The following is a 461,373-nucleotide window of genomic DNA, read 5'->3' as shown; positions in this document are numbered from 1 at the left end:
CAGCGATCCGCCCGCATTGAGGCGCTGGGGATCCACGGGTGGGACCGCTCCCGAAGCCGCTCCGAAGAGGACCAGGGTGCCCCTGGTGCGCAGGCAGGACAGCGAACCGTCGAAAGTGTTGCGGCCGACGCCGTCGTACACCACGTCCACGCCCTTCCCGCCGGTGAGTTCGCGGACATGGTGGGGAAAGCCCTCATAGCGCAGGACGTGGTCCGCCCCGGCGTCGCGGGCAAGTTCTTCCTTGGCGTCCGAGGAGACTGTGGTGATGACGCGGGCGCCCCGCTCCTTGAGCAGTTGGGTCAGCAGCAGGCCCACGCCTCCGGCGCCGGCGTGGGTGAGGATGGTGTGGCCCGGTTCAACCCTGAAGGAGGAGTTGATCAGGTAATGCGCGGTCATACCCTGGAGGGGCAGGGCCGCGGCCGCGAGGTCGTCCACGCCGTCCGGTACGGGGAGTGCCTTGGCCGCATCGATCAGGGTGTGGCTGGCGTAGCATTTTGCGCCCTCGGCCGTGGCAACCCGGCTTCCCACCGTGAAGTTCTCGACTCCTTCGCCCACCTCCACCACGGTGCCGGCGGCTTCCGAACCGGGGGTGAAGGGAAACGGGACCTGATACATTCCGCCGCGCTGGTACGTCTCGATGAAGTTGACGCCGGCTGCGGCGACCTTGACAAGCAGCTGGCCAGGACCCGGCACCGGGACCGCGGCCTCTGCCAGTTCCAGTACTTCGGGTCCGCCGGGCCCGCGGGCAATGATCGCGTGCGTCATGTGTCTCCTCTCCGGGCGGGGACTTCCCGGTCCGGTTTCTCTGACCATCCTAGGGATACCGGCACGGACAGCGAAGCGGCGGCCGGTAACCGGCCGCCGCTTCGTTGGTGCTTTCGGAGGGGGTGTTTGCCCTCCGCAGGCGCAGCAACGCGGGGTCATTCCCCGCCCGATAGAAGCTCGCCGAGGGGCCGGAAGTGACCCCGCGTTGGGTTTAGTAGCGGCGGGTCACCGTTGCCATGGGGCACTCGAAGTGGCGTCCGGCGGAAAGGCCGACGTCGTTGAGGTAGCGGACGATGATGCCGTACGACTGGAGCAGCGTGGTCTCCGTATAGGGAACCTGGTGCTTCCGGCAGTACTCGCGGACAATCTTGGCTGCCTTGTCCAGCTGGGGCCGTGCCATGTCCGGGAACAGGTGGTGTTCAGCCTGGCGGTTCAGGCCGCCGAGCAGGATGTCCATAAAGCGGCCACCGGAGATGTTCCGCGAGGTGAGGACCTGCCGGCTGAAGAAGTCCACGCGGCTGTCAGCCGGAAGGACCGGCATGCCCTTGTGGTTGGGAGCAAAGGAGGCGCCCATGTAGAACCCGAAGACGGCCAGCTGGACGCCGATGAAGGCGAACGCCATGCCCAGCGGCAGGAACGTGAAAGCCAGGACGGGGAGGGCGCTGAGCCGGACGAGCAGAATGGGCAGTTCCACCCAGCGGTGGGTCACCTTGGCCCGGCGGAAGACGAACTTCACGGAATCGATCTGCAGTCCCAGTCCCACGAGGAAGAGCAGCGGGAAGAAGAACCAGCCCTGTTTGCGGGTGAGGAACGCGAACCGTCCCTGCCGGTCGGCAACCGCCTCGGTGTGGAAGGCGATGGGTCCGGGGGCGATGTCCGGATCCTTGGAGATGACGTTCGGGTGGTTGTGGTGTGCGCCGTGCTTCTGCTCCCACCAGGAATAGCTCATGCCTGCCACCGACGTCGCCAGGATCCGGGCCGTCCAGTCGTTGGCCCGCCGGGATGCGAAAATCTGGCGGTGCCCGGCCTCGTGGGCCAGGAAGCTCAGCTGCGTACAGATGACGCCTACGGCCGCGGCGATCAGGAGCTGGAACCAGCTGTCACCGATCAGTGCAAAACCGAACCAGGCGGCGGTCATCAGGAGAACCAGGCAGGAAAATACAGTGACGTAGAACCCCACCCGGCGTTCCAGCAGGCCGGCAGCCTTGACGCTTTTCAGCAGTTCGGAATAGCTGAGGACAACGGCGTTGGGTTGCCGGACGCGCGATTGCGGTCGCCCCGAAGACGAAAGGGTGGTGGTCATAAAAGGGGGCCTCGTGCCTGTTGCGGGCAACGTTGCAGCCGACATTCGGCCTGCACGGTCAGGATCACCCTCACTCAGCATACGCCTGGGAGTCCAGCCGGCCGCCGGCACGAAGCAACAAAGAGTGCATAAATATCGGGCATGATGAATACTTTTGCTGTAGAATTCTGGGCATGACTATTTCTGTTGCAGTCTCCGGAGCCAGCGGGTATGCCGGGGGAGAGGTGCTCCGCCTCCTGGCCGGACACCCCGACGTCACCATCGGCGCCATCACCGCGCACAGCAACGCCGGCTCCCGCCTCGGCGAGCTTCAGCCACACCTGCATGAACTGGCCAGCCGCATCCTGGAAGACACCACGGTGGAGAACCTGTCCGGCCACGATGTGGTGTTCCTGGCGCTCCCGCACGGCGCTTCGGCTGAGATCGCTGCGCAGCTCCCGGCGGGCACGGTAGTGATCGACGCCGGCGCTGACCACCGGCTCGAAGACGCCGCCGCGTGGGAAAAGTTCTACGGCTCCGCCCATGCCGGAACCTGGCCGTACGGCCTGCCGGAACTCCCGGGCCAGCGTGAGGCGCTCAAGGGTGCCACCCGCATCGCGGTCCCGGGCTGCTACCCGACGTCGGCCCTCCTGGCGCTGACGCCCGGGTTCGCCGCGGGACTCCTCCAGCCCGACGACGTCGTCATCGTCTCCGCCTCAGGCACTTCCGGTGCCGGCAAAGCTGCGAAAGTGAATCTCATCGGAGCCGAAGTGATGGGCTCCATGAGCCCGTACGGTGTGGGCGGCGGCCACCGCCACACCCCGGAAATCGAGCAGGGGCTCTCCAACGCGGCAGGCGAAAGCGTCACCGTATCCTTCACCCCCACGCTCGCTCCGATGAGCCGGGGCATCCTCACCACCGCCACCGCGAAGGTCAAACCGGGCACCACGGCCGCCGACCTCCGCCAGGCATGGGCCGAGGCCTATGTCGACGAACCGTTTGTGCACCTGCTGCCCGAGGGGCAGTGGCCGGCCACCAAGGCCGTCCAGGGCTCCAACCACGCGGCCATGCAACTGGCTTTCGACGAACACACCGGCCGCGTGATTGTCACGTGCGTCATTGATAACCTCACCAAGGGAACTGCCGGCGGAGCCGTCCAGTCCATGAACATCGCACTTGGCCTGGCGGAGACCGCCGGCCTCAACCTGCAGGGAGTTGCCCCGTGACCGTTACCGCCCCCCAGGGATTCCGGGCCGCCGGCGTCACCGCCGGACTGAAGACATCCGGCAAGCCGGACCTTGCCCTGATCGTCAACGACGGACCGTCCAAGGCAGCCGCAGCCGTCTTCACCAGCAACCGCGTGGCCGCGGCGCCGGTCCACTGGTCCCGCCAGGTGGTCTCGGACGGCCGCGTGGACGCCGTCATCCTCAACTCCGGAGGCGCCAATGCGTGCACCGGCCCCCAGGGGTTCCAGAACACCCACAGCACTGCGGAGAAGGTTGCCAAGGTCCTCGGCATTTCGGCGACGGACGTCTTTGTCTGTTCCACCGGGCTGATCGGCGAGCAGCTGCCCATGGACAAAATCCTCCCGGGCGTCGAGGCTGCATCAGCTGCGCTCAGCGCTGACGGCGGCGCGGACGCGGCCAACGCCATCATGACCACCGACTCGGTACCCAAGGCCGCCCTGTTCATAGGCACCGATGCCGACGGCCAGGAGTTCACCATCGGCGGCATCGCCAAGGGCGCCGGCATGCTGGCTCCAGGCCTGGCCACCATGCTGGTTGTGATCACCACGGATGCCGAGGTTGAGCCGGAGATGCTCGACGTCGTCCTCCGCGACGCCACGCGCGTCACCTTCGACCGGGCTGACTCGGACGGCTGCATGTCCACCAACGACACCGTGGTGCTGCTCGCGTCCGGCGCGTCCGGGGCGGTCCCGTCCGCCGAAGCCTTTGGTGCCGGGCTGACCCAGGTGTGTGCGGAGCTGGCCCGCAAGCTGATCGGTGATGCCGAGGGCGCCAGCCACGACATCGCCATCCGCACCTTCAACGCGGCCAGCGAGCGGGACGCCGAAACGGCCAGCCGCTCTGTTGCCCGGTCCAACCTCTTCAAGGCCGCGATCTTCGGCAAGGACCCCAACTGGGGCCGGGTTCTCTCCGCGGTGGGAACCACTGATGCTGCCTTCGAGCCGGACCAGCTCAACGTATCCATCAACGGCATCCAGATCTGCCGCAACGGCAGCATCGGGGACGACCGCAACCTGGTGAACCTGGAACCCCGTGAGGTCCTGGTGGAGATCGACCTGCAGGCCGGTGACTCCGAAGCCACCATCTGGACCAACGACCTCACCCATGACTACGTGCACGAGAACAGCGCCTACTCGAGCTGATCCCGGGCCTCATCCACCAGCACCTTGGAGATACTGCCAGCATGAACACCCAGCCCCGTGAAACCACGTCCATGAGTGATGCCCAAAGCAAGGCCGGCACACTGATCGAGGCGCTGCCGTGGATCCAGCGCTTCGCCGGCACCACCATGGTGATCAAATACGGCGGCAACGCCATGGTCAACGAGGAACTGCGCCGGGCGTTCGCCGAAGACGTGGTGTTCCTGCACCATGTGGGCATCCACCCCGTGGTGGTCCACGGCGGCGGACCCCAGATCAACTCGATGCTTGCCCGGCTGGGCATCGAATCCGAGTTCAAGGGCGGGCTCCGCGTCACTACCCCCGAAGCCATGGACGTGGTCCGCATGGTCCTCACTGGCCAGGTGGGCCGCGAACTGGTGGGCCTGATCAACTCGCACGGCCCCTATGCGGTGGGGATGTCCGGCGAGGACGGCGGCCTGCTCCGCGCCGTCCGGACCGGCACCGTCATTGACGGGGAGGAAGTGGACCTGGGCCTGGTGGGCGAAGTGGTGGGCGTGAACCCCGAAGGCATCCTGGACATCCTGGCAGCCGGACGCATCCCCGTGATCTCCACTGTGGCCCCGGAGATCGAGAGTGATGGCACCGAGACAGCCGCAGGTGCGGTACAGACCACCGGGCAGGTCCTCAACGTCAATGCCGATACGGCTGCGGCGGCCCTCGCGGAGGCACTGGGGGCGTCCAAACTGGTGATCCTCACCGACGTCGAGGGCCTCTACGCCAACTGGCCGGACCGGTCCTCGCTCATTTCCTCGCTGACGGCAACGGAGCTGCGCGGGATGTTGCGCTCGCTGGAGTCGGGCATGATCCCGAAAATGGAGGCATGCCTCAAAGCCATCGACGGCGGCGTGGAACGCGCACACATCGTGGACGGCAGGCTGCCGCACTCCATGCTCCTGGAAACCTTCACCACCGCCGGCATCGGCACCCAGGTGGTCCCCGACGAAGAAACGAATGCATCATGACCCACGCAGACCTGACCAACTCCACCGCTGCCGGGACCTCCATCGCTGCCGAGGCCGCCGCGACCGCCCTGGTTGGCCACACCAGCGGAGCTGACTGGCTCGCGCGCTATTCCACATCGCTCATGGGCGTGTTCGGCACCCCGCAGCGCGTCCTGGTCCGTGGCGCCGGCTGCCTGGTCTGGGACGCCGACGGAAAGGAATACCTGGACCTGCTCGGCGGTATCGCCGTCAACGCCCTCGGCCATGCCCACCCGTTCGTCACCTCCGTAATCTCCAGCCAGCTGGCCACGTTGGGGCATGTCTCCAACTTCTTCACCAGCCCCACCCAGGTGGCGCTCGCAGAAAAGCTGCTGGCACTGACGCATGCGCCGGCGGGCTCCAAGGTGTTCTTCGCCAACTCGGGAACCGAGGCTGTGGAGGCCGCGTTCAAGCTGGCCCGGCGCAACGCGACCGGTCCGGACGGCGCACCCCGCACCAAGATCATCGCCCTCGAGGGAGCCTTTCACGGCCGCACCATGGGCGCCCTGGCCCTGACCGCCAAGGAGGCCTACCGTGCTCCGTTCGAACCCCTGCCCGGCGGGGTGGTCCACGTTCCCTTCGGCGACGTGGCCGCCCTCGAAGCTGCCATCGACGAGACGGTGGCTGCCGTGTTCCTGGAGCCCATCCAGGGTGAAGCCGGCGTCCGTCCCTTGCCTGCGGGGTATCTGGCAGCCGCCCGCGAGGCAACCACGAAAGCCGGTGCCCTGCTGATCCTGGATGAGGTCCAGACCGGCATCGGCCGGACCGGCAAGTGGCTCGCCAGCGAAGACGCCGGGATCGTTCCCGACGCCGTCACACTGGCCAAGGGCCTCGGCGGGGGCTTCCCCATCGGCGCGCTCATCACCTTTGGCGAGCCTGTATCCACCCTCCTGGGGGCCGGCCAGCACGGCAGCACCTTCGGCGGCAACCCGGTGGCGACGGCGGCCGCTTTGGCTACGCTGCATGCGATCGAAAGCCAGCGCGTACTGGAGAACGTCGCGACCGTGGGGGACTACCTCCGTGCGGGACTCGCCGCCGTCGAGGGCGTCACGGAAGTCCGTGGCGAAGGCCTCCTGATCGGCTTCGACCTGGACGCGGACGTCGCCCCTGCGGTGGTCACCGCCGGCCTCGACGCCGGGTTCATCGTCAACAGCCCCGGGCCGCGCACCATCCGGCTTGCCCCGCCGCTGATCCTCACCACCGAGCAGGCCGGTGCCTTCCTTGCCGCCTTCCCGGCAATCCTCCAGACAGCTAAGGACGCGCAGTGACCCCTGTAGGCAGCACCACCCGCCACTTCCTCAAGGACACCGACCTCACTCCGGCTGAGCAGGCCGAGGTGCTGGACCTGGCTGTCCGCATGAAGGCCGAGCCCTACAGCGTGCAGCCTTTTGCCGCCGAGGGAAACGGCCGCAAGACCGTCGCCGTCATCTTCGACAAGACCTCCACACGCACCCGCGTGTCCTTCGCCACCGGCATCGCGGACATGGGCGGCAACGCCCTGATCATCAACCCGGGGGAAGCCCAGATCGGCCACAAGGAATCGGTGGAGGATACCGCCAAGGTCCTCGAACGCATGGTCTCCACCATTGTCTGGCGCACCGGAGCGCATGCCGGCCTCGTGGCGATGGCGGAAAACTCCAGGGTGCCGGTCATCAATGCGCTGTGCGATGACTACCACCCCTGCCAGCTGCTGGCCGATCTGCTGGCGGTCAAGGAGCACAAGGGCGAGCTCAAAGGCCTCACCATGAGCTACCTGGGGGATTCGGCCAACAACATGGCCAACTCCTACCTTCTGGCAGGAGTCACCGCAGGGATGCATGTCCGCATCGCAGGGCCGGAAGGCTATCTGCCGGCCGCGGAGATCGTTGCCGCGGCTGAGGAACGTGCAGCCCAGACCGGCGGGTCCGTGCTGATCACCACCGACGCCGCCGCGGCGCTCACGGACGCCGACGTCGTGGCCACGGACACCTGGGTGTCCATGGGCCAGGAAGCCCAAAAGGCTGCCCGGATGCAGCTGTTCCGGGAGTACGCCGTCGATGAGGCGGCGATGGCACTCGCGGCGGACGACGCCGTCGTGCTTCACTGCCTGCCCGCGTACCGCGGCTACGAGATCTCAGCAGGAGTCATCGACGGCCCTCAGTCGATCGTGTGGGACGAAGCCGAGAACCGGCTCCACGCCCAGAAGGCGCTGATGGCTTGGCTGATGCACCGCTCCGGCCTGGCCGTCGTCGAAGGCCTGCCGCCGCTGGATGGGCTGGCGCCTTTGGATGGGCCGGCGTCCGTGGAGGCCAGTAACCCGTGACCGTCCCGCCGGCAGCGCCGGGCTCCAGCCCGGCCACCAAAACAGCCCGCCAGGCGCGCATCACCGCCATCCTGACGGGTGAATCGGTGCGCTCCCAGGCGGAGCTTGCCGCTTTGCTGGCGGACGACGGCGTCCAGGTCACCCAGGCCACCCTCTCCCGCGACCTCGTGGAACTCGGCGCCGTCCGGGTCCGCGGCAAGGAAGGCGTCCTGGTCTATGCCGTCCCCGGCGAAGGCGGCGAACGCGCCGCCAAAAGCGGGGTGAGCCAGGAAATCCTGGACGCACGGCTGGCCAGGCTGTGCAGCGAATTGCTCGTCACGGCAGAGGCTTCAGCCAACATCGCCGTGCTCCGGACCCCGCCCGGCGCCGCCAACTTCCTGGCACTGGCCATCGACCACTCGGTGATGCCCTCCATCCTGGGGACCATCGCCGGTGACGATACCGTGCTCCTGGTTTCCCGCGATCCCGCCGGCGGGCAGGACCTCGCGGCCCGGTTCCTGCAACTGGCAGAGGAAGCCGGCGGAAGCCAGCAATAGCCCGCTGCTCCAGCGGCGCCTGCGTTGTGACAGGCTTTCCCTAGAAGAATTTCCCGAACAAGAAATCCCAACCCCCAATAAGAGGAGCATTTTCGTGACTGAGCGTATTGTTCTGGCCTACTCCGGTGGCCTCGATACTTCCGTAGCCATCGGCTGGATCGGTGAAGCCACCGGTGCCGAGGTCATCGCCGTGGCGGTCGACGTCGGACAGGGCGGCGAATCGCTGGAAACCATCCGCCAGCGTGCCCTGGGCTGCGGCGCCGTTGAAGCCTACGTGGCTGACGCGTCCGATGAGTTCGCCAACGAGTACTGCATGCCCACGCTGAAGGCCAACGCCCTCTACCAGGGCCACTACCCGCTGGTCTCCGCCATCTCCCGGCCCGTCATCGTCAAGCACCTGGTCAAGGCCGCCCGCGAATTCGGCGCCACCACGGTTGCGCACGGCTGCACCGGCAAGGGCAACGACCAGGTCCGCTTTGAGGTCGGCATCCAGACCCTCGGCCCGGACCTGAAGTGCATCGCCCCGGTCCGCGACCTCGCCCTGACCCGCGACAAGGCCATCGCCTTCGCCGAGGAAAAGGGACTGCCGATCGAGACCACCAAGAAGAACCCGTACTCGATCGACCAGAACGTCTGGGGCCGCGCCGTCGAAACCGGTTACCTCGAGGACATCTGGAACGCGCCCACGAAGGACATCTACGACTACACCGCCACCCCGGAGTTCCCGCCGGCACCGGATGAGGTCACCATCTCCTTCGAAGCCGGCATCCCGGTAGCGATCGACGGCGTCAAGGTCACCCCGCTGCAGGCCATCAAGGAACTGAACCGCCGCGCCGGCGCCCAGGGCGTTGGCCGTATCGACGTCGTCGAGGACCGCCTCGTGGGCATCAAGTCCCGCGAAATCTACGAGGCCCCCGGCGCCATGGCCCTCATCACGGCGCACAAGCACCTTGAGGACATCACGGTGGAGCGCGAGCAGGCCCGCTTCAAGGCAACTGTTGGCCAGCGCTGGGCCGAGCTGGTGTACGACGGCCAGTGGTTCTCACCGCTCAAGCGTTCGCTGGACGCCTTCATCGAAGACACCCAGAAGTATGTTTCCGGTGACATCCGCATGACCCTGCACGGCGGCCAGGCGATCGTCAACGGACGCCGCTCCGAGACCTCGCTCTACGACTTCGACCTCGCCACCTACGACACCGGCGACACCTTCGACCAGTCCATGGCCCGCGGCTTCATCGAGCTGTGGGGCATGTCCGCGAAGGTCGCGTCCGGCCGCGATATCCGCGTCGCAGGCCAGTAAGTGGCTTCCGCTACAAACGAAGGTGCACTGTGGGGCGGCCGCTTTGCCGGTGGCCCCGCAGATGCCCTCGCGGCACTGAGCAAGTCCACGCACTTTGACTGGCGGCTGGCCCGCTACGACATCGCCGGTTCCATGGCGCACGCCCGTGTGCTCCACAAGGCCGGCCTGCTGGACGACGCTGAGCTCGACGGCATGCTGGCAGCGCTGAAGCAGCTGGACGAGGACGTTGCGTCTGGGGCCTACCTGCCGTCGGAATCCGATGAGGATGTGCACGGCTCGCTGGAACGCGGACTGATCGAGCGCGCCGGAACCCAGCTGGGCGGCAAGCTCCGCGCCGGCCGTTCGCGCAACGACCAGGTGGCCACGCTGGGACGGATGTTCCTGCGCGACCATGCCCGGATCATCGCGCGCGGCGTGCTCGCCACGATCGAGGCACTGGTGGACCAGGCCAAGGCGCACCAGGGTGTGGCCATGCCCGGCCGGACCCACCTGCAGCATGCCCAGCCGGTCCTGCTCAGCCACCACCTGCTCGCCCATGCCTGGGCTCTGCTGCGCGACGTGCAGCGGCTGCAGGACTGGGACAAGCGCGCCGGGGTTTCGCCCTACGGCTCAGGCGCCCTGGCGGGATCTTCGCTGGGACTGGATCCTGAAGCGGTGGCGGCGGACCTCGGATTCTTCTCAGCCACGCACAACTCGATCGACGGCACCGCTTCCCGCGACGTCTTTGCCGAGTTCGCCTGGGTGACGGCCATGATCGGCGTCGACCTGTCCCGCGTGTCGGAGGAAGTCATCCTGTGGGCCACCAAGGAGTTCTCCTTTGTGAGCCTGCACGATTCGTACTCCACCGGCTCCTCGATCATGCCGCAGAAGAAGAACCCGGATGTTGCAGAGCTGGCGCGCGGCAAGGCGGGCCGCCTGATCGGCAACCTGACCGGGCTGCTGGCTACGCTCAAGGGCCTGCCGCTCGCGTACAACCGCGACCTGCAGGAAGATAAAGAGCCGGTCTTCGACGCCGCCGACACCCTGGAGCTGCTGCTTCCGGCTGTCTCGGGCATGATCGCGACGCTGAAGTTCAATACCGAACGGATGGAGTCATTGGCACCGCAGGGCTTTGCGCTGGCCACCGACATCGCCGAATGGCTGGTCCGGCAGGGGGTTCCGTTCCGCGAGGCCCACGAGCTCTCCGGAGCAGCCGTCAAGCAGGCCGAAAGCCGCGATGTGGAGCTGTGGGACCTGACGGATGAGGAATACGCCGCCATCTCGGAGCACCTGACCCCGGAGGTCCGGACGGTCCTGTCCACCGAGGGCTCGCTCAACAGCCGCAACTCCCAGGGCGGTACCGCACCGGCCGCCGTCGAACGCCAGCTGGTTGCGCTGGAAGCCGAGCTGGCCGGTGTGCGGGAGTACGCGCGCTAGCAGTCCACACGCTCTCTCATTTGATGCATCTTTTTGGCCATCGCTCTCTCACTTTCCTCAAGAAAGTGAGAGGGCGATGCCGATATCAGTGCATTAAGTGAGAGAGCGTTGTGCGTTGCCGGCGGTTATCCTGCGGCGCTGCGGCGCTTAGGGTGGGGGCATGAGTGAATCCTTCCGCGACAAACTCCGGGCCCTGCCGGACTTCCCGTCCGACCTGCCGTCCTTCGACCCGGAGACGGCGCCGGCGGACCCGGCGGCGCTGTTCAGGCAGTGGCTGGACGAAGCGCTCGCGGCCGGGGTGCTGCAGCCGCATGCCTGCAGCCTGGCCACCGCGGACAACTCAGGGCAACCATCGTCCAGGATGCTCATTCTGAAGGACATCGACGACGACGGATGGCAGTTCGCCACGGCCCGCACCTCGCGAAAGGGTAAGGAACTCTCGCTCAACCCCCAGGCGGCACTGAACTTCTTCTGGCCGGAGCAGGGGCGCCAGGTCCGGGTGGCCGGAACGGTGGTGGAGCTCTCCACAGAAGCCTCAACGGCGGACTGGGATGCCCGGCCCGGGGCAGACGGCAGCACCAACGCCCAATGGCAGCTGTACGCCCTGCAACCTTCAGAGGTCGAATTCTGGCAGGCCAGGCATGACCGCCGCCACATCCGGCACCGCTTCGGTCCGGACGGAAATCTGCTCAGCTAGGGTGTTCCGGCCTCACGGGCCAGCAGGCTTTCCTTGATGGCGAGGCCCCAACGGAAGCCGCCCAGGGAACCGTCTGTCCGGATCACCCGGTGGCACGGCACAAACAACGCCGCAGCATTAAAGGCGCAGGCACTGGCGGCTGCCCGAACGGCTTTGGGATTTCCGGACAGTTCGGCGTATTCCGTGTAGGTCACCGGCGCGCCGGGACGGACTGTCCTCAGGACGTCCCAGGCGTGGGCGCGGAACGGTCCGGATTTCTGCTGGACGGGCACAGCCATGGCCGGTGCCGGGTCGCCGGCGTAGAAGGCCTCCACGGCACGGGAAATCGGCCCCAGGTCAGTGACGGCCTCAACATCCGCCGGACGCAGCTCCGGGTGGATCTGTCCGGTCAGCTCGCCGGGTTCGGCCGTCCAGCCGGAGGCCAGCACCACGCCGTCCCGGGCAAGGATGGTGAACGGGCCGTCCGGGGTGGACATCTGCAGCAGCTGGGCTTTCATGGCATCGCTTTCTTTGGAACATTTTTCGCAAGTATGGTGTCCGGGCGGGAGGAGGTTTTTGGTGCGGCCGCAGCACGCCACAGGTGCATCGTGGCATAGGACCGCCAAGGGCTCACGCGGCGAAACTCCGGGTCAGCGGCGCCACCGGCCGGCACGGTGTCCAGCCCCGCGCGTGTGGCGAGGGCCCGGATGCCGTTCCGTACCGCCGCGTCGTTGGCCAGGAACACGTCAGGTGCGCCCAGGACGCGCATTGCCACGTAGCCCACCGTCCAGGGGCCTACCCCGGCAAGGGGAAGCATCTTTGCGGTCAGGCCTGACAGGTCGTCGCCGTAGCCAAAATCCAGCACACCGGATGCCATGGCTGACGCGGCTGCCCGCACGGCATCAATCCGGCGCTGTGGTCCGCGCAGCAGCGTGTATCCCTCTGCGGCGATCTCTTCCGCGGTGGGGAAGAGCCGGTCGAGTCCATCAATCGGGACGGCGCACGGGCTGCCGGACGCCGATAGTTGCGTCAGTGCCGTCCGGGCGGCCGCGACGGTGACCTGCTGCCCGATCATGGCCCGCACCAGGAGCTCCTGGGGGTCCACCGCACCGGGGAGCCGTATGCCAGGGACAGCGCCAACCGAGGCGGCAAGGCGCGGATCGGCTGCCAAAGCGTCGTCGATCGCCACGGGATCCGCATCAAGGTCAAAGAGCCGGCGTACCCGGCTCAGCAGCGCAGGCAGGTCCCGCAGGTCCACCGCGCCGACGGTGAGGGTCAGCGGCCGCCCGGCGCCGCCGTCGTCGTACTCCACACTGAAGCGCGCGTCACCGTGGGGGAGCCGCAGCGTCCGGGCGTACGACGTCGGCGTCCCCGCCTCGATCCCCGGAATGGCCCTGACTGCCAGGAAGGAAAAGACACCGGGATCGAACGGTTCGCGGTAGGGAAGGCTGAGCGTCAGCGAGGCGGCGGCGGCCGTTGCCGGGTGGTGCCGGGCGGTGGAGCGCAGTGCGGTAGGGGTCATGGCGAAGACCTCCACCATGGTTTCGTTGAACTGCCTGACGCTGCTGAAGCCTGAGGCAAAGGCGATGTCCGCCAGCTTCATGGACGTGGACACCAGCAACGTGCGCGCGGTCTGGGCGCGGCTGGCCCGGGCCAGGGACAGGGGACCCGCGCCGAGTTCGTGGCTCAGGATCCGGTTCAGCTGCCGGGCCGAATAGCCCAGCCGGGCGGCAAGGCCCTCCACGCCATCGCGGTTGATCACGCCGTCATTGATCAGCCGCATGGCCCGGCCGGCCAGGTCCTGCCGGACGTTCCACGCGGGTGTGCCGGGGACCGCCTCCGGGAGGCAGCGCTTGCACGCCCGGTAGCCGGCATCGTGCGCTGCGGCGGATGTTTCGTAGAACGTGACGTTGGCTGCTTTCGGCGTCCGCGCCGGGCAGGACGGGCGGCAGTAAATGCCGGTGGTGCGGACCGCGGTATAGAACTGCCCGTCGAACCGGGTGTCCCGTGCGTCGATCGCACGGTAGCGCTGCCAGAAGTCCATGACCTCTATCCTGCCAGCCGCCGGCACCCCCTGCTAGCGGAAATCGGACATGACCGTGGAGGTTTCTTGAGTACAGTCGAAGCATGACCGTCCGCAGCCCAGCAGGCCCCGAAGCACTCCGCGAATTGCTCTCCGGTGACGCGCGCCGGGTAGCGCCGCAGCTGCTCGGTGCGGTCCTGAGCCACAACAGCCATGAGGGAACCGTAGCCGTGCGCATCAGCGAGGTGGAGGCGTACATGGGGCCGGGGGACTCGCTGCATCCGGACCCGGGGTCGCACACGTTCCGGGGGCCCACTGCCCGCAACGAGCCGATGTTCGGTGCCGCGGGCCACCTGTACGTGTATTTCACGTATGGAATGCACTACTGCGCCAACATTGTCTGCGGCCCGGCGGGGTCGGCGTCGGCTGTCCTCCTGCGGGCCGGCGAAGTGGTGGAGGGACAGCATCTGGCCGGAGTGCGACGGCCGACGTCGAAATCGTCCCTTGATCTTGCGAGCGGCCCGGCCCGGTTGGCCACCACACTGGCTCTGACCACGGCCGACAGCGGGCGGGACGTATTGACCGAACCCTTCGAACTGCGGCTGCCGCCGGTCCCCGCCGAAGGATACAGTTCCGGGCCCCGGGTGGGCGTCTCCGGCGACGGCGGCTCCGCTGCCTATCCGTGGCGTTTCTGGCTGCCGGGGGATCCCACGGTGTCCCGCTACAAAGCGGCCAAGGTCAGGGCGCCCAAGTTTCAATCGCGTTAACCGAAATGGTTGTAGAATGGACGGTCTGTCTTTTGCGATAGGGGAACGTTAATGCTCGACGCCGATTTGGCCCACGAACGGGACTATGTGGCCGGCCTGTACGCGCGGCTGGAAGAACTCCGTGCGGAGAAGCGCACGCAGCTGGCGCAGGTCCGGCGGGCCGGTGCCGTGGGCACCATGCAGAATGTTTCCGAACGTGATGCTTTCGCTGCCCTCTATGAGGACCGGCTCGCGCAGCTCGATGCTGTTGACGACCGGCTCGTTTTCGGGCGCCTTGACCTGGATTCCGGTGAGGCCCAGTACATCGGCCGCATCGGCCTGACCACGGACGATCTGCAACGGCTCATGGTTGACTGGCGCGCGCCCGAAGCAGGGCACTTTTACCAGGCCACCGCCTTCGACCGGCAGGGCGTTCGGCGCCGCCGGCATCTGATTCTGCAGGGGCGTGAAGTCAAGGCCATCGAGGACGACGTCCTGGACGCGGACATGCTGGCGGATAATGCATCGCTGCAGGGCGAAGGCGCCCTGCTGGCCGCGCTCGATTCCAAGCGCACGGGCCGGATGTCGGACATCGTTGGCACCATCCAGTCGGAACAGGACCGCATCATCCGGTCTCCCATGTCCGGCGCACTCGTCGTCCAAGGTGGTCCCGGCACCGGCAAGACCGCCGTCGCGCTGCACCGCGCCGCATACCTGCTGTACACCCACCGGGAACGGCTGAAGACTGCCGGCGTGCTGCTGGTGGGCCCGTCGTCGTCGTTCATGAAATACATCGAACGCGTCCTTCCCTCGCTGGGTGAAACCGGCGTGGTGATGGCCAGCGTGGGACGCCTGATGCCCGGGATCAATGCCATCGCGGAACCCGAAGCGGACGTCGCAGCCATCAAGGGGCGCCTGGACATGGCGGAGGTTGTGGCCAACGCGGTGGCGAACCGCCAGCGCATCCCCGCCGAGGACCGCATCCTCGACGTTGACGGCCGCAAGCTGGTCCTGACCCCGCGCCAGGTGCGCCGGGCACGTGAACGTGCGCGTTCCACGGGCAAGCCCCACAACGAGGCGCGGCTGTTGTTCGTCAAGATCCTGCTCCGCGAGCTCACCGAACAGATGACCGAGCTCGTGGAGGCGGGGAGCCTGGGCAACAATGCCGACCGTTCCTACCTTGCCGAAGACGTCCGGTCCGCCCGTGACGTCCGGATCGCGCTGAATCTCTGCTGGATGCCTATGACTCCGGAGAAGCTGATCAGCGAGCTTTTCAGCAAGCCCGCAGTGCTCGCGGCCTGCACGCCGCACCTGACCCTGCAGGAGCAGGCGCTGCTCCTGCGCCCGGCCGATGCTCCCTGGACCGAGTCTGACGTCCCGCTGCTGGATGAAGCGGCCGAGCTCCTGGGCGAACTCGACCCGGCTGCCGGACGCGGCCTCGCCCAGCAGGAGCACGACCGCGCCCGCGATCTCGCCAACGCCAAGCAGACGCTCGTGAACATGGGTGACATGGGTGTTGACGTGCTCATTACCGCGGAGGAACTCGCCGAACAGAACCAGGAGCGGGAAAACCGGCAGACAGCCGCCGAGCGTGCCACCTCCGACAGGACGTGGGCTTTCGGCCACATCGTGGTGGATGAGGCACAGGAGCTCTCGCCCATGCAGTGGCGGCTGCTGGTCCGCCGCTGCCCGCTGAAGTCGTTCACCATCGTGGGTGACATCGCGCAGACGAGTTCCGTGGCCGGTGCCAACTCCTGGCAGGCGGCCCTGGCGCCCATGTTCGGGGACCGCTGGCACCTGGAGGAACTGACCGTCAACTACCGTACGCCCACCCAGATTGCCGAAGCCGCAGCCCGGATGGCCAATGCCGCCGGCCTGGTGGTGTCCGTGCCGAAGGCTGTCCGGGAGGGCCGCTGGTCGCCCCTTATCGACAAGGTTGCTGACGGGGCTGTTGTCAGCCGCCTGGTGGAGGTGCTCCCGGAAGAACTGGACGCGCTCGACGGCGGGCTTCTGGCCGTTATTGCCGACGGCGACCTCCTCCCGCAGGCAACTGCAGCACTTCGTGCGGTGTACGGTAGGCGCATCGGCAGCGGTGCCGGCAGCTACGAGCAGGACATCGTGGTCATCAGCCCGCGCGAGGCCAAAGGCCTGGAGTTCGATGGCGTGGTGGTCCTGGAGCCATCCATGATGCTCAACCACGAGCACGGCCGGGTCGGCGACCTGTATGTTGCCATGACCAGGCCCACCCAGCGGCTCCGGCTCATCGCTGCAGCCGGCATTCCTGCGGGGATCGAACACTAAGCTGCGCAGTCTCCTGTGGACGCCCGGTACCGTATGTTTCGGCGCCGGGCGTCCCCAATCCTGCTAACTTAGAGTCGTGCCAGAACTCAACGATCTCGAATCCCAGCAGAACGATCCCACCTTCGCCAACGTGTGGCAGGAACTGAAGTGGCGTGGCCTTGTCCACGTATCCACGGATGAAGGGGAACTGGAAAAGCTCCTCGCCGGTGAGCCGTTCACCTATTACTGCGGGTTCGATCCCACAGCGCCGAGCCTGCACCTGGGGAACCTGGTCCAGCTCCTCCTGATGCGCCGCCTCCAGCTGGCAGGCCACAAGCCGCTGGGTCTGGTGGGTGGCTCCACGGGGCTGATCGGTGATCCGCGTCCGACGGCGGAACGCACCCTCAATACCAAGGACACCGTCAATGAATGGGTGGGTTACCTGCAGGCGCAGGTCCGCCGGTTCCTGAGCTTCGAGGGCCCCAGCGCGGCGCGCATGGTTAACAACCTCGACTGGACCGCACCGCTGAGCGCCATCGACTTCCTGCGCGAAATCGGTAAGCACTACCGCGTCGGCACCATGCTCCGCAAGGATGCCGTTGCCTCCAGGCTGAGTTCGGATGAGGGCATCAGCTACACCGAGTTCAGCTACCAGATCCTGCAGGGCATGGATTACCTCCAGCTCTTCCGTGACTATGACTGCGTCCTGCAGACCGGCGGCTCGGACCAGTGGGGCAACCTCACCAGCGGCACGGAACTCATCCGCAAGGTGGAGGGCAAGCCTGTCCACGCCCTGGGCACGCCCCTGATCACCAACTCGGACGGCACCAAATTCGGCAAGAGTGAAGGCAACGCCATCTGGCTCGACGCCGGCATGTGCAGCCCGTACGCCTTCTACCAGTTCTGGCTCAACACCGCTGATGCTGACGTGGTGGACAGGCTCAAGGTATTCACCTTCCTGAGCCGGGCCGAGATCGAAGCTTTGGGCACGTCCGTGGCCGAACGTCCGTTTGCCCGCGAGGGCCAGCGGAAGCTGGCGTACCAAGTGACGTCCCTGGTGCACGGGGTGGAGGCAACAGAGAAGGTCATCGCCGCCTCCGCTGCGCTCTTCGGCAATGGAGACCTCGCCGCACTGGACAAGCCGACGCTTGAAGCAGCCACGTCCGAACTTCCGTCGGCACGTGTCCTGGTGGACGGCCTGGGCATTGTGGACCTGTTGGTGGCATCCGGCCTCTCCGAAAGTAAGTCCGCGGCCCGGCGGACGGTCGGTGAAGGCGGGGCCTACGTCAACAACGAGAAGGTCTCAGATCCTGAGGCGGTCATCTCTGAGTCCGAGCTGCTGCATGGCCAGTACCTTCTTCTGCGCCGCGGCAAGAAGAACCTCGCCACGGTGGAAGTACTGGTTCCGTAGCCCTTTCCGAGTCCGAATGCACGCTCCTCCGAAGCCGATTTGCACGGCCGCGGGGGAGCGTGTATTGTTTTCTGAGTCGCCGCCGCTGAGTGGCGACAAACCCCCTTCACAAGAGAAGCAATTCTTCATGTGCACAGCACGTAAATGATGAAAAGCTTCACTTTTGGCTGGGCGGATTCATTCCACCAGGTGAATATCGGGAAAATAACCCGGATTTGCAAAGTGAATAAGGATGAAATAAGCTAGAAACATCGCAGCGAAGAAATACGAAATAAGAATTCATTGAAATGAATTGTTTCGGAAATATTCGAATGTGTCTGTTGTTTGAGAACTCAATAGTGTGCCAAGTTTGTTGATACCAATTGTTTTATTGATTGGTTGTTTTGGCCAGGCCTGTCCACCCCGTGGATTGTGGTCTGGTTTTTACAGCTGGTTTCAAATTTTGCAGCCGTTTTGTCCCGTTTTCCCGGGGCTGGTGGTTGTGTTCGTTTTTGTTTTACTTCAACGGAGAGTTTGATCCTGGCTCAGGATGAACGCTGGCGGCGTGCTTAACACATGCAAGTCGAACGATGAAGCCAGCTTGCTGGTGGATTAGTGGCGAACGGGTGAGTAACACGTGAGTAACCTGCCCTTAACTCTGGGATAAGCCTGGGAAACTGGGTCTAATACCGGATATGACTCCTCATCGCATGGTGGGGGGTGGAAAGCTTTTTGTGGTTTTGGATGGACTCGCGGCCTATCAGCTTGTTGGTGAGGTAATGGCTCACCAAGGCGACGACGGGTAGCCGGCCTGAGAGGGTGACCGGCCACACTGGGACTGAGACACGGCCCAGACTCCTACGGGAGGCAGCAGTGGGGAATATTGCACAATGGGCGCAAGCCTGATGCAGCGACGCCGCGTGAGGGATGACGGCCTTCGGGTTGTAAACCTCTTTCAGTAGGGAAGAAGCGAAAGTGACGGTACCTGCAGAAGAAGCGCCGGCTAACTACGTGCCAGCAGCCGCGGTAATACGTAGGGCGCAAGCGTTATCCGGAATTATTGGGCGTAAAGAGCTCGTAGGCGGTTTGTCGCGTCTGCCGTGAAAGTCCGGGGCTCAACTCCGGATCTGCGGTGGGTACGGGCAGACTAGAGTGATGTAGGGGAGACTGGAATTCCTGGTGTAGCGGTGAAATGCGCAGATATCAGGAGGAACACCGATGGCGAAGGCAGGTCTCTGGGCATTAACTGACGCTGAGGAGCGAAAGCATGGGGAGCGAACAGGATTAGATACCCTGGTAGTCCATGCCGTAAACGTTGGGCACTAGGTGTGGGGGACATTCCACGTTTTCCGCGCCGTAGCTAACGCATTAAGTGCCCCGCCTGGGGAGTACGGCCGCAAGGCTAAAACTCAAAGGAATTGACGGGGGCCCGCACAAGCGGCGGAGCATGCGGATTAATTCGATGCAACGCGAAGAACCTTACCAAGGCTTGACATGGACTGGAAATACCTGGAAACAGGTGCCCCGCTTGCGGTCGGTTCACAGGTGGTGCATGGTTGTCGTCAGCTCGTGTCGTGAGATGTTGGGTTAAGTCCCGCAACGAGCGCAACCCTCGTTCTATGTTGCCAGCGCGTTATGGCGGGGACTCATAGGAGACTGCCGGGGTCAACTCGGAGGAAGGTGGGGACGACGTCAAATCATCATGCCCCTTATGTCTTGGGCTTCACGCATGCTACAATGGCCGGTACAAAGGGTTGCGATACTGTGAGGTGGAGCTAATCCCAAAAAGCCGGTCTCAGTTCGGATTGGGGTCTGCAACTCGACCCCATGAAGTCGGAGTCGCTAGTAATCGCAGATCAGCAACGCTGCGGTGAATACGTTCCCGGGCCTTGTACACACCGCCCGTCAAGTCACGAAAGTTGGTAACACCCGAAGCCGGTGGCCTAACCCCTTGTGGGAGGGAGCTGTCGAAGGTGGGACTGGCGATTGGGACTAAGTCGTAACAAGGTAGCCGTACCGGAAGGTGCGGCTGGATCACCTCCTTTCTAAGGAGCACCTACAACCATCCTGCCGGATGTATGTCCGTGTGGTGGGGTTGTCAGGAGTATATGCCCGTTGCGCAGACGATTGTTCTGCGGCGGGTGCTCAAGGGTGGAATATCAACAAGTAGCGGCCGCGTGTTTTTTGTCCCGTCCAGTACGGATGTCCTGTTGTGGTTTACCACGGCCGGTGTCCTGGAACGGTGGGGTGGGGAATGGGTGGTTTAGTGTTTGGCACACTGTTGGGTCCTGAGGCAACAGGGCCGGGTTCTTCCCTGATGGGGAGGGGTTCGGGTTTGTTTGTTTCTGGTTTCCTGGCTGCACCGATCATGCATGTTGGTCCCTTTGGGGGTTGTGTGTGGGGTGTGTGGTATGGGGTTGTTGTTTGAGAACTACATAGTGGACGCGAGCATCTTTTATAAGAAGCAATTTCCAAGAATATGAACCTGGATCTGTCCGGGCGTCTGTTGCTGTGGCCTTTGGGTTGTGGTGGTGGTGTCCGGGTGGTTTTCGTGGTTCTCTCGAAAATTAGTTTTTTTGATCTTTTGTGGTCAAGTTTTTAAGAGCACACGGTGGATGCCTTGGCATTAGGAGCCGAAGAAGGACGTAGGAATCTGCGATAAGCCTGGGGGAGTCGATAACCGGACTGTGATCCCAGGGTGTCCGAATGGGGAAACCCCGCCAGACGCGCGAGTGATCTGGTGACCCGCATCTGAACACATAGGGTGCGTGGAGGGAACGCGGGGAAGTGAAACATCTCAGTACCCGCAGGAAGAGAAAACAATAGTGATTCCGTTAGTAGTGGCGAGCGAACGCGGATCAGGCTAAACCGTTCCATGTGTGATAGCCGGCGGGCGTTGCATGGTCGGGGTTGTGGGACTTTCCGTACTGTCTCTGCCGGGACAGTGAGGTGTGATGTGCAGGCATAGGTGAACGGTCTTGAAAGGCCGGCCAGAGAGGGTGTGAGCCCCGTAACCGAAATGTTTTGTGCCGCCTGGAGAGTATCCCAAGTAGCACGGGGCCCGAGAAATCCCGTGCGAATCTGTCAGGACCACCTGATAAGCCTAAATACTCCCTAATGACCGATAGCGGACCAGTACCGTGAGGGAAAGGTGAAAAGTACCCCGGGAGGGGAGTGAAACAGTACCTGAAACCGTGTGCTTACAATCCGTCGGAGCAGCCTTTGTAGTTGTGACGGCGTGCCTTTTGAAGAATGAGCCTGCGAGTTAGTGTTACGTCGCGAGGTTAACCCGTGTGGGGAAGCCGTAGCGAAAGCGAGTCTGAATAGGGCGTTGCAGTGGCGTGATCTAGACCCGAAGCGAAGTGATCTACCCATGGCCAGGTTGAAGCGACGGTAAGACGTCGTGGAGGACCGAACCCACTTCAGTTGAAAATGGAGGGGATGAGCTGTGGGTAGGGGTGAAAGGCCAATCAAACTTCGTGATAGCTGGTTCTCCCCGAAATGCATTTAGGTGCAGCGTTGCGTGTTTCTTACCGGAGGTAGAGCTACTGGATGGCTAATGGGCCCTACAAGGTTACTGACGTCAGCCAAACTCCGAATGCCGGTAAGTGAGAGCGCAGCAGTGAGACTGTGGGGGATAAGCTTCATAGTCGAGAGGGAAACAGCCCAGACCACCAACTAAGGCCCCTAAGCGTGTGCTAAGTGGGAAAGGATGTGGAGTTGCGAAGACAACCAGGAGGTTGGCTTAGAAGCAGCCATCCTTAAAAGAGTGCGTAATAGCTCACTGGTCAAGTGATTCCGCGCCGACAATGTAGCGGGGCTCAAGTACACCGCCGAAGTTGTGGATTTCAGATAGTAGCCAAGCCGCCCACTTGTTGGGTTGGTTCAGGCGTCTGGAGTGGTAGGGGAGCGTCGTGTGGGCAGTGAAGTCGCGGTGTAAACCAGCGGTGGAGCCTACACGAGTGAGAATGCAGGCATGAGTAGCGAAAGACGGGTGAGAAACCCGTCCGCCGAATGATCAAGGGTTCCAGGGTCAAGCTAATCTGCCCTGGGTAAGTCGGGACCTAAGGCGAGGCCGACAGGCGTAGTCGATGGACAACGGGTTGATATTCCCGTACCGGCGAAAAACCGCCCATGCTGAACAGGGGATACTAACCGCCCGAGACCTGCCCGATCACCCTTGTGGTGTGAGGGTTTTGGTGGAGCGCGGGACCTGATCCTGGGAGGCAAGCGTATTAACAGGTGTGACGCAGGAAGGTAGCCAAGCCGGGCGATGGTTGTCCCGGTCTAAGGATGTAGGGCGAACGGTAGGCAAATCCGCCGTTCATGATGCCTGAGATCTGATGGGACCCCCGTTTGGGGGGATTTGGTGATCCTATGCTGCCGAGAAAAGCATCGACGCGAGGTTTTAGCCGCCCGTACCCCAAACCGACACAGGTGATCAGGTAGAGAATACTAAGGCGATCGAGAGAATTATGGTTAAGGAACTCGGCAAAATGCCCCCGTAACTTCGGGAGAAGGGGGGCCCCAACCTTGATGGACACTTGCTGTCCGGAGGGGATCGGGGCCGCAGAGACCAGGGGGAAGCGACTGTTTACTAAAAACACAGGTCCGTGCGAAGTCGCAAGACGATGTATACGGACTGACTCCTGCCCGGTGCTGGAAGGTTAAGAGGACCGGTTAGCCTCACGGCGAAGCTGAGAATTCAAGCCCCAGTAAACGGCGGTGGTAACTATAACCATCCTAAGGTAGCGAAATTCCTTGTCGGGTAAGTTCCGACCTGCACGAATGGAGTAACGACTTCCCCGCTGTCTCAACCATAAACTCGGCGAAATTGCAGTACGAGTAAAGATGCTCGTTACGCGCAGCAGGACGGAAAGACCCCGAGACCTTTACTATAGTTTGGTATTGGTGTTCGGAGTGGCTTGTGTAGGATAGGTGGGAGACGTTGAAGCCCGGACGCCAGTTCGGGTGGAGTCATCGTTGAAATACCACTCTGGTCACTTTGGACATCTAACTTCGGCCCGTAATCCGGGTCAGGGACAGTGCCTGATGGGTAGTTTAACTGGGGCGGTTGCCTCCTAAAAAGTAACGGAGGCGCCCAAAGGTTCCCTCAGCCTGGTTGGCAATCAGGTGTCGAGTGTAAGTGCACAAGGGAGCTTGACTGTGAGAGAGACATCTCGAGCAGGGACGAAAGTCGGGACTAGTGATCCGGCGGTACATTGTGGAATGGCCGTCGCTCAACGGATAAAAGGTACCTCGGGGATAACAGGCTGATCTTGCCCAAGAGTCCATATCGACGGCATGGTTTGGCACCTCGATGTCGGCTCGTCGCATCCTGGGGCTGGAGTAGGTCCCAAGGGTTGGGCTGTTCGCCCATTAAAGCGGTACGCGAGCTGGGTTTAGAACGTCGTGAGACAGTTCGGTCCCTATCCGCTGCGCGCGCAGGAAATTTGAGAAGGGCTGTCCTTAGTACGAGAGGACCGGGACGGACGAACCTCTGGTGTGTCAGTTGTACTGCCAAGTGCACCGCTGATTAGCTACGTTCGGATGGGATAACCGCTGAAAGCATCTAAGCGGGAAGCTCGCTTCGAGATGAGATTTCCATACACCTTGTGTGTGAGAGGCCCCCAGCCAGACCACTGGGTTGATAGGCCGGATGTGGAAGCGAGGACTAACGACTCGTGAAGCTGACCGGTACTAATAGGCCGATAACTTACACCACACACCACCCCGCAAACGGATTCAAAAGCGTTTGCACCACGGGGTCGGTAAAAAGATAAACAAGACTGCTTGCGTCCACTATGTGGTTCCCAACCAACAAACCCGTCACACGGTAAGTTGCACAGGAACCAACAACTGAATAACAACACCACAGCTCCAACCAAAAACTGGAGCACAGTTGTAACCACAAATTTTCCCACCCCAAGCCAGGCCCAAACAAACAGGGCCCGGACGGGTGCGGAGCAAGGGTTACGGCGGTCATAGCGTGGGGGAAACGCCCGGTCCCATTCCGAACCCGGAAGCTAAGACCCACAGCGCCGATGGTACTGCACCCGGGAGGGTGTGGGAGAGTAGGTCACCGCCGGAACATCATTCAAGGCCAGGCCCCGACACACACGTGTCGGGGCCTGACCCATTTAAACAACACCCACCACACCACACACCCACACCACCCACGCCAGCCCCAAGCAACCGGGGAACCCTCTGGCAGTACCTCCACCGATTCTCCCAACGCCCAGGCAGCACCCGCACGAACCCAGGGAACCCTCTGGCACTCCCTGCGCCGATTCTCCCAACGCTCTGGCAGCACCCGCAGAAAGTCCACGACCCCACGCCAGCCACACACCGCCGTCGGACCTTACCAGGAACTTTCCCCGAAGGCCGCTGATGACCAGACAGAGCGCTCCTTCAGACGGTGCAGGAAGTGAGAGAGCGTCCGCCCAAACGGTGCAGCAACTGCCAGAGCGTCCGCCCAAACGGTGCAGCAACTGCCAGAGCGTCCACCCGGGAGTGTGAAGATTCCCACGACGGCGGCCTGGAGGCAGATTCATGTAATGAGTCGCTGGGGACTCGCCTAGAATTGACTACAGATGTACGGACTTCGAAGCGCTTGATTTCGGGTTGCGTAGGAAAACGAAACACGGAACGAGCGGCTGCGATTGCGCCAGTGGTCGGCTCACAACAGGAGGAATCCCCATGGCTGAGCACAACGGCGGCAACCGAGGCGGCAATGACCGCGGTCCTTTCCGCGGAGCCAATAATTCCGGCGGAGAACCGCGCGGATTCCGATCCCGCGATGGCCGGGACTCTGAAGCCCCGAAGCGGGCCCCGGGCTCCGGCGCCCGTAAACCCTTCAGTGGTGGCGGTGAGCGGAAGCCTTACGGTGACCGGGACAACAAGTCATTCGGTGATCGTCCGCGTCGCGAGGGCGACGGTGAGCGTCGCAGCTTCGGCGGGGGTGAACGTAAGCCGTTCAGCGGTGGCGGAGAGCGTAAACCCTTCAGCGGTGGCGGCGAGCGGAAGCCTTATGGTGACCGGGACAACAAGTCATTCGGTGATCGTCCGCGTCGCGAGGGCGACGGCGAGCGGAAGCCTTATGGTGACCGGGACAACAAGTCATTCGGTGATCGTCCGCGTCGCGAGGGCGACGGCGAGCGGAAGCCCTTCGGCGGGGGTGAACGTAAGCCCTTCGGTGGCGGAGAGCGTAAACCCTTCAGCGGTGGCGGCGAGCGTAAGCCTTACGGTGACCGCGACAGCAAGCCCTTTGGCGACCGTCCGCGTCGCGAAGGCGACGGCGAACGTCGCAGCTTCGGCGGGGGAGAGCGTAAGCCGTACGGTGACCGCGACAACAAATCCTTCGGTGACCGTCCGCGTCGCGAAGGCGACGGCGAACGTCGCAGCTTCGGCGGGGGAGAGCGTAAGCCCTTCGGTGACCGCGATCGCAAGCCCTTCAGTGGTGGCGGCGAGCGTAAGCCTTACGGTGACCGCGACAACAAATCCTTCGGTGACCGTCCGCGTCGCGAAGGCGACGGCGAGCGTCGTGGTTTCTCCGGCGGCGAGAACCGCAAGCCTTTCGGCGACCGCCAGGACCGCGCCCCGCGAAGCTACGACCGCGGAGATGCAGGCCCCCGCCAATTTGGCCGCGACCGCCCCGAAGACCGTCCCGCACGTGTCCCGAACGCCCGCGACCTGCGCAGCGCCAACCGTCCTGACCGCGAACGTTCCCCGCAGATCGACGAGGACATTACCGGCAAGGAGCTTGACCGCGCCACGCAGCACCAGATCAAGACACTGGAAGACAACAGCGCGGAATGGGTTGCCCGCCACCTCGTGATGGCCGGACGCCTGATTGACGACGAGCCCGAGCTTGCGTTCCAGCATGCCCTCGCCGCAAGCCGCCGCGGTGGCAGGCTGGCAGCTGTCCGTGAGGCCGTTGGCCTCACTGCCTACGCTGCAGGCCACTACGGCGAAGCGCTCCGGGAGTTCCGCACGTACCGCCGCATCAGCGGATCGAACGTCCATCTTCCGGTCATGGCAGACTGCGAACGCGGTCTCGGCCGGCCTGACCGTGCCCTGGACGTCGTGCGTTCCGAGGAAGCCAAGGACCTGGACGCTCCGGGCAAGGCTGAACTCGCTATTGTTGCAGCCGGTGCCAGGACGGACCTCGGTCAGCTTGACGCGGCCGTTGCAGAACTCGAAATTCCCCAGCTGGACATCAACCGGGCCTTCTCCTACAGCCCGCGCCTGTTCCGTGCCTACGCCGACGCGCTGGCTGCAGTAGGCCGCGAGGACGAAGCCAAGAAGTGGCAGAAGCAGGCCGTGGTGGCTGAAAACGCCCTGGGCCTCGGTGTGGATGAGGAACCGGACATCGTTGACCTCGGCTGGGACGAAGAAGAGGAAGCCCGCGAAGAAGCCCAGCGGCGGCGCCTGCTCGAACGTGCCGCCAGTGGCAACGAATCCGGGACAGCTGGCTCGGCGCCGGCAGCCGCCGGTGCAGCGGTCACCGCGGCAGCGGTTGAAGAACCCGCAACAGGCGTGGATGCGGAAATCGATGACGTTGACTCCGGCTACTTCGAATCCGACGATGCCGAGTCCGATGAGGATTCCGTGGAGACGGACGAACTGGAGTCCGGCACTTCGGAGCACGGCGACGCCCAAAACAACGATCAGCACGGCGAAGACGAGCACCACGAAGAGGCGAACGCAGACCGCGATGACACCGGCCACTCCGAAGGACGGGACAGCTAAGCGGCTATGACTGCAGTTCCACTGATTTCCCTGTTCGATGCGCTCCTGGCGGACCTGGACGGCGTGGTCTACGCCGGCCCGCACGCCATCCCGGGCGCTGTGGACTCGCTACAGCAACTGGCCGGATTGGGGATCGGCCTCGGCTACGTCACCAACAACGCATCCCGTTCTCCCGCGCAGGTGGCGGCGCATCTCCGTGACCTCGGGGCGCCGGCTGAAGACGAGCAGGTGGTCAGTTCCTCGCAGGCCGCGGCTGAGCTGCTGGCTTCATTGCTGGCCCCGGGAGCGAAGGTTCTGATCACCGGCAGCCCCGCGCTGGCGCAGGAAATCGAACTGGTGGGACTGACCGCAGTCCGAAGCCAGGCTGAAGAACCGGTCGCTGTAGTCCAGGGCTTCAGTCCTGACATCGGCTGGAAGGATTTGGCCGAGGCGACATACGTGGTGTCCGCGGGTGCGCTCTGGGTGGCCACCAACACGGACATGTCCATTCCCCAGGCCCGGGGGATCGCCCCCGGCAACGGCACACTCGTAGCGGCTGTCGCTGCCGCCACGGGTCAAAGGCCGCAGGTTGCGGGAAAACCGGAGGCACCTCTCTTCCATGCGGCCGCGAAACGGCTCGCCGCGGACCGCCCGCTGGTTGTGGGTGACAGGCTGGACACTGACATCCTGGGCGGCAACAACGCCGGCTTTTCCACGGTGGCCGTCCTCACCGGCGTGGACACACGGGAAACGATCCTGGCGGCAAGGACAGCCGAACGGCCGGATTACCTCATCGCTTCCCTGAGCGACCTCCACTATCCCTACCCCGATATTGACCAGACCGACGGCGTCTACCGCTGCGGCCGCGCCACGGCGCAGGTCACCGGCCAGACCGTGAGCATCCAGGGTGCCGAGGATGACCTGGACTCGTGGCGCGCCGCGTGCGCGGCCTGGTGGACCGCCGTCCCGGAAACCGCCGAAGCCCTGGCGCCAAAACTCGAATGGCGCACTCATTAGACTGGTCCAATGACTGAGCTGAACCACAAGAACCAACCCGAAGCAGCCCAGCCAACGCCTGACTGGCCCGCAGCAACCGCAGACGGCCTCGACGATCCTTCCGTGGCGGCCATCGTGACCGCGCTTGACGCGGTCCAGGCCTTGCCTGTGGCGGAGCACGAAACCGTTTACAGTGAACTGCACGACGCCCTGCTCCAGGCCCTGAATGAAGACGCCCCGCTGGGCGAGGGCAGGTCCTGAGCGTGGCACGGCTCGACCAGGCCCTGGTTGCGCGCGGGCTGGCCAGGTCCCGGACGCACGCGGCCGCGCTGATCGCCGAGGGCAAAGTGAGTTCCGCCGGGCAGGTCCTTTCCAAGGCGTCCCTCCAGGTGGACGAGGACAAGGAACTTGCCGTCCAGCACACCGAGGAAGACAGCTACGTCAGCCGTGCCGGCCACAAACTGGCCGGCGCGCTGGATGCTTTCCCGGACGTCGTCGTTGCGGGAAAGCGATGCCTGGACGCAGGGGCCTCCACCGGCGGCTTCACCGAAGTGCTGTTGCGAAGGGGTGCGGCGCACGTGGTGGCGGTCGACGTCGGGCACGACCAGTTGGTCCCGCAACTGCGCAGCGATCACCGGGTCGCCGTGCATGAGGGCATGAACGTCCGGTACATGACGCCCGAGGACATCGGCGGACTGGCCGAACTGACCGTTGCCGATCTCTCCTTCATCTCATTGACCCTGGTGGTCCTGCCGCTGGCATTGTGTACCAGGCCCGGCGGCGACCTGGTGCTGATGGTGAAGCCACAGTTCGAGATCGGCAAGGACCGTCTGGGGCGGACGGGCGTGGTGAATTCCGAGCGGGAACGCCGGATGGCAGTGGAAAAGGTCGCCAATGCAGCGCTCGACGCCGGCATGGACTTACGCGGTTTGGCGGCCAGCCCGTTGCCGGGCCAGGACGGAAACGTCGAATACTTCCTGTGGATAACGCGCAGGATGACTCAAGACCTGCCTAAGATCGAAGAGCGCCACGCAGCCATTGCGAGGCTGCTTGGAACAATCTGGCCGAACCACTAGAAAGCGGAACCCGATGAGCAGGCGAGTACTTGTCCTTGCCCACACTGGCCGCGAGGAAACATTGAAGGCTGCCTGGGAAGCGTGCGCCCAATTGCATGACTCCGGCATTGTCCCCGTTATGCAGGAATCCGAACTCGCAGACATGGAGAGATTCTTCGGGCACCTGACACAGCCCGTCGAGGTCCTGCATGACCACGTGATGCTGCCGGACGTTGAACTGGTGATGGTTCTCGGCGGGGACGGCACCATCCTGCGTGCCGCGGAACTCGTCCGGGAAGTGGACGTGCCCCTGCTCGGCGTGAACCTCGGCCACGTGGGCTTCCTGGCCGAAAGTGAGCGCGCCGACCTCGCCCAGACTGTGGAATGGATTGCGCGCCGCGACTACACGGTGGAAGAGCGCATGACCATCGACGTCCAGGTCTGGGTCCGCGGCCAGAAAATCTGGCACACCTGGGCACTGAATGAAGCCGCCATCGAAAAGGGCAACCGCGAACGGATGCTGGAGGTGGTAACCGAGGTGGACGAGAGGCCGTTGACCTCCTTCGGGTGCGACGGCGTGGTGCTGGCCACTCCGACGGGCTCCACTGCCTACGCATTCTCAGCCGGCGGCCCGGTGGTCTGGCCTGAGGTGGAAGCCCTGCTGATCGTTCCCATCAGCGCCCACGCGCTGTTCGCCAAACCGCTGGTGGTGTCTCCCCGCTCGCGGCTGGCAGTAGAAGTCCTCAACCGCACTGATGCCCAGGGTGTCCTGTGGTGCGACGGCAGGCGCTCGGTGGACCTGCCGCCCGGAGCGCGAGTGGAAGTCACCAAATCTGCCACGCCGGTCCGGCTGGCCCGGACCCATCAGACGCCGTTCTCGGCCCGGCTGGTCCGCAAGTTCGAGCTCCCCATCCATGGCTGGCGGGGGCCCGTTCCCCAGTCGGAAGCCATCCACACCGGGCCCATTCCGATCGTCCGGACGCCCCGGCCCATGCCGCCGCTCCAGGTGCCCTCCGGGGACCATCCAGACGACGAAACCGATCCCGCGACTGCAAAGTGAACCATGCTTGAAGAACTGAGAATCCGCGATCTGGGCGTCATCACCGACGCCACCCTGCCACTGGGCCCGGGCTTGAGCGTCGTCACGGGCGAAACCGGTGCCGGCAAAACGATGGTGGTCACCGCCGTCGGCCTCCTCCTGGGGGCCAGATCCGACGCCGGGGCCGTCCGAAGCGGGGCAAAGAGCGCCACTGCGGAAGCCGTCCTCAAGCTCGACGCGGGGCACGCCGCGGTTGCCCGGGCACTGGAAGCGGGGGCGGACGTTGAAGAGTTCGACGGCGGCGCTGAACTCATCCTTGCCCGTCGCCTCGGTGCCGACGGGAGAAGCCGTGCATTCCTGGGCGGACGTGCCGCCCCGGTGGGCGTCCTCGCCGAAATCGGCGAAACCCTGGTGGTGGTCCACGGCCAGTCGGACCAGATCCGGCTGAAGGGCGCCGCGGCCCAGCGTGGCGCCCTGGACAGGTTTGCCGGCGAGGCGCTGGCCGGTCCGCTGGGAACCTATCAGGAGCTGTACAGCCACTGGAAGACCAGCCAGGCCGAACTGGAATCACTTCGCAGCGCGGCGCGCGACAGGCTCCGCGAAGCTGAGTCGCTGGAAGCGGCCCTGGCCGAAATCGATGCTGTGGATCCGCAGCCGGGGGAGGACGAGTCCCTCAAAGCCGAGGCAGTGAAGCTTGCCAACGTCGAAGAACTGAGGATCGCCGCCAACACCGCACATCAGGCGCTGATCGCCGAGGACTACGGCGACGCAGGGGACGCCACCACGTTGGTGGATGCCGCCAAACGGACCCTTGAACATGTGGCGGAGCACGATGCCGAGCTGGGGCAGGCCGCTGCGCGGCTGGCCGAAGTAGGCTTCCTGCTCAACGACATCGCCACTGAGCTGGCCAGCTACCAGGCGGGCCTGGACTCGGAGGGGCCGGAACGGCTCGCCGAGATTGAGGGCCGGCGTGCTGACCTGGCCAAGCTGGTCCGCAAGTACGCGCCCAGCATCGACGAGGTACTGGTCTGGGCAGAAAATGCCCGGGTCCGTTTCGATGAACTGCAGGACGATTCGAGCAGGATCGAGGCGCTGGAGGCGGACGTGGCCCGCACTGAGGCCGAGCTCCAGAAGCAGGCAGCGGCCGTCAGCAAGATCCGGGCCAAAGCTGCCAAGGACCTCTCCGGCCGCGTCAGTGCCGAGCTCAAGGCGCTGGCCATGGCTGATGCCACGCTGGTGATCACCAGGGAGGCCGCAGCCCATCTGATGCCCTACGGGGGTGACGAGATCACGTTCCTACTGCAGCCCCATTCGGGTGCGCCCGCGCGTCCGCTGGGCAAGGGCGCATCCGGCGGCGAACTCTCCCGCGTGATGCTCGCCATTGAGGTGGTTCTTGCGGCCGTGGATCCGGTGCCCACGTTTGTTTTCGACGAAGTGGATGCGGGCGTCGGCGGCAGGGCCGCCGTCGAGATCGGCCGCCGGCTGGCGATGCTGGCACAGCACGTCCAGGTCCTGGTGGTCACCCACCTGCCCCAGGTTGCCGCCTTCGCGGACCAGCACATCACCGTCACCAAGACCTCGGTCAGGGGAGCCGACGGCGGCACGGCCACCGGCTTCACGTCCAGTGATGTTCGCCTCCTCGACGGCCCCGAGCGGGTCATTGAGCTCGCCCGGATGCTGGCAGGCCAGGAGGACTCTGAATCAGCCCGGGCCCATGCCCAGGAGCTGCTGGACGACGCAAAGCTGCTGCCGCAACGGGCCTAGGAACAGGCCCGGGGGCGTCAACCCTTGATCGCAGGGGGTGATGCCCTGCACACTGGAGCATTTGGGGAACAGTTCCTGATCCGGGAAAGGCTCAATTGATGATAGGCTCAAATTCCGTGGTGCAGCGATCAAATTCCCGTGTAAATTCCCGGTTCCCGGGCTCATCCAAGACGACCAAACACATCTTCGTAACCGGTGGTGTGGCGTCCTCGCTCGGTAAGGGACTGACGGCTTCAAGCCTCGGTCACCTGCTGCGGGCTCGCGGCCTGTCTGTAACAATGCAGAAGCTCGATCCGTATCTGAATGTGGATCCGGGCACGATGAACCCGTTCCAGCACGGCGAGGTCTTCGTCACTGACGACGGCGCCGAGACCGACCTGGACATCGGGCACTACGAGCGCTTCCTCGACGAAAACCTCGAAGGCTCGGCCAACGTCACCACCGGTCAGGTCTACTCCACCGTGATCGCCAAGGAACGCCGTGGCGAGTACCTGGGCGACACCGTCCAGGTCATCCCGCACATCACCGATGAGATCAAACGCCGCATGCGGCTGCCCGCCGAGGGCAAGAACGCGCCGGATGTCATCATCACCGAAATCGGCGGGACGGTCGGCGACATCGAGTCCCAGCCCTTCCTCGAATCAGCCCGCCAGGTCCGCCAGGACATCGGCCGTGGCAACGTCTTCTTCGTCCACGTATCCCTGGTCCCGTACATCGGACCTTCGCAGGAACTGAAGACCAAACCAACGCAGCACTCCGTGGCAGCCCTGCGCTCCATCGGCATCCAGCCGGAGGCCATTGTGATCCGCTCGGACCGCGAAGTCCCCGAGCCCATGCGCGCCAAGATCGGACGCATGTGCGACGTCGATATCGAAGCGGTCATCGGCTGCCCGGACGCGCCGAGCATCTACGACATCCCCAAGACCCTGCACACCCAGGGCCTGGATTCCTACATCGTCCGCGCCCTGGACCTGCCGTTCAAGGATGTTGACTGGACCAGCTGGGACAAACTGCTCGAAGCAGTCCACAACCCCAAGCACCACGTGGAAATCGCACTGGTGGGCAAGTACATCGACCTGCCCGATGCCTACCTTTCCGTGACGGAGGCCCTGCGGGCCGGCGGCTTCGCCAACGAAACCAAGGTCAAGATCCGCTGGGTGCCGTCCGACGAATGCGAAACCCACGAGGGCGCCGTTGCGTCTTTGGATGGTGTGGACGCCATCTGCGTGCCCGGCGGCTTCGGCATCCGTGGCCTGGAAGGCAAGCTGGGCGCCCTGAAGTATGCGCGGGAAACACGGCTGCCTGTGCTGGGCCTGTGCCTGGGCCTGCAGTGCATGGTGATCGAATACGCCCGGAATGTGGTGGGCCTTGAGGGCGCATCCTCCAGCGAATTCGAGCCGGACTCCAAGTACCCGGTCATCGCCACCATGGAAGAGCAGCTGGACATCGTCGAGGGTAAGGGCGATCTCGGCGGCACCATGCGCCTGGGTCTGTACGAGGCAAAGCTCGACGCCGGCTCCGTCATCGCCGAGACCTACGGCACCACCGAAGTCAGCGAGCGGCACCGCCACCGTTACGAGGTCAACAACAAATACCGCGAGCAGATCGCGGCCCAGGGACTTGTCTTCTCGGGAACGTCTCCGGACGGCAAGCTGGTCGAATACGTCGAGCTGCCGCGCGAAGTCCACCCGTACTACGTAGCCACCCAGGCACACCCGGAACTCAGCTCGCGTCCCACCCGGCCGCACCCGCTGTTCGCCGGGTTGGTCAAGGCTGCATTGGACCACCAGAACGCACAGGACGTGCTGGCCATCAAGCCCGTACGCACGGTTGCCGCCAAGTAAATACCGACGACCCTGAGGACGGCGCGATGCCCGGAATTCCTGAAACCCCCTCTGCTGCCCGGAGGGTTTCGGATGCACCGAGCCCGCGCCGTCTTCTGTCTACGGAAAAGGTCTACGAAGGCCGGATCTGGGACGTTGTCAGCGACAGCTTCAAGCTCAGCGAGACCGGCGATGCCCTGACCCGCGACTACATCGACCATCCGGGCGCTGTGGCGGTCCTGCCGATGAACAGTGCCGGTGAGGTCCTGCTCATCAAGCAGTACCGCCACCCCGTGGGCATGGATCTGTGGGAAATCCCGGCAGGCCTCCTGGATGTGGAGGGTGAGGACTTTGTGGTGGGCGCTGCCCGCGAACTTGCCGAAGAGGCGGACCTTGCAGCCGGGCAGTGGAACGTCCTGGCCGACTTCTTCAACTCTCCCGGCTCCTCCAGCGAGGCCATCCGGATCTACCTGGCCCGTGACCTCACGGACGTTCCCCACCACGAGCGGCACGAACGTACCGACGAGGAAGCCGAGATCGAATTCCACTGGATCAGCCTTGACGACGCCGTCGCGTCAGTCCTGGCGGGCCGGCTGCACAACCCTTCCGCCGTCGTCGGAATCCTGGCGGCCGCCGCAGCGCGTGCTGACGGCTTTGCCGGGCTGCGTCCCGCGGACGCACCCTGGCCTGCGCACCCCAGCCAGCGTTAATGTCCGCGGAACCCATGGCCGAGGCTTCCCCGGCAGAGAAGGCCACTCCACCTGCCGCGCCGCCCACAGCCATCGACCGCGCCATCACGGAGTACCTCCAGCACATGGGCGTTGAGCGGGGGCTTGCACTGAACACGCTCTCGGCCTACCGCCGCGACCTGACACGGTACGCCCGCTACCTTGCAGCCGAGGGCTGCCAGGCCCCGGACCAGATCACACGCCATCACGTCACCGGCTACGTCATGGCCCTCACGGACGGATCCGACGGCGGCACGGCCCTGGGCATCAGATCGGCCGCCAGGACGGTGGTGGCAGTCCGGGGACTGCACAAGTTCTGGGCCTTCGAAGGGCTCACCCCTACCGATCCCGCCAGCGACGTCCATCCGCCCCTGCCAGGCAAAAGGCTGCCCAAGGCCATCAGCGTGGATGAAGTCACCAGGATCCTGGAGGCGGCCGGAGCCGACACCGCCACCGGACTCCGGGACCGCGCCCTGCTGGAGTTCCTCTACTCCACCGGCGCCCGGATCAGCGAAGCCGTGGGCCTGGACGTGGACGACATCTCGCTTCAGGAGCCGGAATCCGGCCCGGCCATTGTCCGGCTCTTCGGCAAGGGCTCGAAGGAACGGCTCGTCCCTCTCGGATCATATGGGGCGAGGGCACTGGACGCCTACCTGGTGCGCGGCCGCCCGTTGCTGGCCGCGAAAGGCAAAGGAACACCCGCGCTTTTCCTGAATGCGCGCGGCGGAAGAATCAGCCGCCAAAGTGCCTGGACCATCCTGAAGGCGGCGGCGGACAAAGCCAACATCACCAAGGACGTCTCCCCGCACACCCTCCGGCATTCCTTCGCGACACACCTGCTCGAAGGGGGCGCAGACGTCCGGGTGGTGCAGGAACTGCTGGGCCACGCCTCCGTCACTACCACCCAGGTCTATACGCTTGTCACGGCCGAGACTCTTCGTGAAATCTACGCCGCCGCCCACCCCCGGGCACTGGGCTAGCCATGGCAGGGGTGCCGGTCACGCTGTGCTTCCTCACCCGTGAGGTCGACGGTGTGCCACAGGTCCTGCTGGGGCTGAAAAAGACCGGTTTCGGCCGCGGCAAAGTGGTGGGCCTGGGCGGTCACGTGGAACCGGGGGAATCCGATGCCGAGGCCGCGTGCCGGGAAGTCCACGAGGAATCCGGCGTGGTGGTCCTGCAGGAAGACCTCCGCGACGCCGGCGTGGTCACCTTTGACTTCCCGGCCCGCCCCGAATGGAATATGAGCACACGGCTGTTCGTCGCGGCCCGCTGGGCCGGCGAACCCGCCGAAAGTGCGGAGATCCTGCCGGAATGGTTCGACGTCGGAGCCTTGCCGGTGGAGCGCATGTGGCAGGACGCGGCGCACTGGCTGCCCTTGGCGTTGAGCGGAACGGTGCTGCGCCTGACGGTGGTCCTCAATGGCGACAACGAAACCGTGCGGGAAGTCCTGGACTACTCAAACCTCTGAGGCAACGGACTCCAAGGTACCCCACCATTGGCAACGCGGAGTCACTTTTAGCCCGAAAAACCTCAATCATCAGGCCAGGAGTGACCCCGCGTTGCGGTTACCCCCGGACCGCGGCTCAGGGGATCCGCGAAGAGCGCCGACGGCGGCGCTCCGGCCACCCCGAAAGGTGACCGGCCCGCCGTTGGTTGTGCCGTCGTCGTCCGTTTCCGTCCGATCAGGGGACGTGCCGCTCCTCAACACCGTTGTATTCGCTCAGCGGGCGGATCAGCGAATTGGAATCGAGCTGCTCCATGATGTGGGCCGTCCAGCCGGTGATACGGCTGGCGACAAACAGGGGAGTGAACGTCTGCGTATCGAAGCCCATGAGGTGATAAGTAGGACCGGCAGGGTAGTCGAGGTTGGGCTTGATGGCCTTCGCCTCGTCCATCGCCTGCTCAAGGCCGTTGTACAGTCCCAGGAGCTCTGGGCGCCCGTAATGGGCGATCATTTTGTCCAGGGCAGCCTTCATGGTGGGCACGCGGGAGTCGCCGTGCTTGTAAACGCGGTGCCCGAAGCCCATGACCTTCTTTTTCTGCGCCAGGGCATCCTCCATCCACGCCTTCGCGCGGGTGGCGGCCTCCTCGAGGGACTCCTCGGAACGGATCCCGATCTCATCGAAGGTGTGCATGACTGCCTCGTTGGCGCCGCCGTGCAGCGGACCCTTCAGGGCCCCGATGGCGCCGGTGACGGCCGAGTGCAGGTCCGAGAGGGTTGAGGTGATGACGCGCGCCGTGAACGTGGAGGCGTTGAAGGAGTGCTCGGCGTACAGGATCATCGAGACGTTGAACGCCTCCACAACCTCCGGCACCTGTTCCTCACCGAAGGCCATCCAGAGGAAGTTGGCAGAGTACCCCAGGTCATCGCGGGGTTCCACTGCCTCCTGCCCGTGGCGGCGGCGCTGGTCGTAGGCAACCACGGCGGGCATCGCGGCGAAGAGGTCCACGGCCTTGGCCATGTTGGCCTCGCGCGAGGAATCCTCCGCCAGCGGGTGCCGGGCCCCCATGACCGACGCCGCAGTCCGGCAGACATCCATGGGATGCGAGCTGGTGGGGAGCGCATCGACCACCTGCTTCACTACCGGGTCCAGGGCGCGCCCGGCCCGTTCGCGTGCCGTGAACTCCGCCAGCTGTTCGGCAGTGGGCAGTTCACCGTTCCACAACAGGAACGCCACTTCCTCAAAACTGCACCTCGCGGCGAGCTCCTGCACCGGATATCCCCGGTACAGCAGGGAATTGGTGTCGGGGTTGACCTTCGAGACGGAGGTGTAGTCCACCACGACGCCGGCGAGACCCTTTTTGATGTCCTGTTCAGCCATGCTGAAACTCCTTTGTTCCTGTCGCCAGTTGTGCCGGCCGGAGCCGGAGATGTGGGGTGGGTCAGTTGGTTCCGGGGATCTGGAAATTGAAGACCCCCGTATCGAAACGGTTGTAGGCCTCATAGTCAACGAGGTCATACAAGCGCGAACGGGTCAGCATGTGTGAGACCTGTGCCTCCTGGGTTCCGTCTGCCTTAATCGATTCCAGAGTACGCTCCGCGGCCCCCATGGCACTACGGAGGAGGGTCACCGGATATATCACCATGTTGACGCCGACGCCGGCGAGCTGCTCCACGGTGAAAAGGTCGCTCTTGCCGAACTCGGTCATGTTGGCCAGGACCGGCACGTCCACCGCGTCGCGGATGGCCTGGAACTCGGACAGGTCCTTCATGGCCTCCGGGAAGATGGCGTCAGCCCCGGCCTCCACCAGCGCCTTCACACGGGACTGTGCCGCTTCCAGCCCGTCCGTGGCGCGGATATCGGTCCTGGCCATGATGAGGAAGTTCGGGTCGCGGCGGGCATCAGCTGCGGCCCGGATGCGTTTGGTGGCAGTATCCAGGTCCACCACGTTCTTGCCGTCCAGGTGGCCGCAGCGCTTCGGGTTGAACTGGTCCTCGATGTGGCAGCCGGCCAATCCCGCGTTTTCGAGCTCCTGGATGCTGCGGGCCACGTTCATGGGCTCGCCGAACCCGGTGTCCGCATCCACCAGGCAGGGGAGGTCAGTCATCCGGGCGATCTGCCCGGCCCGGGTGGCCACCTCGGTGAGTGTGGTCAGGCCGATGTCCGGCAGGCCAAGATCGTTGGCCAGGACAGCGCCGGAGATATACACACCGGCGAAGCCCTTTTCCTCGATCAGCCGGGCAGAGAGCGGGTTGAAGGCACCCGGGAACTGGGCGATGGTACCGGAAGCCAGGAGCTCGCGGAGTCGGAGGCGCTTCTGCTCGGGCGTGGTGCTGGAGTAGAGCATTTAGAACAGCCCCTGGGGTGCGTTGCTCAGGTCGATGACGCCGGGCGCTGCCGTGATGTTCAGCTGGTCCAGCTCGCCGGGGCCAAGATCCGGAAGGCTTTCGGCCGCTGCGAGGAAACGCTCGATCTCCGCTTCCTCAACCAGTCCTGCGGCCAGACTGCGGAACTTGTTGATGTACTGCTGGCGGGCGAAGGGCCGTGCACCGAGCGGGTGGGCGTCGGCCACGGCGATCTGGTCGGTGATGACCGTGCCGTCGTTAAGGGTGATCTCCACAGATCCGCCGAAGGCCTTCTCTGCGATGTCCAGGGAGTGGTAGCGGCGGGTCCACTCCGGATCCTCCTCCGTAGTGACCTTGTGCCACAACTCCACGGTGTCCGGCCGGCCGGCGCGTTCGGGGGAGTATGAGTCGACGTGGTGCCAGGACCCGTCCTGCAGGGCGACGGTGAAGATGTACGGGATCGAGTGGTCCAGGGTTTCACGGCTGGCGGTGGGGCTGTACTTCTGCGGATCGTTCGCGCCGGAACCGATGACGTAGTGCGTGTGGTGGCTGGTCTTGATCAGGACCGACTTCACGTTGGCCGCATCCGTGGTTTCCGGGTGTTCCCGGTGAAGCTTCCGGGCCAGGTCAATCCAGGCCTGGGCCTGGTACTCGGCGGAGTGTTCCTTGGTGTAGGTGTCCATGATGGCGCGCTTCGCCTCGCCGGCCTCCGGCAGCGGGACCTCGTAGGAGGCGTTGGGGCCGTCCAGCATCCAGGCGATCACACCGTCTTCGCCTTCATAGATCGGGACCGGGGAGGTCTGGCCGCGCATGGAACGGTCCACGGCTTCCACTGCCATCTTGCCGGCGAAGGCGGGTGCATGGGCCTTCCAGGTGGAGATCTCGCCCTTGCGGGACTGACGGGTGGCCGTGGTGGTGTGCAGTGCCTGGCCGACTGACTGGAAGATGGTCTCGACGTCGAGGCCCAGGAGGGTGCCGATGCCGGCAGCTGCGGACGGGCCAAGGTGCGCCACGTGGTCGATCTTGTGCTTGTGCAGGCAGATCGCCTTGACCAGGTTGACCTGGATTTCGTAGCCGGTGGCGATGCCCCGGATCAGGTCCTTGCCACTGGCACCAACGTGTTGTGCGACGGCCAGGATGGGCGGGATGTTGTCCCCGGGGTGGGAATACTCAGCGGCCAGGAACGTGTCGTGGTAGTCCAGTTCGCGGACAGCGACGCCGTTGGCCCAGGCCCCCCACTCGGGGGAAACCCGGTCGGTGATGCCGAAGACGCTTGCACCCTTGCCGTTGGTGGTCGGTGAATGTGTCAGGGCCTGTGCCCGGGCTGCAACGATGGGGCCGCGGTTCAGGGAGGCGATGGCAACGGAGGCGTTGTCGATCACCCTGTTGATGACCATTTCGGTAACCTCGGCGGTCACCTCCACAGGATCGGCGGCAACAACGGCGATCTTGTGCGCCAGCTGGTCCTCGCGGGCGAGGTTCTCTTCGCTTTTGTAGACACGGACGTGGTTGAGCTTGACCATGGTGCTCCTCTAATGCGGGATGTGGGTTGCTTTGACGTGGGAAAGGCTGCGGTGCAGATGCAGGGTGGTGGCCGCTTCGGCGAGCTTGGCGTTACCGGCGGCGATGGCTTCGGCGATCGCCGCATGTTCGAGGGCTGCGGCGTGGAGGCGCTGGGCGTCGTCGGCGGCGAGGCGGCGGACCCGGACCAGATGGACGCGCAGGCTGCGCATCGCCTGGGCGAGGTAGGAATTTGAGATGGCGGAGTCGATGGCTTCGTCGAGCCGGCCCACCAGGGCGTAATAGGCGTGCAGGGCAGGATCTGCGCCGGTAATGAGTTCCGGCGCACGGAGCAGTTCGGCGTGCAGTTCCTCGAACACTGCGCGCTCGCCGCGTTCGGCGGCGAGCGACGCCGCCCGCCCTTCCAGGGTTTCGCGCAGTTCGAACATCTCGTCGATGTCGTCCAGGGAGATGTCGGTGACGACGACGCCGCGGCCGCCCGCCGCCGTCAGTCCTTCTGCGCTAAGCCGGCTGAGCGCCTCCCGGAGCGGGGTGCGTGAGACACCGAGGCGTTCCGCCTGCTCCACCTCTGCCAGGACGGTTCCCGGTGCCAGCCGCCATTCAATGATGTCATCGCGCAGTGCGGCGTACGCCTTGTCGCTGGCTCGCATCACTGCCTCCTTCATTGGTTGGCTGACCGGGTGTGACGTTTCTCAGTGTATACACAGCCAGCGGCTTTTGCCAGCAATTTCGAATCTATCCGCTATTGAGGTTGTCCTGTGTATACATTGACCCTTGTGCGGTGCTGCGTCACCGGGCTAGCATGGGCCCCATCACAATGTCGTGGACAGGATGCATTTCATGGTTACCAAGAGCTACCAGGACAGCTACGGACAGAGCCTGGCGAAACCCGAAGACTTCTGGCTGGATGCTGCAGCGAAGATCTCCTGGACCGAACCCCCGCAGCAAGCTGTCGATTCCAGCACGGCGCCCTTGTTCCGGTGGTTTCCTGACGGCGTCCTGAACACTTCCTACAACGCCCTTGACCGTCATGTGGAGGCCGGGCGCGGAGACCAGGATGCACTCATCTATGATTCCGCGATGCTGGGGATCCAGCAACGATTCACCTATGCGGAACTCACCGGGCTGGTGGCCCGGTTCGCGGGTGTGCTCCGCAAGCATGGAGTCGGCAAGGGCGACAGGGTGGTCATCTACATGCCGATGATTCCTGAAGCAGCCATCGCGATGCTTGCCACAGCCCGGCTGGGGGCGGTGCATTCGGTGGTGTTCGGCGGCTTTGCGCCCAAGGAACTGGCGTCCCGCATCAAGGACGCCGCTCCGGCCCTGGTGGTGACCGCGTCCGGCGGGATAGAGCCCTCCCGCCGGATCGAATACCTTCCCGCGGTCGCGGAAGCACTGCAGCTGGCCGGAGTACCTGACCTCCCGGTGATTGTCGCGTCGCGGGAGGGCTTCTCATCCTCACTGTCGGACCACGCCGGCTGGCTGGACTGGGACGCCGAAATCGCCTCGGCGGAACCGGCAGCACCCGTGGACGTCAAAGCAACGGACCCGCTTTACATCCTCTACACGTCGGGAACCACCGGCAGCCCCAAGGGAGTGGTGCGGGACAACGGCGGCCATGCCGTGGCGCTCAGCTGGACCATGGAAAACATCTATGACATCGGCCCCGGCGACGTGATGTGGACAGCCTCCGACGTCGGCTGGGTCGTGGGGCACTCCTACATCGTCTACGGCCCCTTGCTGGCCGGGGCCACCACAGTCCTCTATGAAGGCAAGCCGGTGGGCACGCCTGATGCCGGGGCATTCTGGCGCGTGATCGGGGACCACAAGGTCAACGTGCTGTTCACCGCGCCCACGGCGTTGCGGGCCATCCGGAAGGCCGATCCCGAGGCCAGGCTGCTGCAGACTCATGACATCTCCAGCCTGCGGACACTCTTCGCGGCGGGGGAGCGGCTGGACACCGACACCTTCCATTGGGCATCGCAGTCCCTGGGCGTGCCGGTGGTGGATCACTGGTGGCAGACAGAGACCGGCTGGGCCATCTGCGCCAACCCGCGGGGGCTGGAGCAGCTCCCCATCAAGGCGGGTTCCCCCAGCGTTCCGATGCCGGGGTTCCGGCTCAACATCGTCGACGGACTGGGGGAGGAGGTCGCCGCCGGGAAAGAGGGCAACATCGTGCTGGGGCTGCCGCTGCCGCCCGGAACGCTGACCACGCTGTGGGGCGACGACGAACGCTACATCTCCTCTTATCTGCAGGCATTCGAGGGTGTCTACGCCACCGGCGATTCGGGCTACCGGGATGACGACGGCTACGTATTCGTGATGGGACGCACTGACGACATCATCAACGTGGCAGGACACCGGCTCTCCACCGGTGCCATGGAACAGGTCATCGGACAGCACCCGGCGGTAGCTGAGTGTGCGGTGATCGGCCTCGCGGACCCGTTGAAGGGTCAGCGTGCCAGCGGCTATGTGGTGCTGAAGTCCGGGGTCGACGTGGCTGAAGACATCCTGGTCAAGGACCTCATCGCGCTGGTCCGCCGGGACATCGGAGCTGTGGCGGACTTCAAGCATGTGGCAGTGGTGGAGGCCCTGCCCAAGACCCGCTCGGGCAAGATCCTCCGCAAGACCATGCGTCAGATTGCCGATGGCGAGGAGTACGTGGTGCCGTCCACTATCGAGGACGCCGGCGTGATCGACCAACTGATCGGGACCCTGCGCCCGGGGGCAGCCGGGCACTGAGTCAGCGGCCGCTCCAGCGGTATTCGTTCTCCGGCCGGCCCGGAGTGCCGTACCGCGGCATCCGTGAGACCGTTCCGGCGTCCGCCAGGTACTCGAGGTAGCGCCGGGCGGTAACCCGGGACATGCCCAGCGCCGCCATGACCTCTGTCGCGGAGACGGCGTCGGCCTGCTGTTTCAAATAGTCCTGGACTGACCCGAGGGTCGAAACTGACAGCCCCTTCGGGAGCGGCAGTTCCGACGGCGCCCGGAGGCTCGCGAACGCCTGGTCCACCTCGCTCTGGGAAGCCCCCGTCCTGCCGCTGCCGGCCTCCGGTGAGGCAAGCTGCTGCCGGAAAAGGCGGTAGCTTCCCAGCTTGTCTGCGAAAGTAGCGAATGTGAACGGCTTGATGAGGTACTGGACGACGCCGATCGCGACGGCACTGCGGACAATCGCTAATTCGCGGACGGCCGTGATGGCGATGATGTCCGCCAGGATCCCTGCCGCGCGCATCCGGCGGGCAATGTCGAGTCCGTGGAGGTCCGGCAGGTTCATGTCGAGCAGGACGAGCTCCACAGGGTCGCCGGAGGCCTGGAACTCGGACAGGAGCCGCAGGGCGGACTGCCCATCCGGAGCTGTACCCGCGAGCTTGAATCCCGCCAGCCTGCCGACATAGGCTGCGTGCGCCGCGGAGGCGACGGGTTCGTCCTCAACAATGAGGACGCGGATATCGCTCACTGGAACTCCTCCTCTTTGTCGGGTCCGGTTGCCACACCCGGCAGGAAGACATGGAATTGCGCACCGTCCGTGCCTGTGATCGTCATGGTACCGTCCAGCCGCTGGACGGCCTGCCGGACGAGGGCCAGGCCGATGCCGCGCCCGAACGGACCGGAGGCCTTGGTACTGAAACCGTGCCGGAAAATATCGTCAAGGGCGGCGGGGTCCACGCCGGCGCCGGAATCCTTGACGGTGATGTCCAGGCCTTCAGCGTCCGACTCCACCGTCAGGTCAACCTTCTTGGGTGCGGCACCATCTGCAGCCGCGTCGATGGCGTTGTCCAGGAGGTTGCCAAGGATGGTGACAAGGTCCTGGATCGCCAGTCCCGCGACGGACGCAGACCCCTGGGTGGCGAGCGTCAGCTTCACCCCGCGTTCGTTGGCTTCGGCTGCCTTCCCCATGATGAGGGCGCTGAGGACCGGCTCGTCGACCGAACTGACCATCTCGTCCGTGAGCTGCTGGCTGAGTTCCAGGTCCTGGGTGGCGAACTCCAGCGCCTCACCCGTGCGGCCCAGCTCAAGGAGCGAAACCATGGTGTGGAGCCGGTTGGCGTGCTCGTGCGTTTGCGCCCGCAGGGCGTCAGAGAGGGTCCGCATGGTCTGCAGTTCGCTTCCAAGGGCTTCAATTTCGGTGCGGTCCCGGAGGGTGGCCACCGTTCCGTAGACCGGAGTCCTGCCGCGCAGACCCGGGCGAACCGGGCCCTTGGCAGGTCCTTGGTTGACCACCAGGATCCGTGAACCGGTCAGCACAATTTCGTCATGGGCGATGCGTCCGGATTCGAACAGCCCCCGCAGGCCCTCGTCCAGTGGCAGTTCGGACAGGAACGGCGGCCGGGTGGGGTCGTTGCTGCTCCGCTCAGCCAGGCCGAGCAGTTCTGCGGCCTGGTCGTTATACATCACCACGCGGCCTTTGGTGTCGATGAGGATCAGCCCCTCCCGCACTGAGTGGAGCACGGACTCGTAGTAGGCGAAGAGCTGCGCCAGCTGCTCCGGGCCCCAGCCCCGCGTGACCCTGCGGAGGTAGCGCCCTAGGAACCATGAGGCCAGCGATCCGCCGATCAACAGAATGAGGCCGATCGCCAACAGCGCCGGCAGCCGGCTTGCGAAGGCGACGTCGACTGTCCGGACCGTGACACCGGCAGCCACCAGCGCCCTGACGTTATTGCCCGGGTCCAGGACCGGAACGATGGTGCGCACTGACGGTCCCAGGGTTCCCGCGGTCACCTCAGTGAACACTTCGCCCCGGAGGGCAGCGTCGATGGTGCCGATATAGGGCCTGCCGAGTTCCTCACTGCGCGGATGCGTCCAGCGGGTCCTGTCCGGCGCCATGATGGTGAGGAAATCAATTCCGGCGCCGTCCATGACCTTCAGGGCGTAGGGCTGCAGTGACGCGGAAGGATCCTGCTGGTCGGCAGCCTGCAGGACCAGGGGATTGGCGGCCACAGAGGCCGCCACACCGGCCATACGTAGCCCGGCCTCCTCATAGGCGCGGTCCCGGGCGTCGACAAAGGTGGCGGTACCCACGATCGCAATGAAGGACAGCACGATCAGCAGGTTGGCGACAAACAGCCTGCGGGCGATACTCCAGCGGTGGATCATCAGTACCTCCCATGACCAATATGAACGCAACGGTGAGCTGCGTCACGGCGTGCCTAATGATGGATATCACACCGGACCGACGCGAAGAGCCCAGAGACTGCGCCGCAGCGTCTACCAGATTATCCACAAAGGAGACACATCATGGCCTCTCAACGAGGAGAGTCAGCAGCGCCTGCAAAGGCCGCCCGCAAGGGCCTGGACAAATCCCACTACCTCTACATCGCCGTCATTGCCGCCGTCATCCTGGGCGCCGTGATCGGTCTGCTGTTCCCCGAAGTCGGAAAATCCCTGAAACCGCTTGGTGACGGCTTCATCAAGCTGATCAAAATGATGATTGCGCCGATCATCTTCTGCACCATCGTCCTGGGCATCGGCTCCATCGCCAAAGCAGCCACAGTGGGCAAAGTGGGCGGCCTCGCGTTGGGCTATTTCGTACTCATGTCCACCTTCGCCCTGGGCATCGGCCTCGTGGTGGGCAACCTGATCCACCCGGGAGAAGGTCTGAAGCTTGCGCCGTACGATCCCAATAAGAAGGCTGAAGTAGACAGCACCGTTGCCTTCCTCCTGGGCATCATTCCGGGCGATATTCCCGTCCTGCCGACCCTCTTCGCCGCCATCCTCGTGGGCTTCGCCCTCCAGAAAATGGGCCCGCAGGCCGCCCCGATCCTCAAGGCGATCGGCCACGGCCAGGTTCTTGTCTTCCGCATCCTGATCATGATCATGTGGCTTGCCCCGGTGGGTGCCTTCGGTGCCATCGCCGCCGTCGTCGGAGCCACCGGCTTCCAGGCCATTGTCAGCATGTTCACTTTGATGGCCGCCTTCTACATCACATGCGCCCTGTTCATCGTCATCATCCTCGGCGGGCTGCTCCAGATTGTGACAGGCGTCAATATCTTCAAGCTCATGAAGTACCTGGGCCGGGAGTACCTCCTGATCTTCTCCACGTCATCTTCCGAGGCGGCCCTGCCCCGCCTCATCGCCAAGATGGAGCACCTCGGAGTCTCCAAGCCGGTTGTCGGCGTCACCGTCCCCACGGGCTACTCCTTCAACCTGGACGGCACCGCCATCTACCTGACCATGGCGTCCCTGTTCGTGGCCAACGCCATGGGCACGCCGCTTGACCTGGGCGCCCAGGTGTCCCTGCTCATCTTCATGATCATCGCTTCCAAGGGTGCAGCCGGCGTGACCGGTGCAGGTTTGGCGACGCTCGCCGCAGGGCTTCAGGCACACAAGCCCGAGCTTCTGGGCGGCGTGGGCATGATTGTCGGCATCGACCGCTTTATGTCCGAAGCCCGTGCGCTCACCAACTTCACCGGCAACGCCGTTGCCACGCTGCTGATCGGAACCTGGGTCAAGGAGATCGACAATGACCAGGTGGGACGTGTCCTCTCCGGCGACCTTCCCTTCGACGAGCAGACCATGATCGCCGGCCACGGCGAGACTGCAGGCCACGGTGATGCGGACGCAAAGCCGGTACCTGCCACCGTCTAGGAAGCTTCAACAGCACCACACGGAATGCCCGTCCAGCCCCCGGCAGGACGGGCATTCCTGGGTGAATGGGGCTAACCTTCGACCTCAACCAGAAGGTCAAGGCTCAACATTCGTGCAAAGTCAAGTTCCGCCGTTTACCGTGTCGGCCCCTGTAGCCTTGAAAGAAGAAGGAACGGCGCTGGGCATCCAGCGGCAAGAAGTCACCGTCATCGAAAGTGTGGATAGATACGTGAGCAGCGAACAGGGTTCGGCAACTCTGGAGGGCACGGAACTCGACCTGGAAGACGCCGTGATGGGCCCCACGGGGCGTCCGTACCGCGAATTCCCGGAACCTGCGCCGCTTTCCTCCCACGGTCCGGCACGCGTCATAGCAATGGTCAACCAGAAGGGCGGCGTGGGTAAGACCACGTCCACCATCAACCTGGCCGCGGCCCTGGCTGAATACGGCCGCCGGGTCCTGCTGGTGGACTTTGACCCCCAAGGTGCGCTTTCTGCCGGCCTCGGCATCAATCCCCATGAACTGGACCTCACCGTCTATAACGTCCTGATGGACCGCAAGGTGGACATCCGCGACGCCATCCACCAGACGGGCGTTGAGAATGTAGACCTGCTTCCAGCCAACATTGACCTCTCGGCCGCCGAAGTCCAGCTTGTCAATGAGGTAGCCCGCGAGCAGGTCCTGGACCGGGCGCTGAAGAAAGTGGAGGACGATTACGACGTCGTCCTTATCGACTGCCAGCCGTCGCTGGGCCTGCTGACCGTCAACGCCCTGACCGCTGCGCACGGCGTGATCATTCCGCTGATCTGCGAGTTCTTCGCGCTTCGCGCTGTTGCCCTCCTGGTTGAGACCATCGACAAAGTCCAGGACAGACTGAACCCCCGCCTGCAGGTCGACGGCGTACTTGCCACCATGTACGACTCCCGCACGCTGCACAGCCGCGAGGTCATCACACGGCTGGTGGAAGCCTTCGGTGACAAGGTCTTTGAGACCGTCATCAAGCGTTCCATCAAGTTCGCCGATGCCACCGTTGCCGCTGAGCCCATCACCACCTATGCCGGAAACCATATCGGTGCCGACGCCTACCGCCGCCTGGCCAAAGAGCTGATTTCCCGCGGCGGCGCTCCCTAGCCACGCCGTGGCCGAGCCCAAACCCGGCTTCGAAGTCCGGCTGGCCAATTTCACTGGCCCTTTTGACCTTCTGCTCGGCCTGATCGCCAAGCACCAGCTGGACATCACCGAGGTGGCGATCGCCACCGTCACCGATGAGTTCATCAAATACATCCGGAACCTCCAGAAACTGGGCGGGGACTGGGCGCTGGATGAAGCGAGCGAGTTCCTGGTTATCGCCGCCACGCTGTTGGACCTCAAGGCTGCCAGGCTCCTGCCGGCCGGCGAAGTGGAGGATGAGGAAGACATCGCGCTGCTCGAAGCGAGGGACCTCCTCTTTGCCAGGCTTCTCCAATACAAGGCGTTCAAACAGGTGGCCGGCCTGATGGCAGAGACCCTGGAGCAGGAGGCCCAACGGTTTCCCCGCCAGGTGGCACTCGAGGAGCACTTCGCCGCCATGCTTCCCGAACTGGTGTGGAAGCACTCGCCCCAGCAGTTCGCGCAGCTGGCCGAAGCCGCCCTGAAACCAAAGGCCGCGGCGCCCACCGAAGTCGCTCTCGACCACCTGCACGGCGGCACCGTCAGCGTCAAGGAGCAGGCCGAGATCCTGGGCCTGCGGCTTCAGCTGGGGAAGCCGTTGTCGTTCCGGGCATTGATTGCCGATGCCGGGTCCACCCTTGTGGTTGTCGCCAGATTCCTGGCTTTGCTGGAGATGTTCCGGGACAAGGCGGTGGCCTTTGACCAGCTCTCGCCGTTGGGGGACCTCACCGTGCACTGGACTGTTGACGGCCAGGACTGGTCCGTTGAAAACCTGAGCGAAGAATATGAGGAGCAGCCGTGACCACCGACACTCCGTACCCTGAAGATGAGGGCGTTGTGGACTTTCAGGACCTTCCCGGCGGAGCGAAGGCCGCGCTTGAGGCTGTCCTCATGGTGCTGGACCAGCCGGCAACGGCAACCGAGCTGGCGGCGGGCCTGAAGCTGACGGTCGCCGCCGTTGAAGAGCTGTTGGCGGAACTGCAGCGCGATTATAGCGGCTATACTGTTAAAGCCCCGGACATGGACGAGCCCAGCAATGCTGGTTTCAGTGCCACCCCCCGGGGTTTTGAATTGCGGAACATCGCCGGTGGCTGGCGGATCTACTCCCGCACGGAGTTCGCTGACATAGTCGGACAGTTCGTGCTGGAGGGACAGACGGCCAGGCTCACGCAGGCAGCGCTGGAAACACTCGCTGTCATCGCGTACCGGCAGCCCGTCTCCAGGGCCCGCGTGTCTGCGATTCGAGGAGTCAATGTCGATTCTGTCGTACGGACATTGACCCAACGCGGGCTGATCGAAGATTCGGGTCACGATCCCGAGTCGGGAGCAATCCTCTACCGGACCACCTCGTATTTCCTGGAACGGATGGGAATCGGCTCAGTGGCTGAACTGCCTCAGCTCTCACCCCATCTTCCGGGGCTTGAGGGCATCGCGGAGTTCTACGACGCCGACAGAATGTAGGCGGGCAACCGCCTGCGCACAAGAGTATTCATAAGGGCAGATAAATTCTGCATGGCTGGCTAGGGTTGTTGTTGGACAACTTGCCGGCCAACATATCGAAGGACGGGTCATGACACAGGCGGGACGCCAGGGTTCACCACGTAACAGTTCGGGACGCAACAGTTCAGAACGCAATGCCGGACAGGGCGGCGCCAGCCGCAATCCGGCACAGGGCGGCGCCGGCCGTAATGCGGCGCAGGGCGGCGGATTCCGCGCCGGCGCAGGCAAGCGCAACGCAGGATTCGGTGGCGGCGGAGAACGTCCGTACGGAGACCGTCCGTACAAGGCCCCGAAGCCGCGCGAGGAGCCGTTTGTCGATCCCGGCGACGCCCCCGCATCGCCGGCCGGCCGCGACGGATCCGACCGGAAGCCCGCAGGGCAGTCCTCACGGAAGCCGGCAGCCCGCAAGCCGGGCGCCAAAAAAGAGCCCGGAACTCCCGGTGCCCTCAAGCCCAAGCCACGCTCGGCCAGGCCCGGCGCGGCAGCATCGCGTGCTTTCGGCAGCGAACGGTTCGGGCAGAACCTTGGTCCGGTCCGCAAGCCGTCGCGCAAGCGGGGCCCGCGGAGCGCTGTTCCGCAGTCTGAACTCCACGACGCCGACGGCGTCCGGCTGCAGAAGGTCATGGCGCAGGCCGGCGTGGCTTCGCGCCGCGTCTGCGAGGAAATGATCGCCGAGGGCCGCGTCGAGGTCGACGGCCAGGTGGTGACCGAGCTTGGTGTCCGCATTGACCCCCAGACCGCCATCGTCCACGTCGACGGCCTGCGCATCCAGCTCGATGACAACCTCGTCTACATGGTCTTCAACAAGCCCAAGGGCGTTGTCTCCACCATGGAGGACCCGGACGGCCGTCCCTGCATCAGTGACTTCGTGCGGAAAACCCACCAGGGCGAGCGGCTCTTCCATGTGGGCCGCCTGGACGTCGCCACCGAAGGCCTGCTGCTCCTCACGAACGACGGCGAGCTGGCCAACCGGCTCACCCACCCGTCCTATGAGGTCCCCAAGACCTACCTGGTCCAGGTCCGCGGCCCGTTCCCACAGGGAATCGGCGCGCAGCTGCGCGAAGGTGTGGAACTTGAGGACGGCATCGCCTCCGTTGACTCGTTCAAGCTGGTGGACTCCACACCCGGTCACGTGCTGATCGAGGTAGTCCTGCACTCCGGCAAGAACCGGATTGTCCGGCGCCTTTTCGACGCCGTCGGCTTCCCTGTCCTGCGCCTGGTGCGCGTCAAGGTGGGTCCCATCGGGCTGGGTGACCAGCGCCAGGGCAGCATCCGCAACCTTGGCAAGCAGGAAGTCGGCCACCTGCTGGCATCCGTAGGGCTCTGAGGCATGTCCGCATTCCGCTCGCACGGGCGTGGACACCTCAACGGCCCGGTGGTGGTGATTGGCACCGGCCTGCTCGGTGCCAGCATCGGGCTGGGCCTGCGGGGACGGGGCGTGCCTGTGTTCCTCTCTGACCCGTCGCCCACCAACCAGGCCGTCGCCGTCGATATCGGTGCAGGCCAGCCCCTGGAGCACCTCGGTGACGAAACGCCTGAACTGGTGGTGGTGGCAGCACCGCCTGACGTGACTGCCGACGTCGTCGCCAAGGCCCTGGCCGATTACCCCGGTTCAGTCGTGGTGGACATCGCCAGCGTCAAGGCAGCGATCCTGGCGGAGCTTCGCAGCCGCGCGGTGGACCTGACCCGCTACGTGGGTACCCACCCGATGGCCGGGCGTGAAAAGTCCGGACCGGTCGCGGCCCGCGGTGAGCTTTTTACGTCCATGCCCTGGGTGGTGTGCCCCGGCACTGAATCGTCCGAGGCCGCTGTGCAGACGGCGCGTTCGCTGGCAACGGACCTCGGAGCTGTTGTTTCGCAGTTCAGCCCCGAGGAGCACGACGAAGCAGTGGCACTCGTTTCCCACCTGCCGCAGGTGATGTCGTCACTGCTGGCCAGCCGGCTGCAGGGAACGCCGCTTCATGCGCTGTCCCTGGCCGGCAACGGCCTGCGCGATGTCACCCGGATCGCGGCAAGCGACCCCACCCTGTGGGTCCAGATCCTGGGCGGCAACGCCCGGAAAGTCGTCGATATCCTTTACGGCGTCCGCGAGGACCTGAACCGCCTTATCGGCACCCTGGAGGACCCCACGGCGCCAGGCGCGCGGCTTGATCTGGCGCAACTGATCAGCGAAGGCAACGCCGGGCAGGCCCGTATCCCGGGCAAGCACGGCGGCCCGCCGCAGGCTTACGCATGGCTGACTGTCCTTGTTGACGACAAACCGGGCCAGATCGCCAGGCTCCTCACCGAAATCGGCGAGATCGGTGTCAACGTGGAGGACCTGCGGCTGGACCATTCCTCAGGCCAGAATGTGGGCATGGTGGAACTCTCTGTACTGCCGAACAAACACGACCACCTGATCGAAGCACTCAACGACCGCGGATGGCGGGTACTCCAGTAATGACACAGGAACTTCTTGACACCCTTCCGGCGCTGCGCGTCGGCAGGCCGCTGGTGGTCGCCATCGACGGGCCGTCCGGTTCCGGAAAGTCCAGCGTGAGCAGGGAAGTGGCACGCCGGCTGCACCTTGCGTACCTGGACACCGGTGCCATGTACCGTGCGCTCACCTGGTTCTGCGTCAACAGCGGCATCGATCTCAGCGACGCCGCCTCCGTGGAGCAGGCGGCCAGGGACCTTGTGCTTGAACTGAGCACCAGTCCGCAGCAGGAATTTGTCCGGGTAGACGGAGCAGACGTCACCGATGCCATCCGCGAGCCCGCCATCTCGTCGGCCGTCAGCACTGTGGCCACCACCCTGGGTGCCCGGACTGAACTGATCCGGCGGCAGCGGGCACTGATCGAAAAGCACCACCGGCGCATCGTGGTGGAGGGCCGGGACATTACCACCGTCGTCGTGCCTGGTGCGGAAGTGCGGATGCTGCTGACGGCCAGTGAAGAGGCCAGGCTTCGCCGCCGCGGCATCCAGCTGGGCGGCGGCCAGGACGCGGAACAGTTGGCCGCCCAGGTGACTGGGCGTGATGCCAAGGATTCCACCGTGGTGAACTTCACCCAGGCCGCCGATGGCGTTGTCACCCTGGATTCCTCCGACCTTGATTTCGCGGAGACCGTGGACGCCGCCCTCGTGATTGTGACCAAGGTGCTGAACCGTGACTGACGGCGCTAAGTTGCCCTCTGGCTGGACCATGACGTGGAGCCGGCCTGTGGGCTGGATCCTGGATCATCTGGTGTACCGGACCACTGTCACGGGCAAGGACAACGTCCCCACCGGCGGGCCGGTCATCTTTGCCGGCAACCACATCAGCTTCCTGGACGGGCCGGTGATGTTCGGCGCATCGCCGAGGCGAATGCACATCCTGGTCAAGAAAGAGATGTTCAAGGGTCCGCTCGGGCACGTCCTCCGCGCCTCCGGGCAACTCCCGGTGGACCGTTCCGGGGACCGGGCAGCGCTGCTGCTCAGCAAGGACATGCTCGACGCCGGCCGGTGCATCGGGATTCTCCCGGAAGGCACCCGGGGGAGCGGGCAGGCAACAGACATCAACAACGGGGTCGCCTGGCTGGCCCTGAACTCGGGGGCCCCCGTGGTTCCCGTGGCGATTCTCGGCACGAGGACAGGCGGGGAACACCTCGACACCGTCCCCAGGCCGGGGCGGCGGTTCCACGTCAGCTTCGGCAACGCCCTGACACTGAGCCGCAACCCCGGCGAAACAGGCCGTGCTTCAATGGACAGGGCGGGAATGGAAATCCGCACTGCGCTGGCGGGGCACGTCCAGGAAACAATCCACCACAGTGGGCAGCCTTTGCCCCATGCGGATTACAGCACGACTCTCACAGCAGTAGCCGGGCCGCCGGCAGATGACCACTAAGGAAAGCGCAATGAGCGATACGACTCAAACCTCCGGCCACTCCGGCGCCGGCGAAGACGAATACACGCCCACCGGCACGGACCAGGTGGCCGAACGGCTGGCCGCCATTGACGACGACGAAGCGGAGATGCGCGCAGCGTCACTCCGGGCCGGTCTGGAAGACTACGACCTCGATGAGGAAGACGCCGCCCTGCTGAGCGGGGATTACGACGACGAGGACTTCAGCGGTCCGGTCAAGCTCGATCCTGTCCTTGCCATCATCGGGCGCCCCAACGTGGGCAAGTCCACCCTGGTGAACCGTATCCTGGGCCGCCGCGAAGCCGTGGTTGAAGATACCCCCGGCGTCACCAGGGACCGCGTGATGTACTCCGCCAGCTGGAACGGGCGAAACTTCACCCTGGTGGACACCGGCGGCTGGGAGCACGATGCCCGCGGCATCCACGCCCGGGTTGCCGAGCAGGCCGAAATGGCCGTGGAACTCGCCGACGCCGTCCTGTTCGTCGTGGACTCGGCAGTGGGGGCCACCGCCACGGACGAGGGCGTCATGAAGATGCTCCGCCGCAGCAAGAAGCCGGTCATCATGGTGGCCAACAAGGTTGACGACTTCGCCCAGGAAGCGGACTCCGCGACCCTCTGGGGTCTCGGCTTCGGCGAGCCGTACCCGGTATCGGCCCTGCACGGACGCGGTGTGGCGGACCTCCTGGACCACGTGATGGACACCCTTCCCGAGTTCTCCACCATCGAAGGCCTGGAGCGCTCCGGCGGTCCGCGCCGCATCGCCCTGATCGGCCGCCCGAACGTGGGCAAGTCCTCCCTGCTGAACAAGCTGGCGGGCTCCGAGCGCGTCGTAGTGGACAACACTGCCGGCACCACCCGTGATCCGGTGGATGAATTCATTGAACTCGGCGACCGCACCTGGCGCTTCGTGGATACGGCGGGTATCCGCCGCCGCCAGCACATGGCCCAGGGTGCCGATTACTACGCCTCCCTGCGGACCCAGGCCGCCCTCGAAAAGGCGGAGGTCGCCGTCGTGCTCCTCGCCGTGGACGAGGTCCTCAGCGAACAGGACGTCCGCATCCTGCAGCTGGCCATTGAGTCCGGCCGGGCATTGGTCCTCGCCTTCAACAAGTGGGACCTGCTCGACGACGAACGCCGCACCTACCTGGAACGGGAAATCGAACAGGACCTGGCCCACGTGGCCTGGGCGCCCCGGGTCAACATCTCGGCACTTACCGGCTGGCACAAGGACCGGCTGGTGCCCGCCCTTGACCTCGCACTGGAGAACTGGGACAGGCGCATCCCCACAGGACGGCTCAATGCCTTCCTTGGCGAGCTCGTGGCCGCGCACCCGCACCCGGTCCGCGGCGGAAAGCAGCCACGCATCCTCTTCGGCACCCAGGCCTCCAGCCGCCCGCCGAAGTTCGTACTGTTCACCACCGGTTTCCTGGACCCGGGCTACCGCCGGTTCATCACCCGCCGGCTCCGCGAAACCTTTGGTTTCGAGGGCACGCCGATCGAGGTCAACATGCGCGTACGCGAAAAGCGCGGCAAGAAGCGTTAATTCCGACACACCTGGGGCGCGCAGGCGGCAAAGTGTCATTGGCAGGCTCCGGAATCGTGTAAGCTTTTCAAGGTGGTTCAGCCGGACTGCTGAGTGGAAATCCTCGCTAACACTTGGATGAAACGCAGCGGAGAACGGCGGAACTGACGGGCTGTAGCGCAGCTTGGTAGCGCACTTGACTGGGGGTCAAGGGGTCGCAGGTTCAAATCCTGTCAGCCCGACCAAAGCAAAAGCACCCCGGAGAATCTTCTCCGGGGTGCTTTTGTTTTGTGCCGGCTTATTTCAGGAACTTTGAGGTCCGCCGGTCTGCCAACACCTTGCCCTTCGTCTGGCACGTCGGGCAGTACTGCAGGGCCGAGTCCGCGAAAGACACCTCACGGACCGTATCGCCACACACCGGGCACGCTTCGCCTGTGCGGGCATGGACCCTCATATGGCTGCGCTTGACGTCCTTGAGTTCACTGGGCGGCTTGCCCTCGGCCTCTGCAAGGGCAGTGCCGAGGATGCTGTGGATGGCGTCATAGAGCACCTGCACCGTCCCGCGGTCCAAGGACTTACCCGTTGCAAAGGGGGAAATTCTGGCGGCATGCAGGATCTCGTCGCTGTAGGCATTGCCGATCCCCGCAATCACGCTCTGGCTCCGCAGGAGGCCCTTGATCTGTTGCGGACTGGATCCCAGGATTTCCGCCAGCGTATCGGCGTCGAACTCCTCGCTGAAGGGGTCGGGCCCGAGGGCGGCGATGCCGGGAACGTCCTGCGGGTCGCGGACAACGTAGACCGCCAGGCTCTTCTTGGTCCCGGCCTCCGTAAGGTCCATGCCGTGATCGCCGTCGGGGCCGCTGAATGCCAGCCGGGCGGCGATGGGGCTCTTGCCTGGCCGAAGCTGGGTACCGGTGGGGGAGTCGGTGAACCGGACCCACCCCGCCCGTGCCAGGTGGAAGACGAATGACGGTCCATCCGTGTCGATGCTGATGAATTTGCCGAACCGCCGTACACCAGAGACTTTGCTGCCCTCCAACGCGGTGAAGGGGGGATCCGCCGTCTTCAGCACGGCAAAAGAAGCAATCTGGACGTTGTGGATCACCGAACCCCGGAGATGCGAATCGAGGAATCCGGCAAGGCCTGCAACCTCGGGAAGTTCCGGCATGGCGCTACCCGCGGTTGACCGTGGTGCCGGTCTCTGCCCCCGGGCCAGGGTTGGCCACCGCAGCGGCGGCCTTGGCGGCGAGGGTGCGCTCAGACTCGGCCTTCTTCAGGGCCTTCACTTTCTTGCCGCGCTGCCGCCAGATCCTCCAGAGGATCACGCCGATAACAAAAACGACGACGGCGGCGATGGCGGAGATCTGCGTCCAGAGCGCGAACCACGTGGCTTCCGTGCCAAGGATGCGCTGTCCATTGTGGGCGGCCTCGGAGCTTCCGAACATGATTCCCGCGGTCAGCAGGTTGGGCGCTGCGAGAGCCACAGCGATGAGCAGGATGGCGGACTTCCAGGCCCAGCCCACGGCTTTGCGGGTGGACTGCCAGGCAACCATCAGGGGCACCAGCGTGAAAACGAAACCGTAGAACATCCCCACCAGGATTCCGGCCCCGAGGTCACCCCGGACCTGGTTGCGGATAACGTTGGCCCACCAGACCGGCAGGATTGCAGCCAGGGCGACGTAGGCGATGACGAGGATCAGCAATGCTGCGGCCACAAGAATGATCCGGCCAGCCCAATTGCCCCTTTTCCTGGGCATTTCCTGTCCACGTTCGCTCATGGGTCCCATCATGTCAGAATCCTCCTCGAACGCCTGTGGACTTGTGCCTATACTTTCAGCGGCGGCTTGTTTTCCTGGCCCCGTTGACATTGGTGTTTGACCCGATGAAAGGCCCCTGATGAGCAACATTCCCGAAGATCTGTCCTACACCGCCGAGCACGAGTGGGTATCCGCCCCCAACGCCGACGGCGTGGTCCGCGTGGGCATTACGGATTTCGCCCAGGACGCACTCGGGGACGTTGTCTACGCCCAGATGCCGGAGGCCGGCACCAAAGTGACCGCAAATGAAGTGGTGGGTGAAGTGGAGTCAACCAAGAGCGTCAGCGATATTTATGCTCCCGTAAGCGGCGAGATCGTCGCCCGCAACGAGTCCCTCGACACCGATTCGGCCCTGATCAACACAGATCCCTACGGTGATGGCTGGCTCATGGAAGTCAAACTGGCCGAAGCAGACGCCATGGAGTCCCTGCTCAGTGCATCCGAGTACGAACAGCAGGTAGGCTGAACGTAACGGGTAAACAGGCCCGGCCAGGGGATGTCTTCGCACGTCAATGGCCGGATCGGTTTCCCGTCACGGATCTGCGAGGTGCGTCCGTCAGGGTAATTGTTGATTGCAGGCGTGAGAACTGCAGCGAAAGAGGAGGAATCCATGGCTGGCCACAAACAGGACCCTGCCGAAGGTGAGTACGGCAACGGTGCGGCCAGGGCTTCGGAGACCACCTCGATCCATCTGACCCCCGTCACCGACGAACCCACCATCACCCCCCGGCTCTCCACTGAGGAGCGGCTGTCCGTGGAGGCCCTGCCGGCCGGCTCAGCACTCCTGATCGCGCACAGCGGCCCCAACGCGGGCGCCCGCTTCCTGCTCGATTCGGACGTCACCACAGCGGGACGCCACCCGGACGCCGACATCTTCCTTGACGACGTCACAGTGTCGCGCCGGCACGTTGAGTTCCGCCGCACGGCCCGCAGCTTCGAAGTGGTGGACACTGGCAGCCTGAACGGGACCTACGTCAACCACGATCGCGTTGACGGCGTTGAGCTGAAGTCCGGGAACGAAGTCCAGATCGGCAAGTTCCGACTCACCTTCTACCTGAGCCCTGCACGCGCAGCAGGCCGCGCCTGATCCCGGGACAATTGCCTGTGGCAATGGCACAGCCGGAAAGCCGGGGACCCCAGGTTCTGAACATTGGGGAAGTCCTCGCCCAGCTCAGCGGGGACTTCCCTGGAATGACCGCTTCCAAAATCAGGTTCCTGGAGGAAAAGGGCCTCATTAACCCGCGCCGCACTCCGGCGGGATACCGGCAGTACTCGGATGGCGACGTCGAGCGCCTGCGCTTTGTCCTTGCCCTTCAGCGGGACCAGTACTTGCCATTGAAAGTCATCAAGGACTACCTTGACGCGATTGACAAGGGAGAGCGCCCGGAAAACCTTCCACCCGGCGTCGTGGTTTCGCCACGGATAGTCTCGGACGAACTGGCTGCGGAGCTCCAAAGCCGCGGCCGCAGGCTCAGCGAGGAGCAGTTGCGGACAGAATCCGGCGCCAGTGTGCCGCTGCTCCAGGCGCTGTTGAGTTTCGGGCTGATCAGTCACAGCAATGGCAGTTTCGATGAGCACGCCCTGCAGGTGGCCCGTGCCTGTGTGCAATTGGAAAGCCACGGCCTGGAACCGCGGCATCTGCGTCCCTTCCAGGCGGCCGCGGAGCGAGAATTCGGGCTGGTGGAGCGGGCAGTTGCCCCGCTTGCGTCCCGGAAGGACTCCGCGTCCCAGGCGCGGGCTGCAGAGGCAGCCCGCGAAATCAGTGATCTTTGCCTGACACTGCACCGGGCACTGGTCCAGGACCATATCTCCCGTATGGACATCTGATGATCGAAGTCGAAATCGTAGGCGTTCGGATCGAACTGCCCTCCAACCAGCCGCTGGTGCTCCTGCGCGAGATTCACGGTGAGCGTCACGTGCCCATCTGGATCGGCACCCCGGAAGCCAGTGCAATCGCCCTGGCCCAGCAGGGGGTAGTTCCTCCCCGGCCGATGACCCACGACCTCCTGGTGGATGTTGTGGAAACCTTGGGCCACTCGGTTGTCAGCGTGAACATCGTCGCCGTAGAGGACAACATCTTTTACGGCCAGCTTCAGTTCGAGAACGGCACCACGGTGAGTTCCCGTGCCTCGGATGCTTTGGCGATCGCCTTGCGGGCCAAGTGCCGCATCTGGTGTGCCGACTCGGTGATGGATGAGGCCGGCGTGCGGATCACCGAACACGATGAAGGCGAGGACGCCGAGCCCGGGCCCATCGTGGACGAGGAGAAGGAACTGCGGCGCTTCCGTGAATTCCTGGATGACGTTGAGCCCGAGGATTTCGACGGCTGAGGTCACGTTAAGGTTAAAGTTGAGGCTGAAACTTCCGACACGCCCTCGCCTCAGTGCCCACGTCTTTGACCTTGGGCCGCAGCAGGCCTAACGTCGAAGGTATCAAGCTCCCATTGCTTACAGCAGCCGCGCAAGTCACACTGTAGAGTACGACTCCCGCGAAATTACATGCATGGACTTCATGCCTGCACAGGCTGCTGCGGTGTTCCCCGGGAGTTGCTGACAAGGAGGATCCAGGTGAGTCCCAAAGGCGAAGCAGGCGGGCTGAAGCAGCCCACAACGGCTGGTGTGGCTGTGCCCGCGAGCGGTGCCCAGGGCCTCCTGTTCACCGAGGACCTCCCTGTCCTGGACGAGGACGCAGGGTATCGCGGCCCCACTGCCTGCAAAGCCGCCGGGATTACCTACCGCCAGCTGGACTACTGGGCGCGCACCGGGCTCGTGGAACCGGCTGTCCGCGGTGCCGCAGGCTCCGGCTCACAGCGTCTTTACGGTTTCCGGGACATCCTGGTCCTCAAGGTCGTTAAGCGGCTCCTGGACACCGGCGTTTCCCTTCAGCAGATCCGTACCGCCGTGGAACACCTGCGCGAACGCGGTGTGGAGGATCTGGCACAGATTACCCTGATGAGTGACGGTGCGAGCGTTTACGAGTGCACGTCCGCTGACGAAGTCATCGATTTGGTGCAGGGCGGCCAGGGCGTTTTTGGCATCGCCGTGGGACGTGTCTGGCGCGAAGTGGAGGGCAGCCTCGCTTCCCTTCCCAGCGAGCACGCCGCGGAGCAGTCCTTTCCCGACGACGAGCTGAGCAAACGGCGGGCCAAAAAGATCAGCTGACTGAACCCCTGACAACCAAGAAGGCCACCCCGCGCTGAGCTTCAGCGCCCGGGTGGCCTTTTGTATTGGTTATGCGGCGCCCGCGGCCGTTATCGCCGGGTGCGGTTCCGCGGGGCCGGCTATTACCGCTGGGTGCGGTTCCGCAGGCCGGCTCCGGCGGCCATGACGTTGACCAGCAGGGCATCAAACAAGGCAGCGGAGGTCTTCGCCGATTCGCCCGGCCAATGATGAACAGGATGGGCGGCACCCTGGATCTGCTGCCAGTTGGCCTGTTCGGGAATGCGCGGGCTCAGCAGGAGCTCACCGAACATCGATTCCATCTCGGTGAGCCGGTAGGTGTGCTCGGACGAGCCCGTGCGCACGCGGTTGGCCACGATGCCTGCGGGGGAGAGGTTCGGGGCAAATTCCTGCCGGAAGAGCTGGATGGCCCGCATGGTACGTTCCGTTCCCGCTACCGAGAAAAGTCCGGGCTCAGCAACCAGGGTGACCTTGTCGCTGGCGGACCACGCCATCCTGGTCAGCCCATTGAGCGAGGGCGGGCAGTCGATGAGGACCAGTTCGTATTTGTCGGCGGCGGCCAGAACTGCGGAAAGCCGGCGGAGGTCGCGGCGACCGAGATCGGGGCGGTCATAGATGCCTGTGTAGGCCGAGCCCACCGCGACGTCCAGGACGGCCGGGCCGGATCCATTGGAGTGCGCCCGGGCAGTCCAGCTGCTTCCCACGACGTTGTCCGCCAGCTTGGCGCGGCGCGGGCTCTTGAGCATCCGGCCGATGTCCAGCTGATCCCCTGGCTGCACGCCCAGGGCGGTGGTCGCATCCGCGTGGGGATCGAGGTCCACCACCAGTGTGGGGATGCCCGCGGCAAGCGCCGCAGACGCCAATCCTGTGGTGATGGAAGTCTTGCCGACTCCACCCTTGAGGCTGCTGATGCTGACTACTTGCACTTGTGAGACCAAAACCTAACGCCGGCTGCCGTGTTGGGGGTAATGTTTGCTCCGGCAGTGCCGAAGCCTGGCGGCTCCTGCCGCCCCACCCATCATATGTTGATTGTGCCGGTGAATCCCGCCTTCCGTGAACGCGGCATGGCATCGTGGAAAGTGGGTGTGGCCAGGCCTGGCCGCTTCCGTCGGACCCTGCGGGACATGACGGAGGTTTCTGTGACTGTGGCCACAATGATTTGTGTTTGTCTGCGCGGGTCCTAGACACTGTGACCACCTACCGATACACCCGCAATGATGCAGGAGAAGAATGTTTTCCAAAATTCTGGTGGCCAACCGCGGCGAAATCGCGATCAGGGCCTTCCGTGCCAGCTACGAGCTGGGCGCAAAGACCGTTGCAGTCTTTCCGAATGAAGATCGAAACTCGATCCACCGCCAGAAGGCCGATGAGGCATATCTGATCGGTGAGGAAGGCCATCCGGTCCGGGCTTACCTGGACGTGGCCGAAGTGGTGCGCGTTGCCAAGGAGTCCGGCGCCGACGCCATTTACCCCGGATACGGTTTCCTGTCCGAAAACCCGGACCTTGCGCGCGCTGCCAAGGACGCAGGCATCACCTTCGTCGGTCCGCCGGCCGAAGTGCTGGAACTGGCAGGCAACAAGGTGGCGGCCCTGAAGGCGGCCAAGGAAGCCGGCGTTCCCGTCCTGAAGTCCAGCGAGCCGTCCAAGGACCTGGACGAGCTGATCGCCGCCGCCGACGAGATCGGTTTCCCCATTTTCGCCAAGGCCGTCGCAGGCGGTGGCGGGCGCGGCATGCGCCGTGTGGACACCCGCGAGGCCCTGCCCGAGGCCCTCCAGGCGGCCATGCGTGAAGCAGACGCCGCATTCGGCGATCCCACCATGTTCCTGGAGCAGGCAGTACTTCGCCCGCGCCACATCGAGGTGCAGATCCTGGCCGATGCCGAGGGAAACGTCATCCACCTGTTCGAGCGTGATTGCTCCATCCAGCGCCGCCACCAGAAGGTCATCGAGATCGCGCCGGCGCCGAACCTTGACGAGGGCATCCGCCAGGCCCTCTACCGGGATGCGGTGAAGTTCGCCAAGGCGCTGAACTACGTAAACGCCGGAACGGTTGAGTTCCTGGTGGACACCGTCGGTGAGCGCGCCGGACAGCACGTGTTTATCGAAATGAACCCACGCATCCAGGTGGAGCACACAGTCACCGAGGAAGTGACCGATGTTGACCTGGTCCAGGCCCAGTTGCGGATCGCCTCCGGCGAGACCCTCGCTGACCTCGGACTTTCCCAGGAGACCGTACAGCTCAAGGGTGCGGCCCTGCAGTGCCGCATCACCACCGAAGACCCGGCCAACGGGTTCCGGCCCGACGTCGGGAAGATCACCGGGTACCGCTCCGCCGGCGGCGCCGGGGTAAGGCTCGACGGCGGCACCGTTTACTCGGGCGCCGAGATCAGCCCCCACTTCGACTCCATGCTGGTCAAGCTCAGCTGCCGGGGACGCGACTACCCGGCCGCGGTAGCCCGTGCCCGCCGCGCCCTCGCCGAATTCCGTATCCGCGGTGTGTCCACCAACATCTCGTTCCTGCAGGCAGTGCTGGACGACAAGGATTTCATTGCCGGCAACGTGGCAACCAACTTCATCGATGAGCGCCCGCAGCTGCTGAAGGCCCGTGTCTCCGCTGACCGCGGCACCAAGCTGCTGACCTGGCTGGCTGAAGTGACCGTCAACAAGCCCAACGGCGAGCTGAAGGTCCACTCGGATCCGGCAGCCAAGCTGCCCGCCGTAGGTGACCGGCAGCCCGCCGAAGGCTCCCGCCAGCGGCTGCAGGAGCTCGGCCCCGAGGGCTTCGCCAAGGCGCTGCGTGAGCAGACGGCCGTGGCCGTCACGGACACCACGTTCCGCGATGCCCACCAGTCGCTGCTGGCCACCCGGGTGCGCACCCGCGACCTCGTCGCCGCAGGTCCCGCCGTCACCGCCCTGCTCCCGGAACTCCTGTCCGTCGAGGCCTGGGGCGGTGCCACCTACGATGTGGCGCTGCGTTTTCTGGGCGAGGACCCCTGGGACCGCCTGGCTGCACTCCGGAAGGCTCTGCCGAACGTCTGCCTGCAGATGCTGCTCCGCGGACGCAACACCGTCGGCTACACGCCGTACCCGGAGGAAGTCACGGAGGCATTCGTCAACGAGGCGGCGGCCACCGGTATCGACATCTTCCGGATCTTCGATGCCCTGAATGACGTGAACCAGATGGCACCGGCCATTCGTGCGGTCCGCGCCACCGGAACAGCCGTGGCTGAAGTGGCCCTGTGCTACACCGGCGACATGCTGAACCCGGACGAGAAGCTCTACACGCTGGACTACTACCTTGACCTGGCTCAGCGGATCGTGGATGCCGGTGCGCACATCCTGGCCATCAAGGACATGGCCGGGCTGCTCCGTCCGGCAGCAGCCGCCAAGCTGGTTGCCGCCCTGCGCGGACGGTTCGACCTCCCGGTCCACCTCCACACCCACGACACCGCGGGCGGCCAGCTGGCCACCCTGCTGGCAGCAGTAGATGCCGGCGTGGATGCTGTGGATGTTGCCTCCGCCTCCCTGGCCGGTACCACCAGCCAGCCGTCAGCTTCGGCGCTGGTGGCTGCCCTGGCACACACGCCCCGGGACACCGGACTGGACCTGGACGCCGTCAGCTCCCTGGAACCGTACTGGGAAGCCGTGCGCCGCGTGTACGCCCCGTTCGAGTCCGGCCTGCCCGGTCCCACCGGCCGCGTCTACAAGCACGAGATTCCCGGCGGCCAGCTCTCCAACCTGCGCCAGCAGGCCATGGCGCTGGGTCTTGGCGAACGCTTCGAAGCCATCGAGGACATGTACACGGCAGCGGACCGCATCCTGGGCCGCCTGGTGAAGGTCACGCCCTCCTCCAAGGTGGTGGGCGATCTCGCCCTGCACCTGGTGGGCCTCAATGCCGACCCTGCAGATTTCAACGAGAACCCGCAGAACTACGACATCCCCGATTCCGTCATCGGCTTCCTCTCCGGGGAACTCGGCGATCCTCCGGGCGGATGGCCGGAGCCGTTCCGCACCAAGGCACTCCAGGGCCGCAGCATCAAGGTCCGCGACGTCGATCTCAGCCCCGAGGACAGCGCCGCGCTCAAGGGAGACTCCAAGACCCGGCAGCACACGCTGAACCGGCTGCTCTTTGATGGTCCCACCAAGGACTACCTCAAGAGCGTGGAGACCTACGGCAACATTTCCGTCCTCGACACCCGCGATTACCTGTACGGCCTCCAGCGCGGGGCCGAGCACGAAATCCAGCTGGAAAAGGGCGTGCGGCTGATTGCCTCGCTCGAAGCTGTCTCCGAACCTGACGAGAAGGGCATGCGCACCGTGATGTGCACGCTCAACGGGCAGTCCCGCCCCGTTGTGGTCCGTGACCGCTCCGTGGTCAGCAATGTCAAGGCCGCCGAGAAGGCCGATCCCGCACAGCCGGGGCACGTCGCCGCACCGTTCGCCGGAGCCGTTACGGTCACCGTCAAAGCAGGTGACACCGTCAACGCCGGTGACACTGTGGCGACCATTGAAGCGATGAAGATGGAAGCTTCGATCACGACGCCGGTTGGCGGCAAGGTCTCCAGGCTCGCCATCTCAGCCGTGGAGCAGGTCCAGGGCGGAGATCTCCTCCTGGTGGTGGAGTAACCCCTTAAACACAACGCGGGGTCACTTTCCGCCCAATAAACTCTGTTTATCGGGCGGAAAGTGACCCCGCGTTGCTGTTTCCGCGCTCAGTTGCGGGGAGCGCCGTACATTTCTTCGATCACGTTTTCGAAGTCCTTCATCACCTGGGCCCGCTTGACCTTCATGGAGGGCGTCAGGTGGCCGGACGCTTCGGTGAAGTCTGAGGGGACGATACGGAAGGACTTGATGGCCTCGGCCTGGGACACGGAGGCATTGGCCTGGGTGATGAGGTCCTGCACCGCGGCCTTGACCACGGAATTCTCCGCCGCCTCTTCAATGGTGGTGGAAGCAGGGAGCCCATGGCGTTGCAACCAGCCGGGCAGGGCTTCCTGGTCCAGGGTCACCAGTGCGCCGATGAACGGCCGGTTGTCACCCACCACCAGGACCTGAGAGACCAGCGCATCGGCGCGGATCTGGTCCTCCAGGAGTGCCGGGATGACGTTCTTGCCGCCCGCGGTGACGATGATTTCCTTCTTGCGGCCCGTGATCCAGACAAAACCGTCCTCGTCGAGGCGCCCGATGTCTCCGGTCCGAAGCCAGCCGTCGTCAAAAGTCTCAGCAGAGAGATCCTCACGGTTGTAGTAGCCACGCATCACGCAAACGCCCTTGGCGAGGATCTCGCCGTCTTCAGCGATCCGGACCGCATTACCGGGCAGGGGCTTGCCCACCGAGCCGATTTTGATCAGTGCCGGGGTGTTGACCGAAATGGGGGCGGTGGTTTCCGTCAGGCCGTAACCCTCGAGAATCTGCATTCCGATGCCCTGGAAGAAGTGGCCCAGCCGTTCGCCCAGGGGGCCGCCGCCGGATACTGCGTGGGCTACGTTGCCGCCCATGGCTGCACGCAGCTTGCCGTAGACGAGTTTGTCGAAAAGGGTGTGGCGGAGCTTCAGGCCCAAGCCGATGTGGCCGGCTTGCCGGGCCTTGGAGAACGCAATGGCGGTTTCCGTGGCCTTGTGGAAGATGGCGCCCTTCCCGGCGTCCTCAGCCTTGGTCAGGGCCGAGTTATAGACCTTCTCGAAGACGCGGGGGACAGCAAGGATGAAGGTTGGCTGGTAACTCTGCAGATCGGCAAGGAGGTTCTTGATGTCCGGTGTGTGCGCCACCGTGGCACCGCCTGCCACTGCCAGGACGGAGATGAAGCGGGCAAAGACGTGTGCCAGCGGGAGGAACATGATGGTCTTGGAGTTCTCGTTGACGACGTCGCCCAGGATGGCCAGAGCATTGTCGGAGAGCTCCACAAAGTTGCCGTGGGTCAGCTCGCAGCCCTTGGGGCGGCCGGTTGTACCGGAGGTGTAGATGATGGTGGCGATATCCGTCAGCCTGGCCGACGTGCGGCGCGCCTCAAGCTCGGCATCGCTGACGCCGCGCCCGGCCTCGCGGACGGCGTCCAGCCCGGCGCCTTCAAGCTGCCAGACGTGGTGCAGTGCGGTGAGTCCTTCTGAGGTGGCAGCCTGCCGGATGATGTCCTCGTGGTGGGCTGCCTCGGCGAATACGGCAACGGCGCCGGAGTCACCGAGGTTCCAGGCGACCTGGGACGGTGATGAGGTTTCGTAGATCGGGACCGGCACCCCGCCGGCGAACCAGATGGCGAAGTCGACCAGTGCCCATTCGTAGCGGGTGCGTGACATGATGCCCACACGGTCGCCGGCCCCTACGCCGCTGGCGATCAGGCCCTTTGCAAGGGCGGTGACGTCGGCCAGGAAGTCCTTGGCGGAGACATTTTGCCAGGCGCCTGCGGAGTCCAGCCGCGAGAACAGCGAAGGGTTGCTGGGCTTGGCAGCCTGCCGAAGCAGCAGATCGGTGATGTTGGTTTCCGGGGGGACCACAACCAGTGGCGGAACACTGAATTCGCGCACTATAGCTCCTTTGATATCCATAGACCCGCACAGGGTATGCCTAAAGACTAATACGCCCGCAACGTGGCCGTGCAGTAATAAACCTACTGGCGAGTAACTTAGGAGTCAAAGCCTGGTGAGTGCCAATTTGCGGACCTGACGTGGACGCCTGCCCGGCCCGCCTACAATGAGGGACTATGTATGCACCGCCCCACGGCGACCAGGCCGGTTCCCCACGACGTCCAGCGCCCTGGCGGCGACGGCAACAGGCCATGCAGGCCCGGTCTGGGCCGGGGCAAGGGCTCCGTGAACACCTGCGGCTCGGGCGCAAGGGCCTGGCCATCGGCATCGACATCGGCGGGACGAAGGTTGCCGGCGGGGTCGTGGACGCTGAAGGCAGGATCCTCAGTGAAACCCGGCGGTCCACTCCCGGCAGCGACCCCCGCGCCGTGGAGAAAGTCATCGTCGAGGTGGTGGAGGAACTGGCTGCCGGCCATCGGATCTCTTCGGTAGGCATCGGAGCGGCCGGGTGGATGGACCTCGACGCCGGTACAGTGCTGTTCAGCCCCCACCTCGCCTGGCGGAACGAGCCCCTCAGGGCAAACCTGCAGAGCCTGCTGCGCCGGCCGGTCCTGCTGACGAACGACGCCGACGCAGCGGCCTGGGCGGAATGGCGCTTCGGTGCCGGTAAGGGCGAGGACAGGCTGGTGTGCATCACTCTGGGCACCGGCATCGGCGGTGCCATGGTGGTGGACGGCAGGGTGGAGCGCGGCCGCTTCGGCGTGGCCGGCGAATTCGGCCACCAGATCATCATGCCCGGCGGACACCGTTGCGAATGCGGTAACCGCGGATGCTGGGAGCAGTACGCCTCAGGCAACGCGTTGGGGCGGGAAGCGAGGATCCTGGCGCGGGCCAACTCGCCGGTTGCCCACGACCTGTTGGCCGCCGTTGACGGCAACACGGACAGGATCACGGGGGTGACCGTCACCGAGCTCGCCCTGGCCGGAGACGCGGCGTGCCGGGAACTCCTTGACGAAGTGGGCGAGTGGCTGGGTTTGGGCCTGGCGAACCTGGCCGCGGCCCTTGATCCGGGACTGTTTGTGATCGGTGGGGGACTGTGCTCTGCCGGAGATCTCCTTTTGGAGCCGGCACGCAAAGCCTTCGCCCGGAACCTTACCGGCCGGGGCTTCCGTCCTGCAGCGGGAATCGAACTGGCAGCCCTCGGGCCCAACGCCGGCCTCATCGGTGCCGCTGACCTGTCCCGCGTCAGCAGCCGGATGCGCAGCTAGCGGCACAGCCCCGGCCAGCGCCTGCGGGGATGTACCGCTAGACGCGTGCGCCGTCGTCGTTCTCGTCTTTTTCCTGGGGGAGCTTCATGACCAGGTAAACCACTGCGAGGACAAACACCGCCACGATGCCCACCACAGCCAGTAGAGGGGCGGACCGCCAGAACATTGCGGACAGGACCAAGGCAATGGGCGCGCCCACGGCGCCCAGCCAGGCCAGCATGGTCAGCGGATCTGTCCCCGCGAGGCTCGGCGGTTCCTCGGGAACGAACGCTCCGTCGTCGTCTTCCGCCTCATAATCACGGGGCCCTCCGGTGGCGGAACCGGGCTGCCCCGAGCCATCGGAGTCTCCGCCATCGCCCGCTGCCGGAGCGGACGCGAGCCTCTCGGCCGCGGACAGTTCAGTGGGGGCCGTCCCGGCAAGTCCCAGGGGATCGAAGTCGCGGAAGGTTGCGGACGGGGATGGTACGCCGGTGGCGCCGTTATCTCCAGCGGAATCACCGGTCCCAGCCGCGCCGCCTGCCCCGGAACCTTCCTCGAGCCGTGCCACCAGATCGAGCCAGACGGCGTCGTCCTGGTTAGCTCCCTGATCCGGTGAGCCGGAGTCTGGCTTAGTCATTGGCGGTGCCCTTCTGCAGCAGGTCAGACCTCGTGCCTGAAGACGCGGGATCGGCAGGTGCCTCGGCGTCGACCACCGTCCGGATGAAATCGACGGAGCCCTGGAAGATTTCCTGGGCATCGTTATCCAACGTTGCCACGTGGTAACTGTTCTCGAGGGAGGTCAGGGTCAGCGGGGCGTGGGTCAGTCCCCGGCGCAAGGCCACGATGCTCGTATCAGAGACCACGTGGTCCACTGTGGAGCGGAAAACCCGGACAGGGGCAGTGATACGGGGGAGCAGCCTGATGGTGTCCTTGAACATCTTGTTCATCTCATGGGCGGCAGCCACCGGGGTACGCGGGTAGGCCCCTTCGTCCATTCCGGGTTTCAGGATGTCGTTGGCGATCGCCGGGGTGCTCTTGAGCACCAGTTTCAGGATCCCTGCCAGGGGAGCGCGGGGATCGTCGATGACCAGTGCCGGGTTGACCAGGACCACGCCTGCGACAGGGCGGGTCGCCGCGATCCTCAAGGCCAGTGCCCCTCCCATGCTCAGCCCGGCCACGAACACCTGGTCGCACTGGGAATCGAGGTCAAGGTAGGCCTCGTCCAGGGCAGCGTGCCATTGCTGCCACCGTGTCCTGGCAAGTTCCTGCCAGCTGGTGCCGTGGCCGGGCAGCAGCGGCATGCGTACCGCGAAGCCGGCATCGGCGAACGCCTGAGCCCAGGCCCGGAGCCCGTGCGGGCTGCCCGTGAACCCGTGCGAGAGCACCACACCGATCCGGACACCGTCCCCCCGAAGGGCGCTGCTGAAGGGGCTGTGGTCCGGAAGGCTTGCCATAACGTCTCCGAGCTGGTGTTGGGCGGCGTCCGCTGTGTCCGCGGAGTGGGCGAGAAAGAACTTACTGGAACGGGTAAAAATCTCCGGCGCGTCCACATCAAGGGTGGCAACATGGCTGCTGTTGTGAAGGTCCACCACCTCCACCAGCCTCGGTCCCAGGCGGTGCCGCAGCGCGGCCAGCGAGGTGGGAGGCACGACGGCGTCGGTCCGGGACTTGAAGACCTGCACCGGGGCATTAACCTGGTGCAGCCCGCGCGTCGCTGCGCCGAAGAGCTTTTTCAGCTCGTGCACTGCAGCCAGAGGCGTGCGGGAATAGTCGCCGTCTTCGGTGGATGCCGCCGTCGGCTTTTCTTCCTGGATGGGCATCGTGGTGCGCTGGAAGTACTTGAGCACGCCTACCACGCGCACGCGGCGGTCATAGAAGCTCAGGCCCGGATTCACCACGGAAACCCCTGCCACCGGGTGACGGGCGGCAGTGAGAAGGGCGATGGCGCCGCCCATCGACAGGCCGGCTACAAAACACCGGTCCGTCCGGGCGGCAAGCTCCAGGTACGCGTTTTCGAAAGCGGCGTACCAGCCGTGCCAGTTGGAGCGCGCCAGCTGCTTCCAGTCGGTGCCGTGCCCGGGCAGCAGCGGCACTGTCACCGCAAAACCCTGGGCGGCAAGATATTCTGCCCATGGCAGGACGCTGAGGGGGCTGCCGGTAAAGCCGTGGCAGATCGCGATTCCGGTCCGCCCGTTAGGGCCGTGGCCGGGATAGCTGAAAGCGGCAGGCCTGGGCGGGATGCTGCTTTCTGTCATGACACCATCGTGTCACTGTTCCTCACAAATCTCACTAGAGTAGGGTTGCATTGGAGTGCCTGCCTGACCCGACGTAGGGCTGGCCGGCTGGCTTCCGGAGAGGTTCTGAACGTGTTCTATTGGGTCATGAAGAGGATCTTCCTGGGGCCGGTCCTGCGGCTTCTGTTCCGTCCGTGGGTCAAGGGTCTGGACAACGTTCCCGCCGAGGGCGCGGCGATCATCGCCTCGAACCACCTCTCATTTTCGGATTCCATCTTTATGCCCCTGATGGTCCGCCGGCCCGTGGTTTTCCTCGCCAAATCCGAGTACTTCACCGGCACGGGTCTGAAAGGCCGGCTGACGGCCATGTTTTTCCGGCTCACCAACCAGCTGCCCATGGACCGGTCCGGCGGCGCGGCGTCGGCCGTGTCGCTCAGTGCCGGCATGGACGTCCTGACCTCCGGCGGGCTCCTGGGGATCTACCCCGAAGGTACCCGCAGCCCGGACGCGAAGCTCTACCGCGGAAAGGTGGGAGTCGCCCGGCTTGCCCTGCAGGCCGGGGTGCCCGTGATTCCTGTGGCCATGATCGGAACGGACAAGGTCCAGCCCATCGGCAAGCGGATGCCTAACATCCGCCGGATCGGCATGATCTTCGGTGCCCCCTTGGATTTCCGCCAATACGCTGACCAGGCCGAGGACCGGGAAGTCCAGCGCAAGGTCACGGACGAAATCATGTTCGAGCTCATGCGGCTCTCGGGCCAGGAATACGTGGACGAGTACGCGGCCGTGGTGAAGCTCAGGCTCGCAGGCGCAGCAGCAGAGGCAAAGGGCAAGGACCCGGCTGCAGGCTGACTATGACGCCGCTCCCGGGACGCGTGACGGTGAGGTGTTCCGAAGCCCGCCACGCCCATTAGTCTTAGATAGTGACTGAGCTATCTGCAAAACCTGTCTTTTCGCTGTCCAGCACCGCCCAGAGCGGAGCAGCCAACTATCCCGGCCTGGACGACTGGCGCGATCTTCCCGTGTCCCAGCAGCCCAGCTGGCAGGACAAGGACGTTTTTGACGCCTCGGTCAAGGAACTTTCCGTACTCCCGCCGCTCGTCTTCGCCGGCGAAGTGGATGTCCTCCGCGAACGTCTGGCAGCTGCTGCCCAGGGCAAGGCGTTCCTGCTCCAGGGCGGCGACTGTGCTGAAACCTTCGAAGCGGCCACCGCGGACAAGATCAGCGCCAGGGTCAAGACCATCCTCCAGATGGCTGTGGTCCTCACCTACGGTGCCGCGATGCCGGTCATCAAGATGGGCCGCATGGCGGGACAGTTCGCCAAGCCGCGTTCGTCCAATGACGAGACCCGCGATGGCGTGACGCTTCCGGCCTACCGTGGTGACATCGTCAACGGCTATGACTTCACCCCCGAATCCCGCGGCCACGACGCCGCCAGGATGCTGAAGGCCTACCACACCTCAGCTTCGACGCTGAACCTGATCAGGGCCTTTACCCAGGGCGGGTTCGCGGACCTGCGCTCGGTGCATCAGTGGAACAAGGGCTTCACGGAGAATCCAGCCCACGCGCGCTACGAGTCCCTGGCCCGTGACATCGATCGCGCCATCAAGTTCATGGCATCCTGCGGGGCAGACTTCGAAGCACTCAAGCGCGTGGAGTTCTTCGCCAGCCACGAGGCCCTGCTGCTGGATTACGAGCGAGCCCTGACGCGCATCGACTCCCGCACCGGGTTCCCCTACGACACCTCTGCTCACTTCCTCTGGATCGGGGAACGCACCCGGGAGCTTGACCACGCCCACGTCGACTTCCTGTCGCGCGTCCGGAACCCGATTGGCGTCAAGCTCGGCCCGTCCACAACCGGCGACGACGCCCTCCGCCTCATCGACAAGCTGGATCCGGAGCGCGAGCCCGGCCGGCTGACCTTCATCACCCGCATGGGTGCAGCAAACATCCGCGGGAAGCTCCCCGCCGTCGTCGAGAAGGTCACCGCCTCGGGCGCGCAGGTCCTGTGGGTCACGGACCCGATGCACGGCAACACCGTCACCTCGCCCAACGGCTACAAGACCCGCAACTTCGACGACGTCATTGACGAGGTGCGCGGGTTCTTCGAGGTGCACCACGCCCTGGGGACTGTCCCCGGTGGCCTGCACGTCGAAATGACCGGGGACGACGTCGCCGAATGCCTGGGCGGTGCCGACCCCGTCGACCAGGAATCCTTCCTGGACAAGTACGAGTCGGTCTGCGACCCGCGCCTGAACCACATGCAGTCCCTTGAGATGGCATTCCTTGTGGCCGGCGCGCTGGCGAAGCACTGACCCTGCGGACCTGCATGACCTGTGAGTGGTGTGGCCGGCGGATAACCCGGCTACACCACCGTCAGGGTAATGACTGACCCTTCGGGAACCTCCTCTTCAACCGGGTCCTGGTCCCTGACCGTTCCAAAGAAGCCGCCGAGGACGTTGTTCACGCGGACCTGGAAGCCGAGCTTTTCCAGTTCCCTGCGGGCTTCGCCGGCCTGCTTGCCGATGAAGCTCGGAACCTCCACGAGCTTCGGTCCCTTGGAGATTGTCAGCGTCACGGTGCCGCCCCGCGTGAGTGTTCCATTGGCCGGCGCCTGACTGAGCACCGCGCCCCTGGGCACGTTCTTGTCGTTGACCTCGTCCTTCGCCACAACGGCCTTCAATCCCGCTGCCTCGATGGCTTCGACGGCTTCATCCTCATCCAGTCCGACGACGGACGGGACGGCGATGGGCTCGGGGCCCTTGGAGACTGTCAGGGCAACCGGCGTCCCATGACGGGCCGCCGTACCTGCGGCCGGGTCCTGGGCGAGGACCACTCCGGCGGCAATGCCCTCATCGAACTGCTCCATTATGGTTCCCAGGGCCATTTCGGCCGAATTCAGTTCGTTCTTGGCCTGATCCAGCGTCAGGCCCGTGAGTTTCGGCAGCTCGAACAGTTGCGGTCCTTTGGAGACAAACAAGGCCACGGGCTGGAACTTCCTGATCTCTGTTCCGGCGCCCGGCTCCGAGCCCACCACCAGTCCGGACGGGACGTCGTCGTCAAAAACGTCACGCGTGCTGGACTGGAAGCCCGCATCGCTCAGCAGCTGCTGCGCCTGCGCCACCGTCTTGTTCGCCACCGAGGGGATGGTTCCGGGCGAGCCGGGGCCCATCCCGAAGAACCAGCCGGTCCCGGTGGCGAGCAAAGCGATGATGACCAGGACCACTACCCACAGGGCTCCGCGGCGCCGCGGGTTGCCCTCCCGGAGGGATCTGAGCGGGGTCGCTGCCGCCCGTGACCTGGCCTTCTCCGCTTCCTTGTCGGCCTTGCGCTGGGCCCGCTTGGTGAGGGGAGCCGCTTCGGTGTCCGGGTAGGGACCGTAACCACCGGACGTCCGCGGGCCGGCTGTCCGCGCGTCGAAGGGCGCGGAGGGTGCAACACCGGGAAAGACAGCGGTGTGGTGTTCATGTGGCCGGAACTGTTCCTGCGCACGCGTCTGGTCCTGCGGGTGTTGTTCCTGCACCCGGGGTGGCCGTGTCGGCGCCAGCGGCGACATCACGCTGGTGGGGTTGTTAGTGCGCGCGATGATTTCTGTCGGGCTCTGGGCTCCGGCCGCGATGGCTGCGGGAGGCTGGAGGTCCAGTTCGCGGTCCGTGAGGTTGGTCCGGATGTGCCGCAGTTCCTGGAGCAGGGCGTTCCCGTCCACGGGCCGGTTCTCCGGATCGTTGTCGGTGCACCACTGCACCAGTTCGTCCACTTCGGCCGCAAGGCCCGGAACCAGGGCCGACGGCGGCCCCACTTTTCCGTTCACGTGCTGGTAGGCCACCTGGATGGGGACGTCGCCGTCGAACGGCTGCTTGCCGGTGAGCATCTCGTAGAGCATGATCCCGACGGAGTAGATGTCGCTGCGGGCATCGGCCGGCTTTCCGAGCACCAATTCGGGGGAGAGGTATGCCACCGTGCCGATCAGGGCACCGGTGCTGGTGGATGTGGTGACGGCCCGGGCCAGGCCGAAGTCGCCGAGCTTGATCCGGCCGTCCTCGGCGATGAGGACGTTTTCCGGTTTGATGTCGCGGTGGATCATCCCGGCGGCATGCGCCGTTCCCAGCCCTTCGATCACGGGATCGATGAGCGCCAGGGCGAGCCGTGGAGGTAACGCACCCTTGGACGTGATGACGTCCCGGAGGGTGTGGCCCTTGATGTACTCCATGACAAGGTAGGCGGTCTGGCCGTCATTGCCCTGGTCCAGCACCCCCACCACATGGGGGTGGGAGAGCCTGGCTGCGGTCTTGGCCTCCCGGCCAAGCCGGCCCAAAAAGCTCTCATCCGTGGCGAGGTGCGGGTGCAGCACCTTGAGGGCGACATCGCGCTCCAGCCTGAGGTCCGTGGCGAGGTAAACAGTGGACATGCCGCCGCGCGCGAGTTTGGAGCGGACGGCGTAGCGGTTATCCACCAGCGTTCCAACGAGACGGTCTGACACGTATTCCTGCACTCTACGATCCTAATCCCGCAACGAAAAAGGGTCCGAACCGACCTGCGGTCCGGACCCCTGTCCGTGAGCCAATGATTGCGGCAGCAAGCCTTGGCAGCGTTGCTGGATGGTTCAGCCGAAGTTCTTCTGATGGGCCTTGATGGCCGCCACATAGGCTTTGGTGTCGTCGTACATGCCGTACTTGCTGACGGAGTACTGGCCCTGGTAGTAGCCGGCGATCGCATTGTCCAGGTCCTTGCTGGTGGCGATCAGCCGCTTGATGATGGCTACGCCCGCTGTCGCGTTGTCGTAGGGATCCAGCAGGTTAAGTTTCCGTCCCACCAGGTCGGAGGCCCACTGGCCGGATGAAGGGATCACCTGCATGGTTCCGATGGCGTTGGCCGGTGAAACGGCCCGCTGGTCAAAACCCGATTCCTGATGCGCGAACGCGAGGGCAAGGGACGGGTCCACGCCCATCTGGCGGGCAGTGTCTGCCACGATGGTGCGCATCTGGTCCCGGGATGGGACAGGCGACGCGTTCAGCAAGGCCTTGTTCTCGTTGGCGGAACTGACCACCGCCGCGGGGTAGCTGAAGCCCAGGAAGGAGCTTGGTACCAGCGGCGTCACGCTGGCAGCCGGTGCCGGGGCGGAGGATGCGGGCTGAACCGAGGCGCCCGGAATCACCAGCTTGTTGCCTGGGTAGATCAGGGTTGTCATGCTCAATTGGTTCGCCGCGAGGAGTTCCGAGAGCTTGACGCCATGGCGTGAGGCGATCGCAGACAGGGTGTCCCCGGCCTTGATCGTGTAAGCACCTGTTGGTGCAGCTGCCGGAGCAGGCGCGGGGGCTGCAGGAGTGGAGGCTGGCTGGGGCGCCGCCGGCGCTGCGGCCTCGCCGGCGCCTACCTTGACCTTCTGGCCGGGGCGGATGATGGAGCGCATGTTCAGCCCGTTCCAGCTGAAGATGTCCGAGAGGCTGACGTTGTGCCGGGCTGCAATGGCACCGAGCGTGTCGCCGGCTTTAACGGTGTAGCTGCCTCCCGCGCCGGACGGCGCCGGAGCAGGTGCCGCTGGCGCCGGGGCCGGTGCAGCAGCTGCTGAACCGGAAAGCTTGATCTTCTGGCCCGGGTAAATGATGGTGTTCGGCTGGAGGTTGTTCAGTTTGAGGACCTCGTAGGTGTCGAGGCCGAACTTGCCGGCAATGCCGCTGATGGTGTCGCCCCGGGCAACGCTGTATTCGGCGGGTGCCGCGGGCTGCGCCGGCTGGAAAGCGGCAGGAATGGTGGTGGACACGGAGGCTGCGGGGATCAGGCCCGCTTTGGCTTCGGCAGCCTGGGCTTTCATGGCGGCGGCAAGTGTCGCGGGAACCGGCCGAGCAGGGGACTGTGCGGCGGCGGGTTGGGCGAGGGCCAGTGACGACAGTACAACCGCAGGCAGAGCCGCCGTTGTGACGGCGATCATGGGCAGACTCGGCCTGGGGGGCTGCTTTGGCGAGCGGGACGTCGTCATGGAAGGGATCCTCTTCTTCAACTGCCGGGAAGGATGAGCGTGTGACTATTGATACTAATGTTACTTAAGTTATTCCTGTTACAAATGTGATCTATGAGAATCTCTCACGAAATTTCCGTTAGCACAAGAATTCAGGCTTCACCGGTTCAACAGTTTTTGTGGAGTGTCGTGCATTTTGTCCCGACGGCGGAGAAACTGACTAGGCGCAGGGGCTCCGGCCGTGGCAACCTTGATCCGTGAGTAACGTAGAAAGCCTTGTGGGCGAGTGGCTGCCCCTGCCGGATGTCGCGCAGTTGTTGGACGTATCGATTACGAAAGTCCACAGCCTGATAGATGAACGGGCCCTTGCGGCCTTGCGTGTCGGGGAGCGGCGCATACGTTCAGTGCCGGCGGCCTTTATTCAGGACGGCCATCTGGTTGACAGTCTTAAAGGCACCATTGTGGTTTTGGCTGACGCGGGCTACTCCGACGAGGACCTGATCGTCTGGCTGTTCACCGCCGACGATTCACAGCGCGGCCGGCCGATCGATGCGCTGCGGGAAGGCCGCAAGACCGAAATCAGGCGCAGGGCCCAGACCCTCGCCTGGTAGGGCCCGGGCTTGCTAAGCCTGGTTAGGTTGGCGGGGCTGACCAGGCAGCGGACCCTTTAGGAGGCGCGGCTGACGGTCGCTTCCGCCAGCTTGCGCAGGGCGGTTTTGGGCAGGTCCTCCAGCGGCAGCCGTTCCAGCGCATCAAAGGCCGCCGAACCGAATTCGCTGATCAGCACCTCGGTCGCCTGGAGCGCCCCGGAATCCTCGATGATCCGGCGGATCTCGGCTATATCGCCGTCACCCAGGTCAGGGCTGCCGAGCGTGGCATCAATATAGGCTGATTCGGCGGCTGAGGCCTGATCCAGTGCCAGCGCAATCAGCACCGTCCGCTTGCCTTCACGGAGATCGTCTCCTGCAGGCTTTCCGGTGGTGACGGGGTCGCCGAAAACTCCCAGGACGTCGTCGCGCAGTTGGAATGCCTCGCCGAGGGGCAAAGCGAAAGCCGAGTAGCCTCGCAGCAGTTCATCAGAGGCCCCCGCGAGGGCGCCGCCCAGCGCCAGCGGATGCTCGGTGGAATATTTGGCGGACTTGAACCTGATGATGGACTGCGCGCGCGTCACTGCGCCTGCGCGGTCACGGACCGGACCGGCTACCTCTTCCAGGATGTCCAAATACTGTCCGGCCATGACCTCCGCGCGCATGAGGTTGAAGATCAGCCGTGCCCGGCTGCCTGACGCGGCCTGCCCGCCGATCTCAGTGAACGCTTCCTCGCTGAAGGACAAACACAGGTCCCCCGTGAGAATGGCGGCCGCGTGCCCGAACCGTTCGCTGTCCAATGCCCAGCCTTGGGCGTGGTGCAGTTGGCTGAAGCGGCGATGGACACTGGGCCCGCCCCGCCGGGTGTCTGAACGGTCAATGATGTCGTCGTGGATCAGGGCCGCTGCCTGGAAAAGCTCCAGGGCCGATCCTGCCGTGACGATCTGCGTAGCGGACGGATCCCCGCCCGCGCCGCGCCAACCCCAATAACACATCAGGGCGCGGAGCCTTTTGCCCCCCGTCACCAGGTTGGAGATGGAGCCCATGATGGGATCAATGTCCGGCGAAATGGAGGCCATCAGGGCCTGCCGCTCAGTGAGGAAGTCCGTCAGTTCGCCGGCAACCGCCGCGACGAAGGCGGTCTGTTCCAGCCTGAGCTGCTCCGAAACGGTCACTGGGCAGACTCAGCAGAAACGTTGGCTCCAATGGTGAAGGTGGCAACACCCGCAGCCTCGACCACGGCGACGTTGACCGTCTCCGAGTCGTTCCGGACAAAGTCCTTGGAGGCCACGGAGCCCACGGCGTCGCCCGGAACGGCTTTGAATCCCTGAGACTGAAGATGTTGGGTATAGAAGTCCACGACGGCGGCGGCCGGGGAAGGGATGCTGGCCACCAGAGCCGCCGTGGCCGGCGCTGCAGCCTTGTCGAAACTGCTCGATATCACTGTGGCTCCCGGCATCAGGGGAAGCAGCTTGTCGGGAAAACCGTCGACGATTTTTCCCACAGTGGCCGAAGTTCCGGGGGAGGAAGTGGGGCTGGCGGAAGCCGTGACGGTGGAGGCGCTGGATTCCGGCGAGGCGGTGCCGGCGGACGACGCCGACGCCGCGGGTCCCGCCGGGGTGCAGGCTGCGACGGCCAGCATGGCACTGGCGGCGAAAGCCGCCAATCCTGTTGCCTTAAGGTTTCTCATGACCGTCACAGGGACTTTCCTCCTGGGGTTGATGCCGGATTCAGCCTCCAGTTTAGTCAGTACCAACCGATAGGATTGCCGTTGTGGGGCTTGAGCAGAACAACCAGTACACCGAAGCGGGGCTTCGGGAGCTCAGGCGCAACTGCATTATGCATGTGGATATGGACGCTTTCTTTGTATCCGTCGAGCTGCGCACACGTCCGGAACTGCGCGGGAAGCCGGTGATTGTCGGATTTCCGGCAGACCGTTCGGTGGTCCTTTCGGCGTCCTACGAAGCCCGAGCTTTCGGCGTCAAATCGGCAATGCCCATGGTGATTGCGGCACGCATGTGCCCCAAGGCCGTCATCATAGAACCGCGTCACAAGCTCTATTACGAGGTTTCCGGGCAGCTGATGGAGATCTTCCACTCCTTCACCGAACTCGTTGAGCCGCTCAGCGTTGACGAGGCCTTCCTGGATGTCGGCGGCGCGATCCGTCGGTTGGGCCCGCCGCGCGCCATCGGTGAGCAAGTCCGGCGCCAGGTGGCGGCCGAGCTGGGTATCACAGCCTCCGTGGGAATTGCCGCCAGCAAGTTCGTTGCCAAAATTGCCTCCACGCGTTGCAAACCTGATGGTCTGCTGCTCATTGGACCCGACGAGACGGTGCCCTACCTCCACAGCCTGCCGGTCGGTGCCCTGTGGGGGATCGGCGCCAAGACGGCGGATGTCCTGGCCCGCATGGGCATCAATACCGTTGCGGACGTCGCGGCCACGCCGTTGTCCTCCCTCAAGAAGGTCCTGGGCGCTACGGGTGAGCACGTGTATCGGCTTTCATGGGGCATCGATCCGCGTCCGGTCACCCCGGTGAGGCTGGAAAAGAGCATCGGCGCGGAAGAGACCTTCGCAGTGGATACGGCCGATGAAGCCATCATCAGCCGCGAGCTGCTGCGGCTGGCCCATCGAACGGCAGGACGGCTGCGGAGTTCCGGCATGGTGGCCAGGACCGTGGCGTTGAAACTCCGGTTCGCGGATTTCTCCACCATCACCAGGAGCCGGACCGTCCACACTCCAGTGGACAGCGCACAGCTGATTCATGCCGTGGCCCTCCAATTGCTCGAGTCCGTCGGCGAACGGCCCATGACTGTCCGGCTGGTGGGCATCCGTGCCGAGCAGCTTGAGGAGACTGCGCAGACGGCACTGCAGTTGAGCCTTGACCGCCGGGATGACAACTGGCGGGCGGCCGAGCAGGCACTGGACCAGGTCAGCCGGAAGTTCGGAAACAAATCGGTCCTGCCCGCCAGTCTCCTGGACTCCGGGAAGGGTCAATGACACGGGACGTGAGCAGGTGCAGGAGGGGTCCGGGAAAGTCATTGCCGTCTTTCAGAACGGCCCCCGACAAACTATCCTTATATGTACATAGTTTTCAGTTACTGCCGGACCTCTTTGACGTGCTGCCGTTCCATCGGCGTCATGCCGGTGCTTCGCATTCCGCCATTGTCGGCGGGGCGGGAACCACCCGGACATGCCAGTCGTTGTCGGATCAGTAGTACTGGATGGGACCAGCCCGGACGTTGGCCTACTTAAGGAGGTCGTGATGCCGCTCTCGGAGCACGAACAAAAGCTGCTGGAGCAGTTGGAGAAGCAGCTGCACGAGGACGATCCCAAGTTCGCTAATTCCATGGGATCCGATCCCGGGCGAACGTGGTCCACCCGCCACATCGTTATTGGTGTGCTTTGCGCATTAGCGGGAATCGCGTTGCTCCTGGTCGGCGTCACCACCCAACTCATCATTGTGGGTGTGCTGGGCTTTGTAGTCATGGGTGCCGGTGTTTACTTCGCCACAATGCGCAACGCTTCCGCGCCTAAACAGAACACCGGGCCGGGCAAGGCCGGGAAGCCCCGGAGTTCCTTCATGAGCAGCCTGGAGGAGCGCTGGGACGAGCGGCGCCGGGACGAATCCTGAAGGCTTTGCTTCTGCCCCGCTGAAACCCTGCCCTGATTTGTTCTGGTCCCGATCAGTCTGATCATCCAGCTGACTCCGGTGCGCCCCCCGGAATAGCCGGTGCTCATCGCCTGGCTACTCCACTTCCCGCCACTCCACTTTGCTCCCGACGGCAATAATGGCCGCCCACTGGACCCGCTACGGCGGGTCTTTTGCATTTAACCCTGCCGGGCACGCCGCCGCGCGGCAGATACTCCTCCACTTCGCGCCACCGGCGTGCTTCAGCGCGGCGGATACTCCTCCACTTCGCGCCACCGGCGTGCTTCAGCGCGGCCGATTCTCCTCCACTTCGCGCCACGGGCCTGCTTCCGCGCCATTCAAGGCCCAAACAACCACGAAAAGGGGGAGGTCAGGGCCGTTTTGCGTTGACTGTGGGGGAAAGTGGAGTAATGTGGAGGACATAAGAGGGTAGTTGCAACACAGGGATGTGCAGTTCCTTTCGGCAGACAGGCGGTGGGCCAGTGTTTCTGGGCACGCACTCGCCGCGTCTGGACGAAAAGGGCCGGATTATCCTTCCCGCAAAGTTCCGTGAGGAACTTTCCAGCGGTCTGGTGCTCACGAGGGGCCAGGAACGTTGCATCTACGTCTTCAGTGAGCAGGAATTTGCACGTGTTCACGAGCAGATGCGGGAGGCGCCCATTTCCTCCAAGCAGGCACGTGACTACATCCGCGTCTTTCTCTCTGGAGCCTCGGACGAGGTACCTGACAAGCAGGGGCGCGTGACAATTCCGGCCGCTCTCCGGGAGTACGCAGGCCTCGGCAGGGAACTGGCCGTCATCGGCGCAGGCACCCGCGCCGAGATCTGGGATGCCCAGGCCTGGAATGAGTACCTGGCAGAAAAGGAAACCGCATTTTCTGAAACCGACGATGCCATTCCGGGGATCCTGTGATCCCCTGAACAGCCCGGCGGACCGCTTCTTGAACGAGATCTCCAGCCGCCCATCAGAGCGTCAACCTGGCTCACTTCCCCGGAGCCAGGCCGGCGGGACGATAGGCGCGGATGGGGATCTGGATTAAGAAGCAACAAACCACACCAACGGCAGGAAGGACGAAGGCATGAACGAAAACCCCAAGCCAACGTCTGAACGCCATGTGCCGGTCCTGCGGGACCGGTGCATCAATTTGTTGGCCCCCGGTTTCGAAGCTGCCCGACTGCGCGGCGAAACCCCCATTGCCATCGACGCAACGCTGGGGATGGGCGGTCACTCAGAGGCCCTGCTCCAGCGCTTTGAGGACCTGCACCTGATCGGCATAGACCGCGACGAGGAAGCCTTGGCCCTGGCGGGGGAGCGGCTCGCCCCCTTCGCCTCACGCACGGACCTCGTCCATGCGGTGTACGACGAAATAGCGGACGTGCTTGAGGACCTGGGAGTCTCCGAGGTCCACGGCATCCTGATGGACCTGGGCGTATCTTCGCTGCAGTTGGACGAGCGTGAGCGTGGATTCGCCTACTCGTTTGACGCGCCGCTGGACATGCGGATGGATACCAGCCGTGGGCAAACCGCGGCAGACGTCGTTAACAACTACAGCGAAGAGGATCTCGTCAGGATTATCCGCAAGTGGGGCGAGGAAAAGTTCGCCGGCCGGATCGCGAACAGGATCGTTGCGGCCAGGGCAGTGAAGCCGTTCGCCACCACCGGGGAACTGGTGGAGCAAATCCGTTCCGTTGTTCCTGCCGCCGCAGCGAAATCGGGAGGCCATCCCGCCAAGCGGACCTTCCAGGCCCTCCGGATCGAAGTGAACGAGGAGCTTGAGGTGTTGGAGCGGGCCGTTCCTGCTGCCGTGGACGCCCTTGCCCTGGGTGGGCGCATCGTCGTCATGTCGTACCACTCCCTTGAGGACAAGATCGTGAAGGCCGTCTTCCAGGCAGGCTCAAAATCCTCCGCACCGCTGGGTTTCCCGGTGGAGCTCGAGGAACATAAAGCAGTCCTGAAGACACTGACCAAGGGCACCGAAGTCCCCACCGCCGCCGAAATCGCAGAGAACCCGCGCGCAGCCTCAGCAAGGCTGCGGGCCGTGGAACGTATCAGAGCCAGGAGAGAAGCATGAGCACCGCCGCCGTCAAGAACTTCCCGGTGATCTCCGGCAGCACCGCCCCGGCCATCAAGAGCCCCGGGGCCGGCCGCAAGGAACGCACCCCCCTGTCTGTGGTGCGCTTTTCCCCGAGGAAGCGCCGTGCTCCCTTTGTGGTGCTGTGCTTCGCGATGCTGGCTGTGGCATTGGTAGCCGTGCTGGTCCTGAACATCTCCGTCTCCACATCGCAGTACCAGTTGGTCGAGCTCAGGGGCCAGCAAAGCAGCCTCACCAAGCAAAACCAGGATCTGACACAGCAGGTCCAGAATTTCGAGGCTCCCCAGAACCTGGCAGCCAAGGCTACAGAATTGGGAATGGTAGCTTCCACGGTCAAAGGCCAGATCGACCTTTCCACCCTCGCCGTCACCGGCAAGGCAACACCGGCTGTCAAGGGCGGCGCTCCTGGATCGGTTATCCCGGCTCCAGCTGTCGCGGGGCTGCTGACGGTTGTCCCGCCGGCAACCTCCGGCGAACCGCTGGCCAGCCGCAAGCCGGTCAGCGAACTGCCGGCAGCGGCGCAGGCTGCCCAGGCCCAGGCCCAGGCCCCGGCCGAAGCGGCGGCCGCGGCGGCTGCGGCACAGGCAGCGGCGGCGCCACCAGCACCGGCCGCAGAACTCCACGGCGGCTCGGTCCCGGCCCCGGAACAAAAGGTGCCCGGCCAGTAGCTGGCAACAGCCGCCAGGCAGCACGTCAGACCGCCGGGCTCCCACCAGGCAATCAGTCAGGCATCAGGCAGTCAACAAGGCGAGCAGCAAGGAAATCACGGTGGCGCAGAAGACCGGCAAAGCAAAAAGCGGCAAGGTGCCCAACGCCACCAAGCGGCTCCGCCTCGGCCTGGGGATCATGCTGACCCTCCTGCTGGTCGTGGGCGGGAAACTCTTTATGGTCCAAGGGCTCGACGTCGGCGGAATGGCCGCGGCAGCGCTCGATTACCGGATGCGGGAGACCTCCCTGCCTGCAGAGCGCGGAAGCATCCTGGACGCCAATGGCGTGGTGCTGGCCAACAGCCTCATCCGGTACAACCTGGTGGTGGACCAGGTCACCAACACGAAAACGGAGAAGTTCTGGCGCTTGGTGGAGGGCCAGGACAAGCTGGTGGAAGTCAGCCGGGACCAGGGCATCAGCGAACTCGCGGCTGTCCTTGGAACGGACTCAGAGGATCTCCGGAAGGCCGTCACCGGAGAATCCAAGTACTACATTGTGGCTAAGGACCTGAAGCCGGACGTTGAAGACCGGATCTCCAAGCTCCAGATCCCCGGCATCGTCACTGAAGGCGTGAGCAAGCGTGTGTACCCCAACGGGTCCGTAGCAGGCGGGATCATCGGTTTCCTCCAGGACGGCAGCACCGGCCAGGCGGGAATCGAACAGACCCAGGATGAGTTGCTTCGCGGCGTGGACGGGAAGCGTCTTTTCGAAATCGGCGCCGACGGCCTGCGCATCCCCGTCGGTGTGGATGAACTGACCCCGCCTGAGGACGGCAAAGACGTCAGGTTGACCCTCAACGCCGACCTCCAGTATTTCGCCCAGCAGGCCATCCAGAGCCAGTCGGACAAGCAGGGGGCCGAATGGGGCGTCATTACGGTGATGGACGCCAAGACCGGCAACATCGTCGCGATGGCAGACACCAACTCCCCGGACCCGAACGACCCCGGAAGAGTGGCGGCGAAGGACCGTGGCGTTCGATCGGTGACTGCTGCCTACGAGCCCGGATCGGTGCAGAAGATGATCACTGCCGCTGCGTTGATTGAGGAGGGAAAGGCCAGCCCCCTGGACACGTTCACGCTCGGTCCTTCCTACACGGTGAACGGCCAGAGCTTCACTGACTCCTTTGCCCACGGCACCGAAGAGCGCACGCTGGCCGGGATCCTTGGCTGGTCCATGAACACGGGGACCGTAATGGCCGGAGAGCGGCTCACCAAGGAACAAAGATACGATTGGCTCAGGAAGTTCGGCATCGGCGAGGCCCCGGACATCGGACTCCCCGCCACGGCCGCCGGCATCCTCACGCCTGCTGACCAGTGGGACGGACGCCAGGAGTTCACTGTCCTCTTCGGCCAGGGCGTTTCGCAGTCGACGCTTCAAACAGTGCGGGCATTCCAGACGATCGCCAACAACGGCGTCATGCTCCAGCCCAGGCTCATCGATGCCTACGTCACCGCTGACGGCAAGGAGGAGAAGGTGGCCCCGCAGCCTTCCCGCCAGGTGGTCTCCGACAACACCGCCCAGCAGGTTCAGGACATCCTGGAAAGTGCCGTCACTGAAGGGCAGATCAAGGACGCGGCCATCGACGGTTACCGGGTTGGAGCAAAAACGGGAACATCCGAATCGCCGTGCGACGACGGCAAGTCAGGCTTCTGCGGGTACACCGCTTCAATCGTGGGGATGGCACCGATGGATGACCCTCGGTTTATTGTTGAGGTGGTGCTGCAGCGTCCGAAGGGCGACATCTACGGCATCACGCAGGGGCCGGTGTTCCGCTCGGTGATGAGCCAGGCCCTGCGCACCTACAACGTCCAGCCGTCCACGGGCGAACCGGCCAGGCTGCCGCAGTTCGCCAAGTAGCACCACGCCAGGCAGCAGTTCCCACCGCGCCCGCACCGGAAGCCGATTCCTGCGGGCACGATCCACTAGCACCATCGGAGATCCTTTTGTCACACCAGAACGAACCTGGCAGCCACAGCGCGCCGGAAGGGGAAGCCCTCGCCGGCCGGTTCAGGCCCACAGCCGTAGCTGCAGTCCGTCTGGACAGCATTGGGGAAGCACTCGGTGTCCCGGTGCCGGGTTCGTCGGCCGGGATCAGAGTCACCGGTATCTCGCTGAACTCCCGCACCGTGGAGCACGGAGACCTGTACGTGGCGCTGCCCGGTGCCACCCGCCATGGCGCTGACTTCGTGTCACAGGCGGTGGACCGGGGAGCGGTGGCGGTTCTCACGGACGACGCCGGTGCGCGGCTCCTGGCACTGTCAGCGGACACTTCCGTCCCCGTCCTGGTGGTTGACGCACCGCGAAACGTCGTGGGGCCGCTCTCGGCCCTGATCTACCGGAGCCAGCCGTCCGCCGGGCGGCCCTTGCGTCTCTTCGGCGTGACGGGCACCAACGGAAAGACCACCACCACGTATTTCATCAACGCCCTGCTTCGCTCCCTCGGGCAGAAGACCGGCCTGATCGGAACCATCGAGATTCTTGCCGGCGGGCAGCCGATTCCCAGCCTGCTGACCACCCCCGAATCAACGGATGTCCATGGGCTGCTGGCACTGATGCGGGAAAGAGGTCTGGACGCTGCGTCGATGGAAGTGTCCTCACATGCCGTGTCCTTCCAGCGGGTGGACGGTGTGCTCTTCGATGTCGCGGGGTTCACCAACCTGACGCAGGACCACCTGGACCTCCACGGGACCATGGAAGACTACTTCGCCACCAAGGCCGAGCTGTTCACGCCGCAGCGCGCCCGTGCCGCCGTAGTAACGGTCGACGACGACTGGGGCCGCAGGCTTGCCGCCACAGCCGGGATCCCGGTCACCACCCTCGCCACCGTTTCCGGCGGCGATCTTTCGCGCGAAGACGCCGACTGGCGGGTCGCGGAGATTGCCGCCCGCAGGCTGGGATCCGATTTCACGCTGCGCGGCCCTGACGGCACTGCGCTGCAGGTCCACACCGGGCTGCCCGGTACCTTCAACGTTGCCAATGCGGCACTGGCCACTGTGATGGTGCTGGCCAGCGGCGTGGACGCCGCCGCCGTGCAGGCGGCCCTGAATTCCCACGATCCCTTCACCGTGGCGGTGCCGGGCAGGATGCAGCTGATTTCGGACGCCCCGGCCGCCGTGGTCGACTTTGCCCACAACACTGATGCCCTGGCCCGGGCGCTGCAAGCCGTCCGCTCGCCGGTGCCCGGCTCCAGGGTGATAGTTGTTTTCGGCGCCACCGGTCAGCGGGACCAAGGCAAACGGCCAGCCATGGGAGCTATCGCTGCGCGGCTTGCAGACGTTGTGATCATCACGGACGACGACCCCCACGATGAAGACCCGGCAGCCATCAGGGCAGACGTCATGGCGGGTGCCAGGGCTGCCCTCGAGCAGGAGCCGTTGGAGAGTGTGATCGAGGAAGTGTATCCCCGCGATGCCGCCATCCAACGTGCTGTTGAACTGGCAGATCCGAGCGACACCATCCTGGTGGCCGGCCGCGGGCACGAGGTCTGGCAGGAAGTCAAAGGTGTCAACCTTGCGCTCGATGACCGGGTGGAACTCCGGAACGCCTTGACAGCCAGGGGATTCACCGTTCTCCCAGACGACCGGATAGAGTCCTAGACCGAGATGATTGCATTTACTGCGGCGGAAATCGCCGAAATCACAAACGGCCGCCTGGACGCCGATCCCGGGATCACCCCTCTTTCGGTAGTTACCGATTCCCGTGAGGCGGCCCCCGGGTCGCTCTACGTGGCAAAACCCGGCGAAAACGCAGACGGCCACGACTTTGTCGCAGCGGCGTTCAGCCGCGGTGCGGTGCTTGTTCTCGCGGAGCGCCCGGTGACGGGTGCCGATGGTGAGCAGTACCCCGCGATCCTGGTCAAGGATGCCGTCCTGGCGATGGGCGCGCTCGCTGCCGAGGCAGTGCGCCGCATCCGTGCGGCCAAGGCTGCAGCCAACGGTGTCCTTACTGTCATCGGCATCACCGGTTCCGCCGGTAAAACCACCACCAAAGACCTCCTTGCAGGAATACTCACGCAGCAGGGCCCAACCATTGCGCCGCAGGGATCCTACAACGGCGAGGTGGGAGTTCCGCTGACCGTCTTCGGGGCGGATGCGGATACGCGCTACCTCGTGATCGAGATGGGTGCCACCGGCATAGGACACATCAGCTATCTGGCCGACATGGTGAAACCGGACATCGGCGTGGTCCTGGGCGTCGGCACAGCCCACGCAGGCGAATTCGGCGGTGTGGATAACATCGCCCAGGCCAAGGGCGAACTGGTGGAAGCCCTCAGCGCCAGTGGAACCGCCATCCTCAACCTCGACGACGAACGCGTCGCAGCCATGCGGCCCCGCACCGCCGCAGCAGTGCTGGGCTTTTCCGCCGAAGGACGCAGCGATGCCGCTGTCCAGGCGCTGAACCCGGACACCAACGCTGAGGGGAACCCAGAGTTCGATCTCATCCTGCCCGGCGGCGAGTCCGGGCTGCACGTGCGCAGCCGCCTCATCGGGGCGCACCACACCGGCAACCTCCTGGCCGCGGCAGCTGCCGCTTTTGCCGCAGGAGTGCCTGGCCAGGACATCGCCGCTTCGCTCAGCGCCCAGTCCGCCGCAAGCCGTTGGCGGATGGAGCGCACCGAACGTGCTGACGGAGTCACCGTCATCAATGACGCCTATAACGCGAATCCTGAATCCATGCGGGCCGCCCTGCGCACTTTGGCCGACCTCGGCCGGGGGAGACGGACCTGGGCCGTCCTGGGAGCCATGCTGGAGCTTGGCGACGATTCCATCCGCGAACACACAGCGGTGGGGACCCAGGTGGTCCGGCTCAATATCTCCCGGCTTGTAGTGGTGGGCCGTGAAGCCCGCGCCCTCTATGTTTCCGCCGTCCAGGAAGGATCCTGGGGTGACGAATGCGTCTTCGCGGAAACTGCTGACGAGGCATATTCGCTGCTCGACGCGGAGCTTGAGCCCGGTGATCTGGTGCTGTTTAAGTCTTCGAACAGCGTGGGGCTGCGGCACCTGGGCGATCGGATAGCATTACCCCCACAATCCATCCAACCGGCCGACGAAGGGAGCAAGCTGCTGTGATTGCACTTCTGATCGGTTCGGGACTGGCCCTGCTGTTCGCCCTGGTGGGAACCCCGCTGTTCATCCGACTGCTGGTGAGCAAAAGCTACGGCCAGTTCATCCGGGATGACGGACCCACCTCGCACCACACAAAACGCGGCACGCCCACCATGGGCGGAACTGTGGTGGTGGCTGCGGTGCTGCTCAGCTACGGGCTGACGCACCTGATCATGTGGATGATGAACCCGGCATCCGCCGGTCCGTCGGCTTCTGTCCTGATCCTGCTCTTCCTGATGGTCGGGATGGGGCTGGTGGGGTTCCTGGACGATTTCATCAAAATTTCCCGGCAGCGGAGCCTGGGCCTGGACGCCAAGGCGAAGCTCATCCTCCAGGCCGCGGTTGGCATTGCCTTCGCCATCCTGGCGCTGAACTTTCCCGACCCCGACGGCGTCACTCCAGCCTCGACGAAAATCTCCCTGGTACGCGACGTGCCGTGGCTGGACCTTGCGTTCGGCGGCACAGTCCTCGGGGCCATCCTTTTTGTCCTCTGGTCAAACCTGATCGTCACCGCGGCCACCAACGGCGTGAATCTTACCGATGGCCTTGATGGGCTCGCTGCCGGAGCCTCGATCATGGTCTTTGGCGCCTATACCCTGATGGGTATCTGGCAGAGCAACCAGGCCTGCGGGTCGCCGCGGGAGGCCGGCAGCGGCTGCTACTCCGTCCGTGACCCCCTGGACCTGGCACTCCTGGCAGCCATCATGAGTGCGGCCCTGGTGGGCTTCCTGTGGTGGAACACTTCGCCGGCCAAAATATTCATGGGTGACACCGGCTCCCTGGCCATCGGCGGTGCCATTGCCGGCTTCGCTATCCTGTCCCGTACTGAGCTGCTCCTGGGCATCATCGGCGGGCTGTTCGTCCTGATCACCCTGTCGGTGATCATCCAGGTGGGCTATTTCAAAGCCACCGGCGGCAAACGCGTCTTCAAGATGGCACCACTGCAACATCACTTCGAGCTGCAGGGCTGGGCGGAAGTGACGGTGGTTGTCCGGTTCTGGATCCTGGGCGGGCTCTTCGTGGCCGTCGGCCTGGGTGTCTTCTACGCTGAATGGGTCGTGCTTCTGTGACTGTTTCACCCCGCCTGCAGAACCTGGTCAGCTGGGATTCCGACTGGTCGGGGCTGCGCGTAGCAGTGACCGGCATCGGCGTTTCCGGATTCGCCGCGGCCGATACCCTCATCGAGCTCGGAGCCCGGGTGGTAGTGGTAGACGCCGCCACCAGCGAAACCGCCAGGGCCCAGGCTGACACCCTGAAGATCGTGGGTGCCGCGGATGTTCTCCTGGGGGAGGAAGCCGTCACCAAGGTCCCCAAAATCGACGGTGCCTTCCCGGACCTCATCGTCACTTCCCCCGGGTGGCGGCCGGACCAGGCGCTCCTCGCGGCAGCCGCCCGTGCCCACATCCCGGTATGGGGCGACGTCGAACTGGCCTGGCGCCTGAGGGTCCGGGAAGGCCACAAAACTGCCGACTGGCTGACCATCACCGGAACCAACGGCAAGACCACCACCGTGGGACTGACTGAGGCAATGCTCCAGGCCGCCGGGCTGAAGGCAATCGCGGTAGGCAATGTGGGAACTCCCATCCTGGACGCCCTCCGCGACCCCGTCGAATACGACGTCTTCGCCGTTGAACTCTCCAGCTTCCAGCTGCACTGGGCAGAATCGCTCTCGCCTGTGGCCAGTGTCTGCCTCAACGTCGCCGAGGACCATGTCGACTGGCACGGTTCCTACAACTCCTATCTCGCGGACAAAGCGAAGGTCTACGAGCGCACCCAGAAGGCGTGCATCTTCAACGCCGAACAGATCGAGACCGAACGGATGGTCGAGGACGCCGACGTCGTGGAGGGCTGCCGCGCGGTCGGTTTCACCACCGTGACGCCCGCCATCAGCATGCTGGGCGTCGTGGAAGGACTCCTGGTGGACCGGGCGTTCATCGCGGAGCGCAAGGACAGCGCCGCCGAGCTGGCCTCCATGAAGGACCTGGGCGAGTTTGCTCCCCGCCATATGGTGGCCAACGCCCTTGCCGCTGCCGCCCTGGTCCGGGCCTACGGTGTGGATCCAAAGGCTGTTCGCCGCGGAATCCAGGCCTATGTTCCGGGCAACCACCGCATCCAGCCTGTTGCCCGCGAGAAAGGCGTTCTCTGGGTCAACGACTCCAAGGCAACCAACCCGCACGCCGCCGCGGCGTCCCTGGGAACCTTCAACAATGTCATTTGGATTGCCGGTGGTCTGTCGAAGGGCGTCAGCTACGACGACCTGGTCCGTGAACATGCAGCACGGCTCAAAGCCGTGGTGCTGATCGGCACCGACACCGCGCCGCTGGCCGACGCCCTGAAACGACACGCACCCGACGTCCCCGTGATCCTGCCGCCGGCGGGCGACACTGAAAACATGCAGACTGCCGCGACGGGCGGAGCCATCGCCGGCGGCTCGCCGGTTTCCGGGGAGACCGTGATGGTCCGGGCCGTGGCGTCAGCAGCGCAGCTTGCCGCATCCGGAGACACCGTCCTGATGGCCCCGGCTGCTGCTTCCATGGATCAGTTCTCTTCCTATGCTCACCGAGGCGACGCCTTTATCGAAGCTGTCCGCGAGCTGGTGGAAGGGCAGGCCAAGACCGGCGAGGAGTAACAATGGTCAGCACGCCCACCCGGCCGCCGGCGTCCCATCCCACCCTGCCTGCAAGGATCCGGGGCTGGTACCGGAGCTTCTGGTCAACCCTCGAAGGAACAGGGACATCCAGGAACGGTTCGACCTACTACCTCATCCTGGGTTCCACCCTCGCCCTGACCGCCATCGGCATCATGATGGTGCTCTCGGCCTCCAGCGTTGAATCCATCGCCGCCGGAAAGTCGCCCTACGGGGATGCCCTCAAACAGGGCATGTTTGCTGCCATCGGCATCTTCACCATGTTCGTTCTTTCCCGTATCAACGTGGTCTGGCTTAAACGCCTGGCGTGGCCCGGTTTGGGCGGGGCACTGGTCCTGCTGATCCTGGTCCAGCTGATCGGTGACGAAGTCAACGGAAACAAGAACTGGATCGACATCGGCGGCATCACGTTCCAGCCGTCCGAGGCGTCCAAGCTTGCCCTGGCGCTCTGGATGGCCACGGTCCTCGCCAGGAAAGGAAAGCTTCTCCAGCGACTGTCGCATGTCCTGATTCCCGCGGTGCCGCTGGCGGGCGGGGTGATTGGGCTGGTGCTCCTGGGCAACGACCTCGGTACGGCGATGATCATCATGATGATCACGGCTGCGGCTCTTTTCTTTGCCGGTGTGCCCCTCTACCTGTTCGGGTTCGCCGCCCTGGTTGCCGCCGCCGGCACAGCAGTCATGGCCGTCACCAGCTCAAACCGAATGTGCCGCATCACCTCCTGGTGGACCGGGCAGTCCTGTGCCGACGGCATTGACGCCAACTACCAGGCAACCAACGGGATCTACGGGCTTGCCTCGGGTGGCTGGTTCGGCGTGGGCCTGGGCCAGAGCCGGCAGAAATACAGCTGGATTCCGGAAGCCCACAATGACTTCATTTTCGCCATCATCGGCGAGGAACTCGGCCTGGTGGGCACCGTCGTCGTCCTTGTCCTTTTTGCTATCCTCGGCGCAGCCATCTACCGCGTGGTGGTGGCGCAGGAGGACATGTTCCACCGTGTGCTGGCGGGCACCATCATGGTGTGGCTGCTGGGGCAGGCCACCGTCAACATGGCGGTGGTGACAGGCCTGATGCCGGTCATCGGCGTGCCGCTGCCGTTCATTTCCTACGGCGGCTCGGCTCTGCTGATGTCGCTGTGTGCGGTAGGGGTGGTGCTGTCCCTCGCCCGTGAACAGATGGCTCCAGCACTGCGGCCCAAGAAGATACTGAAGTTCGGCGCCAAGCGGGGATCCACCGGCCGCAAGAAAACCGTCAGAAAGCGTACCTAGCACCACATGAGAACCCAGAACCTCTCCATCGTCCTGGCGGGTGGCGGAACCGCCGGCCACATCAGCCCCCTGCTGGCCATCGCTGCCGCGCTCCGTTCCGCCGTGCCGGGCGCCAGGCTGCTTGCAGTGGGCACTCCTGCCGGTATGGAGACCCGCCTGGTTCCTGCCGCCGGTCTGGAGCTTGCCACCATCGACCGCGTTCCGTTTCCGCGGAAACCCTCCGTGGACCTGCTGCGGCTGCCCGGCCGGCTGGCCGGAGCTGTGCGGCAATCCGGCCGTATCCTTGACGACGCGTCGGCCGACGTCCTCGTGGGGGTGGGGGGCTACGTCTGCACACCGCTGTACCTCGCGGCCCGGCGCCGGGGCATCCCCATCGTCATCCATGAAGCGAACACGCGCCCAGGACTGGCCAACCGGGTGGGATCGTTCCTCACCCGGCACGTCGCCACGGCCTATGACACCACCCGCCTGCGCCATGCCCGCCACGTCGGCATGCCCATGCGCCGCGAAATATCGGGGCTGGACAGGGATTCAGCCCGGGCCGCTGCCCGGGAAGCGCTGGACCTGGATCCGGCGAAGCCCACGCTGATCGTCACAGGTGGTTCGTCCGGCGCCCAGAGCATCAACCGTGCCGTCGCGGCCTCCGTCAAGGACCTCTCCGGTGCCGGGATCCAGACGCTCCACATCACCGGCCGTGGCAAGACGGTCCAGGGTCCCGATGGCGGCCCGCTCACCGCCGAAGGGTACCGGCAGGTCGAATACGTGGATGGCATGGAACTGGTTTACGCCGCCGCGGACGTCCTGCTTGCGCGGTCCGGCGCAGCGACTGTCAGCGAAGTGGCAGCAGTGGGAGTGCCGGCCGTTTTTGTACCGCTGCCCATCGGCAACGGGGAGCAGGCCCTCAACGCCGCCGGACTGGTGAATGCCGGCGGCGCGGTCCTCGTCCCTGACCGAAACTTCACCCCCGAATGGGTGGTACGCGAGCTGATTCCCCTGGTCATAGACGCGGACCGGCTCGCCGGCATGGCCGCCAACTCGCGCCGACTTGGAATAAGAAACGCCGATCAGCTGATGGCTGATCTTGTACTGGAAGCGGTATCCGAATGACCCCCGCAGGCGTCCGCAGCCAGCAATCGCTGGGCCGCGTCCATTTCATCGGTATCGGCGGCGTGGGCATGTCGGCCGTGGCCCGCATTATGGTGGCTCGCGGCGTGCACGTCAGCGGCTCCGATGCCAAGGACCTTCCGGTGATGGCCGAGCTCGCTGCCGCCGGCGCGAGGATCGCCGTGGGCTACGGTGCGGCCAACATCGGAGATGCCCAGACGGTGGTGGCCGGCTCGGCTATCCGTGCCGACAACCCCGAGCTGATGGCCGCACGCGCTGCCGGGCTCCCCGTGCTGCACCGCTCCGAAGCGCTGACCGCCACCATGGGGGAGGACCTGGTGGTCGCCGTCGCAGGTACCCACGGCAAGTCGACCACCACGTCCATGATCACCGTCCTGCTTCAGGGCGCCGGGCTGGACCCGTCGTTCGCCATCGGTGCCAACGTGCCCGCACTGGGTGTCAACGCTGCCCACGGCACCTCCGGAGTGTTCGTCGCCGAGGCCGATGAATCGGACGGATCCTTCCTGAACTACCGGCCGCGGATCGCCGTAGTCACCAACGTTGAACCCGACCACCTTGATTTCTACGGCACGGCCGAGGCCGTCTACGAGTCCTTTGACCGCTTCACCATGCTGCTCCCGGCTGACGGCGTCCTGATAGCCTGCGCCGACGACGCCGGTGCCCTGGCCCTCGCTGAACGCACCATCGCGCGTGGCAACACCAGGGTGGTTCTCTACGGAACCTCGGACCGCTCCGACCTGGTGCTGCACGACGGCGGCCCGGGGGCCGTATCGGTTTCCTCAGCCGCGGGCCGGTCCGCCCTGGAGCTGCAGGTGCCGGGACGGCACAACGCCCTTAACGCCGCCGCCGCCTTCGCCGTAGCACTGGAGCTTGGCGTCGATCCCGGTGCGGCAGCCCGCGCCCTGGCACACTTTTCCGGCGCCTCCCGCCGCTTTGAACTGAAGGGCGAAGCTCGCGGCGTGCGTGTCTTTGACGATTACGCCCACCATCCCACGGAAGTCAGGGCGGCGCTCACGGCGGCCCGTTCCGTCGCCGGCGGGAACCGTGTCCACGTGCTCTTCCAGCCCCACCTCTTCTCGCGCACCCGGGAGTTCGCCAAAGAATTCGCCGACGCCCTGAACCTGGCCGACACCGCCCTGGTCCTGGACATCTATCCGGCCAGGGAGGATCCCATCCCCGGAGTCAGCAGCCAGCTCATCGCCGACCACCTCGCACCGGGCGGACGCCTCGTGGAACCGGACACGGCAGTGGGTGCCCTGACGGCGGCCGCCGGCCCCGGAGATATCATCCTGACCGTGGGTGCGGGGGATGTCACAGCGTTCGGCCCGCAGATTGTGCAGGCGCTCGATGGGTAGTCCGCGCCGGCCCACCTACGCTTCGCCCGGCAGCCGGAAGCCGGCCGCCCCCGGGCAGGGAGGGCACGGGCGGGCCGAACCGGAGGTCATCTCGGCGTCGAAGAGCGCACCGGAACCCGTTGCGGCAACGGGGCCAGAACCGGCCACCGGATCCCCGGCGGGCAGCGCGAACAAGAGCGCAGGCACGCCGCCCGGAAAGGACAAGCCCGCAGGTCCCGACAACGTGCTGGCGTTCCCTGAGCCGCCCGGAAAGCGCCGCAAACGGAACATCCTCGTTGCCGTGTGCACGGTGCTGGCGGTGGTATCGGCCCTTCTCGCTGCCGCAATCTTTTCCCCCATCCTGGCCGTAGGCACAGTTTCGGTGTCCGGCACCAGGCTGGTCACTGCCGATCAGGTCAAGACTGCACTGGATCCGCTCAAAGGCAGGCCCCTGCCCCAGGTCAGCGACGAGGAGGTAGCCCGCCTGCTGGAGCCGCTTGTCCAGATCAAGTCAGTGTCCACCCAGGCACGGCCGCCGTCCGAGTTGGCGGTGGAAGTGCATGAACGGATCCCCGTGGCCCTGGTGAAGCAGGGGGAGCAGTACCAGCTGGTTGATGTTGACGGTGTGGTGCTGGGTACCACAGCGGACACTGCGTCGGTGGCACTGCCAGTGATCGACGGCGGGGCGGGAACCATCGGCAAAGAGCTCTTCCAGGCCACCGCAGCGGTACTGGGCGCGCTCCCGCTCGACGTCCTGGCCAGGTTGTCCAACGCATCAGCCCAGTCGGTGGACGCCGTCGAGCTGAAGCTGGTGGACGGCCAGACCATCGTATGGGGCAACGCGGGGGAGAAGGAGCTCAAGGCAAAAGTGCTTGAAGCCCTGCTGAAGGTACCCGCGGATCCGAAGAACCCGGTGCGCGTCTACGATGTCAGTGCACCCCGTCACCCGGTGACACGGTGACGTTTATATTCCCGGTATTCGCGCGACACGCGGCGCCGGTTATTGAATGTCCCCACCATAGGAAATAGCGTTCAAGCATGAGTTACTTGACATAACTATAACCTTCAACTCGAAGGTTAGGGTTCCAAGCTTCAAGCCCGACTCCACAGTTTTAGCAACACAACACGAACAAGGGACACGTAACGTGGCAGCTCCGCAGAACTACTTGGCCGTCATCAAGGTCGTCGGCATCGGCGGCGGTGGCGTGAACGCAGTCAACCGCATGATCGAGGTCGGCCTCCGCGGTGTTGAATTCATCGCGGTCAACACCGATGCGCAGGCATTGCTGATGAGCGATGCAGACGTCAAGCTCGACATCGGGCGTGAGCTGACGCGCGGCCTCGGAGCCGGAGCCAACCCGGAGGTGGGCCGGCAGGCAGCCGAGGACCACGCCGAGGAAATCGAAGAGGTCATCCGCGGCGCTGACATGGTCTTCGTCACCGCCGGCGAAGGCGGCGGAACCGGCACCGGCGGCGCGCCCGTCGTCGCCCGCATCGCGCGTTCGCTCGGTGCACTGACCATTGGCGTTGTTACCCGCCCCTTCACCTTCGAGGGCCGCCGCCGCGCGGGCTCCGCCGAGGCCGGCATCGACGCCCTCCGCGACGAAGTCGACACCCTGATCGTCATCCCCAACGACCGCCTGCTCTCCATCAGCGACCGCAACGTCTCCGTCCTGGACGCTTTCCGCTCCGCTGACCAGGTCCTGCTGTCCGGCGTCCAGGGCATCACCGACCTCATCACTACCCCCGGCCTGATCAACCTCGACTTCGCGGACGTCAAGTCCGTCATGCAGGGTGCAGGCTCCGCCCTGATGGGCATCGGTTCCGCCCGCGGTGAAGACCGCGCCGTTAAGGCTGCGGAACTCGCCATCGCGTCCCCGCTCCTGGAGGCCTCCATCGACGGCGCACACGGTGTCCTGCTGTCCATCCAGGGCGGCTCGGACCTCGGACTGTTCGAAATCAATGAAGCAGCACGCCTCGTCCAGGAGGTGGCCCACCCCGAAGCCAACATCATCTTCGGGGCGGTCATCGATGACGCCCTCGGCGACGAAGCCCGGGTTACTGTCATTGCCGCCGGCTTCGACGACGTCAAGGCCACCTCACCGTCCATGGACCAGTCACAGCCGCAGGTAGCACCGCAGCGGCCCGCAGCAGCGCCGGCGCAGGCCCCTGCCTCTGCCGGCAGCCACCAGCTGAACACCCAGCCCGTCCACGCCGGTGTCGGCGCGTCCGGACTCAGCAACTGGGGCCAGCAGCGGCCGTCGGCGGTTCCCGCTGACTCAGGTTTCGACGTCGACCTCCCCTCAGTGGTGGAGCCCGACCTCTCAGGAAGCCGCGCTGATGACCTGGATGTCCCTGACTTCCTGAAGTAGGGCACGGCTTGTTCCTTTGGCGGAAAGAAGTCCGTCCCGGTGTGAGCGTGGCATTCACTGACAACCGTGCCGGCAACCTGGCCCTGCATGTGGGGGACAACCCTGCTGACGTCCTCCAGCGCCGCCAAGCGCTGGAGGATGCTGCAGGCCTGGCGCACGGATCGCTCCGGTTCATGGAGCAGGTCCACGGCACAGCTGTTGAAATGATGGACCCGGACACCGCCGCGCCGACCGCGGATGCGATGGTATCGCGGGGCCTGCCGCTCGCCGTGATGGTGGCCGACTGCATCCCGGCAGTGCTCGTCGGTGAAGGGCCACACGGCCCGGTCCTCGCGGCCGTCCACGCAGGCCGACCCGGCGTGGCCAACGGCATCCTCGTGGCTGCAGTAGAAAAAATGCGGTCTGCCGGTGCGGCCCGCATCCACGCTTGGCTCGGCCCGGCAATCTGCGGCTCCTGCTATGAGGTGCCCGCCGGGTTGCGCCTAGGGGTCGCTGCGCAGGTGCCCGCAACGTGGTCCACCACCTCCTGGGGCACGCCCGCCCTTGACCTGCCCGCCGGGGCGAGGAGCCAGCTCGAAGCCGCCGGCGTCACCGTTGAATACGCGGGTCCGTGCACGCTCGAGAGCGACGGTCTTTTCTCCTACCGCAGGTCCAATACGACTGGCCGCTTTGCCGGGCTCGTGTGGTCCCATGGGTGAGGGCATGGCAGAAGGAGACGACGCGCGGCTGGCGCAGCTGGGCGAGCGGCTCACCCAGGTGCGAGGGCGCATCGACGGCGCGTTTGCAGCATCAGGACGGACGGGGGAGCTGCCCACGCTGATTGTGGTCACCAAGTTCCATCCGGCCGCGGACATCAGGCGCCTTGCAGACCTCGGCGTCCGCGACGTCGGCGAAAACAAGGACCAGGAAGCCTCGTCGAAGGCCGCTGAACTGGCCGATCTCGCGCTCAACTGGCATTTTGTGGGCCAGCTGCAAAGCAAGAAGGCCAAGTCTGTGGTCCGGTACGCCAGTGCAGTGCACTCAGTGGACCGGCTTTCGCTGGTGGACAGCCTCGAACGGGCCATGTCCGCGGAACAGGCACGGACCGGGCGAGGGTCCCTTGACTGCTACATCCAGGTCAGCCTCGACGAGGACGCCGGAGCACACCGCGGCGGTGCGGCCCCGGCTGACGTGCCCTTCCTGGCGGACCGGCTCGCAGCTGCTGGTGGACTGGAACTGGCGGGCGTTATGGCTGTGGCTCCCCTGGGCACCACGCCGGAGGCAGCCTTTGAGAAACTCGCCGGGATTTCCGCCGCACTGGTGGCACTTCACCCGGCAGCCACAGCCATCTCGGCCGGCATGAGCCAGGACCTCGAAGCAGCCATCCGCTTCGGAGCGACACACCTGCGAATCGGTTCCGATATTCTCGGATCGCGTCCTGACGTGCGGTAGCGTCGAGCTATAGGAAGTGAATGGCGGGGGATGCCAGTGCTGTCAAGTCATTGGGCGGCCCGTCTGCGGACACGATTAGGAGTCGACCATGGCCGGCGCTCTGCGCAAGACAATGATCTATCTTGGGCTCGCCGATGGCGATGAACACTACGAGTCCGAGCACACCACAACACGTAAGGACGAGGACGAACCAATGGAAGTTGACCGCGAGGAACGCCGTGCACCGGCACCGGTCCGCGATGTCAGCCGTGAGTCGTCCTACGCCCCCGAAGAGGAATACCGCGCACCAGTGACCCCCATCAAGCGTGCGGCCTCGAGCCGCGAAGAAACGTCCGGGCTTCGGCAGATCACCACGATCCACCCGCGGTCCTACAACGACGCCAAGCTCATCGGAGAGAGTTTCCGGGACGGCATCCCCGTCATCATGAACGTCACCGACATGGGCGAATCAGACGCCAAACGCCTGGTGGACTTCTCCGCCGGCCTGGTGTTCGGACTTCGGGGCAGCATTGAACGGGTCACCAACAAGGTGTTCCTGCTCTCGCCGTCGTACATTGAGGTCATCGGTGATGACAAAAAAGTCAGCGAGACCCAGGCCAGCTTCTTCAATCAAAGCTAGCCACAAAGCTTATTGCGGATGCCAGGCAGGTACACCTGTCTGGCATCTGTGCTGAAATAGACACGAAACGTTGGCAGGGCACTGCGGTATCCGGAATGGACATGGAGATATGAGTTAAGTCATGGGAATTGTTTTCGGACTTGTCTATATCGCCCTGTTGCTGTTCCTGGTGGGACTGATCATCCGGCTGGTCTTTGACTGGGTCCAGATGTTCGCCAGGGAATGGCGTCCGCGCGGGGTTGCCCTCGTGGTGGCCCACACTGTGTACTCAGTGACCGATCCACCGCTGAAGGTTCTCCGCCGGTTGATCCCTCCGCTGCGGCTGGGTGGTGTGACGCTGGACCTCGGTTTCCTGATCCTGTTCATCGCCGTGGGGATCGCAATGGCGGTCATCCGGGGTTTCGCGTAAGTTTCCATTAGACCTAGCAGCGCAGGCGATGTTCCCGGAAGGAACCTCAGCCCAGCGACGCGAAGAAATCTCCGGTTTGACACCCAGTGTTGAATTAGAGGAACCAGACAATATTTAGGTACCGTAGTTTTGACGGCCGGAAGGCCTACTGACTAACTAGACCAATGAGGTGACCAGATGGCTTTGACGCCAGAAGACGTTGTCAACAAGCGCTTTCAGCCGACCAAGTTCCGCGAAGGCTACGACCAGGACGAAGTTGACGACTTCCTGGACGAGATCGTCGTGGAGCTCAGGCGCCTGAACCAGGAGAACGACGAGCTCCGCAAGAAGCTCGCCGAATCCGGTAACGCCGTGCCTGCCAGTTCTGCTGCAGCAGCGCCGGTGGTCGAGAAGGTCCCCGCGCCCGTCAAGGCCGAAAAGGACGACTCCGCAGCGAAGGCCGAAGCTGAGGCAAAGGCCGCTGAGGCCAGCAAGAAGAAGGAATCCGAGCAGGTTGTACCTGTCGCCGCCGCTCCGGCTGCTGCTCCGGCCCAGGCTGCAGGCAGCACCGTTTCTGCCGAGTCCGCTGCCGGTCTGCTTGCCATGGCCCAGCAGATGCACGACCGCCACGTCGCCGACGGCCAGTCCCAGAAGGACAAGATCATTGCTGAGGCTCAGATCGAAGCCAGCAGCCTGGTCAACGACGCCCAGGAGAAGTCCCGCAAGATCCTTGGCGCCCTCGAGCAGCAGCGCTCCGTCCTGGAACGCAAGGTTGAACAGCTCCGCGGCTTCGAGCGTGACTACCGTTCACGCCTGAAGGCCTACATCGAAGGACAGCTTCGCGACCTCGACGCCCGTGGTTCAGTTGCCGCCCCGGAAGTTGAAGCGCACTAGTTCGTCAACAAAGTATTCTGAAAGCCGGTGGCTGGGGATTCCTCGGCCGCCGGCTTTTGTGATTAGCATCGGTTTCACCAAATGAAAGCACCATGACTGACGATCTCGCCGCGGACGCTGCGCACCCCGCTTCCTCACCCACCCGCCCATCCCGGGCACTTCTGCTCTCGCTCTTTGCCGGCTTCGCAGTCTTCGCCTACGTGCTGGATCAGCTGACCAAACTGTGGGTAACGTCATCGATGGTGGAGGGGGAACGCATCCCCGTGCTGCCGCCGCTCCTGCACTGGTACTTCATCCGGAACTCAGGCGCCGCATTCTCCATCGGCGAAAACGTGACGTGGGTGTTTTCCATCATCATGGCCGGGGTATCAATCGCCATCCTGTTCCAAGTGCGCAAACTGGGTTCGGCATGGTGGTCGTTGGCGCTCGGGCTCCTTCTCGGCGGTGCGCTGGGCAACCTCACGGACCGGCTTTTCCGGGAACCGTCCTTCGGGATGGGCCACGTGGTGGACTTCATCCAGCTGCCCAACTTTGCGATCTTCAACATTGCCGATTCTGCCGTCGTTTCGGCTGTTTCCATCATCTGCATCCTGACCCTGCGTGGAGTCGCCCTCGATGGTTCCCGTCACGTCTCTGCCCCACAGAAGAAAGCCGAAGATGCCTGAACGCGTCGTAGTGGCCGAGGAATTCGGCGGAACGCGGGCCGATGCCGGACTCGCAGGCCTGATGGGGATCTCCCGGAACCTGGCCGCCACGCTCATAGCCGAAGGCAACGTGGTAAGCCGCGGCAAGAAGCTCGGCAAGTCCTCGCGACTGGCTGCCGGGGACGTCCTGGAAGTGACGGTGCCTGATCGACGGGACCCGCTCGAAGTGGTGGAGGAAGTTGTGGAAGGCTTGAAGATCCTGTTGGACGACGACGACTTCGTCGTCGTGGACAAACCCGTGGGGGTTGCAGCGCATCCTTCGCCCGGGTGGGTGGGGCCCACCGTGGTGGGTGGCCTTGCAGGCGCCGGGTACCGCATTTCCACGTCCGGTTCCCCTGAACGGGCCGGAATCGTGCATCGTCTCGACGTCGGGACATCGGGCGTGATGGTGGTGGCCAAGACCGAGCGGGCCTACACGGCGCTGAAGCGGGCCTTCAAGGAGCGCACCGTGGACAAGGTGTATCACGCCGTGGTCCAGGGCCTCCCGGATCCCCTGGAAGGCACCATCGACGCGCCCATCGGGCGTCACCCAGGCCACGACTGGCGGTTTGCCGTCATCGAGGACGGGCGTCCGTCCATCACGCACTACGAGGTCCTCGAAGCCTTCGGTAAGGCCACCCTGGTTGAGGTGCACCTCGAAACAGGCCGTACCCATCAGATCCGGGTGCACTTCTCAGCACTGCGGCACCCCTGCGCCGGAGACCTCACTTACGGCGCAGATCCGCGGCTGGCAGCAACGCTGGGGCTCACACGGCAGTGGCTCCACGCACGCCAGCTCGGTTTCGAGCACCCCGTGACCGGGGAGCGCGTGACGGTCACCAGCGAATACCCCCAGGACCTGGCCTACGCCCTTGAAGTCCTGGAATCGGGCCAGGCCTAGGCACTGGGTCGCTGCGGCAGGTACAGGCGGCCAGCGCATAGAATAGTGCGGTGACTTCCAGCAATGCCTCGTTCGTCCACCTTCACAACCACACCGAGTACTCCATGCTGGACGGCGCCGCCCGTCTGGGGGAGTTGTTCGATGAGACCGAACGCCTCGGCATGCCGGCCCTCGCCACCACCGACCACGGCTATCTGTTCGGCGCTTTCGACTTCTGGAAACGCGCCACGGACCAGGGAATCAAACCCATTATCGGGGTCGAAGCCTATGTCACGCCCGGCACCGCACGGACGGATAAGAGCCGTGTGCGCTGGGGCGAGGAACACCAGCGGAAAGACGACATCTCCGGTGGTGGTTCATACACCCACATGACGCTCCTGAGCTATAACAACGCCGGGATGCGCAATCTCTTCCGCGCCTCCTCAATCGCCTCCCTGGATGCGGTGTTCGGCAAGTGGCCGCGGCTGGACCGGGAGCTTCTGAACACATACTCGGAAGGCCTGATCGCCACCACCGGCTGCCCCTCAGGCGAAGTCCAGACGCGGCTGCGTCTGGGCCAGTACCGCGAAGCCGTGGAGGCCGCCGCGGAGTTCCGCGACATTTTTGGTGCGGAGAACTACTTCTGCGAACTGATGGACCACGGCCTGGACATCGAGCGCCGGGTCACCGGGGACCTCCTGCGGCTGGCCAAGGACCTCAACCTGCCCCTGGTGGCCACGAACGACCTCCACTACACCCACGAGCACGACGCCAAGGCCCACGAAGCCCTGCTGGCCATCCAGTCAGGTTCCACGCTGCTGGAGCCCACCTATGACAACGGCGGCTCCCGGTTCGCGTTCTCCGGCAGCGGCTACTACCTGAAGTCCCCCCAGGAAATGCGGGAGCTGTTCAGGGACCACCCGGACGCGTGCGACAACACCCTGCTGATCGCCGAGCGCTGCGAAGTGTCGTTCAACACCGGTGCAAACTACATGCCCCGGTTCCCCTGCCCGCCGGGGGAGGACGAGACATCCTGGCTGGTCAAGGAAGTGGCAGCCGGTCTCGAATTCCGTTACCCGGGCGGAGTCCCGGACAAGGTCCGCACCCAGGCTGACTACGAGCTGGAAGTCATCACCTCCATGGGGTTCCCCGGGTACTTCCTCGTGGTGGCGGACTTCATCAACTGGGCCAAGAACAATGGCATCCGCGTCGGACCCGGACGTGGCTCCGGTGCCGGTTCCATGGTGGCTTATGCCATGCGCATCACCGACCTCGATCCGCTGCACCACGGCCTGATCTTCGAGCGCTTCCTCAACCCGGACCGCGTCTCGATGCCCGACTTCGACGTCGACTTCGATGACCGGCGCCGCTCCGAAGTCATCGACTACGTGACCCGCAAGTACGGCGACGAGCGCGTGGCCATGATTGTCACCTATGGCACCATCAAGACCAAGCAGGCGCTGAAGGATTCATCCCGTGTGCTTGGCTACCCGTTCAGCATGGGCGAGACGCTGACCAAGGCACTTCCCCCGGCCGTCATGGCCAAGGACATTCCGTTGGCGGACATCCAGAACCCGGAGTCCAAACGGTATGGCGAGGCCGGCGATTTCCGCCAGCTCATCAGCACGGACCCCGAGGCTGCAAAGGTCTTTGAGACCGCCCTGGGCATTGAGGGACTGAAACGCCAGTGGGGCGTCCACGCCGCCGGTGTCATTATGTCCTCGGACCCCATCATCGATGTCATCCCCGTCATGCGCCGCATCCAGGACGGCCAGGTGATCACGCAGTTCGATTACCCCACGTGTGAAGGCCTGGGCCTGATCAAGATGGACTTCCTGGGTTTGCGGAACCTGACGATCATTTCCGACGCCCTGGAGAACATCAAGCTCAACCGCGGCCACGAGCTCGACCTCGACACACTTGCACTGGACGACGTCCCGTCCTATGAGCTGATGGCCCGCGGCGACACCCTGGGCGTATTCCAGCTCGATGGTGGGCCCATGCGTGCGCTCCTGAAGCTGATGAAGCCTGACAACTTCGAAGACATCTCCGCAGTGCTGGCCCTTTACCGCCCGGGTCCCATGGGCGCGAACGCGCACACCGACTACGCGCTGCGCAAGAACGGGATCCAGGAAGTCATCCCGATCCACCCTGAGCTCAAGGAACCGCTCGCCGAGATCCTCGGCGGGACCTACGGCCTGATCGTTTACCAGGAACAGGTGATGGCCGTGGCGCAGAAGCTCGCCGGCTATTCCCTCGGCCAGGCAGATATCCTGCGCCGTGCCATGGGTAAAAAGAAGAAATCCGAACTGGATAAACAATTCGCCGGCTTCTCCCAGGGCATGCAGGACAACGGCTACTCCATGGAAGCCGTCAAAACCCTGTGGGACATCCTGCTTCCCTTCTCCGACTACGCCTTCAACAAGGCACACTCTGCCGCCTATGGCGTGATTTCCTACTGGACCGCCTACCTGAAGGCGCACTATGCCCCGGAGTACATGGCTGCCCTGCTGACCTCGGTGGGTGACGACAAGGACAAGTCGGCCATCTACCTCAACGAATGCCGCCGCATGGGCATCACCGTGCTGCCGCCGGACGTCAATGAGTCAGCCCTCAACTTCACGCCAGTGGGCAACGACATCCGCTTCGGCATGGGAGCCATCCGCAACGTCGGCGTCAACGCCGTCGAAGCAATGGTGGCCGCCCGCGAAAAGGAAGGCGCCTATACGTCCTTCAAGGACTACCTCGTCAAGGTCCCCGCCGTGGTCTGCAACAAGCGGACCATCGAGTCACTGATCAAGGCCGGCGCCTTCGATTCATTGAACCACCACCGGCGCGCGCTGGCGATGATCCATGAAGAGGCCATCGATTCAGTCATTACGCTCAAACGCAATGAGGCGATCGGCCAGTTCGATCTCTTCGCAGGGTTTGACGAGGCTGAATCCGAAGCGTCCCTCAGTATCGAGATTCCTGACCTGCCTGAATGGGAGAAGAAGGACAAGCTTTCGTTCGAACGGGACATGCTTGGCCTCTACGTCTCGGACCACCCGCTGCAGGGCCTCGAGGGACTCCTCAGCCAGCACGCGGACCAGAGCATCACATCGGTGATCGCCGAGGACGGGCCCCACGACGGCGCCATCATCACCATTTCCGGCATGATCACCTCCCTGAGCCGCAGGATCGCCAAAGCAAGTGGCAACGCCTACGCCCGCGCGGAAATTGAGGACCTCGGCGGCTCCATGGAAGTGATGTTCTTCGGCCAGGTCTATGGCCCCATCGCTTCTGTCCTGGCCGAAGACCTCATTGTGGTGGTCAAAGGCCGTCTGCAGCGGCGCGACGACGGAGCCGTGGCACTGAACTGCATGGAGCTCTCCGTGCCTGACCTCAGCGAGGGCACGAACGGACCCGTACTCATCTCCATGCCCACGCACAAGGCAACCGAGGCCGTGGTCACTGAGCTCGGGGATGTCCTGCGGAACCACCGGGGAAACTCGGAGGTCCGGCTGCACCTCCAGGGTGACACCAGGACTGAAGTCATGGGACTGCCCGTTCACCTGCGGGTCAACCCGAGTCCGTCCCTGTTCGGCGACCTGAAGGTACTCCTCGGGCCGACGTGCCTGGATAACTAGATTTCGTAGTCCAGCGGGACGGGCTGGCCATAGGCGCCGGCGTGATAGAGGAGCGGGGAACCGTCGTCGCCCACTTCACCGTCCACCACTTCAACCACCACTACGGCGTTGTTCTCGAAGGAGAGGCGCATCTGGATTTCCCCGATGAGCCAGCCCGCGACGCCCTTGAGGATCGGGACATCATGCGGACCTAGTTTCCAGTGGTCTCCGCCGAAGCGGTCCTTGGTGCGCGCGAAGCGGTCGGCCAGCTCCTGGTTTTCCAGACCCAGCATGTGGACGCCGAGGTGGGTGGTGTTGGCTATCGCCGGCCACGAACTCGAACTCCGGGCCATGTTGAACGTGAACCGGGGTGGTTGCGCGGACAACGAGGCCACAGACGTCGCAGTGAAACCATACGGCTCGCCCTGGTAGTTCACCGTGATGATTGCCACGCCGGCCGCGTGCCGGCGGAACATTTCCTTGAACGTGTTCTCGTACGCCGTCTTGTCTGTCATGTTGGAAACTGCTCCTGAAACGCGGGCTGGATTCGGACTCTGCATTAAGCCTATGGCTCCCGCGCAGGCCCGGCGGAATCGCCCGACCCGCTACGTCATTTGATCGGGAGGGGCGAACATTTGTTAAGGTTTGTTAAATGAGTCAACACGCCGCCGGCCGCCGGTCATCCCGCCCGCCGTTGAAGTGGTTCGCTGTTGCAGCGGCGGCTGGTGTTCCGGTCGGGCTCCTCTGGTGGCTGCTGGCCCCGGGAGGACTGAACCTGATCACCCGTGACCCTGAATACGCGAGCGGGACGAATCCTGAGTTGTGGCTGCCCAGGGATCTCACCCTCGCCGGCCTCCTCGTGTTCGCCGGATGCCTCGCGGCCGTACTGCTGACGGACAAGGGCGGCCGCGCTGAGCAGGCGGCCTTCATCCTCAGCCTGGCGGGCGGCCTGGCCGGCGCCCTTGCCGCATGGCAGACCGGAATGCTCGCAGCACAGCTCTGGGGCGGGCCTGCCGACACCACTGTCAACGCCAGCGTGGCCTTTTCGCTCCGGTCCCTCTCGGTGCTGCTCCTGTGGCCGGCCGCGACGGCCGTCTCGGTCTTCGTGCTGAGCCTGTTGAACCTTCTCCGGCAGGGACCGGAAGGTGAAGGCCTGCCGTTAGCCGGAGGCACCGCGCCGGGTGCGTAAAATGGACCGGTGACCATTACTCCTGAATTTCCTGCCCCTGCCTCTGCCGCAGCGCTCAGTTTCCGTACAGTCGATCTGCGCGGACGGGACCTGACGCTGGCCGGTTTGCGGGCGGCAGTTCCCCGCGCGCAGCACCAGACGATGGCGGACGCGGAGCAGAAGGTCCTGGACATCATCCGGGCGGTCCGCACCCGGGGCTTCGCGGCCCTCAGCGAACTCGCACTGACGTTTGATGGTGTTCAGCAGCAACACCCGCGGGTCCCGGCCGAAGCTTTGGCCAGTGCCTTGGCAAACCTGGATCCTGCGGTCCGCAGCGCCCTGGAGGAATCGATCAGCCGCGCCCGGCGGTTCGCCGATGGACAGCGGCCCCGCAACATCGACGTCGAGCTCGGGGATGGCGCCCTGGTGAGCCAGAACTGGGTTCCGGTAGCACGCGTCGGCCTCTACGTCCCCGGTGGCCTGGCCGTCTACCCGTCGTCCGTGATCATGAACGTGGTTCCTGCCCTGGCCGCGGGCGTAGAATCCATTGCCCTGGCATCGCCGCCGCAGAAGGACTTCAACGGACTACCGCACCCCACCATCCTCGCCGCGGCGGCGCTGCTCGGGATCGACGAGGTGTACGCCATCGGCGGCGCCCAGGCCATCGCCGCTTTCGCCCACGGTGTGCAAGCCACTGACGCCGGACCGGCGCTGGAGCCCGTGGATGTTGTCACGGGTCCGGGCAACATCTTCGTGGCAACCGCGAAACGCCTGGTTAAAGGCCTGGTGGGAATCGACTCCGAGGCAGGCACCACAGAGATCGCCATTCTGGCCGATTCCTCCGCCCAACCCGCCCTGGTGGCCGCTGACCTGATCAGCCAGGCCGAGCACGATCCTCAGGCCGCGTCGGTACTCATCACCGATTCCGAGGACCTGGCCGCCGCTGTCCGCGTGGAACTGGAACGGCAGTCGGCCGGTACCAAGCACGCGGCGCGGGTTCGCCAGGCACTCGCCGGCCCGCAGTCCGGAGTTGTCCTGGTGGAGGACCTGGAACAGGGCATCGCCGCATGTGACGCCTATGCCGCTGAGCACCTTGAAATCATGACGGCGGACGCACCGGCTGTGGCCGCCAGGATCCGCAACGCCGGCGCGATTTTCGTGGGGGACTACAGTCCCGTCAGCCTGGGGGATTACTGCGCAGGCTCCAACCACGTGCTGCCCACCAGCGGTACTGCCGCGTTTTCCTCCGGGCTGAACGTGACCACGTTCCTGCGGGCCGTCCAGGTGGTCAACTACAGCAAAGCGGCACTGCAGGAGGTCAGCGGCCACATCGTGAGCCTCTCCGCTGCCGAGGACCTGCCCGCCCACGGCGAAGCGGTGACCGCACGGTTCCCGCAAGATTCCTGACCAACCCACGCCGGCTGGCAACCCACTACATGTAGTAATTACAGGATTGTTATTCCGCTATATGTAGTCGTAGACTGATAGGCGGCCAGAAGTAACAACAGGGAGGGGACATCGTGTACTGTCCGTTCTGTCGTAATCCGGACTCCCGCGTTGTGGACAGCCGTATGGCCGACGACGGCTCAGCCATCCGGCGTCGTCGTCAGTGCCCGGAATGCGGCCGCAGGTTCACCACCGTGGAAACAACCAGCCTCTCGGTCATCAAGCGTTCCGGTGTGGGCGAACCTTTCAGCCGGAGCAAGGTCATCAACGGCGTACGCAAGGCCTGCCAGGGGCGCCCTGTCAGCGAGGATGACCTGGCGCTCCTGGCCCAGGAGGTTGAGGAGCAGATCCGCGCCTCCGGTGCGGCGGAAATTGACGCCCACGAGGTGGGGCTGATCATTCTTGGACCCCTGCAGAAACTCGACCAGGTGGCCTATCTGCGCTTCGCCAGCGTCTACCAGGCGTTCGAGTCGCTGGAGGACTTCGAGACGGCCATCGCCCTGCTCCGTCATGAGTCAGCCGAAGTGGCCACCGAAGAAACCGTCAAGGGCACCAAGAGCTCCGAGAAGACCCCCCTGTAAAACTTCCGGTGGTGGCAGCGGAGGGGAAGCCGCTGCCGCCACCGGCTCTCCTGCTTTATTTGGTCAGCTTGTGCTTCACGGCAATCTCGACGGCGGCGCCAACAATTCCGGCCTCATTCTTCAGTTTTGCGGGCACAATAGGCGTCCGCAGCCTGAGGTTGGGCAGGTATTCGTCGGCCCGTTTGGAGATGCCGCCGCCCACGATGAAGAGTTCCGGGGAGAAAAGGAACTCCACGTGGGAGAAGTAGCGCTGCAGCAGCACGCTGTACTCATCCCAGCTCAGCCCGTCCCGCTCCCGGGCTACCGCCGAGGCTTTGCTTTCGGCGTCGAAGCCGTCGATCTCAAGGTGGCCCAGCTCAGCGTTGGGGACCAGGCGGCCGTCGAAGATAAAGGCCGAACCGATTCCGGTGCCCAGTGTGATGACCAGGACGGTACCTTCGACGCCGGCACCGGCGCCGTAGCGTGCCTCAGCCAGACCGGCGGCGTCGGCGTCGTTAATGACCTCAACAGGCCGGCCCAGCCGGGCCGTCAGCAGACCGTCGATGTCAGTGTTGAGCCAGCTCTTGTCCACATTGGCCGCCGAATGGACAACGCCATGCTGGATGATGCCGGGGAACGTGACACCAACGGGTGAGTCGGCGGCCGGCGCCTCCGGGCGGGCGGAGAGCTCCGCCACTACCTGGGCTACTACCTCGGCAACGGCTTCAGGGGTGGCGGGCTGGGGCGTCGGCACACGGAACCGCTCGCCGAGGAGCTTGCCTTTTTTCAGGTCGACTATGCCGCCCTTAATTCCCGTTCCGCCGATGTCGATTCCGATCAGCGGGGAGTTCTTGTGCGACTTCTCGTCCTTCTTGGCCAATGTTGTTCCGTTCGTGGAAGGGCGTGCGGGGCGGCCGGGCGGCTGACCAGCACGGATTTCAGGGCAGGGTAAGGATTTCGGCGCCGGACTCGGTCACCAGCAGGGTGTGCTCGAACTGGGCCGTACGCTTGTGGTCGCGGGTGACCACCGTCCAGTCGTCCTCCCACATGTCCCATTCAACCGTACCGAGCGTCAGCATGGGTTCGATGGTGAAGACCATGCCCGTCTCGATCACTGTGTTGTAGGCGGGGGCTGCATCGTAGTGCGGGATGATGAGGCCGGTGTGGAAGGCTTCCCCGACCCCATGGCCGGTGAAGTCCCGCACCACACCGTAGCCGAAACGCTTGGCGTACGACTGGATCGCGCGTCCGATCACATTGATTTCGCGGCCGGGAGCGACGGCCTTGATGGCCCGGTTCAGAGATTCGCGGGTGCGTTCGACCAGCAGGCGCGACTCGTCGTCGACGTCGCCTGCCAGGAAGGTGTAGTTGGTATCGCCGTGGACGCCGTTGATGAAGGCGGTGATGTCGATATTGATGATGTCGCCGTCCTGCACCACCGTGCTGTCCGGGATGCCGTGGCAGATCACTTCGTTAAGCGACGAACACAGCGACTTGGGGAATCCGCGGTATCCCAGGGTGGACGGGTAGGCCTGGTGGTCCAGGAGGAATTCGTGGCCCACCTTGTCCAGCTGGTCCGTGGTCACGCCGGGTTCGATGTGTTTGCCGACCTCGACGATTGCCTGTGCGGCGATCCGGCTTGCGATCCGGATTTTTTCGACGGTCTCGGCCGACTTGATCTCCGAGCCGGTGAACTTGGCCGGGGCGGGCTTGCCCACGTACTCGGGGCGGGGGATGGACGCCGGTACGGGAAGCTGCGGGCTGACCGTTCCCCGGGTGAGGGTTCCGGTGGGTGCAGTTGAGGCTAGGGAAGGCATAGATTGATCATATAAGGGACCGCAGAACGCCAAGTAACTTCAAGCCCAACCTGTCCGCATCCGTGCATAAGTTACGCGGATCACAGAAAGGCCGTTGCAGGCCGGAACGAGGAGCACCGATGACGGAGTACTGGTACAACGTGAACACCCACGAGGTGGAGGAGGACGCGCTGTCGGATTGGAGCCAGCTGATCGGCCCCTACAAGACCCGGGAGGAAGCTGAACACGCACTGGAGAAGGTGCGGGCCCGGAACGAGGCCTGGGAAAAGGGCGACGAGGACTGAAGGGCAAGCGCCCCCTGGCGGGCCTGCGGGCCAAGGGAGCGCGCAAGCGGCTAGAAGGAGTGCTCGGGCCCGGGGAACTGGCCGGAGCGTACGTCGTCGCCGTAGGACCTGGCAGCGTCGCTGAGGGTGGTTCGGAGATCGGCATACTGCTTGACGAACTTCGCCATCCTGCCGCCGCGCAGTCCCGCCATGTCCTGCCACACCAGAACCTGGCCGGTGGTGGCGTTGCCGGCACCAATGCCTACTGTCGGCACGCTGACGGCCGCGTCCACGGCGGCGGCGGTGTCCGCCGGAACCATTTCCATCAGGACGCAGAACGCCCCTGCCTCGGACAGAGCCACGGCGTCGTCGATCAGGCGCTGGGCGTCATCGCCGCGCCCCTGGACACGGTACCCGCCGAGGGCGTGCTCGCTCTGCGGGGTGAAGCCGATGTGGGCCATCACGGGAACGCCTGCCTGGACCATGGCGCGGACGGTCTCGGCGTAATACTTGCCGCCCTCGATCTTGACTGCGTGGGCCAGGCCTTCCTTAAGGAAGCGGACGCCGGTTTCCACGCCTTGCTGTGCTGAGACTTCGTAGCTGCCGAACGGAAGGTCTGCAACCACCAGCGCACGCTTGGCGGACCGTGCCACGGCGCGGCAGAGGGGGAGGAGCTCATCCACCGTGACGGGCAGGCTGGTTTCGTTGCCAAAAACATTGTTGGATGCTGAGTCGCCCACCAGGAGCACTTCGATCCCGGCCTGGTCGAAGATCTCCGCACTGTACTGCTCATAGGCGGTCAGCATCGCGAACCGCGTGCCATCCCTCTTGGCCTGCTGCAGGTGGTGGATCCGCACCCTGGCAGCGGGCTTCGCGGAACCTTCCGACGACGACGCCGGCACCTTTGCCGGGCCGTTTCCGTACGGTGCGGGTACTTCGGCGGACGCGCTCGAGTCAGGGCTGTGGGTTGTGGCCATGCCAAGAGCGTAGTGCTGTAGCGGCGCTCCAAGCTACCGGGGAGCGGCCGGAACGCCGTGATCCCCGTCATATTTGGGCGCGTTGCGGTGTTAACGCTGTGTTACGTGCGGTCCAGGCTCCCGCATTGGAGCGGATTGCTTAGTAAAGTGATGGTGAGCTGCTGCCGGCTGCCGCTTTCGCGGACCCGGGGCAAGAACGTTGACCGGAGAAGAGGCCTTCATGGACCGCCAGCAAGAGTTTGTCCTGCGCACTATCGAGGAGCGCGACGTACGGTTCGTACGTCTGTGGTTCACCGACGTCGTAGGGTCGCTCAAGTCTGTGGCACTCGCCCCGGCGGAGGTCGAGGGCGCCTTCGAGGAAGGCCTCGGTTTCGACGGCTCCGCCATCGAGGGCCTGGCACGGGTTTTTGAATCCGACATGCTGGCCCAGCCGGACCCCTCCACGTTCCAGATCCTGCCGTGGCGCGGCGAGACCGAACAGACATCCCGGATGTTCTGCGACATCCTCACCCCGGATGGCGAACCTTCCGCGGCGGACCCGCGCAATGTCCTCAAGCGCACCCTGGCCAAGGCCGCGGACATGGGCTTCACGTGCTACACGCACCCCGAAATCGAGTTCTACCTCCTCAAGTCCCAGGATCCGGGCCCGGACGGCGCACCGGTTCCGGTGGACGAGGGAGGCTACTTTGACCATGTGCCCGGTGGCGTGGCCCAGGACTTCCGCCGCACTGCGGTGACCATGCTCGAATCCGTCGGCATCTCCGTGGAATTCAGCCACCACGAGGCGGGCCCCGGCCAGAATGAAATCGACCTCCGCTATGCGGACGCCCTCCAGACCGCGGACAACATCATGACGTTCCGGACGGTTATCAAGGAGGTGGCCCTGCAGCAGGGCACCTATGCAACGTTCATGCCCAAACCCTTCACCGCGCACCCGGGGTCCGGCATGCATACCCACTTCTCGTTGTTCGAGGGCGACACCAACGCTTTCTACGAGGCAGGCGCTGAGTACCAGCTGTCCAAAACGGCACGCCAGTTCATCGCCGGAGTCCTTAAGCACGCGCCGGAGTTCACTGCCGTGACCAACCAGTTCGTCAACTCCTACAAGCGGCTTTGGGGCGGCGGGGAAGCTCCCAGCTACCTGAGCTGGGGCCACAACAACCGTTCTGCGCTGGTCCGGGTTCCGCTCTACAAGCCCGGCAAGGGTCAGTCGGCGCGCATCGAATACCGCGGGATCGACTCCGCAGCCAACCCCTACCTCGCCTACGCTGTTCTGCTTGGGGCGGGCCTGAAGGGCATCGAAGAGGGCTACGACCTCCCGGCAGCTGCCGAGGACGATGTCTGGTCGCTGAGCTCAGCCGAACGCCGCGCGATGGGGCATGACCCCCTGCCGGCGAGCCTCCACGATGCGATCCGCTCCATGGAGGATTCGGAACTGATGCCGCAGATCCTGGGCGAGCAGGTCTTCGAGCACTTCCTGCGCAACAAGCGTGCGGAGTGGCAGGACTACCGGCTCCAGGTCACGCCCTACGAACTGCAGCGCAACCTGGGCATTCTTTAGGCGGCGGCTTTGAGCCTCGCCCGCCGCCTCATCTCGGCCGGCTTCAGTGACCTGGAGAAGGGCGGGCGGTTCCTCGCTGCCGCCGAACTGGACGGGCTGGACCAGGACCGGATCTTCGCCGGACTGGCAATGGCGGCAAACCCGGACACCGCCCTGCAGTCGCTGGTCAGGCTGATTGAAAAGCACCCGGCGCTCCGGGACCTGGCTGCGGCCGATCCGGAGACCAGCGAGCCGCTCTACCGGGTGCTCGGTGCCTCCGAAGCCCTGGGGGAGTTCCTCATCCGGCATCCGGAGCATCTGGATGCCTTGGACGTCAAGGCGAGTCCCGAGCCAAGCGCTGCGGACCCGGAACAGCTCCGCGCTGCGCTGCTCACCTCCGTCCGGGCTGATCCGGGGTCATCACGGCCGGTGGCAGGAATAACGGGGGCTGAGGCCTACGCTGCACTGCGAACGGCCTACCGTCGCGGGGTGGTGGACCTTGCGGTCAAGGACCTCTGCGCGGTTGATCCGTTGGACTTCATGCCGGCCGTCGGGGCGGAACTCGCGGATCTGGCCGGTGCCGCCATCGAGGCTGCGCTGGCCGTTGCCCGGGCCGAAGCGGCGGAGCAGTTCACCGCCGAGGAAGTGGCAGGCGTGGGCCTGGCCGTTATCGGCATGGGCAAATGCGGAGCCCGCGAACTGAACTATATTTCCGACGTCGACGTCATCTACGTGATGGACGCCGGGGACCTTGACGACGCCCGCGCCAGCACGGTGGGCACGGCATTGGCCACCGGCATCTCGCGGGCCATTTTCTCCGTGGCGCGCGAGCCGGGCCTGTGGGAAGTGGACGCCAACCTGCGCCCGGAGGGCAAATCGGGACCACTGGTGCGCACCCTGGCCTCCCACGAGAGCTACTACGCCCGCTGGGCCGAAAGCTGGGAATTCCAGGCCCTCCTGAAGGCCAGGACCATTGCGGGGGACAAGGATCTTGGTGAGCGCTACGAACAGGCCGTTGCGCCCCTGATCTGGAGTTCCGCCGGCCGCGAAGGGTTCGTCGAATCGGTGCAGGCCATGCGCCGCCGGGTCACCGAACACATCCCTGCCGCCGAGGAACAGCGGCAGATCAAGCTGGGCCGCGGCGGCCTCCGAGACGTCGAGTTCACCGTGCAGCTGCTTCAGCTGGTGCACGGAAAATCCGATGAATCGCTCCGCCGCCGGGACACCACCTCGGCCATTGCTGCCCTCTCCGCCGGCGGCTACATTGGCCGGGCCGACGCCGCAGCGTTCGATCATGCCTACCGGTACCTGCGGCTCCTGGAGCACCGGATCCAGTTGTTCCAGCTCCGCCGGACACACCTGATGCCCGTGAACGAGGCTGCCCTGCGCGCTCTGGCGAAGGCGGTCCTGGGGCCGTTTTCAAACGACCGGCCGCCACCGGACGCCCTGATGGCCGCCTGGCAGAAGACCAAGCGCTCGGTCCGGGAACTGCACGAACGCATCTTCTACCGGCCGCTGCTCAACACCGCAGCCAAACTCAGCACCGAGGACGCCAGGCTGACGCCGGAGGCTGCCCAGGGCCGCCTTGCCGCGCTTGGTTACGGAGACCCCCGCGGGGCGATGCGGCACATTGAGGCGCTCACTGCGGGTGTCAGCAGGAGGGCCGCCCTGCAGCGCCAGCTGCTGCCCATCCTGCTGGACTGGCTGGCCGAAGGTGTTGACCCCGACGCCGGACTTCTCGCCTTCCGCCGCGTCAGCGAGGCACTGGGCACAACCCACTGGTACCTGGGCATGCTCCGTGACTCCACGGCAGCCGCCGAGCGGCTGTGCCATGTCCTTTCCAACTCCAGGCTGATTGCCGACCTTCTGGAGGTGTCACCGGAATCGGTGGCCTGGTTGGGTAACGACAAGGATCTTGCACCGCTGGGCTTTGAGGCCCAGTGGCAGGAGATTACCTCCAAGATGTCCCGCCACTCGGACCCGGAGAGTGCCATGCGGCTGATCCGGCTGATCCGGCGCCGGGAGATCCTCAGGATTGCCATCGCCGATTCGGCCGGACTGCTCAGCCAGGACCAGGTGGGCACAGAACTGGCCAACACCGACCGGGCGGCGGTACTGGGCGCCCTGCGTGTGGCCGAAGGCATTGCTGCCGCCGACGGCCCGTTGAAGACGGCCGTGCTGGTGGTGGCCATGGGCCGGCAGGGCGGCCGGGAGATCGGCTACGGCTCTGACGCGGACGTTATGTATGTCCACCGTGCGCTGCCGGGCCACTCCGAGGAGGAAGCTCAGGAGCAGGCGCAGCGGATCGTTTCCTCGATCTCCAACCTCCTGACGCAGCCGCTCAAGCCTGCCATCATGGCAGAGCGGGTCCTGCAGATGGACGCCGACCTGCGGCCCGAGGGCAAGAACGGCGCAATGGTGCGGTCCCTGGATTCATTCGCGGAGTACTACCGGCGATGGTCCCTGATCTGGGAGGCGCAGGCGCTGCTCCGGGCCCGGCCGATGGCTGGCGACGACGCCCTGGCCCACGACTTCCTGGCCTTGATAGACCCCATCAGGTATCCCGCAACGATTTCAGAGAATGACGTCAGGGAGGTGCGCCGGGTTAAGGCCCGGGTGGAATCAGAGCGCCTGCCGCGCGGGGCCGATCCGGCCCGCCACCTGAAGCTTGGCCGAGGGGGGCTGAGTGACGTCGAGTGGCTGGTGCAGCTCCTTCAGCTCCAGCATGCCGGCAAACACCACGAGCTGCGGACGACGTCCACGATCGAGGCACTTGATGCTGCTGCTGCCCTGCACCTGCTCTCCGGGGCCGATGCGAAGCTGCTGGCCGACGCCTGGCGGCTCGCCAGCAGGATCCGTTCGGCCAATGTCATCTGGAGCGGCAAAGCGTCGGATCTCCTGCCTTCCTCAAGGCGGGACCTCGAGGCTGTGGCGCGCTGGTGCGGCTACGAACCAGGCAATGCTGCGGCGCTGGAGGAGGACTACCTTCGCCTGAGCCGGCGTGCCCGGGCTGTGTTCGAACGGGTATTCTACGGTCACTGACCGGGCCAGGCGTCCGGCCCATCGGGATGCAGACAGCCGCGGCGGACCGGTGCTAACTTGGGGGCCATGGCTACCCAAATCTATCTGAACCTGCCCGTCAAGGACCTCAAGCGGTCGGTGGACTTCTTCACGGCCCTTGGCTTCTCCTTCAACCCGGACTACACGGATGAGAATGCCACCTGCATGATCATCAACGAGAACGCCTTCGTCATGCTGCTGGTGGAGGGATTCTTCAAGACTTTCACGTCCAGGGACGTTGCCGATGCAACTGGCGCCACGGAGGCCATCACAGCCTTCTCCGTGGACAGCAAGGAAGCTGTGGACGAGACGGTGCGCAAGGCCCTGGCGGCGGGCGGCAGGCCTTCGCAGGAGGTCCAGGACTATGGGTTCATGTACAACCACAGTTTCCAGGACCCGGACGGGCACCTTTGGGAGGTGCTGTGGATGGATCCGGCAGGGCCGCCTGCAGATGATTCCTCACCCGCCGGCGACGAAGGGCGCTGACCTGAAACGTCCGCCTGCTTCTGTGTGGCTGATTTCCCTTCAAGACCTCGACGCCGATTCCCTCGCCATCCAGCTCGGTGAAGTCGCCCTGATGGAACTGTTGCCGGGCCAAAGCACCTTTGTTGGTGACCCGCTCCGGATGGCGCTGGCAGGACTGGCCGAGGACTCGCGCTTTCCCTACGTCATCGAGGCGGATGGATACGCCGTAGGAGTGCTGACATTGCAGTCCGGCGCGGCGGGCCTTGCCGGCTGGCCGGACCAGAACTCCGCCTGGCTGCTCCGCGGGTTCCTGATTGACCGGCGCCATCAGGCCAAGGGACTCGGACCGCTGGCCGCTGCGTCCGCCGTGGAAACTGCCGCGAAACTGACCGCCAGGCTGGCAACGGCAGAGGCCGGCGTCGTACTTTCCGTCAATGAGGGAAATCCCGCGGGGCGCTCAGCCTACCGGCGTGCGGGTTTTGAGGACCGTGGGCAATATCTTGGCGGCAGTTCCGGTCCGCAGCGGATCATGTACCGGGTCTTCGGCGCATAACACGCGCTGGAACGTAAACATCCGTTCACGACACCCGGGATGCATTTGCGTGGAGGCCCGCAGTGGCCGATCATGTGGATTGGCGGTGTTCCCACACCTTGTTGGGGGGAAGGCTGGAACAGTCTTCGTCTCGGGGGCACACGTCAGGGGGCCGGCTCCTGGTCTCAGCACGTCTGGAGCCGGCCTCCGCCTTGAGCACCAAAAAGTCCGCCCGGCTGCGAAGCGGAACTCGCAGCCGGGCGGACTCTTGACGGACTGAACGTGCTCAGCCGCGGGGTTTGCTAGACGCCGTAGTAGAGCTCGAACTCGTAGGGGTTCGGGCGCAGTGACAGCGGGCGGATCTCATTCTCGTACTTGTATTCGATCCAGGTGTCGATCAGGTCCTGGGTGAACACGCCGCCGGCCTGCAGGAACTCGTTGTCCTCTGCAAGGGCGTCCAGTGCTTCTTCGAGGGTGCCCGGTGCCTTGGGGATGTCCTTGGCTTCCTCGGCGGGGAGCTCGTAGAGGTCCTTGTCGATCGGAGCCGGGGGTTCGATGCGGTTGCGGATGCCGTCAATGCCGGCCATCAGCTGGGCGGCGAACGCCAGGTACGGGTTGGAGGAGGGGTCCGGAGCGCGGAACTCGATGCGCTTGGCCTTGGGGTTCGAACCCGTGATCGGGATACGGATACCGGCGGAGCGGTTGCCCTGCGAGTAAACCATGTTGACCGGAGCTTCGAAGCCCTTGACCAGGCGGCGGTAGGAGTTCACCGTCGGGTTGGTGAAGGCCAGCACTGCGGAGGAGTGCTTGAGCAGGCCGCCGATGTACCAGCGGGCGGTGTCGGACAGGCCGGCGTAACCCTTTTCGTCGTAGAACAGCGGTTCGCCGTTGGTCCACAGCGACTGGTGGCAGTGCATGCCCGAGCCGTTGTCACCGAAGACGGGCTTCGGCATGAAGGTCACGGACTTGCCCCAGGCATCGGCGGTGTTCTTGACGACGTACTTGAACTTCTGGAGATCGTCTGCCGCGTGGGTCAGCGTGGTGAACTTGTAGTTGATTTCAGCCTGGCCGGCGGAACCGACTTCGTGGTGGCTGCGCTCGACCTCAAGGCCTGCTTCGTCCAGGGCGACACACATGGCGTCGCGGAGGTCGGCCTGCTTGTCGGTGGGGGAAACCGGGAAGTAGCCGCCCTTGATGGGGGTCTTGTAGCCGAGGTTTCCGCCCTCTTCTTCGCGGCCGGTGTTCCAGTGGGCTTCTTCTGAGTCGATCTTGTAGAAGCTGCCCTCGGGGGAGGACCGGTACTGGACGTTGTCGAAGACGAAGAACTCGGCCTCGGGAGCGAAGAACGCGGTGTCAGCGATACCGGTGGAAGCGAGGTAGGCCTCAGCCTTCTCGGCTACGCCGCGCGGGTCGCGGTGGTAGGGGTCTCCGGTGCGGGGGTTGACGATGGAGAAGTTCAGCGCCAGCGTCTTCTCCATGCGGAAGGTGTCCAGGAATGCAGTGGTGACGTCCGGGATCAGCTGCATGTCGGATTCCGCGATGCCCTGGAAGCCACGGATGGAGGATCCGTCGAACAGCTGGCCGTTGACGAAGAAGTCCGCGTCCACGCTCTTTGCCGGCACGTTGAAGTGCTGCTGAACACCCGGGAGATCGGTGAAGCGGATATCGACGAACTTGATATCTTCGTCCTTGATGTACTTGAGGACTTCGTCCGCATTCTTGAACATCTATGCTCCTTACGCATATGTAATATCTGGCTGGCAAGCCATCTGGTCCGGCGCAATCCAAAGGGCAGGGAGACAATGTTTCCCTGCTGGGGGTATTGCTTGAAACTTCACCCAGCCTATGGACATGGCATTTCCCGTCCATGTCCACATTGTTTCGGGCAGGTTACAGAATCCCCGGCTAGGGCAACGCTAGCGGGTGTCCATACTGTGGTCTAGCGGGTTCCACTCTGTGAACGACGGTGAGCCCGCATGGGCCCGTGCCAGTCACAGGGCGCACCCGGCGACTCGGTAAGCTTGGACAGTGGTAGATCGTAAAGACATTGGCTCCTGGCTCAGCGGACCGGACACGTCCGGCATTTCCAAGTACCCGGGGGAGCGGCTGGGTCTTCCCGAGTCAGGGCCGGGATCCATCGCGCGGGCCGGGCGGCGCATTGTGGCCATTATGGTGGACTGGGGAATCGCCATGCTGATCAGCAATGCCGCGTTCGGCGGCGACTCCTGGGCCACGTTGGCTGTCTTCGCCGCGGAACAGATGCTGCTGGTAGGCACCCTTGGTTACAGCATCGGTCACCGCCTGGTGGGAATCCATGTGGTCCGGCTTGGCGGCGGCCCTGCAGGCCCCCTCGCGGGTGCAGTCAGGGCCGTGCTCCTGTGCCTGGTCATTCCCGCCGTGATATTCGATCCGGACCACCGCGGCCTGCATGACAGAGCCATGAACACCATCCTGGTCCGCAGGTAGCCGGAGGTAGCTGGCCGCAGGTGCCCGGGTCAGACCGCTGCTTTGTCCTTGGCGGCTGCTTCGTTGGCGTCTTCAGCCGGCCGGGGCGTGAGGTAGCCTCGTTTGCCGGCCCACCGTTCAAAGGCAACGGTGGCGAAGGGGAATACCGCCGACAGTCCGGCGAAAAATGCTACAACGAACGGCCACCGCTGAAGCCGCCACAGAACCAGTGCTGCGACGCCGTACCCCACAAACAATGCACCGTGAACCGGGCCGGCCACTTCCACGCCCACCTCCGTGGTCCGCGCGATCCATTTGAAGTACATGCCCATCAGCAGCGCGGCCCAGCTGAACGCTTCGGCAATCGCGAGGATGCGAAAGGCCCGGATGGCAAAGGTCTGAGGAGTAATCGTCACGTGGTGTCTTCCAATCTCGTGCATTCGAATGTCACAGGATGTGTGGCCATCTTGACAAAAAACCGCCCCGGTTCCAGCTGAGCCGGAACCGGGGCGGTCCAATGGTACTAGCGTCCGCGGTTGGGACGGGCCTTGTAGGGGTCGATTCCCTTGGGAATCGGGAGCTTGTTGCCGAGCGAGGAGATCCGCTTTGACACGGCGTTGACCTCGAGCTTGGTCAGTTCGTTTTTCAGCTTGGTCATTTTCTTTGCCACCTGGCTGATGGGAACCTGGCCCTCGCCCCGGCCGCTCTCGATCACATGGACCGTGACGTTGGGCAGGATGCGGGCGAGGCGCTTGCGCTCGGCGTCGAGCATCGGCTTGACGCGGACGGTGGGTCCTTCGCTGACAAGCACGACGCCTGGGCGGCCTACTGCACGGAACACGGCGTCCTGGGTACGCGGGTTCACAGCAACCGGCTGGTCCTCGGTGATCCAGCCGCGCTTGAGCGTGCCCAAGGCTGCGCCCGAGGCACCGGGCTGGTTCTCGATCTGAGCGAAGGCGGCGCGTTCCGCACGCCGGGAGAGGATCAGGGTTGCCCCAAGCAGGCCCAGCGGAATGCCGATGATCAGGCCGGTGATCCAGTTCTCCAGCCAGAAGCCCACCAGGAAGCTGAGCGCCACAACACCCAGGAACACCAGCAGCATCAGCCACGGGACCATGGGGTCATGCCGGCGGGTCATGGTGAAGACTTCGCCGATCTGCTTGAGCCGGCTGGGCTTCTTGACCTTCGCTTCTTTGGGCTTGCGCGAGAAGAGGCCACGCTTCGGGGCGTCATCCGCCGCGGGAGTTGTGTTACTGGAATCAGGGGATTTCGCCATAGTGCCACAATTCTACGCGATTTAAGCCTGAAAGCCGGACGCCGGAAATAGTCCGGTGCCGGCCCTCAGGAATAAGAAGCAGCAAGCTTAGGCCCGGGCTGCGAGCAGTGAGCTGGCTTCCTGGCGGGTGCTGCCGGAGGACTCGATGTGGGCGAGCCCGGCCGGGATCTCCCAGCCCTTCTTCCGCATTGCAGTGGCCCACAGCCGGCCCGCACGGTACGAGGACCGGACCAACGGGCCACTCATCACACCGAGGAACCCGAGCTCCGTGGCCTCGTCCTGGAGGTCCACGAACTCCTGCGGCTTGACCCAGCGGTCCACCGGCAGGTGCCGCTCGGACGGGCGCAGGTACTGGGTGATGGTGATCAGGTCACACCCGGCCTCGTGCAGGTCCCGCAGGGCCTCGGAGATCTCCTCACGGGTCTCGCCCATGCCCAGGATCAGGTTGGACTTGGTCACCATACCCAGGTCCCGGCCCTGGGTGATCACATCAAGGGACCGCTCATACCGGAACGCCGGCCGGATCCGCTTGAAAATCCGCGGGACCGTCTCCACGTTGTGCGCGAACACCTCAGGCTTCGAATCACAGATCGCCGCAATATGCTCCGGCTTGCCGGAGAAATCAGGGATCAGCAGCTCCACACCGGTGCCCGGGTTCAGCTCATGGATCTTCCGCACCGTCTCCGCGTACAGCCAGACACCCTCATCGGCCAGGTCATCCCGGGCCACCCCCGTGACCGTCGCGTAGCGCAGCTGCATCGCCTGGACCGAGCGGGCCACCTTCGTGGGCTCGAACATGTCCACCGGCGACGGTTTGCCCGTATCGATCTGGCAGAAATCACACCGCCGGGTGCACTCGGACCCGCCGATCAGGAACGTGGCCTCCTTGTCCTCCCAGCACTCAAAAATGTTGGGACAACCGGCCTCCTCACACACCGTGTGCAGGCCTTCCTTCTTAACCAGGTTCTTCAGCTGGACATACTCCGGGCCCATCTGGACCTTCGCCTTGATCCACTCAGGCTTCCGCTCCACGGGAACCGCCGAGTTACGCTGCTCAACCCGGAGCAGCTTGCGGCCTTCTGGTGCCAGTGTCATCGGAGAGCTCCTTCTGGGGTGGCGACTAGCGCATCTTCATTCTTCTGCAGTTCTTCGGTGACCCGTGCAACGAGGTCAGCAGGCGTGACGTCGAGGCCGGTCTCCTGCGCGATGGTGGTCACGCCGGCGTCGGTGATTCCGCAGGCAATGATCTGGCCGTAGGGGGCGAGATCGTTGTTGCAGTTGATCGCGAACCCGTGCATGGTCACACCTTCGCTGACGCGGATGCCAATGGCCGCGATCTTGCGGGCCGGGCCTTTGGCATCTGCGTTGAGCCAGACCCCTGCCCTGCCTTTGATCCGCTCAGCCGCAATGCCGTAGTCAGCCAGGACGGCGATGATCACAGCTTCAAGGCGTTCGACGTAATCGCGGATTCCAGCCGGGTTTTTCAGTTTGATGATGGGATAGCCCACCAGCTGGCCGGGGCCGTGCCAGGTCAGCTTGCCGCCACGGTCCACGGCCACCACGGGGGTTCCGTCGAAGGGCCGTTCGTGGTCCTCCGTGCGCTTACCGGCGGTGTAGACGGCGGCATGCTCCAAAAGCAGTACCGTACTGGGGGCAGTGCCTGCCAGGACGGCGTCGTGGATTTCGCGTTGCAGGTCCCAACCGCGCGAATAGTCAACGAAATCCGGGGCGAGACCCACCTGTGAAAACTCAAGAGTCATGCCTTCCAGCTTAGACCCCGGGCGGCGGCGCCTCCCCTTAAGTGTCAAACCTCTCACCCGACCGTGGAGCCCGGTCCTGCTGGCCGATCCCGTGCCCCGCACATGGCCTGTGGATAACTTCTGCAGCGGCGCCGGGATTCCGCTAGACATGGGTCATGACAAATTTCGCTGCTCCGGCGGTTCCCGGTTTTGTGGTGGGACGTGTGCTGGGCCGGGGCGGAAGCTCCACAGTGTGGCTGGTCACCGAGGAAAGGACCGGCCGCGACTTCGCTCTGAAGTGTCTGGGGAGCGAAGGCGGCAGCAGGACCCATGCCAGGACGGCGGGATTTATTGGTCCTGCCGGAGAAGAGGACATCCGCCGGGAAATCCGGATCCTCTCCGTCCTGGACCATCAGCATCTCATCAAGGCCCATGACGCACTTCATTTTGACGGCTCGGCGGGATCGGAAAACTCCGGCGGCGGAACGGGTCTGCTGCTCGATTATGCTCCCGGCGGCTCGCTGGCCGACCTGGTGGGCAGCAGGGGGAAGCTGCCCATCGGCGAGACGGTGACAATATTGACTCCCATTGCCCAGGTACTCGGCTACCTGCACGGCAAAGGATTCACCCATGGCGATGTCTCGCCCGGCAACGTCCTCTTTACCGGACACGGTAAGCCGATGCTCTCCGACGTCGGCATCGCCCGGATGGTGGGGGACGTTTCCCCAGTGCCCGATCACGGCACCGCAGGGTTCATGGACCCGTCCCCGGTGGACGCTGTCCGGGCAGGACTCCAGCCGGAGCGGGACGTGTACTCTGTTGCCGCACTGGGGTGGTACTGCCTGACAGGGGAGCCGCCAAGGCGGACGGCAGACCGCCCGCCTTTGTCCCTGCTGCTCCCTGACGTTCCCGCGGACCTCGCCGCCGCTTTGGAGGCGGGACTCAACGAGGACCGGCGGGTCCGGCCCACGGCTGTCGAGCTGGCGACGGCGGTCTACCGGAGCGCGCCGCCGCTTCCCGTTGACCTTGCCTCTTCTGTCCACTCTACGGTCCTGCCGCAGTTGCTGACCCGGCGCCGGGTCCCGGAGCGACGCGGCAACGCAGCCCGGAAGTGTTTCCGGGCGTGGGGCCGCCGGATCTCGACCTCGCGCTGGTCTGGGCTGATCGGGGCGCGCCAGGTCCTCCCGTTTCCGCAGGGCGAGCGTGCTGTATCACCGGAGCCCCGGCCACCGGGGGAACCACGCGGAAAACACACCAAGGAAGCCGTCACCGGATTGACAGCGGCGGAAAAGGTCCCGAAGCGGCGGGCGGCAGACCCCGGCCCGCTGCGGAAAGAAGCCAGTACCGCCCCGAAACGGCGGGCCGGGCAGGCCCGGGTCACGGCCGCGATGCCGGGACCGGTCCGGGGGACGGTGCTGCTGGCAGCGGGGGCCGCAGCCATCGTGGCTGCCGCAATCGGGACCGCCGGTGCCTTTGGCCCGGCCGGACCCTGGGCCGCGGAGGCCGGATCCGGGGCGCTGCCCGTCAGTTCCGGAGCCGCCAAAGCCGGGGAACCGCCGGGCGCAGACGGGCCCGGCGGGGGGAGTCCCACGCCGCTGGACTCCCTGATTCCTGCGGAGGTGACCGCGCAACTGCAGTCAGTTGACCCCGTCGAGGCCGTCCGGGGACTGGCAGCCGTGCGGTCCGTGGCGCTCAGTTCCGGCCGCCTGGAGCTTCTGGATCTTGTCAACGCTCCGGGCTCCGCTGCCTCGGCGGCGGACACCCGCATCAAGGACGATCTTCAGGCGTCGGGAAATATCCTCGCCGGATTCACCAGTAAGGTTGCGGATCTGCAGGTCCAGCCCGGAAGCTCGCCAGGCCGGGCAGTCGTGGCGGTCACTTCCGCCACGTCGTCCTATGAGGAAAGGGATGGTTCCGGAGCGGTGGTGGCCAGCGCCGCGGAGGGAGCGGAGCAACAGCTTCGACTGGTGCTGGTTAGTGTTGATGGCCGATGGCGGATCTCCGATGTGTTGCCCGGGTTATAAGGAGCCGGCGCACCGATGGGGCAGTCACCATGGAGCACCGGGCTGTCCGCCTTGGCTTAGCCGCTTACCTGCCAGTGCCATCAGCCGGTCAGGCCTTCGCGGCAACCCACGCAGCGGCTTGGGAAAGGGTTGGGTGCTTCCACGTGAAGCCTGCCTCAGCCAGGGCCATCGGCTCCATCCGCTGGCTGCCCAGCAGGAGTTCGTCGGCCAGCTTACCCATCACCAGCCGCAGGATCGGCGCCGGAACACGGAACACTGCCGGCCGATGGAGTGCCCCGGCCAGGTGCGAAATGAGGGCATTGACGTCCGCAGCCTCGGGAGCGCAGACGTTGACCGGACCCGAGACGGGGGACTCAAGCAGGAAGCTGAACGCTGAGGACACATCGGGAAGCGAAATCCAGGGCCAGTGCTGGCGGCCATTGCCCAGCGGACCTCCTACGCCAAGCCGAAGCAACGGCATGAGCCGGCCCAACGCGCCCCCTTTCCTGCTCAGGACCACCCCCGTGCGTGGCGTCACGACCCGGACCCCGGCTGGAGCACCATGTGCGGCTGCTTCCCACTCGCTGCAGATCTGCGCCATGATTCCTGTGCCGTTCGGGGAATTCTCACGAACGACGGCCGCCCCGCTGTCACCGTAGTAGTTGGAGCCCGACTGGCTGAGGAAAACCTTGGGCGGGCTGTCGACTTTGGCCATTGCCGAGGCCAGGGTCCGGGTGGGGCCTAGCCGTGAGCGGAACAGTTCGTCAATCCGGGCGCGGGTCCAGGGGCGGTCTCCTATGCCGGCGCCGGAAAGATTGATCACTGCGTCAGCGCCCTCCAGATGGGTTGGATCAAGCTCGCCGGAGGCTGGGTCCCAGCGCAGTTCCAGTGGCGAAGCCGGCGCCCGCCGCACCAGGCGGAAGACCTCGTGGCCATTCGAACGCAGGTGGGCGGCCATGTCGCTTCCGATGAGGCCTGAAGCTCCGGCCATGATGATTCGCATGTACCATCTCACCACGCCCGGTACAGCGGCGGAACCTCCCTCGGACCTCCGGCGGAGTTGACTATGATCGTACGATGACTTCTTCGAGCTACCTTCGGTTTCCGCATGTCCACGGTGATCTGGTCACGTTTGTGGCCGAGGACGACGTCTGGATCGCGCCGCTCAGCGGTGGCCGGGCGTGGCGCGTTTCGTCGCTGCAGCTTCCTGCCCGCAACCCCCGCTTTACCCCTGACGGCAAACGGCTCGTCTGGACTGTCGTCCAGGGGACTTCGCCGGAAGTGGTTTCGGCCGAGGTGGACGGCGGGGGCTACCGCCAGCTGACATACTTCGGCCACGCCACCACCAGGGTCAAGGGCTTCACCGCCCGCGGCGAGGTTGTGGTGACCAGCGCCTTCCGACAGGCCGAAAGCCGGCACACTTACGCGTACCGCCTGCCGGTGGACGGCGGCTGGGCAGAGGAGCTCCCGCTGGGGCCGGTGGAATCGGTGGCGTTCGGCCCGGAGATCGGGGACGAGCGCCCCGTTGTGCTGGCCAGCGTGCTGTCCCGCGAACCCGCTTGGTGGAAGAGGTACCGCGGCGGCACCGCCGGCAAGCTCTGGATCGACGCCGACGGGAACGGTGAGTTCGAGCGCCTGGTTCCGCACCTTGACGGGAACCTGACGGACCCCATGTGGGTGGGCGGGCGGATTGCCTTCCTCTCTGATCACGAGGGCTACGGAAACCTCTACTCCGTCCTGCCCGGCGGCGCCGACCTGCGCCGCCACACCGACCACGAAGATTTCTACGTCAGGCACGCCGCCAGTGACGGCAAGCGGGTCATTTTCGAGTCAGCCGGTGAGCTCTGGGTCCTGCATGACCTGGACTCCGATGCTGTGCGGCTGGACATCTCCCTGGGCTCCGCGTCACAGTCGCGGCGGCCGGCCCTGCTCAAGACAGCCAAACATCTGGGCGAGGTTGTACCTGACTCCACCGGCTCTGCCAGCGCGGTGGAAGCGCACGGCACAGTGCACTGGATCCGGCACAAGGACGGACCGTCCCGCATCGTTGAGGCCACACCGGGTGTCCGTGCGCGGCTCCCCAGGGTGCTCGACGGCGGCCGGCTCGCCTATATTGCCGATCACGGCGGTGTCGAAGCAATCCACATCAAGGAAATCGCCGCGCAGATCCCCGGCGATTTGGCTGCGGCAGCACCGGCAGCACCGGTGATTGGTGCTGACAACCTCCCTGACACCGGCGAATCGCAACTTCCCCGGCCGGTTCCTGCCGCTCCCTCGGCCGCCGGCGCGGCGGCAGACGTCGTCGTCTCCGTGCCCGATAACCCGCGGGGTGAGGATTCAGCGACCGGTCAATCCCCGGCTGCTGTTGCAAACCGCCCGGACCTGGCGAGTGACGGTGCCGGCTCAACCGCACCCGGATCACGCATCGACTTCCCGAAGCCTTCACGCACCAGTGCCATGGAAGCGAGCCCGGACGGCCGTTGGCTGGCGTTGGGCACGTCCTTCGGCGACGTCTACCTTGCGGACACCACATCCGGGGAGCTTTCCCTGGTCGCCACCATCGGCGAAGGAGCGATCGAGGAGTTGGCGTGGTCGCCCGATTCGCAGTGGTTGGCGTGGTCCGAACCCGTCACCTCGTTCGGGTCCCGCAGCAGGCTCAGGCTGGCCAGCGTCACTGCCTTCGCTGACGGCATCGTGGAGGTCACGGACGGCCGCTTCCGTGACGAGTCGCCCAGTTTTAGCCCCGATGGGAAGTTCCTGGCCTTCCTCTCCAACCGCAGCTTTGACCCGGTCTACGACGGACATTCCTTCGACCTGTCCTTCCCCAGCCCCATCAAGCCCTACCTCGTGGCATTGGCTGCAGCAACGCCGTCGCCCTTTGGACCCACCGTAGACCTGGAGCCGGCCGTAGCCCCGGAGGAGAAAGACAGCACCGGCGGCCTGGCCGGCACCGCCCCGGTCCAGGTGGACCCGGACGGGCTGGCCCACCGGGTCATCGGCGTCCCGGTTCCGCAGGGAAACTACACCTCCCTGACCGCCACTGACGATGCACTGCTGTGGCTGGACTGGGCCCTTGCCGGCGTGACCGGCGATGGCAAAGCAAGCAAGGACGACAAGGATGCGCGGCCGAACCTGGTACGGTTCGACCTGGCGCGGCGGAAATCGGCCACCCTGGTGGAGTCATTGGACAGCTACCGGCTCTCCGGCGACGGCAAAAAGGTGGTGCTGATCAACGACAAGCAGGTCAGCGTAGTCCCCTCCACGGCCAAGGCGGACGAGGATTCCGGCCAGCTGGTTAAGGTCGATCTGGGCAGGATCCGGGTGATGATGAACCCCGTCAGCGTCTGGGGCCAGGCCTTTGACGAAGCCTGGCGCCTGCAGCGCGACTTCTTCTGGACCGAGGACATGGCAGGACACGACTGGGAATCGATCCACAACAGGTACCGTCCGCTGGTGGACCGGCTGGGATCCCACGATGACCTGGTGGACCTGCTCTGGGAACTCCACGGCGAACTCGGCACGTCCCACGCCTACGTCAAGCCTGCCGCCGTGACCGAGAACGGCAGCAACGGCCAGGGCCGGCTTGGCGCCGACCTCGCCCTGACTCCGGCGGGCTGGGAGATCAGCCGCGTCCTGGCCGGCGAATCCTCGGATCCGCTGGCCACCTCCCCGCTCACGCGGCCCGGCGCCGGCGCCCTGGCCGGAGACGTGTTGCTGGCCATTGACGGGGTGCCGCTGTCCGCCACAGTGACGCCGGCCATGCAACTGGTCGGTGCCGCAGGCCGTGCAGTGGAACTCACGCTCCGCAACGGTCCGGGCCATGGGGCCAAGGCGGGGGAGCAGCGGCGCATTGCCGTCGTCCCGGTCAGGGACGAGGAACGCCTTCGCTACCAGGAGTGGGTCGCCGCCAACCGCCGGACCGTCCGGGAGGCCTCCGGAGGACGGTACGGCTACCTTCACATCCCGGACATGATGGCCAACGGCTGGGCCCAGCTCCACAGGGACCTCGATACCGAAACAGCCCTCGACGGCCTGATCGTGGACGTCCGCCGGAACCGCGGCGGCCACACGTCTCAGCTCGTGGCTGAACTGATTGGCCGCAAGGTCACCGGCTGGAGCATGCCCCGCGGCGAACGCCCCCGGACCTACCCCCACCACGCCCCGCGTGGTCCGGTGATTATCCTGACGGATGAATTTGCCGGGTCCGACGGCGACATCATCACCCAGGTATCGAAACTCCGCGGCATCGGACCGGTCATTGGAACGCGGACCTGGGGTGGCGTAGTGGGGATCGATAACAGGTTCTCACTCGCCGACGGCACGGGCGTGACCCAGCCGCGGTATGCCAACTGGTTCACGGGCGGGGTGGGCTGGTCGGTGGAGAACTACGGCGTGGATCCAGACATCGAGGTCGCCTACCCGCCGCACGCCTACGCGGCCGGCCGGGACCCCCAGCTGGAATACGGCATCGGCGCGCTCAAGGAAATGATCCAGGAGCTGCCCACGGACACGCCACCTGCGCGTGTTGGCTACCGCAGCCTGCGGCCTGCACCGCTTCCCGCGCGGGCCAAGGCGCCCGAGGGCCACTGACGCGAACAAAGAAAGGCCCTGCCCCTGCCGGATTAACCGGAAGGGGCAGGGCCTTTTTTATCGCCCTTTTAGGCGTCGAGCGTGGCTTCCAGGGTGATGCTGATGCTGGCAAGGGCTCCGGAGACAGGGCAGCCGGTTTTGGCCTCGCCGGCGATCCGCTGGAAGTCCTCTTCGGAAATCCCCGGGATCCGGGCTCCGACCGTCAGGTGGCTGCCGGTGATGCCGGTGCCGGGAACGAACGTCACGTCGGCTTTGGTCCGCACCTCTTCGGGAGTGTGGCCGGCCTCGGCGAGCATGTTGCTGAAAGCCATCGAAAAGCAGCTGGCATGGGCTGCGGCAATGAGCTCTTCCGGGCTGGTCTTACCCTCGGCCGCTTCGGTGCGTGCCTTCCAGGTAACGTCGAATGTGCCCAGGCCGGAGCTGTCCAGCGTGGTCTGTCCCGAGCCTGCGAAAAGGTCGCCGTTCCATACTGTGTGCGCTGTGCGTGTTGCTGCCATGTCCACTCCTTGATATCGGTTCCAACCGGGGCAGGCCGCTGCCTGGCCCCGCCGGTTCCCATCCTAGGGATTCCCCGGCGGCCACGCACGGGGTGTCCGCTCTCAGTGGATAAACGACGACGGCGCCGCTCCCCACATGCGGGGGCGGCGCCGTCGTCGATGGTTCAGTGGGCGGTCAGTTCCAGAGCGTGGCAATGGCCACGTTGAGCAACGCAAGCCCGCCGACACCGTGGGCGAGCCCCTTGCTGACATCCTCGCCCTTCTTGTACTTGCGGCGGCCGATGAAGGCGAGCACACCCACGGCCAGGGCGACGGCAAACTTGACGCCCAGCTTGAAGTAGCTCGCATCCATGTCCAGCGCTGGAATCAGGCCCATCAGCACAATGCCCGTCAGGAGCTGCAGCATGGCACCGTCGAACTGGCGCGGGTGGACGGTGGGCTTCTTCATCTGGCCGATCCAGATGCCAACGATCATGGCGGCGCCGACGATGTGCAGGAAAACCACGATGTTATAGACAATTTGCATGGCCCCAGTCTAGCCAGTACTTTCTACGCAGCGTAGTAAGACCCGCCTGGCTGAGGCACTCCTGCACCGGGAACAAAACAGCGACGGCGGCGCGGACCTCCGGTGGTTTCCCACCGATGTCCGCACCGCCGTCGCCGTCGGAGCTTAAGGCAATCTTCGGAGACTAGAGTCCGAGGTCTGCCTCGAAGGCGCCTTCTTCAAGGCGGGCCTTGAGGGTCTGCAGGAAGCGGCCTGCATCCGCGCCGTCCACCAGGCGGTGGTCGTACGTGAGAGACAGGTACATCATGGAGCGGATGGCGATCGAGTCGTCACCGTTCTCATCGGACACCACTACCGGGCGCTTGACGATCGCTCCGGTACCGAGGATGCCCACCTGCGGCTGGTTGATGATCGGGGTGTCGAACAGAGCGCCGACCGATCCGATGTTGGTAATGCTGAACGTGCCGCCGGACAGTTCATCCGGGCCGATCTTGCCGTCCCGGGTGCGGCTGGCGACGTCGGCGATCTTGCCTGCCAGTCCGGCCAGGTTCAGGTTGCCGGCGTCCGTGATAACCGGAACCAGCAGGCCCTTGTCAGTGTCCACGGCGATCGCCAGGTGCTCGGCGTTGTGGTAAGTGATTTCCTGCTTGCCTTCGTCGTACGCCGCGTTGAGCTTGGGGTGCTGCTTCAGGGCTTCGGCAACAGCCTTGGCGATGAAGGGGAGGAACGTGAGCTTGGTGCCGTTCTGGGCCTGGAAGGAGTTCTTGGCCTTGAGGCGGAGCTTGGCCACCTTGGTCATGTCCACTTCGTGCACCTGCGTGAGCTGGGTGGAGACCTCGAGGGACTCGCGCATGCGGCGGGCGATGACCTGACGGATGCGGGGAGCCTTCTGCGTGGTGCCGCGCAGCGAGGAGGCAGCCGGGCCGGCCTGGGCAGCGGATGCTGCCGGTGCCGATGCGGCGGGAGCCGATGCAGCCGGGGCTGCCTTGGCTTCAGCTGCGGCCATGACGTCCTGCTTGCGGATGCGGCCGCCAACACCGGTGCCGGAGAGGGATGTGACGTCGACACCGTGCTGGTTGGCGAGTTTACGGACCAGCGGCGTGACGTAGCCGGCCTCGCCGCCGGCTGCGGGCTCCGCAGCGGGTGCAGCGGGAGCGGGCGCTGCCTCAGCCTTGGGCGCTTCGGCCTTGGGTGCTTCGGCCTTGGGTGCTTCGGGAGCGGGAGCGGGAGCGGGAGCTGCGGCCGGGACAGGTGCCTCGGGCTTGGCTTCGGCTGCGGGAGCCGGAGCGGCGGGTTCTGCAGCCGCGGGGGCAGCTGCACCGGAGCCGATAACGGCGAGGACAGCGCCTACTTCTGCTGTTTCGTCCTCGTTGACACGGATTTCCTGCAGCGTTCCTGCAACCGGGGAGGGGATCTCGGTGTCCACTTTGTCCGTGGATACTTCCAGCAGCGGCTCGTCGACCTCGACGGTATCCCCGATGGCCTTCAGCCAGCGGGTCACGGTGCCTTCGGTAACGCTTTCGCCGAGTGCGGGGAGGGTGACGTCGTGGCTTTCGCCGCCGGATGCGGCAGGGGCCTGCTGGGCGGGGGCGGCCTCTTCGGCGGGGGCCTGCTCGGAGGGTGCTTCGGCCGGAGCTGCCTCAGCGGGTGCTGCCGGGGCTTCCTCGGCGGGGGCGGCTTCTTCGGCCGGTGCGGCTGCCTCGGGGGCAGCGCCTCCGCCGGAGCCATCACCAATACGGACCAGGGGAGCGCCTACCTCGGCGGTCTCGTCCTCTGCAACGAGGATTTCTTCGATGATGCCGGCTATCGGAGAGGGGATTTCGGTGTCTACTTTGTCGGTGGAAACCTCGAGCAGCGGCTCGTCCACCTCTACCCGGTCACCTACCTGCTTGAGCCAGCGGGTGACGGTTCCTTCGGTGACACTCTCACCGAGGGCGGGCAAGTTAACGGATTCAGACATGTCGTCCCCGTTCTCCTTATTGATCTTGTGCGGATGGTTGCTGCCTTGGTTTTGAGCTTAGTGCACCCGGCAATTCGGGCCGGGCGCACTAAGCCCAGGTTCTTGCTGTGGTGCGGGCGGGGCGTTTCAGCCGTGCAGGGCCTTGCCTGCCAACGCCAGGTGTGCTTCGCCGAGGGCCTCGTTCTGGGTCGGGTGAGCGTGCAGCAACTGGGCCACGTCCTCCGGGTAGGCTTCCCAGTTCACGATCAGCTGGGCTTCACCGATCTGCTCGCCCATGCGGGAGCCGATCATGTGGACGCCGACTACGGGGCCGTCCTTCTGGCGGACCAGCTTGACCAGACCGCCGGTGCCGAGGATGGAGCTCTTGCCGTTGCCGGCGAGGTTGTACTCCTGGATCTCCACCTGGTCCTCGCCGAACTTCTCCTTGGCACCCTTTTCGGTGTAGCCCACGGTGGCGATTTCGGGTTCGGAGTAGGTGACCTTGGGGATGTTGACGTCCTCGACGATGACCGGCTTCAGGCCGGCGATCTCTTCGGCGACAAAAATGCCCTGCTGGTAGCCGCGGTGGGCCAGCTGGACGCCCGGGACGATGTCGCCCACGGCGTAGACGTTGCCGACACCGGTGTGCAGGCGCTCGTTGGTGATGACGAAGCCGCGGTCGATGGTGACGCCGGCTTCTTCGTAGCCAAGGTTGGCGGTGACCGGTCCGCGGCCCACGGCCACGAGGAGAAGGTCCGCTTCGAAGGTCTTGCCATCGACAAGGGTGACCTTGACGCCGTCGTCGTTCTGTTCGACACCCTGGAAGAAGACGCCGGTGGAGAACTTGATGCCGCGCTTCTTGAACGCACGCTCAAAGTTCTTGATGATCGCGGCGTCCTCGTTGGGGACGAGCGAGGGCAGGCCCTCAACAATGGTGACGTCCACGCCGAAGGACTTCCAGACGGACGCGAACTCGACGCCGATGACGCCGCCGCCGAGGATGATGGCGCTCTTGGGGATGTAGTCCATGGTCAGCGCTTCGTCGGAAGTGATGACCTTGCCGCCGATTTCCAGGCCCGGCAGGGTGCGGGAATAGGAACCCGTGGCGAGCACGATGTTCTTGGCCTTGTAGGCAGTCCCGTTCACTACGACAGTGTCGGTGCCCTGAAGCTTGCCCTCACCCTCGATGACGGTGATGCCCTTGGACTTGATCAGGCCCTGCAGCCCCTTGAACTTGCCGGCGATGATGCCGTCTTTGTAGGCGTTGACAGCGGTGATGTCGATGCTGTCCAGGGTGACGTTCACGCCGTACTTGGCGGAGTCACGGGCGTGGTCGGCCAGTTCTGCCGAGTGGAGCAGAGCCTTGGTGGGGATACAGCCGTTGTGGAGGCAGGTGCCGCCCAGCTTGCCCTTCTCCACGAGGCCCACGGTGAGGCCGAGCTGTACGGCCCGCAGGGCGGCAGCGTATCCGCCGCTGCCGCCACCGAGTACCAGGATGTCGAATTCTTGCGCAGTTGCCTGATCGGCCACTTAGACGCTCCCTCGCGTGAATGATGACGCGAGAGTACGCATCATCTGGTCTTGGAACTTGTACTGCCGTGATTATGCCAGCAGGCAGGTTCTCTTGCATTTGTGACTACCGTTGTTCACCTTAGCGAACCACTTATCCATGCTCCACCTTGCCACCGCGTTTGTGGAGCGCTTGTGTCCAGTGTCACGCGGCTTTAGCCCAGGAGGTCCTCCACGTAGGCCACCAGGGTCCGGACCGTGCAGCCCGTGCCCTGTTTGTGGGTGTAGCCGTAGGGGCTCCCGTTGTTGAAGGACGGACCCGCGATGTCGATGTGGGCCCAGGGGATCTGTTCCCCGTCCTTACCCTTGCCCACGAACTCACGCAGGAAAACAGCGGCGGTCATCATGCCGCCGTGCCGTTCCCCGATGTTGGCCAGGTCCGCAACCTGGGAATCGATGCTCGGACGCAGTTCCTCCGGCAGCGGCATCGGCCACACGAGTTCGCCCGCGCGGTCGGCGGCGGCCTTCAGTGGACCGGTGACGCTGTCCGAGCCCATCACTCCGGCGGTCCGGTTGCCCAGGGCAATGAGCTGGGCTCCGGTGAGCGTGGCGACGTCGATGATGGCGTCCGGGTATTCCCGGCTCGCTGCGACGATTCCGTCGGCCATGACCAATCGGCCTTCGGCATCAGTGTTCAGCACTTCAACGGTCTTTCCGCCGAACATGGTCAGGACGTCGGCGGGCCGTGATGCGGCGCCGCCGGGCATGTTTTCGGCAATGCAGAGCCACGCGGTGGCCTTGACCGGCAGGCCCAGCCCGGCGATGGCCAACACAGTGTTAAGGACGACGGCGGCTCCGGCCATGTCGCTCTTCATGTCGCCCATGCCCAGTGCCGGCTTGAGGGAGATGCCGCCGGTGTCGAACGTGATGCCCTTGCCCACGAGGGCGATCTTCGAAGTCGCCTTGGCGGGGGAGTATTCCACCTTGACCAGGCGCGGCTGCCGGGATGAGCCCTTGCCCACGCCCATGATTCCGCCGAAGCCTTCTTTTTCGAGGCGCTTCTCGTCCCAGACGGTCACCTTGACAGGGAGTCCCTTGGACAGTTCCTTTGCAGCCTCGGCAAATGACTCCGGGTAAAGGTGGCTGGGCGGCTGGTTGACGAGGGAGCGCGTAGCGTTCACGGCCTTCCCGATCAGGGCCGCCCGGGTCAGCGCTGTGCGCAGTTCCGGGCTGTCCGCCACCGCGGTGTGGATCACTGCGCTGCGGACAGGGTCCTTCTGCCCGTCGGTTGAGGACCGGTATTCGGTAAAGGAATAGGCGCCGAGGGCGGCTCCCTCGGCGACGGCCGCGACGTCGGAGGTTCCCGCCGTCGGGAGCGCGAGAACAACGGTGGTCAACCCTGCCAGCTGGCGGACAGCCGAACCGGCGGCGCGCCTGAGCGCCTCGGCGGTCAGCGCACGGTCAGCGGAGACTTTTCCCACACCTGCAAGGACAAGGACGCCCGCGCCGGTTTCCGGGTGGCCGGGAAGCCGGACAACCTGGTCCGCAGCGCCGGTGACGCCGAGGGCTTTAAGGTAATCGGCCAGGACGCCGGCGGACTTCGCGGTCAGCGGGTTGTTGAGAAGGACCGGGCCGTCAGTGCCCTGTCCCACGCCGATGACAACAGCATCGCTGGGGGTTCCCCTCAGGTCCTTGGTGAGGGTACTAAGGTTGATTTCAGCATTCTTGACCACGGGTAAGTCCTCAATTCTCGAAAAGGCTGTTCGCGCTGGTGGATGTCAGGCGCACGGCCAGGGAAGTTCGGCGGCCGTCCGATCGGAACCCGGCCGGGGTGCCGGCAAAGCCCGTCCGGAAGGCCATTGTCGATCGTAGCCGTTGTGGGCCCCGGCCGCCGTATTTACGGAGACCTGCGCCACATCCGGGCTTCGCGGAATGCCCGGGTGCCCGGCTGTGTTGTAGAAGATATCCACCCGAACCCTCGAAAGGAAGACGCCGTGCTTGAACGGATTTCCGGCTCCCTGCTGGACCCCGATGCGCTCTATGCGAGCAACATCGAACTGTTCCACAGCCCGGCACTCCGCGGGCTGAACCTGGTGATGGGCTTTACCGGCTTCGCCGACGCCGGCCACGTGGTCAAGCAGATTAACGCGGAGCTGCTGGACACCCTTAACGCCGAGACGGTGGCAGTTTTCGACGCCGACCAACTCATCGACTACCGCTCCCGCAGGCCGCACGTATCTTTCGTGGAAGACCACCTGCAGGACTACAGGGAGCCGAAGCTGGCGCTGTACAAACTCACGGACGGCCTCGGCAGCCCGTTCCTCCTGCTGGCCGGCTTTGAGCCCGACCTTCAATGGGAGCGCTTTGCCCGCGCAGTGGTCGGCATCGTCGAGAAGCTGGACGTGAACCTTGTTGCCTGGATCCATTCCATCCCCATGCCGGTACCCCACACGCGCCCCGTAGGCGTGACCGTCCACGGCAACCGTCCGGAACTGATCGAGGGGATTTCCGTTTGGAAGCCCACCGTGGAAGTACCCGCTGCGGTGGGACACATCCTGGAGCTGCGGCTCATGGAAGCCGGACGGAACGTTGCCGGCTACGTGATCCACGTGCCCCACTACCTCGCGGAGGCGGAGTACCCCACAGCTGCCGTCGCCGGACTTGAGTTCCTTGGGGCGGCGACCTCGCTGATGTTGCCTACGGACCGGCTGCGCGAAGCGGGCAGGGAAGTGGGCCGGCAGATTGCCGAGCAGATCGAAGCTTCCGAGGACGTGCAGCAGGTGGTGGCCCGCCTGGAGGCGCGGTACGACGAAAAGGCCGAGGGAACGGTCCGGCGCTCACTGCTGGCTGACGAAAACGACGAACTGCCCAACGGTGACGAGCTCGGCGCCGCCGTCGAGGCTTACCTGGCACGGGAGAACCCCGGCACGTAATCCGTTGCCCACGGGTCTGCCGGCGGCGTCCGCCTGGCAGACCCCTGGAGTGCTCTGTGCGGTACCCCGGGCATAATGAGGGAGTGACTGCACCCCGCGCCTGGCTCATCTGGACCATCGGAATCTTCGCGTATCTGGTTGCCGTTTCCCAGCGCACGTCATTCGGGGTGGTGGGACTTGAAGCCACCGAACGCTTCCACGCCGGAGCGTCGGCCATCTCGTTCTTTACGGTCCTTCAGCTGCTGGTCTACGCGGCGCTGCAGATTCCCGTTGGCCTCCTGGTGGACAGATTCGGTTCGCGGGCGATGATCGCCGGCGGGGCCATCCTGATGGGGCTCGGGCAGTTGCAGCTGGCCTTCGCGGACAGCATCCCCGGGGGTGTGGCAGGGCGCGTCCTGGTGGGCGCCGGGGACGCCATGACCTTCATCTCCGTCATCCGACTTATTCCGTTGTGGTTTGCTCCGGCGCGGGTACCTTTGGTCACGCAGCTCACCGGCATGTCCGGGCAGTTGGGGCAGCTCATCAGCGTGGTCCCATTTGCGTTTGTGCTGCACTCTTTCGGCTGGACGCCCGGCTTCCTGATGCTGGCGGGCATGTCCGGACTGGCCGTGGTCCTCGTGGTGGTGCTGCTCCAGGACCACCCGCCCGGAGCAGCCGTCCCCCGCGCGCAACAGGGGCTCAAAGCCACCGGGGCTACACTCGCCCGCGCCTGGCGGCAGCCGGGAACCCGGCTGGGGATGTGGAGCCACTTCACCATCCAGTTCAGCGGCACTGTGTTCGCCATGACCTGGGGTTATCCCTTCCTGATCTCGGGGCAGGGCCTTGACGCCCCCACGGTGGCCGGCCTGATGTCGCTGTACGTAGCGGCGGCGATGGCCGTGGGCCCCTTTTTCGGTCGGTTCGTTTCCCGCCACCCGCTTCGCCGCTCCACCATGGTGCTGCTCATCGCCGGATCCACGGCCGCCGCCTGGGCCGCGGTGCTGCTGACGCCCGGCCGGGCCCCGCTGTGGCTGCTGGCCTGCCTGGTGGTGGTCCTGGCTATCGGTGGCCCGGGCTCGATGATCGGCTTTGATTTCGCCCGGACCTTCAATCCGGCGCACAGGATCGGCACCGCTACGGGAATTGTGAATGTGGGCGGTTTCATCGCGGCCCTCGTGGCCATCTTCCTGATCGGGCTCGTCCTGGACGTCCTGCTGGCCAGCGGTTATTCCCAAGGCGTGCTCTACGGCCTGGACCCGTTCCGGATCGCCCTCAGCGTCCAGTTCCTGCTCCTGGGGTTCGGTGCGGCCATGATGCTCGCCTGCCGCCGCAAGGTCCGGCGCCAGATGGCGGCCCAGGGCGTTGTGGTGGCACCTCTCCTGCAGGCCATGGCGCAGCAGCGGCGCGCGAGCCTGGCCCAACGGCGCCACCGGGACAGCCCGGACTAGGACCGGCACTTGTCCTCCACAACAGGCGGTCTTGGCAGATTGTTCACATAGGAAAGCCCGTTCTTCAGACCGGCCGCGGCTGGGCCAAAGCTGGAGTCATGACACCTCCAGAACACCTGACCGTCCGTGGCCCTGAAGACATCCTCGGATTCATTCCGCATTCCCTTGGGTACTGGCCGGCGGACAGCCTCGTGGCCATGACCATGCAAGGGAAGCGCCTGGGCGCTACCCTGAGGCTCGATTTGCCAGGTCCGGAAACGCTTGCCGACCCCAGGGACTACGCCCGTACAGTGCGCGACTACCTCCTGGCGGACCAGCGTGCCGACGCCGCCCTCCTGGCTTTCTTCACCAACGACGGCTGGATGGACCCACCTGGAACGTACAGCGGACTCCTGGGTGCGCTGGAGAACGTCCTGGACTCTGCGGGCCTGACCGTTCGGGACGCGTGGTACGTCGGGGACGCTTACTGGCGTGACGCCCACTGCGCCAGCCAGGACTGCTGCCCGTCTCCGGGCCGTCCGGTCCAGGCGATCCGTGACAGCATGCTCAACGCAGAAATGGTCTACCGCGGCAGCAGTGTGGGTCCAGCGCCTGCGGCGGGTGCCCGCCCCCGGTTCCCGGTCTCTGACGCGGAGCGTGATGTCATCCTGGCCTCGGAAGCAGCGTGGGCGGCGCAGCTGGACCGCCGCCGGGGGAGCAGGGAGCAGTTCTGCCGGCTGATGGTCCACTGGGAAGCCCTGCTGGCCAACCCGCCGGCGGAACCGCTGGCGGCACAGGACGTTGCCTACCTGCGGGCCTCACTGGCGGTCCCCGCGTGGCGGGACGCTGTCCTGGTGATGGCAGCAGCCGGCCGGAAGGCAGCCGTTGCGGGCGCCGCAGCGTTTGGCATCTTCGAGGCCGGATGCACGCTTGACCCAGTGGGACCGGCACATCCTGAACCGCCGCATCCTGAACGGGCCTTTCCTGAGCCGGCACCATTTGGGCAGTGTTTGCCGGGATCACCTGCGGATGGGTCACCGCTGACTCCATCAACGCTCGATGGACCCGATGCCGGAGCAGATTCCGGAGCTGACTCCAGGGACGGGTCCGGCATCCCCGGCTACGGCGAGGTCCTGCTGGGGCGCGCGCCCGTTCTCCCGGCCTGGTCCGGGCTGAACAACCTGGACCAGGTCCTCGAGCAGTTGTGGCCCTGCGGCGGGCTGGCCGGTGCAGCCGCACTGACCGGCCAGGGATGGATCGCATGGTGCAGGGGGCGCGGCTCCTATGCGGCCGCTTACCTCGGCAGGGCGCTGGACGAACAACCGGGCTACCGGCTGGCGGAACTGCTGCTCGAACTGGTCCGGCGGGGCACGCTCTGCGGCTGGGCTGCCCGCAAGGAAGCGGCCTGGCGGAGGTTCGAACCCGGTGCGGCCTAAGGGACGCCCTTGAGGTCCTGCCGGCAAAACCGTGAGACAATGGTTGCCGAGACCCGGTTGGGTCCGTGAATCAAGTGCTGGTAATGAGCCCTTTTCGGGAACATTACAGCCGCCCCGGCAGTTCTACTTGTAGACTCTGCCGGCCGTGGTTGCACCTGATGTTCATCACGGACTTGACAGGGTCATAGTGGTGTTGCCCGTATGGTGATTCCACAGACCGCCGCTAGAAAGGTTTTCTGTGACCCCGTCTTCCGCGAAGAAGGAACCCGCCACTCAGGACGATTTGTCCCCTGAGGAGAAGCAGGCTGCAACCAACGCCAAGCGAGCAGCGACGCGGGCAGCCAATAAAGCCGTCAAGGATGCCGCCGGTGATTCAGCCGTGGACGGTAAGCCTGAGCCCAAGAAACGCGGGCCCAAGCCTGGCGCCAAAGCCGCCGCCGAAGCCGCTGGAAAGTCAGCGCGTGGCGCATCGGACTCCGACGATGATGACGTCGAAGAAGACCTCGATGACATCATCATTGAAGCCGGCGACGACAGCGAGATCGATGCTGCCAAGGCCGCTTCAGCCGCCACAGGCAAGGGCTTTGTGTACTCGGACGCCGATGACGACGACGCCCCTGTCCAGCAGGTAATGTCTGCCGGCGCCACGGCCGACCCCGTCAAGGATTACCTCAAGCAGATCGGTAAGGTTGCGCTGCTCAACGCCGAGCAGGAAGTCGACCTCGCGCTCCGGATCGAAGCCGGGCTCTTCGCCGAAGAAAAGATCAACGCCGACGACGGCTCGATGGATCCGAAGTTCAAGCGCGAACTCGAGTTCGTTATCCACGATGGCAAACGCGCGAAGAACCACCTGCTCGAAGCCAACCTCCGCCTCGTGGTTTCGCTCGCAAAGCGGTACACCGGCCGCGGCATGCTGTTCCTGGACCTCATCCAGGAAGGCAACCTGGGCCTGATCCGTGCAGTGGAGAAGTTCGACTACACCAAGGGCTTCAAGTTCTCCACGTACGCCACCTGGTGGATCCGCCAGGCCATCACCCGTGCCATGGCCGACCAGGCCCGCACCATCCGCATCCCGGTGCACATGGTTGAAGTCATCAACAAGCTGGCCCGTGTACAGCGCCAGATGCTGCAGGACCTCGGCCGCGAACCCACGCCGGAGGAGTTGGCCCTTGAACTGGACATGACGCCGGAAAAGGTCGTCGAGGTCCAGAAGTACGGCCGCGAGCCGATTTCGCTCCACACTCCGCTTGGAGAAGACGGCGATTCCGAGTTCGGCGACCTCATCGAGGACTCCGAAGCCGTGGTCCCCGCCGACGCCGTCAGTTTCACCTTGCTGCAGGAGCAGTTGCACTCCGTGCTGGACACCCTCTCCGAACGCGAGGCCGGAGTGGTGGCCATGAGGTTCGGCCTGACCGACGGTCAGCCGAAGACTTTAGACGAAATCGGCAAGGTCTACGGTGTTACGCGTGAGCGTATCCGCCAGATCGAATCAAAGACGATGTCCAAGTTGCGCCACCCGTCACGGTCCCAGGTGCTTCGGGACTACCTGGACTAGGTCTCCGCACGCTGACGCGGGATCGCCTTCCGCCCCAATATGTTCGGATGGGGTGGCGGGTGGTCCCGCGTTTATGGTTAAGCGGCCAACGCGGCACGTTCTGCGAACCGGATAAAACTTCCTGCTAACGGCTTAAAGAAATCAGGACCCCTCCAGCCGGAGGGGTCCTGAAATGCTTTTGTCAGTTCAGTCGACGGCCGTGAGGTCAGTCAACTACAACGGGAGCCTTCTCGTGAAGCCGCCCTGTCTCATCGTGCCAGCCGGAGCTCAGGGGCTTCAGCGTAGCCTCGACTCCACGGGCGTGGTGGCCGCAGAAGAGCAGCTCACCACCGGAGGACTCGAGTACAACGCGGACGTATGCCTGTGCTCCGCAGCGATCGCACCGGTCCAGTGCGTTCAGTGTGCGGTCTGCCACTGCTGTTGTCATGTCGGCCTCCTTAGTAGATCTGTACCTCTATGTAACCAGTATTCGTAGCAAAACCGTCGCAAGGATGGGACAAGTTCGCTGTACGCGTAGCCGCAAGAATCCATCAAGGCCCTCATGCTTGATCACGAAAAGGTTACGAGTGGCCCCGTCCTGGCCTCCGCCAGGAGTGGCAGACCGGCCCGCGCGGCCGCGCAGACTAGGCTTGAAGGGGCGCCGGCAGCGCCCGCTGTTCCGTCACTGAAGGAGTTCACCACCCGTGGCACCAAGTTCTGATTACACCGCCCGGCACCTTTCTGTCCTGGAGGGCCTTGAGGCCGTCCGGAAGCGGCCGGGCATGTACATCGGCTCCACCGATTCCCGCGGTCTGATGCACTGCCTGTGGGAGATTATCGACAACTCGGTTGACGAAGCGCTGGCCGGGTTCGGGCACGACATCAAGATCATCCTGCACGCTGACAACTCAGTGGAAATCCACGACGACGGCCGCGGCATACCGGTTGACGTCGAGCCGAAAACCGGCCTCACAGGCGTCGAAGTCGTCTTCACCAAGTTGCACGCCGGCGGCAAATTCGGCGGCGGTTCCTATACGGCCTCCGGCGGACTGCATGGTGTGGGCGCGTCGGTGGTGAATGCTCTCTCCGCCCGCCTCGACGTCGAAGTGGACCGCGCCAGCAAGACCTACAAGATGTCCTTCCGCCGCGGGGAGCCGGGCCGGTTCAAGGACCAGGGGAGCAAGCTCGATCCGGCGGCAACCTTCGCGCCGTTTGTGGACGGCTCAGTGCTGGACATTTCAGGCAAAGCGAAGCGCGGTGTCACCGGGACGCGCATCAGGTACTGGGCCGACCGCCAGATCTTCACGCCTGACGCCAAATTCTCCTACGACGAACTGGCAGCCCGGGCACGGCAGACCTCCTTCCTGGTGCCCGGCCTGAAGCTCACTGTCCGCGACGAGCGCCGGCTGCCGGGGACCCCGGGGGAGGCCGGGCCGCACGAAGAGGTATTCCATCACGACGGCGGCCTCTCTGAATTTGTGGAGTTCCTTGCCGCCGATCCTGCCGTCACCGACATTTGGCGGCTGCACGGCTCCGGGAAGTTCAAGGAAACCGTGCCGGTACTCGATGAACGTGGACACAGCCAGCTCGCCGAGGTCGAACGTGACTGCGAAGTGGACGTGGCTCTCCGTTGGGGCATCGGCTATGACAGCACGGTGCGCAGTTTCGTGAACATCATTTCCACGCCGAAGGGCGGCACGCACCAGTCAGGTTTCGAGCAGGCACTGGTCAAGACGTTCCGCAAGGCTGTTGAAAGCAATGCCCGCAAACTTAAGGCGGGCAACGACAAAATTGAAAAGGACGATATTTTTGCCGGCATGACCGCGGTCCTGACAGTCCGGCTGGCCGAGCCGCAGTTCGAAGGCCAGACCAAAGAGATCCTGGGTACCTCTGCTGTCCGTGCCATCGTGGCCAGGGTGGTGGAGCATGAAATCAACGCCAAGCTCAACTCCGCCAACCGGAACGACAAAGCCCAGTCGGCGTTGCTGCTCGAAAAAATCGTCAGTGAAATGAAGTCCCGGATTTCCGCACGGGTCCACAAGGAAACCCAGCGGCGTAAGAATGCCCTGGAAACCTCATCCATGCCTACCAAGCTCGCGGACTGCCGCACCGACGACGTCGAACGTTCCGAGCTGTTTATCGTCGAAGGTGACTCCGCGCTGGGAACTGCCAAGCTGGCGCGGTCCTCGGACTTCCAGGCGCTGCTGCCCATCCGCGGCAAGATCCTGAATGTCCAGAAAGCCTCGGTCGGGGACATGCTGTCCAACGCGGAATGTGCGGCCCTGATCCAGGTGGTGGGCGCCGGCTCCGGCCGCAGCTTTGACCTTGCCGCGGCCAGGTACGGCAAAGTCATCCTGATGACGGACGCGGATGTCGACGGCGCGCACATCCGGACGCTGCTGCTGACCCTTTTCTTCCGGTACATGCGGCCCATGATCGACGCCGGGCGGGTCTTCGCCGCTGTTCCGCCGCTGCACCGCGTTGAAGTCATCAATGCCGGCCAGAAGGCCAACGAGATGATCTACACCTACTCTGAGGCCGAACTCCATGCCCTCCTGGCACGGCTTGCCAAGGACGGCAAACGCTACAAGGAGCCGATCCAGCGGTACAAGGGGCTCGGTGAGATGGATGCCGGGCAGTTGGCTGAGACCACCATGGATCCCCGGCACCGGACGTTGCGCAAAGTGGGCATTGAGAACGCCAAGCACGCCGAGGACACCTTTGATCTGCTGATGGGCTCCGATGTTGCCCCGCGGAAGGACTTCATCATCGCCGGCGCGTCCAGCCTGGACCGGGAGCGGATCGACGCCTGACCGGCGGCAGACGTTCAGCCCAGCAGGCCCGGCACCATCAGGAGTGCCGTGGGCGCGGCGAGCAGCAGCACGCAGCCGGCCAGGACAGCCCCGCGGGCGGCCGCAGGCAGCGGAGGCCGGGGTGTGAGCAGCCGGGTCACCCGGGTAACCGTGGTGCGGGCAGAACCCGAAATGGCCCCGGTCGGCGCTTCCAGCCCGGCCAGGGAAAGGTGCGCCCGGGCCGGCAGGCCCGGCGCTCCCACCGTGGCCATGCCTTCGGAGGGTCCGCTGGCCACGATGGCGATCGCCTTGATGAGCGTGGCTTTGCTCTCGGTCCGCAGCGCCACGTCGTCGGCAAGCATTTCGATAAGCGAGTTCACCGATTCCTGCGCCAGCCTGGTGGTGGGAAGCCAGGGGAGCGCCTGGCGCCAGGCGGCGAACGCCCAGAGCAGCAGGTGATGGCGTTGGCTGAGATGGGCGTTCTCGTGGATCAGGACCGCCCGCAGTTCGGCGGGTTCCAGCGCTGCCATCAGGCCGTCTGAAAGAACAGTGACGGATCGGGCACCACCCGGGAGGCAGTAGGCCACCGGAGAATCATGGCTGATGACCACAGTGCCTGTCCCGTCCGCGGAGGGTGATGCCAGGAGGGCGAGGAGCTCGCGGTGGCGCCGGCGCTGCCGTTCGATCCTGTAATACGTCAGCAGCAGCGTGAACACCAGGTGGGCCAGGAGCAGCGCCGCGGCTGAAAGGGCGAAAATATGCCAGAAGCCCAGGGCTGTCGTAGGGGCATTGAAAAGGACCATGCCGGCCAGTGCCCGGAGCCCGGCGATCAGGTTGTCACCGATCGGCTCGAGTCCATAAACCAGCATGGCGCCAATCATGGACAGGCCACCTGCCAGCGCGATGGCCTGCCACAGGAGCATGGCCGTGAAGGGCGAGCGGGCCGGCCACGAGGCACGGGAAAGAAAGACAGGCACTGGCCATGCCAGGACTATCGCGAGGACCGCCAGGAAATACGAGGTCCAGAACATGGTCCCCTAGACGTGGCCAAGCAGTTTGCGCAGGGTTTCAGCTTCGCTTTGCGTCACTGATCCGATGAATCGGGCCAGCACGGCCTCGCGGTCCGGCGCAGAGCCAAGAACCTCATGCATCAGTTCGGCCGTGTGGTCTTCCCTGCTGGACACAGCCTGGTAGCGGTGCGGCCGGGTGCCGCGCTCCCGCTCCACGAGGCCCTTTTTTTCCAGCCGGGACAGCACGGTAAGAACCGTGGTGACGGCAAGTTCCTTGCCCTCATGCCCCGCTACGTCGCCCTGCGCGCCAGTGCTTTGTGCCAGTTTGTCACGCAGGGTATTCGCGGTGGCTGCTTCATGGCCTGCCCAGAGCAGATCCATCACTGCCCGTTCCAGTTCGCCAAGACTTGCCATTGCCATACATCCTTAAAGATTCCCCGCACCGGGCGGCCCAACGGCCGCGGTGACTGCCAACGAACACTACAAATACAAGAACAAATTTACCCGGTTTTTGGCTGAATTTCTACGTACGGTAGAAAGCCGCGCCGGGATGAGCCGCAACGGCGCCGCTTTTGAAGCCTTGTGAGCTCTCCCGCTTCGTGGAACTGTGTGTTTTACAGTGCCCGCCGCATTGTTCTACACTCTGTAGAAGTTACAGTTCTACGAACCGTAGAAAAGTTGAACCGCCAACACGAGGAACTGCCTTGGAAGCTTTGGACATCGCACGCTGGCAATTCGGGATCACTACCGTGTACCACTTCATGATGGTGCCCCTCACCATCGGCCTTGGCCTGGTGGTGGCTGTTATGCAGACCATGTGGCACCGTACCGGCAAGCAGGAGTACCTGCGCATGACGAAGTTCTGGGGGAAGCTGTTCCTCATCAACTTCATCATGGGTGTGGCAACAGGCATCGTTCAGGAGTTCCAGTTCGGCATGGCCTGGAGCGAATACAGCCGCTTTGTGGGCGATGTGTTCGGCGCTCCGCTGGCACTGGAGGCGCTTCTGGCCTTCTTCGTCGAGTCCACCTTCCTGGGCTTGTGGATCTTTGGCTGGAAGCAGCTCAAGCCCGGCATCCACTTGGCCTGCCTCTGGATCGCCGTGGTGGGTTCGGTCTTCTCCGCCTACTTCATCATCGTTGCCAACAGCTGGATGCAGCACCCCGTGGGTGTCGAAATGATCGACGGACGTCCGGTCATGACTGATGCCTGGGCAGTGTTCACGAACAACACCGCCCTGGTAGCCGTCCCCCATACGCTGATGGGCGCGTTGGCGGTGGCCGGCGGCTTCCTCCTGGGCATCGCCTGGTACCACCTCTGGCGTCGGAGGCGCGACGGCATCGACACCGTGGACGCTGATGGCAAAGTTGTTCCGGGTGAGTCCGCCATCCCGGGCCGCGACCGTACCGATTACACCGTATGGATCAAGTCCCTGCGGATCGGGGCTGTTGTAGCCATGATTTCCTTCGCCGGCACTGCGCTCACCGGTGATCTCCAAGGGAAGCTGATGTTTGAGCAGCAGCCCATGAAAATGGCCGCAGCCGAGGCCGCCTGCCACGACGGTACCGGTTTCTCCGTACTGAGCGTCGGAAACCTCGGTTCCAAGAACTGCGACGAGATCGTGGCCCTGATCGAGGTTCCGGGCATCCTTTCGTTCCTCGCCAAGGGCGACTTCACCACCGAGGTCCCCGGTGTGAATGGCCTTCTGGACCAGTACAAGGCTGACTACGGAACGCACCTTCCGGACAACCCGATCTACGGTGACCGCGCGGGTCAGGAGATTGAGTACGTCCCCGTCATGGAGGTCACCTACTGGGGCTTCCGCATGATGATCGGCTTCGGCGGGCTCGCAGCCCTGGCCGCGCTCGTTGCCCTGTGGATCACCCGCAAGGGCACCGTGCCCGCGTCGCCCTGGCTGATGCGTCTGGCCGTGTTCGGCATCCTGGCTCCGTTCGGTGCCAACGCAGCGGGCTGGATCTTCACGGAAATGGGGCGGCAGCCGTTCGTCGTGGCCCCGAACCCGGACCTCAACGGCATCGACCAGGTCTTCATGTTCACCGCGGCAGCTGTCTCACCCGGGGTCTCGGCCGGCGAACTGCTCACCTCCCTCATCGTGCTGACGGCGGTGTATGCGGTGCTGCTGGTGGTGGAAGTGAAGCTGCTGGTGACCTACATCCGGGGCGGCGTGGTGTCCGGCATGCCGGAACTGGTGCACGTTCCCGCTGACGAAAACGAGGACGAAACCCCGGGCGGCAAGGGCGGCGGCCAGAAGCCCGCCGACGACGTCCTGGCTTTCGCCTACTGATTCGCTGAAAAAGAAGAGCTGAGGATACACAGAATGGAACTGCTGCCCACGATCTGGTTCATCGCCATTGCGGTGTTGTGGACCGGTTATCTCTTCCTCGAAGGCTTCGACCTGGGGGTGGGGATGCTCATGAAGCTCTTCGCCCGCAACAACACGGAGCGGCGCGTGCTGCTGAACACCGTCGGCCCTGTCTGGGACGGCAACGAGGTATGGCTGCTGACCGCCGGCGGAGCAACCTTTGCTGCCTTCCCGCTCTGGTATGCATCGCTGTTTTCAGCCCTCTACTTCCCGCTGCTGGTGGTGCTGGTGGCACTGATCTTCCGCGCTGTGGCCTTCGAGTACCGCGGCAAGATGGACACCGAAAGCTGGCGGACCCGCTGGGACTGGGCCATCGCGCTGGGCTCCTTCTTCGCGGCCTTTGGCGTCGGGGCCGCCCTGGCCCTGACCACCACCGGGCTTCCGCTGAACGCCAACGGAGACCGGGTGGGGGACTGGCTGTCCTGGTTCAGCGGATACGCCGTGCTGGGCGGACTGGCGGTGGTGGGCTTCTCCCTGCTCCATGCGCTGGCTTTCCTGGCGCTGAAGACCGACGGCGACGTCCGCCTTCGCGCGCGCCGCTGGTTTGTGCGGCTGCTTCCGGTGCTGCTGCTACCCATTGCTGCCTGGGCCGTCAGCGTCCAGTTCCGGAACGGCGAGCCGTGGACGTGGGCGGCAGTCATCCTGGCTGTGGTGGCCGCGGTTGTTGCCTGGCTGCTGGCCCGTAAGGGCTCGGAAGGGCGCGCGTTTATGGCCATGGGTGGCTTTCTCCTGCTGGGTTCCGCATCGATCTTCGGTGCCGTGTTCCCGGTAGTGTTGCCGTCCACCCTGGACCCTGCCTTCGACCTGACTGTCACGAGTGCTTCCTCGTCGGACTACACCCTGGGGCTCATGAGCATCGTGGCTGCTGTTGGCCTGCCGCTCGTGATCGTCTACCAGGCATGGACCTATTGGGTGTTCCGGCGGCGGGTGAGCGCGGACCACATTCCGGCCGCGCACAGCTTCCTGCCCGCCATCGCAACCAAAGCCTTCATCAGGAACGGCTGAGCCGGCCCGTGCGTCCAGACTTCCCTGCCGGACCCGCCACCCGTTCCGCCGTCTACTGGCTCGGCCTGCTCGCAGCGCTCAAGGCGCTGTCCCTGATCCTCATGGGCCAGGCCGTGGCGGCGATGCTCGCCGGCCTCGTTACCGGGGACCAGTCCTGGCCGGACCAGCTCCCCTGGGGACTGGGAGGGGTGGTCCTGAGGTCGGCCACCGTCTGGGCCCAAGGCATAGCCGCGCGCCGTGCGGCCCTTGGCATCAAAGAGGAACTCCGGTCCGAACTGCTGGAGCGCGCCCTCCGGAACGGCGCGCGCAGCGCCGGACCGGCCGACGGCGGACTGGCAGTTCTGGCGACGCGTGGCCTGGATGCCCTGGACAGCTACTACACCCAGTTCCTTCCGGCGCTGGTGAACTGCGCCGCGATCCCGCTCCTGCTTGGGGCACGTATCCTGTTCGCTGACTGGATCAGCGCCGTCGTGGTGGTCCTGACGGTTCCGCTGGTCCCGCTGTTCATGGTGCTGATCGGACGGTACACGGAGGACCACGTACGGGAAGCGCAGGCCACGCTGACCAGGCTGTCTGCCCACATGCTGGAACTGGCAAAAGGCCTGCCTGTCCTTGTAGGGCTTGGCCGGGCCACGGCCCAGCGTCAGGCCCTGGAGGAAATTTCGGAGGAGTACCGCACAAAGACCATGGGAACGCTGCGGACCGCGTTCCTGTCTGCCCTGGCCCTGGAACTCATCGCCACGATCTCCGTAGCAGTGGTGGCCGTCTTCATCGGCGTCCGCCTGGTGCACGGCGATATGCCGCTGGAGGCCGGCCTCCTGGCGCTGATCCTCGCCCCGGACTGCTACCTCCCGCTCCGGGAACTGGGTACCGCCCATCACGCCAGTGATGATGGCCGGGTGGCCCTCGCTGAGACCAGGGCGGTCACCGGCGCGCCGGAGCCGCGCCCCATGGCCGGCAGCCCTGCCGCCGGGGGAGTTACCGTCACGGACCTCACCGTGACCTATGCAGGAAGGTCCGCTGCCGCCGTCGGGCCCCTGACCTTCTCGGCTCCCCGGGGGTTGATCACCGCCCTGGACGGCCCCAGCGGGGCAGGCAAAAGCACGGTCCTTGGTGTGCTGGCAGGGACCATCGGTGACGGCGCCGGAACCACCGTGTCCGGGCGCATGTCGGGTTTGGACCGCGCAGACGTGGCGTGGGTTCCGCAGCACCCGGTCATGGTGGCGGACTCCGTGCTGGCGGAAGTCCTGCTGTACCTCAACGGCGGAACCCGTGATGGCGCGGCAGATGGAGCAGGAGGAGAGCTGGAGGCCAGGGAATGCCTCGCGGCTGCTGCTGCCGGGCACCTCGCGGACAAGCACCCTGCGGAACTGAGCCCCGGCGAGCTCCGCCGGGTGGCACTGGCCCGCGGTCTGGCCCGGATCACGGCCGGCGCCACCGTTCTGCTGCTGGACGAGCCCACCGCCCACCTCGACCATGCCTCCGCGGCGCTGGTGCAGCAGTCCGTCCTGGCGCTCCGGGGACGGGTCACCATCATCCTGGTTGCCCACGACCAGCAGACCCGCAGCATCGCTGACCACCTGGTTGCCGTGTCAGCCCGCGGAATCACGGCGCCCTCGAACGTAGCGGAGCCTGCCGCCGGCAGCACGCCGGAACAGCTGTCCCCGGAAGCCGCCACGGGATGTGCGACGGCCACGGGGATCCCACCTGCAGGGGGAGGACAGCCTGCCCGGTCCACCACCCGGCTCCTGTCCGGACTCCTGGCACCCGTGGCAGGCCGCTTTACCGGTGCCGCGGTGGTAGGGACCTTCGCTGCCCTTTTCGCGGTGGCCCTGTCCGGGCTGTCCGGTTGGCTGATCATCCGCGCGAGCGAACAGCCGCCCATCCTGTACCTCCTCACCGCCATCGTAGGGGTGCGCTTCTTCGGGATCGGGCGGGCTGTCCTCCGCTACTGCGAGCGGCTCCTGCTTCACGATGCAGTCTTTGGCGCCCTCACCCGCCTGCGCGGCAGGCTGTGGGAATCCTTAAGCCGGAAGGCACTGTCACTCCGGCGCCTCCTTCAGGGCGGCAACGTCCTGGGCACCGTCATTGACGACGTCGACACCGTCCGCGACCTGCTGCCGAGGGTGGTGCTGCCGCCTGTCACGGCGCTCGCCGTTGCCGGTTCGTCCCTGCTGGCCACGGCCCTGGTGGCACCGGTTGCGCTGGCCGCCGTTGCTGCGGCGTCGGCCCTGAGCCTGCTGGTGGCGCCCGCGGCAGCACTGTGGGGTGACCGCCGGTCGGCCACCGCGGAGCAGCGCCTGCGGGCCGGCGTCCTGCGCCGGACGTCCGCGGCCCTCGATGCCCGCGCAGAACTGCATGCGAACGGCGTGGCCATTACCGTACTGGATGCCCTGCGCGCCGAGGACCGTGAGGCCACCCGGGCTTCGCAGCGCTCCGCGTGGGCCGAGGGCCTCGGCCAGGCCATCACGGTGGCCGCCTGCGGCACGGCCGCGCTGGGAGCGGCGGCGCTGATGGCACCGGAGGTTATGGCCGGCGGCCTGGTACCCGCCACAGCCGCGGTGATCGTTCTCCTGCAGCTTGCGCTCGTGGAACCGTACGCTGCCATGACGACGGCGGTCCGCCAGTACCCTGCCCTTCGTGCAGTCATGCGGCGCGTTGCGGAGTCCGGAGTCCTTGATGGCACTGCGGAGGCCGCTGAGGGGGACGGGCTGTACAACGTCCCGCCCCGCACCGGCGGCGCCGCCGGTGTGGAGCTGTCCAACCTCGCGGCTGCCTGGCCCGGTGGCGGGACAGTGTTCTCCGGAGTATCCGCCAGTGCCGGGCCAGGCCGCTGGCTCGCGGTGACTGGCCCGTCCGGCGCGGGTAAGTCCACACTCCTCTCGGTACTCCTGGGGTTCCTCCCGGCATCGGCCGGCAGGGCCGCGGTGACCGGGACCGCAGCCTGGTGCCCCCAGGAGGCGCACCTGTTCGATTCGACCCTGCGTGGCAACCTGATGCTGGGCGTTCCCGCCCCTGCCGTTTCCGCCCCCGGCCTTTCCGCTCCTGCCGCTCCAGCCCCCGGGGATCAGGCCGAAACCGGGCCCGCGGACTCCCCGGACCACGGCACAGTCGCCTCCGCGGTCCGTGACGCCGAGCTTGCGGCGGCATTGGCCGCCGTCGGACTCACTGCCCTGGTATCGCGCCTCCCGGCGGGACTGGACACCCGGATTGGCCCGGGCGGGTCTTTCCTCAGCGGCGGTGAGCGGCAGAGGCTCGCCGTGGCGCGGACACTCCTGACAGGAGCCGACGTGATCCTGCTTGATGAGCCCACAGCGCATCTGGACGCGGAAGCCGGACGGGACATGCTGGCCGACCTCCGCGCCGGACTCAAGGACCGCACTGTGGTCATGGTGACCCACAACCCGGCCGACGTCCACCCGGAGGACACGCTTCTGGACCTGTCCGTGGCGTCACGGCCAGGCGGCACGGACCATGCGCGGCTGCCCCATCCGGAGGAGAGCCTCCGCTGAGCCTGATATGCCTGGGCCTGATCTCTGGCCTGGTGTAATAGCCTGATGCCATGATCCAGCAGCCACGAGTGGACTTTCCGCAGCTTCTATGGCGACCGGCCGCGGCGTCCGACGTCACGGCGTGGGCCGCGCTGGTCGCACGGACGGCCGCTGCGGAACACCCCGTCTGGCATGAACGCGAGGCAGACCTCCAGCAGCACGCGGAGTCCCGGAAAAATCCACTGGCCACCCACGCCGTGCTGGGGCTGGACGGCGACGGCGTCATCCGGGCCTACGGCAGGATCTCCAAGAACCCGGACGGCGACAAGGCGCACGGGTTCGGCTGCGTTGACCCGGCGTGGCAGCGGCGCGGGGCGGGAGCGGCCGTTCTCGGCTGGCTGGAGGAGAGCACCCGGCAGCGCTTCGCTGACGACGCGGCCGGCGCCGCTGCTCCGATGGTGCCCCGCCTCCGGATCGGCACCGAGCAGCAGCACGCGCACCAGGCAAGGCTGCTGAAATCAGCCGGCTACTCGGTGGTCCGCTACTTCAATGAGATGCACCGGTCCCTGGACCAGCCGTTGCCCTCCAAGGTCCTGGGTGGCGGGCTGGTGCTGGACGTATTGACGGCTGAAAGGCACGAACAGGTCCGCCTCGCGCACAATGAGACCTTCCGCGACCATTGGGGCAGCGAGCCGCGGGATGAGGATTCCTGGTCCTTCACCGTCAACCACCCGCACGCACGGCCGGACCTGAGCACGGTGGTAGTCGACGCCGCCAGCGGGATGGTGGCCGGATACCAGCTGGCTTCCCATGATCCTGATCTTGCCGCCCGGCGCGGATTCCGGGAGGGCTACACCGAACTGCTCGGAGTGCGGCGGGAATACCGCGGACGGGGGATTGCGCAGGCGCTCCTGTCCGATGCCATGCACCGGTTTACCGCGGCAGGAATGGATGTGGCTTCACTGGACGTCGACTCGGAAAATCCCACCGGCGCGCTGGCTCTTTACACCGGAATGGGGTACCGGGCGGTCAACACCAGCATGGCCTGGGACAAGACGCTTTAGCCAGCCACCCGCGCCCTAGCCATCCACGTCGTGGAGGTGGTGCACCACGTCATGCAGGAAGTACTGCGCAAGCGTCAGGACCGTGAACTCTGAGCCGTTGCTGCGCAGCCCCTTCCGACCCCAGTCGGACTCCCTGACCCCTGCGAATGACTCGGCGATCTGTTCACCTTCCGCGGTCAGTTCGGCACTGACGACTGCGGGATCGGCGTTGGCGTAATCCATGTCGACGGCGGTGCGGTCCTGGTCCCAGTTCTCAAACCGTGCGTCGTCGGATTCGAGCATAAGGTTCAGCCGCTGGTCGAAGAGCGCAAAGACGTCGCGGACGTGGCAGGCGTACTCCAGCGGCGACCACGTGGTGTCGTTGGGGCGTTCGGCCACCTCGGGGCGCCGCAGGACTGCCCGCCACCGCGGCAGCATGTTCCCAATCGTCGCCGGGGCGGTGGCAGGTGTGGCCGAGGGGAGGTCGAAGGAACACTCAGGGCAAGGCCGGGTCAGGACCCAGGTCCAGTCCTTTTCATCAGGAATGATAGGCATGGCAGCAGTCTAAGCGGGATCGGGCCATGCCATGGCAGGGCCCACCACTTCCACGGCCTGGGACAGTGGAATCCCCGAGCCGTCACGCCGGCCATGCTCCTGCGGCAGCGACCTGGCGACGCCTGCCAGCGAGGACGCCTTCGCCGGTCCGTGCCCTGCCCAGGCGAGCAGCAGCATGTCCTCGCCCTTAAGGAACCTGTGCGCGCGCACACCGGCCGTGGCTCGGCCCTTGGCAGGATATTCGGCGAAGGCCGTCACCTTTGCCGCACCCGGAGCCGTGCCCGGCAGGGCGCCGTCAGTACCTGAGATGGTGACAACGACGGCGTCGTCGTCGGTGGCGGTGACGGCACCGAAGAAGATCACGGAATCGCCCGCGGCGAGCTTGATGCCCGCCATGCCACCCGCCGTCCTGCCCTGCGGACGGACGTTGGCCGCGCTGAACCGGAGCAGTTGCGCCTCGCGGGTGAGGAACACCAGCTCGGTGTCGTCCTGCCCGGCCGGGGCCACCCCCACCACCAGGTCCTTGTCCTTGAGCGCAATGACTTCCCAGTCCTCGCGGTTCAGCGGGTACTCCGGCTGGACGCGCTTGACGATGCCCTGCACCGTACCGATGGCCAGGATCTCATCCAGCGGAGCGAAGGCCACCAGCGATTCCCCCTTCAGCAGGGTGATGAAATCCTTGGCCTGCACACCGCCGGCCAGGTTGGGCAGGCCGGACATCGGCGGGAGCACCGGCATGTCCATGACCTGCAGCCGCAGCATCCGCCCCTGGGAGGTCACGGCGGCGATTTCCCCGCGGGCCGACGTCTTCACCACTGAGCGGAAGACATCGTGCCTGGAGCGGGGGCCGGACTCGGCCAACGGCTCCTGGTTGGACGTGCGCGCGATCTGGCCCGAAGCCGTGAGGATTGCCCAGCAGGGATCGTCCGCGATTTCCAAAGCCAGGGGTGCGGCCTTGCCGCCTTTCGCGCCTGGCGCGGCGGCGAGGGCAGCAGCGACAGTGGGGGAGACCGCTTCCGATTCGAGCAGGACGGTCCGCCGCGGCGTGCCGTACTTTTCGGCGATTTCGCCCAGTTCGGTGGACACCAGTCCGCGCAGCCGCTCCTCCGAGCCGAGGATGGCTTCGAGCTCCGCGATCTCGCGGCGCAGCTCGTCCTGTTCCTTCTCCAGCTCGATCCGGGAGTACTTGGTCAGCTGACGCAGCCGCAGTTCAAGGATGTAGTTGGCCTGGATCTCGGAGAGATCGTAGATGGACATCAGCCGGGTCCGGGCGGCCGCAGCCTCGTCCGAGGACCGGATGATCTGGATGACCTCGTCGATGTCCACAATCGCGATCAGGAGGCCCTCCACGAGGTGCAGGCGGTCCTTCTTCTTGAGAAGCCTGAACGCGGTCCGCCGGCGCACCACATCGATGCGGTGGCCCACATAGACAGACAGCAAAGCCACGAGCCCCAGCGTCTGGGGCTGGCCATCGACCAGGGTGACGTTGTTGATGCCGAAGGAATCCTCCATCGGCGAGTAGCGGTACAGCTGCTGGAGCACGGCGTTGGGGTTGAACCCGTTTTTCAGCTCGATGACCAGGCGCAGTCCATGCTGGCGGTCGGTCAGGTCAACGATGTCGCTGATGCCCGTCAGCTTCTTTCCGTTGACGGCGTCCTTGATCTTCTCGATCACCTTTTCCGGGCCCACCATGTACGGCAGTTCGGTGACCACCAGGCCGGTGCGGCGGGCCGAAAGCTGCTCGATCTCCACCTTGGCGCGGGTCTTGAAGGAACCGCGTCCCGTGGCGTAAGCGTCACGGATGCCGTCCAGGCCCACAATCCGCCCGCCGGTGGGAAGGTCGGGGCCCGGAACAAACCGCATCAGGTCATCCAGGCTGGCATCCGGATGGGCAATGAGGTGGCGGGCGGCTGCAATGACTTCCACCAGGTTGTGCGGGGCCATGTTGGTGGCCATGCCGACGGCGATGCCGGTAGCGCCGTTGACCAGCAGGTTGGGGAACGCGGCCGGGAGGACATCGGGCTGGGTGAGCTGGTTGTCGTAATTGGGGACGAAATCAACCACGTCTTCATCGAGGTGGTCAGTGAGCGTCAGCGCCGCCGCCGCAAGGCGCGCCTCCGTGTACCGGGGCGCCGCCGGGCCGTCGTCGAGCGAGCCGAAGTTTCCGTGACCATCAATCAAGGGCAGACGCAGCGAGAAGTCCTGGGCCATACGCACCATGGCGTCATAGATTGCAGTATCGCCGTGGGGGTGGAGCTTGCCCATAACCTCGCCCACCACGCGTGCGCTCTTGACGTGGCCGCGGTCCGGGCGCAGGCCCATTTCGCTCATCATGTACAGGATCCGGCGCTGGACCGGCTTCAGGCCGTCGCGGGCATCAGGCAAGGCCCGGGAGTAGATCACCGAATACGCGTACTCGAGGAAGGAGCCTTCCATTTCGGACGTGACGTCGATATCAACGATGTTCTCGACGAAATCCTGGCTGGCATCCCCGGCGGGGGTAGGGCTTTGGCGGCGTGCCATAGGGCGGGAGGATCCTTCTGGGGTACTGGTTTTCGATCTGGTCTTCAGGCAACGGGTCGGCGGCGGAAGTTTGTGGTTAGGCTAAGCCTATGGTGGATCAGCCCGGGGACGGCGTATATCCGGAACATTGGGAAGCCGATGTCGTTCTCCGGGACGGTGCAACAGCCCACTTGCGGCCCATCCTTCCCAGTGATGCGGACGCGGTCCAGGCCTTCCACGCAGGGCAGTCGCAGAACTCAATTTACATGCGCTTCTTCGCCTTCAAGGCCCGCCTGTCCGGCAAGGAGCTCAAACGCTTCACCGAGGTGGACTACAAGGACCGGGTGGCGTTGGTCATCACTTTCCGCGGCGAGATCCTCGGGATCGGCCGCTACGACAGGCTGGATGATCCCGCCGAAGCCGAGGTCGCCTTCAATATCGCGGACGCCCACCAGGGCCGGGGCCTCGGCTCCATCCTCCTCGAACACCTGGCCACCGCGGCCCATGAAAACGGCATCCGCCGCTTCAGCGCCGAAGTCCTGCCGGAAAACCGCAAGATGCTCATGGTCTTCGCTGACGCGGGCTACGATGTCAAACGCCACTTCGACGACGGCGTCGTGAGCCTCGAGTTCAACATCGACCCCACCGAAAAGTCCCGGGCCGTCATGGAGTCACGGGAGCACCGCGCGGAGGCGAGAAGCGTCCGGGACCTGCTGGCGCCGTCGTCCGTTGCAGTCATCGGTGCCAGCCGCAGATGGGGAACCGTGGGTTACCAGCTGCTTGAGCACATCATCGAAGGGGGCTTTTCCGGACCGGTCTACGCCATCAACCCCGAGGCGTTTGAGCTGGCCGGGATGATCTCCTTCGCCAGGCTCCAGGACGTGCCGGACCAGGTGGGGCTGGCCATTATCGCGGTCCCTTACGAGGAAGTGGCCACTGTGGTGGACCAGTGCGCCGCGGCCGGAGTCAAGGGAGTGGTGATCGCCACTGCAGGCTTCGAGGACGACGGCGCCCGCGGCCTTGCGCGCCAACGCGACCTGGTCCGCAAAGCCCGGGCCAGCGGCATGCGGGTCATCGGGCCGGCCTCGCTGGGAATCGTGAACACCCACCCCGACGTGATGCTCAATGCCTCCATGGCGCCCACCATGCCGCGGCGCGGCGGCCTGGGCCTGTTCAGCCAGTCGGCTGCCATCGGCGTTTCCCTCTACGCCGCCTCAAGCCGGCGCCGGCTGGGCCTGTCCACCCTGTTGTCGGCCGGTAACCGGGCGGACGTCTCCGGCAACGACATGATGCAGTTCTGGGAGGACGACGCCGGCACCACCGCCGTGGGCCTGTATCTGGAGTCGATTGGGAACCCGCGCAAATTCTCCCGGATCGCGAGGCGGCTGGCACGCACCAAACCGGTGGTGGTGGCCAAATCGGAGACCATGGGGCTGCGCCTGCCGCCCGGCCATGCTGTCCGGACCACCCAGGCCCCGGCCGGAGCGCTGGATGCCATGATGCGCCAGTCCGGTGTCATCAGGGTGGAGACCATCGAACAGCTGATGGACATCGCGCAGGTTCTGGCAGGCCAGCCGCTGCCCGCGGGACCAGGACTGGCCATCTTCAGCAATTCTCTGGCACTGGGCAAAGTCGTCGCGGACAGCGCCGCGGCGCATGGCCTGGAAGTGGATGGCATCGTCACCGATGTGGACCTCGACGCCGGCATGTCACTGGCACTGCCTGCACTCAGGCGCAGCCTCCAGGAGACCCTCGCCTCCGGCAAGGTGCACTCCGTGGTGGCGGCCCTGCTGCCGGCCCGGGGGTTGACGGTGGACCACATCGCCGAGGTCCTGGCCGAATGCTCCGCCGCTGCCGGAAAGCCGGTGGTGGCCGCGTTCACCGGCATCCTCGATCCGTCGGTCTATGTGGAGGGCATGATGGGAGCCGACGGCCGGGCAGTTCCCTGCTTCTCCAATCCCGGTGCAGCGGTGGCAGCGCTCGCCGCCACCGTGCGCTACGCCGAGTGGGTGGCACGGGATCCGGGCCATTTTGTCGAGCCGGAAGGCTGCAACCCCGAAAATGCGCGGGTGCTGCTGGAGCAACTGCTCCACGAGGTTCAGGGCGAACAGCTGAAGGCGCTGGACCCAAAGTCCGCGTCCGCCCTGCTGGCGCATTACGGCATCCGGGTGCTGCCGTCCGCAAGGTTCGAAACGGAGGACGAAGCTGTTGAAGCCGCAGGCCGGCTGGGCTACCCGGTGGTCCTGAAAACCACTGACCCGGCACTCCGCCACCGCCTCGATTTGGGCGGGGTGCGCCTGGACATCGAGGATGCGGAATCGCTCCGCCGGAACATCGCCCAGATGCGGCGCTCGCTGGCTCCCTATGGTTCCCGGGCTTTGGAGGTCCAGTCCATGGCGCCGGTGGGCCAGGCCTGTACGTTCCGTGCCATCGAGGATCCGCTGCTGGGACCGGTGATCTCCTTCGGGCTGGCAGGCGATGCCGTCAACCTGCTCGACGACTGGGCGCACCGTGTGCCGCCGCTGTCCGCCGTTGACGTCAAGGACTTCATCCGCGCACCCAGGGCGGCACGCAAACTCTTCGGCTATCAGGGACTTCCCGCCGTGGATGTTGATGCCTTGGAAGACCTGGCGGGAAGGCTTGCATGGATGAAGGACAACCATCCGGAGATAGCCCTGGTGGAATTCAATCCCGTCCTGTGCGGCCCTCATGGCGTGACCATCCTTGCGGCGGACATCCGGATCGGCAACGCAGCGCAGCGCACCGACAGCGCCCGCCGGGCCATGCTCGGCTGACGGCGGTTAGCAAGTCCCCGGCCGATCTGTGAAAATGGGGGAATGAGCTCACAGCCTCCCCAGTCAACGCCTTCCACGCCCGGCAGTGACAACCTGGCAACCCGCCCGCACAGCTCACACAGCCACACGCCGCAGGGGCAGACCCTCGACGGCGCGCTCCAGAAGGCCGGCTTCTACCCGCTTCTGGTGGCCGACGTCGTCGACGACGCCCTGGACGGCCGCGAATGCGTGGCCCACCTCGTGCACCTGGAAACCCACTTTGACCGGGCAGAGGTCCGCCGGCACATCACCGTGCTGGTACTGACCTCGGACATGCTGGTCATCACCCATGTGGACGACCAGCAGCTTGATGAAGCCGGCGAACAAACCGTCGCCCAGATCTCCACCGAATCCGTCCCGGTGGCCCAGATCCGGTCCGTGGTGCTCAGCTACATGTACTCCCAGCCGCAGGACTACAAACCCTCCGATCCTGTCCGGGAGGTCACCCTCGCCATTGCATGGTCCGGCGGCCAGAGACTGGACATGGGCCCCGCGAGCTGCGGGGATCCGCAGTGCGAGGCCGATCACGGCTACAGCGGAACCATCGCCCAGGAAGACATCGTCCTGCGCATCAGCGCCGAAGCCGACGGCCTGCAGGCGGTACAGGACGCCAAGCTCTTCGCCCGTGCCCTCCGGGCCGTGAACACCGGGTCCACGGCCCCGGTGTCCCACAACGGCCAAACCCTCCAGCCCCGTCCCAGGACGGGCGTTTTCGGGAACCGGCTGAGCCGCGGGCACCAGCAGCGCTGAGATGCCGGACCACGGAAAAACGACCCTCTCTGCCGCAGCGCCGGCGTCCACCGCAGGAACCGCCGGCTCAGGAATTCCCGCCGCCGGGACCGCTGTCCCGGCAAACATGCCACCCGCGCCTGCCTTTGGCCGGCGTTCCGTCGCGGAGGTCCTGACCAGCGCGGCGGCCAGCCTGGGCGCTGAGGGTTTCACCAACACCCTGGGTCTCCCGCCGGCGTCGCGCGTCTGCGTGGTCCTCGCCGACGGCCTGGGCCGGAACCTGCTGAAACAGAAGTCCGCCCACACACCCTTCCTGCGGTCCAGGATGCAGGCAGGCCAAGGGGAGATTCCGGTGTGGCTGGACTCCACGTTCCCCTCAACCACCGCTTCCGCCCTCTCCAGCTTCGGCACCGGCGTCCCGCCGGGCCAGCACGGACTGGTGGGTTATGACGTCCTGGACCCCGCACAGGACAAAGTGGTCAACATGCTGGGCAACTGGGATGCCGGCGTGGACCCCGTCGCCTGGCAGCCCTTTCCCACGGTTTTTGAACGGGCGGCGCAGAGCCTTGACGTGATCACCGTCAGCCTGCCGCAGTTCGGCGACTCGCCCATGACAAGGGCGGCCCTCCGGGGCGGACGCTTCGTCTCCGCCACCACATCCCATGCCCGCACCGCGGCCGCCGCAGAAGCCATGGCCACCGCCGGGCCGTCCCTGATGTACTTCTACGTCAACGAACTGGACAAAGCCGGCCACCGGTACGGCTGCCAGTCCGAGCAGTGGGAACACCAGCTGGAGGAGCTCGATGCCACCGTCAAGCGACTCAACTCCTCCCTGCCCGCGGGCACCACGGTGCTGCTGACCGCGGACCACGGCATGCTCGACGTGCCCGAACAGCAGCGCATCGACTACTCCGCGGACCCTTCGCTCATCGACGGGGTCCGGCACACAGCAGGGGAGCCGCGGATGGTACATCTCTATCTTGAACCGGGGGCCGGCACCGCGGGCCGGCGACGCCTGCTCGAATCCTGGCGTGCCCGCTTCGGTGACAGGATCTGGGCCTTTACCCGTGAGGAAGCGATTGCTGCCGGGCTCTTCGGGACTGTACGCCCCGCCGTCGAACCGCGGATCGGCGACATCATGATTGCCGCCCGCGACGCCCTGGCCCTCTACGACACCCGCCGGGTAAGGCCCGCCGCCATGGAGGTTGTCGGTCAGCACGGCTCCCTGACCAAGGCGGAACGCGAAGTCCCGCTGCTGTGCTTTCCGGCCGAAGGCAGGAGATCTGCCCGTGGCTGAGCTGCTGTTTTTCTCCGGCACCATGGACTGCGGCAAATCCACCCTTGCCCTGCAGATGGACTACAACCACCGGGCCCGCGGGCGGGGCGGTGTCCGGTTCAGCCGCAACGACCGCGCCGGCGGGTCAAGGATTTCCAGCCGGCTGGGTCTGGAGACCGATGCTGTGGAGGTCCTGGACACCACAGACTTCTGGGACGAAGTAGTCAACCGGCGCACCAAAGGCAAGCGTGTTGACTACCTGATCTGCGACGAGGCCCAGTTCTACTCTCCCGCCCAGGTGGAGCAGCTGGCGCGGGTGGTGGACGAGATGGACGTGGACGTTTTTGCCTTCGGCATTACGGCTGATTTCCGCGCCAGGCTGTTTCCAGGTTCCCAGCGTCTGATCGAGCTTGCCGACCGGGTGCAGGTACTCCAGGTCGAGGCGCTGTGCTGGTGCGGGCGCCGGGCCACCCAGAATGCCCGTACGGTGGACGGTGTGATGGTCATGGAAGGCGCCCAGGTGGTGGTTGGCGACGTGGAAATGGGCACTGACCATGCGTCCGCTGGCAGCGATGGCCGAGCGCCGGTAGTGGGCTACGAGACGCTCTGCCGCCGGCACTACATGCGTCGGGTCACCGCGCACGGTGCCAACATCATGGCCCGGCAGGATCCGCTGCTGCCCTTTGAGGTGGATGCGTGCCTGTGGCGCGGATCCGGCGAAACCTCAGCCTGAGAAGTCAGTCTCTCCGGGTTCCAAAGACAATCTCATCCCAGCTGGGGACGGTGGACCGCTTCGGTTTTGCCGGCTGCCGTTCGGGCAGGTCGGCGTCGTCCCCGCGCGGATCACGTTCCCCGGGACCCTGCGGATCCACGGCCCTGCGGGGCATTCCGCCGCCCAGGAGCTCATCCAGGCCAACGCTGGGCGTCGGATGGCGGGGCCCGGCCGGCGGCTCAGGTGTTGACTCCCTGGGCGGCTCCGACGGCGATACAGGTCCTGCGGAACGCTGCGGGGACGCCACAATGGTGATTTCCCTGGTGTCTGTACTGACGCCGTCGTGCAGTTTCAGCACGTCATCTTCAGAGTCACGGTGCGGCGGGATCAGGCTCAGCCGGGACATCATTGACGGCCGGCCTTCCCGCTTGCGGGTCAGCGGATCCACAGGGGCGGCAGGTGCTGCAGTGCCCGGATCGTCGGAGTCTGCGGGGGCAGCTTCCTGATCCTCCTGCGGGCCATTGTCCCGTGAGGCGTTGTCCCGTGAGCCGGTTTCCAGCTCCGCGACCTCCGACGGGCGCGGATGCGCGGCAGGCACGCCGTGGGTCAGGAGAAGGGCCAGGGCGTCGTCCGCGTCCTCGTCCACGCCCAGTCGCTGGCCGCGGCGTGAGCGGAGCATGTCCAGGAGCCCGTCCGATTCCTTGGCCGGGGGGAGGGCCTGCGGGCCGGTTGAGTTGCGGGCGGCCGCTTCTGCGTCAGTTTCAAAGTCAAAAGGCCGGTCGGAGACGGCAGTCAGCCGGCGGGCCGGGACAGGACCGTCCATGGGCTCCAGCTCGCTGAGCTGCTGCGCCCAGCGGTTGGCGTTCTGCAGCGATCTGCGGGCCGGGCTGAAGGTCCACAGCGCGGGCGGCTCCTCGCCGATCCCGGCGGTGCGGCCCTGGTTGGCTTCAAAGCGGGCTGCCACGGTCCAGTTGCCGTCCTGGCGCCGCCATGAATCCCACTCCACGGTGGACGGTTCAACACCGTACGCCGAGAGCCGGTGGTAAACCATTTCCTGAAGGGACGCCGGATTGTCACCAAAGACGGAACGGTAGGTGTCATGGCCAGGGGAGGGGGCAGCAACTTCGATCTTCCGGGCCTGTTGGGCCACGTACTCCCGCTCGGCAAGCACCGGTCCCTCGTAGCGTTCCACTTTGGCGAGCGGCAGACCGGAAAGATCCGCCACCTCCGCTGCAGTGGCGCCGCTGCGGATCCGCGCCTGGATGTCCCGGGGGGACATCGCAATGGGCGCGGCCTTGGCCGCTGGTTTCGCCGAAGACCGGCTGGCCGACCGCAGTGCTTCATCGATCGGCAGCTGGAACATCTCGCCGCCGGCGCCGCTCAACAGGAGATGCTCCCCGTCGTCGTGTACGCCTACAAGCCGTAGATCCTGCATACAAATCCTCCACCCTGGCATTACTATCAATCGAAACTCTGCCACCGACGGCGGCTCTTTTGCCTTAGGAGCGAGGGCGCGCCGTGATATTCCGGGACTTTCCCGCGTTATGGAGGCCGCGCCTGTTGGTTTCTTCCGCAGCGGCGGCAACCCCGTCTCCACCAGGTATGGATTTTGCCGGGTGCTTGCGGAAAGATGTGCCGCACACAGGGCATAAACACCTGATGTCCCGTGTCAGCCCGGGTGATGTCTGCACAGGAGCGAAAGGGAACGGAGACAGACCGAGATGGCCACCGACTACGATGCGCCGCGGAAGTCCGAAGAAGATCTCAACGAGGATTCGCTGGAGGAACTGAAAACCCGGCGATCGGACAAACCGACGGCAGCAGTTGAGGAGGACGAAGGCGACCTCGCCGCGGGCTATGAGCTGCCAGGAGCAGATCTGTCCGGGGAGGAACTCCTGGTGCAGGTTGTGCCGCTGCTGCCCGACGAGTTCACATGCTCCTCCTGCTTCCTGGTCAGGCACCGTTCACAGATCGCCAGGGAAAAGGACGGCCACTTCTACTGCCGGGAGTGCGAAGGCTGAGCCGCTGCCTACTTTGCCGAAAGGGCGGTTACCAGTTCGTCCGGCCGGCGGGACGAGGCCAGCCAGTAAGGGGTGCGGTCCGCGGGGTCCGTGATGTCAATCCGCACCACCGGATCGATCCAGCCCCGGATGCACAGGTAAGCGAGTCCGTTGAGCTTCGTCCCCCGTTGCGCGGTGGCTTCCTTGCCGCGGAAGGCTTCAACGCCGCCAATGTAGCGGCGTTCGATGGTGGCGCGGCCTACAGTCAGCGACTCATCGGTGACCAGGATGGTGGGCGTGGAAGTCAGCAGCATGGCGGCGATGATGGTGAACAGCACGCCCGCGGCGATGTAGCCTGCAGCCATACTGATCGGTGCGAAGACCAGGATGCCTGCGCCGGAGATCCCCGCAGCGATGATCCAGATCCAGATGTTCGGCCACAGCCTCTCCCGGAAGACCGCCGGGGTGCCGGCTGGGGAGGCGCTGGGGACAGGTGCGGTGGAACTGGGTTCGGGCATGCCAACAGCTTTACACCTTTGCCTGGCTATTTCATCTTGGGTTCATCCGGGCGGCCCGGTGATTCTAGGTGGGAACTGCGGCTGGGCGTTAGAGTGTGTGACTGTGACTGACGAACTTGCCACTGTTGAATCTGCTGTCGAACCGGCTTCGGCCAGCACCGCGCCCGGCGCGGTGAAGGATGCTGCCGTATCGTACGGGGCCCCGACACTCCAGGTGCAGCTGAAAATGCTCGACGACGGCCTGGAGTTTCCGTCCTACGCCCACCCTGGTGACGCGGGTGCTGACCTGCGTGCACGCGAAGACGTGGTGTTGCAGCCGGGGGAGCGCAAGCTGGTGCCCACCGGGGTAGCCATTGCCCTGCCGGACGGCTTCGTCGCCCTGATCCACCCCCGCTCGGGCCTGGCCACGAAGCATGGACTGACGATCGTTAATGCCCCCGGGACGGTGGATGCCGGCTATCGCGGCGAAATTTCCGTGACCTTGCTCAATACCGATGCGCGGGACGCCATCGAACTGCGGCGCGGCGATAGAATTGCACAGATGGTGATCCAGCGGGTGGAGTACGCGCAGTTTGTCCCCGTCAACGATCTCAGCGGGTCCGTGCGGGGAGCGGGCGGATTCGGCTCAACCGGCGGCTTCACCTCACCAGTAGCCTGATCCCCCGCCTGTTTCGCCGGCCCGGAGCGGCTGCCCGTGGCGGCACAAAGAATTTCGGCGCCGCCAGGAACTTTTTACAGCCGCCAGGCACTTGAACAGCCGCCAGGCACTTTACAACTAAGGAGACAAACCACATGGTTTTTGGGCTCGGCAGGAAATCCAAGAAGGACCAGGCAGCCGAACCGGATGAGGCCCCGGCCTCAGTGGAATCATCCGATTCCGCTGACAAGGCTTCGGAGGACACCGCGCGCCGGGCAACAGGACCGTTTGATGTTTCTGAAATCTCCACCCGCGACGGCTATGTCGACCTCGGTGCCCTGCTGATCGCCCCGAGCGAGGGGCTCCAGCTCCGGCTCGAAGTTGAGGAAGCCACCCAGCGTGTGGTGGCTGTGACCATGGACCTGAACGGGTCCAGCCTGCAGCTGCAGGCCTTTGCTGCCCCGAAGAGCGAAGGCCTCTGGGACGAAATCCGTGAGCAGATCGGCCAGTCCGTGGGAAGCCAGGGCGGGCAGGTTGAACAAATCCAAGGCGAATTCGGGTCCGAACTGATTGCCAAGCTGCCCGCCGGCGCCGCTGACGGCAGCCAGGGTTACCGGGTGGCGCGCTTTATCGGCGTCGACGGCCCGCGGTGGTTCCTGCGCGGAGTCCTGGGCGGCGAAGCAGCCATGGACCGTGCGGCAGCGGCTCCCCTGGAGGCACTGTTCCGCCGGATCGTGGTCATCAGGGGGGACAGCCCCATGCCCCCGCGTGATCTCCTGCAGCTCCGCCTGCCAAAGGACGCGAGCCCCACCCCGCCGCCTCCCGCCCCGGAAGAGCCTGCTGCCCCGGAACTCCGGAAACCCGAGCGCGGTCCGGAAGTCACGCAGATTGGCTGATTCCCGCCAGGATCCGGCAAGTCCGTCAGACAATGCCGGGGTGCCTGTCAGCCGCCTTCCGGAGCGCGGACGGGTGGTGTGCCACGGGCACATCGAATCAATCACCTACATGCCGGCGGACCAGAACGCCGCGTTTACGGCCATCGTCTCCGATCCGGACGTTGCCCGGTCCGGCGTGAAGCCACCGCCCGGCAGCCGGGGCCGTCTGCGGGTGGTCTGGCTGGGGCGGCGCAAGGTGCCCGGCATAGAAGCCGGGACGGAAGTCCGCATTGAGGGAATGCTTGTCCTCAGCCAGGGGCTGCCCACCATCTTCAATCCACGCTACGAAATACTTTCCCGCCAGGAGCACGAATGACCCCGTCCCAGCCCGATCAGTCCTCCGGCGCGGACCAGCCGCATGCAGCGGGGCAGGCCCGCCCGGGACAATCCGGCCCGGGACAGACGGGCACGGGACCGGCCGGCACGGAGCCTGCCTCCATGGCAGGCCTCGCGGAGGGCTACGCAGCCCAGGCTGGCCTGCACCGCACCCACGACGGCCGGATCGATGTCCTCAAGACTGCCGGGGGATGGCAGGGCATCGCCGAGAGCATTGTGCCCGGACTGGTCTTCCTGGTCACGTTCACCCTGACGCGGGATCTGACGCCGGCGCTGGTGGCGGCCCTCGCATCGGCGGCTGCCTTCACGGTGGTCCGCCTCATCCAGCGCCGCCCGCTGACCCAGGCCCTGGCGGGAGTGGTGGGCGTGGGCATCTCGGCCTGGCTGGCGAACACGACGGGCAAGGCAGAGGACTTCTATCTGCCCGGCTTCATCACCAACGCCGCCTACATCGTGGCCATGACCATCTCGATCGCCATCAAATGGCCCGTTGCGGGACTCCTGTTCGGCTTCATCCGCAATGAGGGCATGGACTGGCGCAAGGAACCCGTCCGACTCAAGGCGTACCGCCTGGGCACGTGGATCATCGTCGGTGTGCTGGTGCTTCGCCTGGTGGTCCAGGTTCCGCTGTACCTGATGGGAGCAGACGGCCTCGCGGCCCTTGCCACCACCCGGCTCATCATGGGTACCCCGCTGTACATCCTTGGTGTCTGGATCGCATGGCTGATCACGCGGCCGGTTCCGGCCGCCGATGATCAGCCTTCGAAGCCGTCGTCCTCCGGAGCCTGAGCCCCGGCTACCGGAACACTCTCCTGCGGTTGGGCGTCCCCGGTCGGTTCAGCTGACTCCGGGGACAGCAGCGCACGCAACTCGTCCTCGGCAGCGATCGTGGTGACGAAGAACAGTTCGTCCCCGCCGTCGATCACGTCGTCGCGGCTGGGAGTGATGGGCGCGTGGTCCCGCAGGATCGCCACCAGCGTGGAGTCCTCGGGCCAACGGATATCACCTACGGTCAGGCCAATGACATGGGAATCGTGCGGGACGGTGAACTCCACCAGGGAGGACACACCGGTCTGCAGCGTCAGCAACCGGACGAGGTCGCCGATCTCTACGGCTTCCTCCACCAGCGCGGTCATCAGCTGGGGGGTGTTGACCGCCACATCGACGCCCCAGGAGTCGTTGAACATCCAGTCGTTCTTGGGATTGTTGACCCGGCCCACCGTGCGTCCCACGCCGAACTCGGTCTTGGCCAGGAGCGAGACCACCAGGTTCACCTTGTCGTCGCCCGTGGCAGAAACCACGACGTCGGCCTCCTCCACCTTCGCACCCTGCAGGGTGCTGAGTTCGCAGGCGTCACCGACCAGCCAGTGCGCGCCGCGCAGGCCACTGCGTCCGATGACCTCGGGCTTGAGGTCGATCAGCAGGATTTCGTGTTTGTGAGCCAGCAATTCCCTGGCGATCGAAGACCCGACGCTCCCCGCGCCGACTATGACAACCTTCACTACAACTCCTTGGCAGGTGCTTTGGCCAGGATCTGTGCGACCTGGGAACTGCGCTCCACGGGCAGCATGGCATGGACAGTATCGCCGTCCTGGTATGTGGTGGCGGTCTCGGGAAGCATGCCCTCACCAAACCGGGTGAGGTATGCCACCCGGATGTCCGCGGCTTTTTCGATCTCGCTGACGCGGTGGCCGATCCACCCGGCGTCCAGATCCACTTCGGCGAGCACCAGCCGCCCGGACGGCTCGCGGAAGTCGCCGGCCAGGTGCTGCTCGGGAAGGATGCGGCGCAATACCTGGTCAGCACTCCAGCGGACGGCGGCCACAGTGGGGATGCCGAGCCGCTGGTAGATTTCCGCCCGGCCCGGATCGTAGATCCTCGCCACGACGTGCGGGACGTGGAAAGTCTCGCGGGCCACCCGCGTGGCAAGGATGTTGGAGTTATCGCCGCTCGACACGGCAGCGAAGGCGTAGGCTTCAGCCACCCCGGCCTGCTGGAGGGTGTCCCGGTCAAAACCCACGCCGGTGACCTTGCGCCCGGTGAAGCCCTGCCGAAGGCGGCGGAACGCACGGTCATCCTGGTCAATGATGGCCACGGAATGACCGGCATCCTCCAGCGTATGCGCCAGAGTCGCTCCCACCCGGCCACATCCCATGATCACGAAATGCGCCACCGTATCTCCTCAACTTCCATAGCCCGTTGCTGCTGCTAGAACTCTACCGGCACGGCCAGGGTTGCAGCCGCGCGGAGGCCGTCATGACATAGGCCGGGAATCAGACTAGCTTTGTGGAGTGCTGACAATACTGAATGCCGTAAAACGGGTGCTGGTGGGCAGGCCCTTCAGGAATGACAGGCTCGCCCACACACTGCTTCCCAAGCGGATCGCGCTTCCCGTTTTCGCCTCAGACGCACTGTCCTCAGTTGCCTACGCGCCTGACGAAATTTTGCTCACGCTGGCCCTTGCCGGTGTCAGCGCCGTGGCTTTTTCGCCGTGGGTGGGCCTGGCCGTCATGGTGGTGCTGCTGACAGTGGTGGCATCCTACCGGCAGAACGTACACGCCTATCCGTCGGGCGGGGGCGACTACGAAATCGCCAACGAGAACCTGGGCAAGTATGCCGGCCTGACCGTGGCATCGGCGCTTCTGGTGGACTACGTCCTCACAGTGGCCGTCTCGATGTCCTCGGCGGCCGCGTACCTCACCACGGCAGTGCCGTCCCTGCACGGGCAACAGGCCCTGATCGCCACCATCGGCGTCGTGATCCTGGCACTGGTCAACCTCCGGGGCGTCAAGGAAGCCGGCACGCTGTTCGCCGTCCCCACCTACATCTTTATGGCCTCGATCCTCGGCATGACCGCAACAGGGATTTTCCAGGCAGCCACCGGCCAGCTGGGCCAGGCGCCGTCCGCGGACTTCACGATCGTGCCGGCTCCCGGATTCGACGAAGGCCTGGTGGGCCTGGCGGGAGCATTCCTGCTGCTGCGGGCCTTTTCCTCCGGCGCTGCTGCCCTGACCGGGGTCGAGGCGATCAGCAACGGCGTGCCGAACTTCAAGACGCCCAAGAGCAAAAACGCGGCCACCACCCTGCTGCTGCTCGGTGTCATCGGTGCAACCATGCTGGCGGGCATCATCTACCTCGCCAACGCCACCCGGGTCCACATTGTGCTGGACCCGGCCACGGAGTTCCTCGTCGATGGCCTGCCGCTGCCCGAGGGATACATCCAGAGCCCGGCCATCAGCCAGATCGCGCAGACCATCTTCGGCCCCGGGTCCATCCTGTTCTACCTCGTCGTCGCCGCCACAGGCGTTATCCTGGTGTTCGCGGCGAATACCGCGTTCAACGGCTTTCCCGTCCTGGGATCCATCCTCGCCCAGGACGGCTACCTGCCGCGCCAGCTGCGCACCAGGGGTGACCGGCTGGCCTTCAGCAACGGCGTCCTGGCCCTCGCTGCCGGCGCGCTGGTTCTGATCCTCTCGTTCAACGCCGACGTCACCAAACTGATCCAGCTCTACATCGTGGGCGTCTTCATCTCCTTCACGCTCAGCCAGCTGGGCATGATCAGGCACTGGGGGAAGGAGCTGAAGCTGGCCAAGGACAAGGCCGTCCGGCGACGGATGATCAAGTCCCGGACCATCAACAGCATCGGCTTCGGCATGACCGCCCTGGTGCTGGTCATCGTCCTGATCACCAAGTTCGAACAGGGTGCCTGGATCGCCCTGCTGGCCATGGTGGTGCTGTTCCTGATCATGTGGAGTATCCGCATGCACTACGACAACGTGGCCAAGGAACTGGCCGTTGACGAGGACTCCTCCCCGCGCGCCCTGCCGTCCAGGGTCCACGCAGTCCTTCTCGTCTCGCACGTGCGCAAACCGGTGCTCCGCGCCCTTGCCTATGCACGGGCGTCGCGGCCGTCCCGGCTGGACGCCATTACGGTGGACATAGACGCCGAGGAAACCTCCCAGACGGTGGCCGACTGGGAGAAGCTTGAAATCCCGGTGCCGCTGACGGTGCTCGCGAGTCCCTACCGTGAGACCGTCACGCCCATCATGGAATATGTGAAGAACATGCGCCGCGATTCCCCGCGCGACCTGGTGGTGGTCTACATCCCCGAGTACGTGGTGGGTAAGTGGTGGGAGCAGCTGGTCCACAACCAGACGGCGCTGCGCATCAAGACCCGGCTCCACTTTGAACCTGGCGTGATGGTGGCCAGTGTCCCGTGGCAGCTGAAATCATCCGAAGAAGCAAAGAACCTGCAGGATATTAGATGACCCCCGAAACACAGACCCCGTCCGCAACTGCCACGGCAGCCCTTCCTGAGCTGGTGCTCGACGTCGGCCCGGTGGCCCACGGCGGCCACTGCGTGGCGCGCCATGATGGCCGGGTGATCTTTGTCCGCCACGGCATTCCAGGGGAGAAGGTCCGGGTCCGCTTGACGGACGCGGGGGACTCAGCCAAGTTCTGGCGGGCAGATGTTGTGGAGGTGCTGGAGGCATCACCGGACAGGACCGCGCACTTTTGGCATGTTGCGGACTCCGGCCGGGCGTGGAGCCACGGCCACCCGCCGGTGGGCGGGGCCGAGTTCGGCCATATCTCCCTGGCCCGCCAGCGGGCACTGAAATCGGCTGTACTCGCCGAGCAGCTTCAGCGGCTCGGCGGCGTCGAACTTTCCCCCGAAGTGGAAGCCGTGGGTGCGTCCCAGGAAGGGGGGACCGCGTACGACGCCGGTACTGGCCTCGCGTGGCGGACCCGGGCAAGCTTCTCGGTCACCACGGGAGGAAAACTGGGCATGCACGCGCATCGTTCAGACCAGATCATCCCGGTCCGGGAAATGCCCCTGGCGGTGGATGGCATCAACAGGCTGCGGTTATGGGACATCGATCTCCAGGGCATCGCACGGGTGGAGGTGGCGGCGCCGTCGAACGGTTCGCGCCCGCTGGTGCTGCTCGCTCCGGCGCCGGGAACGAAACCCAAGCGGCTCAGTGCCATTGCCTCACAACTCCCCGACGACGTCTCCGTCGCCACCTTCGAACCGCTCACCGGGGAGGTGGGGCAGCTGCGTGGCCGCACCTGGGTCCAGGAGAGTGCCGCGGGCCACGACTACCGTGTCAGTGGCGCCGGATTCTGGCAGATCCACCGCGACGCGCCCGGGACACTTGTGGGGGCAGTCACACAATTCCTCCACGGCGGCGGCTTCCTGGAGCCCGGCTCGGTAGTGGCGGACCTCTACTCCGGCGCTGGGCTGTTCACCGCCGTGCTGGCGGATGCGGTGGGGGAGACGGGCTCGGTGCTGTCGGTGGAAGGGGCCCCGGGAGCCAGCCGCGACGCGCGCAAGAACCTCCACGGAGCGCCGCAGGTGGAGATCGTCCAGGGCCGGGTGGAGCGCATACTCCGCCAGAACCCGCGGAACTTTGATGCCCTGGTCCTTGATCCCCCACGGGCAGGCGCGGGCAAGGCAGTGGTCAACCAGTTGGTCACCGCGGGTCCGCGGGCGATCGCCTATGTCTCCTGTGATCCGGCATCCTTCGCCAGGGACGTGGGGTACTTCCAGCAGGAGGGCTGGTCGCTGGCCGGGCTGCGGGCCTTTGATCTGTATCCGCACACCCATCACCTGGAGACGGTCGCCTTGCTGACTCCGGGCCGCTGACACGGGAACTATTTCGACTACTATGGGCGGAGTAATCCCACGTCGCGCCCCGTATTTCGCGGCCGACCTCCTGCAACTTTCTTGGGCCGGCACTAATAAGGCCTGCCTAACTAGCAAGCGGTCTACCGCGCGACAAAGATGAAACTGTTGCGAGAGGAGTCCTGCGATGAGCACTGTGGACAGCTTCGGTTCAAAAGGCAAACTTAATGTAGCCGGAACCGAATACGAAATTTTCCGGTTGAACTCCGTTGAAGGTGCAGAAAACCTTCCGTTCAGCCTCAAGGTATTGCTTGAAAACCTGTTGAGGACCGAGGACGGCGCGAACATCACTGCCGATCACGTCCGCGCCTTGGCTGGCTGGGATCCCAATGCCCAGCCCGATACAGAAATCCAGTTCACGCCTGCCCGCGTGATCATGCAGGACTTCACCGGCGTCCCCTGCGTGGTGGACCTGGCGACAATGCGTGAAGCAGTCAAGGAACTCGGCGGTGACCCCAAGCGGGTCAACCCCCTCGCTCCTGCGGAAATGGTCATTGACCACTCCGTGCAGATCGACGCTTTCGGTAACTCCGGCGCACTGGAGCGCAACATGGAGATCGAATACCAGCGGAACGGGGAGCGTTACCAGTTCCTCCGCTGGGGCCAGACCGCGTTTGACGACTTCAAGGTTGTTCCGCCGGGAACCGGCATCGTGCACCAGGTGAATATTGAATACCTGGCCCGCACTGTCATGACCCGCGAAGTGGATGGTGCACTGCGCGCCTACCCGGACACCTGTGTCGGCACCGACTCCCACACCACGATGGTCAACGGCCTGGGTGTCCTGGGCTGGGGCGTTGGCGGCATCGAAGCCGAAGCAGCCATGCTGGGACAGCCTGTTTCGATGCTGATCCCGCGCGTCGTGGGCTTCAAGCTGACCGGGTCCATACCGGCCGGCGCCACTGCCACCGACGTTGTGCTGACCATCACCGAGCAGCTTCGCAAGCACGGTGTGGTGGGCAAATTTGTCGAGTTCTATGGCGAAGGCGTTGCGGCTGTGCCGCTGGCAAACCGCGCCACGATCGGCAACATGAGCCCCGAATTCGGCTCCACCGCCGCAATGTTCCCGATCGATGACGTCACATTGGACTACCTGCGCCTCACCGGCCGGTCCGACGCCAACGTCGCCCTCGTGGAGTCCTACGCGAAGGAACAGGGCCTCTGGCACGATCCTTCCCGCGAGATCAAGTTCTCCGAGTACCTCGAGCTGGACCTGTCCACGGTTGTTCCCTCCATCTCCGGCCCGAAGCGTCCCCAGGACCGCATTGAGCTGACCGATGCCAAGGAGCAGTTCCGGAAGGACATCCACAACTACGTCGCCATCGAAGACGGCAGCGTGGACGAGTCCCTGGACGAATCCTTCCCGGCCTCGGACGCGCCGTCCTTCACGCACGCTGACTCGCACACCACTGAGACCAGCCGTGTTGAGTCCGCCGCGAACGGTGCCAACGGGCGCCCGAGCAGCCCGGTCCACATCAAGACCGAAGACGGCCGCGAGTTCGAGCTGGACCACGGAGCGGTTTCCATCGCCTCGATCACGTCCTGCACGAACACGTCCAACCCGTCCGTGATGCTCGCCGCAGCACTCCTGGCACGCAACGCCGTGGACAAGGGCCTGACGTCCAAGCCGTGGGTCAAGACCTCCGTGGCCCCGGGCTCCAAGGTTGTCACCGACTACTACGAGAAGTCCGGCCTGACCCCGTACCTGGAGAAGCTGGGCTTCTACATCGTCGGCTACGGCTGCGCCACCTGCATCGGCAACTCCGGCCCGCTGGACGCCGAAATCTCAGAAGCCATCCAGGCCAACGACCTCTCCGTGACCGCTGTGCTCTCCGGTAACCGCAACTTCGAAGGCCGCATCAACCCGGACGTCAAGATGAACTACCTGGCCTCACCGCCGCTGGTCATCGCTTACGCCCTGGCCGGTACCATGGACTTCGATTTCGACACCGACGCTTTGGGCAAGGACGAAGCAGGCAACGACGTCTTCCTCAAGGACATCTGGCCGAACCCGGTCGAGGTCCAGCAGGTCATCGATTCCTCGATCGACAAGGACATGTTCGCCCGCGGCTACGAGGGAGTCTTCGACGGCGACGCCCGCTGGAAGGCGCTCGACACCCCCGCCGGCGACACCTTCGCCTGGGATCCGAACTCGACCTATGTCCGGAAGCCCCCGTACTTCGATGGCATGAAGGCCACGCCGGAGCCGGTCACCGACATCACCGGTGCACGCGTCCTGCTGAAGCTGGGCGATTCGGTCACCACCGACCACATCTCCCCGGCCGGTTCCTTCAAGTCCGACACCCCGGCCGGCCAGTACCTGCTGGCCAACGGTGTGGAGCGCAAGGACTTCAACTCCTACGGCTCACGCCGTGGCAACCACGAAGTCATGATCCGCGGCACGTTCGCGAACATCCGCATCAAGAACCAGATCCTGGACGGCGTTGAGGGTGGCTTCACCCGCGACTTCACCCAGGCTGACGGCCCGCAGGCCTACGTCTACGACGCCGCCCAGAACTACCAGGCAGCCGGCACCCCGCTGGTGGTCCTGGCCGGCAAGGAATACGGCTCCGGCTCGTCCCGTGACTGGGCAGCCAAGGGAACCGCGCTTTTGGGCGTCAAGGCCGTCGTCGCCGAAAGCTACGAGCGTATCCACCGCTCCAACCTGATCGGCATGGGCGTCCTGCCCCTGCAGTTCCCGGCCGGCGAGTCCGCGGCCACGCTGGGACTGACCGGAACCGAGACGTTCGCCGTTGAGGGTGTGACCGCCCTGAACGAGGGCACCACCCCCAGGACGCTCAAGGTCACGGCAACCGCAGAAGACGGCTCCACCAAGTCCTTCGATGCTGTTCTCCGCATCGATACCCCGGGTGAAGCTGACTACTACCGCAACGGCGGCATCCTGCAGTACGTCCTGCGCCAGATCTCCGCCAACTAGCGGGAATCTGAACCCAGGCAGCAACTCCCGAAGCCCCGGCCGGTCACCGACCTGCCGGGGCTTCGGCTTTGCATTTGAGCCAAGGCGTTAGAGTTAACAGGCACGTCTACCACCCGAAGGAGGGGTCATTGGGAATCTTGGACACCATCCGGAATCCGCAGGACCTGAAGGAACTGTCCCCGCAGCAGCTCGAAGAGCTGGCAGCTGAGGTCAGGAGTTTCCTGATCACCAACGTCTCCCAGACCGGTGGACACCTCGGCCCCAACCTCGGCGTTGTGGAACTGACCCTTGCCGTGCACCGTATCTTTGATTCGCCCAGTGACAGCGTGGTATTCGACACCGGCCACCAGTCCTATGTCCACAAACTCCTCACCGGCCGCCAGGACTTCAGCACCCTGCGGCAGCAGGGCGGCATGTCCGGCTATCCCTCCCGCGCCGAGTCCGAACACGACATCGTGGAAAGCTCGCACGCGTCCTCGTCCCTGTCCTGGGCGGATGGGATCTCCCGGGCCCGGCAGCTCACGGGCGAGGGAGACCGCTACGTCGTCGCCGTCGTGGGTGACGGTGCCCTGACCGGTGGCATGGCCTGGGAGGCCATCAACAACATTGCAGCTGACAAACGCCGGCGTGTGGTGATCGTGGTCAATGACAACGGCCGCTCCTATGCGCCCACGGTGGGCGGCTTCGCCGACTACCTGGCTTCCCTGCGCCCCACCATCGACTCCTTCCGGGCGGCGCCTGCCTACGAAGGCACCTTGGACTGGTGGAAAAAGAAGCTCCAAAACGGCGGACCCGTGGGCCAGTTCACCTACCGGAGCCTGCATGCCATGAAAAAGGGCATCAAGGACTGGTGGGCACCACAGGGGATGTTCGAGGACCTGGGCATGAAGTACATCGGCCCGGTGGACGGCCATAACCTCCAGGCCATGGAGCACGCCCTTTCGACAGCCCGGAACTACGCCGGTCCTGTGATCGTCCACGCCATGACCGAAAAAGGCCACGGTTACGCCCCTGCCCGCGCCCATGAAGCCGATCAGTTCCATGCGGTGGGCATCATCGATCCCGAAACCGGCGAACCCACAGGAGCCTCCGGGGCGCAGTCCTGGACCTCGGTTTTCGCCGACGAGATCGCGGATATCGCTGACGAACGCGCCGACATTGTCGGCATCACGGGGGCCATGCTGATCCCCGTCGGCCTGCACAAATTCGCGGCGAAGCATCCGGACCGGGTGATCGACGTCGGAATTGCCGAGCAGCATGCCCTCACGTCCGCTGCAGGCATGGCCTTCGGCGGGCTCCACCCCGTGGTGGCCGTCTACGCCACCTTCCTGAACCGTGCCTTCGATCAGCTCCTGATGGACGTGGCTTTGCACAAGGCCGGAGTCACCATCGTCCTGGACCGGGCAGGCGTCACGGGACCGGACGGGGCAAGCCACCACGGCATGTGGGACATGGCCATGGTCCAGATCGTTCCCGGACTCCACCTTGCGGCCCCCCGTGACGCATCGAGGCTGCGTGAAGAGCTACGCGAGGCTGTGGCCATCGATGACGCGCCCACCGTGGTCCGGTTCTCCAAGGGGACCGTGGGTGCCGAAGTGGAGGCCATCGAGCGGCTTTCCGACGGCGTCGATGTGCTGGCCCGCAGGCCATCGGGATCCACCGAAAACGATGTCCTGATTGTCAGTGTCGGTGCAATGTCCGAGCTGGCCCTGGACGTCTCCAACAGGCTGGGAGCCCAGGGAATCAGCACCACAGTGGTTGACCCCCGCTGGGTGCTGCCCGTGCGCCGGTCCATCATTGCCCTGGCCTCCCATCACCGGCTGGTGGTCTGCATCGAGGATGGCGTCAGGGCAGGCGGCGTGGGATCGCGGATCCGCCAGGAAATGCGTGCGGCCGGGGTTGATACCGCCCTGAACGAGGTGGGCCTTCCGGCCGAGTTCCTTGACCACGGCACCCGCAGCCAGGTTCTGGAACGCGTAGGCATGACCGCCCAGCAGATAACGCACGACGTCGTCGCGCAGGTTTTGGGGACCAAAGTCCCGTTTGCGCGTCCCCTGCCAGGCCAGGAACACCCCACCACCGGCAGCCTTCCGATCCTGTGAGGGACGAAGACGCCCTCAAGTATCCCGGCGCCGTGGGGGACAATGCGCCGATCCACCTGAGCAGCACCACCCGTGTTCCGGCCGGGCTCAAACCGGGCCAGCTGGTAGTGGCCCGGAACAGGAAGTGGAACGGAAAAGCCCACTGGGTGGTCCCAGGACGGTACCTTGGCGAGGACAGGCACGGCTGGTGGATTTTCCAGGGGACCAACGAGTTCTGTTCCCGCCCGGGCGCTGCCTTCTACACCCGGTCCGACGCCGTCCTGCTGGTGCCGCGGTCCGGTGACTGGGTTGCCACCTTCTACGACGAGGCCCACCCCAACGGGGTCAGGGTCTACGTGGATCTGGCGGTGGCCCACGAATGGACGGACATCAGGCCCGCCGTTACCGAGTTCCATGTCATTGACATGGATCTTGACGTCATCCGGATGGCCGGGCGCGGCGTCTTCATCGATGACCAGGACGAATTTGCGGAGCACCGTGTCAGCATGAACTACCCGGACCGGCTGGTGGAGGATATCCAGGTGGCCGCGGATGAGCTTTATCAGGCCGTCAAGGCGCAGCAGGCACCGTTCGACGGAACAGACGTTGAGTGGTTCACGAAGGGACGGTCATGAGCGGGATTATCAGGGTCTACAAGAAGGACGACGAGGCAGTACTGCACTTCCGTGAAGGCTGGTTCGATGAGGACTACAGCCAGTTTGTGATGAACTACGGCGTGGTGGGCCACCAGAGCAAGACCGAGGAAACCGATGTTCCCGACGCCGCCGCAGCTGAGGGACTGATGGATGCCTTTGCCGTGCAGTGCGCGGAGGACGGCTTCGCTGAAATTCCCGATGAGGAACAGTTCTGGGTTGTCGCCCAGTTCGCCCTCAAGACCAAAGAGGGTACCGACCGCGACCGTTACCTGGAGGAGAAGGCGAAGGACGCGCTGATCAGCCATCTTGCCTGGCGCGGGCTGGGCACCGTGGAGCGATCGGAGTTCAGCGACTACAAGCTGAACATCTTCTGCCTCTGCCCCGAGGTAAACAAGGCCATCAACGCGATCAAGGTCTGCGCCCGCGGGGAGGACCTGGACTTCACCAAACTGAGCATTGGCGCCGCGCCCTACAGCGAACCGGAAAACTTCAAGCTCAAGTACTCCGCGAAGCCGGCCAACAGCTTCAGCCTCTAGGGGGATTGCTTTGCCTGAATACCGCCGCCTGGGAAACTCCGGGCTCGCCGTCTCCGTGGTGGGGCTCGGCTGTAACAACCTGGGCCGGGCCAATACGGCCACCGAGTCACAGGCCGGTTCCGACGCCGTCGTCCAGGCGGCCCTGGAAGCAGGGGTGACCCTGTTCGATGTCGCGGACAACTACGGGCGCGAACCGGGACTCAGCGAAACGATGCTGGGCAAGGCCCTTGCCGGCAGGCGCGATGAGGCAGTGGTGGCCACCAAGTTCGGCATGAACGTGCGTGGCGCCAACGGTCCGGACTACGGTGCCAGGGGCTCCCGCCGGTACATTGTCCGTGCCGCCGAGGCCTCCCTCCGCCGGCTTGGCACGGACTGGATTGACCTTTACCAGTTCCATACCCCGGACCCGCTGACGCCCATCGAGGAGACCCTCAGCGCCCTCGATGACCTGGTGACCAGCGGCAAGGTCCGCTACATCGGGCACTCCAACCGTGCCGGCTGGCAGATCGCCGAGGCTGAGTTTGTCGCCCGGGCCGCCGGAAAGACCCGGTTCATCTCCAGCCAGAACCACTACAACCTACTGGACCGTCGGGCGGAGCTCGAGGTTACCCCGGCGGCCGAGGCATACGGCTTGGGCGTCCTGCCATACTTCCCCCTCGCCAACGGGCTCCTGACCGGCAAATACGCCCCGGGTGAAGCGCCGGCGGGTTCCAGGCTGAGCCACACCCGCACGAATATGGTGCACGACGCCGACTGGAACCAGCTCAGGCGCTTCAGCTCCTTCGCGGGAGAACGCGGCCTCACTGAAATCCAGGTCGCCTTCTCCTGGCTGGCGGCCCAGCCCGCCGTCGGCAGCGTGATCGCCGGAGCCACCAGGCCCGAACAGATCCGCCAGAACGCCGAAGCGGCTGCCTGGGTGCCGTCCACCGGGGATCTCGCCGAGCTCGATGACATTTTTCCCAGGGTCCCCAAAGTCGCTCTCTTCTAGGCGGGTACACCGATGACCAGGATGCTGGTGGACGTCGACACCGGGATAGACGACGCTCTCGCGCTGGCTTACCTGGCGTCGCGGTCGGACGTGAAGTTCGTGGCCGTGACGGCGTCCCCGGGGAACGTGAATGCCCAACAGGTGGCAACGAACACCCTTGCCCTGCTGGAGCTGTGCGGCCGGGGCAACGTGGAGGTCGCCGTCGGTGCCGAAGTTCCGCTCGCCATACCCCTGGTGGTGTCGCCGGAGACCCACGGACCGCAGGGCATCGGCCATGCAGTCCTTCCCGCACCTGCGGGCACAGTGTCGCCACGGCATGCTGCGGATATCTGGGTGGACGCGGCCCGGGCCCATCCGGGGGAGCTGACGGCCCTGATCACGGCGCCGCTGACCAACTTCGCCCTGGCCATCAGGCGTGAACCACGGCTGCCTGACCTCCTGGGCAAAGTGGTCATCATGGGCGGGAGCTTCTACCACCAGGGCAACACGACGCCGACGGCGGAGTGGAACACCCACGTCGATCCGCAGGCGGCGAAGGAAGTCTACGCAGCCTTCAGCGGCCTGCCGGAGGACCGGCTGCCCATTGTCTGTTCACTGGACACCACCGAGCGGATGGAGCTGCGGCCCGGGCATGTGCGCCGGCTCGCGGCCGCGGCAGGGTGTGCCGATGAGGAACTGGTTCTGCCGGAGCAGCCCGAGGGGCTGCGGAGCAGGGCAGAGAACCCGCTGGTGCGCCACCTGTCCGATGCCCTGCGGTTCTACTTCGAATTCCACCGGCTCTACAACCAGGGATACCTGGCGCATGTCCACGACTTCTTCGCAGCCGGTGTTGCTGCCGGAACGTTGGAATACAGCACCCGCCCGGCCACCGTGGACGTGGAAGTGGATTCTCCGTTGCTCATGGGGACCACCGTCGCTGACTACCGGGGCCTGTGGGGCAAACCGCCCAATGCCAGGATCGTCACCGACAACAACCCGGCCGCCGCCTTTGACGAGCTGATCTCCTCCGTCGGCAGGCTCGCTGCGCGGCTTGGCTAGGAAAGCAGCCCCTTCTGCTGCCCAGGAGTCCTACAGGGGAGCGTCGGCGGGCCGGGGAACATCAAGCGCCAGCAGGGCGTTCTCCACCACTTCGGTCAGCGCCGGGTGAATCCAATAGGGTCCGCGGGCAAGCGCGTACACGGTCGTCGATAGAGCCATGGCCTGGACCAGCGGTTGGATCAGCAGGGAGGCTTCACGGCCGAGGACATGGGCGCCCAGTAGGCGGCCGGTCGACTTCTCCGCAATCAGCTTCACGATGCCCTCTGAGTCCTCCATGGCCCAGCCGTAGGCCGTGCTGCCGTACTCCTGGACAGCCACCACAATCTCTGTCCCCTCCGCGGCTCCTGACCTTGCTTCCTCCTCGGTCAGCCCCACGGCAGCAACCTGGGGTTCGCTGAAGACGGCGAACGGTACGGCGGTGTAGTCAATGGTGCGCATCCCGTCGGGATTTTCCAGGTTGTGGGCGACCACCCGGGCCTCCCGGTTGGCCACATGTTTGAGCTGGTAGGGGTTGGCGATGTCCCCCAGGGCAAAGACGCCGTCGATCGGCTCGCCGTTGGAGAGTATCCGCAGCTGCGCGTCCACCGCCAGCGTTCCGTCCCCGTCCAGGTCGAAGCCTGCTGCGTCAACATCCAACCGGTCCGTATTGGGCACGCGTCCGGTGGCCATCAGCACGATGTCCGTCTCGAGGCGCAACTGCTTGCCCTCGCCGTCGTCGAAAACCGCCGTGACCCTGCCGTTCCCGGTGTCCTCCACAGCGCGGAGCGAGAACCCCAGCTCAAGCTTCCAGCGGCCGGCGGCAGCCTCGGCGAAGCGCCGGGAGATTTCCTCGTCGTTGTGGCGCAGGAGGCGCTGTGACCGGTTGACCTGGACCACCTCGGCGCCGAAGCCGTGGAAGATGGCGGCGAACTCGGCGGCGATGTAGCCGCCGCCCACAACCACAACCTGCCGCGGCGGGCCATCGATGCGCATGACGGTGTCAGAGGTGTGCACCTGGGGGAGGTCCATGCCCGGGACGTCCGGCAGCACCGGACGGGAGCCTGCAGCCACCACAACCCGGCTGGCCGTGATGACTGTGCCGGACTCGGTCCGCAGGGAGCGGGGGCCGGTGAAACGGACAAATTCCTGGTACAGGTCAACGTTCTCCAGCTCCTCGTCCCGGTAGCGTCGTCCGCTCTCGGCGATGGCGTCGATGCGGCCGAAAATCCTGTCACGGATGTCGTTCCACCGGACCTTCCCGAGCGTCAGTTCCACGCCGAGACGTGACGCTTCGGCGGGCACTGCGGCCAGGCCCGCCGGGTAGACGAACATTTTCGTCGGGATGCAGCCGACATTCACGCACGTGCCGCCAAAGACCCCGCCCTCGATGAGCGCCACCCGCTTGTTGTCCCAGAACGGGGTGATCAGAGAGTTTCCCGATCCGGAACCGATGATGGCGAGATCGTAATGGGGCATCGTTCTGCCTTTCGAAAGGGTCAATGCCGTCCTCATCCGGGACGCGCATACTGTCACATCGTACGGCCGCCGGCCAGCCCGTGGCGGCGGGTCGCCAAGGACCGAACTCAGGGCCGGCAGGCCCTTCCCGTTGCTGACAACCGGTGGGACGATGCCAGTATGAGCGAGAACAACACTGAAAATACCCGCGATGTGGGCCCCCACCTGCACGCGCATGCCCAGCCGACCACCCAGCAGATCCGGACCGTCGGCCAGCGGCGCCGGGAGGCAGAGGAGAAACTGGAGCATCACCTCGAAGAAGCCCGCCACAAGAGCGAGGACCATGATGCCGCCACTCACGACGTGAACCCTGAAGCGGCGGGCGGTAAGGCCAAGCAGCCAAAGGGCGGCAGCCCCTCCTGAACCCGTGTTCCCTGGGCCTCTTCCTGGCCACGTGACCCTACCTCTTCGATCACAATATTAATAAGTATGCTTGCCAATTAGATAGTAAGCATGCTTAGGATAGTGCTTGGGGGAAACACAAAAGCCAAGCAAGATCGAAGCCAAGGAGGCACCATGCTCGCCAAGGAACACATCGACCAACTGCTCAGCAAAAACGGAAACGTCCTTTCCGCCGGTGGGGACAGGATCGGCTCTATAGGGGAGGTCTACGCCGACGACGACAACGGCCAGCCCACCTGGGTCACGGTCAAGACCGGACTGTTCGGCACGTCCCAGTCATTCGTGCCGCTCGAGGCGGCAAGAGTTGAGGGTCACGACCTCGTGGTTCCCTACAGCAAGGACCAGGTGAAGGATGCGCCGCGCATTGACACGGACAGTCATCTGGATCCCGCCGAGGAGGACCGGCTCTACCAGCACTACCAGCTCGGCGGTGGCAGGACCTACACCGACGCCACCAGGGGCACCGATGCCGATCTCGCCCCGACCGGACCGGCTGCCACGTACGATACTGACGATTCCCATGGCACCGTAGGCCGGGATACGTCCGGCCCCACTACTGATGACGCGATGACGCGATCTGAAGAGCGGGTGAATATCGGCAAGGAGCGGGAGGCCACCGGGCGGGTCCGGCTGCGTAAGTACGTCACCACGGAAAACGTCACCAAGACAGTCCCGGTCCAGCGCGAGGAAGTCAGGCTGGAACGCGAACCCATCACTGATGCCAACCGCGGCGCTGCCATGTCGGGCCCGGCGCTCAGCGAAGAGGAACACGAGGTGACCCTCCATGAGGAGCGCCCCGTCGTGGAGAAGGAAACCGTTCCGGTGGAGCGGGTCCGGCTCGACAAGGACACCGTCACTGACGAGGTGACAGTGGATGAGCAGGTCCGCAAGGAGCGCATCGAGGCCGACGGAATCGACGAGACCCGCCGCTAGGCGGAGCCTCCAGCCCACCGGATTGATGGTGCAAGGACAAAGGGCCGCTGCGGGTCAACCCCGCACCGGCCCTTTTCCTTGGGATCAACCAGCCTGCAACCGTCGTCGGTGGGGCTGGAGACTTTTAGGCAGCTGCAGACACGGATGCGACGCCGGGGGCATGGAAGCGCCTGCCGTTGACGCGTTCGGAGGCGCCAACCCTGTCCAGGTAGGGTGTGATGCCGCCCAGGAACATTGGCCAGCCTGCGCCAAGGATCATGCACAGGTCGATGTCCTCGGGCCCCGCCACCACACCTTCGTCGAGCATCAGCCCGATCTCCTCGGCGAGGGCATCCTGTACCCGCCGCAGCACTTCCCCGCCGGTGGACGGTGACGTACCAAAGGACAGCAGCGAGAGGGTTGAAGCCGGGACCTCCTGGCTGCCATCGGCGGCGGGCGCCCAGAAGGTCTTCACGCCGTTGTCGATAAGCTTCTGCAGGTTGGCGGAGACAGGGAAGCGCTCACCGAACGCGGCGTACAGGGATTCCTGGACGTGCTGGGCCACCGGCAGGCCCACCATGGCGCCCAGGGTGAACGGCGTCATGGGCAGGCCCATGGGACGGAGCGCGTTGTCGGCCACCTCTGCCGGGGTGCCTTCGTCGAAAGCCGCGATCACTTCGCCCATCAGCCGCAGCAGGATCCTGTTCACCACGAAGGCCGGTGCGTCCTTGACCAGGACAGCAGTCTTCTTCAGGCCCTTCGCGAGCTCGAACGCGGTGGCCAGGACGGCGTCGTCGGTCCTGGGAGCGCGCACGATTTCCAGGAGCGGCATCAGGGCCACCGGGTTGAAGAAGTGGAAGCCCACCAGCCGCTCCGGGTGGGCAAGGTCCTCAGCCATGGCCGTGACCGACAGCGAGGAGGTGTTGGTGGCCAGGATGCACTCCGGTGAGACGATTGCCTCCACCTCTTCAAAGACCTGCTTCTTGATGTTCAGTTCTTCGAAGACGGCTTCAATGACGAAGTCCGCGTCCGCGAAGGCCTCCTTGGATACCGAACCGGACACCAGGGCCTTGGTGCGGTTGGCCGCATCCTGGCTGATCCGTTTCTTGCCCAAAAGCTTGTCCACCTCTGCATGGACATAGCCCACGCCTTTGTCCACGCGGGCCTGGTCGATGTCCGTCATGACCACCGGGACTTTGAGTTGCCGGGCGAACAGCAGTGCCAGCTGGCTGGCCATCAGCCCGGCACCCACCACGCCCACCTTGGTGACGGGCCGGGCCAGCTTGCGGTCCGGAGCGCCGGCCGGCCGCTTGGACCGCTTCTGCACCAGGTCCAGGAACGCGTACACGGTGGCATGGAACTCATCGGTCTGCATCAGCCCGGCCAAGGTCTCACACTCAAGGGCAGCGGACCCGGCCTGGGTCAGGGTGCGGTTGGCTTCGAGGATCTCCAGCACCTTGGCGGGCGCCGGTGAGGCGTTGGATGTTTTCGCTTCCACCATCGCGCGGCCTGCCGCCACTGCTGCGCTCCAGCGCTCTGATACTTCGGGCAGTGAGGGATCGACGGCGTTGGCCCGCTCCGGGACCAGCTCGCCGGTGATGATCTTGGCTGCCCAGGCAATGGACTGCTCCACGAAGTCGGCAGGCTCGAACAGCGCATCGGCGATGCCAAGCTCGAAAGCCTCGGGACCGCTCAGGGTGCGGTTGTTGCTGAGGGGGTTCCCGATCATCACCTTGACCGCGTTCTCCGGTCCGATCAGCCTCGGCAGGATGTACACGCCACCCCAGCCAGGGACCAGGCCGAGGGCGGCTTCCGGCAGTGCCAGCGCGCCGGCTGCTGTGGATACCGTGCGGTAGGTGGACTGCAGGGCAATCTCCAGGCCACCGCCAAGTGCCACCCCGTTGATGAAGGCGAAGCTGGGGACGCCCAGGTTTGCCAGCGTCCCGTACACGTCGTGTCCGAGCTGGGCCATCCACAGCCCCTGGTCGCGGGTCTTGAGCGACTTGACCGAGGACAAATCAGCGCCCGCCACGAGGAAGTAGGGTTTTCCGGTCACGCCGACAGCCGCGATTTCGCCGCGGGCAGCACGGTCCTTGAGGCCTTCCAGGACGGTGCCCAGCTCGATCAGGGTATTGGGACCCAGCGTGGTGGGCTTGGTGTGGTCGAAGCCGTTGTCCAGGGTGATGAGCGCGAAGACGCCCGGGCTGGGATTGCCGGGCGTTGCCGGCAGCGCGATGTCCTGAACGTAGGAGTGTGTCACCCGTTCGTCGGGAAAGAGCTCGGCAAGCTTGGTGAAATCGGCGGCGCTCATGCGGCGGCTCCTTCGGTGGTTGCTTCGTCTGCGGTGGCGCCGGCCGTGGTGGTGACGGTGCCGCTGTAATCGGTGTGGTGCGGGTTCTCCCAAATCACGGTGGCCCCCATCCCGAGGCCGATGCACATGGTGGTGATCCCGTACCGGACGGAGGGATCCTCCTCGAACTGGCGGGCGAGCTGGTTCATCAGCCGGACGCCGGAGGAGGCAAGGGGATGGCCCACAGCGATGGCGCCGCCGTACCGGTTGACGCGGGGATCGTCGTCGGAAATTCCAAAGTGGTCCAGGAAACTGAGCACCTGCACGGCGAAGGCTTCGTTGATTTCAAAAAGCCCGATGTCGCCGATAGTCAGCCCTGCGTTCTTCAAGGCTTTCTCGGTGGCCGGTACCGGGCCGATCCCCATCACTTCGGGTTCGACGCCGGCATACGCGTAGCTGACCAGCCGCATCTTGACCGGCAGGCCCAGCTCTGCGGCGGCGTCAGAGGACGCCAGGACGGCGGCCGTGGCGCCGTCATTCAGCCCGGCCGCGTTGCCTGCAGTCACGCGACCGTGGGCCCGGAAGGGAGTGCGGAGGGCGGCAAGGTCCTCCAGTGTGGTGCCGGGCCGGGGTGGCTCGTCGACGCTGTTCAGGGTCCAGCCCTGCCCTGGCTTCAGGGTGGCCACGGGCACCAGGTCCGGCTGGATCTGATCGTTGCCGTAGGCGGCCGCGAGTTTGTTCTGTGAGGCGACGGCGTAGGCGTCCGTGCGGTCCTTGGTGATGGCGGGAAAGCGGTCATGCAGGTTTTCGGCTGTGTTGCCCATGTTCAGCGCGGCCGGGTCGACCAGCCGCTCTGACATGAAGCGCGGGTTCGGATCAGCTCCGGCGCCCATCGGATGGTTTCCCATGTGCTCCACGCCGCCGGCAATCACGACGTCGTAGGCGCCGAAACCGATGCCGCTCGCCGTCGTGGTGACTGCGGTCATGGCACCGGCACACATACGGTCGATCGCGAACCCCGGGACAGTTCGGGGGAGCCCAGCCAGGAGGGCAGCCGTGCGCCCCAGGGTGAGGCCCTGGTCTCCGGTCTGGGTGGTAGCGGCCACTGCCACTTCGTCGATCCGGCCGGCCGGCAACGTGGGGTTGCGGCGCAGCAGTTCGCGGATGCATTTGACCATCAGATCGTCGGCGCGTGTTCCGGCATAGATGCCTTTCTCACCGGCCCGGCCGAAGGGTGTGCGGACGCCGTCAACAAAGACGACGTCGCGGACAGTACGCGGGGATCCGCTGCTTCCGTGGTGGCTCACGTATAACTCCTCATCGAGACATGGGCGCCCGTCAGGAGCCAAAGGGCAGCGACGGGCGGCAGTGCACACTATGTTACTCGCCAGTAACTTAGTGTGCAAGGCTCGGGGAGGAGTGGTTATTCGGAGGCTGCGGCTGCCTTGGCTTCCTTGGCCGGCAGTGGCTGCGGATTGAGGAACGCCTCGAGGAGGAGCGGCGTCACCAGACCCACCTGCCATTCGCGGGCGCCGAGGGTGCGGAGCTCCGCGGCCAGGGTTTCTTCGCTGATATCAGCAGGCGGGCGCCACGCTATGCGCCGGAGGTGGTCCGGCGTCAGCAGGTTTTCCACCGGGAGGTTCAGCTCTTCGGCCCTCTCCTGCAGCAGCGGACGCGCGGTGGAAAGCCGTGCTGCGGCCTGGGGATCGCGGTCTGCCCATACACGGGGCGGCGGCGGGGCGTTGGTGGGCAGGTGCAGCGGCGGAAGCTCGGGCAGGTCCCGGGCAGCCGCGATGCACCGGAGCCAGCGTGGTGCCTCACGTTGTGCCGCCCGGCCGTGGAAGCCCTTGGTGCCCAGCAACTGGGGAACGGTGGAAGGCATGGCTTTGGCTGCCGCGACCAGCGCGGAGTCCGGAATCAGCCGGCCTGGAGCGACGTCGCGCTTTTGCGCCAGCGAATCGCGCTCCAGCCACATCTCGCGGACCGCGGCCAGCTGGCGCCGGTCGCGGATCTGGTGCAGGCCCGAGGTCTTGCGCCAGGGGTCAACCCGGGGCGGGGCTACGCCTCCGGCGAGGATGGCGGCAAATTCCTGTTCCGCGTATTCGAGTTTGCCGTCCGCCTGGAGCATCTCGATCAGTTCCTCGCGGAGTTCCGTCAGGACTTCAACGTCCAGCGCCGCGTAACGCAGCCAGGGCTCGGGCAAGGGCCGGGTGGACCAGTCGGCGGCCGAATGTTCTTTGGCCAGGCCGAAGCCCAGCAACTGTTCAATGACGGCAGCCAGCCCAACGCGGGGAAGGCCGGCCAGCCGTGCGGCGAGCTCGGTGTCAAAGAGCTTGTCCGGCCACATGCCCAGTTCCAAGAGGCAGGGCAGGTCCTGGCTGGCTGCATGCAGGATCCATTCCACCCCGTGGAGGGCGTCGTTGATGATGCCCAGGTTCCCGAACGGTTCGGGGTCGATCAGCCAGGTGCCGGAGCCCTCGCGCCGGATCTGGACCAGGAAGGCGCGCTGGCCGTACCGGAATCCAGAGGCCCGCTCGGCGTCGACCCCTGCCGGGCCGGTGCCGGCGGCGATGGCGGCTGCAGCCCGCTCCAGTCCGGACTGGGTTTCGATGACCAGCGGAACGCCGTCGCGTGGTGCATCGAGGTCAATGACTACGGGGATCGGGCTGTCGAAGCCTTCCACCGTGATGTGGGGAGCGGTTTCAGCAGCCGGGGCGCCGGCCGTGGTGTTTTCCGGAATGTGAGGGGTCATGATGACTTCAGTTTACCGACAAGGCGCTGCCCTGGTTCCGGTGCCTAGTTCCGGCGCCGGCGGGGAAGGGCGGAGACGCCGTCGGGCAGCGGCGGCAGGCCGGCAAAAGTACAGACCATGTCCGACCACGCTTCGAGGTGGGCCGTGACGTCCGAGGACGCTGGCGTCCAGGACGCGCGGAGCTCGATGTCGATGGTGCCCGGCCTGTCGGACAGTGTCCCGAAGCTCTCCGAGAGGACACGCGTGGCGGTTCCGCCGGCCGCCCGGTAAGGGGCCTTGTGGTTCTCGAGTGCCTCGACCAGCCAGGTCCAGGCGACGGTGCCCAACATTTCGTCGTTGCCCATTTCCGGCTCCAGCTGGGCCCGGATGTAGGTGACGATGCGGAATTCGCCGTCCCAGACCGCCGAACCCTCAGGATCGTGGAGCAGGATGAAGCGGCCCGTGGCGAGTTCGGTTTCCTCCTCGTCCTCTGTTCCGGAGGCGGCCGCCAGTGCCATGGCAGCCGGCCCGTGAACGGGTTTGGTGCCTGCGTTGGGGCCGGGCGCCATGACTTCGGCCCCGAGTGCCACCGCGAACGGTGCCAGGCGTGCCGGGGCGGGGATTTCCGCCAGCCGCAGTTCATCGCGGCATTGGGCCTTGCGGAGGGTTCCCAAGGCGTGGAGAAATTCCGGGGGAACCTGGGCGAGTGAGTTCACCATCGCAGATTAGCAACTGCAGGGGAGTGCCGCCGCAGGCTCGCCGTCCGCCGGCTCATGCTACCCGGCGTCCGTGCTTGCGGCGCGGTCCCTGGCCTGACGCCTCGCCTGGCCGGCAACCTGCCCAAGCTCCTTGCGGATGGCAGCCGCAAACGCGTCGACGTCGTCCTCGGTGGTGTCGAAGGAACACATCCAGCGCACCTCGCGGGCGGCCGCGTTCCAGTCGTAGAACCGGAAGTATTCCCTCAGCCGGTCGGCCACGCCTGCCGGCAGGATGGCGAAGACGCCGTTGGATTCGGTCTTCTGGGTGGGCCGGACGCCGTCGATGGAGTCGACGGCGGCGCGGAGCCGGGCAGCCATGGCGTTGGCATGGGAAGCGGACCGCAGCCACAGTCCGTCTTCGAGGAGCGCAATGAACTGGGCGGACAGGAAACGCATTTTCGAAGCCAGCTGCATGTTCATTTTGCGCAGGTAGATCAGGCCGTGGGCCGCTTCAGGGTTCAGTGCAACCACCACTTCGCCGTAAAGCAGTCCGTTTTTGGTGCCGCCGAAGGACAGGATGTCCACACCGGCGTCTCGCGTGAATGCCCGCAGCGGCACCTGCAGGTGCGCTGCGGCGTTGGCCAGCCGGGCGCCGTCCATGTGGAGCTTCATGCCCTTGGCGTGGACATGGTCTGCGATGGCGCGTACTTCGGCCGGGGTGTAGCAGGTCCCCAGTTCCGTGGTCTGCGTGATGGACACAGCCAACGGCTGGGCACGGTGCTCATCGCCCCAGCCCCAGGCCTCACGGTCAATCAGCTCCGGCGTCAGCTTGCCGTCGGGGGTAGGGACGTGCAGGAGCTTGATCCCGCCAATCCGTTCCGGGGCGCCGTTCTCGTCCATATTGATGTGGGCCGTCGACGCGCACACCACAGCGCCCCACCGTGGCAGCAGCGACTGCAGCGCCAGGACGTTGGCGCCGGTTCCGTTGAACACCGGGAAGCATTCGATGCCGGCGCCGAAGTGCTCCTCCATCAGCTCCTGCAGCCGGGCCGTGTAGTCATCCTCGCCGTAGGACACCTGATGGCCTTCGTTGGCCGCAGCCAGTGCCGCCAGCACCTTCGGGTGGACACCTGAATAGTTGTCCGAAGCGAAACCGCGAACGGCCGGATCGTGCAGCCGTCCGCTGCCATTCTCAACAGTGGCGGGGGCCTGGGCAGTTGTTGTCATTGCTTTGCTCACGTTCTCAGTCTAGGGACAAGGGGTCAGGAGGCGAGGACCAGCCGCCGGCCGTTCAGCTCGCTTGCCGGGCGGCTGAAGAGACCGACGACGGCGGCCGCCAGCTCCTCGACGTCGGTGGCACCGGGGAACGTCCGTTCCGGGTGCCGCTTCCGGACGTCCGCGTCGACCAGCGCCTTCACCACCAGGACGACGGCGGCACTGCCGGGTTCACTGCCTGTGCGGTCAGGGCTGTCCGTGCCTGCGGCGCTGCGCCCCAGTCCTTCTGCCATGGCCATGGTCCATGCTTCGGCAGCGGCCTTGGCTGCCGCATAGCTGGCGTTTGCTGCAAGCGGCTTGTCCACCGCCGTCGAGGAGACCATGGCAAACCTCCCGCTGGGGGAGGCTGCCAGATCGGCATAGAAGACCCGGGTCACATTCCTGAGCGTGGTGATGGCACCGCGCTCCAGGAATTCCCAGTCGTCGTCGCTCTGGTCCTCAATTCCCGTGGCGCCGCGCCAGCCGCCCACAAGGTGGATCACTGCGTCCGGCGGACCTGCGGTGCCCGAGATGGTCTCACGGAGGTCCTGGACTGCGGACAGATCCGCGAGATCGCACACCAGTGGCGTGACGCCGTCGCCCGCGTTCCGGGCAGCGTCTTCGATGCGGCGCCTGTCTGACCCCACAGTGAAGACCCGGAACCCGGCCTGGCGCAGGGCACGGGCCACTGCGATCCCGGATGCTCCGCTGCCGCCGGTGACCAGGACGTTCAGCGCCCGTCCGCCGTCCGGGACGGGCGCGTCGTCGGCCGGCCGTTGCGGGCTCACCTCACCGCTCACACTTCCGACGTTCCGGTGATGCCTGCGGTGGATTCGATGACGGGACGCATTTTCTTCTCCAATGCCTCGTAGAACATGGACAGCGGGAATTCGTCGTCCAGCACCTGGTCCGTCAGCCCGCGCGGGGGACCGGCAACGGGCAGCGCGTCCGCACCCTTGGCCCATACCGACGCAGGGCTGGGCGTGAGCGTGGCGGAGATCAGCTGGTAGGCGGCGAGCCAGTGGGCCATCTTGGGCCGGTCAATGGAACGCCAATACAGGTCATCGATGGTGGCCCCGAGGGCGATGACGGCGTCCGCCACCTGGTCCCAGTCAATGGCGAGCCGGCTGTCGGTCCAGTGGAGGACGTGGTGCTGGTGCAGCCACGCGAACAGCAGTTGTCCGCCCAAGCCGTCGTAGTTGCGCACCCGGCTGCCGGTGATCGCAAAACGGAAAATCCGGTCGAAGATGATGGCGTACTGCACCAGCTTGGCGTGGCGGCGGGCCTGCGGGTCTGCAGCCTCGTCCTTTTCGATCCGGACGGACTCGCGGAAGGCGGTGAGGTCACAGCGGAGTTCCTCGAGGGAGTACAGGAAGTACGGCATGCGCTGCTTGATCATGAACGGGTCAAAGGGCAGGTCCCCGCGCATATGCGTGCGGTCGTGGATCAGGTCCCACATCACAAACGTGGCCTCGGTGAGCTTCTGGTCCGAAAGCAGCTCCGCTGCGCCGTCGGGAAGCTCCAGCGAGGTGGTGGCCGCCGCAGCGCCCAGGACCCGCCGGAAACGGGCCGCCTCGCGGTCCGCGAAGATCGCGCCCCACGTGAAGGCGTGCGTCTGCCGGACAGCCACGGTTTCGGGGAACAGGACAGCGGAGTTGGTGTCGTAACCAGCCGTGAAGTCCAGAAACCTGACAGGCACGAAGAGCCTGTTGGAGTAGTCCCCGGATTCAAGTTCGGCAACGAAGTCCGGCCAGATGACTTCGATCAGGACAGCCTCCACCAGCCTGCTGCTGCTTCCGTTCTGGGTGTACATGGGGAAGACGACCACATGCTGCAGCCCGTCGCGGCGCTGCAGTTGGGGCTGGAAGGCCAGGAGCGAGTTGAGGAAATCCGGCACGCCGAACCCGGCACTTTCGGAGCCGTCTTCTCCGCCCGCCCAGGTGCGGAAGTCTGCCGCGGCTGCCTCAAGGTAATCGGCGTCGTGGGGGACCAGCGGCGCCAGCCGGGCCAGGGAATCCGTGATGGCCGAGACCTGGACCCGCGCTTCAGCGTGGTTGGCGGGGTCGGCCACCGAACCGTCCTGGCTCTGCAGTGCCTGAAGTGCCTGGGCAGCAGTCTTGAGTCGTATCCACGCGGGATTCTCCGCCGAAATCCGGGTGGGGACACTGGTAATGGTGACGGTCATGTCGGACTGCCTTTCTCGTTGCTAAGCTCTACCGCGAGCGTAACAAGCAACCAGATTCCCTAATTCCAAAACCGCTCTAGCATAAGAGATCCTCATGCTAGACGGGAGAATCAACAGTGTCAGGTGCGGGCGAAACCGTGTCTGGCCGGACTAGGCCTCCGAGGGTTGCCCGTCCGCGGCGTCGCGCGGTACCAGCTTGAGGGACACCGAGTTGATGCAGAAGCGCTGGTCCGTAGGGGTGCCGTACCCCTCGCCCTCGAACACATGGCCCAGGTGGGAGTCGCAGTTCGCGCACCGTACTTCCACCCGCTCCATGCCGAGGGTGCGGTCATGGATGTAGCGGACAGTGCCATCGGCCAGCGGCGCCCAGAAGGATGGCCAGCCACAGTGGGAGTCGAACTTTTCGTTGCTCCTGAAGAGTTCGGTCCCGCAGGCGCGGCACTGATAGACGCCCTCGGTGTGCGTGTCAGTGTACTCGCCCGTATAAGGGCGCTCCGTACCGGCCTGCCGCAGCACGCGGTACTCCTCCGGCGTGAGTTCCTGCCGCCATTCGTCGTCGGTTTTCCGGACTGCGGGCCCGGGCGTGCCGGAATTACCGGTGTCAGTGACGGTGCCGGGAATGGACGCGGTGGCCTTGTTACCGAAGATGCTGCTCTTTCCGAAGATGCTCATAGTGTGATCAACGCTCAGGAGTCGCCGATAAATCCCGAACCGGCGTACAGGTGCAGTACGGGCAGCCCGAGCTGGTCCTGGGCTTTGTTGGCCCAGTCGGTGTGGAACGTGTCCGCCACGGCGTGGGGCCGCGTAATCACCACAGCCTGGCTCGCGCCGAGTTCCTTGACCTTGCTGACAAGGCCATTGACGGCGCCGCCGTCCACAACTTCCCCTGTTATCCCGCCGCCCAGCCCGTCCAAGGCAGCCAGCGAGGCGGCCAGCGTCTCGGCGGCCTCCGCACGTTCGGCGTTGCGGTCCGGGGCGTGGGCAGTCAGCTCACGGAACGCTTTTGCGATGTCCAGCAGGGAGAGGTTCTCCAGGAAGTCCACCAGCAGATGCCGTTCAGTGTTGCCCGGTACCAACAGGACAAGTGGGGTGTCTGATCCGCCCACCAGCCGTTCGATGTTCACGCGGTCGTCCGCGCCCAGGGGTTCTTCGGTCAGGATGACGATTGGATCGCTCATGGCATCAGCCTAGCCGTGCACCCTCTCTGCTGCATCCTTTGCCCGCCAGTGCGCCGCGTGGAATGTGGCCAACCGGCTCCGGGCAGTAAGAATGGTTCCATGGCACCTTCCACGCGTACACCCACGTTGACGGCGACAACCCCGCTCCAGGCCGACGGCGGTATGTCGTCGCGCACCAAGTGGGCCCTCGGCGGTGTGCTTGGCGGTGGAGCACTTGCAGGCTTACTGGCCACGGGGTCCTCCGCGCTCGCCGTTTACTTCGCCCGGCGCGTCATCACCCCGGTAAGGCAGCGTGCTGCCGACCAGGAAGTCCTGGCGGTGATCCGGGAAGGCAGCGGGCGGCAGGTGATCCTGGCTGCCACCCCGGACACCATCGTTGACGGCGTCTACGGGTTGTTCTTCGACGGCGGCAAGGGCCATGCCCGGATCGGCCGGATCGTGTCCTACTCGCCGGCGGACGGCACAGTCCTGCGGGAAGTGGAGGCTGTTTACGCCGGTGACCTGGACAAGGCCCGCCGCGGGTGGTGGAGCGGTGCCATCCATCCCGATCCAGCAGCCGCGGGCTACGCTGCCGAGGATGTCCTGATCGAGGTCGACGGCGGCGAAGCGCCTGCGTGGCTGGTCCCCGCCGGCGGCACAGCCCGGACGTGGGCGATTATGGTTCACGGCCGCGGCGCGACCCGCCAGGAGGCCATCCGCGCGGTTGGACCCGCACTGGAACTGGGGCTGACCAGCCTTCTGGTGTCTTACCGGAACGACGGACTGGCACCGTCGGCCAACGATGGCCGCTACGGGCTGGGATCCACGGAGTGGCACGACGTGGACGCTGCCATCGAGTTTGCGCTGGCCAACGGGGCCGAGGAGATCGTACTTTTCGGGTGGTCCATGGGCGGGGCCATCTGCCTTCAGACGGCGGACCTGTCACGCTACCGCCACCTGATCCGGGCCATGGTCCTGGATGCGCCGGTGATCAACTGGGTCAACGTCCTGGCCCATCACGCGCAGCTGAACCGGATCCCGTCCCTGGTGGGCCGGTACGGGCAGCTGATGCTCGGCCACCCGCTGGGCCGCAGGCTCACCGGACTTGCCGCCCCCGTGGACCTTAAGGCCATGGACTGGGTGGCCCGTGCGGTGGAAGTGCGGACACCCACGCTGATCATCCACAGCGTTGATGACGAGTACGTTCCCTATGGCCCGTCAACGGTCCTGGCGGAGCGGAATGCCGAAATGGTCACGTTCGAGACCTTTAACCACGCACGGCACACCAAGGAATGGAACGTGGATCCGGAGCGCTGGGAGAGCCTGGTCAAAGCGTGGCTGCGGCCCCAGCTGGCCCCGCGCCTGAATCCCGGCCAGCGCCAGTTCGGGGACGCGCCCGCCGGAGGCTAGCTGGTGCGGGTGCCGATCGCGGCGGTGACGGCGGACGTCAGGCGGATGAGGTCGGCCGGGGCCAGCTCAATGTCCAAGCCCCGCTTGCCCCCCGAAACCAGCACGGTTTCGAAGGTGAGGGCACTGCCGTCAACCACCGTAGGGGACTGCTGGCGCTGGCCAAGCGGCGAGATCCCGCCCAGGACGTAGCCGGTGCGGCGTTCGGCCGCAGCGGGGTCCGCCATTCCAGCCTTTTTTGCACCAAGGGCGGCGGCGAACGCCTTGAGGTCAAGGTTCCCGCTGACCGGCACCACTCCCACCGCCAGCCTGCCTTCAACCTCAACCATGAGGGTCTTGAAGACCTTTTCCGGGGCGATGCCCAGGGCTTCGGCGGCTTCGGTGCCGTAACTGGCAGCAGCCGGATCGTGGGTGTAGGGATGCAGCACAAAAGGAACGCCTGCCGCAGCCAGTATGGCTGTGGCCGGCGTTCCTTTAGACGAACTCTTGCGCCCCAAGAGGTTCAGTTCCGGTCCGGTCTTCAGGACCCGGGCCGGGAGGTGGCCGCGACCTTGCGTTTGATGCGGCCCAGCATCGCGGTCATGCCACGCATCCGCAGCGGCGTGATGGCACGGGTTAGGCCAAGGAGTTCCGGCATGTCATCGGGCACAGCCAGAATCTCAGCAGCGGTGAGGCCGTCCAGTCCCTCGTGCAGTACGCCGGCGAAGCCGCGGGTGGTGGGGGCTTCCGGTGGGGCTTTGAAGTAGAGCCGGACGCTGTTGGCCGTGCCGGCGTCGTTCTTTTCCGTTTCAATTGTCAGGAACAACGGCGACTGGCATTCCACCACCTGCTCCAGGAGCTCGGGGTGGTCCTTCAGCCGGTCCGGCAGCTCGGGCAGTTCACGCGAGAACTCGAGCAGCAGCTGAAGCCGCTCGGGCTCCGTCAGTGCCTGGAAGTCATCGACAATTTCCGCCAGCGCGGCGGGCAGGTCATGTGTAGTCATCGGTCCCAGTTTACGCCGGGACCGTGCCGCGTTCCGCGCCCTTGACGATGGGAACGCGTACGGCGTTGCCCCACTCGGTCCAGGAGCCGTCGTAGTTCCGGACGGTGTCGAAGCCCAGCAGGTACTTCAGTGCGAACCAGGTGTGGCTGGAACGCTCGCCGATACGGCAGTAGGCCACGACGTCATCGCCGGCCACCAGGCCCGCTTCGTCCAGGTACAGGGCCTCGAGTTCGTTGCGGCTGCGGTACGTTCCGTCCGCAGCAGCTGCACGGGCCCAGGGGATTGATGCCGCCGTGGGGATGTGGCCGCCGCGGAGCGCGCCTTCCTCGGGGTAGGCCGGCATGTGGGTCCGCTGGCCCGTGTATTCCTCGGTGGAGCGGACATCGATCAGGGGATTGCCGAAGTGCGCCAGCACGTCTTCCTTGAACGCACGGATGGGGGCATCGTTGCGCTCCACCACCGGGTAGTCGCCCGGCTCAGGGGTGGACGTTTCGGTGGTCAGTTCCCGCCCTTCGGCGATCCATTTGTCCCGGCCGCCGTCCAGCAGGCGGACGTCCTCGTGGCCGAAGAGGGTGAAGACCCACAGGGCGTACGCGGCCCACCAGTTGGATTTGTCGCCGTAGATGACCACTGTGGAATCGCGGGAGATGCCTTTGGCTGCTGCCAGGGCGGCGAAGGCACTGCCGTCCACGTAATCCCGCGTCACTTCATCGTTGAGGTCTGTGTGCCAGTCGATCTTGACCGATCCAGGGATATGGCCCGTCTCGTAAAGCAGGACGTCCTCGTCGGATTCGACCACTACGAGCTTCCCGTCCGCCACTGCGCCGGACTCGAGGGCGGCAGCGAGCCATTCAGTGGATACCAGGCGCTCCGGGTTGGCGTAGGCGGCAAACTTCTCGTTTTGTTCTACTGGGTAGGACACGGTGATGGCCTTTCACGAAAGACGTACTGCGGATCTGCTGACGGACGGTTGAACCTCCCATCCACACTAGCCACGCCCGGCTGCGTTGTCCGGTTCCCGTTAACAGAGGGAAATATGGCTTTCGTCACGCTACGGAGCCTGACGGTGGCTGGACGGAGGAGGCCGCCGTCATTGCCGGTATTCTTTCTGGGGACAACCCACCAGCAGAACGGACCACCTTGGTACAGATCGAACAGCTTGCTGCCCGCACTCCGGCAGTGTCGGTGGATGAGCTCCTCAAGGGCTTCTATCCCTCGCCGCGGTTCGGCAAGGTCTCTTTTGCCAGTTACCGGCCCGATCCCAACCAGCCGTCCCAGGCCGCAGCGGTCAGGGCACTGGAAGGCTTCGCCGGGGGAGTGGGAGCAGGCGACGGCGCCGGGCTGTTCAAGAAGCTCTTCAGCAAGAAAGTGGAAACGAGGGCGGGCATCTACCTCGACGGCGGATTCGGCGTCGGCAAAACCCACCTGCTGGCTTCGCTCTGGCATGCAGCGCCCGGCCCCAAGGCATTCGGTACGTTCGTGGAGTACACCAACCTCGTGGGGGCTCTGTCGTTCCGCAAGACCGTAGAGGCCCTGAGCCACTACAAACTGGTGTGCATCGACGAGTTCGAGCTCGATGACCCGGGCGACACAGTCCTGATGTCCCGGCTCATGCGGGAACTGGCCGACGCCGGCGTCAAGCTCGCAGCGACGTCCAACACCCTGCCCGGCTCGCTGGGCGACGGCCGCTTCGCCGCCGTCGACTTCCAGCGGGAGATCCAGGTCCTGGCGGACCAGTTTGACGTGCTCCGGATCGACGGCGAAGACTTCCGGCACCGCGGCCTCCCCACCCCGCCGTCCCCGCTGAAGAACAGCCAGCTCGCCGCCCAGATGAAGGCCGAGTTCGATGGCAAGACCGTGGCGCAGGACGAATTCAGCACGCTGATCGCCCACCTCGCCGGGGTCCACCCCAGCCGTTACCGCCAGCTGATTGACGGGATCGACGGTGTGGTGTGGCGCAACGTGGAAACCATCACCGAACAGTCCGTTGCCCTCCGCTTCGTGGTGCTTGCGGACAGGCTGTACGACAAGGATGTTCCCATCCTTGCCAGCGGCGTTCCCTTCGACAAGCTGTTCACCGACGAGATGATGCACGGCGGATATACCAAGAAGTACTTCCGCGCTGTCTCCCGCCTGACAGCACTGGCGCGCGAGGGCCAGAACCACGAGCCGTCCTGACCGCCAATACACCAACGCGGGGTCAGATATCGCCCCTCCGGGGGTCTCGGAGGGGCGATATCTGACCCCGCGTTGGTGTATTGGCGCTGCTTAAACGCCAAAGGTGCAGGTGCCGCCTCCCGGCGGGACCTGCACCCCCTTGACGTGCTAGGGCAAAGCCCTGGCCAAATCCTTACGGAGCCTTGTCAACCGGCGGAACCGGATTCACCGGCGGTGCCGGGTTGACGGGCGTGACCGGCGGAACCTGCTCAGTGGCAGGGGCCGCGCCGGGAGTACCGTTTTTGTCAATGAGCTTGGAAGCACCATCCTGGATTTTGTCGACGTGACCGGCGTACTTGCCGCCAGTCTTCGAGTCGACGAAATCGCCGGCCTTGGTAAGACCGTCCTTGATGGCCTGCTCGTTGCCATGGATAAGACCCTGAGCCTTGCCCTTAAGATCGTCAATCAGTCCCACGAGCACCTCCCTTCAATAACGGAGCCAGTTCGCTCCTCCGCAAACGATCCTAGCCCTGTCTCCTGGGCATGCCAAGGAAAGAGGGTGTGCTGGCCGTTCGCCCGGAGCGGATCGGACGGGCTCCGTGATCCGACGAAAGGAAAAGGGCAACAAAAAAGCAGCCCGTAAAGAGCTGCTGCTGTGGGCGATACTGGGATCGAACCAGTGACCTCTTCCGTGTCAGGGAAGCGCGCTACCGCTGCGCCAATCGCCCGAAACCTGAAGCTGGTGCACTTCGGTTATTGGGGGAGATGAGAGCGGACGACGAGATTCGAACTCGCGACATCCACCTTGGCAAGGTGGTGCTCTACCAGCTGAGCTACGTCCGCGTATGAAGTGCGAAGAACCTGGGGCCCTACGTACTGCATGAAGCAAGTTTCCTTGCCTGGTGGGCGATACTGGGATCGAACCAGTGACCTCTTCCGTGTCAGGGAAGCGCGCTACCGCTGCGCCAATCGCCCATGTGAGATCCGGAGTAAACCGGAAACCCTATGGTTTTCACCGAGGTGGGTACGGGATTCGAACCCGTGTAAACGGCTTTGCAGGCCGCTGCCTCGCCTCTCGGCCAACCCACCGTGTAAGCACCGGTTCCGAAAAACCGTTGTCATGACAGTGTCCTGCGAGCGGACGACGAGATTCGAACTCGCGACATCCACCTTGGCAAGGTGGTGCTCTACCAGCTGAGCTACGTCCGCATTCGGAGCGTGAATTCCGTGCCGTTTTCGGGCATTTCCTCGCGTTCCAACGAGTAAGAACTCTATAGGAGGTTCAGGGATTCTCCAAATCGCGCCGCTTTACGCCACCGCAGACCGGCTGGATCCCTGCAATCTAGGGGTTTTTCGGAATTACAGGCCTGTAATTCGCTTCCGGCGCTTTTTCGATTTCCATAAACCCCGCCCGGTCCGCTAGCATTCAAAGGCATCGGGGCGATTGGCGCAGTGGTAGCGCGCTTCGTTCACACCGAAGAGGTCACTGGTTCGAACCCAGTATCGCCCACCGAGCAAGCTGGTCCGTTTCCGCTCCAACGAGTGGAAACGGACCTTTTTTGTGCCGCCAACTGTCAGCCTTTCTGTCAGCCCCCTGTGAAAGAGTCTTTGTATGACTGATCCACTCCTTGCCCACGCCACGGAATACGGGCGCATGTACGCGCGGTCCACCTCCGAGCAGTTCTCCGTTCCGTCCATCACCACCGTCATCGGCCAGCAGCCGCACGGCCTGGATGGCTGGTTCGGATACATGGGCGCCAGCAGCCTGGCCAAGGACCCGCTGCTTGCTGATTGCCTGGGCAGCCCGGCGAAAATCCGTCAGGCCGTCAACCGGGCATCCAAAGCGGCAGAGACCTACCGGGATGACGCAGCCAGGCGTGGTGACCGCGTCCACAGTTACTGCGAGCAGGTGGCGCTCCGTGCCTTGGGCCGCCCCCATGCCATGAAGGAGACCCGGGAGGCGCTGGCCGCCAACGGCGAGGAAGCCTTTGCCCTCCGGTTTGACGAGTGGTGGGAGCTGTATGACGTGGAGCCCCTCGCCCCGGAAATCACTGTCTGGAACAAATCAGTGGGCTACGCCGGAACCCTGGACCTCGTGGCCCGCATCAACGGCCGGATCTGCCTTATTGACTACAAAACCAAAGGCACTACCCGGGACGGCACAGTGAAGCCCCTGGATGACAAGGTGGTCATGCAGCTCGTGGCGGGAATGAAAGCCGAAGAAAGCCTCGTGGACCCGGTGGCCGGGGAATGGGAAGCCTGGAAGTACGGCGAGGCCCCGCTGCTCCTGGCAGTGGCCATCGGCGAGACCGAGGTCCGCCCGGTCCGCGCCAACCCGGACGTCCTGAAACACCATTGGTGGAAATTCTGCGCCCTGCGGCGGGTCTGGGAGCTGTCTGCTGACACGCTCGCCGCCGGTTCTGCCCTGCTTCCCGTGGCTCCGCCTCCGTCAGCCCAGGTCCGAAGCGCCTAGGCCAGTCCCCGCCAGGTTGCCCTGCGCCTAAACTGGACAGGTTGATCGTTTTTACCACCGTGAGGAATAACAGCACATGGCCATTCTGAATATCCGCATCATTGGTGATCCTGTGCTCCGTACAGTTGCCGATCCCGTGACGGATTTCGGGCCCGAACTCGCCAAGCTGGTGGCGGATATGACCGAGACCATGGAGGACGTGGACGGCGCAGGCCTGGCAGCCCCCCAGATCGGGGTCAGCAAGCGGGTCTTCACCTACAGGATTGACGGTGTGGAGGGCCACATCATCAACCCTGTGCTGGAAAACAGCGACGACCACCAGGCTGACCACGTAGAGGGCTGCCTTTCCATCCCCGGCCTCGCCTTCCCCGTCCGCCGCTTCCGCTTCACGCGTGCCACCGGCGTTGACCTGAACGGGAACCCTGTTTCCATCGAGGGGGAGGGCCTCCTGGCCCGTTGTTTCCAGCATGAGACTGACCATCTGGACGGCATCCTCTTCACCGACCGGCTGGAGGGTGAGGACCGCAAGGAAGCCCTGCGTTCCATCCGCAACGCCAACTACGACGCCGTTACGGAACGCACGACGACGAAACGGGCCAAGACGGTCGGGTCCAGTTTTGGCGGCGCAAGCTTTGGCGGCGGCGCCAACACATGAGGGTACTTTTCGCCGGCACTCCCGCCGTGGCGGTTCCGTCACTGAACGCGCTCGTCAAAGCGGGCTTTGAGGTCGTTGCGGTCCTGACCCGTCCGGACGCGCCGATAGGGCGCAAACGGGTGCTGACGCCGTCGCCCGTTGCAGCGCGGGCGGCCGAGCTGGGAATTGACGTCATTCACGCCACCCGCGTGGACGAAGCCGTCACGGAAAAAATCGCCGCAGCCGGGCCGGACGTCGCCGCCATCGTGGCGTACGGCGGACTGATTCCCCGTTCTGCCCTGGACATTCCCCGGCACGGCTGGATCAACCTTCACTTCTCCCTCCTGCCCGCCTGGCGCGGCGCCGCTCCGGTCCAGCGGGCCCTGATAGCCGGCGACGACGTCACCGGTGCCGTGACGTTCCTGCTGGAGGAAGGGCTGGACACCGGACCTGTCTTCGGGACGCTGACTGAACGCGTCGGCAAAGATGACACTGCGGGGGCGCTGCTGGAGCGGCTCTCCCACAGCGGGGCTGTCCTGCTGACACAGACGCTCTCAGCGGTCGAAGCAGGCAAGGCGGCCCCGCAGGCCCAGGTGGGCGAGGTCTCCCTGGCACCCAAGCTGACCCTTGAGGACGGCAGGCTCCACTGGAACCAGCCGGCACTGGCAATCGGGCGGCGTGCCCGCGGGGTCACTCCCGAGCCTGGCGCGTGGACCACACTGGATGGCCAGCGGGTCAAACTGGAACCGGTGAGGCTGCGGCCGGAGGCCCCTGACCTGGCCCCCGGTGAGGTCAGCCTCGACGGCAAGAGCGTCCTGGTGGGAACGGGGTCCCATGCGGTGGAACTGACCAGGATCCAGCCCGCAGGCAAAAAAATGATGGCCGCAGCCGACTGGGCCCGCGGATTGGCAACACTTGAAAGCGTGGTATTCGAATGAGCGAGTCCGGCGGCAATGCAGGCGGCAGCGGGAGCGGTGCCGGCGGGAGGGGCGCCCCACGCGGCGGACGCGGGAAAGGCGGGCCGCGGGACGGCAGCCAGCGCAACGCGCAGGGCCGGGAGCGGAACAGGCCCGCCGAGCGGAGCTTTACGGGCAGTGCACCCTCCGAACGCACCCGGCGCGCGGATCCTGCGCGGCTGGTGGCCTTTGAAGTCCTGCGCGCGGTCAGCGCCGAGGACGCCTACGCCAACCTGGTCCTTCCGTCCCGGATCCGCCATCACGGCCTGGACAAACGCGACGCCGGCTTCGCCACCGAACTAAGCTACGGCGCATTGCGCGGGCAGGGCACCTACGATGCCATCCTGGCCCTGTGCGTGGACCGTCCGCTGGACCAGCTCGATCCCGCCATCCTCGACGCCCTGCGGATCGGTGTCCATCAGATCCTGGCGATGCGGGTACCGGCACACGCGGCCCTGGACCAGACCGTCGGGCTGGCCCGGGCAGTGATCGGTGCCGGGCCCTCCGCCCTGATCAACGCGGTGCTGCGGAAGGTCACGGCCCACACCCTGGAGGAGTGGCTGGAGCTCCTTGTCGCCGGCGAAACCGACGAAACCAGGATCGCGTCCCTGCGCTACGCCCACCCCGAATGGATTGTCCGCGCCATGCGCCAGTCCCTGGTGGCACACGGCCGGTCCGCGTCGGAAATCAACGAACTCCTTGAGGCGGACAACGCCGCTCCGGTAGTAAACCTCGTTGCTCTGCCCGGGCTGGGAAGCCTTGAAGAAGCCTTGGAAAACGGAGCCACTCCCGGTGAACTGGTGGAAGGTTCTGCGCTGTCCAGTGGCGGCGACCTTGGCCGGCTCGCATCCGTGCGTGAAGGCAGCACCCGGGTCCAGGACGTCGGCTCGCAGCTGGTGGCCCGTGCCATGGCCGCGGTGGACCTGGCACCGCGTCCCGCAGCAGGTCCCGGTGCGGACGCTACCGAAGAGGCCTGGCTGGATCTGTGCGCAGGCCCCGGCGGCAAGGCGGCCCTGCTCGGCGCGCTGGCAAACCAGAAGGGCGCAACGCTGCTCGCCAATGAACCGGCTCCGCACCGGGCCAAACTGGTGAGCCAGGCCCTTTCGGCCGTGCCCAGGGACGTTTGGCGGGTCCGAACCGGAGACGGCCGCGACGTCGGAACTGAACACCCCGAATCCTTCGACCGGGTGCTGGTTGATGTCCCGTGCAGCGGGCTCGGCGCACTCCGGCGCCGGCCGGAATCGCGCTGGCGCCGCACGCCCAAGGACCTGGCGGACCTGGGACCGCTGCAGCGCGACCTCCTGAAATCAGCCCTGGCCGCTGTCCGGCCCGGCGGCGTGGTGGCTTATGTCACGTGCTCGCCCCACCCGGCCGAAACCACAGCGGTGGTCACCGATGTTCTCCGTAAACGCGATGACCTGGAGCTGCTCGACGCCGGTGCAGTGCTTGATGGCGTGAGCCTCACCGGCCACCTCGGCGCCGGCCACGATTCCACGGCGCAGCTTTGGCCGCACATCCACAGTACGGACGCCATGTTCCTGGCCCTCATCCGCAAGAAGGCCTGACCTGAAGTGAAAGGTTCCCCTATGCCGCAGTGCTGCATCAACCCGAGCATTCTGTCCGCCGACTTCGTCAACCTCGAAGCCGAACTGCAGCGCATCAGCACCGCGGACGCCGTGCACGTGGACGTCATGGACAACCACTTCGTTCCCAACCTCACCATCGGGCTGCCCGTGGTCCAGCGGATCCAGGCCGTCAGCCCCGTTCCGCTGGATGCCCACCTGATGATCTCCGACGCCGACCGCTGGGCACCGGGTTTTGCCGACGCAGGCCTGGCCTCGGTGACGTTCCACGCCGAGGCGTCCATCGCACCAGTCAAACTGGCACGCGAACTCAGGGCCAGGGGAGCCAAGGCGGGTATGGCGCTGAGGCCCGCCACGCCGGTGGAACCCTACCTGGACATGCTCTCGGAACTGGACATGCTCCTGATCATGACGGTGGAACCCGGCTTCGGTGGCCAGGCCTTCCTTGACCTGACCCTGCCGAAGATCCGCCGGGCCCGCGAAGCCATTGACGGCTCCGGAATCGAAGTGGCCATCCAGGTGGACGGCGGCATCACGGAAGAAACCATTGTCCGGGCAGCGGAGGCCGGGGCGACTGTCTTCGTCGCGGGCTCTGCCGTTTATGGTGCCCAGGACCCGGCCGCGGCCATCGCGCGCCTGCGTGAAGCGGGCAGCGTTAAGTTACGTGCCGGGTCGGGGGAATAGTCTGGACGCCATGCAGGTTATGGCACAATAGCAACACACATTACGTGCTCCGGGGTCGGTGTAAGTCCGAACCGGCGGTGACAGTCCGCGACCCGCGAGCCGGTGCATTTCCCTCGGGAGTGGACCCGGCAGACGGTTGAACCGGTGAAATTCCGGTACCGACAGTTAAAGTCTGGATGAGAGAAGCACGTACAGCTGTATTCGCGGCGTCCCAAGGCGCCGTGGCCTTCTGCTGTCGTATACCCCCGGAGCCATCGCGGTTCTGACGGGAAGGAACGACAGACACATGAACCCCTTGCGATGGCTCTTTGAAGCCAGTTTTTCCCATGCGCCGGTAGCGGACGCCACCGGACCGGTGGTCGCCATATGACCCGGAACGATGTTGTGACGGTGTTTAGCCCTGCCGAAACCGCTGCCATGGACGCTGCGCTCGAAGCAGCCCTGCGCGGACCACGCGGCGCTAACCCGCTGGTGGGCGCCGTCGTCATCGATAACGAGGGCCGCCAGCTGGTGACCGGCTACCACCGCGGCGCCGGCACCCCCCACGCTGAAGCTGACGCGATTACCCAGGCGACTGCGGCGGGGCTGGACCTGCGTGGCACCACCATGCTGGTCACCCTGGAGCCGTGCGACCACTGCGGCCGCACCGGCCCCTGCACCCAGGCCATCATCGGGGCAGGAATCGCTGACGTGGTGTACGCCGTCGATGATCCGCATGACCCCGCCGCGGGCGGCGCAGCAACGCTGCGCGAGGCCGGCGTGCGGGTGCGGAGCGGGCTCGCGGCCGGTGAGTCGCTGGCGCTTAACCGCCAGTGGTTCCAGGCCGTGGCGGAGCAGCGCCCGTTTGTGACGCTGCACATCGCGCAGACGCTGGACAGCCGGATCGCGGCGGAGGACGGGACCAGCCAGTGGATTTCGTCCCCCGAATCGCTGGCCGATAACCACGGGCTCAGGCGCCGGATCGACGCCATCCTTGTGGGCACCCAAACCGTCCTCGTGGACAACCCGCGCCTGACCGCCCGTGACGCCACCGGGGCAATGGCCGGCAAGCAACCGCTCCGGGCAGTGATGGGCCTGCGGGAGGTGCCGGCTGATGCCACTGTCCGTGGCGAGGACGGGCGCATGCTCCACCTGCACACCCGCGACCCGCGCGAGGCGCTTTCGCTCCTGTACGCAGAAGGCATCCGCCACGTCATGGTGGAAGGCGGTTCGCGCATCCTCAGCGCATTCCTGGCCGCCGGTCTGGTGGACGAACTCATTGTCTACGTTGCGCCCACCCTGCTGGGGTCCGGCACACCTGCCCTGAGTGGACTCGGAATCACCACCCTGGCGGACGCCCGCCACTGGGACTGGGATCCGTCCGACGGCGGAGCCGTCCTCACCCTCGGCAGGGACCTGAGGCTGCACCTCCGCCCTGAAACAACCGAAGCTTTAGAACCACAACCATCCCGCTCTGCCGCGGAACCAGCCATGGGAGGCTACTGATGTTTACCGGAATTATTGCCGAACAAGGACAGGTTCTGTCCGTCGAGCGGGACGGCGATGCCAGCGCAACCCTCCGCCTGAGCGCTCCGGCCACCACAGAGGGGCTTGCTCTCGGAGGCTCCATCGCCGTCAACGGTGTCTGCCTGACGGCCACCGCGATCGACGGCAAGGAGTTCAGCGTCGATGTCATGGGCGAAACCCTCGTCCGCAGCACCATCGGCGAGCTCACTGCCGGCGATTCGGTGAACCTCGAACGCTGTGTCCCGGCCGGCGGCAGGCTGGACGGCCACGTGGTCCAGGGCCACGTCGACGGCGTCGGGCAGCTCCTCGAACGCGAGGCACTCGGCAACTGGGAGCGCCTCCGTTTCGGCGTTCCCGCCAACCTCGCCCGCTACATCGCGGAAAAGGGCTCCATCGCGATCGACGGCGTCTCGCTCACCGTCACCGCGGTCAGCCCGGCCGCGGAACCGGAACCGTGGTTTGAAGTGGGGCTGATTCCCACCACGCTCGCTGAAACCGGCCTGGGGGCAAAGGCAACGGGCAGCCGGATCAACCTTGAAGTGGACGTGCTTGCTAAATACACCGAGCGCCTCCTCGCGTTCAGCACCGGAGCAGCCGCCGGAGGCACCCGATGAACGCCACGGTCCGGCTGGAGCCGGCCACCGAGGCGCGCCGGGGACTTGACCCGGTGGAGGATGCTGTCCGCGCCATGGCCGCCGGGCGGCCTGTGCTGGTGGTGGACAACGAGGACCGCGAGAACGAAGGTGACATCATCTTCGCCGCCCAGCATGCCACTCCGGCCCTCATGGGCTGGACCATCCGGTACAGCTCCGGCGTCATCTGTGTGCCCCTGGCGGGGGACCGTGCCGATGCCCTTGCCCTGCCGCCCATGGTGGCCGTTAACGAGGACGCGAAGGGCACCGCCTACACCGTTTCCTGCGATGCGGCCATGGGCGTCAGCACCGGCATCTCTGCCACGGACCGCGCCCTGACCGCCCGGGTGCTGGCCGACCCCGCCGCCGGCCCTGCGGCAGTGACCAGGCCCGGGCATATTTTCCCGCTCCGTGCTGTTGACGGGGGAGTGCGGGAACGCCCGGGCCACACTGAAGCGGCCGTGGATCTTTGCCGGCTTGCCGGACTGGAACCAGTGGGTGTTATCGCCGAGGTGGTGTACGACGACGGTGAAATGATGCGGCTCGACGGGCTGCGGGCTTTCGCCGCTGAACACGGGTGTCCCCTGATCTCGATCGAGGATCTTGTGGTTTACCTTGAAGCGGGGGCCACGGCTCCCGCCGACAGTGACACCGGGCCGGGCGCCCGGGCGGAGTAGAGGAGAGAACGATGACGGCTTCAGGACACCAGAACGGCCATCACCAGGGGGCAGCCGGCAACGGCCACGAGGCTCACCACCCTGTGAGCGCCGGTCCCATTGTGCAGCTGCCCACGGCCTTTGGGGAGTTCGTGACCCAGGCCTGGACGGACCTCGTCACCGGTGCCGAACACCTTGCCGTAAGCTCACCGAATCCGCCCAAGGAGGGCATTGCGCCTCTGGTCAGGCTGCATTCGGAGTGCCTGACGGGCGATGTCTTCGGTTCTTACCGCTGTGACTGCGGCGAACAGTTGGCGTACGCGCTGGAGATGATCAACGAGTTCGGCGGCACGCTGCTTTACCTGCGCGGGCAGGAAGGCCGGGGGATCGGCCTGGCCAACAAGATCAAGGCCTACGCGCTCCAGGAGGCCGGCTTTGACACTGTGGAGGCCAACGAGCAGCTGGGACTGCCGGTGGACGCCCGCTGCTACAAAGCTGCCGCCCAGATCCTGGCGGAGATGGGACTCCATGAGATCCGCCTCCTGAGCAACAACCCGGACAAACAGAACAGGCTCGCAAAGGCCGGCGTGAAGGTGGTGGAGATGGTTCCCACTGAAGTGCCGTCCCGCGACCAGAACATCCGCTACCTGCAAACCAAGAAGGACCGCATGGAGCACCGGCTGACGCTGGACACCCATGTTGCGACGGTGCCCGGTGCCGGCGCTGCCACCTTTGACGACTAATCACCCCACGAGAACTGAACGGATCACGATTCACGCATGAGCGGACACGGCGCACCAGATATTGACCTCACAACCCTCAGCCCGGCCGAAACGTCGGAGCTCCGGCTGGCCATAGTTGCTGCCAGCTGGCACACCCAGATCATGGACGGGCTCCTGGACGGTGCCCTGCGTGCCGCCAAAGACGCCGGCATCAGTGAACCCACGGTGCTCCGCGTTCCGGGGGCCTTCGAACTTCCGGTGGCGGCCGCGCGGCTGGCACCGCACTTTGACGCGGTGGTGGCGCTCGGCGTCGTCATCCGCGGCGGCACGCCGCACTTCGAGTACGTCTGCCAGGCGGCGACGTCGGGACTGACCGATGTCAGCGTCTCCACCGGGGTGCCGGTCGGCTTTGGCGTGCTGACGTGCGACACCGAGCAGCAGGGCCTGGACCGTGCCGGGTTGCCCGGCTCCAGCGAGGACAAGGGCCATGAAGCAGTGACGGCTGCCCTGGCCACCGCCGTCCTCTTGAAGCAGTACAAGTAGCAGCCAGCGTCAGAAGCAACCCTGCGGGAGGCGGACGCGGTGTGTGTTCACTCACATCGCGTCCGTCATGCAACTCCCCGACAGGCGCCGTCCGGGCCGCAGCAAGTAGGCTGTAGGGCGTGAAGAATTTCGAGACGCTGTTCGCTGAACTGAGTGAGAAGGCAGCCACCCGCCCGGCAGGCTCCCGCACCGTCGCAGAATTGGAGTCCGGAGTCCACGGCATCGGCAAGAAGGTCGTGGAGGAAGCAGCCGAAGTGTGGATGGCTGCCGAGTACGAATCCGACGAAGCCGCGGCCGAGGAAATCTCCCAGCTGCTCTACCACCTGCAGGTTCTGATGCTCGCCAAAGGCCTGACCCTGGAAGACGTCTACAAGCATCTGTAGCCACTGCGGTACGCAGGCGGTACCACCGCGCCGCCCGTGCCCTGCGTGGCCAGTTTGCCTGATCAACAGACCTCCCAACCAAGAAAGACCCCCATGCTGCGAGTAGCCGTCCCCAACAAGGGCTCCCTGTCCGAAGCCGCCTCCGCCATGCTGTCCGAGGCCGGTTACCGCCAGCGCCGCGACACCCGCGAGCTGGTCATGATGGACCCTGATAACGACATTGAATTCTTCTTCCTCCGCCCGCGGGACATAGCCGTCTACGTCGGCCGGGGAACGCTCGACGTCGGGATCACCGGCCGCGACCTGCTGCTGGACGCCGAGGTGGAGGCCGAGGAACTCCTTCCGCTGGGCTTCGCCGCTTCCACGTTCCGCTTCGCCGGTCCCGTGGGCGACTTCGCCAAGGTGGAGGAGCTGGAGGGCAAGCGCCTCGCCACCAGCTACGACGGACTGCTCCGCGGCTACCTCGCCGAGCGCGGCGTCAACGCCAAGGTGGTCCGCCTCGACGGCGCCGTGGAATCCTCGGTGCGGCTGGGCGTTGCTGACGCCATCGCCGACGTCGTCGAAACCGGCAACACCCTCAAGGCCGCCGGCATGGAAATCTTTGGCGAGCCGATCCTCAAGTCCGAGGCCGTGCTGATCCGCCGCACCGGCGAAGGCGGCGCTGCGAACGGCACCGCCAAGGAGATCGAGGTCCTCATCCGCCGCCTGCAGGGTGTCCTGGTGGCACGCCAGTATGTGCTGATGGATTACGACATCCGCAAGGAACTGGTGGAACAGGCGGCGGCTCTGACGCCCGGCCTGGAATCGCCCACGGTCTCCCCGCTGCGCGACTCCGAGTGGGTGGCTGTCCGGTCCATGGTCCCGAAGAAGGAAACCAACCGGATCATGGATGAGCTCTATGACCTCGGCGCCCGCGCCATCCTGGTCAGCAGCATCCACGCCTGCCGCATCTGAGCCAAGAGACCATCCAAGAATCCCAGGAGTACCCATGGCTGTAGCTGTACGAGTCATCCCGTGCCTCGACGTCGACGCCGGCCGCGTCGTCAAGGGCGTCAACTTCGAGGGACTCCGCGACGCCGGCGACCCCGTGGAGCTCGCCCACCGCTATGACAACGCAGGCGCTGACGAGCTGACCTTCCTGGACGTCACGGCGTCCTCGGGCAACCGCGAAACCACGTTCGACGTCGTCCGCCGCACCGCGGAGGAGGTCTTCATTCCGCTGACCGTGGGCGGCGGTGTCCGCGGCGTGGCGGAGGTGGACAAGCTCCTCCGGTTCGGCGCTGACAAGGCCTCCATCAACACCGCTGCGGTGGCCCGGCCGGACGTCATCAACGAAATCTCGAGGCACTTCGGCTCGCAGGTGCTGGTCCTGTCCGTGGACGCCCGCCGCACCCGCCCCGGGTCCGAGCCCACGCCGTCGGGCTTTGAAGTCACCACCCACGGCGGCCGCACCGGCACTGGCATCGATGCCATCGCGTGGGCCAGGGAAGCCGCCGACCGCGGCATCGGTGAAATCCTGCTCAACTCGATCGACGCCGACGGCACCAAGGACGGGTTTGACCTCGAGCTGATCCGCCTTGTGCGGGCGGCCGTGAAGGTCCCCATCATCGCCTCAGGCGGCGCCGGCGAACCCGCCCACTTCCCGCCGGCTGTGGCTGCAGGAGCTGACGCCGTTCTGGCGGCGTCGATCTTCCACTGGGGCCCGGACGACATGATGTCCCAGGTCAAAAACGCCATCCGCGAAGCAGGCTTCGAAGTCCGCTGACCGCCCGCTCAAACACCAACGCGGGGTCACTTTCGGCCCGATAAACGAAGGTTTTCGGGCGTAAAGTGACCCCGCGTTGCTCTGTTAGAGGCCGTCTTTGGCGGCGGTTGCTTTGTTAGAGGCCGACTTCGGCGGACTGGAGGAGCGCGACGGCGTCCGGCTGGCCTTCGAAGGTCACCAGGGCATGGCGCGTGCGGCCGTGGGCGTGCATCAGCAGCTCGCCGGGCTCGCCGACGATCGCCACTGACACGGGTGCGCGTTTGGCTACGTGCCGCGGGCCGGAAGGGCGCACGAGCACAATGCCGAGATCCACTCCGCGGTACAGGATGGCCGCCCGTTTGATGAGTTCGTCCCAGAGCGCATCCGAGTAGGCCTCATCGAGGGCCCGGGGGGCCCATCGGTCCACGGCACGCCGGATGTCCTCCGTGTGGACGAAGTACTCGATCAGGTTTGAACTTTCGTCCAACGCCTTGATGTTCATGGGCGAAAGCGCCGGCGGGCCCGCCCGGAACGTGTTCACGAGCCCGGTGTAGTCATCCGTGGTCTTCAGTTTCGCCGCAAGCTTCGCGGTGGCCTTGTCCGAGGCCTTGGACAGCCTCTTGATGATCAGGCCAAGGCCCACAGCCGCTTTGCGTTCGCGGAGGTAAAGGTGCGCGGCAAGGTCCCTGGTGCGCCAGCCTTTGCAAAGGGTGGGGGCATCAGGGCCGGCCGCCAGCAGGGTTTCGGCCAGGACTTCTCGGGACGGGTCGACGAAATGCATCACTTGTGAAACTAGCACGACACCGGGGGAGTTGGGCAGCAGAACCGCCACCGGACAGGTGCCCTTGTTCACACGGGCTTTGCGGGCCCGTTGGCTCATACTTTCGGGCCCCGGCCGAGGCACTAGACTTGGTCTGATGTCTGAGCAGCCCGCCCCCGCCCCCACGCCTGTCCTGGCCCCCTCCGCCAGCCCGCTTCCCCCCGGCGTCGCAGCCGCACTGAAGCGCGACAACGCCGGGCTGGTTGCCGCGGTGGTCCAGCAGTTCGACACCAACGAAGTGCTGATGCTCGGCTGGATGGACGACGAAGCCCTCCACAGGACCATGACCAGCGGCCGGGTCACGTTCTACTCCCGCTCCCGCCAGGAATACTGGCGCAAAGGGGACACCTCAGGGCACGTCCAGTGGGTCAAATCCGTAGCCATGGACTGCGACGGCGATGCCCTCCTGGTCCGGGTCGATCAGGTTGGCGCGGCGTGCCACACCGGCACCAGGACCTGCTTTGACGGCAGAGGGCTGGACGTTACAGCACTGGACGTCACGACAGCGGACGCGGCAACACCGGATGCCTCGACACCGGAGGCCGCAGCACCGGACATCTCAACAACCAGCGGAGAAGCATAACCATGCAGGACCTTGGAATCATCAGCCCGGGCCTCGAGGAGTTCCGCGAACTCGCCGGAAACAGCCGGGTCATCCCCGTCACGCTCAAGGTGCTGGCGGACGCAGAAACTCCCATTGGCCTTTACCGGAAGCTGGCCCAGGGCCAGCCCGGAACGTTCCTCATGGAATCCGCGGCCGTGGGCGGCACATGGTCCCGCTATTCCTTCATCGGCGCGAAGTCCCGCGCCACTTTGACCACCAAGGACGGCCAGGCGCACTGGCTCGGTGAGCCTCCCGCCGGCGTGCCCCTGGACGGGAACCCCGTGGACGCCATCCGGGACACCATCGAGGCACTTCGGACCAGCCGGTTTGACGGCCTGCCGCCGTTCACCTCCGGCCTGGTGGGCTTCCTGGGCTGGGAAACCGTACGGCACTGGGAACGGCTCACCAGCCCGCCGGAAGATGACCTCCACCTGCCCGAACTTGCGCTGAACCTGGTCACCGACATGGCCGTGCACGATAACCATGACGGCACTGTGCTGCTGATCGCCAACGCCATCAACTTTGACAACAGCTCAGAGCGGGTGGATGACGCCTGGCACGACGCCGTGGCCCGGGTCAAGGCCCTCCTCACCCGGATCAGCACGCCCGTGGCGCAGCCCGTTTCAGTACTGGAACCCGCCGCCCTGGACTTTGCCTCCAGCGTCCAGGAACGCTGGGACGAGCCGGCCTACCTGGCAGCCCTGGACCGTGGCAAGGAAGCCATTGTGGACGGCGAGGTTTTCCAGGTGGTGATCTCGCGCCGCTTCGAAATGGAGTGCGGTGCCTCGCCGCTGGACGTGTACCGGGTGCTGCGCAACACCAACCCCAGCCCGTACATGTACATCTTCAGCCTCGAAGACGCCGACGGCCGGGAATACTCGATCGTCGGTTCGTCCCCCGAAGCGCTGGTCACGGTGACCGGGGAAGAAGTCATCACCCACCCGATCGCCGGCTCACGTCCCCGCGGCAAAACCGTTGAGGCGGACAAGGCCCTGGCCGAGGAACTCCTGGCGGACCAGAAAGAGCGCGCGGAGCACCTGATGCTGGTGGACTTGTCCCGCAACGACCTCTCCAAGGTGTGCGTCGCCGGAACCGTGGATGTCACCCAGTTCATGGAGGTGGAGCGGTTCAGCCACATCATGCACCTCGTCTCCACAGTCGTGGGAAAACTGGCGCCGACGGCAAAGGCATACGACGTCCTCAAAGCGACGTTCCCCGCAGGAACCCTTTCCGGGGCCCCGAAACCGCGTGCCCTCCGGCTGCTGGATGAGCTTGAACCGCACCGCCGCGGCATCTACGGCGGCGTGGTGGGCTATCTCGATTTCGCGGGCGACATGGACATGGCCATCGCCATCCGTTCAGCCCTCCTGCGGGAGGGACGCGCCTACGTCCAGGCCGGCGGCGGTATCGTGGCCGATTCGGTCAATCCCACCGAAGCGCTGGAGACCGTGAACAAGGCGGCAGCTCCGCTGCGCGCCGTCCATACCGCCGGATCGCTGCACAACATTTCCGTGGAGTCACTGCCCGACGGCGGCGCCCCCGCCGCCGGGGACAGCCAGGTGGCCGAGGGAAGCCAGGTAGCCGAATGACGCCGGTGTGGGCGCGGAAACCCACCCTTGTCCTGCTGATTGCCGTGCTGGCCCTCGCCGTTTTCGGTGCCACCACCCAAACCTGGATCACCGTGAGCCTGGACCCGGACCAGCTGGGCCAGGCCGGCGGCCAGAACACCCTCCCGGTCCAGGGCAGCAAGGCAGCCACCGCGGTGACAGCCCTTGCAGTGGTGGCGCTGGCCGGGGGACTTGCCGCTTCAATCGCGGGCAAGATCGCCCGGATCCTCATTACGGCGATCATCATCCTGGCCTCCGCCGGAATCATCACCGCGGCGGCCACGGTGCTGGCCGATCCCTTGGCCGCCGCCCAGGGATCCATCGCCGCCGCAACCGGGATCACCGGGGGAAGCGCCGAAGTGAGCGTCACCGCGTTCCCCGTCCTCGCCGTCGTCGCCGGTGCCCTGCTGGGCCTCGCTGCCCTGCTGATCATCCCGGCTGGCCGGTATTGGAAGGTCCGGACGAAATATGACGTGGCCGCAGGCGGGGCAGCAGCTGGAGCGGGAACAGGCGGAGCAGCAGCCGGTTCGGCCGCTGACTCAACACCAGCCACCGGCGGAGTCACAGCGCCGGCCGGTCCGGTGGACGAGATCGACAGCTGGGACCGGCTGTCCCGGGGCGACGATCCCACCTGAGCCACCCACCCGAAAAACGTAAGCCACACCCCCGGACACGGCCGCGCGGCCGCCGATAAGCAGGCCGCGGCCAAAAAATGGCAGAATGTAAGCAGTATTCATCCCGAGGAGATTCACATGAGCAAAGCACCTGCGTCCGTATCGAAGTCAGGCACCCGAACCGTAGCCCCCGGCGCCGTTGACCACAGCCAGGAACTTGGCCACGGCAACAGCCCTGCGGCGTGGACCTGCGTGATCGTGATGCTGGTCGGCGCCCTCATTGCATCCATCGCGTTCGTGATCGCCAACACTCCGATCTTCATTGCCGGCGCGGCAGTCATGGTGCTCGGGCTCATCGCCGGATTCATCATGCGCAAGGCAGGCTATGGCGTCGAAGGCAGCAAGCTGAAGAACTCCGGCCACTGATGGCAACTGTTCTCGATGACATCAACGCCGGTGTCAGGGAGGATATGGAGGCCAGGAAGCGCCTCGTTTCGCTTGCTCAACTGAAGGACGGCGCCGCAGCCGCGGTGCCTGCCCGTGATGCCTGGGTGGCCCTCGGCGGCACGGCTTCGCAGCGGGACCAGTTGAAGGTGATTGCCGAGATCAAGCGGCGCAGCCCGTCCAAGGGCGATCTCGCCACCATCGTCGATCCGGCCTCGCTCGCGGAACAGTACGCCCGTGGCGGTGCGGCCGTGATCAGTGTGCTCACTGAACAGCGCCGCTTTAACGGCTCCCTGGCAGACCTGGACGCTGTCCGCGCCCGGGTGGACACTCCTCTGCTGCGCAAGGATTTCACGCTCGATGAGTACCAGATCTGGGAAGCCCGTGCCCACGGTGCCGATCTCATCCTGCTGATCGTGGCTGCCCTGTCCGATGCCCAGCTCCAGGATTTCAGCGCGCTCAGCCGTGAACTCGGCATGAACGTGCTCGTGGAGACGCATACGGAAGAGGAAATCGAGCGGGCGGTAGCGGCTGAGGCGCGGATCATCGGCGTCAACGTACGCAACCTGAAAACGCTCGACGTCGACCGTTCTGTTTTTGCTTCACTCGCCGGCCTGATTCCTGCCGAAGCGCTGGTCATCGCCGAGTCCGGCGTGCGCGGCGTGGACGATGTGAGGCACTATGCGGCAAGCGGCGCGAACGCGATCCTGGTGGGCGAAGCCCTCGTGAGCGATTCCACACCCCGTGAACGGATCGCCGAGTTCACCGCGGCCGGCGCTGCCGCCATCGCTGCCCGGGCCTAGGCCCCAACCCGCCGGCGTTGGTGCCGGCGGCACAACACTTCTGAACGATCAACTGGAACAGGACGGTGAGACTGATGGTTGACGCACCCTCAGACGCTGAGAACAACACTGCGGAGGCATTCCTGCAGGGCGGTTCGCTGAAGCACGCCCCGGGGCCGTACTTCGGCACCTACGGCGGACGCTGGATGCCCGAATCCCTCATCGCTGCACTGGATGAGCTTGAGGACACCTTTGAAAAGGCCAAGGCCGATCCGGACTTCGTCGCCCAGATCGCGGACCTGAACAGGAACTACTCGGGCCGCCCGTCGCTGCTTACCGAAGCCAAGCGCTTCGCCGAGCATGCCGGGGGAGTCCGCGTGTTCCTCAAGCGCGAGGACCTCAACCACACCGGATCCCACAAGATCAACAACGTCATCGGCCAGGCACTGCTGGCCAAGCGGATGGGCAAAACCCGCATCATCGCCGAGACCGGGGCCGGCCAGCACGGCGTCGCCAGCGCCACCGCCGCTGCCCTCATGGGCATGGAGTGCGTGGTGTACATGGGCGCCGAAGACTGCCGCCGCCAGGCACTGAACGTGGCCCGGATGGAACTGCTGGGCGCCACGGTGATTCCGGTGACCAGCGGATCCCAGACCCTCAAGGACGCCATCAACGAGGCGCTTCGCGACTGGGTGGCCAACGTCGGAAACACCCACTACCTGCTGGGGACCGCCGCCGGAGCCCACCCGTTCCCGGCCATGGTCCGCTACTTCCACGAGGTCATCGGCGAGGAGGCCCGCGCCCAGATCCTGGAACAGACAGGCAGCCTGCCGGACGCCGTCTGCGCCTGCATCGGCGGCGGTTCCAACGCCATCGGCATCTTCCACGGTTTCCTCGATGATCCGTCGGTGAAGATCTACGGTTTCGAGGCCGGCGGCGACGGAGTGGACACCGGACGCCATGCCGCCACCATCACCCTGGGCAAGCCCGGAGTGCTCCACGGGGCGCGTTCCTACCTCATGCAGGACGACGACGGACAGACTATCGAGTCGCACTCCATCTCCGCCGGGCTGGACTACCCCGGCGTTGGCCCGGAGCACGCCTACCTGGCCGATATCGGACGGGTCAGCTACGAGCCCATCACGGACGCCGAAGCCATGGAGGCTTTCAGGATCCTGTGCCGCACCGAAGGCATTATCCCCGCCATCGAATCAGCCCATGCCCTCGCCGGTGCCATGAAGGTGGGCCAGCGGCTGGCTGCCGAAGCCGGGGACGCCTCAGAGAAGATCATCATCGTCAACCTTTCCGGCCGCGGCGACAAGGACGTGGCCCAGGCTGCGGAATGGTTCGACCTGCTGGACAAGGATTCACCGGAAGCCGAAATCGGCAAAGAGGGGGAGCAGCTGTGAGCACCGCGCAAACGGCCAGCAAATCGGCGGCCGCGATTGACAAGGCCCGCGCCGAAGGTCGCGCCGCCCTGATCGGTTACCTCCCGGCCGGCTACCCGGACGTCGAGCAGACCATCGCCGCCGGAATTGCCCTGGCCGAGAACGGGGCCGACCTGATTGAAATCGGGATCCCCTACTCTGACCCGGTGATGGACGGCCAGGTCATCCAGGCCGCCACTACCGAGGCGCTGGCCAAGGGTTTCCACGTGCGCCAGGTCTTCGACGTCGTCGCCGGCATCACCAGCAAAACCGATGCGGCGGTCCTGGTCATGACCTACTGGAACCCCGTGGTCCGCATGGGCGTGGACGAGTTTTCGCGCCGGCTGGCCGAGGCCGGGGGAGCCGGGCTGATCACGCCGGACCTCATCCCGGACGAGGCATCGGAATGGTTCGAAGCCTCGGACAAGTATGGGCTGGACCGGGTGTTCCTCGTGGCTCCATCCTCCACGCCTGAGCGCATGAAGCGCACTGTTGAGGCAAGCCGCGGCTTTGTCTACGCCGTCTCCATCATGGGCGTGACCGGTGCCCGTACCTCGGTCAGCAGCGCCGCCAAGGACGTGGTTGCCGCGGCACACCATGCGGGAGCCGAGCGCGTGTGCGTCGGACTCGGTGTGTCCACAGCAGCCCAGGTCCGTGAAATCGGGGCCTACGCCGAAGGCGTCATCGTGGGAACCGCGCTGGTTGCGGCCATCCGCGACGGCGGCGTCCAGGCAGTTGCCGACCTCACCCGGGAGCTCAGCACCGGACTCGTCAGGGAAGAAGCCTAAAACCAATGCAGACCCTCATGCAGGCTGCCGTTATGGTGCCCGCTAGCATCCCCAGTCCGGACTGGTCCGGCTTCGACATCCCGCTGCCGTGGGGGACCCTGCGGATCCACGCCTATGCCCTGTGCATCCTGGCCGGCATTATCGTTGGCCTGTGGCTGGCCTCTGTCCGGTGGGCAAAGCGCGGTGCTCCCGAAGGCAGTGTCTGGGACATCGTCATCTGGGCCATCCCGTTCGGCATCATCGGTGGCCGCCTCTACCACGTGGTGTCCTCGCCGGACGCCTACTTCGGCCCGGGCTTCGACGGGACGGGTGACCTCTGGCTCATCCCGCAGATCCAGCGCGGCGGCCTGGGAATCTGGGGTGCCGTGGTCCTGGGTGTCCTCGGCGCCTGGATCGGCTGCCGCCGTTCCGGGGTCAAGCTCACAGCCTTCCTGGACGCCGCAGCACCGGGCCTCCTGCTGGCCCAGGCTGTTGGCCGCTGGGGCAACTACTTCAACCAGGAACTCTTCGGCGGACCCACCACCCTGCCCTGGGGACTGCAGATTGATGCGGACAACCCCAACTTCCCCGCCGGCACACCGGCGGACACCCTCTTCCACCCCACTTTCCTGTACGAGTCGGTCTGGAACCTCGTGGGTGTGGTGATCCTGCTCGCGCTGGACCGGAGATTCCACTTCAGGCGCGCCCGCCTGTTCTGGCTGTACGCCATGTACTACACCCTGGGCCGGGTGTGGATCGAAGCCATGCGGATCGACGAAGCCGAACAGATCAGCCTCTTCGGCATCACCACCAGGCTCAACGTCTGGACCAGCATCTTCGTCTTCGTGGTTGCCCTCATCGTCTTCGTCCTGCTGGGAATGAAGGGGCGCCCCGAGCCGGATACCCCCTATCTGCCCGGCCGCGAACCGGCCGGCAGTGACGCCTTGGAGGCTGAGGCGGCTGATGAGTCCGAGGTCCGCGATACGGACCCCGTTGTCTCAGATAGTGAATCCCGTGATAATCTCCCTGATAACAAAAACGGTTCCCGGGACCCTTCCGCCCCAACGGAAGTGGAAGCGGCATTAAGGAACGGCAACAAGCCCGTTCCGGAGTCGCCGGTAGCCGGAAATTCCGGCCACAAGGCCACGGAATCCGCGCCGGAGGCTGGCACTAGCAAGTAGCAAGCCAGCACGGCAGGGTCGCAGAGTCACCGCTCTGAGCGCCCACACACCACAGCGTCGTGGCAACGGGGCCCAACCGGCAGCAGAGACAGGCTGCCCGGGTCAAGCCCGGGGCCGGATGCCTGCGTAACTGTTAGTTCAGCAGGCCAGCCTGGCCTACAATTTCCTGTAAATAACACTTTGTTGTGCCATCACGTCAGGCGCCGACGAGTGGGGCCAACGGTGTCCCTTCCATACGCACGATCTCGAGGAAGGACGTCTTCGATGACCCATCTTCATAGCCCACGTTGGTCCGAAAAAATAGGATCAGAGGGCCCCGTCTCTCCATTCAAGCGCTTCGCCGCGCTTCCGGAGGCGCGGGGTCTGTACAACCCGGACCATGAAAAAGACGCGTGTGGCCTTGCTATCATCGCGACGCTCCGCGGCGAACCCGGCTACGACATTGTCGACGCCGCCCTGACCGCCCTGCGCAACCTCGAGCACCGCGGCGCCGTGGGCGCCGATGAGGGCACCGGTGATGGTGCAGGACTCCTGATGCAGATCCCGGACGAGTTCTTCCGTGCGGTCACCGAATTCGAACTCCCGGCTCCCGGCCAGTTTGTGGCCGGCACTGCCTTCCTGCCCGCCGAAAAGCGCGAAGCCGATGCCGCCAAGGCCGGCATCGAAGGGCTCGCCGCTGATGAGGGCCTCACCGTGCTGGGCTGGCGCGAAGTACCCATCGTCGCCGACCTCGTGGGCGCCATGGCGCGTGCCTGCATGCCGTACTTCTCCCAGCCTTTCCTGGCCGCGGCCAACGGCGAAGAGCTGGACCGCAACGAGCTGGACTCGCGTGCCTGGCGGATCCGCAAGCGTGCGCAGAACAAGTTCGGCGTGTACTTCCCGTCGCTGTCCTCCCGCACCATCGTCTACAAGGGCATGCTCACCACGGCGCAGCTCGAGCCGTTCTATCCTGACCTGTCGGACAAGCGCTTCAAGACCAAGCTGGCCATTGTCCACTCGCGCTTCTCCACCAACACGTTCCCGTCCTGGCCGCTTGCCCAGCCCTTCCGCACCATTGCCCACAACGGCGAAATCAACACGGTCAAGGGCAACCGCAACTGGATGCGTGCCCGCCAGTCGCAGCTCGCCAACCCGCTGCTGGGCGATTCCCCGGAAGAGCTGTACCCGATCTGCACCCCTGGTGCCTCGGACTCCGCTTCCTTTGACGAGGTCGCCGAGCTGCTCTGGCTCTCCGGCCGGCCCATCACCCACTCGATCATGATGATGATCCCCGAGGCCTGGGAAAACCACGCCACGATGGATCCGGCCCGCCGCGCCTTCTACGAATACCACTCGCTTCTGATGGAGCCGTGGGACGGTCCGGCCGCAGTCTCCTTCACTGACGGTAACCTTGTGGGCGCCACCCTGGACCGCAATGGCCTGCGCCCCGGCCGCTACTGGATCACCGAAGACGGCCTGATTATCTTCGCTTCCGAAGTTGGTGTGATCGACGTCGAAGCTTCCAAGGTGGTCAAGAAGGGCCGTGTCTCGCCTGGCAAGATGTTCCTGGTGGACACCGACTCCGGCCGCATCATCGATGATGAAGAGGTCAAGGCCGAGGTCGCTGCGGCGAACCCGTGGGCCGAGTGGGTCAAGGACAACCTGATCGACCTCAACAACCTCCCCGAGCGCGAGCACGTGGTCCACACGGCTGCTTCGGTAAACATCCGCCAGCGGACCTTCGGCTACACCACCGAAGAGCTCAAGATCCTGCTCGGCCCCATGGCCCGCACGGGTGCCGAGCCGCTCGGCGCCATGGGTTCGGACACGCCGGTGGCTGTGCTCTCGAAGCGACCGCGCCTGCTGTTCGATTACTTCGTGCAGTCCTTTGCACAGGTCACCAACCCGCCGCTGGATGCCATCCGTGAAGAGCTGGTCACGTCATTGACGTGTGCCATCGGCCCGAACGGCAACCTGCTGGACACCAAGCAGGTCCGCCAGCCCCAGGTCCAGCTTCCCTTCCCGGTGATCAACAACGACCAGCTCGCCAAGATCGCCAACATCGAAAACGCCGACGGCGACCGCGTGGCCATGAAGGTCCGCGGACTCTACCGCCCCGAAGGCGGCGAGAACGCGCTTCGTGCCCGCCTGACGGAAATCTGCGAGCAGGTTTCCGGCGCCATCAACCGCGGTGTGCAGTACGTAGTCCTCTCGGACCGCGACTCGAATGCCCAGTGGGCGCCCATCCCGTCGCTGCTGCTAGTCAGCGCCGTGCACCACCACCTCCTCCGCAGTGCCAACCGCACCAAGACCGCCCTGGTGGTCGAGGCCGGTGACGTCCGCGAGACGCACCACGTTGCGGTGCTGATCGGCTACGGCGCGTCAGCCGTGAACCCGTACCTGGCAATGGAATCCGTGGAACAGCTCATCAGCAGCGGGGACGTCGTTGGCGTCACCGCGCAGGATGGCGTCTACAACCTGATCAAGGGCCTCGGCAAGGGTGTCCTGAAGATCATGTCCAAGATGGGCATCTCCACCGTGGCGTCCTACACCGGAGCCCAGACGTTCGAAGCCCTGGGCCTCGGACAGGAGCTGGTGGACGAATTCTTCGCCGGAACGCACTCCCAGCTCGGCGGCGTCGGCCTCGACGTCATCGCAGCTGAAGTCTCCGCGCGCCACCAGATGGCCTACCCGGAGGGCGGCATCGAGCAGCCGCACCGCCCGCTTCTGGGCGGCGGCGAATACCAGTGGCGCCGTGACGGCGAGCCGCACCTTTTCAACCCTGAGACCGTCTTCCGGCTGCAGCACGCCACACGTGAGCGCCGCTATGACATCTTCAAGGCCTACACCAAGGGCGTGGATGACCAGTCCGAGAACCTGATGACCCTGCGCGGGCTCCTCAAGTTCAAGACCGGCAACCGCCCGCCGGTGCCGCTTGAGGAAGTGGAGCCCGTCTCCAGCGTGGTCAAGCGTTTCTCCACGGGTGCCATGAGCTACGGCTCCATCTCCCAGGAAGCCCACGAAACCCTCGCGATCGCCATGAACCAGTTGGGCGGCAAGTCCAACACCGGTGAAGGCGGCGAGGACGTGGACCGCCTGCTGGACCCGAAGCGCCGTTCCGCCGTCAAGCAGATCGCGTCCGGCCGGTTCGGCGTCACCAGCCTCTACCTGAGCAACGCTGACGACATCCAGATCAAGATGGCGCAGGGTGCCAAGCCCGGCGAAGGCGGCCAGCTGATGGCACAGAAGGTCTACCCCTGGGTGGCCCGGACCCGCCACTCCACGCCCGGCGTCGGTCTCATCTCTCCGCCGCCGCACCACGACATCTACTCGATCGAGGACCTCGCGCAGCTCATCTACGATGCGAAGCGCGCCAACCCCTCGGCCCGGGTCCACGTCAAGCTCGTCTCCGAGGTGGGCATCGGCACAGTTGCCGCCGGCGTGACGAAGGCGAAGGCCGACGTCGTACTGGTCTCCGGCCACGACGGCGGAACCGGCGCCTCGCCGCTGAACTCGCTCAAGCACGCAGGTGTGCCGTGGGAGCTGGGACTTGCTGAGACCCAGCAGACCCTCATGCTCAACGGCCTGCGTGACCGTGTAGTGGTACAGGTGGACGGCCAGCTCAAGACCGGCCGCGACGTGGTTATTGCCGCCCTGCTGGGCGGCGAGGAATTCGGCTTCGCCACCGCGCCGCTGGTGGTGGAAGGCTGCATCATGATGCGCGTCTGCCACCTGGACACCTGTCCCGTGGGTGTTGCGACGCAGAATCCCGAACTGCGGGCACGCTTCACCGGCAAGCCCGAGTTCGTGGTCAACTTCTTCGAATTCCTGGCCGAGGAAGTCCGCGAGATCCTCGCGGAGCTCGGTTTCCGGAGCATCGAAGAGGCGATCGGCCACGCCGAGGCCCTGGACGCCCGCGAAGCGATCAACCACTGGAAGGCTGAGGGCCTGGACCTCGACCCGATCCTGCATGGTCTCGAATTCGATGATGACGCCCCGCTGCGCAACATGACCGGGCAGAACCACGAACTGGACAAGCACTTCGACCAGCGCCTGATCACCATGGCCACCGAAGCCCTGACCGACCGGAGCCCGGTGAAGATCGCTGTTGACGTGATCAACACCGACCGCTCTGTAGGCACCATGCTGGGCCATGTTGTGACCAAGACGTTCAGCACGGATGTGCTGGCCACGGACACCATCGACATCACCCTGACCGGTACTGCCGGCCAGTCGCTCGGTGCGTTCCTGCCGGCCGGCATCACGCTGCGCCTGCTGGGGGACTCGAACGATTACGTGGGCAAGGGCCTGTCCGGCGGTCGCATCATTGTCCGCCCGGACCGCACCAACGTCTTCAAGGCGGAGAACAACGTGATCGCCGGCAACGTGATCGGTTACGGTGCCACCAGCGGCGAGATGTTCCTGCGCGGCCAGGTGGGCGAACGCTTCCTGGTCCGCAACTCAGGTGCCACCGCCGTCGTCGAAGGTATCGGCGACCACGGCTGCGAGTACATGACCGGCGGGCAGACGCTCATCATCGGCCGCACCGGGCGCAACTTCGGCGCCGGTATGTCCGGCGGTACGGCGTACGTGCTGGACCTGGAGACCACGAAGGTCAACAAGGACGCGCTGCAGTCAGGTGAACTCCAGCTCCGCGAGCTCGACGCCGAGGACCGCGACATCGTGCACGGCCTCCTGGTCAAGCACCACGAGGAGACCGAATCCCTGCTCGCTGCCCGGTTGTTGGACAACTTCGACGACACGGCCGCCCGCATTACCAAAGTGCTGCCGCGCGATTACGCTGCAGTCCAGCAAACCCGCCTTGACGCCATCGAAGAGGGTCTCGACCCTGACGGCGAAGAAGTTTGGTCTCGAATCCTGGAGGTGACCGGTGGCTGATCCACGCGGATTTCTCAAAGTACGCCAGCGTGAAACCCAGCCGCGCCGTCCCGTTCCCGTCCGCATCATGGACTGGAAGGAAGTCTATGAGGCCCAGGAAAAAGGTGTCCTGAAGGCACAGGCGGGCCGCTGCATGGACTGCGGCGTGCCGTTCTGCCACCAGGGCTGCCCGCTGGGCAACCTGATCCCGGAGTGGAACGACCTCACCTGGCGCGACAAGGGCGAGGAAGCGATTGAGCGGCTTCATGCCACCAACAACTTCCCCGAGTTCACCGGCCGGCTCTGCCCGGCACCGTGTGAGGCGTCCTGCGTGCTGGGGATCAACCAGCCGGCGGTGACCATCAAGCAGGTTGAGGTCTCCATCATCGACGAAGCGTTCGAGAACGGCTGGGTCACCCCGCTGCCCCCGACGCGCCTGACCGGCAAGACCGTTGCCGTCGTCGGATCCGGTCCGGCCGGGCTTGCCGTCGCACAGCAGCTGACCCGCGTTGGCCACACTGTGGCGGTATACGAGCGCGACGACAAAATCGGCGGCCTCCTCCGGTACGGCATTCCTGACTTCAAAATGGAGAAGGACCACGTTGACCGCCGCGTCGAGCAGATGAAGGCCGAAGGCACCCGCTTCCGCACCGGCGTCGCCGTGGGCACCGATGTGACCTGGGAACAGCTCCGCCGCCGCTACGACGCCGTGGTGATCTGCACCGGCGCCACCGTGCCGCGTGACCTGCCCATCCCGGGCCGCGACCTCGACGGCGTGCACTTCGCCATGGACTACCTGGTGCCCGCAAACCGCGTGGTGGCGGGGGAGACCATCGAGAACCAGATCAACGCCAAGGGCAAGCACGTGGTCATCCTCGGCGGCGGCGACACCGGCGCCGACTGCCTCGGCACCGCGCACCGTCATGGTGCCGCCTCGGTGACCACCCTTGCCATCGGCAAGCAGCCGCCGTCGGAACGAGCAGGGCACCAGCCCTGGCCCACGTTCCCCACCCTCTTCGAAATGGCCAGCGCCCACGAGGAAGGCGGCGAACGCACGTACCTCGCCTCCACGGTGGAATACGTGGGGGAGAACGGCAAGCTCACCGGCGTGAAGGTTGCCGAGACGGAATTCGTCGACGGCAAGCGCCTGCCCAAGGCAGGCACCGAGCGGATCATTCCCGCGGACCTCGTGTTCCTGTCCCTGGGCTTCACCGGACCGGAACCGTCAGGGATCAACGAGCAGGTCAAGGCCGACTTCGACGGCCGCGGCAACGTAGCCCGCGACGGTTACTACATGACCAACACCGAGGGCATCTTCGTGGCCGGTGACGCCGGACGCGGCCAGTCGCTCATTGTGTGGGCCATCGCCGAAGGCCGTGCCGCAGCGGCTGCCGTGGACAAGTTCCTCATGGGCAGCACCATCCTGCCGGCCCCGGTGGCTCCCACGGACCGCGCCATCGCCGTCCTCTGATCCGGCGCTCCCACGCTCCGGCGTTCGCCGCAGGTTCATCTCCACAACAACTTAACCAATGCAGCAAACTACTAGGGTAGGTATATGAGACGCGCTAAGATTGTGGCCACTTTCGGCCCGGCAATTGCCAGCTTCGAAAACACGCTTGCGGTGTTGGAAGCCGGTGTGGATGTCGCCCGGATGAACATGAGCCACGGCGATTACTCCGTGCACGACAACACGTATGAGAATGTCCGCAAGGCGGCGGCCCAGCTGAGCAAGCCCGTAGCGATCATGGCTGACCTGCAGGGTCCCAAGATCCGCCTGGGCCGGTTCGTGGACGGTCCCCACGTCCTCGCCGAGGGTGACACGTTCACCATCACCACAGAGGACGTGCCGGGCACCAAGGACATCTGCTCCACCACGCTGAAGAGCCTCACCGAAGACGTCAACGTGGGCGACGCCCTGCTGATCGACGACGGCAAGGTGGCGCTGCGTGCCATCGAGGTGGACGACGTCAAGGTTGTCGCCACGGTGACCGTGGGCGGGTCCGTGTCCAATAACAAGGGCATCAACCTTCCCGGCGTGGCAGTGAACGTCCCGGCGCTGAGCGAAAAGGATGAGGACGATCTCCGCTGGGCCATCCGCCGCGGCGTGGACATGGTTGCCCTCTCTTTCGTCCGCGATGCGACTGATATCAGCCGCGTGCACGAGATCATGGACGAAGAAGGCCGCCGCGTGCCGGTCATCGCCAAGATCGAGAAGCCGCAGGCCGTGGAGCAGCTGCACGAGATCATCGACGCGTTCGACGCGATTATGGTGGCCCGTGGCGACCTCGGCGTGGAACTTCCGCTCGAGGAAGTGCCGATCGTCCAGAAGCGCGCCATTGAACTGGCACGCAGGTGGGCCAAGCCGGTCATCGTGGCAACCCAGGTCCTGGAATCCATGATCGACAACCCGCGCCCCACCCGCGCGGAGGCTTCGGACTGCGCCAACGCCGTGCTGGACGGTGCCGACGCTGTCATGCTGTCCGGTGAGACCAGCGTGGGCAAGTACCCCATCGAAACCGTCAAGGTCATGGCCCGGATCATCGAATCCACCGAGGTCCACGGCCTGGAGCGCGTCCCCCCGCTGGGCACCAAGCCCAAGACCCGCGGTGGCGCCATCACCCGTGCCGCCGTCGAAATCGCCGACCAGCTGGAAGCAAAGTACATCTGTACGTTCACCCAGTCCGGCGACTCGGCACGCCGCCTCTCCCGCCTGCGCCCCATCAAGCCGGTGTTCGCGTTCACGCCGGTGGAGCACGTGTGGAACCAGCTTGCGCTGACCTGGGGCATCCAGCCGGTGCTGGTCCCCATGGTGGGCCACACCGACGAAATGACCGCCCAGGTTGACCGCAGCCTGCTGGAACTGGACCTGGTGGAAGACGGTGACCTGGTGATCATTGCTGCCGGTTCCCCTCCCGGAAAAGCCGGTTCCACCAACTCGCTGAAGGCGCACAGGGTAGGCGATCTCGCCGACACCTCACGTCTGGGCGAAGAAGGCGGAGCACCGAAGGAAAAGCTTGGCCCGTGGCCGGAAAAGAAGAAGAAGTCCTAGCTATTAGGCTTTAGCACAAAAGGGAGGATCCCCGCCGATTGGCGGGGATCCTCCTTTTTGCTTTGTTACTTGGGGCTTTGTTGCTTTGGGGCCGGCTGTTAGTTGACCTGGTTGATGATGGTCTCGGCGACCTCGCGCATGCTGAGGCGGCGGTCCATGGAGGTCTTCTGGATCCAGCGGAAAGCTTCCGGTTCCGTCAGGCCCATCTTGGTGGTCAGCAGGCTCTTGGCACGCTCCACCAGCTTGCGGGTGGCGAACTGCTCCTGGAGGTCAGACACTTCGCTTTCGAGGGCCTTGATTTCCTCGTGGCGGGAGAGTGCGATCTCCAGCGCCGGGATGAGGTCCGCGGGGGTGAAGGGCTTGACCACGTACGCCATGGCTCCGGCGTCGCGGGCCCGCTCCACCAGTTCCTTCTGGCTGAACGCGGTCAGCAGCACCACGGGGGCGATGCGGGCCTTGACGATCTTCTCAGCGGCAGTGATGCCGTCCATGACGGGCATCTTCACATCCATCAGGACCAGGTCCGGCTTGAGCTCCTCAGCCAGTTGCACGGCCTTCTCGCCGTTGTCAGCCTCGCCCACAACCTCGTAGCCCTCGCCGCGCAGGATTTCGATGATGTCGAGGCGGATGAGGGTTTCATCCTCGGCCACAATGACGCGGCGCGCCGGCTGGGACGTGGGGTTTGACTCCGTCTGTTCAGTCACGGGATCTCCTTGGAAAGGTACGGGGGAACATCACCATCTTAGGTGGGCCCGCGGCCGTACTTTGATCTGCATGGGTTGGTTGCGGCGTCGGCGGCGCGATTCTGGAATTCAGCCTATCTGCATGTAGAGTAATTCCGCGTACGTGAAGTGATCGCGTTGCTCACAATCAGCTGTGGGCGTACCCTGTTGCTCCATGTATTCCGCGCCCGAGTGGCGGAATTGGCAGACGCGCCGCACTCAAAATGCGGTATCGAAAGGTGTGTGGGTTCGAGTCCCACCTCGGGCACGTTTTCCCACGTCAGGGGCATTTTTTGCTCCTGATATGTGTACATTTACCCTCCGTTGGCCCCTCTGAGACCGGCTGCGGAGTGCACCTGGCGCCGCGCGCGCCTATGAAGTTATTTGAGTGGACGGCTCAGAACCCTGGCGAGTAGACCCTCCGTTTGCTGGGATGTGGGGGCATTTGTGTCTCCTTTCCGGTTGATGTGGCGGCCCTAGTTGGTCTGTCACCTATTCATGTCTCGCGTTTGCGCTGACGACATGACCTGGATGAGATTTCTTGAGATCCTTTCGCTATTTTCGCTCCATCTTGGAGTCTGGGGGAGCGGGAATGTGGCCGTTTGTCCGGCCAAAGGGGTGTGGACATTGTCCACACCGTGTCCACGGGCGGTTGTTCACCTTGCAGTTTCGTCCCTTCCTGGAACTTTCGGTTGGTACCAGTTCATGCGTCAGGACGTTCCATGCGACATGACCTGGGCGAGAAATCGGTGCCCCTCGCCTCGTGACGGTTTGATCGGCTGCCCAACTGGCCATCTCTTTAGGTCTTTCTGCTGGTCGTCCGTTTCTGATGACACGTATCCATGTTCTGCGTCGACGATTCTGACATGACCGGCGGGGGAGACCGGGCGTGGAAGCCTGTCGTGGCCGCGGCGAGGGTGCCGTCGAGGGCGGTAGCGCCGGCTTGAACGGCGCGCGCGTGACTTGGAGCGATGGTGTGCGGGACTGAGGCCCACCGACTGTTGCTATGTCGCCGCAGTTCAGAGGCGTTTCAGGCTCAGTGTGTGGACAAATTCGCCAAGACGTGTGGACACGCGGCACGCGTCTTCTTCAACTTTCTTCACTGAACCGCGTCAGGAAGATGACCCATGTGCATCCCGGGTGGAGTGATGGAGACGCGACGGCAGCGGTGGGGGACCCGAATCGACTTCCGCAGCATCATGGGACAGGCTGGTGGATTTTCGAGGCTGATGGGTGTCAGACGGCATTGCCTGCAGCCGGGCTTGCTGGATAGTGTCGGTGACGGTCGAAAACTGAGCCCTTGTGGTGTTTGGTTGGAGCGTCCGGCAGGCCTGGTCTTGCTCGTTGCCCCTCCAGTGACAGGCCGCAGCCGAGCATCAGGCTCATCAGGCGGCGAGGCGTTAGTCCGGGTCAAGGTTCGGGCGAGCTCCATGAGGTCGGACGCGCGATGGAGCCTTTGCCATTCCATTAGGCGATGCACGCGAGGACGGTCAGCGGGGCTGCCGCGTACTCTAGGCCCGCGACAGCGTGGAGCCGCCTCAGTAGTCTTTCGGCGATGTCGATGCGATCCCAGCCCGAACCCGAACGGCACTTGTGGGGTCAAGGACACGGTGAAGTGGTCAAAATCGTGTCGAGTGCACAACCCGCTCAGAAAGGCCCTCGGACGTCGTAGGTGTCCAACACGGAGTCCTCTGCTGACGTTATTTTCCGTGCAACGAAGAGGCGCCTCGGGTCTTTCTTCCATGCTGAAACTTCTCTTGACCGGTCCTTTCCATTTGCCGGGCTTCATTGAGTCGTTCCCGAGGTTCGCACTCAGGTGTATTGAGTATTGATGCCTCGTAGGGCGTCCTCGGCCAGGCCGACAAGGGCCGTGGCTGCGTGATCAAGCATCACGGCCGGCGTAACCGGCGAGCCAGCTTTGATCGTGAGGTAAATCCCGTCAATCATCGCGACGGCAAATTCATCCAGTTCAGAGGCAATCTGTTCGGAGGCCTGTTCCCCGTACTCCTCATAGGCGCCTTTGATCCAGCGGTGCATGAAGGCTACGCCCTCGGTCCGCACCGCAGTGGCGACGTCATGGAATGCCTTCTCGCGGTGCCGTTGGCTGTTCAGCCGGAACATCAGCTGCAGCTGGATAAACTGAGCGTGCTCGGGATCTTCGATCAGAGAAAGGCCGGTGCGCAGGAACATCTGGTGGAGCCGCTCACTGGGGGTTCCCGCAAACCAGTCAGGATCATCGAAAGCGCCGAAAAAGTGTCGGGCACCGCGTTCCATGACCGCCTCCAGGACGCCTTCCTTGCTGGAGAAATGCCAGTAGATGGAGCTGGACGGTAATCCGGATTCCTTGGCGAGCTGCGACATGGAGGTTCCGTCGTAGCCGTGCTCAGCCATCAGCCTGGCAGCCGTATCGATAATCGTCTGGCGCGATACCTCGCCCAGTTCTTTACGTTTGTCATGCATTGGCATTCTCTTGGCAGGCATTACTGAAGAATATCCCCCTGCCGCCGCCTGCGGCTCAGCCGGACGACGTTCCCCCGTAACGGATGACGCCTCTACCAGATTCATTTGGTTACTCATTTTGAGAAGCATCCCATTCCATCGCTTGTGACTGTGCTCACCATCAGTGTACTATCTGGAATGATCCATACAGAAAGGCGATCAACGATGACGTCAACATTGGAGATCACGTCGCAACAGGTCGATGTCGGTGACACCACCCTGCACGTGTCCATCTCTGGCCAGGGCTTTCCTCTGGTCTGGCTGCACGGCAGCGGCCCCGGCGCGAGCGGGCTTTCCAACTTCCAGGCCAATCTGGAGGCCTTTCCGGACTTCCGGAACCTGGTCTTCGACCACCCCCGCTTTGGTGCATCGGGGCGACCTCACATTGAAGGCGCGCTGATTCCTTACAGCGGCGAACGGATCCTGAAAGCTTTGGACGCCTTGGGTGTGCAGCAGTTCAGCCTCATCGGCAACAGCTACGGCGGCGGCGTCGCAGCCTGGATCGCGGCGACCGCCCCGGACCGGGTGGCTTCGCTGATCCTGATGGCCCCGGGCGGGCTGACGCCGAAGCATGTCACGAAGTCCGAGGACATGCCGTACGGCATCCAGCTCATCGTCAAGGCGATGACCCAGGGCGTGGACCGGGAGCTGCTGCGGGAATTCACCGGGGCCATGGTTTACGATCCGGCGCTCGTTACCGACGAACTTGTCGAGCAGCGCTACGAGGCAGCTGTGAAGAACAACCCGGAAATTGAGGGCGTCCCCCACATGGGAGACCTTACGGAACTGCTGGGCAGCATTACCGCCCGCACCCTGATCATCTGGGGCCGCGAGGATCGGTTCCTCCTCCCGGGTTGGGCGATCCTCTGGCTTGAGGCGATTTCCAACTCGGAGCTGCACGTGTTCCCGCACTGCGGGCACTGGGCTCAGTACGAACAACTCAACTCATTCAACAGACTCACCGGCGAGTTCCTTAGGAGCGAAATATCATGACGATCTACAACCCCGGACCGCAGATTGCCCAGGCCGGCGCAATCACCCTCGGCACCCCTGACCTTGAGAAGTCCCTGGGCTTCTTCCGTGACCTGCTCGGCATGGAGGTCGTCTACGAAACGGCCGACGTCGCGTACCTGCGCGGCTACATGGAACTTACCCATCACTCGCTGATCCTGCGCCGCTCGGATGAGGCGGTTGTCGATGCCTACAGCTTCCGCGTCAAGCGACCGGAAGACGTGGAGCTGTTTTACAACGAGCTCCGGGCCCAGGAGATCGAGGCCATCGAACTGCCCGCGGGGCACGAGGTCGGACGCGGCGAGGCCGTGCGGTTCATCTGGCCCGGAGCCGGCCACCCGCTGGAGCTCTACTACGGCATCGATAAGCCGCTGGCTCCGGAGGAGATCCGTTCCCACCTGCCGTCCAACAGCTCCAAGCGCAGCGGACTCGGCATCCGCCGGATCGACCACTTCAACGTCCAGTGCGCCCCGGGCGACATGAACGCGGCGGAGAAGTGGGTCCGCGAAACCCTCGGTTTCAAGCGCCGCGAATTCATCCACATCCCCGAGAGCCAGACCCTGCTGGCTTCCTGGATGTCCGTCACCCCGCAGGTCCATGACCTTGCCCTCGTCGCGAACCCCTTTGAGAAGTCCGCACAGCTGCACCACGTGGCCTTCAACCTGGAGAACTTCTCCGATCTGATGACGGCTGCCGACGTCCTCAAGGACCACGACGTGCAGTTCGACGTCGGACCGGGCAAGCACGGCATCGGCCAGGCGCTCTACCTCTACGTCCGCGACCCGGGCTCCGGCCACCGCGTGGAGCTCTACGCCGGCGGCTACTTGATCTTCGACCCGGACTGGGAAGCCATCGAGTGGACGCCCAACACGGTCGGTGACGGCCTGACCTGGTACGGGGATCCGCTGCAGATGGGCCCGGACAACCCCATGGCACCGACCACCAACTCAGCACCCCTTCATTCGCTCGCAGCCCTGCGGGCCTAACAGGCGCTTTGCCGGGACCGCGCCCTTGCGGTCCCGGCAGCATTTCCCATCCTTCGTCCTCAGCTGAGGACATGATCCTTTCAGTGAGGAAAGGTCCCATGAGCACCGACTCCTTTGACTATGACGTGGCTATCGTCGGTTACGGCCCCAGCGGCGTCACCGCAGCCAACTTCCTGGGCCAGTACGGCATCAGCACCGGTGTGTTCGAACGCGCCATGGACATCTACCCCCGCGCCCGGGCCGTGACCATGGACGAATACACTCTGCGGATCTTCCAGCAGGCGGGCCTGGACGAAAAACTGCTCGCAGACATGGACCGCCGGTCCGTCCTGCGTTGGAAAACTTACGCGGGCAAGGAGTTCCTCCGGATGACTCCGTCAGCCTCCGGCTACGGACAGCCCGCCAGTCCCCAGATCTACCAGCCCGCCGTCGAGAAAACCCTGCGCGAAGGAGCCGGCCGCTACCCCGGCGTCGTGGACGTGAACTTCGGCGAGGAAATGACGACCATCAGCCAGGATGACGACGGCGTCACCATCACCGTCCAGAACAAGGCAACCGGCGCCCTGCGCACTGTACGGGCCCGGTACGTTCTCGCGTGCGACGGCGGCAGCAGTCGGGTGCGGGAAACCCTGAAGATGGAGCTGCACGGCAAGAGCAAGACCACCGAATGGGTCATCGTCGACGCCAAGGTCAAGACGTGGTGGCCCGAGCGCGACCTGCTGACTTTCTGGTCCGACCCCATCCGCCCGGTCGTGGACATCCCGCTGGCTCTGGGCCATCACCGCTGGGAACTGCCACTGCGCTCCCATGAGAACAAGGAAGACTTCCAGAGCCGTGAAGCACTGTGGAAGCTGCTCGAACCGTTCGGGGTGACCGCGAACGAGGTCGAAATCCTCCAGCATGCCTTCTACACTCACCACACACTGATGGCCAAGCAGTGGCGCCAGGGACGGGTCTTCCTCGTGGGCGACGCGGCGCACATGATGCCACCATGGGCTGGGCAGGGCATGCAGTCCGGCGTGCGGGACGCCCACAACATCGCCTGGAAGCTGCGGCTCGTCCTGAACGGCCAGATGCCCGACGGGCTGTTGGACCTCTACCAGGCCGAACGCGAACCGCACGTACGGGAAATGACCAAACTCGCCGAGACCCTTGGCTTCATGATCGAGGAAAGCAACCCGGTAAAGGTCGCGATCCGCAACCACGGGCTGCCCCTGCTGCAAAAGCTGCCCAAAATCGGCACGATCATCCGTGAATTCCGCTTCAAGCCCAAGCCAACCGTGACCGCAGGGCTGATCAACGGAAAGGTCACAAGCGGCAGCGCCGTCGGCCGGATGATCCCGCAGCCCGTGGTGGCCACCACAGAAGGCACCCAAGTGAAACTCGATGACACCCTCGGCGACGGGTTCGCCGTCCTGGGCTTCAACACCGACCCCCGGGACGTCATGACACCCGAACAGGCCACCGGCTGGGAACAGCTCGGCGCCAGATTCCACACCATCCGCGCCACCACACAGGCCCCGCGGCTGGACACAGACCTCGTGGATTTCAACAACGTCCTGACCCCATGGGCGGTCAAACACGGCGCCCGCGTCCTGGTACTGCGCCCGGACCGGTTCGTGCTGGCCACGGACAAGTCAGGCCTTGACGTCCCGGAACTCTCCGGCCGCCGCGAAACTGCCCGCAGCATCATCGCAGTCCCATGACCCATACCTCGTCAACGTCAAGGAAACCACCAGTGACAGAGCGCCCCTACACCAGTGTCTGGTCCGACCTTACCCAGGTCGAATTCAGCCAAGGCTATCTTCAGGCAGGCCCCTACCGCACCCGGTACCTTCACGCCGGGGACTCCTCGAAGCCGACGCTGATCGCGATGCACGGCATCACCGGCCACGCCGAGGCCTACGTCCGGAACTTGAAGGCCCTTTCGGAGCATTTCGATGTCTGGGCCATCGACTTCATTGGCCACGGCTACAGCTCCAAACCCGAGCACCCGCTCGAGATCAAGCACTACATCGACCAGCTTCTTGGAGTCATGGACGCGCTGGGAGTGGAGAAGTCCAACCTGACGGGGGAGTCCCTGGGCGGCTGGGTCACTGCACAGTTCGCGATCGACTATCCGCAAAGGGTGGAGCGGATCCTGCTGAACACCATGGGCGGAACCATGGCCAACCCCGCTGTGATGGAGCGTCTCTACACGCTCTCCATGGAAGCAGCCAAGGATCCCTCGTGGGAACGGGTCAAGACCCGGCTCGAATGGCTCATGGCAGACCCCGCCATGGTCACCGACGATCTCATCCGCACCCGCCAGGCGATCTTCCAGCAGCCCGAGTGGCTCAATGCCTGCGAAGCCAACATGGCCCTGCAGGACCCGGAAACCCGGAAGCGGAACATGCTCACGGACGAGGCGCTGGCCCAGATCAAGGCCCCGGCGCTGGTGCTCTGGACCACCAAGGACCCCTCCGGCCCGGTTGATGAGGGCCGCCGCATCGCCGGGCTCATCCCCAACGGCGAACTCGCGGTGATGGAGAACTGCGGCCACTGGCCGCAGTACGAGGACCCGGAAACCTTCAACCGCATCTTCCTGGACTTCATGCTCGCCCGCTGACCAGGCCGGCTTCCCTTGCAAGTTTCACGCTTAGACAGAACAGAGAACGAACATGGAGTTTGACACAGACGTACTGGTGATCGGCGCGGGCCCCGTCGGCCTGATGCTGACCAACCTTTTGGGCACCTACGGCCAGAACGTGACCCTCCTCGAAGCGCTTCCCGGGCTCATCGACTACCCCCGCGGCGTAGGCATTGATGACGAGTCGCTGCGTTCCGTCCAGACCGCCGGACTCACGGACACCGTCCTGCCGCACACCACGCCCCAGCACATCATGCGGCTCGTCAACGGCAAGGGCCGCATCCTCACCCACAACGCCCCGACCACCGACGAATTCGGCTGGCCCCGCAAGAACGCCTTCATCCAGCCCCTGGTAGACCAGGCCATGCTGGAAGGCCTTGCACGCCACGCAAGCGTGGATGTCAGGTTCAACCACGAGGTCCTCTCGCTGCGCGAGACCGAAAACGGCGTCCTCGCCACAATCAATGTCACGGAGGCCAACGGCACGACCGACCTGCAGCAGATCCACGCCCGGTACGTGGTCGGCTGCGAAGGCGGCCGTTCCGCCACCCGGCTCTGGATGGGCGTGCTGTTCGACGGCAAATCCCCCTCCACCCGCTGGCTGGTCGTGGACGTCAACAACGACCCCCTTGGCACGCCCAACGTCTTCCTCGGTGCCGACCCGAAACGGCCCTACGTCTCCATCGGCCTGCCGCACGCCATCCGTCGCTGGGAATTCATGCTGTTCGACGGCGAGACCGATGACATGGTGACCGACCCCGACTTCGTGAACAGTCTCCTGGCCGATCACGTCCCGGATCCCGCCGGCTTGGACTTCATCCGCCGCCGGGTCTACACCCACCACGCCCGGATCGCTAGCTCGTTCCGCCGGGGCAAGGTCCTGATAGCCGGTGACGCCGCCCACCTCATGCCCGTCTGGATGGGCCAGGGCTGGAACTCCGGAGTCCGCGACGCCACCAACCTCGCCTGGAAGCTCGCCACGATCCTCCGCGGGCAGGCCACCGACGACCTGCTGGAGACCTACGACGTCGAACGCCGGGACCACGCCAAGGCCATGGTCGACCTGTCCCTCAGCCTGGGCAACGTCCTCAAGGTCACCCACCCCGCCCTGGTGGCCTCCAGGGACGCCATCGCGGCGGGCCTGAACCTGCTTCCCCAGGTGAAGTCCTACTTCGCCGACATGAAATTCAAGCCGATGCCGCGATACACCCGCGGCGTCGTGGTCGATCCCACCAGCCACAAACCGGGATCCGCAGTCGCCAGACTCACCGGCAGGCTGATCCCGAGCCTGACAGCCAACACGAAGATCTCCCCGGTCGGTGTCCAGTTCCCGCAGCCCCGCGTCACCACCCGCGAGCAATCCAACATCCTCCTCGACGAGGTGACCGGCAAATGGTGGACCGTCTTGGTCTGGGGCAACAATCCGAAAGAAGTCTTCCCCACCGAAGACCTCGCCAGGCTTGAGGAGCTGGGCGCGCAGCTGGTCTGCCTGGTCCCAGAAAGCCAGCGAGCCTGGTGTGAGGAGCGCTACCCGGTAGACGTCGTCGTTGCCGGCGACACCACCGGACGGCTCAAAAAATGGTTCGACGACCGTCCCACCCCTGTGGTGTTCATCCGCCCGGACCGCTTCGTCGCCGGAGCCTGCCTCGCCCAGGATGCCTCGAAAACGCTCAACGCCATTCTCACCGCAATGTCTTTCAAGGAAGGAGCAAGCAATGACACTCGCGCTCGTCTGCATGTCGCATAGCCCCCTGCTGGAGGTCACCACACCGCCGGAGGAAATCCAGAAGGATGTCGACTCCGCGTTCGCCGTCGCCCGGAAATTCGTGGAGGACTTCGACCCCGAACTGGTGGTCTCCTTCGCGCCCGACCACTACAACGGCTTCTTCTACGACCTCATGCCGCCGTTCTGCGTCGGCTACGAAGCCGTCGGCGTGGGGGACTACGGCAGCGAGGACGGCCCGCTCAATGTGCCTACCGCCGTCGCAAAGGATCTGGCCCAAGCCATCATCGACGCCGATCTCGACACAGCAATATCGCTCAAGATGGAAATCGACCACGGCGCCGTCCAGCCCCTTGAAGTGCTCTTCGGCTCCATCGCTGCCAAGCCCGTGATTCCGATCTTCATCAACTCCGTCGCGCCGCCCTTCGCCTCCATGCGCCGGGTGCGGCAGCTCGGCACCGCCGTCGGAAACTACCTCAAGACCCTGGACAAAAGGGTCCTCCTGATCGGCTCCGGCGGCCTGTCCCACGATCCGCCCGTACCGCAGATCGCCACCGCCACCCCCGAACAGAAAGCCATGCTGCTCAACGGCCGGCACCCCACCGCAGCCGCCAGCAACGCACGACAGCAGCGGGTCATCGACACCGCCGCAGCCTTCGCCAAAGGAGAGGCCGACATCATGGACCTCAACCCCGAATGGGACCGCCAGCTCCTGGACATCCTGGCCTCCGGCGAACTCGAGAAGCTGGACACCTGGACCGCTGCAGAAATGGCGGCATCAGCCGGCAACTCCGCCCACGAGGTCCGCACCTGGGTAGCGGCCTACAACGCGCTGCGCGCAGCCGGGGAATACACCGTGACCTCCGAGTACTATCGGCCCATCCCGGAATTCATCGCCGGCTTCGGCGTGACCACCGCGGTGGTGAAGTGATGGGGGCCCGCGCGGAAACGATCCGCGGCGAATTACTGGACCAGCTCGCCACCGAGCTGCTGGACGCCACCACAACACTGGTCCCGGTCGCGCCGCTGCGCGACCGCCTTGACGGCATGAACCTGGCGGACGCGTACTACGTACAGACCGCTCAGCTGGAGCACCACCTAGCAGCGGGGCGCGTACTGGCAGGTCGCAAGGTTGGACTCACGTCCCTTGCCATGCAGCGGCAGCTGGGCGTGGACTCACCCGACTTCGGGTTCTTCTTTGAGGACATGGTGCACCACGATGGGGCCCGGATCCCGGTGTCCGGGTTCATTCAGCCCAAGGTGGAACCGGAGTTCGGCTTCGTCCTGAAATTCCGGCTCCAGGGCCCCGGTGTCACTCTGGAACAGGCCGCGGCCGCCATTGGCGCCGTGTACCCGGCCATCGAAATCATCGATTCGCGCATCACCGACTGGGACATCAAACTCGTGGACACCGTGGCGGACAACGCCTCCTGCGGTGCTATCGCCGTCGGGACCCATCCTCTTGACGTCGACCCCTCCGCCCTGCTGGCCATCGAATGTTCCCTCATGATCGACGGCCAGGTACTCGGGACCGGAACCGGTGCCGACGTCATGGACAACCCCGTCGCCCCGCTCGCCTGGCTCGCCAACGTCCTCGGCGAACAGGGCGTGGCGCTGGAGGCCGGGCAGCTGATCCTCCCCGGTTCCTTCACCAAAGCCGAGCCGGTGCGCCCCGGAAGCACCGCCGTGGCGGACTTCGGCCCGCTGGGCTCACTGACCATCCACTTCACAGACTAAGGACACCCCCATGGTAAAGAAAACCGCCGCGATCGTCGGCTCAGGCAACATCGGCACCGACCTGATGTTCAAACTCATGCGCCGCAGCAAGAACGTCGAAGTCAAATACATGATCGGCGTCGACCCGGCCTCCGACGGCCTCGCCCGGGCCGCCCGGCTCGGCGTCACCACCTCCGCCGAGGGCGTGGACTGGCTCCTGGCCCAGGACGACCTGCCGGACTTCGTCTTCGAATGCACCTCGGCAAAGGCCCATCAGGTCAATGCCCCGAAGTACAAGGCCGCCGGCATCCACGCGATCGACCTGACCCCGGCCGCCGTCGGGCCTTACCTCTGCCCGGTCGTTAACCTGGACTCCCTTCAGGACGTCCTGAACGTCAACATGATCACCTGCGCGGGCCAGGCCACCACTCCCATCGTCGCCGCAGTGTCCTCCGTAGTGCCCGTTGACTACGCCGAAATCGTTGCGTCCATCGCCTCTAAATCAGCCGGGCCCGGCACCCGCGCCAACGTGGACGAGTTCACCGAGACCACGGCCCAGGCCCTGGAAGTTGTCGGCGGCGCCAAGCGCGGCAAGGCCATCATCATCATCAACCCGGTGGAACCGCCCATGATCATGCGCAACACCGTCTACTGCGCCATCCCCGCCGCAGCAGCCGAACCCGGGGAGCTGCAGGACAGGATCCGTGCCGCCATCGACGAAGCTGTCACGAAAATCCAGGACTACGTACCCGGCTACGCACTGCGCGTCGAGCCCCAGTTCGACCCTGCCCGGGAGGACTGGAACGGCAACGGACGGGTCGGTATCTGGATCCAGGTCAGGGGAGCCGCCGACTACCTGCCCGAATACGCCGGCAACCTGGACATCATCACCGCCGCCGCGACCCGCACCGCGGACCTGCTCGCGGACCGCATCGACGCCGCCACTCTGGCCGCAACCGTAGGAGCATAACCATGACCACATCACAAGAGATCAGCGTCCGGCTCACCGACACCACCCTGCGCGACGGCTCGCACGCCATGAGCCACAAATTTACCGAGGACCACGTCCGCTCCGTAGTCCGCGCCCTGGACGACGCGAAAGTGGAGGTCATCGAAGTCACCCACGGCGACGGACTCGGCGGCTCGTCCTTCAACTACGGCTTCTCGCTGACCCCGGAACTAGATTTGGTCCGTACTGCGGTCGACGAAGCGAAGAACGCCAGGATCGCCGTGCTCATGCTCCCGGGACTGGGCACCATCCACGACCTCAACCAGGCCCACGACGCCGGCGCCTCCGTCGCCCGCATCGCCACGCACTGCACCGAAGCCGACGTCTCCATCCAGCACTTCGCCCACGCCCGCAAGCTCGGAATGGAAACCGTCGGCTTCCTGATGCTCTCGCACCGGACCAGCCCGGAGAACCTGGCGAAGCAGGCACGGATCATGGCCGACGCCGGCTGCCAGTGCGTCTACGTTGTCGACTCCGCCGGTGCCCTGATCCTTGAAGACGTCTCCGACCGCGTCTCCGCCCTCGTCGCCGAGCTCGGCAACGACGCGCAGGTCGGGTTCCACGGACACCAGAACCTCAGCTTCGGCGTTGCGAACTCCGTCTACGCCGCACGGGCAGGGGCCAAGCAGATCGACGGCACCCTGCTGGCCCTGGGCGCCGGAGCCGGAAACTCGCCGACCGAGGTCCTCGCCGCAGCGTTTGAACGCCTGAACATCCACACCGGCGTCGACGTCCAGGGCGTCATGGCCGCTGCAGAAGACGTGGTCAAACCCATCATCACGCGCATGCCCATCATGGACCGGGCGTCCATCATGCAGGGCTACGCCGGCGTGTACTCCTCCTTCCTGATTCACGCCGAACGCGCCGCCGAGCGCTACGGCGTCCCCGCCTGGCAGATCCTTGAAGAAATCGGCAAGGCCGGCTATGTCGGAGGACAGGAAGACATGATCATCGATGTCGCCGTCCAACTCGCCTCCGCCAGTTAGACGGTTGCTTCAATAAGCCAGGGCGTCTGATGCACCGCGTCCGGCGCCCTGGGTCTCGACCCAGGTGAGGTATCCAATGACTTTCATCAGATTCGACAACTGGCGAAGACTCCCCGGAGCCGAAGTCGAAGTATGGCTCCGAGGAGCTCTGGAACGAACCGGCATCATGGACGCGGCGACCGAAGACTCGACCATCGCCTGGATCGCAGCCGATGCAGCAGGCCCCCGCCGCCTTTTCGAGCGAGCAAGTGGATTCGAGTTGAGGGTATCCCCGGAACAACTGATACTCAGGGCTGAACTCAAATTCAATCGCTAGTGCCCGCCACCGAGAATGCTCAAACAATTGCCAGCTGAAAATCTACGCCAGCACCGGGTTCTGCAAGATTGCCTGAGCGGGAAGCAGATTCCGGCGCACAACAAGCGCTCGGGAACGAACAACTACCCGCTGTGTAAGCACTGCATGGACAAGTAATACCAAGCGGGTGGTAGTGCCGGCCGGCTACCACCTGCTCTGGGTAGTCTGCTGCTCCATCAATCCTTGAGGCCGAGCTCACCTCCGCCGGCATCTGCGGCGTTTGGCAGGGTCACGTAATTTGATGACGTACGTGTCGGAAGAAATGGAGCTTGCGTTCGAGTGATGAATTTCGATGATTCGCTCCCTAAGAGGCCCGGTCGCCCGCGCATCGGACGTCGGTAGGAGATTCGTTGAATGCGGCGACGGTCATGGGAAAGTGGGCCGATCAGGCCATGACAGGGCTGAAGGGAGTTTGAATCATCGTGAAGACTTTGGAAACGATGCACGCCAAATGTCCTAAGCCAACTCGTTATGCCCTCGAGAGAGGCGAGCTTACAAACGCTGGTGAACACTTCCAGCACTCCAATACTTGTCAGCGCAAAGAAGGACCGCGCCCCGTCGACGCGGTGTGCGGTCCTTGGTCTGAAAGCTTTGAAGCGGCGAAATTGGCGTGTGGACAATGTCCACACTCTTGCCGTCGGACTGGGTCGTACAGGGGTCGGATCGGGCCGGATTCCGCATGTTTCCGGGGGAGTCCAGTGTTTGCACGGGCGGGAGTCCGGTTCGAGTCCCACCTCGGGCACGTGTTTTCCCTGGTCAGAGGGGTTCTTGCTGTTTCTTTGTGTGCACATTGTGCACACTCTCGCCTCTGATCTGATGTTCCGGGTGTGTGGGGTCCCGGATAGACCTATTCGGTTGTGGGGGAGTGGCTGGCTACGGCGGCGCGCGTACCTCACTGTGGGGTCCCTTTTGGGTGTTCATCCTGGTTCGTCCTTCCCGTTGGGTTATCGCGTTCACCACTTCATGGTGGTTAGGGCCGCCAACAACGTGACCTGCTGAATATTTTTTTAGATCGACGGAGGGTTGCGGCCGGTCTGGAATTTTCGCTCTGAGACCTGTTCATGCAGGTATGCGAAGGGAACGGCATGACATGGCAACCGATCCGGAGCTGATCATGAGCTCGCTGAGCCTAGCCAGGTGGTAGCCGGGGTCGGTCTCGAGTGCGAGGTGCAGGAGCCGGTGGGCTTGCCGCCCTGGCCGTCCCAAAAGTTGACCCGCCGGCGCAGCCATCGTTTCCCGGCACCGCCGCATCCGGCCTCTGGGTATCCGGCGTCGCTGGTCTCGCTGTCCTCGCTGTTTGGCGGTGGGAGCTGGCCACGTTGCCTTCAACCAGATCCCGACGATCTCGGTCTCCCGGCGTCAACGCGTGCTGGGCGAGCAGCGCGGCGACGACCCAGACCGGATCTTTACCGATCGCCGGTGCGATCGAGGCGCTCGTTCGAGGCTTGAACCAACGTTTGCCACGCCGAAGGTCTCGTCGAACACCTCAGCGACGACGCGGTGGAGCATGACTTTGATGTCGACGGCCACAATGAAGCCCGGCCATCAAACTGGCCTACGACGCGGCCGAAGTTAGCCCCAACACGCGCGAAGGTCCGGCCGAGTCTGCAGCAGCAGTTCTCACCGGTCAATCTGTGGGGACACATGGGAGGATCGTCCGATGACGCCTGCGCACAGCAGCTCACGGCGGAGGGCGTGCGGATTGAGTTCGTGAAAGAGAATCTGAGCTTTACTCGCTGCCCGAAGCGGCTTCGCGCCCACAGCTGGCACGCCTCTTGCAGGTCTAGGAGAGCTGGCCGTGAGGCGAGGTGACCGGGGATCACTCCTGCCGGATCTCCGAACTTTCTGCCTAGGCTTGGGACATGCCAAGTCAAGAGCAAGGTCAACAGCATCTCCGCTCGCTCAAGTCATTCGTCTTGCGAGCCCGTCGCATTCGTGCTCACTCCCTAGCGAAGGACGCCCAACTTCTCGTAAAGCTGCACAATCCGCAGTTCAAGGTTCTTTTTACGCCAGAAACCGGCGCGATGAAGGTGGTGCTCGATCTCCCTCCTGAAGAGCAAGTTGAGAGTGCAGCAGCCCGCGTTCGCCCTTTGATCCTCAACGACGAAGACACCTTTCACGCCAAGGTGATGAACTCTCTTCTCTACTTCGGACGAAAGAGCTGGGGTTAACCTCTGTTGGTGGACACCTGAAGTAGCGGGATCCTTGGATTCTGCGGGAAGGTGTTCTTGTGAGCACGACACGACGTAAATTCACTCCGGAGTATCGGCGGGAGGCTGCGCGCCTTGTGATTGATACGGGCAGGGCGGTCGCGCCGGTGGCCCGTGAACTGGGCTTGGGCGAGCAGTTGCTGGGCCGGTGGGTGGCCCAGGAACGGGCGCGGCTGGCGGCTCCTGAGGAGTCAGCGACAGTTGAGGCGGGGAACTCTGAGCTGGAGCGTTTGCGGCGGGAAAACGCTCAGTTGCGGATGGATAACGAGTTCCTGGGAAAAGCCGCAGCCTTCTTCGCTTCCAAGCAGCAGAATCGGAGTGCTTCGAGCTGATGGAGGCGGAGAAGGCTAACTACCCGGTCCAGCGGATGGCCCGGCTTTTGGGGGTGTCCCGGTCCGGGTTCTACGCTTGGCGCCGACGAAGCTCCGAGGCGTCGGAGCGGGCCGTCGTGCGTGCGGAGCTGGATGCGAAGGTCAGGCTGGCCCATGCAGACTCCAATGGGATTTACGGGGCGCCGCGGGTCCAGGCTGCGCTGGCCCGGAACGGGACCGGTGTTGACCGGAAGACCGTCGCATCCTCGATGCGCCGGCAGGGGCTGGAAGGGATCTCCCCACGGCGTTTCCGGCCGGTAGCGCCGATCGGGGAGGCACGGGTCCATTCAATCCCGGATCTGGTGGCCAGAAAGTGGGACACCGGCAAGCTGGATGCGGTCTGGATCTCGGACATCACGTATCTGCGCACCGATGAAGGCTGGGTGTATTTGTGTGCTGTCCGGGACGCCTGCTCCCGGCGGGTGATCGGGTGGGCGATGGACTCGGTCCAGACAGCTGCTCTGGTCGAGCGCGCACTGCGTATGGCTTATATCCTGCGCGGCGGCGGCCCGGCCGGGGTCGTGTTCCACGCCGACCGCGGCACCCAGTACACCTCTACCCAGCTCAACGACGTCTGCGCTGGATTAGGCATCAGGCAGTCAGTTGGGCGGACAGGCGTGTGCTGGGATTGTCAGACTGTTTTTGTCGAATCATCAGCCGTAGATTCGGAAGTCCTGGTCGTCACGGCTTGACCCTTGTTGGGATAGACCCTCGGGTGTCTTTGCGTTGATCTGTCAGCCCGGCGACCGGGCAGCAACAAACACTGTCGCCGGGCAGGGCGTGACCTGATAGGAGCCTGGAGCCAGCATTCGACAGCGTCCCCATGACAGTCCTGTCCACCCGCCGGCGACAGCGTGATATCCACGTTATCCGGCAGGAGGCAACACGCACCATGGCACCACACATCCTCGTACCCGCCCGCTCAGGACACATAGTCATTGGCGTCGACACGCACAAACACGTGCACGTCGCCGCCGTCATGGATCCGATCGGCGGCATCCTCGACACCCTGACAGTGACCACCGATTCGGCCGGCTTCGGCCAGCTGCTCGGCTGGGCTGTTTCGTTCGGCAAGATCATCGCGTTCGGCGTCGAAGGAACCGGCTCCTACGGGGCCGGCCTGACTTCGTTCATCCGCAGGCAAGGACACAAGGTGGTCGAAGTGAACCGCCCCGACCGGCGCATGCGCAGGCTCGCCGGGAAATCCGACACCCTCGACGCGGAGAACGCCGCCCGCGCAGTGCTCGCCGGATTCGCGACCGCTGTCCCGAAAACCGCTGACGGGACCGTGGAAATGATCCGTGAACTCAAGATCGCCCACGACACCGCCGTGAAGGACCGCTCCGCGGCCATGGTCACACTCAAAGCTATGCTCATCCATGCCCCGGAACCGATGCGAAAGGACACGGCAGAGAAAACACAGATCATGCTCGCCCGCTATCTGGGCGCCCTGCGTCCCCGGGCCCTGGACACCCCCGAGGACTCCATCCGTCACGCCCTGCGCTCGATCGCCCGGCGTTGGCAGAACCTGGATGCCGAGGCCAAGGAACTGGCCGGCATGATCGAGACCCTAGTCACCCGAACCGCGCCCCAACTGCTGGACGCCTACGGAATCGGGCCCGACACCGCTGCCGAGATCCTGATCGTCGCAGGAGACAACCCCGAGCGCATCCACTCCGAGGCAGCCTTCGCCAAACTCGCCGGCATCAGCCCCATCCCCACCGGCTCCGGCATGACCTCTGGCCGCCACCGTCTTAACCGCGGCGGACACCGGCAACTCAACGCCGCCATTTACCGCACAGCGATCGTGAGGATGAAATTCCACGAACCCACCATTGCCTACGTCGCCCGCAGAACCGCCGAAGGGAAATCCAAGCGCGACATCATCCGCTGCCTCAAGCGCTACATCATCCGCGAGGTCTACCACCTGCTCAAGCCCACCCTGGCGACCGGCGTAATCGCGGGTTGACAACAATAGGAGCATCAACGCGATGCAGGAGTCTTTCTGGTCGACCTTGAAAAGCGAGTTCTACGACCGGCGCCGCTGGGCAACCAGGCACGACGCGATCCGGGCAACGGGACGCTGGATCGAGGAGTTCTACAACCGCGCCCGGCTCCACTCAGCCCTGGGCTACGCCACACCCGTGGAACACGAACGACTCCTCAGTACGAATAAACCTCAGCCGGCACAAGCCGCCTGAACAACTGTCCACGATTTGCGGGTAACCCCAGAGCGATCTTTCGGAAGAGGCCAAACTCGCCGGCATCAGCCCCATCCCCACCGGCTCCGGCATGACCTCTGGCCGCCACCGTCTTAACCGCGGCGGACACCGGCAACTCAACGCCGCCATTTACCGCACAGCGATCGTGAGGATGAAATTCCACGAACCCACCATTGCCTACGTCGCCCGCAGAACCGCCGAAGGGAAATCCAAGCGCGACATCATCCGCTGCCTCAAGCGCTACATCATCCGCGAGGTCTACCACCTGCTCAAGCCCACCCTGGCGACCGGCGTAATCGCGGGTTGACAACAATAGGAGCATCAACGCGATGCAGGAGTCTTTCTGGTCGACCTTGAAAAGCGAGTTCTACGACCGGCGCCGCTGGGCAACCAGGCACGACGCGATCCGGGCAACGGGACGCTGGATCGAGGAGTTCTACAACCGCGCCCGGCTCCACTCAGCCCTGGGCTACGCCACACCCGTGGAACACGAACGACTCCTCAGTACGAATAAACCTCAGCCGGCACAAGCCGCCTGAACAACTGTCCACGATTTGCGGGTAACCCCATTCTGCCGCCACCATGAGGAGACTGTGGGGTAGGCTCCCGGCCGTGCTGCTAGCCTGTGGAGTTGGATTCCTGGGCGTGTTGTGCAGGCGGGGACCAGTGAGTGGGCCCCGCCTGCATGGAGTCTTTCCTCGGTCAGGGGCGGGCTTCGAACACGAAGAGTTCCGTTCCAGCGCTTTCTTCGCCGTCGTCGGGGGCGGCGAACAGCCTCAGGACGTCCCCTTCGGATTCCATGGCGACAGGGTTCCGGGTTATGGAGTGGCCGGTGGTGGAGAACTTTTGGAAGGGGACCTCGTGGACGATTGTTCCGTCTGAGAGGTTGGTCAGGGCGAGTCCGCCGAGCTCGAACGGTTTTCCCTCGGCGGTTTTGAGGCCGGTTACACCGGAGCAGAGCTGGTGCCCGGCTCCGGCATACTCGCAGTCCTGGTAGTCGATGAAGTGGCTGGGGTTGCCCTGCGTCCCCAGCAGCCTGCCTTGGCCGTTCCAGGTGAAGAGCGTGCGGGAGCCCCAGCTGACGCCGCTGATCCGGTTGGTTTTACGGTCGGCGACGACTCCGCCGACGTGGTCGGTCTGGCGGAACTGTTCCGTGACCTCGTAGGTGTCCGGGTCGATGGTGTAAACGATCGAGCTGCTGTTGGGCCGGTACTCGGCCACGGGTACCCAGACCTTTTCGCCGTCGAAGTCCGTCCCGCCCGGGTGGTAGATCGTGTCCTCGCCCAGGACGATGTCTTTGATTAGGTTCCCTTGGCGGTCGAGGACGAAGACGTGCCCGCGGCCCTTTCCTGTGCTGCGGTCGTACCCGTCGACGGGTGAGGGGTAGCGCACCGTTGGTTCGATGATCTCGACGCTGCTGAGGAAGATTTTGTCGCCGACCAGCGACATGCCCTGGGGGTGGTACGTCGGGAAGTCCAGTTTGAGCTTTTGGACCTGCTCCCACTGGGTGTTGCGGTCGACCTTGGTCAAGGCTTCCGCTTCTGGCGTGAGGCCCTTCGGGGTTTGCCCGTTGGTGGCCACAGCGGAGGTTCCGGCTGTCAGGGCGGCTGCGGCGATCGCTGTGATGGCCAGGACGCGCTTCATCTTCATGTCTGCTCCAGGTGCGTGTTGGGGGATGCCCGGTGGGGCGCGATCAAACATAGGCGCCCGGGATGGCAGGAGGGACAAGGACAGGTATCGAAAGAAGAAACGACAGGCTGCAGGCCTCGTAAGGGGGAGTGGCCATTTGCCGGCCCTGCTCGGTCTCCTCTTTGACACCCGGCTGTCACCGGACGCCGCTAGGGACCGGGCATGGACGATGAACTGATGCTCGCCCCGACCGTCCCAGTTTCGGTCGAGCATGCCGTCAGGGATCGGCTGCGACAGTAGCCCACCCATTGCGGCGCTTCCCCGCCCAGATGCCGGGAAGCCCCCCGCCCCTTTGGGGGGCAGGGGCTTCCTGCGGCCTGGCTAGCGGTCAGCTTGATGCGGTTGCAGATGCGCCAGGAGTGAGGGTGTATTGCTTGGGCAGTTTCAGGGACCGCTCGGCCATGACTTCCCGCAGGCGGTTCGGGTAGTCGGTGATGAGCCCGTCGACCCCGGCGTCCATGAGGGCGCGCATGGTCGGTTTGTCATCGACGGTCCACGGGATGACCTGCATGCCCTTGCTGTGGGCGCGGGTGACCATGTCTGCGGTCACGTAGGGCATGTAGGCGGGGTCGGCGACGGTGCCGTTTTGCGGTGTGCCGTGGACGGGTGAGATGGCGTCGAAGCCGAGTGAGGCTGCGGAGTCCACGAGGTCGCCGCCGAAGTCGTCCGAGTCGACGCCGCCCAGCCAGGGTGAGGCGCCGGGCTGGCCGGCCTGCAGGAAGTCCTTGTTGGTCAGGGCCACGGTGCGGATTCCGGGCTGGCGTTCCTTGACTAGGCGCAGGGCGCCCCAGTCGAAGCTCTGGATGGAGACCCGCTCGGCCATGTGCGCGGCGTTGATTTCGCGCAGGGCCACGTCCACGAACTGTTCCCGCGGTGCGGTTTGTTCGGGGGCGCCGGCTTCGACTTTGGTCTCGATGTTGAACTTGACCTGGCTGGCCCGGTACTGCTTTGCCAGGTCGAATACCTCGGCGAGGGTGGGCATCTTCGCGCCGGGAGAAGCCTGCTGGCCAGGGACCTGCGGCAGGGTGAGCGAGCCGCAATCCAGGCTGCGGACCTGGTCGAAGGTGAGGTCCTTGATGTATTTGCCGACATAGGGGAAGGACGGGTCCCCGGGAGTGACGGGGGCGGTGTCCGTGCACTTTTGTCCGCTGATTTTGCGGTCGTGGGTGATGACTTCGCGGCCGTCCTTGGTGATCTGCAGGTCGAGTTCGAGCGTGGATACGCCTGTCTCGATCCCCTTGGCGAAGGAGGCGAGGGTTGATTCGACGGTCAGGCCAAGGCCACCGCGGTGTGCCTGCAGGTCGAAATGGTTGTCCGTTCCGTTGGGATTGGTGTCGGCGGCCTGGGCCGGGAGGGATGTTCCCAGGGCGAGGCCGGCGGTGATGGCGGCTGCGGTCAGCAGCTTCGTGTATTTCATGGGCTCTCCAAGTGTTTCTGTGATGGGTAGGGTCTGGGCCTGTGCCGGGTTACGGCTAGCGGCCCGCGAGCAGGAGGAGAACGTCGCCGACAGGACGTTCCCCGGTGGCGTCCGAGGGGGAGTTCACGACCTGGCCGCCCTGGACCAAGGTGGTGGATCCTCCGCCGTCGAGGTTGATGGCGTTGACCATCCCCAAGGACCGTGCGACATCGGCGGATTCTTTGATGCTCAGCCCCAGGCTGGTGGTCTGGCGGCCGTCGGCGGTGACCAACAGGGTGTGGCCTTGGGCGTCGACCCCGGCGATGGTGCGGGGGTTGCGTTTGTGGACCCAGCCGTAGAAGAAGCTGTTGTTGTCGTTGGCGCGGACCATCCCGTCGCGTTTGGCGGTGATGTTCAGCTGGCCGTTTTGGACCAGGGTCGGGCCGCCGTTGACGACATCAGTGCTGGATCCAGCCTTCAGGGCCTTACCGTCTTCGTCGAGCAAATCCGTGTTGACCTTCAGCTTTCTGCCCGGGACGGCCAGGGCGGCGAGTTTGTCGACGTCCGAGCCGATGGCCTGTACGGTCTGACCGCCTGCGGGGACCCCGGTGCCGCGGGTGTGGTTGACTGCGGTGACGGTGCCATGGGTGTCCAGGATGACTTCGAGTCCGGGCCCGGCCGGGGTGGTGGGGCCGAACTCGGGGGTGAAGGCGACGATTTCGTCGGCGTCGGTGCAGGTGAAGTCGTGCAGCGGCAGGTTCGTGGGGGTGTCATTGGTGCCGCCGCAGTTGCGGATGAGCCCGGGGACCCGGTTGATTCCGTCCAGGGGGAGTTCAGCCTGACCTGGTGCGGTGACCGTGCCGTGCCAGTGCAGACGCTGGATGGAGGTGCCGTTCTTATCCAGGACGAGGGAGGGCCGATCACCGACGGGTTCGCTGAGGACCTTGCCATCATGTACTGCCGCTCCGGCGGGGTCGCCGGGGGCGCCTGCTGCGGGGTCCATTGTGAAGAACCCGCCGTTGACGGCTGCCAGAGCGCCGGCGGCAGCGGAGAGCTGGCTGGTGGTTTCGCGGTCCTCGAGGTTCGGTCCGAAGGAGGAGGTGAGGTCGCCGCGGTATTCCTTCGGGTCAATGGTCAGCACCTGCAGGTTCCAGGGGCCGCGGTCGTTTTCGCTGGTACCGGCGTCGCCGTCCCAACCGGTATAGATTACCGAGGCTTTGTAGCCGGCGGCCTTGATCTGGTTGACGGTGGCGGACCCGTCGTCCTTGGCTCCGAACTGACCCACGCGGACGCGGTAACCGAGGTCCCCGCCGGCGTCGGCCAGCTGGGGTGACTGTACGTGCTCAACCCTGGCCGTAACGCCGGCGGCGGTGAGCTTGTCGGCGACCATCTGGGCCTGCGCCTGGGTGGACAACGCGGAAGCGGGGGCATCGGGGTCGTGCGACGTGGACGGGACCGCCACTTCGGCGGCCCAGAAGAAGTCCTGGTTCGGGGCGCCCCGGGTGATCGTGGTCCGGGTCAGGCCCGGGGCCAAGGTGACCACGTTCCGCATCTCGGGCAGGTCCTGCGCACCGAGATCCAGATGGGCGGATGGTGATGGTGCAGCAGCCTGCTGATCCGGGGTCGGCGCCGTGGGGGCTGCGGTGGAGGCGCCTGCCGGGGTGAGGAAGGCGAAGGGGAGGGACACGGCCAGTGCGGTGATAACCGCGCGGCGGTGACGATGATTGGGGTTGGTCATGATTATCGACACTAAAGCGCCGTGAAGTCAGAGTTGGCTCCCACGCACTGCGGTTCTAAATGGCTTCCGCAACTGTTCATCACCTGTTCGAGAAACCGTCTCCAGATATTCCTGCCCGGCACCGTAACCCCCGAAGAGTCGTCACCCTGGAGCAGCGCGGGGGCTCTGTGCTGGAAACGAGCAACGCGGGCCCGGAACATGTTGGCAATGAACCGTCCGGCAGTCCGCAGACGACATCGTCTAGGGCGCCCAAAGCCCTGTCTGAAACCAGCGGCGGGTGGCGAGGGACACCTCGGGTCAGATACGGGAAAGGGGCGCACCGTTCGCAGAGCGCGCCTTTCGTTTTCCCATTCCCCAAGCCGATCCCCTTCGGCTCAAGCCATCATCAGCTCGCTTGCAAATGTGCGCGCAAGCCCCTGGATTTGTAGGGGAAGCGGCCCCACATGGCTATCACGGTGTGCGTATCCCATTTCCTTTCGCTCTGCGTCGGCTACCTGCAGACCGCAACAAAAAGCCGGCATCGGAACACTTGTGTCCCCCACCCTGCCCCTGCGCCATCGTGATGTTCATCGTTTGGTTCCATCTCCTCTTGGCCTGGTAGGCCCTCGGAATCCCGCCCGAACCTGGCACCCCCGTTCGCTAAAGACCACGTCGTCACCGAGTTGGGTCGCGCGACTATGCCAGAACCGGTGGGCTTGCCTCCTTTCAGGCAGACCACCAGCTCTCCTTATTGACTATGAATCGCCGGGAAAGGAACAGATGCCTGCAAAACCGCGGTCAAAGCGGCCGTTGTCGCGGTGAGAAAGCGGATTGTGCGCACGCCGTGTCGGTGATTTCGACGGAGAGGGCCGACCTCCCAGTGATCATTCGCCACCCTGCAATGTCGCATTGGTCCTCTACTGCAGGCTCTTGGTTGTCAGGTTGGGGTGTAGTCCCGTCTTACGGGAGTCTAAAGGACCGGGTTGCTCACGGGGCGGGCATCGGAGGGCAGGATGCACGGGACCCTGTTTGAACGAATGAGTCTGCAGTGCGGATCAAATCCATTTGTCAGGGGCTTGCCCCGCGCCTGGCGGAATAGTCTGGCTGGGGCCCGAACTGAGCCGACGTTCATTGACAGCGATGCCATTAAGAACGGCGACCAAATCCTTGTCACCGACCCGAGCGTCATGACGGCGCCGGACGCTGTGAGCGGAAGCGCTGCCGGATGCCCGGGTGGTGGTATTGGTGGGCGACGGCGGCGTCCGGCTTGATTCTGAACGCCTACCGGCAGGTCCCCAGTGGTGGTGCGCCGGGGACCTGCCGGTCTTGGATACGATGATGCGGATGTCAGTCCGCGGGTAGTTACACGATCCTCAATTAGGGTGCCTATTGTGGGATGTTGACGTTCGCGGGGTGGTTGCCGTAGCTCTTGTCGTCGTATGCAGCCCCGCCAAGGCCACACAGTTGGGCTGCGGTCAGGCCGGAAGGTGCAGCGCTCAGCGACGATTTGTCGACGCCGTCCACTGTAACTGTGCTGGTGTACAGCGAGTTGTCAGCTTCTTTGCAGACGAGCACGATGATCTTGAAATCGCGCGGGTTTGCGAAGGTCAAGCTGACGGTGGCTCCTCCAACCAGCGTTACAGCCTGTGGCGCAGCCGTGTCGTGGCCAGCGGGTGTTGTGCTCTCAACAACCCAGTAGTTTGCTGCCAGCACCTGGGTGAAAGAGCATTTGCCGTCGGTGCCGGTGGTGCACGTTGTGGCGGGGGTTACGGCCAGATCCGTCGCCGGATCAAACGTTCCGCCTACCGGTGCGGCGTCGTTATACAGCGTGAAGATGGCACCGGCCAGAGGTGATGCCGGAGAGTCGTCATCTGTCTTTAGCACATTGATGTCGCCACACTTCGATGTCGCCACGGAGATCGGGGCAATGAAGTCTTTCACTGCAGACGTGAAAGAGTCCGAGGACCGGCTCTTCAGATAGGCACTGCTGAACGGCAGACAGGGGTCTGCTCCGACGATCCCGGCAGCCGTTAGGTTGATCGCTGCTTCGCCGAAGGTCCTGACGCTCAAATTCCGCGGAGCGTCTGGATCAATTGGATCCTCCACCGCAACGGTGTTGATCGCGCCTTCGAAGTTTCCGGTCAGTGTCTGGACCTTGCTCCAGCAAGGGGTGGCGTTGGCCGCTTCGCAGAGCGTCCGCGCACCAGTCGAAAGCCAGCGGTGATACCCAAGGACAGGATTGACGCCGCCTTGGGAGAGGTCATATTTGATCAGTACGTCGCCTTCCGTGCGGACGGGAGTCACACCGTTGGAGGAAAGCACAGATGACTGGTTGAATTCGAAGTCCATGTTCGTGGTGCCATTGGGTTCCTGGACCCGTTCCCAGGCGAGGTAGGCGTACGTGCTGCCGTTTGCTTCCTCCACGAACCTCGCGTAGAAGCGTGTCAGGTCGCTCTTGTTGTTCGGTATAGAGCCGTCGACGACGGACGGTACGGCTGTGTCTTCCTTGGTGCCTGTTCCGAATGAATCATCTGTCTGGCCGGTCGGCTTATCGAGGCCGCAGCCCGCGATGGGGGTTACGCAGCTGATGCCGATGTTTGCCCAGTCCTTGACCTCGTCGTTGACGACTAAATTGCCGTCTCCGGCGTCGAACGGGCTTCCGGGAAGGTTTGCTTGAGCGGCTGTGGTTCCGGAGAGGATCAATGCCAGACAGGCAAGTCCTGCGCCAAGGCGGGCGCGGGTAGTGTTTTTCATGGGAGTGCTCACTTCCGAGAGGTGGATAGCGATTACTGCACGGACTTCTGGTCCGGCGTCGGAGATACCCCCCAGCATCTTCCCGTGATATTCCATGGACCGTGCCCGCGCAGGGGCCGGCCGGACCGCTCCGGACATCGTGGTTTCGGCGAGTGCGGAGTGGGGCGAGCAGGGCAATGCCAGTAGTCGTTGCTGGAGGTGCGCGGCTCGGATTGCTGGGCGCTCTGCGCATTAACGGGTCCTATCCGATGAGCTCCGCCAAAACGGCCAAGCCCTCAGCCCTGATCTGAGTTCAGGACCGGTTACCAATACGTAACCCAGCGCTCCGAGCGTATGCCCGGCGAATACTGATCCACAACGACGGGCTGATGAACATTCCGAGTCTTCTGAAAGTCGTTTGCGTCGGCTACAACGGGCTGCGCTGATGGTCGGCAGCTCTCGGGGGAAGTTGGTTTGTGGACATCATCATCTGTCGGGGATCACTAGAACAGGACGTTTCTGATGCCGAATCAACAGTGTGGAAACTGAACCTTCCAGAAGCCGGCTCATCCGGGCGGTGAATCCCGGCCTTGGCCCACCAACGATGATCAGTGACGCCCCGGTGCTATCGGCCAGACGGGTAAGGGCTTTGGCGGGGTCGCCATTAAGAACGCGGAACGACCACCGCTGCCCTGGTGGTCCGAGCACCGATTCGAGCCGCCGCAGGAGCTGCCCGGAGGGGAATTGCGCCTCTTCATTGACTACCGGATCAAGAGAGTTCGCTGCGCGGTCCTCATCGGACTCCCACTCGACAAGGTAAGTGGCCGGGTCAACAAACGCACATACCAGGTGCAGACCCAGGCCAGCGGCGAGAGAGGCCGCCGGGCGGACCAGCCGCTCGGAAAAATCCCAGGCAAGCCCTAGTACCGCCGGACCTTCCGGCCATTGCACATCACGCATGGTGTGATGATGCTCCGGACGAGCCCAGGACAGATTCTGAAGGTACAGCCTCAGCGTCGACCACAAGGCTCACAATAGCCGTCGAACTGGTTCAGGGTGGCGGCAGCGGAGGCGGATATTGCCACGAAGTAACGATGGCCGAGGCTCCTGACCAGATCCACTCGGCGGAACAAGCGAACCCTTCGTGGAGCCAGATGTCGGACCAGGTGGCGGCGGTTCCGAACCATTGGTGGGCCATTTCGCGCTATAAGGCGTTGGGATTCCCAGGCCCGGTGCCGGTGGTCGGGTCCGAAAACGGACAGGGACTGGCGGCGCCGCCGGGTTTTGGAATCGGCTGGTGGTGACCTGGTAGTGCAGGTGCAGCTCTTAGCGGGACACCTGGTAGTCGCCGCTTCTGTTCCCGGGGGTGTAGGAGTCCGCAGCCACGAGATCGATTGCGGCCGAACGGGTGCGGATTCGTGCTCCGGGGGCAGGCTGCCGGTCGGCGGTCATGGCTTCAGGGCTTCCCGGGCGGGGACCGCGGTTGATGTGTTCGGTGGGCTGGGCCAGGGGCTGACGGGGTTACCGATCCAGTAGGTGCCCGCGGGGACCGTTTCTCCGCGCATGACCAGGGACGCTGGCCCGACGGTGCCACCGGCGCCGATCCGGGCGGCCGGGAGGATGACGCCGTGCGGTCCCATGGTGGCCCCGTCGTCAAGGCGGACAGTATCGATGCTCATGACCCGGTCATGGAAGAGGTGGGTCTGGACCACGCAGCCGCGGTTGACGGTGGAGCTCGCGCCGAGCGTCACGAGGTCTGCCTCGGGGAGCCAGTAGCTTTCACACCAGGCGCCTGATCCGATCCGGGCGCCGAGGGCCCGCAGCCACCACACCAGGGCCGGGGTTCCGGCTGCGGCGCGGGCGAACCACGGGGCGGTGACCATTTCGATGAACGTGTCCACCACTTCGTTGCGCCAGATGAAGGAACTCCACAACGGGTGTTCCCCCGCGCGGATCCGCCCCACGAGCAGCCATTTTGCCGCAACGGAGCTCCCCGCGGCCACGGCACCGGCGGCCAGGACCACCACTGTTCCGAGGAGGGCTGCGACGGCGTAGCCGGCGCGGGCCGCCACAAGGTTAAGGACGGCGAGGACGGCAGCCGCGATCGCTCCGGTCAGGATCACCGGGACAGCGCGTCCCAGTTCCCAGCAGGCCCGGTAGACCTTCAACCTCAGCGGAGGGTTGAAGGTCAGGCTCTGATCCATGTCCATCCGGGCCCGGCGCAGCCGGACCGGCGGGCTGCCCAGCCAGGATGTCCCGGACTTGGCCTTGGCCGGTGTTGCGGACAGGACAGCGACGAGGGAGTTCTTCGGGACGCTGCGACCAGCCCCGGTCATCCCGGAATTGCCCAGGAACGCCCGCTTCCCGATTTTGGCCCGGCCTATCGTCATCCAGCCGCCGCCGAGTTCGTAGGAGGCGATCATGGTGTCATCGGCGAGGAACGCCCCGTCTCCGACTGTGGTCATCGACGGCAGCAACAGCACGGTGGACGCTTCGACGTTTTTGCCCACCGTGGCTCCGAGGAGCCGCAGCCAGACGGGGGTGAACAGGCTTGCGTAGAGCGGAAACAGCAGGTCCCTCGCGAGGTCAAGGACGCGTTCTGTCGCCCAGACCCGCCAGCCGGTGAGGCTGCGGACCCGGTAATGGCCGGGGGCGAGGCCGAGGCCGAGGACCCGGACGACGGCGGCTATCAGAATCATGTTCGAGACGAACCAGATGACCGCCGCCACGGGGACGGCCCACAGCAGTACCGGCCAGGAGGACGATAGCGAGTCCTGCCCGCGGACGGCTGCGGTGACCGCCAGGGCTCCGGCGCCGGCCGACAGGTATGGGATGGTGGCCAGTACCGCCGAGGCGGTGGCGTGGGCGGGGAACCAGATCGCCGCTGTTGCCCCGGTCGGGGGATGGGCGGGCCGGTGCTGCTGTGCTTTGCCGAGCCGCTGCGCCGGGGAGCCGGCGAAGCGCTGGTTTGCCCGCACCTTCCCCAGGACGGCGGAGCCCGGTGCGATTTCGGCGCCGGCACCGATCCGGGTACCGGGCATCAGGGTGCTGCGCGAACCCACAGTGGCTCCCGGACCGACCCTGACGGCTCCGATGTGCACCAGGTCCCCGTCGATCCACCATCCCGAAAGGTCCACTTCGGGTTCGATCGAGCAGCCCGTGCCCAGGCTCAGCATCCCGGTCACGGGCGGGACCGAGTGCAGGTCCACGTCCTTGCCGATTTTCGCCCCGAGAGCCCGCGCATAGTGCGTAACCCAGGGGGCGCCGGCGAGGCTGACCGCACCGGAGAGATCAGAGATCTGTTCGGCAAGCCACAACCGCAGGTGCATGTTCCCCGAGCGCGGATAGCTGCCCGGTGTGACGCCGCGGAGCAGGAGCCGGGCGGCTGCGGCAGAGACTGCCATCCGCCCCCAGGGGCTGACGAACACCGCCCAGGAGGCCAGCACCCACCACCAAGACACAGTCGGAGCTCCAGGAAGGACCCCGGTGGAGGCGAGGATGTTGTTGATGACCATCAGATACGTCAGCCACCGCATGGACACGAGCAGGTGCAGCGGGGTCCCGGCAAGGAGCTGGAACAGCTGTGACCTCTTCGAGGTGGGCTTCACGGTGCGCGCCTGGGATGAGGCCGCCTCGTGGCCGCCGTCGGGGGAGGAAAGGATCGCCAGTTCGATCAGCGCACCGAGGCGCGGGCGGTCGTAGATGTCCGCGACCGTGACGGTGGGGTAGCGAACCCGCAGGGCCGAGACCAGCCTGGCGGCGGCCAGGCTGCCGCCGCCGTGGGCGAAGAAGTCTGCCTCCAGTCCCTCCGGGGCTGCGCCAAGGACATCGGTCCACTGCTCCACGATCCACCCGGAGCGGTCATCGAGGTCAATCTCCGGAGCCGGCCCTCCCGCGGGTTGTGCTTCCAGCGGCCACGGCAGGGCATTCCGGTCGACCTTGCCGCTGGTCTTGACCGGGAGGGACTCAACACTTGCCAGCAGCGGGATCAGTGCGGCGGGCAGCCGGTCGGCGAGCAGGTGCCGCGCCGCAGACAGGTCCGGGTTGGTCTCTGGTGCCGGGACGAGGTAGCCCACAAGGATCTGATTTCCTGCCGCTGTGGTCTGCACGGCCGCCGCGGCCGAGTGGATTCCCGGCAGGGACTGGAGGGCGGCGTCGATTTCCCCGAGTTCGATCCGCCGGCCGCCGAGTTTGACCTGTTCATCGGCTCGCCCGAGAAAGATGAGGCCGTCGGGTTCGTAGCGGACCAGGTCCCCGCTGCGGTAGGCCCGGGCCCATCCCAAAGTGTCCATGGGCGCGTACTTTTCCGCGTCCTTGGCCGGATCAAGGTACCTGGCCAGGCCCACACCGCCGATGATCAGTTCGCCGGTGCCGCCCTCTGGGACCGGGATTCCGGCCGGGTCGACGACGGCCAGGTCCCAGCCGTCCAGGGGCAGCCCGATATGCACCGGGCCTGTCCCGTCCATCGGCGCGGCACATGCGACGACGGTGGCCTCGGTCGGACCGTAGGTGTTCCAGACCTCCCGCTCCTCGACGGCGAGGCGGGCAGCGAGCTCCGGCGGGCAGGCTTCGCCTCCGAAAATCAGGAGCCGGACCGCCTCGAGGGATTCGGCGGGCCAGAGCCCGGCGAGGGTGGGGACAGTGGAGACGACGGTGATGCCGTTGGTGATCAGCAACGGACCCAGGTCCATTCCGGTCCTGACCAGGGACCGGGGAGCCGGCACGAGGCAGGCGCCGTTGCGCCAGGCCAGCCACATTTCCTCGCACGAGGCATCGAATGCCACGGACAACCCGGCCAGAACCCGGTCCGAGGTCCCGATCGGTTCCGCCTGTAGGAAGAGGCGAGCCTCGGCGTCGACAAACGCGGCGGCGGACCGATGTGTGACTGCCACACCCTTGGGGGTGCCGGTGGAACCGGAGGTGAAGATCACCCACGCATCGTCCTCCGGGGTGGGTTGCCGGGGTGAGGGGAAAGGCCGGGCCCGGGTCGGGGAGGTGATGATTTCACCCGCGCGCACAATCCCTGCCACCCCGGCCTCTTCGAAGACCAGCCGTGCCCGCTCGTCCGGGTCATCGGCGTCGACCGGGACATAGGCCGCGCCCACGTGCAGGACCGCCAGGATCGCCAGGTACAGCTCGTTTGTCCCCGACGGGATCCGCACGCCGACCTTGTCGCCGGCGCCGATCCCGGCCTGGTGCAAGCGGCGGGCATAGGCCTTCACATGGCGGAGCAGCTCCGCATAACTGAGCGAGGTACGCCCGTCATCCAAAGCGGAAGAATCCGGGAACCGTTGTGCGTTTTCCAGAAGAATCTGCACCAGGGTGCGCGGCGGGGCAGCGTCAGCAGCGCGGGCCAGCTGCGGGGGGTGAGCTGTCACCATCCCAGTGTGGACGAAAACGTGCCGTGACAGAACGCTCTGGTGCCAATCGCCCGCCGCCTGGGCGAATATTTCGACGTTCCGTCAGATCCACAAGCTGCTGAAGGGAGCACCCGCCGTCGCCGGCTCTGTCCAAGCCTCAGGCGAGCTTGCGGCGGATCAGCGCTGATGCCTGGTCCACCACGACGATCAGGATGAGGACCACGATGATGTGTGTGAGCATCTGGTCGAACTGGAAGGACTTGATGGCTTGGTTGATCAGCAGACCCACCCCGCCGGCGCCCACGAGGCCAAGGACCAGGGAGGAGCGCACGTTGACGTCGAAGCGGTAGAGGAGCAGCCCTACGAACTGGGGGACCACCAGGGGGATGCTGGCGTGGAACGTTTGCTGCAGCTTGGTGGCGCCTGCGGAGGCGAGGGCCAGGACGGGTCCTTGGTCGCTTTCTTCCATGGCTTCGGCCCAGAGCTTGCCCATCACGCCGGTGTTGTGGCAAATCAGGGCCAGGACTCCGGCGAACGGGCCAAGGCCCACTGCTGTGACGAAGATAAGCGCGAAGACAACGTCAGGAACGGCCCGGAGGAAGGACAGGACTGTACGTGCCCCCTGGTACAAAAGGGGATGGGGTGAGGTGGTTTCTGAAGCCAGTGCGGCCAGCAGAAGCGCGGTGGGAATGGACAGTGTGGTTCCCAGGAGACCGATCCAGAGTGTTACCAGGGTGGCTTCGAGGCCGGGCTTGAGCACTTTCTCCCAGTCCAGGTCCGGCGGGAACGCTTCGGCGAGGAACCGCCCCATGCCCTGGGCGCCGTCAACCAGCAGCGCCGGCTGGAATTCGGTGCTTTCGAACGCGATCACGTGCAGGACGATGAACACCACGACGGCGGTGGCTGTTGTTCCGCGGCGGGTCCACTGGTCCGTGGGACGGAGGAAGGCCGGGGCGCTCATGCTGCGATCCGGTCCGGTGCGTAGAGCGTGTCCAGAACATCATCCGTCAAGGTGTCCATCCCGGCGTCGAATGCTATTTTGCCTTTGAGCAGGCCGATGGCGCGGTCTGCGTGGCGGATGGCAAGATCCGGCTGGTGCAGGACGGCTGCGACGGCGAGGTTTTCTGTGTGGGCGAGGTCGGCCAGGAGGGCCATCACCTGCTCGGCGGCGTGGGGGTCCAAGGCGGAGACGGGTTCGTCCGCCAGCACTACCGATGCGCGCTGGCACAAGGCCCTGGCGATCGCGACGCGCTGCTGCTGGCCGCCGGACAGCTTTCCGGTCCTTTCCTGGGCGACGTGCGCGAGTCCGACGCGGTCAAGGTTCGCCATGGCTTCCTCTTTCAGTTCGTTGGTAAAGAAGGCGGGGCTGACCGAGGCAAGTCCGCGGACCCGCAGGAGTCCGCCCGAGCAGACGTTCTCCAAGGCGGTGCGGCGCGGAACGAGATGGATTTTCTGGAAGACCATGGCCGCTTCGCTGCGGGCCTGGATCTGTGCCCGGCCCTGGAGGGCGCCGAGGTCTTTTCCCTGGACGCGGATGGTGCCGGTGTCCGGGCGGGTCAGCCCGATGACGCACTTGAGGGTGGTGGATTTTCCGGAGCCGTTGGCGCCCAGGAAGGCGAGCAGCTCGCCTGAGCGGACGGTGAAGTCCACGCCGTCCAGGACCTTGGTCCCGGAGTAGCTTTTGGTCAGGCCCGCGACTTCGACGGCGGTCACAGGTCTTCCTCGGTGAGGCCCATGGTGGCGGCGAGGTCGAACAGCGGCTGGTAGGTGTCCTTGGTGACGGACAGCAGTGGGCCTGGAGGGGTGACGTCGAGGAAGGCGCCCACTTTTTCGATGGCCTCTGTGGGCAGGTTCACCAGTGCGTCGCGGACGGCTTCCTTGAGGGCGGGATCGGCGTTTCCGCGGATGGTGATCGGATCGTTGGGTATGGGCTCCGAGGTCCAGATCTGGCGGAAATCCTCGGCCTTGAAGGTGCCGGCGGCGGTGGCCGAGGCGAGGGTTTGGGAGTTGATCTGCGCGGCGTCCACGGTGCCGTTGGCCAGGGCCAGGAGGGCTTCAGGGTGCCCGCCGGCGTAGTTGATGTCCACGTCTGATTCGCTGATGCCTGCTGTCTTCAGTCCGTAACGGGGGAGGACGTCGCCGGAGGTGGAGCCGATCCCGCCGAGTGCGACGTCCTTGCCCTTGAGGTCGCTGATGGACCGGATGGCGGAATCCTTGGCCACCCAGATCCCTGCCGTGTAGGTGCTGAGTTTGCCCTCGGCGGTGCCGAAGGAGGCGATGGGTTCCGCTCCGGCCTTGGTGCTGGCGAAGACGTACCCCATGGGGCCGAACTGTCCGATGTCCAGGCGGTTGTTGGCCATGGCGAGCACCTCAGCGGAGTAGTCCTCCACGACCTGGACCTCCACCTTGCACCCGAGGCGCTCCTCCATGGCGTCCGCGAGGGCACGGTAGGCGGGCTCGAGCTTGGTGGGATCCTCGAACGGCTCAATGCCGAACTTGAGGGGGCCGTCGGCGCAGTAGGCGGGGGCGTCGGCGGACGCGGTCTGAGCATCTGCGCCGGCGCAGGACGAGAGTCCGATGGCGGCGAGCAGGGCAGCCGGAAGCAGGGCGAAGTAGCGGGTGTTCATGGGAAATCCTTCAGGAGTTTGGGTGGACGGATCAGAAGAATGGGGGAAAGGGAGTTTCAGGGGAGGGTGGAGACGTTGCGTGCTGCCAGCCCGAAGGAAACGGTCATGCCGATTCCGGCGGTGACGGACACGGCGGTGACTCCGGGTGCAACGCCGGCAACCAGGAGCGGCCCCACCTCGGACGAGGCATAGATGCCCTGCCAGCGTTCGGTGATGTCCAGGCTGTGCACACCCAGGACGTCCTGGATACGGTTCAGGAGGAGCGTGGAGGTGGACTCGGCCAGGAAAGGTGCTGCGGTCTTTTGGTATGCGTGGGAGTCGCCCAGCAGCAGGGTCCCGTCAGGGCGCTGGGTGAACATCACGTTCGCGCCGATCTCCAGGAGATCCGGATCCTGGGCATGCACTTCGGCCAGAAGCTCCGGGGCGGACGGCATTTCCACGAAGGCGCCGTAGCGGAGCATGGAGGTGGCCGTCAGGACCGCCGGCAGCAGGTCAAGTCCGGCAGGGGCGGCCGCGGCCGCCATCTGGAGTGAGCAGCGTTCGATTTTGTGCCCGTCGGCCAGTTCGGGGAAGAGCAGGTCCACATCGTGGCCCACGCACACAAACACCTGGTCTGCCTCCACATCGCCGCGGGTGGTGCGCACCCGCGCCGTCCGCCCGGATCCTGCGTCAAACCCGACGGCGGACGTGTTCCACCGCACGGACGTCTCCGGCTGTGTCTCCAGCCAGGCCGCGAGGGTGGCCACCGTGGTGCGTGGATCAACGCGCAAGTCATCGCGCAGCCACGCGCCGCCCACGACAACGGAACCTTCCGTCGGGTCGATATTCTTGCCGGGAGCAATGCGGCCCAGCCGGCCGGCGGTCTCCGCAGCGCTGAGCATCACGATCTGGCCAGTCTCGCGGCGTTCGGCAAGTTCCTGCAGGACTCGCAGTTCCGTTGCGGTGCTTGCCACCACCACGGCGCCGGACTCGGCGGACCAGAAACCTGCACGGTCCGAGAAGTCCAGCCAGTGCTTGCGGCCCGTGATGGCCAGTTCGTACAGGTCGCCGGTCTGGGCGGTGATGCAGCAGTGTCCGAAGTTTCTGATGGATGCCCCCACGGCCCGGTGGTCACGGTCGATGACCAGCACGGACAGTCCGCGGTCGGCGGCAAGCGCGGCATGGGCCAGCCCCACGATACCTGCGCCGACAACCACCACGTCCACTGAGGAGGGGAGGGTGGCGGCGGTCTGGGTTTGGAGGTTTTCGGTATTCACAAGATCGATAGTGGCGGTCGCCGGAGGGCCGGATCAAGCCAAAACGGCACTTGTCTGTACAAGTTTTCATTTTGTTCATGAAATCCCCATGAAGTTAATGTCCTGTTCATCCGAGGCCTTGGGAAATAAGGGATTCTCGAAGACTCAACTTGTATGATCATGTTATGTCCATATCGCAAATCCAGCCTCTCCACCAGCGACTGACCGACGAGCTCCGCACCCGACTCACCTCAGGCCTGTGGCCCGAGGGATTCCGGATTCCCAGCGAGGCAGAGCTTTGCCGGGAATTCAACGCATCCCGGGGAACGGTGCGGCAGGCCCTCGCGACGCTGCGCACCGAAGGCCTGATCGTGGGCGGCCGCGGCAAGCAGCCGGTCGCCGGCAGAGGCGCGGTGTCGCAGCCGTTCACCACCTTTATGTCCTTCACCGAATGGGCCGGATCCATCGGGAAGAATCCGGGCCAGCAGACCCGGGAGATCGCCCGCCGACCGGCCTCGGCCGAGGTGGCAGCCCAGCTGGGTATCCAGGAAGGTGAGCCAGTGGTTGAGGTGGTGCGGCTGCGGCTCCTCGGGGACACCCCCGCCATGCTTGAGCGGACAACCTTCGTCCTAGATGCCGGCCGGCTCCTGTTTGATTTCGATACGGACAGCGGCTCGATCTTCAGCTACCTCAAAAGCCAGGGCGTGGACCTGAGCCGGGGCCAGCACACCATTGACGCCATCGGAGCCGACGGGCTGGACGCGGAACTGCTCGGCGTCGACCCCGGCTCACCCTTGCTGCGCGAACGGCGCCTCACCTCATCGGCGGCCGGTCGGCCAATCGAGTACTCCGACGACAGGTACATTCCCGGACTGACCAACTTCACCATCGAAAACACCAGCGAGCACCGCGCCAACCTGGTGCGCGTGCCAACAACAGCATAAGGACCAGCACCAATGATTGAACTTGTCGCCCTCGACATGGCCGGAACAACCATCGACGAGCACGGAGATGTCTACCGCGCCCTGGAGGACTCCGTCCGTGAAACGGGAGCCGAAGTGACCCCGGGGAACCTTCAAACCTGGATGGGTGCGGACAAGACCGAGGCCATTACCGCCCTGCTGAGACTGGGCGGCATTTCCCCCGGGCCCGCGCTGGTTGCGGCCACATTTGCCCGCTTCCAGGAAATGCTGGCAGCCTTCTATGCTGCGAACGCACCAGTTCCGCTGGACGGCGTGGAAGAGGCGCTGCGCACCCTCAAGGCCAACGGCATCAAAGTGGCACTGACTACAGGATTCTCCCGTGACGTGGCCAATCCGCTCCTGGCCACCCTGGGGTGGCGCGTGGGCGACGGCGAGCTGCTCGACGCCGTCGTCACCTCAGACGAAGTTCCCCGCGGCCGGCCAGCCCCGCACATGATCCACCGCGCCATGGAACGCACCGGCGTCCTGGCGGTAGGAGCCGTGCTGGCCGCCGGCGATACCATCAACGATCTCCAAGCCGCCGCCAACGCCGGCGTCTACGGCGTCGGGGTCCTTACCGGAAAGCTCGGAGCAAACGAACTGGGACGCCACCCCCACCTGCGCATCCTCGATGGCGTCAAAGACCTTCCCGAACTCGTGGACTCACTGGCCGCCCGCAGCGCCGTCCCTCGCTGACGGGAAACCCAGCGTTCACCACTGCCAGAAGCGGCCCGGGATGGGCGTTTACTGGTGGACTGCGGTTCGAATGCAACCCCTGGGAGTCGGGTCGGGGCCATGTCTGACCTGGACGAAACGGAGTTGAGGCGCCGGCTGGAGCTGCTTGAGCCGTTCTTTCAGGCCCTCGGGAACCGGAATCTTGAAACGTACGCAGCCGCGAGACTACTCACTGCCCTGTCCGATGCTTCATTCCTGTCTCGGACGCCCACTTCCGCCCAACGGCCGGAGGTTTTACCTGCCATCCGCATGGTCCGGTGTATTTCACCATCACCCGAGCGGGGGGAGCTGGAGCTCGGTACGGGTATCGGAACCCATCTCACGGACGCAATGATCAGGTACGTTCAGCTCGCTCCGGAACAGGACTTGGAGGCCGCTGGCCCGGAAGAAAGTGCCACAGAGGAATTCCCGCCATCACGTCTTGTCCTGGACACCGACTCGTCCCGGCTCTACATCGCAGCGCATAGCCCAATGCATGAACCACGTTCGCATCCGAGCTTTATCCCTGTCGAGCAGTACATCGAAGAACGGGCGCAGCTGTTTATTGAAGCCTTCCGGGCCGCGCGCTAAGCATCAGGGCCGGCAGTAGCTGGCAGCCTTTACCGGGTAGTGGCCTCTAGTGGGAAGCTGCCGGAAACTTCTTCCAGAGGCGGTGGAATTGGGCTTCTGCTTCCACCGCAGCGGCTTGCTCCAGCGCGTGGAGCCGGCCATAGCTGAACCCGTTTTCGCCCTGGACGAAGGCCTCGGCTCCGAGCCTGCGGAGCAGGTCCCGGGTGACGACGCTGTCCTGGTGGTCGCCCAGAATTTGCTGGACGCCTTGGGCGGCGGCCGCGAGGCGGGCGGCTTTCTTGGGGCTGATGGGCGTTGCTGCTTCGGCGGCGTAACGCAGCCGTTTGCCGTCTTTTCGTGCCTGGTGCAGGGCCGGATGGTCGCTGGTTCCGGCCGGGTTCCGCTGAGCGTCCCGGACTGCCGCACGAAGACGCTTGACGTCCCGCTTGACGAGCCGCGGGATGACTTTGCGGGCCGGTTTGGCCGCGAGAGGTGACAATGGCGGTCCGGTGAGCAGGGTGTCGAGAGAGTCGAGAAGGCGGAAGTAGCGGGCCCCGTTCAGTGCTTTCAGTACCTTGGTGTGGGCTTTTTGGTAATCGGCGTTCAGTTCAAGATCGATGCGGCGGGTGACGGGGCCCATGACAAGCTCACCCGGTTCTTCCGCGACCATGTCCTTGAGACGGGCGTGCATGACTTCGGCGTCGCGGGCCTGGCCCAGCACACCGGCGAGCCACTTCAGCTCATTCCGGATCGAGTTTACGTAATCGCCGTTGCTCAGGAGTTTCCTGAACGTCGCCAGTGCCGAGCGCATTCTCCGGGTGGCTACCCGCATTTTATGGACCGCGTCCGGGGCGTCCAACCGGACGAGAGGGTCCTGGGTTTTGAGCTCCCGGACCTGTTCGATGAGGTAGGCGAGCAGGACATCCCCCGCGGGGCCCTTGGGTTTAGGTTTCGGCACCGAGTTCGTGGGGGCTTGCGGATCCCGGCCCAGCGCCCGCGCCAGCTTGGATGCATAGACGGAGGACCGGACGCCCGAGGCTGCCAGCCGGTCCTGACCGGCTTCAAGCAGGTCCCGGGAGCCCTGGACCAGTTCGATCTGCCATTCACGCCAACTCCGGATTTCCCGCTTGGGCGTCAGGGTCTCGGCTTCCACGGTGTCATCACAGACACTGGCGAGAACCTCGCCCTTCTTGTTGAGGAGGCGGTGCACGATGCGTTTGGTCTCCAGCCTCGCAACCGGGCTCAGCGCGTGCCCCCTTGTGTGGACGCTCACGAGATCCAGCAGCGGTTCCGGAACCCCATCGTTGATTTTGCCGAGCGGTTCGTGGAATTCCCTCCGCTCGCCCGTAGTGGAGGGGAGCTTCAGATGCCACCCTGGGTCCCCGCCGCCCTTCCGCCTGCGGAGCGTTATTTGCGCAGAGGCCAGGCGCAGGTCCCGGGTGTCGAAGTACTCCGCCTCCAGCCGATGCTCCACTGGCCTGTCCATCCGGTCAACGCCGGGCAGGTCCTCCAAATACGGAAGGAGGACCATGTACTCGACATCAAACTTCCGGTCGATCTCAACAGCGGGTGTCGTGGCCATAGGAAATTTTATGTCCCCGGCACCCGGGCGCGACAGCAGAAACTGTTACTGACTGGAACACGGGACGGTCGCACTTGCGTTCGCCACCTGCCTTGGCTGCTGCTGCCCAAGCGGGTCTATCCGTCGGCAGGGCTGTTCTTGAGGGCACGGTGCAGCCGGGTGCGGGCACCGTTTTCGACCAGGGTCGGCACGTACGCTCGAATGCGGCCGCTGTCAAGGCCGTGATATTCCTCGCCGACAATCTCGGTGATAAGTTCACGAGGTGCCTCGGGGTAACGGACTGCAAGCCGCTCGACAACACGTCCCACGAGATGTTCTTCATTTTCGTTATCCACCAGCCCAGTGTGATTGGCACCGTTCGGGACGTCAAGAAGATTAGGGGGTACGGGGGATACGTAAAGGCCCCGCCGGTGGGGGACCGGCGGGGCCTTCAGATCATCACGCTACCTGATGGCCCCCAGCACATCGAGTGGAAGAACCGTTGCCTCAAGCCACTGCCCAACTGTCGGATTGAGAAGAAGACATGCACAGTGCCTGACCTCCAGAGCAACGCCCGACGGTCGATCCCCCACACCCTCTTCATGACCAGACCCTGCGGCCGCCTCGGCCCCGGGTACGGCGGCGCGTCGAGGCCAACAACAGAAAAACTTCATCTCTGTAATGCACCAAGGATTGCATCCCTTAGTACTCGCCGCACTTTCGGCGAGTACTACGGCAACCTCTCGAGGACTTTCACCAGTGGTATGAAACACACCTCACGCGACAAGAGCCTCAGCGGGGCGGGGATTTCAGAATGATTTGCCGCCCTCAATCCACGGTGATGTTGGCTATGCGAAACTTACTGGGTCCCCACCGTATGTGTGCCTGCAATGAGCACTGCAGTAGTGGCCAGCGCGGCGCGAAGGGTGTTTGAAGCCGTCCAGCGTCGACGGTAGACCGCCCAGAAAGCTGCGCCTTCCCGTTCGAGCCGCCGGTTGAGCGGGACGTTGACTCCCAAGGTCACTATCGTGCTGGCCAGGGATGCTCCTGCGACGACCAGGTCGGTACCGGATCCTCGCGGCGCTGCTGTGACGGCTAGTGCGATGGCTGCTATGGCGGCGGATCCGAAGACCAGAATAAAGGGCCCGCGTTCGGCCGCTCGGTTGATGCCCACCATGGCGGCCGTGGCCTCCTCTTCATTGAGGCGTCCGAGGGCCGGCATCACCATCGCTGAAAACGCCGCATAGACGCCACCGAGAAGCCCCGCTCCCGCAACGGCGGCTACGTGGATCATGACCAGACCCCGGAGTTGGCACTGCGTCGTGCATATGCCTTCAGTGATGATGCGGGTCGGCCAAGGAGCTGCTCAATTCCGTCGGTCAGGGACGCATTCCTCCCATCAAGGATCTCTGTGAAGAGGCGGGCGAGCGGCTCCGCTTCTTGCGCGGATACCCCGTCGGCGGCGAGGTCTTCGACGAAGGTCGGAACGTCAACCTCCTCAAAGATGACCGGCCGGTCGCGGGCATCGGCAAGGACAGCGGCAGCTTGGGCAAAAGTCAGTAGCTCAGGGCCTGATAGTTCGTAGGTGGCATCTTCGGGCGGGGTTTGGGTTAGGGCGATGACCGCTGCGTCGGCTACGTCGTCCAGATCGACGAATGCTTCTGGCACGTCGGGGGCTGGTAGCCGCAGCCGACCTCGTCGAACCGGGCCGGTGAGGAAGTGCTCCGAGAAGTTCTGCTGGAACCATGAACAACGCAAAACTGTAGTCGGCACACCACATTCGCGGAGGGCAGCTTCGCTCGCCCGGGCACCGTCCTCACCACGACCTGAGAGCAGCACAAGCCGCTCGAGGCCTGCCGTGGCCGCTAACCTCCCGAGCGATGCCATCTTGGCAGGTACACCGGGGAAGGCCAGATCGGGAGTGAAACAGACGTACGCACCCGTGGCGCCACGCAGCGCGGTGGCCCATGTCGAGCTGTCGTCCCAGTCAAAGCCAGTGCGGCGGGAAGCGGACCGGGAAGGTATCGAAGCGGCGGCCAGGCGGTCAAGTACGCGGGCGCCGGAGCGCCCGGCACCGCCAATGATGAGAGTAGTCATGCCTTCAGTAAACCCACAGAGAGCTAGACGATGAATAGTTCAGACTCTTGAAAACCTTTGTCATCGTCTAAGCTTTGGCGCATGGACCCCCTCACGCATTTCCTCGACGGCCCACGGGCGGTCAGTGCTTTCGCTCTAATGGTCCAAATGACTGCCCCTTGGGGTATCAACGTTCGCGATAACGCCGCTCTCACAGTCCTCGCTGTTACCAGAGGGAAGACCCTCGTGGACGGGTCTCTGCTCGAAGCAGGTGACGTAGCCCTCATACGTGGCCCTGAACCCTACACGGTGACCGATGCTTCCGGCAGCGCGCCCGCCATTGAAATCGGCCCGGGCCAGCACTGCACCACCCTGGATGGCCGGGACCTCCGCGACGAACTCCGGCACGGTATCCGTCGGTGGGGGAACGCCGTGAACGGAGAGACGTCGCTGCTCATCGGTACATATGAACGCCCTGACCAGGTGGGTGGCCTCATCAGTCGCGCGCTGCCCCGATTGACCGTGGTGCGGCGCGAACGTGCCGACGGGGCGCTTGTCAGCCTCCTCGCCCGGGAGCTGGCCCACGATGACCCAGCCGCCCAGGTAGTGGTTGACCGTCTGCTTGACGTGCTCGTCGTCGACACCATCCGCCACTGGGCCAACGCTCCTGATCAACCCACCGAGGCCAGTTGGCTTGCCTGCGATGACCCATTAGTCATACGCGCCCTCGAGTGTCTCCATGCAGAACCGGCAGCGCCATGGACAGTGGAGAGTCTTGCCCACCGAGTAAACACCTCCCGCGCCTCGCTCGCCGCACGTTTCCGGACAAGCGTCGGAGAGCCGCCAATGGCCTACCTCACACGATGGCGGCTAACGATAGCCGGCGACCTACTGCAAGCTCCGGATGCCACAGTGTCAGGCGTCGCCGGCCACGTTGGCTACCACAACGCTTATGCGTTCAGTACAGCGTTTAAACGCCAAGCAGGACTAACGCCGACAGAATTTCGCCAGCGCCGCCGCACGCTGACGGGACTGGGGCGTGACCCCGAATCATTCCGCTAGAGGTTCCGTCTAATTGCGGCGGGCTTCACCTGTGTTGGGCGTCAGCCGATGTCATCTTATGGCCACCTGGCCCTACGCTGCGGCGTTTTCCCTGCGCCCGGCCGGTCGACCTGCCGCCCATACTGGCGGTCTCCTGAGAACCTCTCGGCCACTAAGACCCGGGGAACGTTCAGCAGTGGGCTTTGCGTCCTCCGGACGTCGGCAATCAACCGGGCGGCGAAAGCGCTGATTTGATCGACGCCAAAAAGTCATGCCACGGAAATACCACGGCCACGATATCAACCCACACTGAGGATGACCACAACAAGTTCGTGAAGGGACCGGACCATGAGCCGATCACCAGTCGTCGTGCGCAGTTGCTCGGAGCTTCGACCCGGCGATCGCATCGAAGCCCGACACGAGGACAGGCTTCTCTACCGCGGCCGAGTTCTAACAGTCATCCCCAACCTTGAGCTCTTGTGGATTTTGGACGCACGGACAGGCACCCGCCAACTCCTGGATCTCATCCAGATGAAGGTGTTGCGCTGCCCCGTGCGTGCACTACCGGATTTCCCGGACCAGGACCAATTTCCAAAGGGTGCCTAGCGGTAATAGCTGAAGTCAGTCATGCCCCGTACACCTCACGTCAGCCTCGACGGCGCATACTGCAGGCATCAGACATTCAGAGAGGACCCAGCATGACTGCAACAAAAGATCGCCATCAACTCCTGCATTGAGCTAAACCTCGGCGATGAGATCATCGCCACCGACAAGGCCGACTTGGGTCTACCGCGGACGTCGGCTCTGACAACGAACAGTCCTTCAACGGGAGCCGGTCCGGGCAGAGAATATAGCAACCGGCGGACCCACTGGTTCGGGACCGCCATAACAATGAGGACGCACATGAGCGCAGAACTTACCCACGGCATCGACCGTTTCACCGTCATACAGAAGCTCACCCTGATGGTGAACCGGTACGAAATACGTTCCATCACGGGAGACCGGCAACCCGGGCACCTGCTCGCCGTCGCTCAGCAGAAGCGGGCCGCTTTCAAGGAGCAGGTGACCTTCTACCAGGACGAGTCAAGGACCATACCGCTTTTCTCCTTCAAAGCCCGGCAACGCCTCGATCTCGGGGCGACATATGACGTGCTGGACGCCAATGAACAACCGATCGGCAGCTTCCGGAAAGACTTTGGCAAGTCCCTGCTGCGATCGACCTGGCACCTCGAAACAGACGGGCTCAAAGTCACCGGAAGTGAACGCAGCCTCGGCGTCGCCATCGGCAGGCGCATATGGGAAGCGACACCTCTGGGAGACGTGATCCCTTCGCCCTTCCGCTTCCACTTCGACTTCGTCGACCCGAACGGAGAAGTACTCATGACATCAGAACGGGGACGATCCCTCCGCGACCGCTACCTCATCACCCTCCCGGGCGCACGACTCGACGGCCGGGTAGCGGCGGCGATGGCAGTGGCACTGGATGCTCTCCAATCCCGCTAAATCGGCCAAAGCGATAGGAAGACACCCCGCGAATCACAACGCCGACGGAACGGGGCTGCTCTATTGCTGTACGTCGCCGCCGCCGAGGTGGCGAAAAGTTTCAATCCACAGCTTGGCCGTTCGACGTCGATGGGATTGACCAGATTCGCTTTGTCGGCTCCGCTCGGGGAACGCCGCAGTTAACCGCTGTTGAGCATTGCCAGTACTTGGTTGACGTCGGTGTTCAGTGCTTTGGCTGCCTGTTCAACGGTGAGGTAGCGGTGGTGCGGCGATTCATATCTCACTCCCGTTGGGGCGGGAGCTCAACGTAGGGACTGAAGCGGGGTCGGCGCGGGGCCGTGAGTGCAGGGCTTGAGGCAACTAAAAAGGTTTCAGCTGCCTCGTCATATGGACGCCATCCCAGCCGACAAGTTGGGCGTCAATGGGGGGAGTCTGCGTATTGGGACAAATCGGCTTCTTCCATAGTCTGGGCATCAGCAGTCAGGGACCACAGGGTAACCGTCCTTTCTGCGAGCACTCCCCCCTCCACTTTTGATCGCCGATACCCGGCCTTCTGTCAACCTGCCAGGGCTCTAATGCCCTCGCTTCCTGAACCCCGATACGGCTTCGGAGAATTACTGGCTGGACGACTTATCCGGGACAACGGCAGGGGGCCTTCCGGGAGCGGAGTCGCTGGCGTGGACGCGGCGAGGACGTGTATAGGCCAACGAAAGCCACTACTTACGCTGGCGCAACAGTGCCCGTCCCAAGCGCGCTGCTGCTTCTTCCAATTTCGATTCCCCGACATCGCCGTAGGCCATGCGCAGGTGGCGGTCAGCGTCGGTGCCTGGTCCGGATGGGAAAAACGAGCCGCGCTGGTATTCCACGCCCTCGGCGCTGGCGTCGGCAGCCAGTTGGTCCGGATCGATGGCCGGGTCGGCGAGCTTGGGCCAGAGGAATAGTCCGCCCTCGGGAAGGACTGTTTCGAATGCTCCCGGTGCTTCCCGGTGCAGGGCGGCAACCAAGGTTTCGGCGCGGTTGCGGTACAGAGACCGTGCCCGTTCCAGTGTGGCGTCGAAAATTCCCGGCTCGGAGGTCAGAAGTTCCCCGATGATTGCCTGGACCAGCGTGGAGCTGTGTGAGTCCTGACGGCTCCGCAGTGCCACGAGGTCGCGCGCCAAGGGCTCGGGAGCCACCGTCCAACCCAGTCGCAGACCGGGGCCGAGTGTTTTCGTGAAGGTGTTGATGTGGAGGACATGGTCCGAGTTGTTGAATTCCTCCACGCTTCCCTGCTCGCCGGCAAACCGCAGTTCGCGGTAAGGGTTGTCGGCCAGGACCACAAAACCGTAGTGCTCGGCCAGCCGCACGAGCTCCCTGCGTGCTTCGCCGGGGAGTGTGCCCTGGGACGGGTTATGGAAATCCGGCACGGTATACAGGGCGGATGGCCGGGCCCCGGCGCGGAGCTGGTCGGAGAGATGGTCCACGTCCAGCCCGCGGGGGCCCACAGACACAGGCAGGGTCCGCGCGTCCGACAATTGCAGCCCCCGCAGGAAGAGGGGAAAGATCGGGTTGTCCACGGCCACAAGGTCGCTGCGTTCCACCACGGTCTGGATGGCCAGGGACAGTCCGTGGAAGCCGCCGTTGGTGATGAGGATCCGGTCCACAGTGACGCCTTCGCGCTCTGCGATCCACTCGCGCAAGGGCGAGATGCCTTCGGTCCGTGAGTACTGGAGCGCGGGAACGCCCGGCTTTGCCAGGACGCGTGCTGTCGCGGCCGCGAGTTTCTCGGTGGGAAGCACGCCGGGATCGGGAATTCCACCAAGAAGTTCGATGGCATCAGCCCGGCGGTCGCGCAGCGTAGCGTCGCCGAATCCTGTCGGCGCCGTGAAGGCCTCGATCAGTGCGGGTCGTCGGGTGGTTGTCAGGTTCACGGTCATGCTGTTGCCTTCACTAGTTGTTGTTCTGCTGCGGTGTCCACAGGGTCAGCGGTGACCGAGACAGGGGCCGCAGGGGGAGTGGGTGCCTTCAAGGGAATCGCGTCCAGGAGCGCGTGGGTGTAGGGATGCTGGGGACGCAGGAAAACTTCCTCCACAGGCCCGTCCTCGACTACTTGGCCGCGCTGCAGGACGGATACGGTGTCGGCCATTTGCCGTACCAGCGCCAGGTCGTGCGAAACGAACAGGTATGTGAGCCCGAGTTCGCGTTGCAGTTTGGAGAGAAGCTCCAGGATCCCCGCTTGGACGCTTACGTCGAGCGCTGACGTGGGCTCATCCAGAACTACGACGTCGGGCCTCACCACGAGTGCCCTGGCGATGGCCACCCTTTGGCGCTGCCCGCCTGAGAGGTGTGCGGGCCGCCGGGTCAGGACCGAATCCGGCAAGCCGACTGCTTCCAGCGCTTCGCGGACCCGCAGGGTCCGCTCGGCTTTGGTGCCGACGCTGAATTGGTCCAGTGGTTCCCGGACGATCTTGCCTACCCGCCACGTCGGGTCCAGGGAGGTGAACGGGTTTTGATATACGAGCTGCAGATGGCGGCGGATCTCGCGCACTTCCGCGCGGGACCTGCCCGACGTCGACTGGCCGGCTATTGCAATGTGTCCACCGTCCGGCTGTTCGAGACCAAGCAGCAGCCGGACCGCGGTGGTCTTGCCGGACCCGGACTCACCTACGAGGGCGTGCGTCCGACCTCGTTCGACAGAGAAGGACAGTCCGTTGACGGCCAGGACCTCTTTGCCGCCAGCGGTGAACCGCTTGATGACGTCCCGGACGTCGATCTGAGGAGCCAGCAGCGGTGAGGTGACTGCCTCGGTCCGAAAGTCGCCGTCGTGCGTCGCGCCCGTAACCGCCGCAAGGCGCTGGTTCCGGTACCTGTCCGGGTGGAGTGCCGGGACGTCGGCCTGCAGGCAGCGGGCGTAGCCTGTCGTCGGAGCGGCGAAGACCTCACGCGAGGCGCCGCTTTCCTGTACCGCGCCGTCCTTCAATACCACCAGTGAATCGGCTCGCTCTGCGGCGATGGCGAGATCGTGCGTGATCAGGAGCAAACTGATGTCCAGCTCGTGGCGGAGCTCGGTGAGCATGTCGAGGATCAGTTTCTGGACGGTCACGTCCAGCGCGGAAGTCGGTTCGTCCGCCACGATCAGGGACGGTCGTGGCAGGACGGTGAGGGCAATCAGCACACGCTGTAGCATGCCGCCGGAAAGTTGATGCGGGTAGGAATCGTAGACCCGTGCCGGATCCGGCAGGCCAACCTGCTCAAGGACCTCCAGGATCCTGCGGCATCGAACTGCCGGATCGGTTTCGCCGAGCAGGGCGGCGGCTTCGTGGGCCTGCACGCCGATGGTCCGCACCGGGTTCAGAGCCGAGGCCGGGTCCTGCGGTATGAAGCCAAGCTCCCTGCCGCGGAGGGGACGGAACTGCTTTTCGGGCAGGGCGAGGACGTCGCGCCCGTTCAGCTTCACCTGCCCGCTGGCGCTTGCCTCCCCTTGCGGGAGCAAGCGGAGGATCGCCTTGGCGATGGTCGACTTGCCCGAACCGGACTCGCCGATCAGTGCCAGGCTCTCGCCACGGCCCAGGGAGAATTTAACATCATGCACGACGGCGGCAGGTCCGTAGGCGATCGACAAGCCTTCGACTGTTAGTAGGTCTGCTGACACATCGGTGTCCTTTCGAATAAGGGCCATGTCACTTGGCGTTTCGCAGCCAGCGGCTGATGCGGTTTACGGAGAGAACGGTGACCACAATGACCAGTGCGGGTGCGTACACCAGCCACGGTGCCGTGATGTAGGTTTTGCCCGAGGCGACCAGCAGTCCCCAGTCCGAGGCAGGGGGTGGATCGCCGTAGCCGAGGAAAGCCAGTGAGGCGATGACCAGGATGGACGTGCCGAACTGCAGGACGGCCAGGACAAGCACTGAACGGTAGGCGTTGGGGAGGATGTGTCCCAGCAGTGCGTGGAGCCGGGTTCCACCTTCGAGGTACGACGCCTCTACATAGGTTGCGCTGCGGACGCGCATGACTTCTGCGCGCATCAGCCGGGCGAAGACGGCGACGGCGGACACTCCGGTTGCGATGGCGGCGTTGATGGTTTGGAAACCCAGGGAGCTGACGATGACCACTGCGAGGAGGAAGCCGGGGATGGCGAGCAGGACGTCCACAAAGCGGCCCAGAATGGTGTCGAGCCAACCTCCACGGAAACCGCTGGCCAGGCCAATGATGCTTCCCACCACCAGGCCGATCAGTACCGCCACCAAAGCGCTGGTGACCGAGGATGCCGTCCCGTACACCACGCGGGCGTACTGGTCCCGGCCCAGGTAGTCAGTGCCAAACCAGTGCCCTGCACTCGGCGCGGCCAGTTTGCTGGCTGTTTCTCCCGTGACGGGACTGAACGAGGTGAAGAGGCCGGGTACGAGCGACCACAGGATGACCAGGAGCACCACGGCGAAGGACAGTATGACAGTGACGGGCGGCAGGCCCGAGGTTAGCTTCCCGGACCGTGTACCGGACCCTCCCGTACCGATGCGGCCCAGTTGCGGGTTGGTGAGTATGGCAGTCACGCCCCTACCTTCTCTCTGAGTTTGACGCGGGGATCCAGCAGCGGCGACGCGAGGTCCGCCGCCAGATTGACGGCCACAAAGATCACGGCCGAGAGTGACACCACTGCCTGAAGCACCGGCTGGTCCTCGCCGGTGACAGCCTGCTGGACCACGGTCCCGATCCCGTCCCGCCCGAAGATGGTCTCCGTGATGACGGAGCCACCGAGCAGCTCGCCGACGATGAGGGCGACCATGGCCACGGAAGGCAAGGCAGACGGCTTCACCAGGTGCTTCGCGAACAGCCTGGCCTCGGTCAACCCGCGGGAACGTGCAACCACGGCGTACTCCTGCCGGGATTCATGGTCGAGGCTGGCGATCAGGACCTCGGCCAGCGGCGCGGACACCGGAATGGCCAGGGTGACCGCCGCGAACAGTGTCGCCACCGCGCTGTTCGGGTCCGTAGTGGTGAAGGAGTGGAGCCGGAAGGCAAACAGTTCGATCAGCACCAGACCGATCACGAAGTTTGGCACCGACAGGAAAAACGACGGGATGGAGCGGACCATTGCCGCCCACTTGCCGGGCAGATACTGCGCACCGTACGCGATGGCCACGGCGAAAACTACGGCGATCAGCAAGGCGCTCGTTGCCAGGATCAGCGTCGACGGGAGGGCATCTCCCACCAGCTGGGCCACCGGCAGGTTGGACTGCAGGGAGAATCCAAGTTCCCCGATCAGGAAGCGGCCCAGGGAAAGCAGCAGCTGGACGATGACCGGCTGATCGAGGCCGTAGAAGGCCACGATCCGCTGGATGTCTTCTTCGCTCAGGCCACGCTGGGGATCACGGAGCGTGTTGGTGATCGCGTCACCCGGGAGCACGCTGATGACCAGGAACGTGAGCACATAGGCAAGAAGTACCACGACAACCGCCTGGCCCGCCCGCGTGAGGGCAAAGCGCTTGTAGTCGCTGGTCACTTGGCAATCCAGGCGGTATAGAAGTTAGCGTACGCCAGGCCGTTGTACTGGACGTCCTTGACCTTGGGGCTGATCAGGTAGAGGCGCTGGACGAGCTGGTTCAGGGGAACGAAGTAGCCCTGTTCCAGGACGTACTGCTGCAGCTCGTCGGCTACCTTTTCGCGGGACGCCCGGTCCGATGCCGTGGCGATGGCGGTGGAGAGGTCATTTAGCTTCTGGTCGCTCGTTCCAAGTCCGAACCAGTCTTCGCCCTTGTTCTGGCTGGTCAGGACTCCTGCGACGGTTCCCACGTCGACAAAGCTGCGCGAGGTCTGGAACAGCGGCGGCTTGCTGGCTTGCACCGCTGCGTAGCCCGCGACGTCCACGACCTTGAGGTTGACCTTGATGCCCACCTTTTTGAGCTGCTGGGCGATGAGCTCGTCCTCAGCCTTCGTGGACGGGACGTAAGGGTTAGGCGTCAGGGTGAACTCGAGGGTTTTGCCGTTCTTGGTGCGGTAACCCTCCGGCCCGGCCTTCCAGCCGGCGTCGTCGAGGACCTTGTTGGCCTTGTCGGGGTCGAACTTGAAGGAGCCGCTGAATTCGCCGGCTTCGGGGACGTTGCCCTGGATGAAGGTGGTGGCGGCGTTCCAGTCGCTCGTGTAGACCGTGTTGCGGATCTCTTCCCGGTTGATGCCGTGTTGGATGGCCTGGCGGACGGCGAGTTCGTTGGTGGGGAAGGCCTGGGTATTGACCTGGAATCCGTCCACGAAGCCTAGGTAGCGCGGGGTTCCAACGGTGAAGCCCTGGGCTTTGAGCGACTCAATTTCCTGGGGCTCAACGTTGTAGGCGACGTCTGCCTGGCCGGAGACAACCGTGGAGGTCCTGACCGAGGTGTCCTTGATGACCTTGTACGTGATGGTGTCCAGGCGGGCCGCGCCGGTGTGTCCGAGCGCTGCTGGGCCCCAGTTGTAGTCCTTTCGCTTCTCCAGCACGTAGCTGTCGCCCTGCTTCCAGGACTTGACCACGAATGGCCCGCTGCCGATTTCCTGGCTGAGGTCGGCTTGGGCTTCCACCGGCAGGGCGAGGGTCTTCGGGGATAGCAGGATGCAGCCGTGGTAGGCGAGGGTGGCGATAAAGCCCAGCGCAGGGGAGGAGAAGGAGACCTTGACCGTGGACTCGTCGGTGGCCTCGGCGGCGACGAAGTTGCTTGACGGGAACAGGCCCACCTTGCTGACGCCGCGGGTGGCGTCGCCCTTAGCCCAGGCGTTGAGGTTGGCAACGACGGCGGCCGCGTCCACCGGGCTGCCGTCGGAGAAGGTTACGCCCTTCTTCAGGTGCAGGAAGAAGTCCTTGGCGCCGTTGAGTTCTTCCCAGCTCTCCGCGACCCAGGGGCTGAGTTCGCCCTCTTCGTTGACGTACACGAGCTTGTCCGTGATGTGTCCCCAGAGGTTGCCCTCGTAGCTGGATATGGAGGTCTTGCTGGAGACCCAGCCGGTGTCGTAGCCCTGGACCAGGAAGGTGATGTTGCCGCCGTCAACGGGTGTACCGGAACTGGACGTGCTGGTGGCGGTGACGCCGCCGCACGCAGTCAGCAGGGCGGTCGTGGAAAGGGCGCTCAGGCCGGCGAGGAAGATTCGCCGGCGGATTTCAGGGCTATAGACAGTGCTCATTATGGGTTCTCCTTGATGCGTTCGGGGATGTTCCAGCTGGCAGGGCAGCTAGATGGCCTTGCCGGGGTTGAGGATCTGTTGTGGGTCGAGAGCCGACTTGATGGAATGTTGGACGCCGCGGCTGCGCTCGGAAAGTTCGAGCGCCGCCCACTCGCGCTTGATGGTCCCCACACCGTGTTCACCGGTGACCGTGCCGCCCAGCGACAGCGCCAGTTTGACGAGTTCGGTGGCTGCTTCTAAGAGGGAGGCAGGCGGGTGGGCGCCGTCGTCGGGGGTTCTGTCCTTGGTGATGAGTGGGTGAAGGTTGCCGTCACCGGCGTGGGACACTGCCGATACGGCGACGCCGAAGCGTGCTTCGAGCGCCGGGAAGGCGGCGTAGACCGTGGGGAGCTGGGACTTGGGGACGGCGATGTCCTCGCCGACGTACCACTTGTCCTGCGGGAGGCCGCGGCCGCTGCGGCGGAGCTCCCAGAGCCGGACGCCGTCCTCGTGCGACTCCACGGTGAACCTGCCCCCGGCTTCGGTGAGCGCTGCCTTGAGGTCCGCGATTTGCTCGTTGATGCCGTAGCCATCGAGTTCGATGAGGATCAGCGCAGCGCCACGGTCCCGTAAGGCGGTTCCGGAGTAGGCGTCAATGTTTGCGAGGCTGGGCGTGTCGAAGAATTCGATCGAAGCAGGGCGCACGGGCGAGAGGGTGATGGCAGCCAGACCCACCGCGCCTTCGGCTGTGCTGTCGAAGAACGCGCTGACCGTTTCGCGGGCCACCGGAATGGGGCGCAGGCGGACTGTCGCTCTCACGACGATGCCGAGGATGCCTTCAGAGCCGACAAACAACGACGTGAGATCAAGGCCTGTGACGCCCTTGATGGAACGGTGTCCGACGCTGATGAGGCTGCCGTCAGCCAGTACGACATCGAGCGACAGGATCGATTCTCGCGTCACCCCGTACTTCGCGCACCGGAGTCCACCGGCGTTAGTGGCGATATTTCCGCCGATCGACGAAATGTCGAAACTTGCCGGGTCCGGAGCATAAAAGAGACCGAACGGCTCCAAATGCTTGTTGAGTTCCGCATTAATAACGCCCGGTTCGATAACTGCGACTTCATCCAGATGCGATACCTCGATGATGCGGTTGAGTTTTTCCGTGGAAATGACCACTTGGTCCTGTTGGGCTGTGGCGCCGCCGGACAGGCCCGTGCCGGCGCCGCGGGGCACCACCGTCACTCCAAGTTCGGCTGCAAGTTTGACCGCCGCCTGCACTTCGGCTGCCGTGGAGGGAAACACGACGGCGGGTCCGGGCTGCTGCGTTGCGGCCGCAGCTTTCGCCGTGGCGGCGTCGTAACCGTAAGGGGCGGTCCCGGTACCCGGCTCCAGCACCTCGATGTCTTCGAGGCGGTGGGTGAGTTCCAGGATGTAGTCCTGGATGAAGCTGGCTGTTGCACTGGTCTGCTGTGTTGTCATGGCGTCATCTCTCTGCCTCGAGTGGCAGACGTTGAACGCTTTCGCTTGCGCACGAACCATCTCAGGGCCTTTTGGTGAATTCCCCAATCTCGATGTGACCGGGAGTCAGTCCTAGAAAATTAGCCGGTATAAATAACCAGCACTAATTGGTACGACATGGCAATCAACACTTCTCAACCGGGAGTCGTAAACACTCCGATTTCGTAAAGTTAAGTCATTCAGAGTGACGTGAAGACTTTATTTCTTTGAACTTCTCCGAGTAACGCCAAGAGGGTTCCGGGAAAGGGACTACCAAAGCCGCAGCTTCCGGCCCAGTTCGCCCGCTGGCGCCCGTGGAGCTCTCCTGAGCTCAACGCCAATGGGTAGCCATCGCCGTGCCTTGGCTCTGGGACCATTGCTGGTGGTCCTGGGCGAGGCCGTCGCGGCAGTGGACGTTCCCGTGCACAGATTTGGGGAGCGCCGGCTGCAATGCGCGCCGGGAAGCCCCTGGAGATCGGCGGGTGTTGTGGTTTTGCGGGCTACCTGAGCGCCACCCCGAAAATCCGGCCTGACGGCTATGTGAATAATTTGCGGAAACAGACGCTACCAAGGTCCCCGGCGTAGGGGCCGAAACCTGGAATAGGGTCCCAGCCTTCGCGAGAATATAGGGCGATGGCTTCTGGCTGAAGGATCCCGGTCTGCAGCACCAACTCCTCTATGCTGAGGCGGCGGGCGCTTCCTTCAACCTTGGCCAACGCCTGCTGGGCGAGAGCCCGGCGCCGGAAGCCGGGGGCCACGAAGACGCGCTTTACTTCCCAATAGCAGGGGTTCCGGAGCAGGGCGGCTGTGGCGGCCGGTTTGCCGTCGACGAGGGCGATCCATACCGTTTCGATGTTCTCTGCTTTGGGTGGAAGCGGCCGTGGACGTCCTTGCTCTACAAGTGCCCGGTACCGGGGGCCAAGCTCCGCGTCCATCTGCCCGCGGAGATCTACCGCCCACCCGTGGTCCCAGCCTGTTTCAACCCAGGAAACTGCTAGGGGCGGTGCTCCTGCAGGGCGCACCACCTCCGCGTTCTGATCGATCAGGTTCCGAAATGTCACAGTCGTCCTCACGTCATGGCAGCGATGCTGAATGCCCGGCTACGTTCCTTTGTCAGCCACTGTAGGAGCAGTAAAGGACACGTACACAGGCAGCACTGCCGATTCCGTAACGCTATGAAACCCGACGTCCGGTGGCGAAACAAGCAGTCACTTTCGGCAACAGAGAACCGCATAAAAATTCCTTCGCCCCGACAGCTCCACAGTAATGAGATCGGGTGGCACGACACGGCGATCACCAGAGTTCGGAGCCCCGGAGCTTTGGGCGGTCACGCTGGCGTTCCCTTCACGGAGCCACACCACCGGACAGTGTTCTGGGCGATGGTGTCACAGGAACTGGAGGAGGGCCTTCGCGGCGTGGCTGTCCCGGTCTGGCGAGGCAATGACGTTGTCGCGGCGGTCAACGTGTCCCTCCAGACGCACCGGGCGCCCGCCGAGGCTATCGAAAAGACAGTCGTTCCACTTCTTCAGGAAACCGCACGGAAGATCGGCGCCGACTACGGCGGACTGAGCATGGAAGCGCCCAGGTTCGCAGGCCGACACTAGGCCCCCTCCTGCCAGCGGTGCACCTCAACCTGACGTATGCGAAGTCTGACGTAGGAACAGATCCGCTTCGCCTTACCAATGCGCGCTTAATCGGCCACGCAGTTCGTTGATCGAGTACTCCTTGAGCCCTGAGGGCCGGCCTTGTTGCAGTGCATGCAGGGAAGAAACGCCGGGCCGGAACGGCCTGCGTGCCAGTAGCTGGGAGTACATGCCTGCCGTGCTCTTTTGGATTGTGGTCGGCGTCTTTGCGCTCTCACCTTATTTCGTTGGTTTTGGCCGTCTGCTTTGGTGGTGCCTTCTGGTAGAGCCCCCTGCGTCCACCCTGACCGCCGTCCGCGACGACGAAACAGCCGCCAAAGCCAACGGAGTGGCTCCACCAGACCGCGCAAGCGATGTTCTTGGTCAGGTTGCCCAGGGCTTCGGCTCCGGAGTGGAACAGCATGGCCTTGGCCGCCGTGGCGAGTTTGGAGCGGTAGCCCTGCTGTGCAGCCTGCTTCCAGAAGGTCTGAAAGTCCGGCGGGATCGGGGTGCAGGTAAAGATCTCGGCGTTCTTGGCCTTTAATTTGGCGATGGACGAGCTGAAGTCGGTGGCACCGTTCTGGTAGGCGGCGCCGTCGATCAGCTGGAAGCCCTTGGCCGCAGCCAGCGGAGTCAGTCCGGCGCGGAAGGCATTCGCGCCCGAGTCGCACGGCCACAACCCCTCGACTTTGCGGTTGCCTGCTCCCTTCCGGTCCCACATGGGCGTAAAGCAGTCGGCGAATTGCTGCATGCCCAAGAAAAAGGTGCCCGTATACCCCTCCATGCCACAGGCGTCGGCAAAGCACTGCTCGCCGTCAGCCCGGAGGCCTTCACTGACGCCATCCTCACGGTGCCCCTGGCCGATACACGCCGGAGACCATCGCAGACCGGAGAACGCTGTCGCCGGAACCGCTTAGCCGAGCATAAGCGACCGGATCTCCGGAGTGCAGCGCTGACAATGCCACGGGCGCTGGCCGGTGAACGCTCAAGAACAGCCGCCGATCGTCTCCACCCGCTCCCAAACAGAGCCGCAGTAGGCGACCTGTCACGGCCGCGACTACCTCGCCGAGGCCTACACGGCCCGTCCGCCCCCTTAGCCGGATCTAAGGTCTTTAGCTGCGGGCCAGGGGGGCAAGGCGGCGATGGCGCCGAAGGGCCTGTCCGCCACGAAATCCGGCAGTGGGCTGCGGTCGAACTCGAAGACTGCGCGCCGGACGGCCAGGAAGTCGAGCGGGTTCCCGGGTTCCGAGCCCTAGCGGCGGATCGCGACGGTCGCAGTCCCTCGGGTGATGCGCGTTGAAGTCCAGCACGAGGGATCCAGACTCAAGGAGACGTGCTCCTTCGACAAACGTCGTGAAGTCCCATCTGCCGGTGTGGTCAGGAAACTTGGCTACGGTCTTCGTCCACCAGACGTGCCACATGCAGGGTGAGGTAGGTGACCTCGTCCTCCGTGAGCGGTTCGCCGATCCTGAGTTCCAGGACTGCCTGAAGCTTCAGGGCAGTGGAGTAAGCCTCCGGGTATGAGTCCCGGATCGCTATGCGTAGCTTGCTGGCTCCCTCGTCCAGCTGCTTGCCTGAGCCTGCCCGCACAAAGAAATAGCGCAGATGGGTGATGAACCGGGCTGCGTTTACGGTGTCGCGGTTGAAAGGGCGGCCGGAAGCCTGCTCCAGGACCTCGAAAAGCTGGGTGAAGACGCCCGTCATCTGGTAGGTGGAGGAGAGGTCGCCGGTCGCGAAGCCGGCATTGACCAGGTGCAGTGCGATGGCCACGGCCTCGTCGTCGGCAAGCGGCGCTTCGAGGGCTGCGTTGACGTGGTCCAGGATGCGCCGGGCCGCCTTGAGCTCTGCGGGGTAGAGGTGGGAAACCTCGGCGCGGAGGGGGTAGTCGAACTCGATGCCCTGGCGGAGGCGTTTGATGGCGAAGCTGAGGTGGTCCGCCAAGGCGACAGACAGGACCGAGCTGTAGGGAATGTCGTGTTCGGCACGCCCGGCTTCAAGCGCCTGCTCGGCCAGCAGGAGATGCTCAGGCGGGATGGCGGCAACCATGGCGCCGAGATTGTCGGGGTCGCGGCCGTCTTCGGGAACAAACGTGCGCAGCACCTTCGCCGGGTCCACCTTCTGGCCAGGTTTGGCCTGGAAGCCCAGCCCCCGGCCGGTGAGGATCACCTCGCGGCCCGCAGCCTCGCGTGCAAGGACCACGTTGTTGTTGAAGACGCGCAGGACTTCCACGTCGTTGTTCTCCTGCCTTGTTGGTGGAGGGCGGAGGCCGCTGAAGGCCTCCGCCCCGAAGCGGTCAGCGCAGGGCTGCGCCGTTGCTCGAAATCACGTCCTGGTACCAGCCGAAGGACTTTTTCCGGTACCGCTCGAGCGTACCGGAACCGTCATCGTTGCGGTCCACGTAGATGAAGCCGTACCGCTTGCTCAGCTGCGCAGTGGAAGCACTGACGACGTCGATGCAGCCCCACGCGGTGTAGCCCAGGACCTCGGCACCGTCCGCGATCGCTTCGCGCACCTGTACCAGGTGGTCATTGAGGTAGTCGATCCTGTAGTCGTCTTCCACGGTCAGGCCTTCCGCGGTGTCCACGAGGACGTCCTTGGCGCCGATGCCGTTCTCCACCACAAACAACGGCTTCTGCCACCGTTCCCAGTAATCGTTGATCACAACACGGAGGCCTTGCGGATCAATCTGCCAGCCCCACTCGGACGCTTCAAGGGTGGGGTTGGGAACGCCGCCCATGATATTTCCCGGCCCCTTCTCCACATTCGGATCCGCCGATTCGCAGATGCTCATGTAGTAGCTGAAGGAGACGAAGTCCACGGTGTTCTTCAGGTCCACACGGTCCTGGTCCGTGATCTCCAGGTCAATGCCGTTGTCGCGGAAGTAGCGCTGGAGATAGCCCGGATAGTCTCCGCGGCAGTGGATGTCGCCGAAAGCGTAGCTGGCATGTGCCGTGTCCATGGTGCGAACCACGTCATCCGGTGATGGCGTGAGCGGGTAGACCGGGAGGGCCAGGATCATGCAGCCGACCTTCGCGGCCGGCATGATCTCCCGGGCCAGCCGCGTTGCCCGCGCAGAAGCAACGAGCTCGTGGTGGATAGCCTGGTAGAGGTCCGAATCGGTCAGTTCCGCGCGGGGAGTGGGGATGCCGCCGGACATGAACGGTTCGTGCAGGACCGAGTTGATCTCGTTGAAGGTCAGCCAGAACTTGACCCGGCTTCCGAAGCGTTCAAACAGCACGCGGCAGTAGCGCTCGTAGAAGCCGATGAGCTGCCGGTTGGTCCAGCCACCGTAGCCGCGGGCCAGGTTCAGTGGGGTCTCGTAGTGGCTGATGGTCACCATCGGCTCGATGCCGTGCTTCTCCAGCTCGTCCAGCACCCGGCTGTAGAAGGCCAGGCCTTCCTCGTTGGGCTGTTCGTCGTCGCCGTTGGGGAAGATCCGGCTCCAAGCGATGGAGAACCTGTAGACCTTGAAGCCCATCTCGGCGAAGAGCGCGATGTCCTCCGCGTACCGGTTGTAGAAATCTATGGCCGTTTGCTTAAGGTTCTCCGGAGTCGGGCCCTCCGTGGGCTGCTCGGTGATTCCCTGGGGCATCACATCCTGGATGGACAAGCCCTTGCCGCCCTCGGCGTAGGCGCCTTCGACCTGGTTTGCGGCGGTGGCACCGCCCCAGAGGAAGCCCTGGGGGAACGGTCCGGTGGCTGGTTTGGTAGCTGCTTGAGTCATGCTGCGCGTTCCTATCGTTGCGGGTCAGGTTCTAGAGTTCGACGTCGAGCGCCGCGGCGCCGCGAGTCAGGTGAGTCCCGCCCAAAGGCACGACGGCGGTCAGGTCGCGGGTGTTGGTGACCACCATGAGTGTTGTTGAGTCGTAGCCGGCCGCCAGGATCCGGGCGCGGTCAATGGTGGCCAGGAGATCCCCGGCTTCAACGCGCTGGCCACGGGTCACGGCAGCTTCGAAGCCCTCGCCCTTCATCTGGACGGTGTCGATGCCGATGTGCACCAGGACCTCCACGCCGTCGTCGGTCTTGATGCCGTAGGCGTGCCCGGTCTTCATGACGGCCTTGACGGTGCCCGAAACGGGGGAGTACACGGCGTCTTCCTCGGGAACGATTCCGATGCCGGAACCCATCGCGCCGGAGGCAAAAACCTTGTCAGGCACATCAGCCAAGGCGATCACGGAACCAGTCACCGGGGCGAGGACCGTGACATTGCTTGCGACCGGGGCCGCGGTCGAGCCTTCGGCGACAGCGGGGCTGGGGACGGCGTCGTCTTTGGCTGCGTCAACTGTTTCGCGGGGGCCGAAGATGAACGTCAGGACGAAGGCGATCACGATTGCAACTCCCGTGCCAATGAGCAGCAGGACGAAGTTCCCCACTGAGGCGAAGGCCGGGAGGGAAAGGAGCGAGGGGAAGACGAAGGCGCTGGCCGCGCTGCCACCCATAGCAGCAATGGCGCCACCCACGGCACCGCCCGCGATGCCGAAGTAGAAGGGCGTCTTCAGGGGCAGGTTCACGCCGTAGATGCCGGGCTCGGTGACGCCGGCAAGGAAACCGGAGAGAGCTGCAGGGGCGGCCACTTCGCGGCGCTTCGCGCTGCGGCTGCGGAGGGCGACGGCCACCATCGCGGCAGCCTGGGCCAGGACGGCTGGGAGCAGCGGGCCCATTAGCAGGGAGTGCCCGGTGGTGGCGAGGTCGTTGGCCATGATCGGCACGAAGCCCCAGTGCAGGCCGAAGAGAACGAAGACCTGCCAGAAGCCACCCATGAGGGCACCGGCCAGCCACGGCGCGAAGCCGAAGATCGCGGTGATGCCGGCGGAAACGCCCTGGGAAGCGAACGTAGTGAGCGGGCCGACGGTCAGGAGCGTCAGCGGGACCATGATGACGATGGACAGCAGTGGGGTCAGGAAGTTCCGGACGGCCGATGGCAGGACCTTCAACAGGAAGCGCTCGAGGTACCCCTGGAGCCATACGGCCACGATGATCGGAATCACCGAGCTGGTGTAGTTCATCATCACCACCGGGATGCCAGCGAAGTCCACCGGCTTGCCCGCAGCAGCGAGGGCCACGATGCTCGGGTAGACCAGGGCGCCGGCAATGGCCATCGAGGTGAACTGGTTCGTCTTGAACCTGCGCGCGGCCGTGATGGCCAGGAACAGCGGCAGGAAATAGAACAGGGCGTCCGCTGCCGCGGACAGGATCACGAAGGTTTGGTTGGTGGGGACAACCCAGCCGAAGGTGATGGCCATGCTAAGGAACGCCTTGAGCAGACCGGAGCCGGCTAGCGGCCACAAGATGGGCGAGAAGATGGCCGAGACCATTTCGATGAAGCGGTTGAAGAGGTTGCCCTGCGCCGGGGCTTCCTCAGCCGAGTCTTCGTTGCCGAAGCGGCTGATCTTGCCGAGTCCGGCGAAAACCAGCGGGACGTCGTTGCCTATGACCACCTGGTACTGCCCGCCGGCCTGCATGACCGCGATGACGCCCGGCAGCTTCTCGACGGCGGCCGTGTCGGCTTTCGCCTCGTCCCGCAGCCTCAGCCTCAGCCGTGTTGCGCAGTGGGTGGCACCCACCAGGTTCTTCTCGCCTCCGACACCCTCGAGGATGTCTGCGGCCAATGTCGTGTAGTTCACCGAAGCCATGGCAGTCCTTTCTGTCATTGCGTCATTTCGGGCATAAAAAAAGACCCAAGCCGCACGTTTCCGTACGTCTCAGGTCTTGCCTCGTGTCCGAGTAACAATCCTTCAGGCTGCATCGCCTGCTTGGAGCAGTTTACCCATGATCTGTGTCACAGGCAAATCGTCCTGGAATCAATAGCCAGAGGCCACCTCAGATGAGGCCGAGCTTGGCGAACGCGTCCACAAGTCCTTCACGGTGCGGCGGCGCTGCCGTGCGGTCTGCCAAGGCGAGGAGTTCGGGCGAGGATCCCTCAATGGCGATGCCCACCCCCGCGAAAGCGATCATCTCCAGATCGTTCTGGCCGTCGCCGACAGCGATGGTGTCTTCCCGGTCGATGCCGAGATGGGCGATGGCGGCAGCGACGCCGTCGGCCTTGCTGATGCCTCGCTGGTACAGCTCGCCGGCGTGGCGCCCGTCATCGGCGATCGAGTTGGCGACGACGGCGATGTCCGGCCCGATCTCGAGGGCAATTTCCTCCATCGGGACGGGGGCCTCGAAGACAGAGATTTTCGCGAATGCGGTGGCCGCGCGGTCCGCTGTCACCTGCACGGAGCCCAGGATGGCTGACGAACCGCTTGCCCGGCCGTCCGGGGCGCGCCGGAAATGCTCTTCGATAATAAACCGGAGCCTTTCCTCCCTTTCGGGGGCCACATGGAGCGAGTCCTGCGCTTCAAGGATGTAGACAGCCCCGTGGGCATCGAGTGCTGCAACTGTCCTGGCTGCGAGGTCGGCAGGGAAGCGGCGGTCCAGCAGGACCTCGCCGTCAACTTCCGCGTAGGCGCCTGCGCTGGCCACCAGGCCGTCGAAGCCGGCTGCGAGGATGCTTTCGGGCAGCATTGACACGGGACGTCCGGTGCACAGAAGGACCTTGTGGCCCGCCGCCCGCGCAGTGCGGACGGCCTGCACGTGGCCTTCGGGAACGATGCCATAGTCGGCATAGGTGCCGTCCACATCCAGGAAGACCGCATAAATGGTTGCGGTGGGCGTGCTTGGCTTCGAACTCATAATCCGGAATTCTACAGGCGCAGCGTGGTCGCTCCGGAGCCAGGAGAGCCGTGTTGCCGCAGGGTGCCGCCGGATTTGACGCCGTGCGCCCATTTCTCCAAACCGGGACCGGATATGTAACTGGTCTTTCAGTACCGGTTCATGCGTCGTAACGATCTTGGGACATGACGTGCGGAAGCTCTCCATGCTTCGCTCCGATGCTTCTGACATGTCCAGCGGGGGGCCTTGTCCTGACCGGCGACGTGGATTTCGGTTAGCCGCACTACGGTGCACCAGGTCGCATACGCTGGCGGGCGCTGCGCTCCCGGGCGGAGAACGCGTTCGTGGGATATCTAGTGAGTGTCTTCGGTCAGGTAGAGCCGCGAACAGTTGATGAGCCAGGTTGTGCTATTGCGAAGATCACCTGACTGTTTGGCACTTGGCACGAGCCATTGTCAGCGCTGGTCGAAGAGTGAGCCATGACGCCAGGCCGTCACATTGGCTGAGTTTTCGACCGTCACCGACAGCCATGTGTCATTATCTAGGGAGACTTGGTTTTCGTCCTACTCACCAGGCGCAGGCACAGTGCAGAACCGTTCGGGCTCAGGTGTCCGCCCTGCATAGCTATTCGGCCGTCAAGTCTTCCCATTCGCACCCACAAGAGGAATTCCTTGATCACCAAGAAAACCTGGCGCCGACGGCATTCTGCTCTCGCTGCGACCACTAGCGCATTGGCTCTCGCCGTCACGATTGGCTCGGGCCTTCCGGCCGTCGCTGTCCCTCTCACCGATTCGTCCTCCTCCGAGAACAACAACGGTGCAGGTCGTGGCGCACAGCAGGACGCCCGCGAAAAGGCACTGAAAAACGGCTCCGGCCAAAAGACGACCGTGGCGCCCGTCAACGGGGCATGGATGGACACGAAGCTAACCTCCGACCAGCGGGCCGACCTGCTGCTCGCGCAGATGACGCTTGAGGAAAAGGTGTCCCGCCTGCACGGCGAGTTCAGTGGCGAAACCGCGTTCTATATCGCACCCGTCGACCGACTGGGGATTCCCGCCCTCCTCCTCACCGATGCCGGCGCGGGCGTCCGCGTCACGAATCAGGACACCAACGGAGGTAGGGCAACGGCCCTTCCCGCTCCCCTGGCCCTCGGTGCTACCTGGGACACCTCTTTGGCCACCCAGTACGGCGACATTCTTGGTGCCGAGACCCGCGCGACCGGTCAGAACGGCCTGCTTGGCCCGACCGGGGACCTTGTCCGCGATGCCCGCTGGGGCCGCGCCTTCGAGAGCCTCGGCGAAGACCCGCGCCTGACGTCGAAGCTCCTCGCGGCCGAGGTCGAGGCCGTGCAGGCGCACGACGTCGTCGCTACCGTGAAGCACCCCGCGGCCTACTCGCAGGAGGAGTCCAGGCTGAGCGGCGCGAACGTCGAGCTTAGCGAGCGGGCCCTGCGCGAGGTCTACCTCGCACCGATCGAAGCAGCCATTCAGGCCGGCGTCGGTTCGGCCATGTGCTCCTTCAACAAGGTCAATAGCGTCTACGCCTGTGAGAGCTCCGAGGTCTTCGACATCCTCAAGCAGGACTACGGCTTCAAGGGCTTCATTCAGACCGACTATGCAGCAGCACACAGCACCGTTGACTCGGCCAACAACGGCCTTGATGTCGAGTTCCCGGCAGCCGCGTACTTCGGCCAGCCGTTGATCGACGCCGTGAACCGCGGCGACGTTAGCGTCGCCACGATCGACGACAAGGTGCACCGCGTTCTGCGTACCATGTTCGAGTTCGGTTCCTTCGACACGCCGATCGCGATCACCCCGCTGGATGCGGCCGCCGGCAGCGCCGTGGCGCAGGAGGTCGCCGAGGAAGGCACCGTCCTGCTCAAGAACGCGGGCACGGCGGGCTCCACCAGTCCCGCCCTGCCGCTTGACGCCGCAGCGATCTCCTCGCTCGCGGTCATCGGTTCCGACGCGGATGCCCTCGCCACCGGCGGTGGCAGCTCCGTGGTGAAACCCACCAACGTGTCGACGCCGCTGGACGCCATCACGGCGCGTGCCGGTGCAGGCGTCAAGGTCACTTATGCGGAGGGTACCGACGAGGTCGGTCCCGCACACTCCCTGAGCGGTGCCGCCGTGCCGTCATCGGTCCTCGCCCCTGCAGGGGACCCGACGGCTACCGGCATCAAGGCCGAGTACTGGTTCAACGGTGCGGACACGGCCGGTACACCGGCTTTGACGCGTGTCGAGGATCAGATCGCTTTGAGTGCAGGTTTCCTTACGCTCGATGGCCTGTACGGCTCGTCCGTCCCCAAGATCCCGGGCTACGCGTTCGGCGGCCCGCTGACCGCGCGCTGGTCCGGCACCATCACGGCGCCGGCCGATGGCGAGTACAAGCTCTCCCTGACCGGCTTCGGCAGTGCCCGGTTGTTCCTCGACGGTGAAGAGGTCATCAACGCCTCGGATCCCCACGCCGTCCGCACGGACACCAGCCTCGCCCTGCAGCTGAAGGCCGGCGAAGCCCACGAACTGCGGGTGGAGTACTCGAACAACGCGAGCGACCCCGACCAGGAGTCCGCCGCCGACCTCGTGATGACCTGGGAGCACCCCGAGGGCATCGTGACCCCCGCGGTCGCTGAGGCCGTCGCAGCGGCGAAGGCATCGGACGTCGCGGTTGTTTTCGCCCGCGACTACGTCGGCGAAGGCCGCGACAAGAAGACGCTGACACTCGCGAACGAGCAGGACGCCCTCATCAAGGCTGTCACCGCCGCGAACCCGCGAACCGTCGTCGTCCTGACGACGTCCGGCTCGGTCAACATGCCGTGGCTAAACGACGTCCCCTCGGTCCTCGAGGCATGGTACGGCGGACAGGAGCAAGGCGCGGCGATTGCCCGCGTGCTGTTCGGCGACGTCAACCCTTCGGGCAAGCTGCCCGTTACCTTCGCCACCGGTGATGCCGCGACACCCACCGCGGCGCCTGCCCGCTTCCCGGGCATCGACCGGACCGCAACCATCGGTGACGACGTAAATATCGGCTACCGCGGATACCTGGCTGCGGGTATCACCCCGCAGTTCTCGTTTGGCCACGGCCTGAGCTATACCACATTCGGGTACAAGAACCTGAAGGCCGTGTCCTCCGGTAAGCCGGTCGCAAACGGTGGCACAGCGACTGTCCGTGTGACCGTCGACGTCGCGAATACCGGGGCGCGCGCTGGCACGGAGACCGTGCAGGTTTACCTCGGCTCACTGCCGACAAAGGCGGTCGCCACCCCGGCACGCCAGCTGGCCGGTTTCGGCAAGGTTGACCTGGCCGCAGGCAAGTCCTCGAAGGTCACGGTCGATCTCGATGCCCGTGCGTTCTCGTACTGGGATTCCACTGCCGACGCCTGGGTCACCCCTACCGGCAACGTCCCGATCTACGTCGGCACGTCCTCCGCGGACGCGAAGTTGCAGGGAACTGTCAGCATCCGCTGAGACAGCACCACCTCAGTAACACCGTAAAAGGGAAGGATCCGGGACTGCAGTCCCGGATCCTTCCCTTTGGTGCGTCACGTTTATGGGTCTCGGCGCCGGGAACTACCGGTTTGACGACTTCGGGCATTTCACTCGATCGAACACCCTCAAGAACTTTGAGGGCGATGTGCCCTCGGCTCGCGCGCCAACCCGGTGGGAGTGTTTTCCTGGAATTCCTCCAACGCTGCTGTCACGAGGGGCGTTACTGTGGAGGAGCGAACCGGAGTGGCGACCAGCCGTGTTCTGGGAGGGACTTACACCATTCCCGCGGACGGTTACGGCGGTATCAGCAATAACCTCATTGCACCGCAGGACTGGAGCACTCTGGAGGTACCCGGTTCTGACCGTCAGTTTGGGTGTGCCCCAAACCGGACGTACTCCTGGGCGTGAGGCATTTGTTCCGGAGCCAAACGAGTCCGGGCCGAGTTTCGGGGAAGAAATCGAGAATGAGACTGTCTGATCCTAAACCGAGCTGCAGTCGTCGAGTCTGTGGGTTGGGGCAGGGATTGGCGGGGGAGATGACGGCGTCCCTGAGTACGGGGTCAGGAGGACGTCGATGAGCTGGGTAAGGCCATCGACCATGTCGACCTCTTTGTCGTAGAGCCACTGCAATTGCAGCCCGTCAAAGGCTGCAATAACCAGCCTGGCCAGCGTTTGAGCCGGGACGTCGTTGCGCACTTCGCCTGCTTGCTGGCGGCGCAGGATGTCCGCGGTCTGCTCTGTCATCAAGAAGGCATAACGCTCTTGGAAGTAGGAGTGCGAATCGTGCCCGGGATCGTTGGCCGTGGCCGAAGCTACGGCGTACAGCGTCGTAAGTCCGGGCTCCTTTTGGTTGCCTTTGGCGATGGGCACATGGAGCCTTAGTCCTACCTCGTCAGGGTCTGCAGCGTCCAGGGCCCGCCGGTCCCGCTCAGCCAGGACGGCAGTCAGCAGTTCCTGCTTCCCCCGGAAGTAGTGGAAAAGCGTTGCTTCTTTGACCCCGACCAGCTCGGCCACACGCTTCAGCGCTGCACCTTCGAAGCCTTCCGTGGCGAAAATGTCTGTCGCCGTCCGGATGATCTGCTCGCGGCGTTCCACTCCCTTTGCGTACTGACGACGCGGCTTGGATGTAGGCATTAAGTCAGTCTAATTCAACCGCGGCCTAAAGAAACCTAATGGGACTCTGTCTCTTGTCTGTGCTCTTTTCTCAGGAGGCAGCGTGGGGCCTACGACTTGGTGTTGTCGGCGGTGTCCACACTGCTGCTCCCGAACGCCCCGCCGGCCGAAGAAGCGCCGGATCTTGGAGAGTGGCTTATCGGCGGGCCTGAGAATCGTGAGAGTACAGAGCTGACTGCCTGACCGGCGGGCGGGCGCACCGGGCTTTAGGACGACTTCGTTGGGAAACAGCCTCTGGTGAAGAGCAGCGAAACGTCTTGTCCACCAGAGCCAAAAGAATTGCTGATGGCGGTCTCGATTGCACTGCTGCGGGCGCTGCCGGTGACAATGTCGAAAGGGATTCCGGGGGATACATTCTCCAAGTTGCGGTCGGCGGTATTAGCCCTTTTTGGAGGCTCAAGACGCTGACAATGGCTTCAACGGCGCCTGCCGCTCCGACGAGGTGGCCCAGGGAGCTTTGGGTGCAGTGAGCAGGGCTTGTTTGGGGGCGGCCTGACGCCAAGCTGGGCGTCGTTCAGTCTGACCGGAGGTGAGGCCAGCCGGCCTCCAATATTCTTCTCCAGGACGCTGTAGGTGTGCCTCTGAGGAGGGCGGAGTCACGCACGCCATGGCTTATGACACAACTTATTTTAAGACGTTGACAAAGTCTCCTTAACCCGGGAGAGTATCCCTCAGCCGCTGATTGAGGGGGCGGCCGGTTTCAGTAAGTTCAATGAGGAACAAGGAGTACTGTGAAGACAACGATGGCTGCAGCGGCCCTGACGGCGGCCGCGCTTTCGATTTCATCGCTGGCATCGGTCCCCGCTGCGCAGGCAGCAGGGCTCGGTGACACGGATTTCATCAAAGCGAACGGCAACGTTTTAAAGACCAACAGCGGTACCGGATCGACCATCAACCTGCGTGGCACGAACATCGGCGGCTGGCTCACCCAGGAGGACTGGATGTCTCCGCTCGGCGAGTTCGCTGCCGACCGCAGCGGGTGGTCAGCCACAGCGTCCAGTGGCGCTGCCTCCGGCAGCATTGACGGTTCGGGCACGTCGGGGTGGAGCACGGGGAGCAACCAGTCCGGTGGTGAATGGATCAAGCTCGATCTTGGTGCCGCGACGCTGTTCAATCGCCTGACTCTGGACAACCTCGCCAATCCGGGAAACTACGCCCGTGTGGTCAAGGTGGAAATCTCGGCCGATGGCAGCAGTTGGAACAGCGTGGCAGCACAGCCCGGTACAGACGGGGTCACCACGGTGAAGTTCACTCCGCAGGTGGCCCGCTACCTGCGCGTCACCCAGACGGGAACGGCGTCAGCCCTGTGGTCCGTTGGCGAGATCAACCTCTACAGCGATCCCGTGAAATTCAACGGGTCCTACTCGGCGACGGCAAGCTCCAGCGCCGGCGGCACGAGCCCGTCGATGGTCCTGGACGGCAACGTCTCCACGGTCTGGCAGTCGGGCGTAGCGCAGTCGCCGGGGCAATCGCTCACCCTTGACCTTGGCCGCAACACCGATATGGACAAGGTCCTCTTCGACGCCGGCGCAGGCACGGCCGATGACTACGCCCGGATCTGGGACGTCTTCACCTCGAATGACAACTCCACCTGGAGCAAAGTGGCCAGCGGCTACGGCAGCAACCGGGTGATTCAGGCTGACTTCCAGGGCGGCAAGAACGGCCGCTACCTGAAGATTGTCTCGAACGGCACCTCGGACCAGTGGTGGTCGGTGGCCGACGTCGCCATCCACAGTGGCTCGGAGATCGACCGCGGCGGATGGAACGTGATCGCCTCGACGGGCGCCACCCCCGGAAACATGCTCGACGGCGATGCCTCCACCCGCTGGACCACCGGAACCGCGCAGGCCCCGGGGCAAAGCGTCACCGTGGACATGGGCGCCCTGGTCACAATGAACAACGTGACCACCGATACGGCCAAAAACAGCACCAGCGAGGCCGACTGGCCGCGCTCCTACACGCTCGAACTGTCCCGCGACGGCTCATCCTGGACCACCGCCGCCACGGGAACAGGTACCCGGAAAGCAACCACCATCGGGTTCAACGCCCAGGCGGCCCGATACTTCCGCCTCAACCAGACGGGGTCTGCCGGCAACTGGTGGTCAATCGGCGAACTCACCGCAGGGCTCCACAATGACGACTACTCCCTGACGCACACCATGAACGCCCGCTTCGGGGCATCCACCAGCCAGAACATCGTCGCAACCCACCAGGACACTTGGTTCACCGCGCAGGACCTGGACAACATCAAGGCGTCGGGGATGAACCTCATCCGCGTGCCAATCGGCTGGACAACGTTCATGAACCTCGACGGTAGCTGGAAGTCCAACCCCTGGGCCAAGATCGACTGGGTCATCGAACAGGCAAAGGCCCGTGGAATTTATGTCCTCGTCGACCTGCACACCGTGCCCGGCGGCGGCTGCCCGTGGGGCAGTTGCGGACGCATGGGCCCGAACCCCAACGGTTTCTGGGGCACGGCCAACTACCAGGACTGGGTGGAGGACATCTGGAAGGCGATCGCATCCCGCTACAAGGGTAACCCCGGCGTGGCCGGCTATGACCTCATCAATGAGCCTCTCATCGACTACGGCGAGGACCCGGATGACGTCACCCAGAAGAGCGACTACTACGATCGCCTGTACGACGCCGTCCGCGCTATAGACCCTGACCACACCATCTTCCTGGGCGCCTTTTTCGGCCTGAACTCGCTTGCCTCGCCGTCCACGTACGGTTGGAGCAACGTGGTGTACGAATACCACCCGTACGACATGCCCAACTCCAAGGACTGGACCTCCCAGAACCAGCTCGTCTCCAACGAACTCTCGGCCCTTCCCGCGAAGCTTTCGGATCCCGGCGTCCCGATCCTCTACGGTGAGTACTCGCTGTACTACAACGACGACGTCTGGGCCCGGTTCATGGCCGGACTCAACGCGGCAAACGTGTCCTGGTCCAACTGGTCCTACAAGGTCAGGGGTGCTGCTACGGACGGCTTCGCCTACTGGGGCATGTACTACGGCAACTCCAATGCGGTGCCGGTGATCAACAGCGACGATCCCGCGGCGTTCCAGTCCAAACTGGCAAAGTTTGGCACTTCGAACTTCACCCCGAATGCCCGCTTCATCGCCGTTATTGCAAAGTACGCCAGCGGCCACTCGAGCTTTGCACCGGTAACGCTCAGCCACTCCGGCTGGACCTCGACGGCGTCGTCCACGGCAGGCGGATCGTCCCCGGCCAACGCGCTCGACGGCGCAAACGGCTCCTCCTGGTCCAGCGGCCAGGCAATGGCCGGCGGCGAGTGGTTCCGCATCGACATGGGCGCCGCCAGGACGGTTGCCATGGTAACGGTCCAGACGGCCGACAGCACGGTCTGGGACTACCCCCGCGGCTACGTTCTGGAGACCTCCACGGACGGCTCGAACTGGACCACCGCGGCCACCGGCATTTCCTACGGGTGGAAGCGGCCGATCTCCATCGAGCCAACCGCCGCCCGCTATCTCCGCATCACCCAGACCGGCACCGCACCCCAGTGGTGGTCGATCGATGACGTCACCGTCTACTCCAGCTACTGACCTGTTCCTGCTCCCAACCCTTCACATCAAACTCACCTTTGAAAGGACCCCATCCCTCATGAAAAGAATCCCTTGGGCCGCCACAGCTGCGGCCGCAGTGTTGGGCATTTCACTCGCGGCCTGTTCCTCCGGCACCGGCGGCAGCACGCCGTCGTCGGCTCCTCCCGGCAAGGTCACCGTCTGGATGATGGGCGACAGCGCCACCCACTTCGACGAACTGGTCAAGCCCTTTGAGACGGAGACCGGCATCGACGTCGAAACCGTCGCCGTCCCGTGGGACAGCATCGACCAGAAGTTCACGACGGCGGTGGCCTCCGGAAGCGGACCCGACGTCCTCCAGATCGGCATCTCCAAGCTCCGCACGTTCGCGGACAGCGGCGCCCTGCTGCCGCTGGACGAACAGACAGTGTCGGGCTACAAAAACCTCGCGTCGTCGAACTTCCTCGACGGTGTTGCCGGTGAAGCGACGGCGGTGGGCGGGGAGGTTGTTTCGCTGCCGTGGGTTGCGGACACCAGGGTGCTGTTCTACCGCAGCGATATCCTCACCGAGGCAGGGATCTCCAAGCCGCCCGCCACCTGGGATGCGCTGCGGGCCGACGCTAAAACCCTGGCCGCCCGCGGAGCCGGGAACTACGGCTACTACGTCCCGCAGTGGGACAGCGCGCTGCCCGTCACCATGACCCGGGCCTTCGGCGGGGACATCGTCGGGAGCGACGGAAAGGTCAACTTCAACACCCCGGCCTTCCAGGAAGCCACGGACCTCTACACCGGCCTATATGCCGACAAGAGCGTTCCAGCCAACAGCGACTTCGACCAGACCCAGGGCTTCGTGTCCGGCGCCGTCCCGATGCTCGTGAGCGGACCCTACCTGGCCGCCGCCATCAAGGAAGCCGCGCCGCAGCTCGACGGCAAGTGGAGCGTCGCTCCGATGCCCAAGGCTGAGAACTCCACCTCGCTGCTCGCCGGCTCCAACCTCGGAGTATGGAACGCAACGAAGAACAAGGAGGGTGCGCTCAAGCTCCTGGACTTCCTCTCGAAGCCCGAGACCCAGGTCGCGTGGTACGGATTGGACGGCCAGCTTCCCACCGTCAAGGCCGCGCTGTCTGACCAGTCGCTCAGCGCCGATCCGCTCGCTGCCGTGTACTCCAAACAATTGGAGGACTCCCGGCTCCTTCCGCTCGTCCCCAACTGGGACGGCGAGACCGGCAAGGCCCTGCTCGACGCGTTGAACTCCATCGCGCTGACAGGTGCCGACCGGGACCAGAGCCTCCAGAAGCTGTACGACGCAACCAGCGGCACCTCCATCAACTGAGAGCACCGGGCGGGGTGGTTCCGGCCGCCCCGCCCGGACAGAGGCAACCATCATCATGAAGACACGCCTGACCCCTTATGCATTCGTCGTCCCGGCGATGCTTCCACTCCTCGCCTTCGGCGTCCTGCCGATCGCCGTGGCGCTTCTTGTCAGCTTCACCAACATGAACCTGGCCGGACTCGGCAACTGGTCCCGGATCCGTTTCATCGGAACCGACAACTACGTCCGCCTCTTCGCCGACACTGCCTTCTGGCAGGCGATGGGCAATACCGCACTTTTCGCGCTCCTCGGTGTTCCGGCCGTGATCGTGCTGTCCTTGCTGATCGCACTCGGCCTCAACCGGGGCCAGAGCCGCTTCTACCGGGCGCTGCGTTCCTTCTATTTCGTGCCGGCCATCACCGGCATCGTCGCGATCGCGCTCGTCTGGGGATACCTGTACAACACCCAGTTCGGGCTGTTCAACTACGTGCTCTCCACCGTGGGGCTGCCGCCCGTCCCGTGGCTGTCCGACCCTGCTGTGGTCAAGTTCTCGGTGGTTCTCGTAGCGGTATGGCGCGGACTGGGGCTCAACGTCATTATCTTCCTGGCAGCCCTCCAAGGAGTGCCGAAAGAGTATCTGGAAGCCGCCGAGATCGACGGCGCTTCCGAAGTGCGGCGCACGGTGTCCATCGTGATCCCGATGCTGCGCTTCGCGATCTTCTTCGTAACGATCACCACCGTGATCGCCTGGCTCCAGTTCTTCGACGAACCGTTCGTCCTGACCAAGGGCGGCCCCCTCGGTTCGTCGACCTCCATCTCCCTGTTCCTCTACCAAAAGGGATTCGCGTCCAGCCAGTTCGGCTACGCCAGTGCCGGGTCCGTGGTGCTCTTCCTCATCATCGCCGCCATCACCGTCTTGCAACTTCGTGCCAGGAGGGCCGATGCTGACCACTGAACGCCGATCGTCTGAACACCGCACTGTGCGGGCCTCACAGCGAAGCGAAGCCGCGTCCGTCAGCTCCACAAAGCAGCGACGGCGGCGCCGTGCCGCCCGCGGCACGTCCGGAAACCTCGTCATCGGCATCCTCTTGGCGGCCGGCGCGCTGCTCACCGCTTTCCCGTTCCTGTGGATGATCTTCGCCTCGGTGAAGCCGCGCAGCGAGTCCGTCGCCTACCCGCCGGCCCTCCTGCCACAGCAACCCACCCTGGACTTCTACATCGAACTCTTCGTGGAGCTCGATTTCGGTCGCTACCTGGTCAACACCCTGATGATCGTCGTGATTTGCATGGCGGGGCTGCTCCTGATGGCAGCCGCCGGCTATGGCTTCGCGAAGTTCACCTTCCCCGGCAGGGACGCCCTCTTCTTCCTGGTGCTGGTCACCATGATGATCCCCGGCCAGGTCACCATGATCCCCAGCTACCTCATCCTCAACGGCATGCACCTGACCAACACCATAGTGGGCATCGCCCTGCCCATGCTCGTCTCCGGCTTCAGCGTGTTCCTGTTCAGGCAGTTCATGCTGACCATCCCGGACGAAGTCCTGGAGGCGGCCCGGATTGACGGGGCCGGCGAATGGCGGATCTTCCTGAGCATGATCCTGCCCATGTCCCGGCCGATCCTCGCCGTCCAGGTGGTGCTCACCTTCATCGCCGGTTGGAACGCGTTCCTCTGGCCCCTCATCATCGCCAACGACCAAAGCCTCTACACCATTTCCGTGGGTCTGTCCCTGCTTAACCAGCAGATTGCCACCAATCCCTCCCTCCAGATGGCGGCTTCGACCCTCATGATTGTCCCCGTCCTGATTGTCTTCGTTATCTTCCAGCGGCACATTGTGCAGGGTTTCTCCCTCTCCGGACTGAAGTAAGGATCACCACCAATGAATCGTCTCCACCGCCCTGGCTTTGTCCGCGCAGAGGGCACCCGCCTTGTCGACGACGCCGGCCCGCTGCTCCTGCGCGGCATCGGGCTGGGCAACTGGCTCCTGCCCGAGGGCTATATGTGGCTCTTCGGTGACGATTTGGCCTCCCCGCGCCAGATCGAGGCCCATTTCGAGTCACTCGTGGGTACGGAGCGTGCGGCGGAGTTCTGGACGCGGTTCCAGGATGTGTTTATCTCCGAAGCGGACTTCGCGAAGATCGCGGAACTCGGGTTCGACCATGTCCGGCTTCCCATCAACGCCCGCGGGGTGATGGCCGGGGATGGCACCTTCCTCGAGGAGGGCTTCGCGCTGATCGAACGCGCAGTGTCCTGGAGCGAGCAGTACGGCCTGCGCATCCTGCTCGATCTCCACGGTGCCCCCGGCGGGCAGACGGGCACGAACATCGACGACTCGGAGCACGGGCGGCCCGAACTGTTCATGGAGCCCCGGCACCGGGCACACACCGTGGAGCTGTGGCGGGAACTGGCCCGCCGCTACCGGGACCGTGAGGCCGTTCTCGGCTACGACCTCCTCAACGAACCTCTTCCTGATGAATGGCAGCACCGCTACGCAGATGACCTCGTGGAGCTTTACCGCGAACTGACTTTGGCGATCCGGGAGATAGATGACCGTCACCTCATCATGTACGAGGGCAGCCACTGGGCCACCAACTGGACCCCACTGCGCGAGCGTTTCGACGACAACCAGGCGCTCCAGTTCCACCGGTACTGGTGCGCCCCGGATACCGAAAGCATCGCCGAGTACCTGGCCGCTCGTGACCGCCTCGGTACGCCCATTTACATGGGTGAAGGCGGCGAAAACACCCCCGGCTGGATTTACGCCGCCACGCGGCTCTACGAACGCCACGGCATTGGCTGGAACTTCTGGCCCTGGAAGAAGCTTGGCACGCTCACCTCGCCGCTCTCGGCCATGGTCCCCGAGGGCTGGGCCCTGATCGCCGACCCGGAGGCCAGGCCCGACGCCGACGCAGCGTGGGAGATCCTTGAAGCCTTCCTCGGTGCCGTCGAGGCAGGCCGCTGCGAAATCCGGACGCCGGTCGTTGACGCCTTGTTCGGTAGGCCGACGTTGCGTTTTCCAGCCTGGGCGGGAACCACGGATGCCGAAGAAACCATCGCGGAGATGGCACAGGGGCCCATCCCCGAGGACCTCTGGCACCATACCCACGGGGCTCCCTACGCGGCCCACGAATATTTTCCCGTCCCACTCGCCGGGGGAGCACGGCTCTCTTTCGAACTGCTGGAAGCCCCGGGGACGTGGGCAGTCGATGCGGACGACGCCGGCGCGCTCGCCGTCGCGTGGGACGGCCGGTCCCTGGTGATCGAGGCGACGTCCAGCACTCGGGTCCGTTGTGTCGAGATGACGCCATGAACGGGTACGGTCAGATCATGATGATTCGGGATGCTCGCCCTGCCTCGGTCAGTGCGGCCGAATCGCAAACGGTCACATCGTTGAGGCAACGCAACCGGGGGAGCGTCCTCCAGTTCATCCTGCGGGAACGTGAAACTACACGGGCCGACGTCGCCGGGCACTGCGGTCTTTCGGTCGCCTCAGCGACAAACATCATCAACGAACTCATCGGCGACCATCTTGTCGTGGAGACCGGCATGGTGGCGTCCCGCGGCGGTCGGCCCATCACGCTCATCGCGCCGCACGCCGACGGAGCTTATGCGATCGGTGCCGATGTCGGGGAACGCGGCGTCGCCGTCGAACTCTTTGATCTCAGCCTCAGCATGGTGGACCGCGAATTCCGCGGTGGCAGGGCGGAAGAATCGCCCGAGGACATCGAAAAGGACCTGCGCGACGCGATCGCCGCGCTCCGCGCACGGAACGTGGAGCGCTGGCCCAGGGTGCTCGGCATCGGACTTGGCCTCCCGGGCGTCGTGGAGACGGATGCAGACGGCACCCAGACCCTGTACGCACAGAGCCTCGGATGGCCGCCCATGGCGATTCCGGCAAGCACAGATGACGGCCTGCCGGTTTTCGCGGAGAACGGCGCAAAAACGCTCGCCCGGGCCGAGCTCTGGTTCGGTGCCGCGCACGGGATTGAACACGCAGCCATCGCGCTTCTGGGCCGCGGCGTGGGCCTTGGTCTCGTGAGTGAAGGCAAGCTGTTCCACGGAGCCTTCAGCAGTGCCACCGAATGGGGGCACACCAAGATCCGCTTCGGCGGCGAACCGTGCCGCTGCGGCGGGAAGGGCTGCCTTGAAGCCTACGTCGGCGCTGATGCACTGCTCGGGGCATGGCGGGTAGCCGGCGGTCACTTCGAAGGAAGCGGCTGGCACGCCTTGGGGGCATTGCTTGAAGCCGCACAGACTGACGCTGCCGCCGCCAAGGTGCTCGACGATGGGATCGACGCTCTCGGTGCCGCGCTCGGAAGCATCGTGAACCTGAGCAACCCGCAACGAATCGTCATCGGCGGCTGGGTGGGTCTGAGGCTCATGGAGCAGCACTCCACGCAGATCCTGGCCGCGGTCCGGAGGAATTGCCTGGCCCGTGCCGGCGAGCAATTCGACCTTCGGCCTGCGAGTTTCGGCGGCGACACCGTTGCGCTGGGTTCCGCGTTGATGCCCATCGAGGCGCTAATCCAAGCACCCCGCAAGTAAACCCAACGGCTTCCGCACCCGGACCGTTTCGACGTCTCCGGCAATTTCCTCCACCCACTTTTCCTTGAAGGTGAGCATGAACATTCAGCCGCAGTATCTCGACCCCCGGCGCTCCGTGGCCGACCGGGTCGCCGACCTCCTGGACCGCATGACCATGGAGGAAAAAGTAGGGCAGATGCTCCAGCTAGACGCTCGCGATGACCTGAATGACCAAGTGTTGAGGAAGCACGTCGGGTCGATCCTGCACGCCTCTCCCGAACGGATTCTGCGCGCACACGCGCTCACCGCCAAGACCCGGCTTGGCATTCCGCTCCTCGTGGGCGAGGACTGCATCCATGGGCACTCGTTCTGGGAAGGGGCAACTATCTTCCCCACCCAGCTGGGCATGGCGTCCTCCTGGAACCCTGGCCTGCTGGAGCGTGTTGCTCGCGCCACCGCGGTTGAGGTCGCCGCAACGGGTATCCATTGGACCTTCTCGCCTGTCCTCTGCATTGCCAGGGACCTGCGCTGGGGGCGCGTCGGTGAGACCTTCGGCGAGGACCCCCACCTGATCGGTGAGCTGGCATCCGCCATGGTCCGTGGCTACCAGGGCGACGGACTCAAGGACCCCACAGCGATCCTGGCAACGGCCAAGCATTTTGCCGGATACTCCGAGACGCAAGGCGGCCGGGATGCGAGCGAGGCCGACATCTCCCGCCGCAAGCTGCGCTCGTGGTTCCTTCCACCATTCGAACGCGTGGCCAGGGAGGGATGCCGCACGTTTATGCTCGGCTACCAGTCGATCGACGGCACACCAATCACCGTCAATCACTGGCTCCTGAACGAAGTACTCCGCGGGGAATGGGGCTATACGGGCACCCTTGTGACCGACTGGGACAACGTGGGCCGCATGGTTTGGGAACAGCAAGTCCAGCCCGACCACGCCCACGCTGCGGCCGCAGCAGTGAAGGCTGGAAACGACATGGTCATGACCACGCCTCGTTTCTTCGAAGGTGCTCTCGAAGCGATCGACGCAGGGCTGCTCGAGGAGTCCGAACTCGATGCCGCGGTGTCCAGGATCCTCCGAGTGAAGTTTGAGCTAGGCCTGTTCGAGGACCCGCGCCGCCCCGATCCCGAGCGGATCGCTCGCTCGATCGGCACCGAAGCTCACCGGCTCCTCAACCTCGAGACTGCCCGCCAATCCTTGGTCTTGCTCCAGAATGACGGCGTACTGCCGCTCGACGGCGGCTTCCGCCCGAACGCCAGGGGCCGCGCTGTAGGGGTCGGCAGGACGCCGAAGCGGGTGGCGGTCGTCGGGCCGCTCGCGAACGACGCCCAGACGCAGCTTGGAGATTGGGCTGGTGGGTCCGGGCAGGCCGGCTGGCTGGACGGGCAGCCACGGGAGATGATCACCACCGTGCTTGACGGCCTGCGGGCCCACACGCCGGCGGACTGGAGCATTACCCACGACGTCGGAGCGGACATCCTGACCCTGGCTCCGGACCCTGAAGGGGAGTTCTTCCCCGACGGTCAGCCGCGTCCCGCCGTCGTCGTTCCCGCAGGGCCCGACGACGTCCTGATTACCGCCGCCGTCGATAACGCCAGGCAGGCCGACGTGGTCGTCTGCGTTGTCGGAGACAGAATCGAGCTCGTGGGAGAGGGCCGGTCCACGGCCACGCTGGACCTTGTCGGAGGCCAGATGGCGTTGCTCGAAGCGCTGGCCTCAACGGGGACGCCGTTGGTGGTGGTCCTGCTGGCGTCTAAGCCGCTGGTCCTCCCGGCTGCGGCAAACGAGGCGGCGGCGCTGGTTTGGGCTGCCAACCCGGGTATGGAGGGTGGCCGCGCTATCGCCGAGGTTCTGCTCGGACTGATCGAGCCCAGCGGGCGGCTACCAATTTCCTTTTCCCGGCATGTGGGCCAGCAGCCGAGCTATTACAACCAGGTCCGCGGCCAGCACGGGGACCGGTACGCCGACTTGACACAGGACCCTGCCTTCGCGTTCGGCGAGGGGCTCTCATACACCAGCGTGGAGTACACCAGGCTGCGGATTCTTGAGGACACCATCTCGGCCGACGGTATGCTCTGCGCGGAGGTTACGGTGCAGAACACGGGGGAGCGTTCCGTTCGGGAGACCGTGCAGGCCTACATCAGTGACCGCGTGACCTCCGCCAGCTGGGCGGAGCAGGAGCTCAAGGCCTTCCAACAGGTCGATCTCGCCCCGCGGGAGAGCGCCCAGCTGTTGTTCGAAATCCCCGCTCGCGAACTTTCCATCGTTGACGCCCAAAGTAGACGCGTGGTCGAAGCAGGGGAGTTTGAGCTGCGGGTGGGCCGGTCCAGCCGAGCGGCGACCCAGCTGCGGGCAGGCTTCACCGTCATCCAAACATCGTGAGGAGTTTAGGACTGGCTACCGGAAACCCGCAGTGGCTTCTCGTTAAAGTCACTGACGCGGGCCTATAAGCCGCGCCAGCTGAAGTGGAGGATGATGTCGACGCCGGCACAGCAAACCGTGGTTTAGAGGCCGACGCGGCCGCGGGCCTCCATTGCCAAGGCAAGATCGCCGGTGACTCGTCGCCATCCTCAGGAAGGACGCCGCCCGCGACCCCCACAACCGCGACCTCCCGCCAAAGCCCATCCCCACGATGTCCTAACGCGTCAGGGTGGGTGTTTTTCAATGGACGTAACCTCGGCACGCGAGACAGGTTTCCGGGCTTGGTGGCTCCGGCTGCCCAAGGGGCCGTTCGCCACAACTTTGATCTGACTGGTCCTACGCCGTTGTTCAGAAAGCTCGAATTGTTCGAAATCGACTATGAACGCGTACCAGTAGCGTGGCTTGAAAAGGCCAACGGGGGAGTGGAGCCGTATCTCCCGCTTGACCTTGCGTGGGACTGCCCCCGTCACGAGGGTTGCAAGTCGCTTCTGGCACGGCGTCCCCGGGGAGCAGCCGGTTAGGAGATCTAAACAACGACCATGTCATTTGACGCCAGGACCCGGATATCAAGTCCCGGAGAGAGCTGAATCAGGCGGCGATGGTTCAGGGCGTCCGGCTTTAGCCACAACACGGAACCATCAGCAGTTATGCAGTCGACCACACCCGCATCGATGATGCGACCGTACAGGCCTATCTCAATTTCCCTCCCCTGTAGCTGCTCCGGGTCGAGGACCGGGATTGCTATCCCAGGAGTCGCACCGCACGAGGTCTTGCGGATGTACATGGTGTTCCTTTTCGTCGCAGACTGCTTGGGCCTTAAAGTTCCTGATAACAATGCGGTCATAGGTGCAAAAGTTGGTACGCGCGCAGACACTCCTTGTGCCGCTACTGGGCTACTGCCTCTAAGGCCAAGCGCCTAGGATTTACGGACTTCCTGGTGATGGCGGCAAGGCTCGTAATCCCATCCAGCCCAGGCTGTATGAATCAGGGATGGCGAGCAGGAATGCCCGTCATCGGGGGTGTCAGGTAGTGTGATCGTCCAGTTTGGCGTTTGGACGCCGTGTCCCGTTACATGCATGGCGTCTCCTTTGTGGGTCACTAGGGGCTTACATAGGTTGAGACGGTCTACTCGGGTCGGCCCTCCGTTCAACATGTGCTGGGTCCTTCCTGATTGGCTGATTCCATTGGCTGTGAGGTGGGGCCGAATGCATCCATTGCGAGGCAACGTGCAGAGCTTGGTGCTTTTGTGCTTACTGGTAGGTCTCCTAACTGACAGCTACCGGGGCGGCGCTCTTGGCTTTGGTCGCGAGGCCCGGTTTTGTCTTCTTCTTTTTGCGCTGCACGAGGGTGGCTGCGGAAACGGCCACGAGGAGCGCGACGCCGTTGAAGATATTGATCACCCAGGTTTGCGCTCCGAGGATGACGAGTCCGTTGGCGCCTACTGCGAGCAGGTATACGCCGATCACTGTGCCCCAGACGTTGAAGTAGCCGGCCCGGATGGCGGTGGCACCGAGGAATGCGGCGGCGTACGCGGGAAGGAGAAATTCAGGGCCCAGGTTGGGTGTGGCGCTGCCGGACCGCGAGGCCAGGAGCATTCCGGCGAGTCCACCGAGGAAGCCTGCGCCGATGAAGGCCGCGGCGAGGTAGCGGTTGGTGCGGACACCGCTGAGCTGGGCCGCATCGCGGCCCATGCCTGTGGCGCGGAGGTAGCGGCCGAACGGTGTTTTTTCCAGGACGTACCAGAGGCCAATTGCGACGGCGGCGAAGAAGACCAGGACGGTTTGCAGGCCGAGAACCTTGGTGCCGGCCAAGGAGGTGAACGCCTTGGAAGCGTGCGTGATCAGGGTGCTGTTCGTCAGGAGCAGGTTGAGGCCGCCCAGGATGGTGGCCATGCCAAGGGTCGAGATGAAGGCGTTGACTCCGACAACGATGTTCATGAAGGCATTCACCGCGCCGATCAGCGTTCCGAGCAGGATCGGGAGCACAATCACCAGCACAAGGGGGAGTTCCTGGTCAGCGAGGATGATGCCGAAGATGGCACAGATGCCGAGGTTCGCACCGACAGAGAGATCGAATTCCCCGACGGCGAGGGGAAGGATGACTGCCAGTGCCAGGATTCCCGGGATGGCCTGGTCTGCGAGGATCATCCGCAGGTTTCCTTCGGTGGCGAAGGTTGCGGGCATGAGGGTGGAGAACACGATGATCATCAGGATCAGGAAGATCGCGATGCCGTAGTTCTTCATCAGTGCGCCGGGGGAGGGGAGTCGGAGGGCGCGTGGCCGCTGTAGGTCCCTGCTGCTGGGGGTCATGTTTGGTACCTCATGGGTTTCTTTGCAGTTGGAGTGTTAATTGGCGTGCGCGGATGTGGTGCAGGCCAGGGCGAGGCGGTCGCCGGTGATGTCGCTGCCTTCGAGCGCCGCGACTTCGCGTCCTCGGTCAAGCACCACGACACGGTGGGCGAGGTCGATGAAGTCGTCGTAATCCGTGGAGGCAAGGATGATGGCCGCGCCAGAGGCTGCGAGGGTTCGCAGCAGTTCGGAGATTTCGTGTTTCGCCGCAGCGTCGACGCCTTGCGAGGGCTCGTCCAGCAGCAGGACCTTGACGTTGCCGCTGGCGGCACGGGCAACGACGACTTTCTGTTGGTTTCCACCGGAGAGGGCACGGATAGGCACCTGCAGCCCGGCGGCCTTCACGAGGTAGTCCTTCGCCAGCTGTGCGGCGGCTGCCTGTTCCCGGCGCCGGTCGATGGTGCCATTCGTGGTGTAGTGGTGGAGCCGGCCGAGGGTGAGGTTTTCGCCGACGGTCATCTCCAGCACGCACCCGTCCTTGCGACGGTCCTGCGGTACGCAGGTAACGCCGGAGGCAACGGCGGAGGCGGGGTCGTGTGGGGAATACGGGGTGCCCGAGAGCTCCATTTCGCCGTCATGCCGGTGCTGTGCACCGGCAAGGATTCGGATGAGTTCGCTTCGCCCGCACCCGATCAGGCCGGTAATCCCGAGGATTTCTCCGGCCCGGACGTGCAGGTTCACGCCGGCGAGCCGGTTGCCGTGGAGGTTCGTCGCGGACAAGACCACGGCGCCTGCGCTGCTTTTGAGGGTTTTGTCCTGCCGGGTCTGAAGTTCCCTGCCGATGACCAGGGACACGATGTCGCTGCCGAGTTTGGTCCCGAGCGGTTCCTCGGCCACCATCTGGCCGTCGCGGAGGACCACCAGCTGGTCGGCGATTCGGCGGACCTCGTCGATGCGGTGGCTGACGTACACGGCGGTCCCGCCGTTGTCCCTGAGTTTCTCGAGGATCCCGAGGACCTTGTCCACTTCGTCCGCCGGGAGAGAGGCCGTGGGCTCGTCGAGCACGAGAATGTTCTGGCGGAGCGCTTCGATGCCGCGGTCCCGGTCCTGAAAGGCGCGGGCTATGCCGATCATGGTCCGCGCCGACGGCGAGAGCGATCCAACCAGGGCGCCGGGGTCCTGGTCGATATCGAGCAGGGCGAGTGTCGCGGCTACGTGTTCGTGCTGCCGGCGCAGGTTGATCGGTCCCAGAGGCCCGGGTGCGAAGAACCGGTCCACCAACGCGAAGTTGTCGGCGACCGTGAGGCTGTCGACAAGCCCGATGTCTTGATGGAGAAAACGCAGTCCCGCCGTGTCATGAGCCTGGGCCGGGGTGAGGGGCAGCCTGAGGTCCCGGCCCCGGATGCTGAGCGTTCCTCCCGGATCCGGAGTGTAGATCCCCGCCAGAATTTTGATCAACGTTGATTTGCCGGAGCCGTTCATGCCGAGCAGCGCGGTGATTTTCCCCGCCGGAACATCGAAGGAGACATCGTCCAAGGCGCGCTGGCCGGCAAAGGTCTTGCTGATGTTCCGGACGCTCAGCGCGGCAGGAGGAGGGATTTCAAGGGTGTGGGTCATGGACTGCATCCTCAGTGGTCGGATCGTGGGGGAGCCTGTGCGCCCTCGACTCAACTGCCGCCGGGCTTGAGGCTGGAAGCAGCCTTGAGCCCGGCAGCAGGCGGGTCCTACTTGGCGGGGGTCCAGAGCTTCTCGAAGGCGCCCTTCCAGTCCGTGTCTCCGGTCCAGGGAAGTTTAGGCATGGAGGCAGCGTCAACAAGGCGGGCCGGCATCGTCAGGGTTTTGGCGCCTTTGGTTTCGCCCGCGAACAGGCTGTTCAGCTCATGGACAGCGAGGTAGCCGGTGTATTCCATGGGCTTGATGACATCGAATGCCTGGCTCTTTCCCTGGGTAATGAAGTCCAGGTTCGCGGAGTTTCCATCGAAGGAAAGCATGCGGATGGCATCGCCATTGGCGCTGCGTTCGACGGTCGGCTGCAGCGAGGCGACGGCGGCACCGGTGTAGGTCCAGATGTAGTTGACGCCGGGCTTTGCGGTGAGGGTGGCCTGTACCTGGGCGGGCAGGTTGGTCTGCATCTGGGAGAACTGCGTCTCGATGGTCTGGACGATTTCGCAGTCGGGGCACAGCTTCGGCAACCATGTCGTGAAGGCCTCGGTACGGAGCTTGACGGAGGGGTACTGGGGATCCGTGACCACGAGGACCTTCGCCGAGCCCTTGCTGTCAGAAGCGATGGCGGCTGCGGCCATCTTGCCGGCGAGGTCCTCATCGGGTGCGATGCTGACGTCGAACCGTTTGTCTTCCGGTTCCATGGTGGTGACAGTGAAGACCCCGGCGTTCCGGGCCGCCTGGAGGTTGTTCTCGATCAGGTCGCCGACGCCGGCAGTAAAGACGATACCGTCGGCACCGAGTTGCACGGCCTGGTCCACTGCCTGCCGCGATTTCTCGGGGTCCCCGGCGGGATCGATCATGCGGGCGTTCCAACCGAGGAAGGCCGCTGCCTCCATGGCGGCGTCTGCGCCGCGGGCACACGCCTCTGAAGCATAGGTGCAGGGAATGACCACGATCGACTTGCCGGAGGCAATCTTGGCGGACGAGGAGGGGATCTCCTCCTTGAGCGGTTGCTTCATCTCCCCGGCAAGCGCCGTGGCCTCGGCCACGGTGGAGGCGTTGCCCGCGGCACTGGAGCCGGCGCCTGCGTTCGCGGTGTCAGCCTGACCGCCACAGGCGGCCAGCGTAACCAGGAGTGCCGGGAGGGCTGCCAATGCCAGCAGGTTGCGGCGGCGTTGTCGCAAGATCATGAGATAGGCCTTTCGGAAGGACGCAAGGTGAAGGGGCGAGGCATGGAAAAGGCCTCTGTGTGAGTGGTGCCAAAATCCGTTGCGTGTGTTTCATGGGTGGTGGCCTGAGCGCGTTCCCAGATACCTGTCGACACAACGACTTTGTGATGCAGGTCTCATCGTGGCCTTCCCGGGAGCCAACGAGGTGAAATTGTCCGAACTGGACATAAAGTCTGGCCGGGACAGTCAAATGACCGCGCGGGCGGCCCAGAGCGCCAGCTCCGCGGGAGGAAAAATCAGAGGGGACGTACAATCGCCTTATGGGACAGCGACTCCATTGGGCCGTCTGCGTTGTATCTAAGGAGTCCGATGACGAACTCTAACCTTGCGGGGATCCCGCCGAACGGGGCATCCGATGGGCCTGCGCCCAAGGCGGGGTCGGCGGTTCCTGCGGTGAGTGTTTTCTCCACCAGGAAGGCTCCCGTGAGCCGCCGGGTGGGGTTGTGGGAGGAACGCAACGAGCAGTCGTTGATCGGCCTGCATGTGTCGACACTTGCCAGGGACAGCGTGGTCAGCACCATGTACAACCTCAGCCTGACGCGGCTGAGGTTCACCGAGATCTACGGCAACGACCACATCATTGAACGTGCTGCCTCCAATATCAGGCAGCTTCCCGCCGACTCCGTCCTGTTTTGCCTGCTCCTCGAGGGGAACGCCTTCTACTACCATCAGGACGGGTTCGACACCCTGGGGGCCGGTGACGCGATCCTGTACGACGCCGACCGGCCCTTCATGTATGGGTTCCACACGCCCATGAGGCAGCTCATCCTCGAAATGCCCCGCGACGTCTTCCGGGAAAACACCGGAAGCAGCAGCCCGGGCAAGCCCCGCGTGCTCAGGGGCAGCGAGAGCGTCGCGGCCGATCAACATGCGCGCACCCTGGCCCGGGTCATCCAAGGCACCCTTCGGTCCACGACAGCCCCCGAAGCGTTGCTGGAAGAGGACGCGCTCGATCTCTTCGGGCTCCTTGTCGGGTCGAACGCCGGGTCGTCGGGCCAGGCCTACCTCTTGGCGGCCAAGGGCTTTATCCGCAGGAACTTCCACCGCCCGGACCTCAGCACCTCAAGCATTGCCCGCGCCGTGGGCATCAGCGACAGGCACCTCGCCCGGGTCTTCGCAGTGGAGGAATCCTCCGTCGCCCGGTTCGTCATGGACACCCGCCTGGAGCGCGCGCACCAGCTACTGACGGAGACGGGGTCCGGGCACCTGCAGGTCGGCGACGTTGCCGTCTCCGTGGGATTCGTTTCGGCGGCTCATTTCTCCAGGGCCTTCAGGAACAAGTTCGGATTCACCGCACGCGAGGCCAGGGATCGGGGCCGGGCACGCCAGCCATAGCCCGCGCGGGGGACCGCATGCCCCCGGTTTTCGGCCCGTTTTGTCTCGTTCTGCCATGCACGTTGCCCGTTCGCGCCATGCCGGACCAGTCGAGACTGTGACCTGTAACACTCATGGAAACGCCCCATTCACACAGATGTGAGGAAACACCATGACGCAGGAACTCGTCGAAGAGACAACCCAGCTGCACGAGATGAGCGATTTTTCCGATCTGCTCGAACGGCTCCACGCCATTACCCCGGTGCTTAAGGCCAACGGTGAGGCCAACGAGGCCGGGCGCCAACTCACGGACGAAGTGACCGCGGCGCTCCACGAATCGGGCATCTTCCGCTTAGGAATCCCGCGGTCCGTGGGCGGCTACGAGGCCTCGCCCCGGCAGGTGATTGAGGCCATTGAGACCGTGGCCTACGCCGATGCCTCCGCGGGCTGGGTCGTGATGGCGTTGCAGATGATCACAGGAACCACGGCCGCTTACCTGGGTGCCGAGGCTATCGGGACGATCTTTCCCGACGGCGGCTACTCGCTGATCGCCGGGCAGGGCACCCGCATGGGCAAGGCCAACGAGGTAGAGGGCGGCTACAAGCTCACCGGGTCGTGGAGCTTTGCCTCGGGCATGCCCCAGGCCTCCTGGATCCACACGGCCGCAATCGTGGAGGAAACGGGTGAGGCCCTCATCTTTACCCTCCCCAAGGAGCAGGCCACGCTCATCGACAACTGGGATGTCATGGGATTGAAGGCCACCGGCAGCATCGATTACGTCTGCGAGGACGTCTTCGTCCCGACGGCGTTCACGTACACAGCTACCACCATGGAACCCCTCAACGGGGGGGCGCTCTACAAAATGGGCCTGGCGAACATGTCCGGGATCAACCACGCCGGGTGGGCCCTGGGCGTCGCACGCCGCCTGCTGGACGAAATGCGCGAACTCGCGCAGAAGAAAACCGGCAACCCCGGCGCCAGCGTGGACACCGAGCAGTACTACGCGGAGTATGCGCAGGCCGAATCGAAGCTCCGCTCCGCCCGCGCGTTCGTTTTCGAGGTCTGGTCCGGGAACGAGGCCACCCTCGGCCGCGGCGAAAAGCTCACCCGCGAGCAGGAAACACTCACCAGGTTGGCGCTGAACAACGCCACCTGGTCCGCGCACGATGTCTGCATGACCGTCTACAAGTGGGCGGCCACCGCTGCCCTGCGTTCGGGAGACCTGCAGCGCTTTTTCCGCGACATGCACGCCGGGACCCAGCACGTCACATCCGGTCCGGTCGTCCTGCAGAACTGCGGCAAGATCCTGACCGGCCTGGCCGAGGATTCCCAGTGGAGCTACTTCAACCTGGTCAAGAAGTAGCCACCAGCCTGCCCACGCAGAGCCCACACACCGCACCGACCCCCCACTTCCCAGGAGCCACCATGACATCTCAATCCGCACACGAAGTCCGGCCCCCGGCCGGTCCCGCCTCGGCATTCGCCGAAACGGTCAGCGCCGACGACTTCAAGGCCGCCTTCCGCAACCATCCGGCCGGCGTGTCCGTCATCACCACCCAGAGCGTCAACGGGCCCGTCGGGCTCACCGCGAGCTCGGTGTTCTCCGTTTCGGCGAACCCCCCGTTGCTGGTTTTTTCGCTCTCCACGCATTCCTCGTCCACACCAGCAATCCGCGATGCGGAGACCATCGTCGTCCACCTCATGGGGGCCGGCCAGCTCGAACTGGCCAAGACGTTCGCGACCAGCGGCATCGACCGCTTCGCCGACACATCGACCTGGTCCCGACTGGTCACAGGAGAACCGATACTCCACAGCGCCAACGCATGGCTGCGCGGCAGGATTGTCAACCGGATGGAGGCCGGGGACTCCACCGTCGTGGCCGTCCAGGTACTTCAGGTCAGCGTTCCGGACCAGATCGAACACGATGCGGAAAGCACCCACCCGCTGGTCTACCACAATCGCGCCTGGCATTCGCTGAGCGAAGCCTCGGTCGTTGGGTAGGAAACGGAAATGAGTCTGACGTTCGAGCACACCACCCTCGGGCAGCGTGTGCTGTTCGGGACCGGGCAGGCCGGGGAACATCTGGCCTCCGAGATCGCGCGGCTGGGGGCGCGAAGGGTCATGGTCATTGCATCTCCATCCCAGTCCGCGGTTGTGGAAAACATCACGAAGGACGTCGACGTTGCCCTGAACTACGCCGACGTGGCTCCGCATGTCCCGCTTGAGAAGGCGCAGAAGGGCCGCGCCGCCGCAGCCGAGCGTGGCATCGACCTGTTGGTCTGCGTCGGCGGCGGATCCACCATCGGTCTGGCCAAGGCCATCGCGATGACCTCGGGCCTGCCCATCGTCGCGGTGCCAACCACCTATGCGGGTTCCGAAGCGACCAACGTCTGGGGTCTGACCGAGGACGCCCGGAAGACCACCGGCGTCGACGATAAGGTTCTACCGGCCACCGTCATTTACGACGCCCGCCTCACGCTGGCACTGCCCGTGGAGTTGTCGGTGGCGTCGGGCCTGAACGCACTCGCGCACTGCGTGGACTCGATGTGGGCCCCCCGGGCCGACCCCATCAACCAGACGCTGGCCGCGGAGGGCATCCGGGCCCTGAGCCGTGGGCTGCGCACGATCAAGCGGGATCCCCACGACCGCGACGGGCGGGAGGAGACGCTCTATGGCGCGTACCTCTCCGCCGTGGCCTTCGCCTCGGCAGGATCCGGGATGCACCACAAGATTTGCCACGTTCTGGGCGGGGCATACAACATGCCCCACGCCCACACCCACGCCGCCGTGCTTCCCTACGTGCTCGCCTTCAACGCACCCTTCGCACCGGAGGCCGAGCGGCGGATCGCAGCGGCGTTCAGCTCTGACACCGCCGTTGACGGGCTCAACGCTCTGCGCGCGGCTCTCGATGCGCCCACCGCGCTGAAAGACTACGGCTTGGCCGAGGAGAACATCCCCGAAGCCGCGCAACTCATCCTGCCCTTCATACCCGCGTCGAACCCGCGGACCGTCACCGTCGAGAACCTCGAAGCGCTCCTGACCGCTGCCTGGTCCGGCACCACACCCGGACTCTAAGGAACCGCTATGACCGCACCCTCATCAACACAACCGATCTCTTCCGCCCAGGCCGCCGTCGAGCGACAACTCGTGGACACCGTCGTCGCCTCTTTCGACAAGACTGAAGATCCTCGCCTCAAGGAGGTCATGCAGTCTTTGACCCGGCACCTGCATAACTTCGTCCGCGAAGTCCGCCTCACCGAAGACGAGTGGAACACCGGGATCGAATTCCTTACCGCCTCGGGCCACATCACCGATGACAAACGCCAGGAATTCATCCTGCTCTCGGACGTGCTGGGCCTGTCCATGCAGACCATCGCCATCAACAACACCACGTACGCCGGTGTCGCCGCCGCCACCGAGGCCACCGTCTTCGGGCCCTTCTTTGTGGAGGACGCACCCGAAATCCCCCAGGGTGGCGACATAGCCGGCGGTGCGGCAGGCCAGCCCTGCTGGGTCGAGGGAACCGTCACCGACACCGACGGGAATCCGGTTCCACGGGCGCGCATCGAAGTGTGGGAAGCGGACGACGACGGCTTCTACGACGTCCAGTACTCCGACGGAAGGGTCGCCGGACGGGCCCACCTGTTCGCCGACGAAAACGGCAAGTACGCGTTCTGGGGACTCACCCCGACCCCCTACCCGATCCCGCACGACGGGCCGGTGGGGAAAATGCTCGAGGCCGTGGGCCGGTCCCCCGTCCGGGCCTCCCATCTGCACTTCATGGTCACAGCCCCCGGCCTGCGGACCCTCGTGACGCACATCTTCGTTGACGGAGACCCTCAGATTGAGATTGGCGACTCCGTGTTCGGCGTCAAGGAATCCCTCATCAAGAAGTTCGAACAGCAGGCGCCCGGCGGCCCCACCCCCGACGGCCGCGGCCTCGGCAATCAGACCTGGGCCCGTACGCGCTTCGATATCGTCCTTGCCCCCCAAGACGCCTAGAAGCAACCCGACCTAAGGAAGTTTCCCCATGGGACCTACAACTGCTCCCCATAATGCCGCCAACCCGCTCATCACCTCACGACGGGGTCAGATTTGGATTGCCGGCGAAAAGACCTCCGGCGCATACGGCACGGTCCAACGCGCCCCGCTCTTTGCCTCGTGGGAGGCACCCGAGACGGTAATCCATCCCTACCCGCTGATCCTCATCCACGGAGGGGGTGGGCAGGGAACGGACTGGACCGGCACCCCCGACGGACGGCCAGGTTGGGCGACCAGGTTTGTTCAGGCCGGTTTCGTTGTGTACGTGGTTGACCGTCCAGGCCACGGGCGGTCTCCGTATCATCCCGCCGTGGTTGGCGAGATGGGGGCACCGTTCCCTTACGAAGGCGCCAAGTCGCTTTTCTATCCCGACGACGCAGCCACCGAGCAAACCCAATGGTCATACTCTTCCACCAGTGATTCGGATGAAATCGACCAGTTGGTCGCCGCGATGGGGCCCTTGCCCGAGGACCTCGCCGAGTCCCAGAGGATGGATGCCGACCGTCTGGGACGCCTCCTGGACCTGACCGGCCCCGCCGTTCTGGTCACGCATTCCGCCGGCGCACCCGCGGGATGGCTCACCGCCAACGAACGCCCGGACCTCGTCAAGGCGATCGTCGCGGTGGAACCGATAGGGCCGGCCTTTGCCGAGTTCCCCGGAATTGGCCGGCTGGACTGGGGACTTACGGCCGCCCCAATGGCCTACGAACCCCGGCGCGCAAGCGCCGACGAAGCCGCGAAGGCGCCGGCCCGGTCCCTACGCATCCCAGCCCTGGAAGAGACGCCCATTGCCGTCCTCACAGGAGGAGCATCCGTCTTCGCGACCTTTGCCCCGCAAATCGTCGACTTTCTCAAGACCGCAGGCGCCGCCGTCGAACGGATCCACCTGCCCGAACACGGGATCGAAGGAAACGGACACGGACTAATCTTCGAGGCGAACTCCGACGAAATCGCCAGGATCGTTGGAGACTGGATAGCCACCAGGATCCAAGAGCCGGCATTGAGCCAACAGCCACTACTCAAGGCCTAGCCCTCGAGGAGTCCATAAAGCGGTCAACCGCTACGGCCGTGGAACGGACCGATGAAGTCGTACTTGTACTTGCCCTGATCGTCGATAACGCGGACTAAAGCCGCTGGCTCCCTCCAGGTGGCCTGCGAGTACGAGAACTAGACTGTTGGTCCCGCATGCCTGGGCTGTCCCGGCGGGCGGGCCATCAGCTGTTCCAGGAGCGCGCGCTCCGGCCGGCCCGGATTCCGCTCCACGAAACGGCGGGCCTAGTGCGCGTCGAGAAACTACATTGTGCAGGCCCGGGAGCCGGTGTCGGACGAAGAACCAGTTGATAGCGATCGACGCGCCGATAGACGGCACCCGCGTCAGTAGAGTGAGCCCATAATTACTTCTCGCTACACAGTTCCGGCCTGCCTTGCTGTTGTTGGGCTGCTTCTCTCCGGCTGTGCCGCGCCCGTGTCCCCGACTGACGAGGAGACTCCAGAACCAGCCTCGACAAGGTCCACATCAGGAGATCCCGTCAGCACGCTGACCGATACGGAGCGCGTGACCAAGGCGGAGGCAGCAGTTCAGGCTGCCCTTCCCGATGCGTCCATCTGGAAGGGCATGACCTGTCTTCCAGGCGCGAAGGTCCGGATAAGCTCGGCGTGAACGCTGGCTACGTCGTAGTCAGCTTTCCTGCTATCGCCCCGGGCGAACCACAGGTCGGAGCCTGCGCGGACTATGCACCAGCACAGGCAAAAGCACAGCCCACTCTTGAGGTGCCTTCCGAGGTGGCACACGACCCTGGTCTTCTTGTCAGCACCACTTTCGGAGATAGGTGGCCGCTGACAGTTCCTTACGTCACGGCCCGCTGTCAGGGCACACGGTAGCCGGCCGCGCCCTCAGGCGGGCTCTCTCGATGCCCCGTGGGGCAAGAGCTATGCAGCCAATGGCACGCGAACTGACCCCTCGGCTCGTGCTGGAGTGCCCTCAGGATAGAGGCCCTGGGAGGGACTCCCTCTTGCGCGGGGGTTGGCCTAGCGTGGAAGGCACGGACAACCGAGCGGAAGTACGTGACTTCCTGATCTCGCGGCGCGCCCAGGTTTCCCCGGAACAGGTTGGCTTGCCTGCCGGGGCGAAACGGCGAGTAAAGGGTTTACGCCGTAGCGAAGCAGCCATCCTGGCCGGTTTGAGCGTGGAGTATTGCACCCGACTGGAGCGCGGCGCGATCAGCGGCGCCTCTCCACAGGTGCTGGCGAGCATAGCCGGGGCCTTGTGCCTGGACGACGCCGAGCGGGCGCACCTGTTCAACCTCGCCAACGCCGCCGGCCCGGCCGCCCGGCCGCCGCGGCGCCGCACGTCGGAGCCGGATGTCCGTTCAAAGTGATGCTGCTAAATGAATAGAAGTCTGGCCGCGGAGCGACTGTAGGCAGGGATATTCCTCTCGACTACGGCCTGAACCCGACCGATGCGCGACGGCTGGGCGCCCCAGCCCACAAATGGCGGAACTACCTCGCCGCCGGCGCCTCGGGACTCGTTCCGTTCTTCCTCCTACCGGATCTAGAACAGGTGCAGGGCATCTTCGCGTTTGCAGGCTGAGTGCTGAAAATGTGGCGCTTCTCGTTCTGGTCCAGCGTGCCCACCCGAACGCACCCGGTCCGCTGTCCAGCACCCGGGGCCGGGCCACGAACCTCAAGCCCTGTTCAAGCGGTTCCGCTGGGGCTGTTGCTCGGTTGACCCTGACTGCGCTCGTGCCGGATCCGTGCCCAGCCGCCCCTGTGTGCGGCTCGCCTGCTGGTTCGCCGAAACGCCAGCCGGCACCGAACTGGTTTGGGAACTGGCCGCCAAGAGGCGGGATTCAAACTTGCTTTGAACGAGGGCTCTGCTTTTCATGACTGGTGCGTTTTCTCTTGGTGGGATTCAACGGGGAGGGTGCATGAGGCTCGGACGTGGCGTAACGTCCGGTCAGAAAGGCCCGGCCTGGACCAGATTGGCCGGGCGCTCGCCGTCGGCCAGCGCCTTGAGTTGCCTGGCGAGGAGTTTAACGATCCTGGGTTCGAAGGCCGAGGCGTTGCCGCCGATGTGCGGAGTGATCAGCGCGTTGGGGGAGGACCAGAGCGGATGGTCCGCCGGGAGCGGTTCCGGATCGACGACATCGAGGGCGCAGTGAAGCCGGCCGGACAGGACTTCCGCGGTGAGGGCTGCGGTGTCAACTACCGGTCCGCGTCCGACGTTGACCACCAGCGCGCCGTCGGGCATGGCCGCGAGGACCGTCGCGTCCACCAGTCGGTGCGTGTGCTCGTTCAGCGGAGTCACTGCCACGATTACGTCGTGGGTTGCGGCCAGGGCGGCAAGCTCGGAGGATGCGTGCACGTGTCCGGCGTCGTCGTCGCGGGCAGAGCTCCCCACCCTGGTGATCTCCACTTCGAACGGCTCGAGGCGCTTCGCGATTTCGTGCCCGATGCCGCCCACTCCGACGAGCAGCACACGCCGGTCCGCCAGCGACGAGCGGCGCTGGGGCTGCCAGCTGCCGGTCTGCTGGTCGCGTACGGCCTGGTCAATGCCGCGGAGTTTGGCGATCATCAGGCCGATGGCCAGCTCGGCGGTAGCCGCCGCATGCACACCGGAGGCGCTGGCTACCGCAGCCGACGGACCTGCTGCTTCCGGGACGCCGTCGAATCCTGTGGACTGAGTCTGTACGAACTTCAGGTTGGGGGTCTTGGACAGCGAACCGAGGACAGCGGATGCATCCAGATACGGGAGGATGACCGCGTCGATGTCCTCCAGTGCGATGCCTTCCGGCTCGGAGCGGAGATCCCACACCGAGGCCTCGATGCCGGCCGGGAGAGGCTGCACCCTGGCGAGGAGGTCCCGGTCGGGGAACGTGACTGTACGGATGGTCTGCATGGATGAACCTGTTCGTTAGGAAGTAGTTGTTCTCTGCGAAGTCGCGTCTTCAGGAAAAGCGTCAGGCGACGGCTGCCCGGCGTTCTCCGATGTCGAAGCCCGGGCCGCCTGGGACGGAATCGATCAGTTTGCGCGTGTAGGGATGCCGGGGGTTGCCGTAGACGCTGTCCACGTCGCCGTGCTCCACCACTTCCCCGTGGAAGAGGACCATGATCTCGTCGCTGACATGGTGTACAACGTCCAGGTCGTGGGAAATGAAGGCCATGGTCAGGTCCAGTTCGGTGCGCAGGCGACTGATGAGGTTCAGGATTTCCGCCTGGACGGACAGGTCCAGTGCCGAGGTGATTTCATCGGCGATGATCAGCTTGGGCCCCACTGCCAGTGCCCGCGCAATGGCAATGCGTTGGCGCTGCCCGCCCGAAAATTCGTGCGGATAACGCTCGGCAACATCGGCATCCAGGCGGATGGTGGAAAGCCAGTACGAGATCTTTTCCCGATGGGCACGCGGATTCGATTTGACGGGGTCGATTGCTTCGGCGAGTGTCTGCCCGATGGTGCGGCGGGGGTTAAGCGAGGAATACGGATCCTGGGGGATCATCTGGACCTCCCGACGCATGGCACGGCGCTGTGCCGACGTCATGCGGGCCACGTCAGCGCCGTTGATCCAGATGCTGCCGGCGCTGGCCGGGTTCAGCCCGACGATGGCCTTGGCCAAGGTTGACTTGCCTGAACCGGATTCGCCCACGATGCCGAGGGTCTTGCCGCGTTCAATGGTGGCTGAGACGCCCTTGAGGACCTTTGCCGCTGACTGCCCGGACCCGAAGGTGACTTCCAGGTCGCGGACTTCCAGCACGGGGGCGCCGGAGGTCGGTGTGGTTGTCATGGCTGGAGCCTCTCTGTATCCGTCCGGACCGAGCCAGACTGAACCGGTCCGGGCGTTTCGTCGGTGATTTCATCGAAGGTGAAGTCCTCCGCGCGGACGGCGACGAGTTCTGTTTTGCGTTCGGCGATACTCGGCGTCGCGGCCAGCAGTGCCTTGGTGTACGGGTGCTTGACATCTCCGGCGGCCAGTTGAGCGCCGGTAAGCCGTTCGAGGATCTTGCCGCCGTTCATCACAATTACCTTGTCGCACAGTGCCTGCACCACGCCGATGTCGTGGGAGATGAACAGCATGGCCGTGCCCATTTCCCGGTTGATGGTGCGGAACTGCCGCAGGACATCCGCCTGGACCGTAACGTCCAGTGCTGTGGTGGGTTCATCCGCGATGATCAGCCGGGGGTCCGTGACCAGGGTGGAGGCAATCATGGCGCGCTGGAGCATGCCGCCGGAGAGCTCGTGCGGGTGCTGCTTCATCCGCGTTTCCGGCTGGGTGATCCGGATGTCCGCCAGTGCTTTGACCATCCGGTCAAAGGCGGTCTTCCGGGACTGCTTCAGGTGCACCGTGCTGACTTCCGTCAACTGGGACCCAATCCGCAGGGCCGGGTTGAAGCTGGTGCCGGGATCCTGGTAGACCAGCCCGATGGAGGTCGCCAGCGTGCGCGGATCGTTCTTCTTGAGCAGGTCCAGTTCGCCGAGGCGCATTGAGTGCGCACGGACGGTGAGTTCCTCCGGAAGCAAGCCGGCGATGGACATGGCCGTGAGGGATTTTCCGGAGCCGGATTCACCCACGAGTCCCACCACTTCGCCCGCTTTGATGCTCAGTGACACACCCTTGACCAGTGGCACGCCATTGGGGGTCAGGACGGTGAGGTTGTCCACCTCCACCAGCGCTTCCCGGTCCGCCCGCATTGACGCCGGGAGCTCGGAGGCAGCCTTGACACTGCCGAACTTCCGCCCGCCGCGCGGGTCCGTGGCAGCGGCAAGACCATCGCCGATGAGCATGGCGCTCAACCCCGCAACAGTGATCATGATCGAGGGCATCACGGCCTGCAGCGGTTGGGAGTAGATGTTCACGAGTGCCTCGTTGAGCAGGCGCCCGAAATCGTACTCAGGGTTCTGGACGCCGAGCCCGATGAACGAGAGGCTGGACAGTTCGATGAGGGTGGTGGCAAACACAGTAGCGGTCAGCACCAGCAGCGGTTCTGCCATGTTCGGCAGCAGGTGCCGCGTGATGATGCGTGGACCTGGGACGCCCAGCAGGCGTGCCGTGGACACGTAATTGCGCTGGGAGATCGAGGCAGCCATGTTTGCAGTCAGCCGGGCGAAGGCCGGAATGCTGGCGATGGCGATAGCCAGGACGGCAGACCAGGCTCCCTGTCCGAGGATTGCGGCAATGAGCAGCGCGAAAATGAGGCTGGGATAGGCGACGGCGGCATCGATGACGCGCAGGACGGCGTTGCGGACCTTTGCAGGGGCCAACCAGATGAAGGTGCCGATCAAAACGCCTCCCACGACCGAGATGACCGTTGTGGCTGCCGTCATGATCAGCGTGAGCCGCGTGGCCACGAGCGAGCGGGCGAGTACGTCGCGGCCGAAGTCGTCAGTTCCCAGCCAATGTGCGGCGCTGGGCCCTTGGGAGGCGTTGGCCGTGAGCTTCTCGGCGGCTTCGGTGAGGAACAGGGGTGCGAGGAGACCGATGAGGACCATGACGGCCATCAGTGCGATGCCAATAATCAGGCCGGTGGTCCACCGGAAACGGCTCTTAAGGCGTTTTTCAGCCATTGGACTTTCCTCCTCCGAGGGTGCGCGGATCGATGATTCCAAGGATGACGTCAACCAGCAGGTTCAGGATGATGGCGAGGAAGCCAAGGACCAGGATGATGCCCTGGATGACCGGGTAGTCCTTGTTGATGATGGCCGTGACGATTTCCTTGCCGAGCCCGGGCCAGTTGAAGACGTTTTCGATGATGATCGCGCCGCCGAGCATGCCGGCCAGGATCAGCCCGGCGAGGGTCAAGGTGGTCGTCATCAGGTTAGGCAGGGCATGGCGGGCGTAGAGCCGCAGTGGCGGCAGGCGCCACCCGCGGGCTGTCCGCAGGTAGTCCTGCTCCAGGACCGTCGAGGTTTCTCGGCGGACCACACGGGCGATCGAGCAGATAGGGGCAACCGAGAGGCCAACGATGGGGAGGATCAAGGAACTGAGGGTTGCTGCACCGGCGGCCGGGAGGACCTTGAGGATGATGGCGAAAACGACCACAAGCATCGTGGCGATAACGTACTGCGGCACAGCCTGAAAGAAGCCGGTGAGCATACCGAAGGACACGTCCAGCCACTTCCGGCGTCCGCCGCGGGTCAGGATCCCCACCACCATCCCTGCCGGAATCGAAACCAGCAGGGTCACGATGATGCCCAGCACGGCGAGTTCTGCCGTGAAGGGCAGCTTCGTGGCGATGATCGAGGATACGGACGTGCTGTACGCGAAGGATTCGCCGAGGTTGCCGGTGAGCAGGTTGCCGACGTACGCGATGAACTGCAGGTGCAGGGGCTGGTTCAGCCCCAGGCCCTCCCGGATGGCCTCGATCTGCTCGGTGGTGGCGTCGGCACCGGCGACTGCCACTGCCGGGTCGCCGGGGATGAGCGGGACCATGAAGAAAGTAACCACCACGAGGAGGATTACGGACAGCAGCACTCCGCCTGCACGGCGCAGGCCGTAACTGGCCCAGGGGGAGAGGTTGCGGAGCCCGCCCCGGGGGCCCGTCGGGGCCCCCGGGGGGTTGCTGAACAGGGCACTTTCCCTGTTCAGCATGGTCGGTTCAGTCATGGTCCTTGGCCTTACTTAGTGATGCGCATGGTGGCGTAGTCGACGATGCCTGAGGGCGCCTGGATGGAGAATCCTGCGCGCTGGGCAACGATCTGGGGTTCGCCGACGAAGGGGACAATATCGTTGTCTTCCAGGATGCTGATCTGCGCCCGTTCGTAGGCCTCGCACCTCTGGGCCTGGTCCGTGGCGGACTGCGCCGTGGTGATTTCGGCCAGGATGTCTGCGTTCTCGCCGCCGCCGATGTTGCGGCCGCCCTTTTCTGTGGGGACGCCCGCGATGCGGGTCAGGGACGCTGCCACGGTGCCTACGAAGTTCGCGTCGCCCTGGATGGTCAGGTCCCAGGTCTCCGGCTTGGTCTGGGTCATGGTGGCCCAGGTGCCGTTGTCCACGAGGTTCAGGTTGACCGTGGCGCCGGCCGCCCGGAGGGCTTCCTGGACGTACGTGCTGCCTGCGCCGTTGGGGCCGATGCTGGTGGTGCCCACCATCTTGAAGGACTTGCCGGCGAGCACTGCCTCAGCCGCCTCGGCGTCTTCCTTCGTGAAGTGTGAATTGTCCTCCAGGGCGCAGGCCACGGTGGGAGCGACGATGGAGGTGTAGGGGATGCCCTTGTTGGCGTACGCGGCGGCATTGAAGGCCTGCTGGTTCATCAGCTGTGCAACCGCCTTGCGGAGGGCGGGGTCCGTGAACGGGCTTCCTTCGCGCTGGTTGAACAGCAGGAAGATTCCGGCGAACGGCACGGAGGTGACGGCGTAGTCCTTGTTCCCTTCAAAGCGGGCAGTGTCCGCCGGCGCAATGTCGGAGATGTCCAATTCACTGGTCAGCAACTGGTTCGCCACCGTGGTCTTGTTGACGCCGGGGAAGAACCGGACAGTTTTGGCCGGCGTTCCTTCAAGCTCCTTGGACCACTTAGGCCAGGCCTTGTAGTCATCGCGCAGGGTCATGTCGTAGCTGACGCCGTGGCTGGCCTTGGTCAAGGTGTAGGGGCCTGAGAAGGCTCCCTGCACTGAGCCTTTGGCGAGCCCCTCAAGGTCCGCGAGCCCGGCGGGGCAGATGATGCCGGTCTGGGCCAGGGTCAGGCCGCCGATGAGTTCGGACCACGGCTGGGCAAGCTTGACCGAAACGGTGCCCGCGGCGTCGTCGGCGGTGATGGTGGGCTGGCCCGGGCCAAAGACGAGCTTGCCGAAGTTGTTCTTGGTGGCCGGATCGGCGAAGTAGCTCAGCGACTTGGCCACGATGGATGGGGTGATGACCGTGCCGTCGGCGCAGGTGGCGTCCTTGCGGATGGTCAGCGACGCGGCAGTCGCCGTCGACGTCCACTCGGTGGCCAGGCCCCCGATGAACTGGCCGTCAGCGTCACGGCGCACCACGGTGTCGAAGAGGAAGCGGGCTACTTCGTAGTCGTCCTTCGCGTTGGCCTTGGCTGCGTTGAACGTGGTGGGATCCGAATTCAGCGCGGTCCGGATGGTGTCCGTGGAGGGTCCCGCGCTTCCGCCGGTCCCGGTGGGGGTGGTGCCGGTGGTGCAGCCGGTCAGCAGCAGCGCCGCAGCCGCCGCGGCTGCGGCCAGGCCTGTAATTCTTCCGTGCATGGTGTCTCCTCGAAACAGCGGGGGATAATCTGCGAGAAAGTTCGCGAATGAGAAGAGTTTCTCTTATTCATCCGGGCAAGTCAACGCTTTTTTGTGAGCTGACACACAGCCGTAACCTGGCCGGGCGGTGAATTTACCTGCTGGCAACATTGGCCCGACTTATTTGGGCCAATCACGCAGACCCCCTTGACGGACGGCCAATGAAACGCGAAACTTTTCTCATATGTGATTGCCGCCTCATCTGACTGATCAAGTCGGGGGCCGGCGTCGTCCACTGAACCAACAAAGGTGACAACAATGGCAACAACACTTGATCTCACGGTCCGCAAGGCCACCTGGACCCGCCTTCGCAAAGAACTCGTAGAGGCCTTCGCGGCTTTCCCGGTGGCCAACATCGGTGACGCGATGGAACGGTTGGGAATCGTCGACGGCGGCATCAGCGCCGTGTGGGAAGGCGCCCATTGCGTGGGGTCGGCGCTGCCGGTGCTGGGTGCTGCGGGCGATAACGCAGCAGTGATCGAGGCCCTGGGCTACATTGAGCCCGGCGACGTGGTGGTCATCAACGGCTTCGGGCACGAACACCGCGCCCTGATCGGCGAGCAGCTGTCACAGCGCTTCGAGGCCGCCGGCGCCACCGGTGCCGTGATCGACGGCTACATCCGCGACCGCCACACGATCAGCGAGATCAAGTTCCCTGTCTTCGCCCGCGGCGTCACCCCCGCCGGTCCGTTCAAGAACGGCCCCGGCGTGATTGGCGAACCGGTGGCCATTGGCGGCATTGTGTGTGCTGCCGGTGACATCGTCGCCGCAGATGACGACGGCGTCGTCATCATCCCGGCCGCCCGAGCGGCCGAAATCCTGGAACGCGTCATCGCTGTTGCCGCCCACGAGGCCGAAATGACGGCCGAAATCACCCGCGAATACAGTTGACCTCCGCTTCTCCGGCGCGTTGGACCAGCCCTAGACTGAGAGAGACCTAATGACTACTGCATCGACGGACTCAGTGGAACTGAATACCGCACAAATCAAGGTTGTTACCGCTGACGGAAAGATGGTGCGCAAAGCCACCGTCGCCGGCACCATGGGCTCCTTCGTGGAGTGGTACGACTACGGCATCTACGGGTTGCTGACCACCTACCTGGCCATCAACATCATGGGATCCAAGGACCTCGGATCCTTGTTGCTGACCAACGTTGGCTTCCTGGTCAGCTTCCTCGCCAGGCCCTTTGGCAGCGTGATCTGCGGCTTCCTGGGTGACAAGCTGGGCCGCAAGAACCTCCTGGCCGTCCTGCTGCTCCTGATCTCCGGGGCGACGGCCTGTATTGGCCTGATCCCTTCCTCCTCGGTAATTGGCTGGGCGGCTCCGGCCCTCCTTATCCTGTTCCGCATCCTGCAGGGTTTCTCTGCCGGCGGTGAAGTGGCCGGTGCCATGGCGTTCGTCGGCGAGTACGCGCACAACAAGCACCGCAACTTCAACATGAGTTTCATCGCGGTGGGTTCGTTCTGCGCGCTCCTCTTCGGCAGCGCACTCTCCGCCACCCTCATCACCACCCTCGGGGACGCCACCATGGAATCCTGGGCCTGGCGCATCCCGTTCCTCTTCGCCCTTCCGCTGGGCTACGTGGGCTACTACATCCGCTCCAAGATGGAGGACACCCCGCACTTCGCCGCCCTGCGGGAGCGCAATGAAGTGGAACCCAACCCGTTGAAGGCTGTCTTCACCTCCAAGCGCCACCTGAAGGCCATTGTGCTGACCATCTTCCTGCCCGCCCTGAACGGACCCGGCTACTACCTGCTGTTCGCCTACATGCCCACCTACCTCAAGACCCAGCTCGGCACGGGCAACAACTTCACCATGGTGCAGGCCCTGATGGTGACCGCCGTCAGCCTGGTGGCCATCATCATCAGCATCCCCCTGATGGCCCGGCTGTCCGACCGGATCGGCCGCAAGCCGGTCCTGGCAGGTTCCGCCATCCTGATGGCACTGGTGTCCTACCCGATGTTCGCGATGATCACCACCGGCAACATGACCCTGGCCTGCATCGCCACCGTGGTGATGGCCATCGCCTTCTCCGGCCATGCCGCCGTCGTCCACACCGTGCTGACCGAAATGTTCCCCACCACGGTGCGCTACAGCGCCTACAGCATCGGCTTCAGCATCAGCACCATCATTTTCGGCGGAAGTGCCCCGCTGGTGATGACGGAAGTCATCAAGGCCACGGGCAACAGCATGGTCCCGGCCTACGCCGCGATCGGCACGGCCATCATCACCCTCACGTCCGTCTACTTCCTGAAGGAAACCAAGGGGCAGCCGCTCCAGACCCACTAAGAAAACACGAACGACGGCGGCCCCCGGCCTTTGCAGGCAGGCCGCCGTCGTTGGACCATCCAGCACCACAACAAGAACCTCCGGGAGTTACCTTGAGCATCAAATCAGTCGCCGTCGTTGCAGACCTCGGCGAGAGCTACGGAAATTACAGCATCGGCGACGACGAGGCCCTCCTGGGCCTGGTCACGGCGTCGAACATCGCCTGCGGCTTCCACGCCGGCGATCCGCGCGTCATGGACGCCACGGTGAAGTCCTGCGTGGAACGCGGCATCGAACTGGGCGCCCACCCCGGCTACCCTGACCTGGTGGGCTTCGGCCGCCGCCTGATCGAGGCCAGCGAAGAGGAAATCCGCACCGACGTCCTCTACCAGATCGGCGCCCTGGACGCCTTCGCCCGGATCCACGGCGGCAAGATCAGCCACGTCGCCCCGCACGGCCGGATGGGCAGCATCGCCCAGACCGATGCCAAGCATGCCCGCGCGATTACCGACGCCGTCAAGGCCTACGACCCCTCCTACATCGTCATCTGCCAGAACGGCCTGCTGGCCGACGAATCCCGCAAACGCGGCCTCCAAGTGGGTTACGTCTTCCTGGCGGACCGCGGCTATGGCGAAGACGGAATGCCGGTCTCACGCAACAGCGAGGGCGCCCTGCTGCACGATCCTGAAGAGATCGGCCGCCGGGTTGTCCAGGTGGTCACCGAAGGAACCGTCCGCGCAGTCACCGGCAAGGTGGTCCCGCTGGGTCACGATGCCGACGTCGTCCTCCTCCACGGCGACCACCCGCAGGTCCTCGAAAACGGCACCGCCCTCCGCGCGGCATTGGAGAAGGCCGGCATTACCGCCACCGGTCTCCAGGAAGTCCTCGCCGGGAAAGCCAAAGCGGCCGCCGCGGCCTGACCGCCCGTTCCGGACACTGACCGCCCGCCCCTGACCGCCGCCCGCACCACCGAGCAGGACATATGACCACGCAATCACCGCCAGCCGGCAGCCTCCGCCGGCCTCCCGGCGTCGAGGCGGTGCCCTTCGGGGATTCAGCCCTGATGCTGAGCATCGCCGACGACGACCCCGAGGTCAGGCGGGCCGGCGCCAGGAGGCTGCGGGACGTCCTGCTGGAGGTCCGGCCGTACGGGGTGCTGAACCTGGTGGCGGGGGCGGAATCCCTGCTGGTGGAGTTCGATTGCCTGGCAGTCAACCACGGTCAGCTCGCCCAGACCGTCAACCTTGCGGTGGCCAGCCTGGGGCTGCAGGACACGGGGCCGGCCCAGGGCGCGAAGGACTTCGTGATCCCCATGGTGGTCAGCGACGAATTCGCCCCGGACCTTTCCGGGGTGGCCGAAGAGCTGGGGCTCAGCCCGGAGGCCACGCTCGACGCGTTCACGTCCTCGGTCCTGACCATCAACCTGCTGGCGGCCGCGATGGCGCCGATGATGGCCGGGGTGAAGTTCCCCGGCCAGGTCAGCCGGTGTACCGAGCCCCGGACGGACGTTGCTACGGGGTCGGTGATGGTGGCCGGAACAGGCGCCATCATCCAGCCGTTCCCGGGACCCAGCGGCTGGAAGGTGATCGGCCGCACGCCCCTCACCATCTGTGACATCCGCGAGGACCCGGCAACGTCGTACCGTCCCGGCGACCGGGTGCGCTTCCAGGTCATCCCGGAAAGCGGCTGGGCCGAGTTGGCAGGCCGTTTCCTCCGGCCGGCAGTCCAGCGGCCGGCGCCCTACCAGGAAGGAGACGACCGTGGCAGCGAAGGCTGAGCGGTCGGTCGCGGCGGTCACCCTCACCATCGGTGAAGCCGGCTGGCTGTCCACGTTCCAGGACCTGGGCCGCGAGGACTCCGAGTATATGGGCGTCCCCTGCGGTGGGGCCGCCGACCAGCATTCCGCAGCCGTCGCGAACATCCTCGTGGGCAACCAGCGACGCGCTGCCCTCGTGGAAATCATGGGCGGCAGGTTCTCCTTCACTCCCTCGCAGGACATCTTCATCTCGGTCACCGGCACCCCGGCTGACCTGACGGTCGGGGGAGTGCCGGCGCCGTTGTGGCAGCCGGTCTGCGTGCCGGCACGGACCCGCGTGGTCATCTCCAACGCAACCGGCGGCATGCGCAACTACCTGGCGTTCAGCGGTGACCTGGACGCGCCCCGGTTTAAGGGCAGCGCCGCTCCGGAATCGCGGATGGGGTTCCCCCAGCAGCTCGCCGCAGGCCAGCAGGTGGTGCTCGCCAGCCGGTACCACGGGTTCAGCCAGCCCTACCTGGGCCAGCCGCTCTTCCGGCTGCCCGTTCCGGTGCCTGACTTCAGTCCGGACGTCTGGACTGTTAACGTGGTGGACGGTCCGGAAACGGACAGGACTCCCGGCATCCGGGAGCTCCTGAGCAGCAGCATCTACACCGTGGGCGGCAAATCCAACCACGTGGGCCTCCGCCTGGACGGTCCGGTCATCCACCCGGAAGGGCTGGGCGAAATCGTCTCGCACGGCGTCCCGATCGGGGCTTTTGAGATCCCACACGGCGACGAACTGATCATCCTCGGGAGGTCCCGGACGCTCACGGCGGGCTACCCCATCGTGGCGGTGGCAACCAAGGCTTCGCTGCCGCTGCTGGGCCAGGCCAGCCCGGGCCGGAAGATGACCTTCCGCTGGGTCAGCCAGGCGGCCGCCGTCGAACGCTGGCGGGAACAGCAGCGGCTGCTCTGCGAGCTGGAGGCGCGCGTTCGCAACCTGTTTGCCGCCGTCGGGCTTCCGTTCGTGCAGGCTGCGGATCCCGCTCCGGGAGCCAGCACACGCGCCGCCTGAAACGGTTGACGACGTCAGTTTCAAATGAGAAACTATTCTCAAGTCTAATTTGGTTCTTGTTTTAGCCGGATCCCCGGCCACCACTGCCGCGCTGCCTCCCGCAGCGTGCCGGACGAAAGAGACGCATTATGGAGCTTCTGAACGGCAAGGTTGCCATCATCACCGGCGCCGGTACGGGCATGGGCCGCGAAACGGCCAAGCTGCTCGCGGCTGAAGGTGCCGCCCTGGTTCTGGTGGGCCGCCGGCAGGATGTGCTTGACGAACTGGCCGCCGAGATTGAGGCCGCAGGTGGCAAGTCCTACGTCCGCACCGCAGACATCGCCAGCAAGGCCGAGGTGGATGCGCTCGTGGCGTGGGTCCACGGGAACGTGGGTCTGGTGGACATCCTCATCAACAACGCCGGCAGTGCCAGCAAGGTCCTGAACGTGCGCTGGATCGCCGAAGAGGAATGGAACCAGGTCCTCGACGTGAACCTCAACGCCGTTTTCCTGCTCACGCAGGCGGTACTGCCGGACATGCTTAGCCGCAACACCGGCTCCATCATCACCGTCTCCTCCCTGGCGGCCGTGACCCCGAACCTGCTGGGCGGTGCCGCGTACGGTGCAGCCAAGGCCGCCGTCCGGAACTTCATGACGTACCTGCACACCACCTTCCGCAACGAGGGACTGCGCGCTGTGACCATCCTCCCCGGTGAAACGGCCACGCCCATCCTGGACAACCGTGCCCGCCCGCCGCGCCAGGAGGAACGGGACGCCATGGTCCAGCCGGAGGACGTGGCACGAGCCATCCACCTGGTGGCAACGCTGCCTCAGCGGACCGTGGTACAGGAACTCGTCATCGCCCCCACCGTGCAGCGCGACACCTCCGGGGACATCGAAATCAGCCGCTGGACCGGCGCCCCCGAATCCGATCTTCCCAAGACACCCAAGTAACCGCGGCGCTGGCATCCGCCTGATCGCCCCACTGAATCTTTGTCTGAAAGGACACCCACGTGACGACACCTGCAGCACCCAGCATCCTCAGCTTCCCGCCTTCCGACGCCGTCCAGCGGGTGCTCCGGACCTCCCTCCGCGTCCAGCAGCCGCAGTCGAGCGGCGATCTGGTGTCCCTGGCCATGGGCGAACCCGACTTTGACACCCCGCAGCAGGTCCGGGACGCCGCAGCGAAGGCGCTGCAGGACGGCTACACCCACTACTCACCGCTGCTGGGCGAGCCGGTCCTCCGGGATGAACTCGCCATTCGGATCGGAGCTTTGCTGGGATCCGGCGTCAGTACCAACGATGTGCTGATCACCCAGGGCGGCACGGCAGGACTGGCCGCCGCCATCCTCGGAACCGTCAACCCCGGCGACAAGGTGGTCATCCCGGATCCCACCTATTCGCTGTACGCGGACCTGGTCAGCATGGCAGGCGGCACGATCGTTCCGGTTCCCCTCGCCGAGGACCTGCACTGGGACCTGGAGTTGCTGGCGGACGCGCTCAAGGGGGCGAAGATGTTTGTCTTCTGCAACCCGTCCAACCCCACCGGGATTGTCCACTCCCGCGCCGAGCTTGAGGCCCTGGCGGAAATGATCGCCGGCACGGACACCCTGGTGCTCTCGGACGAGGCCTACAGCGACCTGGTCTACACGCCGGAACCGTTCACCTCCGCGCTGGAAATCCAGGGTCTGGCGGGCCGGACCATCTACTGCCAGACCTTTTCCAAGAGCTACGCCATGACGGGCTGGCGGGTGGGTTACCTCTGGGGTCCCGCGGACGTCATTGCCTCCGCCGCGAGGGTCCACAACACCTTCAACGGCTCCATGAACACCGCAGTGCAGCTGGCCGCCCTCACCGCACTTCAGACCTGCGGCCCGGACATCGAGCGGATGCACGCCTCCTACGCAGCCCGCCGTGAACTGATGTACAACGGGTTGAAGAACGTCCCGGGCCTGACGGTCAGCTCACCGGAGGGCGCGTTCTACCTTTTCCCGAAGTACGACGCCGGCCTGCCGGCAGCCGAGATGGTGGCGCACCTGCGCAGCCACGGGGTGGCAGTCCGTCCCGGCAGCGAGTTCGGCCGCAACGGCGAGTTCCACCTGCGGCTCTCCTACGCCGCAAGTGCCGAGGCCATCACCGTCGGCGTGGAACGGCTCGCCGCCGGACTTGCAGCGTTGAAGTAGCGCCGATGGCAAACACCGGCGCAGCTCCCGGGTTGCGCAGCGATACGTTGCGCAACCGGAAGCTCATCATCCGTTCCGCAGGCCGGCTGTTCGCCGAGGGCCGCCAGGCCACCATGGCGGACATCGCCCGGGCCGCCGAGGTATCGACGGCCACGGCGTACCGCCACTTCGCCTCCGTGGACGATGTTCTGGCCCGGTTCCGGTTCGACGTCGGCAGCGAACTCCTGGAGTTTAGCCGGCAGCAGCAGGCCACCGGGCTGGAACTGCTGCGCCTCGTCAGCAGCAAATGGGTCACCCTGGTGGTGGCCCACGGCCAGGCGATGGTCCACACCAGGTCCGGCGAAGGCTACCTGGCCCGGCTGCGCACCGGTGCCACACACCTGACAGTCCAGGCCGATGCCCTCAGCCCTGCGCTCAGGGACACCTGCCTCGAGCTCGGCGTGGAGGATGCCGGCGACGAGGCCATGTTCCTGTGGAACGTCCTGTTCGACCCGCGGGAAATCTTTGACCTGATCGAAACGCTCGGTCTGAGTCCTGACGAGAGCGCCCGGCGGCTCGTCGCCACGCTGGTGGGGGCGTTGCGAGGCTGGTGCGGCCCGATCCCCGGGCACAGGCAATAAGCTGGAAGTCATGGAAAAGGGCCCCGGAATGCGAAGCGACACCCAACGGAACCGCAGGGAGCTGGTCAACGCGGCCGGCGCCCTGTTTGCCGCCCGGCGGGGACCCATCAATATGACGGACATCGCCAAGCATGCCGAGATCTCCACCGCCACGGCGTACCGGCACTTCGCCTCGGTAGAGGACGTCCTGGCTGAGTACCGCTTCAACGTGGGCCAGAAGCTGAGGGACTACAGCCTCAAGCAGACCACCGGCGGCCTGGAGCTGCTCGAAGCCGTCAGCCGCAAATGGGTGGACCTGGTGGTCAGGCACGGCGGGGCCATGCTGTACACGCGTTCCGGCGAAGGCTACCTCGCACGCCTGCGTTCCGGTGCTTTCTACCTCGCCGTGCAGGCAGAAGCCCTGCAGCGCCCGCTGGAGGAAGCCTGCGCCGAGCTTGGACTGAGCGCGCTGGGGGATGAGGCCCTGTTCCTCTGGAATATCCTTTTTGATCCCCGCGAAATCCTGGACCTCATCAACACCGTGGGCCTGAACAAACAGCAGGCCACTGAGCGTCTTGTCTCAGCACTTCGGGGAGCCTTGATCGGCTGGGACGAAAACAAGAAGGCAGCCTCGCCCGCCTCCTGACTGACTACTCCTGATGAACAACTGCGGCCCACTGGACCGGGTCATTCGGCCAGGCGCACGCTGCGCAGCGTTATTCCGCGCATCTCTCTGCGGATCCGTTCCGGCGGAACGGCGGCCAGGGAGGCGACTTCAAAGAGGTCCAGCTGGTCGGTCTTGAGCGCCATCACGGTGAGGGACCGGCGTCGGACTTCCAGTCCGTACTTATGGTCGGTGGCGGCGGCCAGTTCCTGCGCGTTTCTGCGGATCGCCCGGAGATGGGCATCAGCAGGCGAGCCTGTAGGTTGAAGCTCCGTGTAGCCAGCACCGATCCGACGCTTCACTTCGAATTTGTTGACGCCTGCGGCGGCGGCGATCCTGGCCACCGGGACGCGATCGGCCAGCGCCAGGGCAACGCTGTCGTGCCGCTGCCTGAGGGCGCTCCGGATTCGGCTGTCAGCCTGTGCCATCTGCTGCCGGTTCAACGCCAGTTCGCGGCGAAGCGTTTCCTCGTCGATGGGTTCGAACCGCGGTCGCCTGCCAGGCCTCAGCGGCTGGACGGCCACGTTACAGCCTGTCCGCATCCGGCAACAGCACCCAGACGACCGGGGCGCCGTCGAACGGAGGCATCACGCTGCCCTCGAAAAAAACCTGGCTCTGCGGCAGTCGGCTGTCCGGGCTCCAATGTCCGCTGGCCGGGCAGTGCGTGCCGGTGCCCGCTGTCATGGCCCGGGCCGGCCGGCAGCGAAGGGCAGGTGCTTTGAAGGTCTGAATCATTGGTGCTCCTGGGGGTGAGGTGCAGTTGTTATTGATCGCGGAAGGAAATGAGGACTTTGCCGGACTGTGTGGGGTCCTTGGCGAGGTCGAAGGCCTCGATGGCCTGGGTGGACGGAAACTCGTGCGTCACCACAGGGTCCACGTAGAGCGAGCCGTCCGCGAGGGCTGCCAGCACGTCGTCGATCTCGTGGTTGAAGCGGAACGAGCCAACAAGTTCGAGTTCCCGGGTGATGGCGAGCGAGATGGGGACAGGCTGATCGCCGCTGGGCAGTAATCCCACCATGACCACCCTGCCTCCGCGCATAGCACCTCGGAGCGCTGATGCCAGGCCTCGATGGTTGCCGGAGGATTCCAGCACAACGTCCGCCTGGACGGCTTCGATGGCTTCATTTTCGGTGGCCAGGATGGTCCCTGTGGCTCCAACGGCCCGGGCGATCATGAGGGGCGCTTCGTGCATGTCGACGGCAATGATTTCCGCCGCGCCGGCACGCTTGGCCACAGCCACGATGAGACTTCCTATCGGGCCGCTGCCGATGACCAGGACGCGCTTGCCGGTGAGGGCGCCTGCCTGGCTGACAGCGTGCCAGGCAACGCTCGCGGGTTCTGCGAGGGCCGCCGCACGCAGCTCCAGTCCTTCGGGGAGCGGCCGGAGCATCCTCGCGGGCAGCACGGAATAGCGGCTGAAGGCGCCCTGGGTGTGCGGGAAGCGGGCTGCGCTGCCCAGGTAGGTGCAGCCGGGGGAGAGGTTGGGCCTGTCGGCGGGATAACGCACCCCGTCTCCGCCCGGCGTGGCGGGGTGGACGGCGACGTCTGTGCCTGCGGCCGGGCCGGAGCCGTCGGCAGCCGCCTGGACCACCGTGCCCACCACTTCGTGGCCAAGGACCAGCGGTGCCCGCAGGATGGATTCCCCGGCCGCGCCGTGGAGCCAGTAGTGCAGGTCGGAGCCGCAGATTCCGCCGTAGGCGATGTCAACCACGGCTTCGTGGGGTTCGGGCGCTGCGTGCTCGTAAGTTTCGATCCGGAGGTCGCCAACTCCGTGGACGACGACGGCCGGGCCAGTCACTGAGTTGGTTGTTGCTGTTGTCGCCATGTCAGACCACCACTGTCATTCCGCCGTCGATGAAAATTGTCTGTCCGTTGACGTAGTTGGACGCCTCGGAGGCAAGCCAGCAGACGGGCCCGGACAGATCGTCCATGGTTCCCCAGCGTCCCGCCGGCGTACGGCCGAGAATCCAGGAGTTGAAGGCCTCATCGTCCACGAGGGCCTGAGTCATTTCGGTATGGATGTAGCCGGGAGCAATCCCGTTGATCTGCAGGCCCTGGCCGGCCCATTCCGCGGTCATGGCCCGGGTGAGGTTGCGCAGTCCGCCCTTTGCGGCCGCGTAGGCGCCGATGGTGGGGCGGGCCAAGTCCGACTGGACCGAACCGATGTTGATGATCTTGCCTCGCTTGCGTTCCAGCATCCTCCGGGCAACCTCACGCCCAACCAGGAACGCGCTGGTAAGGTCGGTGGCCAGCACCCTGTTCCAATCGTCGACGTCGAGATCAAGCAAGGGCACGCGGTGCTGGATGCCGGCGTTGTTCACCAGGATGTCCAGCGGACCGTAGGTGGCTTCGGCGTGGGCAACACCGGCGGCCACGCCATCCTCGTTAGTGATATCGAACGAGACCGCGCCCACCCTGTCCTCCCCGAAGATGACCGCCAGCTCTTTGCTGGTCGCTTCCAGCCGGGCAGGGTCCAGGCCATGAAGCACGACAGCGGCACCGGCCCTCGCGAGGCCGCTCGCCAGCGCCTTACCGATCCCCCTGCTGGATCCCGTGACCAGGGCTGCCCGCCCGGTCAGATCAAAGGGTGACGGGTGCTCCATGGAAGTGCCTCTTCTCGACGTTCACTGCGGGGTCTTCTGGTGCTTCAGCGCACACATTGAGCCTACGGCGGGTACATCACCTAGTCAAGAACAATTTCTCATTTGAGATGTAATTATTGTTTTGCCTTACCCGGGGAAACATTGCGACAGTTCACGGCTTCTACGAAGAATCAACACCCGTACTTCGTGTCGGTTTCTGCCTGTCACGCCATGAGATGACTGGGGCGGCGACTGGAGCGATGACCATTGTTGAAGAAGGAAAGGACATTCGATGTGCTCGAAGGTGCCGGGCTAGGCGACGGTGTCGTTGCCCCGTCTTGCGTTGCTGCATCAAGACAAAAAGTGTGTGGACAATGTCCACCCACCGGGCGACAGATCGGGTCGTACTCGGGTCGGATTGCTCCGGATTCCGCATGTTTTCGCGGGTTCACAAGTGTTCGCAGGGGCTGGAATGCAGTTCGAGTCCCACCTCGGGCACAGTGTTACCGCAGGTCAGCAGCTTTTTCGTCGTTCAGTGTTGACAAAGCTTGACGATTCTATGCGATTAATGTACGTAAGCTGTCTCGGGAAGCCCTAAGGGACTAGCGCACGGCATACTGTCAGCCGGCGAATGGCCCCGATATTACCAACAGCATCCTAATGGGCACGACTATTGGCCGTTAAAGTGAGGCTCGACCTCCACGTCCAACACGTGCGCGAGCGCAAAGCACGCAGGGCCGCCAGTTCGTGAAAGTCGGCGCAAGTCAGGCAGACTTGTGGCAGGTGACCGACCTACGGCTGTAGACGACTTCGGGTGCGAATGCCTCGACTGATTCAGGGGAGACATGGACGTTCGGACGAATAGCGACTATCTGGACTTCCTAGCGATGCGGCTCGACGAGTTCTCGACGACGTTCGAGGAATTTATGACACACCATGTCGAAAACTCTGGGTTCGGGGGTATGGCCGTGGGGATGGCACCTGCTGTCCTGTCGAAGGACAGCGCAGACAAGGCACGCGTCCGAGTTCTCACTGATGAACTGAACCGCCTCGCCGGTGCGCTCATGGATCTCAGCAGCGTCACTGGCGTCCGAATCGCAGTCCAGGGAGCCGGGGTGCTTGACCCATTCGTAAATTGGCAGCGGATGCTCGAGCCGAAGCCGCTGCTCGACGCCCCTGTCGTGAGAGGCTGCTGCCTCCAGGCCGCGGGCCGGCTGGATGGCCTCAAGGCGAAGGCCGAAGCGCTGTCGTCGCCAACGATCGAGCCCTCGCTATTGCACCCTTTGGTGTGGGCCGCGGCCCAACGTCTTTGGAACGACGGCCACCTCCGGCAAGCAGTTGCGGCCGCCGCAGAAGCCGTCAGCGGCCAAATGAAGCACCTCACCTGTCGGAACAACGCGAATGACACTTCTCTGTGGCAACAGGCCTTCGCTATCGCCGACCCTCAGGAGGGAAAGCCTCGACTGCGCTGGCCAGGCGACTCGGACGACCAGGACGTCAAAACGATGCAGGCCGGACTGCTGAGCTTCGCCCCTGGAGTCAATATGGTGATCCGGAACCCAGCGACGCATGTCGCAGAAGACTTCACCGAGCAGCACGGGCTGGAACAGCTCGCGACTTTGAGCGTCCTCGCTAAGTTCGTAGACCGCTGTGTGGTTGTATCCGTCGACGACAAGACTGCTCCCGACGTTGAGCAGACGCAGCCGGAGCCGGCAAGCAAACTGAGCCACGATTCACCTTGGCTTAGAGGTTAGAACACCATGGCCGCAAACGATGACCTCCCCCCGCCCGCGCGAGAGCTGCTGAAGAAGGTGAAGCAGCGCTACATGAAGTCGGCAGACTTCAACGGACTGCACATCAACACGACCCGGAACTCGTGCGATGAATTAGAGGCAGCGGTCGCACTGGCCCGAGCCGACCTAATCGAAGTCATAGGACCGAGTGACTACCTGAACATTCACGTCCGCCCCTGGCCTTCGAGGAGGACCGTCGCCGAGCAGATCGAAGAGCTTCGCGGGCTCTCCGATGATGACTACGGTGTGTGCCTTTATCCCAAGGCGAAGGCGCTGAAGGGGATGAAGCTGCCCAGGAAGTTTGAAGATGCCCCGTTCGCCAGAGCCATGGCGCGTGGCCGGTCCACATTGGAGCTCGCTTTCTTCAGCCCGGACGTGCTCGAGGGCTATCGCAACGATGCTCGCTACAGGTTCGGTATGAGCGACTTCGGCATAAACTTCTGGCTGTCCGACGAGGCATACGACAATAAGGACCAACCGAAGAAGGACAAAGTCGGGCTTATGCACCTCGGCATTGCCTACGACATGCGCCAATACGACCCAGAAGTCCCCGAGGCCCCTATCGTCCGACGCGTCGCGGCCTTCTATGGCGACTTGGACGACTTGACACCTGAGCACTAGCAGCGCTGGGCGAGCTTTCAAGTCGATGACGAGGGCATCACCCCTCACCCCGTCTGGTATGCCTCACAGATGGGTCACTGGCCGGACGGCATAGGACCGTTTGCCCGGCTCTCCCAGGAGCTCAAAGCAATCAGCGACTTGTTCGAGAACGTGTGGGGGGCGCGTCTTTTTCGGTCGCACGAGCTGCCTGAAGACTTTGGGTGGATCCTCCGGGCGGACCAGCGGGAATGGGACCATTTCATTCACTCATTCGACAAACTCCTGTCGGACAACATCGACGGTGCGGCCTTGGAAAGGGCCGGGGTTCCACGGGAGAACGATCGAAAAGATCGCCTGGGAACGATCAGCCGGCTCGAGCTGTTCATGACGATGAACCACGTAACAGCGGATAACGCGAAGTGGGCACTGAAACCCTTACGCGCGATCCGCGCTGCGCGGCAGAAGCCTGCTCACGCCCTTCGCACCAACGTGACTGACCACACGTTCATCCGCAAGCAACGGGACCTCCTGCACGACGTCGACGAGGTCCTGATCAACATCCGCCAGTGGCTATCGAGCCACCCGCAAAACCGAGACTGGAAAGAGCCCTGGCCCGACGCCAAGGACTATCCGCTCTAAGACGCAGTTGCGCGCCATATTTTGCTTCGACCGTACGTGCCCGTGCTCGCTCAGCCCAACGGCCGCGCACCAATTTTCCTTGTGCACAACAACCATCACATCACCGCCCCATCGGGGTTGCGCCGGTGATGTGTGTCCGCTGGCAAGATAAGGCTGGCCGCGGCATATTCAGAGGGCTACTCGTCGAGCTGCTGAAGTCTGACGGCCCCGCGATCGCCCGCCGCCGCCAGTCCATCAACGATCCGGTGGTAGTGACTCTTTACCTCGCCGAGAATCAAGCCAGCGCGGCGAAGCTCTATCAACCACTCCTCAAGAAGCCAGAGATGGTTCGCGAACAGATCAAAACGGCCGTCAATGATCGTTTCGATCCAGGTTAACGCCACAGTTGTCTGCCATACACGCGGCGTACCCTTAGCGAATTTGACTGTCGCGTCGACAGCCTTTGGTTCATGACGCGCGAGGACCAACCAACGGCCCTCAAGGTGACCGAGCGCCTCGGGCTGCAGCCACTTCTCTCGGCAACGAGCAAGGGTTGCATCGATGTTTGAGTCCCATGACCTCGGGCTCGGAGTGGGAAGCAAAGCCGCCGTCAAGTAATCGAACCAGTGACGTTGTGAACGAAGTTGACTGCCATCGCCGACGACATCTAACGCGATCTCCATGGCCCACGGCCAAAAGTCCGGCATCGACTCTCTAAGAGCTTCGTCGTAGGTAAACACGGTCGCGAATCCATCAAAGAGTAGATGTAGCGCGTTCGAGTCAGCGGCGAACGACTCAACGTGGGATTTGATAGGGTCGCGGTCGCCACCCAGCACGACTTCGATCATCCGTCGAGCGATCGGCTCGTGATCGATATGCGAATGGTGGTCGTACCCCTCCTTCCACCAGTGAGCGAGCCCTCTACGGTGGGCGTCCCAGAGAGGTGCCCAGAGGTCTTCGACCGCGCTGTGGATGCACGCAATGTTTCGGGCATCCACCATGCATGCGAGTGGCGTCCGAAGGTGGTTGACAAGCAAACTCTCATCAGTGACAGCCGGCAATGTCTCGTGGAAGGGGGCTGAGAGCGAACCCAGCCGCCGCCGTTGGGTCTGCTGATCCCATGGGCCCAGCAGAGAGTCTGCCAACCCCGCGACCGCAGCTTCCCACGCTGGCTGATGGCGACGGCATCGTCTCGTTGCTTGGTCGATATCACATTGAGCGTCCCACACTGGGCCGCATCCTTTAACGAAGATTGCACGTACCTCATCGAACATGCTCGTCGCGAGCGACCGCAGACACCTCTCGACTCGCTCTTGGTCGAGGCCCATCTCGTCGAACCGTTCAAGCAGGAGCAGAGGAGTCGACGCGGCAGCCGCTCGATCTGCTCCCATTGAGAACATCGTTCCACTGAAACTCATGCCGTCGACTTGTGGATTCTCCGCAGCCCACATCACGGCGTCCGCCGCCCACGCAAGATGAGATGACTCCAGTGCCGCCAGTCCCAAGGCATGGGCCCGCACGGCCGCCGCGGCGACAGCCACAAGAGCGTTCTCCGGCCACAGCATGCCCTCCGGCACCTCGCTGTCCTCATCGATTCGGAGGGCAGTCAAAAGGTCCTCCTGGATATTTTCGACGGGCCAGTTCTCAGGGTCGTCGTTGTGATGCGCATACCGGTTCTGGAGACCATAAAGGGTGTTCGTTTTTTGAAGTTCAGCAGTGCGGGGAGCAAGGACCTGTTCGATCCGTTCGGGCCGTTCGAACTGAATCATGAACTGGTCACCGCTCTCGCTGGCGCTATAGTTCTCGATGCGGAACTCTTCCGCCCAGCTCTCGATCACCGCGATATCGTCCCCGTCGCGTGGAGCGTCTCCTTGTTCGGCTCTTGCGTTCTCAAGGAGTTTGGTGCCGATGACCCGCAACTGATCGAGTCGCTCGTCGTCGCCCGCGAGTCGGGCGTTGACTACCATCGAGCCTACGGTTTCGTGGAACGTGTACCTTCGTCGGTCCGTCCCGGATAGCTTGTCAGCATCGGCGTCTCGGACTCGGAAACCATAGTCACCGGTGACGCGAGCAGTCTCCAAGTGCCAGACCGCTGGGGAAGCGAGGAATGGGTCAAGGAGCGTTCCGGCTCCGTCAAGGTGCCGAGTCAGGAACCCAACGACCAGTCCGGGAATGGCGAGGTTGTGGCAGTCGCGAAGAAGTAGTCTAAGGATTGTCTCAACCGGCAGTTTCAGTACCTCGTGCAGGTGGTCGGCGAAGCGTTCCACCGCCAGTAGCGCGCTCATGCAGGCGTAGGGTCCGACGCTGGTTCCTCGATACCAAGCCCAAACGTGGCTGTCGCCAAGGAAGAGCCGACGGCCGGTTTCCGGAAGATCAAGCTCTACCCCCTCGAGGGCTTCGGGATTGCCCTCGATGTAACCCGCTGGTTGTTGGCCGACCCGGAATTTGGCGGCGTGGTCCAGCATCCGGTTGATAAGCCCGATGGCTTCTGCAGGAATGGCGTTGAGCAAGCGGAAGAAGGGACCGTAGTACCAAGCCGATTGTGGTGATCCGAATCCCGTGCCAAGCCCGTGCCTGAAGTCCCGGATGCCGTCATCCATAAGGTGGCTGTGGGCCCAGTGTTCGTCAGGATCGGGTAGCTCGATATAGTACGCCTCGGCCAGGTCCAAGAGCAGGCTTGGGTTCGCCTCAGACATGCTGACGCCAACAACGATCGACTCCACAGCAGGGTTGAGGCTTCCCGGCCTTTCTTTCGCGACCGTGCGGAGCCAAGCCTCCGCACGGTCGTCGAGATCCGACCCCAGCGTTGCCAGCGCCTCGATCGTGAACTTGTCGTACAGCGGTGGATCGCCCGCGAGGATGACATCTCGAACCTCTTGGCGGAGCTGATCCTGTCCTTGGTGAGAAGTTGCCATTCCGCGTAACCAGGCCAGGACGAGTCCACGGATGACCTCGTGCAGGTCTCGATTCCCAAGCCGCGGCCCACGTTCAATCTTCGGTCGTTCGGCGAAAGCGACCTTCACGAGAGGAGCGAGCGCAAATGCGTCCCCAATCGTTCCGCTCACATACCGAGCCTCCGCCAGACGGAGAAGAGTCAACAGGGGAGCATAGCTTTCTGCGGTGAGCATGTCCCACAGTTCACGCACAGCAGACTCCGCGTCTCCTAGCGTGAGGAGAGCTTCGTAGGGGATCTCCAGCCATCGTTCGCCTTGCTCTTTCGCAACGTCGCGGAACTTAGCTGTAAGAGCCGTCCAAGTTGCCAGACGGCTGTCGTTGAGGAGCGCGGTCTGGCATCCGAGGCGCGCCGACCGGATCGACCAGCGAGGTGCCCCTGCTGCGACGAGCAAATCCCAGCCGTTCGTTATGAAGAGCCGGCAAAGAGCGAAATCACGGAACAGATCGGTGGTGAACTCATCTCCCGGTGCAAATGAAGGGTTGTTCGGCATGCGAAGCACACCAGCGGAGCGGAGTTCAGCAGGGCCAAGACCGTGCGGCGAGTCAGCCGGAACGCCCAGCGTGCGCCTGGCGACGCGCAGAGCAGCCTGTTCCCGATCATCCGGTGACGCGGAGCCCACAACATGCACCTCATTCTGACGGATAAGGCTCCGCCACACTGTCGAGAACACGTCCGCCTCGCAGAGCAGGTCGCCCGGATCGAGATCAACGTCTGTGCGTAGCAACGCGTCTACGAGGCCGGGGCGCCCCAGGAGCCAATTCGCACGCGGATCGCTGGCCAGTCGCGCCAGGGGCAAGAAGGTGGCCGGAAGCTCTTCGCATTCTGAGGCGGTCAACGGCCCCACAACGTGTTCCGCTGGGGCACTTCGCAGTCCAGCAAGCTCACAAGCGCGAGCCAATTCATCTCGAACCTGACGTGACCCGTCCGTTCGCGTCACTGCCACCACACCGATACCCGCCCGCAAAGCGGATCCGGCCACCATGCGGAAGACCTGGCCCTTGCCTTCGAGAACAGACTCTGCGCCATCAATCAATAGAAGCCTTATCGGACGCGCCGGTCCAGCTCCCATCACCTCGTCCAGCGAGTGCCCGCTCAACTGACTTTCGAGCTCAGACAGGTTCAGAGGGAGATCGCGCAGGCTGAGGGAGGTGACGGCCCCACCGTTGCGCTGGATGGCTTCGGCTGCCCTCAACGACAATGCGGATTTCCCTACATCAGGGTCGCCCGTGACCACGAGGGCACTGCCAGAAGACCCTGTCGTCCGTATGTGGTCTAGGAGTCGAGTTCGTTCCTCGGAGCGATCCAACTCAAGTTCTTGGGTTCCAGAGCGCAATGCCGGTCGAACAGATTCACGCAGCTGAACCCCCAGCCTGTCGAACGCTGCCCAGGCGCTGGCATAACGGGCAGAGCTCAAAATGGGGTAGTTGCTCAAGCTCCGGCGAATCACTGACTGCGTGAGCACTGCTGCTTGCGGTGCCCATTCCCCGACAAGTTCCTCGATGCGTGAAAACAGAGCATCTGCCACCACTGGGGTGCCGTCACTGAGCATTCGCTGCAGCGCGTTCACCGCCGCCGTCCGGTCTTCTCGGCCCGTTCTCTCCAGGCGCAAGCTTCGAGTTGTGAGACATGAGAGAAGCCTCCAGGTCAGTTCTTGACTACTCAGCCCACGAGCAGAGGAAAGGCCGCTTGCCGCTTGCCCCACGAGTCCTTGGATGTGGGCGTACCTGTCACGAACTCCAGCATTGGTTCGCCCGGACTGTGTCAGACGCTTGGCCAGCTCTTCGCCATTGGGAAGGGACCGCGCAAGCTCCGCGAGTTCGGCCAGTTGGGTGACCGCGTTGGCGCTAGTCGAGACTGCGAGGACGAGATGCCATAGCCCCGACGATGCCTCCGACCAGTGGTCCGTCACGATTGTCAGGAAATCACGGATCAACGGGACCGATGCGCTATCACTGTTGGTCAGGGCCGGACTCCTGCGGACCGCGATAGATGCCCGGTGTGTTCGTCCGTGAGCGTCGCGGCCCTCAAGTAGGAGATCATCTACCTCGCTGAGGTCGCTGGCCTGGAGCCGAATCGAGTCGACCGATATGGCGTCGCCGAGCTCCGAAACGGAGTCGCCGCCAAGGAACCTCGCGATCAGACATGCGGCGTACGAGTGCTCCAGGCGAACACCTCCACCTCCGGTCGAATACGGACTCGACCCGTTTGCCGGCGAAGGCGGGTTTTCTGCAGGTGCAACCTCTTCCAACCATGCGCTGATCAGAGGATTAGAGACTGCAAGTTGCCACAGAATTGCTCGCCCAGACTTCTTAGAGCCGGCGAAGCCAGCGTCCGACAACGTCGCCAGCGCCCCGTTTGCTGTAGTTGGTGACACTTTCAGTTCAGATGCAACTTCGCGCCCGGAGCGCGGAGTAATGCTTCCCGCCAGCACTTTCAGAGTTCGGTACTCGACATCGCTGAGGGTTGCTTCAAGGGTTTCCGTAGCAGTTGCCATAGTCCAAGCCTAGGCTTCTATGTCCAGAATTGCTGGACATGGCAGGTCTTCCATCTCACGTCACCTAAGACCAGGTAGCTGACCTAGGACGTTCGTGCCATCTGCATTGTCGTAGCATCGAATTTGCCATCGTGGGCTCTTAGCGTGGTTGTGCTCTCTGTCAGTTCTAGGTGGGGGAGGGGCGCGTCGTGAGTGATGTGCTGATGCGTTCGGTGCTGGTGAACCAGGAGAGTAGTCGCGGGTCGATGGCGCCGATGACGGTTCGCATGTTGACCAGTTGGGCTCGGACGTTGCTGTTGATGATGGGTTCCAGGTGGGCAACCCGGTTCCGGAGGTGGTAGACGCCCTCAACTGCCCGTTCGAGTTCACGTGGTGTTCTGCGTAGGTGTGGAAATGCTCTGTGGAGTGCTTCGTCCCAGAGGCGTTGTTTGCCGGCGTCGTGGCGCCCGGGCAGGATGAAGCGCCAGGTTCCGAGGGACATCGCGGCAAGGATGTCTGCGTGCATGGGGTCTCGTTGGCCCTGTGGCCTGCGTGTGGTCGATTTAAGTGCACGACGCCTGGCATCAGGGATGTCGCGGCCGGCGACGCGGAGTAGCAAGGCGCTCGGGTCGATGAGCCAGTCTGATGAATGACTCCGGCCGGTGTCAGGATCCATCTGGGAGGCGTTCCACCTGCAGAGTTGTTCGTCCACGGCGTTGCGGAGGACGACTTCAAAGACGTGCAGGGCTTCGTAGACGGCGCCTGAGAGGTCAATGTTCCAACGGTAGAGCCGGATCGCCTCATGCAGGGTGGGTGTCTCGCGGATGTACGGTGCCAGGCGCTCGGGGCTGATCCTGTGCTGAAGGACCAGTTCGATTGGTGTTTGGTGCGCTGCGGCCATAGGACTAAACTGTAGAGGAAGACAGGGGCAGGTTCCCTGTTATGGATTACTGAGGGTCCCGCGGCCAGGCGACGCGGGGCCCTCAGCCGTTAACCGCGACTGCAAAAATACTGGTCGGCGGATGCCTCGCGCGAGTCAGCAAGCGGTCCGTCAGCGAGTGGATCAGATTGGTCAGGAGTGGGTGTTGACACTGTCAACAGATTTGGCGGCGGACTGGGCCGAATATCGGCCGGTCGGGCTCTGATTGCTTATGTTTTCGCGGCTTCCCAATGTTAGCAAGGCCAGGAATGCAGTTCGAGTCCCACCTCGGGCACAGTGTTTCCGCAGGTCAGAGACTTTTTGTCTTTTTACTGTTGACAAAGCTTGACTTTTCGAGATTCTCCATCGACTCGTTCCTCGAAGGCAGAGCCGCGATGTGGCCGGTGATCTTCCATGAGTTCGTAATCCCGTTCCGTTCATCGCCGGCCCAGCGGCAGCTGTGGTTGCGGCGGACGCCGCAGCCAGGGAACCCGATCCTGGTCCCGGACCAGGTTAAACGTGACCAGCTCGCGGCGCCTGCCAAGCCGTGCCTGCACCCGCCACACTTCAAGGTCAATCCGCGGCGGACTCTCACTGGGGTAGTGCTTGAAGCCTTACACCACCCAACTGTGCGCGCTGCCCGGGATCAGCCCTGACTCAGGTGAGGATTGGAGTGGGCACCACCCGCAGATGAACTGAGTATTCATGTGCGGGTTCGGCGGTCGATTGACGACGGCAGCCCGATGTGAGTTGGTTAGTTCGGACACTGGATAATGCCCTCATGGAGAATGATCACACCGAAAGTGCCGACAACACGCTGCCCCCAAAAAGTAAGCCCCGCGGCGAGGCTCCCTCAAGAGCGTCGAAGAGTCTTGGTGGGTTGGATCGGACGGCTCTGTTGGGGGAGCAGTTTGTGAAGCAGCAGGAGCAGATGCTGAAGAGTCTTGGTGGGTTGGATCGGACGGCTCTGTTGGGGGAGCAGTTTGTGAAGCAGCAGGAGCAGATGCTGAAGAGTCTTGGTGGGTTGGATCGGACGGCTCTGTTGGGGGAGCAGTTTGTGAAGCAGCAGGAGCAGATGCTGAAGAGTCTTGGTGGGTTGGATCGGACGGCTCTGTTGGGGGAGCAGTTTGTGAAGCAGCAGGAGCAGATGCTGAAGAGTCTTGGTGGGTTGGATCGGACGGCTCTGTTGGGGGAGCAGTTTGTGAAGCAGCAGGAACAGATGCTGAAGAGCCTCGGTGGGGGACTCCCCGCGCTGGCGGAATCTCTTCGTGCCAATTACTCCAACCTGTCTGCGGTTCGATCTCTGACGTACCCTGCGCTAAAGAGTGTCAGCGCTGGTAGGAATCACGCGTATTCGCCCGAGATGATGCGATCCTCTAGTTATTTTGAGCAGTACGAATCTGAGGTTGATAGCTTTGAGGAGTTCCACAACGAGTCTTCCATTCTCATGGGGAACCATCAGAAATCGCGCTTCCTATGGCGGGGCCAGCGAGACGCCGACTGGCCGCTGCACAGCTCCCTTTTTCGCGCACTGTGGGCAGCGAACGGTGTTCGCTCACCGCACGAAAAGCATCGGGAGGAAGAACGCTTCCCGACCGAAGCTGACATGGTCATGGCTGAAGCCAGCATCCTTGATCATGTTCGAGAACATTGGCGGTTCGATGATGACAGCGCCATGTCCACCTTCGCGCGGCTACAACACTTCGGAGCACCAACGCGCCTTCTTGATGTTTCTCGAAATCCGCTCATCGCTGCCTGGTTCGCAACGGAGGCGAATGACGAGACCGATGACAAAGACTGCAGAATTTTTGCCTTGGCAACCTCGACCATGCCAGACGACGACACCGAACGGGACCGGCAGGACCAGGGAAGCAAGATTGGACGCCATGACGCTGGCCAGGCACTGCCGTTCTGGCATGCCTTGGAATCTGACCAGATACGGCAAGATAACCAATGGGGAACCGGAAGACTTCGCCGATTCTGGGTCCCACCCCTCTACGAAAGCAGAATTTCCGCCCAGAATGCTGCGTTTATCCTCGACGGTGTTCCCTTAGATTCCCCTGACTTAGACAAGCACTTTCTGAAGCCGGGTGGCAAGGAGCCCTGGAAGATTACAGATCGATTGGCCAGCGGATCCATAAGCGTCCGGTTCTCGCGCCCGGGAAGGCCCGTAGGCCGCAGGCTTGCGAAACAACTTCCCCCCAGTTTCACGATACGGATCACCGCCAAGGCGAAACGCGAAATTCGTGAGGTCCTAAATGCTAGGTATTCCTATAACCGGGCCACTATCTACCCCGACATCCAAGGGGCCGCGGAGGCCATCCGAACCGACTTGAAGGACCTTTTAGTAAAGGGCTAACGGATCGCCATCATGGTAACTGCACCTGGGCGTCACCAACCGTCCCGGCACGATTAGAGCAACCGCCTAGTTGGGTGACCGCATAGGATTCGACTCATGACCAGCCGCCAGGATAATCAAGCGGGGGCGCTGCAGAATCAATGAAGAGGACGTCCTTGCGGACCGCCCAACGGCCTACGGCCGCCGCTACGCCAACGATGGCCCACGGTATTAGCATCACGGCCTGCCAGCCAAAACCCAGGACGCTGCCCAACAGCCAGAACGCGAAAGTTGGTACAACGAAAAAGGCTCCGATATGGACCCATTGTTCCCGGACCGGGCGCAACAGGTAGGCCAACACCCAGGCCAGTGGCGCGGCGAACACCAAGGCAACTCCGAAGCCATAAAAAACCGTCATGCCCAATAAGCCCCACATGTGGCCAGCGTCAGTCCCATTCCGCACGGCGGGTACGCCAAAGTACGCCGCAACCACTAGCAGCAGTAGACCTACCCAGAGCGAGGTCGCGATCAGCCAGCCCCTGATGAACCCGTAGGCATCCAGGGCTACCCTGTATGACCGAACTGCTTGCGGCTGCGCCGCGTCCCCCAACGCCATGGGCCCAGCCTACCGATAGCCGTCATTTGCGTCCCTTGGGGTTCCGTCTGAGGGCGGGCGGCTCCTTGTCGTCATCCAATTCGATGTCTCGAAACCTCTTCGCCTCGAAACCCTAGCGTTTCAAGACAGTCGGCAGGAGTCGACAACGGACGTGACTGCCGGTGCGGGCCGCGTTCGCACCGGCAGCTGAAGTCAGTGAGGGTGATATTTAGCGCTGCAAAAAGACCGCCATTTATGGTTGAAATTCACAGCTGCGAAACGGCGGTACAAGTTGTGGTCTGCGAAGTCCTCAAGGAAACCCGGACTGCGACGACGGGGGCATTTGATGAAACTCGGCTACGCACGCATCTCCATTTCAGATCAGGACGCGAGCGTACAGATCAAAGCGCTCATGAACTACGCCCCGACAGGAGGAGTACATCTATTTCTGGCGGGTGGACTGTAGGGGCGGGTCTGTGATCGACGTACTGAAACCGTCAATGAGTCCACGTTCAGAGGGCTTTTTTGGGTGCGGGAGACCGGCACAACATCGTTGTCGGCGGCCCTGAGGCTGGCCCTGCAAGTCTCAGGGCTCGTTAGCAGCGACGGCCAGGTGGTGCTCCCGATGCCAGGCGAAGTAGCCCTGCGATCGTTCGTCATGAGCGAGGCAGCTGCGGCCGAAGGTGTACCCGAGATGGTCCCCAATCTGTCCGTGTCCCGGTTTGCCGGCCCCGATGGTTCCGTCAGTGCCGACGATGAGGTAGCCGCGCTCAAAGAGCGCATCGCAACCGAACAGGCATGCCAGCATGGACACATTGCGAGTGTCCATGCGCTCCGCCTCGGAGCATTTAGAGCGGGGTTTGATGTGGGCGGCGACCAGGAAGTCGTCCGGATAGGAGTGCCCGCAGAGGGAGCATGAGCTGCCCCGGAGCTGCAGCTGCTGGTTCCGCAGGTAGCGCTGCTCGGTCCGAACGGCGGCGAGGGTCAACGTGTCGCTGGGACCGCCTAGGTATTGCTCGGAAGGCCACGCCCCGTCCAGCCCTTTATCTCCACCGTTGGCGATTTCCAGCCCTGCGTGGTGCAGCAGCTTCAGGGCGGCGTCCCGGTCTACCGAATATACGTAACCGTTGTTGGAGCCGCCTTTCGCCGTGACCGGGCCCCGGCCCGGCGGCAGGATCCGGTAGGCGTCCTCCCGTGGAATTCGGACTTCGCAGAGAGGATCGGTGAGCACCAGTATGCCGTTCGTGTCCGTTGGCTCCTTGTAGCCGCGCAACGGCGGATAAGAAGGCGTCGGCAGCGTGGCCACGAGGCTGATGCCCTGAACTGCTGGGCTCTTGAAGTTCAGTACGACGTCTCCCGGCCGGACATCATGCAATGTCTCCCAAGAGGCGACGCGCTGCCCGCCGGCGCCTTTCAAAGGTGCCCACAAGGTGCCGTCGAGATAGACATGCCGGAAGTTCTGGGACTGGAATGCCCACCAGAAATTAGTGGCAGGACCGACAGGGACGGTGATCGGCGTGTCCTTCGTTGAACTGGTCATGCCTTATTCATACCGGAAAACGCAAGGGCGCCTGAGGATCCTGCAAAGGGTCTGCGCCAACCGGGGTGCCCTGCTCTGCCCGTAGCGGCGGGCTCGAATCGTCAACGGTTCTTGATGGCGCCGTCGGCGGACGGCAGGTAGATTGACCGCCAGGTGACAATGGGCGTGGTGGTGGGGGGATCTTCGTTGCAGCTGGTGGCGTACATCAATGGTGAGCGAGTCGATGCGACTGAGCTGGCTCATCGGCCGTGGCGTGATCTGGTGAAACATCCGCGCTATGCGGAGCTGGTGCTGATTGAATGCGGGCTGCGGGCCAAACGGGTGACCTCCCACATGGGCCGCCAGTACTTCGCCCATTACCCGAGCTTTGAGTGCCCCGTCGTGCACAAGTCGGAGTCGCCCCAGCACCTGGCCATGAAGCAGGCGCTGAAGGACAGGATCAACGCGGCCCCGGGGTGGACCGCGGAGGTGGAGGCCGCTCATCCCGAGCGGGCCTGGACTGCCGACGTCTTGGCCACCAACACGGACGGCCGGCGGCTTGCGTTCGAAGTCCAGCTCTCGCCGCAGACCCAGGAAGAGTTCGTGCGCCGGTCCCAGCGTTACGTGGACGATGGCATCGGCCCGGTGTGGGTTGTCCCCAAAGACTTCGATTGGTTCCGGGTGCAGCTGCCGATGATCATAACGGGCTTCGGCAAGACCAGCGACCTGCCCGGGGATCCTGCTGAATTGATGGAACTGCTCGACCACCAGCCGCTCATCGGAAAAATGGCCCGGTCCGGGGCGATAGTGGACGCGGTCCTGCAACCAAGATTCAAGTGGCCTCACGGGACGCCACGGCACCAGTGGGACACCATCCAGCGACTGGAGGCTGAGCGCGCCGAAGCAGCGGAGGCCGCCAGGGTGGAGGCTGCTCAGGAAGCCAAAGCGAGACAGCTCGTGGGCCAGGAGGAGGTACAACGCAAGGCGGAAAGGGACTCGCTGTTCACGGTTCAAGCTGTGGCACCGGACGTCGGGGCTGTACCCGCAGTTAAGGCGGGGATGAATGTGTGGGCGAGCATCGTCAGGTGTTCTGGCTCCGGCCACCCTTTCCTCATCTGGCGGCTGCTGGAGCCGCCGGCGAGGATTGATCTTCGCCCATACCGGCCGGGCCCTGAAAGCCTGGACCGTGTCCTTGTCCCGGTCGAGGCCTGGCTTCTGGCCGCTGGCGGCTCGCTGGTCCGAGGCAAGTTGGTCACCGTGAACCGACCCGGTAAGCCTCTGGGGTTCGCATGCCCTACATGCAACGACCTGGTCCAAGGGCGGTGGGTGTCTTCGCTACCAAACTCGAAGTGGTCAGCAATTGCCGAACGTATCCCGGCGGAGGTCGACGTTCCCAGGCCGCCGGAACCGGGCGCGCGCCCTGGGCCGCCAAGGGAGCAAACCTTCAGGCCTCAGATGGTGCACCGGCCGACGCGCATTGAGGAAGGCCCCCCGGAGTTCATCGGCCCGCGGCCCTGGGCCCTCTGGATGTCTGAAACCAGGGACGCGACCGAGATCGCCGCACGCCAGACGGCCAAAGATGCCAGGGCGGCACGACTGCGGGAGATCAGCGAGAACCCACGCTACATCGGCAGCGCCAACGGATTCAGGTTCGAGTGCAGTGACTGCGGCGGAACTTTCGAAGACGACAACGAGGGCATCCACGCGAACGCCCAGTGTCTGGCGCGTGGCGGCAGGAACCCGGCTGGCAGTTGGCGATGACGGGCGGTCGTGAAAGGGTCGCACCCATGAAGCCGATCATCCTGCTCGACATCGACGGCGTTCTCAACCCGGCGCTCCGGTCGCGGCCGGGTGCTGTCCGGCCTGACCCGTTGCTCTCCTGTGAGAAGAAAGCATTGGTACGGCGCCTGGGCAGGTGCGGCCGGATCGCGTGGGTGTCGACCCGGCCGGCAGAGATGACAGCCGACTTGGAGGACCAGCTGCAACTGGACGTGGAGCCGCTGCGGGTGACGCTGTTGCTCCGCGCCGCGGACGGGGACGACCCAACGCCGAAGCTGGCTGGGACTCGGTCGTATGGATCGACGACGTCCTCGAACCGGATGCCAGGAAGTGGGCCCACGGTCACCACCAGCCGGTCCTTCTGGAGAAGCCAATACCGGACCAGGGACTGACCGAGGCGCACGTCGTCGCAGTCGAGGTGTTCATCGAGGGTGGCGGGGGAGGGGTCGAAGCTCCGACCCCCTGAAGAACGGACGGTGCCGGGCTACCGGGGCGCGGCGCCGAGGTACTCCTCCAGGGTGATGCCTTGGGTGGCAATGTCGGTGGTGAGCTGCACGCCGACGAAGCGCAGATGCCAGGGCTCGTGGTACTCCGGAAAGCGGTGGAAGGCGACCTGGCTACTTGGCGGGATCCGTACTGCAGTGCGGCCTACGGCCCCCTCTAAATTCTGGCTGCCCGTCATCGCAGAGTCCTTTGTCTGGCAGAGGGGCTGACGGTGGCGACTTGTTTGTGCAAGGTTCGTAAGGACCGTATAGACGCTGGACTGCTAACGGGCGCCCCACCACGACGGCTCAGGTGTCAAGGGTTCCACCACGGGCTCCGGCTGGGATTCCTGTATGGATTCCACCTGAGAACAAATCAACCGCAGGCCGCAACGGACAGCCCTCGAACTTCCCTGCTAATGCCACTTCCTACCGCCACTCAAACAGGTCTGTCTTCCAAGAACTTCCGCTCCAAATGAGACGGCAGTTGTATAGCCGTGGCTCAGGGTTATAGTTCACCCACGTACTGAGTTTGTAGGTCTTGATGGAGGGCTCATATACATCACTGCGGTCTTGTCTCTCCCTGTCGCCGACGCTGTCCTGAATCATCCGCTCGCAGGTTTCCTTGGCATTGCTCCACGTGTTTGCAGGATTATTCCGTGGGTCTGATGCTGTGTGTATCCAGGAACTGATGCCAAAGTATCCACCGATGACAGCGGCGATGATGCCCCAGATGGCAAGTTTCTTGAGAGGACTCATCCTAGGAGGCTGATGGTGAGCCGGAGTGGCAAGCCGGCGTTGCTGCGGAGGGCTCACTGGGGGAGTGGGTGTTTGCCAGGACTCCAACTTCAAAGGCTGCTGTGGCTGTGGCTTAGGTTCCGGGCCGTGTTGATTTTCCAAAAGTTCCCCCAATATCTAGATGAACGACAGCACTCACCAATGAATACGGTCGTGCAGTGAATCATATGGTCAAGCACCCACAATTGATGGCTTCCTCGAACTTCGGTATCAGCAGAGAGGTATTTCTCTTGATACCGGGGAGGTGCCGCCATCCTCACAGGGACTGCGAAAAGAGTTTGGAACCAAGGGCGGGGGTGCTAAGACAAACAATTCACACACCTGTTATCGAGGCAAGATAACCGCGGTGTGTGGCGCATCGGGGCCAACGACATCGAGGACTTCATCGCCGAGGCATACCGGCGCACCGCCGAACGGATCGCTGCAATCAATTTCGTAAGGCCCCTGACCCCTAACACAAAGCGACTGCCGCGCCCCCTCGAAATGGGGAGCGGCAGTCGCTCTGTTTGTTCAGAATCTGTCAGGAAGGGCGTGTTGACAATGTCAACAGAATCGGCGCCGGACTGGGCTGTACATTGGCCGGACTGGCTCGGATTCGGAATGTTTTCTTGAGTTCCCAGTGTTTGCAAGGGCTGGAATGCAGTTCGAGTCCCACCTCGGGCACGCATTCCCCCTCGTCAGAGGGGGTTTTGCTTTTAATGTGTTGACATTGACCCTCCGCTTGCTGGGATGTGGCGATATACGTCCTCTAATCTGGCTTGTTCGCGAGGCCGTTGTTGGCCATCACTCATTCATAGCTATGAGTTGTGTTGACGACATGACCAAGGCGAAATTTCTTCCCGGTTTCCATCCATCAGGTGCTCCCCGCGCTCTGGCAGGGCGTCTGGCTGTGTGTTTGTCGGGCCAAACACGTGTTGACAGTGTCAACACCTGTCAACGGGCCCGCCTGTAGAGTTGCGCGCCGGTGAATCGGAGTTCATGCATGCCGTGTTTTCTTTCGGTTTGTGCAGCCGGCCTTTCGTGCTGCCCCATATCCATGCAATCGGCAGATGATGCCGACATGACGGCCCGCCAGGATTTCCGCGAAGCTCGCTGAGAGGAGACAATATTGGGCGGCGGGCGGATCAGCGTATCTTTGTGCCGGCGGCGGCTGGCCGGAGGAGTCTGCGCAGCCCACGGGCTCCGCGGGCACAGACCCAAAACCGGTGAGGACTGGAGGTGTGTGTGACTGGACACCACCTACTCCGCCAGTGTTGTCGCAGCTCAGGCGCATTCAGGCCAGGGTGTGTGCACAAACTTCCGCGGAAGTCTGGACACGTGGACTTCAATGGAGGTCCCGGGATGGACTGCAGCAGTAGTCCTTCCACGGGGCAATCCGGTCCCAGCCTATGCAGCATCGGTTCACCGGACCGGGGGAGCACCATCGTTAAGACCAGCAGGGCAGTCGGCCGGACTGGATCGTGATCATTTTGGAACGCCAAGCACCTAACGAGGCTGTGGCGGGGCAACTTGCAAGCCGGGAGGGGACAGCACAGCCGTATGGATAGGAAAGTCGGCGCAAAGAACGGGATTCCACACGGTCCCAGGCAGCCTGGTAACACTCGATGTTGCTGGAGCATACGTCGGCCTATCGGCAAAGACCGGCCCCGGGCGACTGTCTGTCAGGTGGGAACTAAGACTCTTCGCCAAAGAAAGTGTAGAAATACCTTCTGGAGCCTATTCTGACGGTTTTGAGCGAAAGCCTGAAGTCAGGTTGGGGCGTGAGTCACCATGACAGGAGGGCGGCGCCACCGGGAAAACTGACGCGCATGAAGTTTGCCGGGCAGCCTAGGATGGTGCTTTCTTACAGTTGTTGTCGGTGCCGAAGCCGGGGCCTCTTTACGCGGTCCGCTTAGGCTGCAGCCGCCGGAACTTCCGGAATTCCATTGTGGTAGCGCACGGTGCTTCGCTTGAATATCTCTGCATAGATGGAGGACCGGATCCCTGCCACGCCGTCGCGTTTCTGGAGGTCGGCCAGCAGCGCCCCGAGATCCTCCAGCGCGGCTACCGCCACCTGTGCCACGAGCTGGTCGCCGGAGGCAGCGGCCCAGCGCGTGACTGCGAGGCCGGCGAGGTGTTCCCCCAGCCTGCGCGTCGATCCGTCCGCACAGGCGACCGTGATCAGGGACTCGACCGGGAAGCCCAACGCTCCCAGGTCCACCACGGCCCTGATGAACAAGGTCCCGGATCCGGTCATCGCATCCAGCCGTCGGCTCACGGTTGCTTTGGAGACGGACAGTTCAGAAGCGAGCTCGTCCAATGTGGCCCGGCCGTTGTCGTGCAGCAGCATGGCCAGCATGCGGCTGGTCTCATCGAGCGGTGGGCGGCCATCTGCGTTGCCGGCGAGGCGGCCGTCCTCGTCCGAGTGCAGCGCTGCGTACTGTTGTTTGGTCAGAACATCCGGCGTCCAGCCGGAGGGTGTGCGGAAGTACTCGAACAGCGGCATCATGGTGAACGACTGGATGCCGTCTACCTCCCCGAGGCGGTGGTACAGCAGGTTCGCCAATGCATCGGGGGCGAGGAACATTCCCGCCACTGCCTCATTCGATCCAGAGAGGGCGCTGACCCAGGAGGACTCGTCCTGGTCAGCGAGCCACGAACAAACTCGGCGCAGCTCCCTGGGAACTGCTTGCACGCGGAGCAGGAAGGAAGTACGGGAACTTACTGCTGCTGGGTTGATGAAGGCGTTGATGCGTATGGCCCCGGATTCGAGGAGTTTGTTGCCGCGGCGGGCCACGGTCCGTTCCTGTTGGCCGAGGACCTCGGCGATCAGCCGCCACGGGGCGCGGCCATTGCGCACGAGTGCGGCCATAATCTGCCGATCGAGCGTATCAAGCTGCTCCACGTCCAGTTCCTTCGTCGCTGTTTCGGCCGTCGATGCAGGCCAGGCTAGGTACCCGAACTGCGCGGGGCAACAGGCTTCCCTGTCGCCCCGCGGCATCTCAGTTCCGGCCCAGATAGGCTAGCACTCCGGATAGCGCTGCACTTGTTCCTCCGACGACGGCGGCGTGTGCCTCCGGGGCGAAGAACGGCGAATGGTTGCCGGCAGGCGTTGCGCCGTCCTGGAAGAGTTCCGGAGCAAACGCGCCAAAAGCCCAGTAGACCCCCGGAACGCCAATGGCGTCGCTGAGCCAGCCCGCATCTTCGGAAGCCATCCCGAGCGGAGCATTGATCAGGGCGTCCGCGCCGAAGTCCGCCGTGAACGCTTCGATGACGCGGCGGGTGGCGGCAGGCTCGTTGTAGCAGCGGGGGAAGGTGTTCAGTTCCGCGATGGTCGGCTCCGGGGCGCCGGAGGCGGCGGCTTCAGCAGAGACGATCCGGCGGATAGCCGCGAGGACGGTGGCGCGGGTGCCTTCATCCGGGGTCCGGATGTTGATGGAAAACTCCGCAGTCTCGGGGATGATGTTTTCCTTCAGGCCCGCGTGGAACGTGCCCACGGTGATGACGGCAGGCGTGGACGGTGCCAGTTCGCGCGAGACGATGGTCTGGAGCCGAAGGACCATGGCAGAGGCGGCAACAATCGGATCAATTGATTGCTCCGGCTGCGAGCCGTGTGCCTGGCGGCCGTGGACTGTGACCTTCCAGGAGTCGGCCAAGGTGGCCATGTGCCCGCCCCGGATGACGAGCGTGCCCTTGGCCGCGGGCAGGACGTGTTGGGCCAGCACCACCTCGGGTTTGGGCGCCCGGTCCCACAGTCCGTCGTTGATCATCGCCCTGGCGCCGTACGCTGTCTCCTCGCCGGGTTGGAAGATCAGGACCAGGGTTCCGGCCCAGAGTTCCCTGCGGTCGGCAAGGACGGCGGCAAGTGCGAGTGCCGCCGTGATGTGGGTGTCATGCCCGCAGCCGTGCATCACCGGGACCGTGACACCGTCCGGCTGCGTGCCAGTCGCCTCGCTGGAGTAAGCCAGGCCTGTCTGTTCGGCGATGGGCAGTCCGTCGGTGTCGGCCCTGAAACCGACGACGGGTCCCTCGCCGTTCCTCAGGACAGCCACTACCCCCGTGACCCCGCAGCGGAAGGATTCAATCCCCAGGCCGGCCAGCCGGGCTTCGATGTAGGCGGCAGTCTCGAATTCCTGGGCCGAGAGTTCCGGATGGGCGTGCAGGTGCTCGTACACGGCGGTGTATTCGTCCATAAAGGATTCGGGAACATCTATGGCGGCTGTCAGCCGCACACTCGTAGTGGTGGTCATGGCTGGTTCCCTTTCAGTGGGTGGGTTCGGAGAGGCGGGCGGCCGGGCTGTCTCCACCCTGGGCTGTGTCGGCGGCCGGCGGCGGGGTGTTGGACCGCGCGAACCAGGAGACGGCGAGAGTGATGATGACGGCCAGAGCGGTGGCGTAGAAAGTCAGTGCCGGCACTAACGGCACCACCACAAAGACGATGAGGGCTGCAACCACAACGGCCACGATGGTGGTGCGGCGGCTCTTCATGGCCACCACGCTCTGCAGGACCACGGCACCGAAGACCGCAGGCAGGATATAGCCACGGGCGGTAGCGATCAGCGGTGCGGGGAGCATCCCCACCAGCCAGGTGCCCAGGACGCCCACAAAGAGAATCAGTGTGGTGATGTGGATCAGCACCGCGCCGATGATGGCGCTCCCGGCAATGAGTTCGGCCCGGCGCGTGCCCGGCCTTTCACCCAGGTTGGCCTGCGCCACGACGGCCGCGGGGAGGAGCTTGTTGGCGATGTTTCCGATCAGGAACGCCTGGTACATTGCCGACCGGCCCAGAATAGGGAAGTAGGAGATGGGCTCAATGATGGCAATGACGCCGAACGTAGCCAGCACGGCGGCCACTGCGGTGACAAGCTCCAGGCCGGTGATGCCCATTCCCGAGCCGAAAGCGGCGTACAGGGCAGCGGCAAGGGAGATGAGCAGCCCAAGCCCCAGCGTGATGGGGCCCCAAACGGAGGTGGTGCGGTCAAATGCTGCGAGTTCAGCGGAAGTGGTTGTGGACATCGGATTGGCTCCTTTCAGGAGTTTCAGACTGCGGTCATAAAAAATGCGGCGGCAAGGGCCACAATGATGGCGAGCCCCAGCCCCCACTCGCGCACCCAGGGGCGCCGCAGCCGGTGGGCCAGCAGGAGGCAGGCTCCCATCGCGGCCGCTGACACGATCATGGTCACCAGGTGCACGGGGGACTTGACCACCTCGGTGAACGCCAGGGTGAAGAATGCGCCCAGCAGCGCGGCGGTGGGGACAACGGCCATGACTGCAGGATTGACTTTGCGGAGTTTCGCGTCACCCTTGCTCAGGAGGGGTGTGAGGATCAGGGCCGAGAGCATCCAGGCGAGCCCGCCGATGGTCATGGCAGCGAAGGCAAGGGCGAATATCTTCTGGGTGTAGGTGGGTCCGCCCAGTTGAGCGCCCTGCGTGCCTGCAGAAATTCCTGCGGCGGCGACGTCGAACGCGGCCGAACCCACGAGGCCGATCCGGGCCAGCACCGCGGGTGTCCCGAAAAGCGGGAGCAGGGAAACTGCAATCAGGGCCACGGCGAGCGAGGGCCCGATCGCAGCCACAGCTCCGGACCGGACCGAGCTGGTGACCTCGGCCCGAGTGAGGCCGACGGCCGGGGCCGCCTTCCGGATGGCCCTGAAATAGATGACCGACTGGAGGATGATCACCGCGAAGACTCCCACTGCCGCAGCCCAAAGGACCGGATGGTGGATGAGTGGGGTGATATCTGTGGAACCTGGATCGACAACTGCAACAGCCACGTGCGCTCCCTTGCGAGATGTGAGGGACACCCCAGGGATGGGGATGTCTAAAAGGTCAATAAATTGGCACAATGTGCCGCTATGTTTCATTTGTACAGCATTGAATGTCCATAAGTACATACTTTGCTGATTCCTGACGTGTATCAACCACGTCGCAAGAACGTAAATCTGAAGTCGGCCGCGCCGATATGAGAAGCCGTATACAGTGCCTTCTCGACAAGCGTGTCTGCAAACCCCAAACGGTGGGTCCGTAGCCGGGATCGATGTCCATGGGCAACCGACGAAGACGGTATCCGCGATATCTAATACCCACCGGACGCCGTGTTGCTGGACCCTGTCCCATCGGGGACCAAAGACCTGTCAGCAGGATGCTCGAGACCGGTGGCCGCTCCGCCCGGGTCCGAGCTCTCGCCGAGGGTTGGCTGGTTTAGGGCCGTCCGGTGCGGGGCAGCTGCGCCACACCGTCGAAGAGACGTGGACCGCAGTCATACGTTGGATTCCGGCAGAGGGCTGGCAGCCCGGGCCCCTGGGAGACTGACGCCTCTTGGCCCTGTCGCCACTGGTTGCCGCCTGACACTGGGCATAGCCGCCAACGAACGCCAACACAACCCGCTACGCGAAATGAGGCAACGTATCCGGCTACGCGGAGGTCCCTGGCCAGGGCCTGGCTTGCCCTAGGCATGATCATGATCTGCGGCCCCCCGGACACCGCCGAATTCGACATCGTTACGGGCAGCGTGAAGGCCGGCCACGCCTACGCCCGTGCGGATAGTCCCGCACAAGATTGCAATACCCCACCCTCTGGGTGTTACGTCACGTGGAAGGGCCGGCGGCAGCGCAAAATGCACCGATCCATCATTCCGGGACGGAGGTGGTCGGACCCGCACGGGGCACCAGAAGAACCTCAAGCGGGGGCTCTGGTGGCACGTTCGAGAAAGAAGCCGCGTGCTCCCAGTGTCGATGTTGCAGACTGGGCGGTGGGCACCCGGCATGGGCTGCAAGTCGCTTGAAATGTTTCTTCCTGGATCTCGCGGCGTCAAAGTGACCCCGCTGGCGAAGCGCCCGTCCGGCGTCGACTAATCCTCCTCCTAGGAAACTGATACGGAAAGCCTTTCAATGCGTTTGAAATAGGTATTTCTGTTCGCTTAATGGGACGCCTAGCCTTGAATCAGGCCGCAGTATGTGATGCGCAGCACTTGGCGTTCTTGTAAGGACAATGCGGAAACCAAGACGAGATATCTACGACAAAGGAGTCAGTATGACCAGCGAAACAGAAGCCACCGCGGCAGCTTCCGGCGCAGGGGCAACGGCCCGCTTCAGGGAGAACAAGCAGTTCGCGGCAGACACCAGCCAGGAGCGGGTGAGCACCCTGGCCAACCGCGTCATCAAGGCGATCAACGACACCGTCCTGGACGAAAAGGTCACCTACGACGAATACAACGCCTTCAAAGCCTGGCTCATCAGGGTGGGCGAGGACGGCGAATGGCCGCTGTTCCTGGACGTCTGGGTGGAGCACTCGGTGGAAGAGGTTGCCAATGCCAACCGGCACGGCTCCAGAGGGACCATCGAGGGCCCCTACTACATCCCTAACGCCCCGGTCCTGAACACCCCGGCTACTCTGCCCATGAGGGAAGACGAGCCCGGTACCCCGCTGCTCTTCCAGGGCCAGGTCCGCAACGTCGCCGGCGAGCCTCTCGCGGGCGCGCTCATCGAACTGTGGCACGCCGACGATCTTGGCTTCTACTCCCAGTTCGCACCGGGTCTGCCCGAATGGAACCTCCGCGGCTCGATCATTGCCGATGAACAGGGCAACTTCCAGGTCAACACCATGCAGCCGGCCCCTTACCAGATCCCCACTGACGGTGCCTGCGGTGCCCTCATCGCGGCAGCCGGTTGGCATGCCTGGCGCCCGGCCCACCTCCACCTGAAGGTCTCGGCCCCGGAACACCAGCTGATCACCACCCAGCTCTACTTCGAAGGCGACGAACACGTTTCCGACGACATCGCCTCGGCCGTCAAGCCCGAACTCATCCTCGCCCCCACGGAACGGGCGGAGGCACCGGGCCGGGAAGTCACCTACGACTTCATCCTCGATCCCCTGGACTGAAGCAGAATCCAACTCTCTGGGCTAAGCCGGCGAGACCGGACAGCCTGCCTGCTGTTGGGTGGTGGTCCCTCGCCGCCACCCAACTTTCAACCGCGGGTTGGCCTTGAGGCCGTCTTGCCAACATCAGTTCCTCAGCAGAGGAGGCGCCAGTGAGCCAGGAAGCAGTCGTGTCACCTGTAGACACGCGCGAAGTGCGGCCAGGCATTCGGACGTTCGCCATTGGAGTCGCAGTAGCGACATGCCGTTCCGATGACGGCGTGTCCCACGGCGCCACGGTCAACTCCTTCACGGCCGTCTCACTCGATCCGCCCATGGCCCAGGCGACTGACCCGGACTTCACGGTCCCGATACCTTAAAGGTGCACCCTATGCCATCAATGTCCTGTCCATTCAACAACGGAACGGCGCCGTGCCTTTCGCCGAAAGTATCGTGGGCCGGAAGCCAGTCACGTTGGCATGCCGTCCCTGGAGCATCTATGACGGCGGGGACCACCTCATTGTGGTCTGCGAAGTGATCTCCTTGAAGGCACCAAGCACGAACCGCTCCTGTTCTTCGGTGGAAAGTTTCGCCGGATTAACAGTCTTGGGGACGGTCCGCCCTGGGACCACTCATGTGACGCTTCCGACTCCGAAGGGTTCGCAGGCAGCGTCTCGTTCAACCCATTGGTGACGCCCAGGCCGCGCGCTGCACAGGGCAAACAGATTGCGTGTCTTGGCCGTTAGTAAGAGACAAAGGAGAGAGCATGACGATTGAAATGCACCCCCGCTTGGGGTGCCAACACAACCACGGATTTCTCGTAGGAAAAACCTCTCATTGCTTGCTCTACACCCGCTCAGCCCTAGGAAGCCGCGTGCGGGCACCGGTCGCAGACCTGGTGTCAACGGGACGTCAAAACAGATGGAGGCTGGTCCACTTGGCCTGGGCGGGCTGGCCCTGTGAGGGGGTCGTCGCCCAGTCCGTTTCCACCCCAATACCGTCAGGAGCCAAGATGAGGCTTCGCGCGGAACACTTGGTTCTGCACCAGCGGGTACTTATTGGAACGCATACTGCGTCCGTGGATCTGGCGGCAGAGGCTGCCCGGCTGGATTCAGATCGGTCGAGGGTTGGTATGGTCTTTGGCATTGGTCAGACGCGCGGTCGTAGGCAATTGGTTCGTGCACATTCCGGACGCGCGGATGATGAACGCAGAAAGAACCTGAGCGCTGGTGAGGGAGCTTGTCCGTGACGTCGATGGCTGCGGTCAGCAACGAGATGGTCGCGAGTTTCTCGACGAGCCATCTGCCATGGTGCCTGGACGTGGTTCGTGACGCCTCGCTGGAATACAAAGATGTGAAGCTCGGCGGACCATGGGCAGTAGATTGCCGTCTGGGCGGGATGTCAGGCCGCCGCGGTTCCCGTGAGATCAGTCGTACGGACGGTGATTACACCGCGGTCTTGTTAGTACGGCAAGGCCAGGAGGTCTTTTCACAGAGCGGTCGCCAGGCATCGGTTGGGCCAGGCAGCGCCGTAATTTGGGACGGAGTCATCCCGGGGGAGTGCCACAGCGACGGCACGCTTGTAAAGACGACACTCTTTATACCCCGTGACCTCTGCCTCGAGGCACTCCCGCGCCTCGACGCACTCGTCGCCCGCCCCCTGGCCCCGACCCCCAGCCTCCGCCTGCTGTTCGGCTGGTTAGAGATATCGATGACGTCCGGAGTCCTGGACACGGAGGCGGCCGCCACAGCAGGACGTGTCGCCATCGACCTGCTGACATCGGCGCTAGGTGCTTCCACGAACATAGTGCTCAACACTCAGGCGATCCGGCTGATGGAGATCAAGGCCTTCATTGAAAGCCAGATCGCAGATCCCGGCCTGACGGTGGATGACATTGCCCGTGCCAACGCGGTCTCAACCCGGTACCTGCACATCTTGTTTCAAAGCACGGGGGAGACCTGCCGCCAATTTTTGATGCGCCGTCGGCGGGAAGCGGCACGGCAACTGTTGTTGTCATCGGGGAACCTGTCGATTACAGCGATCGCGCACAGGTACGGCTTCGACAGTCCGTCATCGTTCAGCCGGGCTTACCGCACCGCGTACGGTGTTTCACCCCGGGAAGCACGGAACACCCGCCGCTGAAGGTGATCCACACGACGTTGTGCGCACCCGGAACATTTCTGTGCACACGGTGGCAGGTTTTGCGCCCTGGAATTTCACATACTTGCTACTGCGAGGAAATACCTCCCGGTGACGAAGGAGTCCCCAATGTCTAATACCCTGAGCGAGCGTGCCGTGAAGCACGCCGCACTCTTCCAGCCCGGACGGATCGGAAGTATGTCCCTGAAGAACCGCTTCGTCCAGTCCCCCATCTTCACCCAGTACGCCGAGGTCGATGGATACGCGGGCCCCCGCCTCATCGAATATTTCCGGGAACGGGCGCGCGGGGGAGCAGGCCTGCTCATCACGGAGAACACCTCGGTTGACTGGCAGGTTGGCCGCACGGTGGGACACCCGATCCGGATCGACCACGACCGTTACCGGTCCGGTCTGGCCGACCTGGTCGAGGCGGTGCACAATGAGGGCGCGAAGATCGCCGTGCAGCTGCACCACACGGGCCGCCAGAACTCGCAGGGCAACACCGAAGGCAACGTGCCCCCGATCGCGCCAACGGCCGGCATCACCAGCGCCTTCGGAACGGCACCGCGCGCCATCGGGCTCGAGGAGATCCCCGGCCTTATCAACATGTACGCCCAGGGCGCCCGGCGGGCCAAGGAGGTGGGCTTCGACGCGGTGGAGCTCCACGGCGCGCACGGGTACCTGCTAGGGCAATTCCTGTCGCCCAAGACGAACAAGCGCACCGATGGGTACGGAGGCTCGCTGGAAAATCGCGCCCGATTCGCCCTCGAGGTGGTCCGGGCGGTACGCGAACAGGTCGGTCCGGACTTCCCGGTGCTGTACCGGCTCAGTGTCGAGGAGCCGTACGAGGGCGGGCTCTCCCTGGAGGACGGGCTGGCGTTCTGTCAGATGCTGGAGGAGTACGTGGATGCTTTGGACGTGTCGGCCGGCAATTACGACACAGCGGACGTTCTCCTGCCCATGGTCCCCCCGGGGAACCTCCTGCACTATGCCAAAGAAGTGAAGAAGCGGGTCTCCGTACCCGTTATCGGCGTGGGGCGTTTGGTCTGGCTGCTGGACGAGCTCAATGACGACGTCGCCGCCGGAGAGCTGGACTTCGTCGCCATGGGACGAGCCGGCCTGGCCGATCCTACGATCGTCGAGAAGACCCGGCGTGGTGAGACGTCCAACATTCGCCGCTGCCTGGCAGTGAACGAGTGCATTTCGCGGTGGATGTTCAACGGTCAGCACACACAGTGCGTTATTAACCCTGCCCTGTCTCAGGAGAAGCGGGCCGCCGAGGCGCGACGGCTGGCCGTCCTCGCCAAGCGGGTCCTGATTGTTGGAGCCGGCCCGGCCGGATGCGAGGCCGCCATCCTGGCCGCCGAGCGCGGCCATGAAGTGACGCTGGTCGAACGCGAGCGGGAAATTGGCGGCCAGCTGCGGGCGTGGGCCGCCGCGGAGGTGTTGAACAAGGAGATCACCACGTTCCTCGAGTTCTACAGCGCCGAGCTGCAGCGCACCGGCGTTGAAGTCCGGCTCGGCGCCGAAGTAACGGAAGCCGATATGAACGGGTATGACACCGTCCTGCTCGCCACCGGCACTGACAGCTCGGGCGCGCCCAAGGGAGCAGTCGAAGCCGTGCAGATGCTGGCCGACCGCCGTGCCCCCCAAGCGCAGGAGGTGACTGTGCATGGGGACACTGAGACGGCGATGTTCGCGGCCCTGTGGCTGGCCGAGCAGGGCCGGAAGGTTACCCTCAGCTCTCCCAGCGCCGACGTCGGACTCGACACCAACGACATGCAGCGCAACCACCTGCGGCGGCTGCTCACCGCCCGGAACGTCACCGTTCTCACCGACCAGCAGGCCCCCGCCGGAGAGACAGTGGTGTGGGCACAGGATCGGGCTGCCAGTGATGCCCTTGCAGGGGCAACCGACGACGATCGCGTGCACATCATCGGCACCCGCCTTAGGGGCGGACGCATGTACGAGGCAACCCAGTCTGGTTTCTGGGCAGCAGCCCAGATTTAGGAGGAGTACCAATGACTATTCGCGCAATTGAGCACATCGGCATCACAGTGCCGGACCTTGAGCAGGCAACCCGCTTCTTCGCCGACGCCTTCGGCGCCGAAAAGATCTACGACATGCTCGACGAACCTCTGGCAGGCCCCGCCGTCGAGGCCGGCCTGGGTGTCCCAACAGGGGCACGGATCGAGGCAATACGCATGCTTCGATTCGGCGAAGGACCCAATCTGGAGCTGTTCACATACTCCGGAACAACCCAGCGCGACCCTGTAGTGCCGAGCGACTACGGCCTCCAGCACTTCTGCGTCTATGTAGACGACATCGAGGAGGCCGCCGCCCGGTTGGAAAAGGCCGGCGGGCAGCTGCTGAGCCAGCCCGGCGATCTTCCCGGAGGCGATGCAGGCGAGGGCAACCGGTATCTCTACGCCCGCACCCCGTGGGGCAGCACAGTGGAGCTCGTAACGTACCCATCTGCCCAGGCCTACGAATCGCGAACATCCCTGCGCCGGTGGCGTCCGGCCAAGGAATCCGACAATGTCCGTCAGGAAAAATGACACTGGGCGGCGGGTACGGGCGATGAACCAGCCCACGGTGCGAAGAGCACGCAAGGCGCCTCACTTGCAGCCCGATTGGACTCCGGCTACGCCCTGTATTCGGGCCAAGCTCCTGCTCAAATCGAACAGGCAGATGAGGGAGATTCCGTCAACCTTCAGAAGCAGGTGAGCCGCACGCAGGGCGTGGACATAGGCGAGGTTGTCTTCGAACAGGAAGTCCAGCCCGCCCACGCCCAGGATGATTGGAGGCAGTCCTGCCAGGGAGGGTGCCGGCGCAGGGGAGAGCCGGGGGTCGGTGAGGTCCTGATCTGCGTCCACGTAGGTGGCCACCAGGCCGCCGATTGGCTGGGCTGTCCAGTCGGTGGAGGGGTAGAGGAGCAGAACAGCCTCAACCGGGATTCCGCTGTCGCGACAGTGCAGTGCTACGGCGGCGGCGATGTTGCCCCCGTCACTGTCCCCTGCCAGTACCAGCCGGTGCCTTCCCAGCTCCGCCAGATGGGCGTGCACCCACTCGGCGGCGGCCACGGTATCGTCCACGGCCGCGGGGAAGGGGTGTTCGGGGGCGGCGCGCCGGTAGTCGACCTGCACCACCGTGGCCGGTGTCGCTACGGCCAGGCGGGCGGCGGTGCCCTGGTGTGAGTCGAGGTCTCCGAGCACCCAGCCGCCGCCGTGGACGTATAGGACCACCACGTCGGAGAGCGCTGGAGGTTTCTGCACCCGCAGAGCCACCTGCCCGCCCGGACCCGGGATCGTGCAGTCCTCGACGGAGGCCACGGGTTGGGGCCGGGGCGGATACAACCGGTCCCGCATCTCGGCCCCACGTGCTCTGGCTTCGGCTACGTCGTTGAAGGGAGGGAAGCGGCCGGTAGCGCGCAAGGCCTCCTCGACGGCGGCCGTTTGGGGGTCCGGTTGCGGTGCTTGGGGAGTCCAGGCAGTTGCGTAGGAACGCAACAGTTCGTTCGAGCACCTCCAGTACGAAGCCGTCCTGAAAGACGTGCTAGCCGCCGTTTTCGATGTTTCCACCTGGACTCCAGCGTCAACTAGGGCGTCGCGGTAGCGGCCAGATTGTTCCACCGGCTACCAGGTTGTCCTCGTGCCCGTGAGCGACGAGGACCGGGGGCAATCCGGCGTGCACTCAGCTGAGAGGGAGAACTGCTCAGCGGTCCAGGCGCTGCCAGCCAGCGAATCCGGAGCTACGCCGCTGACGGTGCGCCAGTGATCCACGCCAGTCCCGTCGACTGGTTGCTTGCTCACCGCTTTATGTTGAGAAGCAAAACCCCAAGTTGATTCTCAGGAATATAATTCCTTGAAGTACAGTTACCCTCACTATGGACTTCTTCGATGCACTCATCCGGTATGAAACCAACCTGTGGAACCATGTCGACAACCGGCTCAAAGCCGCAGGCGCGCCGTCGCTCGCTGTTCTGTCCTCCCTCCGGGTCATTCGGCGCCACGCGCCCTCCGCCCGCGTACAGGAGCTCCGCCAGGAGCTGCGCATCACCGTGGGTGCCGCGAGCAAACTGGCGGATCGTCTTGAAAAGGAAGGGCTCGCCCAACGGCAGCCGCATCCCTCTGACCGCCGCTCCTCACTCATTGCGCTTAGCCCGGCCGGCGGGCGGGCACTGGACCTTGGCGTCCTGGTGCTGCAGGACGCCCTGGACGAACACCTCGCCGGCGAGGACATCAGCGCCCTGGTGTCAGCGGTGCAGCGCCTTGATGAAAGCCTCACTGCATCCGCCGCGGTGCCGCAATGAGCGAAACGATGCGTGCGGTGGTTGTGGAGGCACCAGGGGCACCTGAAGTACTGCAGTTGCGGCAGCTGCCTCGCCCGGCAGCCAGACCGGGTCAGGTACTGATCCAGGGGAAGGCTTTCGGGCTCAACCGGTCCGAGCTGCACTTCCGCCAGGGCCTGGCGTACACCGGAGGTTTTCCACGTGTCCCGGGAATTGAGGCGGCCGGTGTCGTTGCGGAAGCTCCCGGCGGGGAGTTCGCACCTGGTCAGCAGGTGGTCACGATGATGGGCGGCATGGGCCGCGAGTTCGACGGCGGTTACGCCGAGTTCGTGCTGGTGCCGGCGTCGCAGGTCATCCCCTTCCATAGTGAGCTTCCCTGGGACGTCATCGGCGCCGTTCCAGAGATGCTGCAGACCGCCCACGGCTCCCTCGCGGTAGGGGTGCAGGCCAAGGAGGGGGAGAGCCTGCTCATCAGGGGCGGCACGTCCTCCATCGGTCTGGCCATCGCGGTGCTGGCAAAGCTCCGCGGTATGACCGTTCTCTCCACCACCCGCAGCGAGTCCCGACGTGCCCTGCTCGAGAGCGTAGGCGTAGACCATGTGCTTATCGACGACGGCGAAATCGCGCCCCGCGTGCGGGGAATACTTCCTGGCGGCGTTGACAGCGCTGTGGAGCTCGTGGGGGTTAACGTCATGCGCGATACACTGCGAACGGTCCGCCAGGGAGGTGTTGTCTGCTTCACCGGAATGCTCTCCGATCAGTGGACAATCGATCACTTTTACCCGATGGACTGGTTGCCGAACGGCGTGCGGCTCACCGCATACTCCGGGGAGGCGGCCGATCTCCCTGCCGAGGTACTGCAGGAGTTCCTTGACGCGGTTGCCGCCGGCCACGCCCGGGTCCCGGTCGGCGCCACCTACCGCATGGAGGATATCGTGCAGGCGCACCGCGACCTTGAGGCGAACACTGTCGGCGGCAAGGCAGTGGTGCTCCCATGACCGCCCCGATCCATGGGGTGCAGGTTCAGCGTCCCGCCGCACCATCTACAGGCATCACGGGCTGATGATTGAGTTCCGTGAGGTCGGGAAAAGGTATCCCGACGACACCGTGGCAGTCGCGGGCTTCAGTTTGGTAGTGCCGTCGCATCGCACTGTCGCGCTCGTGGGGTCCTCCGGATCCGGGAAGACCACCTTGCTCAGGATGGTCAACCGCATGATCGATCCCACCGAAGGTGCAGTGCTCATTGACGGACGCGATGTCCGGCAGCTGGACCCCGTGCAGCTGCGGAGATCCATCGGCTACGTGCTGCAGGCCGGCGGATTACTGCCACACCGCACCGTGCTGGACAATGTCGCTACCGTCCCCGTTCTTCAGGGAGTGCGACGCCGTGATGCCCGCCGCGACGCCTACGAACTGCTCGAACGCGTTGGCCTCAGCGCTTCACTTGCCCTGCGCTACCCGTCGCAGCTGTCCGGGGGGCAACAGCAGCGCGTCGGGGTTGCCCGCGCGCTGGCCGCCAATCCAAACATCCTCCTGATGGACGAGCCCTTCGGGGCAGTCGATCCAATCGTGCGCCGTGAGCTGCAGGATGAAATGCTGCGTTTGCAGGCGGAGCTCGGCAAGACCATCGTGCTGGTCACGCACGACATCGACGAGGCGTTCCGCCTTGCGGACGAGGTCGTGGTGCTGCGCCAAGGTGGCCGCATCGCGCAGGTCGGCACCCCGACGGAAATCCTCGCCGCACCGGCGGACGACTTCGTTCGCGAATTTGTAGGCGCTGACCGCGCCGACCGGACGCTTGTTGCCCGTAATGTGGCAGGGCGTCGGGTGGTCGTCGACGGCGAAGGCCGCCCGGTCGGGGTGCTTGCCCTGTGACCTGGCTCGCAACCGGCTGGCCGCAAGCGGTTCAGCTGGCGCTCATTCACCTTACCCTCAGTCTGCCCGCCATAATCCTCAGCGTGCTCATCGCACTCCCACTCGGGGTGCTCGCGAACCGCCGGCCCCAGTTTGGCGGTGCACTGCTCAGCATCGCCGGCCTGCTGTACGCCGTACCGGCGCTGCCGCTGCTCATTATCGTGCCGGCACTGTTGGGCATCCCGCTGCGGTCACCGCTGACGATGGTGGTGGTACTCACCATTTACGGTGTCGCGCTGCTTGTCCGCAGCGTCGCCGACGCTTTCGCTGCCGTCGACCAGACAGCCCGGCAGGCGGCCGTCGCGATCGGTCATTCACCGCGTGCCGTCTTCTGGCAGGTCGAGCTCCCGCTGGCAGTCCCGGTGATCCTGTCCGGTGTCCGCGTGGTGCTTGTGAGCACTGTCGGGCTGGTCACGATAGGCGCTCTTGTCGGAATCTCCAGCCTCGGCAGCCTGTTCACCGACGGCTTTCAGCGCGGCATCGCGGAGGAGGTGCTCACGGGAATGGTGCTCACTGTCGTCCTCGCGATGCTGCTCGACACAGCCGTTGTGATTTCGGGCCATATGCTCACCCCCTGGACGCGGGCGAGACGCCCCGGCCGAGAAAATACAGTCAGGCACATCGCCGCGCCTGCGGAGGTACGACCGTGACCCTCCTTCTCGAGGCCCTGAACTGGCTCAGCCATTCCGCACGATGGTCCGGACCGACCGGCATCTTCCAGCGCGTGTTCGAACACCTCGCGGTTACGGCCGGGGTGATACTCGTCGGGGCTGCCATCGCGCTGCCGATTGGAATCATCGTTGGCCACACACGCCGGGGCCGCACGGTAGTAGCAGCTCTTGCCGGCGCAGCCAGGGCGATCCCGACGCTGGGATTACTCACCGCTCTTGGGTTGGCTCTCGGCATCGGTTTACAGGCACCCGTGCTCGCCCTCGTGGTCCTCGCCGTCCCATCGCTGCTGGCGGGGGCATACGCCGGCGTGGAAAACGTCAGCCCCGCCACTGTGGACGCTGCACGCGCAAGCGGAATGAGTGAGCTGCAGGTCATCCTGCGGGTCGAACTGCCACTCGCGTCACCGATCATCCTCGGTGGTCTGCGCGCCGCCACCTTGCAGGTTGTGGCCACCGCGACACTCGCCGCCTACGTGGCTGACGTGGGCCTGGGCCGCTACCTGTACGCAGGGCTCAAAACCCGCGACTACCCGCAGATGCTCGCCGGCGCGGTGCTGCTGGTGATCCTGGCACTCCTGCTCGAAATCATGCTATCCGCCCTGCAGCGGGCCGGCCGCCGTGTCGCCGCCCCAACCGGGAGCAGGCCCTCCCACCAAGCTCATGCGGCACAACCGCGCCGCCTTTAACCCTGACCCCTCTTGAAAGGACAATCATGAATCCCCGAATTTTCGCCGCCGCGCTGTCCGCCGTCACCGTCGCCGCGCTAGCCGGGTGTTCGACGGGCAATCCCCTAAACGACAACAACGCAGGCAGCAACTCGAGGGAGGCCATTGTCGTCGGCTCGCAGGACTATTACTCCAACGAGATCATCGCCGAGACGTACGTCCAGGCCCTCGAGGCAGCCGGGTACTCCGTGGAGCGTCAGCTGCGGATCGGCCAGCGCGAAGCATATCTACCTGAAATCGAGGCGGGCGGGATTGACTTGTTCCCTGAGTACACGGGCCCCGCCCTGCAGCACTGGCAGCCAGAAACCACCGCACGCCTGGCCGATGCCGTCTACGCCGAACTCCATAAAGCTGTTCCCGAAAACCTGCGCGTGCTTGACCAGTCACCTGCCACCGACCAGGACGCCTACGTCGTCACCCGGGAGTTCGCCGACCGGTGGGACCTCACCACCATCGCTGACCTCGCAAAAGTCAGCCAGCCACTCACCCTCGGAGGCAACTCCGAGGGTGAAACCCGGCCAAACGGCCCCCAAGGCCTCAAGGACAAGTACGGCGTTGAAGTAAACTTCACTCCGATTGAAGACGGTGGCGGCCCGCTGACTGTCAAGGCATTGCAGGACAACGCTGTGCAACTGGCCATCATCTACACCGCCGACCCCTCCATACAGAAGAACGATCTGGTGGTGCTCGAGGACCCGGAAGGCTTGTTCCTCGCCTCCAACGTGGTCCCGCTGGCCAGCGACGACGTCGACGAGAAGGCCGCAAAAATCATCGACCGGATCAGCGGCGCCATGACGGCGGCGGAGCTCGTGGCCCTCAACGCGCGCAGTGCCGGCGAAAAACTGCCGGCAGCCACCATCGCCAAAGACTGGCTTACCGCAAAATCACTCATCTGAACCTCCCCGGACGCAGAAGCGGCCGTGGCAGAACACCATTTCCAGACCAACTTCAGGAGACTCATCATGACCCTCTCACGCATTGCCCTCGGCACCTCGAACCTGTCCGTTTTCCCGCTCAACCTCGGTGGCAACGTCTTCGGCTGGACTGCAGACCGGCAGGCATCTTTCGACATCCTCGACGCCTTCACCGCGGGAGGCGGCAACTTCGTCGACACCGCGGACGGATACTCCGCCTGGGTGCCGGGTAACACCGGCGGGGAATCCGAGCGCCTCATCGGCGAGTGGCATCAGCTCCGCGGCAACCGGGACGAGCTCGTTATTGCCACCAAGGTGAGCGAGCACCCGGAATTCAAAGGGCTCTCAGCCAGCAACATCGCCGCTGCCGCGGACGCGTCCCTTCAGCGGCTGCGCACCGACCACATTGACCTCTACTATGCACACTTCGACGACGCGTCCGTGCCGCTCGAGGAGACGGTCACTGCGCTCTCCGCACTCGTAGACGCCGGTAAGGTGCGCTACATCGGCATCTCCAACTACTCTGCGGCACGCATCGCCGAGTGGTTCCGGATCGTTGACGCAAAGGGGCTGCACCGCCCGGTGGCCCTGCAGCCGCACTACAACCTCATCGAGCGGGACTACGAGGGCGAGCTTCGCAACATCGCCATGCAGGAACGGCTCGCCGTCCTGCCGTACTACTCCCTTGCATCGGGCTTCCTGACCGGCAAGTACCGCGAGGGCGCAAGCATAGACAGCCCCCGCGCTGACGGAGCCCAGGCGTACTTGGAGAAACACGCGGCCCTGCTGCCTGTCCTCGACGAGGTCGCGGCCGCCCATGAGGTCTCAGTCGCGACAATCTCCCTCGCCTGGCTCCGGTATCAGCCGACGATTCTCGCCCCGATCGCGAGCGCCCGCACGGTAGAGCAACTGCCCGACCTGCTCGCAGCGGCGACTCTCGAATTGACCGCGGAGGAGCTCACCGCCCTCTCGGAGGCGTCGCTCGCGACACCCGCAACGGTCTGATCGCAGCACACGGATGAGCGGCCCCCGGAACCTCAAGCCCGGGGGCCGCTCATCCATGCCTTTTGATAGCACGGCCTCACATATCAGCCGAAAACCACGCCGCCGTTCACGTGCAGGATCTGTCCGGTGATGGTGCCGTTTTCCGGGGCGAGGAGGAAGGCGATGGCTGAGGCGATTTCCTCTGGTTTTGACAGACGTCCCAGGAGTGACATTCCGGCGATCCGGTCGCGGTCGGTATCACTCAAGACATCGGTCATCGGGGTTTCCGTTGCCCCGGGGGCGACCATGTTTACGCGCACGCGGTGCGGGGCAAGTTCGCGGGCGTACCCGCGGACCAGTCCGATGAGAGCGGCCTTGGAAGTGGCATATGCGCCGTTCCCCATGAGGCCGCCTCCGGTGAATGCGGCGGCGCTGCCCAGGACGACTACCGTTCCCAGGGCGCCGGCCCGGATAAGGTGTGGCCCGGCGGCGGAAATCGTGTTCTGGACTCCGATGACGTTGATGTCGAGCACCCGCCGGAATTCAGCCACATCGATGTCGAGCAACGGCAGGCGGCTGACAATGCCGGCGGCGGCAACCACACCGGTAAGGCTTCCTCCGTCAGCGAACTGGTCAGCGGCGCTGCGCATGGCATCGGCGTCGGTGACATCGGCGGCGATCCCGAGGTGCCCGTGTCCTTCAAGCGTCGCCACAGCATCTGCTGCTGCAGAGGGGTTGATATCGACTATGGCCACGCGGGCGCCCCTGGCCGCGGCCTGGCGTGCGCACGTCAGGCCGATGCCTGATGCGCCACCGGTGATGAGGACAGCTTCGGCTGTCACCGATTGGTGTTGATTCACGACAAAATGCTCCTGATCTTTCGCGGTTAAAGGATCGCCATAGCGTTGGCGGGGCTGCCGACTCCACCCAGCAGATTTAGCGGCTGTGCGGTGAGGAACACGTCGTACCGCTTGCGCAGGGTGCAGGCGGCTGCGAGTTCGTCGAGCGCCCAAAGTTCACCGAGGGTGAGTCCCAGCAGGGGGATGAGGATGCGGTGAAGCATCCCGGTGTGACTGGACATTGGCATGGAACCATTCAGTTCCGCATCGACGGTGACTTCAGAATCAGTTGGCGGCCACGCTTCGAGGGCGATGTTGTCAGAGGCTGCCATGGCGACCTGGTGGTCCCAAAGCCACGCCGCAGTCTCTTCCGACTGGCGAAGTCCCGGCGAACGAAGCACGCCGTCCCCATGGTCAGTCACCTGACGGAAATGCTGCAGCCAGCCGGTGCGGATCATGATGATATCGCCCGGACTAAGTGAACTGCCTTGCCACTCGAGAGTTGCATCCAGATCCGCGACCGGAATCGGCTCGTTTCGCGTCTGATCGATCGGACGGCCCACCGCTTCCCGGTAGGCACCCACATCAATGAGCAGCCCTCGTCCGGCAATTCCGCGTTGTGCCACTGCCTGGATGCCGAGGTCGGGCTGGCCCGCAACCAGTCCCGTCGGGTCGGTGCCGTTGTAAAAGCCGCGGTCCGGATGCCCGAAGTGACGAAGTCCGTCGATCTGCGTGGATGCCTGCAGGAAGAAGCTGTCGATCCGGTCATCGCGGTGGAACTCATTCAAGCCGAACACGGTGTGTTCGACCGAGCCGCGGTGGGAAATGATCGGCGGGTCGAACTCTGTCAACGGCAGGTTCAGAGGGACGACGGCGCCCGTCAGGATGCTTTCCCGTGCGGCGAGCACGCGCTCGGGTGTGAGGTGGTTGAGTGTGCCGAGCTGATCTGTCGGACCCCAGAGGCCCCACGCCGTTCCCTTCAGCCTTCCGGGGCGATCCAGCAGTTCGGCATATCGGGGGATTTCACCGCCTGACGACTGATGGGGGGCTTGGGGAGTCGTCATCGGCAGGTTCAGGATTCGCCCTCGGTCATGACCTGGTGGATTTCGATCATGTTGCCCGCTGGATCGGTGAAGAAGATCTGGTGCCAGCCCTCGACCGACCAGATGCCCCAGTCGTCGAACGGGATGTTGTGCTCGGTCAGGCGCGCCTTGATCGCCTCAATGTCATCGGTCCGGAATGCGAAGTGGCCCCCGATCAGCGGGTTGACCGAGTGCCCTTCCTGCGCGGCGAGGTATGGCTGGCGCTGGGTGGCGTGGATCTGCAGCTCGTTCGGGTCGCCGGCGTCGTAGAACTTGGCGGCACTGTCCCACTCGGCGTCACCGTCGATGTCCTTGTCCGCGTTCTTGGAAGTGGCGATCATCGCCGGGGACGGGAGCTGGTTCAGTCCCAATGCCTTTCCGTAGAAGTCGGTCAGCAGTGACATGTCATCGGAGGTGACGTTGACGTGGTGGAGACGGAGGTAAACCATGATGTGTCCTTTGATGTGTTCGGTTTGGGTTGGAGCGAGGAGGTTTGGTGGTGTCAGAGATCGACGCGGTAGCGGGTGACCTTCTCCGGATCGAGCCGGATGCCGAGGCCGGGTCCGTCAGGGACCCGCATACGTCCATTCTCGATCAGGAGAGGCTCCTGGAGTAGATCGTCGGCCATATCCAGGTAGTTGGACAGTTCCGCGGCGGAGCGCGCGGTGATCTCCTGAGATGCACCGAAAATGAGGGAGCAGACTGTACCGATGTGCGCGTCGATCTGGTTGCCGATGACAGCTTCGATGCCCAGCCCCTCGGCAAGGTGGGATACGCGTAACGAGTCCGAGAAGCCGGTCCGGGCTGTTTTAATGCTCACCGCAGTCGCTGCTCCCGCGAGGATCTCGCGGGTGACGTCTGCAGGTGTCGGGGCGCTCTCGTCGGCGACAAAGGGGATGGGGCACTGGGAGACCAGCCAGCGTCGGCCCAGGACATCATCAGCGGGGCAGAGTTCCTCGACACGGCTGAGGCCAACGTCTTCAAGCTGACGGATCGCCAGAGCGGATTCCGCCGCTGTCCACCCGCGGTTCCCGTCGATGTAAAGCTCGGCGTCCGGCCCCAACGCACCGCGGACCGCTTTGCAGACGGCCACGTCCAGGTGGACGGGCCGGCGTCCCACCTTGATCTTGAAGCTCGAAATGCCGAGCGTCTCGCGCAGTTGGATGGCTTCGGCGGCCACTACGTCGGGATCGTCGAATCCCAGCATGTGGCTGACCTGGAGCTGGTCGGTGAACCCTCCCAGAAGGCTGTGCACCGGGGTGCCGATCGTCTTTCCCCAAGCGTCCCACATGGCCATGTTGATTGCGGCTTTGGCGGTTGGGTTGCCGACCGTTCGTGCCAGCCGTGACCTGACCTGTTCGCGGTCAAGAATTGAGAGCCCGATGATGGCGGGAGCGAATATCTGCTCAATCACCGCGACGATGGAAGCTTGGGTCTCGCCGTAGGTGTAGGGGCGAGGCGGTGCTTCGGCTATTCCGACTACGCCGTCGCTGGTGACGATCTCCACAAGCACGTTGTCGGCTATGGCGATTGATCCGCTCGCAAACTTAAGCGGCTTGCTGTAGGGGATCGCATAGGGCACAGTTCGTACCTCAAGGATGCGTGCGGCAGTTGACGGCTCATAACCCGGAGGCGCTGTCTGGGTGGTGGATTGGACTAGCAAAGTCTCGGTCATCCTTCGGTGCGGGGAATGGTGGGTGTTTCGATGTTCGAGGTTCCGCGGAGTCCCCCAGTTTTACGGTCCGCCCAGCCGATCAGGATGTAAACGAATACGGCAGCGAGGGCGAAGAAGCCTGACATCACCAGGAGACCGGTGGAGGTCGAACCCGTAAGGTCGGTAAGCCATCCTTGGATGTACGGACCGACGAGACCGCTGAGGTTACCCACCGAGTTGACCAGGGCGATGGACACAGCGGCCAGTGCGCCGGCGTAGACCTGCACGACGGTTGCGTGGAAGGTTGACAGGACTGCGAAGAAGCCTGCAGCGGCGATGCTCACGCCGAGGAGTGACAGGAACGGGTTCCCGGAGAGTACTCCGAAAAGGAGACCCAGGGCGGCGGCAATCATGGGGACTGTAAGGTGCCAGCGACGCTCGCCCGTCCTGGAGATACTGCGGACTATGGCGAACATGACGATCGCGGAGATGGCCCACGGAATCGCGGAGATGAAGCCGGATGCCACCACGTCCAGCTTGAACTGCTCTTTGACAATGGAGGGAAGGAAGTAGGTGATCGACCAAAAGCCGATAAGGATGAAGAAGTACGTGACAGCGAATGCCCACAGCGACGGCCTCCGCAGGGCTGCCGGGAGTTGCTTCAGTTCGTGAGCCCCAGCATCGGCGCGCTGAGTCACGTTTTTTGCCAGGTATGCCTTTTCATCTTCATCGAGCCAGGAAGCCTTGTCCGGCGAAGAGGGCAGGACGAAGAAGAAGACCACAGCCAGGATGACTGCCGGCAAGCCCTCGAGGACGAAAACCCACCTCCATCCTGCGATACCACCGACGCCATCCATGAGAAGGATCGATGATGTCACTACAGAGCCCGTCGCCAAGGCAACAGGAACGGCCAGGTTGAACCATGACATTGCCTTGGGAAGCAACCGGGCGGGCAGCCAGAGAGCGAGGAAAAGGATAGCCCCGGGTGTGAAGCCGGCCTCCGCCAAGCCAAGAAGGAAGCGCATGGCGTAGAGGGCGATATCGTTCTGCATCCAGGCCATGGCTACGGTCACAATGCCCCACGTGACCATGATCCGCGCCAGCCAAATGCGTGCGCCCACCTTGGCGAGGAACATGTTGGACGGAATCTCGAACAGCAGATAACCGATGTAGAAAAAACCGGCTGCGAGACCGAAGGTCGCCGCCGTCAGACCCAGGTCACGGGACAACGGGCCGGCGATCACACCGAGATTGGCCCGGTCAATATAGGAGATGAACATTCCGAGCATCAGGATCGGAAGAACCTTGAGCCCGACTTTACGGTAGACGCGGGCTTCGATGCCCGGATCCACCGCCACAGGGGTTGTTGTCATTGCAGTTAGCTCTCTTCGTTGAGGGACTGGCTGAGTGCCTTCCCAAAAGAGTAGCTAGACATTGTTCCGAATAGAAATACCAATTACCTATAGTTTGAGATCGAAACCAGAAAGATCCGGGGTTGGCAGGGCCGACCTTGAAACCTCCAGGACTGCTGAAAGTGCGGGCGATGGGTCATCCTTGCGCCAGGTCAGTGTGGCGAACATGTGACTGGGGTGGATGTCCACGAGTTCCCTGTAAACGATCCCGACCGACTGGGCCGGCGTTACAGAACTCAAGGTGATGGTGATTCCAGCCCCGGCCGCAACAAGAGCCAGCGCTGTTGCGGAGTCAGGCGATATCTGAACCACCCTTGGCCGGAATCCTGCGGTGATGCAGAGGGCAAACATGGTGGCCTGAAGGATGGAGCCGGTATCAGAGGGCAGGCTGACGAAATCCTCGTCATGGAGTTCCGCCAATGACAGATTTGGCTGATTGGCTCTTGGGTGCCCTTCGGGCAGGGCACACAGGATCTGCTCGACCTCGACGACGCGCGATTCCAGTTCCGGCTGCGGCGTGGGAAGGCGTGCGAAAGCCAAATCCAACGAACCCTCGAGGAGCTTGTCCAACGCCGTGTATACGTACGTTTGAGATTCCAGTTGCAACTCGATTCCTGGGTATGACTCCCTAACCGCCCGAGTCAGAATCGGGAGCGCGCGCTGGCTTGAGGCGCCCGCGAAAGCGATCCGCACGCGGCCCTGGTCCCCGGCCGCGATGGATTGGGCGAGATTCTGGACAGAGGCGACCTGACTGAGAACCTTCCGCGCCGGAACCAGCAGCCTTGAGCCCGCGTCCGTCAGCGCAACGCTGCGCGTGCTGCGTTCAAAAAGCCGCAGGCCAAGACTTTGTTCAAGTTGCCGGATCCGCGCACTGAGAGGCGGCTGGGACATGTGCAGCTTCGCTGCCGCCCTGCCGAAATGGAGCTCTTCAGCAACCACGACAAAGGCTTCAAGATCCTTGACTTCCACGGTCTTTCCTCCGGCATCAATTATTCTGCTTTGCCGATCAGTCTAGCCGTAATTGGTATGGGATTTAGGCCTTATGTTGATCTTTCCTGACGGATACTTAGGAACAATGCTTTGCGCTGACCACAGCGTTCCGCGCATGCCGACGTGTGCGGAGGAAGGAAATCTCATGGTCGAACGCCTCTTAGTTACCGGCGGCGCGTCAGGAATCGGACGCGCAATTGCTCAACACGGACTCAAGCAGGGATGGGACGTCGTGGTCATCGACCGGCAGCATGCCGATCTTGGTCGCTCGATCCTTGCCGATCTCTCCGATGTCAACAGCACCGCGGAAGCCCTGGAAACCGCACTTGCGGAAGGGCCCATTACCAGGCTGGTCAACAATGTGGGTGCCGTTTTCCCGGCACCGCTCCGGGATCAGACCCTCACCCAACTCGATCAATCCCACGCCCTGAACCTCCGGTGCGCCGTGCAGTGCACTCAAAGCGTCCTGGAGGGCATGACGGAAGCAGGATTCGGCCGGATTCTTAACATGTCTTCCCGTGCCGCCCTCGGCAAGGAACTGCGCACCGCCTACGCTGCCGCCAAGGCCGGCCTCATAGGTTTGACCAGGACATGGGCTCTCGAACTGGGCGCTGCCGGCATTACGGTCAATGCGATCGGACCCGGACCCATCGCCACGGAATTGTTCATGAAGGCAAACCCGGAAGACTCACCCCACACAAAGGCCATCATTTCGTCCGTTCCCGTTGGCAGGCTCGGCCAGCCCGAGGACATCGCCAACGCTGCCGGATTCTTCCTCGACGAGCGGTCCGGTTTCATCACCGGCCAGACACTGTATGTTTGCGGCGGGCTCACCGTCGGATCGAACCCGATGTAACGACACGCAGGATGCACTCGGGTACTCACCCGGGCGACCCTTGCTCCTTCGCAGAAGAATACAAATTTGATTGCCCAAGGAGGCGCAATTGACTGATCATGAAAAGTCGTTTCGAACCACGGACGGTGTTCGGCTGGTCTACGACGATCACGGCACCGGACCTGCCGTTTTACTCGTCCATGGTTTTACGTGCCGGGCCGCGCACTGGGCCTTCCAGCGTGAGGCGCTGGTGGCCGCGGGATATCGGACGCTCGCCCTTGACCTGCGGTTCCATGGCCGTTCAGACTCGCCGACCAGCGGTCAGCGCGTCTCGCGCCTAGGGAAAGACGTGGGCGAACTGATTGAACATCTGGAACTGGACGCGGTGGCGCTTGTCGGACATTCCCTGGGGGTCTCGGTCTGCCTCGCATACTTTGACTTATTCGGCACGGACCGCGTACGGGCGTTTGCGGCCATTGACCAGTCCCCGAAGATCATCAATGACGAGTCGTGGGCCTGGGGTGTCAGGTCTGTCGAGTGGGCAAACGTCTGGGATTGCGTTAACGGCCGATATCAGTGGGGCAATCCGTCACTCGAACCACCGATGCCCGCTCACGTCGGGCAACTGCTGGCTGAGGTGGGTGGCCTTACTGACTTTCCCCCAGGGGCGGTGCTTCGGTTGATGGTGGACCACTTTACTGCGGACTGGCGGGACGTCGTTTCGAGGGTCAACGTTCCATCCTGGGTGGCGACAGGCCACTTCTCTCCGTCATTTCCGCTGGAAGGCATGAAATGGCTCTCGGAGACTCTGCCGGACTCTCATTTGTCCGTGTTTGAAAACAGTGGGCATTGCCCTCACTGGAACGAACCTGAGGCCTTCAACCTGCAAATGATTGCTTTCCTTCAGGCGTCCCTGCGGTAGGGGAGAGCGACAGCCACCGGCGCGTCTAGAACTCTTCCGTCGTAACGGCGCCGAGGAATGTCCGCAGTTCGCCGGCCATATCCACGGAGTCGTTGTCCAGCAACCACTGGACCTGCAATCCGTCCATCAGCGCAACGAGCAGCCGTCCCGCTGCGCCCGGCGTCACGCCAGGCCTTAGGCTGCCACGACGATCCAGATCGGAAAATGCCTGGCCGCCGACCTCCCGAACCCATCTGTAGCGCCGCTGAAAGTACTCATGGGCGGGGTGAGTTGGGTCTGTCGACTCGGCCGATAGAACACAGTGGAGGGCTACGAGCCCGGGAACTGTGGTGTTGTACTGAACGAGCCGGACGATTCCACGCAGGGTCTCCAGGCCGTTGTCCGTCACAATGCCGGCCCCGGCCCAGGAGTCCTCATCACGAAGGGTAAGGACCGCCTCGAGCAGGGCTTCCTTGCTGGGGAAATGGTGTAGCAGGCCGGTCTTGGTTAATCCGATTTTGTCGGCGATGTCCTGGATGGATCCCGCACGGTACCCGGACGTGGAAAAAACTTCGAAGGCCGCCGTCAGAATCTCCTGGCGGCGCTCCTTTGTTTTGGCGTAGCTGCCGCGTTGCCGCCCACGGCGCCCCTCGTTTGCGACAGCACTTGTCGCTATTTCAGTCATCTGGAAACTCTAACAACCTTGGGCGCAGGCCGGACTAAGCCTCCGCCTTGCCTTGTGTGACACGTCACATCAGTCAACTTCCGCTTACCCCAAACAAAAACCTACCATGTGGTCTGTTTTCGTGTTACGGTCTTTCCCAATGGCAGTCCATGGTGGACCGTCACTGACCGTGAAAGGGACCAAAGATGTTCCGATCGAAGCGAATGGCCGCAGTTGTTGCCGCCGTTGCCCTAGGCCTCACCGGCTGCTCTGCTGGGGGAGACTCCTCAAGCGAGCAGACCTCGCAAACACTGACCCTCGGTACTCTCATGGCGCCCAAATCCTTCGCCGCTGCTGACTCCGACTTCGCCAACGTGTCGCCGTTCTACCAGGCCGTGTATGACACCCTGCTTCGCATGGAGCCGGACGGCACACTGGTGCCGATGCTCGCTACGGAGTGGAAGTATAACGACGACAAGACCGTCCTGACCCTGAAACTCCGCGATGACGTGAAGTTCACCGACGGCACCGCGTTCGATGCGGACGCCGCCAGGCAGAACCTTGAGCGGTTCAAGGCGGGAACGTCAGCAGACGCGCAGTTCCTGGCCGCCCTGCAGACCGCCGAGGCAGTGGATGCCACCACGCTGAAGCTGACCCTGTCCGCGCCGGACCCGGCATTCCTGGGCTACCTGTCCAAGGACGCGTCGTTTATGCAGAGCCCGGCTTCCTTCGGCAATGCGGATATCGCCACCAACCCGGTCGGCTCCGGACCTTATGTCCTGGACACCGCAGCCACGGTGACCGGCACGTCCTACACCTATAAGAGCAATCCGGACTACTGGGCCAAAGAACTCCGGCACTACGACAACCTGGTCCTGAACGTCTACCCGGAACAGACCTCATTGCTGAGCGCCGTCAAATCCGGGACGCTCAATGGCTCCCTCATTGATATCGCAATGATCCAGGAAGCTGAAGCTGCCGGCTACAAGAACAATGCATTTGAAGGCAACTGGGTTGGGTTGATGCTCTTTGACCGTGCGGGTACAACCAACCCCGCCCTCAAGGACGTCCGCGTCCGGCAGGCCTTGAACTATGCCTTCGACACGAAGTCCCTGTTGGATGCCGTGAACCAGGGCCGCGGTACCCCCACTACCCAAGTGTTCCCGCCTTCGTCGGCCGCGTACGACGAGTCTCTGGACTCCCGCTACGCCTACGACCCGGCCAAGGCCAAGGCGCTCTTTGCAGAGGCTGGCTACACTAACGGGTTTACCCTGCAGATGCCGTCGACACCGCTCGTCAACAGCTCGATTTTTGCGTTGATCACACAGCAGCTAAAGGATGTCGGAGTAACCGTCGAGACCATCGACGCAGGCAACAACTTCATCACCGACCTGCTGTCTGCAAAATATGCCGCAAGTTACATGATTCTGGAGCAGCAGGCGGACTGGCAGCTGATCAACATGAAAATTGCGCCGAAGGCGGCTTGGAATCCTTACAAATACTCCGATCCCAAGGTTGATGAGCTGATCGGCAAGATCCCCGGGGGCTCCGAGGACGAGCAGAAGTCTGCGGCGAAGGAACTGAACAAATACATCGTGGAGCAGGCATGGTTCGCCCCGTGGTACCGCCCGGAGAACAGCTTCGTAACTGACACCAAGACCAATGTGGAGCTTCAGACGGGCAACGTCTACCCCTACATCTGGTCCTTCACCCCCGCCTCCTAGCGGGCAGTTGCCGGACCGGGTTCCTAGCCCGGTCCGGCAGCCTCAGGAACCATCTCTAAGGACTTTCGAATGTACCGATTCGTGCTGCGGCGCCTGATTTCCGGTGTCCTTCTGCTGTTCGTCATCACCACGGTCGCCTACCTGCTGCTCTTTGCGGGCGGCGGAAATATCGCGCGCCGCCTGGTGGGTCCCACCGCCAGCGACGCCCAGGTTGCCTTGAAGGCCAGCCAGCTGGGCCTGGACCGGCCGCTCCCTGTGCAGTACTGGGACTGGCTGACCAGCGCCCTGACCGGGGATCTTGGCCGGTCCTGGTTCAACGGCCAACTCGTCACTACCGGCGTCAGCAGCCGGCTCTGGGTCACCCTCTCCCTGGTTCTTGGCGCGGTGATCATTGCGGCTGTGATTTCCGTGGTCATCGGCGTGTGGGCTGCGGTCCGCCGCGGCTGGGTTGACCGTGTGGTCCAGTTTGTCGGGGTGCTTGGCTTCGCCATCCCCGGCTTCCTGATCGCCCTCGGCCTCGTGTCCCTGTTCGCGCTGAACCTCAAATGGTTCAAGGCCACCGGATACGTCCCTATGACGACGTCGTTCGGCGGCTGGGCAGCCACCGTCACCCTGCCGATCATCGCCCTGTCCATCGGCTGCATCGCCGCAGTCGTCCAGCAGGTCCGCGGTTCACTGATCGATGCACTCCGCCAGGACTACGTCCGGACACTGCGCGCCCGCGGGCTGTCCTTCAACCGCGTGGTCTACAAGCACGTGCTCCGCAACGCCGGCGGACCGGCCCTGGCCGTGCTCGCTGTGCAGTTCATCGGACTCCTCGGCGGCGCCGTGATCGTTGAACAGATCTTCGCCCTGCCCGGCCTCGGGCAGATCACCGTGGCCGCCACCGGCCAGGGTGACATCCCGGTCGTGATGGGAGTCGTCGTCGCGACGGCCGCCATCGTGGTGGCCGTGAACCTCATCATCGACCTCGCCCAGGGCTGGCTCAATCCGAAAGTGCGTTTGTCATGACCGCTACACCCCTCGCACTGCCCGTCACGGCAGCCAAGGTTTCCCTTTTCCGCAAGCTCCTGACCCACCCCACGGGCGCGGCCTCCCTGCTTGTCCTGTTCCTGGTGGCGCTGGCCTCGGCCCTGGCGCCGCTGCTGGCAACGCATGATCCGAATACTGCGATCCTGAAGGATGTGCTGGCCAAGGCAGGCTCTGAACACCTCCTGGGCGCCGACAGCGCGGGCCGCGACGTCCTGAGCCGGTTGCTGTTCGCCGGCCAGTTCAGCCTCGCCGGCGCCTTACTGGCCCTCGCCGTCGCGCTGGTCCTCGGCGTGACGGCCGGCCTGATCGCCGGATACTACGGCGGCTGGTTCGACTCGGTCTCCTCCTGGCTTACCGGCCTGATGATGGCCCTCCCGGGCATGGTGGTGCTGCTCGCGGCCCGCGCCGTGGTGGGCCCGTCCATGTGGCTGTCCATGATGATCTTCGGCATCCTGCTCTCGCCGGCGTTCTTCCGGCTGGTTTACGCCTCCGTCACCGCCGTCCGCAACGAGCTCTATGTGGACGCCGCACGGGTCTCCGGCCTGAGCGACTTCAGGATCATCGGCCGCCACATCCTGGCCGTGGTCCGGGCACCTGTCATCATCCAGTCCGCCATGGTCCTGGGTATCGCCATCGCCATCCAGGCCGGCCTTGAGTTCCTGGGCCTGGGGGACCGGAACATCCCCACTTGGGGCAGCATGCTCAACGACGGCTTCATCAACATCTTCAAATCCCCCACCCTCGTCCTGTGGCCCGCCCTGATCATCGGCCTGGTCTGCATCGCCCTGACTCTCTTGGCCAACGCCATGCGTGACGAACTGGAACGCAGCAGCGGCCCGGTCAAGAAGAGCCGCAAAGCTGCCGCAGCTGCCGCCATCGCCGAGGCCGCGGGGGCCGCCGAGAAGCGCGGTGCGGCCGCCGTCGTCCATCCCGACGAACCGACTGAAAACGCGGGGGAGCTGTTGCTGGAAGTCACCGACCTTGGCGTCGGCTACGACCAGCCCGACGGTTCCACCACCCACGTGGTCAATCATGTGAACCTGACCGTGCGCCGCGGCGAAGTGCATGGCCTGGTGGGCGAGTCCGGCTCCGGTAAGACGCAGACTGCCTTTTCAATCCTCCGGCTCCTGCCGCAGGGCGGCCGCATCACCGGCGGGTCCATCTTCTTCGAGGGCAAGGACCTGGCCCACCTCTCCGAAAAGGAGATGACCAAGATCCGCGGGAAGCGCATCGCCTACATTCCGCAGGAACCGATGTCCAACCTCGACGGCGCATTCACCATCGGCAGCCAGCTGATGGAACCGATGCGGGTCTGCCTCGGAATCTCCAAGACCGAAGCCCGCAAACGGGCCCTGGCGCTGCTGGCCAAGGTGGGCATCCCCAACCCCGAACGGACCTTCAACGCGTACCCGCACCAGATTTCCGGCGGTATGGCCCAGCGCGTCCTGATCGCCGGCGCCGTCTCCTGCGAACCGGACCTGCTGATCGCGGACGAACCCACCACCGCCCTGGACGTCACCGTCCAGGCCGAAGTCCTGAACCTGCTCCGTGAACTCCAGGACGAACTGAACATGGGCGTGATCCTGGTGACCCACAACTTCGGTGTCGTGGCCGATCTCTGCGACCGGGTCTCCGTGATGCAGTCCGGCCGCGTCGTGGAAACCGGGCCCGTCCGGGCCATCTTCAACGACGCCCGTCACCCATACACCCGTCAGCTGCTGGACGCGATCCTCGAAGACACTGCGCCCCGCGGGCAGTACACCCTCAAGGAACTGAAAGGAGTCACGTCATGACCGGGACACTGCTCGAGATCAAGGACGTCATTGTCGAATACCCGCTCAAGGGCTTCCGCAAAGAACCCTTCAAGGCACTCAAAGGTGTCTCCCTGGACATCCGCCCCGGTGAAACCGTGGGCCTGGTAGGCGAATCCGGCTCCGGCAAAACGACCCTGGGCCGCGCGGTCCTGGGCCTGGCACCGGTCACCGGCGGCAGCATCAAATACCGCGGACAGGAAATCTCCAAAGCCAGCCGGGCCAAGCGCAAGGAACTCAGCCACGAGATCCAGGTGGTCTTCCAGGACCCCTACACCTCGCTGAACCCCTCCATGACCATCGAGCAGATCCTCACCGAACCGCTCACCGTCCGCAAAGTCGAACGCCAGGCCGCCAACAAACGCGTCGCCGACCTCCTGGACCAGGTCCGGCTGCCGCAGGACGCTGCGCACCGGCTGCCACGGGAATTTTCCGGCGGCCAGCGCCAGCGTGTGGCGATCGCCCGGGCCCTGGCCCTGGACCCGAAGCTCATCGTCTGCGACGAACCCGTCTCAGCCCTTGATCTCTCCACCCAGGCCCGCGTGATGGAACTCTTCATCGAGATCCAGGAACGCACCGGCGTCGCCTACCTCTTTGTCTCCCACGACCTCGCCGTGGTGCGGCACCTCAGCCACCGCGTCGCCGTGATGTACCACGGCGAGATCGTCGAGTGGGGCGACGGCGAACAGGTCACCGGAGCACCCGAACACCCCTACACCCAACGGCTGTTCATGGCCGCGCCCATCCCGGACCCCGACCGGCAGGCCCAACACCGTGCCGACAGGCTCCGGCTCCTGGAACTCCAGACCCAACAGGACCTCCAGGCCGGCGCCGCCTGACCCCGCGTCCGCGACAGCTTCCAGCCGCGGCAGCACAGCCTATCGATACGACAGCCGCCGGAACAGCCAAGAAAGCCACCATGGAAACCCTCACCACAGAAACACCCGCCACCAACGAGCGCGCCACCGACGCCCGGCTCCAAGCCCTCCTGGCTGAACTGACCCTCGAAGAAAAGATCCAGCTCCTGACGGGCCGGGACTTCTGGACCACCTGGCCCATCGAGAAGATCGGCCTGCGCCGCATGCTGTTCTCGGACGGCCCTACCGGTGTCCGCGGCGAGGTGTGGGATGAGCGCCAGCCGTCCATGAACTTCCCGTCCGCCGCGGCCATCAGCTCCTCCTGGGACCCCGCCATCGCGGACCGGCTCGGGGCCGCGTCCGCCGTTGAGGCACGCCGCAAGGGAGTGGACGTAGTACTGGGCCCCACCATCAACCTGCACCGCTCACCGCTGGGAGGCCGGCACTTCGAGGCCTTCAGCGAGGACCCTGTCCTCACCGCCGAACTCGCCGCCGCCTACGTCACGGGCGTGCAGCGCAACGGCGTGGGCGCCACCCCCAAGCACTACATCGCCAACGACTCCGAAACGGACCGCTTCACCGTGGACGTCAAAGTGGGGGAGCGGCCCCTGCGCGAGCTTTACCTGCTCGCCTTCGAGAAGGCCATTGTTGAGTCCAATGCGTGGCTGGTGATGAGCGCCTACAACTCGATCAATGGTGCAACCGCCACCGAGAATAGCCTGCTCGAGACCCCGCTTAACAGCGAATGGGGCTTCGACGGCGTCGTCATCAGCGACTGGACCGCCGTCCGCAGCATCAACTCCGCCAACGCCTCGCAGGACCTGGTCATGCCTGGTCCGGACGGCCCGTGGGGCGAGGCCCTGGTGGTGGCAGTGAAAGCGGGCAAGGTCCCCGAAACAGCCATCGACCGCAAGGTGCTGAGGATCCTGCAGCTCGCCGCCCGCGTCGGCGCACTCGAGGGCTTCGACGCCGTCCAAGCCGAACCGGCAGACCGGGAGGACCCCATCGCGTTCGCCCGCGAGGTCTCTGCGGCCGGCACCGTGATGGTGAAGAACGACGGCGTGCTGCCGCTGGATCCTGCGTCCGTCAAGACGGTTGCGGTGATCGGGCACAACGCCCGCTATGCCCGCACCCAGGGCGGCGGCTCCGCCACTGTGGTCCCGGAAAAGATCATCACCCCCCTTGATGGAATTCGGGAAGCCTTCGGAACGGACAACGTCACCTACAGCGTCGGCGCCGTAGTCCAGGAAGGCATCGCCGAACTGCCCCTGGAACAGCTCACCAACCCCGTCACCGGAACCCCGGGCCTGCGGGTCCGCTTCCTGGACGCGAACGGGCACGAACTCTTCGCCGAGGATCGCCGCTCCACCGCCCTCGTCTGGTTCGGCGGCGACGCACCTATCGCAGCGTCCTCCATGGTCCAGTTCCACACCATCTACACCCCGGACGAAACGGGTACAGTCCGGCTGGGTTTTTCCACCGTGGGCCACGGCCGCATCTTCGTCAATGGAATTCTCGCGCACGAAGCGACGGTCAAAGCGGTAGGAACGGATTTGGGGGCCGCATTGCTGGCTCCGCCCGCGGTCTCGGTGCCGGTCAAGGTATGTGAGGGTATCCCGATGCAAATCCGTGTGGAGCTCACGACGGACAGCGTCGGCCCATTGTCCAATACACTCGGAATAACCATCGGCGTCGAAGCCGACGATGGCGACCCGGACACCCTGATCAACGACGCCGTGGAGGCTGCCCGCGCAGCCGAGATCGCCGTCGTCGTGGTGGGCACCAACTCCAGCGTCGAATCCGAAGGCTACGACCGGACCTCCCTGGAACTGCCCGGTCTGCAGGACCGGCTGGTCCACGCCGTCGCCGTCGCCAACCCCCGCACCATCGTCATCGTGAACTCCGGCTCCCCGGTCCTGCTGCCGTGGCGCAACGAGGTCGCGGCAACCCTGATCGGCTACTTCGGCGGCCAGGAGTTCGGCCATGCCCTGACCGACATCCTCACCGGCGCCACCGAACCCGGCGGCCGGTTGCCCACCACCTGGCCCGCCACCCAGGAAGACGTGCCCGTCATCAGCGTCACCCCGGCAACGGACGGAACGCTGTCGTACGACGAAGGCATCCACATCGGCTACCGCGCCTGGCTCAAAGCCGGCACCACCCCGGCCTATGAGTTCGGCTACGGCCTCGGCTACACCACCTGGACCCTGGACGCTGCGGACGCCCCCGCAGCAGCCACGCCGGGCGCCGTCGTCCCCGTCACGGTGACCCTCACCAACACCGGGGAACGCGCCGGCAAGAACGTGATCCAGGTCTACGCCGAGCAGCCCGGCTCCGCCGTCGACCGCCCCGTGCGCTGGCTGGTCGCCTCCACCCCCGTGTGGGCCGAACCAGGCGAAACCGTCACCGCCGTCCTGGAGGTCCCCACCCGGCTTCTGGCCTACTGGGACAACGGCTGGACCTACGAACCCGGCAACTACACGCTTCGGATCGGTACCTCCGTCAGCGAACTTCCGCTGCAGGCCACGCTGGAACTGGTCCAAAACTAGCTCCTGCTCAATTAAGGAAAGGACGCGACAGATGCCCGAGACAGGCACGCAAAATTCAAGTACGTCGATCGCCAGTCAGCTGATCCGCGAGTTGGAGCTGAATGGTTCCCTCCCTGATCCTCGAACTGACACAGACCACCAGTCGCTGGTGTCCATATACCCCGAGCTTGGCGCAGTATCGGCAGTCGATATTACTGTCCTGACTCCGGAAGGAGGAGTTCCGGGACGTCTGTACCGAACTCCCGGCGAGGCCTTGGCAGGCTTCGTCTGGGTGCACGGCGGAGCCTTCATTGCCGGAGACCTGAATATGCCGGAGGCTCACTGGGTGAGCCTGTGCCTGGCGTCCCGTGGTATTTCGGTTCTGTCACTTGACTATCGCAAGGCCCTTCACGGTGTGACGTACCCTGCACCGTCGAATGATGTGCGGGCCGGGTGGCTGTGGGCCCTTGAAAACCTCAGCGAGTTAGGATTGGCAACTGCTGATGACCTGCACCTCGGCGGCGCCAGCGCAGGAGCTGCGCTGACTGCCGCGCTCACCGGACGGCTCAGGGATGATGCCGGGCAGATGCCGGCATCATTGCTGCTCGCCTATCCTCTTGTCCATGCCGAGATTCCAGAACTCAGCGAGGAACTTGGAAAGAAGATGGACGGGGTTCCTGCTGAGCTCTCATTTGGGCCGGACTTCATCCACGACATCAATCTCAACTTCGCCGGCAGCGAGGACAATTTCCGCGACCCCCACGCCTTTGCCGGAGGCGGAGATCTCCACGGTTTTCCTCCTGTGTACATCATCAATTCCGAAGCCGATACGCTTCGCGCTTCCGGAGAACTTTTTGCGGCCCAGCTGGAGGCTGCCGGAGTGTCTGTCCGGATGGAGACGGAACCAGGCAGTATGCACGGACACCTGGACCACCCTCATTCAGCGCCGGCCAAAAGCTCTGTTGAGAGAATGCTCCGCTGGCTCCGCAGCGATCGGCGACGCGAACAGGGCCCAACTGTTGGCGCAGTCCAGAACTAGAGAAAGGTCCTCAACGATGTCAATCGCCACGGGTCGCACGCATAACCATTCCACAGGGACCACCGCTCCCGGGTTCGAGGGCGTACGCGCTGAGTTTGAGGGCTACCTCGCCGACGATCCTAACTACAGCGCCCAGTTGGCCGTTTTTTGGAAAGGCCAACTGGTAGTGGATCTTGCCGGAGGGGACGGGGTAGGGAATGACACCCTCATGGGAACCTTTTCCGCAACAAAAGGCGTGGCAGCGATTGCGTTGGGCACCTTAATCAGATCCGGCGAACTCGACCTGGATCAGACCGTGGTCCACTATTGGCCGGAGTTTGGTGCCCACGGGAAGGCCACGATCCTTGTCCGGGAGCTCCTATCGCACCAGGCCGGGCTTATCAATGTAGACGGGGGACTGGAGACTGCGGACATACTGGACTCGCGCCGCGCTGCACCGAAGCTCGCGGGGCAGCGGCCATATTGGCGCCCGGGGACAGCGTTCGGCTACCACGGACTCACGATAGGAACCTTTATGGAGGAACTGGTGAGGCGCATTACTGGCCAGTCCCTGCAGGAACTCTATGAGGACTGCATCCGGGCACCCCGCGGCATCGACTTTTGGCTCGCCCTGCCTGCTTCCCAGGAGGACCGGTTCGAAGCGCTACGTCCCGCGCACCCCACCAAGGAACAGCTGGCAATGATCAGCCAGAGTCCGATGGCGCCTGACGGTCTGAGCGCCCTGATGTTCAATGGGCTCGACAATCTCGTACCACCAAACCTCGGACCCTACTCACCTAATCTCCGGGAAGTGCGGGCCGCCGGACCCGCCGCCCTTGGCGGCATTGGATCGGCGAGGGGGCTCGCTCAGGCTTACGCCGCAGCCATCGGACTGCTGGGGGAGGCACTCCTTGACCCCGATACTGTCGCAGAGATGGGACAGCAGCAAGTGTGGGGAGTGGACCGTGTCCTGAATTTCCCGACGGCGTTCGGGGTTGTTTTCATGAAGCCTCATCCCGGCTGTGATTTTGGCAGCTTCCAGGCCTTTGGCCATGATGGCGCCGGCGGAGCGCTGGGATACGCTGACCCCCTTTACGACGTCAGCTTCGGCTACATCCCGCTTCAAATGCAGCTTCCCGGTGGCGCGGATACTCGGGCGCTCCATCTCTCCCAAACCGTGCGTGCTTCTGTCCGCGCATTGCGGGCGACCTGACAATCGTTCGGCATGGGACTCTCGACGCCAGGCGTTTCCACTTACACGGGGAGCGCCTGACGCCGGAGATCTGTAAGTGCCTCTGACCAGCGCGGTTCCGCGGGAAGCCAGTGGTACGGGCGTTGCTAGGCGGCCTGGGCCGCCTTGATGGCATTCATGACGCGGTCAGTGACCTCGTCGATGCCACCGATGCCGTCCACCCGGGTCAGGATGCCGCGCTCGGCATACTTGGCCACAACGGCCTCGGTTTGCTCGTGGTAAAGGTCCAGCCGGTGCCTGATGACGGCTTCATTGTCGTCGCTTCGGCCGGTTTCCCTGGCGCGGCCCAAGAGCCGGTGGACGAGTTCCTCGTCATCGGCCGTCAGCTGCAGGACGACGTCGAGCTTCTCTTCGCTGTTGGCGAGGATCCCGTCGAGGTAGTCCACCTGCGCAGTGGTGCGCGGGTAGCCGTCCAGGAGGAAGCCGCCCTCGACGTCGGACTCGCTGAGGCGGTCACGGACCATCTTGTTGGTCACGCTGTCCGGAACGAAGTCGCCGTTGTCCATGTACTTCTTGGCTTCGATGCCAAGCGGCGTCTCGCCCTTGACGTTGGCGCGGAAGATGTCACCGGTGGAGATCGCCACGACGCCGAGGCGCTCAGAAATACGTTCCGCCTGTGTTCCTTTTCCCGAGCCGGGAGGTCCAATAATCAACACTTTCGTCATCGCAAAAGCCCTTCGTAGTGACGTTGCCGCGGCGGCGCGCTGGACCTGACGCTAGATCCATTTGGGGGCTGCGGGGACGGTGTCCCGTGGTGCCCCGTCCTGGGTTGCGGTGACGGCGTGGGTGCCGCGGCCGGTTGCCCAGCGGACCACGCCGGCGAGTGGGCCGGTGATCACCACCGGCGTATCTGCGCCGGTGTCGCCGAACGCCATCTGCTGTTGCTGGTCCGTGACCTTGATCAGCAGCCCGGCAGCTGTGCCGCGGGTTGCCCAGGCGGAGGTGATGTCCTGGAGCAGGCGGGCCAGGACCGGGACCGGGATATCGGAGAACGTGGCTCCGTTGTCCAGGTCCACGGCGTGGGTCCAGACTTCCCGGGTGCGCATCCACACGGTTTCCTCGGCAGGAACAATCCGGCCTTGGGCGGTTTTGACCTTGTGGTGCCAGGCATCGGCTGGCAGGTCGCGCCATTCGACGTTCAGGTGCACCGCTGAGTGGTCAAAGAGGTGCCGCAGCGCTATCGGCGGCAGGGTGGCCCCGAAATTGATTTCGTGGTCCCTGATCTCGGTGGAGGCATACATGGGTGTTTCCACCCCGGTGGCCGCCCACTCAATCAGACGCGCGATGGCCCGCGCGTTGTAGCCGATGTGCGCGGTGACGTGCCGCCGGGACCAGCCCGGCAGCAGCGACGGGCCGTCGAGGTCCTCGTCGGAGAGCTCGTTGAGCTTGCGGGCGAAGAACGCGGTCCCGCGGCGGGCCTGCAGCAGCGATTCGAGCAGCTGCGGGTCCGTCGTCCGGTCGTGGCGTGCGACCATCAGGACTCCTTGACCACGCGGTTGTTCAGCTGGCCGAGGCCTTCGATGGTGGTGACCAGGAGCTGGCCTTCCTGGAGGTAGCGCTTGGGATCCTGGGCGTGGCCCACACCTCCCGGGGTGCCGGTAGCGATGACATCGCCCGGGTTCAGGGTGATGATGGTGGAGATGTAGGAGACCAGGAACTCCGGGGTGAACACGACGTCGTTGGTCGGCGTGGACTGCTGGACCTCACCGTCGACGGCGGTGGTCATGAGGCCGCCGGTGAACTCGTCCCTGGTCACCAGGGCCGGTCCGAACGGGGTCGACTTTTCCCAGGTCTTGCCCTGCAGCCACTGGATGGTGCGGAACTGGTAGTCGCGCATGGACACGTCGTTCAGCACGGCGTAACCGGCGATGTGGGCGGGGGCGTCGGCTTCGGAAATCCGGCGGCCGGTCTTGCCGATGACGACGGCGAGTTCGGACTCCCAGTCCACGGTGTCCGATTCCTGGGGGAGGGCCAGGTCATCGTTGGGCCCGATCAGGGATTCGGCGTACTTGGCGAACAGGGTGGGGTACTCGGGGACTTCCCGGCCCATTTCCTTGATGTGGTTGCGGTAGTTGTGGCCCACGCAGATGATCTTGCCCGGCGCCGGAACAACAGCGTCCAGGTCTGCGCCCTCGAGCGGGTGGGTGGCGCCTGCGGCAGCGGCGGCGATGGACTCCCAGGAGGGGTTCTTCAGGAGGGCTCCGACGTCGGAGAAACCTTCGATTTCGGTAAGCGTATCGCCGTCCTGGCGGACAGCCCTGGTGCCGTTTTCAGTGCGGAGGGTGAGGAGTCTCATGCGTTCTTGCGTCCTTCGGTGTAGGTGCGGTTAAAGTTCAGCCGTTCAAAAATGGGGGCGTCGCTGAAGCGGAACAGGTCAAACCCGGTCTCGGCCTGCAGGGACCACTCGGCCCAGGACGGGACCACGAACAGGTCGCCCTTTTCAAGGTTCCGGGTTTCGCCGTTCAGCACCACGCTGCCGCGGCCTTCGAAGACCTGCCAGACGCTGGAGCCGACCTCACGGACGGGCTCGGTGGCGGCGCCGTCACGGAAACGGTGGAATTCGGCCCGGATGGTGGGCATCACGTCCCCGCCGGTGGTGGGGTTGGTGAAGCGCACGGCCGCGTGGCCCTGGGAAACAGTGGCCGGGTGGCCCTCGTCCTCCAGGAGCAGCTGCTCGGTCAGGGCCCGGTCGGTGTATTCCCACCGGTACGCCGCGATGGGTGAGCTGGTGGTGTCATCCAGGCCCGAAAGCGGACGCAGGCCCGGGTGGGCCCAGAGCCGCTCGGAGCGGGAGATGTGAGGGGTGGCCTCGTCCGTGACGCGCTCGGTGCCGAACTCGAAGAACCCGGCGTCAGCGTAATGCACGAACGGGATGTCCAGGCCGTCGATCCAGGCCATCGGCTCATCAGTATCGTTGTGGTGACCGTGGAAGTTCCAGCCCGGGGTCAACAGGAAATCACCGCGCGACATCCGGACCGGATCCCCGTTCACCACGGTCCAGACCCCTTCGCCCTCGACCACGAACCGGAACGCGTTCTGGGAATGGCGGTGCTCAGGGGCCGTCTCACGGGCACCCAGGTACTGAATCGCAGCCCACAACGTCGGGGTAGCGTACGGGGTGTTGCCCAGGCCCGGGTTAGCCAGGGCAATCGCCCGGCGTTCCCCGCCGCGGCCCACCGGCACCAGATCCCCGGCTCGCGCGGCCAGCGGGTACAGGTCGCTCCACCGCCACACATGAGGCACGGCCTTCGGCGAGGGCACCATCGGCATCAGATCCCCGATCTGCGTCCACAACGGGATCAGGTTCTCACGGTCAAAGTCCCGGTACAGCTCTTTGAGCTGGGCAGCCTCTTCGGGCGTCGGCTCAGGAAGAGTCTGGTTGGCGGCAACGGAGGCATGCGTAAGATTCTCGGTCATGACAGTCCCTACTTTCCTTGCGAGCCGGCAGCCGCCAGGCGTTCGGCGATGTCGGCGCGGAGGTCCTTCTTGTTGATTTTTCCCACTTTGGTGGTGGGCAGTTCATCCACGACAACGAGGTGCTCGGGGATTTTGAAGGCCGCCACGCCGGTGCGGCGCAGCAGGTCCTGAATCTGCTCGAGGGTGACTTCGGCCCCGGGTTTGACGGTGATGTAGAGGCACAGGCGTTCGCCCAGGACCTGGTCCGGCATGGCGATTGCCGCGGCCATGGTGACGTCCTCGATCCGGTAGACCAGGCTCTCGATCTCCTCGGCGGATATCTTTTCGCCGCCCCGGTTGATCATGTCCTTGTCCCTGCCCTGGACAATCAGGTTTCCGTCGGGGCGGCGCTCCACAATGTCACCGCTGGCATACCAGCCGTCCGGAGTGAAGGCACGGGCGTTCGCTTCGGGCGCGCGGTAATAGCCGCGCGGGGTGTAAGGACCGCGGGTCAGGATGGACCCCGCGACGCCGTCGGGGAGGTCCTCACCGAACTCGTCCACAATCCGGACTTCGTCGGCTTCGGACACTGGGCGGCCCTGCGTGGTGCAGATGACGTCTTCAGGGTCGTCCAGCCGTGTGGTGTTGATAAGGCCCTCGGCCATGCCGAAGACCTGCTGCAGAGTAGCGCCCAGGACCGGCTTGACCTTCCGGGCGATTTCGTCCGGCAGCCGGGACCCGCCCACCTGGAGTACCTCGAGGGTGGCGAGCTGGCTGGTGCCGGTTTCCTGCTGGTATTCGATCCACCGCTGGGCTACGGCCGGGACTGCGGTCGACAGTGTCACTCCTTCACGTTCGATGGCGGCGAAGGCTTTGCGCGGTTCGGGGCTTGGCAGCATGATCACTCGGCCGCCAGCGAACAGGATTCCGAGGATGCCGGGGCATGCCAGCGGGAAGTTGTGGCTGGCGGGAAGGGTCCCGAGGTACACGGTGTCCTCGGTGACAGCTGTGGGGATGGAGCAGGCCTTGATGTTGTAGGCGTAGTCGTTGTGTGTCCTGGTGATGAGCTTGGGCAGGCCGGTGGTGCCGCCGGAGAGCAGGAACAGTGCGGGCGAATCGGGTGAAGGGGCCGCGGCGTCCAAGCGTGCCCGGGCGGCGGAGACGTCCTTTACTGGGGCCAAAATCTCCTCGAGACGTACGTTGAGGGGCTTTGCCGTACCGGAAACGAGGATGATCTCCAGGGTGGGAATGGATGCCGCCAGTTCTTCGGCCATGGCTTGGTGGTCAAAATCCTTGATGAGGTCCGGCACGGCAATGGCCCGGGCTTCGGAGAGTTCGGTGAGGAAGGAAAGCTCGTACTGCCGGTGTGCGGGCAGGGCCATGACGGGGATGATGCCGGCCCGGAAGCAGGCGAGGGTCAGGACGGTGAACTGCCAGCCGTTGGGCAGCTGGACCATGATGCGGTCATCCGGTTTCAGGCCCAGCTGCAGGAGCCGTTCGGCGGCGGCGTCCATTCTGTTCGCGAGTTCGGCGTAGGTGAGGCGGACGTCCCCGTCCACTACAGCGGTTTTCCCGGGAAGCCTGTCGGCGGTGTCCAGGATGTAGGCGCCCAGCGGGCGGTCTTCCCAGTAGCCTTTTGCGCGGAATTCTGCGGCGAGGTCCGCCGGCCAGGCGATGGTGCCTTCACTGGTGTGGCTGGTCATTCTGTGTCCTCCTCGACATTGATGACGACGGCGTCAAGGGCTATGAGCCCGTCACGGGTCAAGCGTAAGGGGTTGATTTCGATCTCTGCGATCGAGTCGTTGGAAACGAGTGCTTCGCCCAGCCTGACCAGAACCGCTGCGAGTTCTGCGGTGTCGAGCATGGGTCCGGAGCGGAAGCCATAGAGCAGGTCGCGGGCCTGCAGCTCGGCGGGCATGCCCTCGGCCTCACGGGCGGACAGCGGTGCCGAGCGGATGGAAACATCGGCGTAGACCTCTGCGGCGGTACCACCGAGGCCCACCACAACGATCGGTCCGAAGACCGGGTCGCGGCGGACGCCGACCACCAGGTCCACTCCGGATGGGGCCATTTCCTCGATCAGGAATTCGCGGGCCCCGGCCGCCTCCAGTCCGTCCAAGGCCCGGTCCATGGCGGCGGGGGAGTCTACGCCCAGGTGGACTCCGCCGATCTCGGTTTTGTGCAGGACAGCGGCATCAAGCAACTTGACCGCAACAGCTCCGCCGATCTCGGCCAGGGCGTGGTGGGCCGCAGCCCGGGTGGCGCAGCTGCGCCGTGCAGGGGTGGCGATATCCAGTGCGCCGAGGAGTTCCTTGGCGCGGTTCTCGTCCCAGGGTCCTTCCAGGTCCGGCCAGGTGAATGTTCCGGCCGGCGCCTGGGAGCGCTGGAACCGGCCTCTGGCATCGTTGACCAGGGCACTGATCCCGTGGGCCAGGGACGTTGGTCCACTGAGCAGGGGCAGGTCATGTTGAGCGGCTGACTTATGGGCGCGTTCCAAGTCACCGTCAGGGCCATCAACGCCGATGAGGAACGGCGTCGTGTTCGAAGCTCCGGAATTGGCGACCGCGAGAGGAAGATCGGCGACGGGTTCGGTAAGTCCGTAGACGGCCACGACGTCGATGGCAGGGTCGGCTGCCACCGCGGCCACAATTTTCTCGTACCCGGGTCCAGGGCGGCCGGTGTCCACGGGGTTTGCCTGGAACGTTATCGGCGGAAGCAGCGTCGCGATGGTGTCCTGGCTGGCCTGCGCCAGCCGGGGCAGGGTCACGCCGGCGCTGTGCAGGGCGTCGGCAATGAGCAGGCCGGGGCCGGCCTGCCCGGTGATGAGCCCGACGCCCGGATTCGCCGCGGGCGACAGCCGGCGTCCAGTGAGTGCGGTAACGGCAGCCACCAGCTGGTTCTCGTCATCGACGATCACAGCGCCGGCCTGTTTAAGGACCGAACGCGTGGTGCGCCAAGACGTAGCCAACGCGCCGGTGTGGGACTGCGCGAACTCGGAAACGTCGTTCCGGCCAACCACAAGGGCCACCACCGGCTTGACGGCACTGAGGCGGGCGACGGCGTCGACCAGAGCCGGGCCGTCGGCGACGGTTTCCAGATGCAGGGCAACGGCCTTGGTCTGCTTGTCAGAGATCAGGAAGTCCAGGACGTCGGGTGCTGTGATGTCCGTGCCGGCGCCGATGCCGACGGCGAGGCTGACGCCCACTCCGGCCCGCTGCAGGTGGAAGGCCAGGACATGGTTGACGCCGCCGCTGGCTGCCACCACAGCCACAGAACCGGGTTCCAGTTCTGAGACGCCGGGCACGAAGCTCGCGCGGAGGTTCCGGTGCGGGACGAAGTAGCCGGAGGTGTTGGGGCCGAGGAGCCGGATGCCGGTCTCGCGGACAGCTGCCTCCACATCGTTGGCGAAGCCGATGCCGGGCCCGCCTGCTTCGGCGAAACCACCGGCGCAGACCAGTGCGGCTTTCACGCCGTTAGCTGCGCTGTCGCGCAGGGCCTGGGCGGTAGCCGAGGCCGGTACACAGAGTACTGCGAGATCGGGGCCACCGGGGATCGCCGCCGCGGCGCCGGCGATGCTGGTGTGCATTCCGTTTTCGCCGCGGTTGTTCACGAGTTCAACAGGACCCGGGAAGGCGGAAAGTGATTGCGCCATGACGGCGCCGAGTTTCTCGGGGCTGGCGGAGGCTCCGACGACGATGATGCCGCGGGGCGCGAAGAGGGGAGTCAGGTTATGCATCGGTTGCCCCCGCTGTAGTGGCGACGGCGTCGGCCCGGCCGGAGAGGACCAGCGTCAGGGCGGAGACGGGACCCCTGTCATCGACGATGACGCTCGTCAGGCCGCGGGCCAGCCGGGCTTCCTCCGAAAGGAGGATGCGGGTGAAGGGGTTGCCGCCCTGGATTACAACAGCTGCAGCCTGGGCAGGCAGCTGGCCAAAGGAGGCGGGTAGGCCTTGCTCGGTATCCGGTGCGGTGAGCAGCAGTCCCGTGGTGGCGTCGGCCTCGGCAGGATCGGTAACCAGTTTGATGCTTCCGCCGGGGCCGGTCAGGCTCAACTGACCGCCTTGCTCTGCCACGGCAAGTTCCCGTCCAGTGAATGTTGCGGATCCGGCGTTGAGCGGTGTTTCCAGCGGGGCGTGTCCGTGCCTGGCAAGCCAGTCTTCTTCCACGGACTCAACAAAGCCGGCATCGCGCTGGCGGATCTTGTCGATGGTGATGCTGCGGGAGAAGAAGTGGAACGTGAACTGGGCGGGGTCGAAAGCGCCGTAGTACCTGCCGAAATGTTCCCACCAGCTCAGCCCGCCGCGTGCCTGGTTCTGGATCTTGGCCACCTGCGGCTGACGTTCGTTTTCGTAGTTGACGAAAGCGGTCTCAAGGTCATCCTGGTGCGCGGCGATTTCACGGACCAGGGTGATGGCGTCTTCCATGGCCATTTTTGTGCCGGAGCCCACCGAGAAGTGTGCAGTGTGCACGGCATCGCCGAGCAGCACGACGTTCCCTTTGTGCCAGGAGCGGGTACGGCGGGTGCGGAAATTAGCCCACCGCGAGTTGTTGGCCACCAGCGGCTCACCGGCGATGTCCTCGGCGAACAGCTTTTCGAGGAACCGCTGGGTCTTCAGGTCTGACGCGCCCGGGGGCTGTGAGGCATCGAACTCGTCCAGGCCGGCTTTCCGCCAGGTTTCCTCGTCGGTTTCGACGATGAAGGTGCTCAGTTCATCGCTGATCGGGTAGCCGTGGACGGCGAAGTTGCCGAATTCGCTCTGCCGGTGGACGAACGTCATGCCCTTGAACTTGTAGCTGGTGCCGAACCAGATGAACTTGGCCGTGGCCGTCTCGGCCGTGTGGCCCAGGTCTTCGCCGAGCTGTTCGCGCGTGGAGGAGTTGGCACCGTCGGCGCCCACGATCAGGTCGAAACCTTCCAGCCGTGACAGCTCAGGCACGTTCTCGCCGAAGCGCATGTCGACGCCGGCGTCCGCCGCCCGTTCCTGCATCAGGTGGAGGAGGGTCTTGCGGTTGATGGCAGCCATGCCGTTGCCGCCGAAGGACTTCCGCTCGCCCTTGAGCCAAACCTCGATGTCGTCCCAGTGGGTGCCGAAGTCCTTCAGGCCGTTGCGGACAACAGGATCTGCGTCGTTGATCCGCTCAAGGGTGGCGTCGGAGAAGACCACGCCGAACCCGAACGCATCGCTGGCCTGGTTGCGCTCGAAGAGCACCACCTCGGCCTCCGGAACGCTCTGCTTGAACAGGGTTGAAAAGAACAGTCCGCCGGGACCGCCGCCAATGCAGGCTACGCGAAGTGCCATCGATGCCACCTTCTAAAAGTTTGGGAAGTCAGTGAGATAGGTCTCCCCAAGATTATGTAACTTCTTTAGGGTGAACGTCAAGTAATCGTTACATGTTGACCTTGCCTACGCTAAGCCCCGACTTCCTGCCCCAGGATGACCTCCTGTCCCTGCTGGACAGGCTGACCGATAATGCCCGAGACGAAAGCTGTGGCTTCGGGTCCGAGCTGCCTGTGTACGGCCCCGAACAGCCGGTAGGCCTCGCCGCTGGGCCAGCCTTCGGGCTGCAGTTCGGGCGGCAGGTAGGGGTCGCGGAACGGGAAGCGGCGAAAGTCCCCGATGATTTTCATTCGTTCAATGAGTGCCATTCGCCCGTCTTTATCCGCGTTCGCGGCCTCGTCGTCGAGAGCGGCATAGGAGCGTATGAAGTGCTGGTAGTCCCGGCCCAGCTGATCCAGATCCCAGCATCGACCGGCAAGGCCCCTGTCCTCCTGCAGGTCGCCTGTTCCGCACCAGAGGGCATCGACTTTGGCCAGCGGATACTCTGCGGCGATTTCGCGGACTTCGGACATGAGGTCATGCGGACTCAGCCATGTAGATGGCGACAGCTGACCGAACCCATGCCAAGCGAGTTGTTTTCGGAGCTGCTCGCGGACGGCCCGTTCTGATTCCGGGACCTGATAAATAGCCATGGTCCAACGGCCCTCCCAGCTTTCATCCCGGCGCCGGAAGATCCGCTCGCGACCCTCGTTGAGGATGTCGAGCATGTGCGGGGTCAGGGAGTAGACCGTCTCGCGACCGATGCGCCTGGTGGTGAACCAGCCCTCCTTTCGCAGCCGGGACAAGTTGACGCGGACCGTCGCGGGTTCGATATCAAAGACAGCCAGGAGTTCCGTGATGTCGGCAAGGCGAACCTCGCTGCCGGCGTATCGAAGGTAGTCCCCGAATAAATCCAGGATCAGGGCTCTGGGTTTCCACTGCATAGGGCTCCTCTAGCAACTTTGACCCTCTCAGGGATCATCCAACAAGAAACGTGCAACACCACTATTGACGAGCGGCAGTTCTATGTTACATTCGATTGTGGGTCAGATCACAGCTGATCGCCCAAATCTCTGGCACATCACAATGCTGTGTATATCACCTGGAGCCCCCAATGACTTTCCCCCAGTCCTCATCGACGGCACGCGCCCGCAAATCGCCCGGCCTCGTAATCTTTCTGTGTTTCCTCGCCATCGTCTTCGACGGCTACGACCTTGTCGTCTATGGCGCAATTGTTCCCAAGCTCCTGGCCTATGAGCCTTGGGGTCTGACTCCGGTGGAGACAGGCGCCATCGGCAGCTACGCGTTGGCGGGCATGTTCATAGGCGCCATCCTGATCGGATACCTTACCGACATCGTCGGCCGCCGGAAGGTCATGATGGTTTCAATCGCCGCCTTCTCGTCCCTGATGCTCCTGACTGCCTGGGCGCCCACCCCGGAGCTCTTTGGATTGTTCCGCTTCCTGGCGGGGCTCGGCCTGGGCGGTGTCATTCCGACGGCGATTGCGCTGACAGTGGAGTTCTCCCAGTCGAACCGCCGTAACTTCAACAACGCCCTGATGTTCTCCGGCTACGCCGTCGGAGGTATTCTCGCCGCGCTCCTGGCCCTGGCATTCCTGCCTACCCTCGGATTCCAAGGAATGCTGGCTCTGGGTGGCATTCCCCTTGTCACTGTCGTCCCGTTGCTGTTCAAGTTCCTTCCCGAGTCCCCGGCCTACCTCGCAGCAAAAGGTGAGCGGGACAAAGCGGAGCGCATCGTTTCGGAATATGGGCTGGAACCGTTGCCGCGGGAACGGACTCACACTGACGCGCCCGAAGCCGGTCGCTTCCGCACCCTCCTGACCGGACGGCTGCTCGGAGCTATGCTCCTTTTCTGCCTGGCCGGAATTTGTGGTCAGACGCTCGTCTACGGGTTGAACACATGGCTGCCGCAACTTATGGTCATTGCTAAGTACTCGCTTGCGTCTTCGCTGACCTTCCTGCTCACGGTCAATATTGGAGCCGTCGTGGGAGTGCTGGTGTCATCGCGTCTGGCGGACCGCTTCGGCCCACGCAGGGTCACGGCAGTCTCATTTGCCAGCTCGGGAATCGCGCTGGTCCTCATGGGAACGGGCATTATGCCACTTGTGGCCATGTACGCCCTGGTTGCAGTGGTGGGCTTCGGATCCGTCGGCGCCCAGATCCTGGTTAACGGCTTCGTTGCCACGTACTTCTCCGGCGCAACCCGTGCCACCGCCCTTGGCATCACGTTGGGAATAGGCCGGATCGGTGCAGTACTGGCCATCGCCGGGGGCGGGGTCCTCGTGGCTGCTGCGCTCGGAAATTTCATCAACTTCTCCGTGTGGGCCATCGCTGCCGCGGTCGGCGCCATAGCCGTACTGTCTGTACCCCGCCTTCCGGGAGCCGAGCTCAAAGCCGCCGATACCGGAACCGAAGCCAGCAGCAACGTCCAGCACTAAAACCCTCGAAGCGAGCCGCCGGATAGTCCCGGCGACTCAACCAACAAAAGGAGTCCCCTTGCAGACGCAACTCATCATTGACAACCAGCCCCGTGACGGCCGTGAAGGGAAGACTTTTGAACGGCGGAACCCGGTAACGGGCTCACTTGTGACCGAGAGCGTAGCAGCAGGTGTGGAAGACGCCCTCGACGCGGTGGAGTCGGCTTCCAAAGCGTTCACGACGTGGTCGACCACTGGCCCAACTGAAAGACGCGCCGTGATGCTGAAGGCCGCGGAGATCATGGAACGTCGAGGCCCCGAGTTCATTGAGACCATGATGGCGGAAGTAGGCGCAGCCCAGCTGTGGGCGGGTTTCAATGTGTTCCTCACGGCGCAGCTGTTTCGAGAAGCGGCGGGACTCGCCACTCAGATTCAGGGTGAGACCCTCCCGACGGACAAACCGGGAACCCTCTCGATGACCGTCCGGCAGCCTGCAGGCGTCGTGCTCAGCATGGCGCCCTGGAACGGGACCGGCGTGCTCGCCGCCCGCGCTATCGCCTACCCCATCGTTTGCGGTAACACGGTGGTCTTCCGGGCGTCGGAAACCAGCCCGAAGACTCATGCGATCATCGCGGAGGTCCTGCACGAAGCCGGCGTACCTGCCGGGGTCCTGAACTTCCTGACAAGCACTGCCGAGGACTCTGACAGGGTGGTGGAAGCCATCATCGCTCACCCGGCTGTCCGCCGCATCAACTTCACTGGATCAACCGCAGTGGGGCGCATCATTGCGGAAAAGGCTGCACGCTACCTCAAGCCAGTCCTTCTCGAACTCGGGGGCAAGGCACCTTTCGTGGTCCTTGACGATGCGGATATCGATGGCGCCGTCAACGCGGCCGTCTTCGGGTCTTTCCTTTACCAGGGCCAGATCTGTATGTCCACGGAGCGATTCGTTGTTGACGAAAGTGTTGCGGACGAATTTGTTGCAAAGTTTGCGGCACGGGCAGCCCAGCTGACTGCCGGCGACCCCGTTACCGACGCGGCTTGCATTGTCGGCCCCATGATCCGCCAGGAATCGGGTGCCCGGATCAATGGGCTGATCGATGATGCACTGGCCAAGGGAGCTGAGCTTGTGGTCGGTGAGCGTGCCGACGGCGCGTCGATGCCTGCCACGATCATCGACAAGGTGAGCCCGGAAATGTCCATCTACGACCAGGAATCCTTCGGGCCGATCACCACGGTGGTCCGCGTGTCCGGCGTCGAAGAGGCAGTCCAGGTGGCAAATGACACCGAATACGGTCTCGCCGCTGCTGTCTTCGGTGCGGACAGCACCCGGGCTTTGCAGGTTGCCATGCGAATTCAGGCCGGACACGTGCACGTCAACGGCGCCACCGTCCAGAACGAGGCCCAGGCTCCCTATGGCGGCATGAAGAACAGCGGCTATGGCCGGTTCGATGGCCGGGCAGTGATCAACGAGTTCACGGAGCTCAAATGGATCACTGTGGAGCAGTCCGACCAGCAGTACCCGTTCTGATCAGCCGCCAGACCAATTAAAAGAGGAAAGTTATGACAATGCAGGTAACCGCAGCAGTGGCCCGCGAGCCCCGGCAGCCATTAATTATTGAAGAGCTTCAGCTGGACGATCTCCGCCCGAATGAAGTCCTTGTCAAAATGGTGGCCACGGGTGTGTGCCACACGGACGCGATCGTACGCGACCAGGTCTATCCGACGCCGCTGCCCGCCGTCCTTGGACACGAGGGTGCCGGCATCGTGGAGAAAATCGGCGCTTCGGTTACCACTGTGCAGCCCGGAGATCATGTGTTGCTCGCGGCTGCCTACTGCGGAAAATGCGACCGCTGCCGGTCCGGGGAGATGGCCTACTGCGAGAACCTCTTCGCAGCGGACTTCGGAGGCCGGAGGGCTGATGGGAGTACCGCCCTCAGTAAGGACGGTGAAGTGATCTCCTCCCACTTCTTTGGCCAGTCATCGTTCGCTACGTACGCCAACGTCGTTGAGGAGAGCGTCGTCCGCATTGGTTCCGACGTGCCGCTTGAGATCGTTGCACCCTTAGGGTGTGGCATTCAGACCGGCGCCGGTGCTGTGCTCAATGAACTCAAACCCGCTTTGAACAGCACGCTCGTGGTCATCGGTACGGGCGCAGTTGGGTCCGGGGCCATCATGGCCGGCGGGGTAGCGGGCTGCGCCCGCATCATCGCGGTGGACATCCACACCTCCCGGCTGGACCTCGCCAAGGAGCTTGGTGCGACGGACGTCATTAATACGAAGGAGCAGGACCTCACCGACGAAATCCTTCGCCTGACGGATGGCCGCGGAGCTGACTACGTCATCGACACGACAGCCCGGCCCGAGCTGCTCCGCAAAGCCGCCGACGCGTTGGCCCTCCGCGGCACCCTGGCCCTGGTAGGTGCTGCGAAGCCTGGAACGGAAGTCTCTTTTGAAATTGGGCTCTCGCTGGTCAAGGGCTGGACCTTCAAAACCGTGATTCAGGGCAGCTCCGTGCCTCAGGTCTTCATCCCCAAGCTCATCGAGCTGTGGAAGGAAGGCCGCTTCCCCATGGACAAGCTGATGCGCAACTACACCCTGGACGAGATCAATCAGGGCTTCGAGGACTCCGCCAGCGGGACCGTCATCAAGCCGGTCATTGTGTTCTGAGCTGCGGGCAGTTTCCTGACTTCCAGGAGCTCGTGATCTTAGGTGAGAGGACGACGGCGGGCGCCAACCCGCCGTCGTCCTCTCCCTCGTTAATACGGTCTAATCCGGGCGCCCGGCATCCTGAGCAAGCAGTTCAACGGTCCGTTTTACAGCCGTACGCCTGCGTTCTTGGTCCGGGGTTCCTGTTACCACTTGAAGAATGTTGGGGCTCGATATCCAAGCATGGCAGAGCGTGACGATGGTCAGCAGCAGGTCCTCCGCTCCAGCTTCGCTTATCGCCGGCAGCGCGGTGCGGACCTCGCGCACTTTGTTCGCTGACTGAAAGGCTCGTTTCTCGGCACCGACGGGGTGGGCTCGTTCGAGGCCCTCCCATGACGTCAGGCGCGCCAGACTTGGATGGCTCGCAGCGAAGTCGAAGTACCGTCCGGCAAAGTCAGCTACCGCCGACGGTCCGGAACCGCCGATCGGCAGGTCATCCAGGGCTGTGACAAGTTCACGCGTGAGTGCCGCCTCAAACAGCTTTGCCTTGTTGCCAAAGTAGAAATAGATCCGCTCCTTGTTGCAGCCTGATTTTCTTGATATCTCGTGTATGCGTGCCCCTGAATAGCCGCGCTCAGAAAACTCGCCGATGGCAGCGTCGAGGAGCCTCTCCTGCGTTGCGTCCGTGTCCCAAGCCATTGTTCCATCCTAACTCCAACCGTTCGTTTGGAGTTCTGCTAAGTCGGTGGTTAGTATCATTTCCAACCGAACGTTTGGAGATTGAGTGGAACACGAAGGCAGGGCGCTTGCGGCTGACGAGACCGATTCTCATCACCGTCTGCCCGTCGGCGTTGCGTCGGTACACGTGAGGGCCGTAGTGACGTGGATGGCCATATTTCCTCTGGCCGCGGCCGGGATGTGTGCGTTGGGGGCAGCGGTTCCTCAATGGCACCCCATCCTTCGCGCCTTCATATTGACTCTTGTGGTGGTACCCGTCGCCGTCTACTTCGCGGTGCCCCGCCTGCTGCTGCTTCAGACCCATCTGGGAAGGGCGGCGCGCGCCAGAGCGCTGCGCCGTGCGAATCGCATCTAGCGGGTTTGCGACCGTAGGGGTGCTTTGTCGTCCCGCCCTCATGACAAGGAGATTGCAGTGCAAGTAACTGCCGCTGTCGCGCGCACCAAGGGTGCGCCATTCACGATTGAACAGCTCGAACTGGACGCCTTGCGACATAACGAAGTAAGAGTCCGCATGGTCGCGACCGGGATTTGCCACACGGACACCCTCGTCCGTGACGGGATCTATCCCACTCCGCTGCCTGCCGTTCTTGGCCATGAGGGCGCAGGGGTCGTGGAGGCGGTCGGCGACTCGGTTGTTTCTGTTGTACCGGGAGATCACGTGGTGTTGGCAGCCGCATACTGCGGTCACTGCAAGCGGTGCCGAAACGGCCAGGTGGCGTATTGCGAAAACCTGATGGCTGCCGACTTCGGAGGGCGGCGTCCTGACGGCTCGACGTCGCTGGGTAAGAACGGTGAGCCCATCTCGTCGCACTTCTTCGGTCAGTCGTCCTTCGCGACGTACGCGAACGTCGTTGAGGAGTCCATTGTCCGCGTGGACAAGGACATCCCCCTCGAGCATCTCGGCCCCCTGGGTTGTGGGATCAACACCGGGGCAGGCACTGTCCTCAATGAACTGAAGCCGGAAATAGGCTCTTCACTTGTCGTTTTCGGTACCGGCGCAGTCGGCTGCGCCGCAGTCATGGCGGCCCGTGTTGCAGATTGCGCCGTCATTGTCGCCGTCGACATCCATGATTCCCGCTTGGAGCTCGCCCGCGAGCTGGGCGCCACTCACGTCATCAATTCAAGGACGGAAAATGTTGCGGAGCGCCTGCGGGACATAACAGCTGATGCCGGCGTTGACTACGTGGTGGACACTACGGGCATCCCTGCGCTGCTCCGCCAGGCAGCTGATGCGCTGGGCGTCCGCGGAACGGTTGCCCTCGTCGGGGCCGCGAAGCCGGGTACCGAGGTCAGCTTCGAAATCGGCGCTTCCCTGGTCAAGGGATGGACCTTCAAAACGGTGGTCCAGGGTAGCTCCGTGCCACAGGTCTTCATACCCCGGTTGATCCAGCTATGGAGGGATGGACGATTCCCGTTCGAAAAGCTCGTGAAGGACTATACCCTCGAGGACATCAACCAAGGGTTCGAGGACTCCAAAAGCGGCCAGACAATCAAGCCGGTTATCATTTTCTAATCACGAGCCACAGGCCTCTTCTTACAGTGATTTGTTTCTGTAAGAAGCGCATTCGTGTCCGCTTGCCACAGGCGGAAGGGACCTCCAAACGCCGGGTAGCGTGCACCTCCAGCCCAATCGGTGGTTGTTACGGGAGGACGCCGTCTATCCAGCGTGCCTGAGCTGTTACGTCGGCTTGGCGAATACTGTGTCCACCAGGCGAACGAACGGCCGTGGTTCGTGCACCTGATTCGTCGGTGAGGTACTTCCACGTGGATTCCAGCAGTTCTGCCGGTATCACGGAATCGGTGTCACCGTGGGTCACGAAGATCGGAACACCTTGGAGCCGGCCCGGCGTGGTGGGCACACCCGCCCTAAACGGCATTGTTCCGTAGAGGATTGCGGCGCCCGCAAACCGTTCAAGGATCATTCAAGGTGAGACCCCCGGCGAAGGCCGCACCTCCGCTGAACCCGACGAGAAGCACTTCCGTCCCGCCGGGAGCGGCGCCTTCCAGCCAGCCGTTGAACCAAGCCATAGTCTCCGTCAGGGACTCGGTCCGTGGGCGCCCCATTCCACAGTTCGCGAACCACGCGAATCCCTGGCCCTCGGCAAGGGGTGCCCGCACAGCAGCGTCAGTAGGACCATCCGGGAGGTACTCCGCCAGCGCGATGACCTCAGTTTCGCGTTACCCGCGCCCATGCAGTAGGACCACAAGAGGTCTGCTTGGATCGTTGGGGGAGTGCCACGCGATGGTTGGTTCGGGAAGTTCGCTCACGCAGCTGCCGCGATAATTTCGTCAGTTGACTGAAGTTCGGCGATGTTGGTCAAGGCATAGGTCAATGCAGCCTGATGCCAGTCTGCGTTGATGCTTGAGGTTGCGTCCGTCGCAAGGATTGTGCGGTAACCGTGATCAGCTGCGTCGCGCACCGTATGTTCCACGGCCATGTTGGTCCACACACCTGCCACTACGACGGTGGTAACGCCTGTATTCCTTAACAGCATGTCCAGTCCTGTGCCGTTGAAGCTGCTCATGCGATTGCGGATCAGGACAGGCTCGCCCTCCAATGCCTCCAGTCCTTCCAGCGCATCCGCACCCCAGGAGCCGAGCTTCAGGGACTCCGGACCGATCATCCGGAAGATGGGGGCATTGGCGCCGCCGAATTTCCCGCCGGGGTAGAACACGATCCGGTTGTGAATGATGGGCATGGACTCCTTGCGGGACCACTCAAGCAATTGCTGTACATGTGGAATCAAATCCTGCTCGACAGCGTGGTCGGCGGCGCCGAAGGAGGCAAATGCCCCTTCCGCGTGGACGTTATCGTTCTGGAGGTCCACAAGGAGCAGGGCGGTTTTGCTGAGGTCGAGGCGAGCGTTGTCCATTTAACATCTCCTGATTGGTGAATTGAGCGATTCAAGCCCATCATTACTTTAAGCTACAACTAGCGTTTCGAGGTAATCTATTTCCCGCCGGCTTTTGCATACGAGTGAGTCAGTTGGCTGGTGAGTTCATCTGCCCGCCAGCTTCCAAAGTGTGCCGAATCCAGGTGATCTCCGCTTTTCTTGTGGCTTGGCCGATCGTGAGCATCCCCTGACGATAGGCATCCTGTATTTCGGCCTTGCGCAGGGGCCGGCCCCCTTCGTAGAAGAAGCTTGCCGGAGTTTCCAGGAAATGCAGGCGCCGCCGGAGCACATCGTGCTGTTGCTCCACAGAGGGAAGTTCGGACAAAAAGGCGAGGATCACCATGAACCGCCCCAGGTCAGACACATCGCCCGCTGATACGGTCCGCAAGCGGTGATTCAGGTCCTTCCGTCCCTCGGGAGTGAGCTCAAGGGTGTGGCGCTGCGCGGCAAGGCCCTTCTCGACGTGGCGAATGACAGCCCCCGATTTGATGAGTCTGTGAATGGCGGGGTACAGACTGCCGTCACTGACTTCCCGTGCGAAGCCGTACAGTTCGTTCATCTTCCGGCGCAGTACATAGCCGTGGAGGGGGCCCTCCGCGAGGAAGCCTAAAATCATCAGTTCCAGCACGAGAACATGCTACTCCCACCGAATATGTCGAAAAGAGGGAGTCGTTGGAGCGGTCACAGATGTGGTCGCGGATGGCCGATGCCTCGATTCGAGGTATAAGCTGACTTTCAGCTGAGGTCAAAGAGGCTCCCATCCCAAACGGGCTTGTATCCGAACGCTTTCACCGAGAGAGGACTAATGTGACTGAACGCGTACCGCAGAATGCGGTGGTACATGCCTTGGATGTTCTACCTGCGGGAGGGTTCCTGAATGGTGTGACAGCCGAAAGTGTCGCTGTGGCCGGCCGCCGAGCACTCCGGGTCGAGTTGACCGGTGCGGCTGCCTCGGGGTTCCTGGCGTTGACTACATCGACCAGCCCACCTTCGTCCAGATTCCTGCGGCATTTGAGAATGGTGTTGTAGAGGTGGACGTTCTTGGCCGCCTCAGTGATAGCGCTCCCGATTACGCACGGGCCTTCGCACGTAATGCATACCGGATCGCAGAAGACCTGAATACCTTTGAAGCTGTGTATGTCCGGCCGCTTAACGGCGCGAAGACGGACCCTCCTGAGCCCCGTGTCAGACGGGCAGTGCAGTATTTCGCGTACCCGGAGTGGAAGTACGAACGCCTCCGCGAGGAGTGCCCGGACGGCCGCTACGAGTCGGGGGCCGATATAGGCCCGGAGGAATGGGTACACCTGCGCCTCGAAGTGAACGACGTATGGTTGCGAGCCAGCGTAAACGGAGTTCCGGTTCTGGATCTAGATGGAACGAAGGCGGCTCCGATCCAAGGTGATGTCGGCCTCTTCGTCGACATCGGAACCGTTGCGTTCTTCTCAAACCTGTCCATCCAGAAGCTGTGATGCGAGCCGGACACGGGAGCTGAGCCGGTTGCTAAAGCCGAAACCCGGAACTGTTCCCAGAAGGCAGGACTCAGAATTCAGTTCTGACTTCTGGGAGCAGTTCTGGGGACCAGAACCGTTCAGTCCAGACGGGAGAATCCGGCTGCGTTGCGCAGACAGATTCGACATCGTGCAGCAGCGGCTCAGGTCCGCAGCAATTAACGAGAGCCGGCTCGAGTGGCTCGGCCAGCAACGCCGCTATGTCAGTCCATTCACGTTCTCCTCTGACTAGCAAGTAGACCCGCGCTCTGTACTGTTGGCTCAGTTCATCGTGAACGGTCCGTCGTTCCGGCTCCCGCCTGAGTACTTTAGCTGTCACACGGCGCCATCCCCGGAGCGGCCGTCTGGGGAATAAGCCGTCCAGCCGATGTGTGCAGACTCATTCTTCAAGTCGAAATCGCCGAGCGTGGTGGTGCCAATAACCCTTTCATCCAATGAGCGCAGGCACACGGCGTACACGTTGCCTTGTTGCCAGGGCAGCCATTGCCTCAGAAACTCCGACCACTGCGGGAAGTCCTCGCGATAAGCGCCCATACCTCCACCCCAGCCGCCAGCGAATATCTCGGGTCTTCCGATAGCTGTGAATAGAGCCGGGAGGTCATTCTCGATCAGCTCGCGAAGAACGACGACGGTACCCTCAAGGCGCGCCTGAGGATCGGGACGGGAAGCAGCCATGCTTCTCATCATGTCAGCTGGGAATGCCCTTAGGACGAGGAACGGGTTGTGCAGACGACATCTGACATTCGTGAGAGACGACTTCTGAAACTGACATTATGGCACCATCACCGGGCAATATTTCGGGCGATCTAGTGGGAATCCGGAGCCTTCGGAACCGCGGGGTCGGTCACACAAGTCGCGGGAAACGGTGCGATAACCGGTCTGATCTTCGGAGATTTTGGGCGCTCTTCTGTTCAGGGCATTTGAGCTGGCGGCCCGTCTCTCCGGGCCAGGGCCTCATTCTGCCTCCGACGATGCGGGGTAGAGGAAGACGTCTACGGAGTCGCCGCGGTAGTGGAACCGGACGACGCTCCCCTTCGGGAGGCCCATCACGGCATCATCACCCGAATGGGTTTGCCCGCCGACGTCTGCAAAAAGATCGACCCCGGGCGGCACACAATTGGCGCCGTCTACAAAAGGACCGGAACGATCGATGAGCATGAAGCACCGGTAGCCCCTTCCGTCCACGAAGAACCAGGGTTCGAATCCCCGATACTGTTGATATCCGCGGAAGCTGGATTGGCCGGCAGCTTCCCCCCAAGGGAATTCCAGCGTTGAGAGGAATTCCAGCATTGTGAGAACGTCGCTGTCAGCCTCGTCTGCGATCGGATGCAATGTGGCATCGGGATGCGGCCTAAGGATCGATGCCACGGTGAACACAGCGGCAAGCAAGACTGCCAGCACGCCGGCTATAAATGAGTAACGGCGTACTCGTGTCGCCGTGAAACGACGCCAAGTCGACCACATCGATCCAATCCTGGACTCCGCCACGGGCGCAATACTGGTTGCCGGGTCCGGCACTTCGTCAATGAACCTGGTCCTGGTGGGGGGAGCAACTGAACCGGAATCCGGGGCTGCAGCGGGTGTCCTGACGTCGGTGTCGGTGAGGGCGCGGGGACCCGCGCTGCGTGCCGCCTCCAGTTCCGCCAGTCTTACCTGTGCTGCAGGGTCGGACTGGATATCCGGATGCGGACCGTATGCCCTCCTGCGGAGCTCGTCCAGCTCCCGCTGAGCGTCGGACCGGGGTGAGGATGGGTCCATCAGCCCGCCTCCGGGATGAGGTAGACGTAAGCATCCACCGTGTCGTCACGAAGTACGAATCGGATGATGCCGTCGCCGGCGCGTCCTTCGAATCCTTCAAACCCATCCCGGGATGAGGCGACGTCCATCATGAGATCTGCTGGAGCCGGAGCACAGCGAACGTCCGAGAGATTACCGCTCGCCCGGTGCAGTGCCACGAGACACGGCGAGTCGAACGCGTTTACCCCGGAATAGATCTCGAGACCGAGATACGACCCGTATCCGCGGAGGGTTGAAGCCTCGATCTTCAACAGGGGTGCTCCCCTAAGCAGCAGTCCGGGGAGCCGGTTATCGACCGCGGCCCCGCTCGGATGAAGAGTGGCATCAGGACGCGGCGCGGATAACAGCAGGGTCGTCGTAACGATCCCTCCCGCGAGGACCAGTGCGGCACCGGCCCAGTACAAGCGACTCCACCTTGGCACCGGATGTTCCATCGAGGCAGCGTCCGCGGGGGCCTCCGAAACTGCCGCATTCTCGCTCTCGGGGGCAACCGACAGAGAATTGACGTCAGCGCGGTCCGCCGCCTCAAGTTCGCGCAACCTCGCTAGGCCTGGAGGGTCGACACTTATGTCTGGATCCGGACCGTATGCCCGTCTGCGGAGCTCATAAAACTCACGGTCGGCGTCCGAAGAGTGCCTGAAGCCTTCCACAGCTCAAAGTACACCCGTCTCGCGGAGCGGGTCTATACGCTCAAACATGGCTCAGCCTGGCCTTGAGTCGTCTTGTATCGCATGCGTTTCGTGACACTGAGGCTATGAGACACCCCATGTGGGTTCAGAGAAGGGGTCGACGCCCGCGTGCGGGTTCGCCTTTCGCATCAGCCGGTCACTTGTCGGACTTGAACACGATCGAGTCGAAGACGGCGCGTGCCTCTCTCGTCAGCTCCGGATTGATGGGTGGGTGGAAGGCCACCCAAGCCTCTCTCGTCAGCTCCGGATTGATGAGTGGGTGGTATTGGGCCACCCAGATCACTGCGCGCTGGTCGTTCAGGTCGACCACCCGGTAGGTTTCGCGTTCATTCTGAGTCGAGTACCAGCGTGAGCATTCGTTTGAGAATTCTGAGTGGATGCAGAACCTGTCGCGGTCGCAGGCTGTGATGTCCACGTCGCCCTCGACGGAGTGGTCGAACTCGAAGCCGGAGTAATCGCCCACCACGACCTTGACGGGAGGGGTGCTGGCCGTTGAGGTCTGCGCCGTCATCGCCTCGACGAAGGCCTCAGCCGACGGATCGAGCTTAACGAGCGCGTCCTGCCACGCGCATGCGTCCGTCGGCACGTAGTCGGCGGGCCACCAACCCACGAAGACCGCCCCTTCATCCAGGTGATCCGGGTCGTACTTGCCCAGGCCCCCGCCGCCGCCAGACCAGCCGTCCGGGACGGTGATCTCGAAAGGCTCCGTGAAGCTGGTGACGAGGTACGTGCCGGCGTCGATGTCGCAAGTGCCGGGGCCGATGTCGCCGCTGCACGGCAGCGGTGCGACCGTGCCAGCCTCCGTAGTTGGTGTGGGGGAGGGCGCCTCCGTAGTTGGTGTGGGGGAGGGCGCCTCCGTAGTTGGTGCGGGGGAGGGCTCCTCGTAGGTGCACGCCGCTAGGCCGACGGGCCCGAGTAGTCCGACTGACACGATCGATGCCGAGGCTATAGCGCGACGTAGCAGCACGGACATGGAGGCCTCCAAGGGCGAACCTTTGTGCTGGGCACGTTACGCCCAGCCGTCAACGGCCACAAGGGCTAGGCACGGACTGCAGGCCGCACGCGAACAAGGACGGGTCGGCGGACGCAAACACATCATGACGGATGCCAAGATTCGTTCAGCCCGAAAGCTCCTCAACCAGGGAACAACTCCCCGGGAGGTCGCCGACACCCTTGGAGTCTGTGTCCATACTCGTCTGCCCTACCCCGGAATTCCGCGGGTGCCTGTGCAGTCGACTTCTGAAAACGACATCCGAAAATGTCGACAAAGCACTCGTACGGTTGGTCAAAACTAGTTTCCGAAATGAAAGCTGGTCAAAACCTAAGGTGGAGGCTTTTTGACGTGTCCGGCACCGTAATTGGTTACGCGAGGGTCAGCACACGGGGGCAGTCATTGGATTCCCAAGTTGATGCACTCGTCGCTGCAGGGGCACTACGTGTGTTTCAGGAGTACGCCTCTGGTGCCACCCAGGCGAGGGCACGATGGAAGGAATGCTTGGACTATCTGCAGCCAGGCAACGTTCTGACAGTTGCTGATCTGACCAGGCTGGGCCGCAGTACTGCAGACCTTGCTGACATTGTGACGGTGCTGGGACAGCGGGGGATACGGTTCCGTTCTCTCGCTGAACCGTGGCTGGAGACCACTAGCGCACACGGCAAGCTCATCTTTGATATGTTCGCTTCCCTTGCAGAGTACGAACGGTCTCGGTTGTCTGAACGGACGAAGGCCGGCTTGGCGGCGGCGAAAGCTCGCGGGCGGCTCGGCGGCCGTCCTCGAACGATGACGGCGTCGAAGACAGAGGCCGCCCGGCAGCTTCGCAGCCAAGGAAAAACTTTGAAGGAGACGGCCCAAATACTCAGCGTCAGCATCTCATCACTGACGCGGGCCCTTAGCCGGGAAGACGTCCCAGAAGTCGAAACCACAGCCGCATAGAACGCCTCTAGTTCCGGAATAGCTTCTGGGACACCCAGATTACGGCAGCCGGCAACGGTCGTGTCAGTTTCCGAAGTCGGCTGCACGGAATGTCCAAAGCCGTCTGCACAGCCCGCCCATTGAGTCCGTGGACTGTCTTGCATCGCTAGGGATATGTGACACACGGGTTTCGAGACACTCTTCGGGGAGATGGGCCGTCCAAGACATCACCTGAACCGGCAAGGGTACCTGCCTCTAGCGAGCGTGGCCGTAAATAATCCGTCAATAAACACCTCCTGCGCCTCCGGGAAGCCGTTCCTGCGCCTTTGATGTAGGCATGGGCAGGGTGAGACGGAGGGGCCCGCCCGAAGGCTTTCCAGAGTGGGTGGAGGTGGGTTCGCAGATGCGTTGGGATGACGGGGGTGCAGAAGCCGGGACCAGGTTCTCGGCGTCGGCCGATGCCGTGGAGGGCTATGGCGGCCGGGGAGTGGACGGTACGGCCTTCCGTCCGAGGGCCAGTTATCTTTTCAGGGACGAGGCTGGAGGCACATGGTGGGTCATCTTCCAGCCACTCCCGGATTCAGGCTTTCACCGGGATCAGGTTCTTGGAGACATTCTGGCGTGCAGTGCTTCCTACGATGAGAGAGTCCAGGTGAGGGTGCTGGCATCCGGTGTTCGCCGAGCTGACGCTGAGGCAGCATTTCGGCAGAGAGCACCACTCAGATATGAAGAGGCAATCGATGCTGCCCGCGTGGTTCCCCGCAGAGTCCCATAGCTGTCCACGACTGGTCAGCCTACGTGGACCCAGGGGCGCTTGGTGACATCGGGGACGGCCTCCCGGAGCACTTCCCTGGTGACGGGGGCGATTTCGCCTTCACCGAGGAAGAGGAACTTCAGGAGGTTGGTGACCGGGTTGCCTTCGGTCCAGCGGAAGTAGATGTGCGGCATCAATCCGGTGACGTCCCTGATATGGAGCAGGACAGAGGCGATGGTGTTCGGGACGACAGGCCCGTGGACTTCGAAAATCTTGTAGCCGTGGCGGGTCACGCCGCGGACGTAGAGTTCTGTTTCGAAGTCCGAGGAGTCATCGACGATCACTTCAAGGAACAACGCCTCCTGCGCGATGGGCAGGTGACTGACTTCAATGGCTGAGGCGAGCTTGTCATGATATGCCTCTGCAGACATGCGAAGCGGCTCATGGGCAATGAGGGCGATGGGGCCTTCGAGGGTGTCGGACATAAATTCCAGGGCCTGCTGGTCCAGATGGACGTGGGTGGCGTGCAGTTCGAAGGACCGGCGGACGCGGGAGAGCAAGGAAATCACGATGATGCCCAGGATGAAGATCCCGGCGATACGGATGCCTTCGGGACGTTCGAAGATATTTGCAACGGTCGTGTAGGTGAAGACCACGGCAATCGCTCCGAAGCCAACGGTGCGTTTGTGCTGCCGCCGGCGCCGGGCCAAAAGGGTGACCGCGACCGCTGCGGATGTCATCAGTACCAGGACACCGGTGGCATACGCGCCGCCCTGGGCGTCGACGTCGGCGTCAAAGAGGAAGGTGATGAGGAATCCGACCAGCGTGAAGACGAGCACCAGGGGGCGGACTGCCTTGGCCCATCCGGGGGCCATGCCGTAGCGGGGAAGGTATCTCGGGACGAGGTTCAGCAGTCCCGCCATGGCGGAAGCGCCGGCGAACCAGAGGATGGCAATGGTGCTGACGTCATAGATGCTGCCGAAACCGACGCCGAGGTATTCGTGGGCGAGGTACGCCAGGGCCCGGCCGTTAGCCTGGCCACCGGGCTGGAATTCCTGCTCGGGGATCAGGACGACGGTGATGAAGCTGGTAGTGATCAGGAATCCGCTCATGATCACCGCAGCGCTGGTGAGCATACGTCGGGTTCCGCGGATGCGGCCCGCCGGGTTCTCTTCGGTGTCGTTCTCGTCTCCCCGGACTTGGGGCATGACAGCGACACCGGTCTCGAACCCTGAGAGGCCAAGGGCCAGCTTTGGGAAAAAAATCAGCGCAACGGCCACGGCCATGAGCGGGTTCCCGTGCGATGTCAGCAGAGTGGTCCACCAGTCGCCGACGGCAACCGGATGGGTGAAGACCTGGACCAGCGTCACCGCCACGACTACGGCATTGAGCACGAGGTAGAGGGCGACGAGGGCGACGGCGACGCCGATTGCTTCCCGGAAGCCGCGCAGGAACACAGCGGCCAGCAGTGCCAACAGGAACAGGGTGACCAGGACGTTCTGCCCGTGCAGCCAGCCAGGCACAAGCGGGTTCTCAATCAGGTGCGCGGTGGCGTCGGCCGCGGACAGGGTCATGGTGATCATGAAATCGGTCGCGGCGAACCCGAGCAGGACCAGGACGAAGAGCTTTCCGCCCCAGCGGGGCAGCAGGCGCTCGAGCATCGCGATCGAGCCTTCGCCGCGGTGGCTTTCGCCGGCAACGCGGCGGTAGACAGGCAGGGCCCCCAGAAGGGTCACGGCGACCAGCACCAGTGTGGCCAGCGGTGATATGACGCCAGCGGCAAGAGCTGCAATGGCCGGCTGGTATCCAAGGGTGGAGAAGTAGTCGACGCCGGTGAGGCACATGACCTGCCACCACGAATGCTTTTTCAGATGGTTGTCGCCCACAGCGCCGGGGCCCTGATGGGTTCCCTTGCTGTCCTGGAGCCCGAACAGCAGCCAGCTCTTCAGCGCTTCCGCGCCCTGCGGCCGTGGTGTGGAGGGATCAGCCGGAGGCCTGCTCAACGTGGTCATGGATTCCTTTCCGCGCTGCGCAGTGCATCGCGTTCACTGCAGAAGCTAACACCGCCGAAAAACGGCGGATCGCGGAAAGGGATTTTATTGACGAATCATTTACGCGCCTGCCAGGCGAGGCCCTATGGCCCTGTCCAGTGCGGCCGTCACGGTTCAAAGCGGTATCCCATCCCGGCCTCTGTAAGCAGATGCCGGGGGCGGGCAGGATCGTCTTCGAGTTTGCGGCGCAGCTGTCCCATGTAGACACGCAGGTAGTGGGTTTCGCTGTCATACCCGGGCCCCCAGATTTTCGCCAACATCTGTTGCTGGGTGATGAGCCGGCCCGGGTTCCGGACCAGCAGCTCAAGGATCGCCCATTCCCGCGGGGTCAGCCGGACGGCGGCGCCGTCCCGTGTCACCTTCCGGTTGGCGAGATCCACCTCGAAATCACCGACGTCGATGGTCGGTCCCTGCCCGCCGACGTCGGGGGTGAGACGGCGCCCGGCAACCCGGAGCCGGGCGAGAAGTTCATCGAGCCCGAACGGTTTCGTGACGTAGTCATCGGCTCCCGCATCCAGCGCCCGGACCTTGTCGACGGACCCGTGCCGGGCAGAAAGCACGATGATCGGTGTGCTGCTGGTACGGCGGATCCTGGTGATGACGTCAACGCCGTTGATGTCGGGCAGCCCGAGGTCCAGCACGATGACATCGGGATGACCGGTCTCGGCATGTGTCAGGGCTGTCAGCCCGTCGAGCGCTGTCAGCACCCGATACCCTTCGGCCTGCAGGTTCACCTGCAGGGCGCGCAATAGCTGAGGCTCATCATCGACGATTAGCACGGTCCTCATGAGGTGCTGCTATCTGCTTCATGCCTTGGTGCCTCAGAGTTTTGGGGACCGGTGGAAAGCGGCAGGCGTATCACCATGGTCAGTCCGCCCCCCGGCGTCGGTTCAGCAATCAGTTGTCCGCCCATCGCCTCGGTGAATCCTTTGGCGACCGCCAGGCCCAGGCCCACGCCGGAGCCTTCAGGGGCATCGTCCAGCCGCTGGAACGGCTGGAACATCGCTACAACGTTCCCGGCAGGGACGCCTTGCCCGTGATCGACGATCCGCAATTCCCCGCAGGGCCGGCCGTTGACTCTAGCAACCCCTGCCGCGCTGGAAGGCCCGACAATAACGACGTCCGAGTCAGGGGCGTATTTCAGTGCGTTCTCCACAATGTTCGCGATCACCCGCTCCAGCATGCCAACGTCTGCGTCGATGGCGGGCATATTGGGAGCAAGGTCGACGCGGATGCCTTCGGCGGGAAGCTCCCGCAACGCATCCTCGATGGCATCGCGCCACGTCACCGGGGCGGTCAGCGGCGCGGTGGAACCGCTGGATATGCGCGACATGTCTAACAGGCTGGAGATCAGGGAGTCCAGCCGGTCTGAATAGGATTCGATGGTGTCCAGCATTTCCGTCTCCACTTCTTCTGGCAGCCGGCCCTTCTGTCGCTGCAGGGCGGTAACGGCGAGCTTGATACCGGCCAGTGGTGTTCGCAGGTCGTGGCTGACGGCACGCAGGATCGAGGTGCGGATGCTGTTGCCCTCGGCCAGTTTCGTAGTATTTCTCAACCGGCTGTGGAGTGCATGACGCTGTCGCAGCAGAAGGAGATGGGCGCCGTGTGCAGCAAGGAGCCTCCGGTCACCAGCAGTCAGGGCGCGGCCGGACACCACAAGCGCAGTGTTAGGATCAGGCAGCTCGACGGCCTCGGTGGCTGGCGCCGCTGTTCCTGGGGGCAAGGGAGGCCCGTCTCCTGAAAAGGCCTGCAGTTCCCAAGCCCCCTGGGTTTCGGAGGGTCTGGTGAACAGACCAGCAGACTCCACCTGAAAGGTCTCACGGACCTTGTCGAGAAAAGCTTCGACAGAGTCATCCGCGATCAACGCATCACGGGCCAAATCAGCCAAGGTCGCTGACTCGGCCCGGGCCCGGACGGCCGCCCTGGCCCGCTTGGCCGAGAGGCCCACGAGCAGGGACACCGATACCGCCGCGCACAGGAACACCAGCAAAGCGAAGACATTCTGCGGGTCACTGATGCTGAACGTCCCGACAGGCTCGGTCTCGAAGTAGTTCAGCAGCAGCGAGTCCAAAATGGCCGCCAAGACCGCCGGCCAGAGCCCGCCAACGAAGGCCACCGCGATCACCCCGGTGAGATGGACGAGCACATGGGTTGCGAAATTCAGGTCCGGGACTGGTGACATCACCACGGTAATCAGGACAGGCAGGAGCACAGCAAGGATGTATCCCGCCGTCGTCCGGGTCCGCCCCAACGTCACGGACGGCGGCCGGGGAAGAGCCCGGGCACCCAGCGGATGGGAAACCATGTGGACGTCAATGTCTCCGGAACCCCTCACGACCTTAGAGCCGACACTGCTGCCCAGCAGACGGCTGGCGAGGCGGCCGCGCGAGACGCCGACGACGATCTGTGTTGCGTTTACACTGCGGGCAAACTCCAGCAGGGACTCCGCTACGTCATCTCCGACAACGGTGTGGTAGCTGCCGCCCAGATCAGTGACGAGCTGGCGCTGGGTTGCCAACGCCTGGGATTCTGCTGCGGGATGCCCTTCAGGGCGACGCACGTGAAGGGCCAGGAGATCCCCGCCATTGACCCGGGACAGGATCCGGGAGGCCCTGCGGATGAGCGCCTCCCCTTCCGGGCCGCCGGTGAGTCCGACGACAATTCGTTCGCGCGCGGGCCAGGTGGCTGTGATGCCTTCGCTGGCACGATATTTCGCAAGGCCTTCATCCACCCTGTCGGCCAGCCAAATCAAGGCGATCTCGCGCAGTGCGAAGAGGTTGCCAAGCCGGAATTCATTGGCAAGGGCAGCATCGACCATCTCTGTCGGATAAATTTTTCCGGCCGACAACCGCTCCAAAAGAAGTTCCGGGGCAATGTCTACGAGTTCAATCTGGTCCGCCCGGCGCACAATTTCGTCGGGGACGGATTCCCCCGGCGGCTGCCCGGTTATCGCGGATACCACGTCACTCAACGAGGCGAGGTGTTGGATGCTCACGGTGGAGAGCACATCAATGCCGGCGGACAGCAGCAACTCCACGTCCTGCCAGCGGTGTTCATTCCGGCTGCCCGGCGCGTTGGTGTGCGCTATCTCATCTAAGACGGCAATTTCCGGGCGTCTGGCCAGGGCAGCGTCCACATCTAATTCCTGCGCCAAGACACCGTGCAGGTCCGGCCGAGGGAGCGCAATGACCTCGAGACCTGTTACAAGTTCCCGGGTTTCTGTCCTCCCATGGTCCGCAACGACACCAACAACTAAATCCCGTCCACTGGCGGCGAGCTCATGGGCTTCCTGCAGCATCGCGAATGTCTTACCCACGCCCGGCGCCGCACCCAGAAAAATGCGAAGAGTTCCCCTTGCCATATCCACAGTCTTTCAGCACCAGCGCCGTAGGCGGTGCTTCCGGGCGAGGGTTCTACCAAGCTCCGAGCGTCCGCTTCAGGAGTCGGGACCGTCTGAACTTTGCAACGTGCTGGTTGACTGACTCGAAACCCTAGGGTTTGGCACATATCGGTTATGAAGTTTGCTGGATACGTGCCGCAGCTGTCGCTGTATACATCCTTGAGTGAATACAGCTGAGCCTGTACTCTCGCCCTATGGAAACACTCACGCACGCATCGGTGTTGGCCCGGTTCGGGTATGCGGTGGCGGACCCTACCCGTTCCCGGATTCTCCTGGCCCTTTCAGATGCTCCGGCCTACCCGGCTGATCTTGCTGATTCCCTTGGTGTGTCCCGCCAGAGCATGTCCAACCATTTGACGTGTCTGCGTGGGTGTGGCCTTGTGGTGGCTGTTCCTGACGGGCGACGGACCCGGTATGAGCTGGCGGACGCCCGGTTGGGCTATGCGATTAGGGATCTGCTTGGTGTTGTCCTGGCCGTCGATCCAGCCTGCTGCGCCCCGGACGGGGAGTGCCTCGCATGACGGCACTGCTCCAGGCGCCCACTTCAGAACGCCGCGCTGTCTTGAACCGCCGCATCCGGTTGTTCGCCGCCGCAACTATCACCTACAACGTCATTGAGGCAGTCGTGGCGCTCTGGGCCGGCAATGTGGCAGGTTCTGCCGCCCTGATCGGTTTCGGGCTGGACTCGGTCATTGAAGTCACATCTGCTCTGGCGTTGTCGTGGCAGTTCTCATCCAAGAACCCGGAACGTCGTGAGCACCTGACGCTGCGGATCATTGCCATCTCGTTTTTTGCCCTTGCCGCGTTCGTGGCCATGGACGCTGTCCGGTCACTGACGGGCGGGGAAGAAGCCCAGCGCTCCACCCCGGGCATCCTGATCGCAGCGTTGAGCTTGGCGATCATGCCCGTGTTGTCCTGGGCCCAGCGCCGGGCAGGGCGGGAACTCGGGTCCCGGACGGCCGTCGCCGATTCCAAACAGACCCTGCTATGCACGTACCTTTCCGCCGTTCTTCTCGTTGGCCTGGTACTGAACAGCACCCTGGGCTGGTGGTGGGCCGACGCCGGCGCAGCCCTAGTCATTGCTGGCATCGCGGTCCGTGAAGGCATCAATGCGTGGGGCGGTGAGGCTTGCTGCACCCTTCCCCACAACGATGACGCCCATGCTCATGGTCAGGGCGGCGAAGACGATGACTGCTGCGAGCCAGCAGCCGGTACAAGCAGCCCGGCGGTATCCGCAGGTCCCGTCCATGAGGAGCAGGATGGGACCTGCTGCCCCGGCTGCCAAGCCGAAGCGAAACCGGCTCCGTTGACCTTGACCCTCGGGACGAAACCGGCGGTCCGGCTCAGGGAAGGGACTCCTGGAGAAGCCACACCATGGCGTCATGACGGGAGGTAAAAAACCGAGTAGGACACGGAAGTTTTCGCCGTGCCATAGCGAAGTTGGCGATGACACGACTGACCGGGCTTGATCCAAGCAGGGCAATTCGCGACGCGGAGCACTTGACGCTGAAAACGGACTTGGCCTGGCGGGTCACAGCTTGGGTGTTCGAAATATCGATCAACATCGGGTACTCGGCACCGTCGGCAAGCTCATTGACCCGGACCATCGCCGCACGCACATCTGCGGCCTCCAGAAGAGTCCCCGGATTCCATACAAGGTGAAGAACTCCCTCGTCAGCGAGCTCCACTGTGCCCTTGCCGCCATCAACTGTGATTGGTTTCATCTGATCTCCCCCAGCATCTTGTGCAGCTGAGACTAACTGGCTGCTGGACCGGACCCGGCAAGACAGAGTGGTGTGGGGTTTAGGTTGTGATGTCCTCGCCTGAAACCGTGGTCCGGGCCGGTAAATGTTCCTCGCTGGGCGAATGTGAAAGCGTCACTTTTGGGCGGTGGCGCCGTTACGCCTTGTCAGCTATGCCGGCGGTTGTGGGTAGTGCCGGGTTCGACGGCGGTGGTACCAGGCGTGGCTCGTGAACGTGTCATCAAGAAGAATTCGCCCCATGCTCAGACCGAAGATGCGGCCCAAATGGGGACAGGATGGTTTCCAACAAACGTCGCAACAGCTTCGAATTTCGAACGGAACAGCCCACATCGGCCTGAAACCGTGAACTCAAGGCCCCTGCCCGGACTTCGGGTCCGCGGACCTGTGGAACACGTAGACCTCGACGTGGTCGCCGTTGAGCACGAATCGGGTGAGACCCTGGGCCTGGGCCCGCCCACACCACCTCCGCGACGGTCTCCAGGCCTTTGGGGGAACACCCTTCGACGCCGTTTCTCTCGCGAATCGCTTCGTCGGCCACAAACAGACAGACCATGCCGTAGCGAGACTCTCCGCTCCAGACACGGTGACGGTTGAAGTTCTCGTATTGCCGCAGCTCATTGGCACTGAGACCCAGCGCGTCGAGAGTGCCGAGGTTGTCTTGCGGCTCATCGACGCCCGCACCGACCGACTTCAATGCGAGCACGAAGTCCGGTGCGGGCTCGACGTCCGCACGCTGCGCATCCGGGACGGGCATTGGGATTGCAGTGGGCTCATCAGCAGGCAGTTGCGACAGCCACGCAACGTGCACCGTGATCAGAGCGAGGGCAGCGGCGGCGCTCGTGAGGATCATCACCCAGCGGCGGCGGCGCCACCATGGTGACGCGGCGGTTCTGTCGACAGCCTGCGGGACCGACGTTGAAGTGGAGCGCGGCCCTTCGACCGGGGCGTGTTCCGGGACCGGGGCGGGGACGTACGGGGCGGGATCGATAACGGGAGTCAGCTGTCGGTGCTGAGCGGCCTCCAGTTCGGAAAGCCGAGCCTAAGCCGCCACATCCCCCGCGATGTCGCCATCCCGTCCGTACGCGCGTCGCCGCAGGCGCTCCAACTCGACCGCTTCCACGCCCTCGACCGACCCCAGCGGGCCATCCATTCCCTAATTGTCCACCCGGGCAACACCGGGGGCCAGAGGCATGCCCCTTACTCTGTTTTAGAGGGGCTTTCGCTCAACGACTAAACTGTCTCGTAACCCTTGGGAAACGCGACGTCTCAACGAGCTAACAGTCGTCTGACCTGCACAGTCACAGATTTTCTGCGGAATCTTGGACACGCGATGGCAACGGCGATTCTACTAAGAAAACGAAGGTGACCTCCCTGCGGAAAGTGGGATGAGGTTGGGCTCGAATCCGAGTGAGACCATGCGGCGTTGGAGGCGTTTCCGGGCGCGTTCGGGGTTCGTTTTGTCGAAATGATCGACGCCGAGTTCGTCATAGGCGACTCCGTCGTGGAGCATGTTCCAGACGATGACAAGCAGCGTGTGTTGGAGCGCGACTACGGCACGTAGCGCACCGGCATGGGACTGAATGCGGCGGTATTTCACGGCGAGATAGGTCGTTTTCGATCGGGACACTGCCAGCGCCGCGATTCCCAGTGCAGCTTTGAGGTAATGGTCACCGGGCCGGGTTTGGGTTGATTTGATTCGTCCAGCCGACTCGTTCTGGCCCGGACACACTCCCGCCCACGATGCCAGGTGGCCCGCCGTGTCAAACACGTTCATGTCGACGCCGGCTTCGGCGATGATGACGTTAGCGACATTCTTCGATATCCGGGGCACGGTCATCAGCAGCTCCCGGGCCAAAGCGAAAGGTTGCATCACCATATCGATGCGGGCGTCGAGGGCTTCGAGGGTCGCCTCGATCTGGTCGATGCGGTCCAAATGGAGCCGCGCCATGTATGCGTGGTGGTCGGTGAAGCGCCCTGTGAGGGCTTCGACGAGGGCGGCGGATTTGCGGCCCATGGAGGCGTGCGCCAGCGAAGCCAAGGTCTGCGGGTCACGTTCTCCGGATATGAGAGCGTCGAGGATATTGCGCGCGGATCGTGTGCTCAGCGTGCTGACGACCGAGGACAACTTGATGCTGGAGTCCTCCAGCCCCTTTTCCAGCTGTGAGTATTCGCCGTGTCCGGGTCAAATCCCGCAACTGGCGGATCGGCTCGGGCGGCACGAAACTGGCCCGCAGCAGATTGTGGGCGGCAAGCTCCGCCAGCCATGTCGCGTCTGAAACATCGCTCTTCCGTCCCGGGATATTCCGCGCAGCTTTAGCGTTGACCAGTTTCACATTCAGCGACTCCGCCAGCAGGAAGTAGAACGGTTTCCAGTAGTCGCCGGTGGCCTCCATCACCACGACCGTCACCGCTGCGGCCTCCAGATCGCGGCGCAGACGCACGATCTCATTCGTCGTCGCGCCATACGTGGTCACTGTCCTACTGGACGTTCCTGCCCGCATTCCGGGTATCCGAATGCAGACCTTCGCATCACGTTTGGAGATATCCATACCCGCGGCACGCTCGTGCACGATGTCCATCATCTACCCCTCGCATCCGGTCCAGCGACACCACCAGCTGGTGGTGCCGGATGCCGCGGGAAGGGCGGGTAAATAATTCAGGAATCTACTAAACGGGCTCATCAAACCCATCGCTGCTGGGTTTGCGGCACCAATCCACGGTTCCCGTGGAAGCCCTCCACACCACGCTCGTAAACAGGCTCTCGGCACTAAGAATCGGCGGCGTCGACCGCGGCACCGTCATCATCCGCCACTACCCGACCCATCCACAAGATCGTTTTCTCAAGACCACAACGCCGCGGAGCGGCTACACCGCTCGTAACTATGGCTCATAACCTCTTGGCAAAAATTGAGTACCTATCCTTGGTTATGAGACAGGTGACAGGGCTTCGCCCGGAGCCGATCACGGCGAGGCGCGGAAGCAAACGGGCAGTCTCCGCCGGGGCAGTGGAGTGGGATGGTACTAACTTGGTACCATATGTTTCATGGCTATGAATTTGCGTGTCCCCGTGGATCTGGATCGTCGTTTGGACCAGCTCGCCGCCGAGGAGCACACCTCGAAGTCGGCGTTGCTGCTCCAGGGGGCGGAGCTTGTGCTGCAGCGGCACCGGCGAAGTCGTGAGATCGGCGAGGGACTGGATTTCGTGATGAGCCACGATGCTGAGCTTTTGACGCGCCTAGAGGATGCGTGACCGCGTACCTCGAGATTGAGGACGCGTTACAGGTCGTTGACCGGTACGGGTTCCATATCCGGGATATCGGCCTTCTGGCCTCGGCCTTGGCCCGTCCGGCAACGACAGTCGTGGGTGTGGAAGCATATCCGCAGTTGGAGATGAAGGCGGCGGCCTTATTGGAGTCGGTGGCCCGGTTCCATCCGCTGATCGACGGCAACAAGCGAACTGCCTGGACGCTGATGGTTTTGATGCTTTGGATCAACGGGTTCCGGCATGACTTCAGCACTGATGATGGGTTCGATCTCGTCGTGGGCGTTGCCGCCGGCGACATCTCGTTGGAGGAGAGCGCAAGGATGATTGCCGCGCACCTCGTAAGCCGAGTAGCCATGTAGTTCTGTAGCCGAGTTAGTGATGCTGGCTTATATACCGGGATGCCGCGCGCGTCCGCTACAGCCAGGAGCGGCCCTGCTGCGAGGCCGGATGCCCGCATCACCTTTTGCCTGGTCGTTTGTTTACCCGGCCTCAGAACCCGTGAGGTGGGCGAAGGAGGTGTTTGCCGCCATGAAGTCTTTCATTGTTAAGTGGCCCTGCGGGACACTGCATCCTCCGTTGCTCACGGGCGGCGTCGACCACAACACGGGCGGGGCGAAACCTGCCGTAGTCCCGGCGCAAACACGAACCGCGTTACTCAGTGGGGGAGCGGTGGTTAATTGGTGTGCTCAGAAGGGACGAAAGGGGTGTGGACAATGTCCACACTTGGGGCTTCGGACCGGTTCGTACATCGGAGGGTTCGGGCCGGATTCCTTACGTTTCCGCGGGTTCCCAGTATTTGCAAGGCCGGGAATGTAGTTCGAGTCCCACCTCGGGCACGGCATATCCCCTCGTCAGAGCGGTTTTTTGCTTTAACTTGGACGAGCGCCGTGCAATGAAAGCAAGGCCCTGCTAAAGCCCTGATCCTCAGTCCGACACGTGGAGTCCGGGGCCCAGGCATCGCGCCGGCCCACACCCGCGAATAACACACCACGGGGTTTGTCAGCATGTGCTGTTTCAAGGGCTTTCAAGCGGCTGCGAGCGCGTCCTATTGACTGACTTTCCGCCGTTCCTGCGGGTACTCCGTAGCCGCCCAGGAGGCGAGCAGGCGCATGGCTTCTTCAGATGGAGAACCGGGTTCAGTGGAGTAGATAGTGAGGGTGAGTCCTGGCTCGGCCGCCATCTCGAGGCCTTCGTAGGCAATGCTCATCTCGCCCACGACCGGATGGCGGAAGACCTTGGCACCGGCGCCGTGATGGCGGACGTCGTGCGAGCTCCACAGACGCCGAAACTCCTGGCTCCGTGTGCTCAGTTCACCGACGAGGTCGTGGAGTTCCTTGTTGTGCGGATCCCGGCCGGCTTCGGTACGCAGGATGGAAACCACCACCTCGGCAGCAGCGTTCCAGTCGGAGTGGAAGTCGCGTGCGCGCTCGTCGAGGAAAGTGAAACGGGCCAGGTTAGGTGACTGGCCGGGCATGTCGTACACATCCTTGTAGAAGGCGCGCGCGAGTGCGTTGACGGCCAAGAGGTCCATGCGTCCGTTCCGGACGAAAGCCGGTCCTGCAGTGACGGCGTCCAGCGCCCACTGGAGGCTGGTGTGCGGATTCCAGCTCTGGGAATTCCGGCGCTTGGGTGGCCTGGCTACGGGGCTCGCCGCGTGGGCGAGGTCGAACAGGTGGGCGCGCTCGGCGTCGTCGAGGTTCAACGCGCGGGAAATCGCCTGAAGGATCTCCGGGGAGGCTCCGCTGATGGAGCCTCGCTCCAGCCGGGTGTAGTACTCAACGCTGACCCCGGCAAGGGTTGCCACTTCGCTGCGGCGCAGTCCAGCGACCCGGCGGTTGCCGCCGGCCGGCAGCCCGACTGCCTCGGGCGAAATCTTGGCACGCCGGGAGGTGAGGAATTCACGAACGTCTGCACGGTTGTTCATGAATCCACCCTAGGCGCGCATCCCGGAATGAAGGAGACCCTCCGGGTACCCCCATTAGCGGTCACCGCTGTGAGGGTCCCTCCCGGTACCTGTAACAACAGGGGCTCCCTCCCGCCGTCGCGGGCTGCTTTGCTGGAATGAACCGAACTTTGCCTGGGAAAGGACAGTCTGCCATGCGAATGAAGAAGCAGACCCTGGTGGTGATCACCGCGCTGGCGATCTTCCTTACCGGGTGCAGTACCGCTTCGGACAGCCCGGCCTCAACGAACACGGCCGGCGGTAACACCGTCCCGGCAAGCACGGCGACGGCCTCGCAGGAAACGGCCAGCCCGGAAGGAACAGAAACGATGACAGCGAGCGAGAACCAGGACGACACTCCGATCACCATCCGGATTGACGGTCGGACCGTGAACGGAACCTTGTCAGGGAACGCGACCGCCCGCTCCCTGCTCGACCAGCTTCCCCTGACGCTGTCCTTCAGCGAATTCGGCGGACAGGAGAAGCACGCAGAACTACCCAAGCCGCTGTCACTCGACGGCGTTCCAGCCGGCGATGACGCTGATCCGCTGACGATCGGGTACTACGCCCCAGGCCGGACTCTCGTCCTCTACTACGAACATGTGGGGCGTTACACAGGGATTGTGCGGATCGGAACGTTTGATGACCTCGCGGCAGTCCGTGACCGCAGCGGCCGTTTCGACGCCACCCTGAGCCTCAGGGACTGAGCAGCTACCCGCCAATCCCATCCCCACAGAAGAACGGAACCATTCTTGACTCGCGCAACCCTTCAGGATGACGCCCGCGAAACACCTGCGGACAGCCTGCCCCACGAAGACCTCGGCACCTTCGAAGACACACAGTCTGATTCTTCCGCCCGGGTACACCGGTTCCCGTGGGCGGCCCTGCTGATCATGGCACTGATGGGGTTCCTGCTGATCGCGACCGAAACCATGCCGGCAGGCCTGTTGCCGCAGATCGCCGCCGGGCTGGACATTGCCGAGGGCACCGCCGGGCAGTTCGTCAGCGCCTACGCCCTGGGAACCGTCGTGGCCGCGATGCCTGCGGTCGCCATGACCCGGGGCATGCGCCGGAAGCCTGTTTTCGTAGTCGGGATCCTTGGCTTCCTGGCCGCGAACCTTGTCACGGCGTTCTCCACGGACATTGTGCTTTCCTTGGGAGCGCGGCTCCTGGCCGGTGCATTCTCCGGCCTGCTGTGGGGGATGCTCGCCGGTTACGCCCGCCGCATCACCGCTCCCGAACATGCCGGGCGCGCACTGTCCGTTGCATCCGTTGGCACTCCGGTGGGACTGGCAGTGGGGACGCCGTTCGGTTCATGGCTGGGCACCACGTTGGACTGGCGTTGGTCCTTCGGTGTCCTCTCCATCCTTACGGTCCTGACCGTCCTGCTTGCAGTTTTCCTGGTGCCGGATGCGCCCGGCCAGCGTGCCGGGACACGGGTGCCCTTGGTGCGGGTCCTCCGCATTCCCGGCATCGCGGTGGTCCTCGCCGTCATTGTCAGCTGGATGCTTGGACACAACATCCTCTATACGTACATCGGCTCCTACCTCCGCACGGCGGATCTTCCTCTCCCGGTCGAGGCTGCCCTGGTGGTGTTCGGAGCGGCGGCCATTGCCGGAATCGTCCTCACCGGTGCAGTGATCGACAAGGGCCTTCGGCGCCTGGTCCTGCTGAGTATTGCCTCCTTCGTCCTGGCCGGCGGGGTCTTCATCGTCGGCCACGCCTCGGTGGCGGCGGTCGTTGCCGCGATCGTGCTGTGGGGCATCGCCTTCGGTGGTGCGGCAGCCCAGCTGCAAACAGCAATCAGCGCTGCCGGCCGGGACAACGCGGACGTCGCCAATGCGATGCTCGGCGTGGCCTTCAACCTGGCGATCTTCGCCGCCGGCGTGGCTGGCGCGGTGGTGATCAGCACTTTCGAGGGGTTGGTCCTGCCGGCGGTGATGGCCGGGCTTGCCGTCATCGCGCTCATCATCGCCGTCGCGGGACGCCGCACCGCCTTCCCCATGTAAACAAGTCAGCGAACCAAATGAACCCCGCGCAGGCCGAACCAGGTCAATGCCCGCCTTGAAAAGACCTCAGCGGGCTCTGAAAAACGCAGCTGCATCTGCACGGAGCTGCGCTGGCGGAGCTCGGTCCGGGCTTGGCCACACCCGGTTGTCAACACAGTTGCCAACGTCGCCCGCCAGCACTTTTCTGCATCGACGATTATCGATATGCTGGGTGAGGTCCCAGCCACGCTGGTTATATCCCTTGGGGGCAGCTTGAATGAGTGGGGCTATGTGTTTCGGCATCGAATCTGAACCACCACGAAAGCCAAGGAGAACCGCATGCCTGCCATCCGAATCTACGAATCCGCCCTCTGCTGTGACACTGGAGTCTGCGGCCCTGACGTGGACCAGTCCTTGGTGGATGTGACAGCGGATGTGCGGCACCTCAAGGGCCTCGGTGCAGACATTGCCCGCCACAACCTCGCCAGCGAACCTACCGCTTTCGCGGAAGATGAAACGGTCCGGGGATTCATGCACCTGGTCGGATCCAGGGGCCTGCCGCTCACTATCGTGGACGGCGTTACGGTAGCCACCGGGACGTACCCCAGCAGGGGACAGTTGCTGACTTTCGCCGGACTCGGCGAAGCCGCCGTGGAACCGCAGGCCCGTCCCGAACTTGGCCTCAGTGAAAAGTCCGGCGGCTGCTGCGGCGGCTCAACGAGCTGCGGCTAGGTCCCGGCGTGCAGTTTCTTCAGGACGCGCCCCGGTTCCTGTTTTTCACCGGCAAGGGCGGAGTGGGCAAGACCTCTGTGGCGTGCGCAACTGCGCTCACCCTCGCCAAGTCCGGAAAGAAAGTATTGCTGGTCAGCACCGACCCGGCATCCAATGTCGGGCAGGTCTTCGGCGTGACCATCGGCAACACCATCACGCCCCTTCGGGATGTGCCGGGCCTTTCGGCGCTGGAAATTGACCCGGAGCAGGCAGCCGAGGCGTACCGGGAACGGATCATCGCACCCGTCCGGGGCCTGCTGCCCGAGTCTGAGCTGGTCGGCATCGCTGAGAGTCTCTCGGGCTCGTGCACCACGGAGATCGCCTCGTTTGATGAGTTCACCAACCTGCTCGCCGATGACAGTTCTTACGGGGAGTATGACCACATCGTCTTTGACACGGCGCCGACGGGTCACACGATCCGGCTTCTTCAGCTGCCTGGTTCGTGGACTGATTTCCTGGCGGCCGGCAAGGGGGACCCCTCTTGCCTGGGCCCGTTGTCCGGACTGGATAAGCACAAGCAGGTGTATGCCAAGGCGGTCCAGGCCCTCACGGACCCGGCGAGGACGCGGCTTGTCCTGGTCAGCCGCGCGCAGACATCATCACTGACCGAAATTGAGCGGACCTATCTCGAACTCAACCAGATCGGGATCGGCGGCGGTTACGTTGTGGTCAACGGTGTCCTGCCAGAGGCCGCAGGGGACGAGGATCTGGCACGGGCGTTGCGTGCCAGGGAGGCTGCCGCCATTGCGGCGATTCCCGGGGCGGTGGCCTCACTTCCGCGCGACATGTTGGATCTGAAGCCAGGCAACATGGTGGGCATTCCGGCACTCGAGTCCCTCTTCACGGCCAGCTCCGGCGCGGACATCGCTGATGACGCCGCCCTGGTCTCCGAGGTGGAGGACGCTCCGCTGGCCGCGCTGGTGAACGACATGGAGCTCAGCGGCCACGGCCTCGTGATGTGCATGGGCAAAGGCGGCGTTGGCAAGACGACTGTCGCTGCCGCGATCGCGGTCGCCCTGGCCAAACGCGGGCATGCGGTGCACCTGACCACGACTGATCCTGCAGCCCACCTCACCGAAACGCTCCATGGTTCCGTTCCGGGCCTGACGGTCTCCCGCATCGATCCGGAAGCGGCCATCGAGGAATATCGGAGCCATGTGATGGAGACCAAGGGCCGGAATTTGGACGATGACGGTCGCGCTGCCCTCGCCGAGGACCTCTTGTCGCCCTGCACCGACGAGGTGGCCGTGTTTCGGCAGTTCTCCAAGGTGGTCCAGGAATCCCGCCGGCACTTTGTTGTGATCGACACGGCACCAACCGGCCACACCCTGCTGCTCCTGGACGCCACCGGATCTTACCACCGCGAGATCGCCCGCCAGGTCGGTGACACCATGGGATTCGTGACGCCCCTGATGCGGCTTCAGGATCCGGCACAAACCAAGGTTGTTCTCGTCACGCTGGCCGAAACGACACCGGTGCTCGAAGCCGAAGAACTGCAGGGTGACTTGATACGGGCAGGGATCCACCCGTGGGCCTGGGTCATCAACAACTCGATCGCCGCGGCGCATCCGGAGACCCCGTTCCTGCAGGCCCGCGCCGCGAGCGAAATGGAACAGGTCGCGAAAGTGCGCACCCTGACCGGCCGGCTCGCGCTCATTCCGCTCCTGCCCGAAGAACCCACCGGTGAAGAAAAGTTGTTGGCCCTGACCGCACTCAGCTCCCAGCCCGCCTGACGTGGATCCAGCCCCTCGGCGACGCGTGTGCGTCGGGGGCTGGGACCCTGCGGTCGCGGCGTCGGCTCCCTGGGACTACGTTCCCTGCCGCGGTGTTGGCAGCGCAAGAACTAGAGAACCCGCGTGCGACGTTCGATCAGCACAGTGTCCCTCCATAGGCCGGCAGCAGGACCGTGGGTCATCCGGGCTATCTTTTCCCGCAGTCCCACCACCTTGAAGCCGTGGGCAAGGTGCAGCCTCATGCTTGGCTCGTTCTCCGGAAAAACGCTCGCCTGGATGGTCCAGATGCCCCCGTTTTCCGTCGAGTCGATCAAGGCCTGAAGCAGGAGTGTTCCGATCCGCCGGCCGTGGGCCGCTTCGGAAACGTAGATGGAGTGCTCGACGACGCCGGAGTACACCGGGCGGGCGGAAACGGCGGAAACAGCCGCCCAGCCTAGAATCCCGCCGGCGGACTCCTCTGCCACAAGTCGGTGTGAAGGAAGCCGCGAAGCGTTGAAGCCGCGCCAATCCGGTGCCTCGACCTCGAACGTGGCCTGACCCGTCGTGATTCCTTCAGCGTAGATCCGCTTGACCTCGGGCCAATCGGATTCCCGCAATGGCCGGACAGTGACGTCAGGTGCCGAACTTCGGCTCACAGGGACGTCAACAGGCCGGCCGTCTGCTCCAGGGCACCGGGGACCAGAGAGTAGTAGGCCCACGTGCCTCGCTTCTCGCGATGCAGCAGTCCGGCGTCAACCAGGATCTTCAGGTGGTGGGAGACAGTGGGCTGGCCAAGGTTCAGCGGTTCGGTGAGATCGCAGACGCAGGATTCACCGGAAGCGTCGGCCTTGACAATGGAGAGCAGACGCAGCCGGTTCGGATCAGCCAGCGCCTTGAATACCAAGGCTTTCCGCTTCGCCTCCTCGGCGCCCAGGGCGGGCGCTCCCGCCGGAGCGCAGCAGGCTTCGTCCGTGGCCGGCTCAAGGAGAGGCAGTAAGTCCATGTACCCATTATGCCGCAACATTGATATGCATCAATGTTGTGCTGCGGTGCTTTCGGAAGGGGCGGCGGTCCCTGTGCGGGTCCCGTTCCGGTGGGGTGCGAACAGTCGACCAGGTGCCGGCGCGGGGCTAGGGGCCGGTGGTGTCGGAGCCGTGCGGGACAACGACGTCGTCCGCCGCGCGGGCCGCTGAGGGGAAGAGCGCGAGGAGGAGGCCAAGTCCCACCGCCGCACCGATCAGCTGCGCCATCACGAAGCCGGGAACAGAGCCCGGGGCGATGCCGGCGAAGGTGTCACTGAAGATTCGGCCCACCGTCACTGCCGGGTTTGCGAACGACGTCGATGAGGTAAACCAGTAGGCGGCGCCGATGTAGGCTCCCACGGCCGGGGCTGCGAGGACGCCGCGTTTGGTGGCGGCCAGGGCGAAGATCAGCAGGACGAGGCCTGCGGTGGCGACGACCTCTCCCAGCAGGTGCCCGCTGGTGGCACGTTCCTTGGCAGAGATGGAGGTGCCCACCTCGAACATGGCATTTGCCACAACGCTGCCGCTGATCGCACCAACCGTCTGCGCAACGATGTATGCACCGAGTTCCGGCAGGCTCAGTCCGGTGCCGCTGCGCCGGCCCAGCACACAGTCCACCAGAGAGACCACAGGGTTGAAATGAGCGCCGCTGACAGGCCCGAATACGAGGATCAGGACCGTCAGGCCCAGCACCGTTGCAGTGCTGTTCTGGAGCAGTTGCAGGCCGACGTCGTTCGGGGAGAGCTGCGCGGCGGCGATCCCGGAGCCGACCACGATCATCACGAGCAGACTGGTGCCGAGCAGTTCGGCGACGGCACGGCGCCACAGCGGCGGTTGTTGAGAAGTCATACCAACAGCTTGACGCAAGATATTTACTCAGTCAAAATTGAACCAATGAAAACTGACCCAATTGAAGTCTTCCGTGCGCGGGTCGCCAGGCATGCGGCCCTCGCAGACCCCGCACGGCTGCGCATCGTGGACCTGCTGACCCTGGGAGATCTTTCCCCCACGGAGCTGCAGGCCGAGCTCGGGATGCCGTCGAACTTGCTGTCCCACCACCTGCGCACGCTGGAAGATGCGGGACTGGCAACCCGGCACCGTTCGGAGGCGGACAAGCGCCGCAGCTACATCCGGCTCGCCGCCGGGGCGCTGGACGAACTGGCTCCCGGTGCCGAACACGGAGCCCGCCGCGTCCTCTTCGTCTGCACCCGTAACAGCGCCCGGTCCCAGCTGGCCGTCGCGCTCTGGAACCAGGTCAGCGAGATCCCCTCAACCTCCGCGGGAACACACCCCGCTGACCGCATCGCCCCGGGCGCCATTGCCGTCGCCCGCCGCCACGGCGTCGCTCTGGCGGACCTTCCCCCGCGCCGGCTCGATGAAGTAGTCCACGCTGATGACTTCGTCGTGACCGTGTGCGATAACGCCCACGAGCAAATCCCCAACCTGGCCGGGATCCACTGGTCCGTTCCGGATCCGCTCCGATTGAACACCGGGGACGCTTTCGAGGGCGCCTTCACCGACATTGCCCGCCGCGTGGGCGACCTCGCACCCCGCCTGCACGCAGCCTAAAAACCAACACCCCACCCATATTGACAAGTGTCGATATGTTGATCGATACTTCATGCATCGACAAACATCAATGTAGTCAGTAGGCGGGTGCGGGACGAAGACCCCATCAAAACCGATCCACACCCAACTGATTCCAGGAGAAACCCCGTGAGCACCGAAACCGCCAAGAAGCCCTCCGTCCTGTTCGTCTGCGTCCACAACGCAGGCCGATCCCAGATGGCCGCCGCCTTCCTCACCACCCTTGGCAAGGGTGGGATCGAGGTCCGCTCCGCCGGCTCGCAGCCCGCGGACAAGGTCAACCCGGCCGCCGTCGAGGCCATGGCCGAGCTCGGCATTGACATGTCAGCCGAGATCCCCAAGGTCCTCACCACGGAAGCGGTGAAGGAATCGGACGTGGTGATCACCATGGGCTGCGGCGACGAATGCCCGTACTTCCCGGGCAAGCGTTACGAGGACTGGGTGCTGGAGGACCCTGCCGGCCAGGGCGTGGACGCCGTCCGCCCGATCCGGGATGAAATCAAGACCCGCATCGAAGGCCTGATCGCATCCCTGATCCCCGCCGCCAAGTAGGAGCTGAATCATGACCGAACAGCTGATCATCATAGGGTCCGGCCCGGCCGGCTACACTGCGGCCATCTACGCCGCCCGTGCAGGACTGGCGCCTCTGGTCCTGGCCGGATCGGTCACCGCGGGCGGTGCGCTGATGAACACCACCGAGGTGGAGAACTTCCCGGGCTTCCCCGGCGGGATCCAGGGCCCTGAGCTGATGGACGGGCTGCAGCAGCAGGCCGAGAAATTCGGCGCGAAGGTGATGTTCGACGACGTCACCGAAGTGACGCTGAAGGGGCACCTCAAGCGCGTGGTCACCGGGGCCGGTGAGGCGTACGAGACTCCCGCCGTTATTCTCGCCACCGGCTCGGCCTACAAGAAGCTGGGCCTGCCCGAGGAGAAGAAGTTCAGCGGCCACGGTGTCTCCTGGTGCGCCACCTGCGACGGCTTCTTTTTCCGCGGGCAGGACATCATCGTCGTCGGCGGCGGTGACTCGGCGATGGAGGAAGCCACCTTCCTGACCCGATTCGCCAAGTCCGTGACCGTCGTCGTGCGCAAGGGCGAACTGCGCGCCTCCCGCATCATGGCCCAGCGGGCCAAGGACAATCCAAAGATCAGTTTCGCCTGGAACTCGGCCGTCACGGCCATCCACGGCGACGGCAAGGTCACTGGTGTCACCCTGACGGACACTGTCAGCGGTGAGACCCGCGAGCAGGCTGCCACCGGGATCTTCGTCGCGATCGGCCACTTGCCGCGCACCGAACTGGTGGCCGGGCAGGTGGAGCTCGACGCTGAGGGCTACATCAAGGTCGATGCGCCCACCACGGTCACCAACCTGACGGGTGTGTTTGCCTGCGGGGATGCCGTGGACCACCGCTACCGCCAGGCCATCACGGCCGCCGGCACCGGATGCGCCGCTGCCCTTGACGCGGAGAGGTACTTGGCCGCGCTGGAGGACGCCGACAGCATCGCGACGGCGCTGGTCGAAGAACCCACCCACGCCTAGACCTGTGCAGGGGAGGAGGTGAGCTGAATGAACACCGGATGCTGCGGCGATGGCTGCTGCGACGACGATCAGGACTGCTGCTGACACCCCGGTGCCTGCCGGACCCAGAAGGATCCGGCAGGCACCAACCCAGCATCACCAACGGATGAGAAATGAGGACAGCATGGATTCGACGAAGAGCCTCCCTGTGGCCGTCATCGGGGCCGGGCCTGTGGGCCTGGCCGCCGCGGCGCACGTGCTCGAACGCGGACTCGAGCCGGTGATTTTTGAGGCAGGCCCGGCCGCAGGCGCTGCCATTGAGCAGTGGCGCCATATCCGGTTGTTCTCACCGTGGCAGTACAACACCGACGCCGCCGCCGTCCGCCTCCTCGCCACCACCGGATGGGAATCACCGGAGCCGACGGCGCTGCCGACCGGCGGCGAACTCATCGACGGCTACCTCACCCCACTCGCTTGCCTGCCCGTCATCTCGTCCCGGCTGCACACCGGCGCCCGCGTCGTCGCGGTTACCCGGCAGGGCATGGACAAGACCCACACCCGGAACCGCGGCACCACTCCGTTCGTCGTCCGCGTCGAACACACCGACGGAGAAGTCCGCGAGTACCGGGCCGCAGCCGTCATCGACGCCTCCGGCACCTGGTCCACCCGCAACCCGCTCGGAACCTCGGGGCTGCCCGCCGTGGGCGAAGCCGCCGCGGCCACCCACATTTCCTCACCGCTGCCGGACGTCCTGGGCCGTGACCGCGAGACGTTCGAGGGCCGCACAGCAGTTGTTGTCGGCGCCGGGCATTCGGCAGCCAACACCCTGCTGAACCTCGCCGAGCTCGCAGCACAGGTGCCGGGGACGAAGATCGTCTGGGCGATCCGCGGCGCCTCCGCGGCCAAGGTCTACGGCGGTGGCGACGCCGACGGGCTTGCCGCCCGGGGCCAGCTCGGCAGCCGGCTCCGCAACCTCGTCGAATCCGGTGCCGTGGAACTTCACACCGGCTTCGGAATCGCCTCCCTCGCAGCGTCCGACGGAGCCGCCGTCACCGCGACCTCCACGGACGGCCGCACCCTCGAGGCCGACGTCGTGGTCCCGGCCACGGGGTTCCGCCCCGACCTGGACATCCTCCGGGAAATCCGGCTGGAACTGGACCCGGGCGTGGAAGCCCCGCGAGAGCTCGGCCCGCTGATCGACCCCGCATTCCATTCCTGCGGCACTGTCGAACCCCACGGCGCAAAGATGCTCGCCCACCCCGAGCAGGACTTCTACATCGTCGGCATGAAGTCCTTCGGACGGGCCCCCACCTTCCTGCTCGCCACCGGCTACGAACAGGTCCGCTCCGTCGCGGCCGCCCTGGCAGGGGACAGGGAAGCCGCCGACACCGTCCAGCTCGAACTCCCCGAAACCGGCGTCTGCTCCTCCGACATCGGCACCAGCTGCGACGTCCCCGCCGTCGTCCCCGCAGGATTCGTGGCCGAAACTTCCGGAGGCTGCTGCGGAGCACCCGAACCGGTCCTCGTCGGATTCCCCACCGGCCTGGCCCACGGCCGCTCTGCTGAGAACTGAAAACAGCACCGAGCTCCTGCACCGGATCAGCGCGCGCCTGGCCGAATCACTGCTCCACGACCCCAGCTCAGAAAAGGAAGAATCAAGGCATGACTGAAACCACGAAGACTCCCAGCGTCCTGTTCGTCTGCAGCAAGAACGGCGGCAAATCCCAGCTCGCCGCCGGACTGATGAATCAGCTCGCCGGTGGAGACGTCACCGTCTACTCCGCGGGAACCAAACCTGGTAAGTCCCTCAATCCCCAGGCGGTGGAGTCCCTGTCCGAGCTCGGCATCGACATCACCGGCGAACACCCGAAGCCCGTCACCGACGAAGTCCTTGACGCAGTGGACGTCGTGATCGTCCTGGGCAACGAAGCGAAAGTCGAAGCCCCCGGGGGCAAACGCCTTGAGGTCTGGGATACGGACGAGCCCTCCGAACGGGGTATCGAAGGCATGGATCGGATGCGCCTTGTCCGAGACGATATTAGGGCCCGGGTCCAGAAGCTTCATGCGGAGCTGATAGGGAACTAGGCCATGCCCGCCCCGGCGATATCCCGCACACTGGCCGCGGAAGGTGCACCGCGCGGTGGCCTCGCCGCGCTGTGCATCACCCAGACGACCGGGTGGGGTGTGCTCTACTACGCATTGATCGCGGCGGTCCGCCCTATCAGCGACGACACAGGCTGGGACCAGGTCCTTGTGACCGGAGCCTTTTCGGCCGGACTGCTGGTCTCCGCAGCGGCCGGCATCTTCGTCGGCAGGATGCTCGACAGGACCGGTCCGCGCACGCTGATGATCGGTGGATCCCTCGTCGGAATACTGGCCCTGGTCCTGGTGGCGACAGCACCAAACCTGCCAGTGTTCTTTGCGGGCTGGCTGGTCGCCGGCACCGCGCAGGCCGCCGTGCTGTACCAACCGGCTTTCACTGTGATCAGCCGCTGGTACGGACCTGCCCGCATCCGGCCCCTGACAGTCCTGACCCTCGTCGCAGGGTTCGCATCCACCATCTTCGCCCCGCTCACCGCCGCCCTGACATCCGCGTTCGGCTGGCGAGTCGCTTTCCTCATCCTTGCCGGGATCATGGCACTTATCACCGTGCCGCTGCACGCCCGATACCTGAACCGGGAGTGGGCCCCGGCCACCCCCGGCAGCGCCGCGGCGGACCACCGGGTCATGGTGCGGTCCGTACGGCGAAGCCCGGAATTTCTCGGCCTGCAGGCGCTCATGGTCCTGCTCTGCCTTGGGCTTTACACCGTGACGCTGAACATCATTCCCCTCCTGATGGAAAAAGGATCCGACTACACAATGGCCGCGCTCGGGCTCGGCCTCGTGGGAGCCGGGCAGGTCGGCGGCCGCCTGTTCTTCGCAGCGATCCCACCCATTGCCCGGCTATCGGTCATCGCCGGGGCGGCAGCCTGCGCCATCCTTGTACTGGCGGTTCTCCCCGGCACGCTGCCGCTGCTGATCGCGGCAGGAATGCTCGCCGGGGCGGTCCGCGGGTGCCAGACGCTGCTGCAGGCCACGATCGTAGGAGACCGCTGGGGAAGCCAGAACCTGGGCACACTGCAAGGGATCTTCGCGGCCCCGCTCACAGCCGTTACCGCCCTTGCCCCCGCAATCGGCCCGGCAACGGCAGTCTGGCTCGGCACCTACACCAACATGATATACGCCATGGCCGCCGCCACCGGGACGGCGGCACTCATCGCCGTCGCTGAGCGGCTCTCCAGAGGACCTCATGCCAGATGAAGAGTGGCCGGACGGACCAGTGGTGGTCGGAGTCGGATGGTCCTTTTCAGTGCTACTGATCCGTACTGCCGCCGGCCTCGCGACAGCCCTGGGACAGCATCTCGTGTGCGCCTTCGTGGATCCAGCCAGCTACCTGACCGAATGGGAACCGGAGGCCCAACGGACCGCGCTTTCACTGGACCCGATCATCAATGAAGAGGCCGAATATCCATCCGGGCAAGTGCAACGGAACCTGGAATCCATTCTCGGCCAACCCGGGGAGACATGGTCTTTTCGCCTGCTGAACGGCGACGTCCCCAAAGCCCTCAACCGCCTGGCAGAGAGCACGGATGCCTCCCTGCTCGTTGTCGGCGCCGATCGGCCAGGGCCCGTGGCACGGTTGGACAGGTTCCTCGAAGGATCGGTATCAGGGTCCCTGATCCGCAGTCAGCGGTGCCCGGTCCTCGTTGTTCCCGACACCTGAGAACGGGGATAGCCGGGCGGCTGATTGAGCGCCTCCAGGCCAGGACCCCCGGCCGTAGTCGACCTCCGCACGGAGGACGTCCTGAACCCGCTCCGCGTCGGATCCAGTAGTTCCCGCCCTCTCACAGTGGGACTGTTAGCGCTGCAGCTCCTGGCACAGGCCAGGGAGTCCGGATACAGTGCCTCCAGGGACACCATTCCGCGGCTGCCGTCCAGATCGGGTATGCCGGCCGCGTCAGCGGGGTATCAGCAGGCTGATTTGTTTCCTGATGTCCTGCACCAGTGCTTCATTCTCCAATCCGGCGTTCGCACTTGCCGCCATGCTGACAAACATGATTGCCGAGACAATGCGCGCCGTCGTCGCGGCGTCACCCGCACCGGCCAGTTCTGCCCGGTGCAGTATGGCGGCAATGGCCTCCTCGGTCTGCGCAACGATGGATAGAGCTGCGCTGTGGTGTGGCTCCGTAGGGTCGCCGAAGACCATTTCCCGCAGGTAGAAGCGTCCGTTGTCGACCTGGGTTCGGTTGCACTCCACGATCGGGCGCACGACGGCCATCACCGCACCCAGGGCATCCTGGATGGTTTCAGCATCCGCCCGGCCCCGGTCGAGCGCTTCGGCGTAGTGGGCGTTCTGGACGAGGAGAAGGAGTTCTCCCTTGGTTTTGGCGTAGAGGAAAAGGGTTCCGGTGCCGATGTCGGCTTTGTCGGCGATCTGCTGGGTGGTGACGTCCTCGACTCCGTATTCGGCGAACAGCTCAGTGGCTGCGGCCGTGATGCGGTCCAGCTTCTCCTGCTTGTTTCGCTCGCGACGTCCAGGCGGCCGGGATGTGACAGGCATGTAGGTTCCTCTGGACGTAAACTGACTGGACTCAATATTGAGTATACCGAAGCTGCGGAGGCCGGGCCCTCCAGCCGGCGCCCCTGCTCTTCGTAGCGGGGGAGGATCCGGCCACCCCTCTTCTCAACCGACTGAGTGCGCAATTCCTTCAGCATTTAGTGTCAGCCAGGGCGGGAACAATTCCCTTTTTCACGAGCCGCCGCATTTCGGCTGGGCGGGCGACTGCTCGCTGCGCACCCAAAGCAGGACTGAGGACATGAAGTGCTTTTCCATGTGCGGTCCGATAGTTAGTTGTGAGATGCCCAGAGAGCCTCCTTATCGCGAGCGTGGTGGTCAGGGGGCGAGGAATTCGACGGCGGCGGGTGCGAATTTGGCGTGGTACTGGAAGATACCACCATGGCCGGAGTCGGGGTAGATGATCAGTTCGGATCCCTTGATGCGGCGGTGCAGTTCTTCGGATAGCGCGGAGGGCACCATGCGGTCGTTGTCGCCATTGGCGATGAGGGTGGGTTGAGTCAGTGCGGACAGGTTCGACGGGGCCGAGCGGCCGAACTCCTGGATTGCCTTCAGCTGCGTCTGGAATGCGCGGGGGCTGATTGGCTTGTCACGGTTCTCAGTTCGCTCCTGAAGGCGTTGGATGAACGCTTTCGCAGCGGGTTTGCCGGTGCTGTTTCGGTTGAAGAACAGGAATTCCTTGGGGTCCGACCGGGTCAGGGTTGCCCGGAGGATGTCCCGGTAGGTGGTGCCGACGACCTTGTCGATGTTTTTGCCTCCTCGCGGACCGGTTCCGGTCAGCACGAGCTTGCGGACAAGATGGGGATGTTTGAGGGTCAGGTCCTGGGCGACCATGCCGCCCAGTGAGAACGAGAATACATCTATCGTGTCGAATCCGAGGGCCTTGATGAAGGTGTAGGCGTCGTCGGCCATTGCCTCGATACTGTTGGGAACTTGTCCGGTGGAAGCGCCGACACCGGGCTGGTCGAAGGTAATGACGTGGCGGTTCCTGGCAATGGGGTCGATGATACGGGGGTCCCAGTTATCAAGCGTGGCTGCCAGGTGGACGAAGAAGACGACGGGGATGCCGCCCTTCGGCCCAAGCTCGCGGTAGGCGTAGCTGACGCCTACGGCGGTGACAGTGCTGGCAGGTGCCTTCGCGTATGAGGTGACGACTGGCTCGTTTGCGGCGTCGGTGTTGTCCATGACGTTGTACTCCCGGATTCTCTGCGTGAATAGTGCCTGTCGGCGGGTCAGCTGTTGACGGTGAGCACTGCTTTGCCGCGGAAGCCCCCTGCGGCCAGGGTTTGCAGCGCCTCTGGAGCCTGGTCGAAGGTGAAGACCTTCCCTACGATGGGGCGCAGTACCCCGGCGTCAACCAGGGCGCTGATCTGACGTAGTTGGTCGCCGCTGGCACGCATGAAGAGAAACTCATAGCTGACGCCGAGCTTCTTGGCGTGCCTTCGAATCTTGCTGCTGAGCCCGGTGATTGCCAAGCGCAGAATGGGGTTGAGGCCTGCTTTGCGGGCGAATGCGGGATCGGGCGGGCCGGCGATACCAATCGCCCTCCCACCGGGCTTGAGGATGCGCAGAGACTTCTGCAGGTTTTCGCCCCCGAGGCTATCCAGCACCAGATCGTATCCGTTCAGGAACTGCTCGAAGTCCTGGGTGCGGTAGTCGATAACGATGTCAGCGCCGAGGTCCCGCACGAACCCTGCGTTGGAGCTGCTGGCGGTGGTTGCGACGGTCGCGCCGTGATGCTTGGCGAGCTGGATGGCGATAGAACCGACCCCGCCGGCGCCGGCGTGAATGAGAACTTTCTGCCCTGACTGCACGTTTCCCTGCTCGACGAGGGCCTGCCATGCCGTAAGCGCCACCAGTGGAAGCGAACCGGCCTCCTCCATGCTGGCCGATTCGGGTTTGAGCGCAAGGTCTTCCTCCGCAACGGCAATACGTTCAGCAAACGTCCCGATGCGCTCCTCGTGGGGACGGGCGTAGACCTCATCGCCGGGCTTGAACCCCTTTACTTTGTCCCCGACGCGCAACACGGTGCCGGCTACGTCGTTGCCGAGGACCAGCTGGAGTTTGTAGGGAAGGATCTGTTTGAACTCGCCCTGGCGGATCTTCTCGTCCAGCTGGTTCAGGCCGGCAGCTTGCACCTGCACGAGCACGTCCCGTTCGCCTACGGCCGGTTCAGCAACCTCGGCTTCGCGCAGCGGTTCCTTGTACTTGTTGATGACGAATGCCCGCATGTTGCAATGCTCCTCAGAAAAGATTTTCTTGACTCCAATCAATGATGACTACACTCAGTAAAATGTCAAGGAGTAACGAAAGCGCCGTGGTGATGAGCTGGGTTCATCCCCACGGGGCTGGCGCTGTTTCTAGGATTTGCTGAGCGTAAGTTGGGGGTAGAGCGCCTCGATGGGGGCGCTGAGTCCCGCCTTGAGCTGCACGGACGTCTCGTCGGCAAGAACCTCGTACTCGCCGGCTTCGACGGCATCCAATACCGCCGCGACCAGATCAGCTGGGTCCATCTTGGGGTCGGTGGCATGCGCAGCCATCGCTGTGTCGACGTAGCCGACGTGGACGCCCACCACATGTACCCCTTCGGGGGCGAGCTCCAGACGAAGCGAGTTGGTGGCCGACCAGAGGGCGGCCTTGGTGGCGCTGTAAATGCCCCCGACGGCATACCAGCTCATTGCGGAGTGGATGTCGATGAGTGCGGAATTGTCCTTCGCTGACAGGATCGGCGCGAAGGCGCGGGCGAGGAAAAGCGGGCCGAGGAAATTCGTCTCCACATTGGTCCGGATTTCCGCGTCGGTGTGGGTAAGGATGCCTGGGGTTGCCACGCTGGCTCCAGCGTTGTTGATTAACACTGTGACATCGCCCGCGGCCTCGACTGCAGCCCGGATTGAGGCCGGGTCTGTGATGTCGAGGGTGAGCGGGACGATGCGCTCGTCCTCCCACGTGCGCGGGGTGGGGGCGGTGGCGTAAACCTTGCTGGCGCCGCGTGCGAGGGCACCTTGGACGAAGTGGGTTCCGACGCCGCCGTTTGCTCCGGTGACGAGGACGACTGCTCCAGTGAGTGAGTGCATTTCACGAACTTTCTTGTGTACTTTTCCATCCGCACCGGTCGGCGTGGATGGTGGGGAATGAGGCGTGGGCAAGGGCCGGGTAGTCGGTGTGGCGGGTTGCCCCGCCGCCGTAGAGAGTCAACGATGGCGGGATTGGCCAGTGCGAAACGGCCCAGTGGGGCAACGTCCGCAAGGCCGGCCGCGACGTCGTCGGCTATCTGCTCGCGGTGACGTCCACAGCGGACCACGAGCACCGCCGTCGGCCACATATCCCAGAGGGAGCGGAGCAGTTCGTCGTCGCCTACATGGTGAAGGTGCAGGTACGCCAGGTTCCGGGTCGCGAGCTCGCCTACCGGGTGCCGGTACTGAGCGCGCACACTCTCGGTGTCGCCGTCGTTGAGTCCACCTCATGGCATGGTGGGGGAGAGGCGGATGCCCACCCTGTCTGCCCCGATTTCATCGGCCAGGGCCTGGGCGGGTTCGATCACGAACCGCGTTGCCCATAGTACTCGGCCGCCAGGTCGCCCGGCGTGCCATCCGGGTTGGAACGGCTTCCGGTCATGGGTGCCAGTGCCAGCCCAAGGGATAGGTCCAGGCGGCCAAGAGTCAATGGTTGCAACAGTGCGGAAAGGGTCATGGGTTAGTCCTTTTGCATTCGACCTATCAGAGGATCACCGCCGTCCGCCAATGTTCGGCCGCCGTGGACGCTAAGCCTTCCTGCTGCATGCACTTGATGGTGACTACACTCATAACTGAGTGAGATCAGAATATATTCCCATGAGAATCAAGGGGGCAAAAGTGACGGTCAGTACTCTTCGGCCTGCCTCGGTTCGGTGAGTTACGCCCGGATGAAGCCTCGGCTTGTTGGTCTGCACAACGAAGAAACGCTCCCCTCCACATGACGGTGCGGCCGGCGGCCAGACGGGTGCTACGGGTAGGGCGAGCCGCAGTGCCTCCGGCACATTGGCGGCGGATACAGTCCACCGTCCGGGACAGTAAAGTGCGACGAATCCCCGCCCGGTTCGCACCAGGCGGGGATTCGTTTGTCTTGCCAAGCGTGCGGTAAAGATGACCTACCGACGTCGGGTGCCAGGGGTCAGCATCAGTGTGCGGCGGCCGCGGTCTGCTCCTGAAAGGCCGGCATGACGTGTTCGATGAATAGTTCGAGGGAGCGTTTCTTTTCTTCATGGGTGAGGCTGTTGTCGGCCCAGAAGCTGAACTCGTCCACGCCGAGTGCCTCATAGTGGCGTAGGCGTTCGATGACCTCCTCAGGCGTCCCGATCATTGCAGTCCGGTGCAGGGACTCCGGTGTGAACTCCGGGCGTTCGGCGAACTTCTCTTCGGGGCTGGGCTCGAGGAAACCGTTCTTCGGCGTGGTCTTGTTACCGAACCAGGCATCAAAGGTGCGGTAAAACTTCTGGATGGCTTCGGCCGGGCGCCGCCATCCTTCAGGCTCGTCTGCAGGGTGGACGTGCGTGTGGCGGAGCACCATGAGGTCCGGGCGGGGAACTCCGGGGTTGTTTTCCACGGCGCTCTCGAACTTATTCACAAGGTCTTCAACCTCCTCGTCGCCCTTCATCAGGGGAGTCACCATCACGTTGCAGCCGTTGGCGACGGCGAACTCGTGCGAGGAGATATCGCGGGCAGCGATCCACATGGGCGGTGTGGGCTTCTGCAGGGGCTTGGGGACGCTGGTGGAGGTCGGGAACTGCCAGACTTCGCCATCGTGGGCGTAGTCGCCTTCCCAGAGCGCCCGCACGGCCGGCACGAGTTCGCGCAGGTGCTTCCCGCCGTCGACCGCTGACATGCCGCCCATGAGGCGGTCGAACTCGAACTGGTAGGCGCCGCGCGCCAGCCCGACTTCCATGCGGCCGTTGCTGATGACATCGAGCAGTGCTGTCTCCCCGGCTACGCGCAGCGGGTTCCAGAAGGGGGCGATGATCGTTCCGGCACCCAGGCGGATGCGGGAGGTGCGCGCTGCCAGATAGGCAAGCTGGGGCATGGGGCTGGGGGAGATGGTGTATTCCATCGAGTGGTGCTCACCGATCCAAACGGTGCTGAACCCGCCGGCTTCCGCAATGAGGGTGAGTTCCGTCAGGTTCTCGAAGCATTCCTGGTGGGAGACGGACTCGTCCCAGCGCTCCATGTGGGCGAAAAGGGAAAAGCGCATTAGTGGCTCCTTCGATCTGCGCCGGTGGCCGGCGCTTGAGGGGTGGGTGCTGCGTCCTGGGCGGCCTTGCGTTCGGCAATGGTCTGGTCGCCGCGGGACCAGTGTTCGTGTTCAATTTCCCGGATGATGACGGTGGTGTTTTCCGGTAACGCGCCCACGGAGTTTTCGGCTGCACGGTGCAGCGCGCCTATGAGGGAGCGGAGCTGCTCGGGGGTCCGGCCCCGGGCGATCGAGACTTCGATAAGAGGCAAGGTGGTCAGCTCCTCATGATGAAGGGGTCGGCGAGGGGAGATTCGTCGGTGTTGATCCAGACGCTCTTGACCCGGGTGTATTCACGAATGCTCTCGATCCCGTGTTCGACGCCTACCCCGCTGGTCTTGAAGCCTTCGCGCGGCGACTGGGGGGACATGGTGCGGTAGGTATTCACCCAGATGGTGCCGGCTTCCAGGCGGCTGGCCATGCGGTGCGCCCTGGAGAGATTGGTGGTCCAGATTCCGGCGGCGAGCCCGTAGCTGGTGTCGTTAGCCAGGGCGAGGACCTCTTCCTCTGTTTCAAACGGCATGATCGCGGCGACGGGGCCGAAGATCTCCTCCCTGACCACCCGCATTGAATTGTCGACGTCGGTCAGGACGGTGGGTTGGAAGAAGTAGCCGCCGAGGCCGGTGTCGGGCCTGCCGCCGCCGGTCAGGACGGTGGCACCTTCGGTGACGCCGAGATCGACGTAGCTGGCGACCTTGTCCCGCTGGTCCGCGAAGGCCAACGGTCCGAGCTCGGTTGCGTCCAGGAGCGGATCTCCGATGACGATGCTGCGGGCACGGTTGGCTACCCGCTCGAGCAGTTCGTCGTAGATCGACTTGTGGGCGAACACGCGGCTGCCGGCGATGCAGGTCTGACCGGCCGCGGCGAAGATGCCGGCCACCACTCCCATGGACGCATTGGCGATATCCGCATCGGCAAAGACGATGTTGGGGGATTTGCCGCCGAGTTCCAGCGTCGAGCCGATGAAGCGGGACGCGGTTGAGGAGGCAATGCGGGCGCCGGTGGCGGTACTGCCGGTAAACGAGATCTTCGCCAGCCGGCGGTCCTCAACGAGGGCGGCTCCGGCTTCGGCGCCAAAACCGGTGACAACATTGATGACGCCGGGCGGGAAGCCTGCTTCCCCGGCCAGTGCCGCCAATCGCAGCACGGTGGCAGAGGTGTATTCCGAGGGTTTGATGACGATGGTGTTGCCGGTCGCGAGGGCTGGGGCCAGCTTGCTGGTGGTCAGGGTGAGCGGCGAGTTCCAGGGCGTGATTGCTCCCACAACGCCGAGTGGTTCGCGCAGCGTGTAGTTCAGCATCGCCCGGCTGGAACCGGGGATGGTGTCGCCCTGAATCTTGTCCGCAAGGCCGGCGTAGTAATAGTAGTACTCGGGCATGGCGGCGAGCTGGGCTCGCATTTCACGCAAAAGCTTGCCGTTGTCTTCGGATTCCATGCGGGCGAGTTCGTCGGCGTGCTCGCCGACGAGGTCACCGAGACGGCGGAGCAGGTGCCCGCGTTTGGTCTGGCTCAGGTCCCGCCAGGCGGCGTTTTCGAAGGCTGCGGATGCGGCAGCGACGGCCTTGGAGACGTCGGCTTCATTGCCGCGCGCCGCCCGGTACAGCACGTCGAGGGTGGCGGGGTTGGTGCTCTCAAAGTAATCCCCGTTTGAGGGCGCAACCCACTCGCCGTTGATGAAGTGCTCGTAGCGGCGGTCAGTGGACATTGGAATGCTCCTTGATGAAAGCAGTGAGGGTGTTGGCGAGCTCTTGGGGGCGTTCTACGGGCATCATGTGGCGGGCCCCGCTGACAATGGAGTACGTGCAGCCGGGAATTGCTGCTGCAAGCCTGGCGCCCATTTCCGGCGTCGATCCAGGGTCAAGTTCGCCGGTTACGGCGTGGGATGGAACGCTGATCCTGGGAAGTTCGGGTGTCAGTTCGGCGTCTGCGGTGGCGAAAACCCGGTAAGCGGCCAGAAAGGATTTCGGGTCGTTTCGAAGCAGCACCTGTCGCGTGGCTTCGACCATGGACGCCGGGACCGGCGTTCCCTCCGGGTACCAACGCGTGATGGATGCCTCGGCCGACGCGGCGAAGTCTGACTCAGCCATGGCCAGCCGGTCCATGACCGACCCGTGTTCCTCTGGTGTCCGGGAGCATACAGATCCCACGGACACCAGAGTGGCAACGAGCTCGGGCCGGAACCTGGCAAGGTGTTGGGCGACGAGGGCTCCGAGGGAAAACCCCACAAGGTGGGTCCCTGGCCTCAGGCGCCCGGCGACGTCCGCGGCCAGTTCCGCCAGCGTGACGCCGTCGGGGGCAGCTTCTGTCCGGGTTCCGTGGCCGAGCAGTTCAATGATTTGGACGTCGAACTCGGGTTCGAGGAATTCACGGAGCGGCCCCCACATCGACCCGTCGAGGCCGACTCCGTGAATGAGTGCGATGCGGGCGCGGCTCACGGGGGCTCTTTCCTAGTTCGCTTCGGTGCTGAAGGCGGCGAGCCGCTGCTGGGGGCGTCCCTGGGCTGCGGCGGCGAGGGCGATCACGATTTCATCGGCGTGGGGTGCGTCGTTTATCCGTACCTCGATGCTCTGGTGGTGCGAGCGGATGGTCGCGTCCGTGATGTGCTTGAGCGGGATATCGAAAACGACTCCGGCCGGCCCTCGCTTTTCCACTGCCGGCAACAGCGTGGTGGCGTTGGCAGCGTCACGGAAATGATTTCCGAAAGCAAGGGTGTGAATGAGTCCGGAACCGTGCTCGACTTCACCGTTCAGGCCCACGATGGCAGCCTTGCCATAAGCCTCCGCGGGGGCGCCGAGGGCTTCGAGTACGCGTGGGGCGAGGAGCGCTCCGATATCGGAGGCGTTGCCTTCGATTCCTGCTGACAGGTCCTCCACGAATCCCTGTCCTGCCCAGGGGTTCCTGATTATGGCTGCGACGACGGCGACCCGCGCGTTGGGGGTGACGGCCCGGCCGCCTTCGATCAGGATGTCTTCGGTGAAAGTGACGATTTTGCGGATGCTCATGAAATCAGTTCTCCTAGGGTTTCTGCTTTAACGACGGGGTCCGTGAGCCGGTCCCCGATGCGTGAGTGTGGGCGGGGTCCGGTTGACGCGCCGAGGGCGATGACGATCTCTCCGGGCCGGGGCGCGTCACTGATCCGGGTGGTGATGGTCTGGTAGTGCGTGCGGGTGGCGGCAGCGTTCTTGTGCCAGAGCGGCACGACGAGTGATGCGCCTGCGTCGGCCCGGTCATCGGCGAAGCAGATGATGGATTCGCCGTCGAGGTACTCCCGGACAAGGTTGCCGAAGAACGGGGTGTGGATGAGGGCTGCGCCATGTTCAATCTCGCCGTCCGTACCCACAATTGCTGCTTTGCCGAAGGCCTGGATTGCGTCGACGCCGCCGAGTTCCTTCGCAAGCACGTCAGTGAGCTTGCGGGCGAGAGCCGGGGCCAACCGCATGACTTCCTCGTTCAGGTTGTCGGTGGCCTTTCCTTCCAGCCACGGGTTGCTGACCACGGCAGCTGCGGTGGCACGGACGGCCGGGATGGCGGGGGAGAGTCCGTTCTCGAGCAGGATTTCTTCGCTGTAGTAGACGATCTTGCGAATGGCCAGGCCCTGGTCGTTCATCGTTCGGTCCCGGCCAGCGGGGGCTGGCCTCCGAGGGCGTGGAAGGTGGGAAAGCGCATTACTGGCTCCTAGCAGTCGTTGATATGAAGATGGCTTATCAGCCTTGGTCGTTGTGCTGTTCTGATGCGACTTCGCGGGCCGAGGTGATGACGTGGTCGCGCATTGCCCACTCCGCGCCCATGGCGTCTTTGGCCTGAATCATGGCCACGACCTTCCGGTGCTCTTCAACGGAACGCGAGATACGTCCCGGATGCGCGACGGTGGTCGCCACCAGTCGCCGGTAGTATGCAAGCTGGTTCATCAGCGTCCGGTATTGCTCTGCGAGCTTGCGGTGGTCGCTGCCATCGACAATGAGCTGGTGGAACTCGTGGACAAGCCGGGCGTAAGTTTCGGAGTCGCCATTCCGCGACGCCTCTTCCGAAGCTTCAATGTTGGCTTCCAGCTTTTCCAGTTCCGGTACGGGGCCGCGGCGTGCCATCAGGCCGGCGGCGAGGCCTTCCAGGATCTCCTTGAGCTGGAACATCTCAACGATTTCGCGACGGCTTGGTTCCCGCACGAAGGTCCCGACCTTGGGCCTGATCTCCACAAGCCCTTCGGCCTGCAGCTGCTTCAGAGCCTCCCGTACAGGAGTGCGGCTGACATTGAATTCCTCGGCCAGGCTCGTCTCGCTGAGTGCTGTTCCGGCCGGATAGTCACCGCTGAGGACCACTTGGCGGAGCCGGTCCAGCAATGGCGGCAGCGGCAGCTGGACGATTTCACTGGCTGAGGACTTCTTTGGACTCTGTTGCATGGTAGATAACGCTACATGGCGGTTTTCGAATACGTCAAGAGCTTGTATGCAACAGATTCCACCGCCTTTGCGATGGCGGCCTTGATCCCGAGAATACGGGATATTTCCGTTCACTTGTGAGCTGATGCACAGTAATTTCCGGCCAGCTATTGACCTGCGTCACATTGAGGATCTACCGTCTGTTGTATGGAACAGACATCCACCAGCGTTCCGCCAGCGCCCGTCGAGGCCCTCAGCGACGCCCCCTCTCCCTCTTCCCGCCCCCAGCGCGTCGGATCGGTTTTCTGGATCTCCCTGGGGCTCATCGCCGCCTTCGTCATCTGGGCGACAGTGTTCACCGACAACCTCAACGCCACCATGACAGCCGCCCAGAACTGGGTAACCGGCTCCGTGGGCTGGGGCTATCTGGTAGTCACCCTCGGCCTCATCGGGCTTCTTGTGTACATCATGTTCAGCCGGTACGGACGCCTCCGTCTGGGTCCCATCAACTCCCGTCCGGATTATCCGACTTACGCCTGGCTGGCGATGATCCTGTCGGCTGTGATGGGCGTGGGCCTCATCAGCTACGGTGTGGCCGAACCTATCTCCCACTTCGTCGTCCCTCCGCACGGACTGGCAGAACCCGGCTCGCGGGACGCAGCTGTCCGCGCCATGCAGTTCAGCTTCTTCGACTGGGGCATCCATGCCTGGGCCGTGTTCGCCGTCTTCGGCCTCGCCATCGGCTACTCCACGCATCGGCTGAAGCGAAGCGCGCTCGTCTCCACGATGCTCCGTCCAATTCTCGGCAAGACCGCGGACGGCTGGGGCGGCAAAGCTGTCGATGTCCTGGTGATCATCGCAACCCTCTTTGGCACCACCACATCGCTTGGCCTCGGTGCGGCACAAATCGATAACGGCATGCAGAGCGTCTTGGGGCTGCCCGGCGGCACGGCAATGCGGATCGGCATTATTGCGGTCATCACTGTGCTGTTCACCGCGTCGGCTCTCAGCGGCGTCCACCGCGGCATCCGTTACATCAGCCAGACCACCATGGTCCTGGCCGTCGGCCTCTTGGTCTTTGTCCTGGTCACGGGGCCCACCAACTTCATCACCAACCTGTTCTTCGAATCCATCGGCCGTTACGCCAACGATTTCATCTCGATGAGCCTGATCACCCCGCACAGCGATTCTGAACTGCAATGGATGCAGTGGTGGACGTACTTCATGCTGGCCTGGTGGATCGCCTGGGGCGCCTTCGTGGGTGTCTTCCTCGCCAAAATCTCCCGCGGCCGCACCATCCGCCAGTTCATCATCGGAGTTCTCGCCGTTCCCAGCCTTGTCTTCTTCATCTGGTTCACCGTCTTCGGCGGCACCGCGATCCACAGCGACATGACCGGTGACGGAGCCATCGGCAAAGCAGCGACCGCGGACGTCAACTCAGCATTCTTCGCCATGCTCGCAGATCTGCCCCTGACAAGCATTACGTCAGCCATCACCATCATCCTTGTTGTGCTGTTCTTCGTCTCCGGCGCCGACGCCAACACCTACGTCCTGAGCATGCTCTCGACCAAGGGCGTCCTCACACCCAAGCGCCCGGTGCTCGTCGTCTGGGGTGCCGTCACCGGGATCACGGCTATCGTTCTCCTGCTCGCCGGCGGCCTTGCAGCCCTTCAACAGGCGGTCATCCTCTCTGCCGCTCCGTTCACAGCCATCGTCGTCCTCCTGGCGATATCACTGATGATCGAACTTCGACGTGACCCCGAGATCCTCGCCATGGAAACCCTCAAAGGCCTGGCAACGCCAACACCAACCACCCACAGGGAAGAAGAAGAGAAGTGAGCAGCGCATCCGCAACCGGCGCCTCAACCAGGGCATCAGCAGTAGCCCAGGCCTGGTCCGCAGCCTGGAACGACGGTGACACCACCCTGTTCGAACAACTGCTGGACCCGTCGTACGAACGTCACTCCGCCGGATCCAAAGGCAGCCAGTCCTCCACTGAACTCATCGAGGCCATCCGGGCCTCCCGCGCCGCCTTCCCGGACCTGCACACCACCATCGATGCCATCATCGAAGAAGGCGACCACATGGCCATCTTCTGGCACAGCACAGGAACCCACCAGAACGAATTCCTTGGCGTGCCATCCACCCGTCGCACCGTCAAGACCTACGGATCCAACCACTGCGTTTTCAACAACGGCAGGCTCGTTACCGAAAATGTAACCTGGGATCCCCGACAGCTGCTCACCGCCCTCGGCATCATCTCCCTGGAGTCAGAATGAACGACACAACAGCACCCGAGCTGGCCGCCGACGTCGACCCGACGCTCGTCCGCGCCTTCAACAAACAGTTCGTCACCGGCGTCACCGTGGTTACTACAGACGACGACGGCGAGCCGCGCGGCCTGTGCGTCAACGCCTACGCATCAATCTCCTACGACCCGCCCGTCGTGATGGTCTGCGTCCAGCACAGTTCGAGCACACACCCCTCCCTGTTCCGGGCAACGCACCTGGGCATCAACATCATGGCGAACGACCAGAAGGACGTCGTAGGAATCTTTGCCGGAAAGAGCGTCAACAAGTTCGACCAGGTTGACTGGACCCCTGCCCCTCACGGCTCCCCAATGATCGCCGGCGCCGCCGCCTCCCTCGAAGCGGAAATCCGGGAACGCTTCCAGGCGAAGACCCATACCGTCTTCATCTGCCGCGTCCGCCACGTCACTGTTGCAGACAAAGAGCCCATCATCTACCGCGCCGCACATTTCTATGACGGCGGAGCTCTCACAGAGCTTCCCTGACCTGCCGGCTCGACAAACACAACACACTTTTCTGAGGAGACCCATGTCCAATTCGCTTGCCAGTCCACCCGCCGTCACCACGGGGCGCGAGCAGGAACTTCTGGCTCAGGTGCCCACCGGCCTGTTGATTGGCGGGCAGTGGGTGGAGGCGTCCGACGGCGGCACGTTCGATGTGCATGACCCCGCCACCGGCGAGGTGCTCGCCACCCTCGCCTCGGCCACCAGCGAGGACGCCGTTGCGGCTTTGGACGCTGCGGACGCCGTTCAGGCGTCCTGGGCGCGGACGGCACCACGGGTGCGGGCCGAGATCCTGCGCCGAGCCTTTGACCTGGTCACCGAACGCGCCGAGGACTTCGCGCTGCTGATGACCCTGGAGATGGGCAAACCCCTGGCCGAGGCCCGCGGTGAAGTCACCTACGGGGCGGAGTTCCTGCGCTGGTTCTCCGAAGAAGCGGTCCGGGACTACGGCAGGTACCTCACCACCCCCGAGGGCAAGAACAAGATCCTGGTCCAGCACAAACCCGTGGGCCCGTGCCTGCTGATCACACCCTGGAACTTCCCGCTGGCCATGGCCACCCGCAAGGTCGCCCCGGCGGTGGCCGCCGGCTGCACCATGGTTCTCAAACCCGCGAAACTCACGCCGCTGACCGCGCAGTACTTCGCGCAGACCATGCTCGACGCCGGGCTGCCCGCCGGGGTCCTGAACGTCGTCGCCTCTGCGTCGGCTTCGGGGATTTCCGGGCCGCTGCTCGCGGACCCGCGGTTGCGGAAGGTCTCCTTCACCGGCTCGACCCCAGTCGGTAAACGCCTCATGGCCGACGCGGCGCAGAACGTGCTGCGGACCTCCATGGAGCTCGGCGGGAACGCCCCGTTCATCGTGTTCGAGGACGCGGACCTCGATGCCGCCGTCGAAGGGGCGATGGCCGCGAAGATGCGGAACATGGGCGAGGCCTGCACCGCAGCCAACCGGTTCCTGGTCCAGGAGTCCGTCGCCGCAGAATTCACCGCCAAGTTCGCCGCCGCTATGGGCGCTCTGGCCACCGGCCGCGGAACCGACCCCGCCACCCAGGTGGGCCCGCTCATCGATGCCGGCGCACGGGACGACGTGCACGCCCTGGTGGCTGCCGCCGTCGACGCCGGAGCGGTAGCTGTCACAGGCGGCGCACTCCCGGACGGTGCTGGCTACTTCTACCCGCCCACCGTGCTCGCCAACGTCCCGAACGACGCGGCGATCCTGGGCCAGGAAATCTTCGGGCCCGTCGCCCCCGTGACGACGTTCACCACCGAGGAAGCGGCGATCCGGCTCGCCAACAACAGCGAATACGGCCTGGCCTCGTACCTCTACAGCCGGGACTTCAACCGCCTGCTCAGGGTGGCCGAGCAGATCGAGTTCGGCATGGTGGGTTTCAACGCGGGCGTCATTTCCAATGCCGCCGCACCTTTCGGCGGCGTCAAGCAATCAGGGCTTGGCCGCGAAGGCGGGTCCGAAGGCATTGCCGAATACACCACCACCCAATACATCGGCATCGCAGATCCCTACACCAGCTGACGGGCGGAATACTGCAGCGTCCCGGATGTCGCTGGGGTGCGCCGGCATCTGCTGGGTTCCAGCGTAAGCGTGTGCTTGGTACGACGGGCGGCTATTGAATCCCGTAGCTCGACCGAACGATGGGCGAAAAGATACGAGACGGAAACAAAACATTGACGGTTCGGACATCTGCGAGATGTTTACTGTTAGTAGTCACTGTTTACTACTGTAAATCGCTAAGGAATCCAGATGTCCACCGAAATCAACTTCCGTTACCTCAATGAGCCCGACATGATCCGGGCCGGTGTCGGCGATGTCGTTCGCTGCACCGATGTTATGGAGGAGGCTCTTGTTCTCCTCCGCCAGGGCGACTACCGGATGGCGGGGGATAATGGCAACTCGCACGGTGCGATGATCACTTTCCCCGAGAACCCTGGATTCGAGGGCATGCCCAAGGACGGGCCGGATCGCCGGTTTATGGCCATGCCTGCATATTTGGGCGGCCGCTTCGGTACCTCGGGCGTCAAGTGGTACGGCTCCAACACGGAAAACCGTCAGAAAGGGCTGCCGCGATCGATCCATGTATTTGTGCTGAACGATCGTGAGACGGGCGCGCCGCTGGCAATCATGAGCGCGAACCTTCTCAGCGCCTACCGTACCGGGGCGGTGCCGGGTGTAGGGGTTAAGCACCTCGCGAGGGCAGACGCTAAGGTCGCGGCCGTCGTCGGCCCGGGTGTCATCGCACGATCCGTCCTGGAGACGACGCTGGCCCTGCGCCCCTCGATCGACACGCTGCTGGTGAAGGGCCGAAGCGCCGCGAGCACGCAGGCGTTCATGGATTGGGCCAAGGCGAAGTTCCCGCAGCTGAGCAGCGTTGCCTCGGCGGAGACGATCGAGGAGGCAATTGCTGATGCTGACGTTGTTATGGCCACCACCTCAACGGACGCGGCTGGAAGCGATGCGTTTCCGTATTTCCCGAAATCGGCCATTAAGCCCGGCGCTCTGCTGCTTCTTCCGGCCGCTGCGCGGTTCGATGACGATTTCCTCGAGGGTGACGCGCGGCTTGTGATCGATGCTGAGGGCCTTTATCAGGCGTGGCTCGAGGAATATGGCGCCACCACTTACCAGATCCTGGGCATTCCGGGTTCGCACTGGTTCGGGTTGCTCGAGAACGGACAAATTCCCGCATCGAAGATCGAGGAAATCGCCGACATAGCGACCGGAAAGCTCCCCGGCCGCCGCAACGACGACGAAATCATCCTCTATTCCGTGGGTGGAATGCCGGTGGAGGATGTTGCGTGGGCAACGGATCTTTACCGCGTCGCCGAGGAGAAGAACATCGGCACTGTCCTGAATCTCTGGGACACACCGGCCCTCGCCTGAATCGCCGACGCCGCCGCAACCGGCCCCATCGGGTTTGTGAAACGCCAGTCATTGGCCTTTCTGCTGGAGCAGTTCAAGAGCTGAACGGGCTTGAGCCACAAGGCACCCGCTCCGAGTGGTTCGGTGCGGGTGCCTCGCTACTGCATCACGTCGTCCATCCCTGCGGCAGCGCTGGGGATTGCAGCGGCTTATTCCTCGGGAAGAGCGGCGAAAGCCTTCTTCGTGTCGCGGTACCATCCCATGCCCTTGATTGGGTTCTTCCAGCGACCCTTCATCGCGTCACGTGCCTCTTGATGAGCTGAGTCACCGGCCCGGACAGCTTCCTTGAGGTGCTGGTCCTGTGCGTTGATGATCTCGTCCGCAGTATTGGCCCGGAACGTGAGATCGCAGGGGCCACCGAGTTGCTTGCAGGTCATGCTTTTCATGGCTGTTTCCTCTGTAGTCATGCATCGAGTTGTGGAAACTCTCAGCGGGGATCCTTCCTGCCGTGAATCTTAGTCTGCTCGCTGAGGCTCCGGGCGCCGTCAGATTTCGCCACCACGCGTTCGCGGCGTGGGGCGAGAGCTGCCCAGCATTGCAGGGCCGTCAAATAGGAGAACCAGTCCCGTGCTGATCGAGGACAAGTTGGCCAGGGCGGTGGTGATACGGCCCACTAGACTCTCTTCATGCGCAGAACGTCGGCACGAGGCCCCGACACCGCTGGGAGGGAGCGCGTACTTATCCTGTCAGCAGGTGTAGGAGCGGGGCACAACAGCGCTGCTGCGGCGGTGCAGCAGGCATGTGCCGCGCGCGCCGACATTGACGAGGTGCAGGTGCTGGACGTGCTGCAGGTGAGCAGCGTCCTCTACCGCACACTGCTGGACAAAGGTTACTTCGTCCTGGTCGAGGACTTGCCGTGGCTGGTCGAGTGGGGCTACGACATCAACGACCGTCCGTTCCGGCGCAGGGGCCCGGTAGACCCCTGGACACGGGTGAACGCTCTTCCGGTGATCGGTGCCATCAGGCTATTCCGGCCGACCGCGATCGTGTGCACGCACTTCCTGCCCGCCCAACTGCTGGCGTCGCTGCTCCTACGCGGCGTGATTGACGCGAAGACCGCCGTCGTCACGACGGACTACGACTTCCAGGGCCTATGGCTTACGGGCGCGTTCCACGCGCTCCTCCTGGCGAGGGAGGAGGGGAGGGTGGAACTGATGGCGCTGGGTTTGCCCCCCGACCGCGTCGCAGCCACGGGCATCCCGATCGCCACCCAGCTGAACGTCGCGCCTGCGCGCGATGCAAACGAGCCCCCGATGCTGCTGATCTCGGCGGGCGCGACTGGGGGCGACTACGCCGTCTCGGTCGTGCGGCAGACGCTGCACATGCGCTCGTCTTTCACGGCCACGGTCCTGTGCGGACGCAACGATGCGCTGCGGCAGCGTATCGAGCAGCTGGTGGCGCCCGCTGGCGACCGCTACCGCGTGCTCGGCTTCACGGCGGAGATGCCGCAGCTGCTGCGCCGCGCCGACCTGTTTGTGGGCAAGCCGGGCGGGCTGTCGGCGTCGGAGTGCATGGCTGCAGGGCTGCCCATGGTGCTTGTGAACCCCATACCGGGGCAGGAGGACCGCAACGGCGATTACCTGCTGGAGCAGGGGGCGGCGGTCCGCTGCAACACCCCCGCGACGATCGGCTGGAAGATCGACGAGGTGCTGCGGGAGCCGGGCCGCCTGCAGCGGATGCAGGTGGCGGCGCGGAGAACCGGCCGCCCTGACGCTGCGGCGGACGTGCTGACCGGACTGCTGGACGGGCCGTCCCGTCCCCTGGTTGTGACACGCGGGGCGCAGAAGACAATCCTCGACGAGAGCGAGCGGCGCGTCGTTGCGACCGATCTGACGGGGCCCTCATCGCTGGTCCGCGTGGTCGACTCGGCTGCGGGTAGCACGGTCGCGCTGTTGCGAGCCGAGGAGTTGGGAGATCTGCAGAAGCGGTACGCCACCCCGGACGGTGGCCTGATACTCCGGCGCGGCCACGCGCTCATGTCGCTCAGGTGGGAGGAACGGCGGCTGCTCCGCGCCATTCTTCGGGGGGACGACGAGCTGCCCGTCCGCGTCGAGGGGCCCTCACCACCCCCTCGCCTCCTTCCCAAGGGACCGGCGGGAAACCACCACTAACGACCTCAGGCGGGCCGGCTGTCCGGGACGACTCCCTCGTCGATCCATCATTCCGCCGGAAACGCCGCACCCCCAGGGGTGCGGCGTTGGGCTGATCGTGTGAAAAAATGGGGGATCAGGTTTCATAGAGGAAGTGCGGGATCGTGCCAAGAGAAAGCACTGCTGAGGCGTCGCCCGAATCCGCGCCGAGCATGAACGATGTGGCGCGGGTGGCACGGGTCTCGCTGGGCACCGTTTCCAATGTGCTGAACAAACCCGAAATCGTGGCCGAAAGAACCCGGCTGAGGGTCCAGGCGGCCATCGAGGAACTGGGCTTTGTTCGGAACTCGGCGGCGCGTTCGCTGGCTGCCGGCAGCAGCAGGACCATTGGCCTGGTCCTGACGGATGTCGGCAACTCCCTGTTTGTCGACATCGCCCGCGGCGCAGAGACTGCCGCCACCGAAAACGGCCACGCCCTTCTGCTGGCCAACAGCGATGTCGATCTCCAGAAGCAGGAGGGGTACCTCGACATTTTTGATGAGGCCCGTGTTGCCGGAATCATCCTTGCACCGCTGGACGCGTCGCTGGACGGCGTAGACCGGGTTCGCCGCCACGGCCGCAACATCGTCCTGGTCAACTACGCCGGGGGGCGCACAGACTGTTGCAGCGTGCTGGTCGATGAAGAACATGGCGGCTATCTCGCAGCACGCCACCTGATCGACCTCGGGAGGCGGAGGCTGGTCTTCGCCGGCGGCCCGGACAACCTGCACGCCGTGAACGACCGCCGCAAGGGAGCCATGCGCGCCACGTCCGAGACCAGGGGCGCAGTCTCCCTTGAAGTGATCATCGGACGCAGCCTGAACAGCCCGGAGGGCCGCCGGATTGCGGGGGACCTGGCCAGCCGCGGCCGGAGCCGGATGCCTGACGGCATCATCGCACCGTCGGACCAGTTGGCTGCCGGCATTATCCACGAACTGACGGGAACGTACGGATTACGTGTGCCGCAGGACATCGCAGTCATCGGATACGACAACAACCAGTTCGCCAGCGAAGGCGCCATACCGCTGTCCACCATCGGCCAGCCCGGCCATGAGATGGGCAGGGTAGCCACAAAACTCCTGCTGGAAGAAGTGAGCCAGCCCGGCGAACACGTCCACCGAAACCTGATGCTGGAACCTACCCTCATCGCGCGTACCAGTACCCTGGGCCGCTGAAATTCACATTCACCTCCCCTCAAGGGGATAAACCACGACGGCGCGGGGCAGTTACCGTCCCCGCGCCGTCGTGGTTTTTTGGTCCGGATCTCCTAAGCCACCGGCTCCACTGCATAGCTGAATGTCCCTGGACCAACCTCCACCGGCGGCTGGCCGGGCAGCTCAACCCTGCCTGTGGAGCCTGTGGGCACTTCAATCTGAACGTTCAGGCCTGTCGTACCCAGGGTCCAGGAAATGCTGGCGGTCCCGTACGGGGTTTCATGCCGTGCTGAGGCGTGGGTGAGATCCCCTCCGGGCCGGGGTTTGAACAGGATCCTGCGGTAGCCGGGTTCCAGCGCCGAGAGCCCGGCGACCACACGATGCATCCAGTCCGCAACTGCTCCCAGGGCGTAGTGGTTGAAGGAGGTCATGTTTCCCGGATTGACGGTTCCGTCCGGCTGCATGGCGTCCCAACGTTCCCAGATGGTGGTGCCGCCCTGTTCCACGGCGTAGAGCCAGGACGGGCATTCCTTTTCAAGGAGCAGATCGTAGGCGGTATCCAGCGCGCCGACGTCGGTCAGTGCATCTGAGATGACCGGTGTTCCGGCAAAGCCGGTGGCAATCCTGTTTCCGCCGTCGGCAACCAACTCGGCCAGCCGCCCGCCGGCCAGCTGTTTCTGCTCTTCACTCGGGAAGAGGTCAAAAACGATGGCCAGGGCGTAAGCCGTCTGTGCGTCCCCGGCGACGGCCCCGGTCGGATACACGTACTCGGCAGCGAATGCCTTTGCGACAGCGCGCCCGAGCTCGGTGTAGTGCAGTTCATCCGCGGTGTTTCCCAGGACGCTGGCGATTTTCCCCAAATGGTTGGCCGACCACGCGAAGTAGGCCGTTGCCACGAGATATGGGTCAGTTTTGGCCGCAGTGGGGTCATGCGGGGGAGCTGTCGGATCCAGCCAGTCGCCCAGTTGGAAACCCGTGTTCCAGAGGTGCGTTGCGCCGGCCCGGGTGTCCATCAAATCCACCCACGCCTTGGCGCTGGCGTACTGGTCCCGGAGCACCTGGGTGTCCCCGAAGCGCTGGTAGATGGTCCACGGGGTGAGGACCGCTACGTCGCCCCAGACAGCACCGGGGCGGATCGGCGTCCATTCGTCGCCTCCGGGAATAACGGGAACGTACCAGGGAACCGTTCCGTCGGGAAGCTGTTCTACAGCGACGTCCTTCAACCACGAATTGAGCATTCCCGAGCAGTCGTAGAGGAATGAGGCCGTGGGCGCGAAGACCTGGATGTCGCCGGTCCAGCCGAGCCGCTCGTCCCGCTGCGGGCAGTCCGTGGGGATGTCCACGAAGTTGCCGCGCATGCTCCAGCGTACGTTTTCGTGAAGGCGGTTCAGGTCAGGGTTGGAGCTCTCGAACCAGCCCGTGCGCTCCATGTCCGTGTGGTAGACACGGGCCACGAGGTTTTCGCTGATGTCACCACCGGTCCAGCCGTCGATTTCGGCGTAGCGGAAGCCGTGGATGGTGAAGCGCGGTTCCCAGGTTTCCTGCCCGGTACCGGCAAGCGTGTACGTATCGGTGGAGATGGCGCGGCGGAGGGGCCTGGTGAAGAGCTCGCCGTCCTGGAGTACTTCGGCGTGGCGCAGAGTTACCTTTTCACCGTGCTTTCCCTGGACGGTGATCCGTAGGCGTCCCACCAGGTTCTGGCCGAAGTCGACCAGAAGCTTTCCGGCCGGGCTCGTGAAGATGCGGGCGGGGCGGACCTCCTCGGTGCAGCGCACCGGGGGTCCGTCCGGGGCAACGAGGGTGGCCGGATCCCGCGTGACGGTTATCACCGGGCTCCAGCCGCCGTCGTCGAATCCTGGTTCACTCCAGCCGGCAGGCAGCTGCCGGGCATCATAGGTTTCCCCCTCGTAGAGGCCAGTGAAACCGATGGGGCCAAAGCCGGCCTTCCATTCCGTGTCGGTCCCGATGACGGTTACGGTCCCGTCCACGTGGGTGAGGTGCAGTTGCGCGAGAAGGGCGACCTTGTCGCCGTACAGGTTGCGGTAACCGTCGTGGAATCCGATCCGGCCACGGTACCAGCCATCCGCCAGCCAGCTTCCGACGGCGTTATCACCTACGCGGACCAGATCAGTCACGTCATAGGTGTAGTAGCGCAGCCTTTCGCCGTAGACGGTCCAGCCCGGCGAGAGGATGTCAGTGCCCACACGCGTGCCGTTCAGTTCCATTTCATAGAGCCCGTGAGCGGTGACGTACAGCCGGGCTTTGGCGATGGGGGAGTGCACGGTGAACTCGCGACGGAGCAGCGGGGGGCGGCGGTCTGACTCAGGGTCCTCATCCCAGGCCGGACTGATGGCGGAGGCGGTCCAGTCCCTGGTTTCCAGGAGCCCGGCCTCAACCACGGCTGGTTCACTCCAAGCACTGGGCTCGCTCTCCGCTCCATCATTCGGCGAACCCCAGACCCGCACGCGGACAGAAGCTTCCTCTCCGGAGCGAAGCGGTTCGGCCGGCCAAGGTACCAGCACGGACGCGCCTGACTCGATACGGTTACCCAGGAGGGTTTCACCCTTACGGACTGTCTGAACCTGGTAGGCCGTCTGCGTCCAGCCGGGCATGCCCGCAGTCTTCCATGAGATGCGGGGCCGGCTTTCGCCCACGCCGAGTGCCTCGCGGTGGTGATCGAAGGCAACGGGCATAACGGTCGGTGGCATGGTGTGGATCTCCTGGAATGGTGGTGAAGGAATGTCGGGTTTGTCCGCGGGCGGTCCGTCCGGGCGGGGCATCAGGCTGTCCTAGCCCTTGACCGCGCCGCCGGCCAGGCCCTTCATGACGCGCTGATTGAGGAAGAGGTACAGGACCAGTGTTCCGAAGACGTTGATGCAGATCGCCGCGAAGAGCGGGCCGTACTGCACTGCGCCGAACTCGCCGGTGAAGTTCAGCAGGCCGACCTGGATGGTGTTCAGCTCGGCATTGTTCGTGAACGTCAGCGCGATCAGCAGGTCATTCCAGATGAAGAAGAACTGAACCAGCGCCACGGTGAAGACGGCATTGCGGACCATGGGGAACCCAATGGAGAAGAACGCGCGGATCATGCTGGCGCCGTCGAGCGTTGCGGCCTCGAAAACCTCCCGTGGTACGGCGCGGAAGTAGGTGGCCATCATAAACACGGTCAGGGGAAGGCCGGTGGCTGTGTACGTGATGATGAGCGGCCAGAGCGTTCCGGTCAGGCCCACCTGGAAATAGGCCGAAAAGAGCGGGAGCAGGATCATCTGGCCCGGGACCATAATTCCGGCGAGGAAGGTCAGCAGGACGGCGTTGCGGCCCTTCCATACCAATACTTCGAGGGCGAAGCCGGCGGCGACACCAAACAGCACGATGAGGAACAACGAGGGGATGGTGGCGATCAGGCTGTTGCCCACATAGGTTGCCAGGTTCCCTGTGGTCCAGGCTTCGGTGTAGTTATCGAAGCTGAAGTTCTGCGGGAGAGTCCAGACGGGGCTGTTGAGGAATTCATCCTGCGTTTTGAATGAGCCCATGAAGAGCCAGACGAGCGGGTAGATCTCCACGATCAGGAGGAGGGCTACCAGCAACTGGACGGGGAGGCGTTTAAGTGCCTTGATTCTTGGTTCGCGGCGGCGGGCTGGAGCTGAGGGGCCCGCGCCGGTGCGGGCCGGGAATGTGACAGGTGCGGTCATCGTCGGTCAGTCCTTGGTCAGGTCGCGGCGCGACGAGCGGAAGATGAACAGGGTGACGATCAGGCAGAGGATCGTCAGGAGCAGGGCCACTGTGCTGCCGTAGCCGTAGTCGCCGTAGGTGAACGAGGTCCGGAACATGTGCAGGGTCAGGGGCGTGGTTGCGCTGCCGGGTCCGCCGTTGGTGAGTGCCACGATGGAGTCGAATACCTTCAAAGTCCCGTTGATGCTGAAGATGATCGAGGACAACAGGACGGGCAGGGAGAGCGGCAGGACGATGTGGCGGATGAGGCGGAGCCCCTGTGCGCCATCGAGCCGGGCTGATTCAAGGATGTCTTCGGGGATGTCTACGAGCCCGGTGTACAGCAGGACGGCGTAGAAGCCCATTGACCTCCAGAGGTCCATGATGACGATGACCCAGAATGCTTTGGAGCCGTCGCCGAGCCAATCGATGGAGCCCATTCCGAAAACATTGAGGGCGGAGTTGACGAGGCCGTTCTGCGGTGCGATTTCGAACATCTTCTGGAACAGGAGCGCCACGGCAACGGTGGGGAGCACAACGGGGAAGAAGACCAGGGTCCGGATCAGGCTAGAGCCCCGTTTGAGGGCAAATACATAAAGCAGTGAGAGGAAGTACCCCAGAAGAACCTGGCCGGCCGTGATGACGACGGCGTATCGGACGGTGAACCAGAGGGCTTCGCCGACGGCGGGGTCGGAGAAGAGCTTTTCGAAGTTGGAGAGTCCGGCGAAGGTGAAGCCCGTGATGGCGTTGCCGGAGAGGAAGGTGTAGCCGAGGGACCAGAAAACTGGAACCAGCATGGCCAGGGTGTAGACCAGCAGGGCGGGACCAAGCAGGACGACTACGGCCTTCTTGTCTCCGAGGACGTTGTTCATGGTGCTTCTTTCATCGGATGTGGATACCGGGTGCCGGGGCCGGCTTTCGCCGGCCCCGGCAGTGGCGCTTACTTGGTGTTCAGATCGTTCTGGACGAGTTCCATGAACTTCTGCGGGGTGATGCTGCCGGAAACGAGGCCGGCTGCGTTGGTCTGGCTTGTGGTGGTGGCCTTGGTGCTGAAGAGCGCCTCGAACCAGAGAACACTTTCCTTGGTGTTGTTCACCGTTTCCTGGGTGGACTTCACCAGCGGCGGGACGCTGTCAACCGGGGTGCTCAGCTTGAACCCCGAGATCGAGTTCTTGTCCTTGAGGGCGGTGCTGCCGTAGTTGGTGGCAATGCATTTGAGCCAGGCGGCGGCCTTATCGTCGTATTTCTTGGCATTGAAGGTCATTGGCAGGCCCACATTTGCGGCGTACTGGTTGTCAATTCCCTGGC

At 64.3% G+C, this 461,373-nt stretch carries 389 protein-coding genes, 8 tRNA genes, 3 rRNA genes, 7 pseudogenes and 1 riboswitch (2 of these 408 running past the window's edge); of the genes and pseudogenes, 237 read left to right on the top strand and 170 right to left on the bottom strand.

Annotated elements, in window-relative coordinates; genetic code table 11:
• Together AC1MCA_RS02800 and AC1MCA_RS02795 are read right to left on the bottom strand one after the other, a co-directional pair.
• A protein-coding gene (locus AC1MCA_RS02800) for a quinone oxidoreductase family protein (protein WP_479801062.1) crosses the window boundary here: on the bottom strand, nucleotides 1-765 show its 5' portion. Its footprint begins 201 nt before the window's first position; 765 of the gene's 966 nt are visible here — the first part of the coding sequence; it begins with the start codon at nucleotides 763-765; its stop codon lies beyond the left edge, outside the window.
• A gap of 211 nt (nucleotides 766-976) precedes the next feature.
• On the bottom strand, nucleotides 977-2,068 hold the full coding sequence (locus tag AC1MCA_RS02795) for a fatty acid desaturase family protein (RefSeq protein ID WP_479801060.1): 1,092 nt from the start codon (nucleotides 2,066-2,068) through the stop codon (nucleotides 977-979).
• Between the two features lie 173 nt (nucleotides 2,069-2,241).
• Between AC1MCA_RS02795 and argC the strand changes: the two genes are divergently transcribed.
• The 9 genes from argC (at nucleotide 2,242) to AC1MCA_RS02750 (ending at nucleotide 11,706) form a co-directional block, all read left to right on the top strand.
• A complete protein-coding gene (gene argC, locus AC1MCA_RS02790; protein WP_479801057.1) occupies nucleotides 2,242-3,273 on the top strand; it encodes an N-acetyl-gamma-glutamyl-phosphate reductase in 1,032 nt (343 codons plus the stop codon).
• A complete protein-coding gene (gene argJ, locus AC1MCA_RS02785; protein ID WP_108598531.1) occupies nucleotides 3,270-4,436 on the top strand; it encodes a bifunctional glutamate N-acetyltransferase/amino-acid acetyltransferase ArgJ in 1,167 nt (388 codons plus the stop codon). Before argC ends, argJ begins: the two co-directional genes overlap by 4 nt.
• A 41-nt stretch (nucleotides 4,437-4,477) precedes the next feature.
• Nucleotides 4,478-5,437: an acetylglutamate kinase gene (gene argB / locus AC1MCA_RS02780; protein ID WP_479801055.1), complete on the top strand. Its 960-nt coding sequence runs from the start codon at nucleotides 4,478-4,480 to the stop codon at nucleotides 5,435-5,437.
• Entirely contained in the window at nucleotides 5,434-6,723 is a 1,290-nt protein-coding gene (locus tag AC1MCA_RS02775; RefSeq protein WP_479801053.1) for an acetylornithine transaminase, read from the top strand. Before argB ends, AC1MCA_RS02775 begins: the two co-directional genes overlap by 4 nt.
• Nucleotides 6,720-7,757 carry an ornithine carbamoyltransferase gene (gene argF, locus AC1MCA_RS02770; RefSeq protein WP_479801051.1) on the top strand — a complete coding sequence of 346 codons (1,038 nt, stop codon included), beginning with the start codon at nucleotides 6,720-6,722 and terminating at the stop codon, nucleotides 7,755-7,757. The genes AC1MCA_RS02775 and argF overlap by 4 nt, the downstream gene beginning before the upstream one ends.
• On the top strand, nucleotides 7,754-8,293 hold the full coding sequence (locus AC1MCA_RS02765; protein ID WP_108598535.1) for an arginine repressor: 540 nt from the start codon (nucleotides 7,754-7,756) through the stop codon (nucleotides 8,291-8,293). Before argF ends, AC1MCA_RS02765 begins: the two co-directional genes overlap by 4 nt.
• A 94-nt stretch (nucleotides 8,294-8,387) precedes the next feature.
• Nucleotides 8,388-9,593 carry an argininosuccinate synthase gene (locus tag AC1MCA_RS02760; protein WP_479801049.1) on the top strand — a complete coding sequence of 402 codons (1,206 nt, stop codon included), beginning with the start codon at nucleotides 8,388-8,390 and terminating at the stop codon, nucleotides 9,591-9,593.
• Nucleotides 9,594-11,009, top strand: a complete 1,416-nt coding sequence (gene argH / locus AC1MCA_RS02755) for an argininosuccinate lyase (protein WP_479801047.1) — start codon at nucleotides 9,594-9,596, stop codon at nucleotides 11,007-11,009.
• 160 nt (nucleotides 11,010-11,169) lie between these two features.
• Nucleotides 11,170-11,706, top strand: coding sequence for a pyridoxine/pyridoxamine 5'-phosphate oxidase (locus AC1MCA_RS02750; protein ID WP_479801045.1), 537 nt, complete (start codon nucleotides 11,170-11,172; stop codon nucleotides 11,704-11,706).
• Here the strand turns inward: AC1MCA_RS02750 and AC1MCA_RS02745 are convergent.
• A complete protein-coding gene (locus AC1MCA_RS02745; protein WP_108599666.1) occupies nucleotides 11,703-12,203 on the bottom strand; it encodes a methylated-DNA--[protein]-cysteine S-methyltransferase in 501 nt (166 codons plus the stop codon). The two genes, AC1MCA_RS02750 and AC1MCA_RS02745, sit on opposite strands and share 4 nt — an antisense overlap.
• Nucleotides 12,200-13,729, bottom strand: a complete 1,530-nt coding sequence (locus tag AC1MCA_RS02740) for a DNA-3-methyladenine glycosylase 2 family protein (RefSeq protein WP_479801043.1) — start codon at nucleotides 13,727-13,729, stop codon at nucleotides 12,200-12,202. Before AC1MCA_RS02740 ends, AC1MCA_RS02745 begins: the two co-directional genes overlap by 4 nt.
• 83 nt (nucleotides 13,730-13,812) lie before the next feature.
• Here AC1MCA_RS02740 and AC1MCA_RS02735 point away from each other — a divergent pair, with 83 nt between their 5' ends.
• From AC1MCA_RS02735 to AC1MCA_RS02660, 16 genes are all read left to right on the top strand, one after another.
• Complete coding sequence (locus tag AC1MCA_RS02735; RefSeq protein ID WP_479801041.1) at nucleotides 13,813-14,475, top strand: DNA-3-methyladenine glycosylase; 663 nt, start codon at nucleotides 13,813-13,815, stop codon at nucleotides 14,473-14,475.
• Nucleotides 14,476-14,526: 51 nt separating this feature from the next.
• Complete coding sequence (locus AC1MCA_RS02730; protein ID WP_479801039.1) at nucleotides 14,527-16,755, top strand: HelD family protein; 2,229 nt, start codon at nucleotides 14,527-14,529, stop codon at nucleotides 16,753-16,755.
• A gap of 76 nt (nucleotides 16,756-16,831) precedes the next feature.
• On the top strand, nucleotides 16,832-18,145 hold the full coding sequence (tyrS, locus tag AC1MCA_RS02725) for a tyrosine--tRNA ligase (protein ID WP_479801037.1): 1,314 nt from the start codon (nucleotides 16,832-16,834) through the stop codon (nucleotides 18,143-18,145).
• Between the two features lie 501 nt (nucleotides 18,146-18,646).
• Nucleotides 18,647-20,169 (top strand): 16S ribosomal RNA (locus AC1MCA_RS02720).
• Between the two features lie 543 nt (nucleotides 20,170-20,712).
• Nucleotides 20,713-23,849: ribosomal RNA gene (locus AC1MCA_RS02715) — 23S ribosomal RNA — on the top strand.
• 249 nt (nucleotides 23,850-24,098) lie between these two features.
• Nucleotides 24,099-24,215, top strand: a 5S ribosomal RNA gene (gene rrf, locus AC1MCA_RS02710).
• The 16S, 23S and 5S rRNA genes sit together here, the layout of an rRNA operon.
• Nucleotides 24,216-24,823: 608 nt before the next feature.
• Entirely contained in the window at nucleotides 24,824-26,875 is a 2,052-nt protein-coding gene (locus AC1MCA_RS02705; RefSeq protein WP_479801035.1) for a tetratricopeptide repeat protein, read from the top strand.
• 6 nt (nucleotides 26,876-26,881) lie between these two features.
• Nucleotides 26,882-27,871 carry an HAD-IIA family hydrolase gene (locus AC1MCA_RS02700; protein ID WP_479801033.1) on the top strand — a complete coding sequence of 330 codons (990 nt, stop codon included), beginning with the start codon at nucleotides 26,882-26,884 and terminating at the stop codon, nucleotides 27,869-27,871.
• Nucleotides 27,872-27,880: 9 nt separating this feature from the next.
• Nucleotides 27,881-28,111, top strand: coding sequence for a hypothetical protein (locus AC1MCA_RS02695; RefSeq protein ID WP_479801031.1), 231 nt, complete (start codon nucleotides 27,881-27,883; stop codon nucleotides 28,109-28,111).
• Nucleotides 28,112-28,113: 2 nt separating this feature from the next.
• Nucleotides 28,114-28,926, top strand: coding sequence for a TlyA family RNA methyltransferase (locus AC1MCA_RS02690; protein WP_108597449.1), 813 nt, complete (start codon nucleotides 28,114-28,116; stop codon nucleotides 28,924-28,926).
• A gap of 13 nt (nucleotides 28,927-28,939) precedes the next feature.
• Nucleotides 28,940-29,965, top strand: a complete 1,026-nt coding sequence (locus AC1MCA_RS02685) for an NAD kinase (RefSeq protein WP_108597448.1) — start codon at nucleotides 28,940-28,942, stop codon at nucleotides 29,963-29,965.
• A gap of 3 nt (nucleotides 29,966-29,968) precedes the next feature.
• A complete protein-coding gene (gene recN / locus AC1MCA_RS02680; protein ID WP_479801028.1) occupies nucleotides 29,969-31,708 on the top strand; it encodes a DNA repair protein RecN in 1,740 nt (579 codons plus the stop codon).
• A 98-nt stretch (nucleotides 31,709-31,806) separates the two neighbouring features.
• Complete coding sequence (locus tag AC1MCA_RS02675; protein ID WP_479801026.1) at nucleotides 31,807-33,552, top strand: CTP synthase; 1,746 nt, start codon at nucleotides 31,807-31,809, stop codon at nucleotides 33,550-33,552.
• Nucleotides 33,553-33,578: 26 nt separating this feature from the next.
• Nucleotides 33,579-34,241, top strand: a complete 663-nt coding sequence (locus tag AC1MCA_RS02670; protein ID WP_479801024.1) for an NUDIX domain-containing protein — start codon at nucleotides 33,579-33,581, stop codon at nucleotides 34,239-34,241.
• Complete coding sequence (xerD, locus tag AC1MCA_RS02665; protein WP_479801022.1) at nucleotides 34,241-35,239, top strand: site-specific tyrosine recombinase XerD; 999 nt, start codon at nucleotides 34,241-34,243, stop codon at nucleotides 35,237-35,239. The genes AC1MCA_RS02670 and xerD overlap by 1 nt, the downstream gene beginning before the upstream one ends.
• A gap of 2 nt (nucleotides 35,240-35,241) precedes the next feature.
• A complete protein-coding gene (locus AC1MCA_RS02660) occupies nucleotides 35,242-35,727 on the top strand; it encodes an 8-oxo-dGTP diphosphatase (RefSeq protein ID WP_108597444.1) in 486 nt (161 codons plus the stop codon).
• Nucleotides 35,728-35,941: 214 nt separating this feature from the next.
• Here the strand turns inward: AC1MCA_RS02660 and AC1MCA_RS02655 are convergent, their stop codons facing one another.
• The 4 genes from AC1MCA_RS02655 to AC1MCA_RS02640 form a co-directional block, all read right to left on the bottom strand.
• Complete coding sequence (locus AC1MCA_RS02655) at nucleotides 35,942-37,081, bottom strand: bifunctional 2-methylcitrate synthase/citrate synthase (protein WP_108597443.1); 1,140 nt, start codon at nucleotides 37,079-37,081, stop codon at nucleotides 35,942-35,944.
• 61 nt (nucleotides 37,082-37,142) lie between these two features.
• A complete protein-coding gene (prpB, locus tag AC1MCA_RS02650; protein WP_479801019.1) occupies nucleotides 37,143-38,048 on the bottom strand; it encodes a methylisocitrate lyase in 906 nt (301 codons plus the stop codon).
• The gene (locus tag AC1MCA_RS02645; protein ID WP_479801017.1) at nucleotides 38,049-39,569 is read right to left on the bottom strand and encodes an MmgE/PrpD family protein; all 1,521 of its coding nucleotides are present in this window, start codon (nucleotides 39,567-39,569) and stop codon (nucleotides 38,049-38,051) included.
• A 9-nt stretch (nucleotides 39,570-39,578) separates the two neighbouring features.
• Nucleotides 39,579-40,217, bottom strand: a complete 639-nt coding sequence (locus AC1MCA_RS02640) for a GntR family transcriptional regulator (RefSeq protein ID WP_479801015.1) — start codon at nucleotides 40,215-40,217, stop codon at nucleotides 39,579-39,581.
• Between the two features lie 190 nt (nucleotides 40,218-40,407).
• On the opposite strand from AC1MCA_RS02640, the gene AC1MCA_RS02635 reads away from it, so the two are divergent.
• A complete protein-coding gene (locus tag AC1MCA_RS02635; RefSeq protein ID WP_479801013.1) occupies nucleotides 40,408-42,309 on the top strand; it encodes a propionyl-CoA synthetase in 1,902 nt (633 codons plus the stop codon).
• A gap of 1 nt (nucleotide 42,310) precedes the next feature.
• On the opposite strand, the gene AC1MCA_RS02630 is transcribed toward AC1MCA_RS02635, so the two are convergent.
• Together AC1MCA_RS02630 and AC1MCA_RS02625 are read right to left on the bottom strand one after the other, a co-directional pair.
• The gene (locus AC1MCA_RS02630) at nucleotides 42,311-43,024 is read right to left on the bottom strand and encodes a response regulator (protein WP_479801011.1); all 714 of its coding nucleotides are present in this window, start codon (nucleotides 43,022-43,024) and stop codon (nucleotides 42,311-42,313) included.
• The gene (locus AC1MCA_RS02625) at nucleotides 43,021-44,661 is read right to left on the bottom strand and encodes a sensor histidine kinase (protein WP_479801009.1); all 1,641 of its coding nucleotides are present in this window, start codon (nucleotides 44,659-44,661) and stop codon (nucleotides 43,021-43,023) included. Before AC1MCA_RS02625 ends, AC1MCA_RS02630 begins: the two co-directional genes overlap by 4 nt.
• Nucleotides 44,662-44,802: 141 nt before the next feature.
• Here AC1MCA_RS02625 and AC1MCA_RS02620 point away from each other — a divergent pair, with 141 nt between their 5' ends.
• The 10 genes from AC1MCA_RS02620 to AC1MCA_RS02575 all read left to right on the top strand — a co-directional run bounded on the left by AC1MCA_RS02620 (nucleotide 44,803) and on the right by AC1MCA_RS02575 (nucleotide 54,446).
• Nucleotides 44,803-46,152 (top strand): cation:dicarboxylate symporter family transporter, encoded by a 1,350-nt coding sequence (locus AC1MCA_RS02620; protein ID WP_479801007.1) that lies wholly within the window; start codon nucleotides 44,803-44,805, stop codon nucleotides 46,150-46,152.
• A gap of 229 nt (nucleotides 46,153-46,381) precedes the next feature.
• Nucleotides 46,382-47,281 (top strand): ParA family protein, encoded by a 900-nt coding sequence (locus tag AC1MCA_RS02615; RefSeq protein WP_108600532.1) that lies wholly within the window; start codon nucleotides 46,382-46,384, stop codon nucleotides 47,279-47,281.
• A 7-nt stretch (nucleotides 47,282-47,288) separates the two neighbouring features.
• A complete protein-coding gene (locus tag AC1MCA_RS02610; RefSeq protein WP_479801005.1) occupies nucleotides 47,289-48,101 on the top strand; it encodes a segregation and condensation protein A in 813 nt (270 codons plus the stop codon).
• On the top strand, nucleotides 48,098-48,760 hold the full coding sequence (gene scpB, locus AC1MCA_RS02605; protein WP_479801003.1) for an SMC-Scp complex subunit ScpB: 663 nt from the start codon (nucleotides 48,098-48,100) through the stop codon (nucleotides 48,758-48,760). The genes AC1MCA_RS02610 and scpB overlap by 4 nt, the downstream gene beginning before the upstream one ends.
• 109 nt (nucleotides 48,761-48,869) lie before the next feature.
• Nucleotides 48,870-50,126, top strand: coding sequence for a pseudouridine synthase (locus tag AC1MCA_RS02600; protein ID WP_108600196.1), 1,257 nt, complete (start codon nucleotides 48,870-48,872; stop codon nucleotides 50,124-50,126).
• 3 nt (nucleotides 50,127-50,129) lie between these two features.
• The gene (locus tag AC1MCA_RS02595; protein ID WP_479801000.1) at nucleotides 50,130-51,239 is read left to right on the top strand and encodes a prephenate dehydrogenase; all 1,110 of its coding nucleotides are present in this window, start codon (nucleotides 50,130-50,132) and stop codon (nucleotides 51,237-51,239) included.
• Nucleotides 51,239-51,952, top strand: a complete 714-nt coding sequence (gene cmk / locus AC1MCA_RS02590; RefSeq protein ID WP_479800998.1) for a (d)CMP kinase — start codon at nucleotides 51,239-51,241, stop codon at nucleotides 51,950-51,952. Before AC1MCA_RS02595 ends, cmk begins: the two co-directional genes overlap by 1 nt.
• 28 nt (nucleotides 51,953-51,980) lie before the next feature.
• Nucleotides 51,981-52,661, top strand: a complete 681-nt coding sequence (locus AC1MCA_RS02585) for a lysophospholipid acyltransferase family protein (RefSeq protein ID WP_479803258.1) — start codon at nucleotides 51,981-51,983, stop codon at nucleotides 52,659-52,661.
• A 10-nt stretch (nucleotides 52,662-52,671) separates the two neighbouring features.
• Nucleotides 52,672-54,222, top strand: a complete 1,551-nt coding sequence (gene der / locus AC1MCA_RS02580) for a ribosome biogenesis GTPase Der (RefSeq protein WP_479800996.1) — start codon at nucleotides 52,672-52,674, stop codon at nucleotides 54,220-54,222.
• A gap of 147 nt (nucleotides 54,223-54,369) precedes the next feature.
• A tRNA-Pro gene (locus AC1MCA_RS02575) sits at nucleotides 54,370-54,446 on the top strand.
• 53 nt (nucleotides 54,447-54,499) lie between these two features.
• Here AC1MCA_RS02575 and AC1MCA_RS02570 read toward each other — a convergent pair.
• Entirely contained in the window at nucleotides 54,500-55,369 is an 870-nt protein-coding gene (locus AC1MCA_RS02570) for an Fpg/Nei family DNA glycosylase (protein WP_479800994.1), read from the bottom strand.
• Nucleotides 55,370-55,373: 4 nt separating this feature from the next.
• Complete coding sequence (locus AC1MCA_RS02565; protein ID WP_479800992.1) at nucleotides 55,374-55,979, bottom strand: hypothetical protein; 606 nt, start codon at nucleotides 55,977-55,979, stop codon at nucleotides 55,374-55,376.
• Nucleotides 55,980-56,097: 118 nt separating this feature from the next.
• Here AC1MCA_RS02565 and gcvH point away from each other — a divergent pair, with 118 nt between their 5' ends.
• The 5 genes from gcvH to AC1MCA_RS02540 all read left to right on the top strand — a co-directional run bounded on the left by gcvH (nucleotide 56,098) and on the right by AC1MCA_RS02540 (nucleotide 59,179).
• Nucleotides 56,098-56,484, top strand: a complete 387-nt coding sequence (gene gcvH / locus AC1MCA_RS02560) for a glycine cleavage system protein GcvH (RefSeq protein WP_108599458.1) — start codon at nucleotides 56,098-56,100, stop codon at nucleotides 56,482-56,484.
• 144 nt (nucleotides 56,485-56,628) lie between these two features.
• Nucleotides 56,629-57,105 carry an FHA domain-containing protein gene (locus AC1MCA_RS02555; protein WP_108599459.1) on the top strand — a complete coding sequence of 159 codons (477 nt, stop codon included), beginning with the start codon at nucleotides 56,629-56,631 and terminating at the stop codon, nucleotides 57,103-57,105.
• Between the two features lie 23 nt (nucleotides 57,106-57,128).
• Nucleotides 57,129-57,845 (top strand): transcriptional regulator FtsR, encoded by a 717-nt coding sequence (ftsR, locus tag AC1MCA_RS02550; RefSeq protein ID WP_479800990.1) that lies wholly within the window; start codon nucleotides 57,129-57,131, stop codon nucleotides 57,843-57,845.
• The gene (locus AC1MCA_RS02545) at nucleotides 57,845-58,348 is read left to right on the top strand and encodes a bifunctional nuclease family protein (protein ID WP_108599257.1); all 504 of its coding nucleotides are present in this window, start codon (nucleotides 57,845-57,847) and stop codon (nucleotides 58,346-58,348) included. The genes ftsR and AC1MCA_RS02545 overlap by 1 nt, the downstream gene beginning before the upstream one ends.
• A 237-nt stretch (nucleotides 58,349-58,585) precedes the next feature.
• Entirely contained in the window at nucleotides 58,586-59,179 is a 594-nt protein-coding gene (locus AC1MCA_RS02540) for a MerR family transcriptional regulator (protein ID WP_108599258.1), read from the top strand.
• A gap of 122 nt (nucleotides 59,180-59,301) precedes the next feature.
• On the opposite strand, the gene AC1MCA_RS02535 is transcribed toward AC1MCA_RS02540, so the two are convergent.
• Nucleotides 59,302-60,123, bottom strand: coding sequence for a ParA family protein (locus AC1MCA_RS02535; RefSeq protein WP_479800987.1), 822 nt, complete (start codon nucleotides 60,121-60,123; stop codon nucleotides 59,302-59,304).
• 304 nt (nucleotides 60,124-60,427) lie between these two features.
• On the opposite strand from AC1MCA_RS02535, the gene AC1MCA_RS02530 reads away from it, so the two are divergent.
• Nucleotides 60,428-63,823: a pyruvate carboxylase gene (locus AC1MCA_RS02530; RefSeq protein WP_479800985.1), complete on the top strand. Its 3,396-nt coding sequence runs from the start codon at nucleotides 60,428-60,430 to the stop codon at nucleotides 63,821-63,823.
• 86 nt (nucleotides 63,824-63,909) lie between these two features.
• Here AC1MCA_RS02530 and AC1MCA_RS02525 read toward each other — a convergent pair whose 3' ends face one another.
• On the bottom strand, nucleotides 63,910-65,718 hold the full coding sequence (locus tag AC1MCA_RS02525; RefSeq protein WP_108599150.1) for an AMP-dependent synthetase/ligase: 1,809 nt from the start codon (nucleotides 65,716-65,718) through the stop codon (nucleotides 63,910-63,912).
• A gap of 251 nt (nucleotides 65,719-65,969) precedes the next feature.
• Here AC1MCA_RS02525 and AC1MCA_RS02520 point away from each other — a divergent pair, with 251 nt between their 5' ends.
• Nucleotides 65,970-66,986: an ROK family glucokinase gene (locus AC1MCA_RS02520; RefSeq protein ID WP_479800982.1), complete on the top strand. Its 1,017-nt coding sequence runs from the start codon at nucleotides 65,970-65,972 to the stop codon at nucleotides 66,984-66,986.
• A 37-nt stretch (nucleotides 66,987-67,023) separates the two neighbouring features.
• Here the strand turns inward: AC1MCA_RS02520 and AC1MCA_RS02515 are convergent, their stop codons facing one another.
• From AC1MCA_RS02515 to AC1MCA_RS02505, 3 genes and pseudogenes are all read right to left on the bottom strand, one after another.
• Nucleotides 67,024-67,602, bottom strand: coding sequence for a hypothetical protein (locus tag AC1MCA_RS02515; protein ID WP_479800980.1), 579 nt, complete (start codon nucleotides 67,600-67,602; stop codon nucleotides 67,024-67,026).
• Nucleotides 67,595-68,419, bottom strand: coding sequence for an alpha/beta hydrolase (locus tag AC1MCA_RS02510; RefSeq protein ID WP_479803256.1), 825 nt, complete (start codon nucleotides 68,417-68,419; stop codon nucleotides 67,595-67,597). Before AC1MCA_RS02510 ends, AC1MCA_RS02515 begins: the two co-directional genes overlap by 8 nt.
• 33 nt (nucleotides 68,420-68,452) lie before the next feature.
• A pseudogene (locus AC1MCA_RS02505) lies at nucleotides 68,453-69,220 on the bottom strand (alpha/beta hydrolase); the annotation flags it as partial.
• A gap of 111 nt (nucleotides 69,221-69,331) precedes the next feature.
• On the opposite strand from AC1MCA_RS02505, the gene AC1MCA_RS02500 reads away from it, so the two are divergent.
• Both AC1MCA_RS02500 and AC1MCA_RS02495 read left to right on the top strand, forming a co-directional pair.
• Nucleotides 69,332-70,051 carry a lysophospholipid acyltransferase family protein gene (locus tag AC1MCA_RS02500; protein WP_479800978.1) on the top strand — a complete coding sequence of 240 codons (720 nt, stop codon included), beginning with the start codon at nucleotides 69,332-69,334 and terminating at the stop codon, nucleotides 70,049-70,051.
• 71 nt (nucleotides 70,052-70,122) lie between these two features.
• Nucleotides 70,123-71,514: a class II 3-deoxy-7-phosphoheptulonate synthase gene (locus tag AC1MCA_RS02495; protein ID WP_375134953.1), complete on the top strand. Its 1,392-nt coding sequence runs from the start codon at nucleotides 70,123-70,125 to the stop codon at nucleotides 71,512-71,514.
• A 50-nt stretch (nucleotides 71,515-71,564) separates the two neighbouring features.
• Here AC1MCA_RS02495 and AC1MCA_RS02490 read toward each other — a convergent pair whose 3' ends face one another.
• Both AC1MCA_RS02490 and AC1MCA_RS02485 read right to left on the bottom strand, forming a co-directional pair.
• The gene (locus AC1MCA_RS02490) at nucleotides 71,565-73,691 is read right to left on the bottom strand and encodes a Stk1 family PASTA domain-containing Ser/Thr kinase (RefSeq protein ID WP_479800976.1); all 2,127 of its coding nucleotides are present in this window, start codon (nucleotides 73,689-73,691) and stop codon (nucleotides 71,565-71,567) included.
• 111 nt (nucleotides 73,692-73,802) lie between these two features.
• A complete protein-coding gene (locus AC1MCA_RS02485) occupies nucleotides 73,803-75,176 on the bottom strand; it encodes a lytic transglycosylase (protein ID WP_479800974.1) in 1,374 nt (457 codons plus the stop codon).
• Between the two features lie 236 nt (nucleotides 75,177-75,412).
• Here AC1MCA_RS02485 and AC1MCA_RS02480 point away from each other — a divergent pair, with 236 nt between their 5' ends.
• Nucleotides 75,413-75,766, top strand: coding sequence for an Rv2175c family DNA-binding protein (locus AC1MCA_RS02480; RefSeq protein WP_479800972.1), 354 nt, complete (start codon nucleotides 75,413-75,415; stop codon nucleotides 75,764-75,766).
• 56 nt (nucleotides 75,767-75,822) lie between these two features.
• Here AC1MCA_RS02480 and AC1MCA_RS02475 read toward each other — a convergent pair whose 3' ends face one another.
• On the bottom strand, nucleotides 75,823-76,917 hold the full coding sequence (locus AC1MCA_RS02475; protein WP_479800970.1) for a polyprenyl synthetase family protein: 1,095 nt from the start codon (nucleotides 76,915-76,917) through the stop codon (nucleotides 75,823-75,825).
• Nucleotides 76,914-77,441, bottom strand: coding sequence for a hypothetical protein (locus AC1MCA_RS02470; RefSeq protein WP_479800968.1), 528 nt, complete (start codon nucleotides 77,439-77,441; stop codon nucleotides 76,914-76,916). Before AC1MCA_RS02470 ends, AC1MCA_RS02475 begins: the two co-directional genes overlap by 4 nt.
• A 140-nt stretch (nucleotides 77,442-77,581) precedes the next feature.
• On the opposite strand from AC1MCA_RS02470, the gene dinB reads away from it, so the two are divergent.
• From dinB to dnaE, 23 genes are all read left to right on the top strand, one after another.
• Entirely contained in the window at nucleotides 77,582-78,739 is a 1,158-nt protein-coding gene (gene dinB / locus AC1MCA_RS02465) for a DNA polymerase IV (protein ID WP_479803254.1), read from the top strand.
• Nucleotides 78,740-79,004: 265 nt separating this feature from the next.
• Nucleotides 79,005-79,373 (top strand): DUF3040 domain-containing protein, encoded by a 369-nt coding sequence (locus AC1MCA_RS02460; RefSeq protein ID WP_479800966.1) that lies wholly within the window; start codon nucleotides 79,005-79,007, stop codon nucleotides 79,371-79,373.
• A gap of 500 nt (nucleotides 79,374-79,873) precedes the next feature.
• Entirely contained in the window at nucleotides 79,874-80,302 is a 429-nt protein-coding gene (gene mraZ, locus AC1MCA_RS02455; protein ID WP_479800964.1) for a division/cell wall cluster transcriptional repressor MraZ, read from the top strand.
• A 166-nt stretch (nucleotides 80,303-80,468) separates the two neighbouring features.
• The gene (rsmH, locus tag AC1MCA_RS02450; protein ID WP_479800962.1) at nucleotides 80,469-81,461 is read left to right on the top strand and encodes a 16S rRNA (cytosine(1402)-N(4))-methyltransferase RsmH; all 993 of its coding nucleotides are present in this window, start codon (nucleotides 80,469-80,471) and stop codon (nucleotides 81,459-81,461) included.
• Nucleotides 81,458-82,150 carry a cell division protein FtsL gene (gene ftsL / locus AC1MCA_RS02445; RefSeq protein WP_479800960.1) on the top strand — a complete coding sequence of 231 codons (693 nt, stop codon included), beginning with the start codon at nucleotides 81,458-81,460 and terminating at the stop codon, nucleotides 82,148-82,150. Before rsmH ends, ftsL begins: the two co-directional genes overlap by 4 nt.
• A gap of 100 nt (nucleotides 82,151-82,250) precedes the next feature.
• Nucleotides 82,251-84,047, top strand: a complete 1,797-nt coding sequence (locus AC1MCA_RS02440) for a peptidoglycan D,D-transpeptidase FtsI family protein (protein ID WP_181365281.1) — start codon at nucleotides 82,251-82,253, stop codon at nucleotides 84,045-84,047.
• An 86-nt stretch (nucleotides 84,048-84,133) separates the two neighbouring features.
• Nucleotides 84,134-85,786 carry a UDP-N-acetylmuramoyl-L-alanyl-D-glutamate--2,6-diaminopimelate ligase gene (locus AC1MCA_RS02435; protein ID WP_479800958.1) on the top strand — a complete coding sequence of 551 codons (1,653 nt, stop codon included), beginning with the start codon at nucleotides 84,134-84,136 and terminating at the stop codon, nucleotides 85,784-85,786.
• Between the two features lie 6 nt (nucleotides 85,787-85,792).
• Nucleotides 85,793-87,259, top strand: a complete 1,467-nt coding sequence (locus AC1MCA_RS02430) for a UDP-N-acetylmuramoyl-tripeptide--D-alanyl-D-alanine ligase (RefSeq protein WP_479800956.1) — start codon at nucleotides 85,793-85,795, stop codon at nucleotides 87,257-87,259.
• Nucleotides 87,256-88,365, top strand: coding sequence for a phospho-N-acetylmuramoyl-pentapeptide-transferase (mraY, locus tag AC1MCA_RS02425; RefSeq protein ID WP_479800954.1), 1,110 nt, complete (start codon nucleotides 87,256-87,258; stop codon nucleotides 88,363-88,365). Before AC1MCA_RS02430 ends, mraY begins: the two co-directional genes overlap by 4 nt.
• Nucleotides 88,347-89,924 (top strand): UDP-N-acetylmuramoyl-L-alanine--D-glutamate ligase, encoded by a 1,578-nt coding sequence (gene murD / locus AC1MCA_RS02420; RefSeq protein WP_479800952.1) that lies wholly within the window; start codon nucleotides 88,347-88,349, stop codon nucleotides 89,922-89,924. The genes mraY and murD overlap by 19 nt, the downstream gene beginning before the upstream one ends.
• 2 nt (nucleotides 89,925-89,926) lie before the next feature.
• Nucleotides 89,927-91,210 (top strand): putative lipid II flippase FtsW, encoded by a 1,284-nt coding sequence (gene ftsW / locus AC1MCA_RS02415; RefSeq protein ID WP_479800951.1) that lies wholly within the window; start codon nucleotides 89,927-89,929, stop codon nucleotides 91,208-91,210.
• 6 nt (nucleotides 91,211-91,216) lie between these two features.
• A complete protein-coding gene (gene murG / locus AC1MCA_RS02410; protein ID WP_479800950.1) occupies nucleotides 91,217-92,317 on the top strand; it encodes an undecaprenyldiphospho-muramoylpentapeptide beta-N-acetylglucosaminyltransferase in 1,101 nt (366 codons plus the stop codon).
• Entirely contained in the window at nucleotides 92,314-93,690 is a 1,377-nt protein-coding gene (gene murC, locus AC1MCA_RS02405) for a UDP-N-acetylmuramate--L-alanine ligase (RefSeq protein WP_479800948.1), read from the top strand. Before murG ends, murC begins: the two co-directional genes overlap by 4 nt.
• Complete coding sequence (locus tag AC1MCA_RS02400; RefSeq protein WP_479800946.1) at nucleotides 93,683-94,630, top strand: cell division protein FtsQ/DivIB; 948 nt, start codon at nucleotides 93,683-93,685, stop codon at nucleotides 94,628-94,630. Before murC ends, AC1MCA_RS02400 begins: the two co-directional genes overlap by 8 nt.
• Nucleotides 94,631-94,814: 184 nt before the next feature.
• The gene (ftsZ, locus tag AC1MCA_RS02395) at nucleotides 94,815-96,041 is read left to right on the top strand and encodes a cell division protein FtsZ (RefSeq protein ID WP_108600163.1); all 1,227 of its coding nucleotides are present in this window, start codon (nucleotides 94,815-94,817) and stop codon (nucleotides 96,039-96,041) included.
• Between the two features lie 8 nt (nucleotides 96,042-96,049).
• A complete protein-coding gene (locus AC1MCA_RS02390) occupies nucleotides 96,050-96,739 on the top strand; it encodes a purine nucleoside phosphorylase YfiH/LACC1 family protein (RefSeq protein ID WP_479800944.1) in 690 nt (229 codons plus the stop codon).
• Between the two features lie 4 nt (nucleotides 96,740-96,743).
• Nucleotides 96,744-97,472 (top strand): YggS family pyridoxal phosphate-dependent enzyme, encoded by a 729-nt coding sequence (locus AC1MCA_RS02385; RefSeq protein ID WP_479800942.1) that lies wholly within the window; start codon nucleotides 96,744-96,746, stop codon nucleotides 97,470-97,472.
• A gap of 88 nt (nucleotides 97,473-97,560) precedes the next feature.
• Nucleotides 97,561-98,091, top strand: a complete 531-nt coding sequence (locus tag AC1MCA_RS02380; RefSeq protein ID WP_108600166.1) for a cell division protein SepF — start codon at nucleotides 97,561-97,563, stop codon at nucleotides 98,089-98,091.
• A 121-nt stretch (nucleotides 98,092-98,212) separates the two neighbouring features.
• Entirely contained in the window at nucleotides 98,213-98,500 is a 288-nt protein-coding gene (locus AC1MCA_RS02375; protein WP_108600167.1) for a YggT family protein, read from the top strand.
• Nucleotides 98,501-98,677: 177 nt separating this feature from the next.
• A complete protein-coding gene (locus AC1MCA_RS02370) occupies nucleotides 98,678-99,373 on the top strand; it encodes a DivIVA domain-containing protein (RefSeq protein WP_479800941.1) in 696 nt (231 codons plus the stop codon).
• A 92-nt stretch (nucleotides 99,374-99,465) separates the two neighbouring features.
• Nucleotides 99,466-100,038: a signal peptidase II gene (gene lspA, locus AC1MCA_RS02365; protein WP_479800940.1), complete on the top strand. Its 573-nt coding sequence runs from the start codon at nucleotides 99,466-99,468 to the stop codon at nucleotides 100,036-100,038.
• Nucleotides 100,031-100,957, top strand: coding sequence for an RluA family pseudouridine synthase (locus AC1MCA_RS02360; protein WP_479800939.1), 927 nt, complete (start codon nucleotides 100,031-100,033; stop codon nucleotides 100,955-100,957). Before lspA ends, AC1MCA_RS02360 begins: the two co-directional genes overlap by 8 nt.
• A 50-nt stretch (nucleotides 100,958-101,007) precedes the next feature.
• Entirely contained in the window at nucleotides 101,008-104,565 is a 3,558-nt protein-coding gene (gene dnaE / locus AC1MCA_RS02355) for a DNA polymerase III subunit alpha (RefSeq protein WP_108597214.1), read from the top strand.
• Here the strand turns inward: dnaE and AC1MCA_RS02350 are convergent.
• A complete protein-coding gene (locus AC1MCA_RS02350; protein WP_108597213.1) occupies nucleotides 104,562-105,059 on the bottom strand; it encodes a flavin reductase family protein in 498 nt (165 codons plus the stop codon). The two genes, dnaE and AC1MCA_RS02350, sit on opposite strands and share 4 nt — an antisense overlap.
• A gap of 137 nt (nucleotides 105,060-105,196) precedes the next feature.
• Between AC1MCA_RS02350 and AC1MCA_RS02345 the strand changes: the two genes are divergently transcribed.
• The 3 genes from AC1MCA_RS02345 (at nucleotide 105,197) to nrdR (ending at nucleotide 107,739) form a co-directional block, all read left to right on the top strand.
• Nucleotides 105,197-105,733 (top strand): hypothetical protein, encoded by a 537-nt coding sequence (locus AC1MCA_RS02345; RefSeq protein WP_479800938.1) that lies wholly within the window; start codon nucleotides 105,197-105,199, stop codon nucleotides 105,731-105,733.
• Between the two features lie 9 nt (nucleotides 105,734-105,742).
• Nucleotides 105,743-107,119, top strand: coding sequence for a histidinol dehydrogenase (hisD, locus tag AC1MCA_RS02340; protein WP_479800937.1), 1,377 nt, complete (start codon nucleotides 105,743-105,745; stop codon nucleotides 107,117-107,119).
• Between the two features lie 113 nt (nucleotides 107,120-107,232).
• Nucleotides 107,233-107,739: a transcriptional regulator NrdR gene (gene nrdR / locus AC1MCA_RS02335; RefSeq protein WP_479800936.1), complete on the top strand. Its 507-nt coding sequence runs from the start codon at nucleotides 107,233-107,235 to the stop codon at nucleotides 107,737-107,739.
• A gap of 55 nt (nucleotides 107,740-107,794) precedes the next feature.
• On the opposite strand, the gene ppgK is transcribed toward nrdR, so the two are convergent.
• A complete protein-coding gene (gene ppgK / locus AC1MCA_RS02330; protein WP_108600662.1) occupies nucleotides 107,795-108,598 on the bottom strand; it encodes a polyphosphate--glucose phosphotransferase in 804 nt (267 codons plus the stop codon).
• 58 nt (nucleotides 108,599-108,656) lie between these two features.
• A complete protein-coding gene (gene map / locus AC1MCA_RS02325; protein ID WP_479800934.1) occupies nucleotides 108,657-109,535 on the bottom strand; it encodes a type I methionyl aminopeptidase in 879 nt (292 codons plus the stop codon).
• A 119-nt stretch (nucleotides 109,536-109,654) separates the two neighbouring features.
• On the opposite strand from map, the gene AC1MCA_RS02320 reads away from it, so the two are divergent.
• Nucleotides 109,655-109,819, top strand: a complete 165-nt coding sequence (locus AC1MCA_RS02320) for an SPOR domain-containing protein (RefSeq protein WP_111906938.1) — start codon at nucleotides 109,655-109,657, stop codon at nucleotides 109,817-109,819.
• Between the two features lie 50 nt (nucleotides 109,820-109,869).
• On the opposite strand, the gene panB is transcribed toward AC1MCA_RS02320, so the two are convergent.
• Nucleotides 109,870-110,775: a 3-methyl-2-oxobutanoate hydroxymethyltransferase gene (gene panB / locus AC1MCA_RS02315; RefSeq protein WP_479800932.1), complete on the bottom strand. Its 906-nt coding sequence runs from the start codon at nucleotides 110,773-110,775 to the stop codon at nucleotides 109,870-109,872.
• A gap of 220 nt (nucleotides 110,776-110,995) precedes the next feature.
• Between panB and glnA (AC1MCA_RS02310) the strand changes: the two genes are divergently transcribed.
• The 4 genes from glnA (AC1MCA_RS02310) to AC1MCA_RS02295 all read left to right on the top strand — a co-directional run bounded on the left by glnA (AC1MCA_RS02310) (nucleotide 110,996) and on the right by AC1MCA_RS02295 (nucleotide 116,393).
• Nucleotides 110,996-112,336, top strand: a complete 1,341-nt coding sequence (gene glnA, locus AC1MCA_RS02310; protein WP_479800930.1) for a type I glutamate--ammonia ligase — start codon at nucleotides 110,996-110,998, stop codon at nucleotides 112,334-112,336.
• A gap of 9 nt (nucleotides 112,337-112,345) precedes the next feature.
• The gene (locus tag AC1MCA_RS02305) at nucleotides 112,346-115,357 is read left to right on the top strand and encodes a bifunctional [glutamine synthetase] adenylyltransferase/[glutamine synthetase]-adenylyl-L-tyrosine phosphorylase (protein ID WP_479800928.1); all 3,012 of its coding nucleotides are present in this window, start codon (nucleotides 112,346-112,348) and stop codon (nucleotides 115,355-115,357) included.
• A gap of 66 nt (nucleotides 115,358-115,423) precedes the next feature.
• Nucleotides 115,424-115,861, top strand: a complete 438-nt coding sequence (locus AC1MCA_RS02300; RefSeq protein ID WP_479800927.1) for a VOC family protein — start codon at nucleotides 115,424-115,426, stop codon at nucleotides 115,859-115,861.
• On the top strand, nucleotides 115,827-116,393 hold the full coding sequence (locus AC1MCA_RS02295) for a GNAT family N-acetyltransferase (RefSeq protein ID WP_479800925.1): 567 nt from the start codon (nucleotides 115,827-115,829) through the stop codon (nucleotides 116,391-116,393). The genes AC1MCA_RS02300 and AC1MCA_RS02295 overlap by 35 nt, the downstream gene beginning before the upstream one ends.
• A 281-nt stretch (nucleotides 116,394-116,674) precedes the next feature.
• Here AC1MCA_RS02295 and glnA (AC1MCA_RS02290) read toward each other — a convergent pair whose 3' ends face one another.
• On the bottom strand, nucleotides 116,675-118,099 hold the full coding sequence (glnA, locus tag AC1MCA_RS02290; protein WP_479800924.1) for a type I glutamate--ammonia ligase: 1,425 nt from the start codon (nucleotides 118,097-118,099) through the stop codon (nucleotides 116,675-116,677).
• Between the two features lie 301 nt (nucleotides 118,100-118,400).
• Between glnA (AC1MCA_RS02290) and AC1MCA_RS02285 the strand changes: the two genes are divergently transcribed.
• Complete coding sequence (locus AC1MCA_RS02285; protein ID WP_479800922.1) at nucleotides 118,401-118,838, top strand: RDD family protein; 438 nt, start codon at nucleotides 118,401-118,403, stop codon at nucleotides 118,836-118,838.
• A 29-nt stretch (nucleotides 118,839-118,867) separates the two neighbouring features.
• Here AC1MCA_RS02285 and AC1MCA_RS02280 read toward each other — a convergent pair whose 3' ends face one another.
• From AC1MCA_RS02280 to lipB, 4 genes are all read right to left on the bottom strand, one after another.
• Nucleotides 118,868-119,227, bottom strand: a complete 360-nt coding sequence (locus AC1MCA_RS02280; protein WP_479803252.1) for a DUF3817 domain-containing protein — start codon at nucleotides 119,225-119,227, stop codon at nucleotides 118,868-118,870.
• A gap of 113 nt (nucleotides 119,228-119,340) precedes the next feature.
• On the bottom strand, nucleotides 119,341-120,093 hold the full coding sequence (locus tag AC1MCA_RS02275; RefSeq protein WP_479800921.1) for a DUF4191 domain-containing protein: 753 nt from the start codon (nucleotides 120,091-120,093) through the stop codon (nucleotides 119,341-119,343).
• An 87-nt stretch (nucleotides 120,094-120,180) separates the two neighbouring features.
• Complete coding sequence (gene lipA / locus AC1MCA_RS02270; protein WP_479800919.1) at nucleotides 120,181-121,188, bottom strand: lipoyl synthase; 1,008 nt, start codon at nucleotides 121,186-121,188, stop codon at nucleotides 120,181-120,183.
• Complete coding sequence (gene lipB, locus AC1MCA_RS02265; RefSeq protein WP_479800917.1) at nucleotides 121,185-121,853, bottom strand: lipoyl(octanoyl) transferase LipB; 669 nt, start codon at nucleotides 121,851-121,853, stop codon at nucleotides 121,185-121,187. Before lipB ends, lipA begins: the two co-directional genes overlap by 4 nt.
• A 155-nt stretch (nucleotides 121,854-122,008) precedes the next feature.
• On the opposite strand from lipB, the gene AC1MCA_RS02260 reads away from it, so the two are divergent.
• Nucleotides 122,009-123,856, top strand: a complete 1,848-nt coding sequence (locus AC1MCA_RS02260) for a serine/threonine-protein kinase (RefSeq protein WP_479800915.1) — start codon at nucleotides 122,009-122,011, stop codon at nucleotides 123,854-123,856.
• 88 nt (nucleotides 123,857-123,944) lie between these two features.
• Here the strand turns inward: AC1MCA_RS02260 and AC1MCA_RS02255 are convergent, their stop codons facing one another.
• Entirely contained in the window at nucleotides 123,945-124,838 is an 894-nt protein-coding gene (locus AC1MCA_RS02255; RefSeq protein WP_479800913.1) for a TIGR01777 family oxidoreductase, read from the bottom strand.
• Nucleotides 124,839-124,912: 74 nt separating this feature from the next.
• Here AC1MCA_RS02255 and AC1MCA_RS02250 point away from each other — a divergent pair, with 74 nt between their 5' ends.
• A complete protein-coding gene (locus AC1MCA_RS02250; RefSeq protein WP_479800912.1) occupies nucleotides 124,913-128,425 on the top strand; it encodes a S41 family peptidase in 3,513 nt (1,170 codons plus the stop codon).
• Nucleotides 128,426-128,493: 68 nt separating this feature from the next.
• Here AC1MCA_RS02250 and AC1MCA_RS02245 read toward each other — a convergent pair whose 3' ends face one another.
• The 5 genes from AC1MCA_RS02245 to AC1MCA_RS02225 all read right to left on the bottom strand — a co-directional run bounded on the left by AC1MCA_RS02245 (nucleotide 128,494) and on the right by AC1MCA_RS02225 (nucleotide 134,608).
• Entirely contained in the window at nucleotides 128,494-128,922 is a 429-nt protein-coding gene (locus tag AC1MCA_RS02245) for an OsmC family protein (RefSeq protein ID WP_108598726.1), read from the bottom strand.
• Between the two features lie 175 nt (nucleotides 128,923-129,097).
• On the bottom strand, nucleotides 129,098-129,448 hold the full coding sequence (locus AC1MCA_RS02240) for a hypothetical protein (protein ID WP_479800909.1): 351 nt from the start codon (nucleotides 129,446-129,448) through the stop codon (nucleotides 129,098-129,100).
• Nucleotides 129,449-129,611: 163 nt separating this feature from the next.
• A complete protein-coding gene (gene sucB, locus AC1MCA_RS02235) occupies nucleotides 129,612-131,387 on the bottom strand; it encodes a 2-oxoglutarate dehydrogenase, E2 component, dihydrolipoamide succinyltransferase (RefSeq protein WP_479800907.1) in 1,776 nt (591 codons plus the stop codon).
• 126 nt (nucleotides 131,388-131,513) lie between these two features.
• Nucleotides 131,514-132,896, bottom strand: a complete 1,383-nt coding sequence (gene lpdA / locus AC1MCA_RS02230; RefSeq protein ID WP_108598711.1) for a dihydrolipoyl dehydrogenase — start codon at nucleotides 132,894-132,896, stop codon at nucleotides 131,514-131,516.
• 194 nt (nucleotides 132,897-133,090) lie between these two features.
• The gene (locus AC1MCA_RS02225) at nucleotides 133,091-134,608 is read right to left on the bottom strand and encodes a leucyl aminopeptidase (RefSeq protein ID WP_479800905.1); all 1,518 of its coding nucleotides are present in this window, start codon (nucleotides 134,606-134,608) and stop codon (nucleotides 133,091-133,093) included.
• 261 nt (nucleotides 134,609-134,869) lie between these two features.
• Here AC1MCA_RS02225 and AC1MCA_RS02220 point away from each other — a divergent pair, with 261 nt between their 5' ends.
• The 4 genes from AC1MCA_RS02220 to AC1MCA_RS02205 all read left to right on the top strand — a co-directional run bounded on the left by AC1MCA_RS02220 (nucleotide 134,870) and on the right by AC1MCA_RS02205 (nucleotide 140,205).
• The gene (locus AC1MCA_RS02220) at nucleotides 134,870-135,808 is read left to right on the top strand and encodes a proteasome assembly chaperone family protein (protein WP_108598709.1); all 939 of its coding nucleotides are present in this window, start codon (nucleotides 134,870-134,872) and stop codon (nucleotides 135,806-135,808) included.
• 83 nt (nucleotides 135,809-135,891) lie between these two features.
• Nucleotides 135,892-137,235: an MFS transporter gene (locus tag AC1MCA_RS02215; RefSeq protein WP_479800902.1), complete on the top strand. Its 1,344-nt coding sequence runs from the start codon at nucleotides 135,892-135,894 to the stop codon at nucleotides 137,233-137,235.
• A 98-nt stretch (nucleotides 137,236-137,333) separates the two neighbouring features.
• Nucleotides 137,334-138,650 (top strand): DUF4192 domain-containing protein, encoded by a 1,317-nt coding sequence (locus tag AC1MCA_RS02210; RefSeq protein WP_479800901.1) that lies wholly within the window; start codon nucleotides 137,334-137,336, stop codon nucleotides 138,648-138,650.
• Between the two features lie 238 nt (nucleotides 138,651-138,888).
• Nucleotides 138,889-140,205, top strand: a complete 1,317-nt coding sequence (locus AC1MCA_RS02205) for an RNA polymerase sigma factor (protein WP_108598647.1) — start codon at nucleotides 138,889-138,891, stop codon at nucleotides 140,203-140,205.
• Nucleotides 140,206-140,410: 205 nt separating this feature from the next.
• Here the strand turns inward: AC1MCA_RS02205 and AC1MCA_RS02200 are convergent, their stop codons facing one another.
• Nucleotides 140,411-140,632: a DUF7455 domain-containing protein gene (locus AC1MCA_RS02200; RefSeq protein ID WP_108598646.1), complete on the bottom strand. Its 222-nt coding sequence runs from the start codon at nucleotides 140,630-140,632 to the stop codon at nucleotides 140,411-140,413.
• A 256-nt stretch (nucleotides 140,633-140,888) separates the two neighbouring features.
• Here AC1MCA_RS02200 and AC1MCA_RS02195 point away from each other — a divergent pair, with 256 nt between their 5' ends.
• Nucleotides 140,889-142,997 (top strand): DNA gyrase/topoisomerase IV subunit B, encoded by a 2,109-nt coding sequence (locus AC1MCA_RS02195; protein WP_479800899.1) that lies wholly within the window; start codon nucleotides 140,889-140,891, stop codon nucleotides 142,995-142,997.
• Between the two features lie 14 nt (nucleotides 142,998-143,011).
• On the opposite strand, the gene AC1MCA_RS02190 is transcribed toward AC1MCA_RS02195, so the two are convergent.
• Both AC1MCA_RS02190 and AC1MCA_RS02185 read right to left on the bottom strand, forming a co-directional pair.
• Complete coding sequence (locus AC1MCA_RS02190; protein WP_479800897.1) at nucleotides 143,012-144,007, bottom strand: M56 family metallopeptidase; 996 nt, start codon at nucleotides 144,005-144,007, stop codon at nucleotides 143,012-143,014.
• A 6-nt stretch (nucleotides 144,008-144,013) separates the two neighbouring features.
• On the bottom strand, nucleotides 144,014-144,400 hold the full coding sequence (locus tag AC1MCA_RS02185) for a BlaI/MecI/CopY family transcriptional regulator (protein ID WP_426225832.1): 387 nt from the start codon (nucleotides 144,398-144,400) through the stop codon (nucleotides 144,014-144,016).
• A 290-nt stretch (nucleotides 144,401-144,690) separates the two neighbouring features.
• Here AC1MCA_RS02185 and AC1MCA_RS02180 point away from each other — a divergent pair, with 290 nt between their 5' ends.
• The 4 genes from AC1MCA_RS02180 to AC1MCA_RS02165 are packed head-to-tail and all read left to right on the top strand — an operon-like array spanning nucleotide 144,691 to nucleotide 151,927.
• A complete protein-coding gene (locus AC1MCA_RS02180) occupies nucleotides 144,691-146,289 on the top strand; it encodes a cytochrome ubiquinol oxidase subunit I (RefSeq protein WP_479800895.1) in 1,599 nt (532 codons plus the stop codon).
• A gap of 33 nt (nucleotides 146,290-146,322) precedes the next feature.
• Nucleotides 146,323-147,372, top strand: coding sequence for a cytochrome d ubiquinol oxidase subunit II (gene cydB / locus AC1MCA_RS02175; RefSeq protein WP_479800893.1), 1,050 nt, complete (start codon nucleotides 146,323-146,325; stop codon nucleotides 147,370-147,372).
• 8 nt (nucleotides 147,373-147,380) lie between these two features.
• The gene (gene cydD / locus AC1MCA_RS02170; RefSeq protein ID WP_479800892.1) at nucleotides 147,381-150,884 is read left to right on the top strand and encodes a thiol reductant ABC exporter subunit CydD; all 3,504 of its coding nucleotides are present in this window, start codon (nucleotides 147,381-147,383) and stop codon (nucleotides 150,882-150,884) included.
• 50 nt (nucleotides 150,885-150,934) lie between these two features.
• A complete protein-coding gene (locus AC1MCA_RS02165) occupies nucleotides 150,935-151,927 on the top strand; it encodes a GNAT family N-acetyltransferase (RefSeq protein WP_479800891.1) in 993 nt (330 codons plus the stop codon).
• 15 nt (nucleotides 151,928-151,942) lie between these two features.
• Here the strand turns inward: AC1MCA_RS02165 and AC1MCA_RS02160 are convergent, their stop codons facing one another.
• Nucleotides 151,943-152,461 (bottom strand): DinB family protein, encoded by a 519-nt coding sequence (locus tag AC1MCA_RS02160; protein ID WP_479800890.1) that lies wholly within the window; start codon nucleotides 152,459-152,461, stop codon nucleotides 151,943-151,945.
• Between the two features lie 9 nt (nucleotides 152,462-152,470).
• Nucleotides 152,471-154,984: a DNA gyrase/topoisomerase IV subunit A gene (locus AC1MCA_RS02155; RefSeq protein WP_479800889.1), complete on the bottom strand. Its 2,514-nt coding sequence runs from the start codon at nucleotides 154,982-154,984 to the stop codon at nucleotides 152,471-152,473.
• A gap of 89 nt (nucleotides 154,985-155,073) precedes the next feature.
• Here AC1MCA_RS02155 and AC1MCA_RS02150 point away from each other — a divergent pair, with 89 nt between their 5' ends.
• The 4 genes from AC1MCA_RS02150 to AC1MCA_RS02135 all read left to right on the top strand — a co-directional run bounded on the left by AC1MCA_RS02150 (nucleotide 155,074) and on the right by AC1MCA_RS02135 (nucleotide 160,535).
• Nucleotides 155,074-157,758: a bifunctional acetate--CoA ligase family protein/GNAT family N-acetyltransferase gene (locus tag AC1MCA_RS02150; protein ID WP_479800888.1), complete on the top strand. Its 2,685-nt coding sequence runs from the start codon at nucleotides 155,074-155,076 to the stop codon at nucleotides 157,756-157,758.
• A gap of 42 nt (nucleotides 157,759-157,800) precedes the next feature.
• Entirely contained in the window at nucleotides 157,801-158,547 is a 747-nt protein-coding gene (locus tag AC1MCA_RS02145; protein WP_108600677.1) for a DUF5998 family protein, read from the top strand.
• Between the two features lie 106 nt (nucleotides 158,548-158,653).
• A complete protein-coding gene (locus tag AC1MCA_RS02140; RefSeq protein WP_479803251.1) occupies nucleotides 158,654-159,823 on the top strand; it encodes an alkaline phosphatase family protein in 1,170 nt (389 codons plus the stop codon).
• Nucleotides 159,816-160,535, top strand: a complete 720-nt coding sequence (locus tag AC1MCA_RS02135) for a thymidine kinase (RefSeq protein ID WP_108600675.1) — start codon at nucleotides 159,816-159,818, stop codon at nucleotides 160,533-160,535. Before AC1MCA_RS02140 ends, AC1MCA_RS02135 begins: the two co-directional genes overlap by 8 nt.
• Nucleotides 160,536-160,539: 4 nt before the next feature.
• On the opposite strand, the gene sepH is transcribed toward AC1MCA_RS02135, so the two are convergent.
• Nucleotides 160,540-161,949, bottom strand: coding sequence for a septation protein SepH (sepH, locus tag AC1MCA_RS02130; RefSeq protein WP_479800887.1), 1,410 nt, complete (start codon nucleotides 161,947-161,949; stop codon nucleotides 160,540-160,542).
• A gap of 286 nt (nucleotides 161,950-162,235) precedes the next feature.
• Between sepH and AC1MCA_RS02125 the strand changes: the two genes are divergently transcribed.
• The gene (locus AC1MCA_RS02125) at nucleotides 162,236-162,535 is read left to right on the top strand and encodes a DUF4193 domain-containing protein (protein WP_479800886.1); all 300 of its coding nucleotides are present in this window, start codon (nucleotides 162,236-162,238) and stop codon (nucleotides 162,533-162,535) included.
• An 8-nt stretch (nucleotides 162,536-162,543) separates the two neighbouring features.
• Here AC1MCA_RS02125 and AC1MCA_RS02120 read toward each other — a convergent pair whose 3' ends face one another.
• Complete coding sequence (locus AC1MCA_RS02120) at nucleotides 162,544-163,032, bottom strand: DUF3093 domain-containing protein (RefSeq protein ID WP_479800884.1); 489 nt, start codon at nucleotides 163,030-163,032, stop codon at nucleotides 162,544-162,546.
• Between the two features lie 172 nt (nucleotides 163,033-163,204).
• Here AC1MCA_RS02120 and dut point away from each other — a divergent pair, with 172 nt between their 5' ends.
• The 4 genes from dut (at nucleotide 163,205) to AC1MCA_RS02100 (ending at nucleotide 165,729) form a co-directional block, all read left to right on the top strand.
• Nucleotides 163,205-163,690 carry a dUTP diphosphatase gene (gene dut, locus AC1MCA_RS02115; RefSeq protein ID WP_108597264.1) on the top strand — a complete coding sequence of 162 codons (486 nt, stop codon included), beginning with the start codon at nucleotides 163,205-163,207 and terminating at the stop codon, nucleotides 163,688-163,690.
• Between the two features lie 134 nt (nucleotides 163,691-163,824).
• Nucleotides 163,825-164,565 carry a DUF3710 domain-containing protein gene (locus AC1MCA_RS02110; RefSeq protein WP_479800882.1) on the top strand — a complete coding sequence of 247 codons (741 nt, stop codon included), beginning with the start codon at nucleotides 163,825-163,827 and terminating at the stop codon, nucleotides 164,563-164,565.
• A 40-nt stretch (nucleotides 164,566-164,605) separates the two neighbouring features.
• Nucleotides 164,606-164,920: a hypothetical protein gene (locus AC1MCA_RS02105; RefSeq protein ID WP_479800880.1), complete on the top strand. Its 315-nt coding sequence runs from the start codon at nucleotides 164,606-164,608 to the stop codon at nucleotides 164,918-164,920.
• Entirely contained in the window at nucleotides 164,917-165,729 is an 813-nt protein-coding gene (locus AC1MCA_RS02100; RefSeq protein ID WP_479800879.1) for a DUF3159 domain-containing protein, read from the top strand. The genes AC1MCA_RS02105 and AC1MCA_RS02100 overlap by 4 nt, the downstream gene beginning before the upstream one ends.
• Here the strand turns inward: AC1MCA_RS02100 and AC1MCA_RS02095 are convergent.
• Together AC1MCA_RS02095 and AC1MCA_RS02090 are read right to left on the bottom strand one after the other, a co-directional pair.
• Nucleotides 165,696-166,442 carry a potassium channel family protein gene (locus AC1MCA_RS02095; protein ID WP_108597258.1) on the bottom strand — a complete coding sequence of 249 codons (747 nt, stop codon included), beginning with the start codon at nucleotides 166,440-166,442 and terminating at the stop codon, nucleotides 165,696-165,698. The two genes, AC1MCA_RS02100 and AC1MCA_RS02095, sit on opposite strands and share 34 nt — an antisense overlap.
• On the bottom strand, nucleotides 166,442-167,113 hold the full coding sequence (locus AC1MCA_RS02090; protein WP_479800876.1) for a potassium channel family protein: 672 nt from the start codon (nucleotides 167,111-167,113) through the stop codon (nucleotides 166,442-166,444). Before AC1MCA_RS02090 ends, AC1MCA_RS02095 begins: the two co-directional genes overlap by 1 nt.
• A 118-nt stretch (nucleotides 167,114-167,231) precedes the next feature.
• On the opposite strand from AC1MCA_RS02090, the gene AC1MCA_RS02085 reads away from it, so the two are divergent.
• From AC1MCA_RS02085 to AC1MCA_RS02050, 8 genes are all read left to right on the top strand, one after another.
• Nucleotides 167,232-169,208: an APC family permease gene (locus AC1MCA_RS02085; protein ID WP_479800874.1), complete on the top strand. Its 1,977-nt coding sequence runs from the start codon at nucleotides 167,232-167,234 to the stop codon at nucleotides 169,206-169,208.
• A complete protein-coding gene (locus tag AC1MCA_RS02080; protein ID WP_479800873.1) occupies nucleotides 169,205-170,584 on the top strand; it encodes a class I SAM-dependent RNA methyltransferase in 1,380 nt (459 codons plus the stop codon). The genes AC1MCA_RS02085 and AC1MCA_RS02080 overlap by 4 nt, the downstream gene beginning before the upstream one ends.
• Nucleotides 170,585-170,750: 166 nt before the next feature.
• Nucleotides 170,751-173,561: an aconitate hydratase AcnA gene (acnA, locus tag AC1MCA_RS02075; RefSeq protein WP_108597254.1), complete on the top strand. Its 2,811-nt coding sequence runs from the start codon at nucleotides 170,751-170,753 to the stop codon at nucleotides 173,559-173,561.
• A 128-nt stretch (nucleotides 173,562-173,689) separates the two neighbouring features.
• Complete coding sequence (dxs, locus tag AC1MCA_RS02070) at nucleotides 173,690-175,663, top strand: 1-deoxy-D-xylulose-5-phosphate synthase (protein ID WP_479800871.1); 1,974 nt, start codon at nucleotides 173,690-173,692, stop codon at nucleotides 175,661-175,663.
• Nucleotides 175,660-176,277 carry a DUF402 domain-containing protein gene (locus AC1MCA_RS02065; RefSeq protein ID WP_479800869.1) on the top strand — a complete coding sequence of 206 codons (618 nt, stop codon included), beginning with the start codon at nucleotides 175,660-175,662 and terminating at the stop codon, nucleotides 176,275-176,277. The genes dxs and AC1MCA_RS02065 overlap by 4 nt, the downstream gene beginning before the upstream one ends.
• A complete protein-coding gene (locus AC1MCA_RS02060) occupies nucleotides 176,274-176,834 on the top strand; it encodes a hypothetical protein (protein WP_479800867.1) in 561 nt (186 codons plus the stop codon). Before AC1MCA_RS02065 ends, AC1MCA_RS02060 begins: the two co-directional genes overlap by 4 nt.
• 10 nt (nucleotides 176,835-176,844) lie before the next feature.
• The gene (locus AC1MCA_RS02055) at nucleotides 176,845-177,822 is read left to right on the top strand and encodes an aldo/keto reductase (RefSeq protein WP_479800865.1); all 978 of its coding nucleotides are present in this window, start codon (nucleotides 176,845-176,847) and stop codon (nucleotides 177,820-177,822) included.
• Between the two features lie 12 nt (nucleotides 177,823-177,834).
• Nucleotides 177,835-178,860, top strand: coding sequence for a nucleoside hydrolase (locus tag AC1MCA_RS02050; protein ID WP_479800864.1), 1,026 nt, complete (start codon nucleotides 177,835-177,837; stop codon nucleotides 178,858-178,860).
• Between the two features lie 30 nt (nucleotides 178,861-178,890).
• Here the strand turns inward: AC1MCA_RS02050 and AC1MCA_RS02045 are convergent, their stop codons facing one another.
• On the bottom strand, nucleotides 178,891-180,315 hold the full coding sequence (locus tag AC1MCA_RS02045) for a mycothione reductase (RefSeq protein WP_479800862.1): 1,425 nt from the start codon (nucleotides 180,313-180,315) through the stop codon (nucleotides 178,891-178,893).
• 159 nt (nucleotides 180,316-180,474) lie between these two features.
• On the opposite strand from AC1MCA_RS02045, the gene AC1MCA_RS02040 reads away from it, so the two are divergent.
• Both AC1MCA_RS02040 and AC1MCA_RS02035 read left to right on the top strand, forming a co-directional pair.
• The gene (locus AC1MCA_RS02040; protein WP_479800860.1) at nucleotides 180,475-180,717 is read left to right on the top strand and encodes a hypothetical protein; all 243 of its coding nucleotides are present in this window, start codon (nucleotides 180,475-180,477) and stop codon (nucleotides 180,715-180,717) included.
• Nucleotides 180,718-180,870: 153 nt separating this feature from the next.
• A complete protein-coding gene (locus AC1MCA_RS02035; RefSeq protein ID WP_479800859.1) occupies nucleotides 180,871-181,689 on the top strand; it encodes a DUF2382 domain-containing protein in 819 nt (272 codons plus the stop codon).
• Nucleotides 181,690-181,813: 124 nt separating this feature from the next.
• On the opposite strand, the gene AC1MCA_RS02030 is transcribed toward AC1MCA_RS02035, so the two are convergent.
• From AC1MCA_RS02030 to AC1MCA_RS01990, 9 genes are all read right to left on the bottom strand, one after another.
• On the bottom strand, nucleotides 181,814-183,979 hold the full coding sequence (locus AC1MCA_RS02030) for a 3-hydroxyacyl-CoA dehydrogenase NAD-binding domain-containing protein (RefSeq protein WP_479800857.1): 2,166 nt from the start codon (nucleotides 183,977-183,979) through the stop codon (nucleotides 181,814-181,816).
• The gene (locus tag AC1MCA_RS02025) at nucleotides 183,976-185,265 is read right to left on the bottom strand and encodes a thiolase family protein (RefSeq protein ID WP_479800855.1); all 1,290 of its coding nucleotides are present in this window, start codon (nucleotides 185,263-185,265) and stop codon (nucleotides 183,976-183,978) included. Before AC1MCA_RS02025 ends, AC1MCA_RS02030 begins: the two co-directional genes overlap by 4 nt.
• Before the next feature lie 116 nt (nucleotides 185,266-185,381).
• Entirely contained in the window at nucleotides 185,382-186,710 is a 1,329-nt protein-coding gene (locus AC1MCA_RS02020) for an HRDC domain-containing protein (RefSeq protein ID WP_479800854.1), read from the bottom strand.
• 44 nt (nucleotides 186,711-186,754) lie between these two features.
• Nucleotides 186,755-187,408, bottom strand: coding sequence for a DUF3000 domain-containing protein (locus AC1MCA_RS02015; RefSeq protein ID WP_108600483.1), 654 nt, complete (start codon nucleotides 187,406-187,408; stop codon nucleotides 186,755-186,757).
• 57 nt (nucleotides 187,409-187,465) lie between these two features.
• Nucleotides 187,466-188,614: a threonine aldolase family protein gene (locus tag AC1MCA_RS02010; RefSeq protein ID WP_479803249.1), complete on the bottom strand. Its 1,149-nt coding sequence runs from the start codon at nucleotides 188,612-188,614 to the stop codon at nucleotides 187,466-187,468.
• Nucleotides 188,615-188,649: 35 nt separating this feature from the next.
• Nucleotides 188,650-189,429, bottom strand: a complete 780-nt coding sequence (locus AC1MCA_RS02005) for an SDR family oxidoreductase (RefSeq protein ID WP_479803247.1) — start codon at nucleotides 189,427-189,429, stop codon at nucleotides 188,650-188,652.
• A gap of 8 nt (nucleotides 189,430-189,437) precedes the next feature.
• Nucleotides 189,438-190,826 (bottom strand): DUF6421 family protein, encoded by a 1,389-nt coding sequence (locus tag AC1MCA_RS02000; RefSeq protein ID WP_479800851.1) that lies wholly within the window; start codon nucleotides 190,824-190,826, stop codon nucleotides 189,438-189,440.
• A gap of 150 nt (nucleotides 190,827-190,976) precedes the next feature.
• Nucleotides 190,977-191,498, bottom strand: a complete 522-nt coding sequence (gene msrB, locus AC1MCA_RS01995; protein WP_479800847.1) for a peptide-methionine (R)-S-oxide reductase MsrB — start codon at nucleotides 191,496-191,498, stop codon at nucleotides 190,977-190,979.
• A gap of 14 nt (nucleotides 191,499-191,512) precedes the next feature.
• Nucleotides 191,513-192,004, bottom strand: a complete 492-nt coding sequence (locus AC1MCA_RS01990; protein WP_479800846.1) for a hypothetical protein — start codon at nucleotides 192,002-192,004, stop codon at nucleotides 191,513-191,515.
• Nucleotides 192,005-192,103: 99 nt separating this feature from the next.
• Here AC1MCA_RS01990 and AC1MCA_RS01985 point away from each other — a divergent pair, with 99 nt between their 5' ends.
• Complete coding sequence (locus tag AC1MCA_RS01985; RefSeq protein ID WP_479800843.1) at nucleotides 192,104-193,393, top strand: alpha/beta hydrolase family protein; 1,290 nt, start codon at nucleotides 192,104-192,106, stop codon at nucleotides 193,391-193,393.
• Here AC1MCA_RS01985 and ybaK read toward each other — a convergent pair.
• Genes ybaK through AC1MCA_RS01970 form a run of 3 tightly spaced genes read right to left on the bottom strand, consistent with a single transcriptional unit; the run spans nucleotide 193,390 to nucleotide 195,294 of the window.
• Nucleotides 193,390-193,887: a Cys-tRNA(Pro) deacylase gene (ybaK, locus tag AC1MCA_RS01980; RefSeq protein WP_108597715.1), complete on the bottom strand. Its 498-nt coding sequence runs from the start codon at nucleotides 193,885-193,887 to the stop codon at nucleotides 193,390-193,392. The two genes, AC1MCA_RS01985 and ybaK, sit on opposite strands and share 4 nt — an antisense overlap.
• A gap of 23 nt (nucleotides 193,888-193,910) precedes the next feature.
• Nucleotides 193,911-194,372, bottom strand: coding sequence for a SufE family protein (locus tag AC1MCA_RS01975; protein ID WP_108597716.1), 462 nt, complete (start codon nucleotides 194,370-194,372; stop codon nucleotides 193,911-193,913).
• A gap of 10 nt (nucleotides 194,373-194,382) precedes the next feature.
• Nucleotides 194,383-195,294, bottom strand: a complete 912-nt coding sequence (locus tag AC1MCA_RS01970) for a sulfurtransferase (RefSeq protein WP_479800839.1) — start codon at nucleotides 195,292-195,294, stop codon at nucleotides 194,383-194,385.
• Nucleotides 195,295-195,512: 218 nt separating this feature from the next.
• Here AC1MCA_RS01970 and zapE point away from each other — a divergent pair, with 218 nt between their 5' ends.
• Nucleotides 195,513-196,550 (top strand): cell division protein ZapE, encoded by a 1,038-nt coding sequence (gene zapE, locus AC1MCA_RS01965; RefSeq protein ID WP_108597718.1) that lies wholly within the window; start codon nucleotides 195,513-195,515, stop codon nucleotides 196,548-196,550.
• A 172-nt stretch (nucleotides 196,551-196,722) separates the two neighbouring features.
• On the opposite strand, the gene AC1MCA_RS01960 is transcribed toward zapE, so the two are convergent.
• From AC1MCA_RS01960 to AC1MCA_RS01935, 6 genes are all read right to left on the bottom strand, one after another.
• The gene (locus tag AC1MCA_RS01960) at nucleotides 196,723-197,004 is read right to left on the bottom strand and encodes an antitoxin (RefSeq protein ID WP_108597721.1); all 282 of its coding nucleotides are present in this window, start codon (nucleotides 197,002-197,004) and stop codon (nucleotides 196,723-196,725) included.
• A gap of 181 nt (nucleotides 197,005-197,185) precedes the next feature.
• Nucleotides 197,186-197,257: transfer RNA gene (locus AC1MCA_RS01955), tRNA-Val, on the bottom strand.
• 42 nt (nucleotides 197,258-197,299) lie between these two features.
• Nucleotides 197,300-197,372 (bottom strand) — tRNA-Gly (locus tag AC1MCA_RS01950).
• A gap of 57 nt (nucleotides 197,373-197,429) precedes the next feature.
• A tRNA-Val gene (locus AC1MCA_RS01945) sits at nucleotides 197,430-197,504 on the bottom strand.
• Nucleotides 197,505-197,547: 43 nt separating this feature from the next.
• Nucleotides 197,548-197,618 (bottom strand) — tRNA-Cys (locus AC1MCA_RS01940).
• Between the two features lie 47 nt (nucleotides 197,619-197,665).
• Nucleotides 197,666-197,738, bottom strand: a tRNA-Gly gene (locus tag AC1MCA_RS01935).
• A gap of 229 nt (nucleotides 197,739-197,967) precedes the next feature.
• On the opposite strand from AC1MCA_RS01935, the gene AC1MCA_RS01930 reads away from it, so the two are divergent.
• From AC1MCA_RS01930 to hisF, 14 genes are all read left to right on the top strand, one after another.
• Nucleotides 197,968-198,039: transfer RNA gene (locus AC1MCA_RS01930), tRNA-Val, on the top strand.
• 102 nt (nucleotides 198,040-198,141) lie between these two features.
• On the top strand, nucleotides 198,142-199,002 hold the full coding sequence (locus AC1MCA_RS01925; RefSeq protein ID WP_479800837.1) for a cytochrome: 861 nt from the start codon (nucleotides 198,142-198,144) through the stop codon (nucleotides 199,000-199,002).
• A gap of 76 nt (nucleotides 199,003-199,078) precedes the next feature.
• Nucleotides 199,079-199,657, top strand: coding sequence for a peptide deformylase (def, locus tag AC1MCA_RS01920; RefSeq protein WP_479800835.1), 579 nt, complete (start codon nucleotides 199,079-199,081; stop codon nucleotides 199,655-199,657).
• Entirely contained in the window at nucleotides 199,654-200,574 is a 921-nt protein-coding gene (gene fmt / locus AC1MCA_RS01915) for a methionyl-tRNA formyltransferase (protein ID WP_479800833.1), read from the top strand. The genes def and fmt overlap by 4 nt, the downstream gene beginning before the upstream one ends.
• Nucleotides 200,571-202,157 carry an RsmB/NOP family class I SAM-dependent RNA methyltransferase gene (locus AC1MCA_RS01910; RefSeq protein ID WP_479800832.1) on the top strand — a complete coding sequence of 529 codons (1,587 nt, stop codon included), beginning with the start codon at nucleotides 200,571-200,573 and terminating at the stop codon, nucleotides 202,155-202,157. Before fmt ends, AC1MCA_RS01910 begins: the two co-directional genes overlap by 4 nt.
• A 21-nt stretch (nucleotides 202,158-202,178) precedes the next feature.
• Nucleotides 202,179-202,859, top strand: a complete 681-nt coding sequence (gene rpe, locus AC1MCA_RS01905; protein ID WP_479803246.1) for a ribulose-phosphate 3-epimerase — start codon at nucleotides 202,179-202,181, stop codon at nucleotides 202,857-202,859.
• 40 nt (nucleotides 202,860-202,899) lie between these two features.
• Nucleotides 202,900-203,052: riboswitch (FMN riboswitch) on the top strand.
• Between the two features lie 173 nt (nucleotides 203,053-203,225).
• Nucleotides 203,226-204,344, top strand: a complete 1,119-nt coding sequence (gene ribD / locus AC1MCA_RS01900) for a bifunctional diaminohydroxyphosphoribosylaminopyrimidine deaminase/5-amino-6-(5-phosphoribosylamino)uracil reductase RibD (protein WP_479800830.1) — start codon at nucleotides 203,226-203,228, stop codon at nucleotides 204,342-204,344.
• Nucleotides 204,344-204,979, top strand: a complete 636-nt coding sequence (locus AC1MCA_RS01895) for a riboflavin synthase (RefSeq protein WP_108597839.1) — start codon at nucleotides 204,344-204,346, stop codon at nucleotides 204,977-204,979. Before ribD ends, AC1MCA_RS01895 begins: the two co-directional genes overlap by 1 nt.
• Nucleotides 204,976-205,674: a 3,4-dihydroxy-2-butanone-4-phosphate synthase gene (ribB, locus tag AC1MCA_RS01890; RefSeq protein ID WP_479800828.1), complete on the top strand. Its 699-nt coding sequence runs from the start codon at nucleotides 204,976-204,978 to the stop codon at nucleotides 205,672-205,674. The genes AC1MCA_RS01895 and ribB overlap by 4 nt, the downstream gene beginning before the upstream one ends.
• Before the next feature lie 11 nt (nucleotides 205,675-205,685).
• The gene (ribA, locus tag AC1MCA_RS01885) at nucleotides 205,686-206,396 is read left to right on the top strand and encodes a GTP cyclohydrolase II (protein ID WP_479800826.1); all 711 of its coding nucleotides are present in this window, start codon (nucleotides 205,686-205,688) and stop codon (nucleotides 206,394-206,396) included.
• Between the two features lie 36 nt (nucleotides 206,397-206,432).
• The gene (gene ribH / locus AC1MCA_RS01880; protein ID WP_479800824.1) at nucleotides 206,433-206,918 is read left to right on the top strand and encodes a 6,7-dimethyl-8-ribityllumazine synthase; all 486 of its coding nucleotides are present in this window, start codon (nucleotides 206,433-206,435) and stop codon (nucleotides 206,916-206,918) included.
• Between the two features lie 119 nt (nucleotides 206,919-207,037).
• Complete coding sequence (locus AC1MCA_RS01875) at nucleotides 207,038-207,301, top strand: phosphoribosyl-ATP diphosphatase (protein ID WP_028270786.1); 264 nt, start codon at nucleotides 207,038-207,040, stop codon at nucleotides 207,299-207,301.
• Between the two features lie 93 nt (nucleotides 207,302-207,394).
• Nucleotides 207,395-208,255 carry an ATP phosphoribosyltransferase gene (gene hisG / locus AC1MCA_RS01870; RefSeq protein WP_108597843.1) on the top strand — a complete coding sequence of 287 codons (861 nt, stop codon included), beginning with the start codon at nucleotides 207,395-207,397 and terminating at the stop codon, nucleotides 208,253-208,255.
• Nucleotides 208,256-208,289: 34 nt separating this feature from the next.
• Nucleotides 208,290-209,066: an imidazole glycerol phosphate synthase subunit HisF gene (gene hisF / locus AC1MCA_RS01865; protein WP_479800822.1), complete on the top strand. Its 777-nt coding sequence runs from the start codon at nucleotides 208,290-208,292 to the stop codon at nucleotides 209,064-209,066.
• Nucleotides 209,067-209,181: 115 nt separating this feature from the next.
• On the opposite strand, the gene AC1MCA_RS01860 is transcribed toward hisF, so the two are convergent.
• Nucleotides 209,182-209,826 carry a TIGR03085 family metal-binding protein gene (locus tag AC1MCA_RS01860; RefSeq protein ID WP_479800820.1) on the bottom strand — a complete coding sequence of 215 codons (645 nt, stop codon included), beginning with the start codon at nucleotides 209,824-209,826 and terminating at the stop codon, nucleotides 209,182-209,184.
• Nucleotides 209,827-209,962: 136 nt separating this feature from the next.
• Between AC1MCA_RS01860 and hisI the strand changes: the two genes are divergently transcribed.
• From hisI to pyk, 11 genes are all read left to right on the top strand, one after another.
• Nucleotides 209,963-210,448: a phosphoribosyl-AMP cyclohydrolase gene (gene hisI, locus AC1MCA_RS01855; RefSeq protein ID WP_479800818.1), complete on the top strand. Its 486-nt coding sequence runs from the start codon at nucleotides 209,963-209,965 to the stop codon at nucleotides 210,446-210,448.
• Nucleotides 210,449-210,450: 2 nt separating this feature from the next.
• The gene (locus tag AC1MCA_RS01850; protein WP_479800816.1) at nucleotides 210,451-212,058 is read left to right on the top strand and encodes an anthranilate synthase component I; all 1,608 of its coding nucleotides are present in this window, start codon (nucleotides 210,451-210,453) and stop codon (nucleotides 212,056-212,058) included.
• Nucleotides 212,055-212,711, top strand: coding sequence for a Trp biosynthesis-associated membrane protein (locus tag AC1MCA_RS01845; RefSeq protein ID WP_479800814.1), 657 nt, complete (start codon nucleotides 212,055-212,057; stop codon nucleotides 212,709-212,711). The genes AC1MCA_RS01850 and AC1MCA_RS01845 overlap by 4 nt, the downstream gene beginning before the upstream one ends.
• A gap of 117 nt (nucleotides 212,712-212,828) precedes the next feature.
• Entirely contained in the window at nucleotides 212,829-213,116 is a 288-nt protein-coding gene (locus AC1MCA_RS01840; RefSeq protein ID WP_108600898.1) for an HGxxPAAW family protein, read from the top strand.
• Nucleotides 213,116-213,937 (top strand): indole-3-glycerol phosphate synthase TrpC, encoded by an 822-nt coding sequence (gene trpC, locus AC1MCA_RS01835; protein ID WP_479800812.1) that lies wholly within the window; start codon nucleotides 213,116-213,118, stop codon nucleotides 213,935-213,937. The genes AC1MCA_RS01840 and trpC overlap by 1 nt, the downstream gene beginning before the upstream one ends.
• A gap of 74 nt (nucleotides 213,938-214,011) precedes the next feature.
• Entirely contained in the window at nucleotides 214,012-215,325 is a 1,314-nt protein-coding gene (gene trpB / locus AC1MCA_RS01830; RefSeq protein ID WP_108600900.1) for a tryptophan synthase subunit beta, read from the top strand.
• Entirely contained in the window at nucleotides 215,322-216,131 is an 810-nt protein-coding gene (trpA, locus tag AC1MCA_RS01825; protein WP_108600901.1) for a tryptophan synthase subunit alpha, read from the top strand. The genes trpB and trpA overlap by 4 nt, the downstream gene beginning before the upstream one ends.
• 5 nt (nucleotides 216,132-216,136) lie before the next feature.
• The gene (gene lgt / locus AC1MCA_RS01820; protein WP_479800810.1) at nucleotides 216,137-217,291 is read left to right on the top strand and encodes a prolipoprotein diacylglyceryl transferase; all 1,155 of its coding nucleotides are present in this window, start codon (nucleotides 216,137-216,139) and stop codon (nucleotides 217,289-217,291) included.
• A 264-nt stretch (nucleotides 217,292-217,555) separates the two neighbouring features.
• Entirely contained in the window at nucleotides 217,556-222,169 is a 4,614-nt protein-coding gene (gene gltB, locus AC1MCA_RS01815) for a glutamate synthase large subunit (RefSeq protein WP_108600903.1), read from the top strand.
• Entirely contained in the window at nucleotides 222,162-223,619 is a 1,458-nt protein-coding gene (locus AC1MCA_RS01810; protein ID WP_479800808.1) for a glutamate synthase subunit beta, read from the top strand. The genes gltB and AC1MCA_RS01810 overlap by 8 nt, the downstream gene beginning before the upstream one ends.
• A gap of 84 nt (nucleotides 223,620-223,703) precedes the next feature.
• Nucleotides 223,704-225,197, top strand: coding sequence for a pyruvate kinase (gene pyk / locus AC1MCA_RS01805; protein ID WP_479800806.1), 1,494 nt, complete (start codon nucleotides 223,704-223,706; stop codon nucleotides 225,195-225,197).
• 98 nt (nucleotides 225,198-225,295) lie between these two features.
• On the opposite strand, the gene AC1MCA_RS01800 is transcribed toward pyk, so the two are convergent.
• Entirely contained in the window at nucleotides 225,296-225,901 is a 606-nt protein-coding gene (locus AC1MCA_RS01800) for an ANTAR domain-containing response regulator (RefSeq protein ID WP_108600906.1), read from the bottom strand.
• Nucleotides 225,902-226,105: 204 nt separating this feature from the next.
• Between AC1MCA_RS01800 and AC1MCA_RS01795 the strand changes: the two genes are divergently transcribed.
• A tRNA-Leu gene (locus AC1MCA_RS01795) sits at nucleotides 226,106-226,187 on the top strand.
• Nucleotides 226,188-227,731: 1,544 nt separating this feature from the next.
• Here the strand turns inward: AC1MCA_RS01795 and AC1MCA_RS01790 are convergent.
• Entirely contained in the window at nucleotides 227,732-228,484 is a 753-nt protein-coding gene (locus tag AC1MCA_RS01790; protein WP_479800805.1) for a TetR/AcrR family transcriptional regulator, read from the bottom strand.
• 99 nt (nucleotides 228,485-228,583) lie between these two features.
• Between AC1MCA_RS01790 and AC1MCA_RS01785 the strand changes: the two genes are divergently transcribed.
• From AC1MCA_RS01785 to AC1MCA_RS01715, 15 genes and pseudogenes are all read left to right on the top strand, one after another.
• A complete protein-coding gene (locus tag AC1MCA_RS01785; protein WP_479800803.1) occupies nucleotides 228,584-229,411 on the top strand; it encodes an alpha/beta fold hydrolase in 828 nt (275 codons plus the stop codon).
• The gene (locus AC1MCA_RS01780) at nucleotides 229,408-230,415 is read left to right on the top strand and encodes a VOC family protein (RefSeq protein ID WP_479800801.1); all 1,008 of its coding nucleotides are present in this window, start codon (nucleotides 229,408-229,410) and stop codon (nucleotides 230,413-230,415) included. Before AC1MCA_RS01785 ends, AC1MCA_RS01780 begins: the two co-directional genes overlap by 4 nt.
• 98 nt (nucleotides 230,416-230,513) lie before the next feature.
• The gene (mhpA, locus tag AC1MCA_RS01775) at nucleotides 230,514-232,121 is read left to right on the top strand and encodes a bifunctional 3-(3-hydroxy-phenyl)propionate/3-hydroxycinnamic acid hydroxylase MhpA (RefSeq protein ID WP_479800799.1); all 1,608 of its coding nucleotides are present in this window, start codon (nucleotides 230,514-230,516) and stop codon (nucleotides 232,119-232,121) included.
• A gap of 32 nt (nucleotides 232,122-232,153) precedes the next feature.
• Nucleotides 232,154-233,023, top strand: coding sequence for an alpha/beta fold hydrolase (locus AC1MCA_RS01770; RefSeq protein WP_479800797.1), 870 nt, complete (start codon nucleotides 232,154-232,156; stop codon nucleotides 233,021-233,023).
• A 52-nt stretch (nucleotides 233,024-233,075) separates the two neighbouring features.
• Nucleotides 233,076-234,791 (top strand): bifunctional 3-(3-hydroxy-phenyl)propionate/3-hydroxycinnamic acid hydroxylase, encoded by a 1,716-nt coding sequence (locus AC1MCA_RS01765; RefSeq protein WP_479800795.1) that lies wholly within the window; start codon nucleotides 233,076-233,078, stop codon nucleotides 234,789-234,791.
• The gene (locus AC1MCA_RS01760; protein ID WP_479800793.1) at nucleotides 234,760-235,698 is read left to right on the top strand and encodes a 3-carboxyethylcatechol 2,3-dioxygenase; all 939 of its coding nucleotides are present in this window, start codon (nucleotides 234,760-234,762) and stop codon (nucleotides 235,696-235,698) included. Before AC1MCA_RS01765 ends, AC1MCA_RS01760 begins: the two co-directional genes overlap by 32 nt.
• The gene (locus tag AC1MCA_RS01755; protein WP_479800791.1) at nucleotides 235,698-236,504 is read left to right on the top strand and encodes a 2-keto-4-pentenoate hydratase; all 807 of its coding nucleotides are present in this window, start codon (nucleotides 235,698-235,700) and stop codon (nucleotides 236,502-236,504) included. Before AC1MCA_RS01760 ends, AC1MCA_RS01755 begins: the two co-directional genes overlap by 1 nt.
• Before the next feature lie 10 nt (nucleotides 236,505-236,514).
• On the top strand, nucleotides 236,515-237,453 hold the full coding sequence (locus AC1MCA_RS01750; protein WP_479800789.1) for an acetaldehyde dehydrogenase (acetylating): 939 nt from the start codon (nucleotides 236,515-236,517) through the stop codon (nucleotides 237,451-237,453).
• 2 nt (nucleotides 237,454-237,455) lie between these two features.
• On the top strand, nucleotides 237,456-238,478 hold the full coding sequence (gene dmpG, locus AC1MCA_RS01745; protein ID WP_479800787.1) for a 4-hydroxy-2-oxovalerate aldolase: 1,023 nt from the start codon (nucleotides 237,456-237,458) through the stop codon (nucleotides 238,476-238,478).
• A 2,217-nt stretch (nucleotides 238,479-240,695) separates the two neighbouring features.
• Nucleotides 240,696-241,004: a hypothetical protein gene (locus AC1MCA_RS01740; protein ID WP_479800786.1), complete on the top strand. Its 309-nt coding sequence runs from the start codon at nucleotides 240,696-240,698 to the stop codon at nucleotides 241,002-241,004.
• A gap of 59 nt (nucleotides 241,005-241,063) precedes the next feature.
• Nucleotides 241,064-242,043: pseudogene (locus AC1MCA_RS01735) on the top strand (IS3 family transposase); the annotation flags it as partial.
• A gap of 263 nt (nucleotides 242,044-242,306) precedes the next feature.
• Entirely contained in the window at nucleotides 242,307-243,383 is a 1,077-nt protein-coding gene (locus tag AC1MCA_RS01730) for an IS110 family RNA-guided transposase (protein WP_479800784.1), read from the top strand.
• 16 nt (nucleotides 243,384-243,399) lie between these two features.
• A pseudogene (locus tag AC1MCA_RS01725) lies at nucleotides 243,400-243,615 on the top strand (integrase core domain-containing protein); the annotation flags it as partial.
• A gap of 61 nt (nucleotides 243,616-243,676) precedes the next feature.
• A pseudogene (locus AC1MCA_RS01720) lies at nucleotides 243,677-243,943 on the top strand (transposase); the annotation flags it as partial.
• A 16-nt stretch (nucleotides 243,944-243,959) separates the two neighbouring features.
• Nucleotides 243,960-244,175 (top strand): annotated as a pseudogene (locus tag AC1MCA_RS01715) (integrase core domain-containing protein); the annotation flags it as partial.
• Between the two features lie 163 nt (nucleotides 244,176-244,338).
• Here AC1MCA_RS01715 and AC1MCA_RS01710 read toward each other — a convergent pair.
• The 12 genes from AC1MCA_RS01710 to AC1MCA_RS01655 form a co-directional block, all read right to left on the bottom strand.
• Nucleotides 244,339-245,286, bottom strand: a complete 948-nt coding sequence (locus AC1MCA_RS01710) for a DUF6454 family protein (protein ID WP_479800782.1) — start codon at nucleotides 245,284-245,286, stop codon at nucleotides 244,339-244,341.
• 367 nt (nucleotides 245,287-245,653) lie between these two features.
• Nucleotides 245,654-246,742: a glycerophosphodiester phosphodiesterase family protein gene (locus tag AC1MCA_RS01705; RefSeq protein WP_479800781.1), complete on the bottom strand. Its 1,089-nt coding sequence runs from the start codon at nucleotides 246,740-246,742 to the stop codon at nucleotides 245,654-245,656.
• 55 nt (nucleotides 246,743-246,797) lie between these two features.
• Nucleotides 246,798-248,459: a phosphodiester glycosidase family protein gene (locus AC1MCA_RS01700; protein ID WP_479800780.1), complete on the bottom strand. Its 1,662-nt coding sequence runs from the start codon at nucleotides 248,457-248,459 to the stop codon at nucleotides 246,798-246,800.
• 1,365 nt (nucleotides 248,460-249,824) lie between these two features.
• The gene (locus AC1MCA_RS01695) at nucleotides 249,825-251,192 is read right to left on the bottom strand and encodes a SpaA isopeptide-forming pilin-related protein (RefSeq protein WP_479800779.1); all 1,368 of its coding nucleotides are present in this window, start codon (nucleotides 251,190-251,192) and stop codon (nucleotides 249,825-249,827) included.
• Nucleotides 251,193-251,657: 465 nt separating this feature from the next.
• Entirely contained in the window at nucleotides 251,658-252,131 is a 474-nt protein-coding gene (locus tag AC1MCA_RS01690; RefSeq protein ID WP_479800778.1) for a universal stress protein, read from the bottom strand.
• 91 nt (nucleotides 252,132-252,222) lie between these two features.
• Complete coding sequence (locus tag AC1MCA_RS01685; RefSeq protein ID WP_479800777.1) at nucleotides 252,223-252,369, bottom strand: hypothetical protein; 147 nt, start codon at nucleotides 252,367-252,369, stop codon at nucleotides 252,223-252,225.
• 128 nt (nucleotides 252,370-252,497) lie between these two features.
• Complete coding sequence (locus tag AC1MCA_RS01680) at nucleotides 252,498-252,623, bottom strand: hypothetical protein (RefSeq protein WP_479800776.1); 126 nt, start codon at nucleotides 252,621-252,623, stop codon at nucleotides 252,498-252,500.
• On the bottom strand, nucleotides 252,620-256,549 hold the full coding sequence (locus tag AC1MCA_RS01675; RefSeq protein WP_479800775.1) for a Pls/PosA family non-ribosomal peptide synthetase: 3,930 nt from the start codon (nucleotides 256,547-256,549) through the stop codon (nucleotides 252,620-252,622). Before AC1MCA_RS01675 ends, AC1MCA_RS01680 begins: the two co-directional genes overlap by 4 nt.
• Nucleotides 256,550-256,688: 139 nt before the next feature.
• Complete coding sequence (gene phnE, locus AC1MCA_RS01670; RefSeq protein WP_479800774.1) at nucleotides 256,689-257,492, bottom strand: phosphonate ABC transporter, permease protein PhnE; 804 nt, start codon at nucleotides 257,490-257,492, stop codon at nucleotides 256,689-256,691.
• On the bottom strand, nucleotides 257,489-258,244 hold the full coding sequence (locus AC1MCA_RS01665; RefSeq protein WP_479800772.1) for a phosphonate ABC transporter ATP-binding protein: 756 nt from the start codon (nucleotides 258,242-258,244) through the stop codon (nucleotides 257,489-257,491). Before AC1MCA_RS01665 ends, phnE begins: the two co-directional genes overlap by 4 nt.
• The gene (locus AC1MCA_RS01660) at nucleotides 258,241-259,158 is read right to left on the bottom strand and encodes a phosphate/phosphite/phosphonate ABC transporter substrate-binding protein (RefSeq protein ID WP_479800770.1); all 918 of its coding nucleotides are present in this window, start codon (nucleotides 259,156-259,158) and stop codon (nucleotides 258,241-258,243) included. Before AC1MCA_RS01660 ends, AC1MCA_RS01665 begins: the two co-directional genes overlap by 4 nt.
• Nucleotides 259,159-259,214: 56 nt before the next feature.
• Nucleotides 259,215-260,414 carry a TIGR03364 family FAD-dependent oxidoreductase gene (locus AC1MCA_RS01655; protein ID WP_479800769.1) on the bottom strand — a complete coding sequence of 400 codons (1,200 nt, stop codon included), beginning with the start codon at nucleotides 260,412-260,414 and terminating at the stop codon, nucleotides 259,215-259,217.
• A gap of 164 nt (nucleotides 260,415-260,578) precedes the next feature.
• Between AC1MCA_RS01655 and AC1MCA_RS01650 the strand changes: the two genes are divergently transcribed.
• Together AC1MCA_RS01650 and AC1MCA_RS01645 are read left to right on the top strand one after the other, a co-directional pair.
• On the top strand, nucleotides 260,579-261,337 hold the full coding sequence (locus AC1MCA_RS01650) for a GntR family transcriptional regulator (RefSeq protein WP_479800767.1): 759 nt from the start codon (nucleotides 260,579-260,581) through the stop codon (nucleotides 261,335-261,337).
• A 12-nt stretch (nucleotides 261,338-261,349) separates the two neighbouring features.
• Nucleotides 261,350-262,051, top strand: a complete 702-nt coding sequence (locus AC1MCA_RS01645) for a phosphonatase-like hydrolase (RefSeq protein WP_479800765.1) — start codon at nucleotides 261,350-261,352, stop codon at nucleotides 262,049-262,051.
• Between the two features lie 655 nt (nucleotides 262,052-262,706).
• Here the strand turns inward: AC1MCA_RS01645 and AC1MCA_RS01640 are convergent.
• Nucleotides 262,707-264,221: a CYTH and CHAD domain-containing protein gene (locus tag AC1MCA_RS01640; RefSeq protein ID WP_479800763.1), complete on the bottom strand. Its 1,515-nt coding sequence runs from the start codon at nucleotides 264,219-264,221 to the stop codon at nucleotides 262,707-262,709.
• Between the two features lie 92 nt (nucleotides 264,222-264,313).
• Here AC1MCA_RS01640 and AC1MCA_RS01635 point away from each other — a divergent pair, with 92 nt between their 5' ends.
• The gene (locus AC1MCA_RS01635) at nucleotides 264,314-265,018 is read left to right on the top strand and encodes a hypothetical protein (protein ID WP_479800761.1); all 705 of its coding nucleotides are present in this window, start codon (nucleotides 264,314-264,316) and stop codon (nucleotides 265,016-265,018) included.
• Nucleotides 265,019-265,059: 41 nt separating this feature from the next.
• On the opposite strand, the gene AC1MCA_RS01630 is transcribed toward AC1MCA_RS01635, so the two are convergent.
• The gene (locus AC1MCA_RS01630; protein ID WP_479800759.1) at nucleotides 265,060-265,494 is read right to left on the bottom strand and encodes an anthrone oxygenase family protein; all 435 of its coding nucleotides are present in this window, start codon (nucleotides 265,492-265,494) and stop codon (nucleotides 265,060-265,062) included.
• The gene (locus AC1MCA_RS01625) at nucleotides 265,491-266,297 is read right to left on the bottom strand and encodes an SDR family oxidoreductase (RefSeq protein WP_479800758.1); all 807 of its coding nucleotides are present in this window, start codon (nucleotides 266,295-266,297) and stop codon (nucleotides 265,491-265,493) included. Before AC1MCA_RS01625 ends, AC1MCA_RS01630 begins: the two co-directional genes overlap by 4 nt.
• 81 nt (nucleotides 266,298-266,378) lie before the next feature.
• On the opposite strand from AC1MCA_RS01625, the gene AC1MCA_RS01620 reads away from it, so the two are divergent.
• Nucleotides 266,379-267,338, top strand: a complete 960-nt coding sequence (locus AC1MCA_RS01620; RefSeq protein ID WP_479800757.1) for an AraC family transcriptional regulator — start codon at nucleotides 266,379-266,381, stop codon at nucleotides 267,336-267,338.
• 882 nt (nucleotides 267,339-268,220) lie between these two features.
• Nucleotides 268,221-268,820, top strand: coding sequence for an LURP-one-related family protein (locus tag AC1MCA_RS01615; RefSeq protein WP_479800755.1), 600 nt, complete (start codon nucleotides 268,221-268,223; stop codon nucleotides 268,818-268,820).
• A 716-nt stretch (nucleotides 268,821-269,536) separates the two neighbouring features.
• On the opposite strand, the gene AC1MCA_RS01610 is transcribed toward AC1MCA_RS01615, so the two are convergent.
• The 7 genes from AC1MCA_RS01610 to AC1MCA_RS01580 all read right to left on the bottom strand — a co-directional run bounded on the left by AC1MCA_RS01610 (nucleotide 269,537) and on the right by AC1MCA_RS01580 (nucleotide 278,488).
• Nucleotides 269,537-270,736, bottom strand: a complete 1,200-nt coding sequence (locus AC1MCA_RS01610; RefSeq protein ID WP_479800753.1) for an aminotransferase-like domain-containing protein — start codon at nucleotides 270,734-270,736, stop codon at nucleotides 269,537-269,539.
• Nucleotides 270,733-272,478 carry a dipeptide ABC transporter ATP-binding protein gene (locus tag AC1MCA_RS01605; RefSeq protein WP_479800752.1) on the bottom strand — a complete coding sequence of 582 codons (1,746 nt, stop codon included), beginning with the start codon at nucleotides 272,476-272,478 and terminating at the stop codon, nucleotides 270,733-270,735. The genes AC1MCA_RS01610 and AC1MCA_RS01605 overlap by 4 nt, the downstream gene beginning before the upstream one ends.
• Nucleotide 272,479: 1 nt before the next feature.
• Nucleotides 272,480-273,349 (bottom strand): ABC transporter permease, encoded by an 870-nt coding sequence (locus tag AC1MCA_RS01600; RefSeq protein WP_479800751.1) that lies wholly within the window; start codon nucleotides 273,347-273,349, stop codon nucleotides 272,480-272,482.
• Entirely contained in the window at nucleotides 273,346-274,299 is a 954-nt protein-coding gene (locus AC1MCA_RS01595) for an ABC transporter permease (protein WP_479800749.1), read from the bottom strand. Before AC1MCA_RS01595 ends, AC1MCA_RS01600 begins: the two co-directional genes overlap by 4 nt.
• Nucleotides 274,296-275,948, bottom strand: coding sequence for an ABC transporter substrate-binding protein (locus AC1MCA_RS01590; RefSeq protein WP_479800747.1), 1,653 nt, complete (start codon nucleotides 275,946-275,948; stop codon nucleotides 274,296-274,298). The genes AC1MCA_RS01595 and AC1MCA_RS01590 overlap by 4 nt, the downstream gene beginning before the upstream one ends.
• Nucleotides 275,949-275,996: 48 nt before the next feature.
• Nucleotides 275,997-277,409, bottom strand: coding sequence for an FAD-binding oxidoreductase (locus AC1MCA_RS01585; protein WP_479800745.1), 1,413 nt, complete (start codon nucleotides 277,407-277,409; stop codon nucleotides 275,997-275,999).
• 554 nt (nucleotides 277,410-277,963) lie between these two features.
• Entirely contained in the window at nucleotides 277,964-278,488 is a 525-nt protein-coding gene (locus tag AC1MCA_RS01580) for a GNAT family N-acetyltransferase (RefSeq protein WP_479800744.1), read from the bottom strand.
• 15 nt (nucleotides 278,489-278,503) lie between these two features.
• On the opposite strand from AC1MCA_RS01580, the gene AC1MCA_RS01575 reads away from it, so the two are divergent.
• Nucleotides 278,504-279,031: an IclR family transcriptional regulator domain-containing protein gene (locus AC1MCA_RS01575; RefSeq protein WP_479800742.1), complete on the top strand. Its 528-nt coding sequence runs from the start codon at nucleotides 278,504-278,506 to the stop codon at nucleotides 279,029-279,031.
• A gap of 253 nt (nucleotides 279,032-279,284) precedes the next feature.
• Here the strand turns inward: AC1MCA_RS01575 and AC1MCA_RS01570 are convergent, their stop codons facing one another.
• The 5 genes from AC1MCA_RS01570 to AC1MCA_RS01550 form a co-directional block, all read right to left on the bottom strand.
• Entirely contained in the window at nucleotides 279,285-279,833 is a 549-nt protein-coding gene (locus AC1MCA_RS01570) for an ABC transporter substrate-binding protein (RefSeq protein WP_479800740.1), read from the bottom strand.
• 593 nt (nucleotides 279,834-280,426) lie between these two features.
• Nucleotides 280,427-281,278, bottom strand: coding sequence for a PRD domain-containing protein (locus AC1MCA_RS01565; RefSeq protein WP_479800738.1), 852 nt, complete (start codon nucleotides 281,276-281,278; stop codon nucleotides 280,427-280,429).
• A gap of 64 nt (nucleotides 281,279-281,342) precedes the next feature.
• A complete protein-coding gene (locus AC1MCA_RS01560; protein WP_479800737.1) occupies nucleotides 281,343-282,773 on the bottom strand; it encodes a glycoside hydrolase family 1 protein in 1,431 nt (476 codons plus the stop codon).
• Nucleotides 282,774-282,804: 31 nt separating this feature from the next.
• Entirely contained in the window at nucleotides 282,805-284,700 is a 1,896-nt protein-coding gene (locus AC1MCA_RS01555) for a beta-glucoside-specific PTS transporter subunit IIABC (protein WP_479800736.1), read from the bottom strand.
• Between the two features lie 169 nt (nucleotides 284,701-284,869).
• The gene (locus tag AC1MCA_RS01550; RefSeq protein ID WP_479800735.1) at nucleotides 284,870-285,724 is read right to left on the bottom strand and encodes an HAD-IIB family hydrolase; all 855 of its coding nucleotides are present in this window, start codon (nucleotides 285,722-285,724) and stop codon (nucleotides 284,870-284,872) included.
• A gap of 650 nt (nucleotides 285,725-286,374) precedes the next feature.
• Between AC1MCA_RS01550 and AC1MCA_RS01545 the strand changes: the two genes are divergently transcribed.
• Nucleotides 286,375-289,170, top strand: coding sequence for a glycoside hydrolase family 3 protein (locus AC1MCA_RS01545; RefSeq protein ID WP_479800733.1), 2,796 nt, complete (start codon nucleotides 286,375-286,377; stop codon nucleotides 289,168-289,170).
• A 501-nt stretch (nucleotides 289,171-289,671) separates the two neighbouring features.
• Here AC1MCA_RS01545 and AC1MCA_RS01540 read toward each other — a convergent pair.
• Together AC1MCA_RS01540 and AC1MCA_RS01535 are read right to left on the bottom strand one after the other, a co-directional pair.
• Complete coding sequence (locus AC1MCA_RS01540; protein WP_479800731.1) at nucleotides 289,672-290,325, bottom strand: TetR/AcrR family transcriptional regulator; 654 nt, start codon at nucleotides 290,323-290,325, stop codon at nucleotides 289,672-289,674.
• Nucleotides 290,326-290,500: 175 nt separating this feature from the next.
• The gene (locus AC1MCA_RS01535; RefSeq protein WP_479800729.1) at nucleotides 290,501-290,866 is read right to left on the bottom strand and encodes a hypothetical protein; all 366 of its coding nucleotides are present in this window, start codon (nucleotides 290,864-290,866) and stop codon (nucleotides 290,501-290,503) included.
• Between the two features lie 229 nt (nucleotides 290,867-291,095).
• Here AC1MCA_RS01535 and AC1MCA_RS01530 point away from each other — a divergent pair, with 229 nt between their 5' ends.
• The 7 genes from AC1MCA_RS01530 to AC1MCA_RS01500 all read left to right on the top strand — a co-directional run bounded on the left by AC1MCA_RS01530 (nucleotide 291,096) and on the right by AC1MCA_RS01500 (nucleotide 302,135).
• The gene (locus AC1MCA_RS01530; protein WP_479800727.1) at nucleotides 291,096-293,933 is read left to right on the top strand and encodes a discoidin domain-containing protein; all 2,838 of its coding nucleotides are present in this window, start codon (nucleotides 291,096-291,098) and stop codon (nucleotides 293,931-293,933) included.
• A gap of 58 nt (nucleotides 293,934-293,991) precedes the next feature.
• Nucleotides 293,992-295,245 (top strand): extracellular solute-binding protein, encoded by a 1,254-nt coding sequence (locus AC1MCA_RS01525; RefSeq protein ID WP_479800725.1) that lies wholly within the window; start codon nucleotides 293,992-293,994, stop codon nucleotides 295,243-295,245.
• Nucleotides 295,246-295,300: 55 nt separating this feature from the next.
• On the top strand, nucleotides 295,301-296,179 hold the full coding sequence (locus AC1MCA_RS01520) for a carbohydrate ABC transporter permease (RefSeq protein WP_479800723.1): 879 nt from the start codon (nucleotides 295,301-295,303) through the stop codon (nucleotides 296,177-296,179).
• Nucleotides 296,166-297,089 carry a carbohydrate ABC transporter permease gene (locus AC1MCA_RS01515; RefSeq protein ID WP_479800722.1) on the top strand — a complete coding sequence of 308 codons (924 nt, stop codon included), beginning with the start codon at nucleotides 296,166-296,168 and terminating at the stop codon, nucleotides 297,087-297,089. The genes AC1MCA_RS01520 and AC1MCA_RS01515 overlap by 14 nt, the downstream gene beginning before the upstream one ends.
• Before the next feature lie 12 nt (nucleotides 297,090-297,101).
• The gene (locus AC1MCA_RS01510) at nucleotides 297,102-298,532 is read left to right on the top strand and encodes a glycoside hydrolase family 5 protein (RefSeq protein ID WP_479800720.1); all 1,431 of its coding nucleotides are present in this window, start codon (nucleotides 297,102-297,104) and stop codon (nucleotides 298,530-298,532) included.
• 17 nt (nucleotides 298,533-298,549) lie between these two features.
• Complete coding sequence (locus tag AC1MCA_RS01505) at nucleotides 298,550-299,767, top strand: ROK family protein (protein ID WP_479800719.1); 1,218 nt, start codon at nucleotides 298,550-298,552, stop codon at nucleotides 299,765-299,767.
• A gap of 76 nt (nucleotides 299,768-299,843) precedes the next feature.
• Nucleotides 299,844-302,135, top strand: coding sequence for an exo-beta-d-1,3/1,6-glucosidase (locus tag AC1MCA_RS01500; protein ID WP_479800717.1), 2,292 nt, complete (start codon nucleotides 299,844-299,846; stop codon nucleotides 302,133-302,135).
• A 565-nt stretch (nucleotides 302,136-302,700) separates the two neighbouring features.
• On the opposite strand, the gene AC1MCA_RS01495 is transcribed toward AC1MCA_RS01500, so the two are convergent.
• The 4 genes from AC1MCA_RS01495 to AC1MCA_RS01480 form a co-directional block, all read right to left on the bottom strand.
• Nucleotides 302,701-302,958: a hypothetical protein gene (locus AC1MCA_RS01495; protein WP_479800715.1), complete on the bottom strand. Its 258-nt coding sequence runs from the start codon at nucleotides 302,956-302,958 to the stop codon at nucleotides 302,701-302,703.
• 481 nt (nucleotides 302,959-303,439) lie between these two features.
• On the bottom strand, nucleotides 303,440-304,483 hold the full coding sequence (locus AC1MCA_RS01490) for an ABC transporter permease (RefSeq protein ID WP_479800713.1): 1,044 nt from the start codon (nucleotides 304,481-304,483) through the stop codon (nucleotides 303,440-303,442).
• A 36-nt stretch (nucleotides 304,484-304,519) separates the two neighbouring features.
• Nucleotides 304,520-306,079, bottom strand: a complete 1,560-nt coding sequence (locus AC1MCA_RS01485) for a sugar ABC transporter ATP-binding protein (protein ID WP_479800711.1) — start codon at nucleotides 306,077-306,079, stop codon at nucleotides 304,520-304,522.
• 107 nt (nucleotides 306,080-306,186) lie between these two features.
• The gene (locus AC1MCA_RS01480) at nucleotides 306,187-307,317 is read right to left on the bottom strand and encodes a sugar ABC transporter substrate-binding protein (RefSeq protein ID WP_479800709.1); all 1,131 of its coding nucleotides are present in this window, start codon (nucleotides 307,315-307,317) and stop codon (nucleotides 306,187-306,189) included.
• A gap of 348 nt (nucleotides 307,318-307,665) precedes the next feature.
• On the opposite strand from AC1MCA_RS01480, the gene AC1MCA_RS01475 reads away from it, so the two are divergent.
• The 7 genes and pseudogenes from AC1MCA_RS01475 to AC1MCA_RS01445 all read left to right on the top strand — a co-directional run.
• On the top strand, nucleotides 307,666-308,691 hold the full coding sequence (locus AC1MCA_RS01475) for a helix-turn-helix domain-containing protein (protein ID WP_479800707.1): 1,026 nt from the start codon (nucleotides 307,666-307,668) through the stop codon (nucleotides 308,689-308,691).
• Between the two features lie 151 nt (nucleotides 308,692-308,842).
• The gene (locus AC1MCA_RS01470; RefSeq protein WP_479800705.1) at nucleotides 308,843-310,033 is read left to right on the top strand and encodes an acyl-CoA dehydrogenase family protein; all 1,191 of its coding nucleotides are present in this window, start codon (nucleotides 308,843-308,845) and stop codon (nucleotides 310,031-310,033) included.
• Between the two features lie 62 nt (nucleotides 310,034-310,095).
• Nucleotides 310,096-310,671, top strand: coding sequence for a flavin reductase family protein (locus AC1MCA_RS01465; RefSeq protein ID WP_479800704.1), 576 nt, complete (start codon nucleotides 310,096-310,098; stop codon nucleotides 310,669-310,671).
• Between the two features lie 9 nt (nucleotides 310,672-310,680).
• Nucleotides 310,681-311,745, top strand: coding sequence for a maleylacetate reductase (locus AC1MCA_RS01460; RefSeq protein ID WP_479800702.1), 1,065 nt, complete (start codon nucleotides 310,681-310,683; stop codon nucleotides 311,743-311,745).
• A gap of 9 nt (nucleotides 311,746-311,754) precedes the next feature.
• The gene (locus tag AC1MCA_RS01455) at nucleotides 311,755-312,672 is read left to right on the top strand and encodes a dioxygenase family protein (RefSeq protein ID WP_479800701.1); all 918 of its coding nucleotides are present in this window, start codon (nucleotides 311,755-311,757) and stop codon (nucleotides 312,670-312,672) included.
• 28 nt (nucleotides 312,673-312,700) lie between these two features.
• Nucleotides 312,701-313,741: an alpha/beta fold hydrolase gene (locus AC1MCA_RS01450; RefSeq protein WP_479800699.1), complete on the top strand. Its 1,041-nt coding sequence runs from the start codon at nucleotides 312,701-312,703 to the stop codon at nucleotides 313,739-313,741.
• 1,003 nt (nucleotides 313,742-314,744) lie between these two features.
• Nucleotides 314,745-315,065, top strand: a pseudogene (locus AC1MCA_RS01445) (helix-turn-helix domain-containing protein); the annotation flags it as partial.
• Between the two features lie 602 nt (nucleotides 315,066-315,667).
• On the opposite strand, the gene AC1MCA_RS01440 reads toward AC1MCA_RS01445, so the two are convergent.
• From AC1MCA_RS01440 to AC1MCA_RS01420, 5 genes are all read right to left on the bottom strand, one after another.
• Nucleotides 315,668-316,609 (bottom strand): 2-hydroxyacid dehydrogenase, encoded by a 942-nt coding sequence (locus AC1MCA_RS01440; protein WP_479800698.1) that lies wholly within the window; start codon nucleotides 316,607-316,609, stop codon nucleotides 315,668-315,670.
• A gap of 61 nt (nucleotides 316,610-316,670) precedes the next feature.
• Complete coding sequence (locus tag AC1MCA_RS01435; RefSeq protein WP_479800696.1) at nucleotides 316,671-317,492, bottom strand: ABC transporter ATP-binding protein; 822 nt, start codon at nucleotides 317,490-317,492, stop codon at nucleotides 316,671-316,673.
• Nucleotides 317,489-319,270, bottom strand: a complete 1,782-nt coding sequence (locus AC1MCA_RS01430) for a dipeptide/oligopeptide/nickel ABC transporter permease/ATP-binding protein (protein ID WP_479800694.1) — start codon at nucleotides 319,268-319,270, stop codon at nucleotides 317,489-317,491. Before AC1MCA_RS01430 ends, AC1MCA_RS01435 begins: the two co-directional genes overlap by 4 nt.
• On the bottom strand, nucleotides 319,263-320,309 hold the full coding sequence (locus AC1MCA_RS01425; protein ID WP_479800692.1) for an ABC transporter permease: 1,047 nt from the start codon (nucleotides 320,307-320,309) through the stop codon (nucleotides 319,263-319,265). Before AC1MCA_RS01425 ends, AC1MCA_RS01430 begins: the two co-directional genes overlap by 8 nt.
• A gap of 11 nt (nucleotides 320,310-320,320) precedes the next feature.
• Nucleotides 320,321-321,895, bottom strand: a complete 1,575-nt coding sequence (locus tag AC1MCA_RS01420) for an ABC transporter substrate-binding protein (protein WP_479800690.1) — start codon at nucleotides 321,893-321,895, stop codon at nucleotides 320,321-320,323.
• A gap of 297 nt (nucleotides 321,896-322,192) precedes the next feature.
• Here AC1MCA_RS01420 and AC1MCA_RS01415 point away from each other — a divergent pair, with 297 nt between their 5' ends.
• The 9 genes from AC1MCA_RS01415 to AC1MCA_RS01375 all read left to right on the top strand — a co-directional run bounded on the left by AC1MCA_RS01415 (nucleotide 322,193) and on the right by AC1MCA_RS01375 (nucleotide 330,422).
• Nucleotides 322,193-322,825 (top strand): RraA family protein, encoded by a 633-nt coding sequence (locus AC1MCA_RS01415; RefSeq protein ID WP_479800688.1) that lies wholly within the window; start codon nucleotides 322,193-322,195, stop codon nucleotides 322,823-322,825.
• Nucleotides 322,826-322,874: 49 nt separating this feature from the next.
• Nucleotides 322,875-324,224 (top strand): MFS transporter, encoded by a 1,350-nt coding sequence (locus tag AC1MCA_RS01410; protein ID WP_479800686.1) that lies wholly within the window; start codon nucleotides 322,875-322,877, stop codon nucleotides 324,222-324,224.
• A gap of 92 nt (nucleotides 324,225-324,316) precedes the next feature.
• The gene (locus AC1MCA_RS01405; protein WP_479800685.1) at nucleotides 324,317-325,123 is read left to right on the top strand and encodes a LamB/YcsF family protein; all 807 of its coding nucleotides are present in this window, start codon (nucleotides 324,317-324,319) and stop codon (nucleotides 325,121-325,123) included.
• A gap of 62 nt (nucleotides 325,124-325,185) precedes the next feature.
• Nucleotides 325,186-325,980: a carboxyltransferase domain-containing protein gene (locus AC1MCA_RS01400; protein WP_479800683.1), complete on the top strand. Its 795-nt coding sequence runs from the start codon at nucleotides 325,186-325,188 to the stop codon at nucleotides 325,978-325,980.
• Nucleotides 325,964-327,016, top strand: coding sequence for a 5-oxoprolinase subunit C family protein (locus AC1MCA_RS01395; protein ID WP_479800681.1), 1,053 nt, complete (start codon nucleotides 325,964-325,966; stop codon nucleotides 327,014-327,016). Before AC1MCA_RS01400 ends, AC1MCA_RS01395 begins: the two co-directional genes overlap by 17 nt.
• Nucleotides 327,017-327,144: 128 nt before the next feature.
• Nucleotides 327,145-327,948: an SDR family oxidoreductase gene (locus tag AC1MCA_RS01390; protein ID WP_479800679.1), complete on the top strand. Its 804-nt coding sequence runs from the start codon at nucleotides 327,145-327,147 to the stop codon at nucleotides 327,946-327,948.
• A 59-nt stretch (nucleotides 327,949-328,007) separates the two neighbouring features.
• Nucleotides 328,008-329,177: a pyridoxal phosphate-dependent aminotransferase gene (locus tag AC1MCA_RS01385; protein WP_479800677.1), complete on the top strand. Its 1,170-nt coding sequence runs from the start codon at nucleotides 328,008-328,010 to the stop codon at nucleotides 329,175-329,177.
• 5 nt (nucleotides 329,178-329,182) lie between these two features.
• Nucleotides 329,183-329,797, top strand: coding sequence for a TetR/AcrR family transcriptional regulator (locus AC1MCA_RS01380; protein WP_479800675.1), 615 nt, complete (start codon nucleotides 329,183-329,185; stop codon nucleotides 329,795-329,797).
• A gap of 10 nt (nucleotides 329,798-329,807) precedes the next feature.
• Nucleotides 329,808-330,422, top strand: a complete 615-nt coding sequence (locus AC1MCA_RS01375; protein ID WP_479800673.1) for a TetR/AcrR family transcriptional regulator — start codon at nucleotides 329,808-329,810, stop codon at nucleotides 330,420-330,422.
• Between the two features lie 41 nt (nucleotides 330,423-330,463).
• On the opposite strand, the gene AC1MCA_RS01370 is transcribed toward AC1MCA_RS01375, so the two are convergent.
• Genes AC1MCA_RS01370 through AC1MCA_RS01355 form a run of 4 tightly spaced genes read right to left on the bottom strand, consistent with a single transcriptional unit; the run spans nucleotide 330,464 to nucleotide 333,043 of the window.
• Nucleotides 330,464-330,964, bottom strand: a complete 501-nt coding sequence (locus AC1MCA_RS01370; RefSeq protein WP_479800672.1) for a hypothetical protein — start codon at nucleotides 330,962-330,964, stop codon at nucleotides 330,464-330,466.
• Nucleotide 330,965: 1 nt separating this feature from the next.
• A complete protein-coding gene (locus tag AC1MCA_RS01365; protein WP_479800670.1) occupies nucleotides 330,966-331,175 on the bottom strand; it encodes a hypothetical protein in 210 nt (69 codons plus the stop codon).
• A 28-nt stretch (nucleotides 331,176-331,203) separates the two neighbouring features.
• Nucleotides 331,204-332,265 (bottom strand): L-idonate 5-dehydrogenase, encoded by a 1,062-nt coding sequence (locus tag AC1MCA_RS01360; RefSeq protein WP_479800668.1) that lies wholly within the window; start codon nucleotides 332,263-332,265, stop codon nucleotides 331,204-331,206.
• 1 nt (nucleotide 332,266) lies between these two features.
• Nucleotides 332,267-333,043, bottom strand: a complete 777-nt coding sequence (locus AC1MCA_RS01355; RefSeq protein WP_479800666.1) for an SDR family oxidoreductase — start codon at nucleotides 333,041-333,043, stop codon at nucleotides 332,267-332,269.
• 824 nt (nucleotides 333,044-333,867) lie between these two features.
• On the opposite strand from AC1MCA_RS01355, the gene AC1MCA_RS01350 reads away from it, so the two are divergent.
• From AC1MCA_RS01350 to AC1MCA_RS01340, 3 genes are all read left to right on the top strand, one after another.
• Entirely contained in the window at nucleotides 333,868-334,776 is a 909-nt protein-coding gene (locus AC1MCA_RS01350; RefSeq protein ID WP_479800664.1) for a TIGR02391 family protein, read from the top strand.
• A gap of 6 nt (nucleotides 334,777-334,782) precedes the next feature.
• Nucleotides 334,783-335,436, top strand: coding sequence for a hypothetical protein (locus AC1MCA_RS01345; protein ID WP_479800662.1), 654 nt, complete (start codon nucleotides 334,783-334,785; stop codon nucleotides 335,434-335,436).
• Between the two features lie 69 nt (nucleotides 335,437-335,505).
• Entirely contained in the window at nucleotides 335,506-336,054 is a 549-nt protein-coding gene (locus tag AC1MCA_RS01340; RefSeq protein WP_479800660.1) for a hypothetical protein, read from the top strand.
• A 176-nt stretch (nucleotides 336,055-336,230) separates the two neighbouring features.
• On the opposite strand, the gene AC1MCA_RS01335 is transcribed toward AC1MCA_RS01340, so the two are convergent.
• Together AC1MCA_RS01335 and AC1MCA_RS01330 are read right to left on the bottom strand one after the other, a co-directional pair.
• The gene (locus AC1MCA_RS01335) at nucleotides 336,231-341,483 is read right to left on the bottom strand and encodes a hypothetical protein (RefSeq protein WP_479800659.1); all 5,253 of its coding nucleotides are present in this window, start codon (nucleotides 341,481-341,483) and stop codon (nucleotides 336,231-336,233) included.
• 166 nt (nucleotides 341,484-341,649) lie between these two features.
• Nucleotides 341,650-342,363 (bottom strand): hypothetical protein, encoded by a 714-nt coding sequence (locus AC1MCA_RS01330; RefSeq protein ID WP_479800657.1) that lies wholly within the window; start codon nucleotides 342,361-342,363, stop codon nucleotides 341,650-341,652.
• A gap of 931 nt (nucleotides 342,364-343,294) precedes the next feature.
• Here AC1MCA_RS01330 and AC1MCA_RS01325 point away from each other — a divergent pair.
• Nucleotides 343,295-344,740, top strand: a complete 1,446-nt coding sequence (locus AC1MCA_RS01325) for an FRG domain-containing protein (protein WP_479800655.1) — start codon at nucleotides 343,295-343,297, stop codon at nucleotides 344,738-344,740.
• Nucleotides 344,741-344,834: 94 nt separating this feature from the next.
• Here the strand turns inward: AC1MCA_RS01325 and AC1MCA_RS01320 are convergent, their stop codons facing one another.
• Together AC1MCA_RS01320 and AC1MCA_RS01315 are read right to left on the bottom strand one after the other, a co-directional pair.
• Entirely contained in the window at nucleotides 344,835-345,335 is a 501-nt protein-coding gene (locus AC1MCA_RS01320; protein WP_479800654.1) for a hypothetical protein, read from the bottom strand.
• 565 nt (nucleotides 345,336-345,900) lie between these two features.
• Nucleotides 345,901-346,854 carry an HNH endonuclease gene (locus AC1MCA_RS01315; RefSeq protein WP_479800652.1) on the bottom strand — a complete coding sequence of 318 codons (954 nt, stop codon included), beginning with the start codon at nucleotides 346,852-346,854 and terminating at the stop codon, nucleotides 345,901-345,903.
• 261 nt (nucleotides 346,855-347,115) lie between these two features.
• Between AC1MCA_RS01315 and AC1MCA_RS01310 the strand changes: the two genes are divergently transcribed.
• Nucleotides 347,116-348,594, top strand: coding sequence for a competence protein CoiA family protein (locus AC1MCA_RS01310; RefSeq protein WP_479800650.1), 1,479 nt, complete (start codon nucleotides 347,116-347,118; stop codon nucleotides 348,592-348,594).
• A gap of 26 nt (nucleotides 348,595-348,620) precedes the next feature.
• Nucleotides 348,621-349,004, top strand: coding sequence for an HAD domain-containing protein (locus AC1MCA_RS01305; RefSeq protein WP_479800648.1), 384 nt, complete (start codon nucleotides 348,621-348,623; stop codon nucleotides 349,002-349,004).
• A 92-nt stretch (nucleotides 349,005-349,096) separates the two neighbouring features.
• On the opposite strand, the gene AC1MCA_RS01300 is transcribed toward AC1MCA_RS01305, so the two are convergent.
• From AC1MCA_RS01300 to AC1MCA_RS01275, 6 genes are all read right to left on the bottom strand, one after another.
• Nucleotides 349,097-349,294, bottom strand: a complete 198-nt coding sequence (locus AC1MCA_RS01300) for a hypothetical protein (RefSeq protein WP_479800646.1) — start codon at nucleotides 349,292-349,294, stop codon at nucleotides 349,097-349,099.
• A gap of 229 nt (nucleotides 349,295-349,523) precedes the next feature.
• Nucleotides 349,524-349,853, bottom strand: a complete 330-nt coding sequence (locus AC1MCA_RS01295) for a hypothetical protein (RefSeq protein ID WP_479800644.1) — start codon at nucleotides 349,851-349,853, stop codon at nucleotides 349,524-349,526.
• Between the two features lie 1,930 nt (nucleotides 349,854-351,783).
• Nucleotides 351,784-352,776 carry an Lrp/AsnC family transcriptional regulator gene (locus AC1MCA_RS01290; RefSeq protein WP_479800642.1) on the bottom strand — a complete coding sequence of 331 codons (993 nt, stop codon included), beginning with the start codon at nucleotides 352,774-352,776 and terminating at the stop codon, nucleotides 351,784-351,786.
• 97 nt (nucleotides 352,777-352,873) lie between these two features.
• Nucleotides 352,874-354,064, bottom strand: a complete 1,191-nt coding sequence (locus AC1MCA_RS01285; RefSeq protein ID WP_479803506.1) for an amidohydrolase — start codon at nucleotides 354,062-354,064, stop codon at nucleotides 352,874-352,876.
• 70 nt (nucleotides 354,065-354,134) lie between these two features.
• The gene (locus AC1MCA_RS01280; RefSeq protein WP_479800640.1) at nucleotides 354,135-354,887 is read right to left on the bottom strand and encodes a hypothetical protein; all 753 of its coding nucleotides are present in this window, start codon (nucleotides 354,885-354,887) and stop codon (nucleotides 354,135-354,137) included.
• 23 nt (nucleotides 354,888-354,910) lie between these two features.
• Nucleotides 354,911-355,645 (bottom strand): DUF5058 family protein, encoded by a 735-nt coding sequence (locus AC1MCA_RS01275; RefSeq protein WP_479800639.1) that lies wholly within the window; start codon nucleotides 355,643-355,645, stop codon nucleotides 354,911-354,913.
• Nucleotides 355,646-356,903: 1,258 nt separating this feature from the next.
• Here AC1MCA_RS01275 and catA point away from each other — a divergent pair.
• From catA to AC1MCA_RS01250, 5 genes are all read left to right on the top strand, one after another.
• Nucleotides 356,904-357,752, top strand: a complete 849-nt coding sequence (gene catA / locus AC1MCA_RS01270) for a catechol 1,2-dioxygenase (protein WP_479800638.1) — start codon at nucleotides 356,904-356,906, stop codon at nucleotides 357,750-357,752.
• A gap of 149 nt (nucleotides 357,753-357,901) precedes the next feature.
• Nucleotides 357,902-358,108, top strand: coding sequence for a flavin reductase (locus tag AC1MCA_RS01265; protein WP_479800636.1), 207 nt, complete (start codon nucleotides 357,902-357,904; stop codon nucleotides 358,106-358,108).
• 874 nt (nucleotides 358,109-358,982) lie between these two features.
• On the top strand, nucleotides 358,983-359,870 hold the full coding sequence (locus tag AC1MCA_RS01260; protein ID WP_479803504.1) for an AraC family transcriptional regulator: 888 nt from the start codon (nucleotides 358,983-358,985) through the stop codon (nucleotides 359,868-359,870).
• Between the two features lie 126 nt (nucleotides 359,871-359,996).
• On the top strand, nucleotides 359,997-361,877 hold the full coding sequence (locus AC1MCA_RS01255; RefSeq protein WP_479800634.1) for an oxidoreductase: 1,881 nt from the start codon (nucleotides 359,997-359,999) through the stop codon (nucleotides 361,875-361,877).
• Between the two features lie 11 nt (nucleotides 361,878-361,888).
• Nucleotides 361,889-362,425: a VOC family protein gene (locus AC1MCA_RS01250; RefSeq protein WP_479800632.1), complete on the top strand. Its 537-nt coding sequence runs from the start codon at nucleotides 361,889-361,891 to the stop codon at nucleotides 362,423-362,425.
• Nucleotides 362,426-362,485: 60 nt separating this feature from the next.
• Here the strand turns inward: AC1MCA_RS01250 and AC1MCA_RS01245 are convergent, their stop codons facing one another.
• Nucleotides 362,486-363,142, bottom strand: coding sequence for an alpha/beta hydrolase fold domain-containing protein (locus AC1MCA_RS01245; protein ID WP_479800630.1), 657 nt, complete (start codon nucleotides 363,140-363,142; stop codon nucleotides 362,486-362,488).
• A gap of 611 nt (nucleotides 363,143-363,753) precedes the next feature.
• Between AC1MCA_RS01245 and AC1MCA_RS01240 the strand changes: the two genes are divergently transcribed.
• The 7 genes from AC1MCA_RS01240 to AC1MCA_RS01210 all read left to right on the top strand — a co-directional run bounded on the left by AC1MCA_RS01240 (nucleotide 363,754) and on the right by AC1MCA_RS01210 (nucleotide 369,387).
• Nucleotides 363,754-364,179 carry a MarR family winged helix-turn-helix transcriptional regulator gene (locus AC1MCA_RS01240; protein WP_479800629.1) on the top strand — a complete coding sequence of 142 codons (426 nt, stop codon included), beginning with the start codon at nucleotides 363,754-363,756 and terminating at the stop codon, nucleotides 364,177-364,179.
• On the top strand, nucleotides 364,176-365,156 hold the full coding sequence (locus tag AC1MCA_RS01235; protein ID WP_479800627.1) for a zinc-binding alcohol dehydrogenase family protein: 981 nt from the start codon (nucleotides 364,176-364,178) through the stop codon (nucleotides 365,154-365,156). Before AC1MCA_RS01240 ends, AC1MCA_RS01235 begins: the two co-directional genes overlap by 4 nt.
• Nucleotides 365,157-365,220: 64 nt before the next feature.
• Nucleotides 365,221-366,033 (top strand): ABC transporter ATP-binding protein, encoded by an 813-nt coding sequence (locus AC1MCA_RS01230; RefSeq protein ID WP_479800625.1) that lies wholly within the window; start codon nucleotides 365,221-365,223, stop codon nucleotides 366,031-366,033.
• Nucleotides 366,034-366,116: 83 nt separating this feature from the next.
• Nucleotides 366,117-366,722, top strand: a complete 606-nt coding sequence (locus tag AC1MCA_RS01225) for an ABC transporter permease (RefSeq protein ID WP_479800623.1) — start codon at nucleotides 366,117-366,119, stop codon at nucleotides 366,720-366,722.
• Entirely contained in the window at nucleotides 366,719-367,429 is a 711-nt protein-coding gene (locus AC1MCA_RS01220) for an ABC transporter permease (RefSeq protein ID WP_479800621.1), read from the top strand. Before AC1MCA_RS01225 ends, AC1MCA_RS01220 begins: the two co-directional genes overlap by 4 nt.
• Before the next feature lie 26 nt (nucleotides 367,430-367,455).
• Complete coding sequence (locus AC1MCA_RS01215) at nucleotides 367,456-368,364, top strand: ABC transporter substrate-binding protein (RefSeq protein WP_479800619.1); 909 nt, start codon at nucleotides 367,456-367,458, stop codon at nucleotides 368,362-368,364.
• Between the two features lie 66 nt (nucleotides 368,365-368,430).
• Complete coding sequence (locus AC1MCA_RS01210; RefSeq protein ID WP_479800617.1) at nucleotides 368,431-369,387, top strand: aldo/keto reductase; 957 nt, start codon at nucleotides 368,431-368,433, stop codon at nucleotides 369,385-369,387.
• A gap of 83 nt (nucleotides 369,388-369,470) precedes the next feature.
• On the opposite strand, the gene AC1MCA_RS01205 is transcribed toward AC1MCA_RS01210, so the two are convergent.
• From AC1MCA_RS01205 to AC1MCA_RS01180, 6 genes are all read right to left on the bottom strand, one after another.
• Nucleotides 369,471-370,226, bottom strand: coding sequence for an SDR family NAD(P)-dependent oxidoreductase (locus AC1MCA_RS01205; protein WP_479800616.1), 756 nt, complete (start codon nucleotides 370,224-370,226; stop codon nucleotides 369,471-369,473).
• Between the two features lie 26 nt (nucleotides 370,227-370,252).
• On the bottom strand, nucleotides 370,253-371,269 hold the full coding sequence (locus AC1MCA_RS01200; RefSeq protein ID WP_479800614.1) for a cyclase family protein: 1,017 nt from the start codon (nucleotides 371,267-371,269) through the stop codon (nucleotides 370,253-370,255).
• Nucleotides 371,270-371,277: 8 nt separating this feature from the next.
• A complete protein-coding gene (locus AC1MCA_RS01195) occupies nucleotides 371,278-371,736 on the bottom strand; it encodes a VOC family protein (RefSeq protein ID WP_043480746.1) in 459 nt (152 codons plus the stop codon).
• Nucleotides 371,737-371,789: 53 nt separating this feature from the next.
• Nucleotides 371,790-372,869: a mandelate racemase/muconate lactonizing enzyme family protein gene (locus AC1MCA_RS01190; protein ID WP_479800613.1), complete on the bottom strand. Its 1,080-nt coding sequence runs from the start codon at nucleotides 372,867-372,869 to the stop codon at nucleotides 371,790-371,792.
• Between the two features lie 89 nt (nucleotides 372,870-372,958).
• A complete protein-coding gene (locus AC1MCA_RS01185; protein ID WP_479800611.1) occupies nucleotides 372,959-374,314 on the bottom strand; it encodes an MFS transporter in 1,356 nt (451 codons plus the stop codon).
• An 87-nt stretch (nucleotides 374,315-374,401) separates the two neighbouring features.
• Complete coding sequence (locus AC1MCA_RS01180) at nucleotides 374,402-375,322, bottom strand: LysR family transcriptional regulator (RefSeq protein ID WP_479800609.1); 921 nt, start codon at nucleotides 375,320-375,322, stop codon at nucleotides 374,402-374,404.
• Nucleotides 375,323-375,488: 166 nt separating this feature from the next.
• Here AC1MCA_RS01180 and AC1MCA_RS01175 point away from each other — a divergent pair, with 166 nt between their 5' ends.
• Both AC1MCA_RS01175 and AC1MCA_RS01170 read left to right on the top strand, forming a co-directional pair.
• Nucleotides 375,489-376,199: an SDR family oxidoreductase gene (locus tag AC1MCA_RS01175; RefSeq protein WP_479800607.1), complete on the top strand. Its 711-nt coding sequence runs from the start codon at nucleotides 375,489-375,491 to the stop codon at nucleotides 376,197-376,199.
• A gap of 88 nt (nucleotides 376,200-376,287) precedes the next feature.
• Nucleotides 376,288-377,100, top strand: a complete 813-nt coding sequence (locus AC1MCA_RS01170; RefSeq protein ID WP_479800605.1) for an alpha/beta fold hydrolase — start codon at nucleotides 376,288-376,290, stop codon at nucleotides 377,098-377,100.
• Between the two features lie 25 nt (nucleotides 377,101-377,125).
• Here AC1MCA_RS01170 and AC1MCA_RS01165 read toward each other — a convergent pair whose 3' ends face one another.
• Nucleotides 377,126-377,764 carry a TetR/AcrR family transcriptional regulator gene (locus AC1MCA_RS01165; protein WP_479800604.1) on the bottom strand — a complete coding sequence of 213 codons (639 nt, stop codon included), beginning with the start codon at nucleotides 377,762-377,764 and terminating at the stop codon, nucleotides 377,126-377,128.
• Nucleotides 377,765-378,072: 308 nt separating this feature from the next.
• Between AC1MCA_RS01165 and AC1MCA_RS01160 the strand changes: the two genes are divergently transcribed.
• From AC1MCA_RS01160 to AC1MCA_RS01130, 7 genes are all read left to right on the top strand, one after another.
• A complete protein-coding gene (locus AC1MCA_RS01160) occupies nucleotides 378,073-379,467 on the top strand; it encodes an ABC transporter substrate-binding protein (RefSeq protein ID WP_479800602.1) in 1,395 nt (464 codons plus the stop codon).
• 69 nt (nucleotides 379,468-379,536) lie between these two features.
• Nucleotides 379,537-380,478, top strand: coding sequence for an ABC transporter permease (locus AC1MCA_RS01155; RefSeq protein ID WP_479800600.1), 942 nt, complete (start codon nucleotides 379,537-379,539; stop codon nucleotides 380,476-380,478).
• Entirely contained in the window at nucleotides 380,475-382,292 is a 1,818-nt protein-coding gene (locus AC1MCA_RS01150; protein ID WP_479800598.1) for a dipeptide/oligopeptide/nickel ABC transporter permease/ATP-binding protein, read from the top strand. Before AC1MCA_RS01155 ends, AC1MCA_RS01150 begins: the two co-directional genes overlap by 4 nt.
• A complete protein-coding gene (locus AC1MCA_RS01145) occupies nucleotides 382,289-383,149 on the top strand; it encodes an ATP-binding cassette domain-containing protein (RefSeq protein ID WP_479800596.1) in 861 nt (286 codons plus the stop codon). Before AC1MCA_RS01150 ends, AC1MCA_RS01145 begins: the two co-directional genes overlap by 4 nt.
• Before the next feature lie 80 nt (nucleotides 383,150-383,229).
• On the top strand, nucleotides 383,230-385,716 hold the full coding sequence (locus AC1MCA_RS01140; protein ID WP_479800594.1) for a beta-glucosidase family protein: 2,487 nt from the start codon (nucleotides 383,230-383,232) through the stop codon (nucleotides 385,714-385,716).
• 31 nt (nucleotides 385,717-385,747) lie between these two features.
• Nucleotides 385,748-386,734 (top strand): alpha/beta hydrolase, encoded by a 987-nt coding sequence (locus tag AC1MCA_RS01135; protein WP_479800593.1) that lies wholly within the window; start codon nucleotides 385,748-385,750, stop codon nucleotides 386,732-386,734.
• Nucleotides 386,735-386,750: 16 nt separating this feature from the next.
• Nucleotides 386,751-387,926 (top strand): serine hydrolase domain-containing protein, encoded by a 1,176-nt coding sequence (locus AC1MCA_RS01130; RefSeq protein WP_479800591.1) that lies wholly within the window; start codon nucleotides 386,751-386,753, stop codon nucleotides 387,924-387,926.
• Between the two features lie 125 nt (nucleotides 387,927-388,051).
• Here the strand turns inward: AC1MCA_RS01130 and AC1MCA_RS01125 are convergent, their stop codons facing one another.
• The 8 genes from AC1MCA_RS01125 to AC1MCA_RS01090 form a co-directional block, all read right to left on the bottom strand.
• Nucleotides 388,052-388,630 carry an adenylate kinase gene (locus AC1MCA_RS01125; RefSeq protein WP_479800590.1) on the bottom strand — a complete coding sequence of 193 codons (579 nt, stop codon included), beginning with the start codon at nucleotides 388,628-388,630 and terminating at the stop codon, nucleotides 388,052-388,054.
• A gap of 51 nt (nucleotides 388,631-388,681) precedes the next feature.
• Nucleotides 388,682-389,440 carry a maleylpyruvate isomerase family mycothiol-dependent enzyme gene (locus tag AC1MCA_RS01120; RefSeq protein WP_479800588.1) on the bottom strand — a complete coding sequence of 253 codons (759 nt, stop codon included), beginning with the start codon at nucleotides 389,438-389,440 and terminating at the stop codon, nucleotides 388,682-388,684.
• Nucleotides 389,440-390,261, bottom strand: coding sequence for a fumarylacetoacetate hydrolase family protein (locus AC1MCA_RS01115; RefSeq protein ID WP_479800586.1), 822 nt, complete (start codon nucleotides 390,259-390,261; stop codon nucleotides 389,440-389,442). The genes AC1MCA_RS01120 and AC1MCA_RS01115 overlap by 1 nt, the downstream gene beginning before the upstream one ends.
• Nucleotides 390,258-391,382 carry a cupin domain-containing protein gene (locus tag AC1MCA_RS01110; protein WP_479800584.1) on the bottom strand — a complete coding sequence of 375 codons (1,125 nt, stop codon included), beginning with the start codon at nucleotides 391,380-391,382 and terminating at the stop codon, nucleotides 390,258-390,260. The genes AC1MCA_RS01115 and AC1MCA_RS01110 overlap by 4 nt, the downstream gene beginning before the upstream one ends.
• An 8-nt stretch (nucleotides 391,383-391,390) precedes the next feature.
• Nucleotides 391,391-393,064: a (2,3-dihydroxybenzoyl)adenylate synthase gene (locus AC1MCA_RS01105; protein WP_479800583.1), complete on the bottom strand. Its 1,674-nt coding sequence runs from the start codon at nucleotides 393,062-393,064 to the stop codon at nucleotides 391,391-391,393.
• Complete coding sequence (locus AC1MCA_RS01100) at nucleotides 393,061-395,097, bottom strand: acetate--CoA ligase family protein (protein ID WP_479800581.1); 2,037 nt, start codon at nucleotides 395,095-395,097, stop codon at nucleotides 393,061-393,063. The genes AC1MCA_RS01105 and AC1MCA_RS01100 overlap by 4 nt, the downstream gene beginning before the upstream one ends.
• A complete protein-coding gene (locus tag AC1MCA_RS01095; RefSeq protein WP_479800579.1) occupies nucleotides 395,090-396,661 on the bottom strand; it encodes an FAD-dependent monooxygenase in 1,572 nt (523 codons plus the stop codon). The genes AC1MCA_RS01100 and AC1MCA_RS01095 overlap by 8 nt, the downstream gene beginning before the upstream one ends.
• Before the next feature lie 110 nt (nucleotides 396,662-396,771).
• The gene (locus AC1MCA_RS01090; RefSeq protein ID WP_479800577.1) at nucleotides 396,772-397,623 is read right to left on the bottom strand and encodes a PaaX family transcriptional regulator; all 852 of its coding nucleotides are present in this window, start codon (nucleotides 397,621-397,623) and stop codon (nucleotides 396,772-396,774) included.
• 170 nt (nucleotides 397,624-397,793) lie between these two features.
• On the opposite strand from AC1MCA_RS01090, the gene AC1MCA_RS01085 reads away from it, so the two are divergent.
• The 3 genes from AC1MCA_RS01085 to AC1MCA_RS01075 are packed head-to-tail and all read left to right on the top strand — an operon-like array spanning nucleotide 397,794 to nucleotide 401,786.
• A complete protein-coding gene (locus AC1MCA_RS01085; RefSeq protein WP_479800575.1) occupies nucleotides 397,794-399,137 on the top strand; it encodes an MFS transporter in 1,344 nt (447 codons plus the stop codon).
• A 58-nt stretch (nucleotides 399,138-399,195) separates the two neighbouring features.
• Entirely contained in the window at nucleotides 399,196-400,647 is a 1,452-nt protein-coding gene (locus AC1MCA_RS01080) for an aldehyde dehydrogenase (RefSeq protein ID WP_479800573.1), read from the top strand.
• Nucleotides 400,648-400,679: 32 nt separating this feature from the next.
• Nucleotides 400,680-401,786, top strand: a complete 1,107-nt coding sequence (locus tag AC1MCA_RS01075) for an NAD(P)-dependent alcohol dehydrogenase (RefSeq protein ID WP_479800572.1) — start codon at nucleotides 400,680-400,682, stop codon at nucleotides 401,784-401,786.
• 99 nt (nucleotides 401,787-401,885) lie between these two features.
• Here AC1MCA_RS01075 and AC1MCA_RS01070 read toward each other — a convergent pair whose 3' ends face one another.
• Nucleotides 401,886-402,464, bottom strand: a complete 579-nt coding sequence (locus AC1MCA_RS01070; protein WP_479800570.1) for a TetR/AcrR family transcriptional regulator — start codon at nucleotides 402,462-402,464, stop codon at nucleotides 401,886-401,888.
• A 451-nt stretch (nucleotides 402,465-402,915) separates the two neighbouring features.
• Between AC1MCA_RS01070 and AC1MCA_RS01065 the strand changes: the two genes are divergently transcribed.
• The gene (locus AC1MCA_RS01065) at nucleotides 402,916-404,016 is read left to right on the top strand and encodes an NAD(P)-dependent alcohol dehydrogenase (RefSeq protein ID WP_479800568.1); all 1,101 of its coding nucleotides are present in this window, start codon (nucleotides 402,916-402,918) and stop codon (nucleotides 404,014-404,016) included.
• A 127-nt stretch (nucleotides 404,017-404,143) separates the two neighbouring features.
• On the opposite strand, the gene AC1MCA_RS01060 is transcribed toward AC1MCA_RS01065, so the two are convergent.
• From AC1MCA_RS01060 to AC1MCA_RS01050, 3 genes are all read right to left on the bottom strand, one after another.
• Entirely contained in the window at nucleotides 404,144-404,380 is a 237-nt protein-coding gene (locus tag AC1MCA_RS01060; protein WP_479800567.1) for an alpha/beta hydrolase, read from the bottom strand.
• Nucleotides 404,381-404,767: 387 nt separating this feature from the next.
• A complete protein-coding gene (locus tag AC1MCA_RS01055; RefSeq protein ID WP_479800566.1) occupies nucleotides 404,768-405,376 on the bottom strand; it encodes a cysteine hydrolase family protein in 609 nt (202 codons plus the stop codon).
• 109 nt (nucleotides 405,377-405,485) lie between these two features.
• Complete coding sequence (locus AC1MCA_RS01050; RefSeq protein ID WP_479800565.1) at nucleotides 405,486-406,025, bottom strand: PadR family transcriptional regulator; 540 nt, start codon at nucleotides 406,023-406,025, stop codon at nucleotides 405,486-405,488.
• Between the two features lie 403 nt (nucleotides 406,026-406,428).
• Here AC1MCA_RS01050 and AC1MCA_RS01045 point away from each other — a divergent pair, with 403 nt between their 5' ends.
• Nucleotides 406,429-406,866, top strand: coding sequence for a hypothetical protein (locus AC1MCA_RS01045; protein ID WP_479800564.1), 438 nt, complete (start codon nucleotides 406,429-406,431; stop codon nucleotides 406,864-406,866).
• 354 nt (nucleotides 406,867-407,220) lie between these two features.
• On the opposite strand, the gene AC1MCA_RS01040 is transcribed toward AC1MCA_RS01045, so the two are convergent.
• The 4 genes from AC1MCA_RS01040 to AC1MCA_RS01025 all read right to left on the bottom strand — a co-directional run bounded on the left by AC1MCA_RS01040 (nucleotide 407,221) and on the right by AC1MCA_RS01025 (nucleotide 410,322).
• Nucleotides 407,221-407,580 (bottom strand): GNAT family N-acetyltransferase, encoded by a 360-nt coding sequence (locus tag AC1MCA_RS01040; RefSeq protein ID WP_479800563.1) that lies wholly within the window; start codon nucleotides 407,578-407,580, stop codon nucleotides 407,221-407,223.
• Between the two features lie 279 nt (nucleotides 407,581-407,859).
• Nucleotides 407,860-408,663 carry a hypothetical protein gene (locus AC1MCA_RS01035; protein ID WP_164200623.1) on the bottom strand — a complete coding sequence of 268 codons (804 nt, stop codon included), beginning with the start codon at nucleotides 408,661-408,663 and terminating at the stop codon, nucleotides 407,860-407,862.
• On the bottom strand, nucleotides 408,663-409,124 hold the full coding sequence (locus AC1MCA_RS01030) for a hypothetical protein (protein ID WP_479800561.1): 462 nt from the start codon (nucleotides 409,122-409,124) through the stop codon (nucleotides 408,663-408,665). The genes AC1MCA_RS01035 and AC1MCA_RS01030 overlap by 1 nt, the downstream gene beginning before the upstream one ends.
• 403 nt (nucleotides 409,125-409,527) lie before the next feature.
• Nucleotides 409,528-410,322, bottom strand: coding sequence for a hypothetical protein (locus AC1MCA_RS01025; RefSeq protein WP_479800559.1), 795 nt, complete (start codon nucleotides 410,320-410,322; stop codon nucleotides 409,528-409,530).
• A gap of 372 nt (nucleotides 410,323-410,694) precedes the next feature.
• On the opposite strand from AC1MCA_RS01025, the gene AC1MCA_RS01020 reads away from it, so the two are divergent.
• Nucleotides 410,695-411,324 carry a recombinase family protein gene (locus tag AC1MCA_RS01020; RefSeq protein ID WP_479800557.1) on the top strand — a complete coding sequence of 210 codons (630 nt, stop codon included), beginning with the start codon at nucleotides 410,695-410,697 and terminating at the stop codon, nucleotides 411,322-411,324.
• Between the two features lie 768 nt (nucleotides 411,325-412,092).
• Here the strand turns inward: AC1MCA_RS01020 and AC1MCA_RS01015 are convergent.
• The 3 genes from AC1MCA_RS01015 to AC1MCA_RS01005 all read right to left on the bottom strand — a co-directional run bounded on the left by AC1MCA_RS01015 (nucleotide 412,093) and on the right by AC1MCA_RS01005 (nucleotide 417,469).
• Nucleotides 412,093-414,069, bottom strand: a complete 1,977-nt coding sequence (locus AC1MCA_RS01015; RefSeq protein WP_479800555.1) for an APC family permease — start codon at nucleotides 414,067-414,069, stop codon at nucleotides 412,093-412,095.
• A gap of 146 nt (nucleotides 414,070-414,215) precedes the next feature.
• The gene (locus AC1MCA_RS01010; RefSeq protein WP_479800553.1) at nucleotides 414,216-414,896 is read right to left on the bottom strand and encodes a response regulator; all 681 of its coding nucleotides are present in this window, start codon (nucleotides 414,894-414,896) and stop codon (nucleotides 414,216-414,218) included.
• A complete protein-coding gene (locus AC1MCA_RS01005; RefSeq protein WP_479800551.1) occupies nucleotides 414,893-417,469 on the bottom strand; it encodes a DUF4118 domain-containing protein in 2,577 nt (858 codons plus the stop codon). The genes AC1MCA_RS01010 and AC1MCA_RS01005 overlap by 4 nt, the downstream gene beginning before the upstream one ends.
• Before the next feature lie 233 nt (nucleotides 417,470-417,702).
• On the opposite strand from AC1MCA_RS01005, the gene AC1MCA_RS01000 reads away from it, so the two are divergent.
• Nucleotides 417,703-418,029 carry an ArsR/SmtB family transcription factor gene (locus AC1MCA_RS01000; protein ID WP_479800549.1) on the top strand — a complete coding sequence of 109 codons (327 nt, stop codon included), beginning with the start codon at nucleotides 417,703-417,705 and terminating at the stop codon, nucleotides 418,027-418,029.
• Nucleotides 418,026-418,904, top strand: coding sequence for a cation diffusion facilitator family transporter (locus AC1MCA_RS00995; protein WP_479800548.1), 879 nt, complete (start codon nucleotides 418,026-418,028; stop codon nucleotides 418,902-418,904). Before AC1MCA_RS01000 ends, AC1MCA_RS00995 begins: the two co-directional genes overlap by 4 nt.
• On the opposite strand, the gene AC1MCA_RS00990 is transcribed toward AC1MCA_RS00995, so the two are convergent.
• From AC1MCA_RS00990 to AC1MCA_RS00980, 3 genes and pseudogenes are all read right to left on the bottom strand, one after another.
• Nucleotides 418,852-419,232, bottom strand: coding sequence for a DUF7793 family protein (locus tag AC1MCA_RS00990; protein ID WP_479800547.1), 381 nt, complete (start codon nucleotides 419,230-419,232; stop codon nucleotides 418,852-418,854). The two genes, AC1MCA_RS00995 and AC1MCA_RS00990, sit on opposite strands and share 53 nt — an antisense overlap.
• A 259-nt stretch (nucleotides 419,233-419,491) precedes the next feature.
• A complete protein-coding gene (locus AC1MCA_RS00985; protein ID WP_479800546.1) occupies nucleotides 419,492-420,124 on the bottom strand; it encodes a hypothetical protein in 633 nt (210 codons plus the stop codon).
• 495 nt (nucleotides 420,125-420,619) lie between these two features.
• Nucleotides 420,620-421,850 (bottom strand): annotated as a pseudogene (locus AC1MCA_RS00980) (IS110 family RNA-guided transposase).
• 464 nt (nucleotides 421,851-422,314) lie between these two features.
• Between AC1MCA_RS00980 and AC1MCA_RS00975 the strand changes: the two are divergent.
• Both AC1MCA_RS00975 and AC1MCA_RS00970 read left to right on the top strand, forming a co-directional pair.
• Complete coding sequence (locus AC1MCA_RS00975; protein WP_479800544.1) at nucleotides 422,315-422,521, top strand: hypothetical protein; 207 nt, start codon at nucleotides 422,315-422,317, stop codon at nucleotides 422,519-422,521.
• Nucleotides 422,518-422,895, top strand: coding sequence for a type II toxin-antitoxin system death-on-curing family toxin (locus AC1MCA_RS00970; protein WP_479800543.1), 378 nt, complete (start codon nucleotides 422,518-422,520; stop codon nucleotides 422,893-422,895). Before AC1MCA_RS00975 ends, AC1MCA_RS00970 begins: the two co-directional genes overlap by 4 nt.
• 686 nt (nucleotides 422,896-423,581) lie before the next feature.
• On the opposite strand, the gene AC1MCA_RS00965 is transcribed toward AC1MCA_RS00970, so the two are convergent.
• A complete protein-coding gene (locus AC1MCA_RS00965; protein ID WP_479800541.1) occupies nucleotides 423,582-424,460 on the bottom strand; it encodes a helix-turn-helix transcriptional regulator in 879 nt (292 codons plus the stop codon).
• Between the two features lie 179 nt (nucleotides 424,461-424,639).
• Between AC1MCA_RS00965 and AC1MCA_RS00960 the strand changes: the two genes are divergently transcribed.
• The 4 genes from AC1MCA_RS00960 (at nucleotide 424,640) to arsA (ending at nucleotide 428,970) form a co-directional block, all read left to right on the top strand.
• A complete protein-coding gene (locus AC1MCA_RS00960; protein WP_479800539.1) occupies nucleotides 424,640-425,185 on the top strand; it encodes a cyclophilin-like fold protein in 546 nt (181 codons plus the stop codon).
• A gap of 45 nt (nucleotides 425,186-425,230) precedes the next feature.
• Nucleotides 425,231-426,487: an MFS transporter gene (locus tag AC1MCA_RS00955; RefSeq protein WP_479800538.1), complete on the top strand. Its 1,257-nt coding sequence runs from the start codon at nucleotides 425,231-425,233 to the stop codon at nucleotides 426,485-426,487.
• 318 nt (nucleotides 426,488-426,805) lie between these two features.
• Nucleotides 426,806-427,198 carry an arsenite efflux transporter metallochaperone ArsD gene (arsD, locus tag AC1MCA_RS00950; protein ID WP_479800536.1) on the top strand — a complete coding sequence of 131 codons (393 nt, stop codon included), beginning with the start codon at nucleotides 426,806-426,808 and terminating at the stop codon, nucleotides 427,196-427,198.
• Between the two features lie 8 nt (nucleotides 427,199-427,206).
• Nucleotides 427,207-428,970 (top strand): arsenical pump-driving ATPase, encoded by a 1,764-nt coding sequence (gene arsA / locus AC1MCA_RS00945; protein ID WP_479800535.1) that lies wholly within the window; start codon nucleotides 427,207-427,209, stop codon nucleotides 428,968-428,970.
• A 110-nt stretch (nucleotides 428,971-429,080) separates the two neighbouring features.
• Here the strand turns inward: arsA and AC1MCA_RS00940 are convergent, their stop codons facing one another.
• From AC1MCA_RS00940 to AC1MCA_RS00930, 3 genes are all read right to left on the bottom strand, one after another.
• A complete protein-coding gene (locus AC1MCA_RS00940) occupies nucleotides 429,081-429,605 on the bottom strand; it encodes an N-acetyltransferase family protein (protein ID WP_479800533.1) in 525 nt (174 codons plus the stop codon).
• A complete protein-coding gene (locus AC1MCA_RS00935) occupies nucleotides 429,602-429,952 on the bottom strand; it encodes an ArsR/SmtB family transcription factor (protein ID WP_479800531.1) in 351 nt (116 codons plus the stop codon). Before AC1MCA_RS00935 ends, AC1MCA_RS00940 begins: the two co-directional genes overlap by 4 nt.
• 127 nt (nucleotides 429,953-430,079) lie before the next feature.
• Complete coding sequence (locus AC1MCA_RS00930; protein ID WP_479800529.1) at nucleotides 430,080-430,820, bottom strand: aquaporin; 741 nt, start codon at nucleotides 430,818-430,820, stop codon at nucleotides 430,080-430,082.
• A 45-nt stretch (nucleotides 430,821-430,865) separates the two neighbouring features.
• Between AC1MCA_RS00930 and AC1MCA_RS00925 the strand changes: the two genes are divergently transcribed.
• The 7 genes from AC1MCA_RS00925 to AC1MCA_RS00895 all read left to right on the top strand — a co-directional run bounded on the left by AC1MCA_RS00925 (nucleotide 430,866) and on the right by AC1MCA_RS00895 (nucleotide 436,837).
• A complete protein-coding gene (locus tag AC1MCA_RS00925) occupies nucleotides 430,866-431,540 on the top strand; it encodes a metalloregulator ArsR/SmtB family transcription factor (RefSeq protein WP_479800527.1) in 675 nt (224 codons plus the stop codon).
• A 147-nt stretch (nucleotides 431,541-431,687) separates the two neighbouring features.
• Nucleotides 431,688-432,110, top strand: coding sequence for an arsenate reductase ArsC (locus AC1MCA_RS00920; RefSeq protein ID WP_479800525.1), 423 nt, complete (start codon nucleotides 431,688-431,690; stop codon nucleotides 432,108-432,110).
• 7 nt (nucleotides 432,111-432,117) lie between these two features.
• Entirely contained in the window at nucleotides 432,118-433,095 is a 978-nt protein-coding gene (gene trxB, locus AC1MCA_RS00915) for a thioredoxin-disulfide reductase (protein ID WP_479803502.1), read from the top strand.
• A gap of 163 nt (nucleotides 433,096-433,258) precedes the next feature.
• Nucleotides 433,259-434,647, top strand: coding sequence for an NAD(P)-binding domain-containing protein (locus AC1MCA_RS00910; protein ID WP_479800523.1), 1,389 nt, complete (start codon nucleotides 433,259-433,261; stop codon nucleotides 434,645-434,647).
• A gap of 89 nt (nucleotides 434,648-434,736) precedes the next feature.
• On the top strand, nucleotides 434,737-435,159 hold the full coding sequence (locus AC1MCA_RS00905) for an arsenate-mycothiol transferase ArsC (protein WP_479800521.1): 423 nt from the start codon (nucleotides 434,737-434,739) through the stop codon (nucleotides 435,157-435,159).
• Nucleotides 435,160-435,162: 3 nt separating this feature from the next.
• On the top strand, nucleotides 435,163-436,374 hold the full coding sequence (locus tag AC1MCA_RS00900; RefSeq protein ID WP_479800519.1) for an MFS transporter: 1,212 nt from the start codon (nucleotides 435,163-435,165) through the stop codon (nucleotides 436,372-436,374).
• The gene (locus tag AC1MCA_RS00895) at nucleotides 436,364-436,837 is read left to right on the top strand and encodes a universal stress protein (protein WP_479800517.1); all 474 of its coding nucleotides are present in this window, start codon (nucleotides 436,364-436,366) and stop codon (nucleotides 436,835-436,837) included. Before AC1MCA_RS00900 ends, AC1MCA_RS00895 begins: the two co-directional genes overlap by 11 nt.
• 234 nt (nucleotides 436,838-437,071) lie before the next feature.
• On the opposite strand, the gene AC1MCA_RS00890 is transcribed toward AC1MCA_RS00895, so the two are convergent.
• The 4 genes from AC1MCA_RS00890 to AC1MCA_RS00875 all read right to left on the bottom strand — a co-directional run bounded on the left by AC1MCA_RS00890 (nucleotide 437,072) and on the right by AC1MCA_RS00875 (nucleotide 440,763).
• Nucleotides 437,072-437,674 (bottom strand): TetR/AcrR family transcriptional regulator, encoded by a 603-nt coding sequence (locus tag AC1MCA_RS00890; RefSeq protein ID WP_479800516.1) that lies wholly within the window; start codon nucleotides 437,672-437,674, stop codon nucleotides 437,072-437,074.
• A 333-nt stretch (nucleotides 437,675-438,007) separates the two neighbouring features.
• On the bottom strand, nucleotides 438,008-438,874 hold the full coding sequence (locus AC1MCA_RS00885) for an alpha/beta fold hydrolase (protein WP_479800515.1): 867 nt from the start codon (nucleotides 438,872-438,874) through the stop codon (nucleotides 438,008-438,010).
• Between the two features lie 47 nt (nucleotides 438,875-438,921).
• Nucleotides 438,922-439,920 carry an NADP-dependent oxidoreductase gene (locus tag AC1MCA_RS00880; protein WP_479800514.1) on the bottom strand — a complete coding sequence of 333 codons (999 nt, stop codon included), beginning with the start codon at nucleotides 439,918-439,920 and terminating at the stop codon, nucleotides 438,922-438,924.
• Nucleotides 439,921-440,049: 129 nt separating this feature from the next.
• Nucleotides 440,050-440,763: an SDR family oxidoreductase gene (locus AC1MCA_RS00875; protein WP_479800512.1), complete on the bottom strand. Its 714-nt coding sequence runs from the start codon at nucleotides 440,761-440,763 to the stop codon at nucleotides 440,050-440,052.
• A 206-nt stretch (nucleotides 440,764-440,969) separates the two neighbouring features.
• On the opposite strand from AC1MCA_RS00875, the gene AC1MCA_RS00870 reads away from it, so the two are divergent.
• A complete protein-coding gene (locus AC1MCA_RS00870) occupies nucleotides 440,970-441,248 on the top strand; it encodes a hypothetical protein (protein ID WP_479800510.1) in 279 nt (92 codons plus the stop codon).
• Here AC1MCA_RS00870 and AC1MCA_RS00865 read toward each other — a convergent pair.
• From AC1MCA_RS00865 to AC1MCA_RS00830, 8 genes are all read right to left on the bottom strand, one after another.
• On the bottom strand, nucleotides 441,227-441,379 hold the full coding sequence (locus AC1MCA_RS00865; RefSeq protein WP_479800509.1) for a hypothetical protein: 153 nt from the start codon (nucleotides 441,377-441,379) through the stop codon (nucleotides 441,227-441,229). The genes AC1MCA_RS00870 and AC1MCA_RS00865 overlap by 22 nt on opposite strands.
• A gap of 465 nt (nucleotides 441,380-441,844) precedes the next feature.
• Nucleotides 441,845-442,912 (bottom strand): LLM class flavin-dependent oxidoreductase, encoded by a 1,068-nt coding sequence (locus tag AC1MCA_RS00860; protein WP_479800508.1) that lies wholly within the window; start codon nucleotides 442,910-442,912, stop codon nucleotides 441,845-441,847.
• Nucleotides 442,912-443,163, bottom strand: coding sequence for a tautomerase family protein (locus AC1MCA_RS00855; RefSeq protein WP_479800506.1), 252 nt, complete (start codon nucleotides 443,161-443,163; stop codon nucleotides 442,912-442,914). Before AC1MCA_RS00855 ends, AC1MCA_RS00860 begins: the two co-directional genes overlap by 1 nt.
• Nucleotides 443,164-443,168: 5 nt before the next feature.
• Complete coding sequence (locus AC1MCA_RS00850) at nucleotides 443,169-444,656, bottom strand: aldehyde dehydrogenase (protein WP_479800504.1); 1,488 nt, start codon at nucleotides 444,654-444,656, stop codon at nucleotides 443,169-443,171.
• Complete coding sequence (locus AC1MCA_RS00845; protein WP_479800503.1) at nucleotides 444,646-445,386, bottom strand: alpha/beta fold hydrolase; 741 nt, start codon at nucleotides 445,384-445,386, stop codon at nucleotides 444,646-444,648. The genes AC1MCA_RS00850 and AC1MCA_RS00845 overlap by 11 nt, the downstream gene beginning before the upstream one ends.
• A 12-nt stretch (nucleotides 445,387-445,398) precedes the next feature.
• Nucleotides 445,399-445,953: an amino acid synthesis family protein gene (locus tag AC1MCA_RS00840; protein WP_479800502.1), complete on the bottom strand. Its 555-nt coding sequence runs from the start codon at nucleotides 445,951-445,953 to the stop codon at nucleotides 445,399-445,401.
• The gene (locus AC1MCA_RS00835; protein WP_479800501.1) at nucleotides 445,950-446,558 is read right to left on the bottom strand and encodes an amino acid synthesis family protein; all 609 of its coding nucleotides are present in this window, start codon (nucleotides 446,556-446,558) and stop codon (nucleotides 445,950-445,952) included. Before AC1MCA_RS00835 ends, AC1MCA_RS00840 begins: the two co-directional genes overlap by 4 nt.
• A 97-nt stretch (nucleotides 446,559-446,655) precedes the next feature.
• On the bottom strand, nucleotides 446,656-447,348 hold the full coding sequence (locus AC1MCA_RS00830) for a GntR family transcriptional regulator (RefSeq protein WP_479800500.1): 693 nt from the start codon (nucleotides 447,346-447,348) through the stop codon (nucleotides 446,656-446,658).
• A 186-nt stretch (nucleotides 447,349-447,534) separates the two neighbouring features.
• Here AC1MCA_RS00830 and AC1MCA_RS00825 point away from each other — a divergent pair, with 186 nt between their 5' ends.
• The 5 genes from AC1MCA_RS00825 (at nucleotide 447,535) to AC1MCA_RS00805 (ending at nucleotide 453,032) form a co-directional block, all read left to right on the top strand.
• On the top strand, nucleotides 447,535-449,166 hold the full coding sequence (locus AC1MCA_RS00825; RefSeq protein ID WP_479800499.1) for a BCCT family transporter: 1,632 nt from the start codon (nucleotides 447,535-447,537) through the stop codon (nucleotides 449,164-449,166).
• Entirely contained in the window at nucleotides 449,163-449,606 is a 444-nt protein-coding gene (locus AC1MCA_RS00820; RefSeq protein ID WP_479800498.1) for an ester cyclase, read from the top strand. The genes AC1MCA_RS00825 and AC1MCA_RS00820 overlap by 4 nt, the downstream gene beginning before the upstream one ends.
• Nucleotides 449,603-450,121 (top strand): flavin reductase family protein, encoded by a 519-nt coding sequence (locus AC1MCA_RS00815; RefSeq protein ID WP_479800497.1) that lies wholly within the window; start codon nucleotides 449,603-449,605, stop codon nucleotides 450,119-450,121. The genes AC1MCA_RS00820 and AC1MCA_RS00815 overlap by 4 nt, the downstream gene beginning before the upstream one ends.
• Nucleotides 450,122-450,164: 43 nt before the next feature.
• A complete protein-coding gene (locus AC1MCA_RS00810) occupies nucleotides 450,165-451,670 on the top strand; it encodes an NAD-dependent succinate-semialdehyde dehydrogenase (RefSeq protein ID WP_479800496.1) in 1,506 nt (501 codons plus the stop codon).
• 228 nt (nucleotides 451,671-451,898) lie between these two features.
• The gene (locus AC1MCA_RS00805) at nucleotides 451,899-453,032 is read left to right on the top strand and encodes a tyramine oxidase subunit B (protein ID WP_479800494.1); all 1,134 of its coding nucleotides are present in this window, start codon (nucleotides 451,899-451,901) and stop codon (nucleotides 453,030-453,032) included.
• Between the two features lie 188 nt (nucleotides 453,033-453,220).
• Here the strand turns inward: AC1MCA_RS00805 and AC1MCA_RS00800 are convergent, their stop codons facing one another.
• Complete coding sequence (locus AC1MCA_RS00800; protein ID WP_479800493.1) at nucleotides 453,221-453,457, bottom strand: DUF1059 domain-containing protein; 237 nt, start codon at nucleotides 453,455-453,457, stop codon at nucleotides 453,221-453,223.
• A gap of 240 nt (nucleotides 453,458-453,697) precedes the next feature.
• Here AC1MCA_RS00800 and AC1MCA_RS00795 point away from each other — a divergent pair, with 240 nt between their 5' ends.
• Nucleotides 453,698-455,182, top strand: coding sequence for an MGDG synthase family glycosyltransferase (locus tag AC1MCA_RS00795; protein WP_479800492.1), 1,485 nt, complete (start codon nucleotides 453,698-453,700; stop codon nucleotides 455,180-455,182).
• Between the two features lie 143 nt (nucleotides 455,183-455,325).
• The gene (locus tag AC1MCA_RS00790; protein WP_479800491.1) at nucleotides 455,326-456,375 is read left to right on the top strand and encodes a LacI family DNA-binding transcriptional regulator; all 1,050 of its coding nucleotides are present in this window, start codon (nucleotides 455,326-455,328) and stop codon (nucleotides 456,373-456,375) included.
• 92 nt (nucleotides 456,376-456,467) lie between these two features.
• Here AC1MCA_RS00790 and AC1MCA_RS00785 read toward each other — a convergent pair whose 3' ends face one another.
• From AC1MCA_RS00785 to AC1MCA_RS00770, 4 genes are all read right to left on the bottom strand, one after another.
• A complete protein-coding gene (locus AC1MCA_RS00785; protein ID WP_479800490.1) occupies nucleotides 456,468-459,062 on the bottom strand; it encodes a family 78 glycoside hydrolase catalytic domain in 2,595 nt (864 codons plus the stop codon).
• A gap of 81 nt (nucleotides 459,063-459,143) precedes the next feature.
• The gene (locus tag AC1MCA_RS00780) at nucleotides 459,144-460,046 is read right to left on the bottom strand and encodes a carbohydrate ABC transporter permease (protein WP_479800489.1); all 903 of its coding nucleotides are present in this window, start codon (nucleotides 460,044-460,046) and stop codon (nucleotides 459,144-459,146) included.
• A gap of 6 nt (nucleotides 460,047-460,052) precedes the next feature.
• Nucleotides 460,053-460,937, bottom strand: a complete 885-nt coding sequence (locus tag AC1MCA_RS00775) for a carbohydrate ABC transporter permease (RefSeq protein WP_436058694.1) — start codon at nucleotides 460,935-460,937, stop codon at nucleotides 460,053-460,055.
• Between the two features lie 68 nt (nucleotides 460,938-461,005).
• On the bottom strand, nucleotides 461,006-461,373 hold the 3' end of the coding sequence (locus AC1MCA_RS00770) for an ABC transporter substrate-binding protein (protein ID WP_479800488.1). Its footprint extends 952 nt past the window's final position; only the last 368 of its 1,320 coding nucleotides appear in the window; its start codon lies off the right edge, out of view; its stop codon occupies nucleotides 461,006-461,008.

Source organism: Arthrobacter sp. BK1 (genome assembly GCF_056680055.1).
Note: the sequence above shows the minus strand (reverse complement) of the source record. Positions and strands in the feature narration are given on the sequence as shown.

Excerpts from the sequence above, each read along its gene's own strand:
- AC1MCA_RS02795 (WP_479801060.1), bottom strand. The coding sequence starts at position 2,068 with ATGACCACCACCCTTTCGTCTTCGGGGCGACCGCAATCGCGCGTCCGG.
- argC (WP_479801057.1), top strand. The coding sequence starts at position 2,242 with ATGACTATTTCTGTTGCAGTCTCCGGAGCCAGCGGGTATGCCGGGGGA.
- argB (WP_479801055.1), top strand. The coding sequence starts at position 4,478 with ATGAACACCCAGCCCCGTGAAACCACGTCCATGAGTGATGCCCAAAGC.
- AC1MCA_RS02775 (WP_479801053.1), top strand. The coding sequence starts at position 5,434 with ATGACCCACGCAGACCTGACCAACTCCACCGCTGCCGGGACCTCCATC.
- AC1MCA_RS02750 (WP_479801045.1), top strand. The coding sequence starts at position 11,170 with ATGAGTGAATCCTTCCGCGACAAACTCCGGGCCCTGCCGGACTTCCCG.
- AC1MCA_RS02745 (WP_108599666.1), bottom strand. The coding sequence starts at position 12,203 with ATGAAAGCCCAGCTGCTGCAGATGTCCACCCCGGACGGCCCGTTCACC.
- AC1MCA_RS02740 (WP_479801043.1), bottom strand. The coding sequence starts at position 13,729 with ATGGACTTCTGGCAGCGCTACCGTGCGATCGACGCACGGGACACCCGG.
- AC1MCA_RS02735 (WP_479801041.1), top strand. The coding sequence starts at position 13,813 with ATGACCGTCCGCAGCCCAGCAGGCCCCGAAGCACTCCGCGAATTGCTC.
- AC1MCA_RS02730 (WP_479801039.1), top strand. The coding sequence starts at position 14,527 with ATGCTCGACGCCGATTTGGCCCACGAACGGGACTATGTGGCCGGCCTG.
- AC1MCA_RS02705 (WP_479801035.1), top strand. The coding sequence starts at position 24,824 with ATGGCTGAGCACAACGGCGGCAACCGAGGCGGCAATGACCGCGGTCCT.
- AC1MCA_RS02700 (WP_479801033.1), top strand. The coding sequence starts at position 26,882 with ATGACTGCAGTTCCACTGATTTCCCTGTTCGATGCGCTCCTGGCGGAC.
- AC1MCA_RS02695 (WP_479801031.1), top strand. The coding sequence starts at position 27,881 with ATGACTGAGCTGAACCACAAGAACCAACCCGAAGCAGCCCAGCCAACG.
- AC1MCA_RS02685 (WP_108597448.1), top strand. The coding sequence starts at position 28,940 with ATGAGCAGGCGAGTACTTGTCCTTGCCCACACTGGCCGCGAGGAAACA.
- recN (WP_479801028.1), top strand. The coding sequence starts at position 29,969 with ATGCTTGAAGAACTGAGAATCCGCGATCTGGGCGTCATCACCGACGCC.
- AC1MCA_RS02675 (WP_479801026.1), top strand. The coding sequence starts at position 31,807 with ATGATAGGCTCAAATTCCGTGGTGCAGCGATCAAATTCCCGTGTAAAT.
- AC1MCA_RS02670 (WP_479801024.1), top strand. The coding sequence starts at position 33,579 with ATGCCCGGAATTCCTGAAACCCCCTCTGCTGCCCGGAGGGTTTCGGAT.
- xerD (WP_479801022.1), top strand. The coding sequence starts at position 34,241 with ATGTCCGCGGAACCCATGGCCGAGGCTTCCCCGGCAGAGAAGGCCACT.
- AC1MCA_RS02660 (WP_108597444.1), top strand. The coding sequence starts at position 35,242 with ATGGCAGGGGTGCCGGTCACGCTGTGCTTCCTCACCCGTGAGGTCGAC.
- AC1MCA_RS02655 (WP_108597443.1), bottom strand. The coding sequence starts at position 37,081 with ATGGCTGAACAGGACATCAAAAAGGGTCTCGCCGGCGTCGTGGTGGAC.
- prpB (WP_479801019.1), bottom strand. The coding sequence starts at position 38,048 with ATGCTCTACTCCAGCACCACGCCCGAGCAGAAGCGCCTCCGACTCCGC.
- AC1MCA_RS02645 (WP_479801017.1), bottom strand. The coding sequence starts at position 39,569 with ATGGTCAAGCTCAACCACGTCCGTGTCTACAAAAGCGAAGAGAACCTC.
- AC1MCA_RS02640 (WP_479801015.1), bottom strand. The coding sequence starts at position 40,217 with ATGCGAGCCAGCGACAAGGCGTACGCCGCACTGCGCGATGACATCATT.
- AC1MCA_RS02635 (WP_479801013.1), top strand. The coding sequence starts at position 40,408 with ATGGTTACCAAGAGCTACCAGGACAGCTACGGACAGAGCCTGGCGAAA.
- AC1MCA_RS02625 (WP_479801009.1), bottom strand. The coding sequence starts at position 44,661 with ATGATCCACCGCTGGAGTATCGCCCGCAGGCTGTTTGTCGCCAACCTG.
- AC1MCA_RS02620 (WP_479801007.1), top strand. The coding sequence starts at position 44,803 with ATGGCCTCTCAACGAGGAGAGTCAGCAGCGCCTGCAAAGGCCGCCCGC.
- AC1MCA_RS02600 (WP_108600196.1), top strand. The coding sequence starts at position 48,870 with ATGACACAGGCGGGACGCCAGGGTTCACCACGTAACAGTTCGGGACGC.
- AC1MCA_RS02595 (WP_479801000.1), top strand. The coding sequence starts at position 50,130 with ATGTCCGCATTCCGCTCGCACGGGCGTGGACACCTCAACGGCCCGGTG.
- cmk (WP_479800998.1), top strand. The coding sequence starts at position 51,239 with ATGACACAGGAACTTCTTGACACCCTTCCGGCGCTGCGCGTCGGCAGG.
- AC1MCA_RS02585 (WP_479803258.1), top strand. The coding sequence starts at position 51,981 with ATGACGTGGAGCCGGCCTGTGGGCTGGATCCTGGATCATCTGGTGTAC.
- der (WP_479800996.1), top strand. The coding sequence starts at position 52,672 with ATGAGCGATACGACTCAAACCTCCGGCCACTCCGGCGCCGGCGAAGAC.
- AC1MCA_RS02570 (WP_479800994.1), bottom strand. The coding sequence starts at position 55,369 with ATGCCGGAACTTCCCGAGGTTGCAGGCCTTGCCGGATTCCTCGATTCG.
- AC1MCA_RS02565 (WP_479800992.1), bottom strand. The coding sequence starts at position 55,979 with ATGAGCGAACGTGGACAGGAAATGCCCAGGAAAAGGGGCAATTGGGCT.
- gcvH (WP_108599458.1), top strand. The coding sequence starts at position 56,098 with ATGAGCAACATTCCCGAAGATCTGTCCTACACCGCCGAGCACGAGTGG.
- AC1MCA_RS02555 (WP_108599459.1), top strand. The coding sequence starts at position 56,629 with ATGGCTGGCCACAAACAGGACCCTGCCGAAGGTGAGTACGGCAACGGT.
- ftsR (WP_479800990.1), top strand. The coding sequence starts at position 57,129 with ATGGCACAGCCGGAAAGCCGGGGACCCCAGGTTCTGAACATTGGGGAA.
- AC1MCA_RS02545 (WP_108599257.1), top strand. The coding sequence starts at position 57,845 with ATGATCGAAGTCGAAATCGTAGGCGTTCGGATCGAACTGCCCTCCAAC.
- AC1MCA_RS02530 (WP_479800985.1), top strand. The coding sequence starts at position 60,428 with ATGTTTTCCAAAATTCTGGTGGCCAACCGCGGCGAAATCGCGATCAGG.
- AC1MCA_RS02520 (WP_479800982.1), top strand. The coding sequence starts at position 65,970 with ATGCAGGCCCGGTCTGGGCCGGGGCAAGGGCTCCGTGAACACCTGCGG.
- AC1MCA_RS02515 (WP_479800980.1), bottom strand. The coding sequence starts at position 67,602 with ATGACTAAGCCAGACTCCGGCTCACCGGATCAGGGAGCTAACCAGGAC.
- AC1MCA_RS02510 (WP_479803256.1), bottom strand. The coding sequence starts at position 68,419 with ATGGCAAGCCTTCCGGACCACAGCCCCTTCAGCAGCGCCCTTCGGGGG.
- AC1MCA_RS02485 (WP_479800974.1), bottom strand. The coding sequence starts at position 75,176 with ATGACGACGTCCCGCTCGCCAAAGCAGCCCCCCAGGCCGAGTCTGCCC.
- dinB (WP_479803254.1), top strand. The coding sequence starts at position 77,582 with ATGCATGTGGATATGGACGCTTTCTTTGTATCCGTCGAGCTGCGCACA.
- AC1MCA_RS02460 (WP_479800966.1), top strand. The coding sequence starts at position 79,005 with ATGCCGCTCTCGGAGCACGAACAAAAGCTGCTGGAGCAGTTGGAGAAG.
- rsmH (WP_479800962.1), top strand. The coding sequence starts at position 80,469 with ATGAACGAAAACCCCAAGCCAACGTCTGAACGCCATGTGCCGGTCCTG.
- ftsL (WP_479800960.1), top strand. The coding sequence starts at position 81,458 with ATGAGCACCGCCGCCGTCAAGAACTTCCCGGTGATCTCCGGCAGCACC.
- AC1MCA_RS02430 (WP_479800956.1), top strand. The coding sequence starts at position 85,793 with ATGATTGCATTTACTGCGGCGGAAATCGCCGAAATCACAAACGGCCGC.
- murD (WP_479800952.1), top strand. The coding sequence starts at position 88,347 with ATGGGTCGTGCTTCTGTGACTGTTTCACCCCGCCTGCAGAACCTGGTC.
- ftsW (WP_479800951.1), top strand. The coding sequence starts at position 89,927 with ATGGTCAGCACGCCCACCCGGCCGCCGGCGTCCCATCCCACCCTGCCT.
- murG (WP_479800950.1), top strand. The coding sequence starts at position 91,217 with ATGAGAACCCAGAACCTCTCCATCGTCCTGGCGGGTGGCGGAACCGCC.
- murC (WP_479800948.1), top strand. The coding sequence starts at position 92,314 with ATGACCCCCGCAGGCGTCCGCAGCCAGCAATCGCTGGGCCGCGTCCAT.
- AC1MCA_RS02400 (WP_479800946.1), top strand. The coding sequence starts at position 93,683 with ATGGGTAGTCCGCGCCGGCCCACCTACGCTTCGCCCGGCAGCCGGAAG.
- AC1MCA_RS02385 (WP_479800942.1), top strand. The coding sequence starts at position 96,744 with ATGGCAGAAGGAGACGACGCGCGGCTGGCGCAGCTGGGCGAGCGGCTC.
- AC1MCA_RS02380 (WP_108600166.1), top strand. The coding sequence starts at position 97,561 with ATGGCCGGCGCTCTGCGCAAGACAATGATCTATCTTGGGCTCGCCGAT.
- AC1MCA_RS02375 (WP_108600167.1), top strand. The coding sequence starts at position 98,213 with ATGGGAATTGTTTTCGGACTTGTCTATATCGCCCTGTTGCTGTTCCTG.
- AC1MCA_RS02370 (WP_479800941.1), top strand. The coding sequence starts at position 98,678 with ATGGCTTTGACGCCAGAAGACGTTGTCAACAAGCGCTTTCAGCCGACC.
- lspA (WP_479800940.1), top strand. The coding sequence starts at position 99,466 with ATGACTGACGATCTCGCCGCGGACGCTGCGCACCCCGCTTCCTCACCC.
- AC1MCA_RS02360 (WP_479800939.1), top strand. The coding sequence starts at position 100,031 with ATGCCTGAACGCGTCGTAGTGGCCGAGGAATTCGGCGGAACGCGGGCC.
- AC1MCA_RS02350 (WP_108597213.1), bottom strand. The coding sequence starts at position 105,059 with ATGACAGACAAGACGGCGTACGAGAACACGTTCAAGGAAATGTTCCGC.
- AC1MCA_RS02345 (WP_479800938.1), top strand. The coding sequence starts at position 105,197 with ATGAGTCAACACGCCGCCGGCCGCCGGTCATCCCGCCCGCCGTTGAAG.
- map (WP_479800934.1), bottom strand. The coding sequence starts at position 109,535 with ATGCCTTCCCTAGCCTCAACTGCACCCACCGGAACCCTCACCCGGGGA.
- AC1MCA_RS02320 (WP_111906938.1), top strand. The coding sequence starts at position 109,655 with ATGACGGAGTACTGGTACAACGTGAACACCCACGAGGTGGAGGAGGAC.
- panB (WP_479800932.1), bottom strand. The coding sequence starts at position 110,775 with ATGGCCACAACCCACAGCCCTGACTCGAGCGCGTCCGCCGAAGTACCC.
- glnA (WP_479800930.1), top strand. The coding sequence starts at position 110,996 with ATGGACCGCCAGCAAGAGTTTGTCCTGCGCACTATCGAGGAGCGCGAC.
- AC1MCA_RS02300 (WP_479800927.1), top strand. The coding sequence starts at position 115,424 with ATGGCTACCCAAATCTATCTGAACCTGCCCGTCAAGGACCTCAAGCGG.
- AC1MCA_RS02295 (WP_479800925.1), top strand. The coding sequence starts at position 115,827 with ATGATTCCTCACCCGCCGGCGACGAAGGGCGCTGACCTGAAACGTCCG.
- glnA (WP_479800924.1), bottom strand. The coding sequence starts at position 118,099 with ATGTTCAAGAATGCGGACGAAGTCCTCAAGTACATCAAGGACGAAGAT.
- AC1MCA_RS02275 (WP_479800921.1), bottom strand. The coding sequence starts at position 120,093 with ATGGCGAAATCCCCTGATTCCAGTAACACAACTCCCGCGGCGGATGAC.
- lipA (WP_479800919.1), bottom strand. The coding sequence starts at position 121,188 with ATGACACTGGCACCAGAAGGCCGCAAGCTGCTCCGGGTTGAGCAGCGT.
- lipB (WP_479800917.1), bottom strand. The coding sequence starts at position 121,853 with ATGACTCTTGAGTTTTCACAGGTGGGTCTCGCCCCGGATTTCGTTGAC.
- AC1MCA_RS02260 (WP_479800915.1), top strand. The coding sequence starts at position 122,009 with ATGACAAATTTCGCTGCTCCGGCGGTTCCCGGTTTTGTGGTGGGACGT.
- AC1MCA_RS02255 (WP_479800913.1), bottom strand. The coding sequence starts at position 124,838 with ATGCGAATCATCATGGCCGGAGCTTCAGGCCTCATCGGAAGCGACATG.
- AC1MCA_RS02250 (WP_479800912.1), top strand. The coding sequence starts at position 124,913 with ATGACTTCTTCGAGCTACCTTCGGTTTCCGCATGTCCACGGTGATCTG.
- AC1MCA_RS02245 (WP_108598726.1), bottom strand. The coding sequence starts at position 128,922 with ATGGCAGCAACACGCACAGCGCACACAGTATGGAACGGCGACCTTTTC.
- AC1MCA_RS02240 (WP_479800909.1), bottom strand. The coding sequence starts at position 129,448 with ATGCAAATTGTCTATAACATCGTGGTTTTCCTGCACATCGTCGGCGCC.
- sucB (WP_479800907.1), bottom strand. The coding sequence starts at position 131,387 with ATGTCTGAATCCGTTAACTTGCCCGCCCTCGGTGAGAGTGTCACCGAA.
- AC1MCA_RS02210 (WP_479800901.1), top strand. The coding sequence starts at position 137,334 with ATGACACCTCCAGAACACCTGACCGTCCGTGGCCCTGAAGACATCCTC.
- AC1MCA_RS02200 (WP_108598646.1), bottom strand. The coding sequence starts at position 140,632 with ATGACAACAGCAGTGGCAGACCGCACACTGAACGCACTGGACCGGTGC.
- AC1MCA_RS02190 (WP_479800897.1), bottom strand. The coding sequence starts at position 144,007 with ATGTTCTGGACCTCGTATTTCCTGGCGGTCCTCGCGATAGTCCTGGCA.
- AC1MCA_RS02185 (WP_426225832.1), bottom strand. The coding sequence starts at position 144,400 with ATGGCAAGTCTTGGCGAACTGGAACGGGCAGTGATGGATCTGCTCTGG.
- cydB (WP_479800893.1), top strand. The coding sequence starts at position 146,323 with ATGGAACTGCTGCCCACGATCTGGTTCATCGCCATTGCGGTGTTGTGG.
- AC1MCA_RS02165 (WP_479800891.1), top strand. The coding sequence starts at position 150,935 with ATGATCCAGCAGCCACGAGTGGACTTTCCGCAGCTTCTATGGCGACCG.
- AC1MCA_RS02160 (WP_479800890.1), bottom strand. The coding sequence starts at position 152,461 with ATGCCTATCATTCCTGATGAAAAGGACTGGACCTGGGTCCTGACCCGG.
- AC1MCA_RS02155 (WP_479800889.1), bottom strand. The coding sequence starts at position 154,984 with ATGGCACGCCGCCAAAGCCCTACCCCCGCCGGGGATGCCAGCCAGGAT.
- AC1MCA_RS02150 (WP_479800888.1), top strand. The coding sequence starts at position 155,074 with ATGGTGGATCAGCCCGGGGACGGCGTATATCCGGAACATTGGGAAGCC.
- AC1MCA_RS02145 (WP_108600677.1), top strand. The coding sequence starts at position 157,801 with ATGAGCTCACAGCCTCCCCAGTCAACGCCTTCCACGCCCGGCAGTGAC.
- AC1MCA_RS02140 (WP_479803251.1), top strand. The coding sequence starts at position 158,654 with ATGCCACCCGCGCCTGCCTTTGGCCGGCGTTCCGTCGCGGAGGTCCTG.
- sepH (WP_479800887.1), bottom strand. The coding sequence starts at position 161,949 with ATGCAGGATCTACGGCTTGTAGGCGTACACGACGACGGGGAGCATCTC.
- AC1MCA_RS02125 (WP_479800886.1), top strand. The coding sequence starts at position 162,236 with ATGGCCACCGACTACGATGCGCCGCGGAAGTCCGAAGAAGATCTCAAC.
- AC1MCA_RS02120 (WP_479800884.1), bottom strand. The coding sequence starts at position 163,032 with ATGCCCGAACCCAGTTCCACCGCACCTGTCCCCAGCGCCTCCCCAGCC.
- AC1MCA_RS02110 (WP_479800882.1), top strand. The coding sequence starts at position 163,825 with ATGGTTTTTGGGCTCGGCAGGAAATCCAAGAAGGACCAGGCAGCCGAA.
- AC1MCA_RS02100 (WP_479800879.1), top strand. The coding sequence starts at position 164,917 with ATGACCCCGTCCCAGCCCGATCAGTCCTCCGGCGCGGACCAGCCGCAT.
- AC1MCA_RS02080 (WP_479800873.1), top strand. The coding sequence starts at position 169,205 with ATGACCCCCGAAACACAGACCCCGTCCGCAACTGCCACGGCAGCCCTT.
- acnA (WP_108597254.1), top strand. The coding sequence starts at position 170,751 with ATGAGCACTGTGGACAGCTTCGGTTCAAAAGGCAAACTTAATGTAGCC.
- AC1MCA_RS02060 (WP_479800867.1), top strand. The coding sequence starts at position 176,274 with ATGAGCGGGATTATCAGGGTCTACAAGAAGGACGACGAGGCAGTACTG.
- AC1MCA_RS02050 (WP_479800864.1), top strand. The coding sequence starts at position 177,835 with ATGACCAGGATGCTGGTGGACGTCGACACCGGGATAGACGACGCTCTC.
- AC1MCA_RS02045 (WP_479800862.1), bottom strand. The coding sequence starts at position 180,315 with ATGCCCCATTACGATCTCGCCATCATCGGTTCCGGATCGGGAAACTCT.
- AC1MCA_RS02040 (WP_479800860.1), top strand. The coding sequence starts at position 180,475 with ATGAGCGAGAACAACACTGAAAATACCCGCGATGTGGGCCCCCACCTG.
- AC1MCA_RS02035 (WP_479800859.1), top strand. The coding sequence starts at position 180,871 with ATGCTCGCCAAGGAACACATCGACCAACTGCTCAGCAAAAACGGAAAC.
- AC1MCA_RS02030 (WP_479800857.1), bottom strand. The coding sequence starts at position 183,979 with ATGAGCGCCGCCGATTTCACCAAGCTTGCCGAGCTCTTTCCCGACGAA.
- AC1MCA_RS02020 (WP_479800854.1), bottom strand. The coding sequence starts at position 186,710 with ATGACCCCTCACATTCCGGAAAACACCACGGCCGGCGCCCCGGCTGCT.
- AC1MCA_RS02015 (WP_108600483.1), bottom strand. The coding sequence starts at position 187,408 with ATGGTGAACTCACTCGCCCAGGTTCCCCCGGAATTTCTCCACGCCTTG.
- AC1MCA_RS02010 (WP_479803249.1), bottom strand. The coding sequence starts at position 188,614 with ATGACAACAACTGCCCAGGCCCCCGCCACTGTTGAGAATGGCAGCGGA.
- AC1MCA_RS02000 (WP_479800851.1), bottom strand. The coding sequence starts at position 190,826 with ATGACCGTCACCATTACCAGTGTCCCCACCCGGATTTCGGCGGAGAAT.
- msrB (WP_479800847.1), bottom strand. The coding sequence starts at position 191,498 with ATGAGCATCTTCGGAAAGAGCAGCATCTTCGGTAACAAGGCCACCGCG.
- AC1MCA_RS01990 (WP_479800846.1), bottom strand. The coding sequence starts at position 192,004 with ATGAGCGATCCAATCGTCATCCTGACCGAAGAACCCCTGGGCGCGGAC.
- AC1MCA_RS01985 (WP_479800843.1), top strand. The coding sequence starts at position 192,104 with ATGGCACCTTCCACGCGTACACCCACGTTGACGGCGACAACCCCGCTC.
- AC1MCA_RS01975 (WP_108597716.1), bottom strand. The coding sequence starts at position 194,372 with ATGACTACACATGACCTGCCCGCCGCGCTGGCGGAAATTGTCGATGAC.
- AC1MCA_RS01925 (WP_479800837.1), top strand. The coding sequence starts at position 198,142 with ATGACTGATCCACTCCTTGCCCACGCCACGGAATACGGGCGCATGTAC.
- def (WP_479800835.1), top strand. The coding sequence starts at position 199,079 with ATGGCCATTCTGAATATCCGCATCATTGGTGATCCTGTGCTCCGTACA.
- fmt (WP_479800833.1), top strand. The coding sequence starts at position 199,654 with ATGAGGGTACTTTTCGCCGGCACTCCCGCCGTGGCGGTTCCGTCACTG.
- AC1MCA_RS01910 (WP_479800832.1), top strand. The coding sequence starts at position 200,571 with ATGAGCGAGTCCGGCGGCAATGCAGGCGGCAGCGGGAGCGGTGCCGGC.
- rpe (WP_479803246.1), top strand. The coding sequence starts at position 202,179 with ATGCCGCAGTGCTGCATCAACCCGAGCATTCTGTCCGCCGACTTCGTC.
- ribD (WP_479800830.1), top strand. The coding sequence starts at position 203,226 with ATGACCCGGAACGATGTTGTGACGGTGTTTAGCCCTGCCGAAACCGCT.
- AC1MCA_RS01895 (WP_108597839.1), top strand. The coding sequence starts at position 204,344 with ATGTTTACCGGAATTATTGCCGAACAAGGACAGGTTCTGTCCGTCGAG.
- ribB (WP_479800828.1), top strand. The coding sequence starts at position 204,976 with ATGAACGCCACGGTCCGGCTGGAGCCGGCCACCGAGGCGCGCCGGGGA.
- ribA (WP_479800826.1), top strand. The coding sequence starts at position 205,686 with ATGACGGCTTCAGGACACCAGAACGGCCATCACCAGGGGGCAGCCGGC.
- ribH (WP_479800824.1), top strand. The coding sequence starts at position 206,433 with ATGAGCGGACACGGCGCACCAGATATTGACCTCACAACCCTCAGCCCG.
- hisG (WP_108597843.1), top strand. The coding sequence starts at position 207,395 with ATGCTGCGAGTAGCCGTCCCCAACAAGGGCTCCCTGTCCGAAGCCGCC.
- hisF (WP_479800822.1), top strand. The coding sequence starts at position 208,290 with ATGGCTGTAGCTGTACGAGTCATCCCGTGCCTCGACGTCGACGCCGGC.
- AC1MCA_RS01860 (WP_479800820.1), bottom strand. The coding sequence starts at position 209,826 with ATGCATTTCGTCGACCCGTCCCGAGAAGTCCTGGCCGAAACCCTGCTG.
- hisI (WP_479800818.1), top strand. The coding sequence starts at position 209,963 with ATGTCTGAGCAGCCCGCCCCCGCCCCCACGCCTGTCCTGGCCCCCTCC.
- AC1MCA_RS01850 (WP_479800816.1), top strand. The coding sequence starts at position 210,451 with ATGCAGGACCTTGGAATCATCAGCCCGGGCCTCGAGGAGTTCCGCGAA.
- AC1MCA_RS01845 (WP_479800814.1), top strand. The coding sequence starts at position 212,055 with ATGACGCCGGTGTGGGCGCGGAAACCCACCCTTGTCCTGCTGATTGCC.
- AC1MCA_RS01840 (WP_108600898.1), top strand. The coding sequence starts at position 212,829 with ATGAGCAAAGCACCTGCGTCCGTATCGAAGTCAGGCACCCGAACCGTA.
- trpC (WP_479800812.1), top strand. The coding sequence starts at position 213,116 with ATGGCAACTGTTCTCGATGACATCAACGCCGGTGTCAGGGAGGATATG.
- trpB (WP_108600900.1), top strand. The coding sequence starts at position 214,012 with ATGGTTGACGCACCCTCAGACGCTGAGAACAACACTGCGGAGGCATTC.
- lgt (WP_479800810.1), top strand. The coding sequence starts at position 216,137 with ATGCAGACCCTCATGCAGGCTGCCGTTATGGTGCCCGCTAGCATCCCC.
- gltB (WP_108600903.1), top strand. The coding sequence starts at position 217,556 with ATGACCCATCTTCATAGCCCACGTTGGTCCGAAAAAATAGGATCAGAG.
- pyk (WP_479800806.1), top strand. The coding sequence starts at position 223,704 with ATGAGACGCGCTAAGATTGTGGCCACTTTCGGCCCGGCAATTGCCAGC.
- AC1MCA_RS01790 (WP_479800805.1), bottom strand. The coding sequence starts at position 228,484 with ATGAATCTGGTAGAGGCGTCATCCGTTACGGGGGAACGTCGTCCGGCT.
- AC1MCA_RS01785 (WP_479800803.1), top strand. The coding sequence starts at position 228,584 with ATGACGTCAACATTGGAGATCACGTCGCAACAGGTCGATGTCGGTGAC.
- AC1MCA_RS01780 (WP_479800801.1), top strand. The coding sequence starts at position 229,408 with ATGACGATCTACAACCCCGGACCGCAGATTGCCCAGGCCGGCGCAATC.
- mhpA (WP_479800799.1), top strand. The coding sequence starts at position 230,514 with ATGAGCACCGACTCCTTTGACTATGACGTGGCTATCGTCGGTTACGGC.
- AC1MCA_RS01765 (WP_479800795.1), top strand. The coding sequence starts at position 233,076 with ATGGAGTTTGACACAGACGTACTGGTGATCGGCGCGGGCCCCGTCGGC.
- AC1MCA_RS01760 (WP_479800793.1), top strand. The coding sequence starts at position 234,760 with ATGACACTCGCGCTCGTCTGCATGTCGCATAGCCCCCTGCTGGAGGTC.
- AC1MCA_RS01755 (WP_479800791.1), top strand. The coding sequence starts at position 235,698 with ATGGGGGCCCGCGCGGAAACGATCCGCGGCGAATTACTGGACCAGCTC.
- AC1MCA_RS01750 (WP_479800789.1), top strand. The coding sequence starts at position 236,515 with ATGGTAAAGAAAACCGCCGCGATCGTCGGCTCAGGCAACATCGGCACC.
- dmpG (WP_479800787.1), top strand. The coding sequence starts at position 237,456 with ATGACCACATCACAAGAGATCAGCGTCCGGCTCACCGACACCACCCTG.
- AC1MCA_RS01740 (WP_479800786.1), top strand. The coding sequence starts at position 240,696 with ATGCCAAGTCAAGAGCAAGGTCAACAGCATCTCCGCTCGCTCAAGTCA.
- AC1MCA_RS01730 (WP_479800784.1), top strand. The coding sequence starts at position 242,307 with ATGGCACCACACATCCTCGTACCCGCCCGCTCAGGACACATAGTCATT.
- AC1MCA_RS01710 (WP_479800782.1), bottom strand. The coding sequence starts at position 245,286 with ATGAAGATGAAGCGCGTCCTGGCCATCACAGCGATCGCCGCAGCCGCC.
- AC1MCA_RS01705 (WP_479800781.1), bottom strand. The coding sequence starts at position 246,742 with ATGAAATACACGAAGCTGCTGACCGCAGCCGCCATCACCGCCGGCCTC.
- AC1MCA_RS01700 (WP_479800780.1), bottom strand. The coding sequence starts at position 248,459 with ATGACCAACCCCAATCATCGTCACCGCCGCGCGGTTATCACCGCACTG.
- AC1MCA_RS01695 (WP_479800779.1), bottom strand. The coding sequence starts at position 251,192 with ATGAAAAACACTACCCGCGCCCGCCTTGGCGCAGGACTTGCCTGTCTG.
- AC1MCA_RS01690 (WP_479800778.1), bottom strand. The coding sequence starts at position 252,131 with ATGCGTGATGTGCAATGGCCGGAAGGTCCGGCGGTACTAGGGCTTGCC.
- AC1MCA_RS01685 (WP_479800777.1), bottom strand. The coding sequence starts at position 252,369 with ATGGCCCACCAATGGTTCGGAACCGCCGCCACCTGGTCCGACATCTGG.
- AC1MCA_RS01680 (WP_479800776.1), bottom strand. The coding sequence starts at position 252,623 with ATGACCGCCGACCGGCAGCCTGCCCCCGGAGCACGAATCCGCACCCGT.
- phnE (WP_479800774.1), bottom strand. The coding sequence starts at position 257,492 with ATGAGCGCCCCGGCCTTCCTCCGTCCCACGGACCAGTGGACCCGCCGC.
- AC1MCA_RS01660 (WP_479800770.1), bottom strand. The coding sequence starts at position 259,158 with ATGAACACCCGCTACTTCGCCCTGCTTCCGGCTGCCCTGCTCGCCGCC.
- AC1MCA_RS01650 (WP_479800767.1), top strand. The coding sequence starts at position 260,579 with ATGTCCATATCGCAAATCCAGCCTCTCCACCAGCGACTGACCGACGAG.
- AC1MCA_RS01645 (WP_479800765.1), top strand. The coding sequence starts at position 261,350 with ATGATTGAACTTGTCGCCCTCGACATGGCCGGAACAACCATCGACGAG.
- AC1MCA_RS01640 (WP_479800763.1), bottom strand. The coding sequence starts at position 264,221 with ATGGCCACGACACCCGCTGTTGAGATCGACCGGAAGTTTGATGTCGAG.
- AC1MCA_RS01630 (WP_479800759.1), bottom strand. The coding sequence starts at position 265,494 with ATGATCCACGTAGCCGCCGTTGCGGGAGCGGGGCTTCTCGGTGGCGTC.
- AC1MCA_RS01625 (WP_479800758.1), bottom strand. The coding sequence starts at position 266,297 with ATGACTACTCTCATCATTGGCGGTGCCGGGCGCTCCGGCGCCCGCGTA.
- AC1MCA_RS01620 (WP_479800757.1), top strand. The coding sequence starts at position 266,379 with ATGGACCCCCTCACGCATTTCCTCGACGGCCCACGGGCGGTCAGTGCT.
- AC1MCA_RS01615 (WP_479800755.1), top strand. The coding sequence starts at position 268,221 with ATGAGCGCAGAACTTACCCACGGCATCGACCGTTTCACCGTCATACAG.
- AC1MCA_RS01610 (WP_479800753.1), bottom strand. The coding sequence starts at position 270,736 with ATGACCGTGAACCTGACAACCACCCGACGACCCGCACTGATCGAGGCC.
- AC1MCA_RS01605 (WP_479800752.1), bottom strand. The coding sequence starts at position 272,478 with ATGGCCCTTATTCGAAAGGACACCGATGTGTCAGCAGACCTACTAACA.
- AC1MCA_RS01590 (WP_479800747.1), bottom strand. The coding sequence starts at position 275,948 with ATGAGCACTGTCTATAGCCCTGAAATCCGCCGGCGAATCTTCCTCGCC.
- AC1MCA_RS01585 (WP_479800745.1), bottom strand. The coding sequence starts at position 277,409 with ATGACAACACAGCAGACCAGTGCAACAGCCAGCTTCATCCAGGACTAC.
- AC1MCA_RS01575 (WP_479800742.1), top strand. The coding sequence starts at position 278,504 with ATGGCAGCGATGCTGAATGCCCGGCTACGTTCCTTTGTCAGCCACTGT.
- AC1MCA_RS01570 (WP_479800740.1), bottom strand. The coding sequence starts at position 279,833 with ATGGAGGGGTATACGGGCACCTTTTTCTTGGGCATGCAGCAATTCGCC.
- AC1MCA_RS01560 (WP_479800737.1), bottom strand. The coding sequence starts at position 282,773 with ATGACTCAAGCAGCTACCAAACCAGCCACCGGACCGTTCCCCCAGGGC.
- AC1MCA_RS01555 (WP_479800736.1), bottom strand. The coding sequence starts at position 284,700 with ATGACAGAAAGGACTGCCATGGCTTCGGTGAACTACACGACATTGGCC.
- AC1MCA_RS01550 (WP_479800735.1), bottom strand. The coding sequence starts at position 285,724 with ATGAGTTCGAAGCCAAGCACGCCCACCGCAACCATTTATGCGGTCTTC.
- AC1MCA_RS01540 (WP_479800731.1), bottom strand. The coding sequence starts at position 290,325 with ATGCCTACATCCAAGCCGCGTCGTCAGTACGCAAAGGGAGTGGAACGC.
- AC1MCA_RS01525 (WP_479800725.1), top strand. The coding sequence starts at position 293,992 with ATGAAAAGAATCCCTTGGGCCGCCACAGCTGCGGCCGCAGTGTTGGGC.
- AC1MCA_RS01520 (WP_479800723.1), top strand. The coding sequence starts at position 295,301 with ATGAAGACACGCCTGACCCCTTATGCATTCGTCGTCCCGGCGATGCTT.
- AC1MCA_RS01515 (WP_479800722.1), top strand. The coding sequence starts at position 296,166 with ATGCTGACCACTGAACGCCGATCGTCTGAACACCGCACTGTGCGGGCC.
- AC1MCA_RS01510 (WP_479800720.1), top strand. The coding sequence starts at position 297,102 with ATGAATCGTCTCCACCGCCCTGGCTTTGTCCGCGCAGAGGGCACCCGC.
- AC1MCA_RS01505 (WP_479800719.1), top strand. The coding sequence starts at position 298,550 with ATGATGATTCGGGATGCTCGCCCTGCCTCGGTCAGTGCGGCCGAATCG.
- AC1MCA_RS01500 (WP_479800717.1), top strand. The coding sequence starts at position 299,844 with ATGAACATTCAGCCGCAGTATCTCGACCCCCGGCGCTCCGTGGCCGAC.
- AC1MCA_RS01495 (WP_479800715.1), bottom strand. The coding sequence starts at position 302,958 with ATGTACATCCGCAAGACCTCGTGCGGTGCGACTCCTGGGATAGCAATC.
- AC1MCA_RS01490 (WP_479800713.1), bottom strand. The coding sequence starts at position 304,483 with ATGACCCCCAGCAGCAGGGACCTACAGCGGCCACGCGCCCTCCGACTC.
- AC1MCA_RS01485 (WP_479800711.1), bottom strand. The coding sequence starts at position 306,079 with ATGACCCACACCCTTGAAATCCCTCCTCCTGCCGCGCTGAGCGTCCGG.
- AC1MCA_RS01480 (WP_479800709.1), bottom strand. The coding sequence starts at position 307,317 with ATGATCTTGCGACAACGCCGCCGCAACCTGCTGGCATTGGCAGCCCTC.
- AC1MCA_RS01475 (WP_479800707.1), top strand. The coding sequence starts at position 307,666 with ATGACGAACTCTAACCTTGCGGGGATCCCGCCGAACGGGGCATCCGAT.
- AC1MCA_RS01470 (WP_479800705.1), top strand. The coding sequence starts at position 308,843 with ATGACGCAGGAACTCGTCGAAGAGACAACCCAGCTGCACGAGATGAGC.
- AC1MCA_RS01465 (WP_479800704.1), top strand. The coding sequence starts at position 310,096 with ATGACATCTCAATCCGCACACGAAGTCCGGCCCCCGGCCGGTCCCGCC.
- AC1MCA_RS01460 (WP_479800702.1), top strand. The coding sequence starts at position 310,681 with ATGAGTCTGACGTTCGAGCACACCACCCTCGGGCAGCGTGTGCTGTTC.
- AC1MCA_RS01455 (WP_479800701.1), top strand. The coding sequence starts at position 311,755 with ATGACCGCACCCTCATCAACACAACCGATCTCTTCCGCCCAGGCCGCC.
- AC1MCA_RS01450 (WP_479800699.1), top strand. The coding sequence starts at position 312,701 with ATGGGACCTACAACTGCTCCCCATAATGCCGCCAACCCGCTCATCACC.
- AC1MCA_RS01440 (WP_479800698.1), bottom strand. The coding sequence starts at position 316,609 with ATGCAGACCATCCGTACAGTCACGTTCCCCGACCGGGACCTCCTCGCC.
- AC1MCA_RS01435 (WP_479800696.1), bottom strand. The coding sequence starts at position 317,492 with ATGACAACCACACCGACCTCCGGCGCCCCCGTGCTGGAAGTCCGCGAC.
- AC1MCA_RS01430 (WP_479800694.1), bottom strand. The coding sequence starts at position 319,270 with ATGGCTGAAAAACGCCTTAAGAGCCGTTTCCGGTGGACCACCGGCCTG.
- AC1MCA_RS01425 (WP_479800692.1), bottom strand. The coding sequence starts at position 320,309 with ATGACTGAACCGACCATGCTGAACAGGGAAAGTGCCCTGTTCAGCAAC.
- AC1MCA_RS01420 (WP_479800690.1), bottom strand. The coding sequence starts at position 321,895 with ATGCACGGAAGAATTACAGGCCTGGCCGCAGCCGCGGCGGCTGCGGCG.
- AC1MCA_RS01415 (WP_479800688.1), top strand. The coding sequence starts at position 322,193 with ATGGCAACAACACTTGATCTCACGGTCCGCAAGGCCACCTGGACCCGC.
- AC1MCA_RS01410 (WP_479800686.1), top strand. The coding sequence starts at position 322,875 with ATGACTACTGCATCGACGGACTCAGTGGAACTGAATACCGCACAAATC.
- AC1MCA_RS01400 (WP_479800683.1), top strand. The coding sequence starts at position 325,186 with ATGACCACGCAATCACCGCCAGCCGGCAGCCTCCGCCGGCCTCCCGGC.
- AC1MCA_RS01390 (WP_479800679.1), top strand. The coding sequence starts at position 327,145 with ATGGAGCTTCTGAACGGCAAGGTTGCCATCATCACCGGCGCCGGTACG.
- AC1MCA_RS01380 (WP_479800675.1), top strand. The coding sequence starts at position 329,183 with ATGGCAAACACCGGCGCAGCTCCCGGGTTGCGCAGCGATACGTTGCGC.
- AC1MCA_RS01375 (WP_479800673.1), top strand. The coding sequence starts at position 329,808 with ATGGAAAAGGGCCCCGGAATGCGAAGCGACACCCAACGGAACCGCAGG.
- AC1MCA_RS01365 (WP_479800670.1), bottom strand. The coding sequence starts at position 331,175 with ATGATTCAGACCTTCAAAGCACCTGCCCTTCGCTGCCGGCCGGCCCGG.
- AC1MCA_RS01360 (WP_479800668.1), bottom strand. The coding sequence starts at position 332,265 with ATGGCGACAACAGCAACAACCAACTCAGTGACTGGCCCGGCCGTCGTC.
- AC1MCA_RS01355 (WP_479800666.1), bottom strand. The coding sequence starts at position 333,043 with ATGGAGCACCCGTCACCCTTTGATCTGACCGGGCGGGCAGCCCTGGTC.
- AC1MCA_RS01350 (WP_479800664.1), top strand. The coding sequence starts at position 333,868 with ATGGACGTTCGGACGAATAGCGACTATCTGGACTTCCTAGCGATGCGG.
- AC1MCA_RS01345 (WP_479800662.1), top strand. The coding sequence starts at position 334,783 with ATGGCCGCAAACGATGACCTCCCCCCGCCCGCGCGAGAGCTGCTGAAG.
- AC1MCA_RS01340 (WP_479800660.1), top strand. The coding sequence starts at position 335,506 with ATGGGTCACTGGCCGGACGGCATAGGACCGTTTGCCCGGCTCTCCCAG.
- AC1MCA_RS01335 (WP_479800659.1), bottom strand. The coding sequence starts at position 341,483 with ATGGCAACTGCTACGGAAACCCTTGAAGCAACCCTCAGCGATGTCGAG.
- AC1MCA_RS01330 (WP_479800657.1), bottom strand. The coding sequence starts at position 342,363 with ATGGCCGCAGCGCACCAAACACCAATCGAACTGGTCCTTCAGCACAGG.
- AC1MCA_RS01320 (WP_479800654.1), bottom strand. The coding sequence starts at position 345,335 with ATGGCGTTGGGGGACGCGGCGCAGCCGCAAGCAGTTCGGTCATACAGG.
- AC1MCA_RS01315 (WP_479800652.1), bottom strand. The coding sequence starts at position 346,854 with ATGACCAGTTCAACGAAGGACACGCCGATCACCGTCCCTGTCGGTCCT.
- AC1MCA_RS01305 (WP_479800648.1), top strand. The coding sequence starts at position 348,621 with ATGAAGCCGATCATCCTGCTCGACATCGACGGCGTTCTCAACCCGGCG.
- AC1MCA_RS01300 (WP_479800646.1), bottom strand. The coding sequence starts at position 349,294 with ATGACGGGCAGCCAGAATTTAGAGGGGGCCGTAGGCCGCACTGCAGTA.
- AC1MCA_RS01295 (WP_479800644.1), bottom strand. The coding sequence starts at position 349,853 with ATGAGTCCTCTCAAGAAACTTGCCATCTGGGGCATCATCGCCGCTGTC.
- AC1MCA_RS01285 (WP_479803506.1), bottom strand. The coding sequence starts at position 354,064 with ATGGACGAATACACCGCCGTGTACGAGCACCTGCACGCCCATCCGGAA.
- AC1MCA_RS01280 (WP_479800640.1), bottom strand. The coding sequence starts at position 354,887 with ATGTCCACAACCACTTCCGCTGAACTCGCAGCATTTGACCGCACCACC.
- catA (WP_479800638.1), top strand. The coding sequence starts at position 356,904 with ATGACCAGCGAAACAGAAGCCACCGCGGCAGCTTCCGGCGCAGGGGCA.
- AC1MCA_RS01260 (WP_479803504.1), top strand. The coding sequence starts at position 358,983 with ATGGCTGCGGTCAGCAACGAGATGGTCGCGAGTTTCTCGACGAGCCAT.
- AC1MCA_RS01255 (WP_479800634.1), top strand. The coding sequence starts at position 359,997 with ATGTCTAATACCCTGAGCGAGCGTGCCGTGAAGCACGCCGCACTCTTC.
- AC1MCA_RS01250 (WP_479800632.1), top strand. The coding sequence starts at position 361,889 with ATGACTATTCGCGCAATTGAGCACATCGGCATCACAGTGCCGGACCTT.
- AC1MCA_RS01240 (WP_479800629.1), top strand. The coding sequence starts at position 363,754 with ATGGACTTCTTCGATGCACTCATCCGGTATGAAACCAACCTGTGGAAC.
- AC1MCA_RS01235 (WP_479800627.1), top strand. The coding sequence starts at position 364,176 with ATGAGCGAAACGATGCGTGCGGTGGTTGTGGAGGCACCAGGGGCACCT.
- AC1MCA_RS01230 (WP_479800625.1), top strand. The coding sequence starts at position 365,221 with ATGATTGAGTTCCGTGAGGTCGGGAAAAGGTATCCCGACGACACCGTG.
- AC1MCA_RS01215 (WP_479800619.1), top strand. The coding sequence starts at position 367,456 with ATGAATCCCCGAATTTTCGCCGCCGCGCTGTCCGCCGTCACCGTCGCC.
- AC1MCA_RS01210 (WP_479800617.1), top strand. The coding sequence starts at position 368,431 with ATGACCCTCTCACGCATTGCCCTCGGCACCTCGAACCTGTCCGTTTTC.
- AC1MCA_RS01200 (WP_479800614.1), bottom strand. The coding sequence starts at position 371,269 with ATGACGACTCCCCAAGCCCCCCATCAGTCGTCAGGCGGTGAAATCCCC.
- AC1MCA_RS01195 (WP_043480746.1), bottom strand. The coding sequence starts at position 371,736 with ATGGTTTACCTCCGTCTCCACCACGTCAACGTCACCTCCGATGACATG.
- AC1MCA_RS01185 (WP_479800611.1), bottom strand. The coding sequence starts at position 374,314 with ATGACAACAACCCCTGTGGCGGTGGATCCGGGCATCGAAGCCCGCGTC.
- AC1MCA_RS01175 (WP_479800607.1), top strand. The coding sequence starts at position 375,489 with ATGGTCGAACGCCTCTTAGTTACCGGCGGCGCGTCAGGAATCGGACGC.
- AC1MCA_RS01165 (WP_479800604.1), bottom strand. The coding sequence starts at position 377,764 with ATGACTGAAATAGCGACAAGTGCTGTCGCAAACGAGGGGCGCCGTGGG.
- AC1MCA_RS01160 (WP_479800602.1), top strand. The coding sequence starts at position 378,073 with ATGGCGCCCAAATCCTTCGCCGCTGCTGACTCCGACTTCGCCAACGTG.
- AC1MCA_RS01155 (WP_479800600.1), top strand. The coding sequence starts at position 379,537 with ATGTACCGATTCGTGCTGCGGCGCCTGATTTCCGGTGTCCTTCTGCTG.
- AC1MCA_RS01150 (WP_479800598.1), top strand. The coding sequence starts at position 380,475 with ATGACCGCTACACCCCTCGCACTGCCCGTCACGGCAGCCAAGGTTTCC.
- AC1MCA_RS01145 (WP_479800596.1), top strand. The coding sequence starts at position 382,289 with ATGACCGGGACACTGCTCGAGATCAAGGACGTCATTGTCGAATACCCG.
- AC1MCA_RS01140 (WP_479800594.1), top strand. The coding sequence starts at position 383,230 with ATGGAAACCCTCACCACAGAAACACCCGCCACCAACGAGCGCGCCACC.
- AC1MCA_RS01135 (WP_479800593.1), top strand. The coding sequence starts at position 385,748 with ATGCCCGAGACAGGCACGCAAAATTCAAGTACGTCGATCGCCAGTCAG.
- AC1MCA_RS01130 (WP_479800591.1), top strand. The coding sequence starts at position 386,751 with ATGTCAATCGCCACGGGTCGCACGCATAACCATTCCACAGGGACCACC.
- AC1MCA_RS01125 (WP_479800590.1), bottom strand. The coding sequence starts at position 388,630 with ATGACGAAAGTGTTGATTATTGGACCTCCCGGCTCGGGAAAAGGAACA.
- AC1MCA_RS01120 (WP_479800588.1), bottom strand. The coding sequence starts at position 389,440 with ATGGTCGCACGCCACGACCGGACGACGGACCCGCAGCTGCTCGAATCG.
- AC1MCA_RS01115 (WP_479800586.1), bottom strand. The coding sequence starts at position 390,261 with ATGAGACTCCTCACCCTCCGCACTGAAAACGGCACCAGGGCTGTCCGC.
- AC1MCA_RS01110 (WP_479800584.1), bottom strand. The coding sequence starts at position 391,382 with ATGACCGAGAATCTTACGCATGCCTCCGTTGCCGCCAACCAGACTCTT.
- AC1MCA_RS01105 (WP_479800583.1), bottom strand. The coding sequence starts at position 393,064 with ATGACCAGCCACACCAGTGAAGGCACCATCGCCTGGCCGGCGGACCTC.
- AC1MCA_RS01100 (WP_479800581.1), bottom strand. The coding sequence starts at position 395,097 with ATGCATAACCTGACTCCCCTCTTCGCGCCCCGCGGCATCATCGTCGTC.
- AC1MCA_RS01095 (WP_479800579.1), bottom strand. The coding sequence starts at position 396,661 with ATGGCACTTCGCGTAGCCTGCATTGGCGGCGGTCCCGGCGGACTGTTC.
- AC1MCA_RS01090 (WP_479800577.1), bottom strand. The coding sequence starts at position 397,623 with ATGCAGTGGAAACCCAGAGCCCTGATCCTGGATTTATTCGGGGACTAC.
- AC1MCA_RS01085 (WP_479800575.1), top strand. The coding sequence starts at position 397,794 with ATGACTTTCCCCCAGTCCTCATCGACGGCACGCGCCCGCAAATCGCCC.
- AC1MCA_RS01075 (WP_479800572.1), top strand. The coding sequence starts at position 400,680 with ATGACAATGCAGGTAACCGCAGCAGTGGCCCGCGAGCCCCGGCAGCCA.
- AC1MCA_RS01070 (WP_479800570.1), bottom strand. The coding sequence starts at position 402,464 with ATGGCTTGGGACACGGACGCAACGCAGGAGAGGCTCCTCGACGCTGCC.
- AC1MCA_RS01060 (WP_479800567.1), bottom strand. The coding sequence starts at position 404,380 with ATGCCGTTTAGGGCGGGTGTGCCCACCACGCCGGGCCGGCTCCAAGGT.
- AC1MCA_RS01055 (WP_479800566.1), bottom strand. The coding sequence starts at position 405,376 with ATGGACAACGCTCGCCTCGACCTCAGCAAAACCGCCCTGCTCCTTGTG.
- AC1MCA_RS01040 (WP_479800563.1), bottom strand. The coding sequence starts at position 407,580 with ATGGCTGCTTCCCGTCCCGATCCTCAGGCGCGCCTTGAGGGTACCGTC.
- AC1MCA_RS01035 (WP_164200623.1), bottom strand. The coding sequence starts at position 408,663 with ATGGACCCATCCTCACCCCGGTCCGACGCTCAGCGGGAGCTGGACGAG.
- AC1MCA_RS01020 (WP_479800557.1), top strand. The coding sequence starts at position 410,695 with ATGAAAGCTGGTCAAAACCTAAGGTGGAGGCTTTTTGACGTGTCCGGC.
- AC1MCA_RS01015 (WP_479800555.1), bottom strand. The coding sequence starts at position 414,069 with ATGACCACGTTGAGCAGGCCTCCGGCTGATCCCTCCACACCACGGCCG.
- AC1MCA_RS01010 (WP_479800553.1), bottom strand. The coding sequence starts at position 414,896 with ATGAGGACCGTGCTAATCGTCGATGATGAGCCTCAGCTATTGCGCGCC.
- AC1MCA_RS01005 (WP_479800551.1), bottom strand. The coding sequence starts at position 417,469 with ATGGCAAGGGGAACTCTTCGCATTTTTCTGGGTGCGGCGCCGGGCGTG.
- AC1MCA_RS01000 (WP_479800549.1), top strand. The coding sequence starts at position 417,703 with ATGGAAACACTCACGCACGCATCGGTGTTGGCCCGGTTCGGGTATGCG.
- AC1MCA_RS00995 (WP_479800548.1), top strand. The coding sequence starts at position 418,026 with ATGACGGCACTGCTCCAGGCGCCCACTTCAGAACGCCGCGCTGTCTTG.
- AC1MCA_RS00990 (WP_479800547.1), bottom strand. The coding sequence starts at position 419,232 with ATGAAACCAATCACAGTTGATGGCGGCAAGGGCACAGTGGAGCTCGCT.
- AC1MCA_RS00975 (WP_479800544.1), top strand. The coding sequence starts at position 422,315 with ATGGCTATGAATTTGCGTGTCCCCGTGGATCTGGATCGTCGTTTGGAC.
- AC1MCA_RS00965 (WP_479800541.1), bottom strand. The coding sequence starts at position 424,460 with ATGAACAACCGTGCAGACGTTCGTGAATTCCTCACCTCCCGGCGTGCC.
- AC1MCA_RS00960 (WP_479800539.1), top strand. The coding sequence starts at position 424,640 with ATGAAGAAGCAGACCCTGGTGGTGATCACCGCGCTGGCGATCTTCCTT.
- arsD (WP_479800536.1), top strand. The coding sequence starts at position 426,806 with ATGCCTGCCATCCGAATCTACGAATCCGCCCTCTGCTGTGACACTGGA.
- AC1MCA_RS00935 (WP_479800531.1), bottom strand. The coding sequence starts at position 429,952 with ATGGACTTACTGCCTCTCCTTGAGCCGGCCACGGACGAAGCCTGCTGC.
- AC1MCA_RS00930 (WP_479800529.1), bottom strand. The coding sequence starts at position 430,820 with ATGACTTCTCAACAACCGCCGCTGTGGCGCCGTGCCGTCGCCGAACTG.
- AC1MCA_RS00925 (WP_479800527.1), top strand. The coding sequence starts at position 430,866 with ATGAAAACTGACCCAATTGAAGTCTTCCGTGCGCGGGTCGCCAGGCAT.
- AC1MCA_RS00910 (WP_479800523.1), top strand. The coding sequence starts at position 433,259 with ATGGATTCGACGAAGAGCCTCCCTGTGGCCGTCATCGGGGCCGGGCCT.
- AC1MCA_RS00905 (WP_479800521.1), top strand. The coding sequence starts at position 434,737 with ATGACTGAAACCACGAAGACTCCCAGCGTCCTGTTCGTCTGCAGCAAG.
- AC1MCA_RS00900 (WP_479800519.1), top strand. The coding sequence starts at position 435,163 with ATGCCCGCCCCGGCGATATCCCGCACACTGGCCGCGGAAGGTGCACCG.
- AC1MCA_RS00895 (WP_479800517.1), top strand. The coding sequence starts at position 436,364 with ATGCCAGATGAAGAGTGGCCGGACGGACCAGTGGTGGTCGGAGTCGGA.
- AC1MCA_RS00890 (WP_479800516.1), bottom strand. The coding sequence starts at position 437,674 with ATGCCTGTCACATCCCGGCCGCCTGGACGTCGCGAGCGAAACAAGCAG.
- AC1MCA_RS00885 (WP_479800515.1), bottom strand. The coding sequence starts at position 438,874 with ATGGACAACACCGACGCCGCAAACGAGCCAGTCGTCACCTCATACGCG.
- AC1MCA_RS00880 (WP_479800514.1), bottom strand. The coding sequence starts at position 439,920 with ATGCGGGCATTCGTCATCAACAAGTACAAGGAACCGCTGCGCGAAGCC.
- AC1MCA_RS00875 (WP_479800512.1), bottom strand. The coding sequence starts at position 440,763 with ATGCACTCACTCACTGGAGCAGTCGTCCTCGTCACCGGAGCAAACGGC.
- AC1MCA_RS00865 (WP_479800509.1), bottom strand. The coding sequence starts at position 441,379 with ATGACCCTTTCCGCACTGTTGCAACCATTGACTCTTGGCCGCCTGGAC.
- AC1MCA_RS00860 (WP_479800508.1), bottom strand. The coding sequence starts at position 442,912 with ATGCGCTTTTCCCTTTTCGCCCACATGGAGCGCTGGGACGAGTCCGTC.
- AC1MCA_RS00850 (WP_479800504.1), bottom strand. The coding sequence starts at position 444,656 with ATGTCCACTGACCGCCGCTACGAGCACTTCATCAACGGCGAGTGGGTT.
- AC1MCA_RS00840 (WP_479800502.1), bottom strand. The coding sequence starts at position 445,953 with ATGAGCATCCGCAAAATCGTCACTTTCACCGAAGACATCCTGATCGAA.
- AC1MCA_RS00835 (WP_479800501.1), bottom strand. The coding sequence starts at position 446,558 with ATGAACGACCAGGGCCTGGCCATTCGCAAGATCGTCTACTACAGCGAA.
- AC1MCA_RS00830 (WP_479800500.1), bottom strand. The coding sequence starts at position 447,348 with ATGCAACAGAGTCCAAAGAAGTCCTCAGCCAGTGAAATCGTCCAGCTG.
- AC1MCA_RS00825 (WP_479800499.1), top strand. The coding sequence starts at position 447,535 with ATGGAACAGACATCCACCAGCGTTCCGCCAGCGCCCGTCGAGGCCCTC.
- AC1MCA_RS00815 (WP_479800497.1), top strand. The coding sequence starts at position 449,603 with ATGAACGACACAACAGCACCCGAGCTGGCCGCCGACGTCGACCCGACG.
- AC1MCA_RS00810 (WP_479800496.1), top strand. The coding sequence starts at position 450,165 with ATGTCCAATTCGCTTGCCAGTCCACCCGCCGTCACCACGGGGCGCGAG.
- AC1MCA_RS00805 (WP_479800494.1), top strand. The coding sequence starts at position 451,899 with ATGTCCACCGAAATCAACTTCCGTTACCTCAATGAGCCCGACATGATC.
- AC1MCA_RS00800 (WP_479800493.1), bottom strand. The coding sequence starts at position 453,457 with ATGAAAAGCATGACCTGCAAGCAACTCGGTGGCCCCTGCGATCTCACG.
- AC1MCA_RS00795 (WP_479800492.1), top strand. The coding sequence starts at position 453,698 with ATGCGCAGAACGTCGGCACGAGGCCCCGACACCGCTGGGAGGGAGCGC.
- AC1MCA_RS00785 (WP_479800490.1), bottom strand. The coding sequence starts at position 459,062 with ATGCCACCGACCGTTATGCCCGTTGCCTTCGATCACCACCGCGAGGCA.
- AC1MCA_RS00780 (WP_479800489.1), bottom strand. The coding sequence starts at position 460,046 with ATGACCGCACCTGTCACATTCCCGGCCCGCACCGGCGCGGGCCCCTCA.
- AC1MCA_RS00775 (WP_436058694.1), bottom strand. The coding sequence starts at position 460,937 with ATGAACAACGTCCTCGGAGACAAGAAGGCCGTAGTCGTCCTGCTTGGT.